The sequence below is a fragment of the Novosphingobium sp. ERN07 genome (assembly GCF_012641335.1).
In the GTDB taxonomy this organism is placed as follows: domain Bacteria; phylum Pseudomonadota; class Alphaproteobacteria; order Sphingomonadales; family Sphingomonadaceae; genus Novosphingobium.
On sequence record NZ_JABAID010000001.1, the window covers coordinates 168006 to 624430 of the forward strand.

At 62.6% G+C, this 456425-nt stretch carries 443 protein-coding genes, 4 tRNA genes and 1 pseudogene; 233 read left to right on the top strand and 215 right to left on the bottom strand.

Annotated elements, in window-relative coordinates:
• Positions 1-340 precede the first annotated feature (340 nt).
• On the top strand, positions 341-1012 hold the full coding sequence (locus HGI47_RS00865) for a hypothetical protein (RefSeq protein WP_168850888.1): 672 nt from the start codon (positions 341-343) through the stop codon (positions 1010-1012).
• 14 nt (positions 1013-1026) lie between these two features.
• Here HGI47_RS00865 and HGI47_RS00870 read toward each other — a convergent pair whose 3' ends face one another.
• From HGI47_RS00870 to HGI47_RS00890, 5 genes are all read right to left on the bottom strand, one after another.
• Positions 1027-1299, bottom strand: a complete 273-nt coding sequence (locus tag HGI47_RS00870; RefSeq protein WP_206065906.1) for a PqqD family protein — start codon at positions 1297-1299, stop codon at positions 1027-1029.
• A gap of 1 nt (position 1300) precedes the next feature.
• Entirely contained in the window at positions 1301-2176 is an 876-nt protein-coding gene (locus HGI47_RS00875; protein ID WP_168850890.1) for a hypothetical protein, read from the bottom strand.
• Entirely contained in the window at positions 2173-3297 is a 1125-nt protein-coding gene (locus HGI47_RS00880; RefSeq protein ID WP_168850891.1) for a 50S ribosomal protein L11 methyltransferase, read from the bottom strand. The genes HGI47_RS00875 and HGI47_RS00880 overlap by 4 nt, the downstream gene beginning before the upstream one ends.
• Positions 3298-3330: 33 nt before the next feature.
• The gene (locus tag HGI47_RS00885; protein ID WP_168850892.1) at positions 3331-3486 is read right to left on the bottom strand and encodes a lasso RiPP family leader peptide-containing protein; all 156 of its coding nucleotides are present in this window, start codon (positions 3484-3486) and stop codon (positions 3331-3333) included.
• 508 nt (positions 3487-3994) lie between these two features.
• Entirely contained in the window at positions 3995-5842 is a 1848-nt protein-coding gene (locus tag HGI47_RS00890; protein WP_168850893.1) for an asparagine synthase-related protein, read from the bottom strand.
• 328 nt (positions 5843-6170) lie between these two features.
• Here HGI47_RS00890 and HGI47_RS00895 point away from each other — a divergent pair, with 328 nt between their 5' ends.
• The 7 genes and pseudogenes from HGI47_RS00895 to HGI47_RS00920 all read left to right on the top strand — a co-directional run bounded on the left by HGI47_RS00895 (position 6171) and on the right by HGI47_RS00920 (position 12525).
• Entirely contained in the window at positions 6171-6638 is a 468-nt protein-coding gene (locus HGI47_RS00895) for a lasso peptide biosynthesis B2 protein (protein ID WP_168850894.1), read from the top strand.
• A gap of 77 nt (positions 6639-6715) precedes the next feature.
• A pseudogene (locus HGI47_RS23000) lies at positions 6716-7519 on the top strand (ABC transporter transmembrane domain-containing protein); the annotation flags it as partial.
• A 132-nt stretch (positions 7520-7651) separates the two neighbouring features.
• Complete coding sequence (locus HGI47_RS23005) at positions 7652-8371, top strand: ATP-binding cassette domain-containing protein (protein ID WP_370521610.1); 720 nt, start codon at positions 7652-7654, stop codon at positions 8369-8371.
• 64 nt (positions 8372-8435) lie between these two features.
• Positions 8436-9722, top strand: coding sequence for a nucleotidyltransferase family protein (locus tag HGI47_RS00905; RefSeq protein ID WP_168850896.1), 1287 nt, complete (start codon positions 8436-8438; stop codon positions 9720-9722).
• 333 nt (positions 9723-10055) lie between these two features.
• Entirely contained in the window at positions 10056-10313 is a 258-nt protein-coding gene (locus tag HGI47_RS00910; RefSeq protein WP_168850897.1) for a hypothetical protein, read from the top strand.
• A gap of 131 nt (positions 10314-10444) precedes the next feature.
• Complete coding sequence (locus tag HGI47_RS00915) at positions 10445-11809, top strand: O-antigen ligase (RefSeq protein WP_168850898.1); 1365 nt, start codon at positions 10445-10447, stop codon at positions 11807-11809.
• Positions 11806-12525 carry a hypothetical protein gene (locus tag HGI47_RS00920; protein WP_168850899.1) on the top strand — a complete coding sequence of 240 codons (720 nt, stop codon included), beginning with the start codon at positions 11806-11808 and terminating at the stop codon, positions 12523-12525. The genes HGI47_RS00915 and HGI47_RS00920 overlap by 4 nt, the downstream gene beginning before the upstream one ends.
• An 11-nt stretch (positions 12526-12536) precedes the next feature.
• Here the strand turns inward: HGI47_RS00920 and HGI47_RS00925 are convergent, their stop codons facing one another.
• From HGI47_RS00925 to HGI47_RS00940, 4 genes are read right to left on the bottom strand one after another with little or no spacing between them, the layout of a single operon-like run.
• Entirely contained in the window at positions 12537-13088 is a 552-nt protein-coding gene (locus tag HGI47_RS00925; protein WP_168850900.1) for an LptA/OstA family protein, read from the bottom strand.
• A 38-nt stretch (positions 13089-13126) separates the two neighbouring features.
• Positions 13127-13771 (bottom strand): LPS export ABC transporter periplasmic protein LptC, encoded by a 645-nt coding sequence (lptC, locus tag HGI47_RS00930; RefSeq protein WP_168850901.1) that lies wholly within the window; start codon positions 13769-13771, stop codon positions 13127-13129.
• A gap of 25 nt (positions 13772-13796) precedes the next feature.
• Entirely contained in the window at positions 13797-14414 is a 618-nt protein-coding gene (locus HGI47_RS00935) for a ribonuclease D (RefSeq protein WP_168850902.1), read from the bottom strand.
• 56 nt (positions 14415-14470) lie between these two features.
• On the bottom strand, positions 14471-15775 hold the full coding sequence (locus HGI47_RS00940) for a UDP-glucose/GDP-mannose dehydrogenase family protein (protein WP_168850903.1): 1305 nt from the start codon (positions 15773-15775) through the stop codon (positions 14471-14473).
• Between the two features lie 98 nt (positions 15776-15873).
• Here HGI47_RS00940 and ung point away from each other — a divergent pair, with 98 nt between their 5' ends.
• The gene (ung, locus tag HGI47_RS00945; protein ID WP_168850904.1) at positions 15874-16557 is read left to right on the top strand and encodes a uracil-DNA glycosylase; all 684 of its coding nucleotides are present in this window, start codon (positions 15874-15876) and stop codon (positions 16555-16557) included.
• A 51-nt stretch (positions 16558-16608) separates the two neighbouring features.
• Here ung and HGI47_RS00950 read toward each other — a convergent pair whose 3' ends face one another.
• The 9 genes from HGI47_RS00950 to HGI47_RS00990 all read right to left on the bottom strand — a co-directional run bounded on the left by HGI47_RS00950 (position 16609) and on the right by HGI47_RS00990 (position 24491).
• On the bottom strand, positions 16609-17022 hold the full coding sequence (locus HGI47_RS00950; RefSeq protein ID WP_370521611.1) for a DUF3035 domain-containing protein: 414 nt from the start codon (positions 17020-17022) through the stop codon (positions 16609-16611).
• Positions 17022-17540, bottom strand: coding sequence for a signal peptidase II (gene lspA, locus HGI47_RS00955; protein ID WP_168850906.1), 519 nt, complete (start codon positions 17538-17540; stop codon positions 17022-17024). The genes HGI47_RS00950 and lspA overlap by 1 nt, the downstream gene beginning before the upstream one ends.
• Positions 17540-20407: an isoleucine--tRNA ligase gene (gene ileS / locus HGI47_RS00960; protein WP_168850907.1), complete on the bottom strand. Its 2868-nt coding sequence runs from the start codon at positions 20405-20407 to the stop codon at positions 17540-17542. Before ileS ends, lspA begins: the two co-directional genes overlap by 1 nt.
• Positions 20408-20590: 183 nt before the next feature.
• Positions 20591-21514: a bifunctional riboflavin kinase/FAD synthetase gene (locus HGI47_RS00965; RefSeq protein ID WP_206065907.1), complete on the bottom strand. Its 924-nt coding sequence runs from the start codon at positions 21512-21514 to the stop codon at positions 20591-20593.
• Entirely contained in the window at positions 21511-22008 is a 498-nt protein-coding gene (locus HGI47_RS00970; RefSeq protein ID WP_168850908.1) for a dihydrofolate reductase, read from the bottom strand. The genes HGI47_RS00965 and HGI47_RS00970 overlap by 4 nt, the downstream gene beginning before the upstream one ends.
• A complete protein-coding gene (locus HGI47_RS00975; RefSeq protein WP_168850909.1) occupies positions 22005-23063 on the bottom strand; it encodes a 5-(carboxyamino)imidazole ribonucleotide synthase in 1059 nt (352 codons plus the stop codon). Before HGI47_RS00975 ends, HGI47_RS00970 begins: the two co-directional genes overlap by 4 nt.
• Positions 23063-23548, bottom strand: a complete 486-nt coding sequence (gene purE, locus HGI47_RS00980; protein WP_168850910.1) for a 5-(carboxyamino)imidazole ribonucleotide mutase — start codon at positions 23546-23548, stop codon at positions 23063-23065. The genes HGI47_RS00975 and purE overlap by 1 nt, the downstream gene beginning before the upstream one ends.
• A gap of 30 nt (positions 23549-23578) precedes the next feature.
• The gene (gene gpmA / locus HGI47_RS00985) at positions 23579-24265 is read right to left on the bottom strand and encodes a 2,3-diphosphoglycerate-dependent phosphoglycerate mutase (RefSeq protein WP_144904999.1); all 687 of its coding nucleotides are present in this window, start codon (positions 24263-24265) and stop codon (positions 23579-23581) included.
• Between the two features lie 46 nt (positions 24266-24311).
• Positions 24312-24491 carry a hypothetical protein gene (locus tag HGI47_RS00990; RefSeq protein ID WP_168850911.1) on the bottom strand — a complete coding sequence of 60 codons (180 nt, stop codon included), beginning with the start codon at positions 24489-24491 and terminating at the stop codon, positions 24312-24314.
• A 144-nt stretch (positions 24492-24635) separates the two neighbouring features.
• Here HGI47_RS00990 and HGI47_RS00995 point away from each other — a divergent pair.
• Positions 24636-24710: transfer RNA gene (locus tag HGI47_RS00995), tRNA-Thr, on the top strand.
• 58 nt (positions 24711-24768) lie between these two features.
• Entirely contained in the window at positions 24769-25800 is a 1032-nt protein-coding gene (locus HGI47_RS01000; protein WP_168850912.1) for a PAS domain-containing protein, read from the top strand.
• On the opposite strand, the gene HGI47_RS01005 is transcribed toward HGI47_RS01000, so the two are convergent.
• Positions 25801-26091, bottom strand: coding sequence for a GNAT family N-acetyltransferase (locus HGI47_RS01005; RefSeq protein WP_168850913.1), 291 nt, complete (start codon positions 26089-26091; stop codon positions 25801-25803).
• 60 nt (positions 26092-26151) lie between these two features.
• On the opposite strand from HGI47_RS01005, the gene HGI47_RS01010 reads away from it, so the two are divergent.
• Positions 26152-27168 (top strand): low specificity L-threonine aldolase, encoded by a 1017-nt coding sequence (locus tag HGI47_RS01010; RefSeq protein ID WP_168850914.1) that lies wholly within the window; start codon positions 26152-26154, stop codon positions 27166-27168.
• Positions 27165-28088 (top strand): DMT family transporter, encoded by a 924-nt coding sequence (locus tag HGI47_RS01015; protein ID WP_168850915.1) that lies wholly within the window; start codon positions 27165-27167, stop codon positions 28086-28088. Before HGI47_RS01010 ends, HGI47_RS01015 begins: the two co-directional genes overlap by 4 nt.
• On the opposite strand, the gene HGI47_RS01020 is transcribed toward HGI47_RS01015, so the two are convergent.
• Positions 27998-28846 (bottom strand): SDR family NAD(P)-dependent oxidoreductase, encoded by an 849-nt coding sequence (locus HGI47_RS01020; protein ID WP_168850916.1) that lies wholly within the window; start codon positions 28844-28846, stop codon positions 27998-28000. The two genes, HGI47_RS01015 and HGI47_RS01020, sit on opposite strands and share 91 nt — an antisense overlap.
• Before the next feature lie 56 nt (positions 28847-28902).
• Here HGI47_RS01020 and pepN point away from each other — a divergent pair, with 56 nt between their 5' ends.
• The 4 genes from pepN (at position 28903) to HGI47_RS01040 (ending at position 33923) form a co-directional block, all read left to right on the top strand.
• Entirely contained in the window at positions 28903-31512 is a 2610-nt protein-coding gene (gene pepN, locus HGI47_RS01025) for an aminopeptidase N (RefSeq protein ID WP_168850917.1), read from the top strand.
• Positions 31509-32270: a peptidoglycan editing factor PgeF gene (gene pgeF, locus HGI47_RS01030; RefSeq protein ID WP_168850918.1), complete on the top strand. Its 762-nt coding sequence runs from the start codon at positions 31509-31511 to the stop codon at positions 32268-32270. Before pepN ends, pgeF begins: the two co-directional genes overlap by 4 nt.
• Positions 32267-32896, top strand: a complete 630-nt coding sequence (locus HGI47_RS01035; RefSeq protein WP_168851311.1) for a glutathione S-transferase — start codon at positions 32267-32269, stop codon at positions 32894-32896. The genes pgeF and HGI47_RS01035 overlap by 4 nt, the downstream gene beginning before the upstream one ends.
• Positions 32897-33056: 160 nt before the next feature.
• Complete coding sequence (locus HGI47_RS01040; RefSeq protein WP_168850919.1) at positions 33057-33923, top strand: OmpA family protein; 867 nt, start codon at positions 33057-33059, stop codon at positions 33921-33923.
• A 35-nt stretch (positions 33924-33958) separates the two neighbouring features.
• Here the strand turns inward: HGI47_RS01040 and HGI47_RS01045 are convergent, their stop codons facing one another.
• Together HGI47_RS01045 and ykgO are read right to left on the bottom strand one after the other, a co-directional pair.
• On the bottom strand, positions 33959-34591 hold the full coding sequence (locus tag HGI47_RS01045; RefSeq protein WP_168850920.1) for an HAD-IA family hydrolase: 633 nt from the start codon (positions 34589-34591) through the stop codon (positions 33959-33961).
• A gap of 118 nt (positions 34592-34709) precedes the next feature.
• Positions 34710-34835 (bottom strand): type B 50S ribosomal protein L36, encoded by a 126-nt coding sequence (gene ykgO, locus HGI47_RS01050; protein WP_011446910.1) that lies wholly within the window; start codon positions 34833-34835, stop codon positions 34710-34712.
• Positions 34836-35004: 169 nt separating this feature from the next.
• On the opposite strand from ykgO, the gene HGI47_RS01055 reads away from it, so the two are divergent.
• From HGI47_RS01055 to HGI47_RS22845, 4 genes are all read left to right on the top strand, one after another.
• Positions 35005-35676, top strand: coding sequence for a DUF4136 domain-containing protein (locus tag HGI47_RS01055; protein WP_168850921.1), 672 nt, complete (start codon positions 35005-35007; stop codon positions 35674-35676).
• A gap of 88 nt (positions 35677-35764) precedes the next feature.
• Positions 35765-36358, top strand: coding sequence for a DUF4136 domain-containing protein (locus HGI47_RS01060; protein ID WP_168850922.1), 594 nt, complete (start codon positions 35765-35767; stop codon positions 36356-36358).
• Positions 36355-37485 carry a M14-type cytosolic carboxypeptidase gene (locus HGI47_RS01065; protein WP_168850923.1) on the top strand — a complete coding sequence of 377 codons (1131 nt, stop codon included), beginning with the start codon at positions 36355-36357 and terminating at the stop codon, positions 37483-37485. The genes HGI47_RS01060 and HGI47_RS01065 overlap by 4 nt, the downstream gene beginning before the upstream one ends.
• A 44-nt stretch (positions 37486-37529) precedes the next feature.
• Positions 37530-37658, top strand: coding sequence for a hypothetical protein (locus HGI47_RS22845; protein ID WP_255460553.1), 129 nt, complete (start codon positions 37530-37532; stop codon positions 37656-37658).
• A gap of 4 nt (positions 37659-37662) precedes the next feature.
• Here the strand turns inward: HGI47_RS22845 and arsC are convergent, their stop codons facing one another.
• Positions 37663-38004, bottom strand: coding sequence for an arsenate reductase (glutaredoxin) (gene arsC / locus HGI47_RS01070; protein WP_168850924.1), 342 nt, complete (start codon positions 38002-38004; stop codon positions 37663-37665).
• Positions 38005-38205: 201 nt separating this feature from the next.
• Here arsC and HGI47_RS01075 point away from each other — a divergent pair, with 201 nt between their 5' ends.
• The gene (locus HGI47_RS01075) at positions 38206-40281 is read left to right on the top strand and encodes a TonB-dependent receptor (protein ID WP_370521585.1); all 2076 of its coding nucleotides are present in this window, start codon (positions 38206-38208) and stop codon (positions 40279-40281) included.
• 60 nt (positions 40282-40341) lie between these two features.
• Here the strand turns inward: HGI47_RS01075 and HGI47_RS01080 are convergent, their stop codons facing one another.
• From HGI47_RS01080 to HGI47_RS01120, 9 genes are all read right to left on the bottom strand, one after another.
• The gene (locus tag HGI47_RS01080; RefSeq protein WP_168850925.1) at positions 40342-40851 is read right to left on the bottom strand and encodes a (2Fe-2S)-binding protein; all 510 of its coding nucleotides are present in this window, start codon (positions 40849-40851) and stop codon (positions 40342-40344) included.
• Positions 40852-40883: 32 nt separating this feature from the next.
• Entirely contained in the window at positions 40884-41651 is a 768-nt protein-coding gene (locus HGI47_RS01085; RefSeq protein ID WP_168850926.1) for a class II aldolase/adducin family protein, read from the bottom strand.
• 122 nt (positions 41652-41773) lie between these two features.
• On the bottom strand, positions 41774-42451 hold the full coding sequence (locus HGI47_RS01090) for an HPP family protein (protein WP_168850927.1): 678 nt from the start codon (positions 42449-42451) through the stop codon (positions 41774-41776).
• Between the two features lie 132 nt (positions 42452-42583).
• Positions 42584-43126, bottom strand: coding sequence for a 30S ribosomal protein S9 (gene rpsI, locus HGI47_RS01095; RefSeq protein ID WP_168850928.1), 543 nt, complete (start codon positions 43124-43126; stop codon positions 42584-42586).
• A 3-nt stretch (positions 43127-43129) separates the two neighbouring features.
• Positions 43130-43609: a 50S ribosomal protein L13 gene (gene rplM / locus HGI47_RS01100; protein ID WP_168850929.1), complete on the bottom strand. Its 480-nt coding sequence runs from the start codon at positions 43607-43609 to the stop codon at positions 43130-43132.
• Positions 43610-43861: 252 nt separating this feature from the next.
• Complete coding sequence (locus HGI47_RS01105) at positions 43862-44164, bottom strand: HigA family addiction module antitoxin (RefSeq protein ID WP_168850930.1); 303 nt, start codon at positions 44162-44164, stop codon at positions 43862-43864.
• Positions 44154-44444 carry a type II toxin-antitoxin system RelE/ParE family toxin gene (locus tag HGI47_RS01110; RefSeq protein ID WP_168850931.1) on the bottom strand — a complete coding sequence of 97 codons (291 nt, stop codon included), beginning with the start codon at positions 44442-44444 and terminating at the stop codon, positions 44154-44156. The genes HGI47_RS01105 and HGI47_RS01110 overlap by 11 nt, the downstream gene beginning before the upstream one ends.
• A gap of 58 nt (positions 44445-44502) precedes the next feature.
• On the bottom strand, positions 44503-44829 hold the full coding sequence (gene cutA, locus HGI47_RS01115; protein ID WP_168850932.1) for a divalent-cation tolerance protein CutA: 327 nt from the start codon (positions 44827-44829) through the stop codon (positions 44503-44505).
• Complete coding sequence (locus HGI47_RS01120; protein WP_168850933.1) at positions 44826-45881, bottom strand: COX15/CtaA family protein; 1056 nt, start codon at positions 45879-45881, stop codon at positions 44826-44828. The genes cutA and HGI47_RS01120 overlap by 4 nt, the downstream gene beginning before the upstream one ends.
• Positions 45882-46011: 130 nt before the next feature.
• Between HGI47_RS01120 and HGI47_RS01125 the strand changes: the two genes are divergently transcribed.
• Positions 46012-46392, top strand: coding sequence for a MerC domain-containing protein (locus HGI47_RS01125; RefSeq protein ID WP_168850934.1), 381 nt, complete (start codon positions 46012-46014; stop codon positions 46390-46392).
• Between the two features lie 73 nt (positions 46393-46465).
• The gene (thiS, locus tag HGI47_RS01130; RefSeq protein WP_168850935.1) at positions 46466-47461 is read left to right on the top strand and encodes a sulfur carrier protein ThiS; all 996 of its coding nucleotides are present in this window, start codon (positions 46466-46468) and stop codon (positions 47459-47461) included.
• 132 nt (positions 47462-47593) lie between these two features.
• Here thiS and HGI47_RS01135 read toward each other — a convergent pair whose 3' ends face one another.
• Positions 47594-48631: an aromatic ring-hydroxylating dioxygenase subunit alpha gene (locus tag HGI47_RS01135; protein ID WP_168850936.1), complete on the bottom strand. Its 1038-nt coding sequence runs from the start codon at positions 48629-48631 to the stop codon at positions 47594-47596.
• Between the two features lie 62 nt (positions 48632-48693).
• Between HGI47_RS01135 and HGI47_RS01140 the strand changes: the two genes are divergently transcribed.
• On the top strand, positions 48694-49260 hold the full coding sequence (locus HGI47_RS01140) for a TetR family transcriptional regulator (protein ID WP_168850937.1): 567 nt from the start codon (positions 48694-48696) through the stop codon (positions 49258-49260).
• Here the strand turns inward: HGI47_RS01140 and HGI47_RS01145 are convergent.
• Together HGI47_RS01145 and HGI47_RS01150 are read right to left on the bottom strand one after the other, a co-directional pair.
• Entirely contained in the window at positions 49257-50603 is a 1347-nt protein-coding gene (locus HGI47_RS01145; RefSeq protein ID WP_168850938.1) for a TldD/PmbA family protein, read from the bottom strand. The two genes, HGI47_RS01140 and HGI47_RS01145, sit on opposite strands and share 4 nt — an antisense overlap.
• Before the next feature lie 246 nt (positions 50604-50849).
• Complete coding sequence (locus tag HGI47_RS01150) at positions 50850-51215, bottom strand: hypothetical protein (RefSeq protein WP_168850939.1); 366 nt, start codon at positions 51213-51215, stop codon at positions 50850-50852.
• Between the two features lie 214 nt (positions 51216-51429).
• Here HGI47_RS01150 and lptB point away from each other — a divergent pair, with 214 nt between their 5' ends.
• Both lptB and rpoN read left to right on the top strand, forming a co-directional pair.
• Complete coding sequence (gene lptB / locus HGI47_RS01155) at positions 51430-52206, top strand: LPS export ABC transporter ATP-binding protein (protein ID WP_168850940.1); 777 nt, start codon at positions 51430-51432, stop codon at positions 52204-52206.
• A 127-nt stretch (positions 52207-52333) separates the two neighbouring features.
• Positions 52334-53821 carry an RNA polymerase factor sigma-54 gene (gene rpoN / locus HGI47_RS01160; protein ID WP_168850941.1) on the top strand — a complete coding sequence of 496 codons (1488 nt, stop codon included), beginning with the start codon at positions 52334-52336 and terminating at the stop codon, positions 53819-53821.
• A 2-nt stretch (positions 53822-53823) separates the two neighbouring features.
• Here rpoN and HGI47_RS01165 read toward each other — a convergent pair whose 3' ends face one another.
• From HGI47_RS01165 to HGI47_RS01180, 4 genes are read right to left on the bottom strand one after another with little or no spacing between them, the layout of a single operon-like run.
• Positions 53824-54678 (bottom strand): phosphodiesterase, encoded by an 855-nt coding sequence (locus tag HGI47_RS01165; protein WP_168850942.1) that lies wholly within the window; start codon positions 54676-54678, stop codon positions 53824-53826.
• A gap of 18 nt (positions 54679-54696) precedes the next feature.
• Positions 54697-56580, bottom strand: a complete 1884-nt coding sequence (locus HGI47_RS01170; RefSeq protein ID WP_168850943.1) for a cytochrome c3 family protein — start codon at positions 56578-56580, stop codon at positions 54697-54699.
• 7 nt (positions 56581-56587) lie between these two features.
• The gene (locus tag HGI47_RS01175; RefSeq protein ID WP_168850944.1) at positions 56588-57496 is read right to left on the bottom strand and encodes a hypothetical protein; all 909 of its coding nucleotides are present in this window, start codon (positions 57494-57496) and stop codon (positions 56588-56590) included.
• A 3-nt stretch (positions 57497-57499) separates the two neighbouring features.
• Positions 57500-60028 carry a cyclic nucleotide-binding domain-containing protein gene (locus tag HGI47_RS01180; RefSeq protein ID WP_206065948.1) on the bottom strand — a complete coding sequence of 843 codons (2529 nt, stop codon included), beginning with the start codon at positions 60026-60028 and terminating at the stop codon, positions 57500-57502.
• 322 nt (positions 60029-60350) lie between these two features.
• Between HGI47_RS01180 and HGI47_RS01185 the strand changes: the two genes are divergently transcribed.
• The 5 genes from HGI47_RS01185 to HGI47_RS01205 all read left to right on the top strand — a co-directional run bounded on the left by HGI47_RS01185 (position 60351) and on the right by HGI47_RS01205 (position 64730).
• Positions 60351-61346 (top strand): tetratricopeptide repeat protein, encoded by a 996-nt coding sequence (locus HGI47_RS01185; protein WP_168850946.1) that lies wholly within the window; start codon positions 60351-60353, stop codon positions 61344-61346.
• Positions 61347-61664: 318 nt separating this feature from the next.
• Positions 61665-62366 carry a response regulator transcription factor CtrA gene (ctrA, locus tag HGI47_RS01190; RefSeq protein ID WP_168850947.1) on the top strand — a complete coding sequence of 234 codons (702 nt, stop codon included), beginning with the start codon at positions 61665-61667 and terminating at the stop codon, positions 62364-62366.
• Positions 62367-62481: 115 nt separating this feature from the next.
• Positions 62482-63204 carry a tRNA (guanosine(46)-N(7))-methyltransferase TrmB gene (locus HGI47_RS01195; protein WP_168850948.1) on the top strand — a complete coding sequence of 241 codons (723 nt, stop codon included), beginning with the start codon at positions 62482-62484 and terminating at the stop codon, positions 63202-63204.
• A gap of 131 nt (positions 63205-63335) precedes the next feature.
• The gene (locus tag HGI47_RS01200) at positions 63336-64103 is read left to right on the top strand and encodes a sulfite exporter TauE/SafE family protein (protein WP_168850949.1); all 768 of its coding nucleotides are present in this window, start codon (positions 63336-63338) and stop codon (positions 64101-64103) included.
• A gap of 99 nt (positions 64104-64202) precedes the next feature.
• Positions 64203-64730 carry a hypothetical protein gene (locus tag HGI47_RS01205; protein WP_168850950.1) on the top strand — a complete coding sequence of 176 codons (528 nt, stop codon included), beginning with the start codon at positions 64203-64205 and terminating at the stop codon, positions 64728-64730.
• 144 nt (positions 64731-64874) lie between these two features.
• Here HGI47_RS01205 and nadB read toward each other — a convergent pair whose 3' ends face one another.
• The 3 genes from nadB to HGI47_RS01220 form a co-directional block, all read right to left on the bottom strand.
• Positions 64875-66491: an L-aspartate oxidase gene (gene nadB / locus HGI47_RS01210; protein ID WP_168850951.1), complete on the bottom strand. Its 1617-nt coding sequence runs from the start codon at positions 66489-66491 to the stop codon at positions 64875-64877.
• 254 nt (positions 66492-66745) lie between these two features.
• On the bottom strand, positions 66746-66919 hold the full coding sequence (locus HGI47_RS01215) for a hypothetical protein (RefSeq protein WP_168850952.1): 174 nt from the start codon (positions 66917-66919) through the stop codon (positions 66746-66748).
• Positions 66920-66946: 27 nt separating this feature from the next.
• On the bottom strand, positions 66947-67906 hold the full coding sequence (locus HGI47_RS01220) for an ABC transporter ATP-binding protein (RefSeq protein WP_168850953.1): 960 nt from the start codon (positions 67904-67906) through the stop codon (positions 66947-66949).
• A 144-nt stretch (positions 67907-68050) separates the two neighbouring features.
• Here HGI47_RS01220 and HGI47_RS01225 point away from each other — a divergent pair, with 144 nt between their 5' ends.
• The 8 genes from HGI47_RS01225 (at position 68051) to HGI47_RS01260 (ending at position 74121) form a co-directional block, all read left to right on the top strand.
• Positions 68051-68656, top strand: coding sequence for a hypothetical protein (locus HGI47_RS01225; protein ID WP_168850954.1), 606 nt, complete (start codon positions 68051-68053; stop codon positions 68654-68656).
• Positions 68657-68965: 309 nt separating this feature from the next.
• A complete protein-coding gene (locus tag HGI47_RS01230; protein WP_168850955.1) occupies positions 68966-69166 on the top strand; it encodes a zinc-finger domain-containing protein in 201 nt (66 codons plus the stop codon).
• Positions 69167-69212: 46 nt separating this feature from the next.
• Entirely contained in the window at positions 69213-70652 is a 1440-nt protein-coding gene (tldD, locus tag HGI47_RS01235; RefSeq protein WP_168850956.1) for a metalloprotease TldD, read from the top strand.
• A gap of 65 nt (positions 70653-70717) precedes the next feature.
• On the top strand, positions 70718-71140 hold the full coding sequence (locus HGI47_RS01240; protein ID WP_206065908.1) for a hypothetical protein: 423 nt from the start codon (positions 70718-70720) through the stop codon (positions 71138-71140).
• A gap of 41 nt (positions 71141-71181) precedes the next feature.
• A complete protein-coding gene (locus HGI47_RS01245; RefSeq protein WP_168850957.1) occupies positions 71182-71694 on the top strand; it encodes a GNAT family N-acetyltransferase in 513 nt (170 codons plus the stop codon).
• Between the two features lie 71 nt (positions 71695-71765).
• Positions 71766-72902, top strand: coding sequence for a flavodoxin-dependent (E)-4-hydroxy-3-methylbut-2-enyl-diphosphate synthase (gene ispG, locus HGI47_RS01250; protein WP_168850958.1), 1137 nt, complete (start codon positions 71766-71768; stop codon positions 72900-72902).
• 30 nt (positions 72903-72932) lie between these two features.
• Entirely contained in the window at positions 72933-73448 is a 516-nt protein-coding gene (locus HGI47_RS01255; RefSeq protein ID WP_168850959.1) for a GNAT family N-acetyltransferase, read from the top strand.
• Positions 73449-73497: 49 nt separating this feature from the next.
• On the top strand, positions 73498-74121 hold the full coding sequence (locus HGI47_RS01260; RefSeq protein ID WP_168850960.1) for a murein L,D-transpeptidase catalytic domain-containing protein: 624 nt from the start codon (positions 73498-73500) through the stop codon (positions 74119-74121).
• 327 nt (positions 74122-74448) lie between these two features.
• Here the strand turns inward: HGI47_RS01260 and HGI47_RS01265 are convergent, their stop codons facing one another.
• Positions 74449-75828: a L,D-transpeptidase family protein gene (locus HGI47_RS01265; RefSeq protein WP_370521612.1), complete on the bottom strand. Its 1380-nt coding sequence runs from the start codon at positions 75826-75828 to the stop codon at positions 74449-74451.
• A gap of 162 nt (positions 75829-75990) precedes the next feature.
• On the opposite strand from HGI47_RS01265, the gene HGI47_RS01270 reads away from it, so the two are divergent.
• Together HGI47_RS01270 and acnA are read left to right on the top strand one after the other, a co-directional pair.
• Positions 75991-76893: a DMT family transporter gene (locus tag HGI47_RS01270; protein WP_168850961.1), complete on the top strand. Its 903-nt coding sequence runs from the start codon at positions 75991-75993 to the stop codon at positions 76891-76893.
• A gap of 197 nt (positions 76894-77090) precedes the next feature.
• The gene (acnA, locus tag HGI47_RS01275; RefSeq protein WP_168850962.1) at positions 77091-79763 is read left to right on the top strand and encodes an aconitate hydratase AcnA; all 2673 of its coding nucleotides are present in this window, start codon (positions 77091-77093) and stop codon (positions 79761-79763) included.
• Positions 79764-79841: 78 nt separating this feature from the next.
• On the opposite strand, the gene HGI47_RS01280 is transcribed toward acnA, so the two are convergent.
• The 7 genes from HGI47_RS01280 to HGI47_RS01310 all read right to left on the bottom strand — a co-directional run bounded on the left by HGI47_RS01280 (position 79842) and on the right by HGI47_RS01310 (position 88817).
• Positions 79842-80609 (bottom strand): HesA/MoeB/ThiF family protein, encoded by a 768-nt coding sequence (locus HGI47_RS01280; protein WP_168850963.1) that lies wholly within the window; start codon positions 80607-80609, stop codon positions 79842-79844.
• A gap of 193 nt (positions 80610-80802) precedes the next feature.
• Positions 80803-82209, bottom strand: coding sequence for a chromosomal replication initiator protein DnaA (gene dnaA / locus HGI47_RS01285; protein WP_206065950.1), 1407 nt, complete (start codon positions 82207-82209; stop codon positions 80803-80805).
• Positions 82210-82843: 634 nt separating this feature from the next.
• Complete coding sequence (rpsT, locus tag HGI47_RS01290; RefSeq protein ID WP_168850964.1) at positions 82844-83104, bottom strand: 30S ribosomal protein S20; 261 nt, start codon at positions 83102-83104, stop codon at positions 82844-82846.
• 144 nt (positions 83105-83248) lie between these two features.
• A complete protein-coding gene (locus tag HGI47_RS01295; RefSeq protein ID WP_168850965.1) occupies positions 83249-84643 on the bottom strand; it encodes a cytochrome P450 in 1395 nt (464 codons plus the stop codon).
• Positions 84644-84710: 67 nt separating this feature from the next.
• On the bottom strand, positions 84711-85724 hold the full coding sequence (gene hemH / locus HGI47_RS01300) for a ferrochelatase (RefSeq protein ID WP_168850966.1): 1014 nt from the start codon (positions 85722-85724) through the stop codon (positions 84711-84713).
• A 20-nt stretch (positions 85725-85744) separates the two neighbouring features.
• Positions 85745-88045 (bottom strand): molybdopterin cofactor-binding domain-containing protein, encoded by a 2301-nt coding sequence (locus tag HGI47_RS01305; protein WP_168850967.1) that lies wholly within the window; start codon positions 88043-88045, stop codon positions 85745-85747.
• A gap of 4 nt (positions 88046-88049) precedes the next feature.
• Positions 88050-88817, bottom strand: a complete 768-nt coding sequence (locus HGI47_RS01310; RefSeq protein WP_240949947.1) for an Mrp/NBP35 family ATP-binding protein — start codon at positions 88815-88817, stop codon at positions 88050-88052.
• 359 nt (positions 88818-89176) lie between these two features.
• On the opposite strand from HGI47_RS01310, the gene hflK reads away from it, so the two are divergent.
• From hflK to HGI47_RS01325, 3 genes are all read left to right on the top strand, one after another.
• The gene (gene hflK, locus HGI47_RS01315) at positions 89177-90304 is read left to right on the top strand and encodes an FtsH protease activity modulator HflK (protein ID WP_206065909.1); all 1128 of its coding nucleotides are present in this window, start codon (positions 89177-89179) and stop codon (positions 90302-90304) included.
• Between the two features lie 7 nt (positions 90305-90311).
• Positions 90312-91154 (top strand): protease modulator HflC, encoded by an 843-nt coding sequence (gene hflC / locus HGI47_RS01320; RefSeq protein ID WP_240949948.1) that lies wholly within the window; start codon positions 90312-90314, stop codon positions 91152-91154.
• A 145-nt stretch (positions 91155-91299) separates the two neighbouring features.
• Positions 91300-92829, top strand: coding sequence for a Do family serine endopeptidase (locus tag HGI47_RS01325; protein WP_370521587.1), 1530 nt, complete (start codon positions 91300-91302; stop codon positions 92827-92829).
• A gap of 64 nt (positions 92830-92893) precedes the next feature.
• Here the strand turns inward: HGI47_RS01325 and HGI47_RS01330 are convergent, their stop codons facing one another.
• The 5 genes from HGI47_RS01330 to HGI47_RS01350 form a co-directional block, all read right to left on the bottom strand.
• Positions 92894-93136, bottom strand: coding sequence for a hypothetical protein (locus HGI47_RS01330; protein WP_168850971.1), 243 nt, complete (start codon positions 93134-93136; stop codon positions 92894-92896).
• Positions 93137-93206: 70 nt separating this feature from the next.
• Positions 93207-95357, bottom strand: coding sequence for a transglycosylase domain-containing protein (locus HGI47_RS01335; protein ID WP_168850972.1), 2151 nt, complete (start codon positions 95355-95357; stop codon positions 93207-93209).
• A gap of 120 nt (positions 95358-95477) precedes the next feature.
• On the bottom strand, positions 95478-95876 hold the full coding sequence (gene msrB / locus HGI47_RS01340; protein ID WP_168850973.1) for a peptide-methionine (R)-S-oxide reductase MsrB: 399 nt from the start codon (positions 95874-95876) through the stop codon (positions 95478-95480).
• Positions 95877-95922: 46 nt separating this feature from the next.
• Positions 95923-96579 (bottom strand): hypothetical protein, encoded by a 657-nt coding sequence (locus tag HGI47_RS01345; protein WP_168850974.1) that lies wholly within the window; start codon positions 96577-96579, stop codon positions 95923-95925.
• Between the two features lie 128 nt (positions 96580-96707).
• Entirely contained in the window at positions 96708-97064 is a 357-nt protein-coding gene (locus HGI47_RS01350; RefSeq protein ID WP_240949905.1) for a hypothetical protein, read from the bottom strand.
• A 135-nt stretch (positions 97065-97199) separates the two neighbouring features.
• Between HGI47_RS01350 and HGI47_RS01355 the strand changes: the two genes are divergently transcribed.
• A complete protein-coding gene (locus HGI47_RS01355; RefSeq protein ID WP_206065911.1) occupies positions 97200-97730 on the top strand; it encodes a helix-turn-helix domain-containing protein in 531 nt (176 codons plus the stop codon).
• A gap of 140 nt (positions 97731-97870) precedes the next feature.
• On the opposite strand, the gene HGI47_RS01360 is transcribed toward HGI47_RS01355, so the two are convergent.
• Complete coding sequence (locus HGI47_RS01360) at positions 97871-98182, bottom strand: UrcA family protein (RefSeq protein ID WP_168850975.1); 312 nt, start codon at positions 98180-98182, stop codon at positions 97871-97873.
• Positions 98183-98454: 272 nt separating this feature from the next.
• Here HGI47_RS01360 and HGI47_RS01365 point away from each other — a divergent pair, with 272 nt between their 5' ends.
• The 4 genes from HGI47_RS01365 (at position 98455) to HGI47_RS01380 (ending at position 102121) form a co-directional block, all read left to right on the top strand.
• Positions 98455-98751: a hypothetical protein gene (locus HGI47_RS01365; RefSeq protein ID WP_370521588.1), complete on the top strand. Its 297-nt coding sequence runs from the start codon at positions 98455-98457 to the stop codon at positions 98749-98751.
• Between the two features lie 70 nt (positions 98752-98821).
• Positions 98822-99628 carry a diacylglycerol kinase family protein gene (locus tag HGI47_RS01370; RefSeq protein ID WP_168850976.1) on the top strand — a complete coding sequence of 269 codons (807 nt, stop codon included), beginning with the start codon at positions 98822-98824 and terminating at the stop codon, positions 99626-99628.
• 33 nt (positions 99629-99661) lie between these two features.
• A complete protein-coding gene (locus HGI47_RS01375) occupies positions 99662-100510 on the top strand; it encodes a metallophosphoesterase (RefSeq protein WP_168850977.1) in 849 nt (282 codons plus the stop codon).
• 195 nt (positions 100511-100705) lie between these two features.
• Positions 100706-102121, top strand: coding sequence for a methyl-accepting chemotaxis protein (locus HGI47_RS01380; protein ID WP_240949907.1), 1416 nt, complete (start codon positions 100706-100708; stop codon positions 102119-102121).
• 33 nt (positions 102122-102154) lie between these two features.
• On the opposite strand, the gene HGI47_RS01385 is transcribed toward HGI47_RS01380, so the two are convergent.
• Positions 102155-102493 carry a DUF2322 family protein gene (locus HGI47_RS01385; protein WP_168850978.1) on the bottom strand — a complete coding sequence of 113 codons (339 nt, stop codon included), beginning with the start codon at positions 102491-102493 and terminating at the stop codon, positions 102155-102157.
• A gap of 5 nt (positions 102494-102498) precedes the next feature.
• Positions 102499-103353 (bottom strand): pantoate--beta-alanine ligase, encoded by an 855-nt coding sequence (gene panC, locus HGI47_RS01390; RefSeq protein ID WP_168851321.1) that lies wholly within the window; start codon positions 103351-103353, stop codon positions 102499-102501.
• A 100-nt stretch (positions 103354-103453) separates the two neighbouring features.
• Between panC and HGI47_RS01395 the strand changes: the two genes are divergently transcribed.
• From HGI47_RS01395 to pgmG, 3 genes are read left to right on the top strand one after another with little or no spacing between them, the layout of a single operon-like run.
• On the top strand, positions 103454-104293 hold the full coding sequence (locus HGI47_RS01395) for a division plane positioning ATPase MipZ (protein WP_240949909.1): 840 nt from the start codon (positions 103454-103456) through the stop codon (positions 104291-104293).
• A complete protein-coding gene (locus tag HGI47_RS01400) occupies positions 104293-104583 on the top strand; it encodes a molecular chaperone DnaJ (RefSeq protein WP_206065912.1) in 291 nt (96 codons plus the stop codon). Before HGI47_RS01395 ends, HGI47_RS01400 begins: the two co-directional genes overlap by 1 nt.
• Positions 104584-104589: 6 nt before the next feature.
• The gene (gene pgmG, locus HGI47_RS01405) at positions 104590-106011 is read left to right on the top strand and encodes a phosphoglucomutase/phosphomannomutase PgmG (protein WP_168850979.1); all 1422 of its coding nucleotides are present in this window, start codon (positions 104590-104592) and stop codon (positions 106009-106011) included.
• Positions 106012-106013: 2 nt separating this feature from the next.
• Here the strand turns inward: pgmG and HGI47_RS01410 are convergent, their stop codons facing one another.
• Positions 106014-106847: a BON domain-containing protein gene (locus HGI47_RS01410; protein WP_206065913.1), complete on the bottom strand. Its 834-nt coding sequence runs from the start codon at positions 106845-106847 to the stop codon at positions 106014-106016.
• A 178-nt stretch (positions 106848-107025) separates the two neighbouring features.
• Between HGI47_RS01410 and HGI47_RS01415 the strand changes: the two genes are divergently transcribed.
• The 3 genes from HGI47_RS01415 to HGI47_RS01425 are packed head-to-tail and all read left to right on the top strand — an operon-like array spanning position 107026 to position 112993.
• The gene (locus HGI47_RS01415) at positions 107026-108744 is read left to right on the top strand and encodes an Hsp70 family protein (RefSeq protein ID WP_168850980.1); all 1719 of its coding nucleotides are present in this window, start codon (positions 107026-107028) and stop codon (positions 108742-108744) included.
• 24 nt (positions 108745-108768) lie between these two features.
• Positions 108769-110556 (top strand): hypothetical protein, encoded by a 1788-nt coding sequence (locus HGI47_RS01420; protein ID WP_168850981.1) that lies wholly within the window; start codon positions 108769-108771, stop codon positions 110554-110556.
• 22 nt (positions 110557-110578) lie between these two features.
• On the top strand, positions 110579-112993 hold the full coding sequence (locus HGI47_RS01425; protein ID WP_206065914.1) for a ligase-associated DNA damage response DEXH box helicase: 2415 nt from the start codon (positions 110579-110581) through the stop codon (positions 112991-112993).
• Between the two features lie 7 nt (positions 112994-113000).
• Here HGI47_RS01425 and HGI47_RS01430 read toward each other — a convergent pair whose 3' ends face one another.
• Both HGI47_RS01430 and gyrB read right to left on the bottom strand, forming a co-directional pair.
• On the bottom strand, positions 113001-113210 hold the full coding sequence (locus tag HGI47_RS01430) for a hypothetical protein (protein ID WP_052242259.1): 210 nt from the start codon (positions 113208-113210) through the stop codon (positions 113001-113003).
• A 44-nt stretch (positions 113211-113254) separates the two neighbouring features.
• On the bottom strand, positions 113255-115759 hold the full coding sequence (gene gyrB, locus HGI47_RS01435) for a DNA topoisomerase (ATP-hydrolyzing) subunit B (protein WP_168850982.1): 2505 nt from the start codon (positions 115757-115759) through the stop codon (positions 113255-113257).
• Positions 115760-115943: 184 nt separating this feature from the next.
• Here gyrB and HGI47_RS01440 point away from each other — a divergent pair, with 184 nt between their 5' ends.
• Complete coding sequence (locus HGI47_RS01440; RefSeq protein ID WP_168850983.1) at positions 115944-117359, top strand: M20/M25/M40 family metallo-hydrolase; 1416 nt, start codon at positions 115944-115946, stop codon at positions 117357-117359.
• Between the two features lie 169 nt (positions 117360-117528).
• Positions 117529-118164: an HNH endonuclease gene (locus tag HGI47_RS01445; protein WP_168850984.1), complete on the top strand. Its 636-nt coding sequence runs from the start codon at positions 117529-117531 to the stop codon at positions 118162-118164.
• Here HGI47_RS01445 and HGI47_RS01450 read toward each other — a convergent pair.
• Complete coding sequence (locus tag HGI47_RS01450) at positions 118137-119381, bottom strand: MFS transporter (RefSeq protein ID WP_168850985.1); 1245 nt, start codon at positions 119379-119381, stop codon at positions 118137-118139. The two genes, HGI47_RS01445 and HGI47_RS01450, sit on opposite strands and share 28 nt — an antisense overlap.
• A 4-nt stretch (positions 119382-119385) precedes the next feature.
• A complete protein-coding gene (locus HGI47_RS01455; protein ID WP_168850986.1) occupies positions 119386-120396 on the bottom strand; it encodes a nitronate monooxygenase family protein in 1011 nt (336 codons plus the stop codon).
• A 301-nt stretch (positions 120397-120697) separates the two neighbouring features.
• Here HGI47_RS01455 and HGI47_RS01460 point away from each other — a divergent pair, with 301 nt between their 5' ends.
• Entirely contained in the window at positions 120698-121387 is a 690-nt protein-coding gene (locus HGI47_RS01460; protein WP_168850987.1) for a pentapeptide repeat-containing protein, read from the top strand.
• 37 nt (positions 121388-121424) lie between these two features.
• On the top strand, positions 121425-123038 hold the full coding sequence (locus tag HGI47_RS01465) for a hypothetical protein (RefSeq protein ID WP_168850988.1): 1614 nt from the start codon (positions 121425-121427) through the stop codon (positions 123036-123038).
• 22 nt (positions 123039-123060) lie between these two features.
• On the opposite strand, the gene HGI47_RS01470 is transcribed toward HGI47_RS01465, so the two are convergent.
• Complete coding sequence (locus HGI47_RS01470; RefSeq protein ID WP_206065954.1) at positions 123061-124302, bottom strand: aspartate kinase; 1242 nt, start codon at positions 124300-124302, stop codon at positions 123061-123063.
• Between the two features lie 98 nt (positions 124303-124400).
• On the opposite strand from HGI47_RS01470, the gene ubiG reads away from it, so the two are divergent.
• Together ubiG and HGI47_RS01480 are read left to right on the top strand one after the other, a co-directional pair.
• Entirely contained in the window at positions 124401-125153 is a 753-nt protein-coding gene (gene ubiG / locus HGI47_RS01475) for a bifunctional 2-polyprenyl-6-hydroxyphenol methylase/3-demethylubiquinol 3-O-methyltransferase UbiG (protein ID WP_168850990.1), read from the top strand.
• Positions 125154-125156: 3 nt separating this feature from the next.
• Positions 125157-125339: a hypothetical protein gene (locus tag HGI47_RS01480; protein ID WP_168850991.1), complete on the top strand. Its 183-nt coding sequence runs from the start codon at positions 125157-125159 to the stop codon at positions 125337-125339.
• Between the two features lie 3 nt (positions 125340-125342).
• On the opposite strand, the gene HGI47_RS01485 is transcribed toward HGI47_RS01480, so the two are convergent.
• The 3 genes from HGI47_RS01485 to HGI47_RS01495 form a co-directional block, all read right to left on the bottom strand.
• A complete protein-coding gene (locus HGI47_RS01485) occupies positions 125343-125660 on the bottom strand; it encodes a DUF1294 domain-containing protein (protein WP_206065915.1) in 318 nt (105 codons plus the stop codon).
• Positions 125661-125704: 44 nt separating this feature from the next.
• Positions 125705-126112 (bottom strand): thioesterase family protein, encoded by a 408-nt coding sequence (locus tag HGI47_RS01490; protein ID WP_168850992.1) that lies wholly within the window; start codon positions 126110-126112, stop codon positions 125705-125707.
• Between the two features lie 69 nt (positions 126113-126181).
• The gene (locus HGI47_RS01495; protein WP_168850993.1) at positions 126182-126895 is read right to left on the bottom strand and encodes an NAD-dependent deacylase; all 714 of its coding nucleotides are present in this window, start codon (positions 126893-126895) and stop codon (positions 126182-126184) included.
• Between the two features lie 35 nt (positions 126896-126930).
• Here HGI47_RS01495 and dapB point away from each other — a divergent pair, with 35 nt between their 5' ends.
• Genes dapB through HGI47_RS01510 form a run of 3 tightly spaced genes read left to right on the top strand, consistent with a single transcriptional unit; the run spans position 126931 to position 128769 of the window.
• Positions 126931-127659, top strand: a complete 729-nt coding sequence (dapB, locus tag HGI47_RS01500; RefSeq protein ID WP_168850994.1) for a 4-hydroxy-tetrahydrodipicolinate reductase — start codon at positions 126931-126933, stop codon at positions 127657-127659.
• A 1-nt stretch (position 127660) separates the two neighbouring features.
• Positions 127661-128362: an endonuclease III gene (gene nth / locus HGI47_RS01505; RefSeq protein WP_168850995.1), complete on the top strand. Its 702-nt coding sequence runs from the start codon at positions 127661-127663 to the stop codon at positions 128360-128362.
• On the top strand, positions 128359-128769 hold the full coding sequence (locus tag HGI47_RS01510) for a hypothetical protein (protein WP_168850996.1): 411 nt from the start codon (positions 128359-128361) through the stop codon (positions 128767-128769). The genes nth and HGI47_RS01510 overlap by 4 nt, the downstream gene beginning before the upstream one ends.
• Positions 128770-128895: 126 nt before the next feature.
• Here the strand turns inward: HGI47_RS01510 and HGI47_RS01515 are convergent, their stop codons facing one another.
• A complete protein-coding gene (locus HGI47_RS01515; RefSeq protein WP_168850997.1) occupies positions 128896-130215 on the bottom strand; it encodes a dicarboxylate/amino acid:cation symporter in 1320 nt (439 codons plus the stop codon).
• 313 nt (positions 130216-130528) lie between these two features.
• Positions 130529-130774 (bottom strand): type II toxin-antitoxin system ParD family antitoxin, encoded by a 246-nt coding sequence (locus HGI47_RS01520; protein WP_168850998.1) that lies wholly within the window; start codon positions 130772-130774, stop codon positions 130529-130531.
• A 133-nt stretch (positions 130775-130907) separates the two neighbouring features.
• On the opposite strand from HGI47_RS01520, the gene HGI47_RS01525 reads away from it, so the two are divergent.
• Positions 130908-131993, top strand: a complete 1086-nt coding sequence (locus tag HGI47_RS01525; RefSeq protein ID WP_168850999.1) for a flagellar protein FlgN — start codon at positions 130908-130910, stop codon at positions 131991-131993.
• 61 nt (positions 131994-132054) lie between these two features.
• On the opposite strand, the gene aroC is transcribed toward HGI47_RS01525, so the two are convergent.
• Positions 132055-133122, bottom strand: coding sequence for a chorismate synthase (gene aroC, locus HGI47_RS01530; RefSeq protein WP_168851000.1), 1068 nt, complete (start codon positions 133120-133122; stop codon positions 132055-132057).
• A gap of 119 nt (positions 133123-133241) precedes the next feature.
• Here aroC and HGI47_RS01535 point away from each other — a divergent pair, with 119 nt between their 5' ends.
• From HGI47_RS01535 to HGI47_RS01550, 4 genes are all read left to right on the top strand, one after another.
• Entirely contained in the window at positions 133242-133553 is a 312-nt protein-coding gene (locus tag HGI47_RS01535) for an antibiotic biosynthesis monooxygenase (RefSeq protein ID WP_168851001.1), read from the top strand.
• Entirely contained in the window at positions 133550-133897 is a 348-nt protein-coding gene (locus HGI47_RS01540) for an arsenate reductase (RefSeq protein ID WP_168851002.1), read from the top strand. The genes HGI47_RS01535 and HGI47_RS01540 overlap by 4 nt, the downstream gene beginning before the upstream one ends.
• A 93-nt stretch (positions 133898-133990) precedes the next feature.
• Positions 133991-134554 (top strand): nicotinamide riboside transporter PnuC, encoded by a 564-nt coding sequence (gene pnuC / locus HGI47_RS01545; protein WP_168851003.1) that lies wholly within the window; start codon positions 133991-133993, stop codon positions 134552-134554.
• Positions 134527-135066 carry an AAA family ATPase gene (locus tag HGI47_RS01550; RefSeq protein WP_370521589.1) on the top strand — a complete coding sequence of 180 codons (540 nt, stop codon included), beginning with the start codon at positions 134527-134529 and terminating at the stop codon, positions 135064-135066. Before pnuC ends, HGI47_RS01550 begins: the two co-directional genes overlap by 28 nt.
• Before the next feature lie 69 nt (positions 135067-135135).
• Here HGI47_RS01550 and HGI47_RS01555 read toward each other — a convergent pair whose 3' ends face one another.
• The 4 genes from HGI47_RS01555 to HGI47_RS01570 form a co-directional block, all read right to left on the bottom strand.
• Complete coding sequence (locus HGI47_RS01555) at positions 135136-135576, bottom strand: biopolymer transporter ExbD (protein ID WP_168851004.1); 441 nt, start codon at positions 135574-135576, stop codon at positions 135136-135138.
• 42 nt (positions 135577-135618) lie between these two features.
• Positions 135619-136149, bottom strand: coding sequence for a biopolymer transporter ExbD (locus tag HGI47_RS01560; RefSeq protein WP_168851005.1), 531 nt, complete (start codon positions 136147-136149; stop codon positions 135619-135621).
• A 125-nt stretch (positions 136150-136274) separates the two neighbouring features.
• Positions 136275-137024 (bottom strand): MotA/TolQ/ExbB proton channel family protein, encoded by a 750-nt coding sequence (locus HGI47_RS01565; RefSeq protein ID WP_168851006.1) that lies wholly within the window; start codon positions 137022-137024, stop codon positions 136275-136277.
• A gap of 88 nt (positions 137025-137112) precedes the next feature.
• Positions 137113-137775 (bottom strand): energy transducer TonB, encoded by a 663-nt coding sequence (locus tag HGI47_RS01570; RefSeq protein ID WP_168851007.1) that lies wholly within the window; start codon positions 137773-137775, stop codon positions 137113-137115.
• 349 nt (positions 137776-138124) lie between these two features.
• Here HGI47_RS01570 and HGI47_RS01575 point away from each other — a divergent pair, with 349 nt between their 5' ends.
• Positions 138125-139018, top strand: a complete 894-nt coding sequence (locus HGI47_RS01575) for a hypothetical protein (protein ID WP_168851008.1) — start codon at positions 138125-138127, stop codon at positions 139016-139018.
• A gap of 121 nt (positions 139019-139139) precedes the next feature.
• Complete coding sequence (locus HGI47_RS01580; RefSeq protein WP_168851009.1) at positions 139140-140447, top strand: homoserine dehydrogenase; 1308 nt, start codon at positions 139140-139142, stop codon at positions 140445-140447.
• A 15-nt stretch (positions 140448-140462) separates the two neighbouring features.
• Here the strand turns inward: HGI47_RS01580 and HGI47_RS01585 are convergent, their stop codons facing one another.
• A complete protein-coding gene (locus tag HGI47_RS01585; protein WP_168851010.1) occupies positions 140463-140834 on the bottom strand; it encodes a hypothetical protein in 372 nt (123 codons plus the stop codon).
• A 306-nt stretch (positions 140835-141140) separates the two neighbouring features.
• On the opposite strand from HGI47_RS01585, the gene glpX reads away from it, so the two are divergent.
• Positions 141141-142133: a class II fructose-bisphosphatase gene (gene glpX / locus HGI47_RS01590; protein ID WP_168851011.1), complete on the top strand. Its 993-nt coding sequence runs from the start codon at positions 141141-141143 to the stop codon at positions 142131-142133.
• Positions 142134-142194: 61 nt separating this feature from the next.
• Here the strand turns inward: glpX and HGI47_RS22505 are convergent, their stop codons facing one another.
• The 5 genes from HGI47_RS22505 to HGI47_RS01615 form a co-directional block, all read right to left on the bottom strand.
• Positions 142195-143997, bottom strand: a complete 1803-nt coding sequence (locus HGI47_RS22505) for a methyl-accepting chemotaxis protein (RefSeq protein WP_168851012.1) — start codon at positions 143995-143997, stop codon at positions 142195-142197.
• A gap of 190 nt (positions 143998-144187) precedes the next feature.
• Entirely contained in the window at positions 144188-148474 is a 4287-nt protein-coding gene (rpoC, locus tag HGI47_RS01600; protein WP_168851013.1) for a DNA-directed RNA polymerase subunit beta', read from the bottom strand.
• 90 nt (positions 148475-148564) lie between these two features.
• Positions 148565-152725, bottom strand: coding sequence for a DNA-directed RNA polymerase subunit beta (gene rpoB / locus HGI47_RS01605; protein WP_168851014.1), 4161 nt, complete (start codon positions 152723-152725; stop codon positions 148565-148567).
• A gap of 19 nt (positions 152726-152744) precedes the next feature.
• Positions 152745-153176, bottom strand: coding sequence for a hypothetical protein (locus HGI47_RS01610; protein WP_168851015.1), 432 nt, complete (start codon positions 153174-153176; stop codon positions 152745-152747).
• Positions 153177-153330: 154 nt separating this feature from the next.
• Complete coding sequence (locus HGI47_RS01615; RefSeq protein ID WP_168851016.1) at positions 153331-153579, bottom strand: hypothetical protein; 249 nt, start codon at positions 153577-153579, stop codon at positions 153331-153333.
• Here HGI47_RS01615 and HGI47_RS01620 point away from each other — a divergent pair.
• The 3 genes from HGI47_RS01620 (at position 153578) to rplL (ending at position 155504) form a co-directional block, all read left to right on the top strand.
• Positions 153578-154138, top strand: a complete 561-nt coding sequence (locus tag HGI47_RS01620; RefSeq protein WP_168851017.1) for a hypothetical protein — start codon at positions 153578-153580, stop codon at positions 154136-154138. The genes HGI47_RS01615 and HGI47_RS01620 overlap by 2 nt on opposite strands.
• A gap of 406 nt (positions 154139-154544) precedes the next feature.
• Entirely contained in the window at positions 154545-155057 is a 513-nt protein-coding gene (gene rplJ / locus HGI47_RS01625; protein WP_168851018.1) for a 50S ribosomal protein L10, read from the top strand.
• 72 nt (positions 155058-155129) lie between these two features.
• Positions 155130-155504: a 50S ribosomal protein L7/L12 gene (gene rplL / locus HGI47_RS01630; protein ID WP_168851019.1), complete on the top strand. Its 375-nt coding sequence runs from the start codon at positions 155130-155132 to the stop codon at positions 155502-155504.
• 76 nt (positions 155505-155580) lie between these two features.
• Here the strand turns inward: rplL and HGI47_RS01635 are convergent, their stop codons facing one another.
• Positions 155581-156912 (bottom strand): HAMP domain-containing sensor histidine kinase, encoded by a 1332-nt coding sequence (locus tag HGI47_RS01635; RefSeq protein WP_168851020.1) that lies wholly within the window; start codon positions 156910-156912, stop codon positions 155581-155583.
• Positions 156913-157158: 246 nt separating this feature from the next.
• On the opposite strand from HGI47_RS01635, the gene HGI47_RS01640 reads away from it, so the two are divergent.
• The 4 genes from HGI47_RS01640 to HGI47_RS01655 all read left to right on the top strand — a co-directional run bounded on the left by HGI47_RS01640 (position 157159) and on the right by HGI47_RS01655 (position 162485).
• On the top strand, positions 157159-158550 hold the full coding sequence (locus HGI47_RS01640) for an MATE family efflux transporter (protein ID WP_240949910.1): 1392 nt from the start codon (positions 157159-157161) through the stop codon (positions 158548-158550).
• 150 nt (positions 158551-158700) lie between these two features.
• The gene (gene groES, locus HGI47_RS01645) at positions 158701-158988 is read left to right on the top strand and encodes a co-chaperone GroES (RefSeq protein ID WP_168851021.1); all 288 of its coding nucleotides are present in this window, start codon (positions 158701-158703) and stop codon (positions 158986-158988) included.
• A gap of 47 nt (positions 158989-159035) precedes the next feature.
• On the top strand, positions 159036-160679 hold the full coding sequence (gene groL, locus HGI47_RS01650) for a chaperonin GroEL (RefSeq protein WP_168851022.1): 1644 nt from the start codon (positions 159036-159038) through the stop codon (positions 160677-160679).
• A gap of 147 nt (positions 160680-160826) precedes the next feature.
• A complete protein-coding gene (locus tag HGI47_RS01655) occupies positions 160827-162485 on the top strand; it encodes an ATP-binding protein (RefSeq protein WP_240949911.1) in 1659 nt (552 codons plus the stop codon).
• Here the strand turns inward: HGI47_RS01655 and HGI47_RS01660 are convergent.
• From HGI47_RS01660 to HGI47_RS01685, 6 genes are all read right to left on the bottom strand, one after another.
• On the bottom strand, positions 162475-162972 hold the full coding sequence (locus tag HGI47_RS01660; RefSeq protein WP_240949912.1) for a GNAT family N-acetyltransferase: 498 nt from the start codon (positions 162970-162972) through the stop codon (positions 162475-162477). The genes HGI47_RS01655 and HGI47_RS01660 overlap by 11 nt on opposite strands.
• A 38-nt stretch (positions 162973-163010) precedes the next feature.
• Positions 163011-164216 carry a DUF445 domain-containing protein gene (locus HGI47_RS01665; RefSeq protein ID WP_168851025.1) on the bottom strand — a complete coding sequence of 402 codons (1206 nt, stop codon included), beginning with the start codon at positions 164214-164216 and terminating at the stop codon, positions 163011-163013.
• 119 nt (positions 164217-164335) lie between these two features.
• The gene (locus HGI47_RS01670; RefSeq protein ID WP_168851026.1) at positions 164336-167542 is read right to left on the bottom strand and encodes an efflux RND transporter permease subunit; all 3207 of its coding nucleotides are present in this window, start codon (positions 167540-167542) and stop codon (positions 164336-164338) included.
• A gap of 9 nt (positions 167543-167551) precedes the next feature.
• Positions 167552-168730 carry an efflux RND transporter periplasmic adaptor subunit gene (locus HGI47_RS01675; protein WP_168851027.1) on the bottom strand — a complete coding sequence of 393 codons (1179 nt, stop codon included), beginning with the start codon at positions 168728-168730 and terminating at the stop codon, positions 167552-167554.
• A gap of 390 nt (positions 168731-169120) precedes the next feature.
• Positions 169121-169420, bottom strand: coding sequence for a DUF1153 domain-containing protein (locus HGI47_RS01680; protein WP_168851028.1), 300 nt, complete (start codon positions 169418-169420; stop codon positions 169121-169123).
• 1 nt (position 169421) lies between these two features.
• Positions 169422-169772, bottom strand: a complete 351-nt coding sequence (locus HGI47_RS01685; RefSeq protein WP_168851029.1) for a hypothetical protein — start codon at positions 169770-169772, stop codon at positions 169422-169424.
• Positions 169773-169921: 149 nt separating this feature from the next.
• Here HGI47_RS01685 and mnmA point away from each other — a divergent pair, with 149 nt between their 5' ends.
• On the top strand, positions 169922-171061 hold the full coding sequence (gene mnmA, locus HGI47_RS01690) for a tRNA 2-thiouridine(34) synthase MnmA (RefSeq protein ID WP_168851328.1): 1140 nt from the start codon (positions 169922-169924) through the stop codon (positions 171059-171061).
• A 10-nt stretch (positions 171062-171071) separates the two neighbouring features.
• Here the strand turns inward: mnmA and HGI47_RS01695 are convergent, their stop codons facing one another.
• On the bottom strand, positions 171072-171440 hold the full coding sequence (locus HGI47_RS01695) for a hypothetical protein (protein ID WP_168851030.1): 369 nt from the start codon (positions 171438-171440) through the stop codon (positions 171072-171074).
• A 31-nt stretch (positions 171441-171471) separates the two neighbouring features.
• Between HGI47_RS01695 and HGI47_RS01700 the strand changes: the two genes are divergently transcribed.
• Positions 171472-172596, top strand: coding sequence for a serine hydrolase (locus tag HGI47_RS01700; RefSeq protein WP_168851031.1), 1125 nt, complete (start codon positions 171472-171474; stop codon positions 172594-172596).
• On the opposite strand, the gene HGI47_RS01705 is transcribed toward HGI47_RS01700, so the two are convergent.
• Genes HGI47_RS01705 through pdxH form a run of 3 tightly spaced genes read right to left on the bottom strand, consistent with a single transcriptional unit; the run spans position 172593 to position 174988 of the window.
• Positions 172593-173405, bottom strand: coding sequence for a PhzF family phenazine biosynthesis protein (locus tag HGI47_RS01705; protein WP_168851032.1), 813 nt, complete (start codon positions 173403-173405; stop codon positions 172593-172595). The two genes, HGI47_RS01700 and HGI47_RS01705, sit on opposite strands and share 4 nt — an antisense overlap.
• Positions 173402-174367, bottom strand: coding sequence for a cation diffusion facilitator family transporter (locus HGI47_RS01710; RefSeq protein WP_168851033.1), 966 nt, complete (start codon positions 174365-174367; stop codon positions 173402-173404). The genes HGI47_RS01705 and HGI47_RS01710 overlap by 4 nt, the downstream gene beginning before the upstream one ends.
• A 9-nt stretch (positions 174368-174376) precedes the next feature.
• A complete protein-coding gene (gene pdxH / locus HGI47_RS01715) occupies positions 174377-174988 on the bottom strand; it encodes a pyridoxamine 5'-phosphate oxidase (RefSeq protein ID WP_168851034.1) in 612 nt (203 codons plus the stop codon).
• Positions 174989-175210: 222 nt separating this feature from the next.
• Between pdxH and HGI47_RS01720 the strand changes: the two genes are divergently transcribed.
• Genes HGI47_RS01720 through fabI form a run of 3 tightly spaced genes read left to right on the top strand, consistent with a single transcriptional unit; the run spans position 175211 to position 178011 of the window.
• Positions 175211-176152 carry a DnaJ C-terminal domain-containing protein gene (locus HGI47_RS01720; RefSeq protein WP_168851035.1) on the top strand — a complete coding sequence of 314 codons (942 nt, stop codon included), beginning with the start codon at positions 175211-175213 and terminating at the stop codon, positions 176150-176152.
• 60 nt (positions 176153-176212) lie between these two features.
• A complete protein-coding gene (locus HGI47_RS01725; RefSeq protein WP_168851329.1) occupies positions 176213-177211 on the top strand; it encodes a YihY/virulence factor BrkB family protein in 999 nt (332 codons plus the stop codon).
• The gene (gene fabI / locus HGI47_RS01730; RefSeq protein WP_168851036.1) at positions 177208-178011 is read left to right on the top strand and encodes an enoyl-ACP reductase FabI; all 804 of its coding nucleotides are present in this window, start codon (positions 177208-177210) and stop codon (positions 178009-178011) included. Before HGI47_RS01725 ends, fabI begins: the two co-directional genes overlap by 4 nt.
• Before the next feature lie 82 nt (positions 178012-178093).
• Here fabI and HGI47_RS01735 read toward each other — a convergent pair whose 3' ends face one another.
• The 9 genes from HGI47_RS01735 to HGI47_RS01775 form a co-directional block, all read right to left on the bottom strand.
• The gene (locus HGI47_RS01735; RefSeq protein ID WP_168851037.1) at positions 178094-178678 is read right to left on the bottom strand and encodes a hypothetical protein; all 585 of its coding nucleotides are present in this window, start codon (positions 178676-178678) and stop codon (positions 178094-178096) included.
• Between the two features lie 97 nt (positions 178679-178775).
• Positions 178776-179288 (bottom strand): demethoxyubiquinone hydroxylase family protein, encoded by a 513-nt coding sequence (locus HGI47_RS01740; RefSeq protein ID WP_168851038.1) that lies wholly within the window; start codon positions 179286-179288, stop codon positions 178776-178778.
• 1 nt (position 179289) lies between these two features.
• Positions 179290-179787 carry a disulfide bond formation protein B gene (locus tag HGI47_RS01745; protein WP_168851039.1) on the bottom strand — a complete coding sequence of 166 codons (498 nt, stop codon included), beginning with the start codon at positions 179785-179787 and terminating at the stop codon, positions 179290-179292.
• Positions 179788-179800: 13 nt separating this feature from the next.
• Positions 179801-181144, bottom strand: coding sequence for a S41 family peptidase (locus tag HGI47_RS01750; protein WP_168851040.1), 1344 nt, complete (start codon positions 181142-181144; stop codon positions 179801-179803).
• Between the two features lie 127 nt (positions 181145-181271).
• The gene (locus tag HGI47_RS01755; RefSeq protein ID WP_168851041.1) at positions 181272-182489 is read right to left on the bottom strand and encodes a murein hydrolase activator EnvC; all 1218 of its coding nucleotides are present in this window, start codon (positions 182487-182489) and stop codon (positions 181272-181274) included.
• A gap of 8 nt (positions 182490-182497) precedes the next feature.
• A complete protein-coding gene (locus tag HGI47_RS01760; protein WP_168851042.1) occupies positions 182498-182923 on the bottom strand; it encodes a 23S rRNA (pseudouridine(1915)-N(3))-methyltransferase RlmH in 426 nt (141 codons plus the stop codon).
• Between the two features lie 171 nt (positions 182924-183094).
• Positions 183095-183487, bottom strand: coding sequence for a ribosome silencing factor (rsfS, locus tag HGI47_RS01765; protein ID WP_168851043.1), 393 nt, complete (start codon positions 183485-183487; stop codon positions 183095-183097).
• Positions 183488-183596: 109 nt separating this feature from the next.
• Positions 183597-184277: a nicotinate-nucleotide adenylyltransferase gene (locus tag HGI47_RS01770; RefSeq protein WP_168851044.1), complete on the bottom strand. Its 681-nt coding sequence runs from the start codon at positions 184275-184277 to the stop codon at positions 183597-183599.
• Entirely contained in the window at positions 184241-185518 is a 1278-nt protein-coding gene (locus HGI47_RS01775; RefSeq protein ID WP_168851045.1) for a glutamate-5-semialdehyde dehydrogenase, read from the bottom strand. Before HGI47_RS01775 ends, HGI47_RS01770 begins: the two co-directional genes overlap by 37 nt.
• Positions 185519-185790: 272 nt before the next feature.
• Between HGI47_RS01775 and HGI47_RS01780 the strand changes: the two genes are divergently transcribed.
• The 3 genes from HGI47_RS01780 (at position 185791) to HGI47_RS01790 (ending at position 188279) form a co-directional block, all read left to right on the top strand.
• Positions 185791-186939 (top strand): peptidoglycan DD-metalloendopeptidase family protein, encoded by a 1149-nt coding sequence (locus HGI47_RS01780; protein WP_370521591.1) that lies wholly within the window; start codon positions 185791-185793, stop codon positions 186937-186939.
• Between the two features lie 7 nt (positions 186940-186946).
• Entirely contained in the window at positions 186947-187297 is a 351-nt protein-coding gene (locus HGI47_RS01785) for a polymer-forming cytoskeletal protein (RefSeq protein ID WP_168851046.1), read from the top strand.
• Positions 187298-187574: 277 nt separating this feature from the next.
• Complete coding sequence (locus HGI47_RS01790) at positions 187575-188279, top strand: DUF1013 domain-containing protein (RefSeq protein ID WP_168851047.1); 705 nt, start codon at positions 187575-187577, stop codon at positions 188277-188279.
• 67 nt (positions 188280-188346) lie between these two features.
• Here HGI47_RS01790 and HGI47_RS01795 read toward each other — a convergent pair whose 3' ends face one another.
• The gene (locus HGI47_RS01795; RefSeq protein WP_240949913.1) at positions 188347-189390 is read right to left on the bottom strand and encodes a DUF3667 domain-containing protein; all 1044 of its coding nucleotides are present in this window, start codon (positions 189388-189390) and stop codon (positions 188347-188349) included.
• Between the two features lie 95 nt (positions 189391-189485).
• Here HGI47_RS01795 and HGI47_RS01800 point away from each other — a divergent pair, with 95 nt between their 5' ends.
• From HGI47_RS01800 to HGI47_RS01820, 5 genes are read left to right on the top strand one after another with little or no spacing between them, the layout of a single operon-like run.
• Positions 189486-191075, top strand: coding sequence for a peptidoglycan DD-metalloendopeptidase family protein (locus HGI47_RS01800; protein ID WP_370521613.1), 1590 nt, complete (start codon positions 189486-189488; stop codon positions 191073-191075).
• 37 nt (positions 191076-191112) lie between these two features.
• A complete protein-coding gene (gene hemB / locus HGI47_RS01805; RefSeq protein WP_168851048.1) occupies positions 191113-192105 on the top strand; it encodes a porphobilinogen synthase in 993 nt (330 codons plus the stop codon).
• 7 nt (positions 192106-192112) lie between these two features.
• Positions 192113-192655 (top strand): GNAT family N-acetyltransferase, encoded by a 543-nt coding sequence (locus tag HGI47_RS01810; protein WP_168851049.1) that lies wholly within the window; start codon positions 192113-192115, stop codon positions 192653-192655.
• 14 nt (positions 192656-192669) lie between these two features.
• The gene (locus tag HGI47_RS01815) at positions 192670-193239 is read left to right on the top strand and encodes a gamma carbonic anhydrase family protein (protein ID WP_168851050.1); all 570 of its coding nucleotides are present in this window, start codon (positions 192670-192672) and stop codon (positions 193237-193239) included.
• A complete protein-coding gene (locus tag HGI47_RS01820; protein WP_168851051.1) occupies positions 193220-193507 on the top strand; it encodes a DUF167 family protein in 288 nt (95 codons plus the stop codon). The genes HGI47_RS01815 and HGI47_RS01820 overlap by 20 nt, the downstream gene beginning before the upstream one ends.
• Here HGI47_RS01820 and HGI47_RS01825 read toward each other — a convergent pair.
• From HGI47_RS01825 to HGI47_RS01855, 7 genes are all read right to left on the bottom strand, one after another.
• Complete coding sequence (locus HGI47_RS01825; RefSeq protein WP_168851052.1) at positions 193485-194123, bottom strand: YoaK family protein; 639 nt, start codon at positions 194121-194123, stop codon at positions 193485-193487. The two genes, HGI47_RS01820 and HGI47_RS01825, sit on opposite strands and share 23 nt — an antisense overlap.
• A gap of 22 nt (positions 194124-194145) precedes the next feature.
• Complete coding sequence (locus tag HGI47_RS22510) at positions 194146-194541, bottom strand: group II truncated hemoglobin (protein WP_370521592.1); 396 nt, start codon at positions 194539-194541, stop codon at positions 194146-194148.
• A 70-nt stretch (positions 194542-194611) separates the two neighbouring features.
• Entirely contained in the window at positions 194612-194800 is a 189-nt protein-coding gene (locus HGI47_RS01835) for a hypothetical protein (protein WP_168851054.1), read from the bottom strand.
• A 60-nt stretch (positions 194801-194860) separates the two neighbouring features.
• Positions 194861-196456 (bottom strand): cisplatin damage response ATP-dependent DNA ligase, encoded by a 1596-nt coding sequence (locus HGI47_RS01840; protein WP_168851055.1) that lies wholly within the window; start codon positions 196454-196456, stop codon positions 194861-194863.
• Positions 196456-197463 (bottom strand): ligase-associated DNA damage response exonuclease, encoded by a 1008-nt coding sequence (locus HGI47_RS01845; protein ID WP_168851056.1) that lies wholly within the window; start codon positions 197461-197463, stop codon positions 196456-196458. Before HGI47_RS01845 ends, HGI47_RS01840 begins: the two co-directional genes overlap by 1 nt.
• 136 nt (positions 197464-197599) lie before the next feature.
• Entirely contained in the window at positions 197600-199951 is a 2352-nt protein-coding gene (clpA, locus tag HGI47_RS01850; RefSeq protein WP_168851057.1) for an ATP-dependent Clp protease ATP-binding subunit ClpA, read from the bottom strand.
• A gap of 168 nt (positions 199952-200119) precedes the next feature.
• Complete coding sequence (locus tag HGI47_RS01855) at positions 200120-200338, bottom strand: DUF1192 family protein (RefSeq protein WP_168851058.1); 219 nt, start codon at positions 200336-200338, stop codon at positions 200120-200122.
• Positions 200339-200434: 96 nt separating this feature from the next.
• Between HGI47_RS01855 and HGI47_RS01860 the strand changes: the two genes are divergently transcribed.
• The 6 genes from HGI47_RS01860 to ftsH all read left to right on the top strand — a co-directional run bounded on the left by HGI47_RS01860 (position 200435) and on the right by ftsH (position 209060).
• The gene (locus HGI47_RS01860) at positions 200435-201436 is read left to right on the top strand and encodes an NAD(P)H-quinone oxidoreductase (protein WP_168851059.1); all 1002 of its coding nucleotides are present in this window, start codon (positions 200435-200437) and stop codon (positions 201434-201436) included.
• A gap of 88 nt (positions 201437-201524) precedes the next feature.
• The gene (gene ptsP / locus HGI47_RS01865; protein ID WP_168851060.1) at positions 201525-203804 is read left to right on the top strand and encodes a phosphoenolpyruvate--protein phosphotransferase; all 2280 of its coding nucleotides are present in this window, start codon (positions 201525-201527) and stop codon (positions 203802-203804) included.
• 130 nt (positions 203805-203934) lie between these two features.
• A complete protein-coding gene (locus HGI47_RS01870) occupies positions 203935-204975 on the top strand; it encodes a helix-turn-helix domain-containing protein (protein WP_168851061.1) in 1041 nt (346 codons plus the stop codon).
• Positions 204976-205077: 102 nt separating this feature from the next.
• The gene (locus tag HGI47_RS01875; RefSeq protein ID WP_168851062.1) at positions 205078-206031 is read left to right on the top strand and encodes a tol-pal system YbgF family protein; all 954 of its coding nucleotides are present in this window, start codon (positions 205078-205080) and stop codon (positions 206029-206031) included.
• 88 nt (positions 206032-206119) lie between these two features.
• Positions 206120-206998 (top strand): tRNA lysidine(34) synthetase TilS, encoded by an 879-nt coding sequence (gene tilS, locus HGI47_RS01880; RefSeq protein WP_370521593.1) that lies wholly within the window; start codon positions 206120-206122, stop codon positions 206996-206998.
• A 127-nt stretch (positions 206999-207125) separates the two neighbouring features.
• Positions 207126-209060, top strand: a complete 1935-nt coding sequence (gene ftsH, locus HGI47_RS01885) for an ATP-dependent zinc metalloprotease FtsH (protein ID WP_168851063.1) — start codon at positions 207126-207128, stop codon at positions 209058-209060.
• A gap of 123 nt (positions 209061-209183) precedes the next feature.
• On the opposite strand, the gene HGI47_RS01890 is transcribed toward ftsH, so the two are convergent.
• A complete protein-coding gene (locus tag HGI47_RS01890) occupies positions 209184-209342 on the bottom strand; it encodes a YdcH family protein (RefSeq protein WP_168851064.1) in 159 nt (52 codons plus the stop codon).
• Between the two features lie 256 nt (positions 209343-209598).
• Between HGI47_RS01890 and HGI47_RS01895 the strand changes: the two genes are divergently transcribed.
• Positions 209599-209796, top strand: coding sequence for a DUF465 domain-containing protein (locus HGI47_RS01895; RefSeq protein ID WP_168851065.1), 198 nt, complete (start codon positions 209599-209601; stop codon positions 209794-209796).
• A gap of 127 nt (positions 209797-209923) precedes the next feature.
• Positions 209924-210397 (top strand): DUF1465 family protein, encoded by a 474-nt coding sequence (locus tag HGI47_RS01900; protein WP_206065921.1) that lies wholly within the window; start codon positions 209924-209926, stop codon positions 210395-210397.
• Between the two features lie 29 nt (positions 210398-210426).
• On the opposite strand, the gene HGI47_RS01905 is transcribed toward HGI47_RS01900, so the two are convergent.
• Complete coding sequence (locus tag HGI47_RS01905; protein WP_240949915.1) at positions 210427-211917, bottom strand: glycerol-3-phosphate dehydrogenase; 1491 nt, start codon at positions 211915-211917, stop codon at positions 210427-210429.
• Positions 211918-211989: 72 nt separating this feature from the next.
• Here HGI47_RS01905 and HGI47_RS01910 point away from each other — a divergent pair, with 72 nt between their 5' ends.
• The 3 genes from HGI47_RS01910 (at position 211990) to nadA (ending at position 214642) form a co-directional block, all read left to right on the top strand.
• Positions 211990-212913, top strand: a complete 924-nt coding sequence (locus HGI47_RS01910) for an MBL fold metallo-hydrolase (protein WP_168851066.1) — start codon at positions 211990-211992, stop codon at positions 212911-212913.
• Positions 212895-213545 carry a DUF4230 domain-containing protein gene (locus HGI47_RS01915; RefSeq protein ID WP_168851067.1) on the top strand — a complete coding sequence of 217 codons (651 nt, stop codon included), beginning with the start codon at positions 212895-212897 and terminating at the stop codon, positions 213543-213545. The genes HGI47_RS01910 and HGI47_RS01915 overlap by 19 nt, the downstream gene beginning before the upstream one ends.
• A 98-nt stretch (positions 213546-213643) precedes the next feature.
• Positions 213644-214642, top strand: a complete 999-nt coding sequence (gene nadA, locus HGI47_RS01920; RefSeq protein ID WP_168851068.1) for a quinolinate synthase NadA — start codon at positions 213644-213646, stop codon at positions 214640-214642.
• A 1-nt stretch (position 214643) separates the two neighbouring features.
• Here nadA and HGI47_RS01925 read toward each other — a convergent pair whose 3' ends face one another.
• Positions 214644-215549: a DMT family transporter gene (locus HGI47_RS01925; RefSeq protein ID WP_168851069.1), complete on the bottom strand. Its 906-nt coding sequence runs from the start codon at positions 215547-215549 to the stop codon at positions 214644-214646.
• Between the two features lie 74 nt (positions 215550-215623).
• On the opposite strand from HGI47_RS01925, the gene HGI47_RS01930 reads away from it, so the two are divergent.
• Both HGI47_RS01930 and HGI47_RS01935 read left to right on the top strand, forming a co-directional pair.
• Positions 215624-216730, top strand: a complete 1107-nt coding sequence (locus HGI47_RS01930; protein ID WP_168851070.1) for an alkene reductase — start codon at positions 215624-215626, stop codon at positions 216728-216730.
• Between the two features lie 14 nt (positions 216731-216744).
• Positions 216745-217626 carry a CoA ester lyase gene (locus HGI47_RS01935; protein ID WP_168851071.1) on the top strand — a complete coding sequence of 294 codons (882 nt, stop codon included), beginning with the start codon at positions 216745-216747 and terminating at the stop codon, positions 217624-217626.
• Here the strand turns inward: HGI47_RS01935 and HGI47_RS01940 are convergent.
• Together HGI47_RS01940 and lipB are read right to left on the bottom strand one after the other, a co-directional pair.
• Positions 217609-217911: a hypothetical protein gene (locus HGI47_RS01940; protein WP_168851072.1), complete on the bottom strand. Its 303-nt coding sequence runs from the start codon at positions 217909-217911 to the stop codon at positions 217609-217611. The two genes, HGI47_RS01935 and HGI47_RS01940, sit on opposite strands and share 18 nt — an antisense overlap.
• The gene (gene lipB, locus HGI47_RS01945; protein WP_206065922.1) at positions 217908-218591 is read right to left on the bottom strand and encodes a lipoyl(octanoyl) transferase LipB; all 684 of its coding nucleotides are present in this window, start codon (positions 218589-218591) and stop codon (positions 217908-217910) included. The genes HGI47_RS01940 and lipB overlap by 4 nt, the downstream gene beginning before the upstream one ends.
• 102 nt (positions 218592-218693) lie before the next feature.
• Between lipB and HGI47_RS01950 the strand changes: the two genes are divergently transcribed.
• Positions 218694-219515, top strand: a complete 822-nt coding sequence (locus tag HGI47_RS01950; protein ID WP_168851074.1) for a glycerophosphoryl diester phosphodiesterase membrane domain-containing protein — start codon at positions 218694-218696, stop codon at positions 219513-219515.
• Between the two features lie 16 nt (positions 219516-219531).
• Here the strand turns inward: HGI47_RS01950 and HGI47_RS01955 are convergent, their stop codons facing one another.
• Entirely contained in the window at positions 219532-220158 is a 627-nt protein-coding gene (locus HGI47_RS01955) for a class I SAM-dependent methyltransferase (protein WP_168851075.1), read from the bottom strand.
• Positions 220159-220325: 167 nt separating this feature from the next.
• Between HGI47_RS01955 and HGI47_RS01960 the strand changes: the two genes are divergently transcribed.
• Together HGI47_RS01960 and HGI47_RS01965 are read left to right on the top strand one after the other, a co-directional pair.
• Positions 220326-221612 (top strand): MFS transporter, encoded by a 1287-nt coding sequence (locus tag HGI47_RS01960; protein ID WP_168851076.1) that lies wholly within the window; start codon positions 220326-220328, stop codon positions 221610-221612.
• A 53-nt stretch (positions 221613-221665) separates the two neighbouring features.
• Positions 221666-223171, top strand: a complete 1506-nt coding sequence (locus HGI47_RS01965) for a lipopolysaccharide biosynthesis protein (protein ID WP_240949917.1) — start codon at positions 221666-221668, stop codon at positions 223169-223171.
• On the opposite strand, the gene HGI47_RS01970 is transcribed toward HGI47_RS01965, so the two are convergent.
• Positions 223168-224100, bottom strand: a complete 933-nt coding sequence (locus tag HGI47_RS01970) for a CDP-alcohol phosphatidyltransferase family protein (protein WP_370521594.1) — start codon at positions 224098-224100, stop codon at positions 223168-223170. The two genes, HGI47_RS01965 and HGI47_RS01970, sit on opposite strands and share 4 nt — an antisense overlap.
• A 98-nt stretch (positions 224101-224198) precedes the next feature.
• Here HGI47_RS01970 and HGI47_RS01975 point away from each other — a divergent pair, with 98 nt between their 5' ends.
• From HGI47_RS01975 to HGI47_RS01995, 5 genes are all read left to right on the top strand, one after another.
• The gene (locus HGI47_RS01975; protein WP_168851078.1) at positions 224199-225296 is read left to right on the top strand and encodes a CDP-alcohol phosphatidyltransferase family protein; all 1098 of its coding nucleotides are present in this window, start codon (positions 224199-224201) and stop codon (positions 225294-225296) included.
• Between the two features lie 105 nt (positions 225297-225401).
• Complete coding sequence (locus HGI47_RS01980) at positions 225402-226118, top strand: NTP transferase domain-containing protein (RefSeq protein WP_168851079.1); 717 nt, start codon at positions 225402-225404, stop codon at positions 226116-226118.
• Positions 226115-226819, top strand: coding sequence for an HAD family hydrolase (locus HGI47_RS01985; protein ID WP_168851080.1), 705 nt, complete (start codon positions 226115-226117; stop codon positions 226817-226819). Before HGI47_RS01980 ends, HGI47_RS01985 begins: the two co-directional genes overlap by 4 nt.
• A gap of 284 nt (positions 226820-227103) precedes the next feature.
• The gene (locus tag HGI47_RS01990; protein WP_168851081.1) at positions 227104-228204 is read left to right on the top strand and encodes an inositol-3-phosphate synthase; all 1101 of its coding nucleotides are present in this window, start codon (positions 227104-227106) and stop codon (positions 228202-228204) included.
• A gap of 111 nt (positions 228205-228315) precedes the next feature.
• Positions 228316-229074 (top strand): NTP transferase domain-containing protein, encoded by a 759-nt coding sequence (locus HGI47_RS01995; protein ID WP_168851082.1) that lies wholly within the window; start codon positions 228316-228318, stop codon positions 229072-229074.
• Positions 229075-229106: 32 nt separating this feature from the next.
• On the opposite strand, the gene HGI47_RS02000 is transcribed toward HGI47_RS01995, so the two are convergent.
• Positions 229107-229601, bottom strand: coding sequence for a DUF2141 domain-containing protein (locus tag HGI47_RS02000; protein ID WP_168851083.1), 495 nt, complete (start codon positions 229599-229601; stop codon positions 229107-229109).
• A 346-nt stretch (positions 229602-229947) separates the two neighbouring features.
• Here HGI47_RS02000 and rpe point away from each other — a divergent pair, with 346 nt between their 5' ends.
• From rpe to purH, 3 genes are read left to right on the top strand one after another with little or no spacing between them, the layout of a single operon-like run.
• Positions 229948-230607, top strand: coding sequence for a ribulose-phosphate 3-epimerase (gene rpe / locus HGI47_RS02005; protein ID WP_168851084.1), 660 nt, complete (start codon positions 229948-229950; stop codon positions 230605-230607).
• A gap of 1 nt (position 230608) precedes the next feature.
• Positions 230609-232519, top strand: coding sequence for a heparinase II/III family protein (locus tag HGI47_RS02010; protein WP_168851085.1), 1911 nt, complete (start codon positions 230609-230611; stop codon positions 232517-232519).
• Positions 232520-232534: 15 nt separating this feature from the next.
• Complete coding sequence (purH, locus tag HGI47_RS02015) at positions 232535-234124, top strand: bifunctional phosphoribosylaminoimidazolecarboxamide formyltransferase/IMP cyclohydrolase (RefSeq protein ID WP_168851086.1); 1590 nt, start codon at positions 232535-232537, stop codon at positions 234122-234124.
• Positions 234125-234204: 80 nt separating this feature from the next.
• Here the strand turns inward: purH and HGI47_RS02020 are convergent, their stop codons facing one another.
• The 10 genes from HGI47_RS02020 to HGI47_RS02065 form a co-directional block, all read right to left on the bottom strand.
• The gene (locus HGI47_RS02020) at positions 234205-234822 is read right to left on the bottom strand and encodes a cell wall hydrolase (RefSeq protein ID WP_168851087.1); all 618 of its coding nucleotides are present in this window, start codon (positions 234820-234822) and stop codon (positions 234205-234207) included.
• A 211-nt stretch (positions 234823-235033) separates the two neighbouring features.
• A complete protein-coding gene (locus HGI47_RS02025) occupies positions 235034-235375 on the bottom strand; it encodes a DUF1491 family protein (protein ID WP_168851088.1) in 342 nt (113 codons plus the stop codon).
• A gap of 11 nt (positions 235376-235386) precedes the next feature.
• The gene (locus HGI47_RS02030) at positions 235387-235872 is read right to left on the bottom strand and encodes a PaaI family thioesterase (protein WP_168851337.1); all 486 of its coding nucleotides are present in this window, start codon (positions 235870-235872) and stop codon (positions 235387-235389) included.
• Positions 235862-236323, bottom strand: a complete 462-nt coding sequence (locus HGI47_RS02035; protein WP_168851089.1) for a PTS sugar transporter subunit IIA — start codon at positions 236321-236323, stop codon at positions 235862-235864. The genes HGI47_RS02030 and HGI47_RS02035 overlap by 11 nt, the downstream gene beginning before the upstream one ends.
• A gap of 157 nt (positions 236324-236480) precedes the next feature.
• On the bottom strand, positions 236481-237065 hold the full coding sequence (gene hpf, locus HGI47_RS02040) for a ribosome hibernation-promoting factor, HPF/YfiA family (RefSeq protein ID WP_168851090.1): 585 nt from the start codon (positions 237063-237065) through the stop codon (positions 236481-236483).
• Between the two features lie 59 nt (positions 237066-237124).
• Positions 237125-237826 (bottom strand): DNA polymerase III subunit epsilon, encoded by a 702-nt coding sequence (gene dnaQ / locus HGI47_RS02045; protein WP_168851091.1) that lies wholly within the window; start codon positions 237824-237826, stop codon positions 237125-237127.
• A 49-nt stretch (positions 237827-237875) separates the two neighbouring features.
• Positions 237876-238481 (bottom strand): dephospho-CoA kinase, encoded by a 606-nt coding sequence (gene coaE, locus HGI47_RS02050; protein WP_168851092.1) that lies wholly within the window; start codon positions 238479-238481, stop codon positions 237876-237878.
• Complete coding sequence (aroE, locus tag HGI47_RS02055) at positions 238478-239335, bottom strand: shikimate dehydrogenase (RefSeq protein WP_168851093.1); 858 nt, start codon at positions 239333-239335, stop codon at positions 238478-238480. The genes coaE and aroE overlap by 4 nt, the downstream gene beginning before the upstream one ends.
• A complete protein-coding gene (locus HGI47_RS02060) occupies positions 239332-239919 on the bottom strand; it encodes a nucleoside triphosphate pyrophosphatase (RefSeq protein ID WP_168851094.1) in 588 nt (195 codons plus the stop codon). The genes aroE and HGI47_RS02060 overlap by 4 nt, the downstream gene beginning before the upstream one ends.
• On the bottom strand, positions 239916-240758 hold the full coding sequence (locus HGI47_RS02065) for a pyruvate, water dikinase regulatory protein (protein WP_168851095.1): 843 nt from the start codon (positions 240756-240758) through the stop codon (positions 239916-239918). Before HGI47_RS02065 ends, HGI47_RS02060 begins: the two co-directional genes overlap by 4 nt.
• A gap of 349 nt (positions 240759-241107) precedes the next feature.
• On the opposite strand from HGI47_RS02065, the gene hemE reads away from it, so the two are divergent.
• The 9 genes from hemE to HGI47_RS02110 all read left to right on the top strand — a co-directional run bounded on the left by hemE (position 241108) and on the right by HGI47_RS02110 (position 250163).
• The gene (gene hemE, locus HGI47_RS02070) at positions 241108-242133 is read left to right on the top strand and encodes a uroporphyrinogen decarboxylase (RefSeq protein WP_168851096.1); all 1026 of its coding nucleotides are present in this window, start codon (positions 241108-241110) and stop codon (positions 242131-242133) included.
• A gap of 82 nt (positions 242134-242215) precedes the next feature.
• Positions 242216-242659 (top strand): CopD family protein, encoded by a 444-nt coding sequence (locus tag HGI47_RS02075; protein WP_168851097.1) that lies wholly within the window; start codon positions 242216-242218, stop codon positions 242657-242659.
• Positions 242660-243090: 431 nt separating this feature from the next.
• Positions 243091-244347, top strand: coding sequence for a transcription termination factor Rho (gene rho, locus HGI47_RS02080; RefSeq protein WP_168851098.1), 1257 nt, complete (start codon positions 243091-243093; stop codon positions 244345-244347).
• A gap of 308 nt (positions 244348-244655) precedes the next feature.
• Positions 244656-247199 (top strand): helicase-related protein, encoded by a 2544-nt coding sequence (locus tag HGI47_RS02085; protein ID WP_240949918.1) that lies wholly within the window; start codon positions 244656-244658, stop codon positions 247197-247199.
• A gap of 18 nt (positions 247200-247217) precedes the next feature.
• A complete protein-coding gene (locus HGI47_RS02090; protein ID WP_168851100.1) occupies positions 247218-247532 on the top strand; it encodes an RNA-binding S4 domain-containing protein in 315 nt (104 codons plus the stop codon).
• Positions 247533-247546: 14 nt separating this feature from the next.
• Positions 247547-247885 carry a ferredoxin FdxA gene (gene fdxA, locus HGI47_RS02095; RefSeq protein ID WP_168851101.1) on the top strand — a complete coding sequence of 113 codons (339 nt, stop codon included), beginning with the start codon at positions 247547-247549 and terminating at the stop codon, positions 247883-247885.
• 336 nt (positions 247886-248221) lie between these two features.
• Positions 248222-248746: a CarD family transcriptional regulator gene (locus HGI47_RS02100; protein ID WP_168851102.1), complete on the top strand. Its 525-nt coding sequence runs from the start codon at positions 248222-248224 to the stop codon at positions 248744-248746.
• A 167-nt stretch (positions 248747-248913) separates the two neighbouring features.
• Entirely contained in the window at positions 248914-249687 is a 774-nt protein-coding gene (locus tag HGI47_RS02105) for a head GIN domain-containing protein (RefSeq protein WP_240949919.1), read from the top strand.
• A gap of 125 nt (positions 249688-249812) precedes the next feature.
• Entirely contained in the window at positions 249813-250163 is a 351-nt protein-coding gene (locus HGI47_RS02110) for a hypothetical protein (protein WP_168851103.1), read from the top strand.
• A 132-nt stretch (positions 250164-250295) separates the two neighbouring features.
• Here the strand turns inward: HGI47_RS02110 and HGI47_RS02115 are convergent, their stop codons facing one another.
• Positions 250296-251243 (bottom strand): L-threonylcarbamoyladenylate synthase, encoded by a 948-nt coding sequence (locus HGI47_RS02115; RefSeq protein WP_168851104.1) that lies wholly within the window; start codon positions 251241-251243, stop codon positions 250296-250298.
• 62 nt (positions 251244-251305) lie between these two features.
• On the opposite strand from HGI47_RS02115, the gene HGI47_RS02120 reads away from it, so the two are divergent.
• Positions 251306-253024 (top strand): acyl-CoA dehydrogenase, encoded by a 1719-nt coding sequence (locus HGI47_RS02120; RefSeq protein WP_168851105.1) that lies wholly within the window; start codon positions 251306-251308, stop codon positions 253022-253024.
• A complete protein-coding gene (locus HGI47_RS02125; protein WP_168851106.1) occupies positions 253021-253836 on the top strand; it encodes a DUF815 domain-containing protein in 816 nt (271 codons plus the stop codon). The genes HGI47_RS02120 and HGI47_RS02125 overlap by 4 nt, the downstream gene beginning before the upstream one ends.
• A gap of 43 nt (positions 253837-253879) precedes the next feature.
• Here HGI47_RS02125 and HGI47_RS02130 read toward each other — a convergent pair whose 3' ends face one another.
• Positions 253880-255340 carry a sorbosone dehydrogenase family protein gene (locus tag HGI47_RS02130; RefSeq protein WP_168851107.1) on the bottom strand — a complete coding sequence of 487 codons (1461 nt, stop codon included), beginning with the start codon at positions 255338-255340 and terminating at the stop codon, positions 253880-253882.
• 88 nt (positions 255341-255428) lie between these two features.
• Between HGI47_RS02130 and HGI47_RS02135 the strand changes: the two genes are divergently transcribed.
• Positions 255429-255911 carry a GAF domain-containing protein gene (locus HGI47_RS02135; protein ID WP_168851339.1) on the top strand — a complete coding sequence of 161 codons (483 nt, stop codon included), beginning with the start codon at positions 255429-255431 and terminating at the stop codon, positions 255909-255911.
• Positions 255912-256027: 116 nt separating this feature from the next.
• Entirely contained in the window at positions 256028-256744 is a 717-nt protein-coding gene (locus tag HGI47_RS02140; RefSeq protein ID WP_168851108.1) for a glycine zipper 2TM domain-containing protein, read from the top strand.
• A gap of 72 nt (positions 256745-256816) precedes the next feature.
• Here HGI47_RS02140 and dcd read toward each other — a convergent pair whose 3' ends face one another.
• The 4 genes from dcd to HGI47_RS02160 form a co-directional block, all read right to left on the bottom strand.
• Positions 256817-257371 (bottom strand): dCTP deaminase, encoded by a 555-nt coding sequence (gene dcd / locus HGI47_RS02145; RefSeq protein ID WP_168851109.1) that lies wholly within the window; start codon positions 257369-257371, stop codon positions 256817-256819.
• A gap of 130 nt (positions 257372-257501) precedes the next feature.
• Positions 257502-257939 (bottom strand): cytidine deaminase, encoded by a 438-nt coding sequence (locus HGI47_RS02150; RefSeq protein ID WP_168851110.1) that lies wholly within the window; start codon positions 257937-257939, stop codon positions 257502-257504.
• Complete coding sequence (locus tag HGI47_RS02155) at positions 257936-258661, bottom strand: glycoside hydrolase family 25 protein (protein WP_168851111.1); 726 nt, start codon at positions 258659-258661, stop codon at positions 257936-257938. The genes HGI47_RS02150 and HGI47_RS02155 overlap by 4 nt, the downstream gene beginning before the upstream one ends.
• A gap of 30 nt (positions 258662-258691) precedes the next feature.
• A complete protein-coding gene (locus tag HGI47_RS02160; RefSeq protein WP_168851112.1) occupies positions 258692-259174 on the bottom strand; it encodes a UPF0262 family protein in 483 nt (160 codons plus the stop codon).
• Positions 259175-259342: 168 nt separating this feature from the next.
• On the opposite strand from HGI47_RS02160, the gene HGI47_RS02165 reads away from it, so the two are divergent.
• The 3 genes from HGI47_RS02165 (at position 259343) to rpoZ (ending at position 262469) form a co-directional block, all read left to right on the top strand.
• On the top strand, positions 259343-260443 hold the full coding sequence (locus tag HGI47_RS02165) for a GGDEF domain-containing protein (protein WP_370521597.1): 1101 nt from the start codon (positions 259343-259345) through the stop codon (positions 260441-260443).
• A gap of 80 nt (positions 260444-260523) precedes the next feature.
• Positions 260524-262035 carry a replicative DNA helicase gene (locus HGI47_RS02170; protein ID WP_168851113.1) on the top strand — a complete coding sequence of 504 codons (1512 nt, stop codon included), beginning with the start codon at positions 260524-260526 and terminating at the stop codon, positions 262033-262035.
• Positions 262036-262124: 89 nt separating this feature from the next.
• Positions 262125-262469, top strand: a complete 345-nt coding sequence (gene rpoZ, locus HGI47_RS02175) for a DNA-directed RNA polymerase subunit omega (protein WP_168851114.1) — start codon at positions 262125-262127, stop codon at positions 262467-262469.
• A gap of 55 nt (positions 262470-262524) precedes the next feature.
• On the opposite strand, the gene HGI47_RS02180 is transcribed toward rpoZ, so the two are convergent.
• On the bottom strand, positions 262525-262908 hold the full coding sequence (locus HGI47_RS02180) for a nuclear transport factor 2 family protein (protein WP_168851115.1): 384 nt from the start codon (positions 262906-262908) through the stop codon (positions 262525-262527).
• 78 nt (positions 262909-262986) lie between these two features.
• Positions 262987-263685, bottom strand: coding sequence for a dienelactone hydrolase family protein (locus HGI47_RS02185; RefSeq protein WP_168851116.1), 699 nt, complete (start codon positions 263683-263685; stop codon positions 262987-262989).
• A 121-nt stretch (positions 263686-263806) separates the two neighbouring features.
• Between HGI47_RS02185 and HGI47_RS02190 the strand changes: the two genes are divergently transcribed.
• The 8 genes from HGI47_RS02190 to HGI47_RS02225 all read left to right on the top strand — a co-directional run bounded on the left by HGI47_RS02190 (position 263807) and on the right by HGI47_RS02225 (position 272651).
• Entirely contained in the window at positions 263807-264067 is a 261-nt protein-coding gene (locus tag HGI47_RS02190; protein ID WP_168851117.1) for a DUF6489 family protein, read from the top strand.
• A 31-nt stretch (positions 264068-264098) separates the two neighbouring features.
• Positions 264099-265448, top strand: coding sequence for a tRNA uridine-5-carboxymethylaminomethyl(34) synthesis GTPase MnmE (gene mnmE, locus HGI47_RS02195; protein WP_168851118.1), 1350 nt, complete (start codon positions 264099-264101; stop codon positions 265446-265448).
• A gap of 236 nt (positions 265449-265684) precedes the next feature.
• A complete protein-coding gene (gene mnmG, locus HGI47_RS02200) occupies positions 265685-267544 on the top strand; it encodes a tRNA uridine-5-carboxymethylaminomethyl(34) synthesis enzyme MnmG (RefSeq protein WP_168851119.1) in 1860 nt (619 codons plus the stop codon).
• On the top strand, positions 267541-268221 hold the full coding sequence (rsmG, locus tag HGI47_RS02205) for a 16S rRNA (guanine(527)-N(7))-methyltransferase RsmG (protein ID WP_168851120.1): 681 nt from the start codon (positions 267541-267543) through the stop codon (positions 268219-268221). Before mnmG ends, rsmG begins: the two co-directional genes overlap by 4 nt.
• Positions 268218-268994 carry a ParA family protein gene (locus tag HGI47_RS02210; protein WP_168851121.1) on the top strand — a complete coding sequence of 259 codons (777 nt, stop codon included), beginning with the start codon at positions 268218-268220 and terminating at the stop codon, positions 268992-268994. The genes rsmG and HGI47_RS02210 overlap by 4 nt, the downstream gene beginning before the upstream one ends.
• Positions 268991-269947: a ParB/RepB/Spo0J family partition protein gene (locus HGI47_RS02215; RefSeq protein WP_168851122.1), complete on the top strand. Its 957-nt coding sequence runs from the start codon at positions 268991-268993 to the stop codon at positions 269945-269947. Before HGI47_RS02210 ends, HGI47_RS02215 begins: the two co-directional genes overlap by 4 nt.
• A gap of 149 nt (positions 269948-270096) precedes the next feature.
• The gene (locus HGI47_RS02220) at positions 270097-271251 is read left to right on the top strand and encodes an acyl-CoA dehydrogenase family protein (protein ID WP_168851123.1); all 1155 of its coding nucleotides are present in this window, start codon (positions 270097-270099) and stop codon (positions 271249-271251) included.
• 230 nt (positions 271252-271481) lie between these two features.
• Positions 271482-272651, top strand: coding sequence for a trans-acting enoyl reductase family protein (locus tag HGI47_RS02225; RefSeq protein WP_168851124.1), 1170 nt, complete (start codon positions 271482-271484; stop codon positions 272649-272651).
• A gap of 77 nt (positions 272652-272728) precedes the next feature.
• On the opposite strand, the gene HGI47_RS02230 is transcribed toward HGI47_RS02225, so the two are convergent.
• Positions 272729-273172, bottom strand: coding sequence for a globin domain-containing protein (locus HGI47_RS02230; protein WP_168851125.1), 444 nt, complete (start codon positions 273170-273172; stop codon positions 272729-272731).
• 80 nt (positions 273173-273252) lie between these two features.
• Here HGI47_RS02230 and HGI47_RS02235 point away from each other — a divergent pair, with 80 nt between their 5' ends.
• Entirely contained in the window at positions 273253-273702 is a 450-nt protein-coding gene (locus HGI47_RS02235) for an Rrf2 family transcriptional regulator (protein ID WP_168851126.1), read from the top strand.
• A gap of 2 nt (positions 273703-273704) precedes the next feature.
• Here the strand turns inward: HGI47_RS02235 and HGI47_RS02240 are convergent, their stop codons facing one another.
• Positions 273705-274130 (bottom strand): hypothetical protein, encoded by a 426-nt coding sequence (locus HGI47_RS02240; RefSeq protein ID WP_168851341.1) that lies wholly within the window; start codon positions 274128-274130, stop codon positions 273705-273707.
• Between the two features lie 163 nt (positions 274131-274293).
• Between HGI47_RS02240 and HGI47_RS02245 the strand changes: the two genes are divergently transcribed.
• Complete coding sequence (locus HGI47_RS02245) at positions 274294-275289, top strand: adenosine kinase (RefSeq protein WP_168851127.1); 996 nt, start codon at positions 274294-274296, stop codon at positions 275287-275289.
• Here HGI47_RS02245 and HGI47_RS02250 read toward each other — a convergent pair whose 3' ends face one another.
• The 3 genes from HGI47_RS02250 to HGI47_RS02260 form a co-directional block, all read right to left on the bottom strand.
• Positions 275290-276924, bottom strand: coding sequence for a flotillin family protein (locus HGI47_RS02250; protein WP_168851128.1), 1635 nt, complete (start codon positions 276922-276924; stop codon positions 275290-275292). It abuts the gene before it with no gap.
• 50 nt (positions 276925-276974) lie between these two features.
• Positions 276975-277586 (bottom strand): OB-fold-containig protein, encoded by a 612-nt coding sequence (locus tag HGI47_RS02255; RefSeq protein WP_168851129.1) that lies wholly within the window; start codon positions 277584-277586, stop codon positions 276975-276977.
• 164 nt (positions 277587-277750) lie between these two features.
• Positions 277751-278179, bottom strand: a complete 429-nt coding sequence (locus tag HGI47_RS02260; RefSeq protein WP_168851130.1) for a CBS domain-containing protein — start codon at positions 278177-278179, stop codon at positions 277751-277753.
• A 142-nt stretch (positions 278180-278321) separates the two neighbouring features.
• Between HGI47_RS02260 and HGI47_RS02265 the strand changes: the two genes are divergently transcribed.
• The 8 genes from HGI47_RS02265 (at position 278322) to dxs (ending at position 284649) form a co-directional block, all read left to right on the top strand.
• Positions 278322-278615 carry a hypothetical protein gene (locus HGI47_RS02265; RefSeq protein WP_168851131.1) on the top strand — a complete coding sequence of 98 codons (294 nt, stop codon included), beginning with the start codon at positions 278322-278324 and terminating at the stop codon, positions 278613-278615.
• Positions 278616-278646: 31 nt separating this feature from the next.
• Positions 278647-278979, top strand: a complete 333-nt coding sequence (locus HGI47_RS02270) for an iron-sulfur cluster assembly accessory protein (RefSeq protein WP_168851132.1) — start codon at positions 278647-278649, stop codon at positions 278977-278979.
• A 169-nt stretch (positions 278980-279148) separates the two neighbouring features.
• The gene (xth, locus tag HGI47_RS02275) at positions 279149-279925 is read left to right on the top strand and encodes an exodeoxyribonuclease III (protein ID WP_206065923.1); all 777 of its coding nucleotides are present in this window, start codon (positions 279149-279151) and stop codon (positions 279923-279925) included.
• A gap of 138 nt (positions 279926-280063) precedes the next feature.
• Positions 280064-280192, top strand: a complete 129-nt coding sequence (locus HGI47_RS22850) for a hypothetical protein (RefSeq protein WP_255460570.1) — start codon at positions 280064-280066, stop codon at positions 280190-280192.
• A 1-nt stretch (position 280193) separates the two neighbouring features.
• The gene (gene msrA / locus HGI47_RS02280) at positions 280194-280871 is read left to right on the top strand and encodes a peptide-methionine (S)-S-oxide reductase MsrA (RefSeq protein WP_168851133.1); all 678 of its coding nucleotides are present in this window, start codon (positions 280194-280196) and stop codon (positions 280869-280871) included.
• A gap of 36 nt (positions 280872-280907) precedes the next feature.
• A complete protein-coding gene (locus tag HGI47_RS02285; RefSeq protein ID WP_168851134.1) occupies positions 280908-281381 on the top strand; it encodes a Fur family transcriptional regulator in 474 nt (157 codons plus the stop codon).
• A gap of 37 nt (positions 281382-281418) precedes the next feature.
• Positions 281419-282684, top strand: a complete 1266-nt coding sequence (locus HGI47_RS02290) for an MFS transporter (RefSeq protein WP_168851135.1) — start codon at positions 281419-281421, stop codon at positions 282682-282684.
• A gap of 42 nt (positions 282685-282726) precedes the next feature.
• A complete protein-coding gene (gene dxs / locus HGI47_RS02295; RefSeq protein ID WP_168851136.1) occupies positions 282727-284649 on the top strand; it encodes a 1-deoxy-D-xylulose-5-phosphate synthase in 1923 nt (640 codons plus the stop codon).
• Between the two features lie 37 nt (positions 284650-284686).
• Here the strand turns inward: dxs and HGI47_RS02300 are convergent, their stop codons facing one another.
• Positions 284687-285367 carry an NnrU family protein gene (locus tag HGI47_RS02300; protein WP_168851137.1) on the bottom strand — a complete coding sequence of 227 codons (681 nt, stop codon included), beginning with the start codon at positions 285365-285367 and terminating at the stop codon, positions 284687-284689.
• Between the two features lie 143 nt (positions 285368-285510).
• Positions 285511-287508: a peptide MFS transporter gene (locus HGI47_RS22515; protein ID WP_240949956.1), complete on the bottom strand. Its 1998-nt coding sequence runs from the start codon at positions 287506-287508 to the stop codon at positions 285511-285513.
• 208 nt (positions 287509-287716) lie between these two features.
• On the opposite strand from HGI47_RS22515, the gene HGI47_RS02315 reads away from it, so the two are divergent.
• The 9 genes from HGI47_RS02315 (at position 287717) to HGI47_RS02355 (ending at position 297010) form a co-directional block, all read left to right on the top strand.
• Positions 287717-288058 (top strand): GntR family transcriptional regulator, encoded by a 342-nt coding sequence (locus HGI47_RS02315; RefSeq protein ID WP_168851138.1) that lies wholly within the window; start codon positions 287717-287719, stop codon positions 288056-288058.
• Positions 288059-288219: 161 nt separating this feature from the next.
• Positions 288220-288501: an integration host factor subunit beta gene (locus HGI47_RS02320; RefSeq protein WP_168851139.1), complete on the top strand. Its 282-nt coding sequence runs from the start codon at positions 288220-288222 to the stop codon at positions 288499-288501.
• A gap of 94 nt (positions 288502-288595) precedes the next feature.
• A tRNA-Leu gene (locus tag HGI47_RS02325) sits at positions 288596-288680 on the top strand.
• Positions 288681-288831: 151 nt separating this feature from the next.
• Positions 288832-291183, top strand: coding sequence for a TonB-dependent siderophore receptor (locus tag HGI47_RS02330; protein WP_168851140.1), 2352 nt, complete (start codon positions 288832-288834; stop codon positions 291181-291183).
• Positions 291183-292265: a phytase gene (locus HGI47_RS02335; RefSeq protein ID WP_168851141.1), complete on the top strand. Its 1083-nt coding sequence runs from the start codon at positions 291183-291185 to the stop codon at positions 292263-292265. The genes HGI47_RS02330 and HGI47_RS02335 overlap by 1 nt, the downstream gene beginning before the upstream one ends.
• Before the next feature lie 126 nt (positions 292266-292391).
• On the top strand, positions 292392-293066 hold the full coding sequence (locus HGI47_RS02340; RefSeq protein WP_240949920.1) for a PilZ domain-containing protein: 675 nt from the start codon (positions 292392-292394) through the stop codon (positions 293064-293066).
• A gap of 124 nt (positions 293067-293190) precedes the next feature.
• Complete coding sequence (locus HGI47_RS02345; protein WP_168851142.1) at positions 293191-294798, top strand: NAD(P)/FAD-dependent oxidoreductase; 1608 nt, start codon at positions 293191-293193, stop codon at positions 294796-294798.
• A 20-nt stretch (positions 294799-294818) separates the two neighbouring features.
• Positions 294819-295232, top strand: a complete 414-nt coding sequence (locus HGI47_RS02350; protein ID WP_168851143.1) for a GtrA family protein — start codon at positions 294819-294821, stop codon at positions 295230-295232.
• Positions 295233-295255: 23 nt separating this feature from the next.
• The gene (locus tag HGI47_RS02355; protein WP_168851144.1) at positions 295256-297010 is read left to right on the top strand and encodes a hypothetical protein; all 1755 of its coding nucleotides are present in this window, start codon (positions 295256-295258) and stop codon (positions 297008-297010) included.
• Here HGI47_RS02355 and HGI47_RS02360 read toward each other — a convergent pair.
• The 6 genes from HGI47_RS02360 to xseA all read right to left on the bottom strand — a co-directional run bounded on the left by HGI47_RS02360 (position 297000) and on the right by xseA (position 306565).
• Complete coding sequence (locus HGI47_RS02360) at positions 297000-298499, bottom strand: putative 2OG-Fe(II) oxygenase (RefSeq protein ID WP_168851145.1); 1500 nt, start codon at positions 298497-298499, stop codon at positions 297000-297002. The genes HGI47_RS02355 and HGI47_RS02360 overlap by 11 nt on opposite strands.
• A gap of 6 nt (positions 298500-298505) precedes the next feature.
• Positions 298506-300524, bottom strand: coding sequence for a tetratricopeptide repeat-containing sulfotransferase family protein (locus HGI47_RS02365; protein ID WP_168851146.1), 2019 nt, complete (start codon positions 300522-300524; stop codon positions 298506-298508).
• Between the two features lie 91 nt (positions 300525-300615).
• Positions 300616-303657, bottom strand: a complete 3042-nt coding sequence (locus HGI47_RS02370) for a TonB-dependent receptor domain-containing protein (protein WP_168851147.1) — start codon at positions 303655-303657, stop codon at positions 300616-300618.
• Positions 303658-304006: 349 nt separating this feature from the next.
• Entirely contained in the window at positions 304007-304852 is an 846-nt protein-coding gene (locus HGI47_RS02375; RefSeq protein WP_168851148.1) for a M23 family metallopeptidase, read from the bottom strand.
• Positions 304853-304862: 10 nt separating this feature from the next.
• Positions 304863-305063 (bottom strand): DUF2093 domain-containing protein, encoded by a 201-nt coding sequence (locus HGI47_RS02380; protein WP_168851149.1) that lies wholly within the window; start codon positions 305061-305063, stop codon positions 304863-304865.
• Between the two features lie 26 nt (positions 305064-305089).
• Positions 305090-306565 carry an exodeoxyribonuclease VII large subunit gene (gene xseA / locus HGI47_RS02385; protein ID WP_168851150.1) on the bottom strand — a complete coding sequence of 492 codons (1476 nt, stop codon included), beginning with the start codon at positions 306563-306565 and terminating at the stop codon, positions 305090-305092.
• On the opposite strand from xseA, the gene purD reads away from it, so the two are divergent.
• Both purD and HGI47_RS02395 read left to right on the top strand, forming a co-directional pair.
• Positions 306564-307850, top strand: a complete 1287-nt coding sequence (gene purD / locus HGI47_RS02390; protein WP_168851151.1) for a phosphoribosylamine--glycine ligase — start codon at positions 306564-306566, stop codon at positions 307848-307850. The genes xseA and purD overlap by 2 nt on opposite strands.
• A 72-nt stretch (positions 307851-307922) precedes the next feature.
• A complete protein-coding gene (locus tag HGI47_RS02395) occupies positions 307923-308882 on the top strand; it encodes a sugar phosphate isomerase/epimerase (RefSeq protein ID WP_168851152.1) in 960 nt (319 codons plus the stop codon).
• A 13-nt stretch (positions 308883-308895) separates the two neighbouring features.
• Here the strand turns inward: HGI47_RS02395 and HGI47_RS02400 are convergent, their stop codons facing one another.
• From HGI47_RS02400 to HGI47_RS02415, 4 genes are read right to left on the bottom strand one after another with little or no spacing between them, the layout of a single operon-like run.
• Complete coding sequence (locus tag HGI47_RS02400) at positions 308896-310107, bottom strand: CaiB/BaiF CoA-transferase family protein (RefSeq protein ID WP_168851153.1); 1212 nt, start codon at positions 310105-310107, stop codon at positions 308896-308898.
• Between the two features lie 5 nt (positions 310108-310112).
• Entirely contained in the window at positions 310113-311999 is a 1887-nt protein-coding gene (locus tag HGI47_RS02405; RefSeq protein WP_168851154.1) for a hydantoinase B/oxoprolinase family protein, read from the bottom strand.
• A 17-nt stretch (positions 312000-312016) separates the two neighbouring features.
• Complete coding sequence (locus tag HGI47_RS02410; RefSeq protein ID WP_168851155.1) at positions 312017-314065, bottom strand: hydantoinase/oxoprolinase family protein; 2049 nt, start codon at positions 314063-314065, stop codon at positions 312017-312019.
• Positions 314066-314069: 4 nt separating this feature from the next.
• A complete protein-coding gene (locus tag HGI47_RS02415) occupies positions 314070-314987 on the bottom strand; it encodes a hydroxymethylglutaryl-CoA lyase (protein ID WP_168851156.1) in 918 nt (305 codons plus the stop codon).
• Positions 314988-315265: 278 nt separating this feature from the next.
• Between HGI47_RS02415 and HGI47_RS02420 the strand changes: the two genes are divergently transcribed.
• From HGI47_RS02420 to HGI47_RS02435, 4 genes are read left to right on the top strand one after another with little or no spacing between them, the layout of a single operon-like run.
• On the top strand, positions 315266-317803 hold the full coding sequence (locus tag HGI47_RS02420; protein ID WP_168851157.1) for a TonB-dependent receptor: 2538 nt from the start codon (positions 315266-315268) through the stop codon (positions 317801-317803).
• Between the two features lie 55 nt (positions 317804-317858).
• Positions 317859-318521 carry a GntR family transcriptional regulator gene (locus tag HGI47_RS02425; RefSeq protein WP_168851158.1) on the top strand — a complete coding sequence of 221 codons (663 nt, stop codon included), beginning with the start codon at positions 317859-317861 and terminating at the stop codon, positions 318519-318521.
• A 38-nt stretch (positions 318522-318559) separates the two neighbouring features.
• On the top strand, positions 318560-319351 hold the full coding sequence (locus HGI47_RS02430) for a histidine phosphatase family protein (RefSeq protein WP_168851159.1): 792 nt from the start codon (positions 318560-318562) through the stop codon (positions 319349-319351).
• Entirely contained in the window at positions 319344-320225 is an 882-nt protein-coding gene (locus tag HGI47_RS02435; protein WP_168851160.1) for an NAD(P)H-hydrate dehydratase, read from the top strand. Before HGI47_RS02430 ends, HGI47_RS02435 begins: the two co-directional genes overlap by 8 nt.
• On the opposite strand, the gene HGI47_RS02440 is transcribed toward HGI47_RS02435, so the two are convergent.
• Genes HGI47_RS02440 through HGI47_RS02460 form a run of 5 tightly spaced genes read right to left on the bottom strand, consistent with a single transcriptional unit; the run spans position 320194 to position 325268 of the window.
• The gene (locus HGI47_RS02440; RefSeq protein ID WP_168851161.1) at positions 320194-320595 is read right to left on the bottom strand and encodes a (2Fe-2S) ferredoxin domain-containing protein; all 402 of its coding nucleotides are present in this window, start codon (positions 320593-320595) and stop codon (positions 320194-320196) included. The genes HGI47_RS02435 and HGI47_RS02440 overlap by 32 nt on opposite strands.
• Positions 320592-322694, bottom strand: a complete 2103-nt coding sequence (locus HGI47_RS02445) for a S9 family peptidase (RefSeq protein ID WP_168851162.1) — start codon at positions 322692-322694, stop codon at positions 320592-320594. Before HGI47_RS02445 ends, HGI47_RS02440 begins: the two co-directional genes overlap by 4 nt.
• Before the next feature lie 44 nt (positions 322695-322738).
• Complete coding sequence (locus tag HGI47_RS02450; RefSeq protein WP_168851163.1) at positions 322739-323173, bottom strand: DUF2497 domain-containing protein; 435 nt, start codon at positions 323171-323173, stop codon at positions 322739-322741.
• Positions 323174-323214: 41 nt separating this feature from the next.
• Positions 323215-324669, bottom strand: coding sequence for a TolC family outer membrane protein (locus HGI47_RS02455; protein ID WP_168851344.1), 1455 nt, complete (start codon positions 324667-324669; stop codon positions 323215-323217).
• A 5-nt stretch (positions 324670-324674) separates the two neighbouring features.
• The gene (locus HGI47_RS02460; protein WP_168851164.1) at positions 324675-325268 is read right to left on the bottom strand and encodes a protein-L-isoaspartate O-methyltransferase; all 594 of its coding nucleotides are present in this window, start codon (positions 325266-325268) and stop codon (positions 324675-324677) included.
• Between the two features lie 169 nt (positions 325269-325437).
• Between HGI47_RS02460 and HGI47_RS02465 the strand changes: the two genes are divergently transcribed.
• The 3 genes from HGI47_RS02465 to HGI47_RS02475 all read left to right on the top strand — a co-directional run bounded on the left by HGI47_RS02465 (position 325438) and on the right by HGI47_RS02475 (position 329753).
• Entirely contained in the window at positions 325438-326961 is a 1524-nt protein-coding gene (locus tag HGI47_RS02465; protein ID WP_168851165.1) for a fumarate hydratase, read from the top strand.
• Between the two features lie 79 nt (positions 326962-327040).
• A complete protein-coding gene (locus HGI47_RS23010) occupies positions 327041-328984 on the top strand; it encodes a histidine kinase (RefSeq protein WP_370521601.1) in 1944 nt (647 codons plus the stop codon).
• Between the two features lie 10 nt (positions 328985-328994).
• Positions 328995-329753, top strand: a complete 759-nt coding sequence (locus HGI47_RS02475; protein ID WP_168851166.1) for a LytTR family DNA-binding domain-containing protein — start codon at positions 328995-328997, stop codon at positions 329751-329753.
• A 9-nt stretch (positions 329754-329762) separates the two neighbouring features.
• Here the strand turns inward: HGI47_RS02475 and HGI47_RS02480 are convergent, their stop codons facing one another.
• The 3 genes from HGI47_RS02480 to HGI47_RS02490 all read right to left on the bottom strand — a co-directional run bounded on the left by HGI47_RS02480 (position 329763) and on the right by HGI47_RS02490 (position 334540).
• Positions 329763-331580: an AMP-dependent synthetase/ligase gene (locus HGI47_RS02480; RefSeq protein ID WP_168851346.1), complete on the bottom strand. Its 1818-nt coding sequence runs from the start codon at positions 331578-331580 to the stop codon at positions 329763-329765.
• Positions 331581-331713: 133 nt separating this feature from the next.
• The gene (ggt, locus tag HGI47_RS02485; protein ID WP_168851167.1) at positions 331714-333480 is read right to left on the bottom strand and encodes a gamma-glutamyltransferase; all 1767 of its coding nucleotides are present in this window, start codon (positions 333478-333480) and stop codon (positions 331714-331716) included.
• Positions 333481-333490: 10 nt separating this feature from the next.
• The gene (locus HGI47_RS02490; RefSeq protein ID WP_168851168.1) at positions 333491-334540 is read right to left on the bottom strand and encodes a quinone-dependent dihydroorotate dehydrogenase; all 1050 of its coding nucleotides are present in this window, start codon (positions 334538-334540) and stop codon (positions 333491-333493) included.
• A gap of 445 nt (positions 334541-334985) precedes the next feature.
• Between HGI47_RS02490 and HGI47_RS02495 the strand changes: the two genes are divergently transcribed.
• From HGI47_RS02495 to HGI47_RS02530, 8 genes are all read left to right on the top strand, one after another.
• Positions 334986-335417 (top strand): SUF system Fe-S cluster assembly regulator, encoded by a 432-nt coding sequence (locus HGI47_RS02495; RefSeq protein ID WP_168851169.1) that lies wholly within the window; start codon positions 334986-334988, stop codon positions 335415-335417.
• On the top strand, positions 335414-336895 hold the full coding sequence (sufB, locus tag HGI47_RS02500) for a Fe-S cluster assembly protein SufB (RefSeq protein ID WP_168851170.1): 1482 nt from the start codon (positions 335414-335416) through the stop codon (positions 336893-336895). The genes HGI47_RS02495 and sufB overlap by 4 nt, the downstream gene beginning before the upstream one ends.
• A gap of 199 nt (positions 336896-337094) precedes the next feature.
• Positions 337095-337607 (top strand): endonuclease domain-containing protein, encoded by a 513-nt coding sequence (locus HGI47_RS02505; protein WP_206065924.1) that lies wholly within the window; start codon positions 337095-337097, stop codon positions 337605-337607.
• An 11-nt stretch (positions 337608-337618) separates the two neighbouring features.
• Positions 337619-338362 (top strand): Fe-S cluster assembly ATPase SufC, encoded by a 744-nt coding sequence (gene sufC / locus HGI47_RS02510; protein WP_168851171.1) that lies wholly within the window; start codon positions 337619-337621, stop codon positions 338360-338362.
• Positions 338359-339096, top strand: coding sequence for a SufD family Fe-S cluster assembly protein (locus HGI47_RS02515; RefSeq protein WP_168851172.1), 738 nt, complete (start codon positions 338359-338361; stop codon positions 339094-339096). Before sufC ends, HGI47_RS02515 begins: the two co-directional genes overlap by 4 nt.
• 128 nt (positions 339097-339224) lie before the next feature.
• Positions 339225-340406: a cysteine desulfurase gene (locus tag HGI47_RS02520; protein WP_168851348.1), complete on the top strand. Its 1182-nt coding sequence runs from the start codon at positions 339225-339227 to the stop codon at positions 340404-340406.
• On the top strand, positions 340403-340885 hold the full coding sequence (locus HGI47_RS02525) for an SUF system Fe-S cluster assembly protein (protein WP_168851173.1): 483 nt from the start codon (positions 340403-340405) through the stop codon (positions 340883-340885). The genes HGI47_RS02520 and HGI47_RS02525 overlap by 4 nt, the downstream gene beginning before the upstream one ends.
• Positions 340886-340908: 23 nt before the next feature.
• Positions 340909-341271, top strand: a complete 363-nt coding sequence (locus HGI47_RS02530; RefSeq protein WP_168851174.1) for an iron-sulfur cluster assembly accessory protein — start codon at positions 340909-340911, stop codon at positions 341269-341271.
• Here HGI47_RS02530 and HGI47_RS02535 read toward each other — a convergent pair.
• Genes HGI47_RS02535 through thrS form a run of 3 tightly spaced genes read right to left on the bottom strand, consistent with a single transcriptional unit; the run spans position 341268 to position 345002 of the window.
• Complete coding sequence (locus HGI47_RS02535; protein WP_168851175.1) at positions 341268-342209, bottom strand: hypothetical protein; 942 nt, start codon at positions 342207-342209, stop codon at positions 341268-341270. The genes HGI47_RS02530 and HGI47_RS02535 overlap by 4 nt on opposite strands.
• A gap of 52 nt (positions 342210-342261) precedes the next feature.
• Positions 342262-343011, bottom strand: coding sequence for a TSUP family transporter (locus HGI47_RS02540; protein WP_370521614.1), 750 nt, complete (start codon positions 343009-343011; stop codon positions 342262-342264).
• A complete protein-coding gene (gene thrS / locus HGI47_RS02545; RefSeq protein ID WP_168851176.1) occupies positions 343008-345002 on the bottom strand; it encodes a threonine--tRNA ligase in 1995 nt (664 codons plus the stop codon). The genes HGI47_RS02540 and thrS overlap by 4 nt, the downstream gene beginning before the upstream one ends.
• Positions 345003-345329: 327 nt before the next feature.
• Here thrS and HGI47_RS02550 point away from each other — a divergent pair, with 327 nt between their 5' ends.
• The 7 genes from HGI47_RS02550 to HGI47_RS02580 all read left to right on the top strand — a co-directional run bounded on the left by HGI47_RS02550 (position 345330) and on the right by HGI47_RS02580 (position 355061).
• Positions 345330-346070 carry an alpha/beta fold hydrolase gene (locus HGI47_RS02550; RefSeq protein WP_206065925.1) on the top strand — a complete coding sequence of 247 codons (741 nt, stop codon included), beginning with the start codon at positions 345330-345332 and terminating at the stop codon, positions 346068-346070.
• A 27-nt stretch (positions 346071-346097) separates the two neighbouring features.
• Positions 346098-347030 (top strand): tetratricopeptide repeat protein, encoded by a 933-nt coding sequence (locus HGI47_RS22525; protein ID WP_240949922.1) that lies wholly within the window; start codon positions 346098-346100, stop codon positions 347028-347030.
• Positions 347027-348019 (top strand): LLM class flavin-dependent oxidoreductase, encoded by a 993-nt coding sequence (locus tag HGI47_RS02560; RefSeq protein WP_168851178.1) that lies wholly within the window; start codon positions 347027-347029, stop codon positions 348017-348019. The genes HGI47_RS22525 and HGI47_RS02560 overlap by 4 nt, the downstream gene beginning before the upstream one ends.
• A 238-nt stretch (positions 348020-348257) precedes the next feature.
• Positions 348258-352931, top strand: coding sequence for an NAD-glutamate dehydrogenase domain-containing protein (locus HGI47_RS02565; RefSeq protein WP_168851179.1), 4674 nt, complete (start codon positions 348258-348260; stop codon positions 352929-352931).
• A gap of 78 nt (positions 352932-353009) precedes the next feature.
• The gene (gene modA / locus HGI47_RS02570; protein WP_168851180.1) at positions 353010-353777 is read left to right on the top strand and encodes a molybdate ABC transporter substrate-binding protein; all 768 of its coding nucleotides are present in this window, start codon (positions 353010-353012) and stop codon (positions 353775-353777) included.
• On the top strand, positions 353774-354463 hold the full coding sequence (gene modB, locus HGI47_RS02575) for a molybdate ABC transporter permease subunit (RefSeq protein WP_168851181.1): 690 nt from the start codon (positions 353774-353776) through the stop codon (positions 354461-354463). The genes modA and modB overlap by 4 nt, the downstream gene beginning before the upstream one ends.
• On the top strand, positions 354453-355061 hold the full coding sequence (locus tag HGI47_RS02580) for an ATP-binding cassette domain-containing protein (protein ID WP_168851182.1): 609 nt from the start codon (positions 354453-354455) through the stop codon (positions 355059-355061). The genes modB and HGI47_RS02580 overlap by 11 nt, the downstream gene beginning before the upstream one ends.
• 3 nt (positions 355062-355064) lie before the next feature.
• Here HGI47_RS02580 and HGI47_RS02585 read toward each other — a convergent pair whose 3' ends face one another.
• Positions 355065-356267 (bottom strand): serine hydrolase, encoded by a 1203-nt coding sequence (locus HGI47_RS02585; protein WP_240949923.1) that lies wholly within the window; start codon positions 356265-356267, stop codon positions 355065-355067.
• Between the two features lie 163 nt (positions 356268-356430).
• Here HGI47_RS02585 and HGI47_RS02590 point away from each other — a divergent pair, with 163 nt between their 5' ends.
• Complete coding sequence (locus HGI47_RS02590; protein WP_168851184.1) at positions 356431-357660, top strand: NAD(P)/FAD-dependent oxidoreductase; 1230 nt, start codon at positions 356431-356433, stop codon at positions 357658-357660.
• A gap of 62 nt (positions 357661-357722) precedes the next feature.
• On the opposite strand, the gene queG is transcribed toward HGI47_RS02590, so the two are convergent.
• On the bottom strand, positions 357723-358814 hold the full coding sequence (queG, locus tag HGI47_RS02595; RefSeq protein ID WP_168851185.1) for a tRNA epoxyqueuosine(34) reductase QueG: 1092 nt from the start codon (positions 358812-358814) through the stop codon (positions 357723-357725).
• A 46-nt stretch (positions 358815-358860) separates the two neighbouring features.
• On the opposite strand from queG, the gene HGI47_RS02600 reads away from it, so the two are divergent.
• From HGI47_RS02600 to HGI47_RS02620, 5 genes are all read left to right on the top strand, one after another.
• Positions 358861-359850, top strand: coding sequence for an ABC transporter ATP-binding protein (locus HGI47_RS02600; RefSeq protein ID WP_168851186.1), 990 nt, complete (start codon positions 358861-358863; stop codon positions 359848-359850).
• On the top strand, positions 359847-361079 hold the full coding sequence (locus HGI47_RS02605) for an ABC transporter permease (RefSeq protein WP_168851187.1): 1233 nt from the start codon (positions 359847-359849) through the stop codon (positions 361077-361079). Before HGI47_RS02600 ends, HGI47_RS02605 begins: the two co-directional genes overlap by 4 nt.
• 78 nt (positions 361080-361157) lie before the next feature.
• The gene (locus HGI47_RS02610) at positions 361158-362495 is read left to right on the top strand and encodes a cytochrome P450 (protein WP_168851188.1); all 1338 of its coding nucleotides are present in this window, start codon (positions 361158-361160) and stop codon (positions 362493-362495) included.
• 142 nt (positions 362496-362637) lie between these two features.
• Entirely contained in the window at positions 362638-363135 is a 498-nt protein-coding gene (gene msrB, locus HGI47_RS02615) for a peptide-methionine (R)-S-oxide reductase MsrB (protein WP_168851189.1), read from the top strand.
• A gap of 57 nt (positions 363136-363192) precedes the next feature.
• Positions 363193-364191 (top strand): esterase-like activity of phytase family protein, encoded by a 999-nt coding sequence (locus HGI47_RS02620; protein WP_168851190.1) that lies wholly within the window; start codon positions 363193-363195, stop codon positions 364189-364191.
• 72 nt (positions 364192-364263) lie between these two features.
• Here the strand turns inward: HGI47_RS02620 and rpmB are convergent, their stop codons facing one another.
• A complete protein-coding gene (gene rpmB / locus HGI47_RS02625) occupies positions 364264-364548 on the bottom strand; it encodes a 50S ribosomal protein L28 (RefSeq protein ID WP_084279630.1) in 285 nt (94 codons plus the stop codon).
• Between the two features lie 120 nt (positions 364549-364668).
• On the opposite strand from rpmB, the gene HGI47_RS02630 reads away from it, so the two are divergent.
• The gene (locus HGI47_RS02630) at positions 364669-365124 is read left to right on the top strand and encodes a nucleoside deaminase (protein WP_168851191.1); all 456 of its coding nucleotides are present in this window, start codon (positions 364669-364671) and stop codon (positions 365122-365124) included.
• Here the strand turns inward: HGI47_RS02630 and HGI47_RS02635 are convergent.
• The 14 genes from HGI47_RS02635 to HGI47_RS02700 form a co-directional block, all read right to left on the bottom strand.
• Entirely contained in the window at positions 365121-365825 is a 705-nt protein-coding gene (locus tag HGI47_RS02635; RefSeq protein WP_168851192.1) for a ribonuclease T2, read from the bottom strand. The genes HGI47_RS02630 and HGI47_RS02635 overlap by 4 nt on opposite strands.
• Positions 365825-366226: a hypothetical protein gene (locus HGI47_RS02640; protein ID WP_168851193.1), complete on the bottom strand. Its 402-nt coding sequence runs from the start codon at positions 366224-366226 to the stop codon at positions 365825-365827. Before HGI47_RS02640 ends, HGI47_RS02635 begins: the two co-directional genes overlap by 1 nt.
• Positions 366227-366238: 12 nt before the next feature.
• Complete coding sequence (nadC, locus tag HGI47_RS02645) at positions 366239-367105, bottom strand: carboxylating nicotinate-nucleotide diphosphorylase (protein WP_168851194.1); 867 nt, start codon at positions 367103-367105, stop codon at positions 366239-366241.
• Between the two features lie 131 nt (positions 367106-367236).
• Positions 367237-368034, bottom strand: coding sequence for a LytTR family DNA-binding domain-containing protein (locus tag HGI47_RS02650; protein WP_168851195.1), 798 nt, complete (start codon positions 368032-368034; stop codon positions 367237-367239).
• 97 nt (positions 368035-368131) lie between these two features.
• Complete coding sequence (locus tag HGI47_RS02655) at positions 368132-369277, bottom strand: sensor histidine kinase (RefSeq protein WP_168851196.1); 1146 nt, start codon at positions 369275-369277, stop codon at positions 368132-368134.
• 49 nt (positions 369278-369326) lie between these two features.
• Positions 369327-370124, bottom strand: a complete 798-nt coding sequence (locus HGI47_RS02660; RefSeq protein ID WP_168851197.1) for a DsbA family protein — start codon at positions 370122-370124, stop codon at positions 369327-369329.
• Between the two features lie 10 nt (positions 370125-370134).
• A complete protein-coding gene (locus HGI47_RS02665; protein WP_168851351.1) occupies positions 370135-371469 on the bottom strand; it encodes a M48 family metalloprotease in 1335 nt (444 codons plus the stop codon).
• A 40-nt stretch (positions 371470-371509) separates the two neighbouring features.
• The gene (locus HGI47_RS02670; protein WP_168851198.1) at positions 371510-372436 is read right to left on the bottom strand and encodes an alpha/beta hydrolase; all 927 of its coding nucleotides are present in this window, start codon (positions 372434-372436) and stop codon (positions 371510-371512) included.
• A 334-nt stretch (positions 372437-372770) separates the two neighbouring features.
• On the bottom strand, positions 372771-374138 hold the full coding sequence (locus HGI47_RS02675; RefSeq protein WP_168851199.1) for a hypothetical protein: 1368 nt from the start codon (positions 374136-374138) through the stop codon (positions 372771-372773).
• A gap of 254 nt (positions 374139-374392) precedes the next feature.
• Positions 374393-375265 carry a CoA ester lyase gene (locus HGI47_RS02680; protein ID WP_255460582.1) on the bottom strand — a complete coding sequence of 291 codons (873 nt, stop codon included), beginning with the start codon at positions 375263-375265 and terminating at the stop codon, positions 374393-374395.
• On the bottom strand, positions 375262-376533 hold the full coding sequence (locus HGI47_RS02685) for an MFS transporter (RefSeq protein ID WP_168851201.1): 1272 nt from the start codon (positions 376531-376533) through the stop codon (positions 375262-375264). The genes HGI47_RS02680 and HGI47_RS02685 overlap by 4 nt, the downstream gene beginning before the upstream one ends.
• Positions 376533-376958: a DUF2141 domain-containing protein gene (locus HGI47_RS02690; protein WP_168851202.1), complete on the bottom strand. Its 426-nt coding sequence runs from the start codon at positions 376956-376958 to the stop codon at positions 376533-376535. Before HGI47_RS02690 ends, HGI47_RS02685 begins: the two co-directional genes overlap by 1 nt.
• Positions 376955-377665 carry a sterol desaturase family protein gene (locus tag HGI47_RS02695; RefSeq protein WP_168851203.1) on the bottom strand — a complete coding sequence of 237 codons (711 nt, stop codon included), beginning with the start codon at positions 377663-377665 and terminating at the stop codon, positions 376955-376957. The genes HGI47_RS02690 and HGI47_RS02695 overlap by 4 nt, the downstream gene beginning before the upstream one ends.
• A gap of 71 nt (positions 377666-377736) precedes the next feature.
• Positions 377737-379242 (bottom strand): DEAD/DEAH box helicase, encoded by a 1506-nt coding sequence (locus HGI47_RS02700; RefSeq protein ID WP_168851204.1) that lies wholly within the window; start codon positions 379240-379242, stop codon positions 377737-377739.
• Positions 379243-379570: 328 nt separating this feature from the next.
• On the opposite strand from HGI47_RS02700, the gene HGI47_RS02705 reads away from it, so the two are divergent.
• Both HGI47_RS02705 and HGI47_RS23015 read left to right on the top strand, forming a co-directional pair.
• Positions 379571-380881 carry a M20/M25/M40 family metallo-hydrolase gene (locus tag HGI47_RS02705; protein ID WP_168851205.1) on the top strand — a complete coding sequence of 437 codons (1311 nt, stop codon included), beginning with the start codon at positions 379571-379573 and terminating at the stop codon, positions 380879-380881.
• A 32-nt stretch (positions 380882-380913) separates the two neighbouring features.
• Positions 380914-381066: a DUF1289 domain-containing protein gene (locus HGI47_RS23015; RefSeq protein WP_370521615.1), complete on the top strand. Its 153-nt coding sequence runs from the start codon at positions 380914-380916 to the stop codon at positions 381064-381066.
• On the opposite strand, the gene HGI47_RS02715 is transcribed toward HGI47_RS23015, so the two are convergent.
• Complete coding sequence (locus HGI47_RS02715) at positions 381039-382376, bottom strand: alginate export family protein (RefSeq protein ID WP_240949924.1); 1338 nt, start codon at positions 382374-382376, stop codon at positions 381039-381041. The two genes, HGI47_RS23015 and HGI47_RS02715, sit on opposite strands and share 28 nt — an antisense overlap.
• Before the next feature lie 292 nt (positions 382377-382668).
• On the opposite strand from HGI47_RS02715, the gene HGI47_RS02720 reads away from it, so the two are divergent.
• Positions 382669-383244, top strand: coding sequence for a TMEM165/GDT1 family protein (locus HGI47_RS02720; RefSeq protein ID WP_168851206.1), 576 nt, complete (start codon positions 382669-382671; stop codon positions 383242-383244).
• Between the two features lie 39 nt (positions 383245-383283).
• Positions 383284-383784 carry an MmcB family DNA repair protein gene (locus tag HGI47_RS02725; protein ID WP_168851207.1) on the top strand — a complete coding sequence of 167 codons (501 nt, stop codon included), beginning with the start codon at positions 383284-383286 and terminating at the stop codon, positions 383782-383784.
• Positions 383785-383787: 3 nt separating this feature from the next.
• Here HGI47_RS02725 and HGI47_RS02730 read toward each other — a convergent pair whose 3' ends face one another.
• Positions 383788-384210 (bottom strand): hypothetical protein, encoded by a 423-nt coding sequence (locus tag HGI47_RS02730; RefSeq protein ID WP_240949925.1) that lies wholly within the window; start codon positions 384208-384210, stop codon positions 383788-383790.
• A 105-nt stretch (positions 384211-384315) separates the two neighbouring features.
• Here HGI47_RS02730 and HGI47_RS02735 point away from each other — a divergent pair.
• Together HGI47_RS02735 and HGI47_RS02740 are read left to right on the top strand one after the other, a co-directional pair.
• Positions 384316-384392: transfer RNA gene (locus HGI47_RS02735), tRNA-Arg, on the top strand.
• Positions 384393-384422: 30 nt separating this feature from the next.
• Positions 384423-385385 carry a bile acid:sodium symporter family protein gene (locus HGI47_RS02740; protein ID WP_168851208.1) on the top strand — a complete coding sequence of 321 codons (963 nt, stop codon included), beginning with the start codon at positions 384423-384425 and terminating at the stop codon, positions 385383-385385.
• Between the two features lie 64 nt (positions 385386-385449).
• Here HGI47_RS02740 and katG read toward each other — a convergent pair whose 3' ends face one another.
• The 3 genes from katG to HGI47_RS02755 all read right to left on the bottom strand — a co-directional run bounded on the left by katG (position 385450) and on the right by HGI47_RS02755 (position 388742).
• Positions 385450-387687, bottom strand: coding sequence for a catalase/peroxidase HPI (gene katG / locus HGI47_RS02745; protein WP_168851209.1), 2238 nt, complete (start codon positions 387685-387687; stop codon positions 385450-385452).
• Between the two features lie 164 nt (positions 387688-387851).
• Positions 387852-388469, bottom strand: coding sequence for a DsbA family protein (locus tag HGI47_RS02750; protein ID WP_168851210.1), 618 nt, complete (start codon positions 388467-388469; stop codon positions 387852-387854).
• A 198-nt stretch (positions 388470-388667) separates the two neighbouring features.
• Positions 388668-388742 (bottom strand) — tRNA-Gly (locus HGI47_RS02755).
• A 232-nt stretch (positions 388743-388974) separates the two neighbouring features.
• Between HGI47_RS02755 and HGI47_RS02760 the strand changes: the two genes are divergently transcribed.
• Together HGI47_RS02760 and HGI47_RS02765 are read left to right on the top strand one after the other, a co-directional pair.
• Complete coding sequence (locus HGI47_RS02760) at positions 388975-389871, top strand: tetratricopeptide repeat protein (protein WP_168851211.1); 897 nt, start codon at positions 388975-388977, stop codon at positions 389869-389871.
• A 5-nt stretch (positions 389872-389876) separates the two neighbouring features.
• A complete protein-coding gene (locus HGI47_RS02765; RefSeq protein WP_168851355.1) occupies positions 389877-390506 on the top strand; it encodes an LON peptidase substrate-binding domain-containing protein in 630 nt (209 codons plus the stop codon).
• A gap of 134 nt (positions 390507-390640) precedes the next feature.
• Here the strand turns inward: HGI47_RS02765 and HGI47_RS02770 are convergent, their stop codons facing one another.
• The 7 genes from HGI47_RS02770 to HGI47_RS02800 all read right to left on the bottom strand — a co-directional run bounded on the left by HGI47_RS02770 (position 390641) and on the right by HGI47_RS02800 (position 395751).
• Entirely contained in the window at positions 390641-391261 is a 621-nt protein-coding gene (locus tag HGI47_RS02770; RefSeq protein WP_168851212.1) for a MarC family protein, read from the bottom strand.
• A 4-nt stretch (positions 391262-391265) separates the two neighbouring features.
• Complete coding sequence (locus tag HGI47_RS02775; RefSeq protein WP_168851213.1) at positions 391266-392054, bottom strand: hypothetical protein; 789 nt, start codon at positions 392052-392054, stop codon at positions 391266-391268.
• Between the two features lie 169 nt (positions 392055-392223).
• Positions 392224-393117, bottom strand: coding sequence for a bifunctional methylenetetrahydrofolate dehydrogenase/methenyltetrahydrofolate cyclohydrolase FolD (folD, locus tag HGI47_RS02780; RefSeq protein ID WP_168851214.1), 894 nt, complete (start codon positions 393115-393117; stop codon positions 392224-392226).
• A 16-nt stretch (positions 393118-393133) separates the two neighbouring features.
• Entirely contained in the window at positions 393134-393433 is a 300-nt protein-coding gene (locus tag HGI47_RS02785; RefSeq protein ID WP_168851215.1) for a YggT family protein, read from the bottom strand.
• A 142-nt stretch (positions 393434-393575) separates the two neighbouring features.
• Positions 393576-394103, bottom strand: a complete 528-nt coding sequence (locus tag HGI47_RS02790) for a hypothetical protein (RefSeq protein ID WP_168851216.1) — start codon at positions 394101-394103, stop codon at positions 393576-393578.
• Between the two features lie 40 nt (positions 394104-394143).
• On the bottom strand, positions 394144-395052 hold the full coding sequence (argB, locus tag HGI47_RS02795) for an acetylglutamate kinase (RefSeq protein WP_168851217.1): 909 nt from the start codon (positions 395050-395052) through the stop codon (positions 394144-394146).
• Positions 395053-395112: 60 nt separating this feature from the next.
• On the bottom strand, positions 395113-395751 hold the full coding sequence (locus HGI47_RS02800; protein ID WP_168851218.1) for a queuosine precursor transporter: 639 nt from the start codon (positions 395749-395751) through the stop codon (positions 395113-395115).
• Between the two features lie 86 nt (positions 395752-395837).
• On the opposite strand from HGI47_RS02800, the gene HGI47_RS02805 reads away from it, so the two are divergent.
• Positions 395838-397094 carry a NupC/NupG family nucleoside CNT transporter gene (locus HGI47_RS02805; protein WP_168851219.1) on the top strand — a complete coding sequence of 419 codons (1257 nt, stop codon included), beginning with the start codon at positions 395838-395840 and terminating at the stop codon, positions 397092-397094.
• On the opposite strand, the gene HGI47_RS02810 is transcribed toward HGI47_RS02805, so the two are convergent.
• Positions 397091-397702 (bottom strand): 5'-methylthioadenosine/S-adenosylhomocysteine nucleosidase, encoded by a 612-nt coding sequence (locus tag HGI47_RS02810; protein ID WP_168851220.1) that lies wholly within the window; start codon positions 397700-397702, stop codon positions 397091-397093. The genes HGI47_RS02805 and HGI47_RS02810 overlap by 4 nt on opposite strands.
• Positions 397703-397819: 117 nt before the next feature.
• Positions 397820-400396: a DNA mismatch repair protein MutS gene (gene mutS, locus HGI47_RS02815; protein WP_168851356.1), complete on the bottom strand. Its 2577-nt coding sequence runs from the start codon at positions 400394-400396 to the stop codon at positions 397820-397822.
• 134 nt (positions 400397-400530) lie between these two features.
• On the opposite strand from mutS, the gene HGI47_RS02820 reads away from it, so the two are divergent.
• Together HGI47_RS02820 and HGI47_RS02825 are read left to right on the top strand one after the other, a co-directional pair.
• Positions 400531-402177, top strand: coding sequence for a hypothetical protein (locus tag HGI47_RS02820; RefSeq protein WP_206065926.1), 1647 nt, complete (start codon positions 400531-400533; stop codon positions 402175-402177).
• Between the two features lie 132 nt (positions 402178-402309).
• Positions 402310-404574 carry an NADP-dependent malic enzyme gene (locus HGI47_RS02825; protein ID WP_168851221.1) on the top strand — a complete coding sequence of 755 codons (2265 nt, stop codon included), beginning with the start codon at positions 402310-402312 and terminating at the stop codon, positions 404572-404574.
• Positions 404575-404730: 156 nt separating this feature from the next.
• On the opposite strand, the gene ppa is transcribed toward HGI47_RS02825, so the two are convergent.
• From ppa to HGI47_RS02840, 3 genes are all read right to left on the bottom strand, one after another.
• Positions 404731-405270 carry an inorganic diphosphatase gene (ppa, locus tag HGI47_RS02830; RefSeq protein ID WP_168851222.1) on the bottom strand — a complete coding sequence of 180 codons (540 nt, stop codon included), beginning with the start codon at positions 405268-405270 and terminating at the stop codon, positions 404731-404733.
• Positions 405271-405368: 98 nt separating this feature from the next.
• Positions 405369-406019, bottom strand: coding sequence for a DUF1345 domain-containing protein (locus tag HGI47_RS02835; RefSeq protein WP_168851223.1), 651 nt, complete (start codon positions 406017-406019; stop codon positions 405369-405371).
• A gap of 5 nt (positions 406020-406024) precedes the next feature.
• Entirely contained in the window at positions 406025-407983 is a 1959-nt protein-coding gene (locus HGI47_RS02840) for a M61 family metallopeptidase (RefSeq protein ID WP_206065927.1), read from the bottom strand.
• A 102-nt stretch (positions 407984-408085) separates the two neighbouring features.
• Between HGI47_RS02840 and hisS the strand changes: the two genes are divergently transcribed.
• The 7 genes from hisS to HGI47_RS02875 all read left to right on the top strand — a co-directional run bounded on the left by hisS (position 408086) and on the right by HGI47_RS02875 (position 416262).
• Positions 408086-409417, top strand: a complete 1332-nt coding sequence (hisS, locus tag HGI47_RS02845) for a histidine--tRNA ligase (RefSeq protein ID WP_168851224.1) — start codon at positions 408086-408088, stop codon at positions 409415-409417.
• Complete coding sequence (gene prfA, locus HGI47_RS02850; RefSeq protein WP_168851225.1) at positions 409414-410478, top strand: peptide chain release factor 1; 1065 nt, start codon at positions 409414-409416, stop codon at positions 410476-410478. The genes hisS and prfA overlap by 4 nt, the downstream gene beginning before the upstream one ends.
• Before the next feature lie 42 nt (positions 410479-410520).
• Positions 410521-411387, top strand: a complete 867-nt coding sequence (gene prmC / locus HGI47_RS02855; protein WP_168851226.1) for a peptide chain release factor N(5)-glutamine methyltransferase — start codon at positions 410521-410523, stop codon at positions 411385-411387.
• 194 nt (positions 411388-411581) lie between these two features.
• Entirely contained in the window at positions 411582-412544 is a 963-nt protein-coding gene (locus HGI47_RS02860; RefSeq protein WP_370521602.1) for a DUF4167 domain-containing protein, read from the top strand.
• A 60-nt stretch (positions 412545-412604) separates the two neighbouring features.
• Positions 412605-414185, top strand: coding sequence for an apolipoprotein N-acyltransferase (lnt, locus tag HGI47_RS02865; RefSeq protein ID WP_168851227.1), 1581 nt, complete (start codon positions 412605-412607; stop codon positions 414183-414185).
• A gap of 74 nt (positions 414186-414259) precedes the next feature.
• Positions 414260-415465: a methionine adenosyltransferase gene (gene metK / locus HGI47_RS02870; protein ID WP_168851228.1), complete on the top strand. Its 1206-nt coding sequence runs from the start codon at positions 414260-414262 to the stop codon at positions 415463-415465.
• A gap of 185 nt (positions 415466-415650) precedes the next feature.
• Positions 415651-416262: a lysozyme gene (locus tag HGI47_RS02875; protein ID WP_168851229.1), complete on the top strand. Its 612-nt coding sequence runs from the start codon at positions 415651-415653 to the stop codon at positions 416260-416262.
• A 127-nt stretch (positions 416263-416389) separates the two neighbouring features.
• On the opposite strand, the gene HGI47_RS02880 is transcribed toward HGI47_RS02875, so the two are convergent.
• Together HGI47_RS02880 and HGI47_RS02885 are read right to left on the bottom strand one after the other, a co-directional pair.
• A complete protein-coding gene (locus HGI47_RS02880) occupies positions 416390-417691 on the bottom strand; it encodes an acyl-CoA dehydrogenase family protein (RefSeq protein WP_168851230.1) in 1302 nt (433 codons plus the stop codon).
• Entirely contained in the window at positions 417691-419052 is a 1362-nt protein-coding gene (locus HGI47_RS02885) for a phosphotransferase (protein ID WP_370521604.1), read from the bottom strand. The genes HGI47_RS02880 and HGI47_RS02885 overlap by 1 nt, the downstream gene beginning before the upstream one ends.
• A 197-nt stretch (positions 419053-419249) precedes the next feature.
• Here HGI47_RS02885 and HGI47_RS02890 point away from each other — a divergent pair, with 197 nt between their 5' ends.
• Complete coding sequence (locus HGI47_RS02890; RefSeq protein ID WP_168851231.1) at positions 419250-420218, top strand: serine hydrolase; 969 nt, start codon at positions 419250-419252, stop codon at positions 420216-420218.
• A 308-nt stretch (positions 420219-420526) separates the two neighbouring features.
• On the opposite strand, the gene HGI47_RS02895 is transcribed toward HGI47_RS02890, so the two are convergent.
• The gene (locus HGI47_RS02895) at positions 420527-420721 is read right to left on the bottom strand and encodes a hypothetical protein (protein WP_168851232.1); all 195 of its coding nucleotides are present in this window, start codon (positions 420719-420721) and stop codon (positions 420527-420529) included.
• On the opposite strand from HGI47_RS02895, the gene HGI47_RS02900 reads away from it, so the two are divergent.
• Both HGI47_RS02900 and polA read left to right on the top strand, forming a co-directional pair.
• Entirely contained in the window at positions 420720-420935 is a 216-nt protein-coding gene (locus HGI47_RS02900) for a hypothetical protein (protein WP_168851233.1), read from the top strand. The two genes, HGI47_RS02895 and HGI47_RS02900, sit on opposite strands and share 2 nt — an antisense overlap.
• A 56-nt stretch (positions 420936-420991) precedes the next feature.
• The gene (gene polA / locus HGI47_RS02905) at positions 420992-423829 is read left to right on the top strand and encodes a DNA polymerase I (RefSeq protein WP_168851234.1); all 2838 of its coding nucleotides are present in this window, start codon (positions 420992-420994) and stop codon (positions 423827-423829) included.
• A 138-nt stretch (positions 423830-423967) separates the two neighbouring features.
• Here polA and HGI47_RS02910 read toward each other — a convergent pair whose 3' ends face one another.
• The gene (locus tag HGI47_RS02910) at positions 423968-424666 is read right to left on the bottom strand and encodes a hypothetical protein (RefSeq protein WP_168851235.1); all 699 of its coding nucleotides are present in this window, start codon (positions 424664-424666) and stop codon (positions 423968-423970) included.
• 173 nt (positions 424667-424839) lie between these two features.
• Here HGI47_RS02910 and HGI47_RS02915 point away from each other — a divergent pair, with 173 nt between their 5' ends.
• A complete protein-coding gene (locus HGI47_RS02915; protein WP_168851236.1) occupies positions 424840-426348 on the top strand; it encodes a YifB family Mg chelatase-like AAA ATPase in 1509 nt (502 codons plus the stop codon).
• Between the two features lies 1 nt (position 426349).
• Here HGI47_RS02915 and HGI47_RS02920 read toward each other — a convergent pair whose 3' ends face one another.
• Positions 426350-426598, bottom strand: coding sequence for a GlsB/YeaQ/YmgE family stress response membrane protein (locus HGI47_RS02920; RefSeq protein WP_168851237.1), 249 nt, complete (start codon positions 426596-426598; stop codon positions 426350-426352).
• A gap of 495 nt (positions 426599-427093) precedes the next feature.
• On the opposite strand from HGI47_RS02920, the gene HGI47_RS02925 reads away from it, so the two are divergent.
• The 3 genes from HGI47_RS02925 to HGI47_RS22860 all read left to right on the top strand — a co-directional run bounded on the left by HGI47_RS02925 (position 427094) and on the right by HGI47_RS22860 (position 430388).
• On the top strand, positions 427094-429097 hold the full coding sequence (locus HGI47_RS02925) for a ribonucleoside-diphosphate reductase subunit alpha (RefSeq protein ID WP_168851238.1): 2004 nt from the start codon (positions 427094-427096) through the stop codon (positions 429095-429097).
• Between the two features lie 304 nt (positions 429098-429401).
• On the top strand, positions 429402-429689 hold the full coding sequence (locus HGI47_RS22170) for a hypothetical protein (RefSeq protein WP_206065929.1): 288 nt from the start codon (positions 429402-429404) through the stop codon (positions 429687-429689).
• A 117-nt stretch (positions 429690-429806) separates the two neighbouring features.
• The gene (locus tag HGI47_RS22860) at positions 429807-430388 is read left to right on the top strand and encodes a PepSY domain-containing protein (protein WP_370521605.1); all 582 of its coding nucleotides are present in this window, start codon (positions 429807-429809) and stop codon (positions 430386-430388) included.
• A 254-nt stretch (positions 430389-430642) separates the two neighbouring features.
• Here HGI47_RS22860 and HGI47_RS02940 read toward each other — a convergent pair whose 3' ends face one another.
• Together HGI47_RS02940 and HGI47_RS02945 are read right to left on the bottom strand one after the other, a co-directional pair.
• Positions 430643-430891 (bottom strand): DUF2171 domain-containing protein, encoded by a 249-nt coding sequence (locus HGI47_RS02940; RefSeq protein WP_168851362.1) that lies wholly within the window; start codon positions 430889-430891, stop codon positions 430643-430645.
• A gap of 189 nt (positions 430892-431080) precedes the next feature.
• Positions 431081-431221 carry a hypothetical protein gene (locus HGI47_RS02945; RefSeq protein WP_168851240.1) on the bottom strand — a complete coding sequence of 47 codons (141 nt, stop codon included), beginning with the start codon at positions 431219-431221 and terminating at the stop codon, positions 431081-431083.
• A 70-nt stretch (positions 431222-431291) separates the two neighbouring features.
• Between HGI47_RS02945 and HGI47_RS02950 the strand changes: the two genes are divergently transcribed.
• The 7 genes from HGI47_RS02950 (at position 431292) to HGI47_RS02980 (ending at position 434975) form a co-directional block, all read left to right on the top strand.
• On the top strand, positions 431292-432347 hold the full coding sequence (locus HGI47_RS02950) for a ribonucleotide-diphosphate reductase subunit beta (protein ID WP_168851241.1): 1056 nt from the start codon (positions 431292-431294) through the stop codon (positions 432345-432347).
• A gap of 139 nt (positions 432348-432486) precedes the next feature.
• A complete protein-coding gene (locus HGI47_RS02955) occupies positions 432487-432927 on the top strand; it encodes a Panacea domain-containing protein (protein ID WP_168851242.1) in 441 nt (146 codons plus the stop codon).
• An 11-nt stretch (positions 432928-432938) separates the two neighbouring features.
• A complete protein-coding gene (locus tag HGI47_RS02960; RefSeq protein ID WP_168851243.1) occupies positions 432939-433631 on the top strand; it encodes a hypothetical protein in 693 nt (230 codons plus the stop codon).
• Between the two features lie 27 nt (positions 433632-433658).
• On the top strand, positions 433659-433898 hold the full coding sequence (locus HGI47_RS02965) for a DUF2442 domain-containing protein (protein ID WP_168851244.1): 240 nt from the start codon (positions 433659-433661) through the stop codon (positions 433896-433898).
• A 99-nt stretch (positions 433899-433997) separates the two neighbouring features.
• Positions 433998-434399 carry a nucleotidyltransferase substrate binding protein gene (locus tag HGI47_RS02970; protein WP_206065930.1) on the top strand — a complete coding sequence of 134 codons (402 nt, stop codon included), beginning with the start codon at positions 433998-434000 and terminating at the stop codon, positions 434397-434399.
• Positions 434396-434701 carry a nucleotidyltransferase domain-containing protein gene (locus tag HGI47_RS02975; RefSeq protein WP_168851246.1) on the top strand — a complete coding sequence of 102 codons (306 nt, stop codon included), beginning with the start codon at positions 434396-434398 and terminating at the stop codon, positions 434699-434701. Before HGI47_RS02970 ends, HGI47_RS02975 begins: the two co-directional genes overlap by 4 nt.
• Positions 434702-434714: 13 nt before the next feature.
• Entirely contained in the window at positions 434715-434975 is a 261-nt protein-coding gene (locus HGI47_RS02980) for a hypothetical protein (RefSeq protein ID WP_168851247.1), read from the top strand.
• Positions 434976-434994: 19 nt separating this feature from the next.
• Here HGI47_RS02980 and HGI47_RS02985 read toward each other — a convergent pair whose 3' ends face one another.
• Positions 434995-435777: a hypothetical protein gene (locus HGI47_RS02985; RefSeq protein WP_168851248.1), complete on the bottom strand. Its 783-nt coding sequence runs from the start codon at positions 435775-435777 to the stop codon at positions 434995-434997.
• A 262-nt stretch (positions 435778-436039) separates the two neighbouring features.
• On the opposite strand from HGI47_RS02985, the gene ruvA reads away from it, so the two are divergent.
• Both ruvA and ruvB read left to right on the top strand, forming a co-directional pair.
• Positions 436040-436654 carry a Holliday junction branch migration protein RuvA gene (gene ruvA / locus HGI47_RS02990; protein ID WP_168851249.1) on the top strand — a complete coding sequence of 205 codons (615 nt, stop codon included), beginning with the start codon at positions 436040-436042 and terminating at the stop codon, positions 436652-436654.
• A gap of 1 nt (position 436655) precedes the next feature.
• On the top strand, positions 436656-437684 hold the full coding sequence (gene ruvB, locus HGI47_RS02995) for a Holliday junction branch migration DNA helicase RuvB (protein WP_168851250.1): 1029 nt from the start codon (positions 436656-436658) through the stop codon (positions 437682-437684).
• A 515-nt stretch (positions 437685-438199) separates the two neighbouring features.
• Here ruvB and HGI47_RS22535 read toward each other — a convergent pair.
• A complete protein-coding gene (locus HGI47_RS22535) occupies positions 438200-438850 on the bottom strand; it encodes a hypothetical protein (RefSeq protein ID WP_240949927.1) in 651 nt (216 codons plus the stop codon).
• Between HGI47_RS22535 and HGI47_RS22540 the strand changes: the two genes are divergently transcribed.
• Positions 438843-438917, top strand: a complete 75-nt coding sequence (locus tag HGI47_RS22540; protein ID WP_240949965.1) for a hypothetical protein — start codon at positions 438843-438845, stop codon at positions 438915-438917. The genes HGI47_RS22535 and HGI47_RS22540 overlap by 8 nt on opposite strands.
• An 86-nt stretch (positions 438918-439003) precedes the next feature.
• Here the strand turns inward: HGI47_RS22540 and ruvC are convergent, their stop codons facing one another.
• Positions 439004-439480, bottom strand: a complete 477-nt coding sequence (gene ruvC / locus HGI47_RS03005; RefSeq protein ID WP_168851252.1) for a crossover junction endodeoxyribonuclease RuvC — start codon at positions 439478-439480, stop codon at positions 439004-439006.
• Positions 439481-439514: 34 nt separating this feature from the next.
• Complete coding sequence (locus HGI47_RS03010) at positions 439515-440279, bottom strand: YebC/PmpR family DNA-binding transcriptional regulator (RefSeq protein ID WP_168851253.1); 765 nt, start codon at positions 440277-440279, stop codon at positions 439515-439517.
• A gap of 105 nt (positions 440280-440384) precedes the next feature.
• Here HGI47_RS03010 and HGI47_RS03015 point away from each other — a divergent pair, with 105 nt between their 5' ends.
• On the top strand, positions 440385-441074 hold the full coding sequence (locus tag HGI47_RS03015; RefSeq protein WP_168851254.1) for a type II CAAX prenyl endopeptidase Rce1 family protein: 690 nt from the start codon (positions 440385-440387) through the stop codon (positions 441072-441074).
• A gap of 6 nt (positions 441075-441080) precedes the next feature.
• Here HGI47_RS03015 and HGI47_RS03020 read toward each other — a convergent pair whose 3' ends face one another.
• The 4 genes from HGI47_RS03020 to HGI47_RS03035 form a co-directional block, all read right to left on the bottom strand.
• A complete protein-coding gene (locus HGI47_RS03020) occupies positions 441081-441398 on the bottom strand; it encodes a YbjQ family protein (RefSeq protein WP_168851255.1) in 318 nt (105 codons plus the stop codon).
• 35 nt (positions 441399-441433) lie between these two features.
• The gene (locus tag HGI47_RS03025; RefSeq protein WP_168851256.1) at positions 441434-442294 is read right to left on the bottom strand and encodes an SDR family oxidoreductase; all 861 of its coding nucleotides are present in this window, start codon (positions 442292-442294) and stop codon (positions 441434-441436) included.
• Positions 442295-442369: 75 nt separating this feature from the next.
• Positions 442370-442606, bottom strand: a complete 237-nt coding sequence (locus HGI47_RS03030; RefSeq protein WP_168851257.1) for a DUF2312 domain-containing protein — start codon at positions 442604-442606, stop codon at positions 442370-442372.
• Between the two features lie 106 nt (positions 442607-442712).
• Positions 442713-443039: a DUF1244 domain-containing protein gene (locus tag HGI47_RS03035; RefSeq protein ID WP_370521606.1), complete on the bottom strand. Its 327-nt coding sequence runs from the start codon at positions 443037-443039 to the stop codon at positions 442713-442715.
• A 117-nt stretch (positions 443040-443156) separates the two neighbouring features.
• Here HGI47_RS03035 and pyk point away from each other — a divergent pair, with 117 nt between their 5' ends.
• Positions 443157-444596 (top strand): pyruvate kinase, encoded by a 1440-nt coding sequence (pyk, locus tag HGI47_RS03040; RefSeq protein WP_168851363.1) that lies wholly within the window; start codon positions 443157-443159, stop codon positions 444594-444596.
• On the opposite strand, the gene HGI47_RS03045 is transcribed toward pyk, so the two are convergent.
• Both HGI47_RS03045 and HGI47_RS03050 read right to left on the bottom strand, forming a co-directional pair.
• Positions 444587-445882 (bottom strand): GGDEF domain-containing protein, encoded by a 1296-nt coding sequence (locus tag HGI47_RS03045; protein ID WP_168851259.1) that lies wholly within the window; start codon positions 445880-445882, stop codon positions 444587-444589. The genes pyk and HGI47_RS03045 overlap by 10 nt on opposite strands.
• 126 nt (positions 445883-446008) lie before the next feature.
• Entirely contained in the window at positions 446009-446674 is a 666-nt protein-coding gene (locus HGI47_RS03050; protein WP_168851260.1) for a YggS family pyridoxal phosphate-dependent enzyme, read from the bottom strand.
• On the opposite strand from HGI47_RS03050, the gene HGI47_RS03055 reads away from it, so the two are divergent.
• The 3 genes from HGI47_RS03055 (at position 446673) to HGI47_RS03065 (ending at position 451560) form a co-directional block, all read left to right on the top strand.
• Positions 446673-447251 (top strand): thiamine phosphate synthase, encoded by a 579-nt coding sequence (locus HGI47_RS03055; RefSeq protein WP_240949928.1) that lies wholly within the window; start codon positions 446673-446675, stop codon positions 447249-447251. The two genes, HGI47_RS03050 and HGI47_RS03055, sit on opposite strands and share 2 nt — an antisense overlap.
• 86 nt (positions 447252-447337) lie before the next feature.
• On the top strand, positions 447338-449737 hold the full coding sequence (locus HGI47_RS03060) for a DNA translocase FtsK 4TM domain-containing protein (RefSeq protein ID WP_168851261.1): 2400 nt from the start codon (positions 447338-447340) through the stop codon (positions 449735-449737).
• A gap of 134 nt (positions 449738-449871) precedes the next feature.
• Entirely contained in the window at positions 449872-451560 is a 1689-nt protein-coding gene (locus HGI47_RS03065; RefSeq protein ID WP_168851262.1) for a diguanylate cyclase, read from the top strand.
• A gap of 4 nt (positions 451561-451564) precedes the next feature.
• On the opposite strand, the gene HGI47_RS03070 is transcribed toward HGI47_RS03065, so the two are convergent.
• Entirely contained in the window at positions 451565-451960 is a 396-nt protein-coding gene (locus HGI47_RS03070) for a thioesterase family protein (RefSeq protein WP_168851263.1), read from the bottom strand.
• Positions 451957-454044 carry a S9 family peptidase gene (locus HGI47_RS03075; protein ID WP_168851264.1) on the bottom strand — a complete coding sequence of 696 codons (2088 nt, stop codon included), beginning with the start codon at positions 454042-454044 and terminating at the stop codon, positions 451957-451959. The genes HGI47_RS03070 and HGI47_RS03075 overlap by 4 nt, the downstream gene beginning before the upstream one ends.
• 61 nt (positions 454045-454105) lie before the next feature.
• Here HGI47_RS03075 and HGI47_RS03080 point away from each other — a divergent pair, with 61 nt between their 5' ends.
• Both HGI47_RS03080 and HGI47_RS03085 read left to right on the top strand, forming a co-directional pair.
• Entirely contained in the window at positions 454106-455905 is a 1800-nt protein-coding gene (locus HGI47_RS03080) for an aminopeptidase P family protein (protein ID WP_168851365.1), read from the top strand.
• A 59-nt stretch (positions 455906-455964) separates the two neighbouring features.
• A complete protein-coding gene (locus tag HGI47_RS03085; RefSeq protein ID WP_168851265.1) occupies positions 455965-456333 on the top strand; it encodes a VOC family protein in 369 nt (122 codons plus the stop codon).
• The last annotated feature ends 92 nt before the right edge of the window (positions 456334-456425 follow it).

Below are 456425 nucleotides of genomic sequence, written 5' to 3' on the forward strand. Positions count from 1 at the left end.
GTCACTCCCAGTCCACCGTTCGCGGGCTATGTTGCGGAGCGTCACGCAAAAAGTGCGAGATCCGCGTTGCCGGTCAAACTACGTTTACCTACCTATTTTTTGCTGCATCGCAGCGCAAACTTGGAAGGTCAACCACTTGTTGGAGAAATGCCGTTACGCAGGTGCGGTAAATACACGTGACGAGCAAGGCCCGCGATGATAATCAGTATCCATGCAGGAAACGCTTGTCGATCCGCTCTCCTTCGGGTGGTATGATTCCCTTTGGCTTCGACGCTATTTCGAAGCGAAAGTTGTTATCAGTCGGGTGGCGCCGGCCCGTCTGGCGGAATTTGACGCCGCCATGACTGTCTTCAAGACCGATCCTGCCTACGAAGTGAAATATGTGCCGGGCTTCCTTGACGAAGACTTGCGCGCATCGATCAAGCAAGCCGTCACCGCCATCCCACGCGACAAGCTGGAATTTCACGAGCTGGAGAAGTTCGGTCGACTTGTGGTTCACGATTGGCCGCCGTTCACCGCCTTGCAGTCCGAAATCACGGGCATGGTGTCTGAACTGGCCGGGGAGCCGCTGGAACCGTGTTACAACTTCCTGTCGCTCTATGCCCGCCGTGGCGTGTGCGAAACGCATCTAGACACGCCCTCAGCCAAGTGGACGTTCGACATCTGCATAGATCAGAGCGAACCTTGGCCGATCAGCTTCACATCGATCATCGACTGGCCTGAGACCGGCGAGGCCCTGGTTGATCAGTGGCAGGCAGTCAAGGAAGGGCGATCGGGCCATGCAATACGCGCAATGGCGCTGGAGGCCGGGGATGCGCTGCTTTTTTCAGGAGCGAGCCAGTGGCACTGGCGCGAACCTATTGCGCCGGCAAAGGGTCGCACATTCTGCGATCTGCTGTTCTTTCATTACATTCCCGCAGGCACGTCCGAACTGGTTCAGCCACGCAACTGGGCGCGGTTGTTCGATGTGCCAGAGCTTGCAGCGATCAAAGGCATCGAATTGGCAGTCTGAACCGGCATCGAAGCTCAGACTGTGGCCACAAGACCCTTTGCTGCCAGTTCATCCAGCAGTGTTGAAAGGTCAGCGTCGAGAACATCTGCTTCAACTTCAAATTCATCGAGCAGACAATCGCGCGCCTCTGCCGCGCTGCGGCCCTCTTCCAACAATTGCCAGAACCGGCCGCCGACCGGATTCAGTCCGAAATAGGTACCGCTAGCCAGATCGAGAAGCATCGTTTCCTCGCCCACTTCACGGGCAACGACGTCTTCCGAAAGCGTGAAGGAGCCGGTCAGTTCCACGTCAATTACCCCTTTGTGTTGCATTTGCTCTTGCATGTGCTGCGATTGCGGCAACAGTGTTCTCAATCCGGGCGAAATCGCGCGGATAATCCAGAGCGAACATCGGACAGGATTCTGCCAGTTCCACCATCGATCTGAAATGCGTACGAACCCTTGCCTTGTCGTGCGAATCGAGCAGGAACGAATGCTGCAGCAGCGCATCGACGCCCGCCGGAACAGACAGCGGCGCAAACGTCACGCAATCGGACTTCGGCTCGTCCAGCAAGTAGATCGCCGCCAGCGGCGCGGCATTCGCCGCATGAGGTATCATCGCGCTGGCTGGGATGCGTGCTTTGGGTGCCCAGTCGTCATCTTCGTCAACATCGACGCTTTCTTCGCCCAGCAGCGCACTGCAACTATCAGGCAGCAAGCGGATCGAAGCCAGGTATGGCCTGACTTTCACGCCATTCCCATCGGTCTCGATAACCATGCCGTCGTCGGTCAGAAAGGCATGGCCGAACCGTGCGAAAGCCGCCGCAAGGGTAGACTTCCCACGACCGCTACGGCCAAGAAAGCCGTAGGCCTTCTCATCAATCACCACGCAACTGGCGTGCAGCACGGGCGTCCCGTCATATGTCCAGAGCAACGGGAGAATCTGGTTGGTGAACAGGTTCAGCGCGTAGTCTTCGGAAACTTCCGGCACGGGCGTGCAGGTGACGTGGCCACAGGCAAGGTCGATGTGAAAATCGCCGCCATCAATGAACCGGACAAGAAAGCCCGCAAGCGTGCGATGGAACATCGTCGATGCTCCTCCATCGTCATCGCGCCAGACATCAAAGGGTTGCCCGGCAATATCTTCCATTTGCTGCGCCGGACGCCACGCAAGCGCGTAATTCATGCGGTGTAGTCCGCAAGGGCATCCTTCACGAAGCGCGCAGTCTCGTCAGCGCTGGGGAACAACGCGGGATGTTCCCGGAGGATAGCCTGCTCTATCTCCTGTCCGGTCAGGCTCTGGTCAAGGTAGCCCAGAACGACCGAGAGTGCGCGTCCGCGATCGTTCAACCGGCGCGGCGCGGCGTGAGGCTTGAGACGCTCACCCGCCGACATGGGCATTGCTGCCCAGTTGGAATAGCGCTGCAACCACCCGGTTGCGGGATCGCGGACGCTCCACGCGATGATGCCGTTGCGGTGGCTCAAGCGCACGGACACATCGACCTTGCTGCCAGCCGTAACAGCCAGCGGCTGGTCGAACCCAAGGAATATCTGGTGACGGCAGATCGCATCGCGGGCCAGGGGCGAATTGCTCATGCTTACGCCGCCGCCCAGTTCGCAGACGAACCAGCCGCCAATCCCATCGAGCACGCCATTTTCGTCGATTTCCAGCGTTGCCTTGAAAACCAGCGTTTCGGGAGCGTCGTCGCCCAATACGACGTGGCCTGAAACGACAGGCGCAGTGGCGATATCTGTCGGCACGAGATCGACGGCATGTTTGGTGTTGACCGCATAGCTGCGGAGCCAGGCATAATCGCCGGGAACATCGTCGGTTTCCCAACGATCCAGCATCTGCCTGCAACCTTCCGAACGAACCCCGGCAAGATAAAGCTCAAGCCGTTCGGGTATCATTCGCCCGCCGGGCTTCAGAAAGCGCCGCCGAGCATCGGCCATCAGATGTACTATGCTGTAATCGACGCCAAAATAGCCCACGTGATCGCATATCAGAACATCGACCTTTTCGGGCAGTTCCGCCCTGAAGGTCTGGTCGTGAATGCAGTGATAGCGATCGCCCAGACCGGCGCGGTCAGCGGTTTCGCGGGCTATATCAATGGCATCGGTGGCATCGATGCCCCACGCCTTTGCGGCCCCGGCTTTCAGGCACATCATGCCCAGAATACCGAAGCCACATCCGAGATCGACTACAGTGTCGCCTTGCGCAACGACCTGATCAATTGCGTCGCCATAACGGGCGACGCGACGTGTATCGACCAGATAACCACGGTGTTCGGAAAGTGTGTCGGACACCAGCCAGTACTACTCAAAAAGCGTGAAGGCTGATCAGACGCCCATCATGTTGAGCATGAGCATGGCGTCAGAACCGGCTGCCGACATACCGCCGGTCAGTTCACGGACCGAACCGTAAACAGTCAGCGCCGGACGTGCATAAGCGCGGCGGGCAGCAACGTTGCGAACGTTCGAGTTACGGTCGGTCACATCTATTCTCCAAGCCAAGTCTCAACGTTTTCAGCCGATTTAGTCTTCAAATGGACGTGTCGGATTCAGAACGAAGATAACAAAAAGAGCGTTAACACTTAAGTAAACGACAAGACCAATTTGGGCAAGTTTTTTGCGGCGCACAAGAATGCCCCAGCAACCCGAACCCCATCAAATACACAAACGAAACATATGATTTATAACAATAATTTTTCCGCCGGCAACCTTGCGCATAATAACATAATTCCTCGAATTTGGCGAAAACTATTCCATTAGATACTATCTATAGTTTATATTATTACTTGTATAATATATCGTTCGTTTAACCCAAGGATATGTTTGGCGTAAAACGGGAGCACCCGCCGCATTCGGCTCGCCATGATTCGTGGAATCGCGGGTAGGGTGTGCCCTAGCTGCGCGTCAGACCGGCACCCAACGGCAGTATTGCTGCGATGCAACGCAGGCCGACAGGACCACCTAGCCCTTAGGGCAACTCTTTGGGCAGCTCTCAGGCTGAGGTAAGCGCCTTCAGGCGATACCAGCCGAAAATGCGCCACAACTCCCATATGCCATCAGCACTGGTCCGATAGGTATTCCAGAGGCTGGCCAAGCCTTCGGGGCATACCTCTTCCGGTGCCGCAGCGGGCAGTTCCTGTTCGAAGAACGGGGCAAGCTGCGCGAATTGGTGCTCGAACGTAAAGCTGAACTCGGCCTTGCTGCGGCGATCGAGCACGGATCGCGGCAAATCCTTCTGCAAGGCCTGAATGTGAATGTGCTTTCCGTAACCATCACGGTAAAGGATCGTTTCGGGCAGGGCGCTGATGAACTCGAAATACTTGCGGCTATACATCGCCGTACGCATTTCCACACCGAGGCGCGCCAGCATACGCGCATTGATATCGCGGATCGCATCATAGCCGGGATCGCGCAACTCGCGCCACAGGCGCCGCTTGGATGGATTACGGATTTTCCATGAATCCTCCGACAAACGGAACTGTTCGCGCCGCTCGGCCAACTGATCGCGCAACGGGCGAACAACCCAGTGCGGCCCCTTGCCAAGATGATCCGGCCACGGTTCACGATGGCGGTGCAGGTGCCGCATCGCCGCATCGAACGACAGGGGGGCCAAAGGCCGCAGCCCATACCGGAACAGGCGCTGCGCCACATAGGGCAGGCCGTTGCGCTTTCCCATCAACTGCAATTCGCGAGAGAGCGTCCCGAACCTGCCCGCGCGCAGCAATTCATGGATAAAATAGGCCGAACCACCGACGAACTCATCTCCGCCTTCACCGTCCAGCACGACACGACAACCGTGATCGCGCATCATTTCCGCTTCGGCAAACATGGATTGCGCATTGGGAAAGAACGGCATGTCGCGATCCATCGCGATGTGCTGTTCGAACCATGAGATGTCAGCACAGGTCCGTGCCTTTTCGTGGATCGGAACGCCAAGAAAGCGTCCGACATCGCGCGCATAGTCGATCTCGTCGGAAATCGTCCCGGGGACGCCCGAAAGCGTGAAACCCAGCGCATCGGGAGCCTGCAGCCGCCCGCTTTCCTTCAAGCGCCGCGCCAGCGCGAAGATCGCGGAGGAATCGTGTCCACCGCTCACCTCGCAACCAATCGCCACTTGCGAGCGCGACGCCCGGCGCACGCAATCCATCAGCAGTTCGCGGTATTGTTCGTAGTAATCCTCATCGCGCTTGTATCGGATCGAATAATCCAGCGGCAACGACCAGTATTCCCACACGCGTGGCCCCGATGCGCCGACCAGCATCGCGGATGCCAGCGGCATTCGCATGACCCCGGCCCACACCGTCTCGTCACGCGAATAGAACTCGCTCGCAAGGTTTTCGGCCATGCGATAAGCATTGGGCTTCTGCTGGAAATCCCCGGCAGCCAGCACACCGGCAACGTCTGTCGCCACCACAAGCCGCAGTCCATCCCAATGGTAATGCAACGGGCGCATTCCCAGATGATCGCGCACGCACATCACCTTGCGGCGGTGCCCATCCCAGATGACGATGCCGTATTCACCCTCGAAATGGTGGATGCAATCCTCGCCCCACTGGTCATAGGCATGGAGGATCAGTTCTGCGTCAGAATGGTTGCGGAGCCTTGCGCGCCTTGCTTCAAGTTCGGTGCGCAACTCGTCTGGATTGGCCAGCCAGCCATCCATGACCAGCCCCTGCATCCCGTCCGCGCTCAACCACGGTTGCGGGGCCTCAGCCGAACCGGGTGTGGTGTGAAACGCGCAGTGCCCTAGCGCCACGCCGTCACTCACATGATGATGGATTCCGTCGTGTGCGCGAAAGTCCATTGCAACGGTCATCCGCCGGATCGCAGCTTCGTCCACTGGACGTCCGTCAAATCGAACGATCGCTGCAAATCCGCTCAAGTCGATACTCCGCATTGAAAATGTGGGGCCAAGGCTGCCCTCTTGTGCACTGGACGCAGTCTGTCAGCCTTCGCCGTTCCGGCACGGTTGCGCACCGGAAGCCAATGCGGGGATTGATTCACCACCTCCCGCGCTTTAGCAAGATCGATGTATCCGCGATCGGCTCGGATCATGACCGGACCCGCTTTTACCCATGCCAAACCCTGCGCCAGATCTCGTAGCGCCAGATTCTAAAGGGCCAAATTCTACAGCGACTACCCGGCTGGAACGCCCCGCACAGGTCAAAGTGCCCCTTGCGCACGTTCTGCACGAACTGCCCGCCCTTGCAGCGGCTGGTCCGGTGCGCGCGCTCGATATCGCGCGGGCAGCAGCCGAACTTGCTTTCGCCCGCGTACTGCTGGCGCGAAAAACGGTGCGACAACTCGGCATCCCGGATCTCACGCCCGCTCCCTCCCCCTCATTCCAGCCCGACCAACAGCAGCAAGCGCAACTGGATCGTATCGCCAAGGCCATCGCCATCGCCGTTCCGCGCGTGCCCTGGCGGTCAGACTGCTTGGTGCAATGCCTCGCTGCCAGACGCTGGCTTGCGACGTTCGGCATCCCCGCCCGCATCCAGATCGGCATGAAGCGTGAGCCGCGTGATGGGTGTAAAGACGCCCTGCTTGCCCACGCATGGCTGGCCGTGGGCGATATTGTCGTGACCGGTGGCGACGTTTCAGACTTCGCCGCATTTGGCGATCGCGCACAGACCTGAATGTCCCGCCCTGAATACAGCCACTTTACCCTAATACCTTACGGGAAACTCCTCTGAACACCGCTCTGCAAATCGTCATGAGCCAGATCGACAAGCGCCGCGCTGCGCTGCTGCTCACGCTTTCGCTGGCCTCTGCTGCGACAGAGAGCATCGGCCTGATCCTGCTTGTTCCGATCCTTGCGGTGATGACCGGACAGACCGCGCTGCCCGGCATCCTGAGCGATTTCGTGGCAAGGCTGGGCGGCAAGGATGCCCTAGGCACCATGCTGGCGCTGTTCGTCGTCCTGATCGGTTTGAGAGGCGCGCTCAATCTCGCACGGACACTCGTCAGCCTGCGGGTGCAGCGCGAATTGATCGACGGCTTGCGGCTGCGCGCGTGGCGTGCGTTGCTCCACTGCGACTGGCGCGTGCTTTCGGGAATGCGGCAGACGGGCAATGCCAATCTGCTGCTCACCACGCTGGATCGCGTCGGTCACGGTATCGAACGCCTGCTGACGGCTGGGGTCACGATCATCACGCTGGCGGGCGTCGGGATTGCGGCCCTGGCCATATCGCCGTTGCTCACCGCGGGCGCACTGGTTGGCGGTAGCCTTGTCATCCTCGCCTATCGCGGAATGCGCCGCCGCGCGCAGCGCCTTGGCATGGCTCTGGATGGCGTTTACGACCGGATTCATGCGGAACTGACCGAGGGCCTATCTGCCCTGCGCATCATCAAGAGCTTCGGTGCCGAGGCTCGCACCGAGGATCGTTTGCGCCGCGAACTGGGCGCACTCCATCGGGCAGAGCGCCACTTTCTGCGGGACAACGAACTGGGCCAACTGGCCATGCAGGTCGGCAATGCCACCTTTCTCGCAATCGTCGTGTGGATTGCGCTGAAATACTGGCATTTTGATGTGATGGACATGCTGCCGATGATCGCGCTGTTCGCGCGTGGCCTGCCATTGCTGCTGACCCTGCAGGGCTGCTTACAGGACATTGCCTATACTCGTCCGGCGGTGGATTCCGCTGCAGCGATGATCACCGCCGCCGAAACTGCGCGGGAAGCCGAGGCGGACAGCAGCATCGTGTTGCCCACTGTGACCCGCGAAATCGCGTTGCGGAACATCACCGTCCAATTCGAAAGTCGTGCCCGCCCGGCGCTTGATCGGATCAGCATTGATCTGCCGGTGCGCACCATCACCGCACTGACTGGCCCTTCCGGTGCCGGTAAAAGCACTTTGGCGGATGTCATCGGCGGCTTGCTCACGCCAGATGCTGGCCAGCTCACGCTTGACGGACAGCCGCTGGACCCGTCCTTGCGGCGGGCATGGCGCTCGCACGTCACTTATGTGCAGCAAGTGCCGATCCTGTTCAGCGGCACCGTGCGCGACAATCTGCTGTGGGCCAGCCCTGATGCCAGCGACGATGCCTTGCGCACTGCGCTGGCCGAAGCGTCGGCGGACTTCGTGCTGCGTCTGCCGCAAGGGCTGGACACGAAAGTGGGCGAACATGGCCATCAGTTTTCCGGCGGCGAACGCCAGCGCATCATCCTCGCCCGCGCCATGCTGCGTGCACCGGATCTGCTCATCCTTGATGAAGCCGCCAACGCGCTCGACCGCGAAAACGACGCCGCGATTGCCCGCACCATTCAGGCCCTGCGCGATCGTTGCACGGTGCTGGTTATCGCGCATGGCGGCGCGCTTGAGGACATTGCTGACCGCACCGTGCGCATCGTTGGCGGCGTCATCGACTAGATAAGGGGCGCTCCTGCCTTTACGCCAAGGGGGAAAGCCCATAGGGTCCGCCCATCCGAAAGCGATGTCCCTGACCCGTGAAGCGACCGATTTGAACGATTTTCCCGCCCGGACAGAAGCTTCGGCTTGCCGCAGCGCAACGCTTTCCCGCTCGGCCAGTGTGCTGCTGCGCCTTTGCGCCGCGCCGGAGGCAGATCTGGCCGCAGACTTTGCGGCGCTTTCCGAAGATGATTGGTACGATCTGGTCGAACAGGCCATTCCCAAGCGCGTCGCAGCCCTGCTTGATCGTGCTTTGCAGCGGGCCAATTGCTTCGCTCTCCTGCCCGAAGAATGCCACGATGCGATGGTGCATGAACGGCGGCGGCTTTCCATGTCTGCCTTCGGACACATGATTTCGCTTACCGATACGATTTCCTTCCTGAAATCTCACGATATTCCTGCAATCGCCCTCAAAGGTGCGCGGCTTGCCTATCGCGATTATCCCGATGCACGGCTGCGCCCCTTGCGCGATCTCGATCTTCTTGTCCCGGCGGATCAGGCCGAACAAGCCCAGCAGCTTCTCATTTCCAGCGGCCGTTATGAAATTGCGCCTTGGGCGGAATTCTACGGTGTCGAATTCGGCCACCAGCTTCCCGAACTGGTGGACCGGAAACATGGCATCAGCATCGAAATCCACCACCGTCTCAACGCGCGCGACTGGGCGGAAGAGCCGCACTTGGTCGCAATGGTTTTCGCGCAGGCCGAAGGTTTCGATGTTTCGGGCACAACGGTGCTGGTGCCATCCATGCACGCTAACTTCCTGCATCTGGTGGAGCACGCAACGCTTCATCATATGTTTGAAAATGGCCCGATAACCTTGGCGGATCTGCACTTTGCCGCGCAAACCGGAAAGATCGACTGGCCCCTGCTCATTGCACAGGCAAATGACATGGGGCTTGCGCGCGCCCTGCAATTGATCGCAGCGGTGGCCTTGGCCCACGGAGCCACATGGGTACCAAACACGCTGCTGCTGCACGTGCCGGCCGATCTGGCTGGCCACCTCGATGTCTGCACCGCCGCAATGCTTCGCGATGAAAGCCTTGCCGAACACGCATCGATGTTACGCGGCATTTCCTTGCGCAAGGGGCAGTCCCCCGGCTGGGGGGCAGCAATTCGCGCCGCTTTGACCCCTGCCCCGCTCAAACTGGCTGGCCTCCTTCGCGTAAAGGGCAGCAACCCCCTTCGCTGGCTTGCCTATCCGCTGTGGCTGTTCCTACGCGGCAAGGCCTATCTCGCCGCACGACGGGCCGAGATCGAACCCGGCAGCGCCGTGCAAGAAGTCGAGACATTGCACTGGCTCCGCAACGGCTGACCTGTTCCACCCTGTTTCGGCACATCCCGGAAATCGTAAAAAAACAAACCATTCAGGGTGTTTTCAAGGCAGTTTGCATTGCACTGCAAAATCCAAAACGGCACAATTGTGCGGAATGTGCGTTGAACGCTCGGAATGCCGTTTTGCGCGGTATTGCCCTACAGTCGCAGTCAATTCCGCCCAACACCGCCACTTTCAACCTCACTTTGGTTAGGGCAAAAGCAATCCAAATCAGGGTTAATACGTAGTTTTAGTTGCGAATCATTTTGCATTGCGGTATTCGACCGGCGAGAGGGCGGTACACGGAAGCGATACTGCTTAGGAGATTTGAGCATGAAGATTGCACGCATTGCATCGGCGCTTGCCGCCACGGCTCTTATGGCCGCTCCCGTTGTGGCCGAAGCCGGCACCCGTGCCAGCAGCTCGTCGGTCTATCCGGCTGCCAGCTACTCGGCCAGCCGCGCCACCACTTCGGTGAGTGCAGACAACAACCTGCTCCCGTTCCTGTGGATCATCATCATCGTAGCCGTTGGTTCGGTGGCTTATGGTGTGTCCAAGGCTGTCGATAACGGCACGAACGGCGCAAACTGATCTGATCAGCCGGAATTTTAAAAACCCGGTCGCTGAAAGGCGACCGGGTTTTTTCTTGTCCGTCACCTAGCGCTCACCCTACGATACGCGCCGGACTTGACCTTCCCGCGCAGCGGTTCAAACACCCAATCATGCATAAGAACCTCTCAATCATGCTTCTGGCAATCGTCGCCGCTGCTTGCCTGCTTGGCGGTGGCGGAGTCGGCTACGGATTGTCCAATCTCGTCGTGCAATTGATTGCCTTTGCCGTACTCGGCCTCAACGGCGATCTTGTCGGACGATTCATCACGCAAGGGCCACGCCCCCTCGTCGTATTGGTGATCCTGACGCTGGCGCTTCCTTTGCTGCAGCTCGTGCCGCTGCCTCCAGCGTTCTGGATGAGTTTGCCGGGACGGGATCTGGTGACAGAAGCGATAAAGTCTGTCAGCGAGCCGGGCTGGCGGTCGCTTACCGTCAACTCGTCCAGAACATTTGTCGCCTTCATCGGCCTTGTCGCACCATTGGCAGTGCTGATGGTGGGCCTGTTCGTTTCGGCCGAAGTTCGGCAGCGCATTGCCTTCACGTTCGTCACCGCAGGTGTCGCAAGCGTGCTGCTGGGTGTCGTTCAGGTCATGGGCAGTGACCAAGAAGGTCTGCTCTATCCCGAAAACCCGCTGCCCGGCGTGCTGTTTGGTTTCTTTGCTAACCGCAATTCGGAGGCTATATTTCTGGTATCCTGCCTCCTGCTGCTGATCGGGTGCTTTGCGCCACAGCGCGTGCTTTCGCCGCGCTGGATCGGCAAGTTTGCAACGGCAATCCTTATCGTCACCGGCGTCGTTCTCACCCAATCGCGCAGCGGCATTGCCCTACTGACCTTGCCCGCAGCCTTGTTTCTGCTGAAGGCCTATGCGCACCGTGGCCGCAGCAACGTCGGCTCCGGGGCGCTTCCACGGCCTGTGCAGTTCGGCGTGATCGCCGCTGCAATAACTGCACTAAGCCTTGGCGCCGTGACAGCGGTTCCCGGATCGCGGCTCGAAGCCGTGATGGCGCGGTTCGAACAGGATGGCGAACGCCGCCCCGAGATATGGGAAGACGCCCGTTTTTCGGCCGAGCGTTTCTGGCCAGCCGGTGCTGGCATGGGCACGTTCGACGAAGTTTTTCAGGTGGACGAATCGCTGGAACATATCAGCGCACGTCGCGCCGGGCGCGCGCACAACGAAGTTCTGGAACTTGCAATCGAAGCAGGGCCGATTGCCCTGCTTCTGGTTGCCGCATGGGCCATATGGGTTCTGCAAGCCGGCTGGGGCGCATTGCGTGACGAACAGCGGCGTTGGCCCGCCCTTGCGGGCATCGGCGTGTTGCTGGCGGCGGCGCTGCAATCGTTGCTCGAATTTCCGCTGCGCAATCAGACAATGCTTTGCCTCGCTGCTTTCGCTCTGGTCCTTATCGCGCCACCCATACTGACACGCAGGCCCACACCTTCATCATCACGCCATGACGGAGATCACGCAGCATGATGGGCAAACGTATCTCCAGCAGCATCTGGGCAGCCTTGATGGCGGTTCTCGCCATTGGCGCAGTCGGGGCGCAGGCTGATCGCGCGGTTCGGCGCCAGCCCGCACTTGCCCCCGTAGTGCCGCCCCTCTTCCGCAACTTCGCGCAATGGCAATTGACGATGAGCAGCGTGCGTTCGTCACCGCCCGCCACCGCATTTGCCGAAGCGCAGACGCTGATAGAACGCAGCCCGATTCCATCAGAAAGCTTTACGTTTCTCTCAGTGGCGTTGATACGGAACAACGATCAGAAGGCCGGCGGCCTCGCCATTCAGCGCGCGGCTCAACGCGGCTGGCGCGATCCGATTGCACAGCGAGCGATGTATGACATTGCCCTGTCGGCAGGCGACCATGCCGAAGCCGCGCACCGACTGGCTGCGCTCTATGGCCTGCAGGATTCGCAAGTCCCGCTCAAACCGATGACAGACAATCTGCTGATAACGCCGCAGGGACGCGCGGCGATGGCAGATTCACTCGTCAGCGGTGGTTATTGGACACGCGCTTTCATGCGTGGTGCGGTTTCAGGCTTCAGCCCGGATATTGCCACGACCGTCAGCACGGCATTGCGCCGTGGTGCAGAGATCGACTGCCGCACGGCCGCAGCCTTGAAAAAGCGCTATTTCGACAATGGCCTTGCTAAGGATGCGCCACCGTTCGACCGGTGTCGGAGGCGCACCTAATCGATCTGGCTCTATTGAGCCCGATTGCGGACCTTGAACGTTCCGGTCACACGCCCGCCATTGTTGGCCCCGCCACCGGACTTGCCATCCACACTGGACAGGCCTGAATCGAGATCTATCACCAGACGCCCGCCATTGAGCGTATCGGTTCCCCTGCGCAGCGCGACGTTGCCAGTCATGGTGATCACATTGCGGTTGAAGTCATAAACGGCCACATCGCCCCGCGCCTGTTCAGCCCCACGATTGACCTGAACCCCGCCAGTCGCATCGATACGATCGATCTTGATGTCGCCCGCGTCGCTATAAGCCACCGTCGTACGATTTGCCTTCAGGCGCAAGTCCGACTGGTTGATATCGACATTGCCCGAAAGCACGACGCGCTTGGCCTTGTCCTGCACTTCGATGCGATCAGCCGCATAGTTCACCGGGGCGTTGCTATCGTGGTTGGCGATGCCCTGCGCAGAGAGGTGCTGCGCGCCCGCAATCAGCGCCGCCGATCCGGCAAAGCCCAACGCGCCCCAGCGCAAGGGGCGGGCAGCACGGACGATTTCGAGCGTGGTCATGCGGGTCCGACGTTTCATGGTCAGGGGCCTTTTCAAGGTCAGGGCATCTTCATCTGGCCCGGCACCATGCGGAGGCGGGCGTTTCCATCAAGTGTCACAGTGCGCTCAGAAAGATCAGCGCTGATCCGGTTGGCAGAGAAGGTTCCAGCCGGAATACGGCCTTCCACCGGCCCCCTGCTTTGCAAACGCTTCTTGCCCAGATCGATATCGACGTTGGTTGCGGTCATCCGATAACCGTCAGACGTCTGAAAATTGATCGGCCCTACGATATCGACGATTTCCTTGCCGAAATCATAGGCCCCGTTGCCTGCTGTCAACTGCGCGGGGCCATCGTCGAGCATGATCCGTGCGGTAAGCTGGTCCAGTTCGATCAATGGGCGCGCCTTCGTGCGCTGAACGGCAGAACCAGCGGTGATCGAAAAGTTCCGCCCATCATCGTCCTGCCCGCGATACATCGCACTGGAAACCTTCATCCGGTCTTCCAGAATGGCAACCTTGCGCCGATCTAGCAAAAAACTGATTTCACCGCGCGGCGAAAGCGGCGCGATGATCATCACCGCCAGCATCGCGCCCACCGCCGCCGGCAAGCCGCGTGCCAGAACCTGCACAAGCCGGTCATGAAACCCTCCGGGCGCGGCAAAGCCGCGTCGCCGGGAACGGATCATGTCAGCCTGCACGGTCATCGGCTAAGCCTTGCGTCTGCCAACCTTAAGCGTGGCTGAAAATGTCTTGCTCTGCCCAACCGGCAAGGTCGAGCCGCGCACGCATCGGCAGAAAATCGAAGCACGCCTGCGCCATCGCCGTGCGCCCTTCACGTTCAAGCCGTTCGATCAGGATGGTGTGCATGGCGTGAAGATGGCGCACATCGGATGCGGCATATTCCTGCTGCGCGTCAGAGAGCACGGCACCGCCCCAGTCACTCGACTGCTGCTGTTTGGAAATCTCCTTGCCCAGCAGTTCGCGCACCAGATCCTTCAGCCCGTGGCGATCAGTATAGGTCCGCACCAGCTTTGACGCGATCTTGGTGCAGAATACCGGCGCAGCCACCACGCCCAGATAGTGCTCGATGGCGGCCAGATCGAAGCGGGCGAAGTGATAGAGCTTCACGCGCGCCGGATCACCCAGAACAGCCTTGAGATTGGGCGCGGCATAATCGCTTCCCGGTGAAAAGCGGACGAGATGCTCATCCCCCTCGCCATCGGAAATCTGGACCACGCACAGACGATCGCGCGGGGTGATCAACCCCATCGTTTCGGTGTCAACAGCGACCGGACCGGGCGCAAGAACGCCTTCGGGCAGGTCATTTTCATGAAAGAATACGGCCATGTCTGTCGCTTAGGCGGTCATGCCGGTGGCTGCAAGCGCAACCGCCTGCAACTCGGTCACACCCGTCCCACGCTGCTATATTCAAAGCCCGCTGCGCGCACCTCGGCGGGGTCGTACACATTGCGGAGATCGACCATGACCGCCGCGTTCATCAGCTTCTTGAGCCGCGCGAAATCAAGCGCGCGGAACGCATCCCATTCGGTCACCAGCGCAACCGCATCGGCACCTTCGACAGCGGCATAAGTGTTGCCGACCATGCGGACATCCGGCAGCAACGCGGCAGCCGCCTCCATGCCTTCAGGATCATAGGCCACGACCTCTGCCCCGGCATCAAGCAACGTCTGCACGATTGCGATGGATGGTGCATCGCGCATATCATCGGTGTTGGGCTTAAACGTGAGGCCGAGCAAAGCCACGCGCTTGCCCCGCGCATCGCCGCCCAGCGCCTCGATCACCTTGCGCCCCATCGCGCGCTTGCGGCTATCGTTGACCTTGACCACCGCTTCGACCAGCCGGACGGGGCTGTTGAAGTCCTCCGCGGTCTTGAGCAACGCCAGCGTATCCTTGGGAAAGCACGATCCGCCATATCCCGGCCCTGCGTGCAGGAACTTGCCCCCGATCCGCCCGTCAAGGCCGATGCCGCGTGCCACATCCTGTACGTCGCCGCCCACCTTCTCGCACAGGTCGGCCATTTCGTTGATGAAGGTGATCTTGGTGGCAAGGAAGGCATTGGCCGCGTACTTGATCAGTTCGCTGCTGCGGCGCGAGGTGAACAGGATCGGCGCACGGTTGAGGAACAGCGGGCGGTAGACCTCCTTCATCACGCCGCGCGCCCATTCGTCTTCCGCGCCGATCACGATGCGGTCGGGCCGCTTGAAATCACCGATGGCCGCGCCTTCGCGCAGGAATTCAGGGTTCGATACGACCGCGAACTGCACCTGCGTGCCGCTCTCGCGAATGATGCGCTCCACTTCATCACCCGTGCCGACCGGCACAGTGGACTTGGTGACGACCACAGTCGGCGTCTTGATACTGACAGCCAGTTCCTGCGCAACGGCGTGAACATAGCTCAGATCCGCGTGACCGTCGCCACGGCGCGAAGGCGTGCCCACGGCGATGAAAATCGCCTGCGCACCCTCGATCGCTTCGGTCAGATCGGTCGAAAACGAAAGCCGTCCGGCCTTGACGTTTGCGGCGACCAGTTCAGCTAGACCCGGCTCATAGATCGGCATTACGCCATCCAGCAGCCGCGAGATCTTGCTCTCGTCCTTGTCAATGCAGACCACATCGTGCCCGAAATCGGCAAAGCAGGCACCAGACACCAGCCCGACATAGCCTGAACCAACCATTGCGATCTTCATTCGAACACTCCGTACAGACCTGCGCTGTTAGCAAGCACCGCGCCATCCCGGAACCCTGCTTGCGAACGGCGCTCCTAAACGGCTAACCTTGCGGCAACATGACTGTATCCTCTTTGCCCGAAAGCTGGCGCCCCGCCCTGGAACCCATCCTGCAATCCCCGCCGCTGCGCGCGCTGGGAGGCTTCCTTCAGGCCGAAGAGGGCGCGGGCAAGGTGATCTATCCCCCGCGCGGCTCCCGCCTTGCGGCGCTGGAAATGACTCCGCTCGACGCGGTGCGCGTGGTCATTCTGGGGCAAGACCCATACCACGGACCGGGGCAGGCCCACGGCCTTGCCTTTTCGGTGCCGCAGGGCGTCAAGGTGCCGCCCAGCCTTGTGAACATCTACAAGGAACTGGAGGCAGACCTCGGCATTCGGCGCGCGCCCCACGGCAATCTCAACCATTGGGCGCAGCAGGGCGTTCTGCTGCTGAACAACGCGCTCACTGTCGAAGCAGCCAATGCCGGATCGCATCAAGGCAAAGGGTGGGAACTGTTCACAGATGCCGCGATCGAAGCTGTCGCCGCCCGGCCCGAACCAACCGTGTTCATACTGTGGGGAAGCCATGCCCAGAAGAAAGCGGCTCGCGTGGCCACACTGGCGAACGGTCCGCATCTGGTACTGAAAGCCCCACACCCCAGTCCGCTTTCGGCCTACAGCGGGTTCTTCGGCTCCCGACCGTTCAGCCAGGCCAATGCTTTTCTGGAAGCGAACGGGCGCGGCGCGATAGACTGGCGGGTCTGACGCAAAAAGCCCCGCCGGAGCGGGGCTTTCGGTAATTCGATAGCGGCTGGATCAGCCGGGGATCGAGGCCGAGGCGGCCTGCCCATCACCTTCAGGCGCGGCGAGGATATCGCGGACGACCTGGCCCTTGGCCACGGTCTGCGTGCCCGGATCGCCCACGGTGGAGCGGATCGAAGCGGCGGCGGTGCCGGAGCGGTTGAGGGCGTCCGTCTCAACGCTGGAACGCGCCGAGGGGCCACCGAACAGGGTTTCGAGCGTCTGCTTGCCGGTTTCCGAATCCTGCGGGCGCGGCGCGCCGGGGCTGGGCGGGGTGAGCGCGAAATCGGGTGGAACGACCAGCGGCGCGGCGCGGGTCACGGCCATTTCATCCGGGCGATCACGGTTGAACAGCGAGCCGCCGCCACCGCAAGCGGACAGAAGAGTCGCCGCCGAGACGACCAGAGCAAGGGCGGCAGCTTTACGCATCATGCATTCTCCGTGGCGGTATCGTCGCCGGTTTCATCAGGCTTTTCGCGCGATTTGAACGAGCGGGCAAGCAGTATCAGGACGCCGAAGGTGATCGCCACATCGGCAAGATTGAAGATCTGGAACGGGCGCCATTCACCGAGGTTGAAATCGGCATAGTCGATCACGTAACCAAAGGTCAGCCGGTCATAGATATTGCCGATGGCCCCGCCCAGCACGAGGCCGAGGCCAAGAATATCTCCCCGCTGCGTTTCGCGCAGCATCCACACCAGCACGCCGCACGCGATCAGCGCGGTCATGCCGATCAGGCCCCAGCGCATTTCCATCGTATCGGCGGTGAACATGCCGAACGAAACGCCGTAATTCTCGGCATAGCGCAGATCGAAGAACGGCAGCAGTTCGATCAGCCCACGTTCGCGCAGGGCCAGTGGGCCGACCATCACGGCTTTCACCACGCGGTCCACCACTGCGATCAGCAGCGCAAGGCCAAGGCCCTCAATGCGCGGACGGGTGAGCATCAGGCCGCAGCACCCGCATCGATTTCAGCCACCACGTCTTCGCAGCGCGCGCACAGCGCACCATCTTCCGTCACTTCGGGAAGCAGGCGCCAGCAACGGCCGCACTTGTGGTCGGTTGAGCGCCCAATTTCGAATTTTACGGGGTGAAGGCCGCGGGTTTCCGCGACAGTTTCCAAGCTCATTGCTTCTGGCTGTCCTTCGACAACCTTGAATCGAGAAACAATCGTAAGTTCAGCAAAGTCCACCGAGCCAAGGATAGCAGCCGTTTCTGAATTGTAGCTGACTCCGACGACTTCTGCCTCCAATGAAGATCCCAACGCCTTTTCCCGGCGCAACGGTTCGATGGCTTCATTCACCGTCTGGCGAAGCGCACGAAGTTCGGTCCAGCGGGCTTCGTCCACGGTAACCGCAGGCACGTCCGGCCATTCCAGCAGATGCACGCTGTCACTGCCCGGATAGCGCGACTGCCAAACTTCTTCCGCCGTGAACACCAGCACCGGCGCGCCATAGCGGACCAGCGCGTGGAACAGCGTGTCGAGCACGATGCGATAGGCCCGGCGCTTTGCGTCCGAAGGCGCATCGCAGTAGAGGCTGTCCTTGCGGATATCGAAGAAGAACGCCGAAAGGTCTTCGTTGCAGAAGTCGGTCAGCGCGCGGACATACGTGTTGTAGTCGAAGTCCTCGACAGCCTGCCGCAGCGTGGCGTCCAGCTTGCCCAGCAGGCCGAGCATGTACTGCTCCAGCTCGGGCATTTCCGCCACCGGCAGCCGCTCGTCCTCGGTAAAGCCTTCCAGCGCCCCCAGCAGGTAGCGATAGGTGTTGCGCAGCTTGCGGTACTGGTCGGCAACGCCCTGGAGGATCTCCTTGCCGATGCGGTGGTCCTCGGTGAAATCCACCGAGAGCGCCCAGAGCCGCAGAATATCCGCGCCGTAATCGCGCATCAGATCGATCGGGCTGATCGTGTTGCCGAGCGACTTGGACATCTTCATGCCCTTCTGGTCCATCGTGAACCCGTGCGTCAGCACCGCGTCATAAGGCGCCCGCCCGCGCGTGGCGCAGCTTTCCAGCAGCGAGGACTGGAACCAGCCGCGATGCTGGTCAGACCCTTCGAGGTAGAGATTGGCAGGCCACTGCAGGTCAGGCCAACGCCCCGATTCCAGCACGAAGGCATGGGTCGAGCCGCTGTCGAACCACACGTCAAGAATGTCGGTGACGCGCTCGTAATCCTCGAGCTTGTATTTATCGCCCAGATATTCCTGCGCGTGCTCCTCGTCCCACGCATCCACGCCGCCCGCCATGACGGCAGCGACGATGCGCGCGTTCACTTCCGGATCGTTGAGGTACTGCCCAGTCTTGCGATCGACGAACAGCGTGATCGGCACACCCCACGCGCGCTGGCGCGAAAGCACCCAGTCAGGACGGCCTTCGACCATCGCGCCGATGCGGTTGCGGCCCTTTTCGGGAACGAAGCGCGTGTCGGCGATGGCCTTGGTGGCCTTCTCGCGCAGGGTGCCGCCCTCGGCCTCGCGATCCATCGGCACGAACCACTGGGGCGTGCAGCGATAGATCACCTTGGCCTTGGAACGCCACGAATGCGGATAGGAATGCTTGTAATCGGCAGACGCCGCCAGCAATCCGCCCGCCTCGCGAAGATCCGAACAGATCGGACCATCGGGCGCGTTGAACTTGGGATTGATGACCGAGCCCTGCCCGCCGAGCCAGCCCCAGTCCTCACGATACTTGCCATCGCCCTGAACCGCGAAGACCGGCTCGATCCCGTACGCCTTGCACAGCGCAAAGTCGTCCTCGCCATGATCGGGAGCCATGTGGACAAGGCCCGTGCCGCTGTCGGTGGTGACGAAGTCGCCGGGCAGCATCGGACGCGGCTTGGCGAAAAACCCGCCGAGTGCATGCATCGGGTGGCGGCAGATGGTTCCGGCGAGGTCGGAGCCTTTGAACTGGTATGTTCTCGGATTGAAGTTGCTTTGCTCGAAGCCGACTCCAGTCCTTCGCTTAAATTCGTCTTGGAGATCGGACGCGACAAGGAACGAACATGAACCAAGCGGACCATCGGTCTGCATGAAAAGCGTATACTCAACCTCCGGCCCATAAGCCAAAGCCTGGTTCACCGGGATCGTCCACGGCGTCGTCGTCCAGATCACCGCATAAGCGCCGACCAGTTCGGCAATCGGCGACTCAACGATCTCGAACGCCACGTCGATCTGGGTCGAGACAATGTCCTCATACTCGACCTCCGCCTCAGCCAGCGCGGTCTTTTCGACCGGTGACCACATCACCGGCTTGGCCCCGCGATAGAGCTGGCCGCTTTCCGCAAACTTCAGCAGTTCGCGCACGATGGTGCCCTCGGCTTGGCTATCCATCGTCAGGTAGGGATTGTCCCAATCGCCATTGATGCCGAGGCGCTTCAATTGCTCGCGCTGCACGTCGACCCACTTCTGGGCATAAGCGCGGCATTCGGCGCGGAATTCGCGTGGCGGAACCTCGTCCTTGTTCTTCTTTTTCTTGCGGTACTCTTCCTCGACCTTCCATTCGATGGGCAGGCCGTGGCAGTCCCAGCCGGGCACATAGGGGGCGTCCTTGCCCAGCAGCGTCTGGGTGCGGCAGACCATGTCCTTCAGGATATGGTTCAGCGCATGGCCGATGTGCATGTCGCCATTGGCATAGGGCGGGCCGTCATGCAGGATGAACTTCTCGCGACCGGCGCGCGCCTCGCGCAGCTTCCGGTAAATCCCCTCGTCCTGCCAGCGCGAAAGAATGACCGGCTCCTTCTGGGGGAGGCCAGCCTTCATCGGGAAATCGGTCTTCGGCAGGAAGACGGTCGGTCGGAAGTCGCGTGGTTCAGTCATGACCGGCGGGCACTAGAGCAATTGCGCGCGTTGGGGAAGTCTCTGGCGGAGCATTGCCCACCCCGCTGCAACTAGGTTCGCGACGCTCTCCAAGTCTCGCGGCCCTCCCGCCTGCCGGAGGGCAAGAACAGGTCTTTCAACTCCCCTCCCGCAGGCGGGAGGGGTTGGGGGTGGGCAAGAGCGCTACGCCAGCAACTCGCGCGCTCGTTCGCAGTCCCTCTCCATCTGCGCCACCAGCGCATCGAGGCCATCGAACTTCGCTTCTGGCCGCAGGAAATGGTGGAAGGCCACTTCAATTTCCTGCCCGTAGAGATCGCCCGAAAAATCGAAGAAGTGCGGCTCGAGCAGTTCCTTGGGCGGATCGAAGGTCGGGCGAATACCCAGATTGGCGGCGCCTTTCACCAAGCGACCATCCGGCAAACGTCCCGTCACCGCATAGATGCCATAGCGCGGGCGCAGGTACATGCCGATGTCGAGGTTGGCGGTGGGGAAGTTGATCGTGCGCCCCAGCTTGTCGCCATGCTGCACCATGCCCCGGATCGCGAATGGCCGCGTCAGCAGCTTCGTCGCCGTTTCGCAATCGCCCGACTTCAACGCATCGCGAATGCGGCTTGACGAGACGACCTCGCCCTCCCGCGTGACCGGCCCCACCGCGCGCGCGGTTAGACCGAAACGCGGACCATCCTCCCGCAGCACCTGTGCATTGCCGCTGCGGCCCTTGCCGAAGGTGAAGTCCTCACCCGTCACCACGCCCACGGCACCCAGATGCCCGACCAGCCCTGCCTCGATCCATTCGAGCGCGGTCATCCCGGCCACGTCCGCACCGAAGTGGATCACCAGCATGGCATCGGCCCCGGCTGCGGCGAAGAGTTCCTGCCGCTGGTCCAGCGTGGTCAGGCGGAACGGCTCGGCATCAGGCTTGAAATGGCGCACGGGGTGAGGATCAAACGTGGCGACGATGGCCGGACGGCCTTCGGCCCTGGCCCAGCGGATCGCCTCACCCACCACGGCCTGATGCCCGAGGTGAAACCCATCGAAATTGCCCAGCGCCACGATACCGCCACGAAGGGCTTGCGGCACAGGTTGCAGGCTGTCGAGACGGATCATGCGCCAGCCTTGGCGTAAGTGACGAAATCGAAAGCGGGTCTGCCAGACTCAGCCTGATGCACGTCGCGCGAAACCTCTATCCACTCCGATCCGAGCGGCTCCAACACGGTATCGCCCTCGAACGTCCCGTGTACTTCGGTCAATTCAACGCGTTCGGCAAGGGGCATGAACAGGCGATAGATCTCCGCCCCGCCAACGACGGCGATCTCGCCCTCTCCCGCCAGCGCCAGCGCCTGCTCGACGCTCGTTGCCACTTCCGCCCCCTCGGCGCTCCACCGGCCATCGCGCGTCAGCACGATATGGCGGCGACCGGGCAGCAGGCCCGGCAGGCTCTCAAAGGTCTTGCGGCCCATGATCATGGGCTTGTTCATGGTCAGCGCCTTGAACCGCTTCAGGTCCGCAGGCAGGCGCCACGGCAGGGCATTGTCCTTGCCGATCACGCCGTTGGTGGCGCGGGCATAGATCAGGAAAAGTCCGGGACGGACTGCGCTCACAGCACCAGCCGCGTCACGTGGCCCATCTTGCGTCCGGGCCGTACCGCCGCCTTGCCATAAAGATGCAGGTGGTTGGCGGGGTCGGAAAGGATCGCGGGCCAGTCGTGCGCATCGTCGCCGATCAGGTTGTCCATGACCACGCCCTTCGCTGCCAGCGCGGTCGATCCCAACGGCAGTCCGCAGATCGCGCGGACGTGGTTCTCGAACTGGCTGGTGAGCGCCCCTTCGATGGTCCAGTGTCCGGAATTATGCACGCGCGGGGCCATCTCGTTGAATACCGGACCGTCCGCCGTCGCGAAGAACTCCAGCGTCAGCACGCCGACATAGCCCAGCGCATCGGCCACTTTCGCCGCCAACGCCCGCGCCTCTTCCACCTGCGCCACGATCACAGGCGATGCCGGCACGGTCGAGCGATCGAGAATGCCGCCCTTGTGCACGTTCTCGGCGCTGTCCCAGAAGCGCACTTCGCCCGCTTGCGTGCGCACGAGGATCACCGAGAACTCTGCCTCGAAGGTCACGAACCCTTCGTAGATCAGCGGCTTGCCCGGAAGCTCCACCGCCTCGGCATCGGACGGCTGCATGATCCGCCACTGGCCCTTGCCGTCATAGCCATCGCGCCGCGTCTTGAGGATGCCCGGCGCGCCGATGCTCGCCACCGCCGCGCGCAGATCATCCATCGAATCGACCGTGGCCCAGGGCGCAGGCCGGCCGCCCAGCGCTTCGACGAACGACTTCTCGTTCACCCGATCCTGCGCCACTTCCAGCGCCTTGGCCGGTGGATGGAGCGGCGCATGGGCCGTCACCGCCGCCAGAGGCGCAGCAGCCACGTTCTCGAACTCGTAAGTCACGACAGCGCACTGTGCAGCAAACGCCGCGAGCGCCGCCTCGTCGTCGTACTCGCCCTGCGTGAAGGCCGCGCAGACGTCGGCGGCAATCGAATCCGCTTCCGGCGCATAGACGTGGCAGCGATAACCGAGGTTCGCCGCCGCCAGCGCGATCATCCGGCCAAGCTGGCCGCCACCGAGGATGCCGATCGTCTCGCCGGGAGGGATCATCAGACCGGCTTCTCCGCCACCGATTCGGTCTGCGCGGTGCGGAAGGCGATCAGCCGCTCGGCCAGCGCTTCGTCCGACGTCGCCAGGATCGATGCGGCCAGAATACCCGCATTGGTCGCGCCCGGAACGCCGATGGCCAGCGTCGCCACTGGAATGCCGCCTGGCATCTGCACGATCGACAGCAGCGAATCCATGCCCTTCAGCGCCTTGGATTCCACCGGCACGCCAAGCACCGGCAGGTGCGTCATCGAGGCGACCATGCCCGGCAGATGCGCCGCACCGCCCGCGCCTGCGATCACCACCTTGAAGCCTTCGAGGTGCGCGCCCTTGGCAAAGCTCATCAGCCGATCCGGCGTGCGATGCGCCGAGACGATGCGGCAATCGTGCGCCACGCCCAGCTTTTCCAGCACGGCCGAGGCGTTCTTCATCGTCTCCCAATCGGACTGGCTGCCCATGACGATGGCGACTTGCGGCTTTTCAGACATCTCCCCTGCCCCCTTCAGGCCAACGGGCGCTCAGCGCTCCGAAAGGTAGTAGCGTTCCACTTCGGCGAGGTTGTCGTCGAGTTCGTAAACGATCGGCTGCCCGGTCGGAATCTCGAGCCCCGTGATGTCCTCGTCCGAAATGCCCGACAGGTGCTTGACCAGCGCGCGAAGCGAATTGCCATGGGCAGAGACGATCACCGTCTCTCCGGCGCGCAACGCAGGCGCGATCTTTTCTTCCCAGCACGGCAGCACGCGCGCGATGGTGTCCTTGAGGCTTTCGGTCGAAGGCACCGCGATCCCGGCATAGCGCGGGTCCGAAGCCAGATCGAACTCGCTGCCCGCTTCCAGCACCGGCGGCGGCACGTCAAAGCTGCGGCGCCACACCTTGACCTGATCTTCGCCATGCTTGGCCGCGGTCTCGGCCTTGTCGAGCCCGGTCAGGCCGCCATAGTGCCGCTCGTTCAGGCGCCAGTCCTTGTCTTCCTGCACCCACAGCCGTCCGGCCGCTTCCAGCGCCAGATGCAGCGTCTTGATCGCGCGGGTCTGCAGCGAAGTGAAGGCCAGCGTCGGCAGCACGCCCTTGTCCTTGAGCAGCTTGCCTGCCGCGAAAGCTTCGGCCGCACCCTTCTCGGTCACGTCAACGTCCCACCAGCCGGTGAAGCGGTTTTCGAGGTTCCACTGCGACTGGCCGTGGCGAATCAGGATCAGGCGGGGCATCGGGGCATCCTGTAGCTGACTGAAATATGGAACCGCGCCCCTAGCGTCAGGAGGCCGGATTGGAAAGCCCGGTTTCCAGCGAATCAGGCGATTCGGCTTCGCCGCCCGCATCACCATCTGTGCCTGCGCCCATCGCCCGCGCCTGCGCCTTGCGCCGCTTCAGGTTCTCGCGCAGGCGGGCGGCTAGCCGTTCCTCGCGGCTCAACGGGGGTTTTGCGTCGCTCATGCGGGCTTGATTGCAGGGATACGGCATTTACCGCAAGGCCCTCAGGAACAGTCGCTTGACAAAGGCCCATGCCCCCGTCATTAGCGCGCCCCTGCCCACCCCGCCGGTTCGTCGGCGCAATTGGTGGCCAAGCGGAAATGGTGTGCTGCTGTAGCTCAGTGGTAGAGCGCATCCTTGGTAAGGCTGAGGTCGGGAGTTCAATCCTCCCCAGCAGCACCATTTCCGGAAACCTTGTTTCCAGTTCTGGCTTCCATATCTGGAACTTTTGCCAGAAACGGTGCTTATAGACCCGTCTTCTTGGGGACGATTTGCCCATGCAGGGGTGGGGTCTTTTATGCTGTCCAAAGCAGAACTTTCTCCGGAAAGCCTTTCGCACGTAATCGAACAAAGCACCGACTGCGTGAAGCTTGTCGGCCCTGACGGTTCATTACTGTGGATGAATCCCAACGGGCTTTGCGCGATGGAGATTGATGATTTCACCGCGCTAGGTGGCAAAGAATGGGCATCGCTCTGGCCAGAAGATGCACAGCCGATGATCCGTTCCGCACTGGCCGAAGCCAGCGCCGGTGGCGTCAAGCGGCTTGAGGCGTTTTGTCCTACTGCCAAAGGCTCGCCTCGCTGGTGGGAAGTAAGCGTATCAGCAGTGCGTGGCCCTGACGGTGTTCATGCTGGCTTTATTTCCGTCTCGCGCGACGTAAGCCAACTCCACGCCGACCGTGAAGCGCTCAAGATTCTTCTTTCGGAAATGCGCCATCGGCTCAAGAACAGCTTTGCAATGGTCTGTGCAATGCTTCGCACGGTAGCGCGTGGTCACCCGGCGAACACGGAGTTCGCCACCGACATGATTGCCCGCATTTCAGCACTGGCAATGGCTCAGACCTTGTTTGACGGTGAAGCCGAAGAAACCGACCTTTATACGCTGCTGTCCACGCTCATCTCGCCCTTCCGTGAAAGCGACGCTTCACACGTTGAGCTTGATTGCGATGGAAACTATGAAATTTCCCGGCGGGAGGCAGACGTCATTTCGTTGGTTATCGGGGAACTTACAGTCAACTCGACCAAACACGGTGCAATCGGCAGCGGCGGCACAATCACATTGAGTGCCCGAGCAGTCGATATTGGTGGGAGCGGGCGACATGTGATCGTGTGGCAGGAGCAATCCGATGTTGCCGTCAAGGCAACGTCTCGGTCTGGCGGCCAAGGCCTGAACCTGATCGAACGAATCTGCGCAGCGCGCGGCGGCGTGTTCGAGATAGATTGGCAGGGAAGCGGATTGGTCGCCACACTGTCTTTGCCAAGAAGTGCCTGATCAGGCCCGCAAGTCAGCCCAATCCGGGTGCCGCCGGAACGCAGCTTCCACATAGCTGCACTGTGGCACGATCCTGAAACCGAACTTGCGCGCATCAGTAACAAGCGCCTTGACCAGTTCGGCAGCCACGCCGCGTCCGCCGATCTCGGTGGGCACCAGCGTATGGTCGGCCACCACCACATCGCCGTTCCGCTGATAGGTCAGCCTACCGATGGCTTCGCTTCCCTCCACCTTTGCATGATATTCCCCGCGTGCGCCCTGATCGAGATGGGTGATGGCGATATCCGACATTTTGATTGGCCTCTTGTGACTGCTTGACCCGAAACGCGCAGGCCCACATTGCGGTTTCCGATGAAGTTCTTCTCCGACAACGCCGCCGCCGTCCACCCCCGCGTATGGGAAGCGATGCACGCCGCCGATGCGCCCGATTCGGGTTATGACGGCGATGCCCTGTCCCGCCGCATGGACGATGCCTTTTCCGATCTGTTCGGCACCGAATGCACCGCGCTGTGGGTTGCGACCGGCACGGCGGCCAATTGCCTTGCGCTGGCCGCGATGGTGCCACCCCACGGCGGTGTGCTGTGCCACCGCGAGGCGCATATCGAGATGGACGAAGGCGGCGCGCCCGGCTTCTTTACCCACGGCGCAAAGCTGATGCTGGCCGATGGCGAAGGTGCAAAGCTGACGCCGCAATCCATCGAACGGGTGATCGACCCGATCCGCAACGATGTACATCAAGTGCAGCCCCATGCAATTTCGATCACGCAGGCCACCGAATACGGGCGGGTCTACAGCCCCGAAGAAGTCGCCCGCATCGGATCGGTGGCCCAAGGTCGCGGGCTTGGCCTGCATATGGATGGGGCGCGCTTTGCCAATGCTGTGGCGCATCTGGGCTGCCACCCGGCGGAAGTGACCGCGCAGGCAGGCGTTGATGCGTTGACGTTCGGCTGCGTGAAAAACGGCGGGATGAATGCCGAAGCGCTGGTGTTCTTCGACATGGAACTGGCCGACGTGGTGCGTTACCGCCGCAAGCGGGCCGGGCACCTCCAATCGAAAGGCCGCTACCTTGCCGCGCAGGTGCTGGCGATGATCGAAGGCGATCTGTGGCTGGGCAACGCCCGCACAGCCAACGCCGCCGCGCAGGAAATCGCCGCCGCCTGTGGTGAAAGACTGTTTCACCCGGTAGAAGCCAACGAACTTTTCGTGGTCCTCTCCCCCGCCGAACAGGGCACGCTACGTTCGCAAGGCTTCGATTTTTACGATTGGACCGCCCCCGAAGGCGCCCCCGGCGCAGCGCGTTTCGTCACCGCTTGGAACAGCGACCCAGCCCACGTTTCCGCGCTCGCCAAGGCCATCGCCGCATTATGAGCGCGCCAGAATTTCCGGGACAAGCCAGATTCTGGCAGCTCAGCGTTGCCGGGCCGTTTATCCTTGTCGCGCTGATTTGGGGTTCGACCTGGCTGGTCATCAAAGACCAGATCGGCAGCGTGCCGCCAAGCTGGTCTGTCACATGGCGCTTTACCGCCGGAGCCATCGGCATGGCTGCGCTGGCGCTGTTCCGGCGCGAATCCTTGCGGATTTCGGTCAAGGGGCTGCAAATGGCCGCATTGTTGGGCCTGTTGCAATTCGTGATGAACTTCCAGTTCGTCTATCGGGCGGAGCATCACCTGACATCCGGCATTGTTGCGGTGTTCTTTGCGCTGCTGGTCGTGCCCAACGCGCTGCTGGCATGGGCCGTGCTGAAACAGCCCGTGACGCGCGGCTTCCTGATCGGATCGACGGTGGCAGGCGCAGGCATCGCGCTGCTGCTGCTGCATGAATACCGCATGGCCCCGCCTGAAGGCCAAGTGTTGACCGGCATTGCGCTGACCGCCGCAGCACTGTGCAGCGCTTCGTGCGCGAACGTGCTGCAAGCCGGCCCCACGGCACGGACCTTGCCGATGGTGCCAATGCTGACATGGGCCATGCTGATCGGCGCACTGATCGACGGCGCTTTCGCATGGGCGGTGGAAGGCCCGCCGCAGTTCGATACGCGCCCCGGCTATGTGTTCGGTGTGCTCTATCTTGGCCTGATCGGATCGGTTGTCACGTTTCCGCTCTATTTCCGCCTGTTGCAGCGCCTTGGCGCAGGTCGCGGGGCCTATAACGGGGTGCTGGTGCCAGTGATTGCCATGCTGCTGTCCACCCTTTTCGAAGGCTATCGCTGGTCAGTGTTGGCCGTTGCGGGATCGGCACTGGCGATGCTCGGCCTTGTGCTGGCGCTCAAGGCACGCAGCCCTTCGCGATAAGTGGGGAAGGCAGGCTTCCACCCCAGCAAACGCTTGGCCTTGCCATTGGCCACGCGCCGGTTCTCGGCATAGAAGGCCAGCGCCATAGGCGATAGCTGCGCCTCCTCCAGCGACTGCATCGGTGGCGGCTCTTGCCCCAGCAGCCGCGCTGCTTCCTCGATCACCGCGTTCTGGCTGCACGGCTGATCGTCGGCCAGATTGTAGACCCCCGGCGGCCCATTGAACGCGGCGAACACCCCGCTGGCAATGTCGCCCACATGCACGCGGCTGAACACCTGATCGGGAATGGCGATGCGATGTGCCTTGCCATCCTTCACGCGATCCAACGCGCTGCGCCCCGGCCCATAGATTCCCGGCAGGCGGAACACCCGCACTTGGTCGGCAAGCGCCTGCCAGTCGGCATCGGCCTGCGTCCGCGCTGATCGTCGCCCGTTGCCCACCGGCGCGCTTTCATCCACCCAAGCGCCACCTGCATCGCCATAGACGCCGGTTGATGAAAGATAGCCGATCCATTTCGCGCCGCTGTTCGCAATCGCCGCGCCATAAGTTTGCAGCACCGGATCACCGCCTTCGCGCAAGGGCGGCACGGATGACAGCACATGCGTCGCCTCGGCCAGTGCAGCCTGTACCGCTGCCCTGTCGGCAAAGGCGAAATCCCCGGTGCTTCCAGTCCCACCTACCGTCCAGCCCTGCGCCCGCAGCCGCCCTGCCACCACTTGCGCGGTGTAGCCCATTCCGAAGATCAGCATATTTCCCATCGTTTGGACCATAACCGCGATTGCCGCGCCGCGCACGGGTTCCTAAGTTCACCTGCATGAACGATCTCTCCGGCACGCCCGTTATCGCCCCTACAGTCATTCACCGCGCGGACTATCGGCCGCCCGAATGGCTCGTGCCCGAAATCGCGCTGGATTTCGCGCTCTCGCTCAACGCCACGCGCGTGCAGGCAACGCTGAAGGTTGCCAAAAATCCCGCCGGAACCGGCACCACGCACCTGCGCCTCAATGGCGATGCGCTGAAAGCCAAGGCCGTGACCGTTGATGGCCATGCCCATAACGATTGGCACATGGACGGCGCGGATCTGGTCATCGCCCTGCCCGGCGATGCACATGATGTGGGCATCGAAACCCTGATCGATCCCGCCGCAAACACCCAGCTTTCTGGCCTTTACGCCTCAAACGGCCTACTCTGCACCCAGTGCGAGGCTGAAGGCTTCCGCCGCATCACCTTCTTCCCCGACCGACCCGATGTGCTTTCGGTCTATTCCGTGCGGATGAGCGGCGACAAGGCGCAGTTCCCCGTGCTGCTTTCCAACGGCAACCCGGTGGCTTCGGGCGACAATGGCGATGGCACGCATTGGGCCGAATGGCACGATCCTTGGCCCAAGCCTTCGTACCTTTTCGCCTTGGTGGCGGGCGAACTGGTGGCCAACCGCGATAGCTTCACCACCCAATCGGGCCGCAAGGTGAATCTCGCGATTCTGGTGCGCCCCGGCGACGAAAGCCGCACCGACCATGCCATGCGCTCGCTCATCGCGTCGATGCAGTGGGACGAACAGGTCTATGGTCGCGAATACGATCTCGATGATTTCAACATCGTGGCGGTCAGCGATTTCAACGCGGGCGCGATGGAGAACAAGGGCCTCAACGTCTTCAACACGCGCTATATTCTGGCCGACCCCGAAACCGCCACCGACGGCGATTACGATGCAATTGAAGGCGTGGTTGCGCACGAATACTTCCACAACTGGTCGGGCAACCGTGTGACCTGCCGCGACTGGTTCCAGCTTTCGCTGAAGGAAGGCTTCACAGTGCTGCGCGACCAGCAGTTCAGCGCGGATCGGGGATCGCCCCCAGTCAAGAGGATCGAGGATGTGCGTGTGCTGCGCGCGGTCCAGTTCCCTGAGGATTCCGGCCCGCTGGCCCACCCGATCCGCCCCGATTCCTATCAGGAAATCAGCAACTTCTACACTGCCACCGTCTATAACAAGGGTGCCGAAGTCATCCGCATGATGACTGTGCTGGCAGGCATGGAGCGCTTCCTCAAAGGCACCACGCTCTATTTCGACCGGCACGATGGCGAAGCGGCGACCTGCGAGGACTTCGTAAAAGCCATCGAGGATGGCGCGGGGCTGGACCTCGCGCAGTTCCGCCGCTGGTACGAACAGGCGGGCACCCCCAAGGTCACCGTCACGATGGCGCTTGAAGGCACCACGCTGACGCTTACCCTCGCGCAAAGCATGGCTCCCACTCCCGGCCAGCCGCTCAAGCAGCCGATGGTCATCCCGCTGCGCACCGCCTTGTTCGACCGCGCGACGGCTGCGCATCGGGGCGAGGAATTGCTGGTGCTGACGCAAGCGGAGCAGACCTTCACCTTTGAAGGTTTCGATGCGCTTCCCGTCCTCTCGATCAATCGCGGCTTCTCCGCGCCCGTTGAGGTGATCGCGCCGGTCACCACCGAAGACCTCGTGTTCCTTGCGCGGCACGATGACGATCCCTTCGCCCGCTACGAAGCGATGCAGCAGTTGATCGTGCGCTATCTGGTGGGCGCGGTGGCAGGCACGCTGGACGACCGTGATGCTGCGCGCGATGCCATCGGCGCGGCGATGGGGGCCATCCTTGATGATACCGCGCTCGACGATCTGATGCGCGGCGAACTGCTGATCCTGCCGGGTGAAGCCTACCTTGCCGAACAGCTCACCCGCGCCGATCCCACGCGCATATTTGCCGAACGCGAAAGTCTGAAGCGCTGGCTGGGCGAGGTGCTGAAGGCAAAGTGGCTTTCGCTGCACGACCGCTGCTCTGCGGTGACCTACAGCCTCGAAGCCGCCGCACGCGGCGCGCGCAAGTGCAAGACGCAAGCGCTGGTCTACCTTGCCGCCGCCGATCCGGCAGAGGCCGCGCGCCGGGCCAAGGCGCAATACGATGCCGCCACTAACATGACCGACCGCCAGGGCGCGCTGATGGTGCTGTGCAGCCTCGATTGCCCTGAACGCGAAGCCGCGCTGGCCGATTTCCACGCGCGGTTCGAAGGCAATATGCTCGTCACCGACAAGTGGTTCTCGCTGCAGGCCGGATCGCTGAACCCCAAAGTCACCGAACACGTCAAAGCCTTGGGCGACCACCCCGATTTCACCATGACCAACCCCAACCGCGTCCGCGCGCTGTGGATGGCCTTTGCTGCCAATGCCCAAGCTTTCCACCGCGAAGGGGGTGAAGGCTACCGCCTGATCGCGGACCTGATCCTCAGGTTAGACCCGATCAACGGCAATGTCGCCGCGCGCTTCGTGCCCTACCTTGGCCGCTGGAAGAAGGTCGACGAAAGCCGCGCCGCGCTGATGCGCGCGGAACTGGAACGGGTCGCCGCCGAACCCAGCCTGTCGCGCGATGTGCGCGAGCAGGTGAGCAAGAGCTTGGAAGCGTGAGCGTCGAAGCGCTGACTCACCCTCTGCTGAGGGGGGCCGCGCATGGCTTCCTGGGCCGCAAGGGCGGGGTTAGCACGGGTGACCTTGCCGGGCTGAACGTCAGTTATAGTGAGGATGACCCGGCACTCACGTCCGAGAACCGTGTCCGCGCGGTTGAAGCCGTGCTGCCCGGCGGCACCTTGCTGACCTGCTATCAGATCCACTCGCCCGATGTGGTGACGGTGGCTGAGCCTTGGACCGATGCCGACCGACCCAAGGCCGATGCGCTGGTCACCAACCGCCCCGGCATCGTCCTTGGCGTGCTGACGGCAGACTGCGCGCCGGTGCTGTTCTATGATGCAACAGCCGGCGTCGTCGGCGCGGCGCACGCGGGCTGGAAAGGCGCGTTCACCGGCGTGACAGACGCCACCATCGCGGCGATGGAAGCACTCGGTGCAAGCCGCGCGAACATCGCTGCGGTCGTCGGCCCCTGCATCGCGCAAAAAAGCTATGAAGTGGATGCCGCATTCGAAGCGCGATTCTTTGAACAAGCGTCCGAAAACGAACGCTTCTTCCGTGCCGGGCGTGAAGGCCATGTGTGGTTCGACCTCGAAGGCTATGTCGCGTCACGCCTGCGCGATGCTAGCCTTGCCAAAGTGGGGATGCTGGGTGAGGACACTTATGCGCAGGAAGATCGCTTCTATTCGTTTCGCCGCGCCACGCATCGCAAGGAGCCGGGTTATGGTCGGCAAATCTCGCTGATCGGCCTTCCCGCCTGAACGCGCCGCCCATCCTCTACAGCTTCCGCCGCTGTCCCTACGCCATGCGCGCGCGGCTGGCGGTGGCGGTGAGTGGGACGCAAGTAGAACTGCGCGAAGTAAAGCTCTCAGCCAAACCCGCCGAAATGCTCAGCGCTTCACCCAAAGGCACGGTCCCAGTGCTTGTCCTGCCCGATGGCACGGTGATCGACGAAAGCCTCGACGTGATGCGCTGGGCGCTTGCCCTGAACGACCCCGAACACTGGCTGAAATGCACTGACGATGCGCTGATCGCGCGCAACGACGGCCCGTTCAAGCACGATCTGGATCGCTACAAGTATCCCGAACGCCACGGCAGCGATGCAATGGCCCACCGCACGTCGGGCCTCGCCTTTCTCCACGAACTCGACACCCGCCTTGCCGGGCAGGGCCAGCTTTGCGGGGCCACGCGCGGGCTTACCGACATGGCAATCATGCCTTTCGTCCGCCAGTTCGCCGCCGTCGATCCCGCATGGTTCGCAGGGCAGCCGCTGCCGCATCTCCAGCGCTGGCTGGCGGGGCACCTTGCATCCGATCTCTTCGCAGCCGTGATGGCAAAGTTTGCGCCGTGGAAGCCGGGTGATGCGCAGGTGCTCTTCCCTACTTGAATCGCCGCTCGAGCGGTCTGCCATACGAAACCACCACTTCGGTTCGTCGCAACCCCCGCCCGGCTAACCCGCAGAATTACGGACTCGATGAACCACGTTCATCCGATAGAAAGTTTCGTCGCAACACCGACAGACCTGCAAGTTTCCAAGGAGCAGTGTCATGGCAAAATTCAACGCGAAACGTGGGGGCATGATAGCTCTCGCCGCTCTCGCCGCATCGGTTTCAAACCATGTTATCGCGCAGGATGCAGCGCAAGACCCCAACATCATCGTCGAAGGCGAGGCCCTTCCTGAAATGGCCGATCTGGTCAAAGGGCCAGAGATCAAGGGCGTCATCACCGCGCGCAAAGGTGACAAGATGAAGGTGACGGCAGAGGACGGCACCAGCTCGGTCATCTACCTGAACGACACGACCACCGTGAAAGCCAGCACCGGCCTCTTCGGCAGCAAGAAGCTGAACGTGACCAACTTGCTCAACGGTCTGCCGGTCAGCGTCAAGACCATGCAATCCGGCACCAACCTTGTCGCCAGCCAGATCACCTTCAAGAACGGCGATTTCAAGACAGCGAACATGATCCGCAACGGTACCGCACAGGGCTTTGCCGAGCAGACCGCCGCCACCGAGGGCCTGCGCAGCCGCATGGGCGATATCGACAACTACAACGTGAAGGCGACCACCAACGTCTACTTCGATACCGGCAAGGCCCAACTTTCGCCTCAGGCCCGGTCCGAACTGTGCCAGGCCGCATCGACCGCCGAAGGGATGGACAACGCCCTCCTGCTGGTCGTGGGCTATACCGACGCAGATGGCCCTGAGGAGTTCAACCAGACACTCAGCGAAAAGCGCGCCGCCAGCGTCATCAACTATCTGCAGCAGCAGTGCCGCTGGAAGCCTTATCGGATGCTGACGCCAACCGGCATGGCCGAATCCGATCCCGCAGCGGATAACTACACGCCGGAAGGCAAAGCGCAGAACCGCCGCGTGGCGGTGAACGTGCTGGTCAGCAAAGCCATCGACGGCTTCTGATGGAGCGCAAGGGGCGGGCCACGGCTCGCCCCCGTTTACAGCAGGCCCAGCGCCGTGAGCCGGGCTTCCAGCACCGCTGTATCGCGCACGAAATGGTGCACCTGCCAGCCCAGCGCGCGTGCGCTGGCGATATTGGCGGCACTGTCATCAATGAACAGCATCGTTTCCGGCACCCGCCCGAACCGCGCTGCCGCCAGATCGAAAATCGCCCGGTCGGGTTTGATCAGGCGCTCCACGCCCGAAACCACTATATCGCGCATATGGTCGAGAATCGGGAACGTGGGCCGGAACATCTCCCACCCATCAACTCCGAAGTTGGTGATCGCATATTGCGGCACGCCCCGCGCCGCCAGCCGCGCAATCAGGTCGTGCGTGCCCGCCACCGGTCCGGGCAGACTATCCAGCCAGCGATCAGCATAGAGAGCGATTCGCGCTGCGTGCTGCGGATACTCAGCCGTGCGCGCAGCAACCATTTCCGCGAATGACACGCCTTCGTCATGCTGGGCGTGCCAGTCTTCGGTCACCACTTCGGCAACGAAGCGCGCGCGTTCTTCCGGATCGGGAATCACATCGCGATAGATGCGCGCCAGATCGAATTCGACCAACACCCGCCCGATATCCCAGACAACGGCCTCTACCGGGGCTTCACGTGGAGCTGTTACTGGCATCGGCATCCCACAAACGACATCGCCCCCGCGTTTCAGCGAGGGCAACATGGCCGCACTGGCAGCCTGCCGGTTTCCGATGCAGCCCCGCCGTCGCGAGACTGCACCGAAACTTGTTCAATCAGCCCTGGCGCGCCTTGAAGCGCTTCTGGGTCTTGTTGATCACATAGACGCGGCCACGGCGGCGGATCACGCGGTTATCCCGGTGGCGGTCCTTGAGCGACTTCAGGCTGTTGCGAATCTTCATGTCGAATCCCTTTGCCCGAAGCTGACCGGGCTGAAAACTGAAGCGTGGCCGTTAAAGACGGCGCGGCCCCAAGTCAACCGCTCACGTCATCCTTCGCAGCCGTCCAGCGCAGGATTCTCCCGCCCTGCCCGTTCATTGCGGTGACAGCCACCCTGTGAGAAACCAAATCATGCACCGCAAAGCACTTCTGACAGCCCTTATCGCGCTTTCCCTGCCCACCGCCTCCCACGCGCAGCCGATGGGTGGGCGCTGGGGCGGTTCGGCAATCGACCAGCGATTCGATGGCCCCGCGCGCCGCTCAACCCAACCGGCCAAGAAGGTTGACGTAACCGCGTTTCAAGCCGCCGATGCCGCACCGCTGCTGGGCAAGGGGGCGATCACGGTGGCTGCGGCCAACGGTGTTGAGGCAGAATGGAAGCTGCCAGTCTATGAAGCGGCCGTGGTCGATCAACTGGCAAAGCTGGGTTACGATACCGCCGTCAGCGGTGCGGAAAGCGGCCAGATCGCGCAGATCGGCATCACGCATTCGGTCGTTGCGCCCGAAGAGCAGAAGCGCAAGCCCGTGTCGGGCGCGATGGAAGTGGGCGTATCGAATCGCGGCAACTATCAGGCGATGGCGCTCAACATCGATCTGTCGAAGCCCGCAAAAGCCATTATCGCCACCCGGCTGGACGTGCGCATTCGCGACAAGGCGACCGACCGCGTGCTGTGGGAAGGCCATGCCGAAGCCCAGACGCGCGAGGATGATGACGGGCTGAACGATGGCGCGGTTGCCGCACGGCTGGCCACGGCGCTGTTCGCTCGCTTTGCCGATGCGCAAGTGGTGCAGATCGGGGGGTGATCGATTCATGATCGGTTGTGCCAATTGGCATTGCGGCCAAGCCCGATAGCGCCCACCTTTGAAGCACAAAGGAAATGGACGCCTGCATATGAAACGCATCTTCACCGCCCTCGCCCTTTCGGCTCTGACCATTGCCCCCGCGCTGGCCAAGCCTGCACCGGTCGAAGTCACGCGCTTTCATACGCCTGAAACGCTGGCTCGCCTGAAAGGCGTAGCTGCAGTGGTCGAACCGGCCCCCGGCAGCGATCCCGCAAGCCTTGAAGACAAGACATGGCTCGCCGCCGTCCAGCGTGAACTGTCCGCACAAGGCTTTGGCGTGGCCACCCCAGGTGCCACGGACGTGATTGCTGAAGTGCTGGTGGAACGCGAAGTGCAGAAGCGCGAACGCACGCGCAGCCCGGTCAGCGTCGACGTGGGCGGATCGACTGGCAGCTACGGCAGCGGGCTGGGTCTGGGCCTTGGCTTCAATCTCGGCGGCGGTCCGAAGGACTTTGTGGTGACGCGGCTTTCCGTGCGTATTCGCGACAAGCGCACCGGTGAAGCGCTTTGGGAAGGCCGCGCCGACAACCGCGAAAGCGCAAAAGCAAAGGAGGCCGCCATCGGTGAAGCAGCCCCCCGCCTTGCTAAAGCATTGTTCTCAGGCTTCCCCGGCACCTCGGGTGAGACTATCAGCGTTAAATGAATGACATTCGCATCAATGCCGCGTTCGATTCCGGCAATATCGAAGTGCTCTCCGTTTCCGGGGCCAGCGCCCGCCTTGCCATCCGCAAGGACCGGGATTCAGACTTCTTCCAATGGTTCCACTTCCGCGTCGATGGCGCTGCGGGCCGCGAACTGAAACTGAAGATTACAGGACTGGCGGCTTCGGCCTATCCCGGCGGCTGGCCCGGGTATCGTGCCGCCTTTTCCGAAGACCGCGAATTTTGGGGCCGCACCGACACCACCTATGACCCGCGCGAGGGTGACGGCACGCTCACCATCCGCCACACCCCGCAGGCCGGCACCTGCTGGTTCGCCTATTTTGCGCCCTATTCGATGGAAAGGCATCATGATCTGATTGCGCAAGTCTCAGCGCAGCCGGGCGTGGACTACCGCTGTCTTGGGACCAGCATCGAAAGCCAGCCGATCGATTGCCTTGAACTGGGCGAGGGGGACAAACATGTGTGGCTCTATGCCCGCCAGCACCCCGGCGAATCGATGGCCGAATGGTGGATGGAAGGCGCGCTCGACATGCTCACCGACCCGACCGACCCGCACGCTCGTCGCCTGCGCCAGCTCTGCCGCTTTCACATTGTGCCCAATGCCAATCCTGACGGATCGTGCCGGGGCCATCTGCGCACCAATGCCGTGGGCGTAAACCTCAACCGCGAATGGCACGAACCATCGCCAGAACGCTCGCCCGAAGTGCTGGCGATCCGCAACGCGATGGACGAGACCGGCTGTCATTTCGCAATGGACGTGCATGGCGACGAGGCGATTCCGCATGTGTTCATCGCCGGGTTCGAAGGCATCCCTTCGTGGACCGAAGCGCTGGGCGAAGGCTACGCCCGTTATCGCAGCATTCTTGAACGTCGCACGCCCGATTTCCAGACAAAGCGCGGTTATCCCGTGGCGTCACCGGGGCGCGCCAATCTCACCATGTCCACCAATCAGGTGGCAGAACGCTTCGGTTGCGTCGCGATGACGCTGGAAATGCCGTTCAAGGACAACGATGATCTGCCCTGCAAGGAGCAGGGCTGGAGTCCCGAACGCTCGAAACTGCTGGGGCGCGAATGCCTTGCCGCGCTGCTGGAATGGCTTCAGGGATAAGTGCTTTTACCGAGTGTTAACGGATCAGGGCGCATGGCTGCGGCATGGCCCGCACTATCGCCTTGATCCACGCTACCACGCCCGCGAACCTGCTGACTGATTTGCCGCGCAGGCTTATCGTGCTGGGCTGCGCGGCGGCGCTGATCCTTGCCGGACGCCCGCTTCCGTTCTGATCTCTTAAAGAATCTCCAGCACCTTTTCCTTCGGACGGCACAGGCGCACGCCTTTGTCCGTTTCTACCAACGGGCGCTCGATCAGCTTCGGCTCTGTCGCCATTGCCGCCAGCACGGTCGCGTCATCGGCCTGCACAAGGCCGCGCTCTTCCGCATCGGTGCCTTTCACGCGCAAGCCCTGCTGCGGCGTGATCCCGGCATCGCGATAAAGCTGCGCCAGCTTGTCGGCGCTTGGCGGCGTCTTGAGATATTCGACAACCGTCACATCGGCCCCGGCATCCTGCAGCATCGCCAGCGTATTGCGCGATGTACCGCAATTGGGATTGTGCCAGATCGTTGCCTTCATCGTCGGTTCTCCATGCATGTGGCGGCGGGCGTTCATAGCCCGATTGCTTCTGTGCGCAACGCCTGCCGCATTTGATCGACATCAATGTTAATGCAACCAAGTCTCATAAATCTCCTTGCAAGTGAATTTGACTCGCAATAGGCGGCGTGACTGCAAGTCATTATCGCATCGCCCAGCGCGCGAAATGATCAGGGAGATTTCGTGAACTACCTCACCAGCCTGCTGCTCGCCGGAACCGCGCTCGTGCCATCCGCTGCCTATGCCGAAGACGCCGTTCCCGCCGATGCGGCGCTCGAATCGACCGGCACGGTCATCGTCGTAACCGGCACCGCCGACGGCTATCGACCAGTCGATGCAAACGCGGTCAAGACGCCCACCCCGCTGCTTGACGTGCCGCAGACCATCACCGTTCTCACGCGCGAACAGTTGGACGATCAGGGCATCACCCAGCTCGGCGACGCGCTGCGCTATGTCCCGGGCGTGGTGCTGGGCCAGGGCGAAGGCCACCGCGACCAGATCACCCTGCGCGGCCAGAACACCACCGCCGATTTCTACCTCGACGGGTTGCGGGATGACACGCAGTACTACCGCTCGCTTTATAATATCGAGCGCGTCGAAGTGCTTAAAGGTGCAAACGCGCTGCTGTTTGGCCGTGGCGGCGGCGGCGGCGTGATCAACCGCGTCAGCAAGACGCCCGATCTTGATCGCGTGAAGGGTCAGGCCAGCGCCAATGTCGATAGCTTCGGCGGTTTCGCCCTTGCGGCAGACTGGAACCAGCCGCTTACCGAAATGGTCGGCGCGCGCCTCAACGCCACTTATGAAGAGTTCGACAACCACCGCCAGAACTTCGAAGGCCGCTTCATCGGCGTGAACCCCACGATGGCGTTCCAGCCGGGCGAAGCCACGCGCATCGAACTGTCCTATAACTACGACGATGATCGCCGCACCACCGATCGCGGCGTGCCCTCGCTCGGCGGCAAGCCGCTCACCGGCTATGATGAAACCTTCTTCGGGCGCAGCGATCTGAACGTCGCCACGGTAAAAGCGCACATTGCGCAGGCCCGGCTCGACCATGATCTGACAGACAACCTCAGCTTCAATCTGCTGGGCCAATACAGCCACACCGACAAACTCTATGGCAACGTCTTTGCAGGCGGCGCGGTGAACACCACTGCCAACACCGTCGCACTTTCAGGCTACGAAAGCGGCACCCTGCGCGATAGTTGGATTGGACAGGCAAACCTCGTGTGGACCGGGCAGACCGGCGGCATCGGGCACACTCTGCTGGCCGGCTTCGAAGTGGCCGATCAGGACACGCACGCCACCCGCCGCAATACCGCCAATGCTACGGTCACGCTGGCCAAGCGCATCAGCGTCCCCGCGCTGAGCTATGGCGCGCTCGTCACCAACAGCCGCACCGATGTACGCACGCTTTCGGCCTATGTGCAGGATCAGGTGGAACTCGCCTCGTTCCTGCAAATCGTGGCAGGCGTCCGCTATGACGAATTCCGCATCACCGGGCGCAACGCGATCAACGGCGTGGGCGCATCGCGCACCGACCGCAAGTGGTCGCCCCGCTTTGGCGTGGTGCTGAAGCCGCAGACGAACGTCAGCTTCTACGGCAGCTTCACCCGCACGTTCCTGCCCCAATCGGGCGACCAGTTCGGTGCCTTGGACGCAACGCAGGCAACGCTCGCGCCCGAACAGTTTGAAAACCTTGAAGCGGGCGTGAAGTGGGACGTGAACCCCGGCCTCGCGTTCACCGCCGCCGCTTATCAATTGAACCGCGAAAATTCGCGCTTCAACAACCCCGTAACCGGCCTGCCGGAACTTTCGGGCAAGACCCGCGCCAAGGGCATCGAGCTTTCGCTGGCTGGCCGCATTCTGCCGCAGTGGCAGGCCAGCCTCGGCTATACGCTGCAGGATGGCGAAGTGCGCTCTGCCACCACCGCCGCACCTGCGGGTCGCAAGCTGTCGCAGCTTCCGCGCCATCAGGCCTCGGCATGGACGCGCTATGACGTGACCAAGGAGATCGGCCTCGGCCTTGGCATCACGCACCAGTCGAAGAGCTTCACCACGATCAGCAACGCGGTAACGCTGCCGGCCTTCACGCGCCTCGATGCTGCTGTCTTTTATGACCTGTCCGAACGCTTCTCGATCCAGCTCAATGTCGAGAACCTGACCGACACCGACTATTTCCCCGCCGCCCACACCGACAACAATATCTCCACCGGCGAACCGCTCAACGCGCGCATCTCTATTCGCGCGAAGTTCTGAACCAGACCCCCGCCGCGCCCTCTCCCACCCCCTCCCAGGGAGAGGGCGCAAACCGGGTTTTCAGCCTGCGCCGGGCGTCACAATAGCAGGCGGCGGCGCAGCGCTGATCGTTTCTTCTCCGCGCATTACCCGCGCCGCGCGCTGGATCGCCCGCGTCAGCCGGGGATAGACGCCGCAGCGGCAGATATTGGTGATGGCGCGCGCAATGTCCTCGTCCGCAGGACTTGCATTCGTGGCCAGCAGCGCTGCCGCCGCCATCACGATCCCCGGCGTGCAGAACCCACACTGAATCGCCTGTTCCGCCACCAGCGCCTGCTGCACCGGGTGCGAGCGGTCGCCCGATAGCCCTTCAATGGTGGTAACGTTGCGCCCTTCCGCCTCGCCCAGAACCAGCGTGCAGCTTGGCATCGCCTGCCCATCGACGATCACCATGCACGCGCCGCATTCGCCCGTGCCGCAGCCATATTTGGTGCCGGTCAGGTTTGCCGCATCCCGCAGCGCCCACAGCAGCGGCGTATCGTCCTCAAGCCGATAGAGGACAGGCTGGTTGTTCACGGTAAGGCGAGCCATGCGCGTCGCTTAACCCGCTCCCACCTTGGGAATCAATCCCGCCAGCTACGGTCGATCCGGTCGATCCGTCGCGTCCACGCCGCAAAATCCGCCATCCCCGCCGCGCCGGTTTCACGGTTCACCAGCGAAAGATCGCGCTGATGCACGGCAACCACCTCGTCAGGCACACGCACCACGGGGCGGCCCATCGAAAGCGTGGCCATCTGGATTTCGCAGGCGCGCTGCAGGCTCCACTGCATCAGGAACATCTGCTGCACGTTCTGCCCCAGCACCACTGGCCCGTGGTTCTGCAGCATCAGGATGCGCTTGTCGCCAAGGTTGGCCAGCAAACGCTCGCCCTCCTCTGCCCGCACCGTCACGCCTTCGAACTCGTGATAGGCAAGCTGGCCGGCAAAGTTGCAGGCATAGAAGTTGATCGGCATCAGCCCTTCTTCAAGGCTGCACACCGCCATCGTCTCAGTCGTATGGACATGCGCAATCGCGTGCGCCCACGGCAGATGGCGGTGGAAATAGGAATGCTGCGTAAAACCCGCCGGGTTCACCGGATAAGGGCTGTCATCCAGCTTGTTGCCATCGATATCGATCTTGACGAGGTTCGATGCCGTAACCTCGGAATAGAGCAGCCCGAACGGGTTGATCAGAAACGCACCTTCCTGATCCGGCACCCGCACCGAAATGTGGTTATAGATCGATTCGGACCAACCAAGGTAGTCATAGATGCGATAGCACGCAGCCAGTTCCTGCCGGGTCTGCCATTCGGCATCGCTGCATTCGATGTTCGACCTCAGGTGCGTGGCCATCGCGCTCTCTCCGTTCATGCTCTTTGCACAAACTCTATCGCATGGTCGGCAGCACGCAAGTGATGGCGGCGTGATCAGGCCATCCGACATCTATTTGTGCCGACGCCTATTTGTGCCGATGCCTATTTGTGGTCGTCCTCCCATCGCCGCAGAACGCGCCGCTCCACCGCGCGGAACAGCGCATCAAGATCGTCCGGCTCCACGTCAAGGCTTTCGCCCCAGTCGGCCAGCACCGCATCGAGATCGGCCCGGTCATAGGTCACCGTGCGCAAGGGCGCGGGCTGCGGCGGCGCGGTTGCCACATGCGGCCAGGGATGCCCGGTCATCGTGTTGTAGAGCCACCCCACGCCCACGATGCCCACCACGTTGAGCGCCAGTGGAGCCAGCGGTCCCGGCAGATGCGCATCGGGTGCCACGCCTGCCAACGCCCCCAGAATCGCCGCCGCCCCTCCGGGCGGATGGGTGCAGCGCGCCAGCGCCATCGCGGCAATCGCTCCGCCCACGGCAAGGCTCACCGCCAGCGGCGCACCCAATCCAGCCTGCGCGCAGATCCAGCCCACCGCCATGCCGAGGGATACTGAAATCAGGTTTCCGCCCACCACTGACCACGGCTGCGCCAGAGGGCTGGCCGGCACAGCGAAGACCAGCACTGCCGATGCGCCGACCGGTGCCATGATCCACGGCAGGCCTTGGCTCGCCGGGATCAGATGCCCCATAAAAGCCGCCAGCGCGATGCCCAAAACCGCGCCTGCGCCTGCGCGCGGCCAGCCTGCCGGAACCCATATGCGTCTGGCGGTCATTACCTCTCCCTACTCCAAGCGCAGCCCATGCCGCGCATGTCGAAGCATCTGAAACAAGCACAGGGCAAGAAAAAAGGGGCTGGCCGAAAGACCAACCCCTTGATTTTCTTTGGCCTTGCAGCCGAAGCGCGATTAGCGCTTCGAGAACTGGAAGCTCTTGCGCGCCTTGGCACGGCCATACTTCTTGCGTTCCACGACGCGCGGGTCGCGGGTCAGGAACCCGGCGGCCTTCACGGCGCTGCGCAGTGCAGGCTCGAACTTCGACAGGGCCTGGGCGATACCGTGCTTCACAGCGCCGGCCTGGCCCGAAAGACCACCACCCTTGACGGTGCAAACGATGTCGTACTGGCCTTCGCGACCGGCAACTTCGAACGGCTGGTTGATCACCAGACGCAGGGTCGGACGGGCGAAGTATACTTCCTGATCGCGGCCATTGACGGTGACCTTGCCCGAACCGGGCTTCAGCCACACGCGGGCAACGGCGTCCTTGCGGCGGCCGGTTGCATAGGAACGGCCCTGTGCGTCAACTTCACGTTCGCGCAGCGGAGCTGCGGGACCAGTGCGGACGACGACGGGAGCTTCCTCGCCAGCAGCAGCAACGGCTGCTTCGGGCGCGCCTGCGGTCAGATCCTTCAGATCAGCCAGGCTGGAAACGGAGTTTTCGGTTTCGGACATGGATTACGCCCCCACCTTGTTCTTGCGGTTCATCGAAGCGACGTCGAGCGCCACCGGCTGGGTGCCGCCATGCGGATGCTCGGCACCGGCATAGAGGTGAAGGGCGCGCATCTGCGCACGGCCAAGCGGACCGCGCGGAATCATGCGCTCAACCGCCTTTTCAAGCACGCGCTCGGGGAAGCGACCACCGAGGACCTTATCCGCAGTGACTTCCTTGATGCCGCCGGCATAACCGGTGTGCTTGTAGTAGGTCTTGTTCTTGAGCTTGTTGCCCGTCAGGCGCACCTTGTCGGCGTTGATCACGACAACGTGATCGCCGCAATCGACGTGAGGCGTGAAGCTCGGCTTGTGCTTGCCGCGCAGACGGTTGGCGATGATGACAGCCAGACGGCCAACCACCAGACCTTCGGCATCGATCAGATGCCAGTTCTTTTCCACCTCGGCCGGCTTGATCGACCGGGTGACCTTGCTGAGAGCCTTCATGGCTGCGAGTTCCTTAGAATTTCAGTGCGTCGGCCACACGGAATCCCGCATTCCCGACGAAGGAAGCGCGCCTTTGTTGCAAATGCCCGCCAGAGTCAAGCAAACTGCGGCTTTTCGGAGAGGTAAAATAATACCGCCCCGATCTTGGAGCGATGCTTTCGCCCTGCTCTCTCACCCCAGAGGAGAGATACGAAGGCTTGACAGCTGGGCTGGCTAGCCAAAGTTGAGAGGGGCCTGCACCAGGCGCGTGGGTCAAGCCGCCCTCGCAAACCTCTCAACCTTTATTTCGCCCTCATGCTCACGCGCTTGCGCGAGTTCATAGGTCGTCTGCATCCGCAGCAACGTGTCTGCCTTCACGCCGAAGGCCTTTTCGAAACGGATGGCCATGTCGGCCGAAAGGCTGGCGTTGCCATTGAGCAGGGTGCTCAGCGCCTGCCGCGAGACACTGAAATGTTCGGCCAGCGCCGTCACGCTCACGCCTGCGGGCTCGACGATTTCCGCCTTCAGCCACTCACCGACATGGATGGCCAGCGACGGGTGCATCTTAAGCGCCATGATAATCCTCCAAATCCATATCAACGAGCGCGCCTTCCGCATTGATACCGAAAGTCATGCGCCAGTTGCGCGTCACGATCATCGACCAAGTGCCCTTCCGGTCGCCCGTCAGTTCGTGCAGCCCGAAGTTTGGCGGAACGGCCAGTTCCTCAAGACTGTGTGCTGCATCGATGTAAGCCAGCATTCTGCCCACCCGACCAATATCGCCAACCAGACCCTTTGGGTTACCAGTTTCGAAGAAGCGGCGCAGGCCTTTGTGCCGTATGCTCTCGATTTCCATAGCTGCAGATAAACCAGAGCAACCAAATTGTCAAGTGTCGCCCGACACATTACAGGCGCTATCTGTCGCCAGAACCACAATCCACCTCCAGCCACCCTAGCGTCGCCACCCCCGCAGTATCGCACCGCCACCCCACAATCGCAGGCGCATCATAGGGGTGTAGCGCTTCCAGTCGCGCCACGGCGGCGTCGAGCAGGTCGGCGCGGGTCTTGAACAGGACGGCGATTTCGGTGCCTTCGCCCCGATCCCCCTTCCAGCGATAGAGCGAGCGGACGGCGGGGAGGATGTTGGCGCAGGCGATCAGGCGTTCATCGAGCAACTGGCCAGCCACCGCCTCGGCGGTTTCCATATCGCCAAACGGGCACCAGATCAGCGCGGCGGTCAACGTTCCCGGCTGCCGAGCAGGTGTGCGCTCCAAACCGTTGCCGCCACCAGCAGCGCGCCGACCAACTGGTGCAGCACCGCGATCCACAGGGCAACGCCACTCCACACCGTGCAAATGCCGAGGAGGACTTGCGCGCCGAACACGCTGTGCAGCACGACCGATGCCTTGCGGTCGGTCTTGCGCAGCCGCCGGGCGACCACCACCAGCACCGCTACCACGGCCCATGCCCACCACCGATGGATGAAGTGGACGAGGAACGGGTCAGACAGGAAAGCGTGCGCTGCGCCCAGCGCCCAGTCCACGCCATCGGGATAGAACTCGCCCTGCATCAACGGCCATGCGTCCATGCTGAACCAGCCCGCCCCTGCTGATGTGCCTGCACGCATTCCCGCCACCAGTGCGCCATAGAACAGTTGCACCAGCAGCATCAGCAGCGCGATCAGGCCAAGCCCTTGCAGCCGCGCGCGGGGCTTTCCCTTGGCCAGCGCGATCAGATCGAGCGCGGTCCACACCAGCCCGCCCAGCGTGAACAGGGCTACCAGCAAGTGCGCGGCGAGGCGGAAGTGGCTGACTTTCACATCGTTGACGATGCCGGATTTGACCATCCACCAGCCGACCGCCCCCTGCGCTGCGCCCAGCGCCAGCAACGCCAGCAGCCGTGGTTTGTAGCCTTGCGGAACGCGCCCTTTCACCCAGAACCACGCGAGCGGCAGGGCGAAGACCAGCCCGATGGTCCGCGCGATCAGGCGGTGGACCCATTCCCAGAAGAAGATGAACTTGTAGGTTTCCATCGTCATCCCCGCCGGGCCATTGATCAACTGGTACTGCGGCGTGGCGCGATAGGCGTCGAACTCTGCCTGCCATTGCGCATCGGTGATCGGCGGGATCGTGCCCGTCACCGGCTTCCATTCGGTGATCGAAACCCCCGATTCGGTAAGGCGCGTAATCCCGCCTATCGCCACGATCGCCACGACCATCAGCGCGACGATGAACAGCCAGCGGGCAAGGGCGAACGCGTCCCTTCGGACATCGGTTGAGGCACTGGACGACATGCGCACGCCCTGCGCCTGTGCCCCGGAAATCTCAAGAGGATTGTCGGAGCCTCGCGCATGGTCCTTGGGGCAAAATTGTTATGGTCCCTCACTTGCGTCATGTAATACTATAACATATATGGACGGCGAGATGAGCGATGCCCTTCCTTCCCTGCGCGCCCGGCTTGATCGGTTCGGCGTGGTCCTTTCGGGACTGTGCTTGCTGCACTGCGTAGCGGGCGTATTTCTGGTGGGCGTGCTGGGGATCGGCGGCGGCGTGCTGCTTGATCCTGACTGGCACCGCTGGGGCCTTGCCTTCGCGCTGGTGATTGGCGCACTGACCATCGGCATCGGTGCGCTGCGGCACGGGCGGTTCCTGCCGCTAATTATCGGCAGCACCGGCCTTGCGCTTATGGGTGGCGCGGTTGCCGTGGGTCACGGGGCCGAAGAAGTTGTGCTGACAGTCATCGGCGTGCTGTTGGTTGCCGTGGCACACCTGATAAATATCCGCACCAACACCTGCCATTCCTGAAGTGCACCTAACTGCACCTAGACGCACCTAACCCGCCCTTGCGCGCATTGAACGCATCGCTAAAGCGGGCCGCATGACCGCAACGCTATCCCTCACCGTCAATGGCGAACCACGCCGCGCAAATGTCGGCTCGATCGCCGATCTCGTGCGTAGTCTCGAACTCGATCCCGCCAAAGTCGCGGTCGAGCGCAATGGCGAAATCGTCCCGCGTTCGACTCTCGCCAATGTGGCGATTGCGGATGGGGACGTGCTGGAAATCGTGCATTTTGTAGGTGGAGGACAGAGCGACGTGACAGACAATTCAGACATATGGACCGTTGCCGGCCGCACCTTCCGTTCGCGCCTGATCGTCGGCACGGGGAAATACAACGACTTCGCACAGAACGCCGCGGCGGTCGAAGCGTCGGGCGCGGAAATCGTCACTGTCGCGGTGCGCCGCGTCAACGTGTCGGACCCCAAGGCGCCGATGTTGACGGATTATATCGACCCCAAGAAGATTACATATCTCCCCAACACCGCCGGGTGCTTTACCGCCGAAGACGCGATCCGCACCTTGCGGCTGGCGCGTGAAGCTGGTGGCTGGGATCTGGTGAAGCTGGAAGTTCTGGGTGAGGCGCGCACGCTTTACCCCAACATGGTCGAAACCATTCGCGCCACCGAAGTGCTTGCCAAGGAAGGCTTTCTTCCGATGGTTTACTGCGTGGACGATCCGATTGCGGCCAAGCAGCTTGAAGATGTGGGCGCTGTTGCCGTCATGCCACTGGGCGCGCCGATTGGCTCCGGCCTTGGCATCCAGAACAAGGTGACGGTGCGGCTGATCGTCGAAGGCGCGAAAGTGCCGGTGCTGGTCGACGCGGGCGTGGGCACCGCGTCCGAAGCCGCCGTGGCGATGGAACTGGGCTGCGATGGCGTGCTGATGAACACCGCGATTGCCGAGGCCAAAGACCCCATCCGCATGGCCCGCGCGATGAAGCTGGCGGTGCAGGCGGGGCGCGATGCCTATCTGGCGGGCCGCATGCCGACGCGCAAATATGCCGATCCCAGCAGCCCGCTGGCCGGGTTGATCTGAGCCGCCAGTAGCAGCGACCCAATTTGCATCGAATTGTGCGCCCCCGCACAGGCGGGGGCCTCAGCCGGTTTGCGAAAGCGTTCCATAACAACACCGAGGCCCCCGCCTGCGCGGGGGGACAAGAGTGTTGATTCAGCCTGCTGCTTCCAGTGCCTCTTCCCGCGCCAACCGTTCGACAAGACGCTGATAGAGCACCACGCCCTTGTCAAAAGTGGCGGGCATCGGCGAGCGCGACGGATCGATGTCGATCACGCGCTGCTGCGCTTCGATCATCGTCTTGTCTTCGGCAAAGGCCTTTGCAGCGAGGCCCATCAGCAGATCACGCAACGCTTCATCGCCATGATCGCGGTGCGGCCCCCAACTGAAGAAATAGCGGCTGGTGGTGTCAGTCAGCGCGGTTACCGCCTGACTGGTGAACGTGACGCCGCGTTTGGGCAGATCGGGTGGGGGCGGCGCATCGCCAAGGCGGTCTGCGGTGCCGACCGGGTAGGACGCGGTGGGCATCAGCAGAATACCGGGCGCGTGATATTCATAGCACGACCAGACATCGACCCGTTCCGGCCCTGACCGCCCACCCGACTGATTGCGCACCCAGCGTTCGAAACGCACACCGCGCGGCAATTGCGTGACTTTGGGCCGCGTGCGCGCCCATTCCTCATCCGCGCCGAAGCTGGCGGGGTGAACGAAGGCAAGGTGCGTGAAATCGCACAGGTTATCGTGGATCAGTTGCGCATTGGCGGCATAGTCCAACTGGCCGCGACCAAGGATATAGTCGGGATCGTCAAACCCCACAGCTTGCGGAATCAGCGCAGGATCCGCCTTTGCCGGATCGCCCAGCCAGACCCAGATCCAGCTATGGCGTTCCTGCACAGGATAGCTGCGCACCCGCGCGCTGGCGGGAATCATATCCTGCCCCGGAATTTCCACGCATGTACCATCGGCGGCAAAGCGGAAGCCGTGATACATGCAGCGCAGGCTTTCCCCTTCGCACCGGCCCAGCGAGAGCGGTGCGAGCCGGTGGACGCAGCGATCTTCCAGCGCGACCAGCCTGCCGCCTTCGGTCCTGAAAATCACGACCGGATCGCCCGCCATCGTCAAAGCAAACGGCTTTGCGACTTGAAGGTCCATCGCCCAACAGGCGACATGCCATGCGTTGCGCACGTGAATCATTGCGGCTCTCCCAAACTGCTGCGGCCACTTTACTTAACATTGTTAAATTGTCAAACGGAGCTATGGCCCGCCAGCGCGACATCTCCATCGACAGGGACGCGATCCTGCGCGCGGGCTTTGCGTTGCTGGAAGACGCAGGGCTGGATGGCGTGACCATGCGCGCGCTGGCCGCGCGACTTTCGGTGCAGGCCCCGGCGCTGTACTGGCACGTGCGCGACAAGGCCGAACTGCTGGCGATGATGGCCGAGGATATCTACGCGCGGGGGCGAGCCGGGCTGGTGGCGTGCAGCGATGCGCGCAGCTGGCTGCTGGAACTGGGCCGGGGATTGGCGCGCGTGCTGTGCAGCCACCGCGATTCCGCCCGGCTTCTGGCTGTAGCGGCCCCTGCGCGCGAAGCGGACGAGGACCGCGCGCAGGCGATGGCCGGTGCCTTGCGCCACTATGGTTTCAGCGTGGAAGCCGCGCTTGAAGCGCAGGCATCGGTGCTGTCATTGACGGTGGGCTGGGCGCTCTATCGCGAGAACGCCGCGATGGCGGCGCATCTCAAACGCATGTTCGATCTGGATGCCAGCTATGCCAACGGGCTGGAACTGCTGGTCGATGGTCTGGTGCGAAAAGCAAACAGTTAATCCCCCGCGACGCTCATACCGTCCACCCGCAAGGTGGGCGTATCGATGCCGCGATAGATTTCCAGATCATCGGCGGCGGTCATCGCAGCGAACATATCGATCAGGTTGCCCGCCACGGTGAATTCGGCAATCGGCCCGACCAGTTCGCCGTTCACGATGCGGAAGCCCGATGCGCCCCGGCTGTAATCGCCGGTCACGCCGTTCACGCCCTGCCCGATCAGTTCGGTCACATAGACGCCATCGGCAATGTCGGCCATCAGTTCGGCAGGGGTGACGCTGCCGGGCAGCAGCGCGACGTTGCTGGAGGTAACGTGCGGCGCGCCCGATGAGCCGCGCGAGGCGTGGCCGGTGGGCGCAGCGCCGAGCTGGCGTGCGGCGGCGGCATCCATCAGCCAGCCGGTGATGTGCCCGGCATCGACCAGCTTGCGCGGGGCGGTGGGCAGGCCTTCACCATCGAAGGGGCGCGAGCGCATTCCGCGCTGGCGGAGAGGATCGTCGGTGATAGTAATCACGCTATCGAACAGTTTCTGGCCATCGCGATCCAGCAGGAAGCTGGCGCGGCGCGCAATCGATGCGCCCGACATTGCGCCGAGCAGGTGGCCAACCAGCGAATTGGCAACGCGCGGATCGAATACTACCGGCATCGCGCCGGACTTTACCCGACCGGGATTGAGGCGGCGCACCGCACGTTCGCCCGCTTCGCGCCCGATGGCTTCGGGGCTGAGCAGATCGGCGGCATGGCGCGTGCTGCGCCATGAATAATCGCGCTGCATCGTGCTGCCCTCTCCGGCAACGACGCTGGCGGAAAGGCTGTGGCTGGATGCGGCATAGGCGCCGGAAAAGCCGTGGCTGGTGGCAAGCGCGAACAGCCCGCGCCCGGCGCTGGCTCCGCCGCCTTCGCTGTTGGTCACGCCGGGGATGGCGCGCGCGGCATCCTCGGCCTGTTCGGCAAGATTGCGCAGTTCTGCCGGGGCGCGCTCGGTGGAATCGTCGAGATCGAGATCGGGTACATCGCCGCGCAACAGCAGGTCTTCGGGCGCGAGGCCTGCGAACTTGTCTGCCGGAGCAAGGCGCGCCATCGCCACCGCGCGGCTGGCCAGTTCATCGAGCGCCGCATCGCCAAGATCGGTCGATCCGATGGAAGCCGATGCCCCGCCGACGAAAACGCGCAGGCCCACACTTTCGGATTCAGACCGTTCCACATCTTCCAGCGCGCCCAGCCGGACCGAAACCGATTCGGACGAGCTGCCGACATAGACCGCATCGCCCGCATCGGCGCCCGCACGGCGCGCACGCTCGATCAGCGCTTCGCAGCGTTCGCGGGCATCGGCGGGTGAGAGCATGAACAGACCTTTCGCAACAGCAAGGCTGCGCGGTCTAGAGCAGGGATGGCTGGCAAGCAATCGGCGGAGCGGATGGCGTTAAGGATGGGCGCATTTTGCAAACGGTGCCCAAACCGTCATCCTGAACTTGGTTCAGGATCCATTTTGCCGATCAGACCAAGGCGCTCGGTCGAGAAATGGACCCTGAGACAGCTCAGGGTGACGAGAGTGAGATGGCAGGTCAGCCTACAAGCTGTACCTTGCCCGTCAAAACAGCAGCGACAGCGCGCGATAGAGGCCGGTGATCAGGATAGGCAGGATCGCGGCCAATGCCCAGACCTTGATCTGATCGCGGCGGAATGCGGCTTTATAGGCCATGTTGTGGGCCTGTTCATCGGTCAGGTGTTCCCAGCGGCGTTCGAACTGGCGGAACATCGGAATGATCGCGGCGACCAGCACGACCAGCACGAACAATGGCAGGATCGACGCGCTCGTCCCCTGAATTTCGTGCATTGTGACGAATATCTGCAGGCCGGTGTAAACCAGCAGGCCATAAGCGACATTATCGCTCATCTTCTTGCGCCAATCGACCTTTTCGGCCTTGGTGGCGGCTGAGTGGAGGGCCTTGTTCATGGCGCCTAACCCCTTGTTCCTATCCCACGGGAGTAGAACATGCAGGTTCTGAAGGCGCAAGAGCAATTCCGGCATCGTTGTCCTTCATCGGGATTTAATCTCGGCGCGCTATCAAGCCATGCATAAATCCTGCCAAATTGCAGCGCGGGGTTTGAACTGGCGGGCCGACCCGCTATTGAATGCCACTGATCGATTGAAACTGCCGAGTTTGTTGATGACCATGATCGATGAAACTGCCGCGCCCGCCAATGCGGCACCGCCTATTCCGCAGGGTGGGCTTGAAGTGGTTTCGATCGCCAAAAGCTATGACAAGCGGGCGGTGCTGACTGATATCTCGCTTTCAGTGGGCAAGGGCGAAGTGCTGGGTCTGCTGGGGCCAAACGGCGCGGGCAAGACGACCTGCTTCTATTCGATCATGGGGCTGGTGCGACCGGATTCGGGGCGCATCCTGCTGGATGGCGTGGATATCACCAAGCTGCCGATGTACCGCCGATCAATCCTGGGGCTGGGCTATCTACCGCAGGAAACCTCGATCTTCCGGGGCATGACGGTGGAACAGAACATCGCCACCGTGCTGGAACTGATCGAGCCGGACAAGGCCTCGCGCGAGGCAGAGCTTGAACGGCTGCTGGAGGAATTCGGCCTGACCCGGCTGCGGGCCAGCCCGGCAATGGCGCTTTCGGGCGGCGAACGCCGCCGGTGCGAAATTGCCCGCGCACTGGCCGCGCGGCCTTCGATCATTCTGCTGGACGAACCGTTCGCGGGCATCGATCCGCTTTCGATCAGCGATATCCGCCATCTGGTGAAAGACCTGAAGCGACGCGGCATCGGCGTGCTGATCACCGATCACAACGTGCGCGAAACGCTGGATATCGTGGACCGCGCCTGCATCATCTATGGCGGGCAGGTGCTGTTTGCGGGAAGCCCCGAAGCGCTGGTGGCCGATGCCAACGTGCGCAGGCTCTATCTGGGCGAAGGCTTTACGCTGTGAGCGTGACTGCCGGTCCCTCGACAGGCCCAGGACGTGCGGGGATTGTGGGTGGGTTTATCTTCCCCCCGCTCATGCTGAGCCTGCCGAAGCAGGCTGGCTGATGACGATGCTGGGGGGCATCTAGATCATGGCGCTGGGGCCAAGGCTCGACATACGGCAAACCCAGTCGCTGGTGATGACGCCGCAGTTGCAGCAGGCGATCAAGCTGCTGGCGCTGTCGAATCTTGAGGTGGAAACCTTTATCGGGGAAGCGCTGGAAGCCAATCCGCTGCTGGAAATCGGGGATTCCGCACCGGCAGAGCCGGTTGATGCCCTGCCCGAAGAACTGCGCCGCACCCACCTCGAATCCTCACCGGTCGATCAACTCGTAGCCGAAGGGCGGGTGGCGGAAGACCGTCCGCTGGATATCGATGCTGCCGCGCTCGACCGGGACCGCGACACCGGGGACGGTTCGCTGCTGGAACTGTCCTCCGCGCGCGAAGGCGGCGGCGGTGGCGAAGCGCCGGATATCGACGAGCACGGGCGCTTCGACATATCGCTGGCCGAGCACCTTCACGGCCAGATCGGCACCGCCACGTCTGACCAGCAATTGCTGTTCGTGGCGCGCTGGCTGATCGATCAACTGGACGAGGCGGGCTATCTGCGTGTGCCCTTGGCCGAAGTGGCAGAAGCACTGGGGCTTTCAGCGCTGGTGGTGGAACGCGCGCTGGGGCTGGTACAATCTCTCGACCCCACAGGGGTTGGCGCGCGCAATCTGGGCGAATGTATCGCGCTGCAGGCGAAAGAGGCCGACCGCTACGACCCGTGCATGGCGCGGCTGATCGACAATCTGGAACTGGTGGCGCGGGGCGAAATCGCGCGGCTGAAACGGCTATGCCAGGTCGACGATGAAGACTTTGCCGATATGCTGGCCGAGCTGCGCAGCTATGATCCGCGCCCCGGCCTGCGCTTTGGCAGCGGCATGGCCGAAGCGGTGGTGCCCGACCTGCTGATTCGCGCTGCCGGAACCGGGTGGGACATCGCGATCAACCAAGCCACTCTGCCGCGCCTGATCGTGAACCGCAGCTACTATGTTGAAATGCGCGGGGCCTGCGTCGGCAAGGAGGCCAAGGCGTGGCTGGGCGAGAAACTGGCCGATGCCAACTGGTTGCTCAAGGCATTGGACCAGCGGCAGAAAACGATCCTGAAAGTGGCGGCAGAGATCGTGAAGCAGCAGGACGGCTTCTTTCGCCACGGCGTTGCCCATCTGCGCCCCCTGACATTGCGGCAGGTGGCCGAAGCGATAGAGATGCACGAATCGACCGTGAGCCGGGTGACATCTAACAAGTACCTCAATTGCGATCGTGGCACGTTTGAACTGAAGTATTTCTTCACGTCAGGCGTGGCATCATCCGACGGCGAAGGCGCATCGGCAGAGGCGGTGAAGGCCGCGATCCGCCAGTTGATCGATGCCGAAGACCCCAAGGCGATCCTGTCGGACGATGCGCTGGTCGATCTGCTGAAAGCCAAGGGCTTCGACCTCGCCCGGCGAACGGTGGCGAAGTACCGCGAGGCGATTGGGCTTGGCAGTTCGGTACAGCGGCGGCGGCAGAAGGCGCTGGCAGGCGTAAGGTAAAGTCAGGTCGCGCTTGGTCTTTCGGCCAGCATTTCGCGCACCATCGTCGTGAGATTCGCGTCGAACTTGGCAAGAACCTGATGATCTTCAGCCGTGTCCCAATGCGTGACCAGTTCGCGCCCGTTGAACCAATGCAGCGCATAGCCAGGTGGATCTGCGATGATCAGGTTGCGTTCGTCCGGCTGATCTGGATCAATGGGGCGAAGGTCGAGCGCGACTTGGGGCGCGGTGGATGGGCAGGTGGCGACGATGGTGCCTTCCCATGCCGTAGCGATGGCGCGGTGGATATGGCCGCAGACCATGCCGACAATGTTGCTGCGCCCGCGCACGCAACTGGCAAGCTGTTCCACCCACGGCTCTGCCGGATCGGTGTTCATCCACGGAATGCCCGCTTCGAACGGGGGGTGGTGAAGCACGATCAGGTTGCGCGCATCAGGCGCTTCATCCAGCCGCGCGTTCAGCCATGCGGCGCGCGCTTCGCAGAAGGCACCGCCGTGGCGGCCCTCTTCCAGCGTATCTAGAACGATCAGCCGCAACGGCCCTGCATTGACCACATATTGCAGAAAGCCGCCATCAAAGCGCGCTTCGGGAAAGACTTCGGCAAAAGTCGCACGAACATCGTGGTTACCCAGCGCGTAGTAGACCGGGAACGGCAGGTCGGCAAAAGCTTCGCGCAGGCGGAGATAGCTGTCCTTGTCGCCCCGGTCGATCAGGTCACCGGTGGCGAGCAACAGAGCGGGACGGGGTTGTAGCGCAGCCAGTTCCTCCAGCACCCGGTCAAGCCGCTGCCGGTTGAATTCACCGGGGCAGTCAGGCTCAAACCCCAGGTGGATGTCGGTGACTTGCGCGATCAGCATCGTCCCCCCAGCATCCCCTTAATGCGGCTTCATCGGGAAGCGCGGACGATCCGCGATTGCCACGATCTGACCGTCAGACTTCTTGCGATCGTTCTTCGGCACCCACGGAGCGCCAGCGTCCATATGGTAGGAGTGGCACATCGCGCAGGAGGATTCGACCGGATCCTTTACCGAATTGGATGCCATTTTGGCGCCTTCGCCGCCGACGTGGCAGGTGCGGCAGCCGCCCCTGCCATCCATGCCGGGCACCAGAAGGTCGGTTGCCTTGTTCGATGTGGCAGCGCCGGTGTGGCAGTCTGCGCAATCGCTTTGGACGTGGGCCTTGTGATCGAACCAGCCCTTGCGGAAATAGCGGTCATTCTGGGCCACCGGCGCAATGGCAAAGCCTGCCGTCTGCGCGGTGCCGCCGCGCGTGACGACGTGGCAATCATAGCACATGCCGCCTTTCGAGAAGACCTGATTGATCGCCTGATCCGCCCCGCCGGGATAGAACCGCACCGCGCGGGCATAGTCTGCCGCCGTGGACCGCATCGCCGCATCACCGGGCACCCTGCGGGCCATGCCCGAAAGGTTGGCCGGGCGCGCGGGCGCGGTTCCACGATAGAATGCGCGCAGATCGGCCACGACTTGCGCAGGATCGCCGTGGCGCAGCGTGCGGTTGGTGCCGCCGATCTGATCGAAGCTGAGCGCGTGGCACGACTGGCAGGATTCTTCCATGTCCACCGGTTTGAACCGCGCCCCGCTGGAATCGGCAGCGTGGCAATCGGCGCATTGCAGGCCATCGCCACCTGCAAACTTGCCCGGCATACGGCGTACCATCTGCGCGATGCCATTGGTCTTCGACAGGTGCTGGCCATGCGTGAACTTGAGGCCGTTTTCTTCCTTCAAGCCCGCTTCCCACGCCACGCGCCGGAACAGCGGCTTGTCCCCGTCCATGCCGCTCAACAGAGTCGGCCTGAACTGGGGGTGAGCCGTTCCGAAATCGGCGGCATCAGCGATCTTGGTGTCGGGCAAGCGACCTTTCATCCCGTCATGGCAGTCCGCGCAGAACTGCTGCTGCGTTGCGGGCATAGCACCCGCCCCTTCATGTTCGGTGTGACAATCGACACAACGCCCGGCAGGCCGGTTGAAAGCGCCCGCTACTGCCCGCTGCATGGCAGCCATGCCGGTCGGCTCTCCACGCGCCTTTAGCAAGCGCGCCTTGTCGGCGATATGATCGTGCGCATCCTTGGTATGGCAGGTGAGGCAAGCCTTGTCGGTCACCGCAACGAAAGCCTGTGTGTGGCAGGCCTGACAATCACCGTTCAGCGCCTTGTGCGAAAGGCTCAAGGCCCCGGACGTCCATGTCTGATCGGCGTGGAAACCATCGGGCCGCCGCGCTTCTTCCTTCATCGCTAGCGGCTTATATGTGGCATAGCTGTAGAGCGGGTAGGCAAGGAACGCGAACAGCACCAGCAGCGAAAACGCCCATGCCGAAAGGCGCTTTCCGGGCAGCAGGCCTTTGAGCGAGTAGGCTGCGCCTATATCGCGATCTTCCGCTGATTCGGACACCGCTTCGACGCGGCGCACGGTCAGCACCGGCGTTTCGCCATCCTCATCCTGCGAAACGGCAATGCGGTGGCCGCCAAAGGCTAGTTCACCACCCACCGCAGGATCGATTTCGGCAGACTTCGTGCTGCGACCGTTGACTTCGAACGGCTGATCGGTGGTTGCGGTGACCGTGAGGATGCCATCCGCCCCCCGCACGATACGCGCATGGACCGGGTTCACCGCAAGGTCGGGCAAATGGATCGCGCAGGCCGAATCGCGGCCAACGGTCATCTCGCGCATGCCATAAGTGGAGCCGCGGACGATTTCCTCGCCACTGGACTTGAGCGCGATCTGGCGGACAACAAAGCTCATCGTTCGCTCACCAGTAGAAGAAGACGCTGACGACATGCGCAGAAAGCGCGGCGATCAGCGCGAAAGTGACGGGGACGTGGACGTAGAGCCAAGCCTGCAACCACGATTTGAGTTTCAGATGTTGTCGCAACCGTTCGAGCATCGATTCCTTACGCGTAAGCTGCGCATCGATCCGGCTCAGCAGATCGTCCTTGGTGCGCTGGCGCGTGGCACGCAGCGCGCGCAACTCGTTGATCGCGTGGCGCGTGGCGCAATTGGGGTAATTTCCGGTCACGCGGTTCCAGATTGTGCCGCCGAACGGATCCTGATCAAGGCTTTGCCCCACCAGAGTGGCCGCCTGCGCATCCAGTGGTTGCGCGGCATCATGGATCTGCCGATCAAGCGAGCGCAGCGCCTCGATCATCTGCTTTTCGGTGATCGCGCCTTCTTCGTCATAGCGATTGGCCGAAAGCGCGCGGGGCAGCGTGGCATAGACCCAGATGCCAAACACCCCCGATCCCACCACCAGCAGCATCAGCGCCCACGCCAGCGTGTGGACGTTCCAGCCGAATTCGAAACCCGAATGCAGCGTGCCCACCACGGTGACGAGCAGGCCGAGATAGACGTGCGCGCTTGTCCATGCCTTCAGGCTCCACCGCCCCGGCGTGATCGCGCGCTTGCGCATTCCCAGCATGGTCAGCCACAGGATCAGCAGCGCGCCGATGGTGCCAAGCGTATAGCCCAGCCAGCTCGATCCGAAGTGCGTGCCCGGCAGCGGCACGAAGATATAGAGCAGCGTCAGCACCAGCGCGAGCGCAGCGGAAAGCTTCGCCCAATACATGTTGCGATGGGTCAGGAACCCTTCGTGCGTGTTCTGGCGCTGGCGCGATGAGCCAGTCTTCTTGCCCGAAACAGGCTTGTTTGCGGTCGATGCCATCGCTCAAGCCCCCTCGTTCTCAAGCCGCGCGACAGTCAGGAACTCGTCGGGCGAAACGCGGATGGCAGCGCCCGTGGGGCAGGCCCTCACGCAGCTTGGACCACCTTCGATACCGGAACACATATCACACTTGATCGCCTTCTTCCGGTCGAGCGCTTCGTCGATCACCGGATCGCCGGTATACTTGGTGTTCTTCTTCGACCATTTATACGGTGGCTCACCCGGCCCCGGCCCTGCGCCGAAGAACAGCCACGAAAGCAGCGACGGCTTCTTGGGTGGCACCTTGTCCATGCGAATCACGCCATAGGGGCAGTTGCGCTGGCAATTGCCACAGCCGATGCAGGTGTCGTTGATCTTCACTTCGCCGTCCGGCCCGCGCTGGATCGCGTTGGGCGGACAATCGGCCATGCAATGCGGATGTTCGCAGTGGCGGCACGATGTGGGGACGTGGAGATTGGCAAAGCTCTTACCGGCCTCGCGGTCCAGCCGCGAAAGGCCGTCATGGCTGTCGGCGCACGCCTTTTCGCAGTTGTCGCAACCCACGCAGAGCCGTTCATCGATGAGCAGAACGTCGGTCGCCTCACCCAGCCCTTGCGAAACGAGGAACTTGGCCTGTTCGGAATAGAGATCGACGACGCCGGAGAACGTGTCCTTCTTCGTTTCGATGAAGGCGTTGGTCGCGCGGCGCACTTCCATTTCCTTGCGCGCACGATCCAGCAGGGCGGGTTTGGCCGCCAGCACGCGACGAAAAGCCTTGCCATCGATGCGGATCACTTCGCTCTTGATCGCGGCCCGCACCGTGGCGGTGCGGGTGCCGCCATCGATCACCGCCATTTCGCCCACATAGGAACCAGCCGGCAGGTAAGACAGGAACACCGGCTTCCCGCCAACTTCCTTTTCCACGATCATCGAACCGACGCGAATCACATAGATATCGCGGTCATCATCACCTTCCTTGATGATGGGATCGCCCGCGCGGACCTGCACGATCTTCGATCCATCGACCACTTCGGTGATGTCTGCGGGGGTAAGGCCCGATCCGAACATCTGCAGGATCTGGCGCTCGGTCGAGATGCGTTCGATGGCGCGCTTGGCCGTGGGCACCTGGCTTTGCAGCTTGAGCGCGGCGTTGCGGCTGATTTCGACGCAGACGGTATCTTCGGCGGCAACGATGGTCGCGCCGCGCTTGCGCCCCGATATCAGGCCCACTTCACCGAAGATGGACCCCGAAGGGATCGGCACGATCTTGGACGGATCATTGGGATCAAGCCGCACGTTGACCCCGCCCGATGCAATCGCGAAGAGCGATGAACCCGGATCGTTCTTCTCGAAGATCACATCGCCCTTCTTGTAGGCGCGCGCTTCGGAATCGAGCATGAATTCGCGCAGCTGCAACGTGGTCATGCCTTCAAGAATGGTCACGTTCGAGCGCAGGAATTCCAGCCATTCGTTCACCGACCTGCGGCCCGGCAGCCCTGCGAACTTGGCTTCCAGCAGCGGTTCGTCCGCCGGTTTCAGATCCTTGTTGCCGTTGATGAATTCGACGACATCGTAGCCCTGATTCATGCAGTGCTTGATCAGCGGGTAGCCGGCCAGCGCGCCGATCACGAAAATGCCGGGCGCAGTCGATTCAAACTGCGGCGATAGCGTCGGGAAGGCCAGCCGATCGGAACTCGCAAATTCGATGCCACACCCTTCAACGAAGGCGCGCGGCGGGGCCGACCCGATTCGCGCAATGATCCGGTCACAGCGGATGCGCTCCTCGCCATCGCGCGTGGACAGCGTGATCCAGCCCGGTTCTACCGATTTTGTCTCGGTCTCGTAGCGAATCGTCAGCTTGCCCGCCGCGTCGTCCTCAATCAGTGCCTTCGCGTTCGGCTCCTTGGCCGTGGCGAAGCTTTCGCGGACGTTGGTGGATTTGGGGCTGCGGTTGAGGATGGTGACCGTGTTGCCCTGCGCCGGATCTTCCACCAAGCCGCGCGCGTTTTCGATCCCGGCGTCGCCGGTGCCGATCACCACAATGTGCTGGTCCAGCACGGCATAGGGATCGTCAAGCTGGTAGGTAACGTGCGGCAGATCGCCGCCGGGGCAGCGCATAAGATTTGGGTTGCCCTGTGTACCTATGGCAAGGACGACGTTTTCCGCCATCACCGTTTCGCCATTGGTCAGCGTGATGGCATAGGGCGGCGCGAAGCGTTGCAGTTCCGTGGTGGTGGTCGATCCATCGCGCGCGCGGGAAACGATCTTCTGGACCGATCCGGCAATCGCCTCGCCGGTGCCTTTAATCGCCTTCACATCGGCATTGTACATCACGTTCACACCGAGTTCGGCGGTGCGCCCGTTCCACTTGTCGAGGATATCCTCGCGCTTGCCGGCGTCGAATTCCTGATCGGATCGCAGGACGAGTTGCGATGGCGTGGCCATCACATGCTTGCCCTTTTGATATTTGAAGATCGTATCGGAAAGATGGTCCGTCTTTTCGAGCAGGACATGGCTAAGGCCAAGCTGCGCCGCACGGCTGGCCGCACTCATGCCTGCCGGGCCGGAACCGATAATTGCAACCTTGAATATCTCGCCCACCGGCCTGCGTCCCCCGCATCGCCGACTGACGGCGCATGTACCTGCGCCTGCCCGTCTCCTTACCGATTTGCGACCCCTGAAGCCCGACTTTACCTGATGCTCTGCGCATTGCCAGAAACAATTTGCAAACAGCGCCCCATATGCACGCCTACTGTCCACCCTTGTTGATATCGCAACGGGTTGCGCACGACATGCCCTGCGCGATATGCGCAAGATTGCCCGGTCGCCTCGCCCTTGCCTGAAAGGGAGGCAGGTGGCCCGTCAGGAGTGTGCGATGACCGAGCCGAAGCCTGCCCCCGGAACCCGCGATAGCGCGGAAGGGACATCGCGCCTTGGCCGGTTCGCGCTGATCGCGGCGGGGCTGATCGCGCTTGGTGCCGGGGGCATGGCCATGATGCGCGGGCCGGAAACGCCACCGCCCGCCGCCGAACCGCCTCCCACCGCGCCGAGCCAGCAGCCATCAGTGGACAACGTGATCGCCAAACTTGAGGCGAAGCTGGCCGAAACGCCCGATGACGCCGAAGGCTGGCGGATGCTCGGCTGGTCCTATTTCCAGACGGAACGCTATGCCGAAGCTGCCACCGCCCTGAAAAAAGCGACCAAGCTTGATCCCGAAAACGCACAAACATGGTCGTTTCTGGGTGAATCGCTTGTCCTTGCCAGCAAGGAAGAAGGCCGGATGCCGCGCGATGCGCGCGCTGCTTTCGACAAGGCGATCAAGCTTGATCCCAAGGATGCGCGCGCCCGCTATTTTCAGGCGGTAGCGATGGATCTGGGCGGTCGGCACCGGCAGGCGATCAACGCATGGTTTGATCTGCTGGAAGATACGCCTGCCGACGCGCCCTATGCCGAAGATATCCGCTCGGTCATCCGCGCGGTGGGCGAAAAGCACAAGATCGATGTGGAGAAGCGGCTGGCCGAAGTGCAGTTCGCCGCACCCGCAGGCGGTGCGATCACCGATGGCCCGCACAAGGCCGCAGCAGGCATTCCGGGGCCGACGTCCGACCAGATGAAGGCCGCCGCCGCTCTGCCCAAGGGCCAGCAGGAAGCGATGATCCGGGGCATGGTCGATGGGCTTGAGGCAAAGCTCGATGCCAATCCCGCCAATGTCGATGGCTGGATCATGCTCCTGCGCAGCCGGATGCAACTGGGCGAACCGAAAAAGGCCGCCGAAGGTTTGCAAAAAGGCCTGACCGCATTGCGCAACGACAGTGCAGGCGCGCGCAAGTTGCGCGAAGCGGCATCGAGCCTTGGCGTGACCGGGGCCTGATTCGCACTGCAAACCGCGCAAAAGCGCCGATTTGGGAGATTGTCGGTTAACCTTGCGCCGATATGGATGCGTTAGCGCACCCCCGCTGATTCATTCCGGGACAACTGGAATCATGAGATTTTTCGCCCCGTTCTGAATCACTTCGCCCCCCGAACGATTCGTTTCCGCACGCATCGGTGGTTAACCGCGCCGAAACCCCTGCCCGCCTTTACAACAAATTAACCTTTCACGTTCATTCCTCATATGGTTAATGGCGGGCAATCCGAATTGATATCGGGTTAATTGCCAACGGGGACTGGCAAGAGAAGGGGCAGTTCAATGCGCGTACTGCTGATTGAAGACGAACCGACTACCGCCAAGGCGATCGAGCTGATGCTCACGACCGAAGGCTTCAATGTCTATTCCACCGATCTCGGCGAAGAAGGCCTCGATCTGGGCAAGCTCTATGATTACGATATCATTCTGCTCGACCTGAACCTGCCGGACATGCACGGCTACGATGTGCTGAAAAAACTGCGCGTCGCCAAAGTGCAAACGCCGGTCCTTATCCTGTCGGGCATTTCCGAAATGGATTCCAAGGTCCGCTCGTTCGGCTTCGGCGCCGATGATTACGTGACCAAGCCTTTCCACCGCGAAGAGCTGATCGCCCGCATCCACGCCGTGGTGCGCCGGTCGAAAGGCCATTCGCAGTCGGTCATCCGCACCGGCAAGCTTTCGGTCAATCTCGATGCCAAGACGGTCGAAGTCGATGGTGCCCGCGTGCACCTGACCGGCAAGGAATACGCGATGCTGGAACTGCTCAGCTTGCGCAAGGGCACGACGCTGACCAAGGAAATGTTCCTGAACCACCTTTATGGCGGGATGGACGAACCCGAACTCAAGATCATCGACGTGTTCATCTGCAAGCTGCGCAAGAAACTGGCGCACGCCTGCGGTGGTGAAAACTACATCGAAACCGTATGGGGCCGTGGCTATGTGCTGCGCGATCCCGATGACATGAGCGTGATCGAAGCGGCCTGATTCTTCCCGGCCTCAGATTGCATCCCGATGAAGCGGCCCGCCCTCCCCGGCGGGCCGTTTCCGTGTGTGGCCTTTTCGTTGACTGGCAGTGCGGCTCCTGCCATCGGCGCGCCCTATGACAGCATACAAACCCGGCGATCCCACTACGATCAACCGCCTCTATGGCCGCGCCAAGGGCAAGCCCTTGCGGCAGGGCCAGCAGGCGCTGGTGGATGACCTGTTGCCGCAGATTTCCATGCCTGCCGAAGGGCCGATCACGGCCGAAGCGCTGTTTGGCGAAGCGCGCCCGCTGCATTTCGAAATCGGCTTTGGCGGGGGCGAACATATGGCGTTCCGCGCTGATATGCTGCCCGATCACGGCTTTATCGGGGCCGAGCCTTTCCTGAATGGCGTGGCGCAGGCGCTTACCCATGTGTCTGGTGACAACGGTCAGCACCCGCCCATTCCCAACGTGCGCATCCATCACGGCGATGCGCTGGAAGTGCTGCGCCGCATCCCCGATGGCGCGCTTTCGTTTCTCTATCTGCTGCACCCCGACCCTTGGCCAAAGGCCCGCCATGCCAAGCGCCGCATGATGAACGACGGCCCACTCGACATGTTCGCCGCCAAGCTGCGCCCCGGCGGCGAGTTCCGCTTTGGCACCGATCACGCGGTCTACCTGCGCCACGCACTGATGGTCATGCGCCGCCACAAGCACCAGTTCGATTGGCTGGCGAGCGAGGCGAAGGACTTCCAGAATCGCCCCGGTGGCTGGCCCGAAACCCGCTATGAACACAAGGCGCGGACGGTCTATGGCCACGAAGTCTGGTACTTCCGCTATCGCCGGAAAGCCGATTGAGGCCCGCCGCAACGGTTCATCGCAAAAAACTCTCCCTTTACGGTTGAGTTTAAATTCTTCCTTTCCGGTAGACATTTCTTGCCGCTAACTCCCTGCGCCGCCACGAGGCGGACAACAGGGTGGGATTCGCGATGGATTTTCTGGCAGGTTTCGATTGGTCGGCACTTTTGCCGTTCATCGCAGTCGGCTTTGCTGCGCAGATGGTAGATGGCGCGCTGGGCATGGCTTTCGGGGTGATCTCCAATACTCTCATGGTGGGCGTTCTGGGCATACCGCCCGCGCTTGCTTCGCAGCGCGTCCACATCGTAGAATGCTTTACTACGGCCACGTCCGGTATCAGCCACCTGCTCCACGGCAACATCGACAAGAAGCTGTTCTTTCGACTGCTATTGCCCGGCATGGCTGGCGGCATCATCGGTGCCTATGTGCTGACATCGGTCGATGCTTCGGTGATCAAGCCTTGGGTGCTGCTCTACCTCTGCGGCATCGGCGTCTATCTGCTCACGCGCGGCATTCTCTATCCGCCCAAGATCAAGGAGGCTACGCATGTCGCGCCTCTCGGCCTGCTCGGCGGGTTCCTTGATGCGGTCGGTGGCGGCGGCTGGGGGCCGGTGGTCACGTCCAACCTGTTGATTCAGGGGGCTGATCCGCGCAAAGTCGTGGGCACCGTCAACACGGTGGAGTTCTTCCTGACGCTCACCGTGTCGGCCGCTTTCATCTTCCATCTCGGCGTAGCAGACGTGGCGGGTGCCACGCTCGGCTTCCTGATTGGCGGCATCGCAGCGGCACCATTCGGCGCGTGGGCGGCCAAGCACATTCCGGCCAAGGCCATGCTGATCATGGTCGGCATCGTTCTGACCCTTACCAGTGCTTACGGCGCTTACCGGGCCTTTGCCTGAGGCCTTGCCGCCAAACATGGTTACGCACCGTTAACCACGCCATGTCATAATCCTCTTGCCGCAAGGGCCGAGTCCCGAATGCGGCAGGAGGACACAACGATGGCTCGCTATGACGCAAGCGGCATGACCATTTCCGAAATGCGCGAATTCGCCAGCTTCGCCGCGTGCGAACAGCGCTATATCCGCCGCAGTCTGGATATAGCGCTGGGCCGTGGCGATGCCGAACATCGCTGGGCGCGCAGCGGCGACGAGATTGCCTCGATCCGCCAGCAGGCCTCGCTCTATGCCGAAATTCCGATGCTGCGCCAGTTGATTGGCCACGTTGACGGGCTGGACAGCCTCGAACCCTTCATGGGATCGCTGATCCGCGTGACCGCCTTCGATCTGGCACAGGGCCGCATCACTGGCTTTTCGGCCTACCGCTTCCTCTACGAACGCCTGCTGGGTGCAGAGGCCCGCCCGTGGCTTCCCGGCGCGTTCTGCGGAGCGGCAGCCCTGCCGATGATCCGCCCTGACCGCCGCCGCCACCTGCTCCAGTCGATCAGCGAAGCGGCCGCCACGGCGCATGGCTGGTCTACCCGTCCCCCGGTGTTCTACCCGGAGTTCGTCGAAGCCGAAGCCGCGTAATTTTCTGGCCGAAACTCGCGTTTCGGCAAGCGGCACCGGCCCACTCCCCCGGCTGACCACCCATAGGGTACTGTCGTTGGGTGGTCGGCCGGGGGAGCGGGTCGGTGCTGTGTCAGTAACGCTGCAAGCGTTCCGGTCCAGACATCAAGGCACCAACACCGTATCCTTGGCCACAGCATCGGTCTGCGGATAGTCCAGCGTATAGTGCAAGCCCCGGCTTTCATGCCGGGCGCGGGCAGATCGCACGATCAGGTCGGCGCTTTGCAGCAGATTGCGCAGTTCGATCAGGTCCGTGGTCACGCGGAAGTGGCCGTAATAGTCGTTCACCTCGTCAGACAGCAGGGCGATGCGGTGCGCCGCGCGTTCCAGCCGCTTATTGGTGCGCACGATCCCCACATAGTTCCACATGAAGCGGCGGATTTCGGTCCAGTTCTGCTTGATCACCACTTCCTCGTCGGAATCGGTAACCCGGCTTTCGTCCCACCCGCGCACTTGCGGCGGGACATCGAAGGTGTACCACCGCCGCAGGATATCGCGGGCCGCTGCATCCCCGAACACAAAGCATTCCAGCAGCGAATTCGACGCAAGGCGATTTGCCCCATGCAGCCCGCTTTCGGTGCATTCCCCCGCAGCATAAAGCCCCGGCAGATCGGTCCGCCCGTCCAGATCGATCAAGACCCCGCCACAGGTATAGTGCTGCGCCGGCACCACCGGAATCGGTGATTTCGTCATGTCGATCCCCAGCCCGATCAGCTTTTCATAGATGTTGGGGAAATGGCCGCGCACAAAATCAGCCGGCATGTGGCTGATATCCAGATGTACGTAGTCCAGACCGAACTTCTTTATCTCGGCATCGATCGCGCGGGCCACCACATCGCGGGGAGCCAGTTCCATGCGTTCGGCATCGTAGTGCGCCATAAAGCGGTTGCCGGTGCGCGGATTGATCAGCCGCCCGCCTTCGCCGCGCACCGCCTCGGTGATCAGGAAGTTCTTGACCTCAAGATGATAAAGGCAGGTCGGGTGGAACTGCATCATCTCCATGTTCGAAACACGTGCGCCCGCGCGCCACGCCATCGCGATGCCATCGCCGGTGGCCCCGCGCGGCGCAGTGCTGAACTGATAGACGCGCCCCGCTCCGCCCGTGGCAAGGATCGTCGCGCGCGCAACATGCGCCGCAACCTTGCCCGTCGCCTCGTCCAGCGCATAGACGCCCCATACACGCCCCGAACCGGAATAACGCGCTGCCTCGTGCCGACCGGTGATCAGATCGACGCAGGTCTGGCCTGGCAGCAGAGTCACGTTGGGATGCTCGCGCGCGGCCTTCAGCAGCGCTTTCTGCACCGCCGCACCGGTCGCGTCATCCACATGCACGATTCGGCGGTGCGAATGCCCGCCTTCGCGCGTCAGGTGCAGCGATCCCGCTTCTGCGTTGAACGGCACGCCCAGTTCCACCAGCCGCGCGATGGCCTGCGGCGCGTTCTCGACCACGAATTCCACCGTCTCGCGCCGGTTCAGGCCTGCGCCTGCAATCATCGTATCGCGGATGTGATCGTCGAAGGTATCGCCCTCATCCAGCACGGCGGCGATGCCGCCCTGTGCCCAATTGGTCGATCCGCCGTCCAGCCCACCTTTGGCCAGCACCAGCACGCGGCACTTTTCCGCCAGCACCAGCGCTGCCGTAAGCCCTGCCGCGCCCGATCCGATGATCAGGACGTCATGCGCGTCTGTGTGATCTCCAGCGCCATCCGCAGCCTCATCCACAGTGCCGTCCGTCCTCTCGCAGTACGGGCCTGATGCCCGCCAACCTCGCCCCGTCAACCCTGCCGTAGCCGCTGGTCCCCGCGCTGGAAAGTGCAAGGCGCGATGCAAACGTAATCACGGTCACATTCCGCGCATGAAATCGACGGATAATTTTAATGCAGTTTAACCGGACGAAGAGTTGTTCTTCGCAACCGCAGCATGGTACGCAGTGTGACTTACAAAGCCCTTGCCCGAACGGAGTGGCCATGATCGGCTCAAGATTGGTGTGCCTGTTCAATCGCCATCGCCCCGCACGCGAAACCGTGGAGTGGAACGGTCACGCCTTCGTCGGCAGGTGCAAGCGTTGCGGTGTCGAAATCCGCCGCCGCGAGGTGGGCGGATGGCGTCGGCGAACAAGCGGTGAAGAACCGATTTTCAAGCCCTGACACGCACTTGCCGCTCAGCGCGGCAAATCGTTAGGCCACCTCACGAGGCTTGCTCGTCAGAGTCACGAACACGTCTTCAAGATCGGCCTCGCGCGTTGATACGTCGATGATGGCATAGCCCTGCCCCTGCACCACGCTCATCACTTCGCCTGCTGTCATCGCATCCTTGTCATACCCGATCTCGACCTGCCGCTCGGCGGAAACCACGCTTTTCAGGAACGCGGGATGCTGCGGCGCAACATCAACATCGCGGTCCAGCGTCAGCACCACGATTTTCTCGCGCGCCATGTCCACCAGTTCGCGCGTCGGCTTGTTGGCGATCAGTTTGCCGTGATTGATGATGGCGATGCGGTCACACAACTCTTCCGCTTCTTCCAAATAGTGCGTGGTCAAGACCACCGTCACCCCATCGTTGTTGAGTTCGCCGACCAGTTCCCACAACTGCCGCCGCAGTTCCACGTCAACGCCCGCCGTCGGCTCGTCCAGCACCAGCACCGGCGGCGCATGGACCATTGCCTTGGCAATCAGCAAACGGCGCTTCATCCCGCCTGAAAGTGACCGGGCATAAGCATCAGCCTTGTCCTGCAGATGAACCGCACGCAGCAGGTCCATCGTGCGCCGAAGCGCCTTGGGCACGCCATACAGTCCTGCCTGGTTCTCCAGCACTTCTGCAGGGGTGAAGAACGGATCGAACACAATTTCCTGCGGCACGATCCCGATGGAAGCCTTGGCGTTGCGCACATCGTGATCGATATCGTGGCCCCAGATCTCGACGCTGCCTGATGTCTTCATGACAAGGCCTGCGAGCGTGTTGATGAGCGTCGATTTGCCCGCGCCATTCGGCCCCAGCAGCCCGAATATCTGCCCCTGCGGCACATCGAAGCTGACGCCATCCAGCGCCAGTTTGCCCGCAGATTTTCCCGTGGGCGCATAACGCTTCACCAAATCGCGGATACGGATTGCCGGGGCGGGATTTTCGATGGTTGCCATGCGCCGCTTCCTGCCGTGTCTGGATCGAGCCGTAAAGTGCCCAGTGCGCCAGCGCACAGCAACGCCGCGATCTTCGTGCAAGTTTCGCGGCCTTTGTTATGTATCAATGGTCAGCTTGCCATTTGCAAAAGGGAGCGGGCAATCTTGCGCACGATAAATCAGGATTGGTTCGAACGGCCCGAATCGCGGCTTCTCGCCAGCGGTGGCAGCCCCGGCAACCCTACCTCCGAGGTCGTAAGCCCTGAAGGAGAAGTGCTGCTGCGCATCACAAATGGCGGCATAGTTTCACCCCGCGCGGTCACCTTGCCGGCGGGCACGCGGATCGTGCGGCTGGCGGGCAGTGGCCTGCCCCATATCGCGCTGGCGGGGTGCTGGTGGCTGCGCTGGGATCAGTACAAGCGGGTCGAACAGGTGGCAGATTTGCGCGGCCTCTCGATGCCGGTCGCATTGCGACTGCTGGCTTGCGTGCCGCCGGAATGGAACGAGATGACAGTGGTGGTGCAGGCCCGACTGAAAGTCCCGCTTCTCGCCTGGTCCGGCGTCAGCGCTCCGGTCATCCGGCGCAATCCGCAAATCGGCGTGAACGAGATTCTCTCAGGCGTCGATGAATCGGGCATCACCCTCGAGCAGCTCTACATTCCCGGCCTGACCAGCCCCGACATCCGCCACGACAGCCTGATGGTCGAAGGGTATGGCCACCTGCCCCCGGAACAATCGCGGGCGGGCTACATCATCCGCATCCAAAACTAGGCCGTAAACTCATAAATGGCACCATCAAGGCACCAGAATGGCGAACATATCGGGCCGAAACGCCCTTGCAGGGGCTTGTTGCCCCTGCAAGGGCGTTTCGGTTCGAGATGGAAGCCATTCTGGCGTCCCTTCGGGATTTGACCAAAACGGCCATCTGCCGCGTCAGTCGGGCTTGAAATATCGACATATTCCTGCGCCCGCCTTCCTTGCACATGGCCGTTTTGCCTCAAACCTCGATGGTGCCATTTATGAGTTTACGGCCTAACGGCAAGGCTGGAAATCTGCCGCCGCCGCTGCTATCGGGCGCACATGATGCAGGCACCTGAAACCGTCTTCACCGATCATCACCGCGTAAGCTGCGATGGCGCGTCCGACATTCGCGGCGGTGCCGCACTCGGCCACCCGCGCGTGTGGCTCGAAATTGACGAACGCGGCTTTGTCGAATGCGGCTATTGCGACAAGCGCTTCGTGCTCAAGGGCGGCCCGGCGGACACTGCGCAAGCCGCCTGAACAGGCTGCTATGGCCTTTGCGGAATGAGCGCTTATATCGGTCTGCATGACCGCTATGGATACCCGCTCGCTGCTTTACCGCTCCGGCCTGCTAACCCCTGACGAAGCGCAGACGCTCACCGCCAATGCACTGAAGGCCTGCGATGATGGCGAACTGTATCTCCAGTTCATCGCCAGCGAGAGCTTTGGCTTCGATGACGGTCGGCTGAAAACGGCGGACTATTCGCGCGATGCAGGCTTCGGCCTGCGCGGCGTTTCGGGCGAAATGACCGGCTTTGCCCACGCGAACGAAATTTCTGCCGCCGCCATCGCCCGCGCCGGGGAAACGCTGAAACTTCTCGATCCGGCAAAGGGACAGGCCGCTCCGCCGCCGCGCCAGAACAACCGCCATCTTTATACCGAAGCTTCGCCGCTTGATGCCGTACCGTTCGAAGCCAAGGTAAAGCTGCTCGAAACGATCGATGCCGCTGCCCGCGCACGCGATCCACGCGTGGCACAAGTCTCGGCCTCGCTTTCCGGTTCGTGGTCGGTGGTGGAAATCGTGCGCGCCGATGGCTTCGTCGCGCATGATGTGCGCCCGCTGGTGCGCCTGAACGTGTCCATCGTGGCCGAACAGGACGGACGGCGCGAAACCGGTTCTTTCGGCATCGGCGGCCGCCGCCTATATGATGATCTGTTTTCGCCCGAAACTTGGAATCGCGCTATCGATCAGGCACTGACACAGGCGCTGGTAAACCTTGAATCGGTCGCCGCCCCGGCGGGGGAGATGACCGTTCTGGTCGGCCCCGGCTGGCCCGGCGTGCTGCTGCACGAAGCGGTCGGCCACGGGCTTGAAGGCGATTTCAACCGCAAGGGCACCAGCGCCTTTTCGGGCCGCATTGGCCAGCGCGTGGCCGCCCCCGGTGTCACCGTGGTCGATGATGGGTCGCTGCTCGGCGTCAATGGGCAGGGCCGTCGCGGCTCGCTCTCCATCGACGATGAAGGCACGCCCACGCAGGAAAACGTGCTGATCGAGGACGGCATCCTGAAGGGCTATATCCACGACCGCCTGAACGCTCGCCTGATGGGCGTTGCCCCCACCGGCAACGGGCGGCGCGAAAACTTCGCCCATGCCCCGATGCCGCGCATGACCAACACTTTCATGCGCGCCGGGAACGACGATCCCGCCGAATTGCTTTCGCGCGTGAAGAACGGCATTTTCGCCAAGTCCTTCGGCGGCGGGCAGGTCGATATCACCAGCGGCAAGTTCGTGTTTTCCTGCACCGAGGCTTATCGCATCGAAAACGGCAGGCTGGGCGCACCGATCAAGGGCGCGACGCTGATCGGTGATGGGCCGACCTGCCTGACCAAGGTGACCGGCATCGGCAACGATCTGGCGCTGGACGAAGGCGTGGGCGTGTGCGGAAAGGGCGGGCAGAGCGTGCCCGCAGGTGTCGGCCAGCCTACGCTGCTGATCGAAGGCCTGACGGTGGGCGGAACGGCCTGATTTTAAGCATGGGTTCAGCCGGTCTCGGCTATCGATCACAGATCGAACAAAAGGAAGTGCCAGTCATGAAGACCACCGCCAGCAAAATCGCTGCGGCACTGGCCGCCGGATCGCTGCTCCTTATGGGAGTCGCCGCCGACGCCAAGCCGCGTCTGACACCCGAACAAAAGCTTGAAAAGGCGCTGGAAGGGCGCGTTGCCGGGAAACCGGTGAACTGCATCTACATGCCCCGGGTGATAAACACCCGCATCTACGACAAGACCGCGATTGTTTATGAAGCAGGCAATACGATCTGGGTAAACCGCCCGGATTCCGGGGCTTCCTCGCTTGATGACGATGACATCATGCTGACCACGCCCTGGGGTTCGCAGCTTTGCAATGTCGATATCGTGCGGATGATTGATCGCACCGTCGGCTTCTGGCGCGGTTCGGTGGGTCTTGGCCAGTTCGTGCCCTACACCAAGGTGAAGGCCGAAAAGGCAAGCTGACGGGCTTGGAATCACGCTGCGGTGCGGAGTAAAGCGGAGCCATGACGCTCCGCCCTGCTACTGCCGCCGATATCCCAGCCCTGTCAGATCTTGGCCGCCGCGCCTTTGTGGCGAAGTTCGGCCACCTCTATAGCGCTGAAAATCTTGCGCAATTTCTTGACGAATCGCACTCTGAAGCGACCGTTGCCGCACAACTTGCCGATCCCGCCATGAAGATCGCGGTCATCGATGAAGGTGGCAAGCTCGCCAGCTTCTGCAAGATCGTGCGCCACAGCACCCTGCCCGCACGCACCGCCGCCGCCGCGCCGATGGAGCTCAAGCAGCTTTACACCGACCCCGACCTGATCGGACGCGGCCACGGTGCAAGGCTGATGGATTGGGCGCTGGCGGAGGCCCGCGAATGGAGCGCGGATGAAATGCAGCTTTCGGTCTATGCGCACAACCCCCAAGCGCAGCGATTCTATCAGCGTTATGGCTTGGCCAAAGTGGCCGACATCACCTTTGCCGTTGGGGACCATATTGACCCCGAATTCATGTTCGCCGGAGCCGTTTAAACGCACTTAGGTGCGTCTAGGTGCATCTAGGTGTATTTCAGGACTCACCGTTTGCGCCTATAGGACCGCCCATGTCTTCCATTCGTCCCTGGCGCGATATCGCGCGTCGCAAGAGCCGCCAGATCATGGTTGGCGCGGTTCCCGTTGGCGGCGATGCGCCGATCACGGTGCAGACCATGACCAATACGCTCACGTCCGATGCTGTGGCCACGATCGACCAGATCCGTCGCTGCGAAGACGCGGGCGCAGACCTGATTCGCGTGTCGTGCCCCGATGTGGAAAGCACCGCCGCCTTCAAGAAGATCGCAAAGGCCGCGCGCGTTCCGCTGATCGCGGACATCCATTTCCATTACAAACGCGCACTGGAAGCCGCCGATGCGGGCGCGGCGTGCCTGCGCATCAATCCCGGCAATATCGGATCGTCAGACCGCGTGGCCGAAGTGGTCCGCGCCGCCAAGGCCAACGGCTGCGCGATCCGCATCGGCGTGAACGCGGGCAGCCTTGAGAAGGACTTGCTGGAAAAGTACGGCGAGCCTTGCCCCGAAGCGCTGGTCGAATCCGCTCTCGATCATATCAAGCTGTTGCAGGACCACGATTTTCACGAATACAAGGTAGCAGTTAAGGCCAGCGACGTGTTCCTTGCGGTCGCAGCCTATATGGGTCTTGCCGAAGCGGTGGATTGCCCGCTTCATCTCGGCATTACCGAAGCGGGCGGTCTGATCGGCGGTACGGTCAAATCCTCCATAGGCATCGGCAACCTGCTTTGGGCGGGTATCGGTGATACCTTGCGTGTTTCGCTTTCGGCAGAGCCGGAGGAAGAAGTGCGAGTCGGCTTCGAAATTCTGAAAAGCCTCGGCCTGCGCACGCGCGGCGTCCGCGTGGTTTCATGCCCAAGCTGCGCGCGGCAGGGGTTTGACGTAATCCGCACGGTAGAAGCGCTCGAAAGCCGCCTCAGCCACATCAAGACGCCGATTTCGCTGTCTGTCCTCGGCTGCGTGGTCAACGGCCCCGGCGAAGCGCGCGAAACCGATATCGGCCTGACCGGCGGCGGCAACGGCAAGCACATGGTCTACCTTTCCGGCGTGACCGACCATCACGTGCAGTCGGCAGACATGCTCGATCACATCGTTGCGCTGGTGGAACAGAAGGCCGCCGAAATCGAAGCGGCAACCACCGATGCGGGGAACGTTACCGAGGCTGCGGAGTAACGCTTCTGCCGTGCACATTCGCCTGACGCCATGACCATAACCCTACGCCCTGCGACCTCCGCCGATCTACCGCTTGTCGCCCGTCTGATCCGAGCGCTGGCCGAGTATGAAAAGCTGGCGCACGAGGTGCGCTTCGATGAGGCCGTGTTGGGGCAAAAGCTGTTTGGGCCGCGGCCTTATGCCGAAGTCGTCATTGGCGAAGTGGATGGCGTAGCGCAGGGGTTTGCGCTGTTCTTCCACAATTTCTCCACCTTCGAAGGCAAGCCGGGCATCTATCTGGAAGACCTGTTCGTGCAACCTGAAGCGCGCGGAAGCGGGCTGGGCAAGGCGCTGCTGGCGCATCTGGCGGCGCTGGCGGCGGAACGTGATTGCGCACGGCTGGAATGGTCTGTGCTCGATTGGAACGAACCGGCCATCGGGTTCTACAAGGCGTTGGGCGCGAAGTTCATGGACGAATGGACGGTGATGCGCGTGGATGGGACCGCATTGGCTCAGCTTGGCGCGCAGCCGGGCGCACGGGCTGGAATTTCTGGCGCAATTGGCTAGAATGCGCCGTTCACGCCCGGTAAGGACGCGGTGTGATACGGGACTGAACATGAGCATGAAAGTCGATCGGCGAACGGTAATCGCAGGCGTAGCGGCAAGTGCCGTTGCCGCCGTGGTGCCGCCGCGCGTGGCGGCTGCGGTCTATTATCCCAATGAACAACACCGTCGTGTGCTGGAACTGGCGAAGGAAAAGGTCGAACAGCATCGCGCTGCGTTGTGGCGCACCGATATCGTCGGGATTGCCGATTTCGCGATGCCATCGTCTCTCCCGCGCTTCCATTTCGCCAATCTGGAAAGTGGCAGCGTGCGCTCCTTCCTTGTCGCCCACGGGCGCGGGTCTGATCCTGAACACGATGGGTTTCTCAAGACCTTTTCCAACGAAGTGGGCAGCCTTGCCACATCACGCGGGGCCTATGTCACCTACGAATGGTACAAGGGCAAGTACGGCACCTCGATCCGGCTTGGCGGTTTGACGCCCGACAATTCCAACGCGCTCGACCGCGCCATCGTGCTGCATCCGGCATGGTACGCGAACGAAGACATGCTGGCAAAATGGGGCAAGCTGGGCCGGTCTGACGGCTGCCTGGCGATGAGCGAGGCGGACTTCAACGAAGCGCTGTGGCATCTGTCTGGCGGGCGGCTGATCTATGCGGATCGGCTGGGGTTGGGGTAACTCCATTTGCGATCCTCCCTGTCTTTGCGAAGCACAGGCGGGGAGGGGGACCGCCCGCGCAGCGGGTGGTGGAGGGTTGGAAAGAAGAACCCCTCCGTCATTCGCTGGCGCGAATGCCACCTCCCCATTTGTGCCTACGGCAAAAACGGGGAGGATCAGGGGCGTGTTATGCGTCGCCCCTTGGTGCGGCTGGTCAGATGCCAGCGCCAGCAGCGGTCACACCGATAGGGGTGAAGGACGAGGCCGCTTTTCAGCGCGGCCTCGGTGGCGTCCTCCCGGCTCGCATAACGCACCTTGCGCTGGCACACGCTGAGCCGTGTTCTCACCTTAAAGCGGATTATCCAGCTTGATCACTTCCTCGGTGCTCTTGCGCTGGGTCGTGTGCTCTTCGCGCGGTTTGGCGAAGCTGGCGAGGACCGGGGCATCGCGGTTGTAGATATCGGTGAACGATCGCAACATGCCGTTCACGTCGCGCGCAACCGTGAAGTAGGTGATGTAGACCGGAAAGGTCTTGGTCATCGGGACTTTGGTGTAAATCTTCGACGTGTGCGCCAGCGCCGCATCTTCCGGCGTCATCGCGGCACCCAGAATGCCCATCGTCATTGCCAGTTCCACTGCGCCTTCGACACGGATGCAGCCGTGGCTGAGCGCGCGCACCGGCTGGTTGAACGCGGCCTTGCTGGGCGTATCATGCAGGAAGATCGCGTGTTCGTTTGGCATGTCGAGCTTCATGCGGCCCAGCGAATTGTTGTCGCCCGGCTGCTGGACGACATAGATCGTGCCATCGGCGGCCTTGGTCACCTTGTAGCCCTCGCGCTCGGCTTGGCGTGGGTTGTTGACCAGTCGCGCACCGAGGCCTTCGCCCGCCACGATTGACTGTGGCACGGTCCAGGTAGGATTGAAGATCACGCCTTCTACGGTTTCGGCAAGCTGCGGCGTGGCAGTACGGCCCGGCTTGCCCACGACGACCTTGTAGCTTTTGATGATCTTGTTGCGCACGGTCAGCCGCAGCATCTGTTCGGGCACGTTGGTGAGCAGATATTGCGAGCCGAGATCGCGCGCGAGCCAGCGCCAGCGGTCCATATTGGCGCGGATCTGCGCGGCCTGCTTTTGTGTGGTCGCCTTGGGCAGGGCAGCTTTCAGCGCGGCGTAATCAGGGTGGGTGGGCAGCAGGGCGACAAGCGCGCCCTTGATATCGTGCTTTTCCAGCGCCGAGGCGATGATCAACTGGGTGGGGTTCACGTCCTGATCGGGATCGACGGCAAACCACTGCACGCGGGCAGGCATGGGGGTGCGGCCATCGCGGTAATCTTCGATCAGCCAGCCGAACAGGCGCGTGGCTGTTTCGTCCAGTTCCTTGCCTTCGCCCTTCACGATGGCGGCGGAGAGCGCATCGGGCTGATAATCCTTGGGGAACAGGCCTTCGCTGCCGACCGCCTTGATCGCCACGAGCAGTGCCTGTGCATCGGCCTGCGTCCAGTGCGGGGCGGGCACGGGTGCCACAGGCGCGGTAACAGGCACCGCCGGCGCGGGTGCGTCTACGGTTGGCGTCGGTGTGGATTGCGGAGCAGGTTGCGCCTGCCGGGTCAGGTCTACTGGTCCGCTGTTGCGGGCGGACTGGGCCTGCGCCGGGGCAGAAGCCAAGGTCAGGGCCATGATCGCCGCACCAACCGTTGCGCCTGCGCGGTTCCCGTCAAACTTGCGTATCACTCGATTCCATTCCCTGTTCACTTGCGCGGTGACGTCCGGAGACGCGCCTTGATCACTCTGTCGTCCTGCCCCAAGCCGGTTGCACTATCAAGCACGGTGCCTGTCTGAACGCTGAATCGCGGCCTTTTGCCACTGCCATCTTTTCCCTATGGCTCTGTGATGAACGAGCCACGCCTCCCTTTGCTCCCGATCCTTGCGGCCATGCTCGGCCTTGCGATGTTTTCGGTCATGGACGGGGTGATGAAAGCCGCATCGCTGGCTGTCGGCGCTTATGCCGCGATGTGCTGGCGCGGACTTGCCGGAACGGTGATCATGGCGCCGATCTGGCTGATGCGCGGGCAGGGCTGGCCAACACTGGCGGTGCTGAAGGTTCATGCACTGCGCGGGGTGGTTGCCTCGGTCATGGCCGTGCTGTTCTTCTATGGCATCGTGCGGCTGCCGCTGGCCGAGGGCATCGCGCTGTCCTTCATCGCGCCGCTGATCGCGCTTTATCTGGCGGCGCTGCTGCTGGGCGAGAAAGTGCGGCCTGCAGCGATTGGCGGATCCGTTCTGGCGCTTATCGGCGTGGCGGTGATCGCGGGCGGCAAGTTTAATGGACCTGCCGATGGAGAGGCGGTGAAAGGGCTGGTCGCCACGCTGGTGTCAGCCGTGCTCTATGCCTGGAACATCGTGCTGCAACGCCAGCAAGCGCTGGTGGCCAAGCCGGAAGAGGTCGCCTTTTTTCAGACGCTGGTGCAGTTCCTGTTTCTGGGGCTGGGCGCATGGTGGTTCGCCCCCTTGCCCGACCAGACGGTGTGGTGGCTGCTGATCGTATCGGCGGGGCTTTCGGCCGCTTCTCTCATGGCGCTGAGTTGGGCCTATGGCAGAGCGGAAGCGCAAGTGCTGGTGCCGCTGGAATACACTGCCTTCATCTGGGCTGCGATCGTTGGCTGGCTGGCCTTTGCCGAACCGGTGACGATGCCGATGCTGATCGGTGTAGCGCTGATCGTGGCAGGGTGTCTTTATGCCACGCGCGGTGCGAAGTCATCGCAAGAGCGTACTATTGCTATTGAAAATCAATAAAGCGTATTGGCCGAAAAATTGTGCTGCGCATGCGTAAAATGGCGCGCTCCCGCCCTTGACGCATGGCCGGTTTGCGCGCATCGCGCACGGGCTTTCTGGCCGTAATCCGCCGCGCCGCCCTTGGGCTTTTGGGCTCAGGCGATTCCCCGCGTGGCACCTTACAGCAACGGCCGCGACAGGAGGGAAGACGCACAGCCATGACCCAGGTCGGACAGGATACACTCGGCACCCGCAGCACGATGACCGTGGGCGGCAAGGAGTTCGCCTACTACTCGCTCAACAAGGCCGCAGAGAAGTTTGGCGACATTTCGCGCCTGCCCTTCTCGATGAAGGTGCTGCTGGAAAACCTCCTGCGCTTCGAAGACGGCGGCTTTACCGTTTCGACCGATGACGTGAAGGCCGTGATCGACTGGCAGAAGAACCCTGCCGAATCGAACAACGAAATCCAGTATCGTCCCGCGCGCGTGTTGCTGCAGGATTTCACCGGCGTTCCCTGCGTGGTCGACCTTGCCGCGATGCGCGATGCCATCGCCACGCTGGGAGGTGACACCAGCAAGATCAACCCGCTGGTCCCGGTAAACCTTGTGATCGACCACTCGGTCATGGTGGACGAATTCGGCCACCCCAAGGCCGCCGAACAGAACGTGGAAATCGAATATCAGCGCAACATGGAGCGCTACGACTTCCTCAAGTGGGGTTCCAAAAGCCTCAACAACTTCTACGCCGTGCCGCCGGGCACCGGCATCTGCCATCAGGTCAACCTTGAAAACATCGCGCAGACGGTGTGGACCAGCATCGACCAGAACGGCGTGACGGTGGCCTACCCGGACACCTGCGTTGGCACCGACAGCCACACCACGATGGTCAACGGCCTTGGCGTGCTGGGCTGGGGCGTTGGCGGGATCGAGGCCGAGGCCGCGATGCTGGGCCAGCCCGTGTCGATGCTGGTTCCCGAAGTGGTCGGCTTCAAGTTCACGGGCGAACTGAAGGAAGGCGTGACCGCGACCGACCTCGTGCTGACCTGCACCAACCTGTTGCGCAAGCATGGCGTGGTTGGCCGCTTCGTCGAATACTTCGGCCCCGGCCTTGCCGCGCTGTCGCTGGCTGACCGTGCGACGCTGGCCAACATGGCGCCGGAATATGGCGCAACCTGCGGCTTCTTCGGGATCGACGACAAGACGCTGGATTACCTGCGCCTGACGGGCCGCGAAGAATCGCAGATCGCGCTGGTCGAAGCCTATGCCAAGGAGCAGGGCTTCTGGATCGATCCTGCGGTCGAACCGATCTTCTCATCGACGCTGGAACTGGACCTTGGCACCGTGGTGCCCTCGCTCGCTGGCCCCAAGCGCCCGCAGGACCGCGTTTCGCTTCCCGAAGTGGACGACGTGTTCAACGCCGACATGGCGAACACCTACAAGAAGGCGCAACAGCGCGTTCCGGTGGCAGGCACCGACTACGACATCGGTGACGGCGACGTGACCATCGCAGCGATCACCTCGTGCACCAACACGTCGAACCCCGGCGTGCTGGTGGCGGCAGGCCTCGTTGCGAAGAAGGCCAACGAACTGGGCCTCAAGCCCAAGCCGTGGGTCAAAACCTCGCTGGCACCGGGATCGCAGGTCGTCACCGACTACCTGAACAAGGCCGGCCTTCAGGAGCATCTCGACGCGGTGGGCTTCAACCTCGTCGGCTATGGCTGCACCACCTGCATCGGCAACTCCGGCCCGCTGGCCGAGCCGATCAGCAAGGCGATCAACGACAACGGCCTTGTTGCCGCCGCCGTGATCTCGGGCAACCGCAACTTCGAAGGCCGCGTTTCGCCAGACGTGCGCGCAAACTTCCTCGCCTCGCCGCCGCTGGTCGTCGCCTATGCGCTCAAGGGCACGGTGATCGAAGACTTCACCACCACCCCCATCGGCAAGAGCAAGGACGGCGTTGACGTATATCTGAAGGACATCTGGCCTTCGAACAGCGAAGTCGCCACCACGATGGCAGGCTGCATGGACCGCGCCATGTTCCAGGCACGCTATGCCGACGTCTATAAGGGCGATGCGCACTGGCAGGCAATCAACGTCACCGGTTCGGAAACCTATTCTTGGCGCGCTGGATCGACCTATGTCGCCAACCCGCCCTACTTCGAAGGCATGTCGATGACGCCGGCTCCGGTCAGCGACATCATCGAAGCCAAGCCGCTGCTGATTCTGGGTGATTCGATCACCACCGACCACATCAGCCCTGCCGGTTCGATCAAGGCTGACAGCCCCGCTGGCCAGTGGCTGATGGAGCATCAGGTTTCGAAGGCGGACTTCAACTCCTACGGCGCGCGCCGTGGCCACCACGAAGTGATGATGCGCGGCACTTTTGCCAACATCCGCATCAAGAACGAAATGGTCCCCGGCACCGAAGGCGGCTTCTCGCGCTATGGCGACGAGGTTGGCTCGGTCTACGACGTGGCGATGAAGCACAAGGCCGATGGCGTTCCGACCGTGGTGATCGCGGGCAAGGAATACGGCACCGGCTCTTCGCGCGACTGGGCGGCCAAAGGCACCAACCTGCTGGGCGTGCGCGCCGTTATCGTCGAAAGCTTCGAGCGTATCCACCGCTCGAACCTTGTTGGCATGGGCGTGCTGCCGCTGCAGTTCAAGGAAGGCCAGAACCGTACCTCGCTGGGCCTGACCGGGGACGACACCTTCACGATCAAGGGCGTTGCCAATCTGCAGCCGCGTCAGGACGTGGAAGTGGAAGTGCTCAAGAAGGACGGCACCAAGCTGACCTTCACCGCGCTGTGCCGCATCGATACCGCCAACGAAGTGGAATACTTCATGAACGGCGGCATCCTGCACTACGTGCTGCGCAAGCTCGCTTCGTAAGAAGCGGGCTCAAGCCAAAACAGAGAGGGCGCGGGGACTTCGGTCCTCGCGCCCTTTTCTTTGGCCTGAGCAGCGCTGTTACGCTGCCGCGCTACACCCGCTGCATTCCGGGTCAGGCGCTATGCGCATCGTGCGCAAGGAGGGCTTCAGGCCGTCCAGCACATGCAATTGCCCCCAATGCGGATCGCCCAGCGTCGAGACGCCTTCGAGCAGCACACGCATTGCCGCCATCGCGCCGAACGCGCCGACCATGCCGACCATCGCCCCCAGCACGCCAAGATCAGCGCAGGTATCGCAATCCTCGGCATCGAAGGCATCGCCCACGAAACAGCGGTAGCAGGCGTGATCATCGCGATGCCCAGCAAAGTTCGCCACCTGTCCCTGAAAGCGCCCCAGCGCGGCACTGGTGAGCGGCGCGCTCGCTTTTACGCAAGCGTCCGAAACGGCAAGGCGCGTCGCGAAGTTATCGCAGCCATCAAGCACCACATCGGCCCCGGCAATCAGTTCGGCAGCGTTATCGCGCGTGATGCGGGCAACATGGGCGGTAACATCCAAAGCGGGATCGAACTGCGCCACCCACGCAGCAGCCGCCTCGGCCTTGGACTGACCGATGTCGGCCTCGGTATAGATCGTCTGGCGTTGCAGGTTGCTGGCCTCGACCACATCGTCGTCAATCAGCGTGAGGCACCCTACGCCAGCGCCTGCGAGGTATTGCAAGGCGGGACTGCCGATACCGCCCATGCCGACCAACACGACATGGCTCTGCGCAAGCCTTGCCTGCCCCATTGCGCCCACTTCGGGCAGGACGATGTGGCGGGCGAAGCGGTTCAGGCGATCAGGCGTCATGGGACGCAATTAGGGAGAAAGAAGGAGAAATGCGAGGGTCATAACCCTCGCGCTCCCATGAGTTTGGCGCATTATTCAAAGGGACAGCACCAATCCGCGAAGCGGCTCCAATAATACGGCTTCGCCGGGGCACTGGCTTTCAACCCAGCACCAATTTCCGGGAGCGCGAGGGTTGTGACCCTCGCCCTTTTCCTTAGTCTTCCAACTGCCGCAGCAAGGTTCGCACATCGCCATCCATATCGGCATCGCGCGTGCGCAGTTCCTCGATCAGGCGCACGGCGTGGATCACAGTCGAGTGATCGCGTCCGCCGAACTTGCGACCGATTTCCGGGTAGGACCGGGGAGTCAGCACCTTGGCGAGATACATCGCCACCTGACGCGGACGCACGACAGCGCGGGCGCGGCGCTTGGAGGCCATTTCGGTGCGATCCACACGGTAGAACTGGCAGACCGTGCGCTGGATTTCGTCGATGGTGATGCGGCGGCGGTTGGCCGAGAGGATATCGGTCAGCTGCTCCTCAGCCAGTTGCAGCGAGACGGGCTGGCCGGTGAGCTGAGCATAGGCGATCAGCTTGTTGAGGCCGCCGACCAGTTCGCGCACGTTGCGATTGATCGTGCGGGCAAGGAACTCGATCACGTCTGCCGGCACTTGAGTGCTGCTGAAGCGGGCGAGGCGGTGTTCAAGGATCTTGCGGCGCAGTTCGATATCGGCGGGCTGGATATCAGCCACAAGGCCCATCGAAAGACGCGATAGCAGGCGCTGTTCGACGCCGTCCAGAGCCTGAGGCGCACGGTCTGCGGCCACGATCAGACGCTTGCCCGCGCTCATCAGCGCATCGATGGTGTGGAGGAATTCCTCCTGCGTCGAAGCCTTGCCGATGATGAACTGAATGTCATCCACCAGCAGCATGTCGAAGCCGCGCAACCGCGCCTTGAACTCGATCATCTCGTTCGAGCGCATGGCCTGAACGAATTCGATCATGAAGCGTTCGGCCGAACAATAGAAGATGCGCGCGCCGGGCTTGTTGGCGGCGAAGGCGTGACCGATGGCGTGGAGCAGGTGCGTCTTGCCCTGCCCGGTCGAGCCTTTGAGATAGAGCGGCGAGAACTGCGGGGTTTCAATGGCCGCCATGCGCTGCGCAGCGTTGACCGCGAGCACATTGGCCGAACCGGAAACGAATTCGGCAAAGGTCAGCGAAGGATCGAGACCCGACAGCGCGGTATCGATCATTGCCGGGCCTGCATTGAGGTGGCTGGGCAGATGGGCCGAGGCACGCACCGGCACCGGCGCTTCGCCTCCGACGCGCAGCTCGGGCATCGAACGGCGGCGGGGGTGCACGGTGATGCGCACCTGACGCACTTCCGAACGCGCGATCTTCCACGCAAGGCTCAGGCGATCGGCAAAGCGATCCGCCACCCAGTTGGCCGAGAACTCGGTTGGCAGGAACAAGTCGAGCGTGCCGGTTTCCTTGCAGAATGCGCCAAGCTGAATCGGCTTGATCCACTGGGCGTGCAACTGCGAGCCGAGATCCTTCTTCAGCCCCTGGCTGATGTCGGACCAGTCTGCTGCCAGATCCAGCGCTTCCTGGTCCTCGATCATCGCGTTTTCTTTGCCTTTCTTGCCAGTCGTGCTGGTGCCGGCCATATTCTGGGCCATCATGTTGCGGTCGTTGCCGAGCGGGGCGATGCTCGCCGAACCGCCAGTGCTGCCCCCTGCGTAATCTTCAATCTTCACGCCTAGCTGCCTCGACTGCCGTGCCTGACACACCCCCCGGTACGCAGGCACGAGTGATCCCTTCCTGCCGCGCATCAAGCGACAGGCTTGGTCGGAAAAATTTCAAGTGACACCGGTTAGGAGTGATTCCCGCCGCCGGTTCGCTCTGTCTATTGGCCATCGGTGCCTTCGCGCAAGCCGGGGACGCGCAAAAAAACTGAAATAAATGCCCTTGACTCTCGCTAACCCGCAGAGATGCGTCAAAGTGCTGATTTATAACGGTTTTTACTTATGACCAACCCTTATCCCGTGCGAATCGCGTAGTTTCCGTGACTTGCTGCAACTGCACAGTGTTACAGCGCAGACTTGAACCGTTCATGGATGCAAAAAATGAAAAGGGCCGACGATACGCTCGTCAGCCCCGTTCCATTTTTGTGCCGTCTCGATTCAAATCAGCAGTGCCGGATAGCTCCGCGATTCGCCCGAAATGGTCTGATTCTGTTAGATCAGACTGCGCAAATTACAGCGCGGCAACACGCTTCGTCAGGCGCGACATCTTGCGCGCGACGGTGTTCTTGTGCAGCACGCCACGAGCGATGCCACGAGCCATTTCCGGCTGTGCAGCCTTCAGCGCTTCCGCAGCAGCAGCCTTGTCACCACCTTCAAGCGCGGCTTCGACCTTCTTGACGAAAGTACGGATGCGCGACAGGCGGTTGCCGTTGATTTCGGCGCGAACTGCATTGCGACGGATACGCTTACGGGCTTGCGGCGTGTTGGCCATGATGTTCCTGTTTCTCGTGCCTTGGCGGGCGCGCAAGGCGGCCGCGTGAATTCTCATGGGTTGATGGGATGTCCCATCGGAAAGCGCGGCCCTTAACCGCAGTGGCGCGAATCGTCAACAGATTCGGCACGCTTCCGGTTTCGATCACTGCAAAGGGCGAAGCGTAACCTTCAAGCCATCGCGCGGCTTGGGGATAGGCCATGCCTGCCACTGCGGCTCTGCGCCCGGTTGCATCGCCACTTCGAAGCGGGTGAGGATATGATTCGCCAGCAATTTCACCTGCATATAGGCAAAGTGCAGGCCCAGGCACATATGCGCGCCGCCGCCGAATGGCACCCACGCATATTTGTGCCGGCGGGCAACCTTTTCGGGCGTGAAGCGCAGCGGATCGAACACGTGCGGCGCGTCCCAGTGCGCCGGATCGGCATGGACCGCCGCCGGGCTGATGCCGATGGGGGTGCCTGCGGGAATGTCATAGCCGCCAAAACGGAAATCGCGCAGCGCCCGGCGCGGCATGTTGGGCACCGGCGGCATGAAGCGCAGCGCTTCCTTGAACGCCATCTCGGTCAATTCCATTCGCCCCAGATCGTCATAGGCCAGAGGCAGAGCATCGCCACCAGTCACGGCGCGAGCCTCCGCACGCAGGCGTTCCTGCCAGGCCGGGTTCTTCGCCAGTTGCCAGAACAGCACCGTGGCGGACGACGTGATCGTATCGTGCGCGGCCATCATCAGGAAGATCATGTGATCGACCACGACGTCTTCCGGCAGGAGCGTGCCATCTTCGCGGGTAGCCAGCGCGAACTGGCTGAACATGTCCTGCCCCGGGCTGGCGCGACGTTCGCGTACCAGACGCCCGAAGTATTCAACCATCAGCCGCCGCCCGGCGACACCCCGGCCCATCTTGGTGAACGGCAGGGGCTTTCGCACCACGCCGACCGAGGCCTGCACCATATCGACGAAGGCCTTGTTCAGCCGGTCCGCTTCTGGCCCCAGCGGCAGGCCGAGAAAGCTGGAAGCGGCGGTATCGAGCGTCAACGCCTTGATCGCATCATAGAACCGCATATCACCGCCCCACTGCGATAGCGCCGAAGCGATGCCGGTGTTGAGCACCGAGCAATAGGCGCGCATCGGTTCGGGCTTGAACGCAATGGACAGCGCGCGGCGATCAACGCGGTGCGCGTCGAAGTCCATCAGCATCAGCCCGCGCGGGAACAGCAGGTTGAGCACCGGCCCCCAGCCCTGTTCGTTCGAGAACAGCTTGTCGCGGTCGAACAGCACCAGTTCGTTGGCTTCGGCACCGATCAGGTTCACCCCGCGCCGCCCGAAGCTGCGCGTGCGGAACACCGGGCCGTAAACATCGACCATGCGTTTCTGGAAGCCCAGCGGATCGGCCAGTTGCATCAGGGTGGTGCCCAGCACGGGCCAGCCATCCTCGCCGGGAATATGATCGAGCTTGTGATCGCCACCGAGGCGCACCCAGTGCGGGTTGGCGCTCTCTGTGTGGAGGTTCGCGGCAACGTCGGGCGCTAGGCTGGCCATAATGTCTCCCGGTTTCTGATTTAACCGAGCAATTAACATGCCTGTCAGCAGTGGCCAAGCCTGTTGTTCAGATCCAGCCCGAAAGCTCCCGCCGGGTCAGCACTTCGAGCATGTCCATGCCCGCATCCCCCGCATTGAGGCAGGCCAGCGCGGCGAAGTGGGTGCCGCCCGCCTTCTCAAAGTCCTCAGCCCCGCGAATCGCCAGTTCCTCCAGCGTTTCGAGGCAATCGGCGGAAAAGCCGGGGGCGGCGATGGCCACGCGGCGCGTGCCCTTTTCCGCTTCCGCGATCAGCACGGTATCGGTTGCGGGTTCCAGCCATTTGGCGCGTCCAAAGCGCGATTGGAACGTGGTTTCAAGACGCAGGCCGGGGTGGCTCTGCGCAAAGCGTTCGGCCAGGAGGCGCGAGCTCTTGCGGCAATGGCAATGATAGGGATCGCCCAGATGCAGCGTGCGCTCCGGCATTCCGTGGTAGCTCAGAAGCAGCAGTTCGGGCGTGAAATCCAGCGCGGCGAGTTGCCGCGCCATGTCCGCATGAAGCGCGCCAATATAGGCCGGATCATCGTGATAGGGCGGCAACGTGCGCAGCGCGGGCAGGCGACGGCGCGCCTTGATCCAGTCTGCCACGGCATCGAGCGCCGAAGCAGTCGTCGCGCCGGAATAGTGCGGATAGAGTGGAGCGATGAGAATGCGCTCGCACCCAAGTGCCAGCAGCGCGTCGAGTTCCTGCGCCATCACGGGCGATTGATACCGCATGGCGTGGCGCACGATTACGGCATCGCCCAGCCGCGCCTGCAAAGCCGCCGCCTGCGCCCTGGTGATCGCGGCGAGGGGCGAGCCGTCTTCCGACCACACCTGTCCATAGGCATGAGCGGATTTCTTGGGCCGGGTGTTGAGGATGATCCCGCGCAGGATCGGCTGCCAGATCAGCCTAGGGATTTCGACCACGCGGGGATCGGAGAGAAACTCCTTGAGATAGCGCTTCACCGCGGGCGCATCGGGCGCGTCGGGCGTGCCAAGGTTCACGACAAGAACGCCGACCTTGCCGGTAAGCACATTGGGATGATCGGCGGGACGTTCCATTGTAATCCTCAGGCGAAGGTTCAAAAGCCTTCGGAAATCAGCGGCAGACGGCGGAAGCGCACGCCCGTGGCAGAGAACAGAGCATTGGCGATGGCGGGGGCCACCGCGACCATGCCCAGTTCGCCGGGGTCGAACGGGTCTTCGTTGCTGTCGGCAAAGGCAATATCGACCTTGGGGCAATCGGCAAGCAGGGGCAGCCCCAATTGCGCGAGGCGCCCTGCCAAGGGCCGCCCCTTGGCATAACTGCTTGCCCCGCCAACGGCATGGGCAAGTCCGAACATCAGCCCGCCTTCGATCTGCTGGCGGGCAATATCCATGTTGATGACGCGGCCGATGTCGGCGTAGGCGCTCAGGCGCTCAACCCGCACCACGCCCGCTTCCTGCCGCGCGGTGGCGACAACTGCGATCAGGCCTTTGCGCGTGATGCCGCCGCCAGTGGCCAGTTCCATCTGGTGACAGGCGATGCCCTGCCCCGAAGCCTCGATCCCGCCACCCCACTGCGCCAGACGCCCGGCACCTTGGAGGCAGGCGACCAGACGCGGTTCACCTTCGAGCATCCCGACGCGGAACGAAAGCGGCTCCTTGCCCGCCGCATCGGCCAGTTCATCGATGAAGCTTTCGGTGAAAAAGGCGGTGTAGCCATGCGCCTGCCCGCGAAAGCGCGCGGTGGGCTGGCGTAGGGCCAGCGGTACCTGATCCACCGCTTTTTCAGGAATATGATAGAGCGGCAGCGCGCCTTCGCAGGCCATCGGATCAGCTTGATCCTGCAAGTCCATCGCCTGCTTCAAGCCCCAGCCGTCCAGCAGCCGAGCGCCCGATTCGAACGCGGTGGCCGGAACCGCCAGTCGCGCGCGCCAGCCCAGCACGCGCGTCTTGTCCGGGCTGATCGCGCCATCAAGCTGCGCCGAAAGCGGCGTGCGCGGAATGCCTGCCAGCGCTTCCTGCCAGCGCGAATAGGTAAGCTGCACCGGCTTGCCCACGATCTTGCAGATCGTGGCGACTTCAGCCGCAATTCGGGTATCGAGCCGCGCATCGAAACTGCCGCCTGCCTGCATCGGATAGACGATCACATCGGCCCGCGCGATATCAGCCGCCTTTGCCGCTGCACGTCGCGCACGTTCGGGTGCTTGGGTGGCGATCCACAGTTCCAGCTTGCCGTGCCGCAACCGCGCGGTGGCGCTGGCGGTTTCGAGCGGAGCATGGAACGCGGCTTCGACATCGTAACGAACCGACAGCGAAGGCTTGGCCAGCAGAGCATCGGGATCACCTTCGGCCAGAAGGCGCGTCGGCTCCCCCTTGGTCAGCGCCTTGTCGAGCGCGACCAGCGTCTTTTCGCTATCGGCAATCGGACCATCGGAGCGGAAGCGTGGCTCCATCGCACGCACGGCCTTGTCCGCCGCGTGCCAGCCTGTCGCCACTGCCGCTAGCCAGCGCTTGGCCTTGACCACGGTGACAAGGCCCCGCACTGCAGCGGCGGCCTGCTTGTCATAGCTCGACAGCACGCTGGCCCCTTGCGGCCCATGCGCGATGGCGGCGAAGACCATGCCGGGCAGACGCACATCGCCCGCAAAGGTAAAACTGCCATCGACCTTGGCCGGAAGATCGAGCCGGGGATGGCGCGGCGGCGCGCCTTCGGGAAATTGGCCGGGGGTCTCTCGCGGCGGCTCTGCGCGCAGGACCGGGACCGAGGGCGGATCGTAATCCACCGCCGCATCGAGCAGTTCGGCAAAGGACAGGCGCTTGCTTCCGTGGATGACGAAGCTGTCCTTCGTATCGCACTCTTCCCAGCCCACGTCCCACTTGTCCGCCGCCGCCTGCGCCATCATCGCGCGCAGAGCCGCGCCTGCCTCACGCAAGGGGGTTTCGAAGGCGGCGAGGGCCGTGCCATCGGCTGTGACCATCAATGGCCCGCGTTCGGCATGGAGCCGGGCCAGTGTGCCATCGGCATCTTCGCCCAGCGATGTGAAAGCGGGCATCCACAGCGGTGCCCATTTGGCGGACAAGACCGGGTCGGCATAGGCCGGGCTGATCGGCGCAGCCTCTACCGCCACCTTGCGCCAGTCCGCGCCGGCTTCATCTGCCACGATCTGCGCAACAAGCGTGGTGATGCCCTGCCCCATCTCGCACAGAGGCACGGCCACAGTGAGAATGCAGTCCTTACTGCCCTTAACCCGCCCCACTTTCAGGAAGGCATCTACGACATGTTCGCCCTTGCCTGCCAGCAGCGGCACCGGATGGCGGCGCGGCAGCAGCGGGAAGGCGATGAGCAGTGCCCCGCCTACGCCTGCCCCCACCAGCAACCCTCGCCGCGTCAGGCGCATCCGGTCAGCGCTTCCCGTCAAGCCAAGCGAGCACGCCGCGCGCGATGCTGAGGAACGCTTCGGCCTGCGCGCTGTCTCCGGCGGCAGGCGGATTCCCTGCGTCGCTCTCACGCCGGATCGCCATGTCCAAAGGCACCCGGCCCAGGAACGGCAGCTTCATCACCTTGGCAGCCGCTTCGGCTCCGCCCACGCCGAAGGGATCGCTTTCCTCGCCACAGTGCGGGCAGATATAGCCCGCCATGTTTTCAACCATGCCGATCAGCGGCACCTGCCCCTGTTCGAACAGACCGATAGCGCGCGTGGCGTCCATCAGCGCCAGATCCTGAGGTGTCGAAACGATGACCGCGCCCGCAGGCTTGTGCTTGGCCAGCATGGTAAGCTGCACGTCGCCGGTGCCGGGCGGCAGGTCCACCACCAGAATTTCCGTCTCGCCCCAGTGCGCATCGATCAACTGGCCCAGCGCATTGCCCGCCATCGGCCCGCGCCACGCAATCGCCTGCCCCGGCTGCACAAGATGCCCCATCGACAGCATCGGCACGCCATAGGGCGAGGGCACCGGGTGCATCTTGTTGCCCTCAGCCTCAGGCTTGCGGCCTTCGGTGGAAAGCAGGCGCGGCTGCGAAGGGCCATAGATATCGGCATCGACCAGCCCCACCTTGCGCCCCAGCCGCGCCATCGCCACTGCCAGATTGGCCGAGAGCGTGGACTTGCCCACGCCGCCCTTGCCCGATCCCACCGCGATGATCACGCGCGCCTTGCGCTCTGCCGTCATGCCAAGGCGCAGATCGGCCACGCCCGCCTTGCGCGCTGCGTCGCGCACGGCCATTTCCAGCTTGTCGCGATCCAGTCGCTCCAGCCCGCCCACTTCGAGCATGATCGTGGCCACGCCATCGGCCAGCTTCAGCGATTGCAGGCGGTCCCCTGCCGTTTCAGCCAGTGCCTCGCGCAGTGCTTGTTCTTCGACGCTCACATCAATTCCCTGTTCCGCTCCGCTTCAGAGCCGCTTTACCGCCCCTAGCAGATGAATTTTCGGGAATGGACACTGTTTTTCGCGGGAAGGGTTCCTATAACGAAGACATGACAGACTTGGGCGGATTGATCGCGCGTTTTGGCCGGGAGAAGGGCCTTTTCATGACCGGGAAAAAAAGCCCGTGGGGTTCGGGCGGGGGCAACGATGCGCCACCGTTCGGCGAAGGCACTGGCGATGCGCCGCCTCCTGCTGGAACGCCCGGCACCGAAGGCCCGCGCAACCCGTGGCTGCCCCCACAATCGGGCACTCCGAGCAAGGACGGCAATGCGGGCCAGCGCCGTGGTCCCAACATCGAAGACCTGTTCAAGAACCGCAAGGGCGGTGGCGGCGGAAGCGGCGGCGGTGGTCGTGGCCCCACCATGCCGCGCCTGCCGCAGCGCCCCGATGGAAAATCGTGGCTGCCATTCGGCATCGCCGCCGTGGCGGTGCTGTGGCTCGGCACGTCGATGGTGCACCTGATCTCCCCGCAGGAAAAGGGCGTGGTCACCACGTTTGGCGCCTATAGCCGCACGCTCGATTCGGGCACGGCGCTGACCCTGCCCTGGCCGATCCAGTCGGTCACGCTTGAAGACGTAACCTCGGTGCGCAGCGAATCCATCCCCGAAGGCGATGGCGAAAAGCTGATGCTGACAGGCGACCAGAACCTTGTCGACCTGACCTATCTGGTCCGCTGGAACATCAAGGACTTGAAGCAGTTCATGTTCCAATTGGCCGAACCGCAGCAAACCGTGCGCGAAGTGGCCGAAGCCGCGATGCGCCAGTCGATTGCCGAAGTGACGCTGAACGACGCGATGGGGTCGGGCCGCCAGCAGATCGAACAGAACGTGCGCGACCGGATGCAGCGCGTACTCGATGCCTATGGCGCGGGCGTGATGATTCAGGGCGTAGACATCAAGAAGACCGATCCGCCGACCAAGGTGGTCGATGCCTTCAAGGAAGTGCTGGCCGCGCAACAGGACGCGCAGAGCGAGATCAACCGCGCGCAGGCGTGGGCGCAGCAGCTTACCGCGCGCGCTGGCGGTGAAGCGACCGCGTTCGACAAGGTCTACGAACAGTACAAGCTCGCCCCGGAAGTGACGCGCCGCCGCATGTATTATGAAACGATGGAGCGCGTGCTGAGCCAGACCGACAAGGTGGTGGTGGAAGCGCCGAACGTGCAGTCCTATCTGCCGTTGCCCGAAATGAAGCGCACCCAAGCCGCGCCGCAATCCAGCGAAGGAGGCCAGTAAGATGACCTTGCAAACGCTGTGGCAGGAACAGAAAGCGGTGATCATCGCGGCGGGCCTTGGCCTGCTGGCGGCGGCAAGCTGCCTGAAAGTGATCGACGAGACGACGCAGGCCGTGATCGTGCGGCTGGGCCAGCCAGACCGTGTGGTCAACCGGTTCAGCCCCAAGACCGATTTCGGCCAGACCGGCGCGGGCGTGGTGTTCCGCATCCCGTTCCTTGAACAGGTGGTTGAGGTGGACAAGCGCATCCTCGATCTCGACATGGAACGCCAGCAGGTGCTTTCGGCTGACCAGCGCCGCCTTGAAGTGGATGCCTTCGCCCGTTTCCGCATCATCGATCCGGTGCGCATGGTGCAAACGGCAGGCACGACCGAGCGCGTGGCGCAGCAGCTTCAGCCCATCATGAACTCCGCGCTGCGGCAGGAACTGGGCAAGCGCACATTCGGTTCGCTGCTGACGGCCGACCGTGGCCGCGCGATGGAACAGATCAGGCAGGGGCTTGATCGCGAAGCACGCGAATATGGCGCCCAAGTGCTTGATGTGCGGATCAAGCGCGCCGACCTGCCCGAAGGCACGCCGCTCGAATCCGCGTTCACCCGCATGGCCACTGCACGCCAGCAGGAAGCCGCCACGATCCGGGCGCAAGGCCAGAAGCAGGCACAGATCATCCGCGCCACGGCAGAGGCGACCGCGGCAAAGACTTATGCCGACGCCTTCAACAAGGATCCGGCGTTCTACGATTTCTACCGCGCAATGCAGAGCTACGATGTTACCTTCTCGCAAAAGGGTTCCAGCACCGCAGTCGTGCTTTCACCCGACAACGAATACCTGAAGCAGTTCAAGGGACGGTAAGCCGCCTTTTCGCTGAACATCACGGAACAGTGTCATTCAAATTCCGTTCATCGCAAGAACGCTGAATCGAAGTCGAGTGACCGAATTTGAGTGACTCATGGCGCGCCGTCCCCGGCGCTTGACGATACAAAGAGGACCAGGCCACGTGCGATACGCTTATGGTGTGACTTCGGCGCTGCTGCTTGCAGGCAGCGCACTGACCCTGGTGACAGGCTTTCCCGCAGGCGCGCAGGTCGCGCAGAACGACCAGTCCGAGATGCGGACCGTGGTGCCACGCGCGGGCGCGCCGTCCAGCTTTGCTGATCTGACGCAGCAATTGCAGCCTGCGGTCGTGAACATCTCCACCCGTCAGCGCGTGAAAGTGCAGACCAACAATCCCTTCGCGGGCACGCCCTTTGGCGATCTGTTCGGCGGCGGGCAGGGTGGCCCTCAGACGCGCGAAGCGCAGTCGCTGGGTTCAGGCTTCATCATTTCGGCCGATGGTTATGTGGTCACCAACAACCACGTGATTACCGCCGACGGTCAGGGTGAAGTCGAATCAATCACCGTCACCACGCCCGATGGCACCGAATATCCAGCCAAGCTGATCGGCAAGGATGCCGCATCGGACCTTGCCGTGCTCAAGATCAGCGCGCCCAAGGCCTTCCCCTTCGTGAAGTTCGGGGATTCGCGGCAGGCCCGCGTGGGCGATTGGGTAATCGCCATCGGCAACCCGTTCGGCCTTGGCGGCACGGTAACGCAAGGCATCATCTCTGCCGTCTATCGCAACACCGGTTCGGGTTCGGCCTATGACCGCTATCTGCAGACCGATGCTTCGATCAACCGGGGCAATTCCGGCGGTCCGATGTTCGACATGGCAGGCAACGTGATCGGCATCAACAACGCCATCTTCTCGCCCACCGGCGGTTCGGTTGGCATTGGCTTTGCCATCCCGGCAGAAATCGCGGCCCCCATCGTGGACAAGCTGCGCGCCGGTCAGGCGATCGAACGCGGCTACCTTGGCGTGCGAATTCAGGCGCTGTCCGACGATCTGGCCGCATCGCTGGGTCTTGCCAAGAAGCGCGGCGAGTTCATTCAGGCAGTGGAACCCGGCCAAGCCGCGGCCAAGGCGGGGATTCAGGCTGGCGACGTGGTGGTCAAGGTGGATGGCAAGGACGTCACGCCCGACCAGACGTTGTCCTTCATCGTCGCCAATTCCGCGCCCGGAAAGCGCATTCCGGTGGAACTGCTTCGCAACGGTCAGCGCCTCACGGTGCAAGCGGTTGTAGGCAAGCGCCCCAGCGAAGAGGAACTGGCGCAGAATTTCGATCCTGACAGCCCTCAAGATGAGGACAGCTTTGGTAGCGACCAGCAGCAACAGCAGGGGCCGGGGGCGCTGCAAAGCAACCTCGGCGTAACCGCAATCCCGCTGAACGCACAGATCGCGCGCCAACTCGGCGTAAGCGAAGAGACCAAGGGCGTGGTCATCACCGCTGTCAGCGCATCGTCGGACGCTGCGGCCAAGGGGCTTCAGCGCGGCGACATCGTGCTGTCGGCAAACTACATCAGCGTTGCAACCGTGGCCGATTTTGAAAAGATCGTCCGCACCGCCAAGACCGAAGGCCGCGAAGCCGTACTTCTGCGCATCCAGCGCCGTGGCCAGCCGCCGATCTACACCCCGATCCGTATCCGATGATCGCGAGCTTCAGGGCATAACAAAAGGGCCGCTCCTTCCGGGGCGGCCCTTTTCATTTGGATTATCAGTAATTTGCCGGCGGATCGCTGGCTGGGAAGCTTTCATCCGAAGCCTGATCAATCTTGTCCCAGCGCTTCGGATCCGAACGCATCCCTTCGGCTCCGGCAGAGCGGACGCGCGCGAAGTTCTTGCTCGTATCCTCGCCCTCGGCAAAAGCCGCAGGCGCATGTTCCTCTTCCTTGCGGCGCACCGCGTGCCAGATCGCGTACCCAGCCGCTCCGGCAGCGGCCCAATGCAGCAGGCTCATCGTTCATCTCCTCTCGCAGGAGGCAGGGGCCTCCATTCGAGCAGCAAAACGCGCGAAAAGCTGAAAAGGTTCAGGGATTTGTGTTGGGCACAGGACGCTGCGGTGAAACGGGGCGTGGGCGCGGGACGTTGAGGACCGGTGGCGGGTTTTCATTATCACGCCGACCGGTCGCCCGGTTCAGGAAATCGTCGTTCGCAGCTTGCGGCATGTCGGGCGCGCCCTCGCCCGGCAGTGCATCGTGATCAACCGGTTCGCTTCCATCTTCGGCACGCCGCCGCGAAGGATCGACGAGATTGCCCTGTTCGTCGACGTAGAAGTAGTCGTCCGGGTTACCCATCATGGCCTCGTCATCCGGTTCGAGCTGCCATTCAGGAAGCTTGAGTTCGGTATCGAACTTCTCGACCGGACGCTTGGCCGTGGCGACCTTCATATAGGCAGCAAAAGCGCGCGCGGGAGCCGCACCGCCCTGAAGGCCGGGAACGGCCTTGGCATCGTCACGCCCCATCCACACGCCAGTGGTGATCCCGCTGGAGAAGCCAAGAAACCAGCCGTCCTTGTTCGATGATGTCGTGCCCGTCTTGCCCGCTACAGGCCTGCCAATCTGCGCCGCGCGGCCCGTGCCGATGTTGACGGCGGTCTGCATCAAGTCGGTCATCCCGGCGGCGACATAAGGCGGCACAAGCTGCTGCGGCGATTCGGTGCGGTGGCGATAGAGAACCTCACCATCGGTCGTCGTCACCTTGCGGATGCCATAAGGCTCCACCGACATGCCCTTGGCCTGCACCGAAGCGAACGCGCGCACCATATCGATCACGCGCGCTTCGGACGATCCCAGCACCATCGACGGCAGCGTGTTGATCGGCGTGGTAATGCCGAAACGCCGCGCCATGTTGGCCACCTGTCCAAAGCCTACTTCATTGCCAAGCTGCGCCGCAACGGTATTCTTGGAATAGGCAAAGGCCGTGCGCAGATCGATCTCGCCCGCATAGCGACCGCCATCGTTGCGCGGTGTCCAGCCGTCGATCGTGACCGGTTCGTCCACCACGCGGTCACCAGGCGTGTAACCGGCCTCAAGCGCGGTGAGATAGACGAACAGCTTCCATGCCGAACCGGGCTGGCGCACAGCATTGACAGCGCGATTGTAGTTCGATGTCACGTAATCCGTGCCGCCCACCATAGCCAGCACCGCGCCATCGCGATCCATCGAAACGAGCGCACCTTGCGCGCCCTTGGGCGCAAAGCCAGCAACAGCACTGGTTGCCGCCTTCTGCATCACCGGATCAAGCGTGGTCCACACTTCGATCGGCTGATCGTTTTCGGGCAGAAGCAGATCAAGCTGCGGCAGCGCCCAATCGGTGAAATAGCGTGCCGAGTTCTGGCCCGAACGGTCCTCGACCATCTTGACCTTCTTCAGATCAACTCCTTGCGCTTCCTGCTCGGTCAGATAGCCGTTCGACACCAGCGTCTGCAGCACCACGCCTGCGCGGCCCACGGCAGCATCGGCGTCGGCAGTCGGCGAATAACGGGAAGGCGCTTTCACCAGCCCGGCGATGATCGCGGCCTCCGGTAAAGTGATCTCTTCACCCGAATGGCCGAAGAACTTGCGCGCAGCGCTGTCGATGCCATAGGCGCCGCCGCCGAAGTAAACCTTGTTGAGATAGAGTTCGAGGATCTGGTCCTTCGAGAACTTCTGCTCCAGAGCCAGCGCGAGCACCCATTCGCGCGCCTTGCGAGCGAAGGTCTTGGTGTTGTTGAGGAAAATGTTCCGCGCAAGCTGCTGCGTGATCGTAGATCCGCCCTGCCGCCAGGCGCCGCTTTCCACGCGTACCATCAGCGAACGCACGATGCCAATCGGGTCGACGCCCATATGGCTGCGATAACGGCGATCCTCGACCGAAACCATCGCATCGCGCATCACCTGCGGAATGCGCTCGTAAGGGACCCATTTGCCGTAGCTTGGCCCCAGCGTGACGATTTCGGTGCCGTCAGCCGCGCGCACCACGATCATCTGCCCGGTCTGGCTGGACTTCAGTTCCTGGTAACTGGGCAGCGATCGCATTGTCACGGCCACAGCCACCACCAGCGTGATCACGCCCAGCAGCGCAAAGCCTGCGCCCCACACCATCAGACGCTTGAACCAGCGCCCCAGCTTCGAACCACTTTTAGGTTGCGGATCGGACCTGCCGCCATCGGGGCGGCGGGGAATGTCCCGTCTGGCCATCAGTCTTGCACCGCTTCCCTTAACTCGGCCAAGGCACGGATCGCCCCGGCGCAAACTCGCGGCCCTTTGCATAGGGCAAACGTAACACAGGGTTAACCGCTAATCGCTGAGCCGCTGATCTCAATCCTTGGGCGTAAAGTCCAACGAGGCGCTGTTCATGCAATAGCGCAGTCCGGTGGGGTTGGGACCATCGGGGAAAACGTGGCCAAGATGTCCGTCACAACGGGCGCAGCGCACCTCGGTACGCACCATGCCGTGCGTCACATCGGTATGCTCATCCACTGCTGCCGCATCGACCGGGGCATAGAAGCTGGGCCACCCTGATCCGCTGTCATACTTGGTGTCAGACGTGAACAGCGGTGCGCCGCACCCGGCGCAGGTATAATCGCCCTCGGCCTTGTTCTTCTCGTAAGCGCCGGTGAACGCCCGCTCGGTCCCGCCCTGCCGCAGCACGTGGTACTGTTCGGGCGAAAGCCGTTCGCGCCATTCCGCGTCGGTGAGGTTCATCTTGTCGGACATTGGGAGATCTCCTTTGCCCGCAATATGGGTTGCGCTTGCCGCGTCCTCAATAGTGCGATTTCTCGTCCGGCTTGGCGAGGTCATAGCAGTGCGCGATGTCAAACTGGTCGGCCGCACCCGCCGCCGCCATCGCCCCACGCTCTTGCGCCAGGGTGCGGTCCGCCGCTTCGCTACTGCCGCCTGTGGAGGCAATGCTCTTGCGCTGACGGTCCGCCAGCACCATCGCCAGCGTCTTCAGATCGCGCGCCGCCGCGCTCATCCCTTCGCGCGCGTGGACTTCCTCATAGGCCAGATCCAGAATTGCCGCGCACTGCGCCAGATCGGGCTTTTTGAGCGGCGGCACCGTGGCATCGAGCCGCGCTGCGCAAGGCTCTGCCAGCGCCGCCAGCGCCGCGTCAGGATCAGGGGCAGCCTGCAAGGCCTGCACTTCAGCCGCGATCAGCGCCCGCACTCCATCGCGCGTCAGGCCAGCCTCGCGCATCACCCGCTCGCCCGTATCGGCAAAGAAGCTTTTGCCCCGCAGCGCCAGCGGCGGCCAGCCCGGCAGCGCATCGCCCCCGGCTTGTTCCATAGCGACGATGGCAAAAGCGGCAGAGCAGCGCAAATCCGTGCGCTGCACCTCGGTCAAAGCAGGCGGGGGCGTCTGGGCGCCAACCGGCGAGATGCCGAGAAGCAGGGCGGGCAGAAGGGCAAGCAAGCGCATCTGCCTGCCATAGCCTCAAAAAAGGGGCCGCGAACAGGGTTTCTCGTTCGCGGCCCAATGACCTTCACGGTCAGGGATTGCGTGACCCACAGGGTATAGGATGGGGCACGCGCTGGAGACTGTATCGATTATCCGGCAGCAGCTTCGTTGCAGCGGGCCAGATCATCGGCGGCAAGTTCGCCCTGTGGCGTGGCAAAGCGCGCCACCGGGCCGACCTTCTGCGCAAGGCGCGCGCAGACGATCACCGGGCGCGACGTATCGCGCGCGGCAAAGCATTCCGCGCCTTCGCACTTCCACAGCAGGCCCTTCTGCACCAGCTTCTGCGCGCCATCCATCGGACGGGTCAGCGTGGCGGAATAGAACGGGCCATTGGCGGCAGCGCGCACCGGTGCGGCGGTCATGGCAAAGCTGGCAGCCGTGCCGGCCAGAGCCAGAACAGCCGGAAGAAGCTGGCGGAAAGCGCCATTGCGTTGTGCGAACATCATCGTGTTTCCCCTGAATTCGGTCTTTATTGGGGCCACGGAAACATGCTGCTTGGAGAGGATGCTATTTCCGTTGCGAATCACTACCTATCAGTATAGGTTTTAGGTTGCAACTAGAAACTTAAATAGGCGCATGTGATGGGCTATGACGAGGACGATATGGAAAAGCACAATGCCCCCCACATGCGGGAACCCTTATGCGAAATCGCCCAGTGCGGCCTCCCGCTCGCGCTTGAAGCGATGGGAGAGCGCTGGTCATTCATGATCCTGCGCGCTGCGTTCAATGGTGTCCGCCACTTCGAAGATTTCCTCGAAGCGCTGGGCATCGCGCGAAACATCCTTTCCAATCGCCTGTCAAGGCTGGTGGAGGTCGGCATCCTGAAGCGCGAGCATTGCGCCGATGATCGCCGCCGCATCGAATATCGCCTCACGCCCAAGGGGTTGGACCTTCTCCCTGCCATGCTGGCGCTGCGCCAGTGGGGTGAAAAGTGGCAGCTTGGCGTGCCCGCCAACCCGGTGATGTGCGACGATCGCGATGGCCAGCCGATCCGGCCCATCGGCATCGTATCGCACGATGGGCGGCTGCTTGCCCCGGCCGACCTGATGTGGCGCGATCGCAGCGAACTGGATGCGGAGACAGCTTTCGAACCGCTGCGCAAGGTTCCATAGAAGCCCATGAAAAAGGGGCCACCGGTTACAGCGATGGCCCCTTGAGTTTGGCCCGGTGGGGGACTGATTTCCGCCGGGCAGATTGAACTGGCCACTACTGCCCCAGCTCAAATCCTTAACGCTGGCTCAGCGCATTCCCTTCACTTCGCCGTCACAGCGCGTGGGCGCAGATCGTCCTTGGCGCGGCGCGCATCGGTCAGTGACTTGACGTAGCACTTGCGCGCCGATTCGAATTCGGAGCGCTGCAGGTTCGGCGATTTCAGATCGCACACCTGCTTGGCCGCGGCACGCAGGCGGCTGTCCAGCCTGGCCTGACCTTCCTTGGTCGACAGATCGAGATCGCCATAACCGACCACGCGGGTTCCGGCGAACGCAGGCTGGCTGGCGGACAGGGCAAGGCCGAGGAGGCCTACGGCACAGAAAGACTTGGCGAACAGGGTCTTGGTGAGCATGACTACTTCCTTCGGTGCCGGAGGATTGTCCGGCTTGTGTTGACGGCTGCCGGACGAACCCGGCGGGCTTTTCTTGCTGTGGCGACCGGGGCTTTGGCCGGCGGTTTCGGGGGTCTTTGGCTGGGAGCCTCGCCGGTCACCACATGCAGTCTTCCTACGCCGTCCGGTGATGCGAAGCGCGCACGGCTCGACCGAAATTCCCCTACGTCCGACAAAGGTTTAATCCGTCCGACCAACGACATTGGCAGGTCCACGAACTACAGGTGTGACAAGTGCAGCGCGTTTTCATAAGCTGTGCAGACATGGCGCTCGTGATCACCTTCCTGCTTGGCATCGGCAATTTCGCGCTGCACCGCGCGGTCATGGCCAGCGGCCACCCGCTGCTGGGGCGGATGCCTGGGTTCGTCCATTCGCTGGGTGGGCGCTTCACTTTGGGGATCGAATTTCTGCTGCTTTTCGCCGCGCTGATGTTCGCCTCGGACGGCAATACCGCAGGCCCTATCGCCTATGTGATCTACTCGGTGCTCAACAGCTTCTCGGCATGGCTGATCCTGACGGACAGGGTATGAGGAACCGCCACAGCATTCACCGGTTCTGCGGGGCATGACCCATCCCCCCGTCTGGTCCCCTGTCTGGCTCGTGACCAACCCCGCAAGCGGCAGCAACAGCCCCGCAGCGGTAGAAGCGCTCACGGCTGCGCTCGCTCCTGCACGCACGCTGGCCTTCCCCAACGATCTGCTGCCCACGCGCGCCGATCTGGAAGAGGCAGGCGTCGGCACGCTTGCCGTGTTCACTGGCGATGGCACGATCAATTCCGCCGCTGCTGCGCTGGAAGGCTGGGGTGGCGCATTGCTCGTCCTGCCCGGCGGCACGCAGAACCTGCTGTCAAAGTCGCTGCACGGTGATCGTCCGCTGGATGCCATCCTTGCCGATCTGCCGCGCGCCAATCGCACCCGCCGCCGCGGCATCCGCACGTCGCAGGGCATGTCGCTGATCGAGGTTCTGGCAGGGCCGGGTGCCATGTGGGCCGATGTGCGCGAATCCGTGCGCGACCTTGATCTCGGCGCGATGGCCGAGACCTTCTCCAACGCCCTGCGCGAAACACGCGAAGGCCCCGCCGTCCATCTGTCCGATCCGGCAGAGGGCAAACCCGAAGGCTATCGCGCCATCCTCCTCGCACCCGAACGCGATTGCGTGCTGGTCGAAGGCTATGACTTTGCCGATATTGGCGAATTTGCCGCGCAGGGCTTTGCCATGCTGGTGAAACGCAATTTCCGTGAAGGCCCGCACGACGATATCGGAATCTTCCCCACCGTAACCGTGGCCAGTGATGCCCCCATCGCGCTGATGATCGATGGCGAGCGGCGTCAGGGCGAATCGCGCGAGAGTTTCACGTGCGAGGAATTTGCCCTCGACTTTCTCGCCACGGCCAAAGCAGACTCTTGACCGGCGCGCCAGCAGCGTCAATCACCCGCCCCGATGACCCGGCTCTTCCATATCAGCGATATCCACTTCGGCCTTGAAGACCGCCGCGCGCTCGATTGGGTGGCGCAATGCATCGCGCGCGAAAGGCCCGATGCCGTGGCAATTACCGGCGACCTTACGATGCGCGCCCGCCATCGCGAATTTGATGCCGCCTGCCACTGGATCAGATCGCTCGACGTGCCGGTCACTGTCGAGGTGGGCAATCACGATCTGCCCTATTTCAACCTGATCGAACGCTTCATCGATCCCTACCGCCGCTTCCGCGCCATCGAAGGGCTGGTCGAACGCGAACTCGACCTGCCCGGCATGGTCATCGTCCCGCTCAAGACGACGGCCCGCGCGCAGCTTCGCCTCAACTGGTCAAAAGGCAATGTCGGCACAGCCGCCCTGCGCCAAACGCTCGCCGCGATTGATGCCCTGCCCGCCGGAACGCGCGCCGTGGTGGCCTGCCATCACCCGCTGGTCGAAGCCGGAACGCGCGGCAAGGCGCTCACGCGCGGCGGCAACAAGGCGCTTGCAGCGCTAGCCAGCCGAAACGTCCTTGCCGTCATTTCCGGCCACGTCCACGATGCCTTCGATCTGATCCATCCGACCAGAAACGGCCCGGTGCGCATGATCGGTGCGGGCACGCTCAGCCAGCGCGTGCGCTCCACCCCGCCCAGCTTCAACGAACTGACCCTGCAAGGTGGCCAGATCACCGTCCGCGTCCGCAATCTGGAACATGTGCCCACGCGCGACATGATGATCGATGATGTGCCCGAAAATGCCCTGCCACCACGGGCCGAGGGCGAACCCGTCGCCCCCGTAGCCGCCGTGCCTGAAATCGATCCGCCGGTTCATTGATTTAGCTGGGTGGTTTATCCGTGGCTTCCGACACGAAGTTGGGCCGGACATATCTGCCATTCCAGCACCGCGAAGGTGCGCTGGACAAATCCTGACGCTAAGGGTTTACACTACATACCTTCGTGCAGGTTTGTTACCCCACGATTGGTAAGCTCTGCCCACTAAAAATGTGCGCAAACCGTCAAGGATACGCACTTGGCAAGGGTTCGCATCATGCTCGACTGGTTTGAAAGAGAAGCGCCAATCCGGCAAAAGTTCGGTGCTTTGCTGGCGATCTACACCACGTTCGCCTTGATGGGGCTGATAGGTGCTGGAACCGCCTCTTTCTCGCTGGTTCCCGGCGCCGTGTCACTTGGAATAGCCTTGGTGGCAGCGACAGCGATCATCGCAACCACCCTGGTTGCACGGGACCGCATCTGCACGCCCTACGTCAACACCGTCCTGCGCATGGAAGCGCTGGCAGCCGGAGACACCGAGAGCCAGATTCTCTATACCGACTATCACGATTGCGTCGGCCGCATGACCAAGGCGATGTCGACGTTCCGCGACAACGCGGTCAAGGTTCAGCAGGCCGGTGAAGCGCAACACCTTGTCGTGAGCACGCTCAAGACCTCACTCAACGCGCTGGCGAAGAACAAGTTGGATTGCACGGTAGAACAGCGTTTTCCCGGAGAATACGAAGATCTGCGGCAAGACTTCAATCGCGCAGTGGCATCGCTCGCAGAAGCGATGGCCCTCGTAAACGCGACCGCCCAAAGTGTGCTGGCCGGCTCGGAGGAAATCCACAAGGCTTCAAATGACCTCGCGCGACGCAATGAACAACAGGCTGCCAGCGTCGAGGAAACGTCCGCCGCGCTCAATCAGGTCACCGACAGCGTGAATGCAATGGCGCGCTCTGCAACAGAAGCGCAAAGCTCAATCGGTCAGACACACGAAGAAGCGACCAACGGCGGCGCCGTCGTCGAGAAGGCCGTCGATGCAATGGCGGCAATCGCCAAATCGGCAGACGAGATCGGCCAGATCGTCGGCCTGATCGACGGCATCGCATTCCAGACCAATTTGCTGGCACTGAATGCAGGCGTCGAAGCGGCGCGGGCAGGCGATGCTGGCAAGGGATTTGCCGTCGTAGCCACCGAAGTGCGTGCGCTGGCGCAACGCTCTGCCGACGCGGCGCGCGACATTCGCGGCCTGATCTCAACGTCGACCGAACAGGTCAGCGCGGGCGTTGATCTTGTAGGGCAAGCAGGCACCGTGTTATCTGGAATTGTCCATCGCGTTGGCGAAATCAACGATCTGGTCGCCGCTATTGCAACCAGTGCCCACGACCAAGCCGACAGCCTTCATCAGGTGAATGCCGCTGTATCCGACGTTGATCGGGTGACACAACAGAATGCAGCGATGGTCGAAGAATCCACCGCAGCCGCACGGTCGCTCTCGGTGGAGGCAACCGAACTGACCGAAGTGGTCAAGCGCTTCGATACCGGAACCCATCGGGCAAACGTCAGGCAATTACCTCCACGCAAGTCAATCGGCATCCCGTCAGGCAGTTATGCCACGGCGGGGAACGCGGCACTCAAGGTGAACAACGCCGTCGACTGGTCGGAGTTCTGATCCCTCTCGCTGCCCGCCTAGGGTCAGGACCTTTTAATCGCCCCGCACGACTGTAACAGCCATCGGCGCGCCACTTGCCTGAACGTCGAAGAGGCGGTCGATATTGGGATGGGCTCCGGGCCGGGCTTTTGCGTCTGCGGAATGCTCCGCAAACACCTCCAGGCCGTGCGCGGCAGCTTCCGGTGTCACCGCTCCGAAGCTCTTTGCGAGATACTGGTAAACCGCCAGCGATCCCTGCTTCCCCGCTTCGTTGGGGATGCTGGCCACCACGCTCCCGCTCGCGTCAATCAGGTCAATGCGCGCCAAGCCTTCGATGGATGGCAATTGCGCAAGGTTTTCCTTGAACGATGCGCCCGGTGCAATCTTCGCCATAAAACTCATTCCATTCCCATGTTGTCGATCAGCCGGGCCGCGCCGATGCGCGCGGCCACCAGCACGCGCGCATCGCGCCTATCCCAGCCGAACAAGGTCTCAAGTGTCGCCGCATCGCGCAGATCGCCGTAATCGACCGAGGTGAACCCGGCGGCCAGAATTTCGGCCTTCATCGTATCCAGACTCTCGGTCACGTCGGCGCCGTCCTTTATCGCCGCAATCGCGCGGCGCATGGCGGCAGAAAGCTGTGCCGCTCGGTCCCGCTCGACCTCGGTCAGATACTGGTTGCGGCTGCTCATGGCGAGGCCGCTTGCCTCGCGAACGGTTTCCACACCCACGATATTGTCGACATGCGGCTGGGTCAGGTCCAGATCACGCGCCATGCGGCGGATCACGGCCAATTGCTGCCAGTCCTTCTCGCCAAACAGCGCCACATCGGGCCGCACCTGGTTGAACAGCTTGCACACTACCGTTGCCACGCCATCGAAATGGCCGGGCCGCGCGGCCCCGCAAGCCACCTCGCTCACCCCCGAAACGCCGATGTTGGTCGCATAGCCCTGCGGGTACATCTGATCGACCGTGGGCGCCCACAAAATCGCCACGCCCTCTGCCTCAAGCAGCGCGGCATCGGCGGCCATGCGGCGCGGATAGGCATCGAGATCCTCGGTCGGGCCGAACTGGCGCGGGTTGACGAAGATCGAGGCGACGACATGGTCCGCGCAAGCCCGCGCTTCGCGCACCAACGTCAGGTGCCCTTCGTGCAACGCGCCCATTGTGGGCACGAAGGAGATAGTTTTTCCCCCGATTTTAAGCGCATCGACCGCCTTGCGCAGGTCTTCCAGCCGGTTGATCGTTTGCACCTTGGCGGCCTCTCCAGTAAGTCGGAATACGTGGGCGATAGGGGGGCTGGCGGCCTCTCGCAAGTCCGCGCTATTGCAACTGAACAGAGAGTGCCCAGCCTTGTCCACCGGCCCCCATCGCATCGTCTTCGCCAACGAAAAGGGCGGCACTGGCAAGTCCACCACGGCGGTCCACGTCGCCGTGGCGCTGGCCTATCAGGGCGCGCGGGTGGCCACGATCGATCTCGATTCGCGCCAGCGCACGATGCACCGCTATTTCGAAAACCGCGCCGAAACCATGCGCCGCCGCGCCATTTCGCTGCCCACCGCCACGTTCGAAGTCTATGGTGGCGATAATGCGGAAGAACTCGATGCACTGACCGCGCGCCTTGCTGAAGCACACGATTTCCTGATCTTCGACACGCCGGGTCGCGATGATCCGCTCGCTCGCCACGTCGCCACCCGCGCCGATACGCTGGTCACCCCGCTGAACGACAGCTTCGTCGATTTCGACCTTATCGGCCAGGTTGACGCCGAAACCTTCAAGGTCCGCCGCCTGTCTTTCTACGCCGAACTGATCTGGGAAGCGCGCAAGAAGCGGGCGATGACGACGATCACCGAACAGCGGCGCGAGATGGATTGGGTGGTCGTGCGCAACCGCACAGGCTTTACCGAAGCGCGCAACCAGAAGCGTATCGATCAGGCGCTGACCGAGCTTTCCAAGCGTGTCGGCTTCCGCGTTGCCAGCGGCCTTTCAGAGCGCGTGATCTATCGCGAATTGTTCCCTAGTGGACTGACTTTGCTGGATAAAGGCCATCTTGGCGAACTGGGCACCAGCCATCTTGTTGCCCGGCAGGAACTGCGCACGCTGGTCGGCGGATTGAACCTGCCGAAGGTAGATCCTGAACTGCACCTAGAAGCACCTACGAGCACCAAGACCCCACTTGAGAGCGCCGCCTGATGATCAAACTGCTCACGATCATCGCCTTGGCGAGCGTTGCCTGCAAGCTGCTCGCCGGGCGCTGGCCGTGGGAAATTCTGTCGGGCGATCCACGCGACCGGAACGAGAAAAAAGCGCGCAGCCTCCTCGGCCTGAATGCCGATGCCGGGTATGAAGACGTGATCGAAGCGCACCGCCGCCTGATCCAGAAAGTCCACCCCGACCGCGGCGGCACAAACGAAGCCGTTCACGAAGCGAACGCCGCGCGCGACCTGCTGCTGGCACGCCTTTCGGATCGTCGCGGTTCCTGATCACGAATGTCGGGGCACCGCTTTCACCCCTCGATCCTGCGCGAATACGACATTCGCGGCGTCTTTGGCGAAACGCTGACGGTTGAGGACGCCCACGCGGTTGGGCGCAGCTTTGGCACGGTGGTGCGGCAACGCGGCGGGAGCCGAGTGGCTGTGGGCTATGACGGACGGATCAGTTCGCCCGTGCTGGAACACGCGCTGGTCGAAGGATTGACGGCAAGCGGCGTGGATGTGGTGCGGATCGGGCTTGGGCCCAGTCCGATGCTCTATTTTGCGGCAACGCCTGCCGCCAAAGCGTTATTTCCAGAGGTGCAGGGCGGCGTTCACGTAACCGGCAGCCACAATCCCGCCGATCACAATGGCTTCAAGATGATACTTGAAGGCGCCCCGTTTTTTGGGACCGACATAATCGATCTCGGGCGCATCGCCAACGAAGCCGCGTGGATGAGCGGCAGTGGGAGCATCAGCCACGCCGATGTTACCGAAGCCTATGTCGATTGCCTGATCGGCGCGCTGGACGGGATCGACCGCGATGTTCTGGAAAGTATCCGCATTGGCTGGGATGCTGGCAACGGTGCGGCTGGTCCCGTTATCGACGCGCTGGCTGCGCGCCTGCCCGGCACCCATGTCCTTCTTCATACGAGCGTGGACGGCCATTTTCCCAACCATCATCCTGATCCGACTGTGGAATCCAATCTTGCCGATCTTCGCGCCGCTGTCTTGGCAGGATGCCTCGACTTCGGTGTGGCATTTGACGGCGACGGGGACCGGATCGGCGCGGTGGATGGCAAGGGGCGGGTGATCTGGGGTGATCAGTTGCTGGCCATCTATGCGCAGGATGTGCTGCGCGAATGCCCGGAATCAACGGTTATCGCGGATGTGAAGGCCAGTTCCACGCTGTTCGCGCGCATTGCCGAACTGGGTGGAAAGCCGCTGATGTGGAAAACCGGCCATTCCCCGATAAAGTCCAAAATGAAGGAGACAGGTGCGCCACTGGCTGGCGAGATGAGCGGGCACATGTTCTTTGCCGACCGCTACTTCGGTTTTGACGACGCCCTTTACGCCGCCGTGCGCCTCATTTCCGCCACCATCCGAATCGGAACAAGCCTGACCGCCCTGCGCGATGCAATGCCCGAACGCGTGGCCACCCCGGAACTGCGCTTCCATGTGGACGAGGCGCGCAAGTTTGCTGCTGTGGATGAGGTTCTGCACGCGCTGCGGGCCGATGGCGTGGGCCTGAACGATACCGACGGCGTGCGCGTTGACACTCTGGACGGGTGGTGGTTGCTGCGCGCATCGAACACGCAGGATGTGCTGGTCGTGCGCGCCGAAAGCGACAGCGACGAGGGCCTCGCCCGCCTCCTTTCAGAAGTGGACGCGCGCCTCGCCGCCGTGGGTTTACAGCGCGGCCCGCAGGCCGCGCATTAGCTTCAGGCTACAGGCGTCCCCCCGACGCCCCAGCCCAGCGTTCCGCCTTCGCGCGCTTCTTCGCGGTTATCTGCTGCACCGGTTGTGGCAACGCGCAAGTTGTTCTGAACGTGCTTCACGCCGCTGACATCATCGACGCAATCTTCGGCGCGGCGTTTGTCCGCACGGCTGGTCACGGTGCCGGTCAAAGTAACCTCGCCTTCGGTGACACTGACCGAAATCTGGCGGGCATCAATGAACGGATGGTCGGTCAGACGGTCATTGGCATCTTCACGGATGCGTTCATCGGTGCGGGTGTAGTCGCTCGGTCCGCGACCGCGATGATCCTGTTCGCGCCGCCGTTCCGCATCGTCATCACCGAACCAGCTCCACACTTCATCGACGGCACGATCTACGAAGCCGCGCGGATCATCGTCACGGTATGCGCCGCGACCGCTGTATCCGGCGCCGCCTGACGCATGATTTGTCCGGCCTCCCCATGCGCCAATGCCTTGGCCATAGTCCTGTGACGTAAACCAGTCAGCGCCGGACGGACTGGGATTACCTTGTCCATCCTGCCAGCGCGAACGACCGTAAGTCTGATTCTGACCACGGTCATTGTAGGGGTTGTAATGCCGATCCCCCACTTCCCAATCATGGGTGCGACGATCCCCGCGCATATCGTCATTGCTTTGGTAGCCGCGCGACGTACCCGCGCCGGTATTGCCCGAACGGTCCCAACGGTCGCGTCCAAATTCGCCTGCATAGCCCCCGCGCGCATGATCGTTTCCTGCCATGCGATTGCGGCGCTCATCTTCCCAGCGATCACGCGATTCCCAATCAAAACGGTTTGCCATCGTCACTCTCCTGCGAAATTGGCATAAGTTATTGTGATGGAAAGAGAACGGGCGTCATGCGGGTTTGTCCCCGGCGGCTGTCGCATGCATCAGGCACCTCGTCGCGCCATCGCTTTGTCCTTGCCAAATCCGCCACGCCTGACGCATCACCAGCGGCCTTCGACGTGCGGGATGACGAATGCTTATCGGGATCGATCTGGGGACCACCAACAGTGCGGTGGCTCTTTGGCAAGGCAGCGAAAATGGGGGTGAAGCGCAGCTTGTGCCCAACGTGCTCGGCTCACTGCTGACGCCGTCTGCCGTCTCGGTCCTGCCCGATGGCTCGATTTTGACAGGGGCTGCCGCGCTGGAGCGGATGGCTCTCAAAGACGGCGCTACCGCAACCAGTTTCAAGCGGCTGATGGGCACCGACCGCAAGGTCAGGCTTGGCAAGAAGGAATTCTCTGCTGAAGAGCTTTCTGCACTGGTGCTGATGGCGCTGCGAAGCGATGTGGAGGCCCACACCGGCACGCGCCCGACCGAAGCGGTAATCACGGTGCCCGCCTATTTCAACGACCGCCAGCGCAAGGCCACGCGCCGCGCGGGCGAACTAGCGGGGCTGACAGTGCGCCGCCTGATCAACGAACCCACCGCCGCAGCGCTGGCTTTCGGATTGCAGGACAAGGCAGAGCGCGAGCCGTTTCTGGTGTTCGATCTGGGCGGCGGCACGTTCGACGTTTCCATCGTCGAGATGTTCGAAGGCATCGTTGAGGTGCGCGCCTCTGCCGGCGACAACCGGCTGGGCGGGGACGATTTCAACAGTGCCATCGCCACGGCGGTGCGCGGTCGGCTCGATCCCGATGGCCTGCTGGGCAAGATCGACGAACGCCGCGCGCAAGCGCTGCTGCTGCAAGCCGCAGAGCGCTCGAAGCGGGGTTTGAGCGAGGCACAGGAAGCCGAATTTGCGCTGACCGCGGACGGCACCCGGCTTTCCACCACCGTCACCGCCAGCGAATTCGAAGCGCAAGCCGAAGGGCTGATCCGCCGCCTGCGCGATCCGGTGGTGCGGGCATTGCGGGATAGCCAAATCGATGCCGCATCGCTCAGCGAAGTCGTGCTGGTGGGCGGTGCTACGCGAATGCCGCTGGTGCGCAAGGCGATCACGCGGCTGTTCGGGCGTTTTCCCAACTCATCGGTCCACCCCGATCATGCGGTGGCGCTGGGCGCGGCGATTCAGGGCGGGTTGATTGCGCGCGATGGCGGATTGGAAGAAATCCGCATTACCGACGTGTGCCCTTTCACGCTGGGGATCGAGACGGCGGAGCATTCGGCGCGAGGCACCGTGCAGCAGGGGCTGTTCTCCCCGATCATCGAACGCAACACGCCGGTCCCGGTCAGCCGTTCGGGCCTATTCAGCACGATGGGCGACGGGCAAAAGCAGATCGAGGTGAAAATCTATCAGGGCGAGGCGCGCGAGGTTTCGGGCAATGTCCACCTTGGCCAGTTGAAAGTGCCGGTGCCGCCGCGCCCGGCAGGCGAAGTGTCGATCGACGTGCGGTTTTCCTATGACAGTTCCGGCCTGCTGGAAGTGGACGTGGAAGTGCCGCTGACCGGCGCGAAGCACAATCTGGTGATCATCGACGAGGAGGATCGCAAGGCCGCGAGCGATCTGGAATCGCGGCGCAAGGCACTGGCCGCGCTGAAGCACCACCCGCGCGAAGAAGCCGCAAACCAGATGCTGCTGGCGCGGGCAGAGCGCTGTTATGAAGAGTTTCTGGGCGATGTGCGCGCGGTGGTGGGGGACCGCACGCGGCAGTTCGTGGCTGCGCTCGACAGCCAAGACCCGCGCCGCATTGCCGATGCCGCCACCGATCTGACCGGGCTGCTCGACATGCTCGAAGCGAACCCGCCGCTTTGACACACCCATGACACTGGCACGCCCATGACACCGACTCAGGCCTGGAGAGTCCTTGGGATTGCCAAGACGCCCGATGTGGGCGTGATCCGCCGTGCCTATGCCGATCGGCTGAAGGCGATGGACATCGACCAAGACGTCGATGGTTATGCCCGGCTGCGCGAAGCGCGCGATGCGGCGCTGCGCTGGGCAAGGATGCACGCGAAACCGGAGGTAGAAGAGGAGTTCGATCCTTTCGCCGGGGTTGCGCCGCTGGACGAGGGAGAGTCGGACAAGGTATTGGAATCCCCTTCGGAATCCGAAACCTCAAGCTGGCTTTATGCTGCGCCTGCCGCATCGGGCGAGGCCGATCCGAGCCTGACGACGCGGTTGGGCGAAGCTGCGCCGAAGCTGGACGTGACCACCGGCTTTTCGGCGGCGCAGGCTCCCGCCGACCAGGCAATTGCTGTTTCGCGCGATCCCTTTGCCCAGCCGGTTCTGCTGGGTCTGGAACCCACATCCGACGCCGTAATGCCCGCATGGGCGCACGAACAGGCGCTGCATCGCCTGCTCTTTGCGGTTCAGCGGCAGGGTGACGACGATGACACGCCGCCGCCGCTGGAAGGCTGGGAAGAGGCGATGGCGCTGGGCCATCTCAAGGCCGTGCTGCGCCATGCCGAGACGGTCAGCGTCACCGCGTTCGACGAAATCGACAACTGGCTCGCCCGGATGCTGGCCGATAGCTGGCCGCGTTCGGCCCCGCTGCTGGAGCCGGCAGCGGCGGTGTTCGGGTGGGAAAACGAGCGCGGGCAGGTTTCGGAACGGCCTGCCATCGCCTTTCTCAACGCACGGCTGCGGGGCCTGCGCTTTCGCGAAAAGGTGCAGGAGCCGGGCCATCCGCTGCACAAGGCTTGGAAGGAACTGACCACGCCTGCGCAGCAGAGCAGCCGCAAGGGCTGGTTCGTGAAACGCGCACAAGTGGAGCAATTGCTGGCAGGCGTGCGCAAGAACTTCCCCGAACTGGAGCACCATTTCGATCCGTGGCGCGTGGCGCTGTGGGATAAGCAGGACGGTGCCGATGTGGAGACCGGGTGGTTCAGCAAGGGCCGTCTGTGGATTTTTGCAGCGATCTTTCTGATCCAGATCGTGCGTTTTGCGTTCAACGACAGCACGCCCGATACCTCGCCACCGCCCCCCGCGATTTCCGCAAGCGCGGTGGCCGAGGATACGAAGGCGATTGGCGGGGCCATCGCGGCGATCTTTGGGCCGGAGATCACGCTGGAGGGCCTGAAATCGCTCCAGCCTGATCTGGCCGCGCTGTTCAGCGCCAACCGCACGATTGCCCGCAGCGATGGCAGCGACGATGCTGCCTATCGCGCCAAAGTTCACGATCTGGTGCGCGAGCGGATGTATATGACCGCGCTTGTCGAAAAGGGACCGTTGCTGGCCGATGTGCAGCGTGTGCGTGCCGATCTGCTGCGCGCTGCGCGCAAGGTGGGGGCGGCGCAGTGCATGGCCTATGTTCGCACGCATCGCCTTGATCGCCAGATTGTGGTGCCCGATGCGACGCTGGAGGCCGAACGCAAGCTGGCGTTGCGGATGCTCGATGCCAGCCAGCTTGGCCCACCGCAGCGGATGGCTCCGGCCCGCGCGCAAGTGCCGGGGGAACTGGTGGGCAAGGTGATCGCGCTGACCGGCATCCCGGACGAGCGCGTGCGCAAGGCGATGAACGGCAAGGGCAGTGATGCCGACCAGTGCGCCGTCAATATCGCGCTGATCGACGCGACGCTGGCTTGGAAGGGCAAGGACCGCGAGGCGATACTTTCGGTTCTGTAAGAGCGTGCCTATCTTGGGCGGGATGACGCTGCCCGCCTCCATTACCGACTGGTTCACCGCGCGGGGCTGGCGCGTGCGGCGGCATCAGAGCGAGATGCTGGAAGCTGAGCGCGCCGGGCAGCACGCGCTGCTGGTGGCCGATACGGGTGCGGGCAAGACGCTGGCGGGGTTCTTGCCGACGCTGGCGGACTTTGCGGGCGACTGTCCGCCCGGCGATGGGCTGCATACGCTCTATGTTTCGCCGCTGAAAGCGCTGGCGCATGACGTACAGCGCAATCTGCTGACGCCTATCGAGGAAATCGGGCTGCCGATCCGGGTGGAGACGCGCAGCGGGGATACGCCTTCTGATCGCAAGGCGCGGCAGCGGGCAAGGCCCCCGCATGTGCTGCTCACCACGCCTGAATCGCTCTCGCTGCTGCTGAGCTATCCGGAAGCGGCGACGATGTTTGCCGGGCTGCGGCGGGTGATCGTGGACGAGGTTCACGCCTTTGCCACGGGCAAGCGCGGCGATCTGCTGGCGCTATCGCTGGCGCGGTTGCAAGCCATCGCGCCGAATATGCGGCGCGTGGCGCTATCGGCCACGGTGGCGGACCCGCAGGACTTTTGCGCATGGCTTGCGCCCGGTGGCAATGCGGGATCGGTGCGACTGGTGGAGGGGGAGCCGGGAGCAAAGCCCGAACTCGCCATCCTGAACCCGGAAGATGAACGGGTGCCGTGGGGCGGCCATGCGGCGGCCTGGGCCGTGCCGCAGCTCTATGACGAAATCCGGCGCAACCAGACCACGCTGATCTTCACCAACACGCGGTTCCTGGCCGAATACATCTTCCAGCTGTTGTGGGATGTGAACGACGACAAGCTCCCCATCGGCATCCACCACGGTTCGCTGTCGAAGGAAGCCCGGCGCAAAGTGGAAGGGGCGATGGCGCGGGGGGAGTTGCGCGCGCTGGTCTGCACCGCCAGCCTCGACCTGGGCGTGGACTGGGGCGACGTTGATCTGGTGGTGCAAATGGGCGCGCCCAAGGGATCGTCGCGGCTGTTGCAGCGGATCGGTCGGGCCAATCACCGGCTCGACTGCCCCAGCAGGGCGCTGCTGGCGCCGGGCAATCGCTTTGAATTTCTGGAGGCCTTTGCCGCGCAGGAAGCCGTTCACGAAGGGCGGCGCGATGGCGAGGAGTTCCGCGCGGGCGGGCTGGACGTGCTGGCGCAGCATGTGATGGCCTGCGCCTGCGCGGGGCCGTTTAATGAGGCGGCGCTATTGGCCGAGGTGCAATCAGCCCACCCCTATCGCTGGATCGATGAGGTGCAGTGGCGGCGTGTGCTGGCATTCGTGGCTACGGGCGGATACGCGCTGCGCGCCTATGACCGGTTCAAGCGCATTGTGCGGGACCGCAACGGAACGTGGCGGCTGACGCATCCCGAACATGCCGCGCGGCACCGGCTGAACGCGGGGATCATCGTCGATTCCGAAATGCTGGACGTGCGCTTCCGCAACGGGCGGTCACTGGGCAAGGTGGAGGAGAGCTTTGGCGCGACATTATCGCCGGGCGACACGATCCGCTTTGCTGGCATGGACCTTGAAGTCGAAGGCGTGCGCGATCTGGAACTCATCGTGCGGGCGGCGAAAAAACCGGGTCAGATTCCAAGCTATATGGGCGCAAGGCTGCCGCTGACCACGCACCTTTCGGACCGTGTGCGCGGGCTGATGGTGGACCGGGCAGGATGGGCGCGGTTCCCCGATGATGTGCGCGAATGGCTGGAAATGCAGGACTGGCGCAGCAAATTGCCGGGGCCGGGGATGCTTCTGGCAGAGAGTTTTCCGCACCAGAACAAGCACTACACCGTCTATTACACGTTCGAAGGGTGGAACGCGAACCAGTCGCTCGGCATGCTGATCACGCGGCGGATGAACGAACGCGGGCTGGTGCCACTGGGGTTCGTCGCCAACGATTATTCGCTGGCGGTGTGGGGTGCGCGGCCGGTGGAAGACCCCGCACCTCTGCTGTCGCCCGATATCCTTGCGCATGAGTTCGTGGAATGGGTGCAGGAATCGCACCTTCTGCGCCGCGCCTTTCGCGAAGTGGCGGTGATTTCCGGGTTGGTGGAGCGGCAGCATCCCGGCAAGCGCAAGTCGGGCAAACAGGTCACCTTCTCGACCGACCTGATCTATGACGTGCTGCGCAAGTATGAACCTGACCACCTGCTGATCGAGGCCGCATGGGCCGATGCGCGGGCGCGGATGACCGATGTGGGGCGCCTGGGCGATCTGCTGGATCGCGCGCAGGGGCAACTTGTCCATGTCGAACTCGATCGCGTCAGCCCGCTGGCGGTGCCGGTGCTGGTCATGATCGGGCGCGAAACGACGCCTGCGGGCGCGGCTGACGATGAACTTTTGGTGGAGGCGGAAAGCCTTGCAGCGGCGGCTATGCGGGCGGATTGACCGCCGTTCAATTCGTCTCGCGCGCCAGCCGATCAGCCAGTTCGGCAATTTCCGAGGGATCGAGCAACCATGTGCGCGTTGCCCGGCCTTCGCGGTGGATCGGCTTGGTGAGCAGCACCCGCGCGTTATCGCGTGCGTGGGGCTTGTAGAGGCCATAGTGCAGCGCGCAATCGCGGATCGTGCCGATGATGGGCGCGCGGCCTTCAAGATCGATCATCGTGGCCGGCTGGTCCCACGGGATGTCATCGGTAAATGCCACGATCAAACGTCCAGGTTCGCCACGTTGAGCGCATTTTCCTGAATGAAGTCACGGCGCGGTTCCACCACATCGCCCATCAGACGAGTGAAGATTTCGTCGGTCACGTCGGCGTCTTCGACCTTCACCTGCAACAGCGAGCGGATGTCGGGGTTGAGCGTGGTTTCCCAAAGCTGTTCCGCGTTCATTTCGCCCAAGCCTTTGTAGCGCTGGATCGACAGGCCCTTGCGCCCGCCAGCGAAGACGGCATCAAGCAGTTCCGAAGGCCGCGTGATCGCGTCCTTGGGCTTGGCGGTGACGACCGCAGGAGCCTCATCATCACCATCTGCCACAGGCGCAGTCACTTCAGCCTCAGCGGCAGTGGCGCGCACCAGCCGCGCCATGCCGGAATAGACATCGGCGTTTTCCGCCGCGAGGCGCGCAAGTTTGCGAGCCTCTGCGCTGACAAGGAAACCGGCTTCGATCATGTGATGATCGGTCACGCCGCGCCACAGGCGCTGGACATGGTATCCGCCTTCTTCGGAAACGATGACGCTCCACCGCGCTTCGGTGTCGCCGCGATTGAGCCAGTCTGCCGCACGGGCAAGCGCCGCATCGCGTTGCTCCGCCGTCATTTCAGGTTCGAGCGCACCCGCCAGAGCCAGCGCCTCGATAATCGAGGGGTTATAGCGGCGTGGCGCGAAGCCCATCAGGTTGCGCATCCGCAGCGCATGTTCGACCAGCGCTTCGAGATCTGGTCCGCTGCGCGCGCCACCGGTGGTTTCCAGCACACGCCCCGAAAGACCCGCTTCGACCAGATAGCGGTCCATCGCGGCGTTGTCTTTCAGGTAGACTTCGCTGCGGCCCTTGGCGACCTTGTAGAGCGGCGGCTGGGCGATGAAGAGGTGCCCGGCCTTGATGATTTCGGGCATCTGACGGTGGAAGAATGTGAGCAGCAGCGTGCGGATATGCGCGCCGTCAACGTCGGCGTCGGTCATGATCACGATCTTGTGATAGCGCAGCTTTTCAAGGTTGAATTCATCGCGCAGGCCGGTGCCCATCGCCTGAATCAGCGTGCCCACTTCCTTGGACGAAATGATCCGGTCAAACCGCGCGCGCTCCACATTGAGGATCTTGCCCTTGAGCGGCAGGATCGCCTGCGTCTTGCGGTCACGCCCCTGCTTGGCACTGCCGCCTGCGGAGTCACCCTCGACCAGAAACAGTTCGCACTTCGAAGGATCGCGCTCCTGACAATCGGCCAGTTTGCCGGGCAGGCTGGCGATGTCCATCGCGCCCTTGCGCCGGGTGAGTTCACGCGCACGCTTGGCCGCTTCGCGTGCTGCGGCAGCATCGATCACTTTCTGGACGATGGCCTTGGCGTGGCCGGGGTTTTCCTCAAGCCATTCGACCATCTTGTCGGCCATCAGGCTTTCCAGCGGCTGGCGCACTTCGGAAGAAACCAGCTTGTCCTTGGTCTGCGACGAGAACTTGGGATCAGGCAGCTTGACCGAGACGATGGCGGTGAGGCCTTCGCGCATGTCATCGCCCGTAAGGCTGACCTTTTCCTTCTTCAGCAGGCCCGAACGCTCGGCATAACCGTTCAGCGTGCGCGTCAGCGCCGCGCGGAAGGCCGCAAGGTGCGTGCCGCCATCGCGCTGCGGGATGTTGTTGGTGAAGCACAGCACGTTTTCGTAGTAGCTGTCGTTCCATTCCAGCGCGACATCGATGCCGATGCCATCGCGGTTGGCCGAAATCGCCACCGGCTCGGGCATCAGAGGCTGCTTGTTCCGATCCAGATACTTCACGAAAGCCGCAATGCCGCCTTCGTAATAGAGATCGTGTTCCTTCACGTCCTCGTGCCGCTTGTCACGCAGCAGGATGCGCACGCCCGAATTTAGGAAGGCAAGTTCGCGGTAGCGGTGTTCGAGCTTGTCGAAATCGAACTCCAGCACGTTTTTGAAGGTTTCATGGCTGGCCGAGAAGGTCACGCGCGTGCCCTTCTTGCCCGCAGGCGCATCGCCCCGGACCACCAGCGGACCTTCGGCATCGCCATTGGCAAAGCGCATCCAATGCTCCTTGCCTTCGCGCCAGATCGTGAGTTCCAGCCATTCAGACAGGGCGTTCACCACCGAAACGCCCACGCCGTGCAAGCCGCCCGAAACCTTGTAGGCGTTATCGTCAGACGTGTTTTCGAACTTACCGCCCGCGTGAAGCTGGGTCATGATGACTTCGGCCGCCGAAACGCCTTCTTCGGGGTGAATGTCGGTCGGGATGCCGCGACCGTTGTCTTCCACCGAAACCGAACCATCAGGGTTCAATTCGATCAGCACCAGATCGCAGTGCCCGGCCAGCGCTTCGTCAATCGCGTTGTCCGAAACTTCGAACACCATGTGGTGCAGGCCCGATCCATCATCGGTATCGCCGATGTACATGCCGGGGCGTTTGCGCACCGCATCAAGGCCTTTCAAAACCTTGATCGAATCCGCGCCATAGGAATTGGTGTTCGGGGTGTTTTCGTTCGTACTGGCCATCCTTTTGCACATAGTCTTCAAGGCGCAAAAACCCAAGCGAATCCGGCCTGTTTTGCACAGGACCGGGCGCATATTCATCCAATCCGAAACAAGGGGAAAATCGCCCCCTGTTCAAGGCGTTGCAACTCTGCTGAATTGCCTGTCAGTAACGGTGGCAGGGCCGCCGTTTCAGGGGACCACTTTCATGCGCAAAATGCTTCTTGCGGCACTGGCCGCTTCGCAAATCGGCACCGCGGCACAGGCGGCGGATGCGCCGCTGGCACCCGATGTTGCCGAATTCCGCGATCTTTATCGCGAACTGATCGAGACGAATACCACGGTGAAGAATGGCAGCTGCACCGAAGCTGCGGCGAAGATGGGCGCGCGGCTGAAAGCGGCGGGCCTGCCCGAAAGCCAGATCGTGCCTTTCGCCACGCCGGAACACCCGAAGGACGGCGGGCTTGTCGCGATGATCCCCGGCACGTCGAAAAGCCTCAAGCCGATGCTGCTGATCGCGCATATCGACGTGGTGGAAGCCAAGCGTGAAGACTGGACCCGCGATCCGTTCAAGCTGATCGAGGAGGACGGCTATTTCTATGGCCGGGGCACGGTGGACGACAAGGCGCAGGCCGCGATCTGGACCGACATCTTCGTGCGCTTTGCCAAGCAGGGGTACAAGCCCAAGCGCACGATAAAGCTGGCGCTGACCTGTGGCGAGGAAACATCGGGAGCGTTCAACGGTGCGGAATGGCTGGCGAACAACCGCAAGGATCTGATCGATGCAGCTTTTGCCCTGAACGAAGGCGGTGGCGGACGCACCAATGGCACGCCGATTTCCAAAGGCGGGAAGCTGGAAGTCCAGACGCTACAGGTGGGCGAAAAGGCCTATCAGGACTTCACGCTGACCGCCACCAATCCCGGCGGACATAGCTCGCAGCCAGTGCGGGCAAATGCGATCTATGACCTGTCCGAAGCGCTGCTGAAAATTCGCGAGTTCGAATTTCCGGTAGAGTTCAACGATACCACCCGCGCCTTCTTCACCAAGGCGGGCGCAGCGCGCGGCGGTGAGGTGGGCAAGGCGATGCAGGCCATCGTCGCCAACCCGGCTGACAGCGCGGCGCTGGCCGTGCTGCGGCAGGACAAGATGCTCAATTCGATGCTGCACACCAGTTGCGTGGCCACGCTGGTGGATGCGGGCCATGCGCAGAACGCGCTGCCGCAACGCGCCACGGCCAACGTGAACTGCCGCATGTTCCCTGGACGGACGACCGAGGAAACGCAGGCGATGCTCGAAAAGGTCGTCGCCAATCCGGCGCTGAAGCTGGTGCCCAAGGTGCTGGGCAAGCCAATTGCGGTGGTGCCGCCGATGGACCCGGCCATTGTCGGCCCGATCGAAAAGCTGGCGGCAAAGCACTATCCCGGCGTTCTTTTGCTGCCGACGATGCTGACCGGCGCGACCGATGCGGTCTATCTCAAGGGCATCCCGACGTATGGCGTGCCGGGCGCATGGCTCGATCCCGATGGCAACGGCATCCACGGGCTGAACGAGCGGATCGAGGTTCAGTCTCTCTACAAGGCGCGCGAATATCTGACCGATCTGGTCAAGACGCTGGCTGGCTAAACTGCACGGCAAAGGGGGCAGGCTGTGGATAGCGCGACCTGCTCCCCCTTGACGCGAGAGTCGCAGGGGTGTTTCTTCCCTTCATGCGTAACACAGCGGTCACGAGGTTCAGCCATGACTGCCCCTGCGGAGGCGATCCTGCCCCCGTCTTCAGGGACCGGTTCAGGACGTGCTGCACAAGGCGCTGATCGATCGGGCGGCTTCGGCCAGGCCCAACAGCGGCGATAGCGCCGCGATCAACGACGTTCTGCATAACGACCGCCATCTTTCGAACTGCCCGGCGCTGGTGCTCAACGCAGATTACACGCCGCTCAGCTATTATCCGCTCAGCCTCTGGCCGTGGCAGACCGCGATCAAGGCCGTGTTTCTTGAGCGTGTGGACATCATCGACACGTATGACCGCGAGGTTCACAGCGCCAGCTTTGGCATGAGGCTGCCTTCGGTCATCGCGCTGCGGCAATACGTGCGGCCCAGCGAATATCCGGCCTTCACCCGCTTCAACCTGTTCCTGCGCGATGGCTTTCACTGCCAGTATTGCGGGACACACGAGAATTTGACCTTCGACCATATCGTGCCCCGCCGTCTGGGCGGGCGCACATCGTGGGAAAACGTCGCCGCTGCCTGCGCGCCCTGCAATCTCAAGAAGGGCGGGCGCACGCCGGAACAGGCGCACATGCGGCTGATGAACCGCGCGATCCGGCCCACGACGTGGCAATTGCAGGAACGCGGGCGCGCTTTCCCGCCAAACTACCTGCACGAAACGTGGCGCGACTGGCTTTACTGGGACGTTGAACTGGAAAGCTGATCCTGCTTCGTCAGCAGCGATGCGCCTTTGAGGAACAGCGCCAAGGTCAGCACCGAAATGCCCGCCGACAGCAGCATCGGCATCCCCGGCAGGTGAACCACCGCATCAGGGCCGCTGAACCGCTCCAGCGTTTGGGTATAGATCGGGGGGCCAATGATCGCCGCGATGGAACCGATGGACTGGACCGCGCCCTGCAATTCGCCCTGGCTGCGCGCATCCACCGCGCGGCTGTTGTACGCGGATATCGGCGGCTGCACGAACCCTTGCAGCGATCCCACGGCGATGGCCAGATAGACCTGCCACGTCTCTACCGCCAGCACATAGAGCACGGCCGAAACACATAGGCCCGCCACGCCCAGCATCACCGCGCGCCGCTCTCCCAGTTTCGGCAGGAACAGGCGCAAGGCGACGCCCTGCACCAGCGCGCTGGTAAAGCCGACCATCGCCAGCGCCAGCCCTACCTGCCCAGTGGTGAAGCCATAGGCCGCAATCGCGAAATAGGGCCAGACCGCCGGGTAAACGACATGCGCCAGTTGCCACATGCCCAGCGCCGCCACGAACCACAGTACGGTGGGACTTTGCCCTTTGAGCGCCCGCAATGATGACAGCGCATTTGCCTTGCGCCACTCGAAAGGGCGGCGGTTTTCCAGCGCGAGCGATTCCTTCAAGAAAAAGAAGCCGAACGCCGCGTTGGCCAGCGCCAGTCCTGCCGCCGCAAAGAACGGCAGCCGCGCATCGACCGAGCCGAGCAAGCCGCCCAATGCCGGGCCGACGACGAAGCCGATGCCGAATGCAAGGCCCATCATACCGAAATTGGCGGCGCGCTTTTCGGGCGGGGTGACATCGGCAATATAGGCGTATCCAGCGGAGAAGCTGGCTCCCGTGACGCCCGCCAGCAGCCGTCCGATCACCAGCCAGCCGAAATTGGGGGCCAAAGCCTGCAACAGATAGTCCAAGCCCAGCATCAAAACCGCGCCAAGCAGCACGGGCCTGCGTCCAAAGCGGTCCGAAAGGTTGCCAATCACCGGCGCAAAGACGAACTGCATCGCCGCATAGCCAGCGCCCAACCACCCTGCATAACCCGCCGCCGTGCCGACATCGACATGGGTCAGGTCCATGATCAGGCCGGGCAGCACCGGCGCGACGATGCCGAAGCCCAGCATGTCGATCAGGACAATCGCAAAGACGATCCCGAAAGAGGCGCGCGCACCCTTCATCCGGTCAGCGGCGCGAAAGCGCGTCCTCGCTCTGTGCCATCAGTTGCGCGATGATATCGGCCACCGGCTCTTCAGCGTTGACCATACCCACCGATTGCCCGGCCATGATCGAGCCGCGTTCCACATCCCCGTCGATCACCGCGCGGCGCAGGGCACCTGCCCAGAAATGCTCGATCTCAAGCTGGGCGGCCGCCATATCGACCTCGCCCGCGTCCAGCTTCTTGGCCACTTCCACCTGCTTGGCAGTGAACTCTTCGGTGCCCTTGTTCTTCAGCGCGCGGACCGGGATCACCGGCAGGCGCGGATCGACCTGAACAGAGGCAACCGCATCGCGCGCATTGCCCCGGAAGAACGCCGCCTTGAACGCGGGGTGCGCGATGGATTCAGTCGCGCAGGCAAAGCGCGTGCCGAGCTGGACGCCCGAAGCGCCCATTTCCAGATAGCTCGCCACCATCTCGCCCCGGCCAATACCGCCCGCTACGAAGACGACGTATTCTTCGGCCAGCGCGGGCAGGAATTCCTGCGCGAGCACCGACGTGGAAACAGGGCCGATGTGCCCGCCCGCTTCCGATCCCTCGATCACCAGCGCATCCGCGCCCGAGCGCAGCAGTTTCTTTGCCAGCGCCAGCGTGGGCGCGAACACCAGAACCTTGGCACCGAAAGCCTTGATCGCCTCGACGCTGCCCTTGGGCGGAATGCCGCCTGCCAGCACGACATGGCCGACCTGATGCTTGGCACAAACCGCGATCAGATCGAACAGCATCGGGTGCATGGTGATCAGGTTCACGCCAAAAGGCTTTGCGGTCAGTGCCTTGGTCGCCGCGATCTCTACGTCGAGCAGTTCGGGCGTCATCGCGCCGCAGGCGATCACGCCAAAGCCGCCCGCGTTGCTGATGGCCGAAACGAGATTGCGTTCCGAAACCCAGCTCATCGCCCCGCACAAAATGGCGTGTTCGGTGCCCAGAAATTCGGCACCACGGCGCATCAGGGCAGAGGTTTGGGGCGTTGCGGTCATTATGGTGTGGTTCCGTGCGATAGTCCGGCGCGCGCTTTAGGGCTGGTTCGTGTCGGCAACAAGGCAAGACTTGCACCACACGCATCAGTACTTGATCAACCGCAACGATCACTCTGTCCACATCAATGCGTTTTACCGATCAATCGCATGGAGGTATCTCATTGGCATAGCCCAGAGCCGCAATGCTCAGATCTCCCCCTCATCGGGCTGGCTCAGGGTCGCACCCCGTCTTCCGGCATTGGATCGGCCGGAAGACGGGGTTTTGCTTTTGCATGCCGTCTGGGTGGCGTAAGCGCTGCGGATGAGCGATACCGCACCTGCCCGCACCCCTACCGGCCAAACCCTTGATCGCGCTGCCGTGGCCGATCTTGCGCGGCAGGGCGCGCACCACCTGATCGAATGCGACCTGACGGAAGCAGACCTTTCGAAGATCGATCTTTCGGGCTGGACGTTCGAACGCTGCAATCTGCGCCATGCCGATTTTGCGGGCTCAAAGTTGAACCGCACGACCTGGCGCGGGTGCAAAGGCCCCTTTGCCAATTTTACCGGGGCGGACCTTGACGAAGCCGTGATCGCGGCATCCGATTTCAACAACGCCGTATTCCGCCGCGCCAACATTGCATCGGCGCGTATTACCGCATCGCGGATGACCGGGGCGGATTTCCACATGGCCAAGGGTATGGATTTCCGTTTCGAGGAGGTTCTGCTTGTCGGCGCGCGCCTGCCCGGTCTTTCGTTTCGCAAGGAAGTGCTCCAGCGCCTCGATCTGGCGCAGGCAGACCTTGCGAAGTGCGATTTTCGCGGCGCGGTGTTCGAAGGCTGTTCGCTGCGCGAAGCCAACCTCGATGGCGCACAGTTCAGCGGTGCAGACTTGCGCGGCGCGGATCTGGGCGGATTGCAACTGGACGACGCCCGCGTCTTCCGCGGCGCGGTGATATCGCGCGAACAGGCAGAGCAGTTGCTTTCGGGCTGGGGCCTGCTCATACGGTGATCACGGCAGACTGAAGGGGCGGCAGGACATGATGCGGATGCACCGCCCACCCCCCGGCCTGATCCCCCGCGTCGCTTTGGCACTTGCGATAGGCGTGATCGCGCTCGCGCTGTGGCGGCTTGCGGCCAGTCTTGCGATAAACAGTTTCTGGCAGGACGAACTGTTCTCGATGAATCTCGCGCAGGTGCCGCATTTTGCACAGATGCTGCGCAGCGCCGCGTCCGACACGCATCCGCCCACCTTCTACGCCCTGCTGTGGGGATGGACGCGCCTTTCCGGTTTCGGCGAAGTTGGTGCCCGGCTGCTGCCGATGCTGTGCTCGATTGGCCTGCTAACAGCGATCCTCCTGCTGCCCCGGCCCGGCATAGGCGTGCTGCCTCGGCTGTTCGTGGCGGCGCTGGTGGCGACAAGCCATTTCTGGAACGAACATGCGGGCGAAGTGCGGTCCTATGCGCTGGCGGCACTGCTGCTTGCCGTGGCCGCGCTTGCCTCGTCCCGGATCGTTGCCGCGCCGACGGTCACGCGGAAATGGCAGATCACGCTTGTCCTTTCCGCAACGCTTGCCGCCGCAACGCACCTCTTCGCGCTCTATGCGGCGACATGGCTGGCGCTGGCTCTGGTCGTGCTGCGAACCGACCAGTGGCGAACGGCGCTCGGCGCGATCGCTGGCGTCGTTCTCGCAGGGGCGGCCTATTCCACGCAGATTCTGCTGTTCCACGATTTCGGCAATTCGGGACTGCTGTTCGCCCCCACTCCCGCTTTCCTGCTGAACCATGTGATGATCGGCCTGCGCTCTGCCGGGCTGCCTATGCTGCTGGGTTGCGCCATGCTGGCTGGTCTGGTCACCCTAGGGACTGCCGCGCGGCGCGGATTTGCCGACCGGGAAGACCGCGCCACTACGCTGCACGACCTTGCGCTTCTGGCCGGGCCGCTTGTGGTAACGCTGGCGGGCCTCGCCGTAACGCTCATCGTGCCCAGCCTGAACTATCGCGGGCCGCAAGTTGGCCTGGCGCTAGGCTGGTGCGGGTTGATTGGCCTGATCGACCGGGCCATGCGCCAACAGCCCCGCCTTGTGCCCGCCGCTCTGCTGGCGGCGCTGGCGATCACCGGTGCATGGCTGCTGTCTTGGCAGGGACTGCGCCCGCTGCCCAGCCGCCCGGACTTTCGCGAACTGGCCCGGCAGCTTGCCGCCCAGCCCGCCTGTGCCGGTGCGGTCATTCCCGTGCTGCGCGATGTGGACGCAGCCGAAGACATCGCATCAGATGGCACCGGAATGCGCACCCTGCTCCGCGAACGCTTCGGCTTTTACGACACTGCTGGCCAGCGCTTCGAACCGTTCACGCTGGTGCGCGGTGAATATAACGCCGCCACCGCCCCGCGCAGCTTGCTGGCTGCCCGCATTGCGGGGCAGGACGCTTGCAAGGTCATCGCCGCGACGGCGGACGTGCGCGGCTATGCTCCCATCAAGATCGAAAGCGCCCTACGCGCCGCAATAGCCGATAACGCCGGTGACCCGGCACGACTGGAAGCGCGATGGCTGGTCTGGCACGTCGACGCGCATCCCGATCAACCGGTGCGCTCAATCGCGCTGTTCACCCTGCGTCAGCCGACCGCCAACGAAAAAGCCCCGACTTTTCAGCCGGGGCCTTGATCGAGCAATAAGAGAAAACGGCTTATTCGCCGTCCATCTCATAGGCCGTGTGCAGAACGCGAACCGCCAGTTCGGTTTCGTCCTCGTCGATCAGCACCGAAACCTTGATTTCGCTGGTGGTGATGGCCTGGATGTTGATGCCCCGATCAGCCAGCGCGCGGAACATGGTGCTGGCAACGCCGGCGTGGCTGCGCATACCAACGCCGACGACGCTGATCTTGGCAACCTTGCTGTTCGACAGCATTCGGTAATACCCGATGGTGTCCTTGCGCTCTTCCAGCAGCGCCTGCGTGCGGGCCAGATCAGAGATCGGCACGGTGAAGGTGACATCCGTCTCGCCTTTGTCCTTGGCGATATTCTGGATAATCATGTCGACGTTGATGTTGGCCGCTGCCAGCGGGCCGAAGATCGCGGCGACCGCGCCCGGACGGTCCGAGATGCGCGTCAGAGTGATCTTGGCTTCGTTCTTGTCGGCAGCGATGCCGGTGATGAGCTGGCGTTCCATATCGAGTCCTTCAAGCTCTTCGTCAGAGACAATCATTGTGCCGGGAATCGTATCAGCGGCGGGGGCATCGTCATCGATGAACGAGGACAGCACCTGCACGCGCACGCCTTCCTTCATGGCAAGGCTGACCGAACGGGTCTGCAAAACCTTGGAACCGACCGAGGCCAGTTCGAGCATTTCTTCATACGTGACGTTCTTGAGCTTGCGCGCCTTGGCCACGATGCGCGGGTCTGTGGTGTAGACCCCATCGACGTCGGTGTAGATGTCGCAGCGATCAGCCTTGACCGCAGCCGCAACCGCCACCGCAGACGTATCCGAACCGCCACGGCCCAGCGTGGTTACGCGGCCCGTGGGCGCAACGCCCTGAAAGCCCGGAATAACCGCGATTTCGCCGGAAGCCATGCTCGCCAGCATCGCTTCGGCATCGATATCCTCGATGCGCGCCTTGGCGTGGGCATCGTCGGTCTTGATCGGCACCTGCCAGCCCAGCCACGACCGCGCCTTGCAGCCCAGTGCCTGCAAGTGCATCGCCAGAAGACCGGACGTGACCTGTTCGCCACTGGCGACAACCACGTCGTATTCGGCGGGATCGTACAGCGGGTTGGCTTCACGGCAGAAATTGACAAGGCGGTCGGTCTCGCCCGCCATTGCCGATACGACCACCGCAACCTCGTGGCCTGCCGCCTGCTGGCGCTGCACGATGCGCGCCACGCGGCGGATGCGCTCGGTTCCGGCCATCGAAGTGCCGCCGAATTTCATCACGATGCGGGCCAAGGGCTTGCTCCTGGAATCTCAACGAAAGAATCTTTCCCGCAAGTCCGGTAGAAAATGCGGCGCGGGCGCTTTAGGGAGGCCTTATGAGCAATGCAACCTCTGCGCATACCATTCGCCCTCAAACGATCCGGGCGGATGAAGCCGCACATTTCGGCAAGCTGGCGGCGGACTGGTGGAACCCCAAAGGGTCTTCCGCCATGCTGCACAAGCTGAACCCGGTCAGGCTGGGCTTTATCCGCGATGCTATCGACGCCCATTTCGGCAGCGATTCGCGTGGGGTTAAGCCGCTGGCCGGGCGGCGCGCGCTGGACGTTGGGTGTGGCGCAGGGCTGCTGTGCGAACCGCTGGCACGCCTTGGCGCAAGTGTGACCGGCGTGGACGCGGCGAACGAAAACGTGGCCGTTGCCCGGCTCCATGCCGAAGGCGCAGGGCTTTCCATCGATTACCGTTGCGGCGATGTCGGCCAGCTTGGCCTTGCCGGATACGATCTGGTCACGTCGATGGAAGTGATCGAACATGTGGCCGACAAGGCCGCATTCATCGGCGCGCTGGAAGCCGCGCTTGCCGATGGCGGGCTGATGATCCTTTCCACCCCCAACCGCACTACCCGATCGCGCCTGCTGCTGGTCGATGGGGCCGAAGGGCTGGGCATGGTGCCAAAGGGCACGCATCACTGGGATGATTTCATCACGCCTGTCGAACTGCACGACCTGCTCGACGCGGCAGGCCTCAAAATGGGCAATCCGATGGGCATCGCGTGGAGCGTGTCACGCGGGCTGCATCTGTCAGACGATCTTGCGCTGAACTACATCGCCACCGTGACGCGGAAGGATTGAACGATGGCCGCAGAACGCTTCGAACGCCACAAACAGGCGTGGACCGCTGACGAGATCAGCAAGTTGCACACGTTGGCGAAGAAAGGCATGGCGCTCAAAGCCATCGCCAAGGCGCTGACCCGCAGCGAAGAATCGGTGAAGCAGCGCGCGAAGAACGATGGCTTGAGCATCGCCAAGCTGCGCTGAACTTCATTTCCAGAACTGGTGGGCCAGATCCCAACCGTTCCAGCAGACGATCCCCATCACCTGCAAAAACGCGATCATGTGAAGGTGGCTCACGAATGGCTGCTTGCGCGTCTTGTGACGGAACAGCTTGCGGCCAAGGTAAGCGCCCGGCGTTCCGCCAAGCAATGCCAGATGCAGCAACGTTGATTCGCTCGTCCGCCAGCGCCCGGTCTGCGCTTTCCACTTGTCGATGCCGAATGCCGCAAAGGCGAGGATGTTCAGCGCAGTCAGCGCCATTACGATATTGGCTGGCGTCAGCAGCGAGACGAGCAGGTCTTTCATCCGCGCAGCATTATCGGCGCAGGATCAACGAATCGTATAAAGCTTTATGTCAACGAAGACGGCAGGAACTTTTCCACCAGATCGCGTGCCAGCCGCGCCGGACGCAGCGTTTCGGCATCGAGGCAGCACCAGCTTGATTTTACCTCGGCCAGCACGTCTTCACCGCGCTTGATCACGGTTTCATAGAACGCCCGCGCGCCCTGCACTTTTTCAAGGATTACGTGGGCAATCACCGCATCGTCAAGAAACGTGGGGCGGCGATAGGTGATCTCGTGCTTCAGCGCGACCCACAGGTGCGCGGCAACCGCCTCTGCCGGAGCCAGCGCCTTCCAGTGGTCGATCACCGCGTCCTGCACCCATTTGAGGTAGGAGGCGTTGTTGACATGGCCCATGAAATCGATGTCGGCAGGGTCGACAGAAATCGGGACGAGATGGGGAATCGCGTTGCTCACACTGATGTAGATAACACGATTCGCGCGCGCCGGGTAGAGCGGTGGCAATCCTTTTGCGCGAGCAACACTTTATGACGAAAGCAGTTCGTCCACCCATTCAGGCACGATCTGTGTGGCCGGACCAAGCCGGGTTTCGTGAAACCAAGCCGACCCTTGCGAACGTTCGAGATTGAGTTCTAGCGTCGGCATCCCCAGATCGCGCGCGGTGCGTACAAGGCCCGCTGCCGGATAGACCGCGCCGGATGTTCCGATGGATACGAAGAGATCGGCAGCCGATATCGCCTGATAAATCTCGTCCATGCGATAGGGCATTTCGCCAAACCACACGATGTCGGGGCGCAACGCAGGTTCCCCGCACGAAGGGCAAGGCGGACGGTCGATCAGCGGCCCGGTCCAGCGATGGCGCACATCGCAGGCAGTACACCATGCGTTGAGGTGCTCACCATGCATATGCAGCACGTTCAGCGCCCCGCCCCGCTCATGCAGATCGTCGACATTCTGCGTCACAATCAGAACTTCGCCACCCGCCAACTTCGGCCATTCCCTGTCCAGCCGGGCAAGCGCGATGTGCGCGGCATTGGGCTGCCGCGTCTGGATCGCCTCGCGCCGCATATCGTAGAATCGCAGCACAAGATCGGGATCGCGGGCAAAGGCTTCGGGCGTGGCCACATCCTCCACCCGGTGCTGCTCCCACAAGCCGCCCCCTCCGCGAAAGGTGTCGATGCCGGATTCGGCGGAAATTCCGGCTCCGGTGAGGATCACGATATTGCGCGGGCGTTTCATCCCGACCATGAAGCACGCAACGCAAGGGGTAGGCAATGAGCAGAATCGGAATCATCGGCAGCGCAGGGCGCATGGGCAATGCGTTGCAGGCAGCAGTGGCGGCGGCAGGGCACGACTTTGCCGGCGGTATCGACAAGGGCGGCGATCCCAAGGCACTGGCCCAAGCCGCCGACGTGCTGGTCGATTTCTCCGCTCCGGCTGCGCTGGAGTTCAATCTCGACGCCGCGATCCACGCAGGCATCCCCATCGTCGTCGGCACCACCGGCCTTGAAGAGCGCCACCACTGGCTGATCGATGCCGCGGCGGTGAGCATTCCCGTGCTGCAGACCGGCAATACCTCGCTCGGCGTCACGCTGCTCGCCCATCTCGTGCGCGAAGCAGCATCGCGGCTTGGCGATGACTGGGACATCGAGATCGTCGAAACCCACCACCGCATGAAAGTGGACGCCCCATCGGGCACCGCCCTGCTGCTGGGCGAAGCCGCGGCCAAGGGGCGCGGCGTTGCGCTGGCGGACGAAGCCGTGCGCGGGCGCGATGGCATCACCGGCGCGCGCCAAGCCGGCACCATCGGCTTTGCCGCCCTGCGCGGCGGATCGGTGGCGGGCGACCATTCCGTCCACTTCCTTGCCGACAATGAACGGCTGACCTTTTCCCACCTTGCCGAAAACCGCGCGATCTTTGCCAAGGGCGCAATCCGCGCGGCCGAATGGATGCTGGGCCAGAAGCCGGGCCGCTACACCATGCCCGAAGTGCTGGGCCTCTGACGTGAAAAAGGCGGACGTCTTCGAATTCTTCCGCCGTCTGGCCGAAGCCAACCCCGCGCCCGAAACCGAGCTGGAGTACGGCAACACCTACCAGTTGCTCGTCGCCGTCACGCTTTCCGCGCAGGCAACAGATGTGGGCGTGAACAAGGCGACGCGCAAACTGTTCGCCATCGTCAAGACACCGCAGGACATGCTCGATCTGGGCGAAGAGGGACTCAAGAGCCATATCAAGACCATCGGCCTGTTCAATTCCAAGGCCAAGAACGTGATGGCGATGGCCGAAATCCTTGTGCGCGATCACGGCGGCGAAGTTCCGGCTGATCGTGATCTGCTGACCGAACTGCCCGGCGTCGGGCGCAAGACCGCCAACGTGGTGATGAACTGCGCCTTCGGGGCGGAAACCTTTGCCGTGGATACGCACATCTTCCGCGTCGGCAATCGCACCGGCCTTGCGAAGGGAAAGACGCCGCTCGCCGTTGAGAAAGGACTGGAAAAACACGTCCCCCAGCCCTTCCGCGTGGGCGCACATCACTGGCTGATCCTGCACGGGCGTTATGTGTGCAAGGCACGCACGCCCGAGTGCTGGCACTGCGGGCTGATTGACCTTTGCGCGTTCAAGGACAAGGTTCTGGAAAAGGGGGCGAAACCCGCGACGGCAGCGAAAAAGCCCGCCGCGCGCAAACGCAAGGAGAGCATGGCATGAAGCGCAAGACTCCGATCCTTCTGACAGGCATCGCCCTGACCGCAGCGCTGGCGGGTTGCGCCGCCAGCACCTCGCCGGGCAACGATGGCCACCGCAGCGATATCCCCAAAGCAAAGGTCATGGGCAAGGCGGTCAACTGCCTGCCCATCCAGTCCCTTCGCGAAAGCATTGTCCGCGATGACTGGACCATCGATTTCCGCACCGGTGCAAACACCTGGTATCGCAACAGCCTGCCCCGCCGCTGCAACGGCTTGGGCTTCGAACGCGCGTTCAGCTACGCCACATCGCAGACGCAGCTCTGCAACGTCGATATCATCACGGTGATTTCGAACACCGCCGGGCCGGGACCGATCAATCGCGGATCGTGCGGTCTGGGTGAGTTTACGCCGGTAGAACTGACAAAGTAGGCCTGCCCCTACAATCCGCATTCGTCACCCCCGCGAAGGCGGGGGCCCAGCTCCAAAGACGTCGTCGCCACGCGACGGCAATATGGTCGCTGGATTCCCGCCTGCGCGGGAATGACGAGCGTTATCTCAATTCTCGAAGTTCGCCGGATCAAGGTTCAGCCCCGCACGCCCATCTGCCGCCGTATGCGCGGGCGCGTGCGCCGGCTCCGCATCTGGGTCCATCGGCGGCTGCAGCATCCCTTCCCACTTGGTAATGACCGAAGTGGCCACCGCATTGCCAACCACATTGGTGGCCGACCGCCCCATATCGAGGAAGTGATCCACCCCCAGCACCAGCGCAATGCCTTCCACCGGCAGGCCGAACTGGCTGAGCGTGGCCGCGATCACCACAAGGCTGGCGCGCGGCACCCCGGCAATGCCCTTTGACGTGACCATCAGCGTCAGCAGCATCACGATCTGGCTGCTCACTGGCAGTTCGATGCCATAGGCCTGCGCGATGAACATCGCCGCAAAGCTGGTGTAGATCATCGACCCATCAAGGTTGAAGCTATACCCCAGCGGCAGCACGAAGCCCGAAATGCGACGCGGCACGCCGAACCGGTCCAATTGCTCGAACAGCTTGGGCAACGCCGCTTCGGAACTCGCCGTGGTATAGGCCAACAGCAGCGGCTCGCGGATATAGCGGATCAGCGTGAAAATCCGCCCGCGCAGGAAAATCGCACCTGCCCCCAGCAACACGGCCCACAGGATCACCATCGCCAGATAGAACGAACCGACCAGCTTGCCATAGGTCAGGATGATCCCCAGCCCGCGCACCGCGATCACCGATGAAATCGCGCCAAACACCGCAAACGGGGCAAAGCGCATGACATAGCCGGTGATCGTCAGCATGATCTGCGCCAAAGCCTCGGCCCCGCGCACCAGAGGCGCGCCCTTTTCGCCCACGGCAGACAGCGCGATGCCGACAAACAGCGAGAACACCAGCACCTGCAGGATATCGTTCTTCGCCATCGCCTCGATCGGGCTGGCCGGGAAGACCGACAGCACAAAGTGGCGGAACGTGAAGTCGCCCGTCGCTAGCTCGCCCAGATCCCCGGTAGCCGTAAGCTCCAGCCCCACCCCCGGCTTCAGCAGGTTGACCAGAATCAGGCCCAAGCTGATCGACACGAAGCTGAACGTGATGAACCACGCCAGCGACCGCCCCCCAATCCGCCCCAGCGCCGCACTATCGCCCATCGAAGCGATGCCGGTGACGATGGTCGCCAGCACCAGCGGCGCAACGATCATCTTGATCAGCCGCAGGAACACATCGGGCAACAGCTTCAGCGTATCGGCCACATAGGCCAGCGTCGCATCGCCCTTCGGATACGACACATTCAGCGCGTAACCGACGACGATGCCCAGCACCATGCCGATCAGGATGTAGAGAGTAAGGCGCCTGGCCAAGAACTGTGCTCCCGCAATTTTGTTGCGAGAGAGACTAACGGCGTTTCACGACAGGCTCAACCGTTGAGGGGGAGTTTATGGTTGGGTGTGCCCAGCATAGACCGATTGGCAATTATCCCGTTCGCAACCCCCCACCCCAACATCGTCATGCTGAACTTGTTTCAGCATCCATTGTGCCAAGCAAACGGCGTCTTGTTATGAGAAATGGTCCCCGGCCTTCGCCGGGGTGACGAAAATGTAGAGGCTGGAGGCTAATCGCGTAGCTGCCAAAAGATCGTCGGTGGCTGCTTGCGTAAATCGATACGATGGCACATCAGGCGTTCATTCCGGCTTGCTTCAAGGCAAGAGCGCGAATGTCACGCATCGTCAGGTCACTTATGCCGCTGGGCCGCGCTTCATCGACAAGTCGCTGCATCCGGGCGATCTTGTCCCCGCGCTCCTGCTCCCGCCGGATCAGATTGCGCACATAATCGCTGACATTGCTGTAGCGGCCTGTCTCAGCCTGCGCTTCCACCCATTGCTTCATGGGATCTGGCAGAGAAATATTCATGGTTGCCATCTTCAAGCCTGATTGCCGGAAATATGGTGTATTCTGGCAAAGTTTGTCAAGCTTGCGATGGAGGCAGAGAGATTGACTAAGTCGACAGCGTAGGCACAAAATTGTTGTAAATTAAGTAATTCTGGAATTATCTTTGAACGTCTATGGCGATCCGTTTCTCAGCCTAGTGGGTCCTCAAATTATGGTAGAAAATGGAGACAAAAAGCCAAAATCGGAGGATTCATTTAAATACTCTAGTGAGTATTTTAACTACCACAGAAATACGATGGTATTTTTCTCGCTTTGCTGCTTGATGTCAATTTTCGGCTTAACCCCGTCATTTAAAGAGTTTTTGACTGAAGAGTCAGCAAAGAATAGCGCCATATTTATACCAATTATTTTATTTGCGTGCGGCGCATATTCTATATTGATGTTCATCCCCGAATGGATGGAGTGTGCCAAACCACATAGAGCCAATCAACGAAATTTCGTAGAAAAAGTAGATTTATCCGTAGAAGAAAGCATCAATTTAATTCGATCTTCAAAAGACAATATTGAGACATTTAGAAGCCTATTTGAAAATTTGAAAGAGCAGTTGGAGTTAGACAAAAAGCAGTTGACGATGGCTTTGCATTTTGAGTTCTTCTCCATCGCAAAATCTGCGGTGAACACATTGAATGATAACGGAATGCCGGAGTTGGCTATGAGCATAGATGATGTTCAAAGTCTTTGTGACTCCGATCCAGGCCCTCTTTTCTCTGAATTAGTTGCGATGGGGCTTACGGAAGAACAGGCGGAACTTGCTCATCAAAGATGGCAGCAATACGCAAAACCGCACATCGCAAGATTAGACAATGCTTGGCAAAACCTTCAACAGAAGATCGATGAGGCAAATCAGGAGAATGATCATAACTCCATGATTATCAATCAACGGATAACTGATATGCAGAGTAACATGAGTCAAAATATCGAAAGAACTACATTATACACAAAATCTCTAGACTCATTATCTGACAGGCTGAATGATATTTTAGGATTGTTTAAAAACGCAAAGAAATTTGCAAGAAAAGATGAAAAATCAATATTCATCAAAACGGATATAGGCGGAATATGGATGACGTCGGCCGCAGCTATTTTTGCTTTTTTTGGAATTATAAAGTTTTACTATGACTATTTTAGCTCTACATGCCTTGCAAACTTTATTTGCACGGCTAAGAACTATATCGCTATCAGCCCGTAAATTCACAGTTTGGGTACATACGCAACAAACTCCGGAACTCAGCGTCCCGCCACCTCACCCCTCACCCACACTGCCCCCGATGCAACAGCTTCTGATCGGCCAGCACCAAGGCCATCATCGCTTCCACCACCGGTACGCCGCGAATGCCGACGCAGGGGTCGTGGCGGCCCCTGGTGAACAGTTCGGTCGCCTCCCCTTCCCGCGTGATCGTGGGCATGGGGGTGAGGATCGAGGAGGTGGGTTTGAAGGCCACGCGCACGCTCACCGGCTGTCCGGTGGAAATGCCGCCCGCGATGCCGCCCGCGTGGTTGGCGAGGAATTCCGGGCCTGCTGAACCGGGCCGCATCGGATCGGCGTTGCCTTCGCCGGTGTTGCGTGCGGCGGCGAAGCCATCGCCGATTTCCACGCCCTTCACCGCATTGATGCCCATCATCGCGTGGGCGAGTTCAGCGTCCAACTTGGCATAGAGCGGCGCGCCCCAGCCTGCCGGAACCCCCGTGGCCACGCATTCCACCACCGCGCCCAGCGAGGAGCCGGATTTGCGCGCCTCGTCTACCAGCGCTTCCCAACGCGCCGCCGCCTGCGCATCGGGGCAGAAGAAGGGGTTGCGGCTGATCTCTGCTTCATCGAAGCGCGCCATATCGATGGCATCGCCGCCGATTTCGCTCACCCACGCCAGAATCTTCACTTCGGGCAGCACCAGTCGCGCCACGCCGCCTGCGGCCACCCGCGCCGCCGTCTCACGCGCCGAGGATCGCCCGCCGCCGCGATAATCGCGGAAACCATACTTCGCGTCATAGGCATAGTCGGCATGGCCGGGGCGATAGGCCTTGGCGACATCGCCATAGTCCTTTGACCGCTGATCCACATTCTCGATCATCAGGCTGATCGGCGTGCCGGTGGTGCGCCCTTCGAACACGCCGGAAAGAATGCGGACCTGATCCGGCTCCTGCCGCTGCGTGGTGAAGCGTGATTGGCCGGGACGGCGCGCATCAAGGAAAGGCTGGATATCCGCCTCGCTCAATGCCAGCCCCGGAGGGCAACCATCAACCACCGCGCCAAGCGCCGGCCCGTGGCTCTCGCCCCAGGTAGTGAAACGGAAAAGGTGACCGAAGCTGTTCAGGCTCATGCAGTGCCTTTGTCGCAATAGGACATGAATGTCCACAGTTCCGGGCAAACGGCGTCAAAGCCCCCTCCTCTTCAGAGGAGGGGGTTGGGGGTGGTGCTTTTCCACGCTAGAGACACCCCATGTTCCTCGTCGTCTTCCGCAATCGCAAACGCGCCGATATCGATACCTCAGCCTATGCGCGCGATGCCGATGCGATGGCGCAACTGGCGGCGGAGCAACCAGGCTATCTCGGCTTCAAATCCTACACCGCAGATGATGGCGAAGTGATCGCCCTGTCCGAATGGGCGGACGAGGCAGCGGCGCTGGCTTGGCGGCGCGTGGCGCATCATGCTGAAATACAAGGCAAAGGCCGCGCCGAATACTACGAAAGCTACACCCTGTTCGCGGGAACGCCAACGCGGGTGCATCACTTCAATCGGGACGAGCGATGACCATTACAGTTTACGGCATTCCCAATTGCGACACCGTGAAGAAGGCGCGCAACTGGCTGGATTCCAAAGGAATTGCCTACACCTTCCACGATTACAAAAAGCAGGGTGCGGACCCGGCGCGCATCGCGCAGTGGATTGCCGCCGCCGGGTTGGACAAAGTGGTCAACAAGGCCGGGACGACATATCGCAAGCTGGATGACGCGCAGAAGGCAGCGCTGGGTGGCGATGCGGCTCCGGCGGTTTTGGCCGAGCATAGTTCGGTGATCAAACGGCCGATTTTGGAGCATCCGAATGGACTGCTCGTAGGGTTCAAACAGGAGCAGTGGGAAGGCGCTTTGACGTGATCTTGCGCGGCTTAGGTGCATCTAGGTGCTTCTAGGTGCAGTTCAGAAACACGCCCGGATCGTGACCAATTTTCGGCCTTTGGAGCGGCATTGGTGAACCCGGTCGAGCTTGCGGCAAGCGTGCTGGGCCTTGCCAATATCGCGCTGCTGGTGCGCCGGTCGGTGTGGAATTTCCCCTTCGCGCTCGGTTCGGTCACCTGCACGGCCATCGTGCTGTTCGAAGCGCGGCTCTATGCCGAGACGGGGTTGCAGGCGTTCTTTTTCGGCGCGAACCTTTGGGGATGGTGGCTGTGGTATCGCGCCAAGGGCGGCGATGACCACGCGGTGCCAGTCGGCTGGCTGAGCGGGCGCGAACGGGTGATCTGGAGCGCGGTTACAGCGGCGCTTAGTCTGTCGCTAGGCTGGCTGCTCCACCGGTTTACCGATGCTGCGCTACCCTTTGCGGACTCGGCGGTCGCAGGCGCGAGCATTGCGGCACAGATACTGCTGTCGCTGCGGCGGATCGAAAACTGGGTGCTGTGGGTGGTGATCGACGTGGTGGCCATTGGCCTTTATCTTTCGCGCGGATTGCCGCTGCTGGCCGCGCTTTATGCAGTGTTTCTGGTGATGTCGGCGCTGGGTCTGCGGGAGTGGATGAAGGCGGCGCGCGCGTGCTGACGGTGTGCTTCCACGGGGCGGAGAGCACCGGAAAATCCGTGATGGCAGCCCGGTTGCAGGAGCGGCTCGATTGGCCCGTCGTGGCGGAATATGGCCGCGAATATTGCGAAAAGCACGGCACCGATCTGACGATGGATGACCTGCTGGCCATTGCCGCCGGGCATGTGGCGGCAACGGAGGCGGCCGCGCGGGCACGACCGGACGTTTTGCTGCTGGACACCGATCCACTGATGACGGCCGCTTGGGCACAGATGCTGTTTGGTGAGGTGCCCGACAGGCTGCTGACGTACCCGAAGGCCGACCTTTACCTGCTGTTCGAACCTGATGTGCCGTGGGTGGCCGATGGCACGCGCTTCTTTGGCGACAATGCGCAGCGGGCGCGGTTTGCAGCACTGTCGGAGGGGGTTCTGGTGCGCGCAGGTGTTCGGTGGGAACGTGTAGGTGGATCTTGGGCCGAGCGTGAGGCCAGTGTTGTGTCCGCCATCCAACAGGCGATTTTGCCCGCGCGCTGATCGCCCACGAAAAAGGGGAGTGGATTGCTCCACTCCCCTTTTCGTTCTGCAAGCCTTGCAGCGAGAAACTTATTGGCCAGCCTTCTGGAAGGTGGCGAAGTTTTCGTTGCCGACGAAGCCGAACTTGGTGACCTTCGAATCCGTGATGATCTTCATCATCCGGTTCGCGATCTCGTAGCTGGCGTATTCCTCGGGCTGGAACTGAAGTTCCGGCTCGGGGGTCATCGCCTTAGTCGCCTGAAGCAGCGAAACCATCTGACCCTCTGTGGTGGGAACACCGTTCCAAAGGATTTGGCCTGCATTGTTCAGGACAAGCTTGTTCTTGATCGGGTCCACCTGCTGGTTAGGCGTCGGCGGAGACGGCTGCGGAAGGTCGATGTTCACCGCGTGGGTGGCCACGGGGATGGTGATGATGAACATGATGAGGAGAACGAGCATGACGTCGATCAACGGCGTCGTGTTCATTTCCATCATCGGCTCGCCATCATCCTTGCCGGCGCTCATTCCCATGATTGTTGCTCCTGTTCGCTCTCTGGTCCGGTCGGAAGCGGCTTAGCCGTTCGGATCGACCGGGGTAGAGATGAAGCCGACCTTCGGATAGCCAGCCGACTGCACGTTGTAGATGGCACCCGCGATGCACTTCCACGGCACGTTCACGTCGCCACGGATATGCACTTCGGGGATCTTTTCGGGATCGATATTTTCGGCGCCGCCTTCACGCTTCACGATGCCGTCGAGACGGTCGAAAGCCTTCTGGTACAGTTCCTGGTTATCGACCGGGGTCGTATTGTTGAAATACACGCGGCACTGACCGTTGCGCGTGGAGCCTTCATAACCAGGCTCCTTCGGGCTGCGGCCTGCCCCGTCGGTAGCGACCACCGTGAGCATCAGGTTTTCGACCTTATCCTGCGACTCTTCGCTGGGAAGGACCGGAACCTTGAGCTTTTCGACAGTCTGGATCGCGACCGGCACTGCGATGAGGAAGATGATCAGCAGCACCAGCATCACGTCCACGAGCGGCGTGGTGTTGATGTCCGACATCGGGCGTTCTTGACCGCCAGCGCCGCCTACAGACATTGCCATGAGTTACATCCTATCCGTTCTGAGCCGCGGAAGGTGCCGGAGTTTTCCCGATGGGAATGGACTCCGGCAGAAGTCCCGCGTTTCCGGAAAGGGGCCGGCAGCAAGCCACCAGCCCGGTTTCATGCTTACTTCTTGACCGGAGCGGCCGGGGTTGCCGGAGCCGCCGGGGTGGCGGGCTTCACAGCGCCCTTCGAGTTGATGTTCGCCAGAACGTCGGTCGAGAAGCCCGACAGCAGTTCAGCGATCTTCTTGTTGCGAGCCTGCAGCCAGTTGTAGGCAAGCACGGCAGGCACAGCCACGAGCAGACCAAGCGCGGTCATGATCAGAGCTTCACCGACCGGACCTGCGACCTTGTCGATCGAAGCCGAACCAGCCAGACCGATGTTGATCAGAGCGCGGTAGATGCCGACCACGGTGCCGAACAGACCGATGAACGGCGAGGTTGCACCCACGGTTGCGAGGAAGGGCAGACCGCCAGCAAGCTTCGAGTTCACAGCGGCTTCCGAACGAGCCAGCGAACCGTGCAGCCAATCGTGCGCTTCAAGAGCGTCGGTCATCTTGGCGTGCTGTTCTTCAGCGGCGATGCCGTCGTCGACGAGCTGGCGCCATGCCGAGTTCTTGTCGAGCTTTGCAGCGCCTTCCTTGAGCGAAGGAGCCTTCCAGAAGGTCGAGCGGATGGTCTTGTACTGGCCAAGGATCTTGTTCTGTTCGAAGAACTTGGTGAACAGGATGAAGAACGAGCCGAACGACATGATGCCGAGGATCACGACGGTAGCATAGGCGATGAAACCGCCCTGTTCGAGGGCTTCGGCGAAACCGAACTTGTTCTGCGGCGCAGCAGCAGCGGCAGCAGCGGCCAGAGTGTAGATGGACATTGCGAGTCTTCCTCTTCAAATCAAATCAAAGTGCGTGAAAGCCGTTCAGACGAGCTTTCGTGCCATTCGGTGAGACGATTGCCGTCGATCAATCCTTAGGGATGACCCAACGAATCGAGTTGGAGTACGAACCAGTGGCCGGGTTCCCTTCACCATCGGTCGCAGGCGTGAAGCGTGCGCGACGACGGATGTTGGAACACGCGGCTTCGTCCAGATCAGGGCTGCCCGACGAGCGGGTAACCTGACAGTCCGTAACCTTCCCATCGGTGCCGACAGTGACACGGAAACCCGTGGTGCCTTCACGCTCTTCACGAAGAGCACGCGAGGGGTAGTCGTTCGATGTCGCCCAGTTGCCGGGGTTGCCCTTGGGAACGGCAGCCTTCGGCGTAAAGCGCGGGGGCGGCGGAGCTGCGGGCGGCGCAGGAAGAGCAACCGGTGCCGGCGGGGCCGGAATCGGAGGCGCTTCATTAACCGTCTGCACCTGCGGCGCTGGCGCGTTAAAGCTGATCGGCGGCGGAGGCGCGACGATCGGCGGGGGCGGCGTATTCTCCTTCGGAGGAGGAGGCGGCGGCGGTTCTTCCGGCGGCTTCTCTTCCTCGATGTTGACCGCCGAGGTCACCTCTTTGACCTTCTTGATCGCCTCGTACGCGAGCCCTGTGACAAGCGCGTAGCCGACGGCGACATGAAGAATCGCAACGATGATGAGCGCGGTGATCTTGTTACCGCTCATCTGTTGGTCAGCGTATGCCATTCAGCTCCAATACTCCTGATCGCCCACCCGGGCCCGGAGCACGCGCAATACGGCCCTGAACCAAGGTGGTGCCGACGCACAGGATCACCGTCCTGCCCGCAGGCCAATCCAGCAAATTTCAATCCACCCTGCCGGCAACCCGGTCCGCCGACATCAAACCAGGGGGTTTGGCGGCGGCAAGCGTCGGGCTGCTTGTTTTTGGATTGCCCGAACGGGCGCATCTTTAACGGCGAAGGCATAGCCGCGCAAATGCTTTATCGGTTAACCAACGATTCAGGGTTGCACTGGCTGAAATTGGCGAGAAACACAGGGGCGGCTGCAAGGGTCAAGCACCGCCGGAGATACGATAATGCCTAGGTTTGTTGTCCGTCCGATCATCGCCGCCGCAATCGCCGCGGCCGCGTGGTCTGGATTCGTTCCGGCCGCTGCGCAAGCCCAGCAGGCCCTGATTCGCGGCGATGCAAGCGGTGACATCACCGTTGCGAACGCTGCATTGACCTATGCCGATCTGGCAAGTCTGGCCGACACATCCGAAGTGGTGCTGCGTGTGCAGATCAAGAAAGTCAGCCTCCTGAAACCGGAACAAGCTCCCGGCCTACCCCTCGGCATGGCCCGCGTGCTGGTGGAAGCCAAAACGCAGACTGTGCTGAGCGGCCCGGCGATGGGCGAAACGGTGCGGTATCTGGCAGACGTGCCGCTTGATGCCAAAGGCAAGGTGCCGAAGCTGAAGAAGCAGGTCGCACTCGTCTTTGCGCGGACCGTGGCCGGGCGACCCGGCGAGTTGCGGCTGGTCGACGGGGCCGCGCAGATCGCATGGTCGGCCGCAAACGAAATGCGCACGCGCGGCATCCTGACAGAACTGCTTTCACCCGAAGCCCCGCCGCGCATCAAGGGCGTGCGCGAAGTGCTATACGTGCCGGGCAATCTTGCAGGCGAAGGCGAAACGCAGGTGTTTCTGCAAACGCAGAACAATGCTCCCGTTTCGCTCACCGTGGTGCGCCGCCCCGGAATGGCGAAAGCATGGGGGGTGAGCCTATCGGAAATCGTCGATCAGGCGGCCCGGCCACCCGAACGCGATACGCTGACATGGTATCGCCTCGCCTGCTTCATGCCGCGCTCCATGCCCCCCGGTGCCAGCCTTTCGGGCACCGCAGATCAGGTGCGCGCAGCAGCGACAGACTATGCCTATGTCATCGAGCAGCTTGGCGAATGCACGCGCACCCGCCCCGCCGTGCAGGAATGATTCGGCAGAACTGACCCACCGGGGCATTTCGCGAAACGCCAATCGCGTTGTTGCCCCGCAGCCTTGCGTCCCCTAAGGCCCGCCGCGCAGATTCTGCAGGTTTCCAGCGAACGGGAATGACATGAGCGAACCTTTGCGCATCGCGCTGGCCGGGCTTGGCACGGTCGGCGGCGGGGTAATCCGACTGATCGAGGCCAACGCCGATCTTATTGCGCGACGCGCGGGCCGACCGATCGTGATTACCACCGTCAGCGCGCGAAACCGGCAGAAGGATCGCGGCTTCGACGTTTCACGCTATGCGTGGGAAGACGATATGGTCATCCTGGGCGAACGGCCCGACGTGGACGTGGTGGTCGAACTCGTCGGCGGGGCTGACGGCCCGGCGCTGGCGCTGGCGCGCACCACGTTCGAGGCTGGAAAGGCGCTTGTCACCGCCAACAAGGCGATGATCGCGCACCACGGCGTTGAATTGGCGACAAAGGCCGAAGCGACCAAAGTGGCGCTGAAGTTCGAAGCGGCGGTTGCAGGGGGCATCCCGGTGATCAAAGGCCTGAAAGAAGGCGTGGCCGCGAACGAGATCGCGCGGGTCTATGGCATTCTCAACGGCACCTGCAACTATATCCTGTCGACGATGGAAGACACCGGGCGCGACTTTGCCGATGTGCTGGCAGAGGCGCAGGCCAAGGGCTATGCCGAGGCCGACCCCACGTTCGACATCGATGGCATCGATGCTGCGCACAAGCTTTCGATCCTGTCTTCGATTGCGTTCGGCACGGCGGTGGACTTCAAGCCAGTCGCCGCCACGGGCATTCGCCGCGTGCTGGCCGCAGACATCGCGCAGGCCGACGCGCTGGGATACTATATTCGCCTGATCGGCATGGCCGAAACGGAAATCGACGCGGAAGGCAATCGCCGTCTGTTTCAGCGGGTGCATCCACATCTTGTGCATCGCGATCATCCGCTGGCGCATGTTGATGGCGCGACCAATGCGGTGGTGGCCGAGGGCAACTTCGTGGGCCGCCTGCTGTTCCAGGGCGCGGGCGCGGGCGATGGACCTACGGCCAGCGCGGTGGTGGCCGACCTCATCGACATCGCGCGCGGCGATATCGGCGCGCCGTTCTCGATCCCGGTGGCTGAATTGCAAAAAGCGGCTCCGGCAGAAACCGGGCACCGCACCGGCAAGGCCTATATCCGCTTCAACGTGGCGGACCGCCCCGGCGTTCTGGCAGAAATCACTGCCGCGATGCGCGATGCGGGCGTTTCGATTGAAAGCCTGATCCAGAAGGGCAATTCGGACAACGCGCAGGTCATGGTGGCGATGGTCACGCATGAAGGCCCAGAAAGCGCCATTGCCGAAGCGCTGCGCCTGCTCGAAGGATCGCCGGTGCTGGCCGAACCGCCGCTGGTCATGCACATTCTGGGGGAATAACGATGTCCCGGCGCATCAGCGTGCCGGGATCTCACCCTTGGCAATCCGATCCGCGTCCGACCCTGGCGGCGGGGCGGGCAGCGCCTTGATATCGAAATAATACATCGGCGGGGGCACGCCACCCACGCCGATGCAGCCACGGCTGCAATCGCGCAGGCCCGAAACGTTGGGCGCGCGTGGCACGCCGGTATCGGTCGATTTCGCGCCATCGGTTTCATCGCGCAGCGGCACGCGCTCACGGTCGCTCGCTTCCTTGCCGCCGCATACCACGATGGTTCCGTCAGACCGCTGCATCGGGCGACAGCGCTGCGTTTGCGAAGTGGACAGCAGATTGCGCGCCACATCTGCGTCGGAAGGGGGGGCATCCGGTGCGGCAGGGCCTTGCACGGCACCGGGATTTGGCACACTCGAATTTTGGGCAAAGGCCAGCTCAGCGCCAAAAAGAAGCGCAAGGCTGGCCAGAACTGCTACTGTCCGTCTCGACAACACCCTTCCCTCGCGTCTAGTGCCGGGTCACACCAATGTCATCTGTGTCACGCAATGCCAATCGCGTGATCGCCTGATGTTTGTGCATACGTTTGCACAGTCATTGCGTCCCGTCGAGCCGGTCGTGCCGGTGCGATGCTGCACAGTGGCTGAACCGACCGCGCTTTATACCCGTTCCCGCCACCATCTGACGAAGTTGGAGCCCACGTGACCGACCAGACCACCAACCCCGCCGCCTCTCAGGTACTTGACCGCGTTCTCGTGCTGGAAATGGTCCGCGTGACCGAAGCCGCCGCCATCGGCGCATCCAAGCTGATCGGAAGGGGCGACGAGAAGGCCGCCGATGCCGCTGCAGTCGAAGCCATGCGCGCCGCCTTCAACGAGCTGTACATGGACGGCACCGTGGTGATCGGTGAAGGCGAACGCGACGAAGCGCCGATGCTCTACATCGGTGAAAAGGTTGGCGCAGCACCGGGCAAGGGGCCGAAGATCGATATCGCGCTCGATCCGCTGGAAGGCACCACAATCACCGCGAAGGCCGGCCCGAACGCGCTGGCCGTGCTGGCCGTGGCTGAAGAAGGCGGGCTGCTCAACGCGCCTGACGTCTATATGGACAAGCTGGCCGTCGGCCCGGGCTATCCCGAAGGCATCATCGATCTCGACAAGTCGCCCAGCGAGAACGTGAAGGCGGTGGCCGCTGCCAAGGGCGTGGAGCCGGGCGATATCATCGTCTGCGTGCTGGACCGCCCGCGCCATTCGGACCTGATCGCGGAACTGCGCAGCATCGGCTGCGGCATCAGCCTGATTCCCGATGGCGATGTGGCAGGTGTGATCGCGGTGACCGATGAGGATACCGGCATCGACATGTACATGGGCACCGGCGGCGCCCCCGAAGGCGTGCTGGCCGCAGCAGCGCTGCGCTGCGTGGGCGGGCAGTTCAAGGGCCGCCTGCTGTTCCGCAATGAAGACGAGAAGGCCCGCGCCCGCAAGTGGGGCATCGAAGACCTGAACAAGCAGTACGATCTCAAGGAACTGGCCAAGGGCGATTGCATCTTCGCCGCTACCGGCGTGACCGACGGCTCGCTGCTTTCAGGCGTGAAGATCCACAAGAACGGCGTGATGACCACCGAAAGCGTGGTGATGCGCGCTTCGTCGGGCACGGTCCGCTGGGTCAAGGGCGAACACCGCAAGGGCCGCTGAGTAGGCGCGCTCCGTCAACAGAAAGGCCCGGCTTGCATATGCGAGCCGGGCCTTTGTCGTTTCAGGTTCCGTATCGGACCACAGCCGGAACATGGAGTGCGGTTTCAGCGGCCGAATGGCGCCTCAGGTTGTCCGGGTTGCTGACTTGGACGGGGCGCTTGTCGACATCGCGAGTCCGGAAGCGCGTTACCAAGGCCGTGAGAGTTTGTGCCTCGGTTGACAGACTGTGGGTCGCAGCAGAGGATTGCTCTACCATTGCGGCATTGGCTTGCGTCATCTGATCCATTGCCGCGACAGCAACGTTGACCTGTTCCAGGCTTGCCGCCTGATGGACGGCAGCTTCTGCGATCTGTGCAACCAATCCATCAACAGTTGCGATCTGATCGACGATCCCGGTTAACCGTTCGCCCGTCGCGCCGACGAGGCGAACGCCTTCCTCCACTTGAGCCGTGCTATTTTCGATCAGCGTTTTGATGTTCTGCGCCGCCTCGGCAGAACGCTGCGCCAATGCACGAACTTCTGTGGCGACAACCGCGAATCCCTTGCCCGATTCACCTGCACGCGCAGCTTCGACACCGGCATTGAGCGCCAGGAGATTGGTCTGGAAGGCGATGCCATCGATCACCGTGATGATCTGGCTGATCTGCTGCGCGGATGCTTCGATCTGTGCCATCGCTGCCACCGCCTGCCGCACGACATCACCACCAGCATTGGCCTGCTCTTGTGCTGTGGCAATCGCCGCCTGCACATCCTGCGCACCGCTTGCCGTATCCCTAACACTCCCGGTAACGGCATTCATCGCCCCGGCTGTGTTTGCAAGGCTGGACGCCTGCTGTTCGTTGCGCATCGCAAGGTCGTCCGCAGCAACGCTAATTTCGGAGATTGAGGAAAGCACGCTAGCCGCCCCGACGCGAACGGTGCGCATCGCTGCGGCCAGCGAATCGACAGCCATGTTGTAATTGTTGCGCAGTTCCTCATACCCTTCAGGAAATGCCTCATCGATACGGTATTCGAGGTTCTGGCGGGCCATGCAATCCAGACCTGCGGAAAGGGCAGCGACCACCTGCTGCTGATTCTCCTGCGCTCTCTGGCGGGCCATTCCGCTTTCTTTGAACACGGCAATCGCGCGCGCCATAATCCCTATTTCGTCCTGCCGTTCGCTTCCGGGCGCGGTTAAGGCATATTCGCCATTGGCCATGTGCTCCATGACACTTGCCGTCTCGACCAAGGGCTGCACGACCGAATTGCGAATCATGCGAGCCGCGCCATGCACCATCGCAAGGATAGTCAGCGCAAGCAGAGCAAACAGTGCCAGCAAGCTTCCGACCACGGTTGATGCAAAGCTCATCAAACCTTCCCGATACTTGCCTGACGAAGCGACGAGGTGGGTCACTGCATCGTGCTGCTTGCGATAGGCCGGTGTCAGCTCGGCAGCATGGACCCGCTGCATCGTTGCCATATCGCCTGCCTTCATCGCGGGCAGGAAGCTGCGATCCATTGCGCTCCAGAAAGCATCGGCGGTTCCGATAGTCGCAGCAACTTCTGCTTTCAGTTCTTCAGGCACTGGTGCCGTGGCCCAATAAGCCTTGCGCTGTTCGAACAAGGCACGCTCGTCAGCCAGGTCCTTCGCCGCCTCTTCTGCGTGGGTGGGGTCAGCAATCGCCCAAGTGGTGTGGAGATATGGCTCAACCACAAAGGCGGGCGGTGGCAGGATATCGGCCAGGAGTTCGTCCTGCAGCAAGTTCTGGCGATGCAGAGGGCCACCAAAGCGGATGTACCCGATCGTCACCGCAGCCAATGCAATAGAGACGACGATAAGTCCGACAACCAGTCTTGCACCGCGCGTTGTGCGATCTCTGATCATGTTAGGCACCCAAGGATTGTTTGATGCGCTAACATTCGCGAACAAAGTAAATTTCGAAAATGTGCGGCCCAGTTTATAAAACCTAGGTGTCGGTAAACACCTGATAAATACCCCGAAACGGATTGAATGCATCAAAAAACCCCGCCGGTTCGCTCCGGCGGGGCCTCTTGTTTCTGGCGAAAATCGAGGATCAGGCCTCGTCTTCACCCTTGATCAGGTAGTCACCCGCATCGGCATCAAGCCCGTGGGTTTCGCCTTCGACCACAGCCAGCGGATCATCGCCAAGTGCAGCTTCCGGTCCCTGTGCCAGTTCGGCCGCGTGTTCTTCGGCTGCCGTCGCCGGAGCGATCAGCGATTCCTGAAGCTTGCGATATGAAGCGCGCAGCGCCGCATCGCGCGACGAGGCGGCAACGCGCAGACGGTTCATGCCCGCGCCGGTGCCGGCGGGGATGAGACGGCCCACGATCACGTTTTCCTTCAGACCGATCAGGCTGTCGCGCTTTCCTTCGACCGCCGCCTGCGTCAGCACGCGAGTGGTTTCCTGGAACGACGCAGCCGAGATGAACGAGCGCGTCTGCAGCGAAGCCTTGGTGATGCCCAGAAGCACCGGCTTGCCTTCGGCGGGCACCTGGCCCTCTTCCAGCTTGCCGTTGGTTTCCAGCATTTCTTCCAGATCGACCTGTTCGCCCGGCAGCAGGGTGGTGTCGCCACCGTTGGTGATCTCAACCTTCTGCAGCATCTGGCGAACGATCACCTCGATGTGCTTGTCGTTGATCTTCACGCCCTGCAAGCGGTAGACTTCCTGGATTTCGGCAACGAGGTATTCGGCCAAAGCCTCAACACCCATCACTTCCAGAATGTCATGCGGATCGGGCGAACCTGAAATCAGGTTGTCGCCCTTCTTGACATAGTCGCCTTCCTGCACGTCGATCACGCGGCTCTTCGGCACCAGATACTCAACCGGTTCACCCTCTTCCGGGATGATCGCGATCTTGCGCTTGGCCTTGTAGTCACGCACGAATTCGATGCGCCCTGCGATCTTGGCGATGATCGAATTGTCCTTCGGCTTGCGCGCTTCGAACAGTTCGGCAACGCGCGGCAGACCGCCGGTGATGTCGCGGGTCTTGGCGGCTTCGCGCGAAGCACGGGCAAGAATGTCGCCCGCTTCGACCTTCTGGCCGTCTTCCACCGAAAGCGTCGTGCCCGGCGCCATCAGATAACGTGCAGCTTCGCCCGAATCGTCGTCCAGCAGGGTCAGACGAGGACGCAGATCCTCCTTCTTGCCCCGGCCAGCGGCACGGTTTTCGGTAACGACGCGGCTCGACATGCCGGTGGCTTCGTCGGTCTGCTCGGTCAGGGTCTTGCCGTCGACAAGATCCTGATAGCGCACGATACCGGGCTTTTCGGTGATCACCGGCGTGGTGAATGGATCCCATTCAGCAAGGCGATCACCCTGCGAAACAATGGCGCCATTCTCGTGCAGCAGGTGCGTACCGTAAGGCACACGGTGGATTGCGCGCTCACGTCCTTCGGTATCGACGACCACGATTTCACCGTTGCGGGCCAGCGACAGACGACGGCCACGCTTGTCGGTGATCGTCGGGATATCGCGGTACTGCACGGTGCCGTCGCTGATCGCTTCGAGGTGCGACTGTTCGTTCACCTGCGCCGCGCCACCGATGTGGAAGGTACGCATGGTAAGCTGCGTGCCCGGTTCACCGATCGACTGCGCGGCGATAACGCCGACAGCTTCACCGATGTTGACCGGCGTACCGCGTGCAAGATCGCGGCCATAGCACTTTCCGCAAACGCCCTGCGTGGCTTCGCAGACCAGTGGCGAACGGATGCGCGCCGACTGGAAACCGGCTGCTTCGATCCGGGCAATCGCCGGCTCGTCCAACAGGTCGCCCTTCGAGGCGATCACTTCGCCGCTGCGGGCTTCGATCATGTCTTCGGCCAGCGTGCGGCCAAGGATACGTTCGCCCAGCGATGCGATGGTCGCGCCGCCCTGCACGATCGAGCGCATTTCCAGCGCGCGTTCGGTGCCGCAATCTTCCTCGATCACGACGCAATCCTGCGACACGTCGACCAGACGGCGGGTGAGGTAACCGGAGTTTGCGGTCTTCAACGCGGTATCCGCGAGGCCCTTACGAGCGCCGTGGGTCGAGTTGAAGTATTCAAGAACGGTCAGACCTTCCTTGAAGTTCGAGATGATCGGCGTTTCGATGATTTCGCCCGAAGGCTTGGCCATCAGGCCGCGCATACCCGCAAGCTGCTTCATCTGCGCCGGGGAGCCACGAGCGCCGGAGTGCGACATCATGTAGATCGCGTTGATCGGCTTTTGACGGCCAGTTTCGGGATCGATCGGCGACGACTTCAGCTCTTCCATCATGGCGTTCGCCACCTGATCACCGCAACGGCTCCAGGCGTCGATCACCTTGTTGTACTTTTCCTGCTGGGTAATGAGACCATCCTGATACTGCTGTTCGTAATCAGCCACCAGTTCCTTGGTTTCGTTGACCAGCGCATCCTTGCTGTCGGGGATGATCATGTCATCCTTACCGAACGAGATGCCTGCCTTGAACGCGTTGCGGAAGCCCAGCGCCATGATGGCGTCGGCAAACAGCACCGTGTCCTTCTGGCCGGTGTGACGATACACTTCGTCGATCACGTCGCCCACGTCCTTCTTGGTCAGAAGGCGGTTCACGACGTCAAACGGCACCTTGTGGCTCTTCGGCAGACATTCGCCAATCAGCATACGACCCGGCGTGGTTTCGAAGCGCTTGAGGTACTGCTTGCCGTTTTCGTCGGTCTGCGGAACGCGGGCAATGATCTTCGAGTGCAGTGTCACCGCCTTGCATTCGAGCGCCTGATGCACTTCGGCCATGTCGGCCAGCAGCATGCCTTCGCCCGGTTCGCCAGCGCGATCCATCGACAGGTAATAGATGCCGAGAACCATGTCCTGCGACGGTACGATGATCGGCTTGCCGTTGGCGGGCGACAGGATGTTGTTGGTCGACATCATCAGCACGCGCGCTTCAAGCTGGGCTTCCAGCGAAAGCGGCACGTGGACGGCCATCTGGTCACCGTCGAAGTCGGCGTTGAAGGCCGAGCAAACGAGCGGGTGAAGCTGGATCGCCTTGCCTTCGATGAGGACCGGTTCGAACGCCTGAATGCCAAGACGGTGCAGCGTGGGCGCACGGTTGAGCATGACCGGGTGTTCGCGGATCACCTCGTCAAGGATGTCCCAGACTTCCTTGCGTTCCTTCTCGACCCACTTCTTGGCCTGCTTCAGGGTCATCGACAGACCCTTGGCATCAAGACGCGCGTAGATGAACGGCTTGAACAGTTCGAGCGCCATCTTCTTAGGCAGGCCGCACTGGTGCAGCTTGAGTTCAGGACCGGTCACGATGACCGAACGGCCCGAATAGTCGACGCGCTTGCCGAGCAGGTTCTGGCGGAAGCGGCCCTGCTTGCCCTTGAGCATGTCGGACAGCGACTTCAGCGGACGCTTGTTGGCGCCGGTGATCACGCGGCCACGGCGGCCGTTGTCGAACAGAGCGTCAACGGCTTCCTGCAACATGCGCTTTTCGTTGCGGACGATGATGTCCGGCGCGCGCAGTTCGATCAGACGCTTCAGGCGGTTGTTGCGGTTGATGACGCGACGGTAGAGGTCGTTGAGGTCCGACGTGGCGAAGCGGCCGCCGTCGAGCGGCACCAGCGGGCGCAGTTCGGGCGGGATGACCGGCACGACATCAAGGATCATCCATTCGGGGCGGTTGCCCGAATCGATGAACGATTCCACGACCTTGAGGCGTTTGATGATCTTCTTGGGCTTGAGTTCGGACTTGGTGGTCCGCAGCTCTTCCATCAGATCGTCGCGTTCCTGCTCCAGATCGAGGTTCATCAGCATGTGCTTGACAGCCTCGGCACCGATCCCGGCGGAGAAGGCGTCTTCGCCATACTCGTCCTGCGCGTCGAGCAGTTCGTCTTCGGTAAGCGTCTGGTACTTTTCGAGCGGGGTCAGGCCCGGCTCGGTAACTACATAGCTTTCGAAGTAAAGGATGCGCTCAAGAATCTTGAGCTGCATGTCGAGCAGCAGGCCGATGCGCGAAGGCAGCGACTTGAGGAACCAGATGTGCGCGACAGGCGCGGCCAGCTCGATGTGGCCCATGCGCTCGCGGCGCACCTTGGTGACTGTCACTTCGACGCCGCACTTTTCGCAGACGACGCCCTTGTACTTCATGCGCTTGTACTTGCCGCACAGGCACTCGTAGTCCTTCACGGGGCCGAAGATGCGCGCGCAGAACAGGCCGTCACGCTCGGGCTTGAACGTGCGGTAGTTGATGGTTTCCGGCTTCTTGATCTCGCCGAAGGACCAGCTGCGAATGCGCTCAGGCGACGCCAGACCGATCTGAATCTGGTCGAAGGTCTCGGGCTTGGCGAGCTGGTTGGTGAATTTGGTCAGGTCGTTCATTTGGTGCCGTTCCCTTGCCTCAAACCGAGGCGTTGGACGTGAATTTCTTTGCGAAGGGGAGGGCGGCGGACGGGCCGCCGCCCATGATCCTTACTCCGCCGCCTGCGCGAGACCGTCGTCGTCGGTGTCGTCGATCGACGACAGTTCGACGTTGAGGCCGAGCGAGCGCATTTCCTTGACGAGCACGTTGAAGCTTTCGGGAATGCCGGCCTCGAAGGTATCGTCGCCCTTGACGATTGCTTCGTAGACCTTGGTGCGGCCGACCACGTCGTCCGATTTCACCGTGAGCATTTCCTGCAGCGTATAAGCCGCGCCATAGGCCTGAAGCGCCCATACCTCCATTTCACCGAAGCGCTGGCCACCGAACTGCGCCTTACCACCCAGCGGCTGCTGCGTGACGAGCGAGTACGGCCCGATGGAACGGGCGTGGATCTTGTCGTCGACGAGGTGGTGCAGCTTCAGCACGTACTTCATGCCCACGGTAACCTTGCGGTCGAAGGCATCGCCGGTGCGACCGTCGAACAGCGTGACCTGACCCGATTCATCGAGGCCAGCCAGACGCAGCATGTCGGTCACGTCCTTTTCAACGGCGCCGTCGAACACCGGCGAACCCATCGGCACGCCAAGGCGGACCGACTGGGCGAAGTCGATGATCTGTTCGTCGCTGCGCGCGGCGATTTCGTCAGTGTAGTTGCTGCCGTAGATCTCCGAGAGCAGTTCGCGCACCGCTTCCGGCGGTTGACCAGCTTCGGGGTTCGGGTTGGCTTCGCGCCACGAATCCAGAGCGGCACCGATACGCTTGCCCAAGCCGCGCGCGGCCCAGCCAAGGTGCGTTTCAAAGATCTGCCCGACGTTCATGCGCGACGGCACGCCCAGCGGGTTGAGCACGAAATCAACCGGCGTGCCGTCTTCGAGGAACGGCATGTCTTCCTGCGGCAGGATGCGGCTGATGATGCCCTTGTTACCGTGACGGCCGGCCATCTTGTCGCCCGGCTGCAGCTTACGCTTCACCGCGACGAAGACCTTGACCATCTTGAGCACGCCAGGGGCGAGTTCATCACCACGTTCGAGCTTTTCCTTGCGGTCCTCGAACTTCTCCTGGATCGCCTTCACCGCCGTGTCGTATTGCGCCTTGACTGCTTCCAGCTGCTGCTGGCGCGCATCGTCGGCCACGGCGAACTTCCACCATTCGTAGCGTTCGACATCGGCAAGCACCTGCTCGTCGATGACTTCGCCCTTCTTGATGCCCTTGGGCGCCGCTGCCGAAACCTGTCCGAGCAGCATGTCCTTGAGGCGATTGAAGGTTGCGCGGTTGAGAATGGCGCGCTCGTCCTCGCGGTCCTTGGCGAGGCGTTCGATTTCCTCGTTCTGGATCGCGCGGGTACGGTCGTCGATCTCGATACCGTGGCGGTTGAAGACGCGCACGTCGACAATAGTCCCAGCAACGCCCGGCGGCAGGCGGAGCGAAGTGTCGCGCACGTCGCTGGCTTTTTCACCGAAGATCGCGCGGAGCAGCTTTTCTTCTGGCGTCATCGGCGATTCACCCTTCGGGGTGATCTTGCCGACGAGGATGTCACCGGGGTGAACTTCAGCGCCGATATAGACGATGCCCGCTTCGTCGAGGTTGCGCAGCGCTTCCTCGCCGACGTTCGGGATGTCGCGGGTGATGTCTTCAGGCCCAAGTTTGGTATCGCGGGCCATGACTTCGAACTCCTCGATATGGATCGAGGTGAAGACGTCTTCCTTCACGATGCGTTCGCTGATCAGGATCGAGTCTTCGTAGTTGTAGCCGTTCCAGGGCATGAACGCGACGAGCACGTTGCGACCCAGCGCCAGCTCGCCGAACTCGGTCGAGGGACCGTCGGCGATGATGTCACCCTTCTCGATCAGGTCGCCCACCTTCACCAGCGGACGCTGGTTGATGCAGGTCGACTGGTTCGAGCGTTCGAACTTCTGCAGGCGGTAGATGTCGACGCCCGACTGGCCGGGTTCGATATCGCCCGAGGCGCGGATCACGATACGGGTTGCGTCAACCTGATCGACCACGCCGGAGCGCAGCGCCGAGATTGCCGCGCCCGAATCGCGGGCAACCGTTTCTTCCATGCCGGTGCCGACGAAAGGCGCATCCGCCTTAATCAGCGGAACGGCCTGACGCTGCATGTTCGAGCCCATGAGCGCGCGGTTCGCGTCGTCGTTTTCCAGGAACGGAATGAGCGAAGCGGCCACCGACACAAGCTGCTTGGGGCTGACGTCCATCAGCGTAACCTGATCGCGCGGGCTCATCACGAATTCGCCGTTCTGGCGAGCCGAGACGAGTTCTTCGACGAACGAACCATCTTCGGTCAGTTCGGCCGAAGCCTGCGCGACGGTGTGCTTCTGCTCTTCCATCGCGGAAAGATAGATGACGTCCTTGGACACCTTGTTGTCCACGACCTTGCGGTACGGCGTTTCGATGAAGCCGTACTTGTTGACGCGGGCGAAGGTCGACAGTGAGTTGATCAGACCGATGTTCGGGCCTTCCGGCGTTTCAATCGGGCAGATGCGGCCATAGTGCGTGGGGTGAACGTCGCGCACTTCAAAGCCTGCGCGCTCACGCGTGAGACCGCCCGGCCCCAATGCCGAAACGCGACGCTTGTGCGTCACTTCGGAGAGCGGATTGGTTTGATCCATGAACTGCGAGAGCTGCGAGGAGCCGAAGAATTCGCGCACAGCAGCCACGGCCGGCTTTGCGTTGATCAGGTCGTTCGGCATGACGGTGGAGACGTCAACCGACGACATGCGCTCCTTCACGGCGCGCTCCATGCGGAGCAGGCCGACGCGGTACTGGTTTTCCAGCAGTTCGCCCACCGAACGCACGCGGCGGTTGCCGAGGTTGTCGATATCGTCGATTTCGCCCTTGCCGTCCTTGAGGTTCACCAGTTCCTTGACCACGGCGAGGATGTCCTCGGTGCGCAGGGTGGTGACCGTGTCTTCGCATTCCAGCGCAAGACGCATGTTCAGCTTGACGCGGCCCACAGCCGAAAGGTCATAGCGGTCAGCATCGAAGAACAGGCCGTCGAACAGCGCTTCGGCGGTTTCGCGCGTCGGCGGCTCGCCGGGTCGCATGACGCGATAGATATCGGCTAGCGCGTGATCGCGATCCGGTGCCTTGTCGGCCTTGAGCGTATTGCGGATCCAGGGACCGGTCGAAACGTGGTCGATGTCGAGCAGTTCGAGGCTGTCGATCCCGGCCTTGTCGAGCAGATCGAGGTTTTCCGGCGAAACTTCGTCACCGGCTTCGATCCAGATACGGCCCGTCGATTCATCGATCAGATCGCGTGCAGCATAGCGGCCGAAGATTTCCTCGGTCGGGATCAGCAGTTCTTCCAGACCGTCCTTGGCCGCCTTGTTCGCGGCACGCGGGCTGATCTTCTGGCCTGCGGGGAAGATCACTTCGCCCGACTTGGCATCGACGATGTCGAACATCGGCTTCGATCCGCGCCACTGTTCAAGCACGAAAGGAACTTTCCAGCCGCCTTCGGCGCGCGCCCACTTCACGATATCGTAGAAATGGTGGAGAATGCCTTCATCGCTCAGGCCCAGCGCATGAAGCAGCGCGGTGACCGGCAGTTTGCGCTTGCGGTCGATACGGACGTTGACGATGTCCTTGGCGTCGAATTCGAAATCGAGCCACGACCCGCGATAGGGGATCACGCGGGCAGCGAAGAGGTACTTGCCCGAAGAGTGCGTCTTGCCACGGTCATGGTCGAACAGCACGCCCGGCGAACGGTGCATCTGCGAAACGATCACGCGCTCGGTGCCGTTGATGAAGAAGGTGCCGTTCTCGGTCATGAGCGGGATGTCGCCCATGTAGACGTCCTGCTCCTTGATATCGATGAGCGACTTGGTTTCCGTCTCGGCGTCCACTTCGAACGTGGCGAGCTTCAGCGTCACCTTCATCGGCGCAGCATAAGTGATGCCGCGCTGGCGACATTCGTTCACGTCATACTTCGGAGCTTCGAGAACGTAACCGTCGCGCTCCTTGATATCGAGGCTGGCGGTGCCGGCGAAATCCTGAATCGGGAAGACCGAGCGCAGCGTCTTTTCGAGGCCCGAGACGTAGCCGATGGACGGATCGGAGCGAAGGAATTGCTCATACGATTCGCGCTGAACCTCGATCAGGTTCGGCATCTGCACGACTTCGTGGATATCGCCGAAGATCTTGCGGATGCGCTTCTTCACGCCGGGGCGGTTGGCTGTCTTGGTAACCATAAAGGTTGCGAGCCTCTTCTCAACAAATGGCCGGAAAACCGGCGGAAATTCTGCCACGCGCAAGGATGGCACCATCAAACGGGAAAAGGCCGCACAGCGCACAGCTTTCCGTTGAACGGAAGCTATGGCCCGCAGCCTTTCGCGTCAGATGGTAAGTCCGTTGCTTCCTTCCCGAGCCATCCCCTGCGCATGGGACGGCCTTGCTCGAAGCATTGGACAGGCGCGGCATATAGGTGAGGTATGGCCCGAAGTCAAAGGCCTGTTCAGCGTTGCCTGAGAAAGCTGGAAAAGCCGATTCCGATATCGGCAGAGTAATCACAAGAACAAAGCTTATTCCTGAACCGCCGTTCATAATCATTGTTCTGGAGAGGAAATTACCGTGGCCTAATCTCAATTCAGGGGCAATAATGGCTCGATTCATCGCCAATAAGGAACCCGAATCGCGTTTCACCGCGTTTTCCGGGCATGACACATTTCAGCCCCTTATCGCCCCGCGGCTCCATGACGATTTCAGCCATGCTGCTGCTTTCTTCCGCTATGGCCCACGCTCAAGAAGTCGTGCTGCCGCCAACGGCAGAGCCGGTCATAGCCGCGCCCGCTGTGACTCAGGCAGCACCGGCCTCAACTACGCCGACAATCGTGCTGCCAACCGTTGAGGCAAGCCCGATTGCCCCGCCGGTGGAAGCGCCTGCCACCACCACTAGCGCAGTTGCACCGCCAGCCGTCTCACGGAATGAGGCCGCTCCTGAGCGCCCAGCGCCTCGTGCCGTGCAGCGCACCGCGCCTTCACCTACCCAAAACGCGGTAGCGCCCGCTGCGCCGTCAACTACATCCGTCAGCACGGCAGCCAGCATGGCTGATTCTGAACCTGTACAGCCACCCCCGCTGAATGCGCCGACCACAAGCAATAGCGCAGTCGCTCCCGTTGCCCCCACCGCGCTCGAAAGTTCTTCAGATGGATCGGACTGGGCACTGCCTATTGGCGTGGGTGCAAGCATTCTGGTGCTGGGTGTAGCGGTTATTACGCTGCGCCGCCGCCGCCGTCCCTACGAACAGGACGTTGATTTCGTACCGCCTGTGATTGTGCCGCCAGCCAGCATGGAAGGACGCCCGCCAATGGCCGCCCGTATGGTTGCGATGCAACCGCCAGTCATGCCGCATCCTGCAAGCATAATGCCAACAGTTGCGCCCGCCGGAGCGCGGGAACGGGAGGCACTTATCGAACGGATGGTTGCGTCTGCCCCGGATGCGTCCAACCCTTTCACTTCGCGCAAGGCCCGTCGTCGCCGGGCAAGGCTGATCATGCAGTCGATGCCGGATGCGGCGATGTCGCAGCCTGCTGCAGGTCCTGAGCGCGCCGAAACGATACGCCCCGTCCACGCGCCGATGACCAGAACGCTCGTGGACGCCTGATCGGCCAGGAGTTCTCGGCCAGCAGTTCACCCGTCGCCACGTCGTGGTGAAGGGAAGCGATCCAGCCCATACCAGGCCGGGTCGCTTCTTTTCATTATGACGCCCCGATCAGGCAGCAATTGACTCTCCGGCGAGAATCCGCCAATGGCCCGCCCGACCGGCAGGCCGCAATGCCCGCCGATCATCCGTCCGAGACAGTTGGTGTGCAGGATTTGCCCGCACTTAATCTCCAACCTAGGCGGGGAAAAGAGTTTCAGGCCTTTCGCTCCTTTGGATCGTGGTGCCATCAGCGCTTAACCGCGCACCTCCTTCCCTTGTCACGGACTCGCCGGTGGTCTTCGGGCCATCGACAAACGTAGCCGACTGTCCGGTTTGCGCCGTGCAGTCATTTGTGAAGGAAAAAGGCATGGATCGTTCGCAGAAAGCCGAATCGGTCGCGTTCCTGAACGGCGTCTTCAACGAGGCTGGCGCGGTGGTGATCACCCGCAACCTCGGCATGACGGTGGCCCAGTCCACCGCCCTGCGCACGAAGATCCGCGAAGCTGGCGCGTCGTACAAGGTTGCGAAGAACAGTCTTGCCAAGCTTGCCATCGCAGGCACCGATTACGAAGGTCTGGGTGATCTCTTCACCGGCCCGACCGCAATCGCTGCATCGGTCGATCCGGTTGCTGCCGCCAAGGCAGTGGTCGAGTTCGCCAAGACCACCGACAAGATCGAAATCGTCGGTGGTGCAATGGGTTCGCAGGTTCTCAACGAAGCTGGCGTCAAGGCACTTGCCTCCATGCCCAGCCTCGACGAACTGCGTGGCACGCTCATCGGCCTCATCCAGGCTCCGGCAACGAAGATTGCCCAGCTCACCACTGCTCCGGCAGCGAAGCTGGCGCGCGTCTTCGGCGCCTACGCCAAGGAAGCCGCATAAGACTGTCCTTTCGATTTACGCTCGCTGCGCCAATCGGGCGCGCGGGCACCACAAGATCAGGAGTGAAATATCATGGCCGATATCGCCAAGCTCGTTGAAGAACTTTCGAAGCTGACCGTCCTCGAAGCCGCTGACCTCGCCAAGGCTCTCGAAGAAGCATGGGGCGTTAGCGCCGCTGCTGCTGTTGCTGTTGCCGCTGCACCTGCTGGTGCTGCTGCTGAAGCCGCTGAAGAAAAGACCGAATTTGACGTGATCCTCACCGGTGACGGTGGCAAGAAGATCCAGGTCATCAAGGAAGTCCGCGCGATCACCTCGCTGGGCCTGACCGAAGCCAAGGCTCTGGTCGAAGGCGCTCCGAAGGCGATCAAGGAAGGCGTGTCGAAGGCTGAAGCCGAAGACATCAAGAAGAAGATCGAAGAAGCCGGCGGCACCGTCGAAGTCAAGTAATCTTCTTTCCGGTCTTCCGGGCAGAATTACGGAAAGGGCGGCTCTGCAAAGGGCCGCCCTTTTCATTTGGCCTTCTTCAACTGGCCTCATCACCCCGGGCAACCGGAACGGTCACCGTCACTTCCAGTCCACCGTCGGGCGCTTTCGAAAATGCAAGCCCTCCGCCAAAGCGTTGCAACAAGCGATGCGCGGTCGGGACGCCCAGACCGAATCCCGCCGTATCGCGCGCCCGCGCCTCGTCGATGCGGTAAAACGGCGCAAGGATGCGGTCGAACTGGTCTTCAGGAATGCCGGGCCCGGTATCGGTAATGATCACCTGCCAGCAACCGTCGCTGTCTGGCTTCACTGCAACGCGCGCGCTGCCGCCATGATGCACGGCGTTCTCGATCAACGGATGCAGCGCCAGCAAAAGCGGCTCGCGCCAAGTGCACACCACCGCGCCGGGGGCGGCATCAATGGTGACCTTGCCGGGCCACACTCCGTCGCACAAGTCGGCCACGGCCAGTCCCAGATCCATCACCGCCGGAACCGCAGCGATGTGTTGCGCGCGCAGATATTGCTGGAGCGACATCAGCATCGCTTCCATTTCGTGCGTGCTATCGCGTACCAGCCCCGCGATCTCGGCATCATCGATCAGGTCCGCCGCAATCGTCACGCGCGCAAGCGGCGTGCGCAGATCGTGGCTGATCGCTTCAAACGAACGCGCCTGATCTTCCATCGTCGCGGCAATGCGTGCCTGCATTCCGTTCATCGAACGTGCAAGGCTGCGCAGATCGTCAGGCCCGCTTTCGCGCACGGGCACCACCTGCCCCTGTCCGATGGCATCGGCCGCATCGGTCAATTCGCGCAAGGGCCGGGTGATGATGCGCAAGGAGAACAGCGCAATAGCAAAGCCAACCACCGCCGTGATCAGCGTCAGTACCGTGGCGCGCAATGCAATCGGCCAGCCCGAAGTGATGTTGAGCGAGCGGAAGTTCAGCCAGTGCCCATTGGGCAACTGCATCGCGCCCACAAGATTGCCATAGCCGAACCGCGAAGGTTCCAGCCCCAGAAGCAGCCGCTTGTCCGCCAGCGTGGGCTCCCAATGGAGGATATGGGCATGGATTTCCCCGACCATGTCGTCGCTGGTCCCAGCTATGGCACGTGGGACGCGGGACAGTTCCACCTCAAGATGGCTGGTACTCATCGTGCGCGCCAGATCATCGGGCGCGATATCGTGCAGGCGGCTGCTCACGACCAGCAATTCCGCCACACGCCGCGCATGATCCTCGCGCAGGGTTTCCTTGTCGATCACATTGTAGAACGCAAGGCTGGCAATTGCCTGCACCGCCGCAAGCACAAGCAGCAGCGTCCCCGCACGCACCGCCAGTCGCGAAAGCCTTGGACCGTGATGCCAATCACGCCCCATCGCCACACGCCTGATGACCGCCAGCCACCGGTTCAGGGGCTTTGAGGGCGCCTTAGCCAGGTCTCTCGGCGCTTTGGCGGCATCATGCGCTCTGTCAGCGACTCTCTCCATGTTCATCAGGCTGTCACTGCCTGACAATACGGTCAACAGGCACCACACTGCGGACACGATTTGTGACACACCGCCGATGCACGAAACGATCAGTCCTGCCGGACAATCAGCTTCCCATGACGCGCCGTGCCGCCTATGCCCCGCCCCCTGATGTTCGATACGCCACCACATAGCTGGACCGATGAATTGCGCGCGATGCTTCGCCTCGCTGCGCCGCTGGTTGGTGCCAATCTGCTGCAGATGGCAGTTTTCGCGGTCGATGTGGTGTTTGTCGCTCGTCTCGGCCCCGAAGCGCTGGCGGCATCCTCGCTCTCGGTTTCGCTCTTCGGCCTGCTGATCTGGTCGCTGACCGGGCTTGTCGGCTCGGCCTCTCCGCTGATCGCCGCAGAGCTTGGCCAACGCCGCCATGCCGTGCGCGAAGTGCGCCGCACGGTGCGCATGGCCGGATGGGCCGGGCTGCTTGCCGCGCTTGTCGCAATGGGTATTTGCCTGCTGGGCGGACCACTGATGCGCCTTACCGGGCAGGATCCCGGCGTTATCGCGCGGGCGGTACCGTTCCTCGCCGTCCTCAGCCTCGCGTCGATCCCTGCGGTGCTGTCGGCCCTACTGCGCACGGTTGTGGCCACGCTGGGCAAGCCGGGTATCGGCACGGCCATCACCGGCATGGCCGTGGCGGTAAACGCGCTGGGCAACTGGGCATTCGTGTTTGGCAACCTTGGCGCGCCCGAATTGGGCCTGCAAGGGTCCGCGATTTCCAGCGTCATCACCAGCACCGCCATGCTGATCGCTTTTGCCTTGGTCATCCGGTTTGACCGGCAGCTGCATCGCTATCGCCTGCTGGGACGGTGGTGGAAGCCCGAATGGAAGCGCTTTGCCGACGTGCTGCGCATCGGTCTGCCCATCTGCGGCACGATTGTGGCCGAGGCAGGCATGTTCAACGGCGCGGCGTTCGTCATGGGCCGCATCGGTGAGGTTGAACTGGCCGCCCACACGGTTGCCCTGCAGTTTGCGGCAATAGCCTTTCAGGTGCCCTTCGGCGTGGGCCAAGCCGCCACGATCCGCGTCGGCCTTGCTTTTGGGGCGCGGGACAATGCCGCCATCGCGCTGGCCGGAAAGGTCGCCACGCAGCTTGGCATCGGCTTCATGGCGCTCTCAGCCGGTGTCATGCTGGCGTTCCCCTATCCGCTGCTGCACCTCTATATCGATCCCGCCGCGCCTGAAAACGCGCGCATGGTCGCCCTCGCGCTGCAATACATGGTCGTTGCAGCGGCGTTCCAGTTGTTCGATGGCGCGCAAGCCGTGGCGGCAGGGATGTTGCGCGGACTTCAGGATACGCGGATGCCCATGCTGATCGCGATTTTCGGCTATTGGGTGCCCGGCGTTTGCACTGCGCTGGCGCTGGGTCTTTTGACCCCCATCGGCGGGCTTGGCGTATGGATCGGCTTGCTCGTCGGCCTCGTCTTCGTCGCCGGGTTGCTGCATTGGCGCTGGCGGCAGCGTGACAGGCTGGGCCTTCTCCCGCACTGAAAGGGCGCTTTGCCGCATCTTTCATCGGGCTGAAAAGAATCTGCGCCAAGCCCATTGACGGCCCGACGGCATAGACCCATATCCCGCCCGCTGGCACTCTCCCCCTGAGAGTGCCAAGCCCCATTTTTAATATGGAAGAGGGAGCAACCCATGTCATTCCGTCCTCTGCACGATCGCGTGCTTGTGCGCCGCGTCGAAGCTGAAGAAAAGACCGCAGGCGGGATCATCATCCCCGACAGCGCCAAGGAAAAGCCCGCTGAAGGCGAAATCGTCGCCACGGGCACCGGCGCACGGGCCGAAAACGGCACGATCACCCCGCTGGACGTCAAGGTTGGCGACCGCGTGCTGTTCGGCAAGTGGTCGGGCACCGAAGTCAAGGTCGGCGGCGAAGACCTGCTGATCATGAAGGAATCGGACATCCTCGGCGTGATCGGCTGATCACGTTCCTGTTCTGAAACCAAAACACTTCTTCAAAGGAAATCAACATGGCAGCCAAGGACGTAAAGTTCGGCCGTGACGCCCGCGAACGCATTCTGCGCGGCGTCGACATTCTCGCTGATGCCGTAAAGGTCACGCTCGGCCCGAAGGGCCGCAACGTCGTGATCGACAAGAGCTTCGGCGCTCCCCGCATCACCAAGGACGGTGTTTCGGTCGCCAAGGAAATCGAACTCAAGGACAAGTTCGAAAACATGGGCGCCCAGATGCTGCGCGAAGTGGCTTCGAAGGCCAACGACGCAGCCGGTGACGGCACCACCACCGCCACCGTTCTGGCACAGGCCATCGTCCGCGAAGGCATGACCGCTGTTGCTGCCGGCATGAACCCGATGGACCTGAAGCGCGGTATCGACATCGCCGTTGGCAAGGTCGTCGAAAACCTCAAGGCCCGCTCCACCCCGGTTTCGGGTTCGTCGGAAATCGCCCAGGTTGGTATCATCTCGGCCAATGGCGACGCTGAAGTCGGCAACAAGATCGCTGAAGCGATGGAAAAGGTCGGCAAGGAAGGCGTTATCACCGTTGAAGAGGCCAAGGGCCTCGAATTCGAACTCGATGTCGTTGAAGGCATGCAGTTCGACCGCGGCTACCTCTCGCCCTACTTCATCACCAACCCGGAAAAGATGACGGTCGAACTCGAGAACCCGTACATCCTGATCCACGAGAAGAAGCTTTCGTCGCTCCAGGCGATGCTGCCGATCCTCGAAGCGGTTGTGCAGTCGGGCCGTCCGCTGCTGATCATCGCTGAAGACATCGAAGGCGAAGCGCTGGCAACCCTCGTGGTCAACAAGCTGCGCGGTGGCCTGAAGATCGCTGCCGTCAAGGCACCGGGCTTTGGTGACCGTCGCAAGGCCATGCTGGGCGACATCGCCACGCTGACCGCCGGTGAAATGATCTCCGAAGACCTCGGCATCAAGCTCGAAACCGTGACGCTCGCCATGCTCGGTCAGGCCAAGAAGGTCACGATCGACAAGGACAACACCACGATCGTCGACGGCGCCGGTTCGGCTGAAGAGATCAAAGGCCGTGTCGACCAGATCCGCGCCCAGATCGAAGTCACCACCAGCGACTACGACCGTGAAAAGCTGCAGGAACGTCTGGCCAAGCTGGCTGGCGGCGTTGCCGTGATCAAGGTTGGCGGCGCGACCGAAGTCGAAGTGAAGGAACGCAAGGACCGCGTTGACGACGCGCTCCACGCTACCCGCGCTGCGGTTGAAGAAGGCATCGTCCCCGGTGGCGGCACGGCGCTGCTCTATGCAACCAAGGCTCTCGAAGGCCTCAAGGGCGCCAACGACGACCAGACCAAGGGCATCGACATCGTGCGTCGCGCGATCCAGACCCCGCTTCGCCAGATCGCCGCAAACGCCGGCCATGACGGTGCGGTTGTTGCTGGCAACCTGCTGCGCGAAAACGACGAAAATCAGGGCTTCAACGCCTCGACCGACGTTTACGAAAACCTCAAGGCTGCCGGCGTGATCGACCCGACCAAGGTCGTGCGCACTGCCCTGCAGGACGCAGCATCGGTTTCGGGTCTGCTGATCACCACGGAAGCTGCGATCAGCGAAAAGCCGGACGACAAGCCCGCAATGCCCCCGATGGGTGGCGGCATGGGCGGTATGGGCGGCATGGACTTCTAAGTCCAAGCCAGCATACGCTGACCAAAACGGGAGCCGGAAGGAGCAATCCTTCCGGCTCCTTTTTTATGGCTTGTTCATATTTGGGAACCGAGTGAGCCGAACTGCGATGAACTGTGCCCGCCCTTCGAACGCAGCCGACCTTCGGCCATGATGGAACGGACGACGACGGCGTATGAATCGCAAAGAGCGGCTGCCGTTGATCGCGAGATTTATCGCATCCTGTTTGAAAACATGGACGATGGCTTTTGCGTGATAGAGTTTCTCGATGGTCCGCATGGGCCATTGAGCGATTATGTCCATGTCCTCGCCAATCCCGCTTATGAACGCCACACCGGCATTCCGAATGTCGTCGGGCAATACTTGCGCGAAATGGTGCCGGACGAAGCGGATGACTGGATCGCTTTCTACGGCCAAGTCCTGCGCACAGGGGAGCCGATTAGGTTCCGTAACGAACTCGTTGCTACCGGGCGTCATCTTGAAGTTTCATCCTTCCGCATCGGGCCTTTCGAGGATCGCCTTGTTGCGGTCCTGTTCAAGGACGTGACCGAGCGTGTGACGGCTGAAAGCGCATTGCACCAGCTTAACGAAACGCTGGAACAGCGGGTGGCCGAAGAACTGGACCAGCGCGAACGCGCCGAATCCGCACTGCGGCAGGCGCAGAAGATGGAAGCGGTGGGCCAGCTTACCGGTGGCCTCGCCCACGACTTCAACAATCTTCTGGCCGGCATCACGGGCGCGCTGGAAATGATCGGGCGGCGCCTTGATCAGGGCCGCGTGGCCGATCTGCCGCGCTACGTGGAAGCAGGACTTGGCGCTGCACACCGCGCTGCCGCACTTACCCACCGTCTGCTGGCCTTTTCCCGTCGCCAGACGCTTTCACCTCGGCCTGCTCAACCCAATCGGTTGCTGGAGGATTTCATCGATCTGGTGCGCCGAACGATGGGACCATCCATCGCGGTGGATGTGAACGCTGACCCGGCACTTTGGCCGACACTGGTAGACGCCAACCAGCTTGAAAACGCGATGCTCAACCTGTGCATCAACGCACGTGACGCGATGCCTGATGGCGGCACGCTCACCATCACCACGCAGAACGTATCGCTTTGCGACGTTGAAGCCGCAAAGCGCGGGCTGGAACCGGGCGACTATGTCACGATCATGGTCAGCGACGATGGCGTGGGCATCGCGCCTGAAGACATTGATCGCGTCTTTGAACCGTTCTTCACCACCAAGCCGACGGGGCAGGGCACCGGCCTTGGTCTCTCGATGGTCTACGGCTTCGCGCGGCAAAGCAACGGTTTGGTCCGCGTGCGTTCACGGCAGGATCAAGGCACCGATGTGCGGCTTTACCTGCCCCGTCATCGGGGCGAGATTGAAACGACAGCTTCTGTAGGCGCAGCAAGCGCACCCGATGCCATGCCCGGCGCAACCGTACTGGTGGTGGATGACGAACCCACTGTGCGCATGATGATGATCGACGGTCTTGGCCTGCTTGGCATTCACTGCATCGCTGCGGCAGACGGCGCTTCGGCGCTCGCCATGCTCGACCGGATGCCGCCGATCGATCTTCTTGTGACCGATGTGGGTCTTCCGGGCGGACTGAACGGTCGTCAGGTCGCGGACGAAGCGCGGCGGCGGCAACCCGATCTCGGCGTGCTCTTCGTGACCGGCTATGCCGACAATGTGGTGCTTCAGAAAGGCCACGCGGAGCCGGGCATCGATGTGCTGACCAAACCTTTCCCGATTGAGGAACTACAGCGAAGGGTCGCTCTGCTGCTCAGCAAGAAAGCCTCCGCTATCGACTGATCCGCTCGAACAGATCGACCAAGGCCCCATCGTCCAGCGGGTGTTCGTCATACCGCACGAAGCTAAGCCTTTGCGCCAGCGTAACCGATGCCACATTGCCGCGCTCGATCATGCAGGCAATCCGCTTGGTATCGTGGGTACGGCCAAACCAGTCAAGCGCGGCACGCATCCCTTCCTGCGCATAGCCTTTGCCCCAATGTTCGCGCGCCACGATCCAGCCGGCTTCGACCACATCATCCATGCCTTTGCCGAAGCCCCGCATCGAATGAAACACGCCAAGCTGGCCAACGAATCTGCCACCTTCCCGCTCGAACGCCAGAAACAGCCCATAGCCATAAAGCTGCCAGGATCCGGCAGCCCGCAAGGACCGGCTGAACATGTCGGTGGTCGGATCGTTAGGACGTGGCCCCAGAAACCGATGCACAAGCGGATCAGCCACCAGATCGCGCAGCAACAGATAGTCGGCGTGGCCAGGAAGGCGCAGCAATAGCCTGTCAGTTTCGATCCGAGGCATATCCGGCATCATCACAGGGCCACATCCAGCACATGCAGGACCAGCCCGACAAGGCCGCCCACCAGCGTGCCGTTGATGCGGATAAACTGCAGATCGCGCCCCACTGCGCCCTCGATACGGTCGGTCACGGTGCGGGCATCCCAGCGCTTCACCGTTTCGGAAACAAGCCGCACGATCTGCGCGCCATAGCGGGTCGATACGCCCACCATCGTCCGCCGGGCAAAGCGATTGACCACGCGCTGCAAGCGCACGTCGCGCTGCAAAGCATTGCCGAGTTCGGCCACGCTTGCGCCAAGCTGCCCACTCAAGGCACCACCGGGATTGCGCACCATCTGCAACAGCTTGATCCGCCCGCGCTCCCACAAGGCATCCAGCCAGCGCGCAAATGCCGGATTGGCCAGCACTTCCTGCTTCAGTCGCTCCACGCGCGCGCGCATTTCTGTATCGTGGACCAGATCGTGCGCCAGCGTCTCCAGCCCGTCCTCGATCTTCCGGCGAAGCGGGTGATCGGGCACCACCAGCGTCTCTGCCAGCAGCTTGTAGAGGCCGTCCAAAATCGCGTTGGCGAGTTTTTCGTCCAGCCCGGTCCAACGCAGGATGGTATTCGCGCGCTCGTGAATCGTGGACTGGATCAGCGCCTCGTTGGCCTCAATCGTCTCTGCCGTCTTGCGGATCAGGCCTTCGATCACCGGCATGTGCCGCCCATCCGCAATTGCCGCGCCCAGCAACTGGCCCAGCAGCGGCGAAAGCTCCAGCTTTTCAAGCTGCGTCCGCAAGGCTCCCTTGGCAAGGCCGCCCAGTTCTTCGGGGTCGAGCGATTCCAGCACATCAGCCACCAGCCCTGCCGCACCATCGCGCAGCCGACTTTCGCCCGTGCGCGGATCGGCAAGAAAACCGCCCAGCGCCGCAGCCGCATTGACCGCTCCCATACGCCGGGCGACGACCGCCGGCGTGAGGAAGTTGTTCTGCAGGAACGCCGCCATCGTATCGGCAATGCGGTCCTTGTTTTCAGGAATGATCGCCGTATGCGGGATCGGCAGGCCCAACGGATGGCGGAACAACGCCGTTACCGCAAACCAGTCTGCCAGACCGCCTACCATCGCCGCTTCGGCAAAGGCGCGTACAAAGCCAAGCGCCGGATGCAAACCCTCGTAATGACGCGTCACCGCATAAATAACAGCCATCGCCAGCAGCAGGCTTGTGGCGACCACGCGCATCCGACGCGCCCGGTCTATCGGAATGCCCGTCCGCAAGGGGAAAGGGCGTCCGAACAATGTGCGGTTCGGTCCGCGTGGGACCGGAGCCAAAGCCCCGGCCATATCTGAAGGTTCAGCGGTCACTCCGCCGGAAATGCCTCATGCTGCGGTTCGTTCCGCCGTGCAGGTATTGCCGGTGCAGAAACAGGAGCGGCCGCAGTAGCCGGTTCGGGTTCATGCCCAAGGACATGGCGCGCCAGCCACGGCCCGATGCGCTTTTCCAGCCCATCAGCAAGGCTGAAGCCCGCCGGCACGATCAGCAGCGTCAGCGCGGTCGAAAGCGTCAGACCACCAATCACCACGATGCCCATCGGTGCGCGCCAGCCACCGTCGCCGCCAACCGAAACGGCCGTCGGGATCATGCCCGCCACCATCGCCACGGTGGTCATAATGATCGGCTGCGCGCGCTTGTGCCCAGCCTCGGTAATCGCCTCCAGCTTGGTCTTGCCCGTCGCCATCTCTTCCAGCGCGAAGTCGATCAGCAGGATCGAGTTCTTGGCGACGATGCCGAATAGCATAAGGATGCCGATGAACACCGGCAGAGACAGCGCGCCACCCGTCAGGGCAACCGCGATGAGGCCACCCAACGGCGCAAGGAACAGCGATCCCATATTGACCAGTGGCGAAATGAATCGGTGGTAGAGCAGCACCAGCACCGAGAACACCAGCAGGATGCCCGCCGCCACGGCAATCATGAAGTTGTTCAGCATTTCTGCCTGGAACTTGTCTTCACCCGCCGCCGTGTTCGAAACGCCCTGTGGCAGGTTCTGCATGATCGGCAGCTTCATGATGGCCGTCATCGCATCGCCCTTGACCACGCCCGGCGGCAAGTCCGCGCCCACAAAGACGCGGCGGCTCTGGTTATAACGCTGGATCTGCGTCGGGCCGGAACCGAAGCTGATTTCGGCCACGCGCGAAAGTGGGACCGAACCGGTAGTGGTCGGCACCGGCAGGTTCGCGATCGTCGAAAGATCGCGGCGCGATTCTTCAGGCAGCTTTACCCGGATCGGAACCTGACGATCGGATAGTGAGAACTTGGCGCTGTTCTGATCGATTTCGCCCTGCGTCGCGATGCGGATCACCTGACTGAGCGTTTGTGTGGTCACGCCCAGATTCGCGGCAAGATCAAGGCGCGGCGTGATGATCACTTCGGGGCGGCGCAAGTCCGCACTGATGCGCGGCGCCACAACCAGTGACAGTCCGCTCATCTGATCGACCAGCGTCTGCGCGGTCTTCTGCAGCAGGTCAGGATCGGACCCGGCCAGCATGATGCTGATCGGACGGCCCGAACCGCCGCCTGGCCCACCCGGGCCCTGCGCCTGGAAATTGACCCGCACGTCCGCGATCTTCTGCAATTGCGGCGTTAGTTCGCGTTCGAAATCAAGGCTGCTCCGCACGCGATCCTTGCGCAAGTTGACATAGATGTTGCCCCGCGCCTCACGCACGGAAGCGAGCTGGGATTCCACCTCCTGCTGCTTTGCCAGAAGCGCCGAAATCTCGGCCACCTTGCGTTCGGTCTGCGCTAAGGTCGTGCCCGGCACCATTTCTATGGTCACCGTACTCGAGTCGCTGTCGGTATCGGGGAAGAACTGCGCCGGAATCGTGGCGAACATCACGAACGTGAGCATCAGCGCGGCAAAGCCGATGCCCATCATCCAGAGACGATGATCGCGCAGGCGCGCCCGGAACCGGCGGCGCGGATGTTCGGCGCGATAGGCTTTGGCCTTCGACGTATCGAGCGACCAGCCCAGCACCTTCATGTACCTGTCCATCCACGGCCCGCCGCCGTGTTCCGCTTGGCCATGCGCCTTGAGGAAATAGGCAGCGACCATCGGTGTGATCATGCGCGCTACCAACAGCGAGAATAGCACCGAGATGACCACGGTCAGGCCGAAGTTCTTGAAGAACTGGCCCGATACGCCCGGCATTAGCGCCACCGGGAAGAACACCGCAACGATCGAGAATGTCGTCGCCACAACCGCAAGGCCGATTTCGTCCGCCGCGTCGATCGACGCCTGATAGGCCGTTTTGCCCATCCTCATGTGCCGCACGATGTTCTCGATCTCCACGATAGCATCGTCCACCAGCACACCCGCAACAAGCCCCAATGCCAGCAGCGACATCTGGTTGAGCGTGAAGCCCATCAGATCAAGAACCCAGAACGTCGGGATCGAGGACAACGGAATGGCGATTGCCGAAACGATCGTCGCGCGCCAGTCGCGCAGGAAGAAGAACACCACGATGACCGCCAGCACAGCACCTTCGACCATGGCGTTCATTGAGGAACGGTACTGGTCCTTGGTGTAGCCGACCGAAGTGAACAGCAACTCGAAATGAATCTTGCCACCCTGTTCCTTCTCCAGCTTCGCCATCTCCTCCAGCGCGCCTTCGTAGACCGAGACGTCAGATTCGCCGCGCGCGCGCGACATCGAGAAGGTGACGACCTGCTTTCCGTTGAACTTGGCGTTGGACGTCAGTTCGCTGTAGCTGTCGCGCACGTCGGCCACGTCGGCCACGCGAATGCGACGGTTACCCCCCAGTGTGATTTGGGTCTGCGACAGGTCATAGGCCGATTGCGCATTGCCCAGCACGCGCACAGACTGGCGCGATCCGGCGACTTCGGTCTTGCCGCCTGCGGCGTTGATATTGACCTGACGCAGCGCAGCGTTGACCTGACTGGCCGTTACGCCCAGCGCGTTCATCTTCGCCGGGTCCAGCGTAACCGCAATCTCACGGCTCACCCCACCCGAACGGCTTACTTCGGCCATGCCCGGCACAGTCAGCAGCCGCTTGGCAATAGTATCGTCGATGAACCACGAAAGCTGCTCGATCGTCATATCGTCAGCCGCGACCGCGAAATAGGCGATAGGGTTCGACGATGTTTCGACCTTGAACACCTGCGGTTCAAGAATGCCTTCAGGCAGGTCCGACCGGATCTGGTCGACCTGATTCTTCACCTCGTTGACCGCAGCGTTGATGTCCTGCCCGATCTTGAACTGGACCTGTGTCTGGCTGCTGCCTTCCGATGCGGTCGAGGTCAGCGTATCGACACCGGCAATCGAACGCACGGCAGATTCGACGCGCTGGGTGATCTGGTTTTCGATCTCGGTCGGTGCCGCGCCCGGTTGCGAGATCTGGACGATCACGATCGGAAATTCGATGTCAGGATTGTCCTGCACCTTCATCTGCATGAAGGACACCAGACCCGCCAGCGTCAGGCCAAGAAAGATAACAATCGGGACGACCGGATTGCGAATGCACCAGGCCGATATGTTCTGAAAGTTCATATCCGAACCCTACTTCGCCAGTACCGGCTGAACCTTGTCGCCCGGATTGAGGAATCCGCCCGCACGCAACACAATGCGCTCGCGCCCGTTCAGACCTTCCATCACGGCAATCCCGCGCTGGCTCACCTCGCCGGTCTTCACCGGGCGGCGCTGCGCCTTATTGTTCTCGTCGATCACATAGACGAACGAGCCTTTTTCATCGCTCAGGATCGCGGATTCGGGAAGAAGCGGCGCGGTGATCGTGCCTGCGCGCAGTTGTGCCGTGGCAAATCCGCCGGGGCGCAGATCCTTGTTATAGGACAGCGCAATGCGGACGATCCCTTCCCGCGAAGTCTGGTCGATCGTAGGCGAAACCTGCCACACCTCGCCGGTGAAACTGCGGGCAGCACCAACCGGAGTGATCTCGGCTGTGGCACCCACGGAAAGACGCGCCAGATCGGATTCGGACAGGCGTGCCTGCATTTCCATCTGTCCGTCCCGTGCCATCGAGAATAGCACGCCGGCGCTGGGGCCGACGATCTGGCCCGGCTCGGCCGCGCGTGTCAGCACAAGGCCTGCTGCTGGCGCCACGATGTTCAGCCGCGCCGCACGTTCGCGCAGCTCGCCCAGCCCTGCACGCGCCACGCCAACACGGGCGACAGCGGCATCGCGCGTCGCGGTCAAACGGTCGACATCCGCTTTGGAAATGAAGCCGCGTTCCACCAGTTTGAGCGCACGATCCAGATTCGCCTGCGCCAGCCGCGCGTCGGCAGCCGCCACTTCGACGTTCGCGGCCTGGCTGGCAATCTGCTGCCCCTGCACGGCACGGTCGATCACGGCCAGCACCTGTCCGGCCTGAACCCAATCACCCGCATCCACCAAGACGCGCAGAACCTGCCCGCCTTCACCGGCAACGCCAACCGGCATTTCGCGGCGCGCCGCAATGGTGCCGCTGGCAGTGATGGTATTGGCAATCGTCGTCTGACCGGGAACGACCACGGTCACGACCTGCGCCTGCGCAGTGCCACCGTTCTGCGTGGCGGCAGAGTTGCTGTCGTGCATGAAGTACCAGGCAATCACCAGCACAGCCAGCACCACACCAGCGATCAGCCAGTTGCGCCGCCGCCCGGACTTTGCCTCGTCACCACCACCGTCGAGGGTGTTGATTTCGCGTGCTGCATCGGCATCAATGGTCGATTCGTAATTCATGCTTTTCTCTGCCATCCCCCGCTACGGCAAGACCACTGTGGCACTCTGCCGCGCTGGCATCTTACCGCACCGGAGCGAAGGCTGACCCCCTCTGCTCAAGTTGGTGTGTTACATTCATAACGCACTAGCCGCAAGCATTGCGGCACTGCCCCTATGGCAGATCGGGCCACAGCAATAGACTTCGATCCGACGAGGCGCAATTCAGTCTCGACGAGGGACTTACGCCAAAACGGATCGCGTGTCTTTCTTGCACCTGTAACTTTCTGTAACGTTCTATACGCACTTTTCAGCCAGCCGTGTATGCGTGACCTGTCGCGCACCATAGGCCCAAAAGAACAACGGCCGCCTCCCGAAGGAGACGGCCGCCGCGGATGGAGCTGGTGAAAGCGATCAGTATTTGAGCTGGCGCTCGTAGAGATCGCGATAATGCTGAATACGGGTCACGCGCAGGCCCTGCATCCCCGAACGGTCTACAGCGCGCTGCCACGAGGCAAATTCCTCAAGCGTCAGGCTGTAGCGTTCGCAAACTTCATCGATCGTCAGCAGACCACCGTTAACGGCAGCCACGACTTCAGCCTTGCGACGCACAACCCAGCGGGTGGTGCTCGGCGGCGGCAGGCTGTCGATCGTAAGCGGCTCTCCGAGCGGGCCGATCACTTGTGCCGGGCGGATTTTCTGGTTTTCGATCATGTCAATCTCGTGCTTCAGCGCGGTCCGTCCAGACCCCGGTCATTGCGTCATCCGATTTGGCAAGAAGGGCTTTGCCATTCACTGAAGAGTTTGGGTTAACAGGGCTTTTACACATCGCCACCTGCGCCGAAGCGCCCGAAAACCCGGCCACGATGAGCGCCGCAGTTGCCGCATCAAAGCTGCCGACAGATCCTGCCTCGCCTTGCGCGGGTTGTTGCCACAACGTGCGGCGCAGGTCTTGCATCGCAGTGATCTGCGCACAAAGCCCGTGCCAAGTCAGCGGTCGCAGCCCATGCGCCACCTCGGACGCAGAACCGTCCAGAGCCCAAGCGGCAGAATTTTCAAAGCTCATGTCCATCGCCAAGCCTTCTAGGGGCGAGATGGCTAAGGTCCGGTAAAGGCCGCACTTACCTTTTGTTCAGGTCATCGCATTTTTGTTACGCCTCAAAGGGTTGCCCCTTGGATTTTGCGCTGCGGGGCGAATCCGCCTATGGCGCGCCGATGATCGCAGACTCCGACACCTCCAGCCTATTCGATCTTGCCGGCCCGCTGTCGGCGCAGCGCATAGTCGTCGCCATGTCGGGCGGGGTCGATAGTTCTGTTGTGGCCGGCATGGCCGCGGCCACCGGTGCGGAAGTCATCGGCGTCACGCTTCAGCTTTACGATTACGGTGCCGCCACCGGGCGCAAGGGCGCGTGCTGTGCGGGCGACGATATCCGCGATGCGCGGGCCGTGGCTGACCGGCTCGGCATAGCGCATTACGTGTTCGACCACGAATCGAGCTTCCGCGAGGAGGTCGTCGAACGTTTTGCCAATGATTACCTGAATGGCCGCACCCCAATTCCGTGCGTCCGTTGCAACATGGGTCCGAAGTTCACCGATCTTCTGGCGATGGCGCGCGAACTGGGTGCCGATTGCCTTGCCACCGGTCATTACGTGCGCCGCGTCATGGGCGCGCACGGCCCCGAACTGCACCGAGCGGCCGATCCCGCACGTGACCAGTCCTACTTTCTCTACGGCACGACCGAAGAACAGCTCGCGTTCCTGCGCTTCCCCTTGGGCAGCCTTCCAAAAACTGAAACGCGCCGTATGGCAGAGGCGATGGGCCTGGTCGTTGCCGCCAAGCCCGACAGTCAGGACATCTGCTTCGTGCCCGATGGCGATTATGCCAAGATCGTCCGCGCCGTGCGCCCCGAAGGCGGAGCGCCGGGCGAAATCGTCCATGCCGCAACCGGTGAAGTATTGGGCCACCATCGCGGGATCATCCACTATACGGTCGGCCAGCGCCGTGGCCTTGAAATCGGAGGCCAGCCCGAACCGCTCTACGTGATCGGCCTCGATGGCCCATCGCGCCGGGTGCTGGTCGGCCCGCGTCCGATGCTGGCCGTGGGCAGTGCGGTGATCACCGAAACCAACAGAATCGGCCCGATCCCCGAAGGCCCGCTGACGGCAAAAGTGCGCTCACTGGCCAAGCCGGTGCCGATCGCGCTCGAAGGCCCGTTCGGCAATGGCGCAACCACCACGATCCGCTTTACGCAGCCGGAATATGGCGTGGCCCCCGGACAAGCCGCGGTGATCTATGCCGGGGAACGGGTCATCGGCGGTGGCTGGATCGATTCGACCGAGCGCTGGATTTCCTGATCCACTCTTATTACTTCCAAGGCTCCAGCACGCAGCCCCAGCCTTCCTTGTAGGTCGCGGTCTGGCTAAACATCAGCGCGAATCGCGCCGTCACGCTTTTGGCCTCGCTGTCTTCGCTCAGGCTGACCAGTTCCATGCCCGGTTCGAAGTCTTTCCGGCAATCCGAAAGATCCCGCCCCCCGGCATAACGGCAAGAACAGGCTACCCGCGCGCCATAACTGGTGCCGGTCATCGCATAGCTGCTAATCGAGGACCAGAACACCGCCAGCGTGATCAGCGACAGCGCCAGCAACACCAGCACGACGCGCAGCCACCACCGCCGTTTTGGTCCAATCGTCAGGGACGGAGCTGTGGGGGAACTGTGGTTGCCGGTTGCCATCACTGCCGATTCTGGTCGAAAGCACGGACCGATGGCCCGCCGTTCGCTCTCCCTTATCCTCACGCTTGCGCTGCTGCCAGCCCTCGGCAGTTGTTCGCAGGGGACGAATGCACCTGAAGGTCCGCCACCGCTTTCCGATCAGGCACTTAAGGCTGTCGTCAAATCACCCGGAACCGACCGGGAAAAGCTCGCCCGCGCGGTGGACGCCCTGTTCGACGAAGATATGGGCGAAACCCGCGCCCTGATCGTGATGCGCGGCGGGCGGATCGTGGCAGAACGCTATGCCACCGGCTATCACGAAAATACGCGCTTCGTCAGTTGGTCGATGGCCAAATCGGTCACCGGCGTGATGATCGGGATGCTCGTGTCCGATGGCCGCCTGCGGCTGGATGAAACCGCCCCCGTTCCGGCATGGCAGCGCCCCGGCGATCCGCGTGGCGAAATCACGCTGCGCCAGCTTCTCCAGATGCGGTCTGGCCTGCGCCACGCCGAAGCGATTGAACCGGTTTACGAATCCGACGAAGTGCGGATGCTGTTTCTGGATGGGCGCGACGATATGGCCCGCTACGCCGAAGATCAGCCGCTTGAAGCAGAGCCGGGCCGCAAGTTCGAATATTCCAGCGCCACTAGCGTGATCCTTGCAGACCTTGCCGCGCGCGTGCTCACCCCCGCGCCCGATCCCGAAAGCCGCCGCAATGCCGTGGCGGATTATTTGCGCACCCGCCTGTTCGAACCGGCGGGGATGAAGTCGATGTTGCCCGAATTTGATCGGACGGGCACCTTGGTCGGCGGATCGCTGATCCACGGCAATGCGCGTGATTGGGGCAAGTTCGGAGAATTTCTGCGCAACAAGGGTTCGGTCAAAGGTGCGCAGATCATGCCACGCCAGTGGATCGAATTCATGGTCACGCCTTCCCCGCGCGAAGCGCAATATGGCGCGCAGATCTGGCTGAATCGCAAGGCGACCAGCGGCACATCGGCGCTCTTCCCCAATCGCGGCCCGAAAGACCTCTACGCCTGCATCGGCCATCTCGGCCAATACGTGCTGGTCAGCCCGTCACGCAAACTCACCATCGTTCGCCTTGGCAAGACGCAAGACGATCAGCTTGGCAAAGTGGTCGATGGCCTTGCCGATGTAGTGGCGCTTTACAATTAGGGCAGTCGGAACAGTCCCTCCACCACCGTCACGCACCCACCGCCCAACAGCACGCGATTACCCGCCAGACGGCACGCAAAATCCGCGCCCCGTGCCGAAGCCTGATGTGCGGCAAACGTATCACGCCCCAACTTATGCGCCCACAGTGGCGTCAACGCGGCATGGGCCGAGCCGGTGGCCGCATCTTCATCGATCCCGCCGCCGGGCACGAACACACGGCTGACCACATCTGCGCCCGATGGATGGCCCGCGCCTGGTGCGGTGGCGATAAACTGCACGTCCCCGAATTGCAGCAACGCCTTGAAATCCGGCGCGAGCGCAAGGACATCGGCAGCACTGGGATAAACGAACAGGTTGTAGCCCGCACACTGCCGCACTTCATCCGGCACCGGCGCGCCCAAAAGTGGCACAGCAGCATCGAAGCGGCCCGGCGCGGTCGCCACAACCGGCACCGACAGGACATAGCGATCCCCGTCGCGCGCCACTTCCAGAATCCCTGCCTTGCGCGTGGCAAACGTCACGCGCCCGCGCATCGGATCCTGCGCCAGCACCACGTGCCCCGATGCCAGGGTGGCGTGGCCGCACATCGCCACTTCGACCGCAGGCGTGAACCAGCGCAGTTCGAAATCCGCAGCGCCCGTATGATCGGGCACAAGAAAGGCGGTTTCGGCAAACATGTTTTCCGCACCGATGGCCTGCAGCGTGGCATCGTCCGGCCATGCCTCCAGCATCATCACCGCCGCCTGATTGCCGCCCAGCGCCCGCGCGGTGAAGGCATCGACGTGGAAATAGGGAACCTTGCTGCTCACTTGCCGGGCGCTCCTTGCGCAATGATGGCCGGGCTGACGCCGTCGGGACCGGGTTCGAGCAGGTTCTCGGCTCCGATGGAATCCTCATCCACCAGCCCTTCCGGGTCTGGATGGATAAGGATTTCGACGCCGGGAAAGGCCGCCATCAGCTTGTCCTCGATCTCGTCCATAACCCGATGCGCCTCGGTCACGGTCATCCGCCCGTCGATCCAGACGTGAAACTGGACGAAATCACGATTGCCGCTCGTGCGCGTCCGCAGATCGTGCAGTCCCTTCAGTTCGGGATGCTGCGCGACCACTTCGAGAAAGCGCTCACGCTTTTCGAGTGGCCATTCGTGGTCCATCAACTGATCAACCGCTTCTTGGGAAGCGCCCCATGCGCCCCACGCCAGCCACATGGCAATGCCGAAGGCAAAAACCGCATCCGCCCCGGTGATCCCCAAATACGTATCCAGCACCAGCGCCGCAATCACCGCAAGGTTCAGAAACAGGTCGGACTTGTAGTGCACATTGTCCGTGCTGATCGCGAGGCTGCCGGTCTGCCGAATCACATGGCGCTGATAGGCTAGCAGCGCCAGGGTAGCCCCCAGCGCGATGGTCGAAACGATGACCCCCGATTCCGCCTCGGCTACCTGAGCTTGCCCAAGGAACTGACCAACGGCTCGGAACGCAAGCCCGATGGCCGAAATCGAGATCAGCACTACCTGAAACATCGCGGCCAACGCCTCGGCCTTGCCATGACCGAAGCGGTGGTTGGCATCGTCAGGTTGCGAGGCCACCCACACGCCGAGCAGCGTGGCCACGCTCGCCACCAGATCCAGCGCCGTATCGGCAAGGCTGCCGAGCATCGCGGTGGAGCCGGTGGAAATGACCGCCCACACTTTCATCCCCACCAGCAGCAAGGCGACGGAAATGCTGGCGAGTGCGGCCTTCTTGTTCAGATCGGCATGTTTGTCGGTCATGGCACACCCTTAGGGATAAAGCAGGCTGCTGGTCCACCCACCCGCGCCGTCGACAACAAAACGGCGACGTTCGTGCAGGCGGTAATCGCGGTCCTGCCAGAATTCGATTGCCGCAGGCGTCACGCGATAGCCTGACCAGTGCGCCGGGCGCGGGACGTTGCCATCGGGATATTCCGCCCGCAGTGCCGCCACACGATCAAGGTAAACCTGACGGTCGGGCAGAGGACGCGACTGGTCGGATGCGGCAGAACCCAGCCGCGATTCGGGATGGCGGCTGGCGAAATAAGCATCCGCTTCCTCCGCACTGACCTCGGTGATCGGGCCTTCGATGCGGATCTGGCGCCGCAGCGACTTCCAGTGGAACAGCAGCGCAACGTGGCCGTTTGCCGCCAGTTCCCCACCCTTGCGGCTGTGGAAGTTGGTGTAGAACACGAAGCCGTCCGGCCCATGCCCTTTCAAAAGCACCATCCGCACTGAAGGCAGGCCATCGGGCGTGGCCGTTGCCAGCGCCATCGCATTGGGATCGTTCGGTTCGGATTTCTGCGCTTCGGCAAACCACGATTCGAAGATCGCGATGGGATCGGCATGGGGAATTGCTTCGGAATTCTGTTCAGGTTTCACAGGCTTTTCCTGAAAGGGTTTACGGGGTTTACATAGTCCAGAGAGAAACAGTCATGCCCCTCTTCTGCGCTGCGCATGAGGCCCCACTTGCGCAGACATCATGGCAGGGGAGCCTTGTTTCGCCATGACAGGGATCAATTGCATGCCCCCGGCCTACTCCCGTAACGCGAAGTAGGAAAGCCAGCCTTGCGGGCGGGCTTGGCGCGCCCTAGCTATGCGCACATGGCCGATCCATATTCCACTCTGGGCGTTCCCCGCAGCGCGAGCGAGAAGGACATCAAGTCCGCCTATCGCAAGCTGGCGAAAGAACTGCACCCTGATACCAACAAGGACAACCCCAAGGCTGCCGAGCGCTTCTCGGAAGTGACTCGCGCCTACGATCTGCTGTCCGACAAGGACAAGCGCGCCCAGTTCGACCGCGGCGAGATCGATGCCGAGGGCAACCCGGCAGGCCCCTTTGGTGGCGGGTTTGGCGGTGGCGGGTTCCGCGGCCAGCAAGGCGGGTTCCGCCACGATGGCGGTTTCGAAGGCGGCTTCGGTGGCGGGGCCGAAGGCATCGACATTGGCGATATCTTCGAAGGCCTGTTCGGCGGGCGCGGCGGAATGAGCGGAATGGGCGGCGGCGCGCGCCGAGGTCCCCCGCCCAAGGGCGCGAATGTCAGCTATCGCCTGCAGGTTTCCTTTGTGGATGCGGCCACCCGCGCCAACCAGCGCATCACGCTGTCGGATGGCAAATCCATCGACCTCAAGCTGCCTGCAGGTTTAGAAAATGGCCAGCAGATGCGGCTTGGCGGCAAGGGTGAACCCGGCCCCGGCGGCAATGGCGATGCCATCGTCACCATCGAAATCGGCAGCCACCCGTTCTACGAACGCGATGGCGACAACATCCGGCTCGATCTCCCGATCAGCCTGTCCGAAGCGGTGGGCGGCGCGAAAGTGAAAGTGCCCACGGTCGATGGCGCGGTCATGCTCACGGTTGCACCGGGAAGTTCCAGCGGACGCACGCTGCGCCTGAAAGGCAGGGGCTTTTCGCGCAAGGACGGCACGCGGGGCGACCAGTTGGTCACATTGCAGATAGATATTCCGGCAGACGACATGGATCTGAAAGCGCGTCTCGATGGTTGGGCCGACATGCGCAACCTTCGTGACAAACTTGGTGTCTGAGTGACGTCAACAGACCCGCCGCCGGTCGACGATTCGCCTGAGCCGCAGCCGCTGATGGCCATGACGAACCTGTCGCCCGAAGCACGGCGGCAGGAAGCGCTGCGTTGGCGCCAAGGGCTGGCCGAAGCGCGCGAGCGGCTTGGCCCCGGTAGCCGCGCTTGGGAAGTGGTCAAGCGTGTCTTCACCGGCGTGTTCAACGATGGCTCGATCCATGCCGGAAACTTGGCCTACATGATCGTGATCGCGATCTTCCCGTTCTTCATCGCCAGCGCTGCATTGTTTTCGCTGATCGGAGAGGCAAGCCAGCGCGCAGCGGCCATCGACGCCGTGTTGATCGCTTTGCCTCCCGTGGTTGCCGCCACTATTGAACCTGTGGCGCGCAGCGTTATCGAAGCACGCAGCGGCTGGCTTTTATGGATCGGCGGAATCTTCGGCCTTTGGACAGTCGGCAGTCTTGTCGAAACCATCCGTGACATTTTGCGCCGCGCCTATGGGACGCAATGGGAGCACGCATTCTGGCGCTATCGCCTCGCATCGACCGGGCTGACGCTGGCTTCGGTCGTGCTGATTCTTCTGGCCATCTTCGCACAAGTTCTCATCGGTGCGGCGCAGGAAGTGATCGAGGCATTTTTGCCACAGTTTGGCGACCTAGTGTCCAGCCTCGCACTGTCGCGCTTCATTCCGGCAGCCGTGCTCTATGGCGCGCTATGGTTGCTGTTCATTTCGCTTACGCCCGGATCTTTCCGTGGGCGGGACTATCCCAAGTGGCCCGGCGCGCTGTTTGTCACAGTGTGGTGGATCGTGGTCACAACAGCGCTGCCTGCGGCCTTGCGCACCTTTTTCTCCTATGATTTGACCTATGGCAGCCTTGCCGGGATCATGATCGCTCTTTTCTTTTTCTGGCTGGTCGGCTTAGGGATGGTAGTAGGAGCCGAACTCAACGCCGCGCTTACCGAAACGCCGGAAGAGCGCGACATGCTGGGTCAGGCGGATAATCGTGCCCGCGTAAAAATGGCGGGCACCGGGAACGATACGAGAAGCGAGAACACGAACGCATGACCGGACTTATGCAAGGCAAACGCGGCCTGATCATGGGCCTCGCCAATGACAAGTCGCTGGCATGGGGTATTGCCAAGCAATTGCACGAACATGGCGCGGAACTCGCCTTCTCCTATCAGGGTGAAGCGCTGGAAAAGCGCGTGCGCCCCTTGGCCGCCAGCCTTGGCAGCGATTTCCTGATCGAATGCGACGTGTCCGACATGGACGCGCTCGACCAGACGTTTGAAACGCTCAAAGGCCGCTGGCCGACCATCGATTTCATCGTCCACGCCATCGGGTATTCCGACAAGAACCAGCTGCGCGGCAAGTTTTACGACACCACGCTCGACAACTTCCTGATGACGATGAACATCTCGGCCTACAGCCTTGTCGCCGTCACCAAGCGCGCGATGGAAATGATGCCGAATGGCGGTTCGATCCTGACGCTGACCTATTACGGCGCGGAAAAGGTCGTGCCCCATTATAACGTGATGGGCGTGGCCAAGGCGGCGCTGGAATCCAGCGTGAAGTACCTTGCCAACGATTGTGGACCTTCGGGCGTGCGCGTGAACGCGATTTCCGCTGGTCCGATCAAGACGCTTGCCGCCAGCGGTATCGGTGATTTCCGCTACATCCTGAAGTGGAACGAGTTGAACAGCCCGCTGCGCCGCAATGTGACCATCGAGGACGTCGGCGGCGCAGGCCTCTATTTCCTGTCCGACCTGTCATCGGGCGTGACCGGCGAAACGCACCATGTGGACGCTGGCTATCACACCGTGGGAATGAAGCAGGAAGACGCCCCGGATATCGCGCTGGGGTGATTTGGTGGCAGCGACTCCGCTGCCACCATCACAAGCTTCGTCATTCCCGCCTGCGCGGGAATGACAAAATTCTTGTAAAAGATCAGGGCTGCTGTGGTGCAGGCAACGGCTGCTCGCCGCCAGTCGGCGCGGACACGCCATCCCGTTCGCGCTTCAGCCGGGCCTCATATTCCTTCTCGATCTGCTCGACCCGCGCCTGTTCGGCTGCGGCATCGGCATCAATCGTGCTCAGGCGCTTTTCGCGCTCTTCCTCGATCAGCTTGCCGAACTGCACGTCGGGGCTGTTCTTCTTCTCGGCATAGGCACGATCGATCAGCTTGGTCAGACACCCAGTCGCACCGCCCGCACCCACCGCAGAGCAGGAATTGGTGCCGAAATTGCCCACCGTTTCATAGGCCTTCACCCGATCCGTCCACGAACGGTTCTGCGGTGATTCGAGGTTTTCGCGGAATGGCTTCGGGATGCGGAAGCGTTCTTCCTCTTCCTTGCGCGCGCAGACGGTGATCGTGTTGCCATCGGACTTGGGGCACGGATCGTTGCCATAGACGATCAACTGGTTCACCCGCTCACCCGAAGGATCGACCAGCCCCTGATCCGCGCCTTGCGCAAATGCCGGGACGGAAAGCGCGCTGGAAAACAGCAGGGCGGCAGAAATCAGGCGCTTCATCGTGGAATCTCCGGTCAGGCTTGAGTCCGATATAGGGCGCGGGCGCTGTGAATGGTAGATGAAGAGCGGAAGTGCCCGGACAGTTCCCTGCGCTGGATCAAATGCGCTTCGAAAGCGCAATCGCCGCCTTGCAGCCGAGGCGGATGGCCGTGAACAGCACCGGATAGGCCGGTGCCTGTTCCGCCCCTGCCGCCAACGCGGCATCGCGGTGTTCGCGTTCGTCATCGCGAAATTCACGGATCATTTCAGCGAGTTCGGGGTCTTGATCGCCAAGCTGTTCAAGCTGCTCGGTATAGTGCAGGTCGATCTCGGTTTCGATGGCAGCGGTGCAGGCCATCGCCGCCTTCGGGCCGATCAGCGCTGTCGTCGCACCCAGTGCAAAGCCCGCGACAGACCATACCGGCTGCAACGCCGTAGGACGCACGCCGCGTTTGGCCAGCAGGGCGTCAAAGCGCTTGCGATGATCGGCTTCCTGTTCGGCCATCGCCGCGATCTCTGCCGAATGCGGCGCGCGATTGCCCATGACGGCAAGCTGGCCCGCATAGATGCGCGTTGCGCCGTATTCTCCGGCCTGATCCACGCGCAGCATTTCAGCAGTCTTGGCGGTCATCTCAGGCTCCCTTGCGGCCTTTGCCCAGCAGCGCGAAGACCAGCACCGCGCCCGTGATCGAGATCAGGAAATTGAACCCGGCAAGGCTCACGCCGAAGAGGGACCAAGGTGCAACATCGCAGCGGATCACCGGCGCGTTCATGATCGCGTCCAGCGCGTTGCCACCGCTTTCGGCCACGGTGGCGCAAGCGGTCACGCCTTCCCACCAGCCATATTCCACGCCCGCATGAAACGCGCCGATCAAGCCGGAAATGCCGGTGGCGGTGGCGGCAAGGATCACCGCCATATCGCCTGCGCCCCTGCCCTTCCCCGCGCCCTTCATCGTAAAGGCCAGCAGCGCCAGCACGATGGCCGCGATATGCGGATAGCGCTGCCACCAGCACATCTGGCAAGGGTAAAGGCCGAACACGTATTGCGATACCAGCGCCCCTGCCATCAGCGCGGCGGGCACGGCAAGGGCAAGCGAATAGGCGGCGTTGCGGGCCTGAAGCGGTGTCATGCCGCGTGCCCTATTACCGCTTCGACTTTGCCGCAAGCGCCGTGCGCGGCGCGGTGCGGCCCAGCGTCTGCACCGCGTAATAGAGCTGGAAATCCTTGATGTTCTTGGCCTTCAGCTCGTCTGCCGTCATCTTGAAGCGCGGATCGTCGATCTTGTCCTTTTCCAGATCCTTGTCCTCCATCTTGATCTCGTTGATCAGATGGCCGCGCAGATCGCTTTCGCGGTAAGACCGCGCCTGACGTTTGCGCATGTCGGGATCGGAAATCTGCGGCACGGCGATATCGGGATCGATGCCGCCTTCCTGCACCGAACGGCCCGATGGCGTGTAATAACGCGCGGTCGTCAGCTTGACCGCCGTATCCTTGGTCAGCGGGATCAGCGTCTGCACGCTGCCCTTGCCGAAGCTGCGCTGGCCCATCACCACCGCGCGATGCTGGTCCTGCAACGCACCCGCGACGATTTCGGACGCGGAGGCAGACCCTTCGTCGATCAGCACGATCATCGGCGTGCCCTTGGCGATATCGCCCTTGGTATCGATCTCTGCCGGATAGACTTCGGTATCGCGGGCATAGCGGCCCCGCTGCGAAACGATGTTGCCGCGTTCAAGGAAGAGGTCCGACAGCGCAATGGCTTCGTCAAGCAAACCACCGGGATTGCCGCGCAGGTCAAGCACGAGGCCGGTAACCCGCCCACCAGCCTTGGCTTTCGCCTCGGCCCATGCCTTCTTCACCGAAGCGCCCACATCGGCGCTGAAGCTGGAGACGGAAATGACGGCCACATTACCCTGCAGCTCCCACTCAACCGGCTTCAGTTCGATGATCTGGCGGATAATCGTCACGTCGAACGGCTCGTCACGGCCCGGCCTGAACACGCTCAGCTTGATCTGCGTGCCCGGCACCCCGCGCATCTGATCGACCGCTTCGTCCAGCGAACCGCCGTAGATCAGCTTGCCATCAAGATGCGTGATGTAATCACCCGCCTTGACGCCCGCCAGATCGGCGGGGCTGCCCTTGGTCGGCGCGATAACCTTTACCGCGCCGTCATCCAGCGTGACCGAGAGGCCCAGCCCGCCATACGACCCTTCGGTCTGCGTGCGCAGATTCTCAAAATCACGCGCATCAAGATAGGCGCTGTGCGGATCAAGCGTGGCCAGCATGCCGTCGATCGCGCCTTTCAGCAGCTTGTCGTCCTCTACCGGTTCGACATAGTTCGATTTGATGCGTTCGTAGACTGCCAGCAGCTTGCCAAACTCAGGCCCGGTGCGCGAATCTACCGCAGCAAGGCCCGAAGTGGCAGCAGGGATCAGGGCCACGGCGGAAACCAGCGCAGTGGCGCGAAGCAGATCGGCAAACTTCATTGCCCAAAGGGCCTTTCGCGAGGAGGCAGTCATTGCGGCGATTGTATAACCACCGTCGAATTAACGCCAGATGAGGTTTTGCGGCAGGGTGAGACACCGCAATCGACGAACGGCGAACCCTGTTCGATCAACCGCCCTGCTGCTCCAGCGGATTGACCGGCGCGCCATCGCGGCGCAATTCCACGGTGAGAACCGGGCGGCCCGGCCCGGCCGTGCCCAGCGGCGATCCCTGCACCACCGCTTCACCCACCCGCGCCGCGATTCGGCCCATATTGGTGACGAGTGTGGTCCACCCACCATCATGTTCGACGATCACGATCGTGCCATAACCGCGATAAGGCCCGGCAAAGGCCACCCGGCCATCGGCGGGCGAAACCACTTGTGCACCACCAATGGGCGCAAGCGCGATACCGGTTGTCGGCCCGGTGGGCGAACTTGCGCCAAAGCCAGAAACCAGCCGCCCGCTGACGGGCATGATCCACGGCAGCTTTGGCGCATTGGTGACCAGCATGGCCGGGGGCGCATCCACCACTTGCAGCACGTCGCCGGGGCGGCTTGGCGGCAAGACCGGGCCGGGCAGCGCGGCCAGTTGCTGGCGCAGCGACCCGTCCTCTTCCAACCGGTCGAGCAGGGACGACAAGTCGCGCGTCTGCTCGGCCAGCGCCATTGCGCGGTCCGCCTCCCGGCTCGCCACCCCTTGCGCCTCGTGCGACGCGAGACGCTGGCGGCTTTCCAGCGCAGCAAGTTCGGTGCGGCGGGCAAGCAGCGACTTTTCGCCATCGGCCTGCGCATTGGCGGCCAGTTGGGCATCGGCCTGCAACTTGCGGCTACGCTCGATCTCGGTGCGCAGGCCTGCGGTACGGCGGCGCACCTCCGGCAGCATCGTTTCCATCACCGCGCGCAAGTGCACGGTATCACGCAGGGACTCTGCCCGAACCAGACTGAAGGCCAGCGGACGGCGCGCCATCATCTGCAGGGCGGCGGTCAACCGCACGACCGGTTCCTGCCGCTGCGCCATGCGATTGCGTAACCGCTCCCGCTGGCGTTCGATCAGCGCGATCTTTGCCTGCGCCACCGCGATCTCAGCCTCGGACTGCTGGATGCGCGCGGCCACAGCGGCCACTTCGCGCGCGGTGCGGTCCGCCTCTGCCGTTGCCTTGCGCGCGGTCTGTTCAAGCTGTTCGGCCCGCGCGCGCGACTGGGCCAGCGCCTGCCCCGCACGGCGCAGCACTTCACCCGCCTCGCCCGCATCGGCATAGGGACTGGCCTGCTGCGCCGTCGCCTGCCACGCGGCGACGCCTGCCAGAGCCAAGGCCACAGAGATAAACGCAAGACGTGACGTCATGCCGCCGCTTATCCCTCGCGATGATAGGGATGGCCAGCAAGAATGCTGGTGGCCCGCCAAAGCTGTTCGGCCAACATCGCGCGGGCCATCATGTGCGGCCAAGTCGCCTTGCCGAAAGCGATCAGCAGATCGGCAGATTCGCGCAACGGATCGTCATGCCCGTCCGCTGCCCCGATCAGGAACCGCGCCTCGCGCACGCCATCATCGCGCCACCGGCCAAGGATCGCGGCAAATTCGCTGGAGGTAAGCTGCCTGCCCCGCTCGTCCAGCGCCACGGTGCGAAACGGCGTTTGCGCAGGCGGCGGCACCGTGCCGCCCCGGTCGGGCAGTTCGGAAACCTTCAACCCCCACGAAATCCGCTTCGCATAACGCTCCACCAGCTCCGCCTCAGGCGAACGGCCGATCTTTCCGCGAGCGATGATGTGCAGGAGCATGGGCGGGGTCTAGCGGGGATTTGCGGGGAAATGAATCCCCGAGGCTCAAACAAGCGGCACCGGCCCACTCCCCCGGCCCGACTACCCTGCGAGGTATGATCTGGGTGGTCGGGCCGGGGGAGTGGGCCGGTGCCGCAAGCTATCCGCGAATGCGGATAGCTTTACATCAAATCACGCCGCGCCGGCATCTCCGAACGCCCACATGCGTTCGAGGTTGTAGAACGTGCGCACTTCGGGGCGGAACAGGTGGATCACCACGTCGCCCGCGTCCACCAGCACCCAGTCTGCCGCTGGGAGCCCTTCGATCCGCACATGGCCAAAGCCTGCGTGCTTGATCCGCTCGGACAGCTTCTGCGCCATCGTGGCGACCTGCCGGGTCGAGCGGCCGGACGCGATCACCATGAAATCGGCAACAGAGCTTTTGCCTTCGAGCGGGATGGACACCACTTCCTGCGCCTGATCATCGTCAAGCGACTGCAGCACGAGATCGTGCAGCGCGGTGGGGCTGTAGGGGGTCTTGGGGGCTGTGTCGGCCTTGGCCGACAGCGGTTGAACGCTGGTCATGTCGCGCGAAATGGCCTCCGTGGCTCAAGAGTCAAGGAATAACGGTTGTGACACACAAATGTTTCGCCTCTCCACACCCTTGCGGATGGGGCGAAAAGGCCTTGCACGGTCAGGATTTCCCTCGTCCGATCAAACGATGCGTCACGGCATCCCGCAGGCCCACCTCGCGGCAGGCATTGGCCCAATCAGGGTCGGCGGCGCGAATCGCGCTGGCCGAACGGCCATCAGGATCGAAGCGAAGAAAAGTCAGCGCCGGAGCGCTCCGCCTTGCGCCGGAAACGAACTGTCCGGGCCGCTGGCGCCAGCGGCGCAGCCAGGCATTGGCAGGGCTTGCCATTGCAGCAGCATCATACCCCGGACGCGCGATCACTGCAATCGGCATAAGACGCGCAATATCGCGCCAGTCCTTCCACTTGTGGAACTGCGCCAGATTATCGGCCCCCATGATCCACACGAAACGCCGCTTGGGATAGCGCCGCAGAATCGCGCGCAGCGTATCGACGGTAAAGCGCGTGCCCAGTTCGCGCTCAATCACGGTGGCCCGGATCGGCGCATGGCGGCTCATGGCCTGTGCCGAAGCCAGCCGCGCCGAAAGCGGAGCCATTCCTTTGGCGGGCTTCAGCACATTGCCCGGCGAAACCAACCACCACACCTCATCCAGCTCCAGCGCATCCAGCGCGAACAGTGTCACGCGGCGATGGCCACCGTGCGCCGGATTGAAGCTGCCGCCGAACAGGCCGGTTAAAGGACCAATCAGGGCCGCACCTGCCCTGACCCGCGCACCAGCCACTTGTAGGTCGTCAACCCTTCCAGCGCCACCGGCCCGCGCGCATGAAGCCGTCCTGTCGCGATGCCGATTTCCGCGCCAAGCCCAAACTCGCCCCCATCGGCAAACTGGCTGGACGCGTTGTGCATCACGATGGCGCTGTCCACGTCTGTCAGGAAGCGGTCCGCCACGTCCTGATCCTCGGTCACGATGGCATCGGTATGCCCCGAAGCATGGGCCGAAACATGCGCCAGCGCTTCGTCCAGTCCATCGACCACCGCGACCGAAAGGATCGCATCGAGATATTCGGTGTCCCAGTCGTTCGCCGCCACCGGCACGATGCGCGGATCGATGGCGCGGGCACGAGCATCGCCACGCAGTTCGCATCCTGCATCGAGCAACGGCTCCACCAGTCCGTGGGGGTCGGGATAGGTCGCATCGATCAGCAGCGTTTCCATCGCCCCGCAAATGCCAGTACGGCGCATCTTGGCGTTGAGCACGATTGCCTTGGCCATTGCAGGATCGGCAGCGGCGTGAACGAACGTGTGATTGATCCCATCCAGATGCGCCAGCACCGGCACGCGCGCATCGGCCTGCACCCGCGCGACAAGGCTTTTGCCCCCGCGCGGCACGATCATGTCGATCAGGCCCGCCGCCGCCAGCATCGCCCCCACGGCTGCACGATCCTGCGTGGGCAGAAGCTGGACGGCTTCGGCGGGAACGCCACCTTCGATCAGGCCCGATACCAGCGCCTTGTGAATCGCGCGGTTCGAATGGACCGCTTCCGATCCGCCGCGCAAAATCGCCGCATTGCCCGACCGCACGCAGAGCGCAGCGGCATCTGCCGTCACATTCGGGCGGCTTTCATAGATGATGCCGATCACGCCAACCGGAATGCGCACACGCTGCAAAACCATGCCGTTGGGCCGCGCGCTTTGCGAAATCACCTCACCCACCGGATCGGTCAGCGAAGCCACCTGCTCCACCGCATCGGCCACCCCGGCAAGGCGTTCGGGCGTCAGGTTCAGCCGGTCCAGCATTGCTCCGGTAAGGCCATTGGCCTCGCCATTGACCATATCCTGCGCGTTTGCCGCCAGAATGTCAGACTCTGCTACGCGCAAGGATGCTGCGGCAAGCTTCAGTGCGCGCTCTTTCGCTGGCGCATCCATCCGCGCCAGCGTGCGCTGCGCGCTGCGTGCGGCACGGGCAAGACCTTCGACCAGATCGGTTGCGGATTCGGCGGTTTGAACAGGCTGGCTAGACATGACTGCGCCCTAGCATCGGGCATGGCCAATGTCATCCATCCCGGCGAATCGAAGTCCCATCACGCAGCATAAGGTGCGCGCAATCACACCATTGCAAACGATTCATCGGGGGACTCACACGGTTCAACGTGCTTGGCAGGAATCGGATTCGCCAGCCGGGAACCGGACAGCTAATGCGCGCCGCGACGGGACATTAAAACCACTTAACCAATTCCGGGGGTCGCCTGCCTGTGTCATCTTCGAAACCTGACCGCTTGCGGTTGCGAGAGACCGTGGCTGCGGCAATCTCGCAAGTGCGCGCGTGGTTTCCCGAACGCGAATTCTTCATGCGTTCGCAGGGGCACGTCCGGTTCATCCGCGTGTCGTCGCGCCTGCAAATGGGCGTTGCTGGCGGAATCGCCGCCGCCGTGCTGGTCTGGCTCGGCGCAATGGGCGTTACGCTCGTTTCGCAATTCACCGCCGCGCGCGAACATGCCGAACTGCTGGAACGCGAAGCCGCCGTCGCCACCGCCGAGAGCCGCGTGGCAAAATATCGCGACGGGCTGGAAGGCGTGGCCGATGATCTGGCCCGCCGGCAGGACTTCATTGAAAAGGCCATCGAAGGCACGATTGGCGAAATGCCCAAGGATCTGCCGCAAGGCACCGTGTCCGACAGCAGCGCCGAAACGGCCAAGACCGTGCAGAAAATCTCCGCCGTGCTGCCAGAGGCCAAGCGCCTTGCCGAAGTGGAAGCGCGCCAGCTTGCCTTTATCGAACGGCTGACCCGCTTTGCCGATGCCCGCGCCACGCAGGCTGAAACCGCGATCCGCCGCGTCGGGCTGAACCCGGCGATGCTGCGCGCCTCTGCGCGTGAGGCACAGGGCGGCCCCCTGATCCGCCTGTTCACCGGTGCTGATGAAAGCGTCGATCCGCGTTTTGCCCGGCTCGGCGCCAGCCTTGAACGCATGGCCGCGCTGGAAAAGGGGCTGCGCCGCATTCCCAGCACGCTGCCCGCCAGCCTTGAATATATCTCCAGCGGCTTTGGCTATCGCTCCGATCCGTTCACGGGCGGCGCGGCGTTTCATGCTGGCCTCGATTTCCGTGGCCCCATCGGCGCGCCGATCTATGCCGCGGCCGCCGGCACCGTCAGCTTTGTTGGCGTAAAACAGGGCTACGGCAATGTCGTCGAAGTCAGCCACGGCAACGGGCTGATGACTCGCTATGCCCATATGTCGCGCACCGGCGCGCAGGTTGGGCAGAAGGTCGATGCCGGTGCCGTTATCGGCCAGATCGGCAACACGGGACGTTCCACCGGCCCCCATCTCCATTTCGAAGTGCGGATCAATGACCGCCCGGTCAATCCGCGCCCGTTCCTTGAGGCAAACAGGCATGTTCAGGAAATCCGCGCCGGAAGTGCGCAACACGATCAGCACGGGGAGTAATTCAGGCATGGCTGCAACCTTCTCCGTTCTGGGTGCCGATGTTGCCGTAAAGGGCGATCTTTCCGCCACCGCAGATCTGCATATCGATGGCTGCGTCGAAGGTGACATCACTTGCGCCGCGCTGGTGCAGGGTGAAAAAAGCACCGTGACCGGCGCGATAAAGGCACAGAGCGCGCGCCTTTCGGGCACGGTCCACGGGTCTATCGAAGCCGCAGAACTCGTCATCCTCAAGACCGCGCGCATCCACGGCGATGTCAGCTATGATGCGCTGACCATCGAACAGGGTGCGCAAGTGGACGGCCGCTTTGCCCACCGCGTTCATGCGAGCGAAGAACCGTCGCTGACGCTGGTGAGTTAACCGATTGATGGCACCGGCCCACTTCCCCGGCCCGATCACCCTTTCGAGGTAGACTCTGGGTGGTCGGGCCGGGGGAGTGGGCCGGTGCCGCAAGCTCCTGACGGATGTCAGGAGCGCAACCAACAAATCAGACCCCACCAAACAAAAACTTGCCGATTCGCCATTCTCGGCTTACATCGGCAGGGTTACAGGCCGCTCCGCGAGGGGCGGCCCTTATTGTATCCGCTTTTCGGGTTGCATCCGCCGCTGGCCGGATCGCCCCTTCGGGAGATTGTCCGTGAGCAACCAGCCCACGTATCCGCTGATGCCGCACGCAACCGCGTCTTGGCTTGTCGACAATACCGCGCTGACGTTTGAGCAGATTGCAGAATTCTGCGGGCTGCACATGCTTGAAGTGCAGGCAATGGCCGACGATCTGGCGGGCCAGAAGTACACCGGGCGCGATCCGCTTCATTCGGGCGAGTTGAATCAGGCCGAGATCGACAAGGGTCAGGCCAATTCGGAATACAAGCTCAAGATGCAGCGCGCGCCGATTTCGGTCAGCCGCACCAAGGGCCCGCGTTACACGCCGGTGTCGAAGCGTCAGGACAAGCCCGATGGCATCGCGTGGATCCTGCGCAACCATCCCGAAGTGTCGGACGCGCAAATCGGCAAGCTGATCGGCACCACCCGCACCACCATCGCCGCAATCCGTGATCGCAGCCACTGGAACATCGGCAACATCAACCCGAAAGATCCGGTCACGCTGGGCCTGTGTTCGCAGCGCGAACTCGATTCGCTGGTGGCCAAGGCCGCGAAGAAGGCTGGCATCGAGGACGATGGCCTTGCAGAACAGCGTCTGGGTTCTGATCGCGACGCTCTGATCGAGGAACTGCGCGCCGAACGTCAGGCCACTGTCAAGGCCGCATCGGAAGCCGCGCAGGAAGCCGAAGCCGCCGCATGGCTCGCCGCCCGCCGCGCCGAAGGCATTTCGGATAGCTGATTTTCGGCTATGCGCTGAAAGACAAAAAGGCCGCCCCTTGCAAAAGGCGCGGCCTTTTTGCTGCCCGTCAGCCCCCAGCCTCGACCAGAATCAGCACCGCGAACAGGCTGAGCGCGGTGAACGCGAACATGCTGAGGAACCACGTCCGCCACCACGCGCCGAACCATGAAAGATTATACGCCCCGCGCAATTGCACCAGCATGTGCAGCGGCGGCACCAGCGCCAGCAGGCCGAGCCAGGGCGTGCCGATCCGCGCCAGCAGCATCGTTATCACCGCCAGCAGCGTCATGAAGCACAGCGAATAGGTGACAAACACGGTGTGATCGTACAGCCCGAAGCGGCGGCTGAAGGGGAACAGCAGCCACAGAAATGGCACTGAAATCGGGATCAGCGCCCAGCTCAACTTATAACTGTAGGTCTGCACCTTGTAGAGCGCGAGGCTGGGATTATCGCGCCAGACCTTGACCGCCTTGTAGATCAGCGGCGACGATTTAAGTCCGTCGATATCGGTATCGTCCTTGCCGAAGTTGAAGGTGAGATCGTTGTTCTTGACCTTTTCCAGCCCTTCGATGCTTGCCTTGGCGTCAATGATATCGCCATCGATTTCAGCTATTTGTGCAGGATCGGTCGCCTTGGCCCGTTTCGCTTCCAGCGCCTTCAGTTCATCGCGCTGCTGCTCCGCAATCGCGTCCATCGCCGTAGCGCTGGACGGCATCAGGCTGCTGCCGAGCGAATTTATCGTGGTGAACATCAGGAACACGCAGAACAGGAACAGCGCGATGGGCGAGACATAGCTGGCCCGCCGCCCGTCGATATATTCGCGCGTCAGCTTGCCCGGCTGGAGCGCCAGCAGCGGCAGCGTGCGCCAGATCTTGCCTTCGAAATGGAACACGCCGTGCAGCAGATCGTGAAAGAACGCGCCTAGCGTGCGGTGGACATGTGCGGCCTGTCCGCAGGCGTGGCAGTGGCTGCCGACCAAGGCGGTGCCGCAATTGAGGCAGGCGCTTTCGTGCGTGTGGCCCGGCGCGATGTGTTCCCCCGCCGTCGGTTCCACCGCACGCGCCGTTGCCAGCGCTTCGGCCATGCCGCCAAGTGTTTCGGTTCCGCTCAAACCCGTGCCCCCATTTTGCACGCACCATAGCCGCGCCGGAATGGTCCTGCCACACCCTTGAGACGGCGTGATTTCACGGAAGATTAACCTTGTCCGTGCAGTTCGGTGGCGACAAGGCTATGGGGCGGAACGTGTTTACACCGCGTGATCAGATGCTGGCATTTGCCGGAGCAGGAGGAGGGAGCGGTTTCGGCCTGCGCACCACGCCCCCGATTGCGTCTGAATCTGCGCCCGAATCGAATGCGGTTCTGAACAGCACCAAGATGCACCTAGGCGCACTTAGGCGCAATTTGGTGACGCCGATCGAACGCTGGTGCGCCGCAAAAGACCTTGCACCCGACCTTGCCGAAGACATCGGCAGCGCCCGCTGGTTTCGCAGCTTTGGCACCATGCTTGGCCTCGGCACCGCCGCCGTTCTGATGTGGCCAAGCTTTGCCCCGCTGCAAGCTGCGCCGCTGACCGCGCTGGACGAATCCGCCGTGGACGAATTCCGCGTGCAGGGAATCCGCCCCCTAAGCCTCGGGGCCGATAACGGGCGGCAGATGACCGCGACCGCCGCCGTCATCCCGCTCGCCGCCGCGCCGGAAAGGCCGAGCATCGATCTGACTGCGACGCTGGGCGCGGGCGATACCTTTCCGCGCATGTTGCAGCGGGCGGGCCTTGCCAACAGCGATATCGTGCAAGTGCTTGATATGGTGGGTGGGCAGATCAAGCCCGGCACGATCCCGCCGGGCACCCGATTTGCCATCCGCCTTGGCGCGCGCACATCTCCTGCGCAGCCGCGCCCGCTGGAGCAGCTATCGTTCCGGCCACGCTTTGACCTCGCGCTGGATATCAAGCGCAGCGGTGGCGGACTGGCCTTGGCGACCAATGCCATCGCAGTCGATAGCGCGCCCATGCGCATTCGCGGGATCGTGGGCGGCAGCCTCTATCGCTCTGCACGCGCGGCTGGCGCGCCGCCCTCTGCGGTGCAGGATTATCTGCGCACTATCGACGAACACATGGCGTTTGAGGAAATCGCGCCGGGCGATGAATTTGACCTCGTTTTCGCCAACCGCCGCGCCGCCAGTGGCGAGCAGCAGGCGGGCGATCTGGTCTATGCCGGTGTGGTCCGCAGCGGCAAGCCGGTTCTGCAATTGTTGCGCTGGGGCAAGGACCGGGAGTTCTATTCACCGCAAAGCATGGCGGAAGGATCGCAGGAAACCACTGGATTCCTTGGCTCACCGGTCAATGGCCGGATAACGTCCAACTTTGGCGCGCGCCGACATCCGATCCTCGGCTATGTGCGAATGCACGCAGGCGTGGATTTTGGCGCGCCCTGGGGTGCGCCGATCTATGCCGCCACCGATGGCCGCGTGAGCATTGCCGGATGGCACGGCGGGCACGGCAATTACGTGCGGCTCGACCACGGCGGCGGCATCGGCACGGGCTATGGCCACATGAGCCGCATCGCGGTTTCTGCCGGGATGAGCGTGCGGCGCGGGCAGGTTATCGGCTATGTCGGCTCCACCGGCCTTTCGACCGGCCCGCACCTGCATTACGAAATGTATCGCAATGGTCAGACGGTGAATCCGCTGTCGATGACATCGATCACCCAGCGCGCCACGGTCGATCCCGCGCAGCTTGCCGCGTTCAAGGCAAAGCTGGCGCAAGTCACTGCGATCAAGGCCAACACCTTACGGTGATTGCGGCAAGTGGGCCAGTTCGCTAGGCCTGCCGCCCATGACCAGCTATCCGATGACTCGCCTGCGCCGCACCCGTTCCACCGCATGGAGCCGCGCCATGCACCGAGAGGTGCTTGTCACGCCTGCCGATCTGATCTGGCCGCTGTTCGTGACCGAGGGTGAAGGCCTGGAAGACCCGATCCTTTCGCTGCCGGGCGTATCGCGCTGGTCGGTTGATGGAATCGTGGCGCGGGCAAAGGAAGCCGTTGCGCTGGGCATTCCCTGCCTTGCCCTGTTTCCGAACACGCAGGCCGACCGCCGCAGCGAAGATGGCAAGGAAGCGCTGAACCCCGACAATCTGATGTGCCGCGCCATCCGCGCGATCAAGGACGCTTGCGGCAACGACATCGGCGTGCTGACCGACGTTGCGCTCGACCCCTATACCAGCCACGGACAGGACGGGCTGATCGATGATGCGGGCTATGTGCTGAACGATGCGACAGTGGAAGCGCTGGTTGGCCAAAGCCTGAATCAGGCCAGCGCCGGGGCCGATATCATCGCCCCGTCCGACATGATGGACGGCCGCGTCGGCGCGATCCGCGAAGCGCTGGAAAGCGCAGGCCATGTCAACGTGCAGATCATGTCCTACGCCGCCAAGTATGCCTCGGCGTTCTATGGCCCGTTCCGCGATGCGGTGGGATCGCGCGGGCTGCTGAAGGGCGACAAGAAAACCTACCAGATGGACCCCGGCAATGCCGAGGAAGCGCTGCGCGAGGTGGAAATGGATCTGGCCGAAGGCGCGGACAGCGTGATGGTGAAGCCCGGCCTGCCCTATCTGGATATTGCGGTGCGCGTGAAGGAAGCCTTCGGCGTGCCCGTCTTCGCCTATCAGGTGAGCGGCGAATACGCGATGATCGAAGCAGCGGTGGCGGCTGGCGCGGCGGATCGCGATGCGATGGTGCTGGAAACGCTGCTGGCGTTCAAGCGCGCAGGCTGTTCGGGCGTGCTGACCTATCACGCGGCCCACGCCGCGCGGCTGATGGGAGCCTGAGCGCAACGTGAGCTTTCGGCTTGAAACCGAACGGCTTGTTTTGCGCGAATGGCAGGAGACGGATTCTGCGGCGTTTCACGCGATGTGCAACGATCCGCGCGTGATGCAGTTTCTTGGCCCTGCGATGTCGCACCAAGACATCGACGCTGCGCTGGATCGGCAGCGCGGTTTCCAGCGTGATCATGGCTATTGCTTCTGGGCGATGGAACGACGGGGCGATGGTGCCTTCCTTGGCTTTTGCGGGATAAAGCCCGGTCGTGAAGGAACACCATTGCAGGGCCACGCAGAAATAGGCTGGCGGCTGGCGCATCACGCCTGGGGGAAAGGCTATGCCAAGGAAGCCGCACAGGCGTGCCTCGACTGGGGATTTGGCGAGTTCCGCATCGGAGACATCCGCGCAATGACAGTTCCGGGCAATGTCCGATCGTGGGGGCTGATGGAGCGGCTTGGCATGGAACGCCAAACCGAGCTGGACTTCGACCATCCCGCGTTGGCACCGGGCGATCCCCTGCGCCCCCACATCGTCTATCGCAAGCTGGCACAGCAATAATCCGAGGACAGAGGATGCAGCATTTCCCCGACGTTTCGATCATCACGCTGAACGGCAAGACGCCGCGTATCGACGAATCCGCGTTCATCGCGCCCGGTTGCCGGATCATAGGCGATGTGGAAATCGGCCCGGATGCCTCCATCTGGTACAACTGCGTGCTGCGCGGGGATGTGAACCATATCCGCATCGGTGCGCGATCAAACATTCAGGACGGCACGGTGATCCATTGCGACAGTCCTGACGAAAGGCACCCCGCCGGTTTCCCCACGATCATCGGAGAAGATGTGCTGGTCGGCCACATGGCGATGATCCACGGCTGCACCATCGATGATCGCGGCTTCGTGGGGCTTGGCGCCATCGTGATGAACGGCTGCGTGATCGAAAGCGATGGAATGCTGGCCGCGGGCGCAATGTTGACACCGGGCAAGCGCATTGGCGCGCGCCAGCTTTGGGGCGGACGCCCGGCGGCCTATATGCGTGATCTGACCGATGCCGCGCTGGTCGATATGCAGCGCGGCGTGCGGCATTACGTCCACAACGGCCATGCGCACAAGGCGGCGGTGCTTGGCGCGTCCGAAGGCTGAACTTCCCGCCGCCGATGCGCTGCGTGCGCTGGCCGATGGCGAAGGCCGGCTGGCGGTGCGGGTAACGCCCGGCGCGCGCAGCGAAGGCGTGGAGATCGTTGACGGCAAGGTGCTGGTGAAAGTCCGCGCCAAGCCGGAGGATGGCAAGGCCACTGCGGCGGTGCTGGCGTTGCTGGCGCAGGCGTTGGGGGTGGCCCCCTCAAAGGTCGAAATGTTGCGCGGCGCAACTTCGCGCGAGAAGCTGTTCAGGATTCCGCTGGAAGTTTGACGGCAATCGCGACCATCGCTGTGCAATAGGCGGCTGCCAGCCACAAGCAACCCATCGGCAGGCGATCCTGCAGGAACGCGCCCAGCACCGCGCCTGTTAGCAAGCCGCCCCACAGGCTCGCCCATGATGTCCATCCACTGTTGGGCTGGCCTGCCAAGGCGTTAGCAAGACCCTGTCCGAGCTTGACCAGTGCGCCAGTCATATAGGTCAGTCCCACGCTCACCTCACCGCCGCGTTGGAAGGTGTTGTTGAGCGCGCCCATCGCCATGACCATGCCGCCGAGCATCACTGCGGGCAGGCCCAGCATTCGGCCCGTTGCCGCCATGACCAGCATCACGGCCACGAAGGCCAGCACGACCGGTTTGCGCAGGGTGCCAGCGCAGCGCGACAGCAACGCGCCGACAGTTACACCGCCAAGAAAGCCTGCGATCAATATGGCTGGCATGGCGGCGCGGGCAGGATCGGTGCCGAGCGAGACGCCGAGCCGCGTGGAATTGCCCGACATGAACGAGACGAAATAGCCGTCCGCCGAAAGAAACCCGACCGCGTCGATGAAACCGGCCATCGCAGCAAGCGCGATGGCGAACAGGCGGCGTGGGCGATCGTACTGGATCATGCCCGGCAGCCTAATGCGGGTTTCAGTCTCGCGCCATGCCCTTGGCCATGCGGGCGAGAACTTCGGTCATGGCGTCAGCGATCTCGCGATCTTCGGGCGCAGCATCGGCAATCGCGCGGGTCATGCAATCGGCCCATTGCCCGGCGGTTTCGCGCGTGATGGGAAAGGGTTTGTGCATCGACATCATGCACTTGCCGGGGTTGGCATCGAACCAGTGGCGCGGGCCGCCGCACCAGCCGGCCAGAAACCCCGGCAGCGATTCACGCATCGGCGAAAGGTCGGCGGCGTGCATATCGCGCAAGGGTTTGTAGGCCGAGTCCGTGTCCATCAGATCATAGAAACGATCGGTGATGCGGCGCAGCGAATCTGCTCCGCCGATGCGGTGATACGGCGTCTGTACATCGGCTTCGGTGGCCACGGTTTTGCTCCGGCTGGGATTCGGGAGCCTTGGCTGTGCCGCATGGCAGGGCGAACGACATTGATGCCAATCAAGTTTTTGCAGGCAGCGCCTTTGCCGCGAGGCGAGCAGCGATTCCGCCCAGCGCGGCACCAATGGCAAGGTTGGTAGCGGCTGCATCCCACTGGCGATAGCGCGTCCAGTCGCCTCCCGTGCGCAAGGAAACCCAAGCCAGTTTTCCCAGAACCACGGCGGGCGCGGCGAGCAGTATATTGGACATTATCGTTCTCTCCCCGTTATTTATCGCACAACGGGGGCGGATGAACGCGGTTCCGCACGATCAATCCGCGATCATCGCCTTCAGCGTTTCGAGCCGGTCCGCTTCATGCGCAGGCTTGTCGGTACGGATACGGCTGATGCGGGGGAAGCGCATGGCGACGCCCGATTTGTGGCGCTTGCTGGCGTGGACTGAATCGAAGGCGACTTCGAAGACCAGCGATTTGTCGGTTTCGCGCACCGGGCCGAATTTGCCTACGGTGTGCTGGCGGACGTGACGGTCGAGGAATTTCAGCTCCTCGTCGGTGAAGCCGAAATAGGCCTTGCCGACGGGAAGCAGTTCCGCCCCGGAATCAGGATCGCCGTTCCAGCAGCCGAAAGTGAAATCGGAATAGAACGACGAGCGCTTGCCCGATCCGCGCTGCGCATACATCAGCACGCAATCGATCAGCAGCGGATCGCGCTTCCATTTGTACCAAAGCCCGGTGCGACGGCCTGCGACATAGGGGGAATCGCGGCGTTTGAGCATGACGCCTTCGATCGCCTCATCGCGTGCACGGCTGCGGATTTCGGCCAGGTCATCGAAATCCTTGGCGGGGATGACTTGCGATATGTCGAAACGGGTGGCGTCAAGACGCGGGACGAGCGCTTCCAATCGGGCGCGGCGCTGCTCCCACGCCCATTCGCGCAAGTCTTCCTTGTCCTCGATCAGCAGATCGTAAAGGCGGACAAAGGCGGGAGAGTCGGTGAGCATCGCCTTGGATACGGTCTTGCGGCCAAGGCGCTGTTGCAGCGCGTTGAAGCTGGCCGCGCCGCCGGTTTCGCCGCCTTGGTGTGCGCCGCGCACCAGAAGTTCGCCATCGAGCACGCAGGGGGTGGTGAGGGCAGCGGTCACTTCGGGAAACGTGGTGGAAATGTCGTCGCCACTGCGGGAATAAACGCGGGTTTCACCTGCTACATGGACGATCTGGACGCGGATGCCGTCCCATTTCCATTCCGCTGCGTATTCGGACAGGTCGAGGCTTTCGGCCTCAAGCGGGTGGGCGAGCATGAATGGGCGGAACAGCGGGAGCAGATCGGTGCGGGGCGGGGGCGCGCCATTTGCGGCCCAATCGAACAGCGGCGTGTAGGGCGGGGACTGGCCGTGCCAGTATTCCTCCACGTCCTCGACATTGACGCTGAAGGCCTGCGCGAAAGCGACCTTGGCGAGCCGCGCAGAGATGCCGATGCGCATCGCGCCGGTCGCAAGCTTCAGCAAAGCATAGCGCCCGTTGACGTCAAGACGGTCAAGTAGGTCCGCCAGAACGGCGGGCGCGGTAGTGCGGGTGGTGGCGTGGAGGGTTTCAACGACTTCAGCCACGGTGGGCGCGGGTAGCCGCTCCCCCAGCGGCTCGGGCCAGAGCAGGCTGGCGGTTTCGGCGGTATCGCCCACGTAATCGCGGCTCAGCGTCCACAGCACCGGATCGACGCGCTCGGCCATCAGGCTGCGGATCAGGCTGGCCTTTACGGCGGGGAAATCCAGCCCATCGGTTAGCGCTGCCAGCGCCCAGCCCCGGTCCGGGTCGGGGGTTTCGCGCAGGTAGGCTGCCAGCAGTGCCAGCTTGGCGTTGCGCGATGGGGTGAGGACGAGCGCGTCGAGCAGGGCGGCGAAGCGCTCCATCAGTCGTCCTCATCCTCATAGCCGACGAGCGCCAGCGCGCGGGCCTTGCGCTGGGTGAGTTCGCACCAGCGCAGGAGCGCTTCCTCACGCCCGTGAGTGACCCATGTTTCGGTGGGATTTACCTGCGTGATGGTCTGGGTCAGTTCGTCCCAGTCCGCATGGTCGGAGATGATCAGCGGCAGTTCGACGCCGCGCTGGCGGGCACGTTGGCGCACGCGCATCCAGCCGGATGCCATCGCCGTGATGGGATCGGGCAGGCGGCGGCTCCAGCGGTCATTGAGCGCGGCGGGCGGGCAGATGACGATGCTGTTCGCCAGCGCAGCCTTGGGCACGCCCGCCACGGGTTGCAGATCGCCCAAGTCTACGCCGTGGTCTTCATAGAGACGGCACATCCGCTCCATCGCGCCGTGGAGCCGGATCGTGTCGGTAAAGCCCGCCGCACGCAGTTCGGCGATCACACGCTGTGCCTTGCCCAAGGCGTATGCGCCGACGAGGACGCAACGGCCTTGGTCGTTCTGGCGAGCGGTGAGGAGCTTGGCCATCTCTTCGGCAATCGGCGGATGGCGGAAAACGGGCAAGCCAAACGTCGCCTCGGTAACGAATACATCGCAAGGGGTGACTTCGAACGGTGGGCAAGTGGGATCGGCGCGGCGTTTGTAATCCCCCGTCACGATCACCCGTTCGCCTGCATGTTCCAGCAGAATCTGGGCCGAACCGAGAACGTGGCCGGCGGGGACGTAGGTGGCGCGGACGCCGCCTTTCAGGATTACTGTCTCACCATAGGCGACGGACGTGCTGCCTGTTTCAAGCACGCCATAGCGCAGCGCCATGATGGCAAGCGTTTCCGGCGTGGCGACAGTGAGTCTGTGGCCGCCCCGTGCGTGATCTGCATGGCCGTGGGTGACGAGCGCTGTGTCAACAGGGCGCGCAGGATCTACCCATGCGTCGGCAGGCACGACATGGAGGCCGTATGGTTCGGGTTTCAGCCATGAAAAGGGCGCAGCCATCGCCGTGACAATGGCCGGATGCCGTGCGCGGTTCCAGTGCCCTTGATACCGTGAAGTTGCGCGGCGCAACTTTCGTCCAAGAAAAAGGCCCACCCGTTCAGGGGCAGGCCTTGATCCTTGGCATTCGCGGTGGAGCTTATTCGGCTTCGTCGGTGCTCGGCTGCGAGGCGGCCTTGCCCTTCTTCGCCTTGCTCTTGACCAGCTTTGGCGCGGCCGGCGTCAGTTCGAAGGAAAGTGCGTCTTCCTTCAGGCTGACGTGGACTTCGCCCCCATTGGCGAGTTTGCCGAACAACAGTTCTTCGGCCAGCGGCTTCTTGACCTTCTCCTGAATCAGGCGGGCCATCGGACGGGCACCATAGAGCTTGTCATAGCCCTTCTTCGCCAGCCAGCTTCGCGCATCGGCATCGAACTGGATGTGGACGTTCTGATCGGCCAGTTGCAGTTCGAGCTGCAGCACGAACTTGTCGACCACGCGGCTGACGACTTCGGGCGGCAGATAGCTGAACGGCACGATGGCATCGAGACGGTTGCGGAATTCCGGCGTGAACAGCTTCTTCACCGCTTCATCGCCCGCGTCGGCCTTCGACACATCGCCAAAGCCGATGCCCTGACGCGCCATGTCGGATGCGCCGGCATTGGTGGTCATGATCAGGACCACATTGCGGAAATCGACCGTCTTGCCGTGGTGATCGGTCAACCGCCCGTTGTCCATCACCTGCAGCAGGATATTGAACAGGTCAGGGTGGGCCTTCTCGATCTCGTCGAGCAGCAGGACACAGTGCGGCTGCTGGTCGATCGCATCGGTTAGCAGACCGCCCTGATCGAATCCGACATAGCCCGGAGGCGCACCGATAAGACGACTGACCGAGTGCCGCTCCATGTATTCGGACATGTCGAAGCGCTGCAGCGGGATACCCATGATCTGGGCAAGGCTGCGCGCGACTTCGGTCTTGCCGACACCGGTGGGGCCGGAGAACAGGAACGAGCCGATAGGCTTGTCAGGATCGCGCAGGCCTGCACGGCTAAGCTTCATGGCCGAAGACAACACTTCGATGGCCTTGTCCTGTCCGAAAACGAGCCGCTTCAGATCACGCTCAAGGTGTTCCAGAACCTTCTTGTCGTCGCTCGACACCGATTTGGGCGGGATGCGCGCCATCGTGGCGATGACCTGTTCGATCTCGCGCGCGGTGATGGTCTTCTTGCGCTTCGAGGGCGGCACCAGCATCTGCATCGCGCCCACTTCGTCGATCACGTCGATCGCCTTGTCGGGCAGTTTGCGGTCATTGATGTAGCGCGCTGAAAGCTCAACCGCGGTCTTGATCGCGTCGGGCGTGTACTTGACCTTGTGGTGTTCCTCGAACGCGGTGCGCAGGCCACGCAGGATCTTGACCGTATCCTCGATCGTCGGCTCGTTCACATCGATCTTCTGGAACCGGCGCAGCAGGGCGCGGTCCTTTTCGAAATGGTTGCGGAACTCCTTGTAGGTGGTCGACCCGATGCAACGGATCGTGCCGCCCGAAAGCGCGGGCTTCAGCAGGTTCGACGCATCCATCGCGCCGCCGCTGGTAGCCCCGGCACCGATCACGGTGTGGATTTCGTCGATGAACAGCACCGCGTGTGGCATCTTTTCGAGTTCGGAGACGACCTGCTTGAGGCGTTCCTCGAAATCGCCGCGATAGCGCGTGCCCGCCAGCAGGCTGCCCATGTCGAGTGAGTAGATCACCGCTTCGGCAAGCACTTCGGGCACTTCGCCTTCAACGATCTTGCGCGCAAGACCTTCGGCGATGGCCGTCTTGCCCACGCCCGGATCGCCCACATAGAGCGGGTTGTTCTTGCTGCGACGGCATAGGATCTGGATCGTGCGGTCCACTTCGGGGCCACGCCCGATCAGCGGATCGACCTTGCCGTTCAGTGCCTTCTCATTGAGATTGACGGTGAACTGGTCGAGCGCGGTTTCCTTCTTCTGGCCCTTGGCGTCGGCCTTTTCTTCCTGCTGCTTGGGCGCTTCTTCCTCAGACCCCTTGGGATTGCGGCCCTCGACCTGACGACCGCCCTTGCCAATGCCGTGGCTGATGAAGCTGACCGCATCCAGGCGGCTCATGTCCTGCTGCTGCAGGAAATAGACAGCGTAGCTATCGCGTTCGGAAAACAGTGCGACCAGCACGTTCGCCCCGGTCACGGTGTCCTTGCCCGAGGACTGCACGTGAAGGATGGCGCGCTGGATCACCCGCTGGAACCCGGCGGTCGGCTGGGGATCGGCCTTTTCCTGCGTTTTCAGCGATTGGTATTCCTGATCGAGGTACTGGCGCACCACATCGCCCAGATCGCCAAGGTCCACACCGCAGGCCTGCATGACCTGCGCCGCGTCCGCATCGTCGATGAGGGCCAGCAGAAGGTGCTCTAGAGTCGCGTATTCATGGCTGCGCTCTGACGCATTAGCGAGCGCGGTGTGCAGCGTTTTTTCGAGACTCTGGGCAAAACTGGGCATGTTTTGGCTACTTTCTGGCTTACGCCGGTGGGTTCTCCGACAAGGAGAGTGCACACACGTTATTAACCACGGCTAAACCATGTGTGAGGGTGAAAACAGATGGCCGAATGGCCCCCGTATATCGAGCGATATGGGAACGCCCTTCGGCAAAGGGAAGGGCGTTGCAATTCATCCCGCGCCACCTGATGGCGGGGGCTTGCCGAATAGCGCCTCTGCCGCAGCGCGATGGGCACTGGCCTTGTCCCGATGGGCGACGGTCCGGACAATTTCGAGTTCGAGCTGTCGAATGCGCTCGTTCAACTCGTCATGCGAATAGGGGTCGAGCACTTCGGTAGCCAGCTGGCTGGCCAGATCCCCTTTCGGGCGAGGGCGCTCATCCAAATCCATTGCGGGCCACTTTGTGCACTGCAATGCCTTGCTGTCAACGCCCTGCGTGGCTAACCCAAGCGCTAATTGGTATTCGAAGACAACAGGGGCTTCTTGATGACCGGCGTTCCGGCAACGATGACGGCAATCGGATGGGACGCGCCCGGTGGGCCGGAAGTGCTTCGCCCGGAAACAGTGGCAGTGCCACAGCCGGGAGCGGGCCAGGTTCTGATCAAGGTGGCGTTTGCCGGGGTCAACCGGCCCGACGTGATCCAGCGGCAAGGGTTCTATCCGCCACCCGCCGATGCCTCGCCTTTGCCCGGCCTGGAAGTTTCGGGGCAAGTGGTCGCGATGGGCGAAGGTGTGACATGGCCGTTCATCGGCACGCCGGTCTGCGCATTGGTGGCAGGGGGCGGCTATGCGCAATATTGCATCGCGGAAGCCGCGCAGTGCCTGCAGGTGCCCACAGGTCTTTCGCTGGCAGAGGCTGCGGCGATCCCCGAAACGCTGTTCACCGTTTGGCACAATGTGTTCGAACGCGGCATGGCTGCGCCGGGGGAGACGATCCTTGTGCACGGCGGGACCAGCGGCATCGGTTCGATGGCGATTTTGCTGGGCAAGCTGTTCGACGTCACGGTGATCGTAACCTGCGGCGGCGCTGATAAGTGCGCGCAGGCAATAGAAATCGGCGCTGCCCAAGCCATCGATTACAAGGCGGTGGATTTCGTCGAAGAGGTAAAGCGCCTGACCGATGGCCGGGGCGTGGATATGGTGCTCGACATGGTGGCGGGCGATTATGTGGCGCGAAATATCAAGTGCCTTGCCGATGACGGGCGGCATGTGACCATCGCCGTGCAGGGCGGTGTGCGGGCTGAGATCAACATGGCCGAAGTCATGCGCCGCCGCCTGACCATGACCGGATCAACGCTGCGCCCGCGCTCGAAAGCGTTCAAGGCAGCGCTGGCATCGGAAATCCGCGAGACGGTGTGGCCGCTGGCAGCGACGGGTGAACTGCGTCCAATCATGGATCAGAGCTTTCCGCTGGCGCAAGCCGCAGCGGCGCACACGCGAATGGAGCAAGGCGCGCATATCGGAAAGATCGTGCTGGCGGTCGGCTGAGCCTGCAACAAATACGAATCCGCACAACATTCGCTTCGACATCGGATTTCGCGCGACATTTCCAAAGCGCGCGCATTAGGCTAATCCCATGCCCATGCTCAGCGCCGTAACCGCCGCCCGCCAGATCCTGACCTCGCTGCACGAGGTCATGGCGTCGCGTGCAGGCGCGCAGGCCAAGCTGAACCAGATCGTCGAAGTCATTGGTGAAAACCTCGATTCAGAGGTTTGCTCTATCTACCTCCTGCGCGAAGGGATGCTGGAACTCTTCGCCACGCGCGGCCTCAATCAGGCGGCGGTCCACGTCACGCGGCTTGCCGTGGGCGAAGGTCTGGTCGGCACGATTGCGGGCAATGTCGAAACGCTGAACCTTGCCGAAGCCGCCGCGCACCCTGACTTCGCTTTCCGACCGGAAACGGGGGAGGAAAAGTTCCACTCCTTTGCGGGCGTCCCCATCGTGCGGCGCGAACGGGCGGTGGGCGTGGTCGCCGTGCAGCATGTCGAGCCGCGCCGCTATGAAGAGGTTGAGATCGAGGCGCTGCAGACCGTGGCAATGGTCCTGTCCGAACTCATCGCCAATGCCGAACTGATCGACGACGAGGAAACGCTCGGCGTGCCGGCGCATCTGACAGGTCCGGACCGGCTGACCGGCCTCACGCTGGTCAAGGGTCTGGCCAGCGGCATAGCGGTGTTTCACCAGCCCCGCGTTACCATCGAACATGTCGTGGCCGAGGATACCGAGGCCGAGCGACAGCGCGTGTACCTCGCTTTCGACAAGATGCGCGAACAGATTGACCGCATGGCGAGTCAGGCCGAGTTCGGCATGGGCGGGGAACATGAAGAGGTTCTCGAAACCTACCGCATGTTCGCATATGACGAAGGCTGGTCGCGCCGCATCAACGAAGCCATCGATTCCGGGCTGACGGCGGAAGCTGCGATCGAACGGGTGCAGCAGCGCACACGGATGCGGATGCGCCAGATCGACGATCCGCTACTGGCGGATCGGATGCACGATCTGGAAGATCTGTCGAACCGGCTTCTGCGCATCGTATCGGGCCAGCTTGGCACGGCAGCAACGATGGGTCTGAAAGGCGATGCGATCCTGATCGCGCGCAATCTGGGCCCTGCTGAACTGCTGGAGTATGACCGGCGACGGTTGAAGGGCGTGATCCTTGAAGAAGGGTCACTTACCGCACACGTGGTGATCGTGGCGCGCGCGATGGGTATCCCAGTGCTGGGCCGGATGCGCGCGCTGCGCGGCAAGGTGCGCGAAGGCGATCACCTGCTGCTCGACGGCGATCAAGGCGTGGTCGATGTGCGGCCTGCGCCGACGTTTATCGAAGCGTTCGAAGCGCGCTTTGCCCGCAACCGCGAACGGCAGGCGCATTACGCTACAATGCGCGATGTAGAACCCTTCACGCGCGACGGCACCCGCGTGACCGTGCTGATGAATGCGGGCCTACGCGACGATACGCCGATGCTGAACCTGACTGGCGCAGATGGCATCGGGCTGTTCCGGACCGAATTCCAGTTCCTTGTTTCAGCCACCCTGCCGTCGCGCGAACGGCAGACACGGCTCTATCGCGATGTGCTGGATGCGGCTGGTGATAAACCGGTGGTGTTCCGCACTGTCGATATCGGCGGAGACAAGGTGCTGCCCTATCTGCGCCACAACGATGGTGAAGCGGAAGAAAACCCGGCGATGGGCTGGCGCGCGCTGCGCGTGGCGCTGGAACGCGACGGCTTGCTGAAGGTGCAGGCGCGCGCGCTGCTGGAAGCTGCCGGGGGGCGCACGCTCAACGTGATGTTCCCGATGGTGACCGAACCTTGGGAATTCGATGCCGCCAAGGCCGTGTTCGACAGCCAGCTCGCCTTTCTGCGCCAGCGCAAGAAAGTGCTGCCGGAAGCCATCCGCTATGGCGCGATGCTTGAGGTTCCGGCGCTGGCCGAATGCCTCGATATTCTGGCGCCCAAGCTTTCGTTCCTGTCAATCGGCACCAACGACTTGACGCAGTTCCTTTTCGCCGCAGACCGCGCCAATCCGAAGCTGGCCGAACGCTATGACTGGCTGTCGCCCGCCATCCTGCGGTTTCTGCGCCGCGTCGTCAGCACGGTCAGCCCGTTCGGCACCGATGTGACCGTGTGCGGGGAAATGGGCGGGCGCAGGCTTGAAGCGCTGGCGCTGCTGGGGCTGGGCATCACGCGCCTGTCGATCACGCCCGCAGCAGTCGGCCCGGTCAAGGAACTGGTGCGCAAGGTGGACATTCAGGAAATCCGCGCCGCGATGAACACTTGGCTGGCCGAACCAACCACAAGCCTGCGCACCACGCTGGCCAGTTGGGCGGTCGAGCGCGGGATCGAATGCGATTGACGCGGGCCAGAGGGCATTTCATCGCCGTTTAGGGCCATTCCCCGCTTTACATCGTTGACTTTCACCGCATTGCAGCGAACCTTCGGCAAACGGTTGCCAAGCACGAAATGAAAATGACGGGAGTCGCGTTTTGACCGAAGCCGGCGGTCTGCAGGCCATTACCAATTCGACCGATGCACCATTCCCCGCAGGTGAGCCGCGACGCCCCGCAGTGGGGCAAACGCTGCGTGCCGCGCGTGAAGCGGCAGGCCTTGATCTCAAGCAGCTTTCACAGCGCACACGGGTTACCTCGCGCCATCTCGAAGCGCTGGAAAGCGGCGATTATGCCGCGCTTCCGGGCCGCCCCTATGCGCTCGGCTTTGCCAAAAGCTATGCCCGGGCGGTGGGGCTTGACGAAAAGGTCGTCACCGATGGCATTCGCGCAGAGCTTGATACGCAAGCCCCGCCTCCGCAGCCACGGGTGATCAACCAGTTCGAAGTGGGCGATCCTGCCAAAACGCCAACGAAGTTAACCACATGGTTGGCGCTGGGTCTTGCCGTGGCGATTGCGCTGGCCGGGTTGGTGTTCTGGCGCAGCTATTACGTGCCTTCGACCGATCTGCCGTCGCTGGTTGGCGCGGAAGAGCCGGCCCCCGCAGCAGGTGCTTCGGGACAGGTCGCAGTCGTGCCGCTGCCCAGCGCCGCGCCGTCCGGGCCGGTGGTGTTCACCGCAACGGAAGACGCGATCTGGGTGAAGTTCTATGACGGGCAGGGCCAGCAGATCCTGCAAAAGCAACTGGCGATGGGCGAAAGCTTCACCGTGCCCGAAACCGCGCAAAACCCGCGACTTTGGACCGGACGCCCCGATGCGCTGAACATCACCATCGGGGGTCAGCCAGTGCCGCGCATTGCCGAACGCGAAGGGATTGTGAAGGACGTACCCGTCAGCGCCGCCGCGCTGCTGGGCCGCAATGCCCCCAACCCAATCCCGGCGCCGACGGGCACGACGCAGCCCGCTGCGGCATTAACACCAGCGACCACTGCGAATGCAACGCCGCGTCGGCAGTTTAGCGGCTCTGTGGCTCGCAATCGCGCGCCTGTTGCAACAGCGGCCCCCGTGGCCGAAGTTCAGCCCGCTGCGGCAACCGTGCCCACCGCCGACAATCCGCCCGCATCCACCGGATTGCGCTGACCGCATCTCGACTTGGGGCACGCTCTGAGGCATTGATACCGAACGGTTAACGGTCAAAAGGCGCGCGCAGGGATCGTGCGCGCCCGCGAAACGGGAATAACGATGACTTTGAATCTTCGCGGCGCGTTGCCGCTCACCGCGCTTCTTCTGGGCATGGCAACCCCAATCGCCACACCGGTGTTCGCGCAGACGACCACGCAGGCCGATGCCGAAGTGCGTCTGCGCCGGATCGAGGCGGAAGTCCGCGCGATCCAGCGCAAGGTTTTCCCTGAAGGTGCGGGCAAGACCTTCGTCCCCGAAATCACTGCCGGGCAGACCGTGACTACCCCCACCGGCACACCTGCCGCCTCTGCCGTGACCGATATTCTTGCCCGGATCGACGCGATGGAAGCGCAGATGACGCGGCTGACCGCACAGGTCGAGGAAAGCCAGAACCGCACGGCCAAGCTGGAAGAGCGCCTCGCAAGGCTGGAAGCTGCGGCTGCCCCAGCAACCGAAACGCCCAGCGTCGCGCCTGTCACCGTCGCACCGGTTGCCACTACGCCCAAGCCCGCTACCGCGGTGCCCTCCACGCCCAATCCCACGGTGACGACACCGGCCAAGCCCGCCACACCGGCAGCTTCGCGAGTTGCAGCGGTGCAGGCTATCGAAAAGCCCGCCACGGGTGATGCCGGGCTGGACGAATACAACTATGGCTTCCGCCTGTGGGAAGCCAAGTTCTATCCCGAAGCGCAGCAGCAGTTGCAGATCTATGTCGATCGCTATCCCAAGCACAGCATGATCAGCTATGGCCGCAATCTGCTCGGCCGCGCCTGGATGGACGATGGCAAGCCCGGCACTGCAGCGCAGTTCTTCCTGCAGAACTATCTGGCCGACAAGAAGGGCGCGCGCGCGCCTGACAGTCTGCTCATGCTGGGCACCGCGATGGTCAAGCTCAAGGATACGGAGAAGGCCTGTGGCGCCTTTGCCGAAATGGCCGCCAGCTATCCTACCGAGATCGCGGGCCGCCTTAAAAGCCAGTACGATGCTGCCCGCGCTTCGGTGAAGTGCAAGTGACGGTATCGGGAATAGCCTGACCGCCGCTGCGGCGCGCTTTGCCGCGCAGTGGCGGGCGGTAGCCCCCTATGGAAAAATAGGCCTTGCCGTGTCCGGCGGGCCAGACAGTCTTGCCCTGCTGCTACTGTTCCACGAAGTTGCGCCGCGCAACTTTGCGGTTGCCACCGTCGATCATGGATTGCGCCCCGAAGCCGCGCAAGAAGCGGCCTTTGTTGCGGCGATCTGTACCGAGCGCGGCATTCCCCATCACACGCTGACTCTGGCGCTTACCAAAGGCAGCGCGGTGCAGGAACGCGCCCGCGCCGCGCGTTATGCAGCGCTGGCGCAGTGGTGCATCGAACAGGGGCTCGGAGCGCTGGTGACGGCGCACCATGCCGATGATCAGGCCGAAACGATGGTCATGCGCCTCAATCGCAAGGTCGGCCTGCGGGGCCTTGCCGGGATGCGCCCGCGCGCGGTTGTGCCGGGAGCGCCCGCCCTTCCTTTGCTGCGCCCGCTGCTGAATTGGCGGCGCACCGACCTCGCTACTCTGGTGAAGGAGGCGGGACTGCAAGCAGCGCAAGACCCTTCAAACAGCGACACCACTTATGAGCGTGTGCGCATTCGTGCCGCCTTGACGTCATCCGACGCCTTTGATGCCAGCGCCTTTGCCGCCACCGCGCACCATCTGGCGGAAGCCGACGAAGCTCTCGAATGGGCTGTCAGCCAGCTTTGGCAAGATGTCGATCTGCACGAAGAGGGTTTCACGTGGAACCCTGCGTCGGATTTGCCGCCCGTCCTTGCCTTGCGCGTTCTGGAGCGCATTCTCGCCGGGTTCGGCAGCGCTGCCCCGCGTGGGCCGAGTCTGTTGCGCTGGCTGGCAGCGCTGCGGTCCGGCGGCGTTGCCACGCTGGCCGGAGTGAAAGGCGACGCGCGCCGTGCGCCGTGGCGTTTCACCCGCGCGCCGGAACGCCGAACCAAATCCTGATGCGACTTCGGTTCAGGTCGCTGAAAAACCAGACTTGCGTTATATTGCGATTCACCCGGCTCATCCTACATTGATCGGGCAAGTTCAGTTTACGGCGCCAGTCACGGCGATTCCAGAAAGACCCTCGATGAACGACGACCAGCCCCAGGGCAATCCGTGGATCAAGAGCCTCCTCGTCTGGGGCGGCATTTTCCTCGCACTCCTGCTTGTGGTTTCGATGTTCGGATCGCGGGTGGATCAGAACGCCACGACGATCCCCTATTCGGCCTTCCGCAGTCAGGTGGCCGAAGGCGTGGTGCGTTCAGTGGAAATCGCGCCGGACCGGATTACCGGCACGCTCAAGAACGGCGGCCAGTTCGCCACGGTGCCCGTGCCCGGCGATTCCGATCTGCCCAAACTGCTGCAGGACAACAGTGTTCAGTATGCTGGCAAGGCCGCTGAACAGCCCAACATGCTGATGTGGATCATCGCCAATTCGCTGCCGTTCCTGCTGATCCTTGGCGTAGCCTTTTTCGCGCTGCGTCAGGTTCAGAAGGGCGGCGGTTCGGGCGCGATGGGCTTTGGCAAATCCAAAGCCAAGCTGCTGACCGAACGGTCGGGCCGCGTAACGTTCGATGATGTTGCCGGTATCGATGAAGCGCGTGAGGAACTGGAAGAAATCGTCGAGTTTCTGCGCGATCCTTCGCGCTTTTCCAAGCTGGGCGGCCAGATCCCCAAGGGCGCGCTGCTGGTCGGCAGCCCCGGCACTGGCAAGACGCTGCTGGCCCGCGCGATCGCTGGCGAAGCGGGTGTGCCGTTCTTCACCATCTCGGGTTCGGACTTCGTTGAAATGTTCGTCGGCGTGGGTGCAAGCCGCGTGCGCGACATGTTCGAACAGGCCAAGAAAAACGCGCCTTGCATCGTCTTCATCGACGAAATCGATGCGGTGGGCCGCCATCGCGGCCACGGCCTTGGCAATTCGAACGACGAACGCGAACAGACGCTGAACCAGCTTCTGGTTGAGATGGATGGCTTCGAAGCCAACGAAGGCATCATCATCATCGCGGCAACCAACCGCCCCGATGTGCTCGATCCCGCACTGCTGCGTCCCGGTCGTTTCGACCGTCAGGTGGTGGTGCCGATCCCCGACATCGAAGGCCGGGAAAAGATCTTGTCGGTCCACATGAAGAAGGTGCCGCTGGCGCCTGACGTGAATCCGCGCACCATCGCGCGCGGCACGCCCGGCTTTTCCGGCGCGGACCTTGCCAATCTGGTGAACGAAGCTGCCCTGCTGGCTGCGCGACGCAACAAGCGCCTTGTCGCGATGCAGGAGTTCGAGGACGCCAAGGACAAGGTGATGATGGGCGCGGAACGCCGGTCGATGGTTATGACCGACGATGAAAAGAAAATGACCGCGTATCACGAAGCGGGCCACGCCATCGTTTCGGTCCATGAACCTGCTTCCGATCCGATCCACAAGGCGACGATCATTCCGCGTGGCCGCGCGCTGGGCATGGTCATGCGTCTGCCGGAACGGGACAGCTATTCGTACCACCGCGACAAGATGCACGCGAACCTTTCGGTCAGCATGGGCGGGCGCGTGGCCGAGGAAATCATCTTTGGGCATGACAAGGTTTCGTCGGGCGCTTCTTCCGACATCCAATATGCGACCTCGCTCGCTCGCTCGATGGTGACGAAGTGGGGCATGTCGGAAAAGCTTGGGCCGCTGCAATACGAAGACCAGCAGGAAGGCTATCTTGGCATGGGGGGTTCGGCGCGCCTGTTCGCCTCGGACGAGACGAACAAGCTGATCGACACCGAAATTCGCGGACTGGTCGATGGCGCGCACGCGCGTGCGACGGACATCCTCAAGACCAACGAGGACAAGTTGCACCTGCTGGCGCAGGCCCTGCTCGAATACGAAACGCTGACTGGCGACGAGATCAAGGACCTGCTCGAAAGCGGCAAGCTGGATCGTCCGCAGTCACCGAGCGGCCCTTCACGCCCTATTGCAGCGCAAGGTTCTGCCGTGCCGCGTGCTGGCAAGAAATTCGGCGGTTCGGCAAATCCGCACCCTGCCTGATCTGCCAACTGATCACTTTATCGAAGAGGCGGGGGGAAACTCCCGCCTTTTTCTTTTCCCCTGACGCGAAAGAGCCGCCCGGTGGGGGCGGCTCTGTGATTTGTGCCTTGGAAGGCGGCGCGATCAGTGGAGGCCGGTCAGCTCTTCCTTGATCTTCAGCTTCCTGCGTTTGAGCTGAGCCACCAGCGTATCGTCAGGGAGGGGCCGGGACATTTCCGTCTGGATTTGTCGTTCAAGTCCGGCGTGCTTGGTCTGGAGTGCGCTGATGTGCGTCGATTCCATGCGTTTTCCTCCTTTAGGGAAAGCCCCCTTCAGAAACCCGCACAAGGCCTGTCCCGTGCGGGGCGGCGCTGCTTTGCCATGTTGCCGTGTCCGATTGTTTCCGACTCAGGGCGGCGGCGCGTTGTCATGCTCCCACAATCACCGTATCTTGCAAGCCAAACCGCGCCGGGGCGTGGCACTTTACGGGTTCGACCGTAGGCCGCAGGAAAGCCCCGATTCAGCGCGAGCCATGTTGTGCGAAGGAGTTGGGCGTACAGTGACCGAAGAGGAAATGCGCAAGCGACTGGCGGCGCTGTCCATCGAACACCGCGATCTTGATGCCGCGATCGATGCGCTGACGTCCGCCGGAGTGCGTGACCAGTTGCAGATTGCCCGGCTGAAAAAGCGCAAATTGCTTTTGAAGGACCAGATAGCGATGATTGAGGACTATCTCATTCCCGATATTATTGCCTGATTTCATGGAGATACCGCTCAATCACGGTGCAGGCGACCTGTCCCGTTAAGATACGTTCAGGAAAGGGACAGTTACAGATCGGTTGCAGTCTTGGCGAAGGGCAAGACTGCGGCCTAATGCGATGGTCATGGCCCTTTTGCCCAGTCTCAATCCGCGCATCGTCGAAGCGCTCTATGCCGAAGCTCTCGGCCTTGCTGAAACCGTGCGCCTGCGCTTCGAGCGCCTGCGGTATGAGACAGCACAGGCGACAGGAGCAGATGATGAAGACTTACGCCGTGTGCAGGTAAGCTGCGAAGCCCTGCGCACCACCACGCGGGTAATGCATTGTCTGGCCTGGCTGCTCAATCACCGCGCGCATTTTGCGGGTGAGCTTTCAGAACTGCAATTGCGCCGCCACGGTCGGCTGATTGCCAACTTTCCGACAAGCGAAGCCGATGTGGTCGATACGCTGCCGATGGATGTGCAGGCGCTGGTCCATGAAAGCGAACGGCTCTATCAGCGCATTCAACGTCTGGAACAATCATGGCGAACGCAGGGCATCAGCGGAGACAGCGCCGTGCGCCGTTTGCGCGAACGGCTTTCGCGCGCGGTGGGTGAATAAGTTTCTGATTCACAAACGCCCGGTTGGCGTCATGACATCTGGCGGATCGCGCTTTCCAGCACTTCTGCCTCTTCTGCGCTGAACCACAGACCCAGCTTGGATCGGCGCCACAGCACGTCATCCACGGTCTGCGCCCATTCGCGCGTGATCAGATGGTCCAGTTCCGCTTCGGTAAAGCCCTGCCCGATGGCCCGGCCCATGTCGCCGCGCACGAAGCCCAGCGCTTCGGTGCCATAAGCCCGGGCAAGGCGGTGGATGGTCGGACGCGACAGATTCTGCGCCTGCGCACGTATCTCCTGCTCCAGCGGCGCCAGGTTATCAGCCTCATCCAGCCCGTCCGGCATGAAATCACCGCCGGGAAGCGGAGCGGTGGCTGTCCAGCCGGCGTTTTCCATCACGCCCAGCCGTTCCAGCGCCGCTTCGGCAAGCGTGCGATGCGTGGTGATCTTGCCACCCAGCACCGATAGCAGCGGAGCAGAATGGTGATCACTGCCCCGGTCCAGCTCAAGGCGATAGCCCCTCGTGGCAGCCTCTGGCCTGCCGGAACCATCATCGGCCAGCAGGCGCACGCCCGCGAACGTCCAGACCACGTCGTCCCGCGAAAGCTGGCGGCGGAAATGGCGATTCACGGCATCGAGCAGATAGGCAATCTCCACCTCGCTGGCGTGGGGCGGATCGGCATCAGCGTTGTCCTCACCATCGGTCGTGCCGATCAGCGTGAAGGCATGTTGCCACGGAATGGCAAAGCACACGCGGCCATCAGGCAATTGCAGGAACAGCGCGCGCGGATCATCATGCAGGCGCGGCACTACGATGTGCGAACCGCGCACCTGACGCAACGCCGCAGGCTTTGGCGCATGGGCAAGGTCGAGCAACTGGCCGACTTGCGGCCCGGCGGCATTGATGGCCATCGCTGCGTGAAAGACGTTCGCCCCTTCGCACGACCGTGTTTCTATCCGCCACAAATGGCCTTCCCGGCGAAGCGCGCTGACGGCGCAGCGGGTGCGCACGTCCGCACCACGATCCGCCGCATCGCGCGCCAGCAGTAGAACAAGGCGCGCATCATCCACCCAGCAATCGGAGTATTCGTAACCGCGCCGGATATCGGACTGGAGGCCCATCCGCCCAGCCAGCTTTACCCGCCGGGTAGGCGGCAGGGCCTTGCGCCCACCGATGCGATCATAGAGCCACAACCCTGTGCGCAGCATCCACCACGGACGGCCTTCGGGCACGATCGGCGCAACGAAACGCATTGGCCAGATGATGTGCGGCGCCTGTCGCCAAAGGATTTCGCGTTCGTGCAGGCCTTCGGCCACCAGCGCGAATTCACGATGTTCGAGATAGCGCAAACCGCCGTGGATCAGCTTGGTCGAGGCCGAAGAGGTGCCTTGCGCCAGATCGCCGCGTTCCAGCAGCAGGACCGACAGGCCCCGTCCCGCAGCATCGCGGGCAATGGCCGCGCCATTCACCCCTCCGCCAATCACGGCGAGATCATAGGGCGCATCCATCGACCGGTCCATGCGCCCATCCTGATACGAGCGGTCACGTTGTGCAAGGTTGCACCGGCACAGGACAATGCCCATACCGGAGCAATGGCCCAGATGCCCCCCATCCCCGATCGCAGTGAATGGCCCGTGGGCCGTGCGGAACAGCTCGAACCGTTGGTGCGGCGCGTGCTGGCACCCAACCCTTCGCCTTACACTTTCACCGGTACGCAGACCTATATCGTGGGCGCTGGCCGGGAAGTGGCCGTTATCGATCCCGGACCGGACGATACGGGCGCTGATGACCATGCCGATACCAATGGCGAAGGGCACGTTGCGGCGATCCTTGCTGCGGTGGGCGATGCGAAGATTACCGCCATCGCCTGCACGCACACACACCGCGATCACAGCCCGGCGTCGCGCCCACTGCAAGCTGCAACCGGCGCGCCGATCATCGGATGTGCGCCGCTGATGCTCGACGACGATGGCCCGCGCGCCGATGCTGCTTTCGATCCCGATTACAGGCCCGACCGCGTGCTGACCGATGGCGAACAGATTTCGGGCGACGGCTGGACGCTGGAAGCAGTCGCCACGCCGGGGCATACCAGCAACCATCTGTGCTACGCGGTGGTGGAAAGCGGCGCTCTGTTCACCGGCGATCATGTGATGGGCTGGTCAACCTCCGTGGTATCGCCCCCTGATGGCGATATGGCCGCCTATATGGCGAGCCTGCAGAAGCTTTATGACCGCGAAGACCGTGTGCTTTATCCTGCACACGGCCCGCAGATCGACAATCCACGCCAATTGGTGCGCGGAATGCTGGGGCACCGCCGGCAGCGCGAACGCCAGATCGTGCGCCTGCTCGAAGACGGCGGACCGCACGCAATCGCGGAATTCGTGAGCGGAATGTACAAGGGGTTGGACGAGCGGCTGCACGGCGCGGCGGGGCGATCAGTTCTGGCGCATCTGATCGATCTGGAACGGCAGGGGCGCGTGGCCGTTGAGGATGAACGATGGATGATTCGCGCCTGACCTCTTCGCCCGCCACCACCGCCAACGCTTCTCTGGCGCGGGTTTCGCTTCTGCCGTGGGCGCTGTTTCTGATCACGCTAACAGCCGCGGTGTTTTTCGCATGGAAATGGTGGCAGCCCGAAGATCTGGGCGATCCACTGGCCACCAGCCTTGTCGCGTTTGAAAAGCAGGACAAGCTGACCGTGTTCAGCGCCGAACTGGCCCCGGTCGTTTCCAGCAACGACTCGCGTATGTTCGGACTGGTCAATTCCAAGCAGGTTGCGGTGATCCCGGCCCGCGTGGATTATACCATCGACCTGTCAAAAGTTGGGCGTGAGCGGCTGAACTGGGACGCGCAGGCACAAACCCTAGGCGTAAAGCTGCCTGCGTTGACAGTGAGCCGCCCCAATCTTGATGAAGCGCGGGCGCAATACCTGCGCGATGGCATCTGGATCACGCGCGAAGCGCAGGACAAGCTGACACGCGACAATACCCGCTTGGCCGAAGCACAGGCGGTGCAACAGGCGGCCAATCCCGTCCTGATGAACCTTGCGCGGCAGGCGGCAAAAGAAGCGATTTCGCAAAACCTTTCGATCCCCCTGCAGGTTGCGGGCTATGGCAAGGCAAAGGTCGTCGTCACTTTCGACCCGTGAGGCCCGCCGGAATGGCGCAGGCTATTGCGATAGAAGGCCGCGCCCCCTAAGTCCGCGTCTCGCCCGCAGGACCAGCGCGGGCGGGAGGATGTGACGCCATGACTGCCCAGCCCCAGAACCTTTCCGGCCTTGACCTGCGCGCCGAAATCGACCGCCTGCGCAAAGAGCGCAATGCGGTGATTCTTGCGCACTATTATCAGCGCCCGGAGATCCAGGATCTGGCAGATTTCGTGGGCGACAGTCTTGAACTGTCGCGCAAGGCGGCAGCGACCGATGCCGATGTGATCGCGTTCTGCGGCGTGAAGTTCATGGCCGATACGGCCAAGATCCTTTCACCAAACAAGATCGTGGTGCTGCCCGATATGGACGCCGGGTGCAGCCTTGAAGATTCCTGCCCGCCAGACAAGTTCAAGGCGTTCCGCGAAGCGCATCCCGATCACATCGCACTGACCTACATCAACTGCTCGACCGAGGTTAAGGCCCTGTCCGACGTGATCGTCACGTCATCGAGCGCCGAGACGATCCTTGTGCAGATCCCGCCCGAACAGAAGATCATCTTCGGCCCTGATCGCCATCTTGGCGGATACCTGAACCGCAAGTTCGGGCGCGATATGCTGCTCTGGCCGGGCGTGTGCATCGTGCATGAAGCCTTTTCGGAAACCGAACTGCTCAAGCTGATGGCGCAGCATCCCGGCGCGCCCGTAGCCGGGCACCCCGAATGCCCGCCCCACATCATCGACCATTGCGACTATGTGGGTTCGACCAGCGGCATCCTGCAATTCGCCAAGACCTTTACCGGCGATACGCTGATCGTGGCGACCGAGCCGCACATCATCCACCAGATGCAACTGGCGATCCCTGAAAAGACCTTCATCGGCGCACCAGGGGCCGACGGCAACTGCAACTGCAACATCTGCCCCTACATGGCGCTGAACACGATGGAAAAACTCTACATCGCGCTACGCGATTTGGAACCGCGCATCGAGATGGACGAAGAGCTTCGTCTCGCTGCAAAGAAGAGCCTCGACCGGATGCTCGACATGGCGAGCGGCACGGTGGGCATGGGCGATCTGGGAGCGAAGCCTTTTGGGGGGTGATTCACACCCCCTTACCCTCGCCCATAGATTCCGCACTTCTGGCCAGCACCAGTGCCGCGCCGACCAGGGCCATGCCGATGGCGTCGGGCAGCGCGAGGACTTCGTTGAAGGCAAGCCAGCCCACCAGCACCGAAACCGCAGGTTGCGTCAGCAGGACGAGGCCGATGACCAGCGGCGCAAAGTGGCGAAGCGAATAGACGAGCAGACCCTGCCCGACGATCTGGCTGGCGAACATCAGGCCTATGAGCGGCCACCAGTTCGTTGGCCAGACCGGTTCACCCAGCGCCAGCGCGGTGAACAGCATGACCGGGACGCCAGCAAGGCTGGACCAGAACAGTAGGCTCCACGAGCCGAAGCGCCCCCGAATGCCCTGAACCAGCAGAATGTAAACCACATAGAACAGCCCGGCGAGGATGCAGAACAAGTCTCCCGCAAGAGTGCGAGCATCGATTTCCATCGAACGGCCCAGTAACAGGCCAGCGCCGCCCAGCGCCATCGCCACGGCGGCAAACTCCCGAAGATGCGGGCGGCGGTGCATGGTCACCAGTCCCCAGACCATCAGGATCAAGCTGCCGGAATTGCCGAAGAGCGTGGCATTGCCCAGCTTGGTCATTTCGATACCGACGTGCCAACTGGCAAGGTCGAGCGCAAAGACGACGCCCGCTGCAACGATGATCCACCAGTCCTTGCGCGCATAGCCCCACATTGGTTCGCGCCCGCGCAGAGCGAGGAGCGCGAGCAGTGGCAATGCCAGCGCCAACCGCCACAATCCTGCAGAAACTGGGCCGCTATCGGCCAGACGCACGAACCACGGCCCCAGGGCCAGCGCAATGTTTCCTGTCAGCAGGGCAAGGAAATGCTTCGGACTGGGGCGAAAGGACAAGGCTGCGTCACTTGAATTCGTCATTGGCGCTGCCTAATCCAGTTGCAAAGCGAAACCCAGTGCGTCTCGCCGATTTTTTAACGAAAGGTCTCCTACCCATGCATGACCCGCTGTTCCAGCCCGTGCGTCTTGGTGCAATCGAAGCGCCAAACCGGATCGTTATGGCCCCGCTCACACGCGGACGGGCCACAGCCGATGGCGTGCCGACGCCCATCATGGTGGAATACTATCGCCAGCGCGCCAGCGCCGGGCTGATCATCACCGAGGCCACCGGCATCAGCCGCGAAGGACTCGGCTGGCCGAGCGCGCCGGGCATCTGGAGCGACGAACAGACCGAAGCATGGAAGCCCATCGTGGAAGCCGTGCATCAGGCCAGTGGCCGCATCGTGATGCAGCTTTGGCACATGGGGCGCATCGTGCATCCCTATTTCCTTGGCGGGGAACCGCCGGTTTCAGCATCGGCCACGACCGCGCCCGGCCATGCGCATACGCCGGAAGGCACGAAGGATTTCGAACCAGCCCGCCCGCTGCGGATCGATGAAATGCCGCGTCTGATCGAAGATTATGGCCGCGCCGCCGAGAACGCAAAGAAGGCGGGTTTTGATGGCGTGCAGCTTCACGCTGCCAATGGCTATCTGATCGACCAGTTCCTGCGTGATGGCACGAACCTGCGCGATGACGATTACGGCGGCACCCCGCAGAACCGCGTGCGCCTGATGCGCGAAGTGATGGAACGGCTGATCGCAGTATGGGGCAAGGATCGCGTATCGATCCGCCTTTCGCCCAATGGCGAATCGCAAGGTGTGGATGACAGCAACCCTGCCGCCACCTTCGGCGAAGCAGCGCGCGTGTTGCAGGAACTGGGCGCCAGCTTTGTCGAACTGCGCCAGCCGGGGCCGGAGGGCACTTTCGGACAGACCGACGTTCCTCAGCAGGACGGGGTGATCCGCTCGATCTACACCGGCCCGCTCGTGCTCAACAGTGACTATGCGCCCGAAAATGCCGCAGCAGACGTGGCATCGGGCCGCGCAGATGCGATCAGCTTTGGCCGTCCGTTCATCTCGAACCCCGATCTGGTGGACCGCATCCGGCAGGGCGCGCACATCAATCCGAACAAGGGGGTGCCGCAGACATGGTATTTCCCTGGCGAAGCGGGTTATACCGACTACCCGACACTGGCGGAGGAAACCGCTTCGGTCGAATGATGGAGGATTGCCTTATGCCGCCCAGATCATGGCTTTTTGTCCCCGGTGACAGCGAAAAGAAGCTGGGGAAGGCCATGACCACGGGCACGCACGCGGTGATCGTCGACCTTGAAGACGCAGTGGCACCAGCCGCCAAGCCAGCCGCCCGCGCACTCGCGCAGGGTTGGCTGGCGGCCCATCGCCAGCATGTGACCGAAAACCGTCCGGTGGCGCGCTGGGTGCGGATCAATGCGATCGATACCGGGATGTGGCGTGATGATCTGCAAGTCGTCATGGCAGGGGCCCCCGACGGCGTGATGCTGCCCAAATGCGAAGGGCCGGAACAGGTCAGACTGCTGGCAGCGGAAATCTACGAGCTGGAACAGCGCCACCGCATCGCCAACGGTAGCACGCGCATCCTTCCGCTGGTGAGCGAGACGGCAAAGTCTGCACTGACCATCCCTGGCTATGTCGATGCGGCCATGCCGCGTCTTGCCGGGCTGACGTGGGGCGCGGAAGACCTTTCCGCCGTTCTGGGTGCCAGTCGAAAGCGTGACGGCGATGGCGCGTGGACCGATGCGTTCCGCTTTATTCGCGCACAGTGCCTGCTGGTGGCCCATGCCAGCGGCGTCTGGTCCATCGATACGCTATACGATGACTTTCGCGATGAGGCAGGCACGCAACGCGCGGCACAGGCGGCACGCGCCGATGGCTTCACCGGGATGCTGGCGATTCACCCGTCACAGGTGCCAGTGATCAACGCCGCATTTGCACCCAGCGCAGCGGAACTGGCGGAAGCCGAGGCGATCATTGGCTTGTTTGCGCAAAATCCCAACGCTGGGACGCTGCAATACAATGGGCGGATGATCGATCAGCCCCACTTGCGCATGGCGAAGCAGCTATTGGGTATCAGCTGATTCCGCTACGGGGGCAGCGGCAGGAGGCTTGGCTTCGGCTTCGGCCTCGTCGTCACTTTCGTCCGGCTTGTCCGCTGCTTCCTTCTTCGGCCCAGCCTGTTTGACCGGGGCAAGCGGCGGAGAAGCGGTCGAGGTATCGAGGTCGATCATCTCGTCAGAAATCGATCCTGGCAGGACTTCACCTGCAGCAGCGGTCGCCTTGCCCTGATCGGCCTTCTGGTTGCAGGACGCAAGGAGCAGGCCGAACGGCAGACAAAGGGCAAAACTGGCTGAACGTCGGATCATGCGGCCTCCGATGGCGTAGATGGGGTGGGGCACGGTGTATCCAGCTTCGCCAGAAACGTATCGAAGTGGGCGAGCAATGCCGCATCCCACGCTTGCGCGCTTACATCGCGGCCCAGCGCAGCCAGACTGGTTACGCCGAACTCCTCGATGCCGCAGGGCACGATGCCGCCAAAATGCGAAAGATCGGGCGCAAGGTTGACCGAGAAACCGTGCATCGTCACCCAGCGGCGGATGCGCACGCCAATCGCGCCAATCTTTGCCTCTCGCCCATCCGTGCCCAGAGTCCAGATGCCGACACGGCCTTCGGCCCGCCACGATTCGACACCGAAATCCGCCAGCGTATCGATAACCCAGCCTTCGAGCGCATGAACGAAACCACGCACATCACGCGCACGCTTGCGCAGATCGAGCAGGACATAGCCGATGCGCTGACCGGGGCCGTGATAGGTGTAGCGCCCACCACGCCCCGCCTCGACCACTTCAAAGCGCGGGTCGAGCAGTTCCTGCGGATCGGCGCTGGTGCCTGCGGTATAGACGGGCGGGTGTTCGAGCAACCAGACCAGTTCCCGCGCGGTGTTATCGGCAATCGCCGCGTTGCGCACGGCCATTTCATCAAGCGCCGTGCGATAGGGCACTTGCGCAGTTTCGCGGCGGATTTCGATAGCGTCTGGACCGGGCATGGCTCTTCGCATGGCGCAGATGATCCAGATCATCAAGAGGGCGCAAGGCACGCGAAGCATCCGGGTTCGACAGATGCCGGTTTGCGCTGCTAGAGGAGCGCCATGAAGGTTCAACTCGACAGCACCCTTGCCTGGAAGAGCGCCACGCGCCTCGTCTCTGCCAATCGCGACATGCTGATGGCGATTGCGGGGGTATTCTTCCTGCTACCGAGTCTGGCCTTCTCCGTCTTTGTGCCCGAACCGCAGATGCCGCCCGGAACGCCCCCGCGCGCGATGATGGAGATGCTGACCGAGGCATGGACCGCTTCGTTGCCGCTACTGGTGATCGTTACACTGCTGCAAATGGCGGGCACGGTAACGATGCTGATCGTGATGACAGACCGCACGAGGCCCACCGTTGGGCAGGCGATCCGGCAAGGCTTTTTCGCACTTGGGCCATATGTGCTGGCGCAGATCATCGTCGGCGGCGCGCTGGGCATGGGCTTTCTGGTGCTGGTGAGCGCAGCGGCATTGACCGGCCAGCAGGCTATTGCTGCGGTGGTGATCATCGGAGCCTTCATCGCGATGATCTGGTCAAGCCTGCGCATGGCGCTGGTCGCGCCGGTTCTGGCCATTGAGGCAGAGCGCAATCCCGTGAAGGCGTTGAAGCGGTCTTGGACTTTGACCAGCGGCAATTCAGGCCGGTTGCTGGCCTTTTTCGTGCTGGCCGGACTGCTGTTCGCGGTCGTCTATGGCCTTGCCATGATGCTGGTGGGCGTGGTTTTGGTGCTGACGACAGACGGCAGCGTGCAGCAAGTGCTGACGGCAGCAGTTTCAAGCACGTTGACGGCAGGAGCGTTGGTCTATTTCGTGGCCATGCTGGCGGCAGTCTATCGCCAGCTTGCCGGAGAAACCGCCGACGAAATTGGCGATATCTTCGGCTAAGGTGCAGGCTGGGGGTTTATTCCTTCCAGCCCCAGCTAATCACGCAGGGCGGCACGTTGACGGGTTCGAAGCCCTTGTCGATCCGGCGGAAGAACTGGCCCATCAGATCGCGCGCGCGCGCGGTGTATTGATAGACGAGGAATGCCCCGCCGGGCCGCAACACGCGATGCGTCGCGCCCATGATCGCCGGACCTACACCTTCGGGGAGGTTCGAGAATGGCAGGCCGGACAGGACATAATCGGCGTGTTCGAAACCGTTGGCGCGGACGATTTCTTCAACATCGGTGGCCGATCCGTTGACCGCGATGAAGCGGCTGTCACCGATGGTCTTCTGCAGATATTCGATGAAATCGGGATTGGTATCGATCACGATCAACCGGCCGTCGCGGCGCAACTTTTCCAGCACCGGGCGGCAGAACGTGCCCACGCCGGGGCCATACTCCACGAACAGGCGGCATTCTTCCCAGTCTACCACCGAAAGCACACGCTCGATCGTGCGCTTCGATGATGGCACGATTGCCCCGACCATTGCGGGATGCTTGAGAAAGCCTTTGAAGAAGATCCCGGCCGGGCCGAGCAGGCGTTCCGCCTTGCGCTTGGCCCGCTGGAAAAAGGGCTGGCGCGCAACCTGGGTCGAAGTCATTGCAGGAAGATGTCCTCTGCCGGTCTTGATGACCCATGCGGGTCGCAAATTTGTCACGCCATTGCAAGCATTGACCACCACGCCTACCCCGAAGAGAAAGAACCAGTCGTGGAAATGTAACGGGATCGGACATGAACGAAGGGGCAATCCGTCTACCCAGAGAGCGCATGGCGCTGCTTTTTGCCGTGATGCTGGTGACGGCGGCAGGCAACACAGCGATGCAATCGGTCATGCCTTCAATCGGCACGCGGCTGAGAATTGCTGACGTATGGGTAAGCCTTGCCTATTCGTGGTCGGCACTGCTGTGGGTCATGCTCGCCCCGTTCTGGGCGCGGAGATCGGACCGGCGTGGACGCAAGGCGATGATGGCGCTGGGCGTCACGGGTTTCATCCTGTCGTTCGGCTTGTGCGGCATGATCCTTCATTTTGGATTGGATGGCTGGTTCAGCGCAGCCCTCACCATGATCCTCTTCGCACTGGCACGGTCATTCTACGGCCTGTTCGGCTCGGCAGCCCCGCCTGCCGTGCAGGCCTATGTCGCCAGCCGCACCGGAAGGGCAGAGCGGACCAAGGCCTTGTCGCTGGTCGCATCGAGCTTTGGCCTTGGCACCGTGCTTGGCCCGGCGCTGGCACCGCTGATGATCCTGCCGGGGCTCGGACTGGTGGGACCGTTTGCCGTTTTTGCAATTATGGGCGTGATCGTGCTGGTGCTGCTGCGCACTCGGCTTCCCGATGACGATCCCCGCTTTGCCGCGCGTGGTGAGGTTATGGCGGCCCCGTTCAGCGCATCGTCCAATCCGCGAATCGTCGAGGACCATCCCGATGGAACTCCCGACGAACTGCCCGCTGCCGAACCGCAGCACACTGGCACGGACCGGCTGCGCTGGTCGGATCGCCGCCTGCGCCCCTGGCTGCTGGCGGGGCTGGTTGGCGGCCACGCGCAGGCGATGGTACTGGGCGTGATCGGGTTCCTGCTGCTTGACCGACTTGGCCTGCGCGGTGATCCAGACGCGGGGGCTGGGCCGGTGGGCCTTGTCCTGATGTCAGGCGCGGTGGCGACGCTGTTGGCACAGTGGGGGCTGATCCCGATGCTGGGCCTTGGGCCACGTACATCGACGCTGTGGGGCATGGGCCTTGCCGCGCTTGGCATTCTTCCAATTGCGGCGGGCAAGGATCTGCACACCATCGCGGTGGGTTTTGCCATCGCATCGCTGGGCTTTGGCCTGTTCCGTCCCGGCTTCACTTCGGGCGCAAGCCTTGCAGTTAGCCCGCGAGAACAAGGGCAGGCGGCGGGCGTGGTCGCATCGGTCAACGGTGCCGCCTATATCGCGGCTCCGGCCATTGGCGTGTGGCTTTATAACCATTCGAACTGGCTGGCGTGGAGCGTGATGGAAGCGCTGGCGATCTCGGTGGTGGCGCTCAGCGCCCTGACCATGCGCAAAGACCCGGCCTGAGGCCTATCCTTATGGTTGCAAAGCCGAACGATTGAAGCCAAGCGGCGCGCGTCATGCCGCCCCCAGCTTCACCAGACTCTTCCGGTTCACAAAAGGTCATTGCGCGCGGCGCCGGTTCGAACGCGCTGAGCTTCGTGATCCGTTTCGCCGCGCGGGCAGGCTTTCTCTATGTCGGCGCGCGGCTCTATGGCGCGGCGAATTACGGCGTGTTCACGATGGCCAGCGCGATGGTCGAACTGGCGGTGCCAGTCGCCAGCCTTGGCCTGAAGCGCATGATCTTTCCGTGGCTGGAAGAGGAAACATCGGCCACGCACGGCAGACTGGCCACGCACGTCCTGCTTGATGCGCTGCTGCTGGCTATGCTCACCGGGCTGGCCGTTTCGCTCGCGATGATCGGCGGCGTGCTACTGTTGCCGCAAGGCGCGGTATCAGAGGCATTGCGCATCGCCATCGCCCTGTTGGCACCCGCCGTTCTTGGCCAGATCACAGGCGATATCGCGCTGGCGGCAACGCGCTGGACGCACAAGATGCGCTATGAGGTGATCGGGCGCGGTCTGGTGGAACCCTATGCGCTGACCGGCGTGGCGCTGGTGGCGTGGCAGTTCGGCCTGCAAGGCACCGGAATGCTGCTCGGCTATTGGGCCGGGTCAATCGCGCTGGCGGTGTTCTCGTTGTGGAGCGCACGGCACTGCCTTGGCCCACTCCATCTGCGGCGCTGGCGACCTTCTCCAGTATCACTGCTGCGGCGTGCGCGGGCGCTTGTTCCTGCCAGCGGCAGCGATTTCCTGACCACGCTAGCGCAGCGCATCGACCTTTACCTTGTCGGCTTCCTCCTGGGCGATGCGCCTGCGGGTGTCTACGGCGTGTTGCGCCAATTGCGCACGCCAATCCTGCAAGTGCGTCAGGCCTTCGACGGCATCCTTACCCCGCTGACCGCGCGGACGATGCGCAGCGACGGCGATGTGGTGACTGGCGAGGCAACCGCCGCCGCGACCCGCGTGGTGCTGACACTGCAACTTGGCGTCGTGCTGATGATAGCGGCGACCGGCGATCTGCTGTTGGGCGTGTTCGGAGTGAGCCAGCCTGGGGCCTATACGGCACTGCTGGCAATGGTTTTGGCCGAAACTGTCAACGGCGCGTTCGGGGTATCGGAACTGATTCTCTACTATCGCCGCCCCGCACTGGCCTTGCAGGTAAACCTGATCCTGATCGCGGTGGCAGGCCTTGGCATTCCCCTGTTGACACCGGACTACGGCATTGTCGGGGCGACCGTGGCGATGCTGATCGCGGCGCTGTTTGCCGCAGGCCTTCGCCGGCATTGGCTTGCCGGCCTTGGCGTGAGACCGCCACTGCTTCACGCTGCCGTGCCGATTGCGGGGGCAAGCATGGCCGTGATCGTCGGGCGGCAATGTGCGCTGTTCCTGCCGTCAACGACAGCGGTGGCCGTGCGCGATGCAGCGCCCGCCGTGATCGCGCTGGCGCTCTACACGGCGTTCGTCCTGATCTGGCGCAAGCTGCGCCCCGGCGTGCTTTCCCTCAACCGTTACAGAATCAGTTAGAGCCGAGAGGCTGTCCTCACAGCGGCGCGGTTGTGCAGCTGGACCGAGATCAGCAGCAGCACGTTCAGCACCACGGCCTGATAGAAGAAATACCACACCGGGCTGCCCGCGATCATCGCCAGCCCCAGCACGATGGCGCGGGGATTGGGGCCGAGCAGTTTGAGGAAATCGAGCAACGGCTTCTGTTCGCGCGCCACTTCGCCGCGAATCGCCGCAAGCCTGCCGTTATCGCCCGCCGCCATTGCCGATCCCACCGCTGCATCGATCTGCCGGGCATGGGGCGTCATCCCGGCGGCAAGGTAGAGGTATCCGCGCGCAATCGGCTCGAAAACCTTGGCGAAAACCCCGCCCGAACCGAACAGGCCCGTGCTGTTCTCCTTCGAATTGTTCAGCCACGGCACGCCGTAGGTCCAATACTGGTAGAAGCGTCGCTGCACCTCAACGTGGTTTGACTGGATGATGTGCGAGACACCCGCAGCCACCGTCCATGCCCACGCCTGCCCCGCCCCCACTTGCCGCGTCAGCACGAAAGCCAGCAGCACGTAGACCACGATGTGGCTGACATAATCGCAGATGCCATCGACCATTTCGCCAATGGGGCTGGACCTGCCAGTGATCCGCGCCAGATCGCCGTCCGCGCCATCGACCACGTGCCAGCTCATGTGTAGCGCCATGCCCAGCAGCGCACCCCATGGCCAGCCGAGCTGCCATGTGCCACCGGTGGCGTCCATGTTGAAATAGACGAGGCCCGCAGCCACCACCAGCAGCCCGCCGAAGACCGAAACCATGTTCGGCGTCAGCGGTGTGTGCGCCAGCAATCGCGCCAGTCGCCACGCCAGCGGGTGGTAGAAGTGATAGTTCAGGCGATCCTGCATTTCGCGCGGACGTTTGGGGCGCTCTATCGTCCCTGCCCGTTTTGCCACGTTCACCCTTGCGATCCCTCTTCGAAAGCCGTCTTGGCGCGACCGGTAGCCGTGTCTATAGGCCGAGGAAAGTGCCGATGGCGCACACTATAAGGCAGACGCGCTTGGGTAATCCGTTTTTCGTCGCGATTCCAGCCAGTTCCTTTCTGAAACGCCGGATCGGCGGGATCACTGGAATCGCGCGTGGAATCATCCTTGCGGACCTTGCGGGCGCAAATGGCGTGTTCGTCATCGCTGATCGGGTTATCGAGGAAGACTGGCGCAAGAGCTTCGCCCTGCGCGCGCGTCCCCTGCCGCAAGTCACGGTGGTGGCCTCTGCCGATCAGCTTCCCCCCGGCACCGCGATGCTTCCCGCAGAAGCCCTGCCCACCAAAACCGTGCTCGAAGCGCTGGCCAATGACCCGACTCTGACATTCGCCTCCGGCGATGCCCGGCTTGTCCGCGAAAAGGACGATCACGCCACGGTCATGACTCTGCTGCGCGGAACGCTGAAATCCACCGAAGGACCGGTTGGACGCTGGATCAACCGGCCAATCTCGTTCCGCATGTCGGCACTGGCGCTCAGGCTTGGCATCGGGCCGGATCCGATAACATGGTTCACGCTGATGCTGGCGATGGTCATGGCCGTGGTCCTTGGGCAGGGCGGGGTGGAATGGCTCGCGCTGGGCGGCCTGCTGTTCCAGATCGTGTCGGTCACCGATTGCGTCGATGGCGATATCGCGCGCGTTTCATGGGCGATGAGCCGACGCGGCGCGCTGCTTGATACCGCCTGCGATACCGTGGCCAATTTCGGCTTCGTGATTGGCCTGATGACCGGCGTCGTGCGCACCTATGGCGTGGAATACGCATGGATCGCGCTGGCCTGCGTGGTCATGCTTTTGTGCGGCATCACCGCCATGAGCATCCTTCTGCGCCTTGGCCCCAAACGCGGCAGCTTTGACGTATTGCGTGCCGCGCTCACACGCCGGCTGGAAGGCAGGCCGGTGCTGCAATCGGTGACGCTAGCGGTAGAGCGGCTGTTCAAACGCGACGTCTATGTCCTTGTCGCTTGCGGATTTTGTCTCTTCGGGCTGGCATGGGTTCTGCCGGGTATGCTGCTGGGCGGCCTGTGCATCTGGCTGGGCGCTGTGGCGTGGTGTGCCCCGCTGATCGCCGCCGACAGCGAAGGGTTGCTGCTGCCACCGCATATGCGCCAGTTGTAAAGCAGGCGTAACTGAAAGCCGTCAAAGTCCTGCCCCCTCTTGCAGGATGCTCAAGGTTCCCCCAAATTGGTTGTGACGATCTGCAACCGGGAACCGAGACACAGAATGATTGGCGTGATCCTGGCTGCGGGCCGCGGAAGCAGGCTTGGCGATGCGACCGAGTCCCTGCCAAAGCCGTTGATGGCCGTCGCCGGCCGGACCTGCCTAGACTTTGCGATCGAAGCTCTGCTGGCAGTGGCGAGCGATGTTGTCGTCGTCACCGGATACCGCGCAGAGCTGATCGAACAACACATTGCTCGCGAATGGCCGTCCGCTCCCGTGCGCACCGTGCGCAACGTGCTGCTCGAAGCAGGCAACCTCACCTCGCTCGGCGCGGCGCGGCCGCTGATGGGGCAAAGCTGCTTCGTGGTAACCAATGCCGACCACCTTTTTCCCGGCACCATGTACACGCGCCACTTTGCGCCATCAGAGACCGGAATCGGCATCGCCTGCGAACGGGAACGGCCCGTGCTGCCCGATGAGATGAAGGTGATCGAGAAAGACGGTCTTCTCGTAGAGATATCCAAGACTCTGCCGCGCTATGACGGTGCCTACATTGGCACGACCTTTGTCGGGCAAGACCGCGTTCAGACCTATTGGGACGCGTTCGACCGGGTTCATGCCAGCCAGGACATCGCCACCGCCTCTGTCGAGATGGTGCTGCACGAACTGGCCCGCGATTGTGCCAGCGCGCCACAGGTCTGCTGGCTGTCGGGCCTGAAATGGTTCGAGGTCGATACGCCCGAAGATCTGGCCGTCGCACGTGAAAGCCTGACGGCATGACGCAAGGCGCAGCGGCCTTTTCGCAAAGCGATAGTGCCGACCCCGTAAAACTGCTGGTGTTCGACCTTGATGGCACGCTTGTGCCCACGATGGAGGACTATGCCGATCGCGCCGCTCAACTGATGGAAGAAGCATTCGGCACGCCCCTTGCTGAAGCACGCCTTTCCTATTTCGCCACTTCCGGCCTGCCGTTCGAACGGCAGTTGCGCCAGCTTTATCCCGCACAGGAAACCGATCCTGTGGCGGAACGTTTCGAAGCGTGGAAGGACGGCTATCTTGCCGGAATTACCATCGCGTCGGACACAGCCGCATTGCTGGAAAGCTGGCGCAAGTCCGGGCTTCTGGTGGCCATTTCGTCCAACAATCTCGAACTCTACGTTGATCGTCTGGCGCGAGACTGGCCGGTCGATTGCGCACTGGGCTATCGCGCGGCCCAAGGCAGCGATTCCGGCTTTGCCAAAGGCGAAGCGCACTTCCGCGCGCTCGAACAGCGCTTCGGCATCAATCGTTCGGAATTTCTGTTCACCGGAGATTCACCGAACGACGCCCACATCGCCGCAGCGGCCGGGGTGCGGTTTCGCGCCTTGTTGACAGATGCGTTTACCGCGCATGATTTCGAGAAGGCTGTGCCGGGCACTCGCACGCTGTCTTCGCTTGCCGAACTTGGTGGCGTTTTTGCCACGGTTCCGGCAAACGGGTGACAGGGAGCGGTACCTGAGCGGAAACGCACTATCGCGTGCAGCATTTTTCCGTTAAGGGCCGCGTCCCATCGGAAGATGCTGTCTCTTGCGCGCCTGATCTATTGTGCGGCGCAGGAAACAGGGTGCGGACGAGGAACCCGGTAGACCGTGCCGTTGCAACCGGCGGGTCAGCCGATTCCTCGTGACCAACTGAGGAATCGGCTTGCATTCGATGGCATTTCGGTATTTTGAGGCAGTTTGATTACAGCCGCTTTAATGCGCCTGTCTGATAGGGATCGTTATTCATGAAGCCAATCAAGGTCGCCGTGATCGGCGTGGGCAACTGCGCTAGCTCGCTGGTGCAGGGTGTAGCCTACTATCGCAACAACAATTCGTCGCAGGGCCTCATCCACGACCGCATTGGCGGATATGGCGCCGGTGACGTCGATTTCGTGCTCGGCGTCGATGTCGATGCGCGCAAGGTCGGCAAGGATATTGCCGAAGCCATCTTCGCGGCTCCGAACAACACCACCGTGTTCCAGACCAACGTGCCGATGACCGGTGGCAAGGTGATCATGGGCCGCGTGTCTGACGGCGTTGCCGCACACATGACCTCGGTCGGTGAAAAGGGCTTCATCGTGGCGGACCAGCCCGAAGCCACCCAGGCAGATATCGTCAAGGCTCTGAAGGATTCGGGCGCTGAAGTGCTGCTCAACTTCCTCCCCGTCGGGTCGCAGGAAGCCACCGAATTCTATATGGAATGCGCGCTCGAAGCCGGCGTTGCGGTGGTCAACTGCATGCCCGTGTTCATCGCTTCGACCCCGGAATGGGAAGCGAAGTTCCGTGAAAAGCGGATCCCGATCGTGGGTGACGACATCAAGGCGCAGGTCGGTGCCACCATCGTCCACCGCGTTCTGTCGAGCCTGTTTGCTGCACGCGGCGTCAATGTCGAACGTACGTACCAGCTCAACACCGGCGGCAACACCGATTTCATGAACATGCTCGACCGTCAGCGTCTGGGCAGCAAGAAGGAATCGAAGACCGAAGCCGTGCAGGCCATGCTTGCGACTCGCCTTGAAGACGAAAACATCCACGTTGGCCCTTCGGACTATGTTCCTTGGCAGAAGGACAACAAGCTGTGCTTCATCCGCATGGAAGGCCAGCAGTGGGGCAACGTGCCCATGAATCTCGAACTTCGCCTCTCGGTTGAAGACAGCCCCAACTCTGCGGCTTGCGTCATGGACGCGATCCGTTGCTGCAAGGTTGCGCTTGATCGTGGTGAAGGCGGTGCGCTGATCGGCCCGTCGGCCTATTTCTGCAAGCACCCGCCGCAGCAGTTCAACGATGATGTTGCCGCCCAGATGGTCGAGGAATACGCCTCGGTCGAAAAGCTGGCAGCAGAATAAGCGAAGCCTTTCGCGCAAAGGATCAGGGCCGACCGGACGCAAGTCTGGTCGGCCCTTTCCATTTGCCGCCCCTTTCATTTTTCTGGCGAACCCGTTAGGCGAACAACCGTCATGGATGCCCTGATCATCGCCGCAGGTTTCGGCAGCCGTCTGGCTGACCTATCGCCATCGAAGCCGCTTACACCGGTTGCCGGGGTGCCGCTGATCGAAATCGGCGTGCGTCAGGCCATGCTCGCAGGCATAACGCGGGTCGTCGTCGTCACCGGCCATCATGCCGACATGCTCGAAGCCTTCTTGGCCGAACTCTCACTGCGCGTCGGCGTGGAGATCGTGCCCGTTCGCCTGACCAACTGGTCCACTCCTAATGGCCATTCGGTCATGGCAGGGGCAACGCGGTGTGATGGCAATTATCTGCTGATGATGGCCGATCACATGTTCGATGCCGATATCCTCGCCCGTCTGATGCTGGAAGATCGACCTACGCGTGGCGTAACGCTGGCGGTGGATCGCCGCATCGACAATCCGCTGGTCGATCCCGATGATGCCACGTGGGTGAGGATGGACGACGATGGCCGGATCACCGCCATCGGCAAGACCATCGCACCTTACGATGCCGTCGATTGCGGCGCGTTTCTTGCCACGCCTGAACTGGCTATCGCCATCCGCGATGCCATTGCCGATGGCAAGTCGGGCAGTCTTTCCGACGGAATGCAGCGTCTGGCTGACGCTGGGCGTGCCGGAACGATGGATATCGACGAAGCCTGGTGGATGGACGTGGACGATCCGCGCGCCCACGCACTAGCCGAAGAGCTAGCCCCCTGGCATCTCGCGCAAACGTTCGCCGCTATCGGCGTTCCTGCGGGCGAGTAAGATTGGGGAGCGCGAACGCTCCCCGTTCACCCTTACGGATACTTGAGGTGAATCCGGGTCGACAGACCCGACTTCGAGATGTTCAGCCGCACCGAACGGAACGAGGGAATGCTCGCAATCGTCGGCGGGTTGTTGGAAAAGCCGAAGCCTTCTTCGGGCAGTCCCAGCACCCCGCTGCGCTTGAGATTCCGGCTCGCATCCTCGTCATGGTAGACGGCCAGAGCATAGACACCAGGCTTGGGCACGAACAGGCACATGCGCGTTTCCGGCGCAGTCGCATCGACACGCCCAACGTACATCGAGCCTTTCTTGACGAGGAACTTGCGCGGTTCATCGGCATAGAGCGTCACCGCCATCAGGCCGTTGCCGTTGCGCACGCCATCAACCGTCACATTGATCCAGGTATCGCTGACCGGCCCGGCGCAGTTGGGTGCATTCGCGCTCGCCACACTGCTCGCCCCGGCAAGGGCAGCAATCGCAGCAGCAAAAGCAGTGGCCGTGGCGTGCCAACGTCTCGGCTTGTTCATATTCAAAAAGCCCCGATTTCGATGTGTCTGTCTAGGCGGTGCGCCGGCAAGGTTCGCCATGAACCTCGTTTATGACGCCAATGTTCCGTCCGCTTCGTCGGCGGCATACCGCCATATCGCTGCATCGTTAAGTATGATTCGTGCCGTGAACGCGCCCTGAACTCTCTCGCAACCCACAGTTCAGCGGCAAACCGCCCCCGATACGGGACATTCCGTGTGGATAAGCGGGGCCCGAATGCTTGTTCCGCCGATTCCCCAAAGCTAAGCGAAATGGTGTGGGGTGGCCGTTTGCGGCACCGGTGCGTGTTGGGATGACCTGCCTCCGCTTGCAGGATAACGCCGCCCGATGACCCCGCTGATTTCTCCTTCGATCCTTTCCGCCGATTTTTCGAAGCTTGGCGAAGAAGTGCGCGCAATCGATGCTGCCGGGGCAGACTGGATTCACGTCGATGTGATGGATGGTCATTTCGTGCCCAACATCACGATTGGCCCAATGGTGGTAAAGGCGCTGCGCCCGCACACGGCCAAGCCGTTCGACGTGCACCTGATGATCTCGCCGGTCGATTCCTATCTGCAGGCATTTGCCGATGCCGGGGCCGATATCATCACCGTCCACCCTGAGGCTGGGCCGCATATTCACCGCACCGTCCAGGCGATCAAGGGTCTGGGCAAGAAGGCTGGCGTTTCGCTCAATCCCGGAACGCCTGCCAAGATGCTCGATTATCTGATCGATGATGTCGATCTGGTCCTGATCATGAGCGTCAATCCCGGCTTTGGCGGGCAAAGCTTCATCTCCAGCCAGCTTCGCAAGATCGAGGCCGTGCGCAAGATGATCGACAAGTCGGGCCGTCAGATTCATCTCGAAGTCGACGGTGGCGTGGATACCACTACAATCCGCTCCTGCGTCGATGCGGGGGCAGATGTTCTGGTCGCCGGTACGGCTTCGTTCAAGGGCGGACCATCGCAATATGCGGCAAATATCGCAGCACTGAAGGCTTTGGGCTGATATGATGGACAGCGGCTTCCCTCTCGTCGGAAGCCGCCCGGCGGCGGCCGGTTCGCCACCCGCAATTCCGCTGAGTGCAACGCAGGAGGAACCGCTGGCCGAACCGCTCGACAGTGCTAAGCCAATCGGCACTGCACCTCCGGCCATCGTAACCGACGCGACCGCAATGGAACCGGGCGTCGTCGAACCCGGCAGAGCACTTGCCCTTGCCGATTTCGCGCCGCCAGCGCTGGGTGCCGGGGACAGGCTGGTCCGCTTCGCCTACAGCCTCGGCCTGCCCGCCAGCGCAATCCATCCGTTCCGCAAGCGCGCCAGAACGCGGCTGACCGCAACGGTACTGCCCCCGCTGGCTGGCGATGCCGCTGCGGGTAAGGCGCTGCGCGCGGGGCACTTCCTCGTCTATGGCTTCAAGTCCGCCATTGCCGACACCGCCTTTTCCGGCCCACGCCTGCCACCTCCGTTCGAACGCATGGTTCACGGCTTCCGCTGGCTGCGTGATCTCGAATGCGGCGGCACCCGCGCGCAATGCGCCCAGGTGGCAGAGCGGATTCTTGCCACGTGGCTCACCGCCAATCCCAAGCCCGATCCGACGCCCGCGTGGGATGTCGGCAATGTCGGCCATCGCCTGCTGAACTGGATGGTGCACGCGCCGCTGCTGCTTTCCGGGCAGGACCGCACGTTCCGCAACCGCATCCTCCACACGATTGAAGATACCGCCCGCTGGCTTGATCGCCGCGTGACCAAGGCGGATGACCGGCTTGGCGAAGTCGCGGGCTGGTGCGGCCTCGTTGCTACCGGCCTGATCATGGCCGAGGGCAAGGCACGCCGCCTTTATGCCGAAGCGAGGCTGGTGCGGGCCTTGGGCGAATTGATCAGCGACGATGGCGGCGTGCTGTCGCGCAGCCCGGTCTGCCAGATCGAGACCATCGAACTGCTGATCGCGCTGCGTGCCTGCTACGAAGCCGTGCGCGAAGAGCCGCTGCCTCAGATCCAGACGATGCTTGCCCTGCTGGTCCCGCCGCTGCTGGCGCTGCTGCATGGCGATGGCGCGCTGGGCAACTGGCAGGGTGCAGGTGCTGTGTCAGCCGATCAGATTGCAATGCTGGTCAAGGCCAGCGGTGTGCGCACGCGCCCGCTGCGCGATGCACGGCAGTGGGGGTATCAGCGCGCCACGGCGGGCAAATCCGTGCTGCAATTCGATGCCGGACCGCCACCCGTTGCCCGCCACGCGCGCGATGGCTGCGCGTCGACGCTGGCATTCGAATTCAGCCACGGCATGGACCGCCTGATCGTCAACTGCGGCGGGGCGGCCTTTGCCGGCGGCATGATCCCGCTGCGGCTTGAACAGGGGCTGCGTGCCACCGCGGCCCATTCGACGCTGACAATCGACGATTTCAATTCCACCGCCGTGCTGATCAACGGGCGCATCGGTTCGGGCGTGTCCGAAGTCGAAGTGGATCGCCGCACCCTTTCAGCAGATGCCAGCGGCCCCACCGGCGCAGGTGGAGGGGCCACGCGGATCGAAGCCAGCCACAACGGCTATGTCAGCCGCTACGGCCTTGTCCATCGGCGTATCCTGATCCTGCGCGATGACGGGACCGAGCTGCGCGGCGAAGACCTGCTTGTACCGTCAGGGCGCAAAGGCAAGCGCGGCACCATCGGAGTCGCCTTGCGCTTCCACCTCGGCCCGCATATCGAGCTGGCCGCCAGCACGGACGGGAAAGGCATAACGCTCGCCCTGCCCGACGGCAGCCTGTGGCAATTCCGGTCTGGCCGCGATCCGATCTCGGTCGAGGAAAGCCTCTGGGCAGATGGTCAGGGACGGCCTGTTGGCACGCGCCAGCTCGTCGTCACCGCCAAGGTTCCCCGCAGCGGAGAAAGCTTCTCCTGGCTGCTCAAGAAGATGCGCTAAAACAGGAATTTTCACGTGAGCGAAGTTACGATCAAGCGGGCACTGCTTTCGGTGTCCGACAAATCAGGCCTTGTCGATCTGGGCAAGTCCCTGGCCGCGCGCGGTGTTGAACTGCTGTCCACCGGCGGGACTGCCAAGGCCCTGCGCGATGCAGGCCTCACCGTAAAGGACGTGTCCGAGCACACCGGCTTTCCCGAAATGATGGATGGGCGCGTCAAGACGCTGCACCCCACGATTCACGGCGGGCTTTTGGCCGTGCGCGACAATCCCGAACACGCCGCTGCAATGGCCGAACACAGCATCGGCGCAATCGATCTGGTTGTCGTCAACCTCTACCCCTTCGAAGCCACGGTGGCGAAAGGTGCAGAACGTGACGAGGTGATCGAGAACATCGATATCGGCGGTCCTTCGATGGTGCGCTCTGCCGCGAAGAACCACGAATATGTCACCATCGTCACCGATCCGGCAGACTACGCTGACCTTCTGGCCGAACTGGAAAGCACTAACGGCGCCACCAGCCTTGCTTTCCGCCGCCTGATGGCCGCCCGCGCTTTTGCCGCGACAGCGACCTACGACAGCATGATCAGCCAGTGGTTCGCCTTTGCCGATCAGCAGCAGATGTTCCCGGAAACGCTCGCCGTCATCGGCAAGCGCGTGGAAGAACTGCGCTATGGCGAAAATCCGCACCAGAAGGCCGCGCTCTATGTCCCGCGCGGACCTTTCGGCAAGGGCATCGCCCAGGCCGAACAGATTCAGGGCAAGGAACTGTCCTACAACAACTACAACGATGCCGATGCCGCGTTCGAACTGGCCGCAGAATTTCGCGGACAGGCCCCGGCCGTGGTCATCGTCAAGCACGCCAACCCCTGCGGCGTCGCGCAGGCTTCAAACCTGCTCGACGCATGGCAGGGCGCGCTGGCCTGCGATGATGTTTCGGCTTTCGGCGGCATCGTTGCCACCAACGTGCCGCTCGATGGCCCAACCGCCAACGCAATCTGCGAGATCTTCACCGAAGTCGTTATCGCACCTGCAGCCGACGACGCGGCCAAGGAAGCCTTTGCACGCAAGAAGAACCTGCGCCTGCTGCTGACCGGCGACCTGCCCGATCCGCGCCGGGGCGGGCTGATGGTCAAGCCGATCACGGGTGGCCTGCTGGTCCAGAGCCGCGACAACGGCGTCGTCTCGCTCGATGACCTGAAGGTTGTGACCAAGCGCCAGCCGACCGAACAGGAACTGAAAGACTGCCTCTTCGCCTGGACTGTGGCGCGCCACGTCAAGTCCAACGCAATCGTCTATGCCAAGGACGGCGTTACCGCAGGCATCGGCGCTGGCCAGATGAACCGCCGCGATTCCAGCCGCATCGCCGCAATGAAGGCTGCTGAAGCCGCCGAAAAGTTTGGCTGGGCGCAATCGCGCACGATGGGTTCGGCCGTCGCCTCGGACGCCTTCTTCCCGTTTGCGGACGGATTGCTGGCAGCCGTGGAAGCTGGCGCGACTTGCGTGATCCAGCCCGGCGGATCGATCCGCGATGAGGACGTGATTGCTGCTGCCGATGAAGCAGGCCTCGCAATGGTCTTCACCGGAATGCGCCACTTCCGCCACTGAGCCGAAGGGCACATGCCCCATGAAAAAGGGCCGGTTCCATTGCGGAACCGGCCCTTTTTCATATCCTGAAAGCGGCACGATCAGCGGTAGAAGATGTGACCGTCCACCTTGGCCATGCGGGTCTTGCCCCAGCGCGGCGAAACATGCGTGGCATGGAAGAACATTGCGCCTTCGACCGGGCTTTTCCACAAACCATCGTCAGCGATCTGCGCGATGCGCACAGCCGTCTGCCAAGCGCGGCTTTCGCGGTTGATTGCGGGCATCGCATGGCCGCGGATGAACGAGAACTGCGACGGCTGATAGACCACACCGCAGTATGACGACGGGAAGCGGCCCGAATTGGCGCGCGCCACGATCACGCGGCCTACGGCCAACTGGCCGGCTAGCGATTCGCTCTTCGCTTCGAAGAACACGGCACCAGCAAGGCACTCAAGCTCGTTCGAAAGCGTGGCGGGAATGTCGGTTTCTGCAACCAGCTCGGCAAGCGAGGAAGCGTCGGCTTCGCTGCTGTCTGCCGGGGCGTCCTGCTGCGCATTGGCAAGCGGCTGCACCACGGGCTGGGAGATAAAGGTCGCTGCGATGGCGACCGGAGCATTGATGCTCTGTGCGGCGGCGTGGGAACCACCGGTGCTGAGAAGGGTTGTGATAAAAGTCGCAGCGAGGCTCAGCGTTGCTGCGTATTTGAACTTGGTGCTCATTCTATATCGTCATTGGGCGGTGAGCTTCCGGGCATGGCGCGATGTCGCGCCGGTCCTGCGGAATTTCCGCCTTCCAGCCAGACATCGAAGGGCCATGTCGGTTGCCCCCCGTCTGCGTGCCAATGCGGGTCAGCCCTCATGCCGCCCAACACCGCCTGCGCAAAATCGGTAGCGCGCCTTTAAGGGTGCTCCGCCAAGAGTCAACCCGCGTTCAGGCTGGCGTCAGGTTGTCCCGGATGAAGCGTTCCCGGTCCGCGACAGTCAGTTCGACTATCCACACGTCACAGTCCTGCTGGCTACGCCGGTTCAAATAGTCATCAAAATCCGATTTATTATCAGATACTTGAACTCTTGATTCCTGCCATTTGCGTGTACCATCAAGCTGCGGCATCCGTTCATAAAGAACGCCAAGTCCCTGATTATCAACCAGAACGATAAGGATGGTGCCGCCGTCCCGCTCGCCCTTGTGCAGCACCATGCCAAAGCCACCCACGGCCTGCACGGCTCGGACGAATCCGTTCACTTCGACATGTGCGGGAAGCCTGCCGTCCATCCGCCAGCCGTTCAGGCCAGCGCCGCGCGCAGACCGGCGTTGTATCCATCAAGGCTGGACAACGGAATGCGCGACCGTTGGAATGTGCCCGTCCCGCGCCCCACTTCCTCACCTTCTGCATCGATCAGCCGCGATTCGGCCACCAACACGCGGCGGCGCCCGGAAATCCAGCGGCCTTCCGCAATAACGCGCCCCTCACGGATCGGTTTGCTGAAAAACAGGTTGAACGATGTCGTCAGCAGGAAACGGTCCGTCACCAGCGTGTTCGCTGCATAGAACGCCGCATCATCCAGCATCTTGAAATAGATCGTGCCATGCGCCGCGCCTGCCGCATGAAAGCACGAGGGCGTTACATCAAAATGGATGCGCGCAATGCCTTCGCTGGCAATTTCCAGACGGGATTCAAACAACTGGTTGACCGGGGCCGAACCATAAAGGCCTTCCAGTGCCCGCCAATGCAGCGCAGCACTGTCGGCACCGCCGCTTTCAGGCGGCATCGCGATCAATGACGTTCACCAGCAGGCCATAAAGCGCTTCGGCATCGGGCGCAGCCACCAGCCGTTCGTGCATCCGTTCATCACGCATCAGGCGCGAAATCGCGGCCAGCGCCTGAAGATGCGACGCCCCCGCCTGCGAGGGTGAAAGCAGGCCGAACACGCAATCCACCGGCATTCCATCAGCCGAAGCAAACTCCACCGGATCGGTAAGACGGAAGAATGCCGCAACGGGACGCTCCAGCCCATCGATCCGCGCATGGGGAATGGCAACGCCCCGTCCAAAGCCGGTGCTGCCCAGCTTTTCACGCTCTTCGATGCCATCGATCACCGTATCGCCATCAAGCGCATAGACCGAGGCAAAGCAGGCCGCGAGATCGGCAAGGATCTGCTGCTTGGTATCGGCGCGGATCACCCGCACAGCTTGCTGATCAAGGGTAAACAGAGACGACATAACGCTTGGAAGGTATCACATTAGTGCAAACGCACGGTGAATTGGGCCGCGCCATGCGCCCGAATGTCTGGCAAGGCAAGCGTAAAGCGTTTCGTCACACTCGCGAAAAATAGCCGCACCGGGAGATGGCTTCTCATCTCCCGGTGCGCCAAGGGCATTACTTCGGTTCAACCCAGCCGATCGAACCGTCGCCACGGCGGTAGACCATGTTGTGCGCACCCGTGCCCGCGTTCTTGAACAGCAATGCGTTGGTGTTGCGCAGATCGAGCATCATCACCGCATCCGAAACCGTGGCGGTCGGCACGTCGACGCGGGTTTCAGCGATGACCAGCGGTGCATCGGCGGGTTCATCCTCGCTCACCTCATCGTGGACGAACACGGTGTAGGCGGCTTCCTGCGCCTCGAACGCAGCTTCTTCGGATTTGCGCGCATGATCGGCGCCTTCATGCCGGTCCTTGATGCGGCGACGATAGCGGCGGAGCTGCTTTTCGATCTTCTCGGCCGACTGGTCGAGCGCAATGTGCGCATCCTGTGCCACGGCACTGCCCTTAAGGATCAGACCTTGCGTCACGTGCGTCACGATATCACAGCGGAAACCGCCGTGGGGGGCCTTCCCCAAAGTCACCTGGCTGGAAAGCGCTCGGGAAAAGTGCTTGTCGACGATAGCGCCAAGACGCTCTTCGGCATGGGTCTGCAGTGCAGCGCCGGTTTCGACCTGGTGTCCCGAAACGCGAATATCCATATCTTACTTCTCCTGTCACTCGGGCGAGCCGCCCCGATAACGCAGATCAGCAACGCCTTTCAGCGCGACCAGATCGGCTCGCTGAAACCCGCCATGAACTGGTCATGACGGGCAAGCTCCTCGGCGCTCGCGACATGCGGGCGCGGGGAACGGTATGTGCGGGTGACGCTGCTGGCGACCGTCACGGTCTCCTGCGCCACGGTCATATCGGCTCTTGCGGCGATATCCGCCGCCAGTTCAAGGCCGATCTGCCTGCCGCCCATCAGCTCGACATAGAGCTGGGCCAGCAGTTCCGCGTCCAATAGCGCCCCGTGCTTGGTCCGGTGGCTGCGGTCTATGCCGTAGCGCGAACACAAGGCATCGAGGCTGAGCTTGGCACCGGGGTGCTTGCGGCGGGCAATCCCCACCGTATCGACCATCCGGTCCCGGCTGACGGGTTCAAGCCCGCACATCTCAAGCTCGGTGTTGATGAATCCAAAGTCGAACCCCGCATTGTGCGCGACCATTGGCGAATCACCGATGAAGGTCAGGAAATCGCCCGCCCTTTCGGCAAATTTCGGCTTGTCCGAAAGGAACGTTATCGACAGGCCGTGAACGGCCTCGGCTTCTGCCGGCATGTCACGCTCAGGGTTGAAGTAACAATGGAAAACCTCACCCGTGGGCACCCGGTTCACCATTTCGATGCAGCCGATCTCGACCAGCCGATCCCCGCTTCTGGGGTCCAGCCCGGTCGTCTCGGTATCGAAAACGATCTCACGCATTGAAAGATATGTGGACCCGCAACAGGGGGCTGGCAAGGGGGAGTCAGGGCTACTGATGCGGGTTTTTTTCCCGGATGGCCGCAACCAGCGCGGCCACCTGTGCCTCAGTCTCGGCCAGCGTCACGCCGGTGTCGATCACATGATCCGCCCGCGCCCGCTTTTCGGCGTCAGGCACCTGCAGCGAAAGGATGTGCGCAAACTTTTCCGCCGTCATCCCCGGCCGCGCCAGCACGCGCTTGCGCTGCACATCGGCAGGGGCCGAAACCACCATTACCGCGTCGAGATCCTTCCCGTGCCCTTTTTCGTACAGCAGCGGAATATCGAACACGACCAGCCGCTCGCCCATGTGTTCGATCATGAAAGCTTCCCGCATTCGCGCCACGGCCGGATGCACGATGGCCTCCAGCCGCTTCAGCGCCTGCGCATCGCCAAAAACGACCGCGCCCAGTTCCTGCCGCTTCACGCCATCCGGCCCTGTCGTGCCGGGGAAAGCCTCCTCGATGGCAGGCAGCAAGGCCCCCCCCGGCCCTTGCAGATGATGGACCGCCGCATCGGCATCGAACACCGGCACGCCCAGTTCGCGCAGCATCATCGCCACGGCAGATTTGCCCATGCCGATCGAACCGGTCAGCCCCATCACGAATGGCCTGCTCATGCCAGCAACCTTGCCCGCAATTCCACGTCAGCTTCCCCACGCGGCGGCACCGCACCAAAAAAGCGCCGGAACGCATGATCCGCCTGCCCAATCAGCATCGAAAGCCCGTCTACCGTGCGGAATCCCGCCGCCTTTGCCGCTTTCAGAAAATCGGTTTCCAAAGGCGATGTGACGATATCGTAGAACACCGACCCCGGTGGTGCGTGGCTCATGTCGAAAACCAGCGGCGGCTGCCCGCTCATCCCCAGCAAAGATGCATTCACCACCAGATCCAAACAGCCTTCGCGGTCGTCAAAGGCAAAGTCGGTAGCATCGGCAAAGTGATCGAGCGGCGCGACATGATGCTCCCCCTCAGGATCAAGCTCACTCAGCAAATCACGCGCCTTTTCAACGTTTCGCCCCGCCAGCACGATGGTCATATGCTCGTCCGCCAGCGCGGCAATGATCGCCCGCGCCGCGCCGCCTGTGCCCAGCACCCGCGCCATGCGGAAATAGTGCGTGCGGTCCAGTTCATTGCGCAGCGGTTCCAGAAATCCCGGCGCATCGGTATTGTATCCCACCAGCGCGCCATCTTCGGGCACAATTGTGTTCACCGCACCAATCCGCGCCGCCAGCGGATCGAGCCGGTCGAGCAAAGGGATCACCGCCTGTTTGTGCGGCATGGTCACATTGCAACCGCGCCAGTCGGGGTCATTTCGCCGCGCCGCCAGATAGTCCGCCAGCCCCTCGGCTTTCACATGCGTTCGTTCATACCGTCCTTCCAGCCCCAGCTTTTCCAGCCAGAAACCGTGGATCACCGGTGATTTCGATTGCGCAATCGGATCCCCGATCACTTCGGCATAAGGCCCACTCAAGACGGCAATTCTCCTTCACCCCGCAAGGCTTCAAGCAACGCCAATAGCGGCATCCCCAGCACGGTGAAGTGGCTGCCCTCGATCTTCTCGAACAGTTGCACGCCCAGCGCCTCGATACGGAACACACCGACGCAGCCGGAAACGGCGGGCCATTCCCTGTCGAGATAGCTCTGGATAAAATCGGGAGAAAGCGTGCGAACCCGCAGGATTGCTGTCTCGCAGGTTTTCCACACTACCTTGCCATCGCGCATCAGGACAGCAGCGGAATGAAGGTGCATCTCCTTGCCGGAGAAGAATTCCAGATGCTCCGCCGCGTTTTCCCGGCTCACCGGCTTGTCGAACTGCCGCCCGGACACTTCCACCAGCGAATCCCCGCCCAGCACCAGCCGCCCGGCCATGCCCAGCGAAACGCCCAACGCCTTGGCTTCGGCCAGCACGCTGGCAATCTGGCATCCCGGAACGCCAATGAGTTCGCGCTTGATCGCCCCTTCATCCACATCAGAAGACCGCGCTTCGAAGGGCACCCCTGCGGCCTCAAGCATCATTTTGCGCGATGCGCTCTGGCTCGCCAGAACAAGCGTCATATCGGTTTCACTCCATCCCCACTGCCACCCGCAGCGGCGCGCTCATTATACAGGTTGATCACTGCCGCCGCCGTTTCCTCGATTGAGCGGCGCGAAACGTCGATCACCGCCCAGCCATTGTCGGCAAACATGCGGCGTGCAAACTGCACTTCGCGCGTGACCTGATCGTTGTCCACATATGCCGTCTCCGGCGCCTGATTCAACGACAGCAGTCGGTTGCGCCGCACCGCGATCAGCCGCTCCGGGCTGGTCGTCAGCCCCACCACCAGCGGCCTACGCAACGAAAACAGCATGGGTGGTGGCGGGCTTTCGACCACGATGGGAATGTTCGCCACCTTGTATCCGCGATTGGCAAGGTAGATCGAAGTCGGCGTCTTCGAACTGCGCGAAACACCTGCCAGCACGATGTCCGCTTCTTCCCAGTTCTCCCAGTTCACGCCATCGTCATGGGCAATCGTGAACTGGATCGCATCGACGCGCGCAAAATAGGCCTCGTCCATCATGTGCTGTCGCCCCGGCCGCCCCTTGGCCTGAACGCCAAGCTGCTGCTGCAAGGCATCGGTCACCGCATCCAGCGCAGGCACCATCGGCAGGCCCAGGGCGGCGCAGCGCTGCTCCAGCCGCTCGCGCGTTTCAGGATTGACCAGCGTGAACAGCACCAGCCCCGGATTTGAGGCGATTTCGCCCATGATCCGGTCAAGATGCTGCATGGATCGCACCATCGGCCAGAAGTGCCGCACCACGTCCGCCCCATCGAACTGCGCCAGCGCAGCCTTGGCGATCATTTCCAGCGTTTCGCCAGTGGAATCCGACAGGAGATGCAAGTGCAGACGCTGCATTCACAGGCTTTCGTGGGCGTTCTGCCGGCTTGCGGGAGAACCTTGTGGACAGAGGTCCGATAAACCACGGGAGAGAGCCGGGGACAAGTTTGCCCCGCAGATTCACCCTCGTTCCGAGTCCCTTTCAACGCCGCTTGTGGACAGGTGGACAGGCTTTTCCCCAGCCTGTGGAGAGCGTTGAGAACTTCGCCTTGACCGGATTCCGCACAGAGTCGCGAAAGCGGAAAACAGTGGAAGCGGACTCACAAATCGGGCAGATCGCCGCAATCCCCGGTTTCCACAGGGCCAACAAACACCTTCAACCTGATTCAATAAGAATCTTATTTAGTAGATTGGACGAAAGCGCACGATGCCCGGCCCTCTTCTCGAAACGCTCCGTGGCGCCAATCTTTCCCGCCGACCGATCTGGCTCATGCGACAGGCCGGGCGCTATCTTCCCGAATATCGTGAGCTGCGCGCCGAAAAGGGCGGCTTCCTCGCGCTGGTCTACGATACCGATGCCGCGGCAGAGGTCACCGTGCAGCCGATCCGCCGTTTCGGTTTCGATGGAGCAATCCTCTTTTCCGACATCCTGATCGTCCCTTACGCGATGGGACAGGATCTCCAGTTCCTCGCCGGTGAAGGTCCGCACCTCTCCCCCCGGCTGCTCGATGCCACGCTGGAAAGCCTCACAGCCGTGCCAGAGCGCCTTGCCCCGATCTACGAGACGGTGGCCAAGGTGAAAGCGCAGATCGCGCCTGAGACCACCCTGCTCGGCTTTGCAGGCAGCCCGTGGACGGTCGCCACCTACATGGTCGCAGGCGAAGGCAGCCGCGATCACCACGATACCCGCGCGCTCGCCTATCGCGATCCTTCCGCGTTTCAGGCGATCATCGATGCGATCACCGACGTGACCATCGAATACCTGTCTGGCCAGGTTGAAGCAGGCGCCGAAGGCCTGCAACTGTTCGATTCATGGGCCGGCAGCCTTTCCCCCGCGCAGTTCGAACGTTGGGTCATCGCACCCAACGCAAAAATCGCCGCAGAGATGCAGCGCCGCTACCCGCACGTCCCCATCATCGGCTTTCCGAAAGGCGCAGGCGAAAAGCTCGCTGCCTATGCCCGCGAAACCGGCGTCAATGCCGTCGGCGTGGACGAGACCATCGACCCGCTCTGGGCCGCGCGCGAATTGCCCGCAAACATGCCGGTGCAAGGCAATCTCGATCCGCTGCTGCTCCTGTCAGGCGGCCCGGATCTGGAAACGCAGACCATCCGCGTGCTCGAAGCCTTTGCCGACCGCCCGCATGTGTTCAATCTCGGCCACGGCATCGGCCAGCACACGCCCATCGAAAACGTCGAAGCGCTGCTAAAGATTGTGCGGGGCTGGTCGCGCTGACTTTCAGAACGTCTTGCAAACAGCGCCACCCGCGCCGAAATAGCCCCCACGGGGGCGCAAACGGCAGGCGGACGCGCGAAACATGCAGCAGGTATTGGCGATGCTCTATCTCTGGCTGAAGGCCGGCCATGTCATCTTCGTGATCTTCTGGATGGCGGGCCTGTTCATGCTGCCGCGCTTTTTCGTCTACCATCAGGAAGCGCCCGAAGGTTCACCCGAAAACGCCGCGTGGATCGACCGGGAGGCCAAGCTGATGAAGATCATCATGTGGCCCTCGCTCGTTGTGGTCTGGGTGCTGGGCCTTGCGCTGGCGATGGAGATCGGCGCGTTTAGCCAGGGCTGGTTCCACGTGAAGCTGGCATTCGTGCTGGTGCTCACCGCCTATCACTTCTGGCTGGCCCAATATGCGCAGAATCTCGCTGCCGGTGTCCGCAGGCTGTCCGGCAAGAAGCTGAGGATGCTCAACGAAATCCCCGGCGTGGCCGCAGCGGTGATCGTGATCATGGTGATCGTAAAACCGTTCTGACCCATCTCCCCTCCCGCACGCGGGAGGGGTTGGGGGAGGGCTTGTTTGCGCATCCTTACCCGCGCAAAACCCGCAATCCATCGCGCATTGCATTGCGCATAAGCACAGGCGCGCTGCGCAAGTGTTTCCACTGCGATCCCCAGGCATTTGCCCGGACATCGTGTGCTTCGGGACGCGGAAAAGCACGCCTGTGGCGTGGCAGTCTGATCATCGTTCCATCCTCTCGTCTTGATCGGCCGGCTTTCCGGCTCCATGATCAGGAACGTATCACTTTCCGCCCGGTTTCCACAATTGACTAAGCCTTCGCGCAGGAATATCCCGCGCGCAGACCGGAACATCGATGCGCTGCCGCAGATGCAGCCGCCCTCTTGCTTTCTCCAAGCCCCTCAGAGGCTTCCGGCCATCACCTGAATCTTTGGAATTTAACGAAAATGCACCTGAAAGAACTCAAACAGAAGACCCCCGCAGAGCTGGTCCAGATGGCCGAAGAGCTGGAGGTCGAAGGCGCCAGCACGATGCGCCGCCAGGATCTGATGTTCGCGATCCTCAAAGAAATGGCCGAAGACGGCGAGGAAATCCTCGGCATCGGCACGATCGAGGTTCTGCCCGATGGCTTCGGCTTCCTGCGCAGCCCCGAAGCGAACTACCTCGCCGGGCCGGACGACATCTACGTTTCGCCCAATCAGGTCCGCAAATGGGGCCTGCGCACGGGCGATACCGTTGAAGGCGAAGTCCGCGCGCCCAAGGATGGCGAACGCTATTTCTCGATCTCGCGCCTGATCAAGGTGAACTTCGACGAACCGGAGGCCGTGCGTCACCGCGTCAATTTCGATAACCTCACCCCGCTCTATCCGAACGAGCGCCTGAAGCTTGATACGCTGGACCCCACGGTCAAGGACAAGTCGGCCCGCGTGATCGATCTGGTCAGCCCGCAGGGCAAGGGCCAGCGCGCGCTGATCGTGGCCCCGCCGCGCACCGGCAAGACCGTGCTGCTGCAGAACATGGCCAAGGCCATCACCGACAATCACCCGGAAGTGTTCCTGATCGTCCTGCTGGTCGATGAACGCCCCGAAGAAGTCACCGACATGCAGCGCAGCGTGAAGGGCGAGGTCATCTCCTCGACCTTCGACGAACCCGCCACGCGCCACGTGCAGGTTGCCGAAATGGTCATCGAAAAGGCCAAGCGCCTTGTCGAACACAAGCGCGACGTGGTGATCCTGCTCGATTCGATCACCCGCCTTGGCCGCGCCTACAACACCGTTGTCCCGTCATCGGGCAAAGTGCTGACCGGCGGTGTCGATGCCAACGCTCTCCAGCGGCCCAAGCGCTTCTTCGGCGCTGCCCGCAATATCGAGGAAGGCGGCTCGCTTTCCATCATCGCCACCGCGCTGATCGATACCGGCAGCCGCATGGACGAAGTGATTTTCGAAGAGTTCAAGGGCACCGGCAACTCGGAAATCGTGCTGGACCGCAAGGTTGCCGACAAGCGCATCTTCCCTGCGCTGGACGTGGGCAAGAGCGGAACCCGCAAGGAAGAACTGCTCGTACCGAAGGACCAGCTCACCAAGATGTGGGTGCTGCGCCGCATCCTCATGCAAATGGGCACCATCGACGCGATGGAATTCCTTCTCGACAAGATGAAGGATTCCAAGACCAACGAAGACTTCTTCGCCACGATGAACCAGTAAGACGCGAGGCCCGGAGAAATCCGGGCCTTTTCGTTATTCACCCCTCCCGCTAGCGGGAGGGGCCGGGGGAGGACATGTTACCAAGAACGGCCCGCCGCCCTGATTTTCATCACCCAAGTTTTCTTTCCTCGTCACCCCCGCGCAGGCGGGGGTCCAGCAAAGCTGAAACGTCGTCGCACCGCGATGGCCCTTTTCTCGCTGGATTCCTGCCTTCGCGGGAATGACGAAGGCAGGTTGGCAACGCGAGCAGGGGATAAAAATCCCCCCCTCGCTTGTTTCATCCCATCATGCCCGCCACATTCCCAAGCATGGCCCCGCGCACACCCGCTTCGCCTCGCAAGCCCGCCGCTACCGGCGTGGTCAAGGCAGTGCTTGGCCCCACCAATACCGGCAAGACGCACCTCGCCATCGAACGCCTCTGTGCGCATTCCTCCGGTGCCATCGGCTTCCCGCTCAGGCTGCTTGCCCGCGAAGTCTATGATCGCGTTTGTGCGATCAAGGGTGCGGAAAATGTCGCGCTGATCACCGGCGAAGAACGCATCGAACCCAAAGGCGCGCGGTGGCACCTCTGCACCGTAGAGGCCATGCCTTCGCGCCCCGATCTCGCGTTCGTCGCGCTCGACGAGGCGCAGCTTTCAGCCGATCCCGAACGCGGCCATGTGTTTACCGACCGTTTGCTGCACACGCGCGGCCGCGAAGAAACGATGCTGCTTGGCTCGTCCACGCTCGAACCCATGATCAAGGCGCTGGTGCCCGAAGCTGAAGTGGTCACCCGCCCGCGCTTCTCAACGCTCACCCACGTCGGCGCAAAGAAGCTTTCACGCATACCCCCGCGCAGCGCGATTGTCGCGTTCAGTGCGGAGCAAGTCTATGTCATGGCCGAAATGCTCCGGCGTTTCCGGGGCGGTGCAGCCGTCGTCATGGGCGCACTTTCCCCCCAGACGCGCAACGCCCAGGTTGCGATGTATCAGGCGGGCGAAGTCGATTATCTCGTCGCCACCGATGCCGTGGGCATGGGTCTCAATCTCGATGTCCATCACGTCGCCTTCGCAGGCCTGTCCAAGTTCGACGGCCACCGCCAGCGTCGGTTGACGACTTCGGAAATGGCCCAGATTGCCGGCCGCGCCGGTCGGCACCAGCGCGATGGCACGTTCGGCACGCTGGCAGGGGCCGGTGGCCATGACCCGGAATTTACCCCGGAAGAAATCTACGCGATCGAGGAACACCGCTTCCCGCCCCTCACCCGCCTGTTCTGGCGCGAGGCGGAACCTCGCTTCGATAGCGTCGCCACATTGATCGAAGACCTTGAAAGCCTGCCCCCGCTCCCGCAACTCGCCACGCCCCCGCAGGCGATAGATCTCGCCGTGCTCAAGCATCTGGCCGAAGAACCGGAAGTCACAGCCAGCGTGCGCGGGGTGCGCTCGGTCCAGCGGTTCTGGGATGTTTGCCGCCTGCCCGATTTCCGTGCGCAAGGTGCCGAAACGCACAGTCGCTTCATCAGCCGCCTGTGGCAGGATTTGCGCGGCGGTTACCTTGGTGCCGATTACGTCGCGCAGGCCATTGCCCAGCTCGATAATCCTGCGGGCGATATCGACACCTTGCAGGCTCGCATCGCGGCGATCCGGTCATGGTCCTACATCGCCCAGCGCCCCGATTGGGTGTTGGCCAAAGACGAAATGTCCGCCCGTGCTCGCGCGGTGGAGGCCCGGCTTTCGGATGCGCTCCACGCTCGCCTGACCGAACGTTTCGTCAACCGCCGCACCGCGGTGCTGATGCGAAAGGCCGGGGCCGATGCAGGCCTGTTGCCGGTCCGCCTCTCCGATGAAGGCGCGCTGCTGGTCGATGATGAACCCATCGGCCATATCGAAGGCTTTCGCTTTGCCGTCGATCCCCTCGCCCGCGCCGAAGATCGCAAATTGCTGCTGGCGGCTGCCGAACGCCACCTGCCCGGTCTGCTCGCTGCCCGTGCCGATGCGCTGGTAAAGGCCGCCGCGCAGCCGCAAGGGCTGGCGTTCGAAGATACCGCGCTGGTTTGGCAAGGCACCGTCGTTGCCCGGCTCGAACGGGGCCGCCGCCTGCTCGAACCCCGCCTGCGCCCCGACCCTGCTTTAGATCGCCTCTCCGCGCCCAACAAGGCTCGCGTCACGTCCGCACTCGAAGCATGGCTCGCCGCGCACCACGCGCATGTTCTTGCTCCGCTTCTTGCGCTTGATCAGGCAAGCCGCGATCCGGCCTCCGGCCCGGAACTGCGCGCCCTTTTGCTGCATCTGGTCGAATTCGGCGGCGTTCTGGCGCGTGACGATTCCGGGCTGGATCGGCTCGACGCGATGCAGCGCAAGCAGTTGAAATCGCTGGGCGTGCGCATCGGCTCGCTCGATCTGTTCCTGCCTGCCGCGTTGCGCCCCGCCGCCATACATGCCTGGCATCGCCTCGCCCGCCTGTGCGCTCGTCCCGCGCCATTGCCGCCCGAAGCGATGCAACCGGTCGTCCACGCCAGGATCGCGCCTGCCGGATACCGCCGTCTTGGCCACGAATCGCTGCGTGTCGATCTGGCGGAAAAGCTGCTCCATGCCGCGCACCGCACCCGTATGGGCACCAAAGCGCGTCGCGTGTTTCTCGATCCCGCCATCGCCCGTTCGATGAACCTTTCGACCGCCGCCTATGCTGCCTTGTTGCGCTCAGCCGGCTTTCGCGTCCACATGGGCCGCCCCTTGCCCGAAAAGGCCTATGGCCCGCCCCAGCCGCCACTGTGGGATTGGCGCCCATCGCGCAGCCAGCCCGCACCTGATATCGTTCCCCAAAGACCGGCAACCGGCGCTTTTGCGGCGCTGGCCGAACTGGTCGTCAGATAACGAAGGGAGAGGCTCCGCTTGCGGATCGACAAGTTCCTGTGGTTCACCCGTTTCGCTGGCAGCCGCAACCTTGCGCAGGATTGGGTCGTCGCCGGTCATATCCGCCTCAACGGTCGCCGCATCGAACGGTGCAGCGCCAATGTAAAGTTGGGCGACGTGCTGGTCCTGCCGATGCGCAGCCGGGTCACCGTGATCGAGGTTCTGGGGCTCCCCGCACGGCGCGGTCCGGCGCTTGAAGCGCAGGCCTGTTATCGCCTGCTCGATACAAGTCGTGACGATGCGCTTGACGCAGCGGGGGAAACGCCTCTAGCACGGCCTCAAACGAATACCTGAGGGATCTAATCGCCATGACCTATGTCGTCACCGACGCCTGCATCCGCTGCAAATTCATGGATTGCGTCGAGGTCTGCCCCGTTGACTGTTTCTACGAGGGTGAGAACATGCTGGTGATCAATCCCAGCGAATGTATCGACTGCGGCGTGTGCGAACCCGAATGCCCGGCAGAGGCGATCCTGCCCGATACCGAATCCGGTCTTGAACAGTGGCTCGAACTTAACGCCAAGTATTCGGCTGAATGGCCGAACCTCACCGCCAAGAAGGACGCTCCGGCCGACGCTGACGAGCACAAGGGCGAAGAAGGCAAGTTCGACAAGTACTTCTCGCCCGAACCTGGCGAAGGCGACTGATTCCAGTCGTTTACCGCGGGCATTGTGCTGCGCGCGCGGTGCCTGAAAGCGCGGCCTGAAGCGGATGTTGCGCCGTTTCGGGGGCAGCAAACGATTTCCGCTGCACTGCCGCACGTTCAGGGGTGGTAATTTTGTTGCTGAACTGCTATGTAGGTGGTCAAGCGCCGGTGGGCTTTTGCCTGTCCGGCGTCTTTGCACCACGAAAACGGCAGGACAACACAGGCAATCGGATCGCAAGCCCTGCATGACCGTCCGAGTGGCGGCCACACACCTTTTCCCCAAAAGGTCACGCTTGCTTCCCTTTCGCCCGCCCTGCCCGCGTCGAAAGGATTACCAATGGCAGCCAAGGCTCTCGCCTTCGATGTTGGGGACTACGTAGTTTATCCGAAGCACGGTGTCGGCCGGGTGGTCGAACTTCAGGACGAAGAAATTGCCGGCATGAAGCTGCAGCTCTATGTGCTGCGCTTTGAAAAGGAACGCATGACGCTGCGCGTTCCCGTGAACAAGGTTGAAGCCATCGGTATGCGCAAGCTGTCGTCTGACAAGACGCTGCGTGAAGCGCTCGATACGCTCAAGGGCAAGCCCAAGGTCAAGCGCACCATGTGGTCGCGCCGTGCCCAGGAATACGAAGCAAAGATCAATTCGGGCGATCTGGTATCCATCGCCGAAGTCACGCGCGATCTGTTCCGCGCTGACGATCAGCCGGAACAGAGCTATTCCGAACGCCAGATCTTCGAAGCTGCCTCCTCGCGCCTCGCGCGCGAACTCGCCGCTATGGAAAAGACCGACGAACCGGCAGCCCTCAAGAAGATCCTCGCGATCCTCAACGAACACGCGCCCAAGTATTACGAAACGGCCTGATCCGTTCCGCCATAGCGGCTTATGCAAAAAGGGGCCTCCGGGAAACCGGGGGCCTTTTTTGTTGGCAACCGGCCCAGCCGACCAACACCTTTTCCAAATCCATGAACGACTTGGCCCTGACCGTCGCACCGTGTTATATCGGCAATACAGTCAGGAGAGATCGTGCCATGCTGAACAATTTCGTCCGTGCCGTTGCAGGCGTTGCCATGTTCGGATTAGCCACTGCGCTTGCCGGGTGTGACGCCGGAAACGTGTCGTTCAATGGCAAGGAAGGCGTTCCGCTTGCCGATCTGGACCTCACTGGTCCCGCACCCACCGCGATTACCCTGCTGGGGCCTGACAACGTGCGCGTCACCCGTGGTGATAAGCTGGCGATTACTGTCGAAGGGGCCGATTCGGACAAACTCCGCTTCGCCCTGTCCGAAGGCCAGCTTGGTATCGCGCGTGAAGGCTGGAAGATCGGCCAATCCTCAAGCACCGCCACCGTAAACGTCACTCTGCCCCTGCTCAGCGAAGTGGTATTGGCGGGTTCGGGCAATCTCACCGCTGACCAGATGGGCGGAGAAGCGGCCAAGATCGTCATCGCAGGGTCCGGCGCGGTCGAAGCGCGCGCCATCGATACGACCAAACTTGGCGTCGATGTCGTCGGTTCGGGCAAGCTGCGCGCTGCGGGCAAGGCCAAAGAATTGAAGATGACGGTTGCGGGCAGCGGCGATGCCGAGATGGACGGATTGAATGCCGATGTGGCGAAAGTCGATGTGGCAGGTTCGGGCAACGCGCGCTTTGCATCAAACGGTATCGTCGATGCCAACATCATGGGATCGGGCGAAGTCCGCGTCTTCGGCCGTGCCACCTGCAAGGTCAGCGCCATGGGTTCGGGCAAGCTGGTCTGCGCCAATGGCGTGACGCCCGATAGCGATGAAAGCGAAGCTGCGCAGTAACGAAACCTGACTCCCCTCCCGCAGGCGGGAGGGGCTGGGGAGGGCATGTTGCGCTACGCACGTCTCCCCCGAACCGGCGCAACTCGTTCTTGCCAAGCCTCTCGGACAATGGGATTTTCCTCTTCATGGAAAAGCCCCTGCCCTTTGCAACGCTGATGTTATCGGGCCTGATGCTGTCAGGCTGCGTGGCCAAATCCGCGTTTGATCTGGCCACTATGCCGGTCCGGGCCGGGGCAAGAGCGGTCAACACCACTGCCGACGCTTATGATCGCGTCACCGTCAGCCAGTCTGAACGCGATCAAAAGCGCGGTCGCCAGATTCGCCAGCGGGAAGAACGCTACGGTCGCCTCTCCCGCGATTATGACCGCGCCCGCGCCGATTGCCGCGAAGGTGATGATGACGCCTGCGATGATGCCCGCCGCCTCTACCGCGAAATGGACCTGCTCCGCGCCTCGGTGCCCTACGAGCCGGAGTAGTTGGCCAATCGTTTCGTCATTCCCGCGAAGGCGGGAATCCAGTTTCTATAGTTGCGCTGCTTGGAGCATTTTGCATTTGAAGCGCGGCGAATGCTGGATTCCCGCCTTCGCGGGAATGACGATCCAGAAGGCTTATGCCGCCGCCCGCTTCAACCGGTCGTTGATCGCAACCCCAATGCCTTCATCAGGCACTGGTGCAATTGCGATCCGCGCGTGAGGCGCACCCGCGCCCAGATGCAGACAAGCATAAAGCCGTGCAGCCGCCTCGGCCAGATCGCCCGCCGCCGATAGCGAAACGTCCCCGTCCACCGCGCCAAAGCCAATCATAAACTCCTCGTCGTGCGCGCTGGCTGCATTCAGCCGCACCGGCTTGCCCGGCGCATAATGGCTTGCCAACTGGCCGGGCGCTTCGATCCGCGTCGATGACACTGCTGCCCTATCCTTGCCCAGCACCGCAGTGATTTGCGCTTCGGTGATGGGGCCGGGCCGGAGCATGGCCCACGTGCCATCATTGCGCAGGCCGATGATGGTCGATTCGATTCCCTGTTCGGTTTCGCCACCATCGAGAATCAGATCCACCCGATCTCCCAGCGATGCGGAAACGTGCGCGGCGCTGGTCGGACTCACCCCGCCGCTGCGATTCGCTGATGGCGCGGCGAGCGGTAATCCACAGGTTTTCAACAGGGCCTGGATAACCGGATGGGCCGGGCAGCGCAGCGCCACCGTGGGCAATCCCGCGCTCACCGCTGCGGCCAGTCCCGCATCTTCGCGGCGCGGCAGGACCATCGTCAGCGCCCCCGGCCAGAACGCCTGGGCTAGCGTCTTCGCGCGTTCGTCAAACAGCGCCAGACCTTCCGCCGCCGTAACGTCAGGTATGTGCACGATCAGGGGGTTGAAATCGGGTCGCCCCTTGGCGCGATAGATGCTCGCCACAGCGGCATCGTCATCGGCCCGGGCAGCAAGGCCATAGACTGTTTCGGTCGGCACGGCCACGGTGCCGCCGCGCTCGATAACCTGTGCGGCAGCGCCAAGTGCCTGACTGTCGGGCATTTGCACTTTCGAAGGCTTTGTCGGGTCCATAAGGCTTCGCTATAGGGAGCGCGCGTGCCCGCGCCAAGCGCCGGACGAACAGGAGAGGACCGATGAGCTTCACCCCGCCCACCGCCGATCAGATACTTGCGATCAAGGTCAGCGCCGGTATCGATGAAATCGCGCAGCACGAACGCTTTGCTGCCGCCACGCCCGATCTGGTCGAAGCTATCGTCGAAGGCGCAGGCGCATTTGCCGCAGGCGAATGGGCACCGCTCCACCGTGCTGGCGATCAGATCGGCGCGAAGTGCAGCGATGGTGCGGTTACGCTACCGCCGGGGTATGTAGAAGCCTACAAGGCTTTCGTCGAACAGGGGTGGAACTCCATTGCCGGGTCGCCCGACTTTGGCGGGCAGGGTCTGCCCTTCACGCTGGCGACCGTGGCGCTCGAAACACTGGGCGCGGCCAACATGGGCTTCACGCTCCTGCCCATGCTCACCGTCGGCGCGATTGAGGCGCTCGAACATCACGGCAGCGATGCGCAAAAGGCGCTCTACCTGCCAAAGCTGATCTCCGGCGAATGGTCGGGCACGATGAACCTTACTGAACCGCAGGCCGGGTCAGACGTGGGGGCGCTGCGCACCACTGCAACCCCGATCAGCGATGGCCCGCACGCGGGCAAGTATCGCATCAGTGGCACCAAGATTTTCATCACCTTTGGCGAACATGACGCGGCGGACAATATCATCCACCTGGTCCTTGCCCGCACGCCCGGCGCACCCGACGGCTCGCGCGGCATTTCACTGTTCATCGTGCCGAAGTTCCACGTGGAACAGGACGGATCGCTTGGCGGGCGCAATGATGTTCGCTGTGTTTCCATCGAACATAAGCTCGGCATCCACGCCTCGCCCACCTGCGTCATGTCCTATGGCGACAACGGCGAATGTATTGGCGAGATGGTTGGTCATGAAAACGGCGGCTTGCGCGCCATGTTCACGATGATGAACTCTGCCCGCATCAATGTCGGCAGCCAGGGCGTGCAGATTGCCGAACGCGCGTTGCAGCAGGCCGTCGGCTATGCACGTGACCGTGTGCAGTCCGCCCGTGCAGGATCGCCAGACAAGACTCCGGTTTCGATCATCGAACACCCCGATGTGCGCCGCATGTTGATGCGGATGCGCGCCCTGACCGAAGGCAGCCGTGCCCTGCTCTATTACACCGCGGGGCAGGTTGATCGCGGTGCCTTGGGGAATGAAGCCGCGCAGAAGCGCGCCGAACTGCTCGTGCCCATGCTTAAGGCATGGGGCACCGACATTGGCTGCGAAGTTGCCAGCCTTGGCGTGCAGGTCCACGGCGGCATGGGTTTCATCGAGGAAACCGGCGCGGCCCAGCACCTGCGCGATGCCCGCATCGCCCCGATCTATGAAGGCACCAACGGCATTCAGGCCGCCGATTTGGTCACCCGCAAGCTTGGTTATGACAACGGCGGCGTGTTGCAGTCGCTGATGGCGGAAATCGCGTCAGAGATGGAAGACGTCCCGGAAGTCGCCGCTCTCGCGAAGGATGCTGCCGCCATCGGCCAGTGGATGAGTACTACCGCGAGTCTGGACGACAAGCTGGCCGGATCCGTGCCCTTCACCACGATGTGCGCCGTCGCCGTCGCCGGGTGGCAGCTTGCCCGCCAGTCGCGCGCGTCAGACCTTCATGCCAAGATCGCGGTAACCAAGTTCTTCAACCGCGTGATCGTGCCCGAAGCGCGCGGCCTTGGCTCGTCGGCAATGGCTGGTGCTGCACTGCTTTACGATCTCGATACCGAGGCCCTGATTGGATGAGCGAAGCCCTGCTTACCCGCATTGCCGCAGCGCTCGAACGCCTCGCCCCGCCGCAGGCCGACAGCGCCGATTGGCGCACCTCCCCCGCCTATGTCTGGGACGGCAAGGCCGCGCGCGGTATCGATCCGTTGGAAGCTCCTGCGCTCGATCTGATGCAGGGGATAGACAAGCAGAAGGCCGCCGTGGTCGAAAACGTCGCGCGCCTTTCGCGCGGGGCTGCCGCGCACGACATGCTGCTGTGGGGCGCGCGCGGCATGGGCAAGTCTGCCCTGCTCCGCGCTGCAACGCTGGCGGCGCAGAAGGCAAACCCCGGTTCCATCGCGCTGGTGCAGGCCAGCCCGGATGCGGGCCTTGCCGATCTTTTTGCGCGTCTGCGCCAGATCGACCGCCGTTTCCTCGTCTTCCTCGATGATCTTGGCTTTGACGCAGGCGATTCAGACGGCGCGCGCAAGCTGCGTTCGTGGCTCGAAGGCGGCGTCGAAGCCCGCCCGGCCAACGTGCGCCTCGCGGTAACCTCAAACCGCCGCGCCATCGTGGAGCGGCATTTGTCCGAACAGGACGATCCGATCAATCCGCGCGATGTGGTGGATGATCGCCTCGCGCTGGCCGACCGCTTCGGCCTCAGCCTCGGCTTCCACAACTGCACGCAGGACGATTATCTGGCGATCATCGCAGGCTACGCAGCCCACTTCGGCCTGACCTATGTCGAAGCCGATGCCCTCGAATGGTCAAAGCGTCGCGGCGGCCGCTCAGGCCGTGTCGCGTGGCAATATGTCAACGAACTCGCAGGCCGCGCGGGCCGCTCGCTTTAATCTCTGGCTCCCCTCCCGCAAGCGGGAGGGGGTGGATAAAGCCCTACCGCTCCGGCTTCACCAAGTCCGAATCCGCATTCGGCTTCATGATGAACTTGCCGGTCCCCTTGCCCTGCGGCGGTGCCGTGCGCTTGGGCAGCGGTGCAATCGCAGCAGAAGGTTGGGCCCCCGGAGCGGTCACCCGCCAGATCACGCCGCCGGTATCATCGCTCACCAGCAGCGCGCCATCCTTGGCAAAGGCTACCCAGGTTGGGCGACCACGCGCGGCATCGTCCGCGTTGAGGAACCCGGTCAGCACCGGCACCGGCGGCTGCGCCAGCACGTTGCCCCGCTCGTCGAACTTCACGAACACCACGTCATAGCCCGCCAGCGGACGGCGGTTCCACGAACCATGTCGCGCCACGAAGGCGCCGTTCTGGAAGGCCGCACCCATCAGGTTGCCCCCCTTCGCAAAGGTCAGCCCCAGCGGCGCAACGTGCGATCCCAGCGCGTAATCGGGCTTGCGCACGTAATCCAACAGGTAATCCGGCATCGGCGCCTTCACCCGCCAGTCGATGTTTTTCTTCCAGTAGACCCACGGCCAACCGAAGTTCGAACCGAACGGCACGCTGGCCAGATAGTCCGGCACCAGATCGGGCCCGAGCATGTCGCGCTCGTTCACCGTGGTCCACAGCTCCTCGGTGTGCGGGTTGAAATCCAGTCCATTGGGATTGCGCAGGCCGCCCGCATATTCGACCGACTTCTTCTTTGCGAAGTCATATTCGTGGATCGACGCGCGGCCCGCTTCCGCTTCGATCCCGCCCTCGGCAATGTTCGATGCCGAACCAACCGTGACATAAAGCTTCGCCCCATCGGGCGAGAGCAGCAGGTTGCGCACCCAATGGTTGCCGCCGCCCGGCAGGTCCATCAGCTTCTCCGGCGTGACGGTCAGCGCCGTTTGACCCGGTTCATAGGCGAAGGAAACCACCGCATCGTGATTGGCCACCAGCAGGCGCCCCTCGCGGAAGGCCATGCCTGCGGGCGAATTGAGCGCCGGGTTCTCCATCACGAAGCGCTGTTCCGCCGTGCCATTTCCGTCCGCATCGCGCAGCAGCACGATCTTGTTGGGCGAAGGCCCGCCTGCGCCCACTTTCCTGAACAGATAGCCCATCACCATGCCGGTGATACCGCTTGATTCGCGCGGAGGAGAATTGGTTTCGGCCACGAGCACGTCGCCATTCGGCATCGTGTAGATCGTGCGCGGATGATCCAGCTTGTCGGCAAATCGGGTTACCGCAAGCCCCTGTGCCGCAACCGGCGCTTCGCCATCTTTCCAGCCCACCGGATCGGCGGTCTTGATTGAAGGGATGGTCTGCTTGTCCGGCTCCGCCAGCTTGGGTTTAGGCCCAGTTGTGTCATTCAGCGCAAACTCGGCGGCAGGCCCCCGGATCGACCAGGCAACCCATGCCCCGACAATGGCGACGAACACGACGAGCGTGATCAGGATCTTCTTGATGATGTTCATGCTCCCAAATCTAGGCCTGCTGCCGCCTCAGGGCAATGGCCCGAACATCATCGCGACATATCGCCCTGCGTGGGCTAAACCACGCGCCATGTTCACGTTCGCCCCCACCGAAGGCCAGTCCAAGGCCGATCTTCACGCAGACCTCCTCTCCGCCGCCCGCGCGCTTGTCGAAAGCGAGCCTGATGCCGTCGCCAACATGGCCAATCTCGCCGCGCTGATCTGGCAATTCCTGCCCGATCTCAACTGGGCCGGATTCTATCGCATGGTGGATGGTGAACTCGTGCTCGGCCCGTTCATCGGCAAGCCCGCCTGCATCCGCATTCCCTTGGACAAAGGCGTCTGCGGCACCGCTGCTTCCACCGGAGCGACCCAGCTTGTGCCCGATGTCCACGCCTTCCCCGGCCATATCGCCTGCGATGCGGCAAGCCGGTCGGAACTTGTCGTCCCGGTGATTCGCGATGGCGCGGTAATCGCGGTGATCGATCTCGACAGCCCCTCCCCCGCCCGCTTCGATGAGGCCGATGCACGCGGGATCGAAGCGCTCGCTACGGCCATTGCGCCCCATATCTGAAACGAACTGGCCCGTTTCGGGACAGGCGGGACTCTGGCTCTGCCGAAACCTTGGTTTCCAGCGGCTCATGATGGTAAGTTTGCGGTTAACGACCATTCCCAACAGGGGGAATCCGCATGTTTGCCCGCCTTTCCATCGCCGCGCTGATCCTCGGCGCTACTGCATCGCCCGCGCTCGCCGGTGACCATCACCCCGCCGCGGGTGTCCCCTATGCCCACGGCGCGGCGCACGGGCCGATCTACTATCCGCCGATGGCTGGCCCGCCCTACCCCACCGTGGTGATGACGCAGCCGCAACAGGCCTACCCCCAGAACTGGCAAGCCTATCCACCGGTCGCGCAGCAAGGCTATCCCATGCCCGATCCGCGCTGGGGCGAAATGAATGAACGCTGCGCCAGGGTCTATGGTGATCGCCATGTTGGCGGCACTGCCCTTGGCGGCGTTATCGGCGGCGTGGTGGGCAATCGCGTTGCCGGCAAGGGCAATCGCGTGCTCGGCACCGTGGCTGGCGCAGCGGTCGGTGCTATCGCGGGCAACATGATCGACAAGGGCGAAGACAAGGCCCTGCGCCGCGAATGCGACGATTACTTTGCCTCGCTCCCGCCGCAGGGTGCCGCACCCGGCGCTTATCCGGGGGCCTACCCCGGCTACCCGCCCGCACCTTATGGCTACATGTGGGTTCCGGTCGTCACCGGCCCGCAGAAACCCTGCGTGGAAACCACCGTGGTCACTGAAAAGTGGGTCGATGTCCCGGCCCGCCGTCGCGTGATCCACAAGCGGACGAAGATCGTGCCTGACAAGCGCGTAAAGGAAAAGCGCGTCTACACCGGCTGATCTGCCGCAGCGCGAACTTCAAAAAAGCCCGCCCTCCGCAAGGAAGGCGGGCTTTTTTCACAAGTTCGGTTTTCAAAGGCGGGGAAGCGTCACCCCACGCTGGCCCATGTATTTGCCCGCACGGTCAGCATAACTCACCTCGCACGGCTCGTTGCCCTGCAGGAACAGGAACTGGCACGCGCCTTCGTTGGCATAAATCTTGGCGGGCAGGGGCGTGGTGTTGGAAAATTCCAGCGTTACGTGCCCTTCCCAGCCCGGCTCCAGCGGCGTCACGTTCACGATGATGCCGCAGCGCGCATAAGTGCTCTTGCCAAGGCAGATCACCAGCACATCGCGCGGCACGCGAAAGTACTCCACCGTCCGCGCCAGAGCGAACGAATTGGGCGGAATCACGCAAACGTCGGTCTGGCGGTCCACCAAGCTCGCCCCGTCAAAGTTCTTTGGATCGACCACGGCAGAATCGACATTGGTAAAGATCTTGAACTCAGGCGCCACCCGCGCGTCATAGCCGTAGGACGACAGGCCATAGCTGATGCAGCCGTCCCGCCGCTGGTTCTCCACGAAAGGCTCGATCATGCCTTCGTTCAGCGCCTTGTCGCGGATCCACTTGTCGGAAAGAATGGCCAACTGGCTCTCCCTTGAAATGCTCTTCTTCGCCCTCCCGCTTGCGGGAGGGCCGCGAGACTTGGGCTTGCGCAGCAAGCCTTAGTCGCAGCGGGGTGGGCACAACCGCAAGGCATGTGTCACCGCGAAACCTCTATGCCAGATTCGCAGGCCCGAACGCATTGGGCAAGAGCACCGACAACCGCATTTCCACGGTTTCGTCCGCCCCCACGCACAGCACCAGCGGATCGGTCCCGCCCAGCGCGGCCAGTTCGTTCACCACCTGCCGGCAGCGTCCGCAAGGGCTGATCGCCGCTTCCACCGCGCCACCCATGCCGCCCAGCACCGCCACCGCCAGCAACCCCTTACGCCGTCCGGCTTGCGATGCACTCGCGCAGGCTACCGTCTCTGCACAGAGCGACAGACCATAGGACGCATTCTCGAAGTTCGCGCCGGTCACGATCGCGCCGTCATCGAACAGCAGCGCCGCACCCACATGAAAGCCGGAATAGGGTGCATAAGCGGTGTCCATCGCCGCACGCGCCGCCGCGATCAGATCGTCCCGCTTTTGCGCAATCAGGGCATCGTTCATTGTTGCACCACCACCCAATGCAGGGGCGTGGCGGCTGCATTCAGCCGCAACCGGCTGCTGGCGGTCCACATCACCCAGGGCCGTCCGGCATAGGACGGTTCGATAAAATCCTGCTCCACCCAGATATTGCGGTCGATCCGCGCAGCAAGGTGGAATTCCTTTTCGATAGAGCGCGACACCATCAGGATCACCGGCTTTTCGGCGTGCTTTTCCACCTGATTGAGAAACGTAGTCAACTCGCTCTGCATCTGCGCTTCGCCCGGAACTTCGGGGCAAGTGCGCGATGATATGTCGATGCGGATGGCAGGTGGCAGCATGTCCTTGTCACGTGGCACCAGAGTCACGAAATTCGCGGCTTGCGCATCTGCCGGGGCGCACAGATCGTAAACATGAACAGCGCCAGCCTGCATTCCGCGCGCCCGCGCCGCCGCCACGCCATCGGCGAAGGCCATATCGCGCGTGCTGGTGCCTTCGCTTGCCGTCAGATAGGCAAAGTCTGCGCCCGCCGCGCGCAACAGCCGCCAGTCTACCGCGCCGTTGTCATCGCTCAGCCACACGCCCTGCACCGGATAGTCCTTGCGGTCGGGCAGCCATGTGCGGGCTTTCCACCAGCCGAATCCGCCTGCGATCAGTGCGGCCAGCAGCAGCACCGCCAGAAGGCGGCGGCGTAAACTGCTTTGGCGCCTGCCCGCCGGGCGCGCTGCGCTGCGTGTCTTGGCCATGTTGAATACTGCGTCCCGATTTTTTGATCTTCAGCCCCTGATATGCAGCACGCAGATCAGGGTAAAGAGCCGCCGGGCCGTGGCGAAATCGGTTTCGATCTTGCCGTCCAGCCGTTCCAGCAGCGTATCGGCAGCGTCGTTATGAATCCCGCGCCGCGCCATATCGATGGTTTCAATCTCCATCGCGGTCGCCTTGCGGATCGCCTGATAATAGCTGTCGCAGATCGCAAAGTATTCGCGGATCGGGCGGCGGAACCGGCCCAGCCCCAGAATCACCGTTTCCAGCGGACTGTCATCTTCGCCGGAAACCGCCAGAATCAGCCGTCCATCGTCCACGGACAGCCGCAAACGATAGGGGCCTTCGTGCCCGGCCTCGAAAGCGCGCAATGGTTTGAAGGTGTTTTCCTCGATCAGATCGAAGATCGCGATGCGCCGTTCCTGCTCGATATCGGCGTTACGCCAGATGATCGTCGCGTCGTCCAGTTCGATATGAGAGATGCGCGGGTCTGCCATCAGAAACCCTGTGTTGCAGAGCAGCGCGGATCGCACAAGAGGGGCGACAATGGCCCCGGATCGGGCCAATCTCCCGGCTGATCTGGTGAATCTACGTATCCCGCTTGCCAGACCACCGCAGCCCTCTCCCGGTAAATCGCGTCGAATGGACAACAGGGGAGATTCGTGGTGGGAATCGAGTTTGAGGGCGGATCGCGCTTCTTCCGCCTTTTCGGCAGTGGCAAGGATACCGACGCCGGGCGCGACGTTACGCCGACAGCCGTGCCTGGCGCTGCGTCGGCCAATGCCGCACACGCGATTCTCATGCAGGACATATCGGATTTCCTGCTCGGCAACGGTTTGGCGGTAACCGCCAACAACCTCCTCGCTGCCCACGCGGCCTTTTCCGGCGAAGATGCCGCACTGGCCCGCAAGATCGTTGATCGCCGCAGCGCAGGCCTGCCGATTACGCAGGAATGGCTTGACCAGAACCGCGCGGCAGACGGTTTGCAGGAAAGCGTCAAGAAGATCGTCGGCGCGCTCGAAACCTCGCTGGAAACCTTCACCCAGACCACGCGCTCGGCCCATGCCGCCGCGGAAAACTACAATTCGCAAATCGCGCAGCAGGTTTCCGCTGTGCCGGACTCCGCCGATCCCACGGCGATGGTCGCCGCGCTCGAAGGCATAGCGCAGGAAATGATCGCCCGTGGCAATGAATTTGCTGCCGAAATGAAGCGCAGCGAGGCTGAAACGGAAAGCTTGCGCAAGGAACTCGAAAAGGCGCGCCACGATGCCGATGTCGATCATCTCACCGGCCTGCCCAATCGCCGCGCCTTCGAAGGCCTGCTCGACCGGCATTTCCGCGAAGCGCGGCAAGAGGCCGAAAACCTCTGCGTTGCCTTCTGCGATATCGATCACTTCAAGCGCGTTAACGATACCCACGGCCACGATACCGGCGACCGGGTGATCCGCGCCATCGGTGAAGCGCTCGCCCGCATCACTAACGACAATTGCCACGTTGCGCGGCAGGGCGGCGAGGAATTCGTGATGCTGTTTCGCGGCAAGACGCCGCAAGAGGCGTGGGACAAGCTCGACGCCGTGCGCGAAAATTTCGGTGCACGAAATTTCGTCAACCGCTCGACCGAGGAACCCATTGGCCAGATCACGTTTTCGGGCGGGATCGCCGATGTCTTCGCCTATGCCAACCCTCGCGATGCGCTGAAAGCGGCAGACGAAGCACTCTATCGCGCCAAGGAAGAGGGCCGCAACCGCATCATGCTGGCGGGGTAGGGGGGCAACTCTTATCCAATCCCCGCTATCCACACCCCGCAGCCGTTGCCGCGCGGGGCAGGGTGGGGCACTATGCGCCCATGTCCGCCAGCGAAGCCATCCTCACCCGCGAACCGTCCGAGATTCGTGCGCTCCCCTCAAACGTTGAAGCGGAAGCGGCCTTTCTCGGCGCGGTCCTGATCGACAATCGCATCCTCGAAGAACTGCAGACCCCGCTAAAGCCTGAACACTTCTTCGCCGCCGTCCACGGTCGTGTGTTCGAACGCATTCAGGCGCTGATCGATCGCAAGGCGGTGGTCACGCCCGTCACGCTCAAGCCCTATTTCGAAAGCGATGAAGGGCTGAAAGAACTGGGCGGCGTCGCCTATCTCGCCCGCCTCACGTCAGACGGGCAGGGCCTGCTCAACCCGCGCGAACTGGCCGAACAGGTCTATGACCTTGCCCTGCTGCGCGAACTGATTTCGGTGGGCCGCAACCTCGTCGAAGGCGCGCTCGACACCAGCGATTCGGTCGCCCCGCTCGAACAGGTCGAAAAGGCCGAAGCAGCGCTCTATGCCGTGGCCGAAGGCGCGCAGACCGGAAGCGAGGCGCAAAGCTTTGCGCAAGCCACCCGCGCCTCGCTCGAAATGATCGAAAAGGCGCTGCTTTCGGGCGGCCACATTTCGGGCAAGACCACCGGCCTCACCTCGGTCAACGAAAAGATCGGCGGTCTCCACGATTCGGACCTTATCATCCTCGCCGGGCGTCCCGGCATGGGCAAGACCTCGCTCGTCACCAACATCGCCTTCAACGCCGCCGATCGCCTCCGCCGCGACATGGCCGATGGCATCGCGCTCAAGGATTCGGTCGGCGCAGGGGTCGCCTTCTTCAGTCTGGAAATGAGCGCGGACCAGCTCGCCACCCGTATCCTTGCCGAACAGTCGGGCATCAGTTCCGAAGCCCTGCGCATGGGCCGCATCAGCCGCGAGGATTTCCAGCAGCTCTCCTTCGCGAGCCAGCGCCTTGCCGAACTGCCGCTCTATATCGACGATACCCCCGCGCTCACCATCGGCAGCCTTCGCGCCCGCGCTCGCCGGTTGAAGCGCCGCCACGACATCGGCCTGATCATCGTCGACTACCTCCAGCTCCTCCAAGGGTCGGGCCGCAGCGACAACCGCGTCAACGAAATCTCCGAAATCTCCCGCGGCCTCAAGACCCTGGCCAAGGAACTCGCCGTCCCGGTGATCGCGCTCTCCCAGCTCTCCCGCGCGGTCGAACAGCGCGACGACAAGCGCCCGATGCTGTCAGACCTTCGCGAATCCGGCTCCATCGAACAGGACGCCGACATGGTGTGGTTCGTCTTCCGCGAAGACTATTACGTCGCCGCCAAGGAACCGAAAGTCCCGCAAGGTAACGACGATCCCAAAGTGCAGGAAGCCCACGCCGCCTGGCAGGCTGAAATGGAGCGCGTCTACGGCCTTGCCGAACTCATCGTCGCCAAACAGCGCCACGGCTCCACCGGCAAGGTCCGAATGCGCTTCGAAGCCCGCATCACCCGCTTCTCCGACCTCGCGCCTGATGACATGCGCGCCGCCTACAGCAATGATGAATAAGCGGCGCGTCCATACCAATCCTTGACTTTTCCACACCCCCGGCCTAGCTGCGGCTCTTTCCAGATCCTTTTGTTTATCGGAGTGCCCGGATGGCGCGCGTTACCGTCGAAGATTGCGTCGACAAGGTTCCCAATCGTTTCGATCTCGTCCTGATCGCGGCAGAGCGTGCCCGCGCGATTTCCGGCGGCGCGGAACTCACTGTTGATCGCGATCGTGACAAGAACCCCGTCGTCGCCCTGCGCGAAATCGCGGAAGAAACCGTGCGCCCCGCCGTGCTCAAGGAAAACGTGATCCAGTCGCTCCAGCGCGTCCTGCCGGATGACGATGACGAAGTTGATGAAATCGGCTCGCTCTCGCAGTCGGCCGAAGCCCTGCGCATCACCGCTGCAGCACCGGTGCGCAACACTTCGCTGGGTGCCGATTACGACGGCTGATTGGCCGTAAAATCAACACTTTATGAAAAGCCCGCAGTGAAAACTGCGGGCTTTCTCATGTGTTCTCCAGTTGCACCGCCATCAGTTCCCAAACCTTGTTGATCGCCTTCAGCGGTCGCACCATCACCTTGAAGTCCACGATCCGCCCTTCCAGATCGAAGCGGATCAGGTCGATGCCGTTGACCTTCAGCCCGTCCATCTCGCATTCGAACTCAAGGCACGCTTCCGGCCCGTCCACCAGTTCGCGCACATAGCGGAACGTACCGTTGCCGAAGACTTGGCCCGCAGCGGTCAGATACATCAGCACCTTTTCGCGCCCCGCCTGCGGCGTGTGCACCACGGGCGAATGAAACACCGCGTCATCGGCCACGAGTTCATCAAGCAGCGCCGCCTCGCCGCTCACCATGTACCGGTGCCAAGCTGCCAGACCCAGTTTCATCGCCATTCTCCCGTTGCCTGTTATCGTTGTGGGGCAGGGGAGCCGCACCCGCCTTGATCGTGCGCAACTCCCCCAAAATCACCCCAGATTTTGCGCAAAAAAGTCCCGCGTCCGCCGATCGGCCAGGACTGCGCCGTCCTCATCCCGGCGGCTGCCCATCTCGGCGGCAAAGCCGTGATCCAGCCCTTCGTAATCGAACAGCGTCACCTTGGGGTGGGGGTCGAGCGCCTCGTGAATCGCTGCCTGTGCTTCCGGCCCCACGAAATGGTCGGCAGTGGGGATGTGCAGCATCAGCGGATTGGCAATGGCGTGCGATTCGCCCAGCATCTGGTCGATCATTACCCCGTAATATCCCACCGAAGCGTCAATATCGGTCCGCGTTGCCGCCATATAGGCCATCCGCCCGCCAAGGCAGAACCCGACCAGTCCCACCTTGTCGATGCCTTCATACCCGCGCAAAAACCGAATCGCGGCCTCGATATCCTTCACGCCCTTGTCGGGATCATATTGCCCGAAATAGCCGAACGCTTCCTGCATCTGATCGGGCACATCAGGATCAAGCTGCACGCCGGGGGCAAACCGCCAGAAGATATCGGGAGCCAGCGCCATATAGCCCTGATCGGCCCAGGCCTCGCACTTGTGGCGAATGCCGGGATTTACGCCGAAAATCTCCGGCACCACGATGATCGCCGCGCGGATCGGTCCATCGGGCGTCGCCAGATAGCCTGGAATATCACCTTCGCCATCCAGCGCGGCAAACGTAACTTTCTCGCCCATTGTCATTCATCCTGTGTTTCAAAGGAGTTGGTCGAAAACCATGTTGGCCCTGACAATGGACTTTGCCAAGCGCACATGACAGTCTGCCGCCATTGATCGGGCGCAGCGTGAGGAAATGCCGATGAAAGTTACCGTCGAAGTCGATTGCTCCCCCGAAGAAGCCCGCCGCTTCCTTGGTCTGCCCGATGTATCGAAAGCCAACGATGTTTATGTCGATACCGTGGCCAAGGCGATGCAGGGCGCCAGCAACATCGACCAGTTGCAATCCTTCGCCAAGCAGATCGCCCCAATGGGCGAAATCGGCCTGAAGCTGTTCCAGAATTTCATGGAGCAGGGCGCTATGGGGGCGATGGGCAGCAATTCAAAAAAGCCCAAGGACTGACGTTTCGTTTGAACATGTGTAGGGGAGGGGCGTGACCGACACGATCTTCGCCCTCTCCTCAGGCCAGCCTCCCGCCGGCATCGCCGTCATCCGCATCAGCGGCCCCCAAGCTGGTCCCGCACTCGAAGCGCTCGCCGGAAAGCGCCCCGCGCCACGCCGCGCCACGCTCGCCACGCTGGCCGATCCCCAGACTGGCACTCATCTTGATCGCACGATGGTCCTCTGGCTACCTGGTCCCGGCACGGCCACGGGGGAGGACAGCGCCGAACTTCATCTCCACGGCGGTCGCGCAGTCGTCGCCGCAGTCGAATCCGCGCTCGCTACACTGCCCGGCCTGCGCCGCGCACAGCCGGGGGAATTCACCCGCCGCGCCTTCGCCAATGGCCGGATCGACCTTGCGGAGGCTGAAGGCTTGGCCGACCTGCTCTCCGCCGAAACCGAACTGCAACGCCGCGCCGCGCTGGCAATGGCCGAAGGCGCGCTTTCACGTGAAGCCGAACGCTGGCGCACGGCCCTGCTGCAACTGTCCGCTCGCCTCGAAGCCGCACTCGATTTTTCGGATGAGGATGATGTTGAGGAAGGGGAGTCGACCTTGCCCATCGGCTTCACCGCCGATTGCGCTGCGCTCGGCCAAAGCCTTGATGCATGGCTCAACCGCCCCCGCGCCGAACCGCTGAAAGAAGGCTTCCGCGTCGTCCTCGCCGGGCCACCCAACGCCGGAAAGTCCACCCTGTTCAACGCCTTGGTTGAACAGGAAGCGGCGATCACCGCTGCCGAACCCGGTACCACACGCGATGTGCTCATTCACGCCTGCGCGCTCGATGGCGTGCCTTTCCTGTTCGTGGACACAGCAGGCCTGCGCGATGAGGGGGCAGGCGAAATCGAACGCATCGGCATCGCCCGCGCCCGCGCCGCTGCCGAAAAGGCGGACCTTATTCTCTGGCTTGGTCCAGAAGGCGAGGGGCCAGTCCCTCTCACTCCGCCAGTCCCTCTCCCTTCGTCATTCCCGCGAAGGCGGGAATCCAGCCCGCTATGGGAAGTCTCCGCGCGCGCCGACGATCCTGCCGCTCCCCGTAAATCCGCTTCGGCGCTCCACCTTTCGGCGCGCACCGGCGAAGGCATGGCAACCTTGCGCAAGGCGCTGATAGATCACGCCCGCCAGTCGCTCCCCGCCCCCGGAGAGGCAGCACTCAACCAGCGCCAGCACACTTTGCTTGGCGAAGTCGCACAAAGTCTCCATCAGGCCACTACCGAACGTGACCCTTTGCTTGCAGCGGAAAACCTCCGTTTAGCCCGGCGCGCGCTCGACGCGCTGATCGGACGCACCAGCACCGAAGACATGCTCGACACCCTCTTCGGCAGGTTCTGCATTGGCAAGTAGTGTTCCACGTGAAACATCTGCTTATCACTTCGTCATTCCCGCGAAGGCGGGAATCCAGTTTTATCGTCCGAGCTGGATTCCCGCCTTCGCGGGAATGACGAAGGCCTATTGGGCTCACGCAAGCCCCCTCCTCTTCAGAGGAGGGGGGTGGTGGCTCGCACCAACCACAACGTTCCACGTGAAACACATCCTCTCAAACCTTTGACCCCAATCTCCAACTCGCGTATCGCGCACCGATGCACCATTTCGACATCATCGTGGTCGGCGGCGGACACGCCGGCGTCGAAGCTGCCGCCGTTGCAGCCCGCATGGGCGCGCGCACCGCGCTAGTCTCGTTCGATCCTGCAACCATCGGGGCGATGAGCTGCAACCCTGCCATCGGCGGCCTAGGCAAAGGCCACCTCGTGCGCGAAGTCGATGCCTTTGACGGACTGATCGCCCGCGCCGCCGATGCTGGCGCCATCCACTACCGGATGCTCAACCGGTCAAAGGGCAGCGCTGTGCAGGGGCCGCGCGTGCAGGCAGATCGCAAGCGCTTCAAAGCTGCGATCCAGCATATGATTGCCGCGCAACCTAACCTCACGGTGATCGGGGGAGAGGCAGCCGCGCTCCACATGGAACAGGGCGCTGTCGCCGGCATCGATCTTTCCGATGGCACGCGGCTGCGGGGCAGGGCGGTTGTGCTCTGCACCGGCACGTTTCTCGGCGGGCGTCTGTTCCGTGGCGAAGAGCGGATGGACGGAGGCCGCATTGGTGAGGATTCCGCGCACAGGCTCGCCCAGCAATTGCGCGCTGCCGATCTGCCGATGGCGCGGCTGAAGACCGGCACCCCGCCGCGCATCGATGGCCGCACCATCGATTGGGCGCGGCTGCCCGAACAGCCAAGCGATGCCGATCCGTGGGTTATGTCGCCGCTCACGCCATCGCGTCCACTGCCGCAGGTGTTCTGTACCATCGCCCGCACCAATGAACACACCCATGATATCATTCGCGGCGGGCTTGATCGTTCGCCACTGTTTACCGGCGCGATTGGGGCGCAAGGCCCGCGCTATTGCCCGTCTATCGAGGACAAGATCCACCGCTTTGGTGACCGGGACGGGCATCAAATCTTTCTTGAACCCGAAGGGTTAGACGATACCGCCGTCTATCCGAACGGCGTTTCCACCTCGCTTCCCACCGATGTGCAGGTGGCGATGATCCGGTCGATGGAGGGGTTGGAACAGGCGGTAATCACTGTTCCCGGCTATGCCGTGGAATACGATCACATCGATCCGCGTGCGCTGCGCCGCAGCCTCGAAGTGAAGGCTATTCCCGGCCTTTACTGCGCCGGACAGATCAACGGCACCACCGGATATGAAGAAGCCGCCGCGCAGGGCCTCATCGCTGGCATGTATGCCGCTGCCTCGGTGTTGGGTCGCGATGCGCCCGAACTGGATCGCGCCAATTCCTACATGGCGGTGATGGTCGATGACCTGACGCTTCACGGCGTCAGCGAACCCTATCGGATGCTCACCGCGCGTGCCGAATATCGCCTGCGCCTGCGCGCCAACAATGCCTCCACGCGGCTAACGCCGCTTGGCCTTGCGGTCGGCTGTATCGGGAAAGAGCGTCGTCGCTGGTTCGAATTCCGTCTTGCGCAACGGCAGAGCCTTGAAAGCGCTCTGGCGCAGCAGGCAACGCCTACTGAACTCAACCGTGCGGGAATGCCGGTTCGCGCCGATGGTACACGCCGCCCGTTGAACGAATGGCTGCGCTTCCCTGAAGTCACGCTTGGTTCGCTTGGCGCTTGGTTGGGCGATGAAGCCTTCGATCCGCAACTGGCCGAAGAGGTGGAGGAAGACGCCGCTTATGCGCCCTACCTCGTGCGCCAAGATGCCGAATTGCGCGATCTGCGGGCGTCCGACGCGATGCAACTGGGGGAGGGCTTTCCCTTCGCAGAGGTTCCCGGCCTTTCACGTGAAATGGTCGAACGTCTGGATAAAGCGCAGCCCGATACGCTCGCTGCCGCCGGACGCATAGCCGGGATTACCCCTGCGGCGCTGGCCAGCCTGCTGGTTCATGCGCGCCGCCGCAACAGTTCGGACGTAGCGGTATGAGCGTTCTAGTGACTGAAACAGAGGCTCAGGATTGGCTGCGCGACAAGCTGGGCGTCAACGCATCGGGCATGGATCGGCTGTCGCGTCTGGTCGATCTCCTGCTTGAGGAGAACGAGCGCCAGAACCTCGTGGCGCGTGGCACTTTGCCGCATGTGTGGGTTCGCCACATTGTTGATTCGGCACAACTTCTTCATGTTTCACGTGAAACATTGCCTGCGGGCGAATGGCTCGATCTCGGCACGGGCGCGGGATTTCCAGGCTTGGCAATTGCGGCGCTTCAGCTGGACCGCCCCGTCACCCTTGTCGATTCGCGTCGCTTGCGCACTGAATGGTTGCAGCGTGCGGCTGATGCACTCGGCCTCGCCAATGTTCGTGTCGTCCTTTCGCGGGTCGAGGACTTGCCTTCCGGTCCACACGCCGTGATTTCGGCCCGCGCATTTGCGCCGTTGGACAAACTCGTGACTCTTTCCGCGCGCTTTTCCACACCAGACACGCTCTGGCTGTTGCCGAAAGGGGCAAGGGCAGCGCAAGAATTGCAGATGCTCCCCGAATCATGGAATCACCTGTTCCACGTGGAACAATCGCTCACCGATGCGAACGCCGGCATCATCACCGGCCGCCTCCTCGGCGAAAAAGCAGCTCCTGCGCATGTATTTCGTCAACGAGGCCATAAATGATCACCATCGCAGTCGCAAACCAGAAAGGCGGCGTGGGCAAAACCACGACGGCGATCAACATCGCCACCGCGCTTGCCGCTACTGGCTGGAAGTCGTTGCTGATCGATCTTGATCCGCAGGGCAACTGCTCCACCGGCATCGGCATCTCCGCCGGAGAGCGTGAGCGGTCTTCGTATGATCTGCTGATCGATCAGGCAGCGGTGGCGGACTGCGTTGTGCCGACGCGGATTCCGGGGCTCGATATCGTACCCGCCACGGTTGATCTTTCCGGTGCCGAAGTCGAACTCGTCAGTGTTGAAGATCGCACGCATCGACTGCGCAAAGTGCTGAATGGTGATACCGGGCACGACATCTGCCTGATCGATTGCCCGCCGTCGCTGGGCCTGTTGACGCTCAATGCGCTGACGGCGGCGGATACGATTCTGGTGCCTCTACAGTGCGAGTTTTTTGCGCTCGAAGGATTGAGCCAGTTGCTGCAAACCGTCGAGCGCGTGCAGGAGCGGTTCAATCCCGATCTGGGCATCCTTGGTATCGTGCTGACGATGTACGACCGGCGCAACCGGCTGACCGATCAGGTGGCTGATGACGTGCGTTCGTGCCTGCGCGACCTGGTGTTCGATAGCGTGATCCCGCGCAACGTGCGCCTGTCCGAAGCGCCGAGCCACGGGCTTCCCGCGCTGATCTATGACCATGCCTGCCCCGGATCGCAGGCCTATATGAAATTGGCGCGCGAGCTGATTGGCCGGTTGCCTGAACGGAGAAAAGCGGCATGAGCGGCGAGGACGCAGCGGCAGAAACGGCGGTCAAGGCACCGGCACGGCGGACCGGGCTGGGCCGGGGGCTGGGCGCGTTGATGGGCGAAGTCCGGCGCGAGGAGCCGATTGCGCGGGTTTCCGTGTCTGGCACTGATGCCGCAGAGGCGCGCGATGGCGGGCTGGCGCTGCTGTCGGTCGCATCGATTGAGCCGCACCCCGATCAGCCGCGCCGCCATTTCGATGAGGATGCGCTGGAGGAACTGGCGCAGTCCATTGCGGCACGCGGGGTCATTCAGCCGGTGGTGGTGCGCCCGCTGGGTGGCAACCGCTTCCAGCTTGTAGCGGGCGAACGGCGCTGGCGGGCGGCGCAGAAGGCGCGGGTTCACGAAATTCCCGCCATTGTCCGCAAGCTGGATGATCGCGACGTGGCCGCACTGGCGCTGATCGAGAACTTGCAGCGCGAAGACCTGAATCCCGTCGAAGAAGCACAGGCTTATCAAAGACTTGCTGATAGCGAAGGGCTGACGCAGGCCGAGATCGCCAAGTTCGTGGACAAATCCCGCAGCCACGTGGCCAACATGATGCGCCTACTCGGTCTCCCCGAAGAAGTGCTGAACATGGTGGTGCAGGGCGGGCTGTCGATGGGCCACGCCCGCGCGCTGATCAACGCGCCGGACCCGGCTGGACTGGCGCGGGAGGTTGTGGCCAAGGATCTTTCGGTACGCGATGCCGAAAAGCTGGTTCGCAAGGCTACGCGCCCGGAGGGCACGCGGCGACAGGCACGGGCGGGCCGCGATTCGGTGAGTGCGGCTGATCTGGCCGCGATCCAGCAGCATCTGGAAGACTTTCTGGGGCTGAAAGTGGCGATCCAGCCCGATGCAGATCCGGCGAGCGGTGCTGTGACGATTCGTTACAAGAACCTTGATCAGTTGGATCTGATTTGCCAGCGGCTTACCGGCGGAGAGTTTTAAGGCTTTGATATAAAGTCATTAATATGGCCACATGACATGTTTGATCATGCCCAAATGGGCATTAATCAGTCAATTAAATTCTCGTTGACCGGAAGGGGGCCGCAGGCATAGGCTGCGGTCAAATAACCTGACCCCGGAGAGAATTTTCCATGTCCCTCGATCTGATTCCGCGCACCGCCTATAACGAAGATCACGAAGCCTTTCGCCAGACGGTCCGCCGCTTTTTGCAGGACGAGATCGCGCCCAATGCCGAAAAGTGGGGCGAGGCAGGCATCGTGCCCAAGGCGATTTGGCCCAAGGCTGGCGAACTGGGGATGCTGTGCCCGACGGTGCCCGAAGATTACGGCGGGCTGGGGCTTGACTTTGGTTACAACGCCATCGTGGACGAAGAGAGCAGCTATTACGGGCGCGTGGCGACCGGCTTTTCGCTGCAATCGGATATCGTTGCCAATTACCTCGTGTCTTATGGGTCTGAAGAGCAGAAGCAGAAGTGGCTGCCCAAGATGGTTTCGGGTGAGGTGGTAACCGCCATCGCCATGACCGAACCGGGCACCGGGTCCGACCTTCAGGGGATGCGCACCACCGCGAAGAAGGACGGCAACCATTATGTGATCAACGGGTCCAAGACCTATATCACCAATGGCCAGAACGCCGACCTGATTCTGGTGTGCTGCAAGACCGATACCGACGTGCAGCCTGCGTGGAAGGGCGTTTCGATCGTGCTGGTCGAGGCGGATCGCGAAGGCTTCAAGCGCGGGCGCAATCTTGACAAGATCGGGCAGGATGAGGCCGATACGTCCGAACTTTTCTTTGAAGATGTGCGAGTGCCGATCACCAATTGCCTTGGCGAAGAGGGCAAGGGCTTCATCTATCTGATGAGCGAACTACCGCAGGAGCGCCTTTCGATTGCCGTGGGCGCGCAGGCTTCGGCGCAGAAGGCGTTCGACGATACGGTGGAGTTCACGCGCGACCGCAAGGCGTTCGGCAAGCCGATCCTTGATTTCCAGAACACCCGCTTCACGCTGGCCGATATCAAGGCGAAGCTGCAGGTGGGCTGGGCGCATCTTGACTGGGCACTTGCGCGGCATCTGAAGAAGGAACTGACGCCGGAAGAGGGCGCTGCGGCCAAGCTGTGGCACACCGAACTGCAGTGGGAGGTCATGGACAAGTGCCTGCAGCTTCACGGCGGCGCGGGTTACATGAACGAATATGCCATTGCGCGGGCTTGGCGCGGCGCGCGCGTGACGCGCATCTTCGGCGGGACGAACGAGATCATGAAGGAGCTGATCGGCCGCAAGCTGTGATGTGACAGGGGAGGCACGTGGCCTCCCCTGTCTTTGTCCGCGCTGTTGCGTGCTGGATTCCCGCCTCCGCGGGAATGACGAAGGTTGAGGGGCGGGTAGTACTGGCCCATCCCCGGCCCTTCCCGTTTGCGGGAGGGGCGTTTTCTGTCTTAACCCATCGCTTAAATCCGGTTGCAATCGACACTGATTTTGCCAAGCTGCCGCCATAACGAAAACAGGCGGAGAGGATCATGGACAAGTCGGCGCGGCCCTATGACATCGTGGTCTATGGGGCGACGGGGTTTACCGGACGGCTGGTGGCGGAATATCTGGCGCGGCATTATGGGCAGGAAGGGCCGCGCTGGGCGATGGCCGGGCGCTCGCTTGCAAAGCTGGCCGAAGTGCGGTCGCTGATCGACGCGCCGAAGAACACGCCCTTGATCGTGGCCGATGCTTCTGACCCGGCGAGCCTTGCTGCGATGGTCGAGCAGGCGCGCGTGGTGGTGACCACGGTGGGACCATATCAGCTTTATGGTGAGCCACTGCTGGCGGCCTGTCTGGCGGCAGGGACCGACTATGCCGATCTGTGCGGCGAGCCGGTGTGGATGCGCCAGATGATCGATAAATATGGCGAAGAGGCCGCACGGACAGGCGCACGTATCTGTTTCTCCAGTGGGTTCGATTCGATCCCGTTCGATCTGGGCGTTTTGATGTTGCAGCAGGAAGCCGTGGCGCGCTTTGGCCGCCCAGCCCCGCGCGTGAAAGGGCGCGTGAGGGGCATGAAAGGCGGCGCTTCGGGCGGCACGGCGGCCAGCCTTAAGGCGACGCTCGCGGCGCTGGGGCGCGATCCTTCACTGATCCCGCTGATGCAGAGCGCGTTCTGTTTGACGCCGGGTTTTGAAGGGCCAGCGCAGCCTGCAGGCGATGTGGTACAACACGACGATGCGTTGGGAAGCTGGGAAGCGCCGTTCATCATGGCGGCGATCAACGTGAAGAATGTGCACCGCACCAATGCCTTGCTGGGCCATCTGTGGGGCGCCGATTTCGTCTATGACGAGATGGTGCTGACCGGGCCGGGCGATCAGGGTAAGGCGATTGCCGAACATATGGCCAGGACGCCGATGATCGGCCGCCCAGACGATCCGCAGCCGGGCGAAGGGCCTTCCAAGGAAGAGCGCGAGACGGGCTTTTACGATGTGCTGTTCGTGGGCGAGATGCCCGATGGGCAGGTGATCCGCTATGGCGTGAAGGGGCGATACGATCCGGGCTATGGATCGACCAGCAGGATGATCGCGGAAACGGGAATTGCGCTGCTTTCAAGCAAGGCAGAGGGAGGTATTGGCACGCCGGGCGCGATTTTGGGAGAGGCGCTGGTTCAGCGGTTGCGCGCGCATGCGGAAATCAGCTTCGCGGCGGAGTGATGGACGAAGCCCGCCTGCCTGACGGAGGGTCGAGAACAGGCGGGCTTGCTTGTGCAGAATGACCGTTCGGGGGTTGGTCAATCTGCCAAAGCGTAAGCCTCAGCCTCTGCGGCGACAAGGATATCGGCCAGCATCCAGTAGGCTTCGCCCCATGCGCCGAGCACTTCGTCGGTAGCCACATCGGCGCCCAACACATCGCGGATTGCTGGCAGCAGGGCTTCGGCCACATAAGGATAGTGTTCGGCTTTCACGCCGGTTTCGACATGGCGCTGGACCATGCGGGTCACTGCAGGGCCAAGGTTCTCAAGCTTGTCGATGTTCTTGGCATAGGCGAGGATCGCGCCGGCCAGACGGCGCGGCTGTTCGCCGCTTTCCTGTGCGGCTTGGTCAAACATCGCTTTCACATCTTCGCTCTGGAACAGGCGCTTGTACATCGCGGTCGTGATCTCGATCCCGTGCTTTTCGATGGCGGGGGCGGTGGTTTTCACAATGGCTTTGGCGTGTTCGGAAGCGGTGCGCATCAGGGATCTCCAATCTGGTATTGAAAATACCGGTATTTGGATTGCTTGATTTTCGCAAGGAGAAAATTGATAGGTCTGGAATGCAACTGACACAGCACACTGACTTTGGCCTGCGCCTGCTGATCGTGCTGGCGCGCAAGAGCGGACCGGTGAGCCTGCCTGCGTTCTCCGCCGAACAGGGGCTGAGCTATCATCACGTTGCCAAAGTGGCGCAGGCGCTGGTGCAGGCGGGGTTTGCCGTATCGCAGCGCGGGCGCAGCGGGGGGATCGCGCTGGCGCGGCCTGCCGGCGATATCGGCGTAGGCGATGTGGTGCGCAAGCTGGAGCGCGGGATGCGGCTGGCGGACTGCGCAACGTGCGCGCTGAAAGCCGATTGTGGGCTGAGCAGTGTGCTGGCCGAAGCGCTGGCGGCGTTTATGGGCGTGCTGGACCGTTATACGCTGGCCGATGTCTCGCGCGAAGGGGCGGCGGCGTTTGCGCCTTGGACGGCGCTGCCGGTGGCGCCGGGCTGCGCGGTTGTGGAATCTTAAGGTTATTGGCCCTTCTTGAGCGCGGCGACGCAAGAGGCGCGATCCACATCGCGGCCATCGCCGCGGCGGGCATCGACATAGGTCGCGGTGGGCTTACTGCTGCCGGATTGCGGGTAGAGATAGACGTCGAGAATGCATGCGGTGCCGGTCCACTGCATCTTGCGGGCGTCATCCTCGATCACATCAAGCCGTGGCGTGCCGAAGGTGCGGCCAAGCTGGAGGGCATCGGCCCCGATCACGCCCTCAAGGCCCGGTGCCATCTGCACTTGCGCCGTGGGGCGCTGTGCGGGCGTGGTGCGCGGGATGGTGTTGCGCGTGGGCGGGGGCGTGGAGCGGACCTGCGTGGTCCGGCCCGCAGGCGCGGCTCCACCGCCGCCGCAGGAAGCGAGCAGCAGGGCGAGCGGGAGGGCGGCTGAAGCAAGGCGCATGGTCACGCCGAGGGGATGCAGCGACGGCGCATGATGGTCAACGTGGTTCCGCACGGCATGGCGCAGCGACGGAGCGTTCCGGCGCTTGCTGCACTATCTTGCTGCACTGCAATGAAACGGCTAGTCCCTCTGCCAACTTACCCCGAAATGGAGCCATTCCTGCATGTCCGAGCCGCTTTATGACGTGATTGCCATCGGCAATGCGATTGTCGACGTGATGGCCCCTTGTGAAGATGCCGAAATCGAAACGCTGGGCTTGGCAAAGGGCGGCATGACGCTGGTCGATACCGCGCGGGCGCAGGAGCTTTATGACGCGATGGGGCCGGCGCGCGAGATTTCGGGCGGCTCTGCGGCGAACACGCTGGCAGGGCTTGCCGCGCTGGGCGGGCGTTGCGCGTTCATCGGGCAGGTGGCGGACGATCAGCTGGGCGAGGTTTTTGCGCATGATATCCGGGCTGGCGGCATTGCCTATGACACGGTGGTGCGTGCAGACGAGCCGCCGACGGCACGCTGCCTGATCTTCGTGACGCCCGATGGCCAGCGCACGATGAACACGTTTCTGGGCGCATCGCAGTTCCTGCCCGCCGAAGCGCTGGACGAGAGCCAGATCGCAGCTGCGGGGATCCTCTATCTCGAAGGCTATCTGTGGGATCCCGAAGAGCCGCGTAAGGCCATGCGCCGCGCGATTGCCGCCGCTCGCAATGCCGGGCGCAAGGTGGCGTTCACGCTTTCGGACGCATTCGTGATTTCGCGCCACGGCGATGATTTCCGCGCGCTGATCGAAGATGGCCAGATCGACATCCTGTTTGCCAACGAACACGAACTGGCGGCGCTGACCGGTGTGGAAGATTTCCAGACCGGTATCGAACAGCTTGCCGCGAAGGTGTCAACCGTGGTGGTCACGCGCAGCGAAAACGGCGCGCACGCGATCAGCAATGGCGAACATGCGCATGTGCCTGCAGAGTCGATTGCCAAGGTGGTGGACACCACCGGCGCGGGCGATCTGTTCGCCGCCGGTTTCCTGTTCGGCTATGCCCGGAACAAGCCGCTGGCCACCTGCCTGACGCTGGGCGCGATCTGCGCGGCTGAAGTGATCTCGCACTATGGCGCACGGCCTGAAGCCGACCTCAAGGAACTGGTGGCCGCGCGGCTGGGCTGATCATTCGGGCGGTTCGACCGTGGGGGCGGCCTTCACCAATCCTTCGAGCGAGCCGCCTTCAAGGCCCAGTTCCTTCATCAAGCCATCGATGATCGGGGCCTGGGCGCGGTAGCTCAGCGCGGCGGTGAGTGCATCGCTGGCGAGGTTGCCAGTAGTGGGTGCGGTCGCGTCGCCCGCACCGCCCGATGCGCGGGTGAGGCCATCGACCTGCACGATCTTGATCGAATCGATGGCTTCCAGCGGCTTGGCGGATTCGCGCACCAGATCGGGCAGGACTTTCAGCAGTGCCATCTTGGTTTGCAGCGAAATCTGGTCTGACGAGAGCAGGTTGGCGGCTTCGTTGATCGCGCGCTGGCCTGCCGCTTCGACCTCGAAGCGGACGCGCGCGGCTTCGGCGCGGAGTTTTTCGGCTTCGGCTTCGCCTTCTGCTTCAAGTCGCACAGCTTCTGCACGGTTGGCGGCAGCGGCCTTTTCGGCTTCGGCTTCAACCTTGACGCGAATGGCGTCGCGCTCGGCGGCCTTCGCCGCTTCGATCAGTTCGATGCGCTTGCCACGTTCGGCCACTTCGGTTTCGCGCGAGGTTACGACCTGTTCCTCGGCGGCGGCAGCCTTGGCACGGGCTTCGTCGGCCTCGGCCTTGGCCTGGCTTTCCTCGCGGCTCTTGTTCTGGATCGCGATCTGCTGTTCCTGCTTGGCGATTTCGAGCGCCTGCTGCTGTGCGATGCGGGCTTCCTGCACGGCGCGGTCGGCCTGAATCTGCTGGCTGTCGACCAGCTTCTTCGCCTCGATCCGCGCGGCTTCAGCTTCCTGATTGCGCAGGGCCTGTTCGCGCGCCACTTCGGCAGCCTGTTCGGCGCGGCGCATCTCGATTTCGCGTTCCTGTTCGAGCCGGGCAAATTCATTGTCGCGTGCGATCTTCAGCGACTGCTGCTCGGCCTCAAGGTTCTTGGTCTCAATCTGGACGCGGGTGTCCTGCTCGATGTCGTTGCGGGCTTTTTTGCGCAGTTCGATCTGTTCGGTCAGCTTGGTAAGACCTTCGGCGTCGAAAGCGTTGTTGGCGTTGAAGTGTTCGATGCTGGTCTGGTCCAATCCGGTGAGCGAGACGGATTCGAGTTCCAGCCCGTTCATCGCCAGATCATTCGACGAGACCTGCTGCACTTTCTGCACGAAATCGGCGCGCTGTTCGTGGAGCTGGTTCATCGTCATGCCCGCCGCGACCGAGCGCAGGGCATCGACGAACTTGCCTTCGACGAGATCCTTCAGCGCTTCGGGTTGCATCGTGCGCATCCCCAGCGTCTGCGCGGCCATTGCGATGGCACCGGCATCGGGGCGCACGCGCACGTAGAACTCGGCCTTCACGTCGATCCGCAGCCGGTCCAGCGTGATCAGCGCATCGGTGTTCTTGCGCTCAACCGCAAGGCGCACGGTGTTCATGTTCACCGGCATCGTTTCGTGCAGGACGGGCAGCACGAGCGCGCCGCCGTTGATCACCACCTTTTCGCCACCAAAGCCGGTGCGAACGAAGCCGACTTCCTTCGTGGCGCGACGGTAGAGGCGCGTCAGCGTGAAGGCGATCACCAGCAGCAGGGCAAGGCCGGTGCCAGCATAGATGCCGATGGGAACAAGCTGGTTCATCGAAATATCTCCCGCCTTTTCAGCAGATGTGATGTGAATCTGAAGTCTATTCAGGTGAGCCGAAGCGGGCCGTCCGCATCGATTGCGTAAAACAACTCACCCTCGCGACGGACAAGCAGCACTTGCGCACCTTCGCTCAGCGTAGCGCTGTCTTCATGTGGTTCGGCCATGACAAAGTGCGTCTGGCCGTGCATGTCACGCACAGCGACACGCGCGGGATTGCCACGCATGGCCTTGCCGATCTGCACGATGCCCCGTTTGCCCACCAGTGCATCGACCGAGACGGCTGTTGTTTCGTCATGGGGCCAGATGCGACCAATAAGGCGGGTTATCGCGGTGTTGACCGGCCATGCGGCAATCAGTCCCATGCCGGTTGCGGCGCCGGGACCAAAGGGGCTGCCGAAAAACGCGGCGACAAGTTGCTGCAGCGACAGGCCGACCAGCGCGAACGTAGCGAGGAAGAACGACAGCCACACGATAAATGGCAGTGCGCCAATCCCGGTGACGCTGGCAAGCGCAGAGCCTGCGTCGATGTCTCCATCGCCACTATCGGCATCGCCAAGAAAGTCGGAAAGGCCCGTCACTTGCACTACGACCAGCAGTGCTAGCAGGGCGAGTGCGACGGCGAATGGCAGGTTTTCGGGGGCCAGTAGACCGCCCATGTCGATAGCTCCCCTGGTGTTGGACCCGGATCATGGCAAGGGGAGCTTGCGAGGCCAAGTGGAATCGGATGGCCAACGAGCGGATTTTGCGCCGGGGTGGAGAGGTCGTTCGGCTGACGCCGAATGCCAACCCCTGCGCCTACCGCCTGCAGGGTGTGTGTGCCTCAGGCCTGCTGGATATAGACCCGCATCGCGTCGGCTTCGGCTTCGATCTTGTCGAGGCGTTGCTTTACGAGGTCACCGATCGAGACGAAGGCGACCATGCGGTTGCCTTCGACCACGGGCAGGTGGCGGAAGCGGCGTTGAGTCATCAGGGCGAGCGCTTCCATCACCGTGGTTTGCGGGGTGATGGTGACGACGGGCGCGGTCATCATGTCGCGCACTTTCATGTGCAGGGCGGCTTCGCCGTGCTTGTGCAGGCAGCGGATCATGTCGCGTTCGGAGAAGATCCCGGCGACGGCGCTGCTGCCGTCTTCCACGGGCAATGCGCCGATGCGGTGGCGGGCGAGCATGTCTATCGCGTCGGAGACTTGCGCGTCGGCAGAGACGCTCCACACTTCACCGCGGCCTGAAATGACTTGCGCAATCGTCATGGCATCCTCCGTTGCTGAGCGGACCTTGCGCCTTTGGACGTCTTTGCGGGCCGCCTGATCTCCCATAGTGATCATGCCATCTTGGTGGCCATTGTCAAAGCCGTTGCAAACCCCAGATGCGATGCGCAAAGGACCGAATCCGATGACTGGCCGATCCCCCCTTGATGATCCCGAAAACGCACGCTTTGCATGGGGCCGCTACCGGGCGATCCTGAAAGGCATGGCGGCGTTCAGCACGGCGGTGGTCGTGGTGGTGCTGGCAGTGCTGTACTGGCAGGTCGGGCTGGTTTCGATCCACCTGTTCATAGCCACGGCGCTGGGCGTGTGGCTGACGATCATGCTGATGGCGGCGCTGATGGGGCTGGTTTTTCTGTCGAGCGGCACCGGCCACGATGAATCTATCGAGGACAGGCTGGGGGCTGAACGCGACCGTTGAGGTTTCGGCTTGCCGCCCCTATCTTGGGTGCATGACCGAAGCTGCCGTATCCCTCGCCCCCAGCGCCGCCGCGCGCGTTGCCACGATTGCGCAAAAGCAGGGCAAGCCTGCGATCCTGCGACTTTCGGTAGAAGGCGGGGGGTGTTCGGGCTTTCAGTACAAGTTCGACCTGGCCGATGCACCGGAAGAGGGCGACACGATTGCCGAGACGGACGGCGTGCGGCTGCTGGTGGACGAAGTGAGCCTTGGCCTGCTGGATGGCAGCGTGGTGGAATATGTCGAATCGCTGGGAGGCGCGGCGTTTCGGGTGACGAACCCGCAGGCGGCTTCGGGGTGTGGCTGCGGATCGAGCTTTGCGATCTGATCGAAAAGGTCGATGATTTCTGAGGCATCTTTTTTGCCGTCACCCTGAACGTGTTTCAGGGGCCATCTCTCATCTCGGACTGCGGCTTGTTCGGCAAAATGGATCCTGAAACACGTTCAGGATGACGAAGAAGCTAGAGAGCGTCCATTGTGCAAAGAACGCGATAGGCATGATCAAAGTCGCCAGCTTCAACATCAACGGGATCAAGGCGCGTTTGCCGCGTCTGCTGGAATGGCTGGAGGAAACGCGGCCTTCCGTGGCGTGCCTGCAGGAGATCAAGACGCAGGACGAAGGCTTTCCCGCCGCTGAGTTCGAGAAGATCGGCTATCACGCGATCTGGCACGGACAGAAGGGCTTTAACGGTGTGGCAATTCTTGCCGATGGCGAGAAGCCGGTTGAAGTGCAGCGCGGGCTGGCGGGCGAGCCGGAGGACGAGCATTCGCGCTATCTTGAAGCCGACGTTTTCGGGCTGCGGGTGGTGTGCATCTATCTGCCCAACGGCAATCCGCAGCCGGGACCGAAGTTCGATTACAAGCTGCGCTGGATGGAGCGGCTGCGCACCCGGATGGCGCAGATCCGTGCCGAAGAAGTGCCCGCGCTGGTGATCGGGGATTACAACGTGATCCCGGAAGACAAGGACACCTTTTCGGTCAAGGCGATGGCTGATGATGCGCTGATGCAGCCCGAATCGCGCGATGCCTATCGTCGGTTGCTCAACGATGGGTGGACCGATGCGATTGACACGTTGAACCCGCAGGGCGGCGTCTGGACGTTCTGGGATTATCAGGCGGGCGCGTGGCAGCGCGATCATGGGTTCCGCATCGATCACGCGCTGCTTTCGCCCGAACTGGCGGACCGGATGGTGAGCGCGGGTGTGGACAAGACCTATCGCGGGCGGGAAAAGGCCAGCGATCATGCGCCGGTTTGGGTAGAACTGCGCGGCTGACGCCATTCGTCGCATGTCATGAACGTTTCGCAGAATCAGCGAAGCATGTGGCGCGGCCCTGTGCAGGGCGTCACCGAACATTAAGGCGAATCCGGCGATAGGTGGGATACGCAAAGATTGAGACACGAAAGCATTCCTATGGGCCTGTTCAAGCCTGACTTTTTCCGTTCGATGGCCTTCGGGTTCCTGATGGGTGCTGCCGTGATGGCAGTGACGGCGGGGACGACTGCATTGGCCACGCCTGATACCGAACAGGTTTCCCGCTAAGATGCGCCGCCCGGTCCTCTCGGCGCTTGCGGTGATGGGAATCGGGATGGCTGCGTTTCAGCAACCGGCACGGGCCGAGGGCACGATGGCTACGCCCGCCGCTGCGGTCGAAGCGCGCGAGGAACCGGGCAAAAAGATCGCCATTTTCGCAGGTGGGTGCTTTTGGGGAATCGAGGCGGTGTTCAGCCATCTGAAGGGCGTGAGCAGCGTGGTTTCCGGCTATCACGGCGGCGACAAGAAGACAGCGATTTACGACGTGGTGGGCAATGGCAATACCGGCCATGCCGAAGCGGTGCGGGTGACCTATGACCCGGCGAAAATCCGGTATGACCAGTTGCTGCGGGTGTTCTTTGCAGTGGGCGCGAACCCCACGCAACTGAACTATCAGGGACCGGACCACGGCACGCAGTATCGCAATGCGCTGGTGCCGATGAGCGTGGAACAGAAGCGCGTGGCGGCGGGGTATCTGGCGCAGTTGAAGCGGCTTGACCTGTGGAAGCAGCCCATCGTCACGGCGGTTGAACCGTACAAGGCGTTCTATCCGGCGGAAGGCTATCATCAGGACTTTGCCGCCAACAATCCCGATCACGGTTATATCCGGCGATGGGATGCGCCCAAGGTGCGGGCGTTGAAGACGATGTTCCCCGATCTGTACAAGCCGATGTTCACGCGGAACTGATTTGCGGTTCATGGCGTGGATGCCTATCTAGGGCGCATGGCAACGCAGCATCATCACCATCGCGATCTGGAAGGCGAAACGCTGGTTTCGGCGGCGCGTGATGCGCTTATCGAAGCGGGCGAGCAGTGGACCGAGATGCGCGCGGACGTGTTCGAGGCGCTGGCCGGGTGTGAGAAACCTGCTTCTGCCTATGACATTGCCGAAAAGGTGGGCACCGCGCGGGGCAAGCGGGTGGCGGCCAATTCGGTCTATCGCATTCTTGACCTGTTCGTGCGCGCCAATCTGGCGCGGCGGGTGGAAAGCGCCAATGCCTATGTCGCCAACAGCCATCCGGGGTGCAGGCACGACTGCATTTTCCTGATCTGCGATCTGTGCGGCAAGGCCGTGCACAGCGATGACGACAAGCTGACCGGGGCATTGCGGCTTGCGGCGCAGGCGGCTGGCTTCGCCGATGTGCGCCCGGTGGTGGAAATTCGCGGCCATTGCGCGGAGTGTGCTGCGGGCGACTAAGCGCGGTAACGGTTTCGCGCCTTTGGGGGAGGGCAGCTTGCACGATCAGAAACACCTGCCCACACGCAAGCAGTTCGTGGCGGTCATTTCCGGCAATGCGCTGGAATTCTATGATTTCCTCAGCTTCAGCTTCTTTGCGGTTAATGTATCGCGGGTGATGTTTCCTGCCGGAGCGCCCGGCAGTGCGCTGCTGTTGACGCTGATGACTGCGGGGGCGGGCTTTGGTGCGCGGCCTTTGGGCGCGATCCTGTTCGGGCTGCTGGGCGACCGGATCGGGCGACGGCCGACGATGCTGGCAACATTCGCGCTGATGGGCGTGAGCGCCATCGGGCTGGCGCTGACGCCAAGCTATGCCGCAATCGGGGTGTGGGCGCCGGTGCTGGTTGTGCTGTTCCGGCTGATGCAGGGGCTGGCAGCGGGCGGCGATGTGGGGCCGACGACGGCTTTTCTGGCCGAAAGTTCGCCGCCGGAAAAGCGCGGTATGCTGATCGCGTTGCAGCTTGTCGCCATGCGCATCGGCGTGCTGGGCAGCGGCATGGTGGGTCTGATGCTGGCAAGCGTGCTGACTCCGGCGCAACTTGACGCTTTTGGCTGGCGCATCGCCTTTGCGATTGGTGCAGGCATCGTGCCGCTGGCCTTCATCCTGCGGCGGCGGCTGGACGAGACGCTGCATCTGCCCGAAAGTGGGCCAAACGTGGTGACCGAACTGGACGTGCGCGCCTATGCCGCTGCGCTGCTGGGCGTGTTCGGGTTCCTGCTGGCAGGGGCGACGGGTGATTTTCTGTTCGTCTATGCCGTGACCTTTCTGAAAATTCCGGTGACCAACGGCTATCTGTTGCAGATGGCGGCGGCGGCGACTCAGATCGTGGGGTTGCTGGCAGGCGGCTGGCTGGGGGACCGGATCGGGCGGCAGAAAGTGAACTTTGCGATGGCTGTGCTGGCGGCGCTCACCTCGCTGCCGCTGTTCCGCTGGGGCATCGCGGGCGGCACGCTGGGGCAGCTTGCGCTGGCGGCGGCGCTGCTTCTGTTGATGGCGACGGTTTCGGCGGCAGTGGCCTATGCCGCGTTTGTTGAGATAACGCCCAAGCGGCATCGCGCCGGGCTGGTCGGCATCGGCTATGGCGTGGTGGTGGCGCTGACGTTCGGGCTGACGCCGGTTCTGCTGACGCGATACATGGCGCGCAGCGGCGATCTTTCTGCGCCGGGTTATGCCTTTGTGGTCGCGGCGGTGCTGTTAGGTGTCTCGTCGGTGCTTCTCGGAAAACGCGCAGCCCCGACTTTGGGGAAGTCTTCGGCGCTATGATCCTGTTCGACAGTGCCCAAGCATAAGTGTAAGGGCGGTGGGATGAATTCAGAACCGGCAACGCCGCTGCTCGACACGGTTGATACACCTGATGACCTGCGCAAGCTTGCGCCATCGCAGCTTCGCCAGCTTTCGGACGAATTGCGTGCCGAAATGATCTCCGCCGTCGGCACGACGGGCGGACATCTGGGATCGGGCCTTGGCGTCGTGGAACTGACCGTGGCGATCCACTATGTGTTCGATACGCCGCAGGACAAGCTGGTGTGGGACGTGGGGCACCAAGCCTATCCGCACAAGATCATTACGGGACGGCGCGACCGCATCCGCACGCTGCGGCAGGGCGGGGGGCTTTCGGGCTTCACCAAGCGCAGTGAAAGCGAATACGATCCGTTCGGCACGGCGCATTCCAGCACGTCGATCTCTGCCGCGTTGGGCTTTGCCATTGCCAACAAGCTGGCAGGCCGGCCGGGCAAGGGCATCGCCGTGATCGGTGATGGCGCGATGAGCGCAGGTATGGCCTATGAGGCGATGAACAACGCCGAAGCTGCGGGCAACCGGCTCGTGGTCATCCTCAACGACAACGACATGTCGATTGCACCTCCCGTGGGTGGGCTTTCGGCCTATCTCGCAAGGCTGGTATCATCGCGCCCGTTCCTTGGCCTTCGCGACATTGCGCGGCGGCTGTCGCGCCATTTGCCGCGCCCGCTGCACGAAGCGGCGCGCAAGACCGATGAATTCGCGCGCGGCATGGCGATGGGCGGCACGCTGTTCGAGGAGCTGGGCTTTTACTATGTCGGGCCGATTGACGGGCACAATATCGACCAGTTGATCCCCGTGCTGGAAAACGTGCGCGACGCGGCCGAAGGGCCGTGCCTGATCCATGTCGTGACGCAGAAGGGCAAGGGCTATGGCCCGGCTGAGCAGGCGGCTGACAAGTATCACGGCGTGCAGAAGTTCGATGTGGTGACGGGCGAACAGGTGAAAGCCAAGCCGGGCGCGCCTGCCTATCAGAACGTGTTCGGAGAGACGCTGGCCAAGCTGGCGGACAATGACCCCACGATTTGCGCGATCACCGCCGCGATGCCGAGCGGGACGGGCGTGGACAAGTTTGCCAAGGCGCATCCGACCCGCACGTTTGACGTAGGCATTGCCGAGCAGCACGCGGTGACCTTTGCCGCAGGGTTGGCGGCCGAAGGGATGCGGCCGTTCTGCGCGATCTATTCAACCTTCCTGCAGCGCGCCTTCGATCAGGTGGTGCATGACGTGGCGATCCAGAATCTGCCCGTGCGCTTTGCTATCGACCGCGCCGGGCTGGTGGGGGCCGACGGGGCGACGCACGCGGGATCGTTCGACGTGACCTATCTGGCCACGCTGCCCAACATGGTGGTGATGGCCGCGGCTGACGAGGCCGAGCTGGTTCATATGACCTATACGGCTGCCTGCTATGACAGCGGGCCAATTGCCTTCCGCTATCCGCGCGGCAATGGCACGGGCGTGGCGCTGCCTGCGGTGCCGGAGCGGCTGGAAATCGGCAAGGGCCGGATCGTGAAGCAGGGCAGCAAGGTGGCGCTGCTTTCGCTGGGGACGCGATTGGCCGAAGCGCTGAAGGCGGCGGACCAGTTGGAGGCCAAGGGGCTTTCAACGACGGTGGCCGACTTGCGCTTTGCCAAGCCTCTGGACGAAGCCATGATCCGCCAGTTGATGACGACGCACGATGTGGTGGTCACGATTGAGGAAGGATCGATCGGCGGCCTTGGTGCGCATGTGCTGACGCTGGCGAGCGACGAGGGCCTGACCGATGCAGGTCTGAAAATCCGCACGATGCGCCTGCCCGACGTGTTTCAGGATCACGATGCGCCCGACAAGCAATACGATGCAGCGGGTCTCAACGCGCCGAACATCGTGGACACTGTGCTGAAAGCGCTGCGCCACAATTCGGCAGGCGTTAGCGAGGCGCGGGCTTGATGATTGTCCCGCTGTGCAAACAGCGGGACAGGTAACCTCAACCAACCAGCAGCCACAGACCGGCAGGGATGCCGAAGAAGTGGTAGTGCGCCCAGGTGATCAGGAACCACACGAGGAAGGCGATGATCCAGATCACGCCGATGGCACCGAAGTGTTCGATGCGGGGCCAGAACGAGGTCCGGCGCAGCCAGGGGCCGTATTCGCGCTTGTTCCATTCGCCCTTGCGCTTGTCCTGAAAGTGCGAGCCGAGCAGGGCCAGCACGATCATTCCCGCCATCAGGACAATCGAGCGCCCGGTGGGGGCAGCAATGATGTGCGCCAGCGCCCAGAGCGCGATGCCCCACATCATCGGGTGGCGCGTTATCTTGAACACGCCGGAGGGGATCACCGTGCCAAGGCCTGCCGCGTTCTTGCCGGGCAGGGCCGGGTTGCGCGCGAATGAGGGGAGAAGCAGCGCCAGCGCCACGATGGTCAGCACGCTGGCAAGCAGCCAGGGCAGGGGGTGCATCCCGTTCCACAGCGCCCCATCAGCGTCGGTCCGATCAAACACGATAATGGCCCAGGCCAGCGTGCCAATCGATACGAAAGAATAGAGTAACAGGAACGGCTGCGCGCCCATTTTTGCGATCAGCGTGGCGCGCAATGGCCCCGACATGGCGAAATGGGAACCCACGAACATGATTGTGGCCACCGCGAGGTGGACCAGAGAAGCATCCATTATTGCCCCCATCCCCGTCGGTCCGATGCGACCCGAACTCGACTTAACTAAAGTTAGTGGACTTTAATCTGACGGACCGATGGCAACAAGACCATCGGCCCCTTTGATATGACCGTTTCGGAGGAGACTGCGCCTTCGACGTATCAGGTAACGCCGTGCATAAGCCTTTTCAGGGGGATCGCTATGACGAGCAGCACAGCGCCGATCCCGACCGAGACCCAGCCAATGGTGGTGAACACGCCGACATAGGTATCGAGGCTGACCTTGAGGTTGGTAACCTGCCCGCCCACGGTTTCGACACTGGCGACCTGCGCCACCATGCCGGCGACATATTGCGCGACGGCAATGGACAGGAACCACACGCCCATCATCATGCCGACGATACGCGCCATCGACAGTTTGGTGATCATCGAGAGGCCCACCGGCGAAATGCACAGTTCGGCCATCGAGTGGATGAGGTAAAGCCCGGCGAGCCAGAACAGGCCGACCTTGAACTGGGCATCGGCAAACTGCGCGCCCCAGACCAGCAGCAGGAAGCCGCCGCCCACGCCCATCAGTGCGATGGCGAACTTGACCGGGATCGAAGGCTCCACCCCGCGATTTGCCATCGCGTTCCACATCATGCTGAACAGCGGGGCCAGCGTGACGATGAACAGCGCGTTGAAGATCTGCGTCTGCCCGGCGGGCATGACATAGACCGGATCGTTGCCGAAGCCCTGCGTGCGGGCATAGACCATCCCGCCGAAGCCCAGCAGCATGACGACGCCAAAGCCCAGCTGCATCTTGCGCTGCGTCTCTGCCGTTTCGCCATTGCCGAAGAAGCGCGCCAGCGCCCAGCCCAACCCACCCAGCAGGGCGGCGAAGAACAGGTAATAGCTGGCAGGCACTTCACGGAACATGGCGAAGAGGGGCCGCGTCCAGCCAATCTCAAGCTGGGTGTTGCGTTCGGCAAAGAGGGTGAGTGAGGAGCCGGCTTGTTCGAACAGTGTCCAGAACACGGTGTTGAACACGATCAGTACCATTGCCGCCAGCATCATCTGGAATTCCTGCCTGCTGCCTGCGGCCAATGCCCAGATCAGGATGGCGGGCACCGCAACGAGGAAGGTGCCGAACATCATCTTGCCCATGATCGGCAGGCCGAGGAAATAGCCGACAAGCCCTTCGCCCGCTTGTGGCGGAACGTATGCCATCAGGTTGGTGAAAAGGAAGAAGAACAGCGGCACGCAGACGAAGGCCGCGCCATAGATGAGCCAGTCTTTGCGCGGATCGGCCCCGGCAGGTCGCTCGCCATAGCCATCAAGACGGCCGCCATCGAACTGGAACAGCACCCATGAGAACGTCATGCCAAGGGCGGCAAGGCCGAAGCCTGCCCACCAGCCCACGCTTTCTGCCAGAATCGGGCAGAAGAACTGCGAGATCAGCGAGCCGAGATTGATACCCATGTAGAAGATGGTGAAGCCCGCATCGCGGCGACGGTCACCATCGGCATAGAGTGTGCCGACGATGGTGGAGATGTTGGGCTTGAAGAAGCCGTTGCCCACGGTGACCAGCGAAAGGCCAATGAGGAGGATGCCGATGTGGAAGGGCGAACGGTCACCATCGGATTCGAATCCGCCTGGCGCAACCCGCTTCGCCTCGGTGCCGTCAGCAGCTTTGAGCGAGACGGACTTGTCATCGTTGCCGACGATTTCCAGGCGCTGGCCGCTCATTTCGAGCGAGCGCACTTCCTTGCCGGAACTTTCGGCCACGGTCACTTCGTAGCGCTGGCCTTGGATCGTGGCATAGGGCTTGGCCGCTTCACCGCCGAAGCAGAGCATGAAGTAGCCCACCGCCATCAGGATCGCGCCGAACTTTACCGACCGTTTTGAGCCGAGATAGCGGTCTGCGATCAAGCCGCCGATAAGCGGGGTGAGATAGACCAGCGCCGTGAAGCCGCCATAAAGACCGGTGCTGGTGCTGTCGTTGAACAGGAAGTGCTTGGCGAGGTAGAGCGTGAGGATCGCCCGCATTCCGTAGTAGCCAAAGCGTTCCCACATTTCCGTGGTGAACAGGCGCTTGAGCTGCGGGGGATGGCCGAACCATTCGCCAGCGGCGGGCGCGAGCGGGGCGTTCGGGGCGATGGTCGTGTTATCCTGAGCCATGCGGGCGGGCGGCCTCATCGTTGTTGCATCGACATTTCGGGCACCGCGCCTCTCCCGCGCGGCGGAGCATCGCGCCTTAGTGGCACGATCGCGGATGGCAAGAAACTATTTTCAATCGCAACCAGTCTTGCCGTCCTGCACCATTGGCCATGAGAAGCCCTTTTCAGCAGGCGTTGTGCGTCTGGCTGTATTATGGCAGTGCATCACCATGAGCCACGCCAATCGCCCGGTCTATCTGCGCCTGCGCGACGAGATCTGCGCCGCGATCCTTGATGGCGTCTATCCCGAAGGCGCGATGCTGCCCTCGGTCCGGGCCTATGCTGCGCAGCAAGGGGCCAATCCGCTGACCGTGGCCAAGGCCTATCAGCAATTCCAGGATGAGGGGCTGGTGACCGTGCAGCGGGGGATCGGCATGTTCGTGGCACCCGGTGCCGCCGCTGCGCTGCGCGAGCGGGAGCGTGCGGCGTTCCTGAGAGACGAATGGCCCTTGATCGCGGCACGGATGCAGCGGCTGGGAATCACCGTTCGTGACGTAACGGAAAAGGCCTGAACCGGTCCATTTTAGGGCACCAGTTATACCATCAACCGATTGTAATGATCGCTTTAACGTGGCAGTTATTCGAAATGCGCCCGTAACGGGGGTTCTGGGTGCAGGGATCGTCAATAACTGGGGGGCATTCCTGCCAAGGAATGTCTGGCGGAGGGAATAGCATGATTAGATCGGAGCTGCTCCAGGCACTTGCTAAGGAGAGCCCGGAAATGCGCAGCGAGGAAATCGAACGGGTTCTCGATGTTTTCTTCGATGAGATTGCCAAGCGGCTCTCGGAAGGCGGGCGGGTTGAACTGCGCGGCTTCGGTGCATTTTCGACGCGGGACCGCGATGCCCGCAAGGGTCGCAATCCGCGGACCGGTGAAACGGTGGACGTGCCTGGAAAGCGCGTTCCCTATTTCAAGGCTGGCAAGGAAATGCGCGTACGGCTGAACGCCGACTGAGCATTTCTTCGCAGAAATTTCTAAAAGGGTGCGGCAACCAGCGTTGCGGCGCCCTTTTTGCTGTGGCAGGCGCGTGTTCAGCAATCGCGCTTCAGCGGACGTGGCGGAATGGTAGACGCCGGGGACTTAAAATCCCTTGATCCTTGATCGTGCGGGTTCGAGTCCCGCCGTCCGCACCATGCCAAAATACCTTGCAAAAACCGTATGTTGCAGGTGCATGACTGTGGCGTGGTGATTGTCATCGAACGGTCTTCGAACCGTCGCAAAACAGTCAGCACCCGTCCCTAGAGGCGACGCCAAGCAAAGCGTCACCATGAGGGACAAGAGATAATGAACGTGATTTTCGAGCGGTCGCGCCGTGCGATCCTGCTGGGCAGTGCTGCACTGTGCATGGCATCGGTTGCCGCACCAGCTTTTGCTGCTGATGAGGCTGCGGCGGTCGCTGATGATGGGGCAGACGAGCAGACGCGCACCGCGCGCGAGATCGTGGTGCAGGGCGACATCGGCTTTCGCAACCACAGCGATGAGGCCGAGCCGAAGCTGGTTTATGACGAGGAATACTTCCGCCGTTTCGAACCATTGACCGCAGGCGATGCGCTGAAGCGTGTACCTTCGGTGACGTTCCTTTCAGACGTGCTGGAATCGGACGGCGCGCGTCTGCGCGGCCTTGATCCGGGCTATACTCAGATCCTGATCAACGGTGATCGCATTCCCGGTTCGAACGTGGACCGTTCGTTCTTCCTTGATCGCGTTCCGGCGGAACTGATCAAGCAGGTCGAAATCGTGCGCTCCAACTCTGCCCGTCGCACTGGCGATGCGGTGGCGGGCACGCTGAACATCGTGCTGCGCGATGCCTTCACGATGGATGGCGGCTATGTGCGCGGTGGTGCGCTGATCTTTGACGATGGCGAGATCAAGCCTTCGGGCGGCCTCTATTATGGCGGCAAGTTTGGCCCCGGCCGTCTGCTGGCGGGCGTAAACGTGCAGGGGCGCTATAACCCCAAGAAGAAGACCAGCTTCCGGTACAGCGATTCGCCGGAAAACAACCCGAACTTCGCGACCCAGGACTTTGCCGACCGCGAAGACCAGCGCGATACCCGCAATGGCACCGACTATGCCGGCAACCTGAGCTGGGCCTATGACGATGGCGAGAACAAGTTCGAGATCGCGGGCAATTATGTGCGCACTGATCGCGACCAGATCGAGCGGTCTTCGGGCTATAACGATCCGACATCGACCACCGGTCCGATCCGAATCAACGCCAATGGCAATCTGACCTATGACAACTACAACCCGTTGTTCATTCGGCAGGAAAGCTGGGCGGCGACGGCGAAGTTCGTGAAGGAAACGGACTTTGGCAAGACCACGGCGCGCATCGGCTTTGCCCGGTTTGACAACAAGGAAGAAGAATTCGAGCACGAGGTCGAATTCGACCGTTCGACCCCGCGCTATACCGGCGACTATTCGCTGACCAACATCCGCGATGACGAGCTTTCGATGCAGTTGGAGCAGACCTTCAAGCTGGGCGAGGGCTTTGCGTTTGCACTGGGCGGATTTGCGCAGAACAAGGACCGCGACACCGACATTTCGGACGTGCGCAACCGCTTCAACGTGCCGCGCGCTTCCTTGCTGACCTACAACCAGTTCACCAACAATCCGCAGGAATTCGCTATCGCGTTTCCGGCCACTTCGGCCACGCCGGGCGGCCTTAACACCATCGAGGAAGATCGCCGCGATCTTTATGCGCTGGTCGAAGGCAGCAATGGCGGCGTGAAGTATGAAGCGGGTGTGCGCTGGGAAAACACCACGGTCACGACCAACGACCTGACCGCCGCGACGCAAGCTCGCGTGAAGTACGATTTCCTGCTGCCGTCCGCATCGATCAAGGTGCAACTGGGTGAAGGCCGTCTGACCGCATCGGCTGCGCGCACCGTGCGCCGCCCGCGCTTCGACTACATCTCGCCCGCGCTCCTGGAAGCGGAACTGGGTGACAATGACCTGCTCGGCAACACCAATCTGCGCCCGGAAACGGCGTGGGGCGGCGATCTGGGTTACGAATATCGCCTTGGCCGCACCGGCGTGATTGGCGTCAACGTGTTCTACCGCAAGGTGCAGGATCTGGTCGAACTGACCAACACGCAGGTCGAAGGTTCAGAAGGTTCCGGCACCTTCGTCTATCAGCCGCGCAACGTGGGCGATGGCGAAGTTTGGGGCGTCGAATTCGATCTTTCGGCAGACCTCGGTTTCGTCGGGCTGCCCGATACCGGCGTGTTCGGTAACCTTTCGGTGATCGACAGTTCGATCCGTGACGAATTCGGCAGCCGCCGGTTCAATGGCCAGTCGAAGTATGTCTACAACTTCGGCATGATCCAGAACCTGCCGGGCGTCGGGGCATCGTTCGGTGCGACCTATCGCAAGCAGGGTTCGGCCTATGATCGCACCGTGGGCGAGGAAGTGACCACGCGCTATGGCGCGGATCTGGAGATCTTCGTCGAAAAGCGCATCGGCAAGAGCTTCACCATCCGCGCGGTGGGTTCGAATCTGCTCAACGGCAGCAAGGACGAAGTGTTCAACAAGTTCGCGACCACCGGTGATCAGATCGCTCGCAATTTCGATGAATACGAGCTTGAATCCGAAGAAGCCGGCCCGGTGTTCCAGATCGTCGCGCGGTATGCGTTCTGATGGGGCGGAACGTTAACGCCAAGGCGGGATCGGGAGCGATGCTCCCGGTCCTTGCCCTTTTGCTGGCAGGCTGCGCCGGGATGCAGGCTGCGCCGCGCCCCTATTACCCTGCGGTGGACGTTCAGGCGAGCGGCGAGACTGCGCCGGTCGGCACGGGCAAGGCCGATGCCGCCGATGATCCGGCAATCTGGCGCAATGCGGCGAATCCTGCCGCCAGCCTGATCGTGGGCACGGACAAGAAGGCCGGGCTTTACGTTTATGGGCTGGACGGCAAGACGCGCGATTTCGTGAGCGCGGGGCTGCTCAACAATGTGGACCTGCGCGAGATTGCGCCGGGGCGCATTCTTGTGGGGGCAAGCGACCGCACCGACGGCGCGGTGCCGAAGATCGCGCTTTTCGCACTTGATGGGGCAACGGCAAAGCTGACGGCGCTGGGCGCGCAGGCTTTCCTGCCTGCTGACCATGCGCCTGCCGAAGCCTATGGCTTTTGCATGGGCAAGGGGCTGGAGGCCGGAGAATTGGCGCGGGCCTATGTCGTGCTGAAGGATGGCGAAGTGGCCGAGAGCCGCCTTGTCGACGCTGGTGGTACGATCCGGGCAGAATATGTGCGTTCGGTAAAGTTCGCGACGCAATCGGAAGGCTGTGTGGTCGATGGCCGCACGGGTACGCTTTATGTCGCGGAAGAAGATGTGGGCATCTGGCGGGTAGACCTGAAAGCGGCGACGCTTGCCGCCGAGGCGTTTGCAATGGTCGGGCCGGACAAGGGGCTGGTCGATGACGTGGAAGGGCTGGCACTGGCCCCTGAGGGCGAGCGTGGCGGCTATCTCGTCGCTTCGAGTCAAGGCGACAATGCCTATGTCCTGTTCGATCTGCAAACGGCTGCACCGCGCGGGCGCTTTCGTATTGCTGCCGGGCGATTCGGCGCGACGAGCGATACCGATGGCATCGAACTGGTGCTGGGGGATTTTGGTCCGGCCTATCCCGGTGGGCTGTTTGTGGCGCAAGATGGCGACAATGCACCTGCCGCCCAGAACTTCAAGCTGCTCAGCTGGGATGAAATTGTTCAATCATTACAAAGATAAACAGCATTAAGATTGAATAGAATGTGCGCTGGGTAACATCACGGTAGGACTTTCTGGCCTAAGTTCTTCCAATCCGGGGCTTGCGCGAGTCCCGGATACGGGGACCCATGCGCAAGGGGAAAGGGCTTGGCCCAGCCAGAAGACGATCTGCCGGGAGCCGCGAATCGCGGTGATGATAGCACGGGGGCGGACCAGCGTGCCGCCCCGCGCTTCATGCTGCTTATCCGCGCGGCCAAGCTGATCGTTGACGATACCTGCGAATTTCTCTGCGTGATCCGTGATGCTTCTTCGACGGGTCTGAAGATTCGCCTGTTCAATACGCTGCCGCCGCACCGTTCGCTGGCGGTGGAAATGAGCAATGGTGATCGTTACCCGCTGGAACTGGTGTGGCACGAGGGTGAGTTTGCAGGCTTCCGCTTTGGCAGCGAAGTGGATGTGCAGCGCCTGCTGGATGAAAGCCACGGCGCGTTTCCGAAGCGTCAAGTGCGGTTGCGCATCAATCTTGACGGGATATTGCATTCGGGCGGCGAAGCGTTGCGCGTGGCGTTTCAGGACATTTCGCAGCAGGGCGCGTGCATCGAAAGCGACAAGTGGCTATTGATGAACGAGCTGGTGCGGATCGAAACCGATGTGATGCCGCCGCTCTATGCCAAGGTCCGCTGGCGCAGCCACCCGCGCTATGGCGTGTTGTTCGAGCAGACGTTCAAGCTAGATGAACTGGCACGCATTGCTGCGCCGTTGCAGACAGGCGCACATGCGCACGATGCCCTGGGCCACCCGGAGCGTTTCCGGCGCATCTGACGCTGCGATTGAAGCGGCGCACGGCGGGGAAACTTTCGCCAATCCCGCGTGTATCGTTAACCATCCTTTATCCATTTTCCTTCACCTCTGACACCAGCGAAGAGCGCTTGAGACGGGGGTTTTGATGGTTAACGGGACGATTCGCGCCACGGGTGCGGCCTCAGCGAACCAGAGCCGTAAGGTTGACGTTGCAATCATCGGAGCGGGGCCGGCCGGGCTGACCGCCGGATACCTTCTGACCAAGCGTGGCTTTTCGGTGGCGATCATCGAAAAGGACGAGACGTATGTGGGGGGCATCAGCCGCACGGTGGAGCACGAAGGCTACCGCTTCGATATCGGCGGACACCGCTTCTTTTCGAAGAGCCAGCAGGTGGTCGACCTTTGGAACGAGATTCTGCCGGATGACTTCATCCAGCGCCCGCGCATGAGCCGTATCTATTACGAGGGCAAGTTCTACTCGTATCCGTTGCGCGCGTTCGAAGCGTTGTGGAACTTGGGCATCGTGCGTTCGACCTTGTGCATGGCAAGCTTTGCCAAGGCCAAGGCGTTTCCGAACCGCAAGGTCAAGAGCTTCGAGGACTGGACGATCAACCAGTTCGGCAGCAAACTTTATTCGATCTTCTTCAAGACCTATACCGAGAAGGTCTGGGGGATGCCCTGCGATGAGATGAGCGCTGACTGGGCCGCGCAACGCATCAAGGGCCTGTCGCTATGGGGTGCGGTCACCGATGGTCTGAAGCGCAGCCTGGGCCTCAACAAGCGCCCGAATGACGGGATGCAGACCAAGACCCTGCTGGAAACCTTCCGCTACCCGCGCCTTGGGCCGGGCATGATGTGGGATGCCGCGCGCGACAAGATTCTGGCCACCGGCAAGGGCGAAGTGCTGATGGGCCATGCCTTCAAGCAGCTTGCCGCCGATGGGCAGGGCGGCTGGCGTCTGTCCGCCACCGGCGCGCAGGGCGATGTGGTGATCGAGGCCGCCCACGCCATCAGTTCTGCACCGATGCGCGAACTGGGCGCACGCCTGCACCCGCTGCCGGCGACATCGCTGGAAGGCAGCCGTTTGAAATATCGCGACTTCCTGACCGTTGCGTTGAAGATCCGTTCGGAGGAACTGTTCCCCGACAACTGGATCTATATTCACGACAGCAAGGTGAAAGTCGGTCGCATCCAGAACTTCCGTTCATGGTCGCCCGAAATGGTGCCTGATGACAGCGTGGCCTGCGTGGGGCTGGAATACTTCTGCTTCGAAGGCGACGATCTGTGGGATTCCTCGGACGATGATCTGATCGCGCTGGCGACGAAGGAAATGACGATCCTTGGTCTCGTCAGCCCGGAAAAGGTGATCGGCGGCGTGGTGGTGCGTCAGGAAAAAGCCTATCCGGTCTATGACGATGAATATGCCGCCAATGTGCTGGCCATGCGCACCGAACTGGAAGCTGCGCACCCAACGCTGCACCTTGTCGGACGGAACGGGATGCACCGCTACAACAATCAGGATCACGCGATGATGACCGCGATGCTGACGGTTGAGAACATCGCCGCAGGCGCGCGCCAATATGATACCTGGTGCGTGAACGAGGACGCGGAATATCATGAGGCGGGCGACGAGGGGGCCGAGAAGATCATTCCTGCGCGCACCGCGTTGAGCGAGGATCAGGCCGCAGCGCTGGCATCGGTGCGCGCCGTGCCCGAACGGATCGTGGCCGAAAAGCCTGCGAAAGCTGCCTGACTGTAACTCTGATGTCGGAAATGAACAGGATGATCCTGCCGATGATCGACCGCCTGCGCCGCGTGACCTTATTGCGCTATCTGCTTGCCAGCGTGGGGGCGTTGGCGGTGGATATGGGGTCTTTCCTTGCGCTGCTGGCGCTGGGCACGATCCCGGTGGCCGCGTCTGCCGTAGGCTATTCACTGGGCATCGTGGCACACTGGCTACTGTCTAGTCGGGCCGTGTTTACCGATGCGGTCGCCGCCGAACGTGGTGCGCGCAACCGGCAGAAGGCCCTGTTTGTTGGCTCGGCGCTGGTCGGGCTGGGGCTGACCACGCTGATCGTGGCGGCAGGAACGATGGCGGGCGTAGATTCGCGCCTAGCCAAGATCGCGGCGATCGGAGCGAGCTTCACGGCCACATGGCTCTTGCGCAAGCGGGTTGTCTTTCAGTGAGAAGAGGAGCCTTCGCGGGTTCTTTGGGCGAAGAATCGGGGGCTTCCACACCGTGGCGCGCGGTGCTGGCAGTGTGGCTGCTGGGCGCGGCGCTGATGCTGGCCGCGGGGTGGGGAAGCTTCTCTCCCGCGCGTTTCCTTGATGGCGACGATGCCTTGCGCCTGCAACAGGTGCGCGATCTGCTGGCCGGACAAGGCTGGTTCGACCTGACACAGTATCGCATCGCGCCGCCCGATGGCGTGCCCATGCACTGGACGCGCATAGTGGATGTGCCGATTGCGGCGGTGATCTTGCTGTTGCGGCCGCTGATTGGCGCAGCGCAGGCAGAAGTCGTGGCTATCGTGCTGGTGCCACTGCTGACGCTGCTGGCGGCAATGGCGCTGACGGCACGATTGGCCGCGCGCTTTTTCGGAGCGAAAGCAGGGGCCATTGCGGCGCTGCTGGTGCTGGCCGCCGTGCCTGCATCGTTCCGCATGATGCCGCTGCGCATCGATCATCATGGCTGGCAATACGTGCTGGCGCTGGTAGCGCTGAACGGCATGGTTTCACGCTCTGCGCGGCCGGGTGGCGTGGTGGCAGGACTGGCGCTGGCGCTTTCACTGGCCATATCGCTTGAAGCGCTGCCGCTGGCGGTGATATTTGCGGGCGTTTGCGCCGTGCGTTTGCTGCGTGGCGACGATCGCTGGCTGGGCAGTTATATGGTCAGCCTTGCGCTGGGTGGCGTGGCGCTGTTTTTGGCGACGCGCGGCGCGGTTGGCCTTGCCGATTATTGCGATGCGCTTTCGCCCGTGCATCTGGCGGTGTTCTTATGGGTGGCGGGGGTTTGCGGCCTTATCCTGCCCCGGCTGCGGACGCGGCCTCCGGCGCTTGGCTTGATCGTTCTGGGCATTGCCGGATTGGGGGCGCTGGCGATTATGGGCCTGCGCGCGCCGCAGTGCCTTTCTGCCGATGCCTTTGGCGCGCTCGATCCTCTGGTCAAAAAGGTCTGGCTCGGCTCGGTGGCTGAAGGTTTGCCGTTCTGGCGGCAGGGCCTTGTCCTTGGCGCGACGATGGTGCTGCTTCCGGCGCTGGGCCTGCTGGCCTGCTGGCGCCTGTGGCGCAAGGCGCGCGATGGGCAGCAGCGCGAACTCTGGGTGGACATGGCCCTGCTGCTGGGCGGGGCGACGCTTATCGGCCTACTCGTGGCGCGTGCCTCTGCCGTGGCCTGCCTCTTTGCGGCGGTGCCTGCGGCTTGGCAGGTGCTTGATCAGATCGCGCGGTGGTCAGCCGACCCGCTGTTGCTGCGCCGCTTTGCGCGTGTGCCCCTGATCGTGGCGCTGTTCGTGCCGGGGGCGCTGGTCGGCATGGGAGCATCGGCCTTCGATCCACCCAAGCCCGCAGTGCGCCGATCGACGCAGGCGTGCGACTTTGCGGCGCTGGCGCCTCAGATCGCCGCGATGCCGCGCACCACGATCCTTTCGGGGCTGGACATCGGGCCGACGCTGCTTGTGACCAGCCAGCACACCGTTATCGCCACCGCGCATCACCGCGCCAGCGCCGCGATGCGTGATCTGATCCTGGCCTTCCTTGGCCCTGATCACGGCGCGCGAGCAATCATGGCGCGGCGCGGTGCGACTATGGTGGTGATCTGCCCGACAGGCAGCGAATCGCGCGTCTACCGCAAGCTCGCGCCAGATGGCTTCATGGCGCATCTGGTGAAGGGGAAAGTGCCCTATTGGCTGGAGCCGGTTCTGGTTGACGCCAAGTCCGGCGTAAAGGTCTGGCGCGTCAGACAGTAGGCCTTGCAATATCGAACGCCACGCTCATGCGAAGGCCCGAACCGAATGCGCGCGTGCCATGCCACATCGTTGACGGGAAGATGACGAGGCGACCTTCTTTTGGCTCGATAGCGTTGAGGCTGGAAAGCCCGAGGTTCAGCCCTTCTTCTGGCTCGCCGAGAACAAGCCAGCCTGCGGGGGCAGGGCCACGCTCCTGGGCGGTCGGGACTGCGACATAGAACGCACTGCTGAACCAGCCATAGGGGTGGATATGGCTGACGTGCCGCCCTTTCTGATCGAGACGAATTGACCAAGCCGCAGCGAAGCGGAGTGGGCGATCGCGCCGAACGTCCAGTTGAGGATGCGCAAACCCGGCGTTTGGCATGGTCGATTCGGGCAATGCGGCGATATGTTGGCGGTAGGCATCAAGGACGGCTGCACGCAGTGCGCGTATCGGTGCCTCGGGGCGTGAGAACAGCGCGCCATCAGTTTGCGTTCCGCCCCTGACGGATTGTTCCAGAGGGTGCGCGGCCGTTGCATGCATGGAACCGATGGTTTGGCGCAACTGCGCCATCGGCAGACCGCCTCCCAGATCGTGGGTCGAAACCAGACCGGGCTGCCCTTCTAGCCATTCGCTGCGCGGGTCGTTCAGCATACGCCAAGCTAGCGAGACGTACGACCACGCGTAGATTGCCGCATCGGTTGATAGTACGGGGGCCGCCATGTCGCAGCATTGTTCGGGACGCGCCATGCGCAAAGCGTGGCGCATCCGGTAGAGCAGCCCGGTCAGATCAGATGCAGGTGAAAGTGCGGCGAACACGGGGTCTGCGCGCGTCGGCGAACCGCTTTCCGACAGTGCAATGGCCTCGCTTTCGCGCAGGAAGAGTTGGTCGCCCAATGCCCTGCGGGCACGGGCAATCGTTTCGATCGCATCGGTGAAAAACGTGGCGCGGAACTGAATCGACAACCGAAGCTGCCACAATGCGACGTTGCGCGGATCGCGGTGTAGCGCGCGATCAAGACTTTCGAGATATGATCCACGTTCGCCCTGTTGCCAACGCAACCTGCTGGCAAGCCAGTGACCTTCGCCCCACGCCGGATTTGCGTCCAAAGCACGATCGAGAAACGCCAGGGCGGCCGGCGTATCCCCGGATTGCACAAGGGCCGCAGCGTAGCCCTGCATCGCCTGTGCCGAGGGCGCAATCTTCAGCAGCCCATCGAACGTGTCGACCGCATCTTTGCCGATTTCGATTTCGATCTGCGCCAGGCCATTGATGATGCTGGGATCGTTGGGCGCGAGCGACTTTGCCCGCTGCATCGCGACAAGAGCTTCGTTGCCATCGTCAATCGCGCGGTGAAGCAAGCCCAAGGCCTGCCAATAACGGGGGTAGGCTGTGGCATCTGGCTGATCTGCCATTCCCAGAAGGCGGGCAATCCACTGCTCCTCGGCCCCGGAGCCGATGGCATCGAAGGCCTGATCGCAAAGTTGGTGGAGAGGCAATCCGTTCATTCCCCATCACGCGGGATCGGCGGCTGCGAAAACAGAGCCGTAACCGTAGCGCTTTGCCCAAGGATCGAGCGTCGGCAGGACATGGTTGATCTGCTGCCTATACCGTTCCCACCGACCGGCAGCGCGCGTGTAGATCTTCTCGGTGACCTGTGCATAGCTGGGCGTGCGGATGTATCCGCGATCGACTGCCGTCTGTTGATGGTCCAACATGTCCTCGGTCCAGCCCAGACCAAGAAACCCGACCAAGCGTTCGGTTTCGCCGCGGGTATCGGCGATCAGATCTTCGTAGTGGATTTGATGAACGTTCAGATCCATCGCGTCCCTGCTTTCTTCCCAGTAGGTCAGAGCAGCGTCATACGTCAGCGCTGCGCTTTCGATATCGAGAAAGCTGGCCATCGACCGGTTGAGATGGAAGTTCTGCATAAAGCAGCTGAGGACGCAATCGCAGGGGTGGCGAACCGCAAAGATGAATTTCGCGTCTGGAAACAAGCGGTGAATCAACGGTGCGCGAAGCATGTTGAGTGGTAGCTTGTCGATGATCATGGCGCCATCTGGAACAGGGGCGAGCTCGTTGACCTTATCGAAATAATGCTCTCGCAACGCTTCGACCTGATCGGTCGTTAGATTTGCGATCTCGGACAAATGGCCGACTTCTTCGTGGATGGCAGCCATGATCGGCTGCTCTTCTAGCACATGCGTGCGATCGTGCCCCATCAGCACCGTGTCCAGAAGCGTCGTGCCAGAGCGGGGGAAGCCCACCAGAAACGCCGGGGAAGGGCGCTCTGCTACCGGTGCTGCCGACCATGATGCAAGCCATTGGCGATCAAGCGTGCCATCCAGAGATTTGATGTAATTGCGATAGTCGTCACGACCGAAATCTGCCGACAGCGGGTGGCGCGCCGTTGCCTCGTTCATCGCGACGAAGGCATCGTAAGCGGTCTGAACATCGCCGAGGCGGTCTGCGATGCCGCCCATAAGCTGTGCCCGCAAGCCTTCGTCGACAGGACCATCGGGTGCGATTTGCACAAGCAGATCGCGGGCCTTTTCGAAATCGCCATTGCGGCGGGCCAGCATGGCGCGCAGTGCAAGGATCTGATCGCCCTGGGCACCTGCCGCGTCGGCCTGTGCCAGCAAGGCCTCCAGTTCGGCAATGCGGTTGCTTTGTTCGAAGAGGCTGCCCAGATTGAGATAGGCCTCGGCGCAACGCGGATCGAGCGTGAGCGCCTGACGAAAGCCCTGCTCGGCTTTCTCAAACTCAGCAAGGGCCACGAACGTCAGCGCGGTGTCCACCGTTATCGCTGCATTTCGCGGATCGAGCCGCAGCGCTTCGACAAGGCACGGAAGCGCTTCCTGATGCCGCCGCAGATAGTTCAAAGTTCGTCCCAGAGCCTGCCACGCCAGCGGATTTTGCGGAGCGATGGAACGCGCCCGTTCAGCGGCAGGCAGTGCCTTGGCAAAATCGCGCGCCGCTACAAGCGCTGTGGCATAGTTGACGGTGAGGGTCGGTTCCGTGGGCGCGCGTTGTAGGGCGGTTTCGAACATCGCCACTGCTTCAACGTTCTGGCCGCTTTCTAGCAGCGCGTTTCCGAGGTTGTTGCGTGCTGCCACGTCGGCAGGGTCGATTTGCAACAAGCGCTTGAACGCAGCAATGGCATCCGCATGGCGGCCTAGGCTTTTGAGCAGATCGGCACGCAGACGCAGAAAGTCTGCAAGATTGGAAAATTCGGGCTGCGCGCAGATGCGGAGCGCCGCATCGGCATCCTTCAGATCGCCAAGAACCTTAGCGTAGTTGAACGCAAGGCCGGGGTCGCGTGGCGCCAGGGCACGCGCTTTTTCGAGAAGCGTTCTTCCCGCCAGAAGATCGCCGGACTGGATGTGGGCAATGGCCACGATTTGCAGCAGCGCGGGATCCGGGCGCGAACGCTGCAACACGTTTGCGCCAAGTCTTGCAGCATCCGCAGCGCGTCCCGCGTGCAGAAGTCGCAGTACATCATGCGGGCCGGGGGTGCCTTTAGGCTGCATCATCGTCGCCAAGTCTAATCAGCTATTCTTGATATGGAAATGGCGGGCTTCCGAGAAGCCCGCCATCCCCATCGTTTCGTTCTGTCCCGAAAGATCAGAAGCGCAGACGTGCCGAAACGTAACCGCGGCGACCAATGACGTCGTAGAGCGACGGATCGGTGCCCGACTGCACGTTCGGGGCATACTGCGGCGGCTTGCGATCAAAGGCGTTGTTCACGCCAATGCGCCAGGTCAGCGGACCGACATCGGCCTGGAAGGCGAAGTCGGCATAGACGACCGAGCCAACGCCGGTGAAGCTGGTTTCACCGGGGAACTGCACCGAAGCGCGGTTCTTCATGCCATCAATGTAGCGGATACGGCTGGACACCGTCACGCCGCCAAGCTTCCAAGCGATGTTGCCGGTAGCCTTGAAGCGCGGGAAGCTGGTGCCAAGGCCCGCACCGAAGTACGAGACCGTATCAGCATAGTCGAGCGTGACGCCCGGCAGTTCCTGCACCTTGTAGTCGATCAGGTAGTTGAAGAACCCGTCGAGCGAGATTGCCGATTCCTCACCCGCGAACGGGGTCGGGATCTTGTAGCCAAGCTGGAGATCGATACCCGAAGTCTTCACGCCGCCGATGTTCTGCAGCAGGAAGTTCGAGTTCGAGTCACCGCCGAGCGACGAGTCTACAGCCACGAACGAAAGGTTCGAACCGGCGCGAACAACTGACGAGCAGTAGGGGTTCGACGCGCTCAGAGCTGCGTTGAAGCCACCCTGGTAGCCATAGCAGGCTGCCAGGAACAGGTTCGTATCAGGGCCAAAGATCGCATCGGAGATCTTGATGTTGTAGTAATCGAGCGAGCCGACGAGGCCGCCGATATTGAACACCATGCCGGCGGTGAAAGCGTCCGACTTTTCCGGCTTCAGGTTGGGGTTCCCGGCAAAGCCGAGGTTGACCTGAAGGCCTGGGGTGGCGACGAATGCGGCAGGGTTGCCAACGCCCGTTCCCTGGCACAGTGCGGCAGCACCTGCGCCACCGTTCTTGCGGAATTCGGTGGTGACCGAGCAAGGATCGAAGGCCTGCACGAACGATGCACCGCCCGAGAACAGTTCACCGAAGTTCGGCGCACGCACCGAACGCTGGTAAGAGCCGCGGAAGCGCAGTTCGTCGATCGGGGCGTAGGTCAGTTCCGCCTTATATGCGCTGGAACCCTTGGCCTGACCATCAACGCCGTTCTGGATGTCGTTGAAATCGCTGCGCGAATAGCGATAACCGAGCGACAGCGACAGTTCGTTGGTGATCGGCGCAAGAACTTCACCGAAAATATCGAAGAAGTTGTTGGTGCCGTTATCAGGCGTCGCAGTGTTGAAACCGGCGATCGGACCGGCAAGCGCGCCCGGATCGAAGGTGTAGCGGAAGCGACGGCTTTCGACACCAAGCACAACGCCGAGCGGGCCACCGGGCAGGTCGGTCAGGCTGCCCGAAACGAATGCCTGGGCAATCTGCTGGGTAAAGCGCGTGCGGGTCTGGCCCGTTTCGTCGAGGAAAGCGACGCATTCTGGCGAAATAGGCTGGATGCCGAACGGATTGTAACCACCGGCGCAAAGACTGCGGCCGCCGTCAGGTGCTTCGAGCAGCTGCTGCAGCTTCTGCACGTTGACGTTGCCGGTTGCCGAACGATCGATGGTGGTCTGACCCCACGAATAGTAGGCTTCATAGCGCCAGTCGGCACCAAGATCGCCGCGCAGACCGCCAAGGATCTGCATCACTTCGTTGTCGTAGTTCGACTGACGCAGGCCGGTGCCGAGCGAGCGGATGCCCATGCGGAAAGCTTCGGTCGCACCCGAACCCACCAGCGATGCATCATTGCCGGTACGGGCAGCCAGCAGGCGGGCCAGATCAGCAGGGATGAACGGGTTGGTCACAGGAACCACCGAGTTGGTGATGAAGCTTCCCGGTGTGATCAGGTTAGACGTGGCGAATGATGCGCCACCTGGAGCCGACGTGGCATAGATTCGGGTGCCAATCGGAGTCGGTGCTAGCGCGTTCGCCGAGGTATACTGAGTGTAGGAAGCCTGCGTGAAGAAGGTCGCTTCAGGAATGATTTCGTACTTCGCCGTCATGAACGCAGACTTGCGCTCAAGCGGGTTCACTAGCAGGTTGATCGCGTCAAAGTTGTAAGAATAGAAATCCGGGAAGAAGTTCTGGTTTGCACCCGCAGCGTCCGTACCGTCGGCTGCGCCGCGATAGTTGGAAACGTCCAGCGGGTTGTTGAACGTGCCCGAGCCGAACAGCGAACCGTCCGAGTTGAAGTGCAACTGGCTGAGGCCGGAACGCGGCGTTTGCGCGGCCGACACGCCGTAGCTGGCGAACAGAGCGTCAATCGCCGACTGCGGGATCGGGTTGTTTTCGATCAGGCGGCCGACGGGCGGCGTACCCGTGGTCGAAGTGGCCTGGCTGGCGAAGGGGCGCTGCGCCTTGATCAGGCCCTGACGACTTGCGTATTCGGCCGAGAACGCGATGTTGCCGCGGCCATCGGCGAAGTTGCCGCCGATCGTGCCCGAGAACTGGTATTCGCGCGCATCCTTGTTTGCGAGATGGTTGGCGTAGTTTGCACGCAGGTCAAGACCTTCGAAGCTGTCGTTAAGCACGACGTTAACGACGCCCGCGATAGCGTCAGCGCCGTAGGCAGCGCCTGCGCCGCCAGTCATCACGTCGATGCGCTTGATCAGACCCTGCGGGATCGTGTTGAGGTCGACCGTCTGGCCGGAATCCGACACCATCGGGCGGCGACCGTTGATCAGCACCAGGTTGCGGTTCGAACCAAGGCCGCGAAGGTCAATGTTGGCCTGACCGCCGTTGCCGGGGTTGTTCGACGTAGAGGTGCCGGCGGGGTTAACCTGCGGAAGCGTGTTCAGATAGGTGTCGAGCGTGACGTCGCCGTTTGCGGTGGTCTGTTCGCCGGTGATCACTGCGATCGGGCTGGCAGATTCAAGGTTTGGACGCGCGATACGCGAACCCGTGACAATAATCGTCTCGCTTGCAGCGTCTTCCGCTTCGGCTTCCTGCGCAAACGCCGGCATCGCCATAAGCGCAATGCCGAGCGCAAGCGGCGCAGTCCCTGCACGCAGGGCTTGTGCGTGAAACTTTTTCATGAGTTCAGTCCCTCTGTTCTTCTCAGGCAGATGTCATCCTGCCACTGATCGCTTTCGGGCGTAGCCTTACTTCGATTCCGCGTTTGTGGCTGATTTCGACTGAAACTTAAAAGTGCAATTCACATAAGGGAAGCGTTTCGGTTGCGATGTGTCACATCGCTGCAACACCTGTTTGCAAGTCGTCGTGAGCCCGACCTATCCACAAACAAAACTACGGGTGACGTTGTTGCGGAAATGTCGCGTCGCCCGTTATTTTGATTTCATTTGCAACGGCGGATCCGCAATTTTCAGATAGGGCTGCGGTGCCATGCGCATGTTTTGCTCTTGGTGTCTTGCGCTGTCCGCGCTGTCAGACCGCCGGATTGAGCAGCAGCAGCGGATCGAGTCTGCTCTTGCCCCATTTGATTGACCAATGCAGATGCGGCCCTGTGGCGCGGCCCGTTGCGCCGATGCGACCGATGGGATCGCCCTTCTTCACGCGGTCACCCTCTTTCACCAGCAGTGCGGAGCTATGCAGGAACGCGCTGTTGAGGCCCATGCCGTGATCGAGCATCAGCAGGTGGCCTTCAAGGCTGAACGGCTTGTCCGCCGCAGCAAGGATCACCACGCCATCGGCAGGTGCGACATAAGTCGTGCCTGCGCCACCTGCGATATCCAGTCCGGAGTGATAGGCAGCCGGTTCACCCTTGTAGATGCGCTGCGATCCAAAGCGGCCTGACAGGCGTCCGGGAGCGGGGCGCATGAAGTTCTGCCGCCACCCCTGCGCGCCTGTATCCAGACCGCGCGCCGCGCCAATGCGGGCGAGTTCGGCCTTGCGCAGGCGCAGATAGTCCTCATCCGTCACGCCGCCGGGTTTGCGGGCCACATTGATGTGTTCGATCTGCCATGCGCGCGGGGCGATGGTCAGTTTTTCGATGGCCGAAGTGCCGTTGGCAAACTTTGCTGCGAGTTGTGCAGATGCGCCGGCATCGCGATCAAACGCGATCAGAAAGGCACCGTCAGCAGCAAAAGGCACGGGGTTGCCATCAAGCGCAAGCCCCGATGCGCCGGGAGCAAGCCGCCCGCGCACCCAACCCCCTTGCGTCAAGCGGCCACCGGGCTCCAGCGTGATTGGCCGGGCAGGCGTATTGCCGACGGTAAGCCCGGCCAGAAGCGCCGTGGTCCCTGCAAGAAAGCTGCGGCGCGGAACAATCATGCCCTGCGCTTCACCCTTCAAGATGGCGCTTCGTCGAGATTTCGGCAGTGGCATAGGCTTCCTGCCGCTGCGCGCACCAATAGCGCAAGGCGTCGAGCGGGATCTTCTCGCCCGATACGGCGCAGACCACGTGATCACCGCCAGAAAGCTGGCGGAAGCTGCCGGGGAGGTAGTGAAGGCGCGCAAGGCGACCGGATTGGGACATCAACATGAGGCCAATGTAGCGTCAGCGGCGCTTCAGAACAATTCCTGCTGTCCTGCAGGGCGCGCAGATGGTCGTGGCTTTGCCACTGGGCGGGGTGGTGGCGCATCAGCAGTGCTGACATCAAGAGTGCCGTCTGCGAATTTCAGCGTCAGCGCCGCGCGTTGCGCCGCTGTTGCGCGATCCTTGATCAGGTGGCCTTCACGGTCGGTCACCAGCACGTAGCCGCGTTCCAGCGGCGCTTCGGGGTTCAGCGAACGGCGCAGACGATCCAGCGCGTCGACCTTGCCGCGCGCATGTTCGATGCGTTGCAGCAGGACTTCGGGGCGCAACCGGCGCGCGGTCAGGCGTTCGCGCTCACGCTCTACCCGCGCGGTGAGCAAGGCGGGGCGCAAGGCTCCGGCATGGCGGGCCAGCAGCGATCCGGCAATCTCGGTGCGGTGGAGCAGGGCGCGGCGCAGACGTTCGCCCAGATCGTCGACGCGCTGGGCCTGTCCCTGGAGCAGGGCCTGCGGTTGGGGCAGACGCTGGCTGCGCGCCTCGAGGCGCTCCTTGGCCTGCGCAAGCTGGCGGGCAAGCGCGCGGCGCTGGCGGGCATTGAGATCGGCCACGAATGCCGCAAGTTCGGCCTGCACCGGCACCGCCAGTTCGGCGGCGGCGGTGGGCGTTGGGGCGCGCAGGTCAGCGGCGAAATCGCACAACGTGGTGTCGGTTTCATGGCCCACAGCGCTGATGATCGGGATGGTGCAATCCGCAACGGCGCGGACTACGTCTTCTTCGTTGAAGCACCAGAGGTCTTCGATGGAGCCGCCCCCGCGCGCGACGATGACCAGATCGGGGCGCGGGATCGGACCGCCGGGTTCGAGCGCGGAAAAGCCGCGCACCGCGTTGGCGACTTGCGCGCCTGCGCCTTGTCCCTGCACCAGCACCGGCCAGATGATCACGCGGGTGGGGAAACGGTCCGAAAGGCGATGCAGAATGTCGCGGATCACCGCGCCGGTGGGCGAAGTGACGACGCCGATCACGCGCGGCAGGAACGGCAGGGCCTTCTTGCGCGCAGGATCGAACAGGCCTTCGGCTTCAAGCCGCGCTTTGAGCTTTGCCAGCAGTGCCAACAGCGCGCCTTCGCCCGCGATCTCCATGCGATCGATCACGATCTGATAGTTGGAGCGGCCCGGGTAGGTCGTCAGCTTGCCAGTGGCGATCACTTCCACGCCGTCTTCCGGGCGAAAGTTCAGGCGCTGCACATTGCCGCGCCACATCACGCCATCAAGCCGCGCATTCTCATCCTTGAGGCTGACGTAGAGGTGGCCCGATGCGGCGCGCTTCACGCCCGAAAGTTCGCCGCGCACGCGCACGAAGCCGAATCGGTCCTCTACCGTGCGCTTGAGCAGGGCGGAAATCTCGGAAATAGACAACGCCGGAGCGTTGTCGCCCGCCGTTTCCCTCGCTACTAGCCCGGCCGAGCCATTTGCATCGTCGTCGTCGTAGGGCGCGGAAGGGAAAGCCATGAATATCCTGCTGCTGGGATCGGGTGGGCGCGAACATGCCCTCAGCTGGAAACTGGCCCAATCGCCGCTTCTGGACAAGCTCTATGCCGCACCGGGCAACCCCGGCATCGCAGATCATGCACAGATCGTTGCGCTGGACCTGACCGATCATGCCGCGGTGGTGACATTCTGCGAAGGCCACCGGATTGGCCTGATCGTGGTTGGCCCGGAAGCGCCGCTCGTTGATGGATTGACCGATTCGCTGCGGGCAGCAGGCTTTTCGGTGTTCGGGCCAAGCAGGGCGGCGGCGCAGCTTGAAGGATCGAAGGGGTTCACCAAGGATCTGTGCGCTCGCGCCAATATCCCCACCGCAGGCTATGTGCGGGCAAAGTCGCTGGAAGAAGCGCGCGCCGCGCTGGCGGATTTCGGCGCGCCGGTGGTGATCAAGGCCGATGGGCTTGCCGCGGGCAAAGGCGTGGTCGTGGCCATGACGATGGCCGAAGCCGAAGCGGCGGTGGACGATATGTTCGATGGCGCGTTCGGCGCGGCTGGCGCAGAAGTGGTGGTCGAGGAATTCCTGACCGGCGAGGAAGCCAGCTTCTTTGCATTGACCGATGGTGCGACGATCGTGGCGTTCGGATCGGCGCAGGATCACAAGCGCGTTGGCGATGGCGATACCGGGCCGAACACCGGCGGCATGGGGGCATATAGCCCCGCGCGCGTGCTGACGCCCGAACTTGAAGCGCTGGCGATTTCGCAGATCGTTGCCCCTACGGTGAAGGCGATGGCGGATGAAGGCAATCCCTATTCCGGGGTGCTCTATGCCGGGCTGATGCTGACCGAGCAGGGACCGAAGCTGATCGAATACAACGCGCGTTTTGGCGATCCTGAATGCCAGGTGCTGATGATGCGGCTGGAAAGCGATCTGGTGGAACTCCTGCTGGCCTGTGCCGATAACAAGCTGTCGAGCATTGAGCCGCCTCGTTTCTCTGGCGATGTGGCGATGACTGTGGTCATGGCAGCAGAAGGCTATCCGGGCACGCCGAAAAAGGGCGGGCGGATTGATCATATTCCTGCGGCGGAAGCGGGCGGGGCAAAGGTGTTCCATGCGGGCACCGCGCTTTCGGGTGACGGCGTGCTGACGGCCACGGGCGGTCGCGTGCTGAATGTGACCGCCAAAGGGCCAAGCGTGAAGGCAGCGCGCGATGCGGCCTATGCGGCGGTCGATGCGATAAGCTTCACGGAAGGGTTCTGCCGCCGCGATATTGGCTGGCGCGAAATTGAGCGCGAGGAATCAGACGCTTGACGGCTGGGGGTGCGGCGGCGCAAGGTTGTCCAGACAGCGCAAGACAATGCGCGTGACCGGGAGCCTGAACACATGAACCGTCGCACTTTCCTTGGCGCTGCAGGCGCAGCCACGATTAGCGCTGCTGCAATCAGCGCAGCGCCTTCGCTGGCAGCAGGCAAGCGCCGCTTCGGCATCCAGCTATGGTCCGTGGCCAAGATGCTGAGCGAGGATTTCGAGGGCACCATCGCCATGCTGGCGGGGCTGGGTTACCGCGAACTCGAAACCTACGGGCCATACACTTTCAGCGATCCACGCCAGATCGAAGGTTGGAAAAAGACCGCAGAAATGCTGGGTTTTTCGGGCAGCGGCTTTTTCGGGCTGAGCACCGCGCAGATCAAGGCGGTGTTCGCCAAGCACGGGTTGATCGTGCCGTCGATGCACACAGATCTGTTCACGCTGCAAACGCGGATGGGTGAACTGGCCGAAGCGGCGCAGGCGCTGGGCGCGACCTATGTAACCCTGCCCAGCCTTCCGGCAGAGCAGCGCGCCACGTTTGACGATTACAAGCGCGCGGGCGACCTGTTCAACAAGATCGGCGAAGATGCAAAGCGCCACGGCGTGCGCTTTGCCTATCATAACCACGGCTATGGTCTGGCACCGGTGAACGGCAAGGTTCCGCTCGACACGCTGCTGGATGCGACCGATCCCATGAGTGTTTTCTTTGAAATGGACACCTATTGGACCACGGCGGGCGGTGCCGATCCGAAGGACTATCTGGCGCGCTACAAGGGCCGCTACCGGATGATGCACCTCAAGGACATGAAGGGGCAGCACCGCTTTTCCGGTGACGGCAGCGGGCCGTCGGACTGGATTTCGATGTTCCCCTTCCTGACTTATCTGGGCGATGGTTCGCTTGATATGGCAGGCATTATCGCAGCGGCGCAGGATTCAGGGGTGGAGCATTTCTTCGTCGAACAGGACCGTGCCGATGATCTGAAAGTCGCGATCACCGGCAGCGCCAACTACATGAAGACAATCGGCTTCGAGTGAAGTTTGCGGGGCGTCAGATGACGCCCCGTTCCGCCATTTGCTCCAACGCAGCTTCATCAAGGCCGAGCAGTTCGCCATAGATTTCGGCGTTGTGCTGCCCAACCTTTGCCGGGGCCGGGCGGCGCACCGTGCCGGGCGTCAGCGACAGCTTGGGGAAGCTTGACTGCATCTTGAGCGGGCCGAAGCGTTCGGTTTCAACCTCGATGATCGCCTCACGCGCCTGAAAATGCGGGTCTTCGAGCATGTCGGGCGCGCGGTACACGCGGCCTGCGGGGATCGAATATTCGATCATCAGCGCATCGACCTGATCGATGGTGAGCGTGCGGGTCCACTGGTTGATCAACTCGTCCAGTTCATCCTGATTTTCACCGCGGGCAATGTGCGTGGCATAGCGTGGATCATCGCCCAGTTCATCGCGCCCCATCGCGCTGGCAAGCCGCTTCCACAGCGAATCCTTGTTCGCGCCGATCATGAACTCGCCATCCTTGCACGAATAGACGTTGGACGGCGCGATGCCTTTCAGGACCGAGCCGGACCGTTCGCGGATAAAGCCCGTCCGATCATATTCGGGGACGAGGCCTTCCATGACCTGCAACACCGATTCATACAGTGCGGCATCGATCACCTGCCCACGCCCGGTCTGCCCGCGTTCGTGCAGCGCGGCCAGCACGCCCATGCAGCCGTAAGTGGCGGTCAGCGTGTCGCCGATGGAAATACCCATGCGGCTTGGCGCACGGTCCGGTTCGCCCACGATGTAGCGCCATCCGCCCATCGCCTCGCCAATGCCGCCGAACCCTGCGCGATCCGAATAGGGGCCGGTCTGGCCATAACCGGACATGCGCGCGATGATCAGGCCGGGCTGTTCGGCCAGCAGCACATCGGGGCCAAGGCCCCACTTTTCCATCGTGCCGGGCTTGAAGTTTTCGATCAGCACATCGGCATGAGCGATGAGCTTGCGCACCAGGGCCTGACCTTCGGGCACGCGCAAGTTGGCGCTGACCGAACGCTTGTTGCGCGCGATCACTTCCCACTGGACCTTTTCCGAGCCTTGCCCCCAATCTCGCATCGGATCGCCAGTTACCGGCGGTTCGACCTTGATCACGTCCGCACCCATATCGCCCAGCAACTGGCCACAGAACGGCCCGGCCAGCAACTGGCCCAGTTCGACCACGCGGATGTTGCGCAGTGCGCCGGGATTGGTAGGTGCGGAACCGGTAGCAGTCATCGTCTTCACTCCGCCGCTTCCAGAAGCGGCCATTCGGGCTGGATCGGGGCTGGCAGGCCGGTTTCGCTTTCGCAATTGGCGCGCAGCACGTCTATGCCGGGGCCATAGTTGAACACCGGCAGCGCCCCTCGCTCTTCGCGCAGGCGCGCGCGCAAGGCTTGCGTTTCGGCAGAATTGACCGCGCCTCGGTCATCCACCACCACACCATAGGCCCGCGCACCAGTTGGCGTGATCAGGCCTTGCGCGATTTCCTTTGCCACAAGGGCAGCATCGCGTTCCAGTGGATCGCCCCAGCCACCGCCGCCCCAGGTGATGAAGTGCAGCACGTCGCCGGCTTCCACTTCAAGGTCTTCCACCTTGTTTCCGACGATGGTTTGCATGCCATCGGGCTTTTCGAGGATCTTGCGCGCCCGCGCGCCCGGCTCGCCACCATTGACGCCCCACGGCGGCACGAACCAGCGGTCATCGTGGATGGCAATCGTGCCTTTCGACAGGAAGCGGTAAGTCATGCGGATGCCGTTGCCGCCGCGATGGAGGCCTGCGCCGCCCGAATCCGGCTCGCACTCGTAACGCTCGATCACCATCGGGAAATAGCGTTCGAGGAATTCGTTGGGCACGTTGGTGAAGCCCGGCCAGAGCGAATGGCCATCTGGCCCATCGCCCATCGGGCGGCCCGGAATCCCGCCGAAACCGATCTGGAAGAGCTGGAACCATTCGGCATTCTTGCCCGGACGTTCGTCATTACCTGCGTAGAACAGGTGGGGCGATGAGGAGAAGCCCGCAGCGTTCAGGAATTCCGGGGTCTTCTGGCCAAGCAATCCGCCCAGAATATCGAAGATGCGGCCAAGTGCATGGGTGCGGCCCGAAAGTGCGGCGGGGAACTTGGGCTTCAACAGCGACCCTTCGGGAATACGCACGTCGATCAGATCATAGAACCCGTCGTTGAACAGGATCTGCGGATCGAAGACCATGATCATGTAGATGCCGAAGAACATCTTGAACATGTTCTCGTTCAGCAGGAAATTGATCGAGGCGACGGACTGGGGATCGGTGCCCGCAAAATCGAGCACGACCTTTTCGCCCTCGCGCCACATCGTGCATTTGATCTTGTAGGGGCCGAACCCCATGCCATCATCGCAGATGTAGTCTTCAAAGCTCACCGGCTCTTCGGCCACGGCCATGCCGATCAGTGCTTTCATCGCGCGATGGTTGCGGGCGAGCAGTTCCTGTGTGGCCGAGACATAGACGTCATCGCCGAAACGCTCTGCCATCTCGATCACGCGACGCGCGGCTACCCGGCACGATGCAATCAGGGCATTCAGGTCCGCCGCGCACCAATCGGGCTTGCGCGTCTGGTGCATAACAAGGCGGATCAGGTCTTCGTTGTAATCGCCCTTCTTCCAGATCTTGACCGGCGGGATGCGCACCCCTTCTTCGAAGATCGAACGCGCGTTGATCGGCATTGAGCCGACGACCTTGCCGCCGATGTCGCTCTGGTGCCCGAACATCGATGTATAGGCGATGAGCCTGCCGTCCTTGAACACGGGAAGCAGCACAAGCCAGTCGTTCGAATGGCTGATCGCCCCGCCGACCGAATAGGGATCGGACAGGAAGATCATGTCGCCGTCTTCCAGCGTCCCGGCATAGTTTTCCAGAAAGCCGCCGATGAAGCTGCCGAACTGGCCGACGATCATCTTGCCGGTGTGATCCGCAATCAGCGGGAAGGCATCGCCCTGTTCGCGGATGCCGGGCGACATCGCGGTGCGCACCAGTGTGGCGTCCATTTCGATGCGCGCGTTGCGCAGTGAGTTCTCGATAATGTCGAGCGTGACCGGATCGATGGCGACCTTCTCGAACGGCGTGTTATTGGTCTGGACGATGGTTGCAGACATGTCTCGCGCTTCCTCTCTCAGGCCAGATTGATCAGAATGTTGCCGACGTGGTCGACAGTGCCCACGCAACCGCTTTCGATCAGCGTGGTAGAATCCATCTCGCAGACGACGGCGGGGCCGGGGATCACGTCACCGGCGCGCAGCTTGGCGCGGTCATAGATCGCGGCGGGTTGTTCACGCCCGTCCATCCACAGCACATGATCACGCATCTTCGCGGCAGCAGGGTTACCGTCGCCCTTTTCCAGTTCGGCGGCGGGCAGATCGAGCGCGCGGCCCATTGCCACGGCGCGCAAGTTCACGATCTCGTGCGGGGTATCCATGTTGAAGGTGAACAGCCGTTTGTGTTCGGCATCGAAGCGGGCGAGGATGCCCGCCACGCCATCGGCGTTCAGCACGTCCGGGGTGATCGTCAGCGGCACTTCAAAGGCCTGCCCGGCATAGCGCACGTCGACTTCGAACGCAGTGCTGATTTCGTCTTCTGGCACACCGTCTGCCAACAGTTCGGCACGGGTCTGCGCGGCCATTTCGTCAAGGATGGCGATCAGGTCTGCCGCTTCGGTCTGGCTAGCCAGGCGGCTGAAAGAGCGTGCGGTTTCAGTGCGCATCCGCGTCGTCGCATCGCCTAACGCACACAGCACACCAGGGCTTACGGGTGAGATGGCAGGCCATGACCCCATCAGGCGGGCGACGGCGTTGACGTGGAGCGGACCAGCGCCGCCAAAGCCCATCAACGCGAAATCGCGCGGGTCATAGCCCTGCTGGACCGAGATCATGCGCAGCGCGCCGAACATGTTCTCGTTCACGATATCGATGATGCCGCGCGCGGCAGCCATCAGATCGATCCCAAGTGCATCGGCAATGGTCTGCACAGCCTTCTTTGCGCCTTCACGATCAAGGTTGAACGTGCCGCCCAGCAGGTTTTCGGGCAGATAGCCTAGCACCACGTTGGCGTCGGTCACGGTCGGCAGCGTGCCGCCCTTGCCGTAAGCCACAGGGCCGGGAACCGCGCCCGCTGATTGCGGGCCAACGCGCAGTGCGCCGGTCAGTTCAGGCACATAGGCGATGGAACCACCGCCCGCGCCCACCGTCTTCACGTCCAGCGCCGATGCGCGCACCGAAAGATGGCCCACTTCGGTGGTGCGCTGGCGGCGCGCTTCAAGGTTTTCGATCAGTGCAACGTCGGTGCTGGTGCCGCCCACGTCCAGCGTCAGGATGTTCTTGATCCCAGCATTGCGCCCCACCCAGATCGCGCCGGTCACGCCACCTGCCGGGCCCGACATCAAGATGTTGACCGGATGCTCTTCGGCCTTCTGTGCGCTCATCAACCCGCCGTCCGACCGCAGCAAGGACAGCTTTCCGTTCATGCCCGCATCGGCAAGGCGCGACCGCAAGTTGGACACGTATTTGCTCACGACCGGGCGCACGGCGGCGTTCGCTACGGTCGTCAGCGTGCGCTCGTACTCCTGCATTTCGGGCAGGACTTCGTGGGAAAGCGAAACCGGCAGGCCCGGCATGATTTCCGCTGCAAGTTCGCCCACGCGCTTTTCATGCGCGCCGTTGGTATAGGCATTGATCAGGCTGACCGTGATCGCTTCGACGCCATTGGCCTTGAGCGCGGAAAGCTGGTTGCGGATATCGGTATCGTCGATAGGGCGGATTTCCGCGCCTTCTGCGCTGATGCGGCCTTTGATGGTAACCGTATCTTCAAGCGCGGCCAGCGGTTGCGGTTTGGGCCATACGATCCACCCGGCAAGCCCGCCCGGCACAAAGCTGCGCGCGATCTGCATGACATGGCGATACCCCTCGGTGGTGACGAGGCCCACCCGCGCACCTTTGCCTTCCAGGACGGCATTGGTGGCCACCGTTGTGCCGTGCAGGAAGTAATCGACATCGCTTGGGCTGATCAGGGCGTCTGCGCAGATTGCGGTCACCCCGTTGAGGATACCTTCGGAGCTGTCATGCGGCGTCGATGGCGTCTTGTGCCGCCAGAACGCGCTTGATGCCGTGTCGAACAGCAGGAGGTCGGTGAACGTGCCGCCCACGTCCACGCCAAGGCGATAACCCATGCTCTCAGTTCTCCTGAACGGGTTTGGGGAAGGCGGGGGCCTGCGCCACCATCGCCGGAAGTTTGCGATCCATCACCGATGCCAGCCAGCGATTGGCCGCGATCAGTTGCGAAAGGTCCATGCCGGTCTGCACGCCCGCGCGGTGGAGCATGTAGACCACGTCCTCGCTCGCCACATTACCCGCAGCGCCGGGAGCAAAGGGGCACCCGCCAAGCCCACCCAGCGCGGCATCGACAGTGGTCGCCCCGGCCTCTACTGCCGCCCAGACGTTGGCGATGCCGGTGCCGCGCGTGTTGTGGAAATGCACGCGCACCGGCAGCGGAGCGACGGCGGCTACAACCCGCCGGACGAGGCGGCTGACATGGGCAGGATCGGCCACGCCGATGGTATCGGCCAGCGCCACTTCAGTCGGCTTGGCCTCGGCCAGTGAAGCCGCCATTGCGACCACGCGATCTTCGCTGACTTCGCCTTCGAACGGGCAGCCGAACGCTGCGCCGATGGTAACCTGTCCTTTCAATCCGGCAGACTTGGCCATCGCGACAATGGCTTTGGCGGCGACCACCGATTCGTCGCTGGTCTGGCCCTGGTTGGCGATGGCAAATCCATCGGTCGAAACGCAGACCGCGCCCAGTTCATGCAAACGCCCCGTGCCAATCGCGCGCTCAGCCCCTTTGGCGTTCAGGACAAGGCCGATGTAGCTGACGCCTTCCGCATCAGGCAGGCCTGCGCAAACCTCTTCAGCGTCTGCCATCTGCGGCACGCGCTTTGGGTTGACGAAGCTGGTCACCTCGATTCGCCGGGCACCCGCAGCAATGCTGCGGCGGATCAGTTCGAGCTTGTCCGCCGTCGAGATCAGCGTCTTCTCGTTCTGCAAACCGTCGCGCGGGCCGACCTCGACGAATGTGATCTCGCGTGCGCTCACGCCGTGTCTCCGGCAAGGTGTGTCTGCAGGTTCGGTTTCATCACGCGCTCATCCTGTTCGTATGCAAATAGACATGCAGTCGTTGGCAAAACCGGCGAAACCTTCCCATAAGAACAGGTTTTCAACCACCTTGACCAATCGAGTTTGTATACAATAAGCTGCCTGTCAGACAAGCGAGCGTCAAGAGGGTGGGCTTCGGCCCAAGCGTTCGCAAGCCGGATTGCCGATGATCGCATTTCCTTTGGGCAATGCACGCGGCCAACAGGGAGGTTTGAGACATGCGTGCCACCCGTTTCCTCTTGAATACCGCTGCGATGGGCCTGATGGTGTCTGCCGCACCGGCCTTTGCGCAGGACATTCCGCAAGACACCGCTGCCGCCGAAGACGGTGGCGATGCGATCATCGTCACCGCCCGCCGTCAGAACGAACGGTTGCAGGACGTCCCTGCCTCCGTCTCGGTTCTCACCGCCAGCGCGTTGCAGAACACCGGCGCGGTCAAGGCCGAGGACTTCACCCAGCTTACCCCTGGCGTCACGATCGTTACGGGCACGGCAGAGGCGGGTGACACCCAGATCAACATTCGCGGGATCAACGGCGCGCGTGACGCAGAAAGCTCGGTCGCGCTGGTCGTGGATGGCATTCTCAAGACCAATACCGCGCAACTCAACCAGCCTCAGGGCACGCTCACGCAGGTCGAAGTGCTGAAAGGCCCGCAAGGCGCGCTCTATGGCCGCAATGCCGCTGCTGGCGCAATCGTGCTGCAAACGATGAAGCCGACGGACACGCTGACCGGCGGCCTACGCGCATCCTATGCCAACGAAGCGACCTATGAGGCGACCGCGCACATCGCCGGGCCGCTGGGCAGCAATGCGGGCTTTGTGCTTTCAGGCTATTACTTCACCACCGACGGATGGTGGCGCAACACCTTCCTGAACAACACCAAGACCGTCGATGACAAGGAAAACTGGGCCGTCGATGGACGGTTCATGCTCGGTCAGGGCACAGCAACGCAAGTGGACGTAAAGGCCCGCTATGCCGAGTTCAAGGGCGCGTCGCTGCCGTTCAATGCCGCATTTCACCTGCCGCTGTTCGGCGCGGTGAACCCAGCGTTCTACGAGGACGTGAACAAGCACCCGTTCAACTTCTATAACAACATCCGCGCAACCAACGACCAGAAGAGCATCGACGCCTCGATCAAGCTGGACCACGAGTTCGGCAATGGCATGAAAGTGGTGGCCTGGGGCCTTTATTCCGATGTCGATCAGGATCTGGTGGCCGACGGCACCTCGGCAGATTTCGCCCGCTTCATCAGCGCGGCTGATCCGGCGGTGGCCAGTTCGGTCAATAGCTGCTTTGCCAGCACAGCCGCGTTGACTGGCTTCCCGGTCAACCAGCCCGGCGCCATTGGACAGATCCCGGTGCCGTTCATCTTTGCGCCGGCCAACGGCTCCACCTTTGGACCTTACAGCCCCACCACCTGCGACGGTACACAGTACCAGTTGCGCCAGCAGGAGGACGTCAGTGCCGAAGTGCGCTTGCTGTCCAACACCGATGGCCCGCTAAACTGGCAAATCGGTGGCTATTTCCTGCATATTGATCGCAAGACCGGCGTCAGTCTGGGGGCCGACACCGGACAGGGCACCATCAAGCAGCTTTACAATGCGCCCAATTCGGCAAACCCGACATCGCTTCTGCTGGCCGACAAGTTCAAGACCAATGTTTACGCCGCGTTCGGTTCGGCGGAATGGAAGCCTTCGGACCAGTTCACTGGGGGCTTGGCGCTGCGTTATGATATCGAAGACCGCGCAGCCAGTTCGCTGGTGCCCAATGCGCGCGATCCCTTCACCGGCGGACCGATCAACCCCGGCCTCGCGTTCGGGGCCTTCGTGCCCAAGAGTGCGACGTTCAAGCAGCTTCAGCCCAAGATTACGCTGAGCTACCGGCCCACGCCGGATCTGAACATCTACGCCAACTGGGGCATTGGCTTCAAATCGGGTGGCTTCAACAACCAGGGCTCGTCCGCGGTGGTCAACGCCAGCTTCAATGATGGCGTGACGCCGGGCACCATCGATGCCGATGTGACGATCAACGATCTCTACCGCAAGGAACGCTCCAGCGCGTTCGAAGGTGGGGTGAAGGGCCAGCTTTGGGACGGGCGGATCACGTTCGATCTGGCAGGGTATTACACCCGCGTCACAGACATGCAGTTCTTCGAATTCTTCGTCGGCAGCTTCGGCCTGCTGCGTGTGGTTTCGAATATCGATAGAGTCGATATCAAGGGCGCTGAGATCAATCTGACGGGCAAGATCGTCGATGGCTGGAAGGTGTTCGGCTCGTTCAACGTGACTGACAGCGAGATCAAGAAGAACGCATCGCGCCCCTACACCGTGGGCAACAAATCGCCGTATACCGCCGACTGGACGCTGAACCTCGGTTCTGAAATCAATGCACCGCTCACCGACAGCGCCAAGCTGCTGTTCCGCGCAGACTATCGCATTACCGGGCCAACGTGGTTCCATTCGGTGCAGGATCAGGAACGCCCAACGATCTTCTCTGCGCTGCTGCCGATTTCGGCACTTGGCCTGCCCGGTTTCGTCGGCAATGCCCGATATGATGTGGCAAAGCGTGATGCCTTCGGCGTACTTAATGTGCGGGCTGGGATCACCACCGATCGCTATCGCATCGCGGTCTTTGCGGAAAACCTGCTGGATCGGCAGTATATTGCCGAAGCCATTCCCGCCATTGAGTTCGGCGGATCGTTTATCTCGCCAGGCGCACGCCGCCTGATCGGAGTTGAAGTAGGCGCATCATTCTGATCAGAGCGCTGGGGAGGCGGCGCACGCCGTCTCCCTGACCGCAACGGGAGCCATCGTGTCAAAAGCCTCGCAGGAAGCCTATCGCAAGATACGCGCCGGGATTCTTTCGGGGCATTTCCCGGCCGGCCAGTTCGTTCCTGAGGACGAGTTCGCGCAGTTCTGTGAAATGTCCCGCACCCCCGTGCGCGAGGCGATTGCCGAACTTGTGGCAGAAATGCTGCTCCAGCGGTCCGGTACCAACCGCGTCTTCGTTCCGGTATGGTCCGACGACGACGACGACGAACTGTTTGCCCTGCGCGCCATGCTGGAAAGCCATTGCGCCGTCCGCGCCGCGAGGCTCATCTCGGACGAACAGATCATCCAATTGCGCGCACATTGCGATTTCATCGACCGCGCAATCGCCGATGCCAAAGGGCCGGATGTTTCCGGGTTTGTCGAAGGCAACCGCCATTTCCATGCCGTTATCCTCGCCGCCGCGCAATCCGAACGGCTGGCCCAACTGATGAAGTTTGTGGTCAGCCAGATCGTCGTCCATCGCACGGCAGAACAGTATTCGCGCGCCGACATGGAACAGAGCCAGCGCGACCACCGCGATCTGGTTAGAGCCTTTGAAACGCGTGACGAAGACTGGGCACGCGCATTGGCCAACACGCACATCCGTCGGGCTGCCAGCGTCTACCGCACGATGCGGCAGGGGAGCGATGCAGGCGCCGATTGACGGCGGAACCTTCGCGCGTGATCTGCGCTTGAAGGGACATGAGCGACACCGAACGGCACCTAGGCGCACGTGACCGCTGGCCAGAAGTGCTCTGGCTGATCCGTCACGGCCAAAGCGCAGGCAATGTGGCCCGCGATGCGGCAGACGCGGCAGGTGACCTGCGCATTGCGCTCGATCATCGTGATGTCGACGTGCCGCTGTCCGAACTTGGACGTCGCCAGGCACGCGCTCTGGGCCATTGGTTTGCCAGCGGCAAGGAACAGGGCCAGCCCGAAGCCATTCTGTGCAGCCCCTATGTTCGCGCGGTCCAAACGGCCGAGATTTTCCGCGATGCAGGGGGGTGCGCCGCTGACTTGCGCATCTGTGTGGACGAACGGCTGCGCGAGAAGGAGTTCGGCATTCTCGATGGTCTGACCGTTCGTGGCATACATCACGACCACCCCGAACAGGCCGAATTCCGCCGGGTGCTGGGAAAATTCTATCACCGGCCCCCGGGTGGTGAAAGCTGGGTAGACGTAATTTTCCGCCTGCGGGCGCTGCTCGATACCATCTCGCTGCATTACGCAGGCAAGCGCGTGATGATCATGGCACATCAGGTGGTGGTCTTGTGCATGCGATACATTGTCGAGAACATGACCGAGGCTGACATCCTGGCGATCGACAAGGCTGGCGACGTCGCCAATTGCGCGGTGACCGAATACGTGATTGATCCAGCAGGCAAGGGCGACCGTGGGTTGATGCTGGCGCATTATAACCGGATCACCCCGATGGTGCGCGAAGGCACCGAGACGACGCGTGCGCCCGACCGGATGGTCGCCGCGCGTGGCTGATCAAATTGTCCTTGATGGCGAATGGCTGCGCGCCCACCCTCTGCTCCAGCCCGCTGAAGAGAGCGACAAGAATGCCCGCGGGCGCGTGCTGGTAGTCGGCGGTTGCACGACCGTACCCGGTGGCGTGCGACTCACTGCCGAGGCAGCCCTGCGTGCGGGCGCTGGCAAAGTGCGTATCGCCACGGTTGAGCAAGCAGCCATGCTGATCGGCGTGGCGCTGCCCGAAATGGCGGTTCTTCCGTTGGCAAGCGACGCTGCTGGCGAGATTGACGCTGCGCGCGCCGATATTCTCGTCCACGTCGAACGCTGCGATGCTGCGGTGATTGGCCCTGCGATGGGATGCGGGACGCAGGCAGCAATGCTGGTCGGTGCCGTCCTGGGGATGCCGTCTGCCAGCGCGCTCGTGCTCGATGCCGCGGCGCTCATGGCGGTCTGCGATCATGCCGCCAAACTTGCCGCTCGAACCTCTCCTGCAGTGCTCACACCACATCTCGGCGAAATCGCTGCACTTTTGCAATGCAGCGCGGACGAGGTGGAACAGAACCGTGCGCGTGCAACCCGCCTTTGCGCTGAACGGTTTGGCGCCGTGGTCGTGCTCAAAGGTGCCGTCAGCCTGATCGCCACGCCCGACAGTTCGGTGTTCACCTACAGTGGCGGCAACGTTGGGCTTGCCACAGGCGGTTCGGGTGACGTGCTGGCGGGCATAACGGCAGCCTTGCTGGCCCGTGGGGCCGACCCGCTGCAAGCAGCGCTATGGGCGGTGTGGCTGCACGGAGAGGCTGGCCGGCGGTGTGCCGAAGCAATCGGGCCGATCGGCTATCTTGCCAGCGAATTGCTGGGCTTCATACCCCGAGTGATGCAGCGAGCGGGATAGGCGCAGGCGGCTTCAGGCGGAACTCCTCCACCGGCACGCCGCAAATCACATGTTCCTGCAGGATGCGTTCAAGCACTGGCGGGGTGCAGGAATGGTACCACACGTTGTCGGGGTAAACGACCGCCACCGGTCCGACCAGACACACGCGCAAACAGCCGACCTTGTTGCGCAGCACGCCCTGCGCCCCACCCAGCTTCAGTTCGCCCAGGCGCTTCTTGAGGTAGTTCCACGCCTCATCCCCCACTTCACGCGGGGCGCACTTGTCCTTGTCAGGCCCGGCGCACAGCAGGATGTGGCGCTGGGGGTTGAAGCCACCCAGCTTTTCCAGCGCCACTTCTGCCTGCAGGATTTCTTGCGCAGTAAAGCTCACTTACCGTCCTTCTTCAGCCACCGTTCCAGCCAATTGAACGAGGTCTGGTGCCACTGCAACGAGTTCTTGGCCTTCAACACCCAGTGGTTCTCATCCGGGAAGACCAGCAGCTCCGAAGGGATTCCGCGACGCTGCAACGCGGTGAAAGCGCCAAGGCCCTGCGTGTAAGGGATGCGGAAGTCCTTCTCGCCGGTGATCACCAGCATCGGCGTTTTCCACTTGGCAACGTGGTTCACCGGGTTCCACTTTTCGAACTCTTCCGGTGCTTCGTAATAGGGATGCCCGCCGTGTTCCCATTCATCGAACCACAGCTCTTCGGTTTCATAGGCCATCGCCCGCGCATCGAACACGCCATCATGCTGGACGAGGCATTTGAAGCGGTCAGGCCACACCCCGGCGATCCAGTTCATCATATAGCCGCCATAGGAGGCCCCCGCCGCGCAGGCGTTGTCTCCATCGATCTGACCATCCAGCGCGATGGCTGCGGCAAAGCCCTTTTGCAGGTCTTCCAGCGGCTTTCCGCCCCACTGCCGGTTGATCGCATCGGTGAAGGCCTGCCCGTATCCGGTGGAACCGTGGAAATCGATCGAGACGATGGCATAGCCTTGGCTGGCCCAGACGCGCGGGTTCCAGCGGTTTGACCAGCTATCGTTGTAGGAACCTTGCGGCCCGCCGTGAACGAACAGCACCGATGGCAACTTGCCCTTTATCCATGAAGGCTTGGTGATCTGGCCCCAAACGGTATCGCCATCGGCACCCTTGAAGCTGAAGCGCTGGGTGACGACCGGCGCGCGAGCCGATAGTGCCGTGGTGGCGATATCGGTAAGACGCGTACCTGCTTTGCCCGGCTTGCCGAGGTAGAGTTCTGCCGGAGCATCGATTGAGTCACGAGTGTAGAGCAGTCGCCCGTCCTTGAGCGGCACGACACCACCGATATGCCCTTCACGCCCCGGACTGAGCGTGAGCCTGGTGACCTTGCCGCTGGCCGGATCGATACGGAAAGCTGGCGCATCCAGCACGTCCTCCGCCGTGGCGATCAGCGCCTTGCCATCGGGCGTCCATACGAGCGAGGCGACCGAGCGATCCCACGCACCGGTCAGTTCTCGCCGCGCGCCGGTTTTCAGGTCGATCAGGTTCACCACCAGCCTGTCAGCTTCATAGCCGGGCCGCGCCATTGCGGTATAAGCAAGCCACTTGCCATCGGGCGAAGGGGCAGGGGTGTTGTCCGTGGCCTTGTTGTCCTCGGTCAGGTTCTTGGGCGCTGCGCCATCCAGCGCAGAATGCCAGATGTCGAGATTGGTCGAGGTTGGTTCGTGCCGGTCGGCCTGACGGGCGACGAAGAACAGCGATTGCGAATCCGCAGCCCATGCCACGTCTTCGCCCCCGCCAAAGGGTTTGCCGGGGCTGTCGCCGGTCAGCGTGCCAACCGGGCCATCAGCGGCCTTGCCTGCGCCCGCTGCCTTGCCATCAGCGTCCAGATCGAACGCGAAGACGCGGCTGTAGTTACCCGGCGTTTCCCAGGAATCCCAGTGGCGGACAAAGCCTGCGCCATCGGTATAGTGCCGTCCCGTGCCGGGGCCGGGCAGCGCGGTGTTGCCGTCGCTCTCGCAACCGAAGGTCGCACAAGTCCGGGCAATATCGCCCCAGATGGCAAGGCGCTTTCCGTTGGGAGAGAGTTCGAATCCGGCGACTTCAGCTTTGAAGGCGGTAACTTGTGTGGTTACGCCGCTGGCCGGATCGACCTTCCACACCTGCGTGGTTTCGGCTTCGCCAACCTTGCGGTCTGAAAGGTAATAGAGCGCGCCGTCGGGGCCGAACGCAGGATCGCTGGCGCTGCCGCCGGTGTCGATGCGGCGCGGCGCACTCTTGCCATCGATGCTGCGCAACCACAACGCTGGCGTGCGCTTGTAACTTACCGGATCGGTCGTGGTGACGACATAGGCGACAAGCTTGCCATCGGGGGAGATCGCGGAACCGCCAAGGCGATTCAGCGTCACCAGATCCTGCGGCGAGAAGGGAGCAGCCTGCTGGGCAAGAGCAGGTACGGCGAATGCGACGGCAAGCGAGGCCGCCGTAAGCAACTGCGAGTTGGTTTTCATGGAAACCGGACTAGCGCGTCAAACCCCCGGCGCAAACCGCAAAATCAGCCGCGTTTCCCGGCAATGCGGGCAATCTCAGCGGCCACCATCTTTTCCACCATCGCGGGCAGATTCTTGTCCAGCCATTCGGCCAGCATGGGCTTCAAAAGTTCGCGCACCAGCCCTTCGAGCGAGGTTTCACCCGAACGGACGATCTGCGGCGCTGCGCCGGGTTTAGCCAGCATTGAAAGCGCTGCCAGCGATTCGCGCATTGAAGCGGCTGCGGCATCGGCAATCAACCCGCCGGTTGCTGCATCGTCATCTTCGGCGGCTTCGGTCAATTCAAGCACTTCGGCGCTGGGTCTTGCAGCGATCGGCGCTTCGGTGCGCGCCGGTTCTGTCCGCCCACGGTTCGATGCTTCGACACGATTATCGCGCGCGATCACTTTCTTGATCGATTCGAGGATTTCCTCGACGGACGGTTCACCGGCCTGACGCATCGCAACTATAATCCCCAAGTGCCCCTGTTACGCCGATTCTGTTACGGACGCGGCGAGGGTGGGATTGTCGCATCCTGTGCGGGCGTGTCAACGGTGCGTGTGGAAACGGGCTTCGGATCGGGATCGCGATCCCAGTCCCAGATGCGATCTTTCACCCGGTCATAATTGACCTGTGGATCATAAAGCGCCCCGCCATCAAGCCCGAGATCGTTGGCATCTGCCCGACCCATCGCCGCCAGCAGGTTGAAGCCTGCAACATAGGCGTTGCGACGTGCAGCCACCAATTGCACTTGCGCGCGCAGCAATTCCTGCTCGGCATCAAGGATATTGAGGATCGTGCGGTTGCCTACAGTGTTTTCCGCACGCACGCCTTCAAGGCTCAGCGCGGCGGCATCTACGGCGGTCTGGTTCATCGCGATGATTTCGTTCGCGCCCTGCCACGAGGCATAGGCTGAGCGGACCGAGGCGATGACCTGCCGTTCGATCCCGATTTCCTGTTCCAGCGCGGCGGATTCGCGCGCCTGTGCCTGCCGCGTCTGTGCAGCAGGGCCACCGCCCTGAAACAGCGGCACCGAAACGTTCACGCCCGCTTGGGCGGTCGTCACGCCCTGTCGCAGCGACTGGCCGGTTGCGGGGAAGGTGCCCTGAAATGCCTGATAGCTGCCGGTCGTGCTCAACGAGACGGTCGGCTTCTTGGCCGCATCGGCAACCTTCACGTCGTATCCCGCAGCCTTGCTGCGTTCGCGCGCGGCGATCAGATCGGGGTTGTTTTCCAGCGCGAAATCAACCGCGTCATCTGCCGTTGCGGGAAGGCCGGGCAGTGGCGGTGGCGGCGCAAGATCGACCGGCACCTTGCCAACTACCTGAATATAGCGTTCCCGGCTCGCCATCAGGTTCACTTCGGCAGTGCGCTGATCGCCCCGTGCCAGTGCAAGGCGGGAATTGGATTGCGCCACGTCGGTGCGGGTTACGTCACCGATCTCGAAGCGGTCGCTCGTTGCGGTGAGGTTTACCTGCAAAACTTCGACGTTGTTGCGATTAAGGCCGACGATTGCCGCATCGCGGATTACGTCCATGTAGGCGGCAACCACTTCGCTGAACACGCCCGATTCGGTGGCGCGCAGGTCTTCCTGCCCGGCCTCCACGCGCGTCTTGGCCGCACGGATCGAATTCTTAACCGATCCGCCCGAATAGACCGGCACGCCAAGGTTCACGTCCACATTGCCAGACCAGTCGGTGACCAAGAACGATGTCGGGTTGGCCTTGAGGATGCGAGTGTAGTTCGCTTGCCCGGCAAGGCTGGGCAGCGCGCGGGCGCGGGCCAGCGGCACACCTTCATCCGTCGCGCGCTGGGTGGCGCGCGCGGCCTGCAGCGTGGGGTTAGTATTATAGGCGCTGGTCAGCGCCTCGCGCAGATCATCGGCGTGAGCGGGCGTGGCAGCCAAAGTGGCAGCGCTGGCGCTCAGCAGCAGGCGCAGCGCCTTGCGGTTGGCCATAAAGTTCAGAAGCTCCACGTTTTCGCGGCGGCGAACTGCGGCAGCACGGCGAAATCGGCCTCGCCCAGCGGCGTGGCAACGACCTTCCCCAGTGCCTTGCGCGCGATGGCAAGACGGGTAACCCCGCGATCAGCAATTCCGGTGATCACCCGGCCATCATCGGTGAGGAGCGCTGCCAGCGATTCGGGCAGAACCTCTGCCGCGCCATCGATCAGGATCAGCGAGAACGAGCCATCTTGCACATCTGCCAGCGAATCGGCCTGGCTGACGCTTCCGGCCAGTTTGCCTGCCAGCGCGGCGAGGTAACCGTTGGCCGAGAACACCAACACCTTGTCGGCGGCGTTCACCTCTGCCGCTTCAAGCATCTGGCCATAGGTCAGCGCGGGCGAGAGCGCCTTGCCATCACCCAGCGGCACGGCCCGGTCGATATAGGCCAGCGCGCGGCGTTCGGCGGGCACGAAATCCTCACGCGGGACGGACGCGAAGGCCGCAAGAATGCCGGGCGAATTGACGCCGCTTACGCGAAGCTGGCTATCGATCATCGCACGACGCGCAACCTGCAGTTCATCGGCAGCCGGGCGGTTTTCAACCACGGTCATTGCAACCCTCATGTCCGAACAGGGGCGTCGATCAAACACGCGCCTCCCGCAATTGGTATCTGGCAAGTGCCTGTAGATTATCGATCTGCCGTTTCCAAGGGATTTGCATGTCGATTGTCGAGGCGTAAGGGGCGTTCGCAGTTTCTCAGGCTTTGGAGGGAATCCACAGATGGCCGAAATGGTGACGATCAAGGAAGCAGACCTGATCGAGAGCGTGGCCGACGCGCTGCAATACATCAGCTATTTCCACCCGATGGACTATATTCGCGCGCTGGGTGATGCCTATCAGGCCGAACAGGGTCCGGCCGCAAAAGACGCGATTGCGCAGATCTTGACCAACAGCCGCATGTGCGCCGAAGGGCATCGTCCGATCTGTCAGGACACCGGCATCGTCAACGTTTTCATCAAATGGGGGCAGGATTGCCGCCTCGAAAGCGACCTCTCGCTTCAGGACGTGGTCGATGAAGGCGTGCGCCGGGCCTACAATCACCCTGAAAACAAGCTGCGCGCCTCGGTTCTTGCCGATCCGGCCTTTACCCGCCGCAACACGCGCGACAACACGCCCTGCGTGCTTCACGTGGAAATGGTGAAGGGCAACCGGATCGTCGTCGATGTCGCGGCCAAGGGCGGCGGCAGCGAAAACAAGTCGAAGTTCAAGATGATGAATCCCAGCGATTCGATTGTCGACTGGGTGATCGAGATGCTGCCGCAGATGGGCGCAGGCTGGTGCCCGCCGGGTATGCTCGGCATCGGCATTGGCGGCACGGCAGAACACTGCGTGCTGCTGGCCAAGAAGGCGCTGATGGAGCCGATCGATATGGCCCAGTTGAAGCTGCGCGGGCCGCAGACCGATATCGAAAAGCTGCGCGTCGAAATCTTCGACAAGGTGAACGCGCTGGGTATCGGTGCGCAGGGCCTTGGCGGGCTTTCGACCATCCTCGACGTGAAGATCATGGATGCGCCGTGCCATGCCGCAGGCAAGCCGGTGGCGATGATCCCCAACTGTGCGGCCACGCGCCACGCGCACTTCGTGCTCGATGGTTCGGGGCCAAGCTATCTTGAACGTCCCAAGCTCGACGAATGGCCGCAAGTTCACTGGGCGCCCGATTCGGCCGCAAAGCGCGTCAATCTCGATACGCTGACGCAGGAAGAAGTTGAGGGCTGGAAGGCGGGCGACCGCCTGCTGCTCAACGGCAAGATGCTCACTGGCCGCGATGCCGCGCACAAGCGCATCAAGGACATGCTCGCCAAGGGTGAGGAACTGCCCGTCGATTTCAAGGGCCGCGTGATCTACTACGTCGGCCCGGTCGATCCGGTGGGCGCAGAAGTGGTTGGCCCTGCCGGTCCCACCACGGCCACCCGTATGGACAGCTTCTCGGATACCATGCTCGATCTCGGCCTGCTCGCCAGCGTCGGCAAGGCAGAGCGTGGCCCTGCGGCAACGCAATCCATCGCCAACCACAAGAGCGCTTATCTGATGGCCGTCGGCGGCGCGGCCTATCTGGTTGCCCGCGCGATCAAGCAGGCCAAGGTCGTCGGCTTTGAAGACCTTGGCATGGAAGCGATCTACGAGTTCACCGTAGAGGACATGCCGGTGACCGTGGCCGTGGATAGCGAAGGCGAAAACGTCCACAAGACCGCGCCGCTGGTGTGGAAGAAGAAGATCGCGGAAGAGAAACTCCTCCCCGCGTAACCTTGCGCTTCGATGAACAGCACATGCCGCCCGACCACCGTTCTGGTGTGTCGGGCGGTTCGCGTTTAGGGTTCGGGCAATGACGTCGCCGCAAATCGATCCCGGAATCCCGCGCGTGCCGGCCCGGCAGGTGATCCTGTCGGCTGCTGCGCTGTGGCTGTGCTATTTCCTGCTTATCACTGTGCGCGGACTGGTGGTGGAACTGGGCGATTTCACCGATCTGCTGTGGCGGCGCGGGCTGGTCACGCTCGCGGGAATTATTGTGACGGTGGCATGCTGGCCCTTGCTGCGCCGGTTCGATGCGCGTTCGCTGGCGGTGCGCGTCGGCGCGGCGCTGGTGATCATGCTGCCTGCCGCGCTCGCGCTGGCGGCGGTGAACCAGTGGGCGTTCGCTCCAGTCGAAAAACGGATGCTCGAACGCCTCACGCATGATGAGGATGCCGATCCCGCCAAAGCGCCTGACAAGGTGACAGTCGAGGACAGCTCGAAGAATCCCGCCGTCAAGATCCGCCGCGACATGGCCGGGAACGTGCTGGTCGATGTGCTGGACGAAGGCATCGTCGCGCCAGTTATCCCCGTCCCGCCGGAGCCACCGGAACCCGCCCCGCGCGCCGTGTCCAGCCCACCGCCCGCGCCCAAGGTATCGCCATCGCCGGAGCCGCTGCTCGACGACGATGACATTGCGGAGATCGAAAAGCTGGCGGAGGCGCGTGCCACCAGCGCGCTGCGCATGGCAGGCATCGTGCGCAACGCCGATGGCAGCACCGTGATCAGCCAGCCTGGCGTGGTGATTCGCCAATATGCCGATGGCCGGTCCGAAGTTCGCATCGGCAACAAGGTCTATCGCGATGATGGCGATGGTGAACTGACGTCCCCGGAAATGGCGCTTCCCGCGCCGCCCGCCCCACCGCAGCCCGGCGCAACTGCCATGCCGCCCGCGCCACCGGCTCCGCCCGCCGCAGTTCGCGAATCTGCGCGGCGCGAGGCACAGGCCGCGCTGCGTCAAGCCGAAGCCGCCCGCCGCGCTGCACTGGCACAGGCCCGCGCCGAGGCCGAGCGCGCACGCGCAGAAGTGCGTCAGGCAAGGCAGCGCGCCGCGCAATCCGCTCCCACACCCACCCCGTCAAAGGTTGCAACGCGGCCTGAGACCACGGTGTCGAAGAAGCCTGTAACTAGCGCGCCAGCAACCCCTGCACCCACCGAAGCTGCGCCCCCGCAAGCCGCCGCTACCGATGTGGCCACGTCTACCAGCAAGGTTACGATCATTCGCCAACTGGTGGAAAAGGAAGGCCTGTGGCGGCAGCTTACCGATGTCGCGCTGGGCCGCTATTTCTTGCTGATCGCCTGGGCTGCGCTCTATCTCGCGCTGGGCAATGGTGAACAGTTGCGTGCGGCGGAATACCGGGAAGGCGAATATCGTCGCGCCGCCAAGGCTGCCGAACTGCGATCCTTGCGCTATCAGGTGAACCCGCATTTCCTATTCAACACATTGAATTCATTGTCAGCTTTGGTCATGGTCGGTCGTTCTGAGCAGGCCGAGAAGATGATTCAGTCGATCTCCCGTTTCTATCGCCACAGCCTTGCCGGTGACCCAACCACCGACATGCCGCTGGAAGACGAGATCGCACTGCAACGGCATTATCTAGAAATCGAGGCCGTGCGCTTTCCCGAACGACTGCGCTGCGATTTCGATGTGCCGGACGATCTGATGAGCGCCTGCGTGCCGGGAATGATCCTGCAGCCGCTGGTCGAAAACTCGATCAAATACGGCGTATCCACCACGATTCGCCCGGTCACTATCCGCATTTCCGCGCGTGAGGCGGGCGGGTTCCTGATCCTCACCGTGGCTGATGATGGGCCGGGAGAAGGGCTTGCCAGCGGCAGCACCGGCATCGGTCTGGAAAACGTGAAAAGTCGCCTGATCGCCCGCTTCGGGGATGAGGCAAAGGTGGAAAGCGGCCCGCTTCCGGCAGGGGGATATGCCACCGTGCTGACCATGCCGGTGGTGCGGAACGAATGTTGAGGGGGCGATAGTGCGCACGCTGATTGTTGATGATGAACCGCTGGCGGTGGAGCGGATGCAGATCCTTTGCGCGCGCATCCCGGCGTTACAGGTGGTGGGCACCGCCAGCGATGGCGCAGCGGCACTACGCCTGATTGCTGCGCTGGCGCCCGATCTTGTCCTGCTCGACATGACGATGCCCGAAGTCGATGGCCTCGGCGTCGCTCGCGCGCTGGCTGGGCAATCCAATGGCCCTGCGGGGCCGGCCAATCGCCCGGCAGTCGTTTTCGTCACCGCGCACGACGATTTCGCGGTGGAAGCGTTCGATTGCGATGCTGTAGATTATGTGTTGAAGCCGGTGGCGCAGGACCGGCTTGAACGCGCGGTCGAACGTGCGCAGGCTCGCCGTAGCGCCGCTGCCGCCGAAACCCCGCTCACCCCGGAAAAGCCCGAAAGCGAATGGATCGAAGAATTCTGGGTGCCGCACCGTTCGGAACTGATCCGTGTGGGCGCGGGCGATCTTGAACGTATCGATGCCGAACGCGATTATGTGCGGCTGCATGTCGGCCAGCGGTCTTACCTGATGCTGCACACCATTGCCGGGCTGGAAGCGCGGCTCGATCCCGAACGCTTCATTCGCCTCCACCGCTCCACCATCGTGCGCCGTGATCGCATCGCCGGGCTGAAGCACGACGGTCTTGGCGTGTGGTCTGCCGAACTGGCGGATGGTTCGATGCAGCGCATCGGCCGCACGTATCTGGCGCGGGTAAAGGCGATGGCGGGGCGGTAAGCGTGCTCCTCAGGCTTTGTACAGCGCATCCACCCGCGTGCCGTACCGCTCCTTGATCTTGTGCCGCCGGATCTTCAGGCTCGGCGTCATTTCCTCGTTGTCGATGGTGAATGCCTCGTCCGCAAAGGTGAACTGGCGCACCTTTTCAATAACGGACAAATCCTTATTCACCCGGTCCACCGCCGCGCGCACGGCGTTGCGGAAGGCGGGCAGGTCTTGCAGCGCCTTGAAATCAAACGTCTCGCCCTGCGCGCGCGCCCATTCCAGTGCCCATTCGGGATCGGGCACGATCAGCCCGACGATATAGGGCCGCTTGTCGCCGCTCACCATCGCCTGCGCGATTTCGGGTTGCAGCGTCAACATGCCCTCGATCTTCTGCGGAGACACGTTGTCGCCCTTGTCGTTGACGATCATGTCCTTCTTGCGATCAGTGATGACGATACGGCCCCGCTCATCAATATGGCCAATATCGCCGGTGTGCAGCCAGCCTGCATTCGGCCCGTCCTTGGGGATGGCGCGCGCGGTTTCGGCATCGTTGTGCCAATAGCCGTGCATCACCAGTTCCCCTTGCACGAGGATTTCGCCGTCCTCGGCAATCTTCACGTCCACGCCTTTCATCGGCGGGCCTACCGTGTCCATCTTCAAACCCGCTTTGGGACGATTGCACGATATCACCGGCCCTGCTTCGGTCTGGCCATAGCCTTGCAGCATGGTCAGGCCCATCGCATCGAAGAACACGCCGACATCGGGGTTGAGCGGCGCACCGCCTGATACCATCGCCTTCATCCGCCCGCCGAACCGGGCCTTGATCTTTGGCCGCAGCGTGCGGTCAAGAATCAGGCTCATCGGCAGATCAATGATGCGGCCCTTGCCTGCCGCCTTGCGCCCGCCAATGCCCAGCGCGCGGTCCATCAGATAGTTGGCAACCTTGCCCTGCTTTTCCACCTGCTTCATGATGCGAGTGCGCAGCACTTCGAACAGGCGCGGGACGACGACCATTAGCGTCGGTCGCACTTCCTCGATGTTCGAGGCGAGCTTTTCCAACCCTTCCGAGTAGTAGATCTGCGCGCCCATGCCGATGGGCAGGTATTGCCCGCCGGTGTGTTCGTAAGCATGGCTGAGCGGCAGGAACGAAAGGAACACTTCCTCGTCCCACCCGAAATCCTCGGCAAGGATGAACGCTGCGCCTTCGACGTTGCACAGGATCGAACCGTGATGCAGCCGCACGCCGCGCGGGCTTCCGCCGGTGCCGCTGGTGTAGATCAGGCAGGCAAGGTCTTTGCGCCCCACGCCCGCCATGCGTGCATCCACTGCCCGGCGTGCCGCTGCACCATCACCCGTCGTCATGGCGCTCCAGTCATGAAACGAAAGCTTGCCCGCCTGCATCTGGCGCAGCGGCTCCATGCCGATCACATGTTCGACCCCCGGCGCCGATAGCGCAGCAGGCAGCAACGGTTGTGAAAGCTTCGCGGTGGACACGATCACCGCGCGCGCGCCCGAATTTTCCAGAATGTGCAAGTGATCGCGCTCGGTATTGGTGATGTAGGTCGGCACCGTCACCAGTCCTGCCGCCATGATCGCGTGGTCGGCAATGCACCATTCGGGCCGGTTTTCCGAAACCAGCGCCACGCGATCACCAGGATTCAGGCCCAGTCCGCGCAAGGCCTCTGCCAGTATGCAGACCTGCCGTGCAGCGTCTGCCCAACTGATCGATTGCCACGTACCGCTTTTCTTGGCCCACAGGAACGGGCTGTCACCGCGCTGGTCGGCGCGATCAAGGAACATCGCAACAAGATTGGGAAAGCCTGCGAAGTCGGAAAGCTGCACGTCTGGTTCCTCGGCCCAATGGCTTGTCGAAGGGCCGTTGCCAGCCATTCGTGTTGGTTTCATCGGAACCTAGTGGCGTGCCGCCCTTACGGCAACCTGTGTTGCGTGACGTCAGGTGCGCGTCAGGCACATCTCAGGGCGCTACTGCGGCCCCTTCGCTGCGCGGATCTGCCGCCCCGCGCCAGACCCATTTTCCGCCCACGCGCACCCGCTCAATGGCGTTGGCCTTGAACGATGGCGCGCGCGCCGAAACTTGCGTGTGACCAAGCGCCTGCAAGGCCGGGATCATCGCTTCAAGGCTGGTGCCTTTCTCGACAGAGACTGCATTGCCCGGCGCATAGATCACCGGAAGGGCAATCGCCTCACGCGCGGACAAGTCCCAGTCCAGCACGCCGATGATCGCCTTGGCCACTTGCGCCGGGATGGTGGTGCCGCCCGCCGCGCCCACCGCGAGCCGCAAGGTGCCGTCCGGGCCATAGATCAGCGTTGGCGCCATCGAACTGCGCGGACGCTTGCCACCTTCCACGCGGTTCGCGGTCGGCTTGCCGTCCTTGTCGGGCACGATGTTGAAGTCGGTCAGCTCGTTGTTCAGGTAATAACCGCCCACCATCAGCCCCGATCCGAACGGACCTTCGATGGTCGAGGTATAGCTGGCGGCATTGCCCCAGCGGTCCACTGTCACGAAATGGGTGGTGCCATGTTCTTCCTGCGGAGCGGGCCGGGCGAAAGCCAGTTTCGCGCCTGCAGGCTTGCCGGGCATGGCGGTGGCCATCGTCGCACTGTCGGATATCAGTGCGGACCGCGCGGCAATATAGGCCGGGTCCATCAGCCCGGCCAGAGGCACCGGCACGAAATCACTGTCGGCCAGATATTGTTCGCGGTCGGCATAGGCGAGCCGCTGTGATTCCGCGATCAAGTGCCAAGCGACAGGATTTGCAGGCCCCAGCGCTTTGATGTCGAACCGTTCAAGCTGCTTCAGGATCGTGAAAACCGTGGTTCCGCCCGAACTTGGCGGCCCCATCCCGCACACGCGATACTCGCGATACTGCCCGCACACCGCATCGCGCTTCACCGCCTTGTAGGCGGCAAGATCGGCGGTGGTCAGCGGGGACGGGTTGCGCGGCGCAGTGCCAACCTTGCTGGCCAGCAGCACGGCATTGTCACCGGTGTAGAAGCTGTCCGCCCCACGCGCTGCGATGCTTTCCAGCGTTGCGGCCAGTGTCGGGTTGCGCACCACGGTGCCCACCGGCAGCGGCTCTCCCGCAGTGTCATAGAACAGCGCCTGCGCTGCCGGATCGAAAGCGCCGGTGCGGTTTGCCGCGCTCAGCATCGATCGCAGGCGGGGCGTGATCTCGAACCCGTCACGCGCCAGCTTGATCGCGGGTTGGAACAGCGTGCGCCATGCGATCCGGCCCTTTTCATTGTGCGCCATCGCCGCCAGTCGCAGATTGCCCGGCACGCCCACGCTGCGTCCACCGATCACCGAATCGGGCCAGACCAGTGGCTTGCCGTCGACATAGAACCACTGTGACGTTGCCGCCTTCGGTGCGGTTTCACGCCCATCGATCGTCTCGACCGTGCCCGCAGCGTCTCCCAGTACAAGAAAACCGCCGCCACCAATGCCGGAGCTTTGCGGCTCGACCACGGTCAACGCCAGCATCGTGGCGATGGCCGCATCTGTCGCACTGCCGCCCAGTCGCAACATCTGCACGCCGGCCTCTGCCGCCCGCGCGTCGGCTGCGGAAACAAGGCCGCGACCGTCAACGGGCACACCTTCTGCCGCCGATGCAACGGGGGCTTGATTGGGCGGAGCCACCGAAGCGCCCGGTGGCGGCACGCAAGCCCCGGCAAGCAGAACGGCGGAAATCGGCAGGAAACGGAAATGGCGCAGAATGGTCATGCGCCCAAGGCTATTCGCTGCCGACCGCCTCGGCAATGGAGGTCATGCCCGCTTCGCGCACCTTTTTTTCCAATCCTGCCACGATCCGGCGCGCCAGCCCCGGCCCTTCATAGACCATCGCGCTGTAGATCTGGATGAGGCTGGCCCCGGCGCGGATGCGCGCCCAGGCATCTTCCACCGTGGCGATGCCGCCCACGCCAATCAGCGGAATCGCCCCGCCGCTGGCTTTGCGGAAATCGCGCAGCCGCTGCAACGCCAGTTCGCGCAAGGGTTCGCCCGAAAGGCCCCCTGCCTCGGCCGCATGGCGTGATCGGAGGGCCGGACGTGTGATCGTGGTGTTCGATACGATCAGTGCGGCCAGTTGTTTCTCCAGCGCGATCCGGCAGATGCCATCGATGTCGGACTGTTCCAGATCGGGTGCCAGCTTCAGGAAGATCGGCACATTGATGTTGCCGCGTGCCTCGATCACCGCATCCAGCAGCGCCGAAAGCGCGCCCTCATCCTGCAAAGCGCGCAAACCGGGCGTGTTGGGCGAAGAGATGTTGACCGTAAGGTACGATGCCAGCGGGGCCATCATCCGGGTCATCTGCGCATAGTCTGCAATGCGGTCGACCGAATCCTTGTTCGCGCCGATGTTCACGCCCACGATTCCCGGCAGTCCACGCAGACCAGTTTCACGACGGCGGACAAGCCGGTTGGCCACAGCCTGCGAACCTTCGTTGTTGAATCCCATGCGGTTGATTACCGCGCGATCCTCGGTCAGGCGGAACAGGCGCGGCTTCGGGTTGCCTTCCTGCGGCAGCGGGGTGACCGTGCCCACTTCGACAAAGCCATAGCCCAGGCCCAGCATGGCATCGGGCACTTCGGCGTTCTTGTCGAAACCCGGTGCCATGCCGACCGGGTTGGGAAAGGCGATCCCGGCCACGCGCTGTGCCAGCGTGGGGGTGGGGGCCTTGGGGCCACCAGGCTGGTTCAGCGACAAGGCCCTGATCGTCAGGCGGTGGGCAGGCTCTGCAGGAATGCGGAAAATGAGCGGGCGCAGCAGCGAATAAAGCGTCACGGGCGAAGGTTTCCGGTTCTGCGAACGGATAGGATCGAATCAAGGCCAGTCCAGCCTGCGATCGGGGATCGCCAGCGTACCTCGTGTGGCATCTTTGCGACGATATTGGCGCGCGGCCAAGTTCGAATCTGTCGGATATGACGGCTTTTGTAATTGAATGAGCGGCGAATGTTGCCCGAATGCCACCGAAATTGTCGAATCCATACAATTCATCATCAGAGCTTCTGCCTAGGAAGGCTGTGCGACCCGAAGGGCTCGGTGCAGCGATGTGCTGGGTTCTCGACTTTAAAGGCGGCCGACGCTCCTTCGTGGAGCGCGGCCGCCCTTTTTTTGGCCAGTTGCCGCCCGTATCGCGCGCGGGTGCCTTGCACCGCGCGGTAACCGCGCCTAGGTAACCGGAACGATTCGGTCTGATTTGCAGATCGCCATTCCGGGACACCCGCTGATGCGCCTTTCCAGCATGGCCGACTATGCCGTCGTCACGATGAGCGCCGCCGCGCGCCATTGCGGACATGCGCGCGTCTCGGCGCAGCAACTGGCCGACGAAACCGGCTTGCCCGCGCCCACCGTGCAGAAACTGGTCAGCAAACTGTCTGCCGCAGGCCTGCTCAAATCGGCGCGTGGTGCGCATGGCGGGCTTAAGCTGGCACGCCCCGCCGCCGCGATCACGCTGGCCGATATCGTGGAAGCCGTTGAAGGCCCTATTGCGCTCACGCCCTGCAGCGATCATGGCCGCCACGATTGCACGCTTGAATCTGCGTGCACCGTTCGTCCGCATTGGCCTGCGGTCGATGCCGCGCTGCGCGGTGCGCTGGCAGGCATTCCGCTCACCCAATTGGCCCGTCCTGCCGCCTTGGCGACGGAGGTTATGGTATGACTGAAAACGTGACGATCAAGGATCAGGCCGCGCATGACGCTGCCGCAAAGGTTGCCGATTACGAACACGGCTGGTCCTCGGATATCGAACAGGAATACGGGCCAAAGGGCCTCTCCGAAGATACCGTCCGCTATATCTCGGCCAAAAAGGACGAGCCGGAGTGGATGCTCGAATGGCGGCTCAAGGCCTATCGCCACTGGCTGACCATGCCCACGCCCGATTGGGCCAAGCTCAACATTCCGCCGATTGACTATCAGGATGCTTATTATTGGGCCGCGCCCAAGGCCAAGCCCAAGCTGGGTAGCCTTGATGAAGTCGATCCCGAAATCCTGCGCATCTACGAAAAGCTGGGCATCCCACTGGAAGAGCAGAAAGTGCTCGCCGGCGTCGAAGGTGCGCGCAAGGTTGCAGTCGATGCCGTGTTCGACAGCGTTTCGGTGGCCACCACCTTCCGCAAGGAACTGGAAGCGGCAGGCGTCATCTTCCGCTCGATTTCCGAAGCGATCCGCGAATATCCTGACCTTGTAAAGAAGTGGCTGGGCAAGGTCGTGCCCATGCACGACAACTACTTTGCCACGCTGAACTGCGCGGTCTTTTCGGATGGCACGTTCGTTTACATTCCCGAAGGCGTGCGCTGCCCGATGGAGCTTTCCACCTATTTCCGCATCAATGCGGAAAACACCGGCCAGTTCGAACGCACGCTGATCGTTGCCGACAAGGGGGCCTATGTCTCCTATCTTGAAGGCTGCACCGCCCCGCAGCGCGATGAAAATCAGCTTCACGCCGCTGTGGTCGAACTGGTCGCGCTCGACGATGCCGAGATCAAGTATTCCACCGTGCAGAACTGGTATCCCGGCAACGCCGAAGGGCTGGGCGGCATCTACAATTTCGTAACGAAGCGCGCGCTGTGCCAGGGGGCGCGCAGCAAGGTGTCGTGGACGCAGGTGGAAACCGGCTCTGCCATCACGTGGAAGTATCCGTCCTGCGTGCTGAATGGCGAAGATTCGGTGGGCGAATTCTATTCGGTAGCTGTCACCAACAACTACCAGCAGGCCGATACCGGCACCAAGATGATCCACAACGGCAAGGGGTCACGCTCGACCATCGTGTCGAAGGGCATCTCTGCAGGGCGCAGCAACAACACCTATCGCGGCCTCGTCCGCGTGGCCCCGCAGGCCGAAGGCGTGCGCAACTTCACCCAGTGCGACAGCCTGCTGCTGGGCGCAGACTGCGGCGCGCACACCGTGCCCTATATCGAAGTGCGCAACCCCAGCGCCACGATCGAACACGAAGCCACTACCAGCAAGATCAGCGACGATCAGCTTTATTACGCGATGCAGCGCGGGCTGGATCAGGAAAGCGCTGTCGCTCTGATCGTCAACGGCTTTGCGCGCGAAGTGCTGCAGCAACTGCCGATGGAATTCGCGGTCGAAGCGCAGAAGTTGCTTGGCATCAGCCTTGAAGGATCAGTCGGTTGATCGTCAATCTCGTGGACATAAGTAGTTTCGACGAGGTCGCGGATTTTGTCGCTACCTCCGCACCGTCCAGTGGGGTGCGGATTATACATGGGTCACTCGGTCAAGTTGCAATCGGGAGCAAGACGGATTTGGTTCTGCTCAAAACGCGGTTTTCCCAAGAAATTCGTTGGCCAAAGTTTTGTGTCGGGAAAAGTGACGAATGATCAAAAAAACCCTTTCCATCCGCCCCGTCGGCGAACGTGCCGAGGCGCCGAAGATCCAGAAGAAGGGTCGCGGCTGGGCCATTTCGGGTTCGCGCCTCGATGCGATTCATGACCGTGCGCGCCAGTTGCGCCGCGAGCCGGACGAGGCGCACCTCGCTCTGGCCGAGGAGCTGGCGAAGGAAGACCTCGGCAAGTACAAGTTCAAGCGCTACGCCGTGATCGGCTCGGCCATCGTCGATTTCGGCTGCCAGCCGCTCAAGCTGGTCGTCGCGCTGGATCGCGGCGAGAACCCCGAGATCGAACGCCGCCGCGATGCCAGCCTTGCCGAAGTCGGCCTCAAGGTCATCCGCTACGATGCCGCCGAAGTGCTCGGCGATCCCGAAGGCGCCTGCGCCGCCGTGCTGCGCGAGATGAAAGCTCGCTACGACGAGTTGCGCGCCGCCTCGCGGCCTGCGCGCCCCTCCTATTCGCGCTCCGGCGCCCGCCCGCAGCGCTCGCCTCGCGGTTGAAAGTGATGACGATGCTCAAGATTGAAAACCTTCAGGCCACCGTGGCCGACAAGCCGATCCTCAAGGGTCTTTCTCTCACCATCAACGCGGGTGAAATTCACGCAATCATGGGGCCGAACGGCGCGGGCAAATCCACGCTCGGCTACACCCTCGGCGGGCGTCCCGGTTATGAAGTGACCGGTGGCAGCGCCACGCTGGATGGCACGGACCTGTTCGAACTGGAACCGCACGAACGCGCTGCCGCTGGCCTGTTCTTGGGCTTTCAGTATCCGGTTGAAATCCCTGGCGTCTCCTTCGTCCAGTTCCTGCGTGAATCCGCCAATGCCCAGCGCAAGGCGCGCGGTGAAGCCCCGCTTTCCGGCGGCGAATTTCTCAAGCTGGCCAAGGAAAAGGCCGCCTTGCTGCGCATGGACATGGAGATGCTCAAGCGCCCGGTGAACGTCGGCTTTTCGGGCGGTGAAAAGAAGCGCGCCGAAATGGTGCAGATGGGCATCCTCGATCCCAAGATCGCGATTCTGGACGAGACGGACTCCGGCCTCGATATCGATGCGCTGCGCATCTGCGGCGAAGGCATCAACGCGATCATGCGCAAGCCCGACAAGGCCGTGCTGCTGATCACGCACTATCAGCGCCTGCTTGATTACGTGAAACCCGATTTCGTCCACGTCCTCGCCGGTGGCCGCATCGTGCGCACCGGCGGCCCTGAACTCGCGCTCGAACTAGAAGAGCAGGGCTACGAGGCCGTGGCGGCATGAAGCAGGCGCTCACCCTGCCAACGCGCAAGGACGAAGCGTATCGCTATGCCGACCTTGCCGCGCTGGAAACGCTGTGGCCTCTGCCGGTGCAGGACATTCGCGTGGCAGCGGGCGAACAGGGCGCGCTGGCCGTTGTGCTGGATGGCGCAAACGATGCCGCGCGCGATATCGCGATTACGCTGGAAGACGGCGCAGAGTTCGATTTGCGCCTGCTCCATGCAGGGTCTGCCTATCGCCGCATCGCCGTCAGCGTTTCTCTGGGTAAGGGCGCGAAGTTCCACCTTGGCGCGGCGCAGATTGCAGGCGGTGACCAGACGGTAGAGATCGTCACCGAAGTCACCCACGCGGAACCGGACGCGGTATCCAGTCAGGTCGTGCGCTCCGTTTTGGGTGGCAAGTCCACCGGCACTTACCTCGGCAAAGTCGTGGTCGCGCGCGGGGCTATCGGCACTGATGGTTCGCAATCCATCCGAGCCATGCTGCTGGATCGCACCGCCACGGCCAACGCCCGCCCCGAACTCGAAATCTATGCCGACGACGTGAAGTGCGCGCATGGCTGTGCTGTGGGCGAACTCGATCCGCAGGGCCTCTTCTACCTTGCCCAGCGCGGGTTGCCGCCCGCGCTTGCCAAGAAGCTCATGCTGCAAGCCTTCATTGCGGAAGCCTTTGTGGGTGCCGCTGACGAAGAAGCGCTGACCGACGCTGCGCTCAAGGCGCTTGAGGCGGTGTTGTGACCCAGCCCGTCACCGCCAACAATACCCTGCACCCCCGCGAAGGCGGGGGCCTCAGGCAACCAAGCGCCACGTCTCCTGAGGCCGCCGCCTCCAAAGTATCTTCAGGCGCGGGGGCGCAGGTTGCTTCGATCTGGCCCGGCCTCGCCAACCCCGATGGCACCCGCTGGCACTACCTCGATACCGCCGCTACTGCGCAGAAGCCGCAAGTGGTGATCGACGCCATGACCCGCGCTCTCGGCAGCGACTACGCCACCGTCCATCGCGGCGTCTATGCCCGCTCGGCCGACATGACGCTGGCCTTTGAATGTGCCCGCCGCAAGGTTGCGGGCCTGATCGGCGGCGCGGAAAACGAACTGGTGTTTACGCGCGGCGCTACCGAGGCAATCAACCTCGTCGCACAGACCTGGGGGCAGCAGAACCTCAAGGCGGGCGACCGCATCCTCATTTCCACGCTCGAACACCACGCCAACATCGTGCCGTGGCAGATGCTGCGGGATCGCACTGGCGTTGATATCGACGTGTGCCCACTGACCGAAGACGGGCAGATCGATTTAGACGCGGCACAGCGTATGCTAACGCCTGCGCACAAGCTGGTCGCCTTCGCGCACGTGTCAAACGTGCTCGGCTCGGTGCTCGATGCGCCCCGCGCTGTGGCGCTCGCGCACAATGTCGGCGCAAAAATCCTGCTCGATGGCTGCCAGTCCGTCGCGCGGCTGACGGTAGACGTAAAGGCGCTGGACGCCGATTTCTACGTCTTCTCCGCGCACAAACTCTATGGCCCAACCGGCATCGGCGCGCTCTGGGTCAAGGCGGACATTCTCGACGCCATGCCCCCGTGGCAGGGCGGCGGCGCGATGATCGACAAGGTGACGTTCGAGCGCACCACATATGCCCCCGCGCCGCAGCGCTTCGAAGCTGGCACCCCTGCTATCGTCGAAGCCATTGGCTTTGGCGCGGCGGTGGATTTCGTGACAGCGCAAGGCCTTCCTGCGATCCACGCACACGAATGCGAACTGGTCGCCAAGGCGCGCGAAGCGCTGGGCCGGATGAACTCGGTCAAGCTGTTCGGACCGGAAGACAGCGCGGGCATCCTCAGCTTCGCGATCGAAGGCGTGCACCCGCACGATCTGGGCACCATCCTTGACGAGGAAGGCGTTGCTATCCGCGCCGGGCACCACTGCGCGCAACCTTTGATGGCGCACCTTGGGGTGCCCGCCACGGCCCGCGCCAGCTTCGGCATCTACAGCGATGAAAGCGATATCGCCGTGCTCGTGCGCGGCATCGAGAGGACCATGAGGATTTTCGGATGAGCGAGAATGATCCCAAGTTCGCCGTCGAGGAAGTGGAAGCCGTGTCTGCTCCCAAGCGCGCCTTCGTTGAAGACGCGCCCGAAGAAACAGCGGCGCAGAAGCTTGATCGCAAGCGCGACTATCTGGAAGGCTTCCTTGCCGCAAAGCCCGAAGGCGTCACCCCTGGCGAACCGGGCGGCGATATCTATGAAGGCGTGGTGAGCGCGCTGAAGGAAATCTTCGATCCCGAAATCCCGGTCAACATCTATGACCTCGGCCTGATCTATGGCGTTGACGTATCGCCTGATTCCGATGTCGTCGTCACGATGACGCTGACCACGCCGCACTGTCCGGTGGCCGAATCGATGCCGGGCGAAGTGGAACTGCGCGTTTCTGCGGTCCCCGGTGTACGCGACGCCGAAGTGAACCTCGTCTGGGATCCGCCGTGGGATCCGCAGAAGATGAGCGATGAAGCCAAGCTTGAGCTGGGAATGCTCTGAACGCTCCCCATATAGGTGAAGCCATGACCACCGAAGTGAAAGTCCGCCGCCCCCGTCCCGCTGCCGTGATCCTCACGCCCAGCGCCGAAGCGCGTGTGGCGCATCTGATGGACACCGCCCCCGAAGGCGCCATCGGCGTAAAGCTGTCCACCCCGCGCCGGGGCTGCTCTGGCCTTGCCTACTCGGTCGATTACGTCACGCAAGCCAATCCGCTGGACGAAAAGATCGAAACCCCCGGCGGCCTGTTCTTCATCGACAGCGCATCGGTGCTTTACCTGATCGGCAGCACGATGGACTGGCAGGAAGACGATTTCACCGCCGGTTTCGTGTTCCAGAACCCGAACGCCAAGGGCGCCTGCGGCTGCGGCGAAAGCTTTACGGTCTAAGCTTCGGCCAAAAACCGCAGCAAAGCCTGATCGAGCGCATCGACCTCGTTGTTGGCATCGATCCGCGCCTGCAACCAAGTGCTCTCGGCATCGGTCACCGCGTGATCCTGCGCCGCCTCGGCAAACACATCGCGGGTGGGCTGCTTGCGGCCAAAGCCCACATCGCGCAGCGCCTGTGCAAAGCTGCTGACATCGGTCCGGGCCATGCGGCCAAAGAACTTGCCGATATGGCTGCCACGATCATTCATGAATGCTTCCAGCTCCGCCGCGCGCTCGCGCGTCAGCCCTTTCGCGCCATTCCAGCCTTGCAGATAGTTCCCCACGCCTTGCACGAACAGGCGCTCCCACGCGGGCGCATTGTCTGCCCCCAGCGTCGCGTCCTTCAGCCGGAACAGCATTTCCGCCTCGCGTCGGCTCACGCCTGCGGGGCGCTCCCCGCCGGAAGCGAAGATCGTGCGGCGAATGAGCGTGCATTCGGCAGGAGAGATCACGCCCGGCAGCAACTCGCCACCACACCGCGTCGGCCCTTCACCGGTCAGCACTTCGCGCTCGATCTGCTGCAGCACAAAAACCCGCAACCCGTCCGGCGCGGATTCGGCCTTTTCCAGCACGCGCACCAGCAGTTCCAGTTCGGTCAGGCTGCCCACCTTGCCATCGTGCGATACGCGCTCGATCAGCCAGCGCGCATTGTCGACCGAGATGTGGCCTTTGGGCGCGGCGGTGTTCACCACGAACTCGACCAGCGCCTCGATAAAGAAGTCCGACCATTCGCGCGTCGGCTCGGCGATCTGGTCGTTGAGGATGAAGATGGCCTCGGCCTCTTCGGGGTCGATGCGCCCATCGGGCCACGCGGCACGGCGTAGCGCCAGAATTTCCTGTGCGGAGATCGCGCTGTCTTCAGCGGCCTGCGCGGCCAGAGCGCGGAAATGCAAGGTCATGCGTGTTCGGTCCCTCAAGCGTCCAATCGCAGCCTGACTTAAGGGAAACCGCTTAATTTGGCGTTATCAGCCGCACGACCGCCATCAACGCCGACATCGCCAACAGGAACCCCACGAACCCCCGCCAAGCCGCATCGCTCACCTTGCCGAACGCCATAGTGCCCAGATGATTGCCCGCCAGCACCGGCCCGAACAACAGGAGTGCGAACAGTGCATCGCGCCACGAAGCCAGCCCCAGCGCCAAGGCCGCCACCGTGCTGGCAACAGATGTCAGCAGAAACACGGTGAGCATCGAAGCTCGCGCCACGTCACGCGGAATCGGGCGGCGCAAGTAGTACGGCACCACGGGCGGCCCCGGCATTCCGGCAAAGCCCGTCAGAAGCCCCGCCGCCGCGCCTGTCAAACCTGTCTTGATCCTGCCCGGCGCGTGCCCCGGCTTTGCAGGCAGCAGCACCAGCACGAAAGCCGCAATCGCCACGCCCGCTATCAGCACCCGCGCCAACCCCGGCGGCGTGGCGAACAGCACAACTAGCCCCACCGGCGTCAGCAGCATCGCCGTCCCGCCGATCACGCCCGCGCTTGTCTCGCCCGCGTTCCACACCTTGCGCGCGCCAACCAGCCCGATCAGCAGCCCCAGCATGTTCGATACGACCACCGCCTCTCCCGGAGAGATCACCAGCCCGATCAGCGGCACCAGCAGGATCGCCATGCCAAACCCCGCGAGCCCGCGCGCAAAGGCGGCAACGAAAGCCGCCAGCGCGCAAAGGCCGAGCGAAAGGAGCGGCAGGCCGAGCGCAGTCAGGCCTTCAGATCCGGCGCAAGCGCTTCACCCTTCAACAAGGCAATCGCTTCGTCCAGCGGCATCACCTTCTGGTGCTGTTCGCCCAGAATGCGGATCGCCACGGTACCTTCCTCGGCCTCGCGCTTGCCCACCACCAGCAGGTAGGGAACCTTCTGCAGCGAATGTTCGCGCACCTTGTAGTTGATCTTCTCGTTGCGCAGGTCACTTTCAGCGCGGATGCCCGCTGCCTTCAGCTTGGCAAGCGCTTCCGTGGCATAATCATCCGCGTCCGAAACGATAGTCGCCACCACCGCCTGCACCGGGGCCAGCCACACCGGCAGACGCCCGGCAAAATGCTCGATCAGGATGCCGATGAAGCGTTCGTAGCTGCCAAAGATCGCGCGGTGCAGCATGACTGGGCGGTGCTTCTCGCCATCCTCGCCCACATAGTTCGCATCAAGCCGTTCGGGCAGAACGCGGTCAGACTGGATCGTGCCCACCTGCCAGGTGCGGCCAATCGCATCGGTCAGGTGCCATTCCAGCTTGGGCGCATAGAACGCGCCTTCGCCGGGCAGTTCTTCCCAGCCATACTCTTCGGTGGCCAGCCCTGCGCGCACCACGGCAGCGCGCAGTTCGGCCTCGGCCTTGTCCCACATTTCCTCGGTGCCGAACCGCTTTTCCGGGCGCAGCGCCAGCTTGATCGAATAGGTAAAGCCGAAGTGCTTGTAGACGCGGTCGGCCAGTTCGCAGAAGGCCTGCACTTCGTCCACGATCTGGTCTTCGCGGCAGAAGATATGCGCATCGTCCTGCGTGAACTGGCGCACGCGCATCAGCCCGTGCAGCGCGCCGTGCGGTTCGTTGCGGTGGCAGCAGCCGTTTTCGTACAGCCGCATCGGCAGATCGCGATACGATTTCAGCCCCTGCCGGAAGATCAGCACATGCGCCGGGCAGTTCATCGGCTTCAAGGCCATCCAGTCGGCCTCACCGCTGATAACCGGGCCTTCGTCGTCCACGTTCGGCACTTCATCGGGGATCACGAACATGTTTTCGCGATACTTGCCCCAGTGACCGGATTGCTCCCACTGGCGCGCGTCCATAACCTGCGGGGTCTTCACCTCGCGATAGCCCGCGCCATCGATCGCGCGGCGCATATAGGCTTCCAGCTCGCGCCAGATCAGATAGCCCTTGGGATGCCAGAACACGCTGCCGTGCGCTTCGGCCTGAAGGTGGAACAGGTCCATCTCGCCTCCCAGCTTGCGATGGTCGCGCTTGGCCGCCTCTTCCAGCCGCGTCATATGCGCATCAAGCTGCTTCTTGTTCAGCCAGCCCGTGCCGTAAATGCGCGAAAGCATCGCGTTGTTTTGGTCGCCGCGCCAATAGGCGCCCGAAACCCGCGTCAGCTTGAACGCATTGGGATCAAGCTTGCCGGTCGATGGCAGATGCGGTCCCCGGCACATGTCGAGCCAGTCATCGCCCGACCAGTAAACTGTCAGCGGCTCATCCCCCGGCAGTTCCGCCGCCCATTCCGCCTTGAAGCTTTCGCCCTGCTGCTTCCAGCGCGAAATCAGTTGCTCGCGGCTCCACTCCTCGCGGCGCAGCGGCTTGTTCGCACCGATGATCTTGCGCATCTGCGCTTCGATCGCGGGCAGGTCCTCCTCGGTAAAGGGTCGCTCGGCAGGCGCGAAGTCGTAATAGAACCCGTCGTCCGTGCTGGGGCCAAACGTGATCTGCGTGCCCGGAAACAGCGCCTGCACCGCTTCGGCCAGAATGTGCGCATAGTCGTGCCGCGCCAGGTCCAGCGCCTCGGCCTCATCCTTCGCCGTCACCAGCGCCAGTTGCGCGTCAGCGGTAAAGGGCCGCGAAAGATCGACCAGTTCGCCATCCACCTTCGCCGCCAGCGCCGCCTTGGCAAGGCCGGGACCAATCGCAGCGGCAATGTCCGCCGGAGTGCTCCCCGGCGCAACTTCGCGTGACGAACCATCGGGCAGGGTGATCTTCAACAGTTCGGACATCGGAAACTCTCTAACGCAATCTGGCCCTGACGTGATTTCGCCGGGGCCATTTGAACGGTGCCTTGCCACAGGAACGGCAACACCGAAAGGGCGCGCATCGGGATTTCAGATCGGTTCGGGAGGCGATGCGCAAACCCACCCGAACCGGGCGGCGGCATCGCGGCAGGGCTTAACCCAGCAGCAACCGCCCCCGGCTCGCGGGGGTAGTGGTTGTAGTGCGGGTGGTGCGCTGTGCCATGATGGAAGTGTGCTTAGCGGGGATTTGCTGCGGAGTCATTACTCTGTTGTCTGTTGCCCCCACGCACCCACCGCGCCATGACTGCGGGCATGATCGATATTTCCCGCTTCACCCTGCCCTCCTGCCAGCAGATGGCCTATCGCCACCTTCCCGGCGCCGACCCCACAGTCGTCTTCCTCCCCGGCTATATGTCCGACATGGCGGGCGGCAAGGCGCAGGCCGTGATGGAATGGGCGCAGCAACAGGGCCGCGCCTGCCTTTTGCTCGATTATACCGGCTGCGGGCAGAGCGACGGGGACTTTGGCGATGGCCGCCTGTCAAAGTGGCGGGACGAGGTTGTGGCGCTGATCGATCATTTGGGGATCGAGGCGGTGCAGCTTGTCGGCTCCAGCATGGGCGGCTGGCTGATGCTGCTGATTGCGGAAAGCTTGGGCGAACGCGCCAAGGCGCTTGTCGGCATCGCGCCTGCGCCGGATTTCACCGAATGGGGCTTTTCCCAGTCGCAGCGCATCGAACTCGCATCGGGCCGCACGATCTATGAGGACAACCCTTATGGGCCGGAGCCTACGCCGACTCATGCCGGGTTCTTCTCCGATGGTGAAAAGCACCGGCGGCTGGGCGGGGAGATCGCTTTCGATGGCCCGGTGCGGCTGCTGCACGGGCAGGCCGATGCCGATGTGCCGTGGGACATATCGCTGCGCCTCGCCCGCGCCTTGCGTTCAGGCGATGTGCAGGTCCACCTGATCAAGGACGGCGATCACCGGCTTTCGCGGCCCGGCGACATTGCGCTGCTGCTGCGGGAACTGGCTAATATCGATGGCCAGTGTTGATGACACGCCTTGAAGGATGAAAAGCGCATGATCGATCTGCCCGCGCCCCAGTTTGCGCAGGTCATTTCCGTGGAGCAGACGCAGCACGCCTCGCTCATGCAGATCGGCCCCGCCACCATGCCCATGCGCCCGTCAGACCTGCCAATCCCGCGCCGCCGTGATCGCGAACAGCAGCGCGAGACGGAGCGGGAGGCCGGGCTTGTCCGGCCAGACCTGCCGGAGCAGGACCGCTTGGCCGATTGCCTTGCCAAGGCGCAGACCAATCCCGATGCCGCATTGGTCGAAGCGCAGACCTGGCTGGGCGAAAGCCGCGATACCGGCCAGCAGGTGCGCGCCAACCAGTGCCTTGGCATGTTGCGTTCGAACATGGGTGATTTCGACGGCGCGCTGGAAGCCTTCGCGCAGGCCGTGGCAGGCGTGCCCAAGGAACAGGAAGTCGCCGCCGTGTCGCTGATGGCGATGGCAGGCAATGCCGCCCTTGCTGCCGGAAAGCCGCAGGACGCGCTAGGCTGGCTGGATCGTGCGGTCGCGGTTCAGGGCAATGGAGGCAAGACCGGGCTGGCCGAAATCCAAATCGACCGGTCACGCGCGCTCGTGGCACTTGCCCGCAACGCAGAGGCCGCATCGGCGCTCGACGAAGTGCATCGTCTTGCTCCCGAAGAAGCCGAGGGCTGGCTGCTTTCAGCCACGCTGGCGCGCCGCATGGATGATCTCCCCCGCGCCCAGCGCGACATCGAAATCGCCAGCAAATACGATCCGCGCGATCCAAGGGTGGCCCTTGAAGCGGGCGTCATCGCCGTGCTTTCCGGGCGTGACGAGGCTGCGCGCAAATCGTGGGAATCGGTCGTTGCGGTGGACAAGGACGGCGAGGCGGGAAAGGTTGCAAAGAGCTACCTTGAACAGTTGGGGCCTGCCCCTACATCTCAAGTTCCTGAAACAACACAGAAGCCAAACCCATGAAACTCTCCGTCCTCGATCTGGTCAGCGTGGTTGAGGGCGGGACGGCAAGGCAGGCGCTCGACAATTCCGCCGCTGCGGCCAAAGTGGCAGAGGAATGCGGATTCCAGCGTTATTGGGTGGCCGAGCATCACGGGATGGAGGGCCTTGCCGGAGCCGCCACAGCGGTGGCGCTGGCGCATATCGGGCAGGGCACGTCCACGATCCGCATCGGCGCGGGCGGGATCATGCTGCCCAATCACAATCCCCTTGTTATCGCAGAACAATTCGGCACGCTTGATGCGCTGTTTCCGGGGCGCGTCGACCTTGGGCTGGGCCGTGCGCCGGGAGCCGACCAGCGCATCATGCGCGCGCTGCACAAGGATACGAACCGCGCGGCAGAGGACTTTCCGCAGGACGTGGTGGAATTGCAGCTTCAGTTCGCAGGCGATCCGCGTGTGCCGTTGCAGGCCTATCCGGCCAAGGGTGCCAAGCCGCAAATGTGGATTCTGGGATCGAGCCTGTTCGGCGCGCAACTGGCGGCGATGATGGGCCTGCCTTATGCCTTTGCCTCGCACTTTGCGCCCGATCACCTTGATTCGGCGCTGAAAATCTACCGCGAGCGGTTCCAGCCATCCGAGGTTCTCGACGCGCCCTATTGCGCCGCCGCGATCAACGTGGTCGCCGCCGATTCTGACGAAGAAGCGCAATTGCTGGCCTCGTCGATGGATCAGGCCTTCGTCGCACTACGCACCGGCAATCCCGGCAAGTTGAAGCCGCCGGTGCCGGGCTATCGCGACTCGCTCCCGCCGCAGGCGCTCGCCATGCTGGAGCATGTGCGGCAGGTCAGCACTTGCGGCACTGTGGCGACGGTGCGGGCCGGTCTGGCCGCATTTGCCGAGCGGACGCAGGTGGACGAAGTTATTGTTGCGGCGTCTATTTTTGATCAAGCAGCGCGGCTGAAATCGCTACGCCTGACAGCAGAGGCAGCGCGCGAAACGGTGCATTCCTGAAGTGCACCTAGATGCACCTAACTGCACCTAGGCGCACAAAACGACACGCGAACGCAACGCGGCGGCACCATTGTTCGCCTCAAAGATTACAACCGCAGGTTAAGCCGTCCGCGCCATTGAACCGGACTTGCTGCTACTGCGCCTCTGGATTACCATATGGAATAATGATACAAGTCTGTATTCAATAATTACAAGAGAGGGTAATAATCCTCTCTCACTGGAGAGCCGGAAAAACGTTATGGCGTCAACGTCCGCAACCCTGTCCGATCCCTCGACCGACACTCTCGCCTTCGCGCTGGCCGAACGCTTCGCCGCCGCGCTGCTGCCCGATGAAGCCCGCGATTTCGACAATGCGCGCCTTGCCGAAGCTGCCCGCTTCGCCGCGACCGCCGCTGCCGTCCGCAAGGGCAGCGATCCTGCTATCGCCATAGAAAGCGTCAGCGGATCGGACAGTGCCGAGCGCCACTTGCGCATCGCGGTGATCAATGATGACATGCCTTTTCTTGTCGATTCAATCACTTCTGCGATCACCGCGCAAGGTTTGACCATCGACCGTCTGGTCCACCCCGTTGCCGCCGTGCGCCGCGATGGCGAAGGGCGTCTGACCGAATTTCCTGCAGGCGACGCCAGCGGAGAGCGCCGCGAATCCATCGTCTATCTTGAAACCGAACGCGCCGATGCGCGGCAGCGCCGCGCGCTGATCGCCGCACTGGAAGAAACGCTGGCGGACGTGCGCGCCGCCGTGGCCGATTGGCCGATGATGCAGGCCGCGATGCGCGCCGATGCCGATAGTCTGGCCGATCCCGAAGGCGCGGCGTTGCTGCGCTGGCTGGCGGACGGGATGCTGACGCAACTGGGCAGCGTGACGCGCCACCGCGACGGGACCGAGGAAAAACCGCTGGGCATCTGCCGCGCGAGCGAGCGGAGCCTGCTGGCGGCATCGTCCTATGACCGGGCATTCAAGTGGTTCGAAAGCGGGAAGGGCCGTGCGCCGCTGATCGTCAAGGCGAACCGCATTGCCAATGTGCACCGCCGCGTACCGCTGGACCTGTTCATCGTGCCGCGCATCGAAAGCGGCAAGGTTGTCGCGCTGTCCGTCCATGCCGGCGTGTGGACCAGCGCCGCGCTGGCCGCTGCGCCGGATCGCATTCCGCGCCTGCGCACGCAGCTTTCCGAACTGATGGACAAGTTCGGCTTTTCGCCCAACGGCCACGCCGGAAAGGCGCTGGTCCACGCGCTGACCGCGCTGCCGCACGATCTGCTGATCAGCTTTGCTGAAGCCGATCTTGAGCGCGTGGTGACTGCGACGATGAGTCTGGTGGACCGTCCGCGCCCCCGCCTTGCGCTGGTGGAAGCGCCGCTGGCCCGGCACATGTTCGCCTTCGTGTGGCTGCCGCGCGATGTGTTGTCCACGCAAGTGCGGCTTTCGATCATGGCGATGCTGGAAAGCGCAACCGGGGCGCAGGTGATCGACTGGGCGCTGCAGGTGGAAGGCAGCACGCTGGCGATGCTGCGCTTCGTGCTCGACGTGCGCGAACAGCACGGTACGGCGGATGAAGATGCGCTGGACCTGCAACTGCAATCGATGGTGCGGGGTTGGGCCGGTGCGGTGGAAACCGAACTTGCGGCAACCGAAGAACCTTCGCGCGCGGCGGCCATCGCAGCGCGTTATGCCGATGCTTTCCCGATTGCCTATCGCAATGCCTCTGGCGCGGGCGAGGCGGCGCGCGACATCCGTGTTTTGCGCACGCTGACAGGAGCCAAAGCCCCGCGCCGCGCCGTGCGGCTGCATCGCAATGCCGGCGAAGTAGCGCTGCGGCTGAAGCTCTATCAGCGCGAAGGAGCGATCGTGCTGTCCGATGCCGTGCCGGTGCTGGAAAACTTCGGCTTCCGCGTGCTGGAAGAAGTGCCGACGCCGCTGGATGGCGGGCGGCTGGGCTATATCCACGATTTCCTCGTCTCGCACCCGGCAGACACATCGCTGGATGATCTGCTGGCGCGTGCCGAATCCATCGAAGGATCGCTGGCGGCGGTGCTGAACGGCGCGGCGGAGGACGATGCGTTCAATCGCCTGATCGTGGCCACCGGGCTTACCGCGGTTGAAGCCAACTGGCTGCGCGCGTTCTATCGCTATCTGCGGCAGGCGGGCATGACCTTCGGCATCCCCACCGTGGTGGAAGCGCTGAAGAATGCGCCCGCGGTCACGCGCGGGCTGATCGACGCCTTTGTGACGCGCCACGATCCTGCGTTCGAGGGGGACCGTGAGGCCGCCTTTACCGAGGCCGAAGAACGGATCAAGGCTGGACTGGCCGGTGTAGCTGCGATCAACGACGACCGCCTGCTGCGCCAGTTCCGCGCGCTGGTGACCGCGATTCTGCGCACCAATGCCTTTGCCCCGGCGGCGGAAGAAGCGCTGGCATTCAAGATCGATTCGGCGCTGGTCCCGGGCCTGCCCAAGCCGCTGCCGTGGCGCGAAATCTTTGTTTATAGCCCGCGCGTGGAAGGCATCCACTTGCGCGCCGGGCCAGTGGCGCGCGGGGGCTTGCGCTGGTCTGACCGGCGCGACGATTTCCGCACTGAAATTCTGGGCCTGATGAAGGCGCAGCGTGTGAAGAACGCGGTGATCGTGCCGACCGGGGCCAAGGGCGGCTTCTATCCCAAGCACTTGCCCGATGCGGTGAAGGATCGCGAAGGCTGGCTGGCCGAGGGCAAGGCCAGCTATCAGGTGTTCATTCGCACGCTGCTTTCGCTGACCGACAATATCGTCGAAGGCGCGGTGGTTCATCCCGCGTCCGTGGTGGTGCGCGACGGCGAAGACCCCTATTTCGTGGTGGCCGCCGACAAGGGCACGGCGACCTTCTCTGACGTGGCCAATGCCATCGCGGAATCGAAGGACTTCTGGCTCGACGATGCTTTCGCCAGTGGCGGGTCGAAGGGTTACGATCATAAGGCGATGGGCATTACCGCCAAGGGCGCGTGGCTTTCGGTGCGGCGGCACTTCCTTGAAATGGGCGTGGACGTGCAGAGCGAACCGGTGCGCGTGGCGGGCTGCGGCGATATGTCGGGCGACGTGTTCGGCAACGGGATGCTGCTATCAAAGGCGCTGAAAGTGGTGGCCGCGTTCGACCACCGGCACGTGTTCCTCGATCCCGATCCCGATCCTGCGAAAAGCTGGGAAGAGCGCGCGCGCATGTTCGCGCTGCCGCGTTCGAGCTGGGACGACTATGACAAGAGCCTGATTTCCGCAGGCGGCGGCGTGTTCCCGCGCTCGATGAAAGCCATTCCGCTTTCGCCGGAAGTGCAGGCGATGCTGGGGCTGACCGTTGCGGAGATTGACCCGGATTCGCTCATCGCTGCCATTCTTCGCGCGCAAGTGGACCTGCTGTGGTTCGGCGGCATCGGCACCTATGTGAAGGCCAGCCACCAGAACAACGTCGATGTGGGCGATCCATCCAACGATTCTGTCCGCGTTTCGGCGGATGAAGTGCGCGCGAAGGTGATCGGCGAGGGCGCGAACCTTGGCACCACGCAGGCGGCGAGGATTGAGTTTTCCTTGCATGGTGGCCGCATCAACACGGACTTCATCGACAATTCGGCAGGCGTCGATTGTTCTGACAACGAGGTGAACATCAAGATCGCGCTGGCGGCGGCGAAGCGGTCTGGCAAGCTGACCGAGGATGCGCGCGTCGATCTGCTGGTTTCGATGACCGATGACGTTGCCCATCTGGTGCTGGAAGATAATCGGTTGCAGGCGCTGGCGCTGTCTATTGCAGAGCGTGGCGGGGCGGCGGCGATGCCATCGTGGTCGCGCCTGATCGATGTGCTGGAAGAAGGCGGCGATCTGGACCGCAAGACCGAAGGGCTGGCAGGCGCTGAAGACCTTGCCCGGCGCGCCGCGGCGGGGCAGGGCTTGACCCGGCCCGAACTGGCGGTGCTGCTGTCCAGCAGCAAGCTGGTGTTGCAGCGCGCGCTGGAAGACAGTGCCGTGGTGGATGATCCGGTGCTGGAAGTGGAACTGATCGCGGCCTTCCCGCCGCAGATGCAGGAAGCGTTCGAGGACGAAATCACGCACCACCGCCTGCGCCGCGAGATCATTGCGACCAAACTGGCCAACCGGATCGTGAACCGCATGGGTCCGGTCATGCCGTTCGAACTGTGCGAGGAAGAAGGCGTTTCGCTGGCGCAAGTGGCGGCGGCCTTCGTTGCGGCGGAACGTCTGCTCGATCTGCGCAAGACGTGGGACATGCTGGACGTGGCGGCGATGCCGGAAACACTGCGGCTTGCCTTGTTCGAGCGCACGGCGTGGGGGCTGCGCGGGCACATTGCCGATGTGCTGCGTGCGGGGCACGGTTCGTTGCAGCCGGGAGACTTGATCGAGGATCTGTTCGGTGGTGTGGGCCTGCTGTCACATACCGCAGCGCAACTGCTGCGTGGCGAAGCGCAGGCGCAGGCGCGGGCTATGGCGGACGAACTGGCGGCAGCGGGGGCGCCTGCGGAAATCGCCGCGCGGCTGGTGCATCTTTACGATATGGACGGCGCGGTGGGCCTTGCCCATCTGGCAGGCGATCTGGGCGTGGATGCGGCGGCGTTGACCGGGGCCTTTGCCGATCTGGGCGCAACGCTGGGGCTGGACTGGGCGCAGCAGGCAGCGCGACGGATGAATCCATCCGATCCTTGGGAGCGGCTGCTGGTGGCCGGGCTTTCGCGCGATTTTGAACAGATGCGGCTAGACTTTCTGGCCCGTTCGCGCGGGGGATCGCCCGATGCTTTCGTGGCCGACTGGCTGGGAGCGAACGCGGCGGCGGTGAAGCAGTTCCGCAGCCTTGTGGCGCGGGCGCAGGCGGCTCCTGCGGTGGCACCTGCGATGCTGGCGCAAGTGGCCAGTCAGGCGCGGACGCTGCTGGGGCGCTGAATGCAAAGCAACATGGCTTGGTCCGGGCGGGGAACTTCTATATACGCCCGGACATAGCTTTGCTTTGCCGGAGTGTGCATGAAGGGTTTGTTCCGCGCCGGGATGGCGCTGCTGATCGCGTTTGTCAGCGTTCTCCCAGCCTCCGCGCAGGAGCGCGGGCCGCTGGTACTGGCGGCGGCGAGTTTACAGGAAGCGATGAACGACGCGGCGGATCGCTGGGCGGCCAAAGGCCATGCGCGGCCTGTGCTGTCCTTCGCGGCGTCTTCTGCATTGGCCCGGCAGGCAGAGGCGGGCGCGAAGGCCGATCTGTTCGCTTCGGCTGACGAAGAGTGGATGGACTATCTGCAAGGCAAGGGCTTGCTGCGCGCAGGCACGCGGGCGCGGTTGACCGAAAACCGGCTGGTGCTGATCGCGCCGGTGGGCAGCAAGGTGGCGCTGGGCATCCGGCGCGGCTTTCCGCTGGCGCAGGCGCTGGGCAGCGGACGGCTGGCAATGGCCGATCCGGCGGCGGTTCCGGCGGGTCGCTATGGGCGCGAGGCGCTCACCAAGCTGGGCGTCTGGAATGGCGTTGCAGGCAAAGTGGCGGCGGCGGAGAATGTGCGCGCGGCGCTGGCATTGGTGGAGCGTGGGGCCGCGCCGCTGGGCATCGTCTATGCCACCGATGCGCGCGCTTCGAAGGGCGTGCGCGTGGTGGGGGTTTTTCCGGCGTCCAGCCATCAGCCCATTACCTATCCCGTGGCGCTGCTAAAGGCTTCGGCCCACCGCGATGCCGACGGGTTCCGGCGGTTTCTGATTTCGCGTGAAGGGCGGGCGCTTCTGGCGCGGCGCGGGTTTGGGGCCAAATGATGGCCCCCGACGTCTGGGGGATTGTCTGGCTTTCGCTGAAGGTCAGCGCGGTGGCGGTGGGCGCGTGCCTGCCGCTGGCCTTTGCGCTGGCATGGGCATTGGCGCGGGGGCGCTTTGCAGGCAAAGTGCTGCTGGATGCGGCGGTGCATCTGCCGCTTGTGCTGCCACCGGTGGTCACGGGGTGGCTGCTGCTGCTGGCTTTTGGGCCGCAGGGACCGGCGGGGCGCTGGCTTGAAGATGTGCTGGGCATGACGCTGATGTTCCGCTGGACCGGGGCGGCGCTGGCGGCGGCGGTCATGGCGCTGCCGCTGATGGTGCGGGCAATGCGGCTTTCGATAGAGGCGGTCGATCTGCGGCTGGAAGCGGCGGCGATGACGCTGGGCGCATCGCGCTGGCGGGTGTTTCGCACGGTTACGCTGCCGCTGGCGCTGCCGGGCGTTGTGGCCGGTGCGGTGCTGGGCTTCGCGCGGTCGCTGGGCGAATTTGGCGCGACCATTACCTTTGTTTCCAACATTCCGGGCGAGACGCAGACGCTGCCACTGGCAATCTACAGTGCACTTCAGGTTCCGGGTGGGGAGGCCGTCGTGACGCGGCTGGCGGTGATTTCGGTGCTGCTGTCGCTGGCCGCGCTGGTCGTGTCCGAGGTGCTGGCGCGGCGCATGGGGAGGCACGCGCATGTCCTTTGATGTGGCGGTCGAACGGCGGCTGGGCGATACGGTGGTGGCCTGTGCGTTCCAGACAGGTTCGGGCCTGACCGCGCTGTTCGGGCCTTCGGGCGCGGGCAAGACATCGGTGCTGAACATGATCGCCGGACTGCTGAAGCCAGATACGGGGCGCGTGGCGGTGGGCGGCGAGGTGCTGTTCGACAGTGCGGGCAGTGTAGACGTGCCGGTGCAGGCGCGGCGCGCGGGCTATGTCTTTCAGGACGGACGGCTGTTCCCACATCTGCGGGTGCGGGACAATCTGGCCTATGGGATGCAGGCAGAAGGCCTGATGGGGCTGGACGAGGCTGCCGACTTCCTGGGCATCGCGCATCTGCTGGACCGCTGGCCGCGCTCGCTTTCGGGCGGGGAGGCGCAGCGCGTGGCCATCGGGCGGGCGCTGTTGAGCAATCCGCGCTTCCTGCTGATGGACGAACCGCTATCGGGCCTCGACCGTGCGCGGCGTGAGGGCGTGCTGCGCGTGATCGAGCGGCTGCGCGATGAAGTTGGTCTGCCAATCCTCTACGTCAGCCACGACCGCACCGAGGTGGAGCAGCTCGCAACCACCATCGTGGAGCTTTGAGCCCTACTTTTTAAGACCGCTGATTATGGCGTGAAAGCCTTTGACCGTCTCGTCCACCACGCCTGCGGGTTCCGGGTTGGGAAAGTGGCTGAGCTTGACGATTACCGTGCTACTGGCCGGATGCACATAGATGAACTGTCCGGCAAGCCCGACGGCGGAATAGGCGCCAGGTTCGTCATCGAGCTTCCATATCTGGAATCCATAGGCATCGCGGGTAGGCTTGGCGGATGTGGGCTCAAAGGGCACCATTGCGGTGGCCTGCGTCACCCAGCTTTCGGGTACGACCTGTCGCCCATTGGCCTTGCCCTTGTTCAGCAGCATCAGTCCGATGCGCCCGAAATCGCGCAGGCGCGCGTTGTAACCCATGCCTGACAGTTCGCGGCCCACTCCGTCCGGCCCATCGGCGATAAAGAATCCATCGGCCTCGGCACCCATCGGCTGCCACAGGCGGCGGCTCATGTAGGAGGCGAGCGTCTCACCCGTGGCGCGTTCCAGCACCCAGCCGAGCACTGCGGTATCGAGGGTGGCGTAATTGAAGCGACTGCCGGGGGCGGCGGTTTTGCTGATGGTGCGCGCGCGATCCGCAAAGCGCTCCTTGTTGGCCACTATGGCGTTCATGTGGATCAGCGCGGCAAGGCTGGGGTTTGCGCCGAAATCGTAGCGCTCCTCATAGGCGACGCCCGAACGCATCTGCAGCAGGTGACGGATCGAGACGCCCTCGTATCCGCCGCCTTTGAGTTCGGGCACGTACTTGCTGGCCGGATCATCAATCGAAGCGATCTTGCCGTCTTCCAGCGCAAGGCCGACCAGCAGGGCGGTGATGGTTTTAGCCATAGAGAACGAGATGAAACGGTCTTCAGGGACAGTCCGGTTGCGATAGTCCTCGAACACGACCTTGCCGTCATGGATCACCAGCAGGGCATTGGTGTAGGTGCGGCGGGCCCAGGCATCGTAGTCGGCGGGCATCGTGGTGACTCGGCCAGCAGCGAGCGGCCAGACCTGATCGCCCTTGGCCACGGGACGCGTTTCGAAGATCTGCCAGGAATTGCGGAAGTTGTAGCTGTTTATGTCAGCATCCAGCCAATGCTGGCGCATGGCGATGACCGGATCCTGCGGCACCGGAGGTGGGCTTTCGGCGCTGGCGGGCATCCACAGCGCAGCAAGCGAGGCTGCGATCAAGGCTCTGGCGGTTGTCATGCGCATCATATCCCAACTCCCGGCACGTCTTATGTTATACCACATAGCATATCAAAGTCTTCGGCGGGCGCAAGCGACGATCTTTGCTTGGACGCAACGGTCTTTTTGATGCTGATTGGTTGACGTTAGGGCACTTTTGTCCAAACGGCAGATGAAAGTCGGGAGGATTCGAATGGAACACGCAGACGTCATCATCGTGGGGGCAGGGCACGGCGGGGCGCAGGCCGCCATCGCGCTGCGCCAGAACGGCTTTGAAGGCCGCGTGCTGGTGATCGGGCGTGAGCCGGAAATCCCTTATGAGCGTCCGCCGCTGTCGAAAGAATACCTCGCGCGCGACAAAACGTTCGACCGCATCTGCATCCGCCCGGAACAGTTCTGGGTGGATAAGGCCGTCGAAATGAAGCTGTCGAGCGAGGTCGTCTCGCTCGATCCGGCGGCACATACCGTCAAACTAGGCGATGGCAGCGAAATTGGGTACGGCAAGCTGATCTGGGCGACCGGCGGCGATCCGCGCAGGCTTTCGTGCATGGGCGCCGACCTGACCGGCGTTCATGCCGTGCGCACGAAGGAAGATGCCGACCGGCTGATGCAGGAGCTTGATGCCGGGGCCAAGCGTGCGGTGGTGATCGGAGGCGGCTACATCGGGCTGGAAGCGGCGGCGGTGCTGACCAAGTTCGATGTGCAGGTCACGCTGCTGGAAGCCCTGCCCCGCGTGCTGGCGCGCGTGGCCGGAGAGGCGCTCTCGGAATTCTATCAGGCCGAACACCGCGCGCATGGCGTGGACCTGCGCACTGATGCGGCGATGGACTGCATTGAAGGCGATGGCACCAAGGTGACCGGCGTGCGGATGCAGGACGGATCGGTGCTGCCCGCTGACATCGTGATCGTGGGCATCGGCATCATTCCGTGCATCGCGCCGCTGCTTTCGGCAGGCGCGGCAGGTGCGAATGGCGTGGATGTGGACGAATTCTGCCGCACCTCGCTGCCCGATGTCTATGCGATTGGCGATTGCGCGGCCCATGCCAACGATTTTGCCGATGGTGCTGTGATCCGTCTGGAATCGGTGCAGAATGCCAATGATATGGCGACAACTGCCGCCAAGGACATCTGCGGCGCACCGGTGCCCTACAAGGCAACGCCGTGGTTCTGGTCCAACCAGTATGACTTGCGATTGCAGACTGTTGGGCTTTCCACCGGCCACGACAACGCGGTGCTGCGCGGCGATCCGGCCACGCGCTCATTCTCGGTCGTCTATCTCAAGCACGGCAAGGTCATTGCGCTCGATTGCGTGAACATGGTCAAGGACTATGTGCAGGGCAAGAAACTGGTCGAAGCCCGCGCGCAGATCGCGCCGGAGATGCTGGCCGATGCGAGTGTGCCTTTGAAGGAAATGGTGGCTTAGGCAGAAGGCACCACCCCCCGACCCCCTCCTCTGAAGAGGAGGGGGAGAAGGTAATCGCATCTCTAAAGCCCCCTCCTCTTCAGAGGAGGGGGTTGGGGGTGGTGCTGTTCCAGCGCCGCCATCGCCCAACGCGCCGCATCTGCCACCGCCGGATCGGGATCGCCCAACAGCGCGGCAACCGGCGCCACCAGCGCCAAATCCCCACTGTTCCCTGCCGCATAGAGGCAATTGCGCACCCAGCGATCTCGCCCGATGCGCTTGATCGGACTTCCGCTGAACACTTTGCGAAACGTTGCGTCATCCAGCGCCAGCAGTTCCGCCAGCCTTGGCGCGGTCAATTCCGCGCGGGGCAGGAAGGCGCGGTTGGCCTGGGCGACGGCGGCGAAGCTGTTCCACGGGCAGGCGGCAAGGCAATCGTCGCAGCCGTAGATCCGGTTGCCTAACGCTGCCCGGAACTCTTCAGGCACCGGGCCTTTGTGTTCGATGGTGAGATAGGAAATGCAGCGCCGCGCATCGAGCCGATACGGCGCGGGAAATGCCTGCGTGGGGCAGGCCGTTTGGCAGGCGGTGCACGAACCGCAACGGTCGACATGTGGCTCGTCCGGCAAAAGATTCAGCGTGGTGAAGATCGCGCCCAGAAACAGCCATGACCCGTGGGTGCGGCTGACAAGGTTGGTGTGCTTGCCCTGCCAGCCGATGCCCGCCAGTTGTCCAAGCGGCTTTTCCATGACCGGGGCGGTATCGACGAAAACCTTGACCTGCGCGCCGGGTTCTTCGGCCACCAGCCAGCGGGCAAGGGCCTTCAGGTTGCGCTTCACCACATCGTGATAATCGCTGCCTTGGGCATAGACCGAGATGCGGGCGCGGTCCGGGTGGGCTTCCAGGGCGCGAGGATCGGTGGCGGGGGCATAGCTCATCCCCAGCGCGATCACGCTTTGCGCTTCAGGCCACAGCGATTGCGGCCCGCGCCGGTGGTGGAGGCGGGTTTCCATCCATTCCATCGTGCCGTGGTGGCCTTCTCCCAGCCATTGCTCGAGGCGAGCCGCGCGCACAGGATCGCCGGCAGCGGGCGCAAAGCCGCAGGCGGAAAAGCCGAGACGCAGGGCTTCGCCTTTCAGCCGCGCTTCCAGACTTTCTACCGCTGCGTTAACCAAACTTGCTGTCCCGCTCGTTCATGCCCTAACGCTAGGGGCATGTGTCATGAAGATCGAGCTAGGGGAATGGCCGGTGACAGGCAATGCGGTTGACCTGACCGGCGTGGAACTCGCTATTGAAGCGCGCGGACTGGTGAAACGGTTCGATGGGTTTACCGCTGTCGATGGTGTGGATATTTCGGTGCCGAAGGGCGCGATTTACGGGATTCTGGGGCCGAACGGCGCAGGCAAGACCACCACGCTGCGCATGTTGCTGGGCATCATCGATCCCGATCAGGGCTATCGCCGCGTGCTGGGGGCCGAACGGCCCACCGATGTGGCGCGGCGCATCGGCTATCTGCCTGAAGAGCGCGGGCTATACCCGGCGATGAAGGCCTATGAGGCCATTGGCTTCCTTGCCGCGCTGCGCGGGGTGCCGCTGAAGGAAGGGCGGCGCAAGGGGCGCGAACTGCTGGAAGCGCATGGGTTGGGCTATGCGGCGGACCGGCAGATCCGGCAGATGTCCAAAGGCATGGCGCAGACCGTGCAATTGCTGGGCACGCTGGTCCACGAACCCGATCTGGTGGTGTTTGACGAGCCGTTTTCAGGCCTCGATGCGCTCAATCAGGGCAAGCTGGAGCGGATGATCCGCGATCTGGCCGCGCGCGGCACGACGGTAATCTTCTCCACCCACGTCATCGCCCATGCAGAACGGTTGTGCGATCAGGTGGCCATTATTGCGGGCGGCAAGGTGCCATTCGCAGGACCGGTGGACGTGGCGCGTGACCGGCTGCGCCCGCAAGTGCGACTGGAAACCCGCGCGCAGGACGGGCCGTGGCGCGCCGCACTGCCTGCCGACGCGCGGCACGAAGGCGCGTTCTGGCACTTCACCCTGCCCGAAACCGGCGTGGAGCCGCTGTTGCGTGCGCTGATCGAAGGCGATGCGGGTATTCTCAGCCTGTCGATCGAACGGGCGGGGCTGCACGATGCCTTCGTGGCGATTGCCGGCGAGGCTGCGGCCAAGGCGCTGGAAGAGAGCGCGGGAGAAGCGAAATGAGCGGTTTTGCCGATAAACTGCGCGCGATGATGGTCATCGCGCGGCGCGATTTCGTGGCCGTGGTCTTTTCCAAGACCTTCATCTTCTTTCTGATTGGCCCGATCTTTCCGGTGCTGGTCGGCGGGCTTGCTGGCAGCATTGGCGGCAAGGTGCAGCAGAATGTGGAAAGGCCCACCATCGGGCTTGCGATGAGCGCTGCTGATTCGCGGGCCATGCTCCGCGCGCGGGAGGAACTGGATGGGCGCGTGCCGGGAGCCATTCCCGAAATCGTGGTTTTGCAGGACATGCAGCCCGGCCAGACGTTCGACGCGCGCGCCGCGCTTGCCAATGGCGACCGCCCGGTGTCGGCTGTGCTTGGCGGCACGCTGGACAAGCCGCTGTTGACCGCGCCGGGCGAACGGGCGCGGCAGTGGGTGGGCGTGGTTTCCAACCTTGCCGCGCGGGCGCGTTCAGCCACGCCGACCGACTATCCCGATGTGGCGGTGGAAGAGGTGGCAACGTCGGTCGCCAAGGTGAAGTCGGGGCAGATTTACACCGCGCAGGCCGCGCAGGTCATGCTGTTCCTGCTCACGATGCTGCTGGCGGGCATGGTTCTGTCCAATCTTGTCGAGGAAAAGGGCAACAAGATCATCGAGGTGCTGGCCGCTGCGATCCCGATGGACGCGATGTTCATGGGCAAGCTCTTTGCCATGCTCGCGGTCAGCCTTGTGGGCATTGCGGTGTGGGGTGGCGTGGGCGGTGCCATCGTTCTGGCTGGCGCGCGGAACCTGCCCACGATGTCGGTCCCTGCGGTGGGCTGGCCGCTGTTCCTGACGCTGGGCTTCCTCTATTTCGCGATGGCATATCTGCTGATGGGATCGTTGTTCCTGTCCATCGGCGGCATGGCAACGACCGTGCGCGAAGTGCAGACGCTGTCCATGCCGGTGTCGATGTTCCAGCTGATGGTATTCTTCTTTGCCAGCTATGCGCTGACGTCGCCGGGATCGTGGCTAGACTGGGCTTCAATCATCTTTCCGGTAAGTTCGCCTTACGCCATGCTGGCGCGGGCGGCGCAGTATCCCGATGTCTGGCCGCATCTGGTGGCGCTGGGCTGGCAGGTGCTGTGGGTAATCGTGATCGTGCGCGCGGGCGCGCAACTGTTCCGGCGCACGGTGATGAAGTCCGGCCCTGCTACAACGAAGAAATCCGTGTGGAAGCGGCTGTTCGGAAAAGGCGCAAAAGCTTATTGACATCGATGTAGGTTGTGGCAGCTTGTCAGGGTGAGGAGGATCGCGCGCCAAGGCGCGGCCCCGACCGGAGGATAGCCAATGGCCACGCAGCTTGCACCCGAAGCGCCGCAGTTCACCTATCGCAGTTCACCCACCGCCATCGAAGCCTTCACCGCCTGGTTGAAGGACAATCCGCAGGCGATCCCGGCGCATAGCCACAAGTGGGACGTCAGCCGGTCAGACATCTACATGGAAGATCGCTGGCAGCCGATCTTTGCGGAAATGCGTGCAGAGGCTCCGGTCAACTTCGTGCCCGAATCGCCCTATGGCGCGTACTGGAACGTGGTGAGCCACAAAGCGATCCAGCACGTGGAATCGCTGCCGGACCTGTTTTCTTCCTCGTGGCAATATGGCGGCATTACGATTGGCGATCCGCCCGCCGATGCTGATCCTGCGGTTCTTGCTGAACGGCAATTGCCGATGTTCATTGCGATGGACCGGCCCGACCATACCGGCCAGCGCCGCACGGTCGCCCCGGCTTTCACGCCGGCCAAGATGGTGGAGATGGAGGCCGAGATTCGCCGCCGCACCGGCGAAGTGCTCGATTCGCTGCCGTGGGGCGAAAAGTTTGACTGGGTGGACAAGGTTTCCATCGAACTGACCACCGGAATGCTGGCGCTGCTGTTCGGCTTTCCGTGGGCGGACCGTCGGTTGTTGACGTTCTGGTCCGACTGGGCGGGCGATGTGGAACTCACGCTGGCGCGCGATCTGGCCGACACGCGCTTTGGCTTTCTGGGCGAGATGGCGCATTATTTCCAGCGCTTGTGGGGCGAACGGATGCGCGCTGCGCCTTCGGGGGATCTCATTTCAATGATGATTCATTCCGAAGCGATGAATCACATGAGCCCGCAGGAATTCATGGGCAATCTGGTGCTGCTGATCGTGGGGGGCAACGATACCACGCGCAACACCATGTCGGGCATCATTCACGCGCTCGATCAGTTCCCCGACCAGCGCGAACTGCTGGAACGCGATCCTTCGCTGATCCCCAATGCGGTGCAGGAGTGCATCAGATTCGTCACCCCGCTGGCGCATATGCGCCGCACCGCCACGGCGGACGCAGAGCTGTTCGGCCACAAGATCAGCGCGGGCGATAAGATGGTACTGTGGTATATCTCTGCCAACCGCGACGAGACCGTGTTCGAAAACCCGGACAAGCTGATCGTCGACCGTCCCAATGCGCGGCGGCACCTGTCGTTCGGGCATGGCATCCACCGCTGCGTGGGCGCGCGTCTGGCTGAACTGCAACTGCGAATCCTGCTCGAAGAAATGCACGAACGGAACATGCGCGTGCGTGTGGCGGGGCAGGTGGAACGGGTGCGGGCGAACTTCGTCCACGGCTTCCGCAAGCTGGAGGTCATGCTCGAAAAGCGGTAATCGTGCAGACAGGTTGGACTGCTATGATGTGGGTCACGATTACGGGGGCAGGACGGGTTTAGACTGGGCCATGTCCTGCCGATGGGCCACCGCCCCCCGAGGCTTGCCTCCCGGCCTGTCGGCAGGATACCAGAGGTTTTTGATGACTCTTGTCGCATCCAATCGTCGCCACTTTCTGGGCCTGCTTGCTGCGGGCGTGGTCATGCCTTTCGCCTCTGCGTGTAGTGCAAAGCCTGCGGCGAAGGGCACGTTTCCGATCATGAAGAGCGAGGCGGAGTGGCGGCAGGTGCTGGGGCCTGACCGGTTCCACATCCTGCGCGAAGAGGGCACCGAACGGCCCTTCACCTCGCCCCTGAACAAGGAAAAGCGCAAGGGCACGTTCGCCTGCGCTGCCGATGGCACAGCGCTGTTCAGCTCGGCCACAAAGTTCGACAGTGGTACGGGGTGGCCTAGCTTCTGGAAGCCGCTGCCGCGTGTGGTGGGCACCACGACCGACCGTTCGCTGGGCATGACGCGCACCGAAGTGCACTGTCATCAGTGCGGCGGGCATCTTGGCCATGTGTTCAACGATGGGCCAGCGCCCACGGGCCTGCGCTATTGTATCAATGGTCTGGCGTTGAAGTTCGTGCCTGCCGCCTGAGATATATCCGAAATGGATGAATTGCGCATATGAGGCACGCCTCGCTCGTGCGATCCGGTGCGCGTGCGTCGGGGGCTGGCCATCCTTTTCCTGCTGATCCCGCTCCTGTGGACGACATGGGGGTGGCAACCTGCGTTCCGCAACCACCAGCAAGTTTTGCGCTTCACCAATATTGCGCCCGCCGCCGATGAAGTGACCGGCCTCGGCCCGTTCAGGCTGGAAGGGCTGTGGCGCATGGACAGCCCCAATTCGCGCTTCGGGGGATGGTCTGCGATGATCGACGTGGGCACCGGGCAGTTGCTCGCCTTTTCAGACCGTAACATGCGCCTGCGCTTTACCCCGCCGGGCGTGATGACGCCGGGCATTCCCAAGGCAAAGCAGGTCGGCATTCGGCGCGCGGTCTATTTCAGGGGGCCGCGTGGGGACTGGGCGGTTTTCGATATCGAATCGGCAGTTGCCGCGCCCGATGACAGCATCTGGTTCGGCCTTGAGGACGATGACCGGCTGATCCGCATCGACGCCGACCGCAGCAAGGGGGCTTTCATCAGGATTCCCGTGCTGAAAGACTGGCCGAAGAACGGCGGTCCCGAAGCGATGGCGCGGCTGCGTGACGGGCGCTGGATGCTGCTGTGCGAAACCTGCGGCGCGCGGCGCGGGGGGCTTCATCTGGGGCTGGTCTTTGCCGATGCGCCGGATCGTGCAAAGCCGCAGCCGTTCGGCATCGAACTGCCGCCGGGGTTCGATCCGGTGGATATGGCGCAGTTGCCCGATAGGCGGCTGCTGATCCTCGTCCGCAGGCTGGCGCTGTTTCCGCCGCACTTCGAATCAAGGCTGGTGCTGGCCGATCCGGCGCGGCTTGATCCAAAGCGCCCTTGGCCCGCGCAGGAACTGGCGCGGATCGATACCCCCGCCTTGCGCGAAAATTACGAAGCGATGGTGGTGCAGGATGCGCCGCAGGGCCTGCTGGTGTGGCTGCTGTCAGACGCCAATGGCATGGCATTGCAGGAAACGCGGTTGATGAAGCTGCGTCTGGACACCAAGCGCCTGCCGCATTGACCATACGCAGGAAAAGCCCCCGTTCCGCTGAGGAAGGGGGCTTTCGTTTCCAGTCCCTTTACGGGCGGAAGATTAGGCGGCGTTCGCCTTCACCAGCTCGCGCTTCACCTTGAGGGCGCGCGTCGAAAGCTTGGTGTCCGACTGCTTGAGCAGCCAGTTGTCCAGACCGCCGTTGTGCTCAACCGAGCGCAGGCCGTGCGTCGAAACGCGGAACTTGAAGCTGCGATCCAGCTTCTCGCTCATCAGCGTGACGTTCTGCAGGTTTGGCAGGAACAGACGCTTGGTCTTGTTGTTGGCGTGGCTTACGTTGTGACCGACTTGGCGGCCCTTACCGGTCAGTTCGCAGATACGCGACATGGCTAAAACTCGCTTGTGTTCGATAATACCTATCGGGAAGGCGCGGCTCTTATCGATTCACAGACCGAAGTCAAGGATTCGGAGTTTGAAAGCGACATTCCGCGACTTATACCCCGCGGGATGACAAGGTGGCCTCTCCCCGAACCGATGCGACTGGCCATTGAACAGGCCCGTTCCGCCGCCGCCGAAGGCGAAGTGCCGATAGGCGCGGTCATCGTCAAGGACGGCACAATCATCGCCACCGCGCACAACCAGCCCCGCAGCCTGCGCGATCCCACCGCCCATGCCGAAGTGCTGGCGATTCGCGCCGCTGCTGCCGCGCTGGGGCAGGAACGGCTTGAAGGGTGCGACCTGTGGGTCAGCCTTGAACCTTGCGCGATGTGCGCAGGCGCCATCGTCCATGCCCGAATCGCGCGGGTCTATTACGCTGCGAGCGATCCCAAGGGCGGCGCGGTGGAGCACGGTGCGCGGGTGTTCGATCAGCCGACATGCCTGCACCGACCGGAGGTATACTCAGGTATGGGCGAGGGCGAGGCAGCCGATATGCTGCGCGGTTTCTTCCGGGAGCGGCGTTAGAACGAGCGCCAGATCTTCACGGGCACCGTATTCGCAGGCCCGCTTCCCGTAGGGCAGCGCATTGGCTTGAACGCGCGCGAATAGCAGACGTGAACTTCGCGCAGCCAGCCATTGCGGCCGATCAGCAGCTTGAACATATCAGGCCGCAGGCGCGGATTGGCCAGGGCCATCGCTTGACGCACCTTGCCGGCATCCAGCCCTTCCGTGCGTGAAAGGCGCGCCATGTCGGGGAATTGCAGGGTCTGGAACAGGGTGCGGCCCTTGTCGAAATAGGCCGCAGGATCAGCGCTCATGCAGGTGCCGTGCTTGGCCCATTCGTGCATCATCAGATCGGCGGAGGGCGTCGTGCAGAAGTTGCGCCGCAGCACTTGCGCATCGGGCAGGCGGCGCGACGGGCAGTATTGCGGATAGCGGCCATCCTTCCCATCGGGCCAAAGCCCATGCAGCACAAAGCCGAAGCGGCCCTGCCGCCCAGAACATTGCGTGGCATGGGCGGGATCGGTTTTGCGCGTGCGGCAGAATTCGGGCGACCAGCTTGCAGCAAGGGTATAGCCCGTGATCGGCGTGATGCGCGACGGCGCGTCCGGTTCGGGCAGCGCGGGTACGTTGATCTGTGGCGGCACTTCGCATTGCCATCCCTGCGCGATGGCAGGGGTGGCCAGGGTCAGCGCCAAAATTGTCACAACGCTCCGCATGGCCATCAGCCCGCCTTGCCCTGCTTCAGCCACGCTGTGGAAGCGGGCAGCCACATCAGCACGCCGGCTGCCAGCATCAGCAGAATGGCGATGGCCGATACGATGGCAAACGGCACGCCGATCATCGTGGCCACCACCGGAATGCCGGGAAGACCGACCAAATCCAGCACGATCACCGCACTGAGGAACCAGCGTGCGATGGACTGTCGTCCGCGCGTGATGACCAGCGCCAGACCGATGGCGATAAAGGCATTGGCAACCGGCCCGGTGATCACCTGCAATGGCGTGATTTCCAGCGCTGCGGCCATTGCATCGGTGTTTGCGGCAACATTGGCGATGCGCATCAACTGGCTGAGGATCACGCCGTGTTCGAACAGGCGGATGGTGATGGGGCGTTCCTGAGTCATGGCCCGGTTCTTTCAGCCCAGCGGCGTGAAGTCGAGGCCGATATCGGCGGCAGGCGCGCTTTGCGTCAGGCGGCCGACCGAAACATAATCCACCCCCGAAGCGGCAATCGCACCGATGGTCTCGAGCCGCACCCCGCCCGAAGCCTCACACAGCACGCGGCCAGCGACCAGCGCCACGGCTTCACGCAACAGATCAGGCCCCATATTGTCGAGCAGCAGGCGGGTGGCCCCGGCAGATAGCGCGGGTTCGATCTGGTCGATATGATCCACTTCGCAGATCACGTCCTTTACCCCGGCCGACAGCGCGCGGCGCACCGCTTCGGCCACGCCGCCTGCCACAAGGACGTGGTTGTCCTTGATCATCGCCGCGTCCCACAACCCCATGCGGTGATTGGTGCCGCCACCGGTGCGCACTGCATATTTCTCAAGGTGGCGCAGGCCGGGAATGGTCTTGCGCGTGTCCAGCAACTTTGCCTTGGTTTCGCCCATCGCATCGACATATTGCCGCGTCAGCGTAGCCACGCCCGAAAGGTGCTGGACGGTGTTCAGCGCGCTGCGCTCTGCCGTCAACATCGCGCGGGCATTGCCCTCAAGCCGCATAAGGTCCGATCCGGGCGCGACGCGCGCGCCTTCCTCGGCCAGAAATTCGATTGCCATCGCAGGGTCGAGCGCGCGGAAGAACGCAGCGGCGATGGGAAGGCCGCAAACGGTGATGGCATCGCGGCTGTCCATTACGCCGGTGAAGCGCGCGCCAGCGGGGATCACGCTTTCGCAGGTAACGTCATGCCCGCCGCCGGGCAGGCCTTCGCCCAGATCCTCGGCCAGCGTTGCGGTAATGAAGGCTTCCAGATCGAAGCCGTGAATGGAAAAATCTTGCATCAAAGCACTCCGCTCGTCCTGAGCCTGTCGAAGGACGCGAGGCAGGCACGTCCTTCGCAGCTACCGGCTCCGGGATGCTTCGACAAGCTCAGCATGAGCGGGAGAGTGGGGCGAATTTTTCCAAGCTGCCCTTAGTGAACGAAGCGCGCCACCACATCGCGATAGGAGCGCGAAACTTTCACCTCGGCACCCGATTCCAGCACGAGGAAGCATTCGCCATTGGTATGCGGCTTCACTTCCCGAACCTGATCGAGGTTCACGATCTTGGACCGGTGGACACGCTGGAACACGCGCGGATCAAGGCGGCGTTCAAGGTCTTTCATCGTTTCGCGCAGGATCAGCGAATTGTCGCCGGTGTAGATGCACATGTAATCGCCCGCCGCTTCGATGCGTTCGATTGAATCCACATCGACGCGAAAGATCTTGCCGCGATCCTTGATATTGATGAGCTTTTCGAAGCGTCCGGCAACCGGTTCGCCCTCTTCCTCGATCTCCGGCATGGCATCGGGGGCAACTTCGGCCAGCACGGTCTTGAGCTTTTCGGCCTCTTCGCGGCTACGCTTTTCCGAAAGGCGGGTGCGCGCGCGATCCAGCGCATCGGCCAGACGATCTTCCTCCACCGGCTTGAGCAGGTAATCGACCGCGTTGGCTTCGAACGCCTTGATCGCGTGTTCGGAATAGGCGGTGACGAAGACAAATAGCGGCGGATCGATTTCCATCACGCCCTTGACCACGGAAAAGCCATCGAAGCCCGGCATCTGGATATCGCAGAACACCAGATCTGGCTTTTCCGTCTTGATCTTGCGGATGGCCTCGCGCCCGTTGGAGCAGGTGTCGATCACCTCGACATCGGGGAAAGCCTGCAGGCGGAGCTGAAGCCCCTGAATGGCCAGTTTCTCGTCATCGACGAGGATGGTGCGGATGGTCATGCGTTTCCTTTATGCATCACGTTGCGCCCCCGTGACGATTCCCCCTTTGGAGAATTCCTGATGGCAGGACGGTGCAAGCGGGAACAAGTTCCCGAAATCATGCGCCAATCCCCATTGGCTTTCGCACCGCTGGGATGACGGGTGCCTCGGCCTTTGCTTCGAACGGCAGTTCCAGCACGACTTGAAAACCGCCTTCCGCGCGGTTTGAAATGTCGAACCGCTGGTTCTCGCCATAGGCCTGAACAAGACGGTCGCGGATGTTCGCCAAACCTATGCCGGTGCTGTCGCTGCTCACGCCAAATACGCTTGACGGATCGGTGCCCGCTGGCAAGCCCGGCCCGGTGTCCGAAACGGTGACCCGCAGCATCGGGCCGACGAGTTGCGCCTCGACCGTGATTTCCGCGCCATATTCCAGCGGGCTGACAGCATATTTGATCGCGTTTTCGACCAGCGGTTGCAGCAGCAGCGATGGCATCAACCCGTTGCGCACGGCATCGTCGATGCGAAATTCGGTGCGCAACCGCTCTTCAAAACGCATCCGCTCGATATCGAGGTAGAGCTTCAGCGTCTCGATTTCCTGCGCCACGGTCACGCGGGCGGTGGGTTCGTTCACCAGCGTATAGCGCAGGAACGAAGACAGCCGCGAAAGCATCGCGTTGGCAGGCTCGGTCTGTTTCAGCAGAACCAGCGTGGAAATGGAATTGAGCGTGTTGAACAGGAAGTGCGGGTTCAACTGGTAGCGCAGCATGGCAAGTTGCGCGCTGGTTGCCTGCGCCTCAAGCCGGATCAACTGATCGTTCTGCTCTTCCACCTGCAGGAAGAAGTTGATCGCGTAATACAGCCCGGTCCACGATATCAGCAGCGTGAGATCGAGGTAGAAAACGCCCAGGAAAAGCTGCGCGAAGCTGGCGTCTCCGCCCTGCCGGTACAGGCTGATAACCCACGAATCGATAAAGGCATAAAGCCCCACGGCGGCGGACAGGGTGAGCGCGGTGACGCCCCACGTTACCAGGGGCCGCCGGTTGATCAGCGCGCGGTAGATCACCGACAGAATCAGCGAGATCGAAAAGCCGGTGATCGTGGCGATGACCACGATAACGAGGAACGACCACGGCTGCGCATTGGCAATGGACGACATCGCGCGCAGTAGCATCGCGCCGCCCCAGCCAAGGAACTGCAAGCGCCAGAAAGCGCGGTTCTTGTTGCCGAAGAACGGCGTAGGTCTGAACGGCAAGGCTGCCATAAGCGGGTTGTAACCTGTTGGTACGGACTAGGCCAGCTTATAGGCCAACTTAGCCTTTGCGCGCTGCATCGATGGCGGATTGCAGTTCCTCTGGCGGAACCGCGCCGTGGACGATGCGACCGCCAACAATCCACGCAGGCGTGCCGTTGATGCCAAGTTGCCGCGCCATGTCCAGATTGCGCTTGAGTTCCTCTTCCACATCGGGCCGCGCGGCAAAGGCGCTGGCGGCGGTCATGTCCAGCCCCGCGGCCCCGGCGGCGGCGGCAATGCTGGCGTCTGATGGGCGTGCGCCTTCGAACATGGCCTTGTGATAGGCAGGGTATTTGCCCTGCGCGGCAGCGGCCAGTGCCATGCGCGCGGCGGGTGCGCTTTCGGGCGCGATAATCGGCAGTTCGCGCACCACCACGCGCAAGTCAGGATTCTTCGCGACGAGCGTTTCGAGCGCCTTCACGCTCTGGCGGCAATATGTACAGGCAAAGTCGGTGAATTCGACCAGCGTGACCTTGCCATTGGGGTTGCCCAACACGGCGCCGGGAAACGGCGTTTCCAATGCCCCGCGCATCGGTGCAATGCGGGCTTCAGCCTCGCGCGCCTGCAGCCGTTCCATCGCTTCGGGCAGGACTTCGGGATGTTCGAGGATATAGGCGCGCACCAGCCCTTCGATAGCGGCGCGTTCCTTGCCGTTGATGCCCGCGTTGGCCAGTGAGGCCTCAAGCGCGGCGTCGTCACCCGCAGTTCCGGCGGCGCGCTGGCTGGCATACCACCAACCCCCGCCAGCGCCTGCGAGCGCGAATACGGCGGCGGTTGCGGCGAACAGGCCGAAGCGGCGGGGTGAGGTTTTCGTCATGGCAAGCGGCCTAGCGCGATTTCTTCTGGCGTTCCATCATCGCGCGGGCGGACATCGCGATATCCTGCGCGCGCAGCCAGTCGGGCGTGCCCTTGGGCAGCGCCGCCTCCGCCGCTTCGGCGCTGCGCACGGCGTTGCCCAACTGCATGTTCATCAGCTGCTGCTCCGCACTGGCCAGACGCGCGCGGGGCAGATCGCCCTTGGCTTCGTAAACCACGCCAAGCTGATACCAAGTGAAGGGATTTTCCCGGTCGCGCACCACCGATGCGCGCAGCACCGTTTCGGCTTCGGCAAAGTTGTCCTTGTCCTCGGTAGCGATCAGCGCGTGGCCAAATGTGGTGGCGATCAGAGGGGCATTACCGGTCAGCGCTGTTGCCTTGCGCAAAGGGGCGAGCGCATCGGCAGGCCGCCCGGATTCGAGCAGGATCTGCCCTTCGAGTTCGAGAAAATAGGGATTGTCGGGATCGCTGGCGATCAACGATTCGGTTTCTGCCAGGGCCTTGTCGACGAAAGCTTCCTTGTGGAAGGCATAAGCGCGGGCGTATCTCGCTGGGACATCGGTGAGGTATTCGGGGTAGGCGCGCAGGGTTTCCTGAGGTTCGGCCAAGTATCCGTAAAGCTTGGCTTTTACCCGCAAAAACTTGGCTTGGAGCGAGGCCGGGGGCGGGGTGTTCCATGCCGGATCTTGTTCATAGGTGTCCTGCAGCGTGGTCAGGCGGTCCGAGGTCATCGGGTGGGTGCGATAGAATTCAGCATCGGGGTTCGCGCTGGCATTGTAGCCATAGCGGAATTCCTGGTTCTGCAGCTTCTTGAAAAATTCGATCGAGCCGCGCCCGGATATGCCTGCCTTGGAAAGGAACTGCGCACCGGCGGCGTCTGCCGAACTTTCCTGCGCGCGGCTGAAGGCAAGGAATTTGCCCAGCGCGGCCTGCTGGCCCGCCATGAACACGCCCATGGCCGCATCCGCCGATCCTGCCGCCGCTGCCAGACCGCCGAGCAGTAGCGAAAGCACGGTTATACCGGTGGCAGGCTTCAGCCCTTCGTTGAAGCGCACGACGTGGCCGCCGGTGATGTGGCCCAGCTCGTGCGCGATGACGCCCTGCAGTTCGTTCACGCTGTCAGCCGCGCCGATCAGGCCCGAATGGATGTAGATCGCCTGCCCGCCCGCGACGAAGGCGTTGATCGAGCCATCGTTGAGCAGGACCAGATCGATGGCATCGGGATTGAACCCAGCGGCCTTGAAGATCGGGGCCGATGCTTCGCGGAACAAGGCTTCGGTTTCGGCATCGCGTAGCACCGATTGGGCGGCGGCAGGCTGCACGCAGAGCGATAACGCGGCGAGCATGGCCAGGAGGCGGGGGAGAATACGGCTCACGGGCGAGGAACTATCGCTGCGCTGCCTGAACCGCAACTGAAGGTGCGGTCACCCGTTGCAGAAACGGCAAGACGGCATCAAGCGCACGAGTATCGCGCGAAAAGGGTTGCGCGAACATCATGATGATCTTTTCGTGGGTAACGCCTTCAAGCAGCACTGGCTGATTGGGCACGCCCGCTTTGGTAAGCAACTGTGCGAGCAACTGCGAATTGCGCGGGCGCACACGGGTATCGGCATCGCCGGTGACGAGCAGCATTGGCGGTGCATCCTTGCGCACGAAGTTGACCGGCTGGGTTTGCGCCAGATCGGCGGCCTTGCCGAAGGCATTGATTGTGGCGTCGCTATCGAGCGGCAGAAAATCGAATGGCCCGGCCAGCGCAACGGTGCCCCGGATGGTTCTGCCATCAAGGCCCACGCCGGTCAGCCACTGCGGATCGAGGGTGAGCATGGCAACGTTATAGGCCCCGGCGGAATGGCCCATCAGCGCCACGCGCGCGGGATCGCCGCCTAGCTTCGTCGCGTGATCATGCACCCAACGTAGCGTGGCCGCGCCATCTTCGAGCATCGCCGGGAACTGGGCCTGCGGATAGAGCCGGTAGCCCGCCAGGACCACGGCAAACCCTTGGGCGCAAAACGTGCGGGCGATGAAGCGGTAGTCGTGCGGATCGCCGCTGGCCCAACTGCCTCCGTGAACGAACACGAGGATCGGCAACGGGGCGGTGGTGCCTTGCGGCACGAACATTTCCAGTTTCTGTGCGGGGTCTTGGCCATAGCGCAGATCGGCCACCTGCCGGATCGCGCCATCGCCGCCGTTGAGCAGTTTGTCCGCACTATCGAGCACGGCCACGGAATTGCGTTCCAGCGCGTGGCGGAAAGCCAGAAAACCCAAACCGCCCAGCAGGACAAGGCACAGCGCCGTCCAGCCAATCCAACCCATGCGCCATCTGCCCTTAGAGTACTTCCCGATCACTCTGAATTACCACGACGGAGTCGATTTTGGCCGAGTGCAAGGATCGAGGAGGGAGCCATGCCATTGCATAGTGACCGACGAGAGACGCAGCAATCGGCCAAAAGTGGCCCGCCTCTGCGGGGTTGCCGCAGGAAGCATCTCGGACAGCGTCGCCTTGCTTGTCCGGGCCACCAGCCCGCCCTGCGCAAGGCTTCTTGCCGAGATGCTTCCTGCGGCAATCGTGGTGATCCAGAGTGGTCGGAAAGTACTCTAACCGTCATGGCGCAACGGCTAGCAGGGCAAAACGCGCGGCGAAAGTACCCTACCCGATGAGGTGCCGCGCGGCCTTTTCGAACAGGGTGGCATCGTCGGTCACTTCGCCCAGTGCGACCACTTCGCCGGATTCGAGGCGGCGGACCATGACCAGTGCGAATTCTGCGCCTTCGGACGGGGCGATTTCGGTGATCTTGCGCGGGGCAATGGCACGCAGCGATTCTGCCAGCGCTTCGGGGCCGCGTTTGGCCAGCGCCTTGCCCGCTTCTTCGCGGCGCAGGCGGCGTTCGGTGTTGATCACGCCTTTCAGGCCGCCCGGTGCATCGGAAAGATAGGCCGCCAGCGAACCCTTGCCCAATCCCATGCGCTGCGCGTGAGTGAGGGCTGCGGCATATTCGGTCAGGCGGGTCTTGTCGTAATCCGCGCCGAACACGAGCTTGACCACCGGGGTCATCGGCGCGCGTTCCTGCATGGTCAGGCCTGCATCTTCGAGCAGTTCGGCAAAATCATCGGGTTCAGCCTGCGCGGCCAGCGCGAAATCCCAAGCGCGCCCGATGGCGGCATAGAGCGTGGCGCGGGTGCGGTCTTCGCTGGAATTGGCGGCGAGCGCCAGTTCGCGGGCGGAGGCCAGCCAGTCTGCCAGAGCTTCAGGTTCCGGTTCGATCGCCTTGGCCGGAACGGGAAAGATATCGTCATCTAGCCCGAACGCGGGTTCAGGAAATTCGCCAAGATCGAGCGGGCTGTCAGCAAAGGCGGTCGGACCATCAGCCCAAGCATCGCCCGCTGCGATCAGCGGACGCCGCACTTCTTTTCGGGGCGGTGCGGCATTCAGGGCCTGTCCGATTTCGAGCAGCAATTCGTCAGTCGTCGCCTGATCGGCCAGTTCCTTCCAGTTGATCGCGCCCATGATGTAATCGATCGCGGTGCCATCGGAGGAGAAGGGCAGAAGGATGCCGCGATAAAGGATGGTGCGGCCATGCTGGTTGACGAATTCGGCTTCGAACCCGATCGGCGCCTGATTGGCGATGATCTGCATGTAATGGTCGGTAATGCGCGACAGCAGCGAGCGGCCCGGAACCTGACTGAGCCGTTCGATAGAACTTTCCGTGCCGCATTCATCGGCCAGCTTGGTGCCGAGAAAGGTGATCGCCGGGTCTTCGATGCCATCGTCGAAATGCAGCAATACAAGGTTGTCGGCAAAATCGGGGTATTGGCCATCAAGCAGCGTGGTGACTTGCGGAAAGGCATGATCGCCCAGCAGGCCCGCCCAATAGTTGTAGGCGCGCACCTGCATACGGCGCTCATCCTGCCCCACAACTTGCGGCGGCGGATCGTTCGCCACATCGTCTTCGTAGCCGGAAAGGTCGAAGTCGGTCTCGACGCTGCTGTCCCGGTCGAAATCGCGCAAAGTATCCATCAAACCCACCTGGTCCCCTTTGAGCCTGATCCGAAACTCCAGCGGGTCGGTCTGCGGGTCTTTTTCGCGCTGCTTTCGTCGCGATCTTGCCACGATGTCCCTGCATCGCGGCGGCGGTCACTCCTCATCAGCACAAAAAATCCCTCGCCAACCCTCCGCCGCCGGAGTTTCGGATCAGGCTCTTTGTCCGGGAACTTGTCTGGCGCAACTTCGTGAAGAAGTGCTTAAGTTGCGCCAGGATGGCTTCCGGCGCGTTAACGCTTTGCTATGGCGGCTGCCTTGGCCAAAAGGCGCTCTGCCTGCGTCAGATGCAGCAATTCCGCCATTTTTCCGTTCACTCGCAGCGCACCCTTGCCGGCGTTTGCCGGGTCGGCAAAGGCCGCGACAATTGCCTCCGCTTCGGAAATGTCTTCATCCGAAGGCGCGAAAACGCGGTTGCACACATCAAGTTGTGCGGGATGAATCAGTGTCTTGCCATCGAAACCCGAATCGCGGGCTTGGCTGCATTCGGCTTCGAGCCGGGCCTGATCTTCGATAGCGTTGCACACCCCATCAAGGATGATCAGACCATTGGTGCGGGCGGCCAGCACTGCCAGCGTCAGCACGGGCATGAAAGCGGCGCGGCCCGGCAATTGCGCGATGCCGCTGTCCTTGGCCAGATCGTTAAGACCCAGCACGAACCCGGCAAGGCGCGTGGACGATGCGCAGGCGGCAATGCGTTCGAGCGCCAGCACGGCGCGGGGTGTTTCGATCATCACCCACAGCGCAACGTCGGGCGCAAAGCCTGCGGCATCCATCGCGGCAGACAGCGCTTCGATATCGGCGGCGTCATCCACCTTGGGGGCGAGCAGGGCTTCGACCGGAGCGGCGGCAAGGGCTGTGATATCGTCATGCCCCCACGGCGTGGACAGCGCATTGATGCGTGCGATCAGGCGGCGATGGCCGAAGCCGCCTGCCTGCGCCTCTGCCACCAAAGCGGCGCGGGCATCGGCCTTTGCTTCGGGCGCGACAGCATCTTCGAGATCGAGCGCCACTGCATCACAATCGAGCGTGCGTGCCTTGGCCATCGCGCGGGCATTGCTGGCGGGCATGTACAGTACGGAACGAAGCGGGCGGGAATCGGTCAAGGTTTGCTCTCCGGCACAGAATTGAGAAGGCCTTCTTCGCGCGTGGGCATGGGCGCGATGAAGTGCATGATGGTGGAAGCGACAAGCCAGACGGCGGCCAGATGCAGTGCCATCGGCAGGCTGAAAGCATCTGCGACCGCGCCCCACACCCATGCACCCAGCGCCATCCCGCCGAAGGTCACCGCCTGATAGATTGACAGGCAACGGCCAAGGATGTCTTCCGGGCTGCGGAGTTGCATGGCCACGTTCAGGCTGGTCATCGTACTGGCCCAGCCCACCCCGCCGAGGAATGCGGCGGCAACGGCCATCGGGATGCTGGTGGAAAGCCCCATCAGCACTTGCGCGCCAGCAAAGATCAGCGTGGCGGTGGTTACCACGGCTTCACTGCCGAAGCGGCGGCGGATCTGCGATATCTTGAGCGCGGTGACGATGGAGCCGATGCCGAAGCCGCCCAGCATCAGGCCATAGTCCAGTTCAGTGCCGTGCAGCATATCGCGCGCGATGCTGGGCATCAGCGCCTGCAGCCCAGATGCGCCAAGGCCCATCAGCAGGCCGCGCAGCAGCACCTTGCGAATGGGGGACGAGGCGGCGCAGAACCTTATGCCGCGCCCGATGGCCTGCATCATTGGTTCCCGCACCGGCGGCAGCGATTCGGGCCGCCACATCGCCAGAACCACGATCATGCCGAGGTAGCTGATCGCATTGAGCGCGAAGGCAAGGCTGGTGCTCCACAGCGAAATCAGGATGCCGCCCAGCGCCGGGCCGACGCTGCGGGCAAGGTTGAACGATATGGCATTGAGCGAGATTGCCTGCGGCAGGTCTGTCGGGCCAACTTGCAGCCGCACCGAGGCCTGCCATGCCGGGCCATTCAATGCGGTGCCGATGCCGACCATCAGCGTGAGTGCAAGAAGCGACCACGGGCCGATATTGTCGGTAAAGGCCAGACCGGCCAGCACGGCCGAAACGATCAGCATCCCCACCTGCGCGGCCATCATCACGCGCCGCCGGTCGTAGTTATCGGCAATCGCGCCTGCGAACATGCCCAGTAGCAGGATCGGGATCGTGGCCGATGCCTGCACCAGCGCCACCAGTAGGTGCGATGTGGTCAGCTCTGTCATCAGCCATGCCGCACCGACCGACTGAATCATCGAGCCGATGCTGGAAAACAGGTTGGCCGTCCAGATCGCGCGGAAAGCGGGGTAGCGGAACGGTGCGAAGGCGCTTCCCGGTGTGGGGCCGGGCGTGGTGTGGACAGGCGAAACTGGCACTAGAGGTAACGGACCTTCATCTTCATGCGCAGCGGCGCGCCGGTAACGTCAAAAGCGGCGGCTTCGAATTTGGGCGCGGACATCTTTACCGGTGCATCGCGCGAAAAGCCGAAGCCCTCTTTCGGCAGGAACAGGGTCTTGTCCATCTTCTTGTTGCCGTTTTCATCATGCAGCAGGACGATGGCATAGCGGCCCGGTGCAACATCGCGGATCACCAGCGTGCCCGGATCGCTTGCCTTGATCGAAACCGAGCGGCGATTGGGATCCTTGTCGCAGCCTTCGGGGAAGAGCTTTGGATTGGCGCTCATGCACAGCCACACCATGCCTTTGGTATTGCGCAGGCCGGTGATGTCGACCGTGATTGTGGTGGGGGCGGGGGCATTTCCGGCAAGTAGCAGGGGGAGCAGGATGGCGGTGCGCTTCATGGGGCAGACAGTCCCTTGTCGGTGCCGCAAAGCCGGTCCCAGATACGGAAATAGAGGCCGTAGTTGCAGCGATAGAGTTCGTGATGGCGATGGTGGTGGCTCGCCGTTATCAGCCAGTTGCCTGCCCGCGAATGAACGAGCCATGTGGGGAACATCTCCCAGCCCATGTGATTGGTCACGCCCATCACGGTCATGATCAGCAGGACAAGGCCAAGCATCCCGACGTGGATCGGGATCACAAAGACCAGCGCGGGGATCAGCAGCGAAACGACGGCCGCCTCAACGGGGTGGAAGTTCATCGCTGCCCATGCGGTGGGCGGGCGGCTGGCGTGGTGGATCGCGTGGATGCGGGTGAACACCGCCGGGCGGTGCATCCAGCGGTGGGTCCAGTAGAACCATGTGTCGTGAATGAAGAGGTAGACCAGCAGTGACACCGGCATCCACCACAGCGGAAGGGCCTGTGGATCGGTATAGATCATGGTCCAGCCGTGCTGTTGCCAACCCCATGCGACCACGCCTGCGGGTACGCCATAGATCGCGGCGGTGGCAAGGCTCCAGCCGATTTCGGAGCGGATCTGCTTTTCAAGGCCATTGTAATGGCCGGGCCGCACCTCGTGCGTCGCCCAGGCAAACAGGCCGCTGGTGAGCAGGTAGCGCACCGCGACGATCACGGTCATGGCAACTGCCGAGGCAAGAACGCTGTCCATCGCGTTCCGCTATGCCAAGGTTTTTTGGCCGAGGACAGCCCTGCCGTTGGGCAGGGCCGCCTGTCGGAGGATCAGCTTGCGCGGCGCACCTTGTTCCGGTGCGCGCCTACGCCCGGCGCGCCGCGCGGACGGAAGTTGCGGGGCTTGTTGCCGTCGCGCTCACCACCGTTAACAGTGGCATCGAGCACTGGGTTGCGAACTGGTCCGCGATCGCCCTGAGCGCTATCGCGACGTTCCTGGCGTGGCGAGACGTCACGCGGGCGACCGTCACGACCTTGGGCCTTGCCGCCGTGGCTCTGGCCGTTGCGGTTCGGGTTTCCGTTGCGGGGATGGGCGTTGCCACGACCGCCATTGCCACGCGCATCGCGGCGCGCGTCCTGCTCCAGTTCGGCAGGCTTGCGGTTGGGGGCGGGGAGCTTGGCGGCTTCGGCCATGAAGTTTTCGGGAAGCGCCATCGCGTCGATCTTGACGCGCGTCAGCTTCTCGATGTCCTTGAGGTAAGGCTTTTCATCCGGCGCGCAGAAGCTGATCGCGATGCCATCGGCGCCCGCGCGTGCGGTGCGGCCGATTCGGTGGACGTATTGTTCGGGCACGTTGGGCAGCTCAAAGTTGAACACGTGGCTCACACCCGAAACGTCGATGCCGCGCGCGGCGATATCGGTGGCGACCAGCACCGGACACGAACCCTGACGGAACGCTTCCAAGGCGGCGGTGCGCTGGGCCTGGCTCTTGTTGCCGTGGATGGCGCGCGCATCAATCCCGGCGGACGAAAGGTGGCGTACCACACGGTCGGCACCGTGCTTGGTGCGGGTGAACACCAGCGCGCGGTCAAGCTCCTTGGACGCCAGCAGCGCGCGGATGCGCAGGGTCAGCAGCGCCTGCTTTTCGGCCTGATTGATGAACGTGACGTACTGTTCCACGCGCTCTGCCGTGGTCGAGTTCGGAGCCACTTCGACGCGCACCGGGTTGACGATGAACTGCTTGCCCAGATCCTCGATGGCCTTGGGCATCGTGGCCGAGAAGAACAGGCTCTGTCGCGTCTTCGGCAGAAGGTTCGCCACGCGCTTCAGCGCATGGATGAAGCCGAGGTCCATCATCTGGTCGGCTTCGTCGAGCACGAAGATTTCGGTGCGCGACAGCGTCAGCGCGCGCTGGTCGATCAGGTCGAGCAGGCGGCCGGGGGTGGCGACGAGAATGTCGACGCCGGGCACCAGACGGCGCGCCTGCTTGCCCACGGGCACGCCGCCGAACACGCAATCGACGATCAGGTTGAGATAGCGGGCATAGCCCTTCATGTTGTCGGCAATCTGTGCTGCCAGTTCGCGCGTGGGCGAAAGCACCAGCATCCGGCACGAAGCAGGCTTGCGCGGCTGCGGGTTGGCGGCAAGGCGGTGGAGCGACGGCAGCGAGAATGCTGCGGTCTTGCCCGTGCCGGTCTGCGCGATGCCCAGCAGGTCACGCCCTTCGAGCAAGGCGGGAATGGACTGGCGCTGGATCGGCGTAGGGTCGTTATAACCCTTGGATTCGAGCGCGCGCAGAATGGGTTCGGCAAGGCCGAGGTCGGAAAAATAGGACATGAAAATGCTTTCGTGAAGCCATCGGCCATAAAGCCGACAGGCAAATGGATTCGCTATGCGCACATGCCGGAAGGGCACGAGCGGGGTCGATCGTGCGACCCATGCGTGAAAGGGGAAGCGGGCGGGGCAAAGAACCGTTCATCCGGGGCGGAACCGTTGCTTTTCAGCAGGCTCTCACGCCAGCACCCGGATTGCAGCGGAATGTCCACCGCCGGTCTTGCTGCGCCGCACATAGGCACAGGTTCCCGCCAAAGCAAGGAATTTCGCGCGAAAAGACGGTTGCAAGGCCGCAGGTGCGCCGCCAACGTGGCGGCCAAAGGAGTTCCTGATGCGTCCGATTGCCGCTGCTGCCCTGTCCGTTGCTTTTGCCTGCGGTGCTGCCCATGCAGCGCCTGCCGGTCCTGATGCAAAGATGATCGCCACGGTCGATGCGGAACAGGCCAAGACGCTGAAATTCCTTGAAACGATGGTCAACCAGAACTCCGGTAGCCGCAATCTGGAAGGCGTGCGCAAGGTGCGCGATATCGTGGTGCCGGAATTTACGGCGCTGGGCTTTGCGGCGCGCTGGATTCCGATGGAGCAAACCGGGCGCGCAGGGCACCTTGTGCTGACTCACAAGGGGAAGAAGGGCGCGAAGAAGCTGCTGCTCATCGGCCATCTGGACACGGTGTTCGAACCGGATTCGCCGTTCCAGACCTATGTTCTGCAAGGCGATAAGGCGACTGGTCCCGGCGTGGGCGATGACAAGGGGGGGATTGCGGTGATCCTTGCCGCCGTGCGCGCGATGCAGGCAGCGGGCACGTTGAAGAATGCCAATATCGAAGTCTTCCTTACCGGGGACGAGGAAGAGGCCGGTTCCCCCCCAGAAGTCGCCCGTGCCGATCTGGTAGCGGCGGCAAAGGCCGCCCATGTGGCGCTCGATTTTGAAGGCCTCAGCCGCGAAGACGGCAAGGACATGGGATCGATTGCTCGCCGTTCCTCGCAAAGCTGGACGCTGACGATTGAGGCGAAGTCTGGCCATTCCAGCGGTGTCTGGGGCGAACGCGCGGGTGATGGCGCGATCTATGCCGCCGCAAAGATCGTGAACGCCCTGCGCGAGGAATTGCCCGAACCCTATCTCACGCTCAACGTCGGCCTGATCGCGGGTGGGGCAGAAGCTGAGGTGGCGGAAGACAACGCCCACGTTTCGGCACAGGGGAAGACCAATATCATCGCCGGAAAAGTGGTGGCGCGCGGCGATCTGCGCACGCTGAGTCCTGAACAGAACCGCAACGCCATGCGCAAGATGGAAGGCATCGTTGCGCGCACCTTTCCCGGTGTGACTTCGGCCAGAATCGAGTTCAGCGAAGGCTATCCACCGATGGCCCCGACGGACGGCAACAAGGCGCTGCTGGCAAAGCTCAATCAGGTGAACGCCACGATGGGCCTGCCCGCGATGCAGCCGCTTGACCCGATGAAGCGCGGGGCGGGCGATATCAGCTTCGTGGCGGAATACGTCGATGGCCTTGTTGGCCTTGGCCCGCATTCAACCGGTGATCACGCACCGGGCGAGACGGTGGACGTGCCCAGCATCTGGACGCAGGCAAAGCGCGCCGCCCTGCTGATGACGCGGCTGGCGACGGAAAAATCGGCGCGGTGATCGTGGTCGATCCGCAAAGCCCCTGCACTGGCGTGTGCCAGATCGACCCCGGCAACGCATTGTGCCGGGGCTGCCAACGCACGCTGGATGAAATAGCGGCTTGGCCGTCCGCCAGCGTATCGCGCAAGCTGGCGATTCTTGATGCTGTGGCCGCCCGTCAGAGCGAAAGCGTCAGATCGATATAGCCATAGCGTGTATTGCCGGTGGCAGGTGCATTGGGCGCATCGCGGAGCAAGCCGCGCTTGAGCAGCACAGCAGCGCCGGAATCCATTTGCAGCAGGCCCGGCACGATCCAGTGCCGCACGCGCGCCTCGATCTGGTGCCCGCCCAGCGATCCCGACGCGCCGCTGGCATCGCGCACCCCGGTGGCGGCGAACTGGTCGCGCCGGTTTTCGGCCCAAGCACTGCGCCACGCCACGAAAGCGTCGGTGCGCTTGGAAGGTGTCACTTCGAGCCGTAGCGAGGGCGATATCATGTTGCTCCGGCGGAAGGGCCCATAAAGCCCATTTGGCCCAAATTCGAAGCGCCGCGCGGAATAGAGCGTGTCGAAGCGGGTGAACTTGCCCGCTTTGCCACCATCGCCGCTGGCAGCATCGAACTGTGCGACAACGCGCGGCGTCCAGCCACCGGCCAGCGTATGGCCAAGTTCGGCATGGAGGAACCATGCGAAGACATCGAGATCGGTAACGTCGGTAGCGGACGAGGTGCGCCGCGCCTTGCCGAACTGCACTGCGCCTTCCACTTCGTGGTCCCAGGCCCCGGCCTTCGCTTTCACGAAATGCCGCGCGCCCAGCGTGCCGATGCGGCGGTTGGCGGTGGCGAGCCGCGCGCCGTCCTGTTCGATCAGGCCGAAGGCATAAGGCTGCAACGTTCCGCCCAGCACGTTTGGCAGTGTGCCGTGCGCGCCGAAGAACATCACGTCAAAACTCTCGCGATCCACTTTCACCCGGTCGGCCCGGATACCTGCGGCATCATCGGGCAAGCGCTGGTGCGGCAGCGCGAAGATCAGGTCCAGCTTGCGGCCCGCAGTGCCTTCGAGCGCCAGATGCGCGCCGGTGAAGGCATTGGTGGTGTTGCGAAAACGCTGGCGCGCCACCATGCGGCGGTTGCCCAGATCAAGTGTATAGCGCCCCAGTGTCAGCACGCTTTTGCCTGCCAGCGGCACCTGCACGTTGGCCTGCACCAGCTCCAGCGCGTTTACCTCGCTGGTATTGGCCGATGACCGTGCATCCTGTCCCCATGCGCGTGCATCCCACACTTCTGCCACGAAGCGCACCGGACCGGCATCGTATCGCGCGGCAATTTCGGTGCGCAGCGAAACCATCGTATCGTTTTCAGGCGCGGGGGCGGGGCGGAACTGGCCGTCAATTGATTCCACGCGCAACCGCGCCGAAGCAGACAGCGTGAACGGCCCATCGGCCCCGTCCGCTGCGTGGGCGGCATCGGTTACCCCGGCGATCAGCAGGGCGCCAGCGAGTGCTGCGGTTTTCCTCAATTATCCCTCCTGCGTGCCCGTGGCCGGGTAACGCTGTTCTGGCCCTAACGCGGTCTTGCGCCCTTGGCCATACGCGGCTAACGCTTGGCCCACGTCATTTGGGGAGTAGCCACCGCTTCGTTTGCGTAGCGGCTCTCAGCGTCAACATACTCGGTCGAGAGGCCGTGGCGCAGGCGGTGGGACCATTCGCGGTCCTCCGGGCGAGACCAATGGCAGCGCGCTTTCTATCCGGGCCGGGTGGAAGAGCACGCTGCTGTTGGCCTGTTTGCTCCACCCGGCCCCGGAAAAATCCATGTTTGAAGCCTTTACCACGTCCACGGCCATCGTCGCGCTGGCCGAAATTGGTGACAAGACGCAGCTTCTGGCCATCGTGCTGGCGGCGCGGTTCAAGCGGCCGCTGCCCATCGTGCTGGGTATTCTCGGCGCAACGCTGGCCAACCATTTCCTTGCCGCGCTGCTGGGGGCAACGGCGGCAGCATTCCTTGATGGCCAGTGGTTCCGCTTTGCCATCGCGGTGGGCTTCGTGGCGATGGGCCTGTGGACGCTGGTGCCTGATAAGCTGGATGACAGCGAAACGCCCAAGCCTGAGCGCTTTGGCGCGTTCCTCACCACGCTGGTCGCCTTCTTCATCGTGGAAATGGGCGACAAGACGCAGATCGCCACGATTGCGCTGGGTGCGCGCTTCAACGATGCCCTGGCTGTTACGGCGGGAACCACGCTGGGCATGATGATCGCCAATGTGCCCGCGGTGGTGTTTGGCCACGAACTGATCAAGCGCGTGCCGCTCGATATGGTGCGGATGATTGCAGCGGCACTGCTGGTGGCGACCGGCGTGTGGCTGTTCGTGCAGACGCTGGGGCTTTGGTAAAGCTTTACCTGTTCGCTTTTTGTTCATATTATGGCCGACATGATCGAATCACTGTCGGCCTTTGCATCTGCCAGCCCAGAAGCAGTTGAGCGCGAAGCGCGCACCGTGGCGCGCGGCATATGCCGTCTGTTTGCGCGCAACGATATCTGGTGCCTGCCCGAAATGCCGCTGCGATCAGGCCGCCGGGCAGACCTGATGGGCATCGATGCCAAAGGGCAGGTTGTGATCGTGGAGATCAAGGTGGCCCGCGCCGATCTGCTGGGCGATGCGAAGTGGACCGATTATCTCGACCATTGCGACCGGTTTTACTGGGGGTTGGCACCGCACCTTGATCGGGCCGTGCTGGATACCGAAGATTTCCTGCCGCACGCCTGCGGGGTGATCGTGGCCGACGGGTATGACGCTGAAATCCTGCGGCCTGCGCCTACTGTTCCGCTGGCTGCGGGACGGCGCAAGGCCGAGGTTGAACGGCTCGCCCGTGCATCGCTGCGGCGGCATCTGGTCAGCCTTGATCCCCACTGTGCGGCGTGGGGCGGATAGGATTCAGGTTCTGCGCTTGATTCCCAGCGGCGGGATCAGGGCCAGCAGCGCGCTGCGCGCCTCCACGAATTCATGCCATAGTGCGGTTGCGGCAGGGCCGGGTGAATGTCCACGCGCGGATACGGCCAGCAGCGCGGCCAGACCTGGCTCCATGAATGCCGCCAGATCGTCGACCCCCTGCCGGGCCAGTTCATAGCGCCACCCCCCGGTATCGCGCATGATCGCGGGGAAATTGCGCACTTCGGGTTTGCGCGCTTCTGGCTGTAGCCCGGCCAGTTGGCCAACCACCGATGACGCATCGTGCAGCGCGGACCACTTCATCGACATGGCGTTGCCGGAAGCCTGCCCAAATTCGGCGCGGCCTGTTTTGGTCGAACCCGCCGTACGCGAATCGCCAGACGGGCCTGATGGAAGATGTCCCTGCATGGCCACGGGCCTAGCACCGCGTCCGCTACCAAAATGCTAAACCGCGCCGCACGAACAAAACCACTGGCAACCGCGCCGCAGCGCTGCTAGGTGCGCGGCAGGCCTGCACCCGTAGCTCAGCTGGATAGAGCGTTGCCCTCCGAAGGCAAAGGCCACTGGTTCGAATCCAGTCGGGTGCGCCATTCGTCGAGAAGCAGCGAAGGACCGCTCCCATGATCCGGCGCATCTTCGGGCTCGTCGATGCCTTCCTTGTCGCACTTCTGGCCACGATGTTGCTGGCCACGCTGCTGCCTGCACGCGGTGCTTTCGTTCCTGTGGTTGCGGGCGCGGCGGATGCGGGGATCGTGCTGCTGTTCTTCCTGCATGGGGCCAAACTTTCGCGGCAGGCGATCATCGATGGCGCGCGCAACTGGAAGCTGCACCTGATGGTGCTGGCGGCCACGTTCGTGCTGTTTCCGCTGCTCGGCCTTGTCGGGTCCGCATTGCCGTTTCTGGACAAGGATTTCGCGGCGGGCCTGCTGTTCCTCACGCTGCTGCCATCGACGGTGCAGTCCTCCATTGCATTTACCGCGATTGCGCGGGGCAATGTGGCGGCGGCGGTCTGTGCGGCGTCGTTTTCGAACCTTGCCGGTATCTTTCTCACGCCTGCGCTTGTCGCTTTGCTGATGGGCGGGGCGACGGGCGGGTTCTCATGGGCCTCGGTCGAAACCATTGTGCTGCAACTGCTGCTGCCTTTCATTGTCGGGCATGTTCTGCGCCCGTGGATCGGCGGTTTCGTGGCACGCAACAAGGCGTGGCTGGGCAAAGTTGATCGCGGGTCGATCCTGCTGGTGGTCTATGCCGCGTTCGGTGCGGCTGTGGTCGAAGGTCTGTGGCAGCGCGTTGCGCCGTCCAGCCTGCTGGTGTTGGCGCTTGTCTGCCTTGCGCTGCTGGGCGCGGTTCTGGGCGCAACATGGGCACTGGGCCGCGCGCTGGGCCTTTCACGCGAGGACGCTGTGGTCCTGCTGTTCTGTGGTTCGAAAAAGAGCCTCGCTTCGGGCGTGCCGATGGCGGGCGTGCTGTTCCCGGCAGCCTCGGTCGGCATCGTGCTGTTGCCGGTGATGGTATTCCACCAGTTGCAACTGATCGCCTGTGCGCTGATTGCGCCGCGTCTGGCCGGGGAAGAGCCGCAATAGATACGGCGGCAGGGTTCATCACCCCGCCGCCGCACCAACCCGGAGGCACCGGATTCGCTGTCGATCAGAACCGGTCGGCGTTCATCACCTTGGTCCATGCTGCCACGAAGTCGGTCACGAACTTCTGCCTCGCATCGTCAGAGGCATAGACTTCCGCCACCGCACGCAGTTCGGAATTCGATCCGAACACGAGGTCCACTGGCGTTGCGGTCCACTTCACCGTGCCGCTGGCGCGGTCCTTGGCTTCATACAGGCCTGGCGTGGCAGCCTTGGCCCACACATTGTCCATCGACAGCAGGTTGACGAAGAAGTCGTTGCTCAGTGTGCCCGGACGGTCGGTAAATACGCCCGCTTTCGATCCGCCGGCGTTGGCGCCAAGGCTGCGCATCCCGCCGACCAGCACGGTCATTTCCGGCACGGTCAGGTCCAGCGCATCGGCCTTGTCCACCAGCGCTTCGACCGGGGCGTAGAACGCATCGGCAGCGTAGTAGTTGCGGAATGCATCGGCCTTGGGCTGAAGGAAGGTGAACGAAGCAACATCGGTCTGCGCCTGCGTGGCATCGACCCGGCCCGGCGTGAATGGCACCGCCACATCCTGCCCGGCAGCTTTCGCTGCCTGCTCGATAGCGGCATTGCCGCCCAGCACGATCAGATCGGCAAGGCTCACCTGCTTGCCGCCTTTTGCGCCTTTGTTAAAGGCGGTGCGGATTGCGTCGAGCTTGGCCGTGACCTTGGTTACCTCCGCCGGATCGTTCACCGCCCAGTCCTTTTGCGGGGCAAGCCGCAGACGCGCACCATTGGCACCGCCGCGCATGTCCGTGGCGCGGAAGGTCGATGCCGATGCCCATGCCGTGCGCACCAGTTCCGCCGTGGTCAGGCCGGATGACAGGATGCTGCTTTTAAGCTGCGCCACATCGGTGGTGTCGATCATGGCATACTTCGCTTCAGGCAGCGGGTCTTGCCACGTCAGCGTCACCTTGGGCACGTCCTTGCCCAGATAGCGCGCCTGCGGCCCCATGTCGCGGTGGGTCAGCTTGAACCATGCGCGGGCAAAGGCATCGGCAAGGCCATCGGGATTCTTCTGCCAGCCTTGCGTGATCTTGCGAAAGCCGGGGTCTTCCCGCATCGCAAGGTCGGTGGTGAACATGATCGGCGCGTGGCGCACGTCCGCGCGATGTGCGTCTGGCACTAGGCTTGCCGCCGCCGGGTTCTTGGGAATCCATTGCGTTGCGCCTGCGGGGCTTTTGGTTTTCACCCATTCAAAGCCATAGAGGTTGTCGAGGTACTGGCTGCTCCACGCAATCGGATTGGCCGACCATGCGCCTTCAAGGCCGCTGGACACGGTATCCTCGGCATTGCCCTTGCCGCATTTGTTGGCCCAGCCAAGGCCCTGCTGTTCGATCTTGCCCACGCCGGGATCGCCCGCCACGCACTCTTCGGGCTTGTGCGCGCCGTGCGCCTTGCCAAAGGTGTGGCCGCCCACGATCAGTGCCGCCGTTTCTTCATCATCCATCGCCATCGCGCCAAAGGCCCGGCGGATGTCGGTTGCTGCGGCCAGCGGATCGGGCACGCCATTCGGACCTTCGGGGTTTACATAGATCAGGCCCATCTGCGTAGCGCCCAGCGGCCCTTTCAGGTTGCCTTTGGAGTCGCGGCGCTTGTCATCCAGCATCTTGGTTTCCGGGCCCCAGAACACCAGATCGGGCTGCCATGCGTCCACGCGGCCACCGGCAAAGCCCAGCGTCTTGAAGCCCATGTCTTCCATCGCGACGGTGCCCGAAAGCACCATCAGATCGCCCCAAGAAAGCTTGCGTCCGTACTTCTGCTTGATCGGCCAGACGAGACGGCGCGCCTTGTCGAGGCTCACGTTGTCGGGCCAGGAATTCAGCGGTTCGAAACGCATCTCGCCACCGTCAGACCCGCCGCGCCCGTCCGCCGTGCGATAGGTGCCCGCGCTGTGCCACGCCATGCGGATGAAGAACGGGCCGTAGTGGCCATAATCCGCGGGCCACCACGGTTGCGAAGTGGTCAGCACCTTGCGGATATCGGCCTTCACTGCATCGAGATCGAGCGTTGCGAAAGCCTTGGCGTAATCGAAGTCCGGGCCATAGGGATTGGCCTTGGTCGCTTCATTCTGGCGCAGCGCGGTAAGGTCCACGCTCTTGGGCCACCATTCCTTGGTGGCGGTGCCTTCGGAAATGACCGGCGAGGCTGCCTTGTCCTGCGCATGGGCGGCCCCGGTCAACGCCAGCGTCGAACCGGCGGCCAGCAGTGCGGCCAATGTGATGTTCCTGATTGTCATGGCTGACTCTCCTCCTGTTTGCCCCGTGCACGAACAGGGCCTGACAGATCGGTTAGGTCAGTTGTTTGGGCATTCCCAACGGGTTTGCCTCATCACAGTGATCGACAAAAGCGCTGAATTCGCAGCAATTCAGCAATAAACCCGATATTGCAGCGCAGCGAAAATCACCCGCGCCCATCCTTGCGGGCCTGCGCCACGGCCTCCATCAACTGTGTAAGCGATGCTGCGCCGCCGAAGCGGGCATTGCCGATGAGCAGGCCCGGCGTGCCCTGAAATTCCAGAGCCTTGGCACCGCTATTGCTGCGCCCAATCACCGTATCGATTTCATTGGCCCTTGCCTTCATGTCCTGCTGCAACCGCGCCCAATCGATTCCGGCTGCCTTGGCCGCAGCCTGCACCGATTCTTCGGTCATCCGCCCCGGTTGGGCAAACAGCGCGGCGTTGAACGCAGCGTGCTTGCCCTGCCATTGGCTGGCAATCGCCGCGCGTGCCGCCAGCAACGATGCGCCGCCAAAAATCGGCCAGTCGCGCCAGACGATCCGCACCTTGCGGTCGCGTGCCAGCAGTTGCGCCAGCGTGCCGTGCAGCTTCTTGCAATAAGGGCAGCCGTAATCCGAAAAGACGATGACTGTCACGTCATAGCCCTTGGGCGCGGTCTTCGGGGCCAGCACTTCTTCCGACATCGCCGGAAACGCCGTTTCGCGCGCCGCAGCCGGAGTGGTGGCGATCAGCAAAGGCACAGCGATGACGGAAAGAATTTTGGCGGCAAACGTACGATGCAAGGTGGCAACTCCAGCAAGTCGAAACATTAGCTGATTACAATGCAAAGCCTAGCCTGTCCCGGCACTTCCACAAACACTGCAATTCGCGTCGCAGAGCGTTGCGTGCCGATGCGGCAGAGCGCGCAGGTGAATAGCTGCAAGTGTTTCCCCGAAGGGATGAATTGCGCCTGTTTTCAGAGATTTCGGTGATAAGGAAACTGGAGCGGGCGAAGGGATTCGAACCCTCGACCCCAACCTTGGCAAGGTTGTGCTCTACCCCTGAGCTACGCCCGCTCGTGCGTTTCTGGCCGGTTGGAGATGCCCCGTCCGGCTGGGGTGTGGGGGCCTCTAACGGTGACTCGGCAGAAGCGCAACACCAAAAATGCATGTGGGGCGAAGTCTTTCTCGAAATGCCTGATTCCCCTTGCCGAACGGTGGCTGCGCACCACATTGTGCGGCAAATCCTGAAGTGCACCTAGACGCACCTAGATGCACCTGACCTTATCGGAGACGCACTTTGGCCAGCATGGGGCTAAACCTGGACGAACAGAAAGCGGTCGACCGCTTCCGCAAGACCATTGTCGAACCTTCGATGACCAAACTGGTCATTCTCGACTTCTGGGCGGAGTGGTGCGGGCCATGCAAGGCGCTGACCCCGGTGCTGGAAAAAGTGGCGGCGGACTATGCCGACAAGGGCGTGATCCTTGCCAAGGTGAACGTCGATGAAGAGCAGTTCATCGCCGCGCAATTTCAGGTGCGGTCCATCCCGACGGTCTATGCGATGTTTCAAGGGCAGCCGGTGGCAGACCTGACGCCGGCGCGCAGCGAATCGCAATTGAAGCAGTATCTCGACCAGTTGCTGGAGAAGCTGCCGGTTCAGGCGGGCGAGCCGGAGCAGGACGTTGCGCCGCTGCTGGCGATGGGCGAGGAGATCCTGGCCGGGGGCGATGGCGAACGCGCGGTCAGCATATTCGCCCAGATCGTCGAAATCGCGCCGGACAATGCGCAGGCTCATGCAGGGCTGCTTCGCGCGCTGATCGCTGCAGGGCAGGCGGAGGAGGCGCAAGGCGTGCTCGATTCGCTTGATCCCAAGCTGGCGGCGGACCCGGTGTTCGCGCAGGTCCGGTCGATGCTGGCGCTGGCCGAGGACGCGCCGGAAGCGGGCGAACTGGCCGCGCTGCGGGCTGCGGCGGCGGAGCGTCCGGCGGATATGGAAGCGCAACTGGCCTTCGCTAACGGGCTTTATGCTGCGGGTGAACGCGATGAGGCGGCGGGCAAGCTGCTGGCGATGATTGCGGCGGACCGTGAATGGAACGATGGCGCGGCCAAGGCCCGCCTGTTGCAGATATTCGAGGCGATTGGTCTTGAAGATCCGTGGGTATCGGCCACGCGGCGCAAGCTTTCCACCGTGCTGTTCGGTTGACCGCGATGGGCGCGAGCACAACCCCCACGCGCCTGTCGATTTTCCCGTTGGCAGGTGCGGTGCTCTATCCGGGGCTGCAATTGCCGCTGCACATCTTTGAGCCGCGTTACCGCGCGCTGGTGAGCGATTCGCTGGCGCGGGACCGGCGCATCGCGATGATCCAGCCGCAGACAGGCGGTGAAAGGGCACCGCTGTTTCGCGTAGGGTGCGTTGGCAAGATTGCCGATGTCGAAGCGCTGGAGGATGGTCGTTACAACCTTGTGCTGGAAGGCATTTCCCGCTTTCGGGTAATCCGCGAACTGGAAGTGACCACGCCGTTTCGCCAGATCGAGGCGGAATTGATCGCCGACGATATGGACGAAGTGCTGAGCGCGGTGGAGCGCGCATCGTTCGAACGCGAATCGCGCAAGTTTGCCGATGCGCAAGGCTATGCCGTGGATTGGGATTCGGTCGGACGGCTGGACGATATGTCGTTGATCAATGGCGTGTCGCAGATCGCGCCGTTTGATGCGGCGGCGAAGCAGGCGCTGCTTGAGGCCAATTCGCTGGCCGAGCGCTGTGAGTTGCTGGTGCAACTGATGCAGTTCTTCGGCAGACGCGATAGTGACGATGACGGGCGCGTGACGCTTCAATAGGTACGCCTTCCGCATCCGCGGAAGGCTAGGCGGCACCGGCCCACTCCCCCGGCCCGACCACCCAGAGCATACCTCCGTGGGGTGATCGGTCCGGGGAAGTGAACCGGTGCCGCAAACGCTAAGGTAATCTGGCGCTAAAACTGCGCCTGTATCCCGTCGATCACGAACTGTGCGGCCAGCGCTGCCAGCAACACGCCGAGCAGGCGGGTTATCACGGCTTCGACCTGTGAACCCAGCGCGCGGATGATCGGGCGGGCGGCGACGAGGGCGATGAAGCTCAAGGCCATGACCACGCCCAGCGCGCCGAGGATCACGGCGGTTTCCTGCGTGCCGTTGGCGCGTGATGTGAGCAGCATGACCGAGGCGATGGAACCGGGGCCAGCGAGCATCGGCATGGCCATCGGGAAGACCGATACGTCTTCGACGTGCGGCTGTGCGGTGCGGACCTTTTCAGCGCGTTCTTCACGCCGTTCGGTGCGCTTTTCGAACACCATGTCGAGCGCGATCAGGAACAGCATGATGCCGCCTGCGATGCGGAAGCTGTCGAGTTCGATGTGCAGTGCGCCGAGCAGATCTTCACCGAACAGCGCGAAGACCAGCAGGATGCCGGTGGCGATCACGCAGGCGCGCAGGGCCATGCTGAACGCCTGTTTGGCCGAGGCATTGGCGGTGAGGCCCGCATAGATCGGGGCGCAGCCGGGCGGATCGATCACCACGAACAGCGTGATGAAGGCGGAGATGAACAGTTGCCACATCGCGTCAGGCTCCGTTTCCGGGAAATACGCGGTCGAACACGGGCTTCATCGCGCCGTCCTTCCACATCCATGCGGTGTGATGCCGGCTGCCATCGGGCAGGACGGTGGAGCGCCACGCAAGGCTGCCATCGCGGGACTGGCCGATCTTGCTGTCAGCGCCTGCGGGGGCATCGCTGGCGGGAAGCGGGCCAGCGGGCGGCATGAACGGCGCGGCCTTGTCCTGCTCCTTGCGTTCGCGCCGGCTGCCGGGCTGGGGCGGCACATCGCCATCGGGTCTGCGGCGGACCGGGCAATCGGCCACGGTGCCTTGCACCCAGTCGAGTTCGGGCAGGGCCTTGGGTAGCGCCGTGCCATCGTCGAGCACCCATTTCCATTCCTGCTTGCCCTTGAACTGGCGTTCCCACACGGTCACGTATTCGCCACTTCCACCGCCGGGGTAGCTTGCGCCGCCGATGGTCAGGCCCGCTGAGCCATCGCAGGCGATCCATGCCGCGCGGGGCGCCCATTTGTAGGGCTCGGCAGGGTCTTTGCGGTCTTTGAGCAGCGCCTTGGCTGCCACGCGCTTGCCATCGAACATTTCGGCACTTTCGGCAGCGGTATCGCGGAAGGCGGTCCACTGGCCCTTTTCGCGGGCGAGGCGAGCGAAGGCGATATCGGCCGCGATCAGGGCGCTGGGGTTCGCATAGGCGCGTTGCGGGCGACCGGGGCCGCCTTCGCCTTCAGGTGGCGGGCCGGGTTGGGCGAGGAGCGGGCCCGTGCAGAGAAGGAATGCGAGGGGGATCAGGCGCTTCATGCGGCATGTCTAGCCGATGGGGTGCGCGCTGCCCACCCCGTCCATAACCCTTCGTCATTCCCGCGCAGGCGGGAATCCAGCGACAGGTTTGCCGTCGCATGGCGACGACGCTTGCTTGATCAGGTCTGGATTCCCGCCTGCGCGGGAATGACGAAGGGTGGGTAAGGCTTCAAACCGCGTCGGCGGCGAGGTCCAGCCCTTCGTTGCGATAGGCGGCGACCAGCGCATTGCGCAGCAGCACGGCGATGGTCATCGGGCCGACGCCGCCGGGAACGGGCGTGATGGCCGAGGCGACGGTGGCGGCGGAAGCATAGTCCACATCGCCCACCAGCCTGGTCTTGCCTTCTTCGGCACCGGGCACGCGGTTGATGCCCACGTCGATCACGGTGGCGCCGGGCTTGATCCAATCGCCTTTGACCATTTCCGGGCGGCCCACGGCGGCGACCACAATGTCGGCGCGGCGCACCACATCGGCAAGGTTCTTTGTGCGGCTGTGCGCGACGGTGACGGTGCAGCTTTCGGCAATCAGAAGTTGCGCCATCGGCTTGCCCACGATGTTGGAACGCCCGATCACCACGGCATCGAGGCCGGACAGATCGCCCAGCTTGTCTTTCAGCAGCATCGAGCAGCCCAGCGGCGTGCAAGGCACGAAGCCCGGCTGGCCCACGGCGAGGCGGCCTGCGTTGGTCACGTGAAAGCCATCGACGTCCTTGTCAGGATTGATTGCGGCGATGACCTTCTGTTCATCGATGTGGCGGGGCAGCGGCAACTGGACGAGGATGCCGTCCACCGCCGGATCGGCGTTGAGCTGTTCGACGGTGGCGAGCAGATCGGCTTCCGACGTATCGGCAGGCAGCTTGTGTTCGAAGCTGTTCATGCCTGCTTCGACGGTGCTTTTGCCCTTGGAGCGGACATAGACCTGGCTGGCCGGGTCTTCGCCCACCAGCACCACGGCGAGGCCCGCCTTGCGGCCAGCCTTGGCTTCGAATGCGGTGGCGAGTTCGCCTACGCGGGCGCGCAAAGTGGCGGCGAAGGCTTTCCCGTCGATTACGGCAGCGGTCATGGAAATGTCCGTAAATTCAGACGCCGGCGGTCGATGCGGCAATGCCGCTCAGCAGGATCGTCAGCAGGTTGAGGCCGATGATCAGCACCATCGGCGAGAAATCGATCGCGCCGGTATCGGGCATGATCTTGCGGATGGGGCGCAGCATCGGTTCGAGAATGGCGTTCAGCGCTTTCCAGATCGCCGCGACCGCATTGTTGTGCATGTTCACGACATTGAACGAGATCAGCAGGCCGAGAACGAACTGGACGATCACCACGATGACGATGATGTTGACCAGATAGTTGATCATCGAGATCAGCGTGTACAGCATCATTGGCGCGTTTCCTTATCGGCTGAAATGCAGCTTCACGCCGCTCCTAGCCGACCATCTCCCGGTGCCACAAGTGCCCCCTTCGCCGCCATACCGGCAGCGATGGAGGCAGTCTGTATGTGTTGCATACGAAATTGGCAAGCTATCAGGGCTTGAGCGTGGTGCTTTCTATGTGCCAGCGTAGTTGTTCGGGCGTTGCACCGGGAACATCGTTGACGCGGCGCATGACAACTTCGCCTTTGAGCGTGCGCGGGCCGTCCACGATGGTGATCGGGGCAGTGTAATAGAGCGACCCTGCCGCGCCTTCCTGTTCGCCCTTGCCCACGGTGACCACGGGGGCCAGCAGCGTACTCCACTTTGCGGCAAAAGCGCGTTCGTCCATGCCGCTGCGTTGGCCGCCGTCACCCCAGAAGCCGCGCACGGCCTTCCAGTCGCGCGCCTCTATCGCATCGGCCAGCGCCTGCATCGCCTGTGCGGGATCGCGGGCGAGCGATGGTTCGCCCGGCGTGACCATTGGCAGCGGTTCGGGGGCGAGCGTTAGTGCAGGCGTGGCGGGGGCTTCGGTGATTGCCTCGGTCGCATCGGGGGAGGGCGAGGCCGGTCCCTTCTGGCAACCGCCAAGGTGAAAGACGAGGGCCGAAGCGGTGGCGAGAGCGAGCGCGGTGCGGATCATCCCGCACCGACGCTTGGAACTGCTGCTGGTTCCCTGAAGGCTAAGCGCGAATGAGCGTGCCCGCGCCCTTGGCGGTGAAGATTTCCAGCAACATCGCGTGCGGCACGCGGCCATCAAGCACCACAGTGGCCTCGCAGCCTGCCTCAACCGCGTGGACGCAGGTTTCCAGCTTGGGGATCATGCCGCCGCTGATCGTGCCGTCTTCGGCCAGACGCGCGATATCGGCGGGGCGCAGGTCGGTGAGGAGGTTCTTGTCCTTGTCGAGCACGCCGGGAACGTCGGTCAACAGGAACAGCCGCGATGCGCCGAGCGCTGCGGCGATGGACCCTGCCATCGTGTCGGCGTTGATGTTGTACGTCTCGCCATCTTCGCCCACGCCGATGGGGGCGATGACCGGGATCATTCCTGCGCCGACGATGGTATCGATAACGGTGGTATCGATCCGTGCCGGTTCGCCCACGAAGCCGAGATCGACGAGGAGCGCTTCGCCATCATCGCCTGCGATGGCCTTGGGCGCTTTCTTCGACTGGACCTTGCGGGCGATGACCATGCCGCCGTCCTTGCCGGAAATGCCGATGGCCTTGCCGCCCGCGCGGGCGATCCAGCTTACCAGTTCCTTGTTGATCGCGCCTGCCAGCACCATTTCGGCAACTTCGGCGGTCTGTTTGTCAGTCACCCGCAAGCCATCGACGAACTGCGATTCGATGCCGAGGGCCTTCAGCATGCGGCCGATCTGCGGGCCGCCGCCGTGGACCACCACCGGGTTGATGCCCACCGCTTTGAGCAGCACGATATCTTCGGCAAAGTCCTGCGCAAGGTCAGGATCGCCCATCGCGTGGCCGCCGTACTTCACCACAAAGGTCTTGCCGGCATAGCGCTGCAGATAGGGAAGCGCTTCGGTCAGCGTTTCGGCCTTGGCGAGCATCGCGGGATCGTGATTCTGCGTCATGCGCGCGCCTTTACGCTTCTGCGCCCGAAATTGAAGCGTTTTCGTGCGCGCTCGCGCGGATCAATCTGCTGAATCGAGCTTGCGCCCCAGCTTGAGCACCAGCGCGATGATCAGCGGGACGAGGACGGCGGAAAGCACGACCTTGGCAAGCATCTGCCCCAGCATCAGCGTGGCGATTGGGCGGACGCCCACGAACGACACAGTGATGAAGATCAGCGTATCGACGATCTGCGAAAGCGCCGCGGCGATGAATCCGCGCACGGCCAGGAACCTGCCCGCTGCGCCGCGCAGCCGGTTGAATATCCACACGTTGAGCGTGACCGACACGCCATAGGCCATGATCCCGGCCAGCATCATCCGCCACGATTGGCCAAGGATGATGGGGAAGGCTTCCTTTGCCGGTTCGTACATGCCGGGGTCAGTGGGTAGTTGGATGACGAACAGGGTCAGCAGGATCGCGAAGGCCAGCGGCAAAAAGCCATAGCGCACCAGCCGGTCGGCCACCGCCTTGTCATGCAGTTCGGCAATGCCGCTGGATATGCCGACGAGGGTGAGGAAGGGGAAAATTCCCGCCTCCACCGCCAAGGGACCGAGCGCGACCTGCTTTGCCCCCAGTACGCCGCCCAAGGTGACCATGCCGCCATAGAACAGCGCAAACAGGAACAGCGAACGGGGGACCGCAGTGGCTTTATCGTGCATAACGGGCCGATAGCGCGCTTTTCACGCCCCGCCAATTCGCTATTAGGTTCGTTGGTAACCATTTGCCGTGGAGCACTCCCTTCCTGATGCGCGTATTGTCCAGCCTGCTTGGGATGGTGCTCATCCTTGCGCTCGCCTTTCTCCTTTCGTCGAACCGCCGCGCGATCCGGTTGCGCGTGGTCGCTGCCGCTTTTGCGTTGCAGGCGGGCTTTGCCGCGCTGGTGCTCTATGTGCCGCTGGGCAACCGCATGTTGCAGGGCGCTGCGGCTGGCGTGGAAGGGCTGCTGGGCTTTGCGCGGGCCGGGGTGCAGTTCCTGTTCGGGCCGCTGGCGGACCCTGCCATCGGCGGCACCAGCTTTGCCATTTCGGCGCTGCCGGTGATCGTGTTCTTCGCAGCGCTGATCTCGATCCTGTATTATGTGGGCGTGATGCAACTGGTGATCCGCTGGATCGGCGGCGCACTGGAGAAGGTAACCGGCATCAGCAAGGTGGAATCGTTGTGTGCGGCCAGCAACATCTTCGTCGGGCAAAGCGAATCGCCCCTGGTGATCCGCCCCTATCTGGCAGCGCTCAATCCCAGCCAGCTGTTCTGCGTGATGACGGTGGGCATGGCGGGCGTGGCGGGCACGATCCTTGCCGCTTATGCCAGCATGGGCATCCGCATCGATTATCTGGTGGCAGCCGCCTTCATGTCGGCCCCGGGCGGCATCCTGATGGCCAAGCTGATCATGCCCGACGAACCACCGTGCCCTGAAGCGATGGCGGACGAGGATCTGCCCAATCCGCACGTAAAACCCAGCCTCGCCTCTGACGAGGAAGAGCGACCCGCCAACATCATCATGGCAGCGAGCCAAGGCGCGCAGACCGGTGTGAAGCTGGCCGTGGCGGTGGGCGCAATGGTGCTGGCCTTTGTCGCGCTGGTGGCGCTTGCCAATGGCATCCTTGGCTGGATCGGCGGCTGGGTGGGTGTTCCCGACCTGTCGTTCCAGATGGTGCTGGGATACGTCTTCGCGCCGGTGTTCTACCTGCTGGGCGCCGATGGCTGGGCCGAGGCGATGCAGGCAGGCGGGCTGTTCGGCAGCAAGATCGTGCTCAACGAATTCGTCGCGTTCATCGAACTGGGCAAGGATACCGCGCTTTCGCCGCACACGGTGGGCATCGTGACCTTTGCGCTGTGCGGATTCGCCAATTTCAGTTCCATCGCGATCCAGATGGCGGTGACAGGGGGCCTTGCGCCGAACCAGCGCCCGGTGATCGCCAAGCTGGGGCTGCGCGCGTTGACGGCGGGCGCGCTGAGCAATCTGATGAGCGCGGCGCTGGCGGGGTTGTTTTTGTCGCTTTAGGCGTAATGCGCCGCCAGCAAATCCACCGTCTTGGCCAGTTCGCCGTCGAGGTAGCCCAGCAGCTTGTGCCAGTCATGCGCGCCCGCAAGTTCGCCGGGGCCGTCGGACACGCCGCGCAGGCCGATCAGCGGAATGCCGAAGGTGCGGGCGGCGCGGGCTATGGCGTAGGTTTCCATGTCCACCATGTCGGCGCTCACGCGGTCCCAATGATCGCCGCTGACCACATCGCCGCCGCTCGACAGCGTGACGCTTGGCAGATCGAGCGGGCATTCCAGCGGCAGGTCTTTCGGCTCGTCGAGATAGGGCACGACGCCCGGTTCGATGCCCAAGGGCGATGCGTCCATGTCGCGCCACGATACGCTGGCGATCTGGTGGATCGATCCCAATGCACAGCGCCGCGATCCGGCAGAGCCGAGGCAGACGATAAGGTCTGGCAGCGTGCCTGCCGCTTCCAGCCGGGCGAGCGCGATGCCGGTGTGCAGCGCGGCCTCTACCGGGCCGATGCCGGTGATCAGCGGTGTGAAGCGGGCGCGCAGGTGCGGGCCGTATTCGGGTTCAGCCGCCATGATGAACAGCGCGCGTTTGGTGCCGAGCGGGGTCAGTTCCATCAGACCAACTCCTCGTCATTCCCGCGCAGGCGGGAATCCAGTTTGAAGGGTTGCGCGCTGGATTCCCGCCTGCGCTGGAATGACGAAGTATGGGGGGCGAAAGACGATCTTGAGGCCTCAACCATTGGCTTGCGCCTTCAACTGATAGAGCATGTCCAGCGCCTCCCGCGGCGAGAGTGCGTCGATGTCCAGCCCGTTCAAGCGTTCGCGCAAAGCATCGACCTTCTCCTCTGCCGCCTCGATTGCAGCAGCGAACAGCGGCAGGTCGTCCAGCCCAGCAGCAAGGCCTCCGGTGGCGGCGCGGCCTTTTTCCAGCTTTTCCAGCACCGATTTGGCGCGCTTGATCACCGGCGCGGGCACGCCTGCCAGCCGGGCCACGGCAAGGCCGTAGGACTTGTCTGCCGGGCCTTCTGCCAGTTCGTGCAGCAGCACCAGATCGCCTTTCCACTCCCGCGCGCGGACGTGATGGAGCGACAGCGCGTCGCACGTTTCCGCCAGCCGGGCGAGTTCGTGGTAATGCGTGGCGAAAAGACAGCGGCACTGGTTGATTGAATGGACCGCTTCGGCCACCGCCCATGCCAGCGCAAGGCCGTCATACGTGGACGTGCCGCGGCCCACTTCGTCGAGGATCACAAAGCTGCGATCCGTCGCCTGTGAAAGGATGGCGGCGGTTTCCACCATTTCGACCATGAAGGTGGAGCGTCCGCGCGCAAGATTGTCCGCCGCGCCCACGCGGCTGAACAGACGGTCCACCAGCCCCACCGTCGCGGCCTGCGCGGGCACGAAACCACCCGCCTGCGCCAGCAGCACGATCAGCGCGTTCTGGCGCAGGAAGGTGGATTTACCGCCCATGTTTGGTCCGCCGACCAGCCAGAGCCGGTCCTGCTGGCCCAGCGCGCAATCGTTGGCGACGAAGCGCTCGCCCTTGGCCGCTAGCGCGGCTTCCACCACCGGATGCCGCCCGCCCGTGATCTGAAGGCAGGGTTCATCCACAACGCGCGGCAAGGCCCAGTTACCTTCCGCAGCGCGTTCGGCCTGACCCGCTGCAACGTCGATCCGGGCAATCGCGCCAGCGGTGGCGGCAATCGCTTCTTTCGCGCGCACGGCATGGCCGACCAGATCTTCGAAATGCGCTTCTTCTGCCGCCAGCGCATGGCCACCGCTTTCGGCAATGCGGCTGGCTTCCTCGTGCAGCGCCAGCGCATTGAAGCGCACCGCACCCGCCATCGTCTGGCGATGGGTGAAGCCCGAATCGGGGTGCATCAGCCGGTCGCCGTGCTTTGCCGGAACCTCGATGAAATAGCCCAGCACCCCGTTGTGCCGGATTTTCAGTGCGGCAATGCCCGTCTCGTCGCGGTACTTGGCCTCCAACGCGGCAATCGCGCGGCGGGCGTTGCCCGATACGCGGCGCAATTCGTCCAGCCCCGCGTCATAGCCCTCTGCGATATAGCCCCCCTGCGACCGTTCGGTCGGCGGGGCGGGCACCAGCGCGCGGGCATAGAGATCGGTCAGCGCCCCGTGGCCGGAAAGCGTGGGCAGCAGCGCCACCATCGGTTCGGGCAGATCGCGGCGGGCGCGCAGCATATCGTGCAGGCGGCGCGCTTCGGACAGGCCATCGCGCAATTGCCCAAGATCGCGCGGGGAGCCACGCCCGGCCACCACGCGGCCCAGCGCGCGGCCCACATCGGGCAGGGCGCGCAAGACGCCGCGAATATCACCGCGCAGCAGCGGATCGTCGTGCAGCCAGCTTACCAGTTCCAGACGCCGGTTGATGGCGCGCGCATCGGTGAGCGGGGCCGAAAGGTCTTCGGCCAGCAGCCGCGCGCCTGCGCCGGTCACGCAGCGGTCGATGGCTTCCACCAGCGATCCGCGCCGCGTGCCGGTGGAACTGACAAGGATTTCAAGGCTGGCGCGCGTCGCTTCGTCCATCGCCATGTGGGTGCCCGCTTCGCGCGCCACAGGTGGCAGAAGCAAAGGCAGCGCGCCACGCCCCACATGGTCAAGATAGGTGATCAGCCCGCCTGCAGCCGCCAGCATGGCGCGGGTGAACTGGCCGAAACCATCCAGCGTGGAGACGCCGTGCAGCGCTTTCAGTCGCGTCTCGCCCTCGTCGCTGGAGAACGACCGATTCGGGCGGGCCACGCAATCGACCGGGGCCAATTCCCACGAATCAGAGGCCACCACCTCGCTCGCGCCCAGCCGTGCCAGCGCCGCACCCATCTGGTCGGGACTGCATTCCTCCAGTTCCATTCGGCCTGTCGAAATGTCACAGGCAGCAAGGCCGATGACCCCGCGCACATCGCACACAGCGGCCAGCACATTGGCGCGGCGCGGTTCGAGCAGGGCTTCTTCGGTCAGCGTGCCTGCGGTTACGAAGCGCACGATATCGCGCGCGACCAGTGCCTTGGAACCCCCGCGTTTCCTGGCTTCTTCGGGCGTTTCCACCTGTTCGGCAATGGCCACGCGGCACCCGGCCTTGATCAGGCGGGCGAGGTAGCCTTCCGCCGAATGGACCGGCACGCCGCACATCGGGATCGGCGCACCGCCGTGTTCGCCCCGGCTGGTCAGCGCAATGTCGAGCACTTGCGCGGCGATCTTCGCGTCATCGAAAAACAGCTCGAAGAAATCGCCCATGCGATAGAACAGCAGGCAGTCAGCGGCCTGCTCTTTGAGCGCAAGATATTGCGCCATCATCGGAGTTGGGGCATTAGGCGTCACGCGGAGGTGGCTAGACCAGCCGCGCGTGTTTCTCAAACCATCGAAGCTGGATATCCGCAACTGCGCGCCCTGATGGCACGGCAAGCGGGTCATGTTGGGGTAAGCAGAGTTTGACGCAAGTCCGCGAAAAGAGCTGGATTGCCGCCGTAAAGGCGCTGTGGGCACAGGCCGGGGCGCTGCCGTGGCTGTCCGGTCCGGGCATCCTGATCGGCGTTCTGCTGGTCTGTGCGCCTTTCGCGCTGGTCGAAGTTCCGCCGCTGATCGACGTGCCGGGTCACATGGGCGCCGCCGCGATCGAGGCGGCTGGCCCCGGCAATCCGCTGGAACAATACTTCACGTGGAAATGGGTGTTCACGCTGAATATCGGCGGTGGCGTGCTGATGAAGGTCTTGGGCGCGCAGTTCGGCATCCTTGCCGCCGGATGGTGGAGCACGGTGCTGGCGACAGGCCTGTTCGCAGGTGGCTGTCTGTGGACCATACGCATGTTGAACCCCAAGGGCGGGCACGCGGCGGCATGGTCGCTGATGTTCGTGTTCAGCTTCCCGCTGCTGACCGGTTTCCTGAACTACATCCTTGCCACGGGCCTTTCGCTGACCGCGTTCGGGGCCTCGCTCTGGCTTGAACAGAAAAACCCCCGCGCGCGCGCCACGATGCTGATCATCGCGCAGCCGGTTGCCATGCTGTGCCATGCCATCGGCGGGCTGTTGCTGGCGCTGCTGGTGGGCGCGCACGCATTTGGCCGCGCGATGGATGAGCTGCCCGCAGGGTGGCGCTGGCGTGACCTGACGAATCGGCAGTGGCTGGCCACGCTGGACTGGAAGGCCATCGGCCTGCGTCTGTGGCAGGCCTGCTGGCCGCTGCTGGCCACGGTCATCACCATCGTGCTGTGGAAGGCGTTTTCGCCGCCGGTAAAGAGCATGAACATATGGCGCTGGGACCAGAAGGCATGGTCCTTTGTCCTCACCCTGCGTGATCAGTCGAAGCTGCTGGATTTCGGCACATCGATCATCGCAGGCCTGTTGGTTTTGGTCGGGCCGCTGCTGGGTGCAAAGTGGCGCTGGCGGCAGGGCTTGCCCGCGCTGACGGTGTTTCTGCTGTTTCTTGCCATTCCCAGCGATATCAATGGATCGTCGTTCGTCGACATCCGGCTGCTGCCAGTGGCGGCGATGCTCGGCCTTGGCCTTCAGGACTGGAGCGGCGCGCGCCGCCCGGAATGGGCAAAGGCGGTGGCCTATCTCGGCATGGCGCTGCTGGCCGTGCGGCTCACCGTCACGGCGTGGAGCTTCAATGGCTACGCCGAAGATTACAACAAGCAGCTTTCCGCGCTTACGCATGTCGAACCCGGCAGCCGCGTGCTGGCCTTTGTGGAGCACTCGTGCCTTGATGAATCGTGGCGCAACACTCGCCGCGATCACCTTGCCAGCCTTGCCAGCCTCTATCGGCAGGCGTGGGTGAACGATAACTGGGCCGTGCCCGGCCTGCACATGATCGTGCCGCGTTTCCGTCCCGGCCGCAATTTTACGGCTGATCCTTCGGAATTTGTCTGGTCGCGCCGCTGTGCCGGTGGCTGGCGGCGCACGGTCGATACCGCGCTGCGTGCCGCGCCGATTGAACGGGTGGACTATGTGTGGCTGATCGACACCGGCCTGCCGCAGCGTGGCGATCCGCGCCTGCAACTGGTCTGGCAGGAAGGCCGCAGCCTGCTGTTCAAGGTCCGCCGTCTGGGTATTCCCACGTGGAAGCCACAGGAGCTGTAAATCGGTCTATTGATCGCGCCGATATGTTCGTGCCGCAAATGCAGCCTATCCGCGCCTTGACGTAGCGGCAAAGACCATACAGGGCCTTTAATCGAAATCCGACCACTCACGCCGACTACTCACGGGGGTATTATGTCCGAGGAAAGCAACGTCCGTTTCACCGAACGCGAGGCGCTTTTCTACCATAACACCATAAGGCCCGGTAAGATCGAGATCATCGCCAGCAAACCGATGGCGACGCAGCGCGATCTCAGCCTTGCCTATTCACCCGGCGTTGCGGTGCCGGTCCGGGCCATCGCGGAAGATCCTTCGACTGCTTATGATTACACCGCCAAGGGCAACCTCGTTGCGGTGATTTCCAACGGCACCGCCATTCTTGGTCTTGGCAATCTGGGCGCGCTCGCGTCAAAGCCGGTGATGGAAGGCAAGGCTGTGCTGTTCAAGCGCTTTGCCGACGTCGATTCCATCGACATCGAACTCGCCACCGAAGACCCTGACGCCTTCATTGAAGCAGTCGCGCTGATGGAGCCCAGCTTTGGCGGGATCAACCTTGAAGACATCAAGGCTCCCGAATGCTTCATCATCGAACAGGCGCTGAAAGAGCGCCTGAAGATCCCGATCATGCACGATGACCAGCATGGTACGGCGATCATTTCCGCCGCTGGCCTACTCAACGCCTGCTACCTCACGGGGCGCGAGCTCGAAGATGTGAAGGTCGTGGTCAACGGCGCGGGCGCGGCAGCCATTGCCTGCACCGCGCTGATCAAGGCGATGGGCGTGCGGCACAACAACGTGATCATGTGCGACCGGTCCGGCGTGATCTATCGCGGTCGCGAATCCGGCATGGACCAGTGGAAAAGCGCGCACGCAGTTGATACATCGGCCCGCAGCCTTGAAGACGCGCTCGATGGCGCAGACATCTTCCTCGGTCTGTCCGCAGCCGGTGCCCTTCGGCCCGATTGGGTGACGAAGATGGCCCCGCAGCCGATCATCTTCGCGATGGCCAACCCGGACCCGGAAATCACCCCGCCTGATGCCAAGGCCGTGCGCCCCGATTGCATCGTCGCCACCGGGCGTTCGGACTATCCGAACCAGGTCAACAACGTGCTAGGCTTCCCCTTCATCTTCCGCGGCGCGCTGGATGTTCAGGCAACCGCGATCAACGAAGAGATGAAGATCGCCGCCGCCGAAGCCATTGCCAAGCTGGCGCGCGAGCCGGTGCCCGAAGAAGTGGCCGCCGCATACGGCATCAACCACACTTTCGGCCTCGATTACATCATCCCCGCGCCCTTCGATCCCCGCCTGATGGAAGTCGTGTCATCCGCCGTGGCGCAGGCCGCGATGGATTCGGGCGTTGCGCAGAAGCCCATCGAGGATATGGACGCCTATCGCACCAGTTTGAAGGCGCGGTTGAACCCGACCACCTCGGTGCTGACCAACGTTTTTGCAAAGGCCAAGACCGATCCCAAGCGCGTCGTCTTTGCCGAGGCGGAGAACGAAGTGGTGCTGCGCGCCGCAATCCAGTTCAAGGATTTCGGCTATGGCACCCCGGTGCTGGTAGGCCGCACGCAGGGCGTGCTCGACAAGTTGACCGAACTGGGCGTCAGCGATCCATCATCCTATGAAATCCACAACTCCGCTGTCTCGCCACTGGTGCCCGAGATGGTCGAATATCTCTACAAGCAGCTTCAGCGTCGCGGCTATCTGGAACGCGATGTTAAGCGCATGGTCAATCAGGACCGCAACGTCTTCGCCTCGCTGCTCGTCGCGTTGGGCCACGGCGATGCGCTGATCACCGGCATGACCCGCACTTTCGCGCAGTCGATGAAGGAAGTGCGCCGGGTGCTGCATCCCAAGCCTGGGCACCTGCCTTTCGGCATTCACCTGATGGTCGCCAAGAACTATACCGTGTTCCTGGCCGATACGACCGTGAACGAGCGTCCCTCGGCTGAAGACCTTGCCCACATCGCCAAGGAAACCGCCGCCGTCGCACGCCGCATGGGCCACGAACCGCGCGTGGCGTTCCTGTCCTATGCCACGTTCGGCAACCCTTATGGCCGCTGGCTCGATTCGATCCGTGGCGCTGTGGCGATCCTCGACGCCGAAGACCCCGGCTTCGAATACGAAGGGGAAATGGCTCCCGATGCGGCCCTGAACCCCAAGGTCATGGCCAACTATCCGTTCTGCCGCCTGTCCGGCCCTGCCAATGTGCTGATCATGCCCGGCCTGCAATCGGCCAATATCTCGGCCAAACTGCTGCGCGAACTCGCGGGCAACGCGGTGATCGGCCCGATGCTGCTCGGCATGGAAAAGCCCGTGCAGATCGCGCCGATGACTTCGCTTGCGCCCGATATCCTGACGCTGGCCGTGCTGGCGGCTGCGGGCGTGGTCGGCTGAACTACAACTGTTCCGTAGCGCCCCCGCGAAGGCGGGGGCCTCGGTGGTGTGACGAAACGCAACATTTAGCCGACTGAGACCCCCCGCCTGCGTGGAGCCGAAAAAAGGCGCTGGTTCGGCAGAACCAGCGCCTTTTTTAAGATCAGGCGAAACGCTTCAGCCCGCCTTGGCGGCCTTTGCGCGCTCAATCGCTTCAAGTGTGATCTGGCGGGCGTCTTCTGCGCCGCCCCAAGTGCCCACGCGCACCCACTTGTCCTTTTCCAGATCCTTGTAGTGCGTGAAGAAGTGTTCGATCTGCTGCAGCACGATTTCGGGCAGATCTTCGCGTTCCTTCACGTCCGAATAGTACGGGAAGGTCGAATCGACCGGCACGCAGACCAGCTTTTCGTCGCCGCCATGTTCGTCTTCAAGGTTCAGCACCGCAATCGGGCGCGCGCGCACGACCGAACCGGCCACGAAGGGCGAACGGGCGATCACCAGCGCGTCCAGCGGATCGCCATCGGGCGAAAGCGTGTGCGGCACGAAGCCGTAGTTTGCGGGATAGCGCATCGGCGTGTGCAGGATACGGTCGACGAACAGCGCGCCCGATGCCTTGTCGAATTCGTACTTCACCGGTTCACCGCCAACGGGAACTTCGATGATGACGTTCAGGCTTTCCGGTGGATTGTCACCGGTGGGAATCATGTCGATGCGCATCTTGGCCCCTGTTCATTGGGTGGAGAGAACGCGCTGCCCCTAGCGAAGCCGCTTGTGCGTCGCAACAAGACTTATGGCGAAACGCCCTTTACTCCCGATTACCCCAAGGCATTGATGGTGAATGCGATCACGCCAATGTTGAATATGAAGGCAGCGAAAGAATGCGCCGTCGCTATGCGGCGAATGCTCTTGCTGGTTATCTCGGTGTCGGATGTCTGGAAGGTCATGCCTAGCGTGAAGCTGAAATAGATGAAGTCGAGATAATCAGGCGTTGTGGTGCCGGGGAAATCGATGCCGCCCGTATCCTTGCCATCGCGCGAAGAATAAAAGAGGTGCGCATAATGCAGCGCATAGACGGTGTTGGCAAAAAGCCACGTCAGCAACAGGGTGCCGACGAGTTTGACCATCGCCATGCGGTTGCCCGCCGAAGCGGGCGGCAACTCGCCCGAGATTGCCGCCAGTACCACCATCGTCACGACAGTAGTGATGATCAGTACGAGCAGGCGATTGGCGTCATTGTTGGCAGCATGGCGGCGGATGCTGGCGGTATTGGCATCGCGCAGCAGCGGCAGTATCGACGTCAGAAATACCGCTGCGGCAAGATCGAAACTCATCGCCGCCGCATCGGCAAGGCTTTCTGCTCCCGGCAATTGCCAATAACCGATGAAACCGGCCACCAGCAGCGTCAGGAACACGATGAAGCGCGGTGGAGCCAGCCGGTTTCCCAGCCCGCTGCCACCGCGCGCCATTACGCTTACTTCGCCTTCTTTGCCGCAGCGCCGGGGCGCTTGGGTTCGAACAGCAGGTCCAGCCCGGTTGGGGCCTTGCCCGGTGCCACACGCTCAAGCCACGGGTAGCGCAGGCCATCCTTGTAATCGATGCGGATCGTGTCGAAGCGGCTGCCGCGCTTGACCAGCAGGTCCAGCGGCGTCCCCTTTTCACCCTTGGCTGCGGTGATCGCCTTCTTCAGCGCATCGGCATCATAGGCCACGCCGTTCACCGCCATGATCTGCGCGCCGGTCACGATTCCTGCGTTGAAAGCGGGGCTGTCCCAGCGCGAACCGGTGACTTTGCCTTCCTTGTCGATCGAAAGGCCGATTGAATTGGCAAGGCTCAGCGTCTTGCTGAAATCGCCCGCAGCCTTGGCATAGGGGTTCGGCTCTTCCTTCCACACCAGCTTGTAGCCGCCCTTTTCGATCCCGTTTAGCGGTGCGGGCTGGCCCGGCTGGTTGATGCGGGTATCGATCAGCTTGGCCCAGTCATAGGGGTAGAGCGCGTTCAGCTTGGTCACGATCTCGTCCACCTCGAACGGGATCTGGCCCCAGTCGCCGGGATTCATGCCGAAGAATGCCTTGGCGAAATCGTCGATGGACTTCTTGCCGCCGGTGCCTTCCCGCAGGATCTGGTCGATCTCCAGCCACACCAGCGCGCCTTCGGTGTAGTAATCCTCGTTGCGGGCAAGCGAGGAATAGGGCTTGGGCTTGCGCGAGGCGAAGACCGGATCGAACCCGGTATCTTCGACCGAACGCCATTCGCGCCCAGGCTGCTGGGTATAGCCGCCTGCCCACTGCGCCAGCATTCCCAGCACCATGTCCTTGCCCTGCAAGCCCGAACGCCCCGCCAGCACAAGGCCCCAGAATTGGTCCTGCCCTTCATAGGTCCACAGCAGGTCACCCTGCATCGGCTGGCGATAATCGGGCGTCCACAGCCGTGCCGGGCGGCGGAACTTGCCCGACCACGAATGCGCATATTCGTGGGGCAGCAGGTTGCGGTCCCACTCCTGCTTGTCCCACTCGGTGAAGGCTTCCGGCTCAAGCTGGTTCTCGCTCGACCGGTGATGTTCCAGCCCGATGCCGCCGATCTTGTCGGACAGCGCGAGCAGGAATTCGTAATGGTCGAAATGGTTTGCGCCGAACGCCAGCTTCGCTTCGTCCACCAGCGCGGAGTGCGCCGCGATATATTCCGGCTTGGCCTCAAGCTGTTCGGCCTTGTCGGCCACGACATTCAGCGTGACCTTCTGCCCCAGATCCCACTTCTTAAAGTACTTGCCCGCAAATATCGGGGAATCGACCAGCGTTTCGTAGTCCGTTTCGGCCCATGTCGCGCGGTTGCCGGTCATGCTCATGCCGTCCAGCGCGGTGGCGGGCGTCCAGCCCTGCGGCAGGGTCACGCTCGGCTTCACCTTGATCCGACGCACGTAATGGCCTGCGGGATAAAGGCTCATCTTCTCCCATTGCAGGTTCAGCATTTCGGGCGTCATCGTGATCCGCCCTTCGTTCGATGCGAGCGGCGAGGTGTGGATGAACTTGGCGGTCACCGCCTTTGCGCCAGCGGGCAGCATGACGTGGAAGGCATAGACTTCCACCCGATCACGCTTCCATTCCACCGGCTTGCCATCGACAAAGAACTGCACGCCTACCAGTTCGGCCAGCGGCCCGCGCGGGCCGTGGTTGCCGGGCAGCCATTGCGGGAACAGCAGTGTCAGCTCTTTCGCGCCATCGGCTACGGGGATCACCTGCGTCACGCGATAGGCGCGGCGCATGGTATCGGACGCATCGATATCCAGCGTCATCGTGCCAGGATAGGCCACATCCTGCGCATCGGGCACGGTCTGCGTGATCGGCACGGCCATCGGCGCGGAGTTGGCGGCAAGCGCCTGAGTGGACACGGAAAGGGCGAGGAGGAGCGGGGCAACCGCGAGTTTCTTCAGCATGGGGCCAGTTCATGGCCCGAAGCGGTCACATTCGCAACCATTGCGCTCCGCCTTTTTCTGACCGCTTCCCGTTTCCGCACTTTCCGGCTAATCGCGCGCACCATGAGCACGCAAACACCCCAGGCCATCCGCGGCACCCAGGACATCTTCGGCCCCGATGCCGAGGCATTCGCATTCGTCGTCGAAACGTTCGAGCGCGTGCGCAAGCTCTACCGCTTCCGCCGCGTGGAAATGCCGGTGTTCGAAAAGACCGCTGTTTTCAGCCGCTCTTTGGGTGAGACGACCGACGTCGTTTCCAAGGAAATGTACAGCTTCGAAGATCGCGGCGGGGAATCGCTGACCCTGCGGCCTGAGTTCACCGCAGGCATCGCCCGCGCCTTCATCACAGATGGCTGGCAGCAGTACGCGCCCTTGAAGGTTGCCACCCACGGCCCGCTGTTCCGCTATGAACGCCCGCAAAAGGGCCGCTACCGCCAGTTCCACCAGATCGACGCCGAAGTGATCGGCGCAGCCGAACCGCAGGCAGATGTGGAACTGCTGGTGATGGCCGACCAGCTGCTCAAGGAACTGGGCATCGCTGATGGCGTGACGCTCCAGCTCAACACGCTGGGCGATGGCGCCAGCCGCGAAGCCTGGCGCACCGCCCTGATCGACTACTTCCGCGCCGTGAAGGGCGATCTGTCGGAAGATTCGCAGGACCGGCTGGAACGCAACCCCTTGCGTATCCTCGACAGCAAAGACCCGCGCGACAAGGTTTTCACCGCGCAGGCCCCGAAGATCGACGATTTCCTGAGCGATGAAGCGCAGGACTTCTTCGCCAAGGTCACCGGCGGGCTAAATGCTGCAGGCGTTGCATGGACCCGCGCCCCGGCACTGGTGCGCGGCCTCGACTACTACCGCCACACTGCGTTCGAATTCGTCACCGACCGGCTGGGCGCACAGGGCACGGTGCTGGGCGGCGGGCGCTATGACGGGCTGATGGAAGCGCTGGGCGGCGCAGCCACGCCTGCGGTCGGCTGGGCTGCGGGGATTGAGCGGCTGGCGATGTTGGTGGGGGAAAGAAACCCGCGTCGCCTTAACGTCGCAATCGTTAGCGAAGCTCGCTCAACAGATCAGCTCGCTTGGAACCTAGGACTGTCGCTGAGACGCAGGGGTCTGAGTTCAGCAGTATGGGCAGAAGGCGCGCCACGAAAGCGGTTCGACAAAGCTGTCAAAGAAAACCCTCAATTGGTACTGGTTTTGGACGATAAGGCAGTTAGTGAACGCACAATTGCTGTCATGCGAGTGCGCTCGCTGACAACCGGCAATCTAGTGGATGAAGAGCTTGCACAGCGGGTTATCGAAACTCTAGATTCATTAAAGCTGTGGGCTGCGCCAAAACCGACAATCGAGCATGGTCGCGAACTTGAGCTAGAGTACGACATTCTAGCATGAGCGTATCCGACACCCGCCTCGGCCACCTCACGCACCGCTTCGCCGAACTCGAAGCGCGGCTGGGGTCCGGCACGCTCGAAGGCGCAGACTTCATCGCCGCCAGCCGCGATTATGCCGAACTCGAACCCGTCGCCCGCATCGCGCAGGAAATCGCTGCGATGCGCGAGGAACTGGTGAGCCTTGCCGCGCTGGACGATCCCGACATGCGCGAGCTGGCGGACGAGGAACTGCGCCGCATCAACGCCGAACTGCCCGAAGCCGAACACCGCCTCGCCATTGCCATGCTGCCGCGCGATTCGGCGGACAGCCGCCCGGCGATGCTCGAAATCCGCGCAGGCACAGGGGGCGATGAAGCCGCGCTTTTCGCCGCCGATCTGTTCCGCATGTACGAAAAGTACGCCGCAGAGCAGGGGTGGCGAGTCGAAGTCGTCTCGGTCAACGCCAACGATCTGGGCGGCTACAAGGAAGTCGTCGCCAACGTCACCGGCAGCGGCGTCTTCGCCAAGCTGAAGTTCGAAAGCGGCGTTCACCGCGTGCAGCGTGTGCCCGTTACCGAATCGGGCGGGCGCATTCACACCTCTGCCGCCACGGTCGCCGTCCTGCCCGAACCCGATGAGGTCGACATCCGCATCGAGGACAAGGATCTGAAGATCGACGTCTATCGCGCCAGCGGTGCGGGCGGGCAGCACGTGAACACCACCGATTCGGCGGTGCGCATCACCCACTTGCCCACCGGCACGGTTGTCACCTGCCAGGACGGTCGCAGCCAGCACAAGAACAAGGACAAGGCGATGCAGGTCCTGCGCGCCCGCCTGTTCGAAGCGCAGCGCGATGCCGCGCAGGGCGAAGAGGCCGAGGCGCGCAAGGCGATGGTGGGTTCCGGCGACCGTTCCGAACGCATCCGCACCTACAACTTCCCGCAAGGCCGCGTGACCGATCACCGCATCAACCTCACGCTGCACCGCCTGCCCGAAGTCCTCGAAGGCACCGGCCTTGGCGAACTGATCGACGCGCTGATTGCCGAGGACCAGTCCAAGCGACTGGCGGCGATGGATGGGTAGAGTTCAGACATCCGAAGCTCCCTCCTCTTTAGAGGAGGGGGAGTGAACGTTTCTCAATCCTTGCGCGCCGCCACCGAGCGCCTGTCCGCCACCAGCGACACCGCCCGGCTCGATGCCGAACTGCTTATGGCCCACGCGCTCGGCTGCACCCGCACCGAACTGCTGCTGCGCCATATGCAGAGCGAAGTGCCAGCCGCCTTCGACGCGCTGGTCGAACGCCGCGCGGGCCACGAACCCGTCGCCTACATCACCGGCAGCGCCGAGTTCTACGGACTGGAGCTAATCGTCGGCCCCGCCGTACTGATCCCGCGGGGCGATACCGAAACGCTGGTAGAGGTAGCGCGCGAAGCCTTTGCCGACCGCCAGCCGCCGCGCCGCATCCTCGATCTCGGCACCGGTTCCGGCGCGTTGCTCCTTGCCGCACTCTCGCTCTGGCCCGATGCCGAAGGTGTGGCTATCGAACGTTCCCCCGAAGCACTCGCCGTCGCCCGCGCCAATGGGCGGCGACACGCACCTGCCGCGCGCTTTCTGTCGGGCGACTGGACCCAACCGGGCTGGGCGAGCGATCTGGGCCAGTTCGAGCTGATCCTGTCAAACCCGCCCTATGTCGAGGATGAGGCCGATCTTACCCCCTCGGTTCGCGCGCATGAACCTGCGCAGGCCCTGTTTTCCGGGCCTGATGGGTTGGACGATTATCGCCTTCTGGTGCCGCAAATCCCCGCTCTGCTTGCCGAAAATGGCATTTCGATCATCGAGATCGGTTGGACACAGGGGCAGGCCGTGTCGGCCCTTGCGCGCGCCTCACACATGTCCGCGCGCGTCCATCATGACCTTGCCGGGCGCGAAAGGGCTGTGGAAATGGCGAGAATAGCCAATATTCCTCTTGGCAAGGGCCGCTCGGCCCATTAACTGTGAAGTCAGGCAGGGGACGGATGAGGCTTCCCGTCCCGGCCAGCTCCACCATTTGCAGGGAAGAACGGCCAATTGGCCGGAAAGAGCGCAGATGCTGGAAACGCCGATTCGCTTAGATGGCGAACCGGTGCGGAGGGTTGTGCGGCGCAATAGCTTGCACCTGTTTTTCGAGAGGCCACCCAATTAAGGAAGTGCCTGAGTTGAATAACAATCGTGGTAACAACCGCCGTCGCGGTCGCGGTAACAACAACCGTCCGCAGAATGGTGGCCAGCAGCTCAACCGGATCGACAGCCGCGCGCGGGGCAATGCCCCGCAGTTGCTCGAAAAGTATCGCAAGCTTGCGCAGGACGCCCATATGAACGGCGATCGCGTGCAGGCGGAATACTACCTCCAGTTTGCCGATCACTATTTCCGCGTGATTGCCGATACCCGTACCCGTCAGGAAGAACAGCGCGCCCGCCAGAACGGCGGTCAAGCTGGTGGGGAGCGCTGGCAGGACCAGGACGGTGAAGACGACGGTGGCGATTTCAGCGTCGAGGGTGATTTCCCCGCGTTCGACCGTCCGGTCTCCAACCGTCGCGAACGGGAAGACCGCGAGGACCGGCCTGAGCGTGGTGATCGCAACGACCGTTCCGAAGGCCGCCGTGAACGTGAGGATCGTCCCCGTGAAGATCGCCAACGCGATGATCGGCCCCGCGAAGACCGCCAGCGTGAAGATCGCGGTGACCGTAGCGAAGGTCGGCGCGACAACAATCGCCGTTTCGACCGCAATCGCAACCGCGATTCAGAGGTTGAGGCACCCGCGGCCGAACCGCTCCCCGGCGAAGGCGTGCCCGCGATTGAGGGTGAACCCATTGCCGATGCGGCGGATAATCCTTTTGTGCGTGAAGCCCGCCCTGCGCGCGGTGGCCTGCGCCCCCGCACCGAACGTCGCCCCCGCGCGGCCAAGCCGGTAGACGACGAAGCACCGGCAACGCTCGACGCCTCGTTCCTGCCGCCCTCGATCAGTGCGCGTGCAGAACCTGTGGCAGAACCCGCTCCTGCTCCCGAAGCGCCTGGACCGGTTGCCGAAGAAGCTGCCCCTGCACCCAAAAAGCGCGGTCGCCCGCGCAAGGCCGCTGCGCCAGAAGCCAGCGAGCCGGTCGAAGGCTGACATTTGACGCCGGGGTTGATCGCTTGCGGTTGGCCCCGGCGCACCCCATAGCAGCGGGGCATGAGCCGCTTCCGCTTCTCCCCCCGCCCGATCCCCCGCGAAACCCTGCTGACGGTTGCTGCTGGTGGCCTTGCCGCTTGCGGTTTCCAGCCGCTCGGCCTTTGGCCGCTGACGCTGGCGGCATTGGCGTGGCTGATTCACCGGCTCTACGTGGTCAAAACGTGGCGGCAGGCGCTGCTCACCGGTTGGTTGTTCGGCGTCGGCCACTTCACCGTGGGCAATGGCTGGATCGCCACGGCGTTCACCTATCAGGCCGAAATGCCCGCGTGGCTGGGCTGGATCGCGGTCTTCCTGCTGGCGCTCTACCTCGCGGTCTATCCAGCCATCGCCACGCTGTTGGGCTGGTGGCTGGCCGAAACGCGCCGCGCGATGTTGCTGCCCGCCTTTGCAGCCGCGTGGATTCTGGCGGAATGGATGCGGTCTTGGGTCTTCACCGGCTTTGCGTGGAATCCGCTGGCGATGGTCACGTTGGGCGGTTTCGACCGCCCCGGTCTGGCGCTCGCTGCGCAGTGGATGGGCACTTATGCGCTGTCGGGGCTTGTCGTGCTGCTGGGCGGCTGGTGGCTCTTTGCACTGCGGTCATGGCGGCAGGAGCGCAAGGGTGCGGCGCTGGCCTATGCGCTTGCGCCTGCGCTGCTGCTGGTGCTTCCGCTACACGGTGAACGCCGTGAAGGGACGCTCGCCTATACGCTCGTCCAGCCAGATGTGCGGCAGGACGTGCTCAACGATCCCGCCAATTACGAAAAGCAGTTCCAGACCACCGCTGCGCTTTCGCTGGCGCGCAAACCGGGCGAGACGCGGCTGCTGCTTTGGCCTGAAAGCGGCGTGCCCGACTTCCTGCGGCCCGGCTATGCGCAGTTCTGGTATGACGAGACGACCTACGCGGGCGATCCGCTCGTTGCCCGCGAAAGGTTGGGCCGCGTGGCGGGCAAGAGCGGGTTGCTGCTGACTGGCACCACCGACCTTGCGATGAAGGGGCCGAAAGTAACGGGCGCCTGGAACGTGGTCACTGCGCTCGATTCGCGCGGCGAGATTCGCGGCTCCTACGCCAAGGCGCATCTGGTGCCCTATGGCGAATACCTGCCTATGCGCGAGATTCTCGAACCTATCGGCCTGTCGCGTCTGGTTGCTGGAAGCCTCGATTTCCACGCCGGGCCGGGGCCGCGCACACTTGATTTGGGGCGGCACGGCAAGGCTGGAATCCAGATCTGCTACGAGATCATCTTCTCTGGCGAAGTGGTGGATCGTGGGCGCCGCCCCGACTACCTTTTCAACCCGTCGAACGATGGCTGGTTCGGCGCATGGGGACCGCCCCAGCACCTTGCGCAGGCGCGGATGCGCGCGATCGAGGAAGGCCTGCCGGTGCTGCGTTCGACCACCACCGGGATCAGCGCGGTGATCGATGCCGATGGCCTGGTGCGCCAGTTCGTGCCGCCGCTGCGCGCAGGCAGGCTGGATGGAAAAGTGCCGCCAGCCCATGCGCCGACGCTGTTCGCGCGCTTTGGCAACATGCTGGGGCTTGCATGGGCAATAGCGCTTCTTTTCGTAGCACTGGTTGCAAGCGCTACGCGGAAACGCTAAGCGGGGGGTGACATAAAGGTTTCTTTATATCGCCTCTGCCCGTTTCGGGCACGGCCATCAGCATAGGACCGCCAATGCGCAGCGATTACCTGTTCACTTCCGAAAGCGTCTCCGAAGGCCACCCGGACAAGGTTTCCGACCAGATCAGCGACGCCATCGTCGACCTGTTCCTGTCGAAGGATCCCGAAGCCCGTATCGCCTGCGAAACGTTGACCACGACGCAGCTTGTCGTGCTTGCCGGTGAAATCCGCTGCAAGGGCGTGTATGAAGACGGCGCATGGGCACCGGGCGCGCAGGAAGAAATCGAAAAGACCGTCCGCGATACCGTGAAGCGCATCGGTTACGAGCAGGACGGCTTCCACTGGGAAAAGCTGGAGTTCATCAACCGCCTGCACGGCCAGTCGGCACACATCGCGCAGGGCGTCGATGCGGCTGACAACAAGGACGAAGGCGCAGGCGACCAAGGCATCATGTTCGGTTACGCGACCGACGAAACGCCTGACCTGATGCCTGCGACGCTGTACTACAGCCACAAGATCCTTGAGCGCATGGCGGCTGACCGTCATTCCGGCGCGGCCCCGTTCCTTGAGCCTGACGCCAAGAGCCAGGTCACGCTGCGCTACGAAGGTTCGCTTCCCGTTGCGGCCACCGCCGTCGTCGTCTCGACCCAGCATGTGCCGGGTTATGACGAGGGCGACAAGGAAGCCGAGCTGCACGCCTATGTGAAGCGCGTGATCGCAGATGTGATCCCGCCGGTGCTGCTGCGCGAAACCGTGTATTACATCAATCCGACCGGCTCGTTCGAAATCGGCGGTCCCGACGGCGATGCTGGTCTGACCGGTCGCAAGATCATCGTCGACACCTATGGCGGCGCAAGCCCGCATGGCGGTGGCGCGTTTTCGGGCAAGGATCCGACGAAGGTTGACCGTTCGGCAGCCTACATCACGCGCTATCTGGCGAAGAACGTGGTTGCTGCTGGCCTTGCCACGCGCTGCACGATCCAGATCGCCTATGCCATCGGCGTGTCGGAGCCGCTGTCGCTCTATGTCGATACGCACGAAACCGGCACCGTGGGCGACGACAAGATCGAAGCTGCGATCAAGGGCATTGCCAAGCTGGGCGGCCTGACGCCGCGCGGCATCCGCACGCATCTGGGCCTCAACAAGCCGATCTATCAGCCCACTGCGGCCTATGGCCACTTCGGGCGCAAGCCGGAAGGCGACTTCTTCCCGTGGGAGCGCACCGATCTGGTCGATGACCTGAAGGCCGCTTTTGCCTGAAATCCTGAAGTGCACTTAGATGCACCTAACTGCATCTAGGCGTACTTGAGGCGCTGCAAAGTACCATCTGACGGCCCGCTTCGCACACCGAAGCGGGCCGTTTGGTTTTGATGGGTTTCAATTCCGGTTTCCTACATTCCAGCCGATGCGCACGACTCTGGTTTTTGGATGGAGTCGGACCTCTCATGCGCGAACTCACCCCCCGCATCGCTCTTGAACTGATCGCCCACGAAGGCATCGTGACCGAAGCCTACAAGGACAGCGTTGGCGTGTGGACATGGAGCGTCGGCATCACCGATGCGAGCGGGCACAAGGTCTTCCCGCGCTACAAGGACAAGCCGCAGCCGCTGGAGCATTGCATTGGCGTGTACCTGTGGCTGCTGCGTGAAAAGTACCTGCCGCCGGTGCTGGCAGCTTTTGGTCCGCACGATCCCACCGAAGCGGAACTAGGCGCGGCGCTGTCTTTCCACTGGAACACCGGGGCGATTGCGCGGGCGAGCTGGATCGGGCGGTTCGTGAAGGGCGATGTGGACGGTGCGCGTAAAGCGATGCTGGACTGGGCGCGGCCCGCCTCGCTCCTTCCGCGCCGCCGCAAGGAGCAGGCGCTGTTCTTCGACGGGCGGTGGAGTGAGGATGGAACTGCGCTGGTCTATGGCGTGGCGAAACCGTCCTACCGGCCTTCGGGTGGAAAGCGGGTTCAGGTGCGGGCGCTGGTGGAGGGGCTGTTTGCCGACCAGCCAGTGCCCGCTCCGGCGGTGGCGGAAAAGAAGACGTGGTTTGACCGGTTGTTCGAGTGACTCAACGCTTCGTCATTCCCGCGCAGGCGGGAATCCAGCGTCGGGAATGCCGTCGCTGTGCGACGACGTTGGACCCCCGCCTGCGCGGGGGTGACGAAATTGGAGTAGTGTAAGGGGTTTGTGGCAGTTACCCGAACATCCCCTTCCGTGGCCCCAGATAGCCGAACAGGAAGGCGCCCACTTTGCGCATCTGGATTTCCTCGGCGCCTTCGGTGATGCGGTAGCGGCGGTGGTGGCGGTAGATGTGTTCGAAAGGTTTGTGGCGGGAATAGCCGATGCCGCCGTGGACCTGCATCGCGCGGTCCGCCGCTTCGCAAACCAGCCGGTTCGCCCAGTAATTGCACATCGACACCTTGTCTGACAGTTCGCGCTCGATCCGCTTGTGGCCACCGTCTTCGGCTTCGAGGCGGTCCATCTCCCACGCGGTCTTGCGGATCAGCAGGCGCAGCATTTCGCATTGGGTGGCGAGGTCTACGAGCGGGAACTGGATCGCCTGATTGCGCGCCAGTTCCTCGCCAAAGGGCTTGCGTTCGCGCGCATAGCGCACCGATTCCTCGATGCAGAAGGTGGCCGCGCCGAGAGACGAGGCGGCCTGCCGGATGCGGTTCTGGTGGACGAAGCTTTGCGCGATGGACAACCCGCCGCCCACTGGGCCGAGGATCGCAGATTCAGGCACCCAGACATTGGTGAACGACACGCGCGGGTGGTCTGTGGGCATGTTGAAGGTCCACAGGTATTCCTCGATCACAAGGCCCTCGCACGGGTTGGGCACGAGGAAGCAGGTGATGCCGCGCGCATCGCCGTTATCGCCGCTGGTGCGCGCGAATGTGGCGCAGTGGGTGGCGACGTGCATTCCGGTGGTCCACATCTTTTCGCCATCGATACGCCAGCCCGCCACGCCGCCTCGCACTTCGGGCACGGCGCGGGTTTCCATGTGGGTCGCATCCGATCCGTGGTTCGGTTCGGTAAGGCCGAAGGCGGTGCGGCGGGTGCGGGCAAAGCCGCCGTTGATGAATTCGTCTTGCTGTTCGGGCGTTCCGAAGTGCTCGAACATGTTCACGAAAGGAAAGTTGCCGACGATCGAATGTTCGTTCTGCAGATCGTTGTGCAGGCCAAGGCCCTTGGCGGCGAAGTGATCGCGGATCACCGCCATCCACAGGTTCTGACCATCCTTGCCGCCATATTTCTTGGGCGCGGAAAATCGCCAGTGCCCGGCAGCGTCGGCGCGGGCCGTGGCTTCTACCAGCAGCGCTTCCCATTCGTGGCGGGGAAGGCCGCCATTGTCGAAATCGGTGCGCGCCCATTCGCGGCGATGGTCGAAGAAGCGCACGTTGTCATCCGCCTTTTCCAGCGGTTTGATCTCGGCGTCGATGAAGGCATCGAGTTCGGCTAGGTAGGCGACGAGGGGGGCGGGAAGATCGAAGTTCATCAGCGTTGCTCCCAGAGCGTTCGGGCGGCGGCGAGCGCCGGGTATTTGGGCATGTCGGCGGACAGGGTGGACAGTGCGCGGGCGCGCAAGGTGGCCAGAAGGCCCGGCGTGGCGATGGTCTGGCGACCGGCAAGCATGTCGTCGGCCAGCGCCTTGTCGGCAGGATCGGCGCGGGTGGCCAATTCGCGGCGCACGATGCCCAGCGCGTTCTGCGCGACGGCCAGTTCCCAGCGTTCTCGCCCGGCGAGTTTGTCCTTCACAGTGGCGGCGAGCCATTCGGAGACGGCAGTGAGCATTTCAGCGGCGCTGGGTTCGCCCGTGGTGGCAGGAGATTCTGGTGCAACGGGGGGCAAGGGGCGGGCGCGTTCGGCTTCGGGAGCTTCGCTCTCCAGCAGCAACAGCAGGTCGAGTTCCTGTTCTGCGCAACGCCGTGCCACGACCACCCGTTCCAGCGAACGGTCGGTGCCGTTGCGCCAGGCTTGCCCCATCGACAGGCAGCCGAGCGCCCACCACACGGTGCGGTAAACCAGCCAGAAGCGAAAGCGAGCGGGATCGAACGCTTCGCCGCCAGCGGCCTGATAGGCGCGGGCGAGCGTTTCGACATCGCTGAGGCCGAAGCCCTGTTTGTCCAGCCGCCCAAAGCGCCACACGGCCATGCAGCCATAGGCAAGGTCTTCGTGGCCATCGCCCAGATGCGCCAGTTCCCAATCAAGCACGCCCGACAGGTGCCCTTCGTGGACCATCAGGTTGCCGATGCGGAAATCACCGTGGACGACAACGGGTTCGGCAGGGGGCGGCAGATTGCGGCGCAGCCATGCGAGGCCCAGCGCGATCAGGGGGCGATCTCCGCCAGCCTCATTGAACTGGCGGGCGAGGCCTTCGACGCCATCAGCGGGATCAAGGCGGGGCAGGAAATCGAGGCCGCGCGTGTCGAGCGCGTGGATTCGTGCCATCGCCTTGGCCAGATCGCCAGCCAGCACGGGCGGGGATGATAGTGCCACTTCGGGATCGGCTGTGCCCGGCAGGCAGCGCATGATGAATCCGATGCCAAGACCATCATCGGGAACGAGTTCGGCCACCACTTCGGGCGCGGCGACGCCGCCAGCGTGGGCGCGGCGAATGACTTCGGCTTCTCCCGCCGTGTTGAGCGGACGCTCGGCGATCCATTCGGCAGACGGGGCGCGGCGCAGCACGAAACGATCTGGCCCGCAGGCGAAGAGCCACGATTCCATGTTGGCTCCGCCCGACAGGCGTTGCAGCCCGGTGACGGGATTCGTGACCGTGCCGGCCACGCCTGCGCGGCGCATGACCGCTTCGAGCAGTCCTTCCATCGTCTCTCCAGCCTGCGGCTTGCGTGCCACTGCTGAGACTATTCTTAATCGATCAGTTAAAGTCCAGCGCGAATCATTGCCGGATCATCGAATCGAAAAAGGTTCCCCCGGATCGGATCATCCGCGCCAGCCTTGCGCCGAGGTGATGGAAAAGGCACTTTGCGGCGGAATCACAAATGGTTAGTTTCGTTAAAGAGGCATAAACCGGGATCGGGGTAAGTGAGGGCATGAAGTTTCGGACCGCACGAATCGTTGCAGCGCTGTTCACCGCAGTGCCTGCGCTTGTCACCACCGTTCCTCAGGTGCAGAGCCGTGACGCGATTTCGCTGCAGGACCAACGTGACCAGATCATCCAGCAACAGGTTGCCGCGATTGCCGCCGAAGGGCGCGGGCGCATTGGCGTGGCGGCGATGGACCTTGATGGCGGCGGCCAGATCTTCGTGAATGGCGACATGCCGTTCCCGATGGCCAGCACGGCCAAGATCGCGGTGGCGGCCACGTTCCTCGAACAGGTTGAAAAGGGCAATTACCGGCTCGACCAGCAGTTCCCGATGATGCTGCGCGTGGTCGAACGCGGCACGCCCAGTCCCGAAGCGCCGCTGCGCGCCGGGACCGTGATGACCGCGCAAAGCCTGATGGAACTAATGATCACCCGCAGCCACAACGAGGCGACGGACGGGCTGATCAAGGTTGTCGGCGGGTACGAGAACGTCAACCGCTGGTTGACGCGCAATGGCATAGCCGGGCAGCGGCTGGACCATACGATGGCCACGCTGGTGCGCGATGATGGCAAGATCGACCCGGCCAAGGTGATCGATACCCGCACGTCGAGCACGCCGCGCGCGATGATCGCGCTGCTGGCGGCGATTGACCGGGGCGGGGTGCTCAGCCCTGAAAGCCGCGCGGTGCTGCTCGATACGATGACTCGCACCAGCACCGGCAAGACGCGCATCCGTGCAGGCCTGCCAGAAGGCACGCTGGTGGCACACAAGACCGGGACGCTTTCGGGCGTGACCGATGATGTGGGCATCGTGCGCCTGCCCGATGGACGGCATCTGGCGGTGACGTTCTTCGTGACCGGGCCGGAAGGCCATGCGGCGCACGCCGGGCTGATCGCGCGGATGATGCGCACGATCTATGACGGGTACAGCGCGCCGCTGGGCAAGAACACGCAGGATCTGGTGCGTCGGCGCTGATATCGGGTGGGGTTGGGGCAGACCTTGGTCAGCTCTGATCGAACAAGTCCGCGCGCTTCACCCTGAGCTTGTCTCAGGGTCTATCTCTCCGCAAAAACGGCAGCTTGTTGGGAAAAATGGATCCTGAACCAAGTTCAGGATGACGGTTGTTCGGGCGCGGCGGCTCCGAATGATCTCCAGATACGTTCAGGACAGCTCGGGCAGACCGAGTGAGGTCGGCCTCATTCTGACGCGCGCGCAAAAAGAAAGAGGCGCGGTCCGAAGACCACGCCTCTCTCTAACTCGCGTAATCTGCCTTAAGGCAAAGATTACATCGCAGCTTCCGAAGCTTCGGCAGCAGCTTCCGAGGCAGCGCCCGAAGCGTCAGCAGCAGCAGCCGAGGCATCGGCAGCAGCTTCAGTTGCTTCAACAGCAGCTTCGGTGGCTTCTTCAGCCGGCTTTTCCGAGCAGCCAGCGAGAGCGAAGGCGGTGCCGGCGACAGCGGCGAGGATGAGCTTGCGCATGCGTTACAATCCCTGGATTGAAGTGAACAGCGCCGGGCAAGCAGCCCGCCGCAAAGCCTACTCAGCCGGTAGACTTCGCGACCCAATTAATCGGCAATTCATCGCGTTGCAAGCACAAGACGAACGCAATCTGTCGCATCTCGTCTATCGCGCGGGCGAGTTTGCCTTTTTTTTGCCCGATTTCCGGGCTTTTGAGCTTTGCACAGGCCTGTGACAAAGTTGCGGCGGCAACCCCATGACGTGGCTCTTCCGCCCTGCTAACACCCCCGGATGAGCGAAAAGCAGCATCTCTATCTGGTCGACGGGTCGGCCTATATCTTCCGCGCCTATCACCGGCTGCCGCCGCTGACGAACCCCGTGGGAACGCCCGTTGGCGCGGTCTATGGCTATACCACGATGCTGTGGAAACTGGCCGAAGACCTGCACAAGGCCGATGGGCCGACGCATCTGGCGGTGATTCTCGACAAGGCGGGCACGTCGTTCCGCAACGACCTGTACGATCAGTACAAGGCCAACCGCCCGCCGCCGCCCGAAGATCTGGTGCCGCAGTTCCCGCTGATCCGGGATGCCACGCGCGCATTCAGCCTTGCCTGCATTGAGGAAGAAGGGCTGGAGGCCGATGATATCATCGCTTCCTATGCCCGCGCTGCTACGCTGCGTGGCTGGGACGTGACGATTGTGTCTTCGGACAAGGATCTGATGCAGCTGGTGGGCAAGTGCGGTGTGGGCGGCGGCTGCGTCGACATGCTCGACACCATGAAGAACCAGCGCATCGACATTCCCGAAGTGATCGAGAAGTTTGGCGTGCCGCCAGAGAAGGTAGGCGATGTGCTGGCGCTGATGGGCGATTCGGTGGACAACGTGCCCGGCATTCGCGGCATCGGACCGAAAACCGCCACAAAGCTGATTCAGGAGCATGGCGATCTCGAATCGGCGCTGGCCGCAGCGCCGGGGATGAAGGCGAGCAAGCTGCGCGAGAGCCTGATGGAGCAGGCCGAAATGGCGCGGCTTTCGCGCGTGCTGGTGCAGTTGAAGGAAGACTGCCCGCTGCCGATCCCGATCGAGGATTTCAAGCTGGACGTGATCCCGCGCGATCCGCTTGCGGCGTTCTTGGAGGAGCATGGTTTTACCAGCCTGTTGCGGCGGCTGGACGACGGCAAGGGCAGTCCGGGGCCGAAGACGCAGCTCAATCCGGCCAAGGTGGACAATGCGGCGGCTGCGGCGGCGCCGCAGGGCAATCGTCAGCCGTTGCCGTCATGGCCGGCGGTGGACCTTGCGGCTTATGCCTGCGTGCAGACGATGGACGAACTGCAGCGCTGGATCGCTCGCGCCTTTGCCGCGCGGGTGGTGGCGGTGGATACGGAAACCAGCGCGCTGGATGCGATGCGGGCCGATCTGGTGGGGGTGAGTCTTGCGCTTGGTCCCAACGATGCCTGCTATATTCCGCTGGGGCATGGCGGGGCCGACATGTTTGCCGAGAAGCCGGTGCAGGTGGACCGTGCCGAGGCGCTGGCCGCTTTGAAGCCGCTGCTGGAAAGCGATGCGGTTCTGAAAGTCGGGCAGAACATCAAGTATGACATCAACGTGCTGGCGCGGCATGGCGTGAACGTTGGCCCCATCGACGATACGATGGTTATGAGCTTCTGCCTTGATGCAGGCCGCAGCGAAGCGGGCGTGGGCGGGCATGGGATGGACGAACTGGCCGAGCGGCACCTGTTGCACACGACGATGAAGTTCAAAGATCTGTGCGGCACCGGCAAGAAGGCAATTTCGTTTTCCGAAGTGCCGCTGGCCGATGCCACGCGCTATGCCGCCGAGGATGCCGACGTGACGTGGCGTTTGCATCGGCTGTTCCAGCCCCGGCTGGTGGACGAGGCCGGAATGCGCATCTACAGCCGCGTGGACAGGCCGCTGGTGCCGGTTGTGGCGATGATGGAGCGCAACGGGATCAAGGTGGATCGGGAGCGACTGGCGGGCCTCTCAGCCGAGTTCGCAACGCAGATTGCGCGGCTGGAAGGCGTGATTCACGAGAAGGCGGGCATGGCCTTCACCATCGGCAGCCCGAAGCAGCTGGGCGAAGTGCTGTTCGACAAGCTGGGCTACAAGGGCGGGAAGAAGGGCAAGACCGGGCAGTATTCGACCGATCAGTCGGTGCTGGAAGGCCTTGCTGCGCAGGGTGCGGAAGTGGCCACGCTGGTGCTGGAGTGGCGTCAGCTTTCCAAGCTGAAGTCGACCTATACCGATGCGCTGCAGGCTGCGATCAACCCTGATACCGGGCGGGTGCATACCAGCTACAGTCTTGTTGGCGCGCAGACGGGGCGTTTGTCTTCCAACGAGCCGAATCTGCAGAACATCCCGATCCGCACCGAGATTGGTCGCCAGATCCGCGATGCCTTTGTGGCGGAACCGGGCAATGTGCTGCTGGCGGCGGACTATAGCCAGATCGAACTGCGGCTGGCCGCGCACATGGCCGATGTCCCCGCGCTGAAAGAGGCGTTCGCGGCGGGCGAGGACATTCACGCGCGCACCGCGATGGAAATGTTCGGGCATGTGGACCGCGATACGCGCGGGCGGGCCAAGACGATCAACTTCGCCATCCTGTACGGCATCAGCCGCTGGGGCCTTGGCGGGCGTCTGGGCGTGAGCGCGGACGAGGCGCAGGCGATGATCGACCGCTACTTCGAGCGCTTCCCCGGCATTCAGCGCTATATCCACGAAACGCTGGAGAGCGTGCGCGAGCGCGGCTATTCGGAAACGCTGTTCGGCCGCAAGACATGGTTCCCGCGCATCGGCTCCAAAAATCAGGCGGAGCGGCAGGGGAGCGAGCGTGCGGCGATCAACGCGCCGATTCAGGGCACGAGCGCTGACATCATCAAGCGCGCGATGGCCCGCATGATGCCCGCGCTGGCCGAAGCGGGGCTGCCCAATGTGAAGATGCTGCTGCAGGTGCACGACGAACTGGTGTTCGAACTGCCGGAGGGTGATGTTGCGGCGGCCAAGCCGGTGATCGAGCGGGTGATGGCGACGGCAGCGGAGCCTTCGGTGAAGCTGACGGTGCCGCTGGGCGTGGAGATTGGCACAGGGCTATCTTGGGGGGCGGCGCATTAGCCTGCATCCTTCGACAGGCTCAGGATGATGCTTCGACAGGCTCAGCACGAGTGGGTTGGGGTTTTTAACAGAGCGCTTCACAAGGTGCTGCACAAGGCCCGCTCGTGCTGAGCTTGTCGAAGCACGCAAGCCGACCCGTCAGTTCAAAGCCGCATATTTCCGCAGATCGTCCGCGGCCAGCATCAGCACCTCTTCGTGCGGGACCGAATTGGTCAACGCATAGAACGCCGCTGCCTTGTCGGCTGGCAGTCCCATCTCACGATAGTAATCGACGTAGGCGCGGTTGACCGGATCGTTGGCGGCGAAATCGTCGGGTTCGCGTCCGTCATCGTCGAGCCACGCATGGACGACGAAAGAAGCGTCGGGTGCTGCACTGCGGCTGGCGCCAGCAAGAAACAGCTCAACCGCGCCTGAACGGACCGACCCGTGTTCGGGCACATGGGTGGCGATGCCGTTCGCGCGGATCATGCGGCCGAGGCGCAGGTTGGCGAAATCATCCACCGTGCCGGGGCAGTCGGGCATTTCCAGCACGCGGATGCCAGGGAAGGCGCGCAGCATCTTCTGGAAATCGGCGGGCGAATAGCTGTCCGTTTCGGCCACCAGCGCCGCGCGCGTGCCATCGAGCACTTCGAAGGGGCCGAAACTGGCCACGCCCTGCACATCGGCGCGGTTCAAGCCGACGATGCGTTCGGAGCCGGGTTCGTAAACTTCGACGGTAGTCGTTTCGGTCCAGGTTACGCCGTCTTCCACCCACGTGCGGGTGCTGACCTCATGCGCGCTTGCCGGTTGGCAGGCGAGCAGGGCGCAGGTTGTAACAAGGGCGAGGCGGCGAAGCATGTCCTTTGCTTTCCGCCCAAGCGGATTGCTGAAGTGCCAAGGAATTGGGTTAAATTGCGTTCACCGTGATTTACGGATTGCACCGAAATACCTCGGAAATGGCAGCATCCCGCACCCAACTCGGATCTTTGCGCGCTACCCTCAGCAGATTCCCTTATCGGGCAGGAGGATGAATGGTCGCGCTGGTCTCCACGGTTGCCTATCTGGGGCTGGAGGCGCGTGGCGTGGAAGTGCAGTGCCAGGTCGCGCCGGGGATGCCCGCGTTTCGCGTGGTAGGCCTGCCGGACAAGGCCGTGGGCGAAAGCCGGGAGCGGGTTTCGTCGGCGCTTTCCGCACTGGGCCTGGCGCTCCCGCCAAAGCGAATCACGGTGAACCTTTCACCGGCAGACTTGCCCAAGGAAGGATCGCACTACGATCTGCCTATCGCGCTGGCGCTGCTGGCGGCAATGGGCGTGATCGATCTCGAACAGATTGCCGATTACGTGGCCGTGGGCGAACTGGCGCTGGATGGCCGCGTGCTGCCATCGCCGGGCGTGCTGCTGGCGGCAATCCACGCCAGCGGGCAGGATAAGGGGCTGATCTGCCCGGCGGCACAGGGGCCTGAGGCGCGCTGGGCCAGCGGGATCGATGTGATCGCCGCGCCTGACCTGATCGGGCTGCTCAACCACCTGAAAGGCACGCACCGGCTTCCACAGCCTGCGCAGGGCGTGGCAGAGCCACCGCGCCGCATGGCCGACCTCAAACAGGTGAAGGGGCAGGAAACCGCCAAACGCGCGCTGGAGATTGCGGCGGCTGGCGGGCACAACCTGCTGATGATCGGGCCGCCGGGCGCGGGCAAATCGCTGATGGCATCGTGCCTGCCGGGCATCCTGCCCGAACTGACCCCGGCAGAGGCGCTGGAAGTTTCGATGGTGGCATCGGTTGCGGGCACGCTGGAAGAAGGGCGGATCAGCCGCGCAAGGCCGTTTCGAGCGCCCCACCATTCGGCTTCGATGGCGGCGCTGACCGGCGGGGGGCTGAAAGTGCGCCCCGGCGAGGTGAGTCTGGCGCATCTGGGCGTGCTGTTTCTGGATGAACTGCCCGAATTTCAGCGCCCTGTTCTGGATTCGCTGCGGCAACCGCTGGAAACGGGTGAGGTTACCGTAGCGCGCGCCAATGCGCATGTGACCTTTCCGGCGCGGGTGCAGCTTATCGCGGCGATGAACCCTTGCCGTTGCGGGCATCTGGGCGATCCTGCGTTGGGATGCAGCCGCGCGCCGCGCTGTGCGGGGGATTACCAGTCGAAGGTTTCGGGGCCTCTGCTCGACCGGATCGACCTGCATGTTGAGGTCGATCCCGTCTCTGCCGCCGATCTGGCGCTGCCGCCACCTGCTGAAGGGTCGGATCAGGTTGCCGCTCGCGTGGCGCGGGCGCGCAGCGTGCAAGTGGTGCGGCTGGAAGGCAGCGGAATGCGCAGCAATGCCGAGTTGAACGGCGATATGCTGGACACTCATGCCACGCCAGATGATGCGGGGCGCAAACTGCTGGCCCAAGCCGCCGAAGCGATGCGCCTGTCCGCGCGCGGCTATACACGGATGCTGCGCGTGGCGCGGACGATTGCGGACCTTGCAGGGGCCGAGACGGTGGGGCGCATTCATGTGGCCGAGGCTTTGAGTTACCGCAGAATTGCGCCGAGGGCCTGAGTTAAAGACTGCGCCCAAGGAAGATCAGCACCATCGCGCCGATGACTGAGGCGAGGCAGCCTGCGCGGTTCACGCCTTCGCCAAAGGTGCCGCCCGAACGCCAGCTTGCAAACAGGCCCGCCACCAGTGCGCCGCCCACGCCCAGTAGGATCGTCTTGAGCAGGCCCAGATCGACCGCGCCGGGATAAAGGAACCGCGCCAGCACGCCGACCACCAGCCCGGTGAAGACGATCGAGATCAGATTCAGCACGTATGCACTCCGTTCCTGTGGACACATCATATGGTGCCGGTTGACCGGTTCTTGTCCACAATTTGGTGATGCGGACCAAAAATAATCCAACGAACGTCATTTCCCTCTTGAAGTGCCGCTTCCCCCGCGCGTCGCTGCACTGCAGCATGGCGTGCGTGGCGACGAAACGAATCGGGCGTGCGACGAATCGAGTCTGCCTGCGGATCATTACCCTCTTGTGTCTGAATCCGGTTGAGGCACTATGGGTTGTGGTTCGGCTTCAGGGGAACCTCTAAACCTAGTTTGGAGCGCTTGGGCGTGTTTTTCGCGCAATGGCAGTGTTTTGCCAGCGTGAAGCACAAATGAGGCCATGATTTTGGATTTTGGAGCCGAGCGGGTGCGGGACAATAATGTTCCACTTTCGTTCTGACTCCTGTAGGGTCGGGATGCAAGCCTGATTCGAGATTGGACTGATCGTCCGGCCACGTGCCGGGGTACGAAAACGGGGGTTGCGACGTGGATTTCAGGACTGGAGATGGCTCCGTGGTTGCGCAAGACGAACTGGCGTTGGCAAGCGCCCCGGAATCGACCGGTGAGGCGAAGGCAATGGATATGAACACCAAGGACGCAGGCAGCGATGCGCTGGTCGCCGGGATGGCGGCAACGGTTGCCGCTGCGGCTGTAGCCGCTGCGCCGGTCAGCGATTCCAAGAAGGTCAATCCGCGCCGCTTCACCATCGTGACCGATGACAGCCGCGATGCGCGCCTGACCGATTTCGGCAAGGATACGCTGGACGACCGCTATCTGCTGCCGGGCGAAAAGTATCAGGATCTGTTCGCGCGTGTGGCCGATGCCTATGCCGACGATCAGGAGCACGCCCAGCGGCTCTATGACTATATCTCGAAGCTGTGGTTCATGCCCGCAACGCCGGTGCTTTCGAACGGCGGCACCGGGCGCGGCCTGCCCATTTCGTGCTATCTGAACTCGGTGGATGACAGCCTTGAAGGCATCGTTGCCACGTGGAACGAGAACGTGTGGCTCGCCTCGCGCGGGGGCGGCATCGGCACCTATTGGGGGCAGGTGCGCGGCATTGGCGAGAGCGTGGGCCTGAACGGCAAGACCAGCGGCATCATCCCCTTCGTGCGCGTGATGGACAGCCTGACGTTGGCGATTTCGCAAGGGTCGCTGCGCCGTGGTTCGGCGGCGTGCTACCTTGATGTGTCGCACCCGGAAATCGAGGAGTTCCTCGAAATCCGCAAGCCGAGCGGCGACTTCAACCGCAAGGCGCTGAACCTGCATCACGGCGTGCTGCTGACCGACGAATTCATGGAAGCCGTGCGCGATGGTGCCGAATTCCACCTGCGCAGCCCCAAGGACGGCTCTGTGCGCAGCACGGTGGACGCGCGTTCGCTGTTCCAGAAGCTGGTCGAAACCCGCCTTGCCACGGGCGAGCCGTACATCGTGTTCAACGATACGGTGAACCGCATGATGCCCAAGCATCACCGCGATCTGGGGCTTAAGGTTTCAACCTCGAACCTCTGTTCAGAAATCACCCTGCCCACGGGGCGCGACCATCTGGGCAACGATCGCACGGCGGTGTGCTGCCTGTCCTCGCTCAACCTTGAAACGTGGGACGAATGGAACGGCGACAAGCGCTTTATCGAAGACGTGCTGCGTTTCCTCGACAACGTGCTGCAGGACTATATCGACCGCGCGCCCAGCGAAATGGCCCGCGCCAAGTATTCGGCCATGCGCGAACGCAGCGTCGGCATGGGCGTGATGGGCTTCCATTCGTTCCTGCAGATGAAGGGCATCGCGTTTGAAAGCGCGATGGCCAAGGCGTGGAACCTCAAGATGTTCAAGCACGTCGCCGCCAAGGCCGACGAGGCTTCGCTGATGCTGGCGCAGGAACGCGGGCCGTGCCCCGATGCCGCCGACATGGGCGTGATGCAGCGCTTTTCGTGCAAGATGGCAATTGCGCCGACCGCTTCGATCAGCATCATCTGCGGCGGCACCTCTGCCTGTATCGAGCCGATCCCGGCGAATATCTACACGCACAAGACGCTGTCCGGCTCGTTCGTGGTGAAGAACCCGTACCTGCAGAAGCTGCTGGCCGAAAAGAGCAAGGATTCCACCAACGTGTGGAACTCGATCCTCGAACACGGCGGATCGATCCAGCACCTCGATTTCCTCAGCCCCGATGAAAAGGCGATCTACAAGACCAGCTTCGAGATCGACCAGCGCTGGCTGCTGGAATTCGCGGCAGACCGCACGCCCTTCATCGATCAGGCCCAGTCGCTGAACCTCTATATCCCGGCAGACGTGGACAAGTGGGATCTGATGATGCTGCACTTCCAGGCGTGGGAAAAGGGCATCAAGAGCCTGTACTATCTCCGCTCGAAGTCGGTCCAGCGCGCCGGGTTTGCCGGCGGCGTTGAGGCGGACAACACCTCCGCCGCGCCCAAGATCGAGCTTTCGGCGGGCGAGACGGATTACGAGGAATGTCTGGCCTGCCAGTAACTTAGATTTGTTTCTGTGGAAAAGCGGACAACTTACAGTGGCGTCGATTCGTCGGCGCGGCTGGTAAACGGTATTTAAAGAGTTGGTTCGAGTCGTAAGACAAGAATCAAAAAGGGGAAGGAAGTCTTTCGACAACCTTCCCCGTGCAAGCTGAACGACAAGTGTGACGAGCAGCCCGCTTGGCAGCTCCTGACTCGCATGGCTTGTCGTTCTGGTCAACCTGATGTCTCCGGCATCAGGTGGGAGACCTTGTGGATAAGCCTGTCGATTTTTTTCCGGCAGCGCCTGCCATGAGTCATATCTCATGACTTTGCTTGCAGCAGCTCGTGCTCAAACGGAATTTCCGTTGCATGGGTTTCGTCGATCAACGCGTCTGTCCGGGGAGCAGCGCGGCAAGAAAGTCACTAAGATGAACTACTACAACGCACGCAAGCCTATCGGCACCACCGCACGCACTGGCGAAGTTTGCCCCGAGTCCGGGGTCTGGCAGTCCATTGATACGCCTTCCACGACTGCCCCTATTGCCAAGGGGAACCGCATGCCTCCTCATAACGGCAAGTCGGTGACTTGGAAGCTGGTGCGTCACGCTTGATAAGGATTGGAGGGCCTGAGCTTCAGGCCCTCCAATCTCGACGGGTCATTGCGGATTGTGCACTCTATATCTTGCGCTTGCTGGAGAGCCTGTGCCGACATATTGTGTATTTCGCCTGTGGATGACGTTTCTCCATATCTACCATGCGCTTCGAATTACGGTATTCTCAACCCATGTTCAGTCGCGCAATTCCGTTACATCCCGCGACATTTCGCGGCTTGCGCCCTGCCGCTCCGTTCGGCCATTTGCGCGTGTCCGGCTCGATCCCGGCTGGGACGCAAATGGGGGCGACTTGTTCGCCGGGAACGGAAGGAATTGATGATGCGCAAGTGGCACCGCTGGATCACGGTGTTTTTCGGCGTGTTCATGCTGTGGATGGCCTTTACGGGCGTTGCCAGCCATGTGACCGCGCTTTGGCCTTCGGGCGAACAGGCCGGGCCGCCGCCTGTGCCGCAGGGCTTCGTCTGCCCCGAAACGATGATGTGCCGGCCCAAGGCGCCTCCGGGCGGCATGAAGTCGCTCGTCGGTTGGTTCCACCATCTGCATTCGGGCGAGGAATTCGGGCCGGTGGGCACGGCGATCTCGCTGATGACAGGCTTCGCGCTGCTGTTCTTCAGCATTTCGGGCCTGTGGATGTATTTCTCGATGTGGAAGAACCGCAAGGATCGCAGCCTGAAACCCGGCTGGTTCTGGAAATAAGCGAAAATCGCGGCACCGGCCCGCTCCCCCAGCCCGGCTGCCCTCGCGGTATGCTCTGGGTGGCCGGGCCGGGGGAGCGGGCCGGTGCCGCAAGCCTTCCGCGGATGCGGAAGGCGCACCACGCAAAAAAGAAGAACGCCCCGCTTTTCAGCGAGGCGTCTCCCGGCCGCGTGGCGCAGCCTGGTCCCGAAGGGGGCGGGACGTTCGTGCAGCCGGGAGCAAGGCTGCACGAAACCTGCGCCTTCCTCCAGGGCCTATTTCTCTTCCAGCATACCCCAGGCCGTATCGCCGTTTGCCGAAAGGCGAACGCGATCGCCTTCCACACCGGCAACCAGCCCGCACGAGAGGTAATGATGGTGGCCCTCATGGGTTCCACCTTCGAAGCCCGCGCCGGAATCCTTTTTGGTCAGCTTGATCCGGTCGCCCTCGATACCATCGACGGTGCCGATGTGGGCGCCGTCAGCGCCGATCACTTCCATGTGTTCGCGGATGCGGCTTTTCATGTCGTGATCGGTGCCAGAGCCGCCGCCCATCTGGCCGCTGCCCTGCTGGAACTGCTCCTGTTGGCCGGGATGTTGGATATTCGCGCCGGTAACGTTGCGCGAGTCGTTCGGCTCATATTCGCCCATGACAATTCTCCTGTGGTTTCAGTTGGTTATAGGGCGTGCGCCACACTGCGCCGCCATGCCACCTCAACCGCCGCCGCCAGCGCCCGTTCCGCCAAGCACCCCGGCATAGCGCCAACCCGCGCGGCCCGCGCGCCGGGCCGAAGCGACCTGCCCCAAAGCGCACGATTCCCGGCGGTGGAAAACCCCGTCACTATCCCCGGCCAAGGCCCCCGCCCGCCTTTCGCCGCAAGCCGCCAGACCTTACATTAAAAGAATCAGCACAGGATATCCGCCCATGCCTCTTCTCGAAGCCCGCCCGACCTACAAGCCTTTCGAATATCCGTGGGCCTATGAATTCTGGAAGCGCCAGCAGCAGGTGCACTGGCTGCCTGAGGAAGTGCCGCTGGGCGAGGACTGCCGCGACTGGGCGCAGAAGATTTCCGAGCATGAGCGCAACCTGCTGACGCAAATATTCCGCTTCTTCACGCAGGCCGACGTGGAAGTGCAGAACTGCTACCACGAGCAGTACGGCCGCGTGTTCAAGCCGACCGAGATCAAGATGATGCTGACCGCGTTTTCAAACATGGAAACGGTGCACATCGCGGCCTACAGCCACCTGCTTGACACCATCGGCATGCCCGAAAGCGAATACGGCATGTTCCTCGAATACGAGGAGCTGAAGGCCAAGCACGATTATCTGCAGCAGTTCGGCGTGGACACGGACGAGGATATAGCCCGCACGCTCGCCATGTTCGGCGGCTTTACCGAAGGGCTGCAGCTTTTCGCCAGCTTCGCCATGCTGATGAACTTCCCGCGCTTCAACAAGATGAAGGGCATGGGCCAGATCGTGAGCTGGTCGGTCCGCGATGAATCGCTGCACTGCGAAGGCATCACCCGCCTGTTCCACGCCTTTGTGAAGGAACGGGGCTGCCTGACCAAGGCGGTGAAGGAAGACATCATCGATTGCTGCCAGAAGACGGTGCGACTGGAAGATGCCTTCATCGATCTGGCCTTTGAACAAGGCCCGGTGCCGGGCATGAGCGCCAAGGACATCAAACGCTACATCCGCTACATCGCCGACTGGCGTCTGGGCCAGTTGGGCTTCCAGCCGATCTACATGATCGAAGACCACCCCCTGCCGTGGCTCGCCCCGCTGCTGAACGGCGTGGAACACGCCAACTTCTTCGAAACCCGCGCGACGGAATATTCGAAAGCCGCCACGCGCGGTGACTGGAACACCGTGTGGACCAGCTTTGACAAGCGCCGCAGCGCAAAGAGCGCCGCGAATGTGGAAGTGCCGGTTGAGGTGGAGGTGGATATGTTTGGCGGCGCGGGGATTGCGGCGGAGTAGATTGACGAAATCAATCAAATGGCGTAGAACGAAATGGGAACAAAGGCTGGAATACTTCATTCGTGTGGGTCAGTGAATGTATGATGTGAGAGACATCACGAACTTCATTCTCGAGTTTGCGGATCGTCGTGGACTTAGGATGACAAATCTTGCCCTGCAGAAGTTGCTCTACTTTGCCCATGGCTGGTTCTACGCCATGTATGATAAGCCTTTGGTAAAAAGCAAGTTTGAGGCTTGGAAGTATGGCCCAGTTCAAAGGGTCATATACGATCAGTTCAAAGCGTTTCGAGATCAGCCAATTCGCGACGTAAAAGCTACATATATTGACCCTTTAACTGGTGAGTCAGTATACAGGCCGCATAACGTTGAATCTCAACATGCATCTATGATTGAGTTAGTGCTGGAGCAATACGCACAATATACGGCCAATCAATTGGTTGAAGCTTCACATGTGGAAGATGGTCCTTGGGAGTATGTCTGGCAGCAGGCAGACGATTCAATTTATCCTGGTATGAAGATCCCAGACGCACTTATTCTTGATCACTTTCGACGGATAACGCCTGTCGTCACACTGCATTAAGGAGATAACCTTTGTCTCGTACGGTAGATATCATTGATGCAGCCAGAATGACGGCTTCGACGTCTCGAGAAACGACATCTCGTGTCAGTCAATATTTTGGTGATGCAGGCCCGTTCAGTTATGGCGGTGTGAGGAAGCTAACGCCTATTTTGCTGGGAGGTACGCTGCCCTACACAGTGGCAGTCAGTGGTCTTGAAAAGATCAAGTTCGACTTAGCACGAAAGTGTAACCTTGAGGTTGCACAGCTCATTGCAAAATGTGAGACTTTCTGCGGAAGCACCTTTTACCCGCTGAAAAAGATAGTGTACGCAGTGGATCGAGATTTCTCGTTAAGCCTCCGTCCCGAGACTGTCGCTGTTGTTAATGGGATACCGAATCTCATTTTTCTACAACCACGGAAAAACCCGACCCCTTGGGCTTATAATTCATCTTTTATGCGCCGGGTGCTTGAGGAAGTTTACGCAGATTACTTTGATGAATTCAAGATTTGGCTTATCGATACTGAGGCGGTCATAGGAAATGTGCGTCAGTTAGCACTTGTCGACTTACAGTCCGTTCCTTCTATGTCAGAACGGGAATTTACCCGTAGAATTGCATCGCTTCGCCAAGCTTGGCGACTTCACCTCATGGGGCCGAAGCAAAAACGCCAAAAGCCTGATCGGCCAGATCATCGCCAGACTGGCTTTGGGTTTTTGGAAGAATGAAACTGTCGTTAGTCAAATAGCTCAAAGATGGGTAACGCCCCCTCGCCTTTGTCTGCGCATTTTGATGAACACAATTTGTGGGTCGAACTGATCGACGGCCGCACACTCGGTGTGCCCCTTACATGGTTTCCGCGTCTGCTCCATGCATCAGAATCAGACAGGTTGGCGTTCTTCCTGAGCCGCGATGGCATCCATTGGGATGAACTGGACGAGGACATTTCGGTCGAGGGACTGCTCAGCGTGTCCCTGCACAGACCTTTTACTTAACTGCTGGTGCTGCTGCCCACCCCCGACGCCTCCCGCCTGCGGGAGGGGGGCCGCGACCGGCACTTGCCCCGCGCTCTGCAATGATGGCACATGCTTACCATGTCGCTTGACTTCGCCCCCCTCGCAAAAGCCGTCGCCCGTCTTGACGAGGGGCTTGTCCGGTTCCTTGCTGACCAGAGCGATGCGCAGATTCGAGATGGGCTGATCCAGCGGTTCCAGTTTACCTACGACCTTGCCCACAAGATGCTGCGGCGGGCGCTGGAGGAGGCTTCGGCCAATCCTGAGGAGATTGACCGGCTGACCTTCCCCACTTTGATCCGCACCGGGGTGGAGCAAGGGCTGGTCGCCGGGGAATGGGCCGATTGGCGCATGTTCCGCGAGATGCGCAACATCACCTCGCACACTTATGACGAGGCAAAGGCCTTGCAGGTCGTGGCGGCGATCCCGGCGTTTCTGGCCGAGGCGCAGGGGTTGCTGGCGCGTCTGGAAGCGCGGGCGTGACTGATGCCCTGAGGCTTGCGCCGGACGAACTGGCGCAGGTGCGGGAGATTCTGTCGCGCTGCTTGCCCGAAGGCGTGTCCGTCCGCGTGTTCGGCAGTCGTGCCAGCGGCGCTCCCAAGGCATGGTCGGACCTTGATCTGGCGCTGGACGGTCGTGAGGCTCTGCCGCTGTCCTTGCTGGCGATACTGCGCGAAGCGTTCGATGAATCGCCATTGCCGTGGAAAGTCGATCTGGTGGACTATCGCAGCGTATCGCCTGAATTCGCTGCGATCATTGACCGGGACAGCGTGCCGCTTTTCTGACTATAGCCCCGTCATGGAACTCGACGACCAACTTCGCCGCTATTTCGGCACCGACGATCTTGCTGCTGTCTCGCCTGCCGTGATGGAGGCGGGGGTGGAGAAGATGCTGGTCGATTTCGGGCTGGAGAAGGATGGCGCGCGGCGGTTCGGGCTGTGGACGCTGCTGCACATGCTTGGCCATGCGCCCGATCTGGACGTGGCGTTCGAAGACGCGGCGGATCGTGATGCGGCGCGCAATTTCATGGATCTGATGGACCGGGCGGGCGGCGGTTAAGCGCGCCCGGTCCCGGACATCATTTGACGAGATTGGCCGTGAGGCACTTGTCGGGGAAGTCGCTGACAAGGATGCGGCAGGTCATTGGTGCCGGTAAGACCGCGGCCATCTGCTCCTGACTCAGCGGATACCATCCGTTGCCAGCCGGAGTTTCCTTTGGCGTGATGGTGACCTCAAGCACCTTGTGCCAGCGCGTGTAAGTGTACCCGCCTTCATAGGACACTTCCGTCGCCTTCTGGATTTCGTTTTCGATCTGGCTTTGCGTGGTGATGCCGTGCGTGATCGAATCGGACAGCGATCCGGTGACTTCGGCTGAAAAGCCGAACCCTGAGGCCGATGCTGTGGCTGAAACGCTGCGATCGACGGTCTTCGAGAACTCGCTCATCGAACTCGTCGAGGTGACGAAGGTTTCCTGCATAGATGCCTTCATGGTGTCGGTATACCCGGTCGCCTTTTCCACCTGATGCCAGCAGTAGGTTTCGGTCACGTCCCACACAAGAAGCGAAGGGGCATCGTGATTCACATAGGGTTGCAACGTGTGATCCGCGTTCAGGATCTGCCGACCATCCCCAAGGGTGATCCCTAAAAAGGCGGAATACGGATTGGCTGGTATTAGGATGGGCCGCCCGCCAGACAGTTCAAGTGCGACCCAGGGCTGAAAGGGCATGACGATCTGCCTTGTCTGCGAAGCATCACGTACCACCGACGTGCGAGTGATCAGGTCGTATGGTGTGTTCGCCAGCAGTGGTGGCGAACTGCCATCGTATTTCAATGTGGTATCGGCCGTTGCGGTATCGCTCATCGTGATGGTCTCCCCTGTTCGTTGCGCAGCCTGCATCGGGCGCACGCTGCGCAACGAAGGTGTCAGGTCGGACATGAATCACCAGACGCAGTGCGGCCTTGGTGGAGGGATTGAATCGCGATTTTGCTCAGAATGCGGCTCAAGTGTTTGAAAACAGGATTTATCCTTTGCCGCTGATTCCGATGCAACTCTCGTTGCTCCGGCACTGGCGGTTCCCGGTCGCTCTTGCGCTGGGCAGGTTGGCCGTGCATAGGAACAAACCATGATCGCGAAGCTTACCGGCATTCTTGATGACACAGGCCCTGATTGGGCGGTGATCGACGCTAACGGTGTCGGTTATCTCGTCCACTGTTCGGCCAAGACGCTCAGCCATCTGGGCATCCGAGGGGACCGGGTGGTGATCCACACGGAAATGCAGGTGAGCGAAACTGACCAGCGCCTGATCGGCTTCACCAGCGCCGGAGAGCGGGCGTGGTTCCGGCTGTTGACGGCGGTGCAGGGTGTGGGTTCCAAAGTGGCGCTGGCGATCCTCTCGGCGCTTTCGGTTGAAGAACTGCAACGCGCCTGTGCGCAGGGTGACAGTGCGATGGTGGCGCGCGCGAACGGCGTGGGGCCAAAGCTGGCGAGCCGCATCGTCAATGAGTTGAAGGACAAGGCGGGCGGGCTTGCTGGCTATGCCTCGCCGGCTGGTGCGGGCGGTGAGGGCTTTGCGCCCCTTCCGGGGAATGCTGCCGCCGATGCCGTTTCAGCATTGCAGAACCTTGGCTTCAAGCCTGCCGTCGCCAGCAGCGCTGTGGCGACAGCGGTGAAGGATCTTGGCGAGGACGCCGGGCTGAACGATCTGGTGCGCGTGGCGTTGAAGAGGGCAGCGGGATAGGATGACCGACAACCCTCTCCTCACGCCAGAACGCATGGTCGATGATCAGGACGCCGCGCTTCGGCCCAAGACGCTGGCGGAATTCGTCGGGCAGGCGGCGGCGAAAGACAATTTGCAGGTGTTCATCGAAAGCGCCCGGATGCGGCGCGAGGCGATGGATCATGTGCTGTTCTTCGGGCCGCCGGGGCTGGGCAAGACCACGCTGGCGCAGATCATCGCGCGCGAACTGGGCGTCAACTTCCGCTCCACATCCGGGCCGGTCATCGCCAAGGCGGGGGATCTGGCGGCGCTGCTGACCAATCTCGAACATGGCGATGTGCTGTTCATTGACGAGATTCATCGGCTCAATCCCGTGGTCGAGGAAGTGCTCTATCCGGCGATGGAGGACCGCGCGCTTGATCTGATGATCGGGGAAGGGCCGTCGGCGCGTTCGGTACGGATCGATCTGCCGCCTTTCACGCTGATCGGGGCGACGACGCGGCAGGGCCTGCTGCAAACGCCGTTGCGCGACCGCTTTGGCATTCCGGTACGGTTGCAGTTCTATTCGGTAGATGAACTGGAGCGCGTGGTGGCGCGCGGTGCTTCGTTGTTGGGCATCGGCATCGACAAGGGCGGTGCGACCGAGATCGCGCGCCGTTCGCGGGGCACGCCTCGCGTGGCAGGCCGACTGCTGCGCCGTGTGCGGGATTTTGCGCAAGTGGCGGGTGCGGAGAAGATCACCGCCAGTATCGCCGATAACGCGCTGACCCGGCTTGAGGTCGACAAGATCGGACTGGACCTTCAGGACCGGCGCTATCTGATGATGATCGCGGATATCTATAAAGGTGGGCCGGTGGGCGTGGAAACGCTGGCGGCTGGCCTTTCCGAACCGCGCGACACGATTGAGGAAGTGATCGAACCTTACCTGATCCAGTTGGGCCTGATCGCCCGCACTGCGCGGGGGCGCTGTCTGAACGATCGCGGCTGGCAGCATCTGGGGCTTACGCCGCCAACGGGCCAAATGCCGGGCCTGTTCGATTCGGGCGACTGAGCGGATGCTGCCGTTTGTTCCGCGTCGGATTTGAAAGACTCAGGCCTCATTCGGTCCCAAACTGGCACAGAGTTAACCGGCAGTGCGCCGCGGTCCCATTTTCGGGCAGATTCACGCCCAGTAAAGGGGTTAACGGCATTGCCCTTGGGGGTGCCATCTGCGTTGATCGATCTGTCAGGAAAGCAAAGTATGGCGTTAACCCGCTTCTGCTAGTCGGCTTTCCCAGGGAAAACGAAGGCAACGATCATGTCGGTTCGGATGGCATTGGCAAAACTGGCAGCAGCAGCAGCGGGCGGGGCTATGCTCGGCGGCGGCGCTGTTCACGTATCGGAGGCCCCCTCGACTGGGGAAATCCATCACGTAAAGCCGGTCAAGGTCAAAAAGGCGAAGCCTGTAAAGCGGGTTGTAGCTCGCCGCGCCGCGCCGCGTGAGGTGCATCGTGCGCGCCGGGTTGTTACAACGACGACCACGCGGACGTGCGAACCAGCCCAGCAGATGGCGATGGTGCCCGTGCCCTACATGCCGCCGATGCCTCCGCAGCAGATGGCGGGTGGCGGCGGTGGCGGCGTGCCCGTGGTGATCGGCGGTGGCGGCCTTGGCGGCTTCGGCGGCGGTTTCTTCGGCGGCTTCTTTGGCGGCGGTGGTGGTAGCAGTGGCGGTGGTAGCGTGGTGATCTCCTCCACCAGCACAGGTTCGACGTCCACGTCAGGCGGTTCAACGTCGAGTTCGGGCGGCTCGACCTCGTCAACCACTGGTGGCGTGTCCACTTCAACCGGCGGTGTATCGACCTCGACGTCGACTGGCGGTGTGTCTACTTCGACCGGCGGTGTTTCCACCTCTTCTTCGACATCGTCGGGCAACGTCAGCACGTCTTCGGGCAATGTGTCGTCGTCGAGCGGGAACGTTTCGACCTCAAGTGGAAACGTGAGCACCTCGTCAGGAAATGTGACCAGCAGTTCGTCGACTTCGACGTCGTCCGGCAACGTCACGTCCAGTTCGTCGACATCGTCTTCGACCTCTTCGTCGACCTCAAGCTCCACTTCGAGCAGCACCAGCAGCTCGACCTCATCCTCCACCTCGTCGTCGACGTCTTCAAGCTCGAACGGATCGACCTCGACCTCGTCGACCAGCAGCGGCACCGAAGTGCCCGAACCATCGATGATCATTCTCTTTGGCGCGGCCGCAGCAGGGCTGGTGGCACGCCGCCGGTTCGGCAAAGTTAAGCAAGCCTGATTGGATGTTATCGCCTGCTGCGGCGGGTGAACGGGAAGGGCGGCATCCGGGGGGAGCCGCCCTTTTTTACATTCTGAGAATGTCCGTCAGCGGTGGCTGCCCAGCATATTGGCGTGGGTGATCGCCACGGCCAGCGCATCTGATGCGTCTTCCCCTGCAAGCTGAACGCCGGGCAGAAGAATTTTCAGCATGTGCTGGATCTGCTGCTTTTCTGCCCCGCCGGTGCCGACCAGCGCTTTCTTGATCACCTTTGTCGGGTATTCGGCCACAGGGATACCTGTGCGCGCAACCGCAACCATCGCCACGCCGCGCGCTTGTCCCAGCTTGAGTGTGGACTGCGGGTTTACGTTGACGAACACCTCTTCAACCGCACCGCTATCGGGTTTGTAGATATCGATCACCGCCGCAAGCGCTGAATCGAGTTCGACGAGGCGTTCGGCCATTGATGTCTTGGCATCGGTGCGAATCTGGCCATTGGCCACATGGCTGAGCCTGCTGCCAGACTTGGATATGACGCCCCAGCCTGTGCAGGTCAGGCCAGGGTCGATGCCGAGAATGATCATTTGCGATCCCCCCCTTTAGGGAGGACTGCAAAGATCAACCCAGCTTCTCCATCACTTCGTCCGGGATTTCGTAGTTCCCCCAGACGGTCTGGACGTCATCGTCATCGTCCAGCACGTCGATCAGCTTCAGCAACGTTGCTGCGTCGTCAGCCGATACCTCGGTCTTCATGTTGGGGCGCCACGCCAGCTTTACGCCTTCGGCTTCGCCAAGAACCTTTTCAAGTTCGCGGGCAACCTCGTGCAGGTTTTCCACCGCGACCCAGATCTGGTGGCTGCCGGGGTTTTCGTCGCCATCGCCCATGTCGGATTCGACATCATCCGCCCCTGCTTCGATTGCGGCTTCGAGAACCTTTTCCTCGTCGCCCACCTTGCCGGGATACTCGATCAGGCCAAGACGTTCGAAGCCGTGGCTGACCGCGCCCGATGCCCCAAGGTTGCCGCCGTTCTTCGAAAAGGCAGTGCGCACGTTGGTGGCGGTGCGGTTGCGGTTGTCGGTCAGCGCTTCGACGATGACGGCCACGCCGCCGGGGCCATAGCCTTCGTAGCGCACTTCTTCGTAGTTTTCGCCGTCGCCCTTCGATGCCTTGTCGATCGCGCGGGCGATGTTGTCCTTGGGCATGGACTGGGCCTTGGCCGCGTTGACCGCCGCGCGCAGGCGCGGGTTCATGTCAGGATCGGGCATTCCCATCTTGGCCGCCACGGTGATTTCGCGGCTGAGCTTGGAGAACTGTGCAGAGCGCTTTTTGTCCTGCGCGCCCTTGCGGTGCATGATGTTCTTGAATTTGGAATGGCCTGCCATGATCCGTCTTCTTGCGGGGTATGAGTCTGTCAGTGCCCCTAGCCGACACAAGCCGTTCGGGCAATCTATGTGGCGCGATGCCGATTTTGGCGGCATGAAGCGCGGATGCTGCGCTCTACGCTGAACGATCTCGTCGCTTTTCTCCGCAATCCGCGTCCGATGCAGGCTGACGGCCTGAACACCGATGGGGCCATCGCGCGCTGGCTGGTGCTGGCAGCGCTACAGATTGCGGTGCTGGGCGTGTTGGTGATGCCCCTGATACTGCTGTGGCAGAAGGCGTTCAATCTGCCATCGCCCAACGCTTTCGATGGAATGAGTCCGCTGGCGCTGTGGGGCGGTGCGGTGTTGCTGGCGCCTGTGTTGGAAGAGCTGTTTTTTCGGGGCTGGATGAGCGGACGGCCCGCCGCACTCTGGTTGATGGGCGTGCTGATTGCGGGGCTGGTGCTATTCGCGGCGCTGGGCCGTGGCAATGCGTTGGCAGCGGTCGCTATCGTGCTGTTGACGCTGATCGCAGCGGGCGTGGCCTGGTGGCGCACGCGGGGTGACAGGACGGTGCCCGGCTGGTTCGAACGCGCGTTCCCGTGGCTGTTCTATGGCGGCACCATCATCTTCGCGTTGATGCACGTGTTCAACTATCCGCAAGTGACGCTTGTTGTGCTGCCGATGGTGCTGCCGCAGTTCTGGACCGGGCTGATGCTGGCGCATATGCGCGTGCGGCTGGGCTTGTTTGCCGCCATCCTCAACCACATCGTATCGAATGCGATCATGCTGACGATGGCGCTGGCGACGTCCTGAAGCGGCTCAAACCACCACAGCCGTGCCCGTGACGCTGACCATCAGCATCGATCCGCGCGCACCGATGGTTTCATAATCGATATCGACGCCAATCACTGCGTTGGCGCCAAGTGCGCGGGCTTTGTCTTCCAGTTCGCGCAGCGCCTGATCGCGCCCACGTGCGAGAACTTCTTCATATTTGCCCGAACGGCCACCGAAGATATCGGTGATCGAGGCAAAGATATCGCGCACGATGTTTGCGCCGAGGATCACCTCGCCCGTAACGATGCCGAGATGGCGCTGGACCGGACGGCCTTCGACGATACTGGTGGTGGTGATGAGCATCGCTGCAACCTAGCAGGTTGGCCTGTCGGGTAAAGTCAGCTTCCCACCACCGTGCCGCCATTGGGGTGCAGAACCTGCCCAGACATATAAGACGAATCCTCGCATGCAAGAAAGAGGAAGCATGACGCAACCTCATTGGGCTGGCCAGCACGGCCCATCGGCGTGCTTTCCCCGAAATGTTCGAGCTTTTCCGGGCTTGCGCCACCACTGGGGTTGAGCGGCGTCCAGATCGGTCCGGGTGCGACCGCGTTGACGCGGATGCCATCCCCGACGAGGTTCTCCGATAGCGACCGGGTGAACGCGGTAATCGCACCTTTGGTGCTGGAATAATCCAGCAATTCCTTCGACCCCTGATACATTGTGATCGAAGTGCAATTGACGATGGTTGCGCCCGATTTCAAATGCGGTCGAGCAGCCTGAACCATGTAGAACATCGAAAAGATGTTCGTCTGGAAGGTGCGCTGGAGTTGGGCTGTCGTGATATCGCGAATGTCTTTGTCGGGGTGCTGTTCACCGGCATTGTTCACGAGTATATCAAGCTGACCCCATTCGCCAATGACCAGATCGACCAGCGCATGCGTCACTTCGGGATCGCCGAGATCGCCTGCGAAAAGTAATGTCTCGGCACCTTCGGCTTGGCAAAGATCGCCCGTCTTGTGCGCGTCTTCTTCTTCGCTGAGATAGGCGATGGCGACTTTGGCGCCTTCACGCGCAAACAGCACGGCAATGGCACGACCTATACCGCTATCAGCACCTGTAATAATGGCGACCTTGCCTTTGAGTCTGCCCGAGCCGGGGTATCGTGGTTGCCATTCGGGCTTGGGGTTGAGCGCAGCTTCGCTGCCGGGAAGGCCATCCTCATGGATTGGCGGGCGGACTGTGGCGGTCTGGTTCATGGCGCTATCCTGTTGAAATTACAGGATAGCAATGGCCGGGCAGGTTAGCGGTTCCGACCTGCCCGGAAAACGGGATCAGTCGATGCCGAGAGCGTTCTTGTAGGTTTCCAGCACGGCTTCCATCTCGCGCCGATCATCAGGCTTCATCTTACGCAGGCGAACGATCTGACGCATGATCTTTGCATCATAGCCGGTCGACTTCGCTTCGCTGTAGACGTCCTTGATATCGTCACCGATGCCCTTTTTTTCTTCTTCGAGGCGTTCGATGCGTTCGATCAGAAGGCGCAGGCGGTCGTCGGCGGAATCGGCCATCGGGGAAGTCTCCGGGTAACTGGTGAATCGGTTGGCTGGGCTGATAGACGCGCCTTGGGATTCGGGCAAAGCGGGGCTGTGGAAATCTGTGACCAGAACGGCCGAATCAGTGGGAGCCGCCGTTTCTCTTCAGGCTTTCTTCCATGCGCGCCATCTGTTCCTGCGTCGCTTCGGTCTGGTAGGCGGCTTTCCATTCGTCGAAAGGCATCCCGTGGATCACTTCGCGCGCGGCGGCCTTGTCGCCTTCGAAGCCCGCATCGCGAATCCAGTCGGAAAGGCAATTGCGGCAAAATCCGGCCAGGCCCATCAGGTCGATGTTTTCGGCGTCGTGGCGCTTTTGCAGGTGCTTCACCAGTCGGCGGAAGGCAACAGCGGCAATGTCGTCGGGAATTGCGTCAATCTTGACCGGCGTCGGAGTTGCATTCGTATCCACTGTAATCGTCCTTGGGTTTTGAAATGGCATGGGCCATAGCGCGCCTTAGATAAACACGTCGGGCGATTTTCATACAGGAGTACCAGCGCCGTGGCCAAGCTTGATCCTCGCTCCAGCATGGTGTTGGGCCGCAAGGTAAAGATCCTTGCGACCGTCGGCCCGGCAAGCCGCGATCCCGAAATGCTGGAAAAGCTCTATCGCGCCGGGGCCGATGCTTTCCGCGTGAACATGAGCCACGGCGACCATGCCACCCATGCCGAAACCATCGCGAATATTCGCGCGCTGGAAAAGAAGGTGAACCGTCCGATCACGGTGCTGTGCGATTTGCAGGGACCGAAGCTGCGCGTCGGCACGTTCAAGGATGGGCGCACGGTGATCCGTCATTCTGGACACTTCACTCTGGATCGCAACCCTGAGCCGGGTGACGAAACGCGCGTTTGCCTGCCGCACCCCGAACTGTTCGGCATCCTGCAAAAAGGCCAACGCCTGCTGATTGACGATGGCAAGCTGCGGCTGCGGGTGATCCGTGCCGATCAGGACGAAATCCTGTGTTCTGCCGAAGTCGGGGGCGTCATTTCGGATCGCAAGGGCGTGAACGTGCCCGATGCCGTGGTGCCGGTGCCCGCGCTGACCGACAAGGACCGGCGCGACCTTTCGTTCGCGGTGGAAAACGGCGCAGACTGGATCGCGCTTTCGTTCGTGCAGCGGCCCGAAGATGTGGCAGAAGCGCGGCGGCTGATGGGTGGTTACGGTTCACTGATGGCCAAGATCGAGAAGCCGGCGGCGATTTCGCGACTGGAAGAGATCGTCGAACTTTCCGATGGCATCATGGTGGCCCGCGGCGATCTGGGCGTCGAACTGAACCCTGAAGAAGTGCCGCCGCTGCAGAAGCGCATCGTTGAAAGCGCCCGTCGTCAGGGCAAGCCTGTGGTTGTGGCAACGCAGATGCTCGAATCCATGATCGAGGCGCCTACGCCGACCCGTGCTGAAGTTTCCGACGTGGCCAATGCCGTCTATGACGGGGCAGACGCGGTGATGCTTTCGGCAGAAACAGCGGCTGGGGCGTGGCCGGAAGAGGCGGTGACAATCATGCACCGCATCGCCGCGCAAGTTGAGGCCGATCCCGGCTATCACGCGCGCGTTCACTTCATAGAAACGCTGCCCGATCCCACTACGGCAGACGCGCTGGCACAGGCCGCGGCGAGCATTGCCGAAACGTTGCCTATTGCCGGGATCATCGTGTTCACCGGATCGGGATCAACCGCGCGGCGCGTTGCGCGTGAACGGCCTGCTGTGCCGATGCTGGTGCTTACGCCTTCACAGAAGACCGCGCGCAAGGTTGGCCTGCTGTGGGGCACGCACGCGGTCAGCACCAAGGACATCGGCAGTTTCGAGGAAATGATTGCCAAGGGCAAGCGCATGGCGCTGCGTCATGGTTTTGGGGCGGCAGGGGCCAAACTGGTCGCGCTGGCAGGCGTACCGTTCGGTACGCCGGGGGCAACCAACCTGCTTCATGTCGTGACGCTGACCGGTAACGAACTGGACCGCTATAGCTGACGGGACTTTATCGTCGTCAGCCTTGGCGCATCGCGTCCAGCGCGTTTTTCCGAAGCGACGATCCGGTTCTTGCCAGCTTTCTTGGCGGCATAAAGTGCAGCATCGGCAATCGGCAGAACGTCGGTTGCCGATGTTGCCGTTTCGGGGACAGTGGCGATGCCCAGTGACGCGCTGATCGCACATTCATGGCTGCCGCTCAGCGATTCGATGCGATCACGAAGGGCTTCGGCCTTTTCCATCGCATCTTCCAGAGAGCAGTCTGGAAGGATGGCCACAAGTTCTTCGCCGCCATAGCGGCAAACCACATCGGTCGGGCGCAGCGCGCCTACGATCTGCGCGGCGACATCGCGCAGCACGGCATCGCCCTTAGCATGGCCGTGTTCGTCGTTCAGCTTCTTGAAGTTGTCGAGGTCCAGCATGACAACGGCCGTGCTGCCACCGGTGCGCGAGCCGAGCGAGACGAAACGCTCCAGCGCGTCTTCCATATAGCGGCGGTTATACAACCCGGTGAGTGGGTCGCGCAGAGATTGCGTGCGCAGCTTTTCTCGCAAGGCGATGTTCGAAAGCGCCAGTGACATCGAATCTGCCAGCGCCCGGCCCAGACGCCGAATGTCCATAAGCCGGCCGAATGCGCCTTCTGTTTGAGGGTGGGTGATGATCAGCAGGCCGTGGACCTGGCCGCAAGCCATCATCGGCAGTTCCACGCTCGCAACTTGCGATGCGTGGTGCGCGCAGCAGAGCGTGGCATCGCCCGGTGCATTGATATGCGGTTTGCCGCGCTTCAGCGTCCAGCAATTGGATGGTGAAAGCACTTCGGGCGCGACATAATCTTCCGGCATGTCCCATGCGCGGGCCAGATCAAGCCGATCGCGGGAATTGTTGAAAACGAACAGGGCTGCGCCATAGCCCGGCAGCAGACGCCGAGCGGTGGCCATCAGCACGGCGCTGGCGTCGTCGTAAGTCTCTGCGGCCTGAAGCATGTCGGTCATCGCGAACAGTTCCTGAATCTGCTCACGTGAATCGCGGGTTTCGCGAAACTGCTGCTGCTGGCGCGCGCGGATCGACATCGCGATGCGGCGCAGCACCATCTGCAGGACGAACACGCAGGTCAGACCCAGCGCGGCAACGGCGGCAAGCTGATCGTGATGCTTTTCGTCGAAGAACAGCATCAACATGACCGCGATCAGCACGACAGCCTGGCCGATCATCGCGCCGATGTGGGTGCGATCAAGCATGGCATCGTCGGCACGCAGCCGTTTTTGTTCAGGTTGTGGCACGTCTGCCATTGCGATTCGTTCTCCCGGGATGCCGTGATTGTTAATACACGCACCGGGCACGATCGATTAAGCCCGACAGCAGTAGAATGCCGTCTGACAAAAAGTCCTGAAGTTAACGTTAAGTCCCTATGTTTTTCAGCGGCTTCCGAACAGGGCTGAGCCGACACGGATATGTGTTGCACCCAGTTGGACGGCCGTCTCGAAATCGTCGCTCATACCCATCGACAGCGCGGGAAGGCCGTGATCGTCGGCCAGTTTGTCGAGCAGAGCGAAGAAAGGCGCGGGTTCGATGTCGGCGGGCGGCACGCACATTAGGCCGATCACCTCGATCCCGGCGTCGCGCGCCTGATCGAGCAGGCCGGGCAGTTCTGCCACGGTGCAGCCGCCCTTCTGCTCTTCCGCACCGATATTGACCTGCACGAAGCACGGCACTTTGCGGCCCAGCTTTTCCTGCGCTTTGCCCAGGGCGGCGATCACGCTGGCGCGGTCTAGCGAGTGGATGCAATCGAACAGCGCCAGCGCATCTTCGGCCTTGTTCGACTGAAGTTGGCCGACCAGATGCAGTGAGATGTCGGTATGGGCGGCGCGGATGGCAGGCCATTTGTCCTGCGCTTCCTGCACGCGATTCTCGCCAAACACGCGCTGTCCCTGAGCAATCAGATCGAGAATCGCCTCGGCAGGCTTGGTCTTCGAAACTGCGACAAGTGCGATCTGATCGGCTTTGCGCCCTGCGATGCGCGCAGCGCTGGCAATGCGGCTGCGGACGATTTCGAGCGGTGATGAAGGGACTGCCTGTTCCATGCGCCGGTGCTATAGCGCGCCGATGGGAAAGCGCCAGATCATCAGTAGGCAAGGCGTGCCGCGTTGCGTGCTGCTGACCGATGCGCGTAACGATGCCGGGTTGGAGCGAGCCATCACGCGGTTGCCGCGCGGTAGCGTCGTGGTGTTCCGACACTACCATTTGAACCAGGACGTGCGCCGCGACCGCTTTCAGCATCTTAGCAAGCTGACGGAGCGGCGTGGTGGTTTGGTGATCGGCGCGCGAGTACCTTCCGGATGGCGCGCAGGCGGAGTCTATGGTTCGGCAAAAGAGGTCGCCGGCGCGAGAGGCCTGCGCCTGGCAACGGCACATTCGCTGCGGGAGATTGGCATGGCGGCACGGGCAGGTGCACACGCAGTTTTGCTCTCCCCTGTATTCGCCACGCGTTCGCATCCCGGTGCCAAAGTGCTGGGCACGGCGCGTTTCCTGATGCTGGCGCGGCAATCGCCCTTGCCGGTGATCGCATTGGGCGGGATGACGGCTGCACGCGCGCGCAGGTTGCCAGTGCATGGCTGGGCGGCAATTGATGGCTTTGCGTCTGGCTATGCAAAGTGCTGATTCATCGCATTTCCTGTCGGGATTCTTGACGGTGACTCCCCAAAAGGCGCATTATACCCACAGCAAGGGCAGGGATACACGAAGACATGGCAAGCCGGGCAGGACTTTCCGCACGCACAAGCGGCGCTGATTGGCGCGCTGTGCTGCGCCGTTCGATGCGCCGCAGTTTCGAACTGATCGGCGGCGGTGTGCTGGCAGGAGCCATGCTGTTTCTGGCCCTGGCTCTGATCAGCTACACGCAGACCGACCCTTCGGGCAGCACGGCATCGGGTAGCCCGGTCGAGAACTGGATGGGCTTCGCCGGGGCTTGGGCGGCAGAGCGGGTGCTTTTGTTCTTTGGCCTGCCGGGCGTGCTTCTGCTGCCTTTGCTGTGGGTCTTTGCGCGGCGCCTGTGGGAGGCGGAAAGCGACTTTATCGACACTGACGAAGACGAAGATCTGCTTCCTGAGCCGCGCTGGTGGCGGCCCACGCTGTTGCTGTTCGTGGCGATGGCTCTTCTTGGCACCGCGCTGGCGCTGTGGGGTGCGAGTTCTGCAAGCCGCCTGCCGGCAGGGCCGGGCGGTATGGCGGGTCTGCTGGCAGCAGCGGCGATCACTGCGTTTGCCGATCTGATGCCGCAGGTGTCGCGGGCGTGGCTTACTGTGCCGGTCGGGCTGGCTGCGCTGGCGGGTGGCATGGCGATTGCGAGCCGGATTTTCGCGCTGGATTGGGGGCGGATGCTTTCGCTGCCGCCATTCCTGCATCGCGCATCAAGCGGCGCTAAGCAGCGGGCAGAGCGGTTTGTCGATCAGAATGTGGACACTCCGCCTGTGCAAAAGCGCGAACGGCGCGAAAAGGAAGCGCGCGCCGCTGCGGAAGAGATCGATGTCGAGGACGTCCTGGCCCCGCGCAAGCCGACCGAGATCAGCGATTCCACGCGTGCGCCGGTCGTCGCGGCGGCCCAGCCCAAGGCGCGGCAGGGCGATCTGTTCGACAAGCATGAACTGCCCTCGATAGACCTTCTGGTAGAGGCCCCGGCGGGATCCACACAGAAGGTCGACAAACTGGCGCTGGAACGCAATGCGCGCCTGCTCGAAAACGTGCTCGACGATTTCAACGTGAAGGGTGAGATCACCGCCGTGCGCACCGGCCCAGTGGTGACGATGTACGAACTTGAACCCGCGCCGGGCATCAAGGCCAGCCGCGTCATCGGCTTGGCCGACGATATCGCCCGCAATATGAGCGCTATTTCCGCACGCGTCTCTGCCATTCCGGGGCGCACTGTGATGGGTATCGAATTGCCCAACGCGATCCGCGACATGGTGAGTTTCCGCGAACTGATCGCGTGTGAAAAATTCGCAAATTCCAAGGCGCTGCTGCCGATCATTCTGGGCAAGGACATTGCCGGTGAACCGATCGTGGCGGACCTTGCCACCATGCCGCACCTGCTGGTTGCCGGTACGACCGGTTCGGGCAAATCGGTGGGGCTCAACTGCATCCTGCTGTCGCTTCTGTACCGTTTGACCCCTGCTCAGTGCCGATTGATCCTTGTCGATCCCAAGGTGCTGGAACTCAAGTCTTACGACGATATCCCGCACCTGCTTTCGCCTGTGGTGACAGAACCGGCCAAGGCCGTGCGTGCGCTCAAATGGGCGGTTGAGGAAATGGAGCGGCGCTACCGACAGATGTCGTCGATTGCCGTGCGCAACATTTCGGGATTCAACGAAAAGGTGCGCGCCGCGCAAGCCAAGGGCAAGCCTCTGGGCCGCCGTATTCAGGTAGGCTTCGATCCCGATACCGGTGAGGAACTGTTCGAGGAACAGCAGCTTGATTATGAAGTGCTGCCGCAGATCGTGGTCATCGTCGATGAACTGGCCGACCTTATGGTCACGGTCGGCAAGGAAATCGAAGTATTGATCCAGCGTCTTTCCCAAAAGAGCCGCGCGGCGGGCATCCACCTGATCATGGCAACGCAGCGGCCTTCGGTCGACGTGATCACCGGCGTGATCAAGGCCAACCTGCCCACTCGCATCTCATTTGCCGTGACCAGCCGCATCGATAGCCGGACTATCCTGGGCGAACAGGGCGCAGAGCAACTGCTGGGCAAGGGCGATATGCTCTACAAGCCCAACACCGACCCCATCAAACGCGTTCACGGTCCCTTCGTCAGCGACGAGGAAGTCGAGAAGGTGGCTGATCACTGGCGCGGGCAGGGTAGCCCTGAATACGTTGATTCGGTTACGGAAGAACCGGAAGATGGCGGCTTCGGTTTTGACGATATCGACAGCGCTTCCGACAATCCCGAAGACCGCAAGTACCGGCAGGTCTGCCAGCTGGTGTTCGAAAGCCAGAAGGCGAGCGCAAGCTGGATTCAGCGCCAGATGGGCGTTGGCTATAACACGGCCTCGAAATGGATCGAACGGATGGAAGCCGATGGACTGGTAGGACCAGCCAACCACGTCGGACGGCGCGAGATTTATCGCGATAAGGACGGCAACGTACTGTGAACATCATATGTGAATTATGAACAGAATTTATACTTCACTATTTGCTACTGTTCACTTTTCTTGGCCGGGGCATTAACTCGCTTCTAAGCAAGCTGCGCTATGCGGGCAGCATGTTTGGTGGACTGGCTCGATTTATGGCTTTTGTCCTGCTGGTGTCGTTTGGCAGCATTGCCACGACAGCGGCGGCAGAGGTCGTGCCGGTTGTGCGCAAATGCCATGCCGATGCTCAGGCCAGCGAATCGTGGACCCAAGTTGTGGGTCAGCAGGGGCGCTGGCGTTGTGATGGCAAGGCGTGGATGCTTTCCGCAGACGTTGTGCTGATCCGGTTCGATCTGCCCGACAGTTCTGATCGGTTGCTGCCGCAAAGCCTGACCACGCATACCGGCAATTTTGAACGAATCGATGTGGGCGTGATCGATCGTCAGGGCGGCGCAATCTGGTCCTCGCATTGGCCGGGCGACATTCGCCATTTGCCGGCCGGCCCTTACATGACGATTCCCGTTCCGGGCGTCACTGCCGATACGGCACAGATTGCGGTGCAGGTCGTGCGGCCCTGGGGCAAGACGACTCTCAGCGAGATGCGGTTGGACCCATTTACCGAGGGCAGCGGTTGGCCACTGCAACTGATCGTCGCGATGGCGGCAACCTGCGGAATGCTGCTGGTGCCACTGCTAATCAACACCGCATTCTATTCAGTCCTCCCCGAACGTTATGTCATCTGGCATCTCGTCATGGTCTCGGCAATGCTGGTGCAGGCAGCTTTTGCCACCGGCTTTGCCCATTTGCTGATCCCGCTCGAAATGGAATGGGAATGGCAGGCCTCGAATCTGGCGTTTTCATCGATGGCGGGGGCGGCGTTGCTGTTTGCCATCCATTTTATCGAGCAAGGCTGCCTTGATCCGCGCGTCCGCAAGGTGGCTGCCGGGCTGGCGCCGCTCATGTGGATCGTCGGAACGATCAGCAGCATTCCGGTAGAAGCGGTGCGCCCTTGGTCGTCGGCAGCGATGCACCTTTCGGTGGCGGCAACGATCATTATGCTGGTGCTGCTGATGGGCAACGCCCGCCGCAATGGCAGCCGCGCGGTGCGTTTTCTGATTCTGGGCTGGACCCCGCTGATGGCGGTCGGTACATGGCGCATCCTTGGTTATGTGGTGCCCACGATCCAGCCGACCGAAGCGATCCTGCCTTATCAGCTATCGCTCGCCTTCGAGGTGCTGGTCACCGCACTCGGCATTGTCAGCCGCTTCATGGAAGTCCGGCAGGAGCGCGATGAGGCAACTGCGCGTGCGCTTGAACTGGAAGGCATGGCTGATCGCGATCCGCTGACAGGCTTGCGCAACCGTCGCACCATCGAAACCCATTTCGAGGAACTGTTCCGGCGCGGTTTCCGCACGATGGCGGTGATCGATCTAGATCACTTCAAGGTGGTCAACGATACCCACGGTCACGCCACGGGCGACATGGTGCTATGCGCGGTCGCGCTCGCTCTGGCTGATGACCGCGATACCCATGCCATCCGCATGGGGGGCGAGGAATTCCTGCTGCTGCTGCGCGGCCATGACGCTGCTGCGCGTGCCGAACGCTGCCGCCGCGCAATAACCACGCGCATTACCAGCGAGGTGCCGGGGCTTGAACGCATGGTCACCGCCAGCATGGGGCTGGTCGAACATGATCTGCGCGGCAATCTGCAGATCGATTTCGTCTCGCTTTACGCCCGCTGCGACCAGTTGCTGTATGAAGCAAAGCGTCTTGGTCGGAACCGCACGATGCGTGAAAAGGTGACCGGATTTCACCCTGCGGCGGCGCTTTCCGAGGTGGCCTGAACGGTCAGGGCAGGAACGGGGCAGCGACATCGCGGGGCACGCGCAGGATGCGGCCCGATGCGCGGTCTATAATGGCCCAAGTGGTCTTGGCGCTGACGATCACCTTGCCCGCGCCATTGCGAAAATCGACGCGGCGATCAAACCGTGCGCCACTAGGCGGTTCGGGAATGTAGGTTTCGGCGTTGACGCTTTCACCTTCGGCAATGTTGCCGCGATAGTCGATCTCGTGCCGTGTCACGACCCAGGCATAGGCCGCCTGATGCTCGGCGCACGCCACCGCTGCCCAATGCGCGGTGGCGATGTCCTGAATCCAGTTAACCCAGACCGCGTTGTTCACGTGGCCGAGTTCATCGATGTGTTCAGGACCGGCGGTGAAGGTGAGGGTATGGCGTTTGCTCAAGCGGGCACCCCTAGCTGCCACAGGATGAAGGCAAACTCTTCCGCCGTTTCCTTCAAGCTCTCGAACCGGCCCGACTTGCCGCCGTGCCCTGCGCCCATATTGGTCTTGAGGATCAGTTCGTTACCGTCGGTCTTAACCTCGCGCAGGCGGGCTACCCATTTGGCAGGTTCCCAATAGGTTACGCGCGGATCGTTAAGCCCTGCCGTTACCATCAGCGGTGGGTAGTTTTGCGCGCGCACCTGATCGTAGGGAGAGTAGGACCGGATCAGTTCGAACGCGGCCTTGTCTTCGATCGGATTGCCCCATTCGGGCCATTCGCCGGGGGTGAGCGGAAGCTCTTCGTCCAGCATGGTGTTCAGCACATCGACGAACGGCACATGCGCCACCACCGCGCCCCACAGGTCGGGGTCGGAATTGATCACCGCGCCCATCAGTTCACCGCCTGCCGAGCCGCCAGAAATGCTGATCTTGCCCGCTTGGGTAAAGCCGCGCTCGATCAGGCCTTTGGCCACATCGACGAAATCGTTGAACGTGTTGGTGCGCGCTTCCAGCTTGCCCGCCTTGTACCATGCGCGGCCAAGGTCATCGCCGCCCCGGATATGCGCGATGGCATAGGCAAAGCCTCGGTCGACAAGGCTGAGGCGCGTGGTGGAAAAGCCGGGACCGATGGCGATGCCATAAGCGCCATAACCATAGAGATGCAGCGGACCGCCTTGTGCACGATCCCTGCGCCAGACCACGCTGACCGGCACCATCGTGCCATCGCGCGCCGCGATCTCTAGTCGTGCGGTTTCATAAAGCGAGGCATCATAGCCGCTGGGGATTTCCTGCACTTTCAGCAGCGTCAGGCCTTGCGTCGCCACATCGTAGTCATAGACCGAGGCCGGGCTGACCATCGATTCATACCCGACGCGCAGCACGGTCATGTCCCATTCGGGATTGTCACCCAATGAGGCTTCATAGCTGGCTTCGGGAAAGATGATGGGCTGGACGCGCGCGGGATCGTCGTAATAACGCAGCTCGATCCGATCCAGTCCACGCACCCGGCCTTCGACGACATAGAACTGGCGGAACAGATCGAACCCGGTGAGATAGAAATCGTCCGTGCCCTCGATCAGCGTGGTCCATTCACCGGGGGCATCAAGCGGCGCGGTGGCAAGGCGGAAGTTCTCGTGCGTGTCGTTGGCGTGGATGTAGAGCACGCCGTCGCGCTCATCGACATCGTATTCTACGCCCTTCTGTCGGGCCTTCACCAGCAGCGGGGGGGTGAGCGGATCGTCGGCAGGGACAAGGCGAACCTCGCCTGTCTCGTGATCGCCGGTCGAGATGATCAGCCATTTTTCGTTGGCCGAAAGCGCTGCACCAACGCGAAAGCCCTCGTCATCCTCGTGATAGAGTTCGACATCGTTTTCCAGCGGCTGCCCGATCCAGTGCAGGCGCGCGTTGTCGGTCCGCCAGTTTTCGTTGGCGAGCGAATAGACGAGGCCCGTATCATCCTTGACCCAGATCAGACCGGATAGGGTGCCGGGAATTTCGTCAGGCAGCATTTCACCCGTGGCGATGATCTTGATCCGCGCGGTAAAGCGTTCCGAACCGTTGTCGTCGACAGACCATGCCAGCTTCGTGCCGTCCTTCGACACCGCAATCGCGCCAAGGCGAAAGTAGTCCTTGCCTTCGGCCAGCGCCACTTCATCGAGGATCAGTTCGTCTGCGCTGCCATCATTGGCTGCATCCACGGGCCGGCGCCACCACTTCTTGTATTCTGCGCCTTCCTCGAACTCGATCCAATACAGCCAATCGCCATCCTTCTGCGGAACCGATTTGTCGGCCTCCTTGATGCGGCCGCGCATTTCCTTGAACAAGGCGTCGATCACCGGCTGACGTTCGGCCATGCGGCTTTCGAACCAGGCGTTTTCCGCTTCGAGGTGAGACAGCACTGCCTTGTCGGTCACTTCAGGATAGCCCGGATCGCGCAGCCACGCATAGTCGTCGGTAACGGTCAGACCGTGGTGCGAAAAGCTGTGCGGTTGCTTAGTGGCGATAGGGGCGGCGACAGGAGTTGTGGCAATGCTCATGCCCTGCATCTATGTTGCGTACATGATGCCCGCAAGCCGGGCCGCCAGATTCAGGACCAATCCCATGCTGATGCACACACATGAAGCCCGCCTTGATGCCTTGCGCAAACAATTGGCAAAAGATGGGCTGGATGGCTTCGTCATCCCGATTTCAGATGAACATATGAGCGAATATGTGGGCGCTTATGCCCAAAGGCTGGAATGGTTGACCGGCTTTGGCGGGTCGGCAGGCACGGCGGTGGTGCTGGCCGATCAGGCTGCGATCTTCGTTGACGGGCGCTATACCCTGCAAGTGCGCGATCAGGTGGATGGTGCATTGTGGTCCTACCAATCGGTCCCGCAAACCAGCGTTGCTGCATGGCTGGGCGAACATGCGCCAATGGGTGCGACTATCGGCTATGACGCATGGCTCCATTCGGAAGGCTGGGCTGAAGCCGTCGGTGCAGCGCTGGACAGGCGCGATGCCGCGCTGGTGCCGGTAAAGGTCAACCCTGTCGATGCGGTATGGTCAGATCAGCCCGCCCCTTCGCTCGCCCCGGCCGTGCCTCACGCCGATGAACACGCGGGCCAATCTGCGCATGAAAAGCGGGCAGCGGTGGCAGAATGGCTCAATGCCAATGGCTATGACGCGGCGGTGATCTCTGCGCTGGATTCGGTCGCATGGCTGCTCAACATTCGTGGGGCCGATGTGGACAGGACGCCGGTGGCGCTGTCCTATGTCATCGCCAATGCCGATGGCACGGCGGACCTGTTCATCGCGCCCGAAAAGGTCACGCCTGATCTGACGGCACATCTTGGTAACGCGGTGCGGGTGCATCCGCGCGATAGCTTTGTTGAAGGCCTGCGCGGCCTTTCGGGCCGCAAGGTTGCCGTCGATCCAGAGCGGGCGGTTGCCGCGATTTTCCACGCGCTTCACGATGCCGGGGCGGAGGCTGTGGCGGTGACCGATCCAGTCGTCCTGCCAAAGGCGATCAAGAACCGGGTCGAGCAGGCAGGACATCGCGCTGCGCAGGCGCGCGATGGCGCGGCAATCGCGCGCTTTCTGCACTGGATCGATGTGGAAGCGCCCAAGGGCAGCGTGACCGAGCTTTCCGCGGCAGAGCGGCTTCAGGCCTTCCGCGCCGAAACAGGGCGCTTGCGCGATCTTTCGTTCGACACGATATCGGGCGCGGGGCCGAACGGGGCGGTGGTGCATTACCGGGTGAGCGAGGAAACGAGCCGCGCGCTTGAACCGAACAGTGTCTATCTGGTCGATTCGGGCGGGCAGTATCTGGATGGAACGACCGATATCACCCGTACCGTATGGGTGGGGCCGGATGCGCCGCCGGCGCAAGTGAAGGACCGCTTCACCCGCGTGCTCAAGGGCCACATCGCGCTGGCCCGCGCGGTCTTCCCCAAAGGCACGGCAGGCAGCCAGCTCGATAGCTTCGCGCGCCAGTTCCTGTGGTCGGCAGGCCTCGATTATGCGCACGGCACCGGGCACGGCGTGGGCAGCTTCCTTGCCGTTCATGAAGGCCCGCAGCGCATTGCCAAGGCCAGTGGCGGGCAGGCGGGCACCGGGCAGGAACTGCTGCCCGGCATGATACTCTCGAACGAGCCGGGCTATTACAAGACCGGCGAATATGGCATCCGTATCGAAAATCTGGTGCTCGTCGAACGGCGCGATATTGCCGGGGCCGAAGGCGAATTCTACGGCTTCGAAACGCTGACTTTCGCGCCCATCGCCCGCGATCTGGTGGATGTTGCGCTGCTTTCGGGCGACGACCTGGGCTGGCTCAACGCCTATCATGCCCGCGTGCGCGCAGTTCTGGCACCGCAATTGTCCGGCGCTGAACTGGCATGGCTGGAAGCGGCGTGCGCCCCCTTGTGAGAGTAGTTGTGTTCACTTATTGTTCCTTATCCCGAATCGCGGGGTGAAGGAGAAATGCCATGATCGGTTATGTCACCGTCGGGACGAATGATCTCGAACGCGGCGCAAAGTTCTATGATGCGATTGCCGCCGAAATGGGCGTGGGCCGCATGATGGAATGGGAGGGCGCGATTGCTTGGGGCGCGCCCGGCGGCGGCGCAGGCATCGGGTTGACCAAGCCGTTCGATGGCAATGCCGCTTCGGTGGGCAACGGCGTAATGATCGCGCTTGAAGCGAAGGACAAGGATCAGGTGGACCGGCTTCACGCGGTGGCGCTTGCCAATGGCGGCACGTGTGAAGGCGCGCCCGGCCCACGTGGCGATACCTTCTATGCCGCCTATTTCCGGGATATTGATGGCAACAAGCTTAACGCTTTCGTCATGGGGTAGTTGCGGCGCTTGCACCCGGATGAACGGGCCGCGCGCCGCGCGACAATTTGCGACAATAAACCCGCCGCTCCGGCATAGTCGCGCGACAAGGT

Bases quoted from the DNA above. Each gene is read 5' to 3' on its own strand.
- HGI47_RS01855 (WP_168851058.1), bottom strand. From the start codon at position 200,338: ATGGATTTGGATGAGCGCCCTCGCCCGAAAGGGGATCTGGCCAGCCAG.
- HGI47_RS01240 (WP_206065908.1), top strand. From the start codon at position 70,718: ATGAAGACCACCGCCAGCAAAATCGCTGCGGCACTGGCCGCCGGATCG.
- HGI47_RS00990 (WP_168850911.1), bottom strand. From the start codon at position 24,491: ATGAGCGACGCAAAACCCCCGTTGAGCCGCGAGGAACGGCTAGCCGCC.
- HGI47_RS02900 (WP_168851233.1), top strand. From the start codon at position 420,720: ATGCGTTACAATCCCTGGATTGAAGTGAACAGCGCCGGGCAAGCAGCC.
- HGI47_RS01840 (WP_168851055.1), bottom strand. From the start codon at position 196,456: ATGGAGCGCTTCGCCGCCCTGCTCGACGCGCTCGTCCTCACCCCATCG.
- HGI47_RS01535 (WP_168851001.1), top strand. From the start codon at position 133,242: ATGTTCCTCGTCGTCTTCCGCAATCGCAAACGCGCCGATATCGATACC.
- argB (WP_168851217.1), bottom strand. From the start codon at position 395,052: ATGACGCAGAATCACGATCCCGCGATGCTCGCCAAGGCCGAAACGCTG.
- HGI47_RS01360 (WP_168850975.1), bottom strand. From the start codon at position 98,182: ATGCTCACCAAGACCCTGTTCGCCAAGTCTTTCTGTGCCGTAGGCCTC.
- HGI47_RS01335 (WP_168850972.1), bottom strand. From the start codon at position 95,357: ATGGCCAGACGGGACATTCCCCGCCGCCCCGATGGCGGCAGGTCCGAT.
- HGI47_RS01385 (WP_168850978.1), bottom strand. From the start codon at position 102,493: ATGGCGAAGATTGCACCGGGCGCATCGTTCAAGGAAAACCTTGCGCAA.
- HGI47_RS01575 (WP_168851008.1), top strand. From the start codon at position 138,125: ATGCCTAGGTTTGTTGTCCGTCCGATCATCGCCGCCGCAATCGCCGCG.
- gyrB (WP_168850982.1), bottom strand. From the start codon at position 115,759: ATGGCCAGTACGAACGAAAACACCCCGAACACCAATTCCTATGGCGCG.
- HGI47_RS02840 (WP_206065927.1), bottom strand. From the start codon at position 407,983: ATGCTGAAGAAACTCGCGGTTGCCCCGCTCCTCCTCGCCCTTTCCGTG.
- HGI47_RS01900 (WP_206065921.1), top strand. From the start codon at position 209,924: ATGGCCCTTTTGCCCAGTCTCAATCCGCGCATCGTCGAAGCGCTCTAT.
- rsfS (WP_168851043.1), bottom strand. From the start codon at position 183,487: ATGACCAGCGTTCAACCGCTGTCGGCCAAGGCCGACACAGCCCCCAAG.
- dnaQ (WP_168851091.1), bottom strand. From the start codon at position 237,826: ATGCGTGAGATCGTTTTCGATACCGAGACGACCGGGCTGGACCCCAGA.
- HGI47_RS00935 (WP_168850902.1), bottom strand. From the start codon at position 14,414: ATGGCCGTATTCTTTCATGAAAATGACCTGCCCGAAGGCGTTCTTGCG.
- HGI47_RS02285 (WP_168851134.1), top strand. From the start codon at position 280,908: ATGGCAACGCAGCATCATCACCATCGCGATCTGGAAGGCGAAACGCTG.
- HGI47_RS02160 (WP_168851112.1), bottom strand. From the start codon at position 259,174: ATGGCAGACCCGCGCATCTCTCATATCGAACTGGACGACGCGACGATC.
- HGI47_RS02380 (WP_168851149.1), bottom strand. From the start codon at position 305,063: ATGTTGATGTCCCAATCCGGTCGCCTTGCGCGCCTTCACTACCTCCCC.
- HGI47_RS01440 (WP_168850983.1), top strand. From the start codon at position 115,944: ATGCGCAAAATGCTTCTTGCGGCACTGGCCGCTTCGCAAATCGGCACC.
- HGI47_RS01640 (WP_240949910.1), top strand. From the start codon at position 157,159: ATGCCCCGCCCCCTGATGTTCGATACGCCACCACATAGCTGGACCGAT.
- HGI47_RS01745 (WP_168851039.1), bottom strand. From the start codon at position 179,787: ATGACACCGCTTCAGGCCCGCAACGCCGCCTATTCGCTTGCCCTTGCC.
- HGI47_RS01915 (WP_168851067.1), top strand. From the start codon at position 212,895: ATGGATGATTCGCGCCTGACCTCTTCGCCCGCCACCACCGCCAACGCT.
- HGI47_RS22850 (WP_255460570.1), top strand. From the start codon at position 280,064: ATGGGCCTGTTCAAGCCTGACTTTTTCCGTTCGATGGCCTTCGGGTTC.
- HGI47_RS02630 (WP_168851191.1), top strand. From the start codon at position 364,669: ATGACAAGGTGGCCTCTCCCCGAACCGATGCGACTGGCCATTGAACAG.
- mnmA (WP_168851328.1), top strand. From the start codon at position 169,922: ATGATCGCAGACTCCGACACCTCCAGCCTATTCGATCTTGCCGGCCCG.
- HGI47_RS01835 (WP_168851054.1), bottom strand. From the start codon at position 194,800: ATGTCCAATATACTGCTCGCCGCGCCCGCCGTGGTTCTGGGAAAACTG.
- HGI47_RS02910 (WP_168851235.1), bottom strand. From the start codon at position 424,666: ATGCTTCGCCGCCTCGCCCTTGTTACAACCTGCGCCCTGCTCGCCTGC.
- HGI47_RS02585 (WP_240949923.1), bottom strand. From the start codon at position 356,267: ATGATGCGCATGACAACCGCCAGAGCCTTGATCGCAGCCTCGCTTGCT.
- HGI47_RS02030 (WP_168851337.1), bottom strand. From the start codon at position 235,872: ATGCCGCCTGAAAGCGGCGGTGCCGACAGTGCTGCGCTGCATTGGCGG.
- HGI47_RS01825 (WP_168851052.1), bottom strand. From the start codon at position 194,123: ATGATCCAGTACGATCGCCCACGCCGCCTGTTCGCCATCGCGCTTGCT.
- rpe (WP_168851084.1), top strand. From the start codon at position 229,948: ATGACCCCGCTGATTTCTCCTTCGATCCTTTCCGCCGATTTTTCGAAG.
- HGI47_RS01940 (WP_168851072.1), bottom strand. From the start codon at position 217,911: ATGATCCGACGTTCAGCCAGTTTTGCCCTTTGTCTGCCGTTCGGCCTG.
- HGI47_RS23005 (WP_370521610.1), top strand. From the start codon at position 7,652: ATGATCACCGCCGCCGAAACTGCGCGGGAAGCCGAGGCGGACAGCAGC.
- msrB (WP_168851189.1), top strand. From the start codon at position 362,638: ATGACTCTTGTCGCATCCAATCGTCGCCACTTTCTGGGCCTGCTTGCT.
- HGI47_RS00965 (WP_206065907.1), bottom strand. From the start codon at position 21,514: ATGATCCGTCTCGACAGCCTGCAACCTGTGCCGCAAGCCCTTCGTGGC.
- acnA (WP_168850962.1), top strand. From the start codon at position 77,091: ATGACCCAGGTCGGACAGGATACACTCGGCACCCGCAGCACGATGACC.
- HGI47_RS23010 (WP_370521601.1), top strand. From the start codon at position 327,041: ATGACGTCGCCGCAAATCGATCCCGGAATCCCGCGCGTGCCGGCCCGG.
- HGI47_RS02450 (WP_168851163.1), bottom strand. From the start codon at position 323,173: ATGCGTCAGGCCGGTGAACCGTCCGTCGAGGAAATCCTCGAATCGATC.
- mnmG (WP_168851119.1), top strand. From the start codon at position 265,685: ATGCACCATTTCGACATCATCGTGGTCGGCGGCGGACACGCCGGCGTC.
- HGI47_RS02000 (WP_168851083.1), bottom strand. From the start codon at position 229,601: ATGAACAAGCCGAGACGTTGGCACGCCACGGCCACTGCTTTTGCTGCT.
- HGI47_RS01455 (WP_168850986.1), bottom strand. From the start codon at position 120,396: ATGACCGCAACGCCCCAAACCTCTGCCCTGATGCGCCGTGGTGCCGAA.
- HGI47_RS02985 (WP_168851248.1), bottom strand. From the start codon at position 435,777: ATGAGCGATACCGCAACGGCCGATACCACATTGAAATACGATGGCAGT.
- HGI47_RS01005 (WP_168850913.1), bottom strand. From the start codon at position 26,091: ATGTCGGATATCGCCATCACCCATCTCGATCAGGGCGCACGCGGGGAA.
- HGI47_RS03055 (WP_240949928.1), top strand. From the start codon at position 446,673: ATGCGCCGGTGCTATAGCGCGCCGATGGGAAAGCGCCAGATCATCAGT.
- HGI47_RS02655 (WP_168851196.1), bottom strand. From the start codon at position 369,277: ATGGCAGCCTTGCCGTTCAGACCTACGCCGTTCTTCGGCAACAAGAAC.
- hisS (WP_168851224.1), top strand. From the start codon at position 408,086: ATGAGCACGCAAACACCCCAGGCCATCCGCGGCACCCAGGACATCTTC.
- HGI47_RS01950 (WP_168851074.1), top strand. From the start codon at position 218,694: ATGAAGGTTCAACTCGACAGCACCCTTGCCTGGAAGAGCGCCACGCGC.
- msrA (WP_168851133.1), top strand. From the start codon at position 280,194: ATGCGCCGCCCGGTCCTCTCGGCGCTTGCGGTGATGGGAATCGGGATG.
- thrS (WP_168851176.1), bottom strand. From the start codon at position 345,002: ATGTCCGAACTGTTGAAGATCACCCTGCCCGATGGTTCGTCACGCGAA.
- ruvA (WP_168851249.1), top strand. From the start codon at position 436,040: ATGATCGCGAAGCTTACCGGCATTCTTGATGACACAGGCCCTGATTGG.
- HGI47_RS01150 (WP_168850939.1), bottom strand. From the start codon at position 51,215: ATGAACAAGGCCCTCCACTCAGCCGCCACCAAGGCCGAAAAGGTCGAT.
- HGI47_RS02010 (WP_168851085.1), top strand. From the start codon at position 230,609: ATGATGGACAGCGGCTTCCCTCTCGTCGGAAGCCGCCCGGCGGCGGCC.
- HGI47_RS01725 (WP_168851329.1), top strand. From the start codon at position 176,213: ATGACGAACCTGTCGCCCGAAGCACGGCGGCAGGAAGCGCTGCGTTGG.
- HGI47_RS01465 (WP_168850988.1), top strand. From the start codon at position 121,425: ATGCACCGCCCACCCCCCGGCCTGATCCCCCGCGTCGCTTTGGCACTT.
- HGI47_RS01310 (WP_240949947.1), bottom strand. From the start codon at position 88,817: ATGACGGCAGAGCGCAAGGCGCGCGTGATCATCGCGGTGGGATCGGGC.
- HGI47_RS02170 (WP_168851113.1), top strand. From the start codon at position 260,524: ATGTCCGCCAGCGAAGCCATCCTCACCCGCGAACCGTCCGAGATTCGT.
- HGI47_RS02670 (WP_168851198.1), bottom strand. From the start codon at position 372,436: ATGGGTTGGATTGGCTGGACGGCGCTGTGCCTTGTCCTGCTGGGCGGT.
- HGI47_RS01105 (WP_168850930.1), bottom strand. From the start codon at position 44,164: ATGGCGCTTAAGATGCACCCGTCGCTGGCCATCCATGTCGGTGAGTGG.
- HGI47_RS02315 (WP_168851138.1), top strand. From the start codon at position 287,717: ATGAGCCACGCCAATCGCCCGGTCTATCTGCGCCTGCGCGACGAGATC.
- HGI47_RS01220 (WP_168850953.1), bottom strand. From the start codon at position 67,906: ATGGCAACCATCGAAAATCCCGCCCCGGCAATCCGTATCCGCGATTTG.
- HGI47_RS01665 (WP_168851025.1), bottom strand. From the start codon at position 164,216: ATGCGCGTGGTCGCCACAAGCCTGCTGCTGGCGATGGCTGTTATTTAT.
- HGI47_RS03045 (WP_168851259.1), bottom strand. From the start codon at position 445,882: ATGGCAGACGTGCCACAACCTGAACAAAAACGGCTGCGTGCCGACGAT.
- HGI47_RS02345 (WP_168851142.1), top strand. From the start codon at position 293,191: ATGGTTAACGGGACGATTCGCGCCACGGGTGCGGCCTCAGCGAACCAG.
- hemE (WP_168851096.1), top strand. From the start codon at position 241,108: ATGCCCGGCCCTCTTCTCGAAACGCTCCGTGGCGCCAATCTTTCCCGC.
- HGI47_RS00940 (WP_168850903.1), bottom strand. From the start codon at position 15,775: ATGAAGATCGCAATGGTTGGTTCAGGCTATGTCGGGCTGGTGTCTGGT.
- HGI47_RS02915 (WP_168851236.1), top strand. From the start codon at position 424,840: ATGGTCGCGCTGGTCTCCACGGTTGCCTATCTGGGGCTGGAGGCGCGT.
- ileS (WP_168850907.1), bottom strand. From the start codon at position 20,407: ATGACTGAACCACGCGACTTCCGACCGACCGTCTTCCTGCCGAAGACC.
- HGI47_RS02335 (WP_168851141.1), top strand. From the start codon at position 291,183: ATGGGGCGGAACGTTAACGCCAAGGCGGGATCGGGAGCGATGCTCCCG.
- HGI47_RS01965 (WP_240949917.1), top strand. From the start codon at position 221,666: ATGCCGCCCCCAGCTTCACCAGACTCTTCCGGTTCACAAAAGGTCATT.
- HGI47_RS01910 (WP_168851066.1), top strand. From the start codon at position 211,990: ATGGCCCAGATGCCCCCCATCCCCGATCGCAGTGAATGGCCCGTGGGC.
- HGI47_RS01555 (WP_168851004.1), bottom strand. From the start codon at position 135,576: ATGGGAATGAGCGCCGGCAAGGATGATGGCGAGCCGATGATGGAAATG.
- HGI47_RS02720 (WP_168851206.1), top strand. From the start codon at position 382,669: ATGTTTGAAGCCTTTACCACGTCCACGGCCATCGTCGCGCTGGCCGAA.
- HGI47_RS02020 (WP_168851087.1), bottom strand. From the start codon at position 234,822: ATGAGCACCAAGTTCAAATACGCAGCAACGCTGAGCCTCGCTGCGACT.
- HGI47_RS02375 (WP_168851148.1), bottom strand. From the start codon at position 304,852: ATGATTGTTCCGCGCCGCAGCTTTCTTGCAGGGACCACGGCGCTTCTG.
- HGI47_RS01985 (WP_168851080.1), top strand. From the start codon at position 226,115: ATGACGCAAGGCGCAGCGGCCTTTTCGCAAAGCGATAGTGCCGACCCC.
- HGI47_RS01955 (WP_168851075.1), bottom strand. From the start codon at position 220,158: ATGACTTCGACCCAGGTTGCGCGCCAGCCCTTTTTCCAGCGGGCCAAG.
- prfA (WP_168851225.1), top strand. From the start codon at position 409,414: ATGAGCGTATCCGACACCCGCCTCGGCCACCTCACGCACCGCTTCGCC.
- ispG (WP_168850958.1), top strand. From the start codon at position 71,766: ATGTCTTCCATTCGTCCCTGGCGCGATATCGCGCGTCGCAAGAGCCGC.
- HGI47_RS03075 (WP_168851264.1), bottom strand. From the start codon at position 454,044: ATGCAGGGCATGAGCATTGCCACAACTCCTGTCGCCGCCCCTATCGCC.
- HGI47_RS02190 (WP_168851117.1), top strand. From the start codon at position 263,807: ATGAAAGTTACCGTCGAAGTCGATTGCTCCCCCGAAGAAGCCCGCCGC.
- HGI47_RS01755 (WP_168851041.1), bottom strand. From the start codon at position 182,489: ATGACGTCACGTCTTGCGTTTATCTCTGTGGCCTTGGCTCTGGCAGGC.
- HGI47_RS03080 (WP_168851365.1), top strand. From the start codon at position 454,106: ATGCACACACATGAAGCCCGCCTTGATGCCTTGCGCAAACAATTGGCA.
- rplM (WP_168850929.1), bottom strand. From the start codon at position 43,609: ATGAAGGCTCTCAGCAAGGTCACCCGGTCGATCAAGCCGGCCGAGGTG.
- HGI47_RS02705 (WP_168851205.1), top strand. From the start codon at position 379,571: ATGCGTCCGATTGCCGCTGCTGCCCTGTCCGTTGCTTTTGCCTGCGGT.
- ubiG (WP_168850990.1), top strand. From the start codon at position 124,401: ATGAGCAATGCAACCTCTGCGCATACCATTCGCCCTCAAACGATCCGG.
- HGI47_RS01205 (WP_168850950.1), top strand. From the start codon at position 64,203: ATGGCTCGCTATGACGCAAGCGGCATGACCATTTCCGAAATGCGCGAA.
- pepN (WP_168850917.1), top strand. From the start codon at position 28,903: ATGAACGATCTCTCCGGCACGCCCGTTATCGCCCCTACAGTCATTCAC.
- hemH (WP_168850966.1), bottom strand. From the start codon at position 85,724: ATGGAACGTCCCGCCGATCATCCCAATGTGCTTACCGGCAAGGTCGGC.
- HGI47_RS02395 (WP_168851152.1), top strand. From the start codon at position 307,923: ATGAACCGTCGCACTTTCCTTGGCGCTGCAGGCGCAGCCACGATTAGC.
- HGI47_RS02690 (WP_168851202.1), bottom strand. From the start codon at position 376,958: ATGAAGCGCACCGCCATCCTGCTCCCCCTGCTACTTGCCGGAAATGCC.
- HGI47_RS01710 (WP_168851033.1), bottom strand. From the start codon at position 174,367: ATGACCGACAAACATGCCGATCTGAACAAGAAGGCCGCACTCGCCAGC.
- HGI47_RS02060 (WP_168851094.1), bottom strand. From the start codon at position 239,919: ATGACGCTTGTTCTGGCGAGCCAGAGCGCATCGCGCAAAATGATGCTT.
- HGI47_RS01615 (WP_168851016.1), bottom strand. From the start codon at position 153,579: ATGCTGGCTGCCGTGCTGACGGATGTAGTTGACGGCGCAGCGGGCGCT.
- HGI47_RS02025 (WP_168851088.1), bottom strand. From the start codon at position 235,375: ATGGACGGCAGGCTTCCCGCACATGTCGAAGTGAACGGATTCGTCCGA.
- HGI47_RS02460 (WP_168851164.1), bottom strand. From the start codon at position 325,268: ATGACCGTGGTTGAAAACCGCCCGGCTGCCGATGAACTGCAGGTTGCG.
- HGI47_RS01200 (WP_168850949.1), top strand. From the start codon at position 63,336: ATGGATTTTCTGGCAGGTTTCGATTGGTCGGCACTTTTGCCGTTCATC.
- nadC (WP_168851194.1), bottom strand. From the start codon at position 367,105: ATGCAAGATTTTTCCATTCACGGCTTCGATCTGGAAGCCTTCATTACC.
- HGI47_RS01110 (WP_168850931.1), bottom strand. From the start codon at position 44,444: ATGGAAATCGAGAGCATACGGCACAAAGGCCTGCGCCGCTTCTTCGAA.
- HGI47_RS00905 (WP_168850896.1), top strand. From the start codon at position 8,436: ATGTCCCTGACCCGTGAAGCGACCGATTTGAACGATTTTCCCGCCCGG.
- HGI47_RS01230 (WP_168850955.1), top strand. From the start codon at position 68,966: ATGATGCAGGCACCTGAAACCGTCTTCACCGATCATCACCGCGTAAGC.
- HGI47_RS02465 (WP_168851165.1), top strand. From the start codon at position 325,438: ATGGCCGAAATGGTGACGATCAAGGAAGCAGACCTGATCGAGAGCGTG.
- HGI47_RS01060 (WP_168850922.1), top strand. From the start codon at position 35,765: ATGAAACGCATCTTCACCGCCCTCGCCCTTTCGGCTCTGACCATTGCC.
- HGI47_RS01410 (WP_206065913.1), bottom strand. From the start codon at position 106,847: ATGGCAAACCGTTTTGATTGGGAATCGCGTGATCGCTGGGAAGATGAG.
- purE (WP_168850910.1), bottom strand. From the start codon at position 23,548: ATGTCTGAAAAGCCGCAAGTCGCCATCGTCATGGGCAGCCAGTCCGAT.
- ftsH (WP_168851063.1), top strand. From the start codon at position 207,126: ATGAACGACGACCAGCCCCAGGGCAATCCGTGGATCAAGAGCCTCCTC.
- folD (WP_168851214.1), bottom strand. From the start codon at position 393,117: ATGACCGCTGCCGTAATCGACGGGAAAGCCTTCGCCGCCACTTTGCGC.
- HGI47_RS01930 (WP_168851070.1), top strand. From the start codon at position 215,624: ATGCATGACCCGCTGTTCCAGCCCGTGCGTCTTGGTGCAATCGAAGCG.
- HGI47_RS02420 (WP_168851157.1), top strand. From the start codon at position 315,266: ATGCGTGCCACCCGTTTCCTCTTGAATACCGCTGCGATGGGCCTGATG.
- HGI47_RS01185 (WP_168850946.1), top strand. From the start codon at position 60,351: ATGACCGAGCCGAAGCCTGCCCCCGGAACCCGCGATAGCGCGGAAGGG.
- HGI47_RS03060 (WP_168851261.1), top strand. From the start codon at position 447,338: ATGGCAAGCCGGGCAGGACTTTCCGCACGCACAAGCGGCGCTGATTGG.
- HGI47_RS02495 (WP_168851169.1), top strand. From the start codon at position 334,986: ATGCGCCTTTCCAGCATGGCCGACTATGCCGTCGTCACGATGAGCGCC.
- HGI47_RS02110 (WP_168851103.1), top strand. From the start codon at position 249,813: ATGGAAAAGCCCCTGCCCTTTGCAACGCTGATGTTATCGGGCCTGATG.
- HGI47_RS02075 (WP_168851097.1), top strand. From the start codon at position 242,216: ATGCAGCAGGTATTGGCGATGCTCTATCTCTGGCTGAAGGCCGGCCAT.
- HGI47_RS22525 (WP_240949922.1), top strand. From the start codon at position 346,098: ATGATCGATCTGCCCGCGCCCCAGTTTGCGCAGGTCATTTCCGTGGAG.
- rpoC (WP_168851013.1), bottom strand. From the start codon at position 148,474: ATGAACGACCTGACCAAATTCACCAACCAGCTCGCCAAGCCCGAGACC.
- HGI47_RS01330 (WP_168850971.1), bottom strand. From the start codon at position 93,136: ATGAGCCTGCTGCATTGGGCCGCTGCCGGAGCGGCTGGGTACGCGATC.
- HGI47_RS01090 (WP_168850927.1), bottom strand. From the start codon at position 42,451: ATGACCGCCAGACGCATATGGGTTCCGGCAGGCTGGCCGCGCGCAGGC.
- lnt (WP_168851227.1), top strand. From the start codon at position 412,605: ATGAGCCGCTTCCGCTTCTCCCCCCGCCCGATCCCCCGCGAAACCCTG.
- HGI47_RS02270 (WP_168851132.1), top strand. From the start codon at position 278,647: ATGACCGAAGCTGCCGTATCCCTCGCCCCCAGCGCCGCCGCGCGCGTT.
- rho (WP_168851098.1), top strand. From the start codon at position 243,091: ATGCACCTGAAAGAACTCAAACAGAAGACCCCCGCAGAGCTGGTCCAG.
- HGI47_RS02230 (WP_168851125.1), bottom strand. From the start codon at position 273,172: ATGCGCACCGCTTCCGAACACGCCAAAGCCATTGTGAAAACCACCGCC.
- rpoB (WP_168851014.1), bottom strand. From the start codon at position 152,725: ATGGTTACCAAGACAGCCAACCGCCCCGGCGTGAAGAAGCGCATCCGC.
- HGI47_RS02235 (WP_168851126.1), top strand. From the start codon at position 273,253: ATGCAACTGACACAGCACACTGACTTTGGCCTGCGCCTGCTGATCGTG.
- mutS (WP_168851356.1), bottom strand. From the start codon at position 400,396: ATGATGGCGCAATATCTTGCGCTCAAAGAGCAGGCCGCTGACTGCCTG.
- HGI47_RS02740 (WP_168851208.1), top strand. From the start codon at position 384,423: ATGATCCGGCGCATCTTCGGGCTCGTCGATGCCTTCCTTGTCGCACTT.
- ppa (WP_168851222.1), bottom strand. From the start codon at position 405,270: ATGCGCATCGACATGATTCCCACCGGTGACAATCCACCGGAAAGCCTG.
- HGI47_RS03030 (WP_168851257.1), bottom strand. From the start codon at position 442,606: ATGGCCGATTCCGCCGACGACCGCCTGCGCCTTCTGATCGAACGCATC.
- HGI47_RS01570 (WP_168851007.1), bottom strand. From the start codon at position 137,775: ATGGCATACGCTGACCAACAGATGAGCGGTAACAAGATCACCGCGCTC.
- HGI47_RS02725 (WP_168851207.1), top strand. From the start codon at position 383,284: ATGATCGAATCACTGTCGGCCTTTGCATCTGCCAGCCCAGAAGCAGTT.
- HGI47_RS03015 (WP_168851254.1), top strand. From the start codon at position 440,385: ATGCTGCGCTCTACGCTGAACGATCTCGTCGCTTTTCTCCGCAATCCG.
- HGI47_RS01145 (WP_168850938.1), bottom strand. From the start codon at position 50,603: ATGCTCTCACCCGCCGATGCCCGCGAACGCTGCGAAGCGCTGATCGAG.
- HGI47_RS02125 (WP_168851106.1), top strand. From the start codon at position 253,021: ATGAGCGAAGCCCTGCTTACCCGCATTGCCGCAGCGCTCGAACGCCTC.
- hemB (WP_168851048.1), top strand. From the start codon at position 191,113: ATGACCAGCTATCCGATGACTCGCCTGCGCCGCACCCGTTCCACCGCA.
- HGI47_RS02155 (WP_168851111.1), bottom strand. From the start codon at position 258,661: ATGGCCAAGACACGCAGCGCAGCGCGCCCGGCGGGCAGGCGCCAAAGC.
- HGI47_RS00875 (WP_168850890.1), bottom strand. From the start codon at position 2,176: ATGAATTACGCGCTTGCGTGGCGTCCGGCGCAGCAAATGGAAGATATT.
- rplL (WP_168851019.1), top strand. From the start codon at position 155,130: ATGGCCGATATCGCCAAGCTCGTTGAAGAACTTTCGAAGCTGACCGTC.
- HGI47_RS01860 (WP_168851059.1), top strand. From the start codon at position 200,435: ATGACCGGCGTTCCGGCAACGATGACGGCAATCGGATGGGACGCGCCC.
- HGI47_RS02700 (WP_168851204.1), bottom strand. From the start codon at position 379,242: ATGTCCTATTTTTCCGACCTCGGCCTTGCCGAACCCATTCTGCGCGCG.
- HGI47_RS02635 (WP_168851192.1), bottom strand. From the start codon at position 365,825: ATGGCCATGCGGAGCGTTGTGACAATTTTGGCGCTGACCCTGGCCACC.
- HGI47_RS02065 (WP_168851095.1), bottom strand. From the start codon at position 240,758: ATGCAGCGTCTGCACTTGCATCTCCTGTCGGATTCCACTGGCGAAACG.
- lptC (WP_168850901.1), bottom strand. From the start codon at position 13,771: ATGACCGTGCAGGCTGACATGATCCGTTCCCGGCGACGCGGCTTTGCC.
- HGI47_RS02980 (WP_168851247.1), top strand. From the start codon at position 434,715: ATGGAACTCGACGACCAACTTCGCCGCTATTTCGGCACCGACGATCTT.
- HGI47_RS00925 (WP_168850900.1), bottom strand. From the start codon at position 13,088: ATGACCACGCTCGAAATCGTCCGTGCTGCCCGCCCCTTGCGCTGGGGC.
- HGI47_RS01495 (WP_168850993.1), bottom strand. From the start codon at position 126,895: ATGAAACGCCCGCGCAATATCGTGATCCTCACCGGAGCCGGAATTTCC.
- HGI47_RS01785 (WP_168851046.1), top strand. From the start codon at position 186,947: ATGGCTGCAACCTTCTCCGTTCTGGGTGCCGATGTTGCCGTAAAGGGC.
- HGI47_RS01750 (WP_168851040.1), bottom strand. From the start codon at position 181,144: ATGAAGTTTGCCGATCTGCTTCGCGCCACTGCGCTGGTTTCCGCCGTG.
- HGI47_RS02120 (WP_168851105.1), top strand. From the start codon at position 251,306: ATGAGCTTCACCCCGCCCACCGCCGATCAGATACTTGCGATCAAGGTC.
- HGI47_RS02260 (WP_168851130.1), bottom strand. From the start codon at position 278,179: ATGACGATTGCGCAAGTCATTTCAGGCCGCGGTGAAGTGTGGAGCGTC.
- clpA (WP_168851057.1), bottom strand. From the start codon at position 199,951: ATGCCCAGTTTTGCCCAGAGTCTCGAAAAAACGCTGCACACCGCGCTC.
- HGI47_RS01425 (WP_206065914.1), top strand. From the start codon at position 110,579: ATGACGCTGCCCGCCTCCATTACCGACTGGTTCACCGCGCGGGGCTGG.
- gpmA (WP_144904999.1), bottom strand. From the start codon at position 24,265: ATGCCCCGCCTGATCCTGATTCGCCACGGCCAGTCGCAGTGGAACCTC.
- HGI47_RS02180 (WP_168851115.1), bottom strand. From the start codon at position 262,908: ATGAAACTGGGTCTGGCAGCTTGGCACCGGTACATGGTGAGCGGCGAG.
- HGI47_RS02770 (WP_168851212.1), bottom strand. From the start codon at position 391,261: ATGTGGCAACTGTTCATCTCCGCCTTCATCACGCTGTTCGTGGTGATC.
- HGI47_RS02115 (WP_168851104.1), bottom strand. From the start codon at position 251,243: ATGGACCCGACAAAGCCTTCGAAAGTGCAAATGCCCGACAGTCAGGCA.
- HGI47_RS01470 (WP_206065954.1), bottom strand. From the start codon at position 124,302: ATGAAATTCGGCGGCACTTCGATGGCCGGAACCGAGCGCATCCGCCGC.
- HGI47_RS01635 (WP_168851020.1), bottom strand. From the start codon at position 156,912: ATGGGGCGTGATTGGCATCACGGTCCAAGGCTTTCGCGACTGGCGGTG.
- HGI47_RS01400 (WP_206065912.1), top strand. From the start codon at position 104,293: ATGATCAAACTGCTCACGATCATCGCCTTGGCGAGCGTTGCCTGCAAG.
- HGI47_RS01415 (WP_168850980.1), top strand. From the start codon at position 107,026: ATGCTTATCGGGATCGATCTGGGGACCACCAACAGTGCGGTGGCTCTT.
- modB (WP_168851181.1), top strand. From the start codon at position 353,774: ATGATGGCCCCCGACGTCTGGGGGATTGTCTGGCTTTCGCTGAAGGTC.
- HGI47_RS02130 (WP_168851107.1), bottom strand. From the start codon at position 255,340: ATGAACATCATCAAGAAGATCCTGATCACGCTCGTCGTGTTCGTCGCC.
- HGI47_RS01460 (WP_168850987.1), top strand. From the start codon at position 120,698: ATGAGCGATACCGCACCTGCCCGCACCCCTACCGGCCAAACCCTTGAT.
- HGI47_RS01345 (WP_168850974.1), bottom strand. From the start codon at position 96,579: ATGCGCTTGCTTGCCCTTCTGCCCGCCCTGCTTCTCGGCATCTCGCCG.
- HGI47_RS01680 (WP_168851028.1), bottom strand. From the start codon at position 169,420: ATGATCGAAAACCAGAAAATCCGCCCGGCACAAGTGATCGGCCCGCTC.
- HGI47_RS02430 (WP_168851159.1), top strand. From the start codon at position 318,560: ATGAGCGACACCGAACGGCACCTAGGCGCACGTGACCGCTGGCCAGAA.
- HGI47_RS00910 (WP_168850897.1), top strand. From the start codon at position 10,056: ATGAAGATTGCACGCATTGCATCGGCGCTTGCCGCCACGGCTCTTATG.
- HGI47_RS01355 (WP_206065911.1), top strand. From the start codon at position 97,200: ATGGGCTATGACGAGGACGATATGGAAAAGCACAATGCCCCCCACATG.
- HGI47_RS02220 (WP_168851123.1), top strand. From the start codon at position 270,097: ATGTCCCTCGATCTGATTCCGCGCACCGCCTATAACGAAGATCACGAA.
- HGI47_RS02640 (WP_168851193.1), bottom strand. From the start codon at position 366,226: ATGACTCAGGAACGCCCCATCACCATCCGCCTGTTCGAACACGGCGTG.
- HGI47_RS00865 (WP_168850888.1), top strand. From the start codon at position 341: ATGACTGTCTTCAAGACCGATCCTGCCTACGAAGTGAAATATGTGCCG.
- HGI47_RS01015 (WP_168850915.1), top strand. From the start codon at position 27,165: ATGAGCGCGCCAGAATTTCCGGGACAAGCCAGATTCTGGCAGCTCAGC.
- fdxA (WP_168851101.1), top strand. From the start codon at position 247,547: ATGACCTATGTCGTCACCGACGCCTGCATCCGCTGCAAATTCATGGAT.
- HGI47_RS01245 (WP_168850957.1), top strand. From the start codon at position 71,182: ATGACGCTCCGCCCTGCTACTGCCGCCGATATCCCAGCCCTGTCAGAT.
- HGI47_RS02650 (WP_168851195.1), bottom strand. From the start codon at position 368,034: ATGACCATCCGCACCATCCTCGTCGATGACGAGAAACTGGCCATTCAG.
- HGI47_RS01685 (WP_168851029.1), bottom strand. From the start codon at position 169,772: ATGAGCTTTGAAAATTCTGCCGCTTGGGCTCTGGACGGTTCTGCGTCC.
- HGI47_RS01995 (WP_168851082.1), top strand. From the start codon at position 228,316: ATGGATGCCCTGATCATCGCCGCAGGTTTCGGCAGCCGTCTGGCTGAC.
- HGI47_RS01700 (WP_168851031.1), top strand. From the start codon at position 171,472: ATGGCCCGCCGTTCGCTCTCCCTTATCCTCACGCTTGCGCTGCTGCCA.
- HGI47_RS01845 (WP_168851056.1), bottom strand. From the start codon at position 197,463: ATGGCTGCGCCCTTTTCATGGCTGAAACCCGAACCATACGGCCTCCAT.
- HGI47_RS01620 (WP_168851017.1), top strand. From the start codon at position 153,578: ATGGCTGATTCTGAACCTGTACAGCCACCCCCGCTGAATGCGCCGACC.
- HGI47_RS02370 (WP_168851147.1), bottom strand. From the start codon at position 303,657: ATGAAAAAGTTTCACGCACAAGCCCTGCGTGCAGGGACTGCGCCGCTT.
- HGI47_RS01675 (WP_168851027.1), bottom strand. From the start codon at position 168,730: ATGAATTACGAATCGACCATTGATGCCGATGCAGCACGCGAAATCAAC.
- HGI47_RS02405 (WP_168851154.1), bottom strand. From the start codon at position 311,999: ATGTCTGCAACCATCGTCCAGACCAATAACACGCCGTTCGAGAAGGTC.
- HGI47_RS01560 (WP_168851005.1), bottom strand. From the start codon at position 136,149: ATGGCAATGTCTGTAGGCGGCGCTGGCGGTCAAGAACGCCCGATGTCG.
- polA (WP_168851234.1), top strand. From the start codon at position 420,992: ATGAGCGAAAAGCAGCATCTCTATCTGGTCGACGGGTCGGCCTATATC.
- HGI47_RS02215 (WP_168851122.1), top strand. From the start codon at position 268,991: ATGAGCGGCGAGGACGCAGCGGCAGAAACGGCGGTCAAGGCACCGGCA.
- dnaA (WP_206065950.1), bottom strand. From the start codon at position 82,209: ATGATCGAGGACCAGGAAGCGCTGGATCTGGCAGCAGACTGGTCCGAC.
- tldD (WP_168850956.1), top strand. From the start codon at position 69,213: ATGACCGCTATGGATACCCGCTCGCTGCTTTACCGCTCCGGCCTGCTA.
- HGI47_RS02805 (WP_168851219.1), top strand. From the start codon at position 395,838: ATGCGCGTATTGTCCAGCCTGCTTGGGATGGTGCTCATCCTTGCGCTC.
- HGI47_RS22845 (WP_255460553.1), top strand. From the start codon at position 37,530: ATGGCCCGCACTATCGCCTTGATCCACGCTACCACGCCCGCGAACCTG.
- lipB (WP_206065922.1), bottom strand. From the start codon at position 218,591: ATGCCCGGTCCAGACGCTATCGAAATCCGCCGCGAAACTGCGCAAGTG.
- HGI47_RS02730 (WP_240949925.1), bottom strand. From the start codon at position 384,210: ATGCAGGGACATCTTCCATCAGGCCCGTCTGGCGATTCGCGTACGGCG.
- HGI47_RS01775 (WP_168851045.1), bottom strand. From the start codon at position 185,518: ATGTCTAGCCAGCCTGTTCAAACCGCCGAATCCGCAACCGATCTGGTC.
- metK (WP_168851228.1), top strand. From the start codon at position 414,260: ATGCGCAGCGATTACCTGTTCACTTCCGAAAGCGTCTCCGAAGGCCAC.
- HGI47_RS01305 (WP_168850967.1), bottom strand. From the start codon at position 88,045: ATGCGCCTGACGCGGCGAGGGTTGCTGGTGGGGGCAGGCGTAGGCGGG.
- ruvC (WP_168851252.1), bottom strand. From the start codon at position 439,480: ATGATCATTCTCGGCATCGACCCTGGCCTGACCTGCACAGGCTGGGGC.
- dxs (WP_168851136.1), top strand. From the start codon at position 282,727: ATGAATTCAGAACCGGCAACGCCGCTGCTCGACACGGTTGATACACCT.
- HGI47_RS01510 (WP_168850996.1), top strand. From the start codon at position 128,359: ATGAAGCGCAAGACTCCGATCCTTCTGACAGGCATCGCCCTGACCGCA.
- HGI47_RS02330 (WP_168851140.1), top strand. From the start codon at position 288,832: ATGAACGTGATTTTCGAGCGGTCGCGCCGTGCGATCCTGCTGGGCAGT.
- HGI47_RS02760 (WP_168851211.1), top strand. From the start codon at position 388,975: ATGGGGCTAAACCTGGACGAACAGAAAGCGGTCGACCGCTTCCGCAAG.
- sufC (WP_168851171.1), top strand. From the start codon at position 337,619: ATGCTCAAGATTGAAAACCTTCAGGCCACCGTGGCCGACAAGCCGATC.
- HGI47_RS02790 (WP_168851216.1), bottom strand. From the start codon at position 394,103: ATGATCCGCACCGCGCTCGCTCTCGCCACCGCTTCGGCCCTCGTCTTT.
- arsC (WP_168850924.1), bottom strand. From the start codon at position 38,004: ATGAAGGCAACGATCTGGCACAATCCCAATTGCGGTACATCGCGCAAT.
- HGI47_RS02660 (WP_168851197.1), bottom strand. From the start codon at position 370,124: ATGACGAAAACCTCACCCCGCCGCTTCGGCCTGTTCGCCGCAACCGCC.
- purD (WP_168851151.1), top strand. From the start codon at position 306,564: ATGAATATCCTGCTGCTGGGATCGGGTGGGCGCGAACATGCCCTCAGC.
- dapB (WP_168850994.1), top strand. From the start codon at position 126,931: ATGAGCAGAATCGGAATCATCGGCAGCGCAGGGCGCATGGGCAATGCG.
- HGI47_RS01165 (WP_168850942.1), bottom strand. From the start codon at position 54,678: ATGCTGATCGCGCAAGTCACCGACATCCACCTGGGGTTTGAGCCTGAC.
- katG (WP_168851209.1), bottom strand. From the start codon at position 387,687: ATGACAATCAGGAACATCACATTGGCCGCACTGCTGGCCGCCGGTTCG.
- HGI47_RS01480 (WP_168850991.1), top strand. From the start codon at position 125,157: ATGGCCGCAGAACGCTTCGAACGCCACAAACAGGCGTGGACCGCTGAC.
- HGI47_RS01065 (WP_168850923.1), top strand. From the start codon at position 36,355: ATGAATGACATTCGCATCAATGCCGCGTTCGATTCCGGCAATATCGAA.
- HGI47_RS02880 (WP_168851230.1), bottom strand. From the start codon at position 417,691: ATGAACTTCGATCTTCCCGCCCCCCTCGTCGCCTACCTAGCCGAACTC.
- HGI47_RS01350 (WP_240949905.1), bottom strand. From the start codon at position 97,064: ATGATGTTCGCACAACGCAATGGCGCTTTCCGCCAGCTTCTTCCGGCT.
- HGI47_RS01270 (WP_168850961.1), top strand. From the start codon at position 75,991: ATGAACGAGCCACGCCTCCCTTTGCTCCCGATCCTTGCGGCCATGCTC.
- HGI47_RS00975 (WP_168850909.1), bottom strand. From the start codon at position 23,063: ATGATCCCTCCCGGCGAGACGATCGGCATCCTCGGTGGCGGCCAGCTT.
- HGI47_RS02535 (WP_168851175.1), bottom strand. From the start codon at position 342,209: ATGACCTTGCATTTCCGCGCTCTGGCCGCGCAGGCCGCTGAAGACAGC.
- HGI47_RS01990 (WP_168851081.1), top strand. From the start codon at position 227,104: ATGAAGCCAATCAAGGTCGCCGTGATCGGCGTGGGCAACTGCGCTAGC.
- HGI47_RS02255 (WP_168851129.1), bottom strand. From the start codon at position 277,586: ATGGGCGGTCTACTGGCCCCCGAAAACCTGCCATTCGCCGTCGCACTC.
- HGI47_RS02350 (WP_168851143.1), top strand. From the start codon at position 294,819: ATGAACAGGATGATCCTGCCGATGATCGACCGCCTGCGCCGCGTGACC.
- HGI47_RS02835 (WP_168851223.1), bottom strand. From the start codon at position 406,019: ATGGCGCGCGGTGGCAGCGGGCTGGGAAACCGGCTGGCTCCACCGCGC.
- HGI47_RS02300 (WP_168851137.1), bottom strand. From the start codon at position 285,367: ATGGATGCTTCTCTGGTCCACCTCGCGGTGGCCACAATCATGTTCGTG.
- HGI47_RS01875 (WP_168851062.1), top strand. From the start codon at position 205,078: ATGACTTTGAATCTTCGCGGCGCGTTGCCGCTCACCGCGCTTCTTCTG.
- HGI47_RS02810 (WP_168851220.1), bottom strand. From the start codon at position 397,702: ATGGAACTGACCCCGCTCGGCACCAAACGCGCGCTGTTCATCATGGCG.
- HGI47_RS01120 (WP_168850933.1), bottom strand. From the start codon at position 45,881: ATGTCGTCCAGTGCCTCAACCGATGTCCGAAGGGACGCGTTCGCCCTT.
- HGI47_RS03020 (WP_168851255.1), bottom strand. From the start codon at position 441,398: ATGCTCATCACCACCACCAGTATCGTCGAAGGCCGTCCGGTCCAGCGC.
- rsmG (WP_168851120.1), top strand. From the start codon at position 267,541: ATGAGCGTTCTAGTGACTGAAACAGAGGCTCAGGATTGGCTGCGCGAC.
- aroC (WP_168851000.1), bottom strand. From the start codon at position 133,122: ATGAGCCTGAACAGCTTCGGTCACCTTTTCCGTTTCACTACCTGGGGC.
- HGI47_RS22505 (WP_168851012.1), bottom strand. From the start codon at position 143,997: ATGATCAGAGATCGCACAACGCGCGGTGCAAGACTGGTTGTCGGACTT.
- HGI47_RS02590 (WP_168851184.1), top strand. From the start codon at position 356,431: ATGGAACACGCAGACGTCATCATCGTGGGGGCAGGGCACGGCGGGGCG.
- HGI47_RS02185 (WP_168851116.1), bottom strand. From the start codon at position 263,685: ATGGGCGAGAAAGTTACGTTTGCCGCGCTGGATGGCGAAGGTGATATT.
- HGI47_RS01540 (WP_168851002.1), top strand. From the start codon at position 133,550: ATGACCATTACAGTTTACGGCATTCCCAATTGCGACACCGTGAAGAAG.
- HGI47_RS01125 (WP_168850934.1), top strand. From the start codon at position 46,012: ATGAGCGATGCCCTTCCTTCCCTGCGCGCCCGGCTTGATCGGTTCGGC.
- HGI47_RS01905 (WP_240949915.1), bottom strand. From the start codon at position 211,917: ATGGACCGGTCGATGGATGCGCCCTATGATCTCGCCGTGATTGGCGGA.
- HGI47_RS02265 (WP_168851131.1), top strand. From the start codon at position 278,322: ATGACTGGCCGATCCCCCCTTGATGATCCCGAAAACGCACGCTTTGCA.
- HGI47_RS01055 (WP_168850921.1), top strand. From the start codon at position 35,005: ATGCACCGCAAAGCACTTCTGACAGCCCTTATCGCGCTTTCCCTGCCC.
- HGI47_RS01695 (WP_168851030.1), bottom strand. From the start codon at position 171,440: ATGGCAACCGGCAACCACAGTTCCCCCACAGCTCCGTCCCTGACGATT.
- fabI (WP_168851036.1), top strand. From the start codon at position 177,208: ATGACCGGACTTATGCAAGGCAAACGCGGCCTGATCATGGGCCTCGCC.
- HGI47_RS03065 (WP_168851262.1), top strand. From the start codon at position 449,872: ATGGCTTTTGTCCTGCTGGTGTCGTTTGGCAGCATTGCCACGACAGCG.
- HGI47_RS01890 (WP_168851064.1), bottom strand. From the start codon at position 209,342: ATGGAATCGACGCACATCAGCGCACTCCAGACCAAGCACGCCGGACTT.
- HGI47_RS02875 (WP_168851229.1), top strand. From the start codon at position 415,651: ATGCGCGAACTCACCCCCCGCATCGCTCTTGAACTGATCGCCCACGAA.
- groL (WP_168851022.1), top strand. From the start codon at position 159,036: ATGGCAGCCAAGGACGTAAAGTTCGGCCGTGACGCCCGCGAACGCATT.
- lptB (WP_168850940.1), top strand. From the start codon at position 51,430: ATGACCATGATCGATGAAACTGCCGCGCCCGCCAATGCGGCACCGCCT.
- HGI47_RS01175 (WP_168850944.1), bottom strand. From the start codon at position 57,496: ATGGCATCGACCGCAAACAAGCCTGTTTCGGGCAAGAAGACTGGCTCA.
- HGI47_RS01960 (WP_168851076.1), top strand. From the start codon at position 220,326: ATGGCGCTGCTTTTTGCCGTGATGCTGGTGACGGCGGCAGGCAACACA.
- HGI47_RS01195 (WP_168850948.1), top strand. From the start codon at position 62,482: ATGACAGCATACAAACCCGGCGATCCCACTACGATCAACCGCCTCTAT.
- HGI47_RS02600 (WP_168851186.1), top strand. From the start codon at position 358,861: ATGAAGATCGAGCTAGGGGAATGGCCGGTGACAGGCAATGCGGTTGAC.
- pgmG (WP_168850979.1), top strand. From the start codon at position 104,590: ATGTCGGGGCACCGCTTTCACCCCTCGATCCTGCGCGAATACGACATT.
- HGI47_RS01010 (WP_168850914.1), top strand. From the start codon at position 26,152: ATGAAGTTCTTCTCCGACAACGCCGCCGCCGTCCACCCCCGCGTATGG.
- HGI47_RS02970 (WP_206065930.1), top strand. From the start codon at position 433,998: ATGTCGCTTGACTTCGCCCCCCTCGCAAAAGCCGTCGCCCGTCTTGAC.
- HGI47_RS01180 (WP_206065948.1), bottom strand. From the start codon at position 60,028: ATGAGTGCGGCCAGCCGTGCGGCGCAGCTTGGCCTTAGCCATGTCCTG.
- HGI47_RS02895 (WP_168851232.1), bottom strand. From the start codon at position 420,721: ATGCGCAAGCTCATCCTCGCCGCTGTCGCCGGCACCGCCTTCGCTCTC.
- lspA (WP_168850906.1), bottom strand. From the start codon at position 17,540: ATGCTCACCCGTCCGCGCATTGAGGGCCTTGGCCTTGCGCTGCTGATC.
- ykgO (WP_011446910.1), bottom strand. From the start codon at position 34,835: ATGAAGATTCGCAACAGCCTGAAGTCGCTCAAGGACCGCCACCGGGAT.
- HGI47_RS01430 (WP_052242259.1), bottom strand. From the start codon at position 113,210: ATGATCGATCTTGAAGGCCGCGCGCCCATCATCGGCACGATCCGCGAT.
- HGI47_RS01735 (WP_168851037.1), bottom strand. From the start codon at position 178,678: ATGAAGCGCCTGATTTCTGCCGCCCTGCTGTTTTCCAGCGCGCTTTCC.
- HGI47_RS02940 (WP_168851362.1), bottom strand. From the start codon at position 430,891: ATGAAAAGCCGCATCCGCGAACACATGGAAGTGATCGGCGCTGACGGC.
- hflK (WP_206065909.1), top strand. From the start codon at position 89,177: ATGACCGGGAAAAAAAGCCCGTGGGGTTCGGGCGGGGGCAACGATGCG.
- groES (WP_168851021.1), top strand. From the start codon at position 158,701: ATGTCATTCCGTCCTCTGCACGATCGCGTGCTTGTGCGCCGCGTCGAA.
- HGI47_RS02225 (WP_168851124.1), top strand. From the start codon at position 271,482: ATGGACAAGTCGGCGCGGCCCTATGACATCGTGGTCTATGGGGCGACG.
- HGI47_RS02515 (WP_168851172.1), top strand. From the start codon at position 338,359: ATGAAGCAGGCGCTCACCCTGCCAACGCGCAAGGACGAAGCGTATCGC.
- HGI47_RS02135 (WP_168851339.1), top strand. From the start codon at position 255,429: ATGTTCACGTTCGCCCCCACCGAAGGCCAGTCCAAGGCCGATCTTCAC.
- HGI47_RS01720 (WP_168851035.1), top strand. From the start codon at position 175,211: ATGGCCGATCCATATTCCACTCTGGGCGTTCCCCGCAGCGCGAGCGAG.
- HGI47_RS02035 (WP_168851089.1), bottom strand. From the start codon at position 236,323: ATGTCGTCTCTGTTTACCCTTGATCAGCAAGCTGTGCGGGTGATCCGC.
- HGI47_RS01255 (WP_168850959.1), top strand. From the start codon at position 72,933: ATGACCATAACCCTACGCCCTGCGACCTCCGCCGATCTACCGCTTGTC.
- pyk (WP_168851363.1), top strand. From the start codon at position 443,157: ATGGTGTTGGGCCGCAAGGTAAAGATCCTTGCGACCGTCGGCCCGGCA.
- ptsP (WP_168851060.1), top strand. From the start codon at position 201,525: ATGCCCATGCTCAGCGCCGTAACCGCCGCCCGCCAGATCCTGACCTCG.
- sufB (WP_168851170.1), top strand. From the start codon at position 335,414: ATGACTGAAAACGTGACGATCAAGGATCAGGCCGCGCATGACGCTGCC.
- ctrA (WP_168850947.1), top strand. From the start codon at position 61,665: ATGCGCGTACTGCTGATTGAAGACGAACCGACTACCGCCAAGGCGATC.
- HGI47_RS02825 (WP_168851221.1), top strand. From the start codon at position 402,310: ATGTCCGAGGAAAGCAACGTCCGTTTCACCGAACGCGAGGCGCTTTTC.
- xseA (WP_168851150.1), bottom strand. From the start codon at position 306,565: ATGGCTTTCCCTTCCGCGCCCTACGACGACGACGATGCAAATGGCTCG.
- HGI47_RS01045 (WP_168850920.1), bottom strand. From the start codon at position 34,591: ATGCCAGTAACAGCTCCACGTGAAGCCCCGGTAGAGGCCGTTGTCTGG.
- thiS (WP_168850935.1), top strand. From the start codon at position 46,466: ATGACCGCAACGCTATCCCTCACCGTCAATGGCGAACCACGCCGCGCA.
- HGI47_RS02085 (WP_240949918.1), top strand. From the start codon at position 244,656: ATGGCCCCGCGCACACCCGCTTCGCCTCGCAAGCCCGCCGCTACCGGC.
- HGI47_RS00950 (WP_370521611.1), bottom strand. From the start codon at position 17,022: ATGCGTAAAGCTGCCGCCCTTGCTCTGGTCGTCTCGGCGGCGACTCTT.
- HGI47_RS02550 (WP_206065925.1), top strand. From the start codon at position 345,330: ATGATCGATATTTCCCGCTTCACCCTGCCCTCCTGCCAGCAGATGGCC.
- HGI47_RS02785 (WP_168851215.1), bottom strand. From the start codon at position 393,433: ATGATGCTGTACACGCTGATCTCGATGATCAACTATCTGGTCAACATC.
- HGI47_RS02365 (WP_168851146.1), bottom strand. From the start codon at position 300,524: ATGATGCAGCCTAAAGGCACCCCCGGCCCGCATGATGTACTGCGACTT.
- HGI47_RS01085 (WP_168850926.1), bottom strand. From the start codon at position 41,651: ATGGCCACGCACCTGAGGTCGAACATCGAATGCAGCGATGCCGAATGG.
- HGI47_RS01925 (WP_168851069.1), bottom strand. From the start codon at position 215,549: ATGACGAATTCAAGTGACGCAGCCTTGTCCTTTCGCCCCAGTCCGAAG.
- xth (WP_206065923.1), top strand. From the start codon at position 279,149: ATGATCAAAGTCGCCAGCTTCAACATCAACGGGATCAAGGCGCGTTTG.
- modA (WP_168851180.1), top strand. From the start codon at position 353,010: ATGAAGGGTTTGTTCCGCGCCGGGATGGCGCTGCTGATCGCGTTTGTC.
- HGI47_RS02210 (WP_168851121.1), top strand. From the start codon at position 268,218: ATGATCACCATCGCAGTCGCAAACCAGAAAGGCGGCGTGGGCAAAACC.
- HGI47_RS02445 (WP_168851162.1), bottom strand. From the start codon at position 322,694: ATGAAAACCAACTCGCAGTTGCTTACGGCGGCCTCGCTTGCCGTCGCA.
- HGI47_RS02360 (WP_168851145.1), bottom strand. From the start codon at position 298,499: ATGAACGGATTGCCTCTCCACCAACTTTGCGATCAGGCCTTCGATGCC.
- HGI47_RS02955 (WP_168851242.1), top strand. From the start codon at position 432,487: ATGACAAATCTTGCCCTGCAGAAGTTGCTCTACTTTGCCCATGGCTGG.
- HGI47_RS01655 (WP_240949911.1), top strand. From the start codon at position 160,827: ATGATGGAACGGACGACGACGGCGTATGAATCGCAAAGAGCGGCTGCC.
- HGI47_RS01450 (WP_168850985.1), bottom strand. From the start codon at position 119,381: ATGAAGGGTGCGCGCGCCTCTTTCGGGATCGTCTTTGCGATTGTCCTG.
- ruvB (WP_168851250.1), top strand. From the start codon at position 436,656: ATGACCGACAACCCTCTCCTCACGCCAGAACGCATGGTCGATGATCAG.
- HGI47_RS01670 (WP_168851026.1), bottom strand. From the start codon at position 167,542: ATGAACTTTCAGAACATATCGGCCTGGTGCATTCGCAATCCGGTCGTC.
- HGI47_RS01420 (WP_168850981.1), top strand. From the start codon at position 108,769: ATGACACCGACTCAGGCCTGGAGAGTCCTTGGGATTGCCAAGACGCCC.
- HGI47_RS02505 (WP_206065924.1), top strand. From the start codon at position 337,095: ATGATCAAAAAAACCCTTTCCATCCGCCCCGTCGGCGAACGTGCCGAG.
- HGI47_RS02525 (WP_168851173.1), top strand. From the start codon at position 340,403: ATGAGCGAGAATGATCCCAAGTTCGCCGTCGAGGAAGTGGAAGCCGTG.
- HGI47_RS02775 (WP_168851213.1), bottom strand. From the start codon at position 392,054: ATGAAGCGCCTGATCCCCCTCGCATTCCTTCTCTGCACGGGCCCGCTC.
- HGI47_RS01140 (WP_168850937.1), top strand. From the start codon at position 48,694: ATGGCCCGCCAGCGCGACATCTCCATCGACAGGGACGCGATCCTGCGC.
- rpoN (WP_168850941.1), top strand. From the start codon at position 52,334: ATGGCGCTGGGGCCAAGGCTCGACATACGGCAAACCCAGTCGCTGGTG.
- HGI47_RS01375 (WP_168850977.1), top strand. From the start codon at position 99,662: ATGACCCGGCTCTTCCATATCAGCGATATCCACTTCGGCCTTGAAGAC.
- HGI47_RS02675 (WP_168851199.1), bottom strand. From the start codon at position 374,138: ATGGATACTTTGCGCGATTTCGACCGGGACAGCAGCGTCGAGACCGAC.
- HGI47_RS01815 (WP_168851050.1), top strand. From the start codon at position 192,670: ATGCAGCATTTCCCCGACGTTTCGATCATCACGCTGAACGGCAAGACG.
- HGI47_RS02695 (WP_168851203.1), bottom strand. From the start codon at position 377,665: ATGGACAGCGTTCTTGCCTCGGCAGTTGCCATGACCGTGATCGTCGCG.
- HGI47_RS00920 (WP_168850899.1), top strand. From the start codon at position 11,806: ATGATGGGCAAACGTATCTCCAGCAGCATCTGGGCAGCCTTGATGGCG.
- HGI47_RS02965 (WP_168851244.1), top strand. From the start codon at position 433,659: ATGGGTAACGCCCCCTCGCCTTTGTCTGCGCATTTTGATGAACACAAT.
- HGI47_RS01580 (WP_168851009.1), top strand. From the start codon at position 139,140: ATGAGCGAACCTTTGCGCATCGCGCTGGCCGGGCTTGGCACGGTCGGC.
- HGI47_RS02455 (WP_168851344.1), bottom strand. From the start codon at position 324,669: ATGGCCAACCGCAAGGCGCTGCGCCTGCTGCTGAGCGCCAGCGCTGCC.
- HGI47_RS01520 (WP_168850998.1), bottom strand. From the start codon at position 130,774: ATGGCAACCATGAATATTTCTCTGCCAGATCCCATGAAGCAATGGGTG.
- HGI47_RS01080 (WP_168850925.1), bottom strand. From the start codon at position 40,851: ATGGCTCGCCTTACCGTGAACAACCAGCCTGTCCTCTATCGGCTTGAG.
- HGI47_RS01295 (WP_168850965.1), bottom strand. From the start codon at position 84,643: ATGGCCAGCCTAGCGCCCGACGTTGCCGCGAACCTCCACACAGAGAGC.
- hpf (WP_168851090.1), bottom strand. From the start codon at position 237,065: ATGGATATTCGCGTTTCGGGACACCAGGTCGAAACCGGCGCTGCACTG.
- rpoZ (WP_168851114.1), top strand. From the start codon at position 262,125: ATGGCGCGCGTTACCGTCGAAGATTGCGTCGACAAGGTTCCCAATCGT.
- HGI47_RS01565 (WP_168851006.1), bottom strand. From the start codon at position 137,024: ATGTCCATCTACACTCTGGCCGCTGCTGCCGCTGCTGCTGCGCCGCAG.
- HGI47_RS22170 (WP_206065929.1), top strand. From the start codon at position 429,402: ATGACTTTGCTTGCAGCAGCTCGTGCTCAAACGGAATTTCCGTTGCAT.
- HGI47_RS01260 (WP_168850960.1), top strand. From the start codon at position 73,498: ATGAGCATGAAAGTCGATCGGCGAACGGTAATCGCAGGCGTAGCGGCA.
- HGI47_RS03085 (WP_168851265.1), top strand. From the start codon at position 455,965: ATGATCGGTTATGTCACCGTCGGGACGAATGATCTCGAACGCGGCGCA.
- HGI47_RS03010 (WP_168851253.1), bottom strand. From the start codon at position 440,279: ATGGCAGGCCATTCCAAATTCAAGAACATCATGCACCGCAAGGGCGCG.
- HGI47_RS02610 (WP_168851188.1), top strand. From the start codon at position 361,158: ATGGCCACGCAGCTTGCACCCGAAGCGCCGCAGTTCACCTATCGCAGT.
- rplJ (WP_168851018.1), top strand. From the start codon at position 154,545: ATGGATCGTTCGCAGAAAGCCGAATCGGTCGCGTTCCTGAACGGCGTC.
- HGI47_RS02530 (WP_168851174.1), top strand. From the start codon at position 340,909: ATGACCACCGAAGTGAAAGTCCGCCGCCCCCGTCCCGCTGCCGTGATC.
- rpmB (WP_084279630.1), bottom strand. From the start codon at position 364,548: ATGTCGCGTATCTGCGAACTGACCGGTAAGGGCCGCCAAGTCGGTCAC.
- ung (WP_168850904.1), top strand. From the start codon at position 15,874: ATGACTGTATCCTCTTTGCCCGAAAGCTGGCGCCCCGCCCTGGAACCC.
- HGI47_RS02580 (WP_168851182.1), top strand. From the start codon at position 354,453: ATGTCCTTTGATGTGGCGGTCGAACGGCGGCTGGGCGATACGGTGGTG.
- HGI47_RS22515 (WP_240949956.1), bottom strand. From the start codon at position 287,508: ATGGCTCAGGATAACACGACCATCGCCCCGAACGCCCCGCTCGCGCCC.
- HGI47_RS02765 (WP_168851355.1), top strand. From the start codon at position 389,877: ATGGGCGCGAGCACAACCCCCACGCGCCTGTCGATTTTCCCGTTGGCA.
- HGI47_RS01135 (WP_168850936.1), bottom strand. From the start codon at position 48,631: ATGATTCACGTGCGCAACGCATGGCATGTCGCCTGTTGGGCGATGGAC.
- HGI47_RS02400 (WP_168851153.1), bottom strand. From the start codon at position 310,107: ATGACTGCTACCGGTTCCGCACCTACCAATCCCGGCGCACTGCGCAAC.
- HGI47_RS02140 (WP_168851108.1), top strand. From the start codon at position 256,028: ATGTTTGCCCGCCTTTCCATCGCCGCGCTGATCCTCGGCGCTACTGCA.
- HGI47_RS01040 (WP_168850919.1), top strand. From the start codon at position 33,057: ATGGCAAAATTCAACGCGAAACGTGGGGGCATGATAGCTCTCGCCGCT.
- HGI47_RS03050 (WP_168851260.1), bottom strand. From the start codon at position 446,674: ATGGAACAGGCAGTCCCTTCATCACCGCTCGAAATCGTCCGCAGCCGC.
- HGI47_RS01760 (WP_168851042.1), bottom strand. From the start codon at position 182,923: ATGCTCCTGCACATCATCGCTCGCGGAAAGATCGGCCGTTCGCCTGAG.
- HGI47_RS02105 (WP_240949919.1), top strand. From the start codon at position 248,914: ATGCTGAACAATTTCGTCCGTGCCGTTGCAGGCGTTGCCATGTTCGGA.
- HGI47_RS01020 (WP_168850916.1), bottom strand. From the start codon at position 28,846: ATGGGAAATATGCTGATCTTCGGAATGGGCTACACCGCGCAAGTGGTG.
- HGI47_RS02150 (WP_168851110.1), bottom strand. From the start codon at position 257,939: ATGAACGATGCCCTGATTGCGCAAAAGCGGGACGATCTGATCGCGGCG.
- coaE (WP_168851092.1), bottom strand. From the start codon at position 238,481: ATGAGCAGGCCATTCGTGATGGGGCTGACCGGTTCGATCGGCATGGGC.
- HGI47_RS02665 (WP_168851351.1), bottom strand. From the start codon at position 371,469: ATGCTCGCCGCGTTATCGCTCTGCGTGCAGCCTGCCGCCGCCCAATCG.
- HGI47_RS22535 (WP_240949927.1), bottom strand. From the start codon at position 438,850: ATGATCATCGATGGTTCGGGCACTTCGGTGCCGCTGCTGGTCGACGAG.
- HGI47_RS01980 (WP_168851079.1), top strand. From the start codon at position 225,402: ATGATTGGCGTGATCCTGGCTGCGGGCCGCGGAAGCAGGCTTGGCGAT.
- HGI47_RS01740 (WP_168851038.1), bottom strand. From the start codon at position 179,288: ATGACCGCCAAGACTGCTGAAATGCTGCGCGTGGATCAGGCCGGAGAA.
- HGI47_RS02240 (WP_168851341.1), bottom strand. From the start codon at position 274,130: ATGCGCCTTGCTTCAGCCGCCCTCCCGCTCGCCCTGCTGCTCGCTTCC.
- rpsT (WP_168850964.1), bottom strand. From the start codon at position 83,104: ATGGCCAACACGCCGCAAGCCCGTAAGCGTATCCGTCGCAATGCAGTT.
- ggt (WP_168851167.1), bottom strand. From the start codon at position 333,480: ATGACCATTCTGCGCCATTTCCGTTTCCTGCCGATTTCCGCCGTTCTG.
- HGI47_RS00915 (WP_168850898.1), top strand. From the start codon at position 10,445: ATGCATAAGAACCTCTCAATCATGCTTCTGGCAATCGTCGCCGCTGCT.
- HGI47_RS02560 (WP_168851178.1), top strand. From the start codon at position 347,027: ATGAAACTCTCCGTCCTCGATCTGGTCAGCGTGGTTGAGGGCGGGACG.
- HGI47_RS01170 (WP_168850943.1), bottom strand. From the start codon at position 56,580: ATGAGCTTTGTTGTCCGCCAGATCGCGCTCAAGTCCAGTGGCGAGGAA.
- HGI47_RS01935 (WP_168851071.1), top strand. From the start codon at position 216,745: ATGCCGCCCAGATCATGGCTTTTTGTCCCCGGTGACAGCGAAAAGAAG.
- HGI47_RS02320 (WP_168851139.1), top strand. From the start codon at position 288,220: ATGATTAGATCGGAGCTGCTCCAGGCACTTGCTAAGGAGAGCCCGGAA.
- HGI47_RS02800 (WP_168851218.1), bottom strand. From the start codon at position 395,751: ATGCACGATAAAGCCACTGCGGTCCCCCGTTCGCTGTTCCTGTTTGCG.
- HGI47_RS02245 (WP_168851127.1), top strand. From the start codon at position 274,294: ATGTCCGAGCCGCTTTATGACGTGATTGCCATCGGCAATGCGATTGTC.
- HGI47_RS01280 (WP_168850963.1), bottom strand. From the start codon at position 80,609: ATGACGCCTGATCGCCTGAACCGCTTCGCCCGCCACATCGTCCTGCCC.
- HGI47_RS03025 (WP_168851256.1), bottom strand. From the start codon at position 442,294: ATGAACCAGACCGCCACAGTCCGCCCGCCAATCCATGAGGATGGCCTT.
- HGI47_RS02890 (WP_168851231.1), top strand. From the start codon at position 419,250: ATGAAGTTTCGGACCGCACGAATCGTTGCAGCGCTGTTCACCGCAGTG.
- rpsI (WP_168850928.1), bottom strand. From the start codon at position 43,126: ATGTCCGAAACCGAAAACTCCGTTTCCAGCCTGGCTGATCTGAAGGAT.
- HGI47_RS02605 (WP_168851187.1), top strand. From the start codon at position 359,847: ATGAGCGGTTTTGCCGATAAACTGCGCGCGATGATGGTCATCGCGCGG.
- nadA (WP_168851068.1), top strand. From the start codon at position 213,644: ATGACTGCCCAGCCCCAGAACCTTTCCGGCCTTGACCTGCGCGCCGAA.
- HGI47_RS02950 (WP_168851241.1), top strand. From the start codon at position 431,292: ATGCCTCTTCTCGAAGCCCGCCCGACCTACAAGCCTTTCGAATATCCG.
- HGI47_RS02100 (WP_168851102.1), top strand. From the start codon at position 248,222: ATGGCAGCCAAGGCTCTCGCCTTCGATGTTGGGGACTACGTAGTTTAT.
- HGI47_RS02410 (WP_168851155.1), bottom strand. From the start codon at position 314,065: ATGGGTTATCGCCTTGGCGTGGACGTGGGCGGCACGTTCACCGACCTC.
- msrB (WP_168850973.1), bottom strand. From the start codon at position 95,876: ATGTCCGACAAGATGAACCTCACCGACGCGGAATGGCGCGAACGGCTT.
- HGI47_RS02565 (WP_168851179.1), top strand. From the start codon at position 348,258: ATGGCGTCAACGTCCGCAACCCTGTCCGATCCCTCGACCGACACTCTC.
- HGI47_RS02250 (WP_168851128.1), bottom strand. From the start codon at position 276,924: ATGAACCAGCTTGTTCCCATCGGCATCTATGCTGGCACCGGCCTTGCC.
- HGI47_RS01485 (WP_206065915.1), bottom strand. From the start codon at position 125,660: ATGAAAGACCTGCTCGTCTCGCTGCTGACGCCAGCCAATATCGTAATG.